The 461373-nt window shown below is 59.7% G+C and carries 447 protein-coding genes, 7 tRNA genes, 1 other RNA gene, 1 pseudogene and 1 riboswitch (2 of these 457 only partly in view); of the genes and pseudogenes, 236 read left to right on the top strand and 220 right to left on the bottom strand.

Annotated elements, in window-relative coordinates; translation table 11 throughout:
• Together N434_RS02875 and N434_RS02870 are read right to left on the bottom strand one after the other, a co-directional pair.
• Positions 1-489, bottom strand: partial view of a hypothetical protein gene (locus tag N434_RS02875; protein ID WP_286172084.1) — the 5' portion only. It extends 171 nt beyond the left edge of the window; only the first 489 of its 660 coding nucleotides appear in the window; the start codon lies at positions 487-489; its stop codon lies beyond the left edge, outside the window.
• A 77-nt stretch (positions 490-566) separates the two neighbouring features.
• Entirely contained in the window at positions 567-1571 is a 1005-nt protein-coding gene (locus N434_RS02870; RefSeq protein ID WP_065114487.1) for a 2-hydroxyacid dehydrogenase, read from the bottom strand.
• Positions 1572-1751: 180 nt separating this feature from the next.
• Here N434_RS02870 and N434_RS02865 point away from each other — a divergent pair, with 180 nt between their 5' ends.
• Positions 1752-2285 carry an SH3 domain-containing protein gene (locus N434_RS02865; RefSeq protein WP_065116085.1) on the top strand — a complete coding sequence of 178 codons (534 nt, stop codon included), beginning with the start codon at positions 1752-1754 and terminating at the stop codon, positions 2283-2285.
• On the opposite strand, the gene N434_RS02860 is transcribed toward N434_RS02865, so the two are convergent.
• Positions 2278-3270, bottom strand: coding sequence for an adenosine kinase (locus tag N434_RS02860; protein WP_110755885.1), 993 nt, complete (start codon positions 3268-3270; stop codon positions 2278-2280). The genes N434_RS02865 and N434_RS02860 overlap by 8 nt on opposite strands.
• A gap of 483 nt (positions 3271-3753) precedes the next feature.
• Between N434_RS02860 and N434_RS02855 the strand changes: the two genes are divergently transcribed.
• Positions 3754-4698 carry an AEC family transporter gene (locus N434_RS02855; RefSeq protein WP_110755883.1) on the top strand — a complete coding sequence of 315 codons (945 nt, stop codon included), beginning with the start codon at positions 3754-3756 and terminating at the stop codon, positions 4696-4698.
• Between the two features lie 17 nt (positions 4699-4715).
• On the opposite strand, the gene N434_RS02850 is transcribed toward N434_RS02855, so the two are convergent.
• The 9 genes from N434_RS02850 to rimP all read right to left on the bottom strand — a co-directional run bounded on the left by N434_RS02850 (position 4716) and on the right by rimP (position 15979).
• Positions 4716-5732 (bottom strand): class I SAM-dependent methyltransferase, encoded by a 1017-nt coding sequence (locus N434_RS02850; RefSeq protein WP_110755881.1) that lies wholly within the window; start codon positions 5730-5732, stop codon positions 4716-4718.
• Between the two features lie 135 nt (positions 5733-5867).
• Positions 5868-8015, bottom strand: a complete 2148-nt coding sequence (gene pnp / locus N434_RS02845; protein ID WP_110755879.1) for a polyribonucleotide nucleotidyltransferase — start codon at positions 8013-8015, stop codon at positions 5868-5870.
• A gap of 277 nt (positions 8016-8292) precedes the next feature.
• Positions 8293-8562 carry a 30S ribosomal protein S15 gene (rpsO, locus tag N434_RS02840; protein WP_003492949.1) on the bottom strand — a complete coding sequence of 90 codons (270 nt, stop codon included), beginning with the start codon at positions 8560-8562 and terminating at the stop codon, positions 8293-8295.
• Positions 8563-8725: 163 nt separating this feature from the next.
• On the bottom strand, positions 8726-9673 hold the full coding sequence (truB, locus tag N434_RS02835; protein ID WP_110755878.1) for a tRNA pseudouridine(55) synthase TruB: 948 nt from the start codon (positions 9671-9673) through the stop codon (positions 8726-8728).
• Between the two features lie 3 nt (positions 9674-9676).
• Positions 9677-10093, bottom strand: a complete 417-nt coding sequence (rbfA, locus tag N434_RS02830) for a 30S ribosome-binding factor RbfA (RefSeq protein WP_065114493.1) — start codon at positions 10091-10093, stop codon at positions 9677-9679.
• 75 nt (positions 10094-10168) lie between these two features.
• Positions 10169-12901: a translation initiation factor IF-2 gene (gene infB / locus N434_RS02825; protein WP_065114494.1), complete on the bottom strand. Its 2733-nt coding sequence runs from the start codon at positions 12899-12901 to the stop codon at positions 10169-10171.
• A 102-nt stretch (positions 12902-13003) separates the two neighbouring features.
• Positions 13004-13705 carry an RNA-binding protein gene (locus tag N434_RS02820; RefSeq protein ID WP_065114495.1) on the bottom strand — a complete coding sequence of 234 codons (702 nt, stop codon included), beginning with the start codon at positions 13703-13705 and terminating at the stop codon, positions 13004-13006.
• Complete coding sequence (gene nusA / locus N434_RS02815; protein ID WP_110755876.1) at positions 13702-15318, bottom strand: transcription termination factor NusA; 1617 nt, start codon at positions 15316-15318, stop codon at positions 13702-13704. The genes N434_RS02820 and nusA overlap by 4 nt, the downstream gene beginning before the upstream one ends.
• 64 nt (positions 15319-15382) lie before the next feature.
• Positions 15383-15979, bottom strand: a complete 597-nt coding sequence (gene rimP, locus N434_RS02810; RefSeq protein ID WP_110755994.1) for a ribosome maturation factor RimP — start codon at positions 15977-15979, stop codon at positions 15383-15385.
• Between the two features lie 286 nt (positions 15980-16265).
• On the opposite strand from rimP, the gene N434_RS02805 reads away from it, so the two are divergent.
• Positions 16266-17894, top strand: a complete 1629-nt coding sequence (locus tag N434_RS02805) for an MFS transporter (RefSeq protein WP_110755873.1) — start codon at positions 16266-16268, stop codon at positions 17892-17894.
• A 164-nt stretch (positions 17895-18058) separates the two neighbouring features.
• Here N434_RS02805 and N434_RS02800 read toward each other — a convergent pair whose 3' ends face one another.
• Positions 18059-19324, bottom strand: a complete 1266-nt coding sequence (locus N434_RS02800; RefSeq protein ID WP_110755871.1) for a lytic murein transglycosylase — start codon at positions 19322-19324, stop codon at positions 18059-18061.
• 38 nt (positions 19325-19362) lie between these two features.
• Positions 19363-19968, bottom strand: a complete 606-nt coding sequence (recR, locus tag N434_RS02795) for a recombination mediator RecR (protein WP_110755869.1) — start codon at positions 19966-19968, stop codon at positions 19363-19365.
• Positions 19969-20005: 37 nt separating this feature from the next.
• On the opposite strand from recR, the gene N434_RS02790 reads away from it, so the two are divergent.
• Complete coding sequence (locus N434_RS02790) at positions 20006-20641, top strand: MOSC domain-containing protein (protein ID WP_181423851.1); 636 nt, start codon at positions 20006-20008, stop codon at positions 20639-20641.
• A 64-nt stretch (positions 20642-20705) separates the two neighbouring features.
• Here N434_RS02790 and N434_RS02785 read toward each other — a convergent pair whose 3' ends face one another.
• From N434_RS02785 to ffs, 3 genes are all read right to left on the bottom strand, one after another.
• Positions 20706-21029 carry a YbaB/EbfC family nucleoid-associated protein gene (locus N434_RS02785; protein ID WP_110755867.1) on the bottom strand — a complete coding sequence of 108 codons (324 nt, stop codon included), beginning with the start codon at positions 21027-21029 and terminating at the stop codon, positions 20706-20708.
• A 24-nt stretch (positions 21030-21053) separates the two neighbouring features.
• Complete coding sequence (locus N434_RS02780; RefSeq protein ID WP_110755866.1) at positions 21054-22928, bottom strand: DNA polymerase III subunit gamma/tau; 1875 nt, start codon at positions 22926-22928, stop codon at positions 21054-21056.
• Between the two features lie 79 nt (positions 22929-23007).
• Positions 23008-23104, bottom strand: an RNA gene (gene ffs / locus N434_RS02775) — signal recognition particle sRNA small type.
• Positions 23105-23169: 65 nt separating this feature from the next.
• Here ffs and N434_RS02770 point away from each other — a divergent pair.
• The gene (locus tag N434_RS02770) at positions 23170-23598 is read left to right on the top strand and encodes an HIT domain-containing protein (protein ID WP_181423850.1); all 429 of its coding nucleotides are present in this window, start codon (positions 23170-23172) and stop codon (positions 23596-23598) included.
• Entirely contained in the window at positions 23598-24560 is a 963-nt protein-coding gene (nudC, locus tag N434_RS02765) for an NAD(+) diphosphatase (RefSeq protein ID WP_110755864.1), read from the top strand. Before N434_RS02770 ends, nudC begins: the two co-directional genes overlap by 1 nt.
• A gap of 15 nt (positions 24561-24575) precedes the next feature.
• On the opposite strand, the gene N434_RS02760 is transcribed toward nudC, so the two are convergent.
• Together N434_RS02760 and N434_RS02755 are read right to left on the bottom strand one after the other, a co-directional pair.
• The gene (locus N434_RS02760; RefSeq protein ID WP_065114504.1) at positions 24576-25439 is read right to left on the bottom strand and encodes a prephenate dehydratase; all 864 of its coding nucleotides are present in this window, start codon (positions 25437-25439) and stop codon (positions 24576-24578) included.
• Between the two features lie 11 nt (positions 25440-25450).
• Positions 25451-26206, bottom strand: a complete 756-nt coding sequence (locus N434_RS02755) for a 3-deoxy-manno-octulosonate cytidylyltransferase (protein ID WP_065114505.1) — start codon at positions 26204-26206, stop codon at positions 25451-25453.
• Positions 26207-26356: 150 nt separating this feature from the next.
• On the opposite strand from N434_RS02755, the gene N434_RS02750 reads away from it, so the two are divergent.
• Positions 26357-26932, top strand: a complete 576-nt coding sequence (locus N434_RS02750) for a c-type cytochrome (RefSeq protein ID WP_065114506.1) — start codon at positions 26357-26359, stop codon at positions 26930-26932.
• A gap of 77 nt (positions 26933-27009) precedes the next feature.
• Here N434_RS02750 and N434_RS02745 read toward each other — a convergent pair whose 3' ends face one another.
• The 3 genes from N434_RS02745 to N434_RS02735 all read right to left on the bottom strand — a co-directional run bounded on the left by N434_RS02745 (position 27010) and on the right by N434_RS02735 (position 30928).
• On the bottom strand, positions 27010-27738 hold the full coding sequence (locus N434_RS02745) for a sugar transferase (protein ID WP_110755862.1): 729 nt from the start codon (positions 27736-27738) through the stop codon (positions 27010-27012).
• 288 nt (positions 27739-28026) lie between these two features.
• Positions 28027-30324, bottom strand: a complete 2298-nt coding sequence (locus N434_RS02740; protein WP_110755860.1) for a transglycosylase domain-containing protein — start codon at positions 30322-30324, stop codon at positions 28027-28029.
• Between the two features lie 145 nt (positions 30325-30469).
• Positions 30470-30928 (bottom strand): YbaK/EbsC family protein, encoded by a 459-nt coding sequence (locus tag N434_RS02735; RefSeq protein ID WP_065114509.1) that lies wholly within the window; start codon positions 30926-30928, stop codon positions 30470-30472.
• Between the two features lie 477 nt (positions 30929-31405).
• Here N434_RS02735 and N434_RS02725 point away from each other — a divergent pair, with 477 nt between their 5' ends.
• Positions 31406-31615 (top strand): cold-shock protein, encoded by a 210-nt coding sequence (locus N434_RS02725; RefSeq protein ID WP_003492998.1) that lies wholly within the window; start codon positions 31406-31408, stop codon positions 31613-31615.
• Between the two features lie 414 nt (positions 31616-32029).
• Here N434_RS02725 and N434_RS02715 read toward each other — a convergent pair whose 3' ends face one another.
• Positions 32030-33421, bottom strand: a complete 1392-nt coding sequence (locus N434_RS02715) for a dipeptidase (protein WP_110755857.1) — start codon at positions 33419-33421, stop codon at positions 32030-32032.
• Between the two features lie 155 nt (positions 33422-33576).
• The gene (locus N434_RS02710; protein ID WP_065114511.1) at positions 33577-34011 is read right to left on the bottom strand and encodes a MarR family winged helix-turn-helix transcriptional regulator; all 435 of its coding nucleotides are present in this window, start codon (positions 34009-34011) and stop codon (positions 33577-33579) included.
• 415 nt (positions 34012-34426) lie between these two features.
• Here N434_RS02710 and polA point away from each other — a divergent pair, with 415 nt between their 5' ends.
• The 10 genes from polA to N434_RS02655 all read left to right on the top strand — a co-directional run bounded on the left by polA (position 34427) and on the right by N434_RS02655 (position 46116).
• Entirely contained in the window at positions 34427-37426 is a 3000-nt protein-coding gene (polA, locus tag N434_RS02705) for a DNA polymerase I (RefSeq protein ID WP_110755855.1), read from the top strand.
• Positions 37427-37503: 77 nt separating this feature from the next.
• On the top strand, positions 37504-38223 hold the full coding sequence (locus N434_RS02700; RefSeq protein WP_110755854.1) for a DUF1868 domain-containing protein: 720 nt from the start codon (positions 37504-37506) through the stop codon (positions 38221-38223).
• 192 nt (positions 38224-38415) lie between these two features.
• Positions 38416-38601, top strand: coding sequence for a 50S ribosomal protein L32 (rpmF, locus tag N434_RS02695; protein ID WP_003507205.1), 186 nt, complete (start codon positions 38416-38418; stop codon positions 38599-38601).
• Between the two features lie 185 nt (positions 38602-38786).
• Positions 38787-40589 carry a sensor histidine kinase gene (locus N434_RS02690; RefSeq protein ID WP_065114514.1) on the top strand — a complete coding sequence of 601 codons (1803 nt, stop codon included), beginning with the start codon at positions 38787-38789 and terminating at the stop codon, positions 40587-40589.
• Entirely contained in the window at positions 40586-41932 is a 1347-nt protein-coding gene (locus N434_RS02685; protein WP_065114515.1) for a sigma-54-dependent transcriptional regulator, read from the top strand. The genes N434_RS02690 and N434_RS02685 overlap by 4 nt, the downstream gene beginning before the upstream one ends.
• A 198-nt stretch (positions 41933-42130) precedes the next feature.
• Entirely contained in the window at positions 42131-43114 is a 984-nt protein-coding gene (locus N434_RS02675; protein WP_065116088.1) for a tripartite tricarboxylate transporter substrate-binding protein, read from the top strand.
• Between the two features lie 99 nt (positions 43115-43213).
• Entirely contained in the window at positions 43214-43675 is a 462-nt protein-coding gene (locus N434_RS02670; protein ID WP_065114516.1) for a tripartite tricarboxylate transporter TctB family protein, read from the top strand.
• 9 nt (positions 43676-43684) lie between these two features.
• A complete protein-coding gene (locus N434_RS02665; protein WP_065114517.1) occupies positions 43685-45190 on the top strand; it encodes a tripartite tricarboxylate transporter permease in 1506 nt (501 codons plus the stop codon).
• Positions 45191-45338: 148 nt separating this feature from the next.
• On the top strand, positions 45339-45551 hold the full coding sequence (locus tag N434_RS02660; protein ID WP_065114518.1) for a SlyX family protein: 213 nt from the start codon (positions 45339-45341) through the stop codon (positions 45549-45551).
• Positions 45552-45564: 13 nt separating this feature from the next.
• A complete protein-coding gene (locus N434_RS02655; RefSeq protein WP_110755850.1) occupies positions 45565-46116 on the top strand; it encodes a DUF924 family protein in 552 nt (183 codons plus the stop codon).
• 67 nt (positions 46117-46183) lie between these two features.
• Here the strand turns inward: N434_RS02655 and dnaJ are convergent, their stop codons facing one another.
• The 5 genes from dnaJ to N434_RS02630 all read right to left on the bottom strand — a co-directional run bounded on the left by dnaJ (position 46184) and on the right by N434_RS02630 (position 51612).
• Entirely contained in the window at positions 46184-47320 is a 1137-nt protein-coding gene (gene dnaJ, locus N434_RS02650) for a molecular chaperone DnaJ (protein ID WP_110755848.1), read from the bottom strand.
• A gap of 89 nt (positions 47321-47409) precedes the next feature.
• Positions 47410-49314, bottom strand: a complete 1905-nt coding sequence (dnaK, locus tag N434_RS02645) for a molecular chaperone DnaK (protein WP_065114521.1) — start codon at positions 49312-49314, stop codon at positions 47410-47412.
• Between the two features lie 320 nt (positions 49315-49634).
• Positions 49635-50552: an alpha/beta fold hydrolase gene (locus N434_RS02640; protein WP_110755846.1), complete on the bottom strand. Its 918-nt coding sequence runs from the start codon at positions 50550-50552 to the stop codon at positions 49635-49637.
• 87 nt (positions 50553-50639) lie between these two features.
• A complete protein-coding gene (locus tag N434_RS02635; RefSeq protein WP_110755845.1) occupies positions 50640-51281 on the bottom strand; it encodes a DUF2239 family protein in 642 nt (213 codons plus the stop codon).
• A gap of 241 nt (positions 51282-51522) precedes the next feature.
• Positions 51523-51612, bottom strand: a tRNA-Ser gene (locus N434_RS02630).
• A gap of 220 nt (positions 51613-51832) precedes the next feature.
• Between N434_RS02630 and N434_RS02625 the strand changes: the two genes are divergently transcribed.
• The 10 genes from N434_RS02625 to deoA all read left to right on the top strand — a co-directional run bounded on the left by N434_RS02625 (position 51833) and on the right by deoA (position 61076).
• Entirely contained in the window at positions 51833-52150 is a 318-nt protein-coding gene (locus tag N434_RS02625; RefSeq protein WP_110755988.1) for a hypothetical protein, read from the top strand.
• A gap of 77 nt (positions 52151-52227) precedes the next feature.
• Entirely contained in the window at positions 52228-52878 is a 651-nt protein-coding gene (gene msrA / locus N434_RS02620; protein WP_110755986.1) for a peptide-methionine (S)-S-oxide reductase MsrA, read from the top strand.
• Positions 52879-53092: 214 nt separating this feature from the next.
• The gene (locus tag N434_RS02615; protein WP_065114526.1) at positions 53093-54085 is read left to right on the top strand and encodes a BMP family lipoprotein; all 993 of its coding nucleotides are present in this window, start codon (positions 53093-53095) and stop codon (positions 54083-54085) included.
• 83 nt (positions 54086-54168) lie between these two features.
• Positions 54169-55674 (top strand): ABC transporter ATP-binding protein, encoded by a 1506-nt coding sequence (locus N434_RS02610; protein ID WP_110755843.1) that lies wholly within the window; start codon positions 54169-54171, stop codon positions 55672-55674.
• A gap of 7 nt (positions 55675-55681) precedes the next feature.
• On the top strand, positions 55682-56785 hold the full coding sequence (locus tag N434_RS02605) for an ABC transporter permease (protein ID WP_110755842.1): 1104 nt from the start codon (positions 55682-55684) through the stop codon (positions 56783-56785).
• A 6-nt stretch (positions 56786-56791) separates the two neighbouring features.
• Positions 56792-57763: an ABC transporter permease gene (locus tag N434_RS02600; protein ID WP_110755840.1), complete on the top strand. Its 972-nt coding sequence runs from the start codon at positions 56792-56794 to the stop codon at positions 57761-57763.
• 4 nt (positions 57764-57767) lie between these two features.
• A complete protein-coding gene (locus N434_RS02595; RefSeq protein WP_110755838.1) occupies positions 57768-58187 on the top strand; it encodes a cytidine deaminase in 420 nt (139 codons plus the stop codon).
• Positions 58187-58987: a purine-nucleoside phosphorylase gene (locus tag N434_RS02590; protein WP_065114531.1), complete on the top strand. Its 801-nt coding sequence runs from the start codon at positions 58187-58189 to the stop codon at positions 58985-58987. Before N434_RS02595 ends, N434_RS02590 begins: the two co-directional genes overlap by 1 nt.
• 2 nt (positions 58988-58989) lie before the next feature.
• Positions 58990-59763 (top strand): deoxyribose-phosphate aldolase, encoded by a 774-nt coding sequence (gene deoC / locus N434_RS02585; protein ID WP_110755836.1) that lies wholly within the window; start codon positions 58990-58992, stop codon positions 59761-59763.
• Positions 59760-61076, top strand: coding sequence for a thymidine phosphorylase (deoA, locus tag N434_RS02580; RefSeq protein ID WP_110755834.1), 1317 nt, complete (start codon positions 59760-59762; stop codon positions 61074-61076). Before deoC ends, deoA begins: the two co-directional genes overlap by 4 nt.
• On the opposite strand, the gene N434_RS02575 is transcribed toward deoA, so the two are convergent.
• The 9 genes from N434_RS02575 to cyoA all read right to left on the bottom strand — a co-directional run bounded on the left by N434_RS02575 (position 61069) and on the right by cyoA (position 69862).
• Positions 61069-61590, bottom strand: a complete 522-nt coding sequence (locus tag N434_RS02575; RefSeq protein ID WP_110755833.1) for a TIGR02281 family clan AA aspartic protease — start codon at positions 61588-61590, stop codon at positions 61069-61071. The two genes, deoA and N434_RS02575, sit on opposite strands and share 8 nt — an antisense overlap.
• 134 nt (positions 61591-61724) lie before the next feature.
• On the bottom strand, positions 61725-62354 hold the full coding sequence (upp, locus tag N434_RS02570) for a uracil phosphoribosyltransferase (RefSeq protein ID WP_065114535.1): 630 nt from the start codon (positions 62352-62354) through the stop codon (positions 61725-61727).
• Between the two features lie 96 nt (positions 62355-62450).
• Complete coding sequence (locus N434_RS02565) at positions 62451-63428, bottom strand: adenosine deaminase (protein ID WP_110755831.1); 978 nt, start codon at positions 63426-63428, stop codon at positions 62451-62453.
• Complete coding sequence (locus N434_RS02560; protein WP_110755829.1) at positions 63425-64645, bottom strand: phosphopentomutase; 1221 nt, start codon at positions 64643-64645, stop codon at positions 63425-63427. Before N434_RS02560 ends, N434_RS02565 begins: the two co-directional genes overlap by 4 nt.
• Before the next feature lie 114 nt (positions 64646-64759).
• Positions 64760-65530 (bottom strand): SURF1 family protein, encoded by a 771-nt coding sequence (locus N434_RS02555; protein WP_110755985.1) that lies wholly within the window; start codon positions 65528-65530, stop codon positions 64760-64762.
• A gap of 154 nt (positions 65531-65684) precedes the next feature.
• Entirely contained in the window at positions 65685-66080 is a 396-nt protein-coding gene (gene cyoD / locus N434_RS02550) for a cytochrome o ubiquinol oxidase subunit IV (protein WP_065114538.1), read from the bottom strand.
• Positions 66080-66706 carry a cytochrome o ubiquinol oxidase subunit III gene (gene cyoC, locus N434_RS02545; protein ID WP_065114539.1) on the bottom strand — a complete coding sequence of 209 codons (627 nt, stop codon included), beginning with the start codon at positions 66704-66706 and terminating at the stop codon, positions 66080-66082. Before cyoC ends, cyoD begins: the two co-directional genes overlap by 1 nt.
• A 5-nt stretch (positions 66707-66711) precedes the next feature.
• A complete protein-coding gene (gene cyoB / locus N434_RS02540; RefSeq protein WP_110755828.1) occupies positions 66712-68715 on the bottom strand; it encodes a cytochrome o ubiquinol oxidase subunit I in 2004 nt (667 codons plus the stop codon).
• A 73-nt stretch (positions 68716-68788) separates the two neighbouring features.
• Complete coding sequence (cyoA, locus tag N434_RS02535) at positions 68789-69862, bottom strand: ubiquinol oxidase subunit II (protein WP_110755826.1); 1074 nt, start codon at positions 69860-69862, stop codon at positions 68789-68791.
• Positions 69863-70168: 306 nt separating this feature from the next.
• Between cyoA and N434_RS02530 the strand changes: the two genes are divergently transcribed.
• The 3 genes from N434_RS02530 to N434_RS02520 all read left to right on the top strand — a co-directional run bounded on the left by N434_RS02530 (position 70169) and on the right by N434_RS02520 (position 79176).
• Positions 70169-71497, top strand: coding sequence for an MFS transporter (locus N434_RS02530; RefSeq protein WP_110755824.1), 1329 nt, complete (start codon positions 70169-70171; stop codon positions 71495-71497).
• A 408-nt stretch (positions 71498-71905) separates the two neighbouring features.
• Positions 71906-77410 carry a glutamate synthase-related protein gene (locus N434_RS02525; RefSeq protein ID WP_110755822.1) on the top strand — a complete coding sequence of 1835 codons (5505 nt, stop codon included), beginning with the start codon at positions 71906-71908 and terminating at the stop codon, positions 77408-77410.
• Positions 77407-79176, top strand: coding sequence for a sulfite reductase subunit alpha (locus tag N434_RS02520; RefSeq protein WP_110755821.1), 1770 nt, complete (start codon positions 77407-77409; stop codon positions 79174-79176). The genes N434_RS02525 and N434_RS02520 overlap by 4 nt, the downstream gene beginning before the upstream one ends.
• A gap of 42 nt (positions 79177-79218) precedes the next feature.
• On the opposite strand, the gene N434_RS02515 is transcribed toward N434_RS02520, so the two are convergent.
• From N434_RS02515 to fabA, 5 genes are all read right to left on the bottom strand, one after another.
• Entirely contained in the window at positions 79219-79812 is a 594-nt protein-coding gene (locus tag N434_RS02515) for a TadE/TadG family type IV pilus assembly protein (protein ID WP_110755819.1), read from the bottom strand.
• Positions 79809-80405 (bottom strand): TadE/TadG family type IV pilus assembly protein, encoded by a 597-nt coding sequence (locus tag N434_RS02510; protein WP_110755817.1) that lies wholly within the window; start codon positions 80403-80405, stop codon positions 79809-79811. The genes N434_RS02515 and N434_RS02510 overlap by 4 nt, the downstream gene beginning before the upstream one ends.
• Before the next feature lie 185 nt (positions 80406-80590).
• Complete coding sequence (fabI, locus tag N434_RS02505; protein ID WP_065114546.1) at positions 80591-81397, bottom strand: enoyl-ACP reductase FabI; 807 nt, start codon at positions 81395-81397, stop codon at positions 80591-80593.
• A gap of 6 nt (positions 81398-81403) precedes the next feature.
• Positions 81404-82627, bottom strand: coding sequence for a beta-ketoacyl-ACP synthase I (gene fabB, locus N434_RS02500; RefSeq protein WP_065114547.1), 1224 nt, complete (start codon positions 82625-82627; stop codon positions 81404-81406).
• Between the two features lie 76 nt (positions 82628-82703).
• The gene (gene fabA / locus N434_RS02495) at positions 82704-83219 is read right to left on the bottom strand and encodes a 3-hydroxyacyl-[acyl-carrier-protein] dehydratase FabA (protein ID WP_065114548.1); all 516 of its coding nucleotides are present in this window, start codon (positions 83217-83219) and stop codon (positions 82704-82706) included.
• 316 nt (positions 83220-83535) lie between these two features.
• Here fabA and irrA point away from each other — a divergent pair, with 316 nt between their 5' ends.
• On the top strand, positions 83536-83955 hold the full coding sequence (gene irrA / locus N434_RS02485) for an iron response transcriptional regulator IrrA (RefSeq protein ID WP_006309975.1): 420 nt from the start codon (positions 83536-83538) through the stop codon (positions 83953-83955).
• A gap of 74 nt (positions 83956-84029) precedes the next feature.
• Here irrA and N434_RS02480 read toward each other — a convergent pair whose 3' ends face one another.
• The gene (locus N434_RS02480; RefSeq protein WP_065114549.1) at positions 84030-84668 is read right to left on the bottom strand and encodes a trimeric intracellular cation channel family protein; all 639 of its coding nucleotides are present in this window, start codon (positions 84666-84668) and stop codon (positions 84030-84032) included.
• Positions 84669-84745: 77 nt separating this feature from the next.
• Between N434_RS02480 and N434_RS02475 the strand changes: the two genes are divergently transcribed.
• On the top strand, positions 84746-85264 hold the full coding sequence (locus N434_RS02475) for a hypothetical protein (protein WP_065114550.1): 519 nt from the start codon (positions 84746-84748) through the stop codon (positions 85262-85264).
• Between the two features lie 12 nt (positions 85265-85276).
• Here N434_RS02475 and N434_RS02470 read toward each other — a convergent pair whose 3' ends face one another.
• A complete protein-coding gene (locus tag N434_RS02470) occupies positions 85277-85987 on the bottom strand; it encodes a YoaK family protein (RefSeq protein ID WP_065116091.1) in 711 nt (236 codons plus the stop codon).
• Positions 85988-86189: 202 nt separating this feature from the next.
• On the opposite strand from N434_RS02470, the gene N434_RS02465 reads away from it, so the two are divergent.
• The 8 genes from N434_RS02465 (at position 86190) to N434_RS02430 (ending at position 93525) form a co-directional block, all read left to right on the top strand.
• Positions 86190-87131: an ABC transporter substrate-binding protein gene (locus N434_RS02465; protein ID WP_110755983.1), complete on the top strand. Its 942-nt coding sequence runs from the start codon at positions 86190-86192 to the stop codon at positions 87129-87131.
• Positions 87132-87274: 143 nt separating this feature from the next.
• Complete coding sequence (locus N434_RS02460; RefSeq protein WP_065116092.1) at positions 87275-88048, top strand: ABC transporter permease; 774 nt, start codon at positions 87275-87277, stop codon at positions 88046-88048.
• The gene (locus N434_RS02455; RefSeq protein WP_110755816.1) at positions 88048-88833 is read left to right on the top strand and encodes an ABC transporter ATP-binding protein; all 786 of its coding nucleotides are present in this window, start codon (positions 88048-88050) and stop codon (positions 88831-88833) included. The genes N434_RS02460 and N434_RS02455 overlap by 1 nt, the downstream gene beginning before the upstream one ends.
• A 35-nt stretch (positions 88834-88868) precedes the next feature.
• The gene (hutC, locus tag N434_RS02450; protein WP_065114553.1) at positions 88869-89606 is read left to right on the top strand and encodes a histidine utilization transcriptional repressor HutC; all 738 of its coding nucleotides are present in this window, start codon (positions 88869-88871) and stop codon (positions 89604-89606) included.
• Between the two features lie 193 nt (positions 89607-89799).
• Entirely contained in the window at positions 89800-90996 is a 1197-nt protein-coding gene (exbB, locus tag N434_RS02445; protein ID WP_110755814.1) for a tonB-system energizer ExbB, read from the top strand.
• A gap of 6 nt (positions 90997-91002) precedes the next feature.
• Entirely contained in the window at positions 91003-91485 is a 483-nt protein-coding gene (exbD, locus tag N434_RS02440) for a TonB system transport protein ExbD (protein WP_110755812.1), read from the top strand.
• The gene (locus N434_RS02435) at positions 91482-92408 is read left to right on the top strand and encodes a TonB family protein (RefSeq protein ID WP_110755811.1); all 927 of its coding nucleotides are present in this window, start codon (positions 91482-91484) and stop codon (positions 92406-92408) included. Before exbD ends, N434_RS02435 begins: the two co-directional genes overlap by 4 nt.
• 127 nt (positions 92409-92535) lie before the next feature.
• Entirely contained in the window at positions 92536-93525 is a 990-nt protein-coding gene (locus N434_RS02430; protein WP_065114557.1) for an Ldh family oxidoreductase, read from the top strand.
• 218 nt (positions 93526-93743) lie between these two features.
• Here N434_RS02430 and N434_RS02425 read toward each other — a convergent pair whose 3' ends face one another.
• From N434_RS02425 to phnG, 16 genes are all read right to left on the bottom strand, one after another.
• Positions 93744-93989, bottom strand: a complete 246-nt coding sequence (locus tag N434_RS02425) for a helix-turn-helix domain-containing protein (protein ID WP_110755809.1) — start codon at positions 93987-93989, stop codon at positions 93744-93746.
• Positions 93990-94459: 470 nt separating this feature from the next.
• Positions 94460-95500, bottom strand: coding sequence for an AraC family transcriptional regulator (locus N434_RS02420; RefSeq protein WP_110755807.1), 1041 nt, complete (start codon positions 95498-95500; stop codon positions 94460-94462).
• An 86-nt stretch (positions 95501-95586) separates the two neighbouring features.
• Positions 95587-96186 carry a phosphonate metabolism protein/1,5-bisphosphokinase (PRPP-forming) PhnN gene (gene phnN / locus N434_RS02415; protein WP_065114560.1) on the bottom strand — a complete coding sequence of 200 codons (600 nt, stop codon included), beginning with the start codon at positions 96184-96186 and terminating at the stop codon, positions 95587-95589.
• Entirely contained in the window at positions 96183-97319 is a 1137-nt protein-coding gene (locus N434_RS02410; RefSeq protein WP_110755805.1) for an alpha-D-ribose 1-methylphosphonate 5-triphosphate diphosphatase, read from the bottom strand. The genes phnN and N434_RS02410 overlap by 4 nt, the downstream gene beginning before the upstream one ends.
• Positions 97316-98014: a DUF1045 domain-containing protein gene (locus N434_RS02405; protein ID WP_181423848.1), complete on the bottom strand. Its 699-nt coding sequence runs from the start codon at positions 98012-98014 to the stop codon at positions 97316-97318. The genes N434_RS02410 and N434_RS02405 overlap by 4 nt, the downstream gene beginning before the upstream one ends.
• A gap of 275 nt (positions 98015-98289) precedes the next feature.
• On the bottom strand, positions 98290-99639 hold the full coding sequence (gene phnE, locus N434_RS02400; RefSeq protein WP_110755803.1) for a phosphonate ABC transporter, permease protein PhnE: 1350 nt from the start codon (positions 99637-99639) through the stop codon (positions 98290-98292).
• Positions 99639-100625: a phosphonate ABC transporter, permease protein PhnE gene (gene phnE, locus N434_RS02395; RefSeq protein ID WP_110755801.1), complete on the bottom strand. Its 987-nt coding sequence runs from the start codon at positions 100623-100625 to the stop codon at positions 99639-99641. The genes phnE (N434_RS02400) and phnE (N434_RS02395) overlap by 1 nt, the downstream gene beginning before the upstream one ends.
• Before the next feature lie 71 nt (positions 100626-100696).
• Positions 100697-101602, bottom strand: coding sequence for a phosphonate ABC transporter substrate-binding protein (gene phnD / locus N434_RS02390; RefSeq protein ID WP_065114564.1), 906 nt, complete (start codon positions 101600-101602; stop codon positions 100697-100699).
• Positions 101603-101687: 85 nt separating this feature from the next.
• Positions 101688-102548 carry a phosphonate ABC transporter ATP-binding protein gene (phnC, locus tag N434_RS02385; RefSeq protein WP_110755799.1) on the bottom strand — a complete coding sequence of 287 codons (861 nt, stop codon included), beginning with the start codon at positions 102546-102548 and terminating at the stop codon, positions 101688-101690.
• Positions 102549-102784: 236 nt separating this feature from the next.
• Positions 102785-103402 (bottom strand): transferase hexapeptide repeat family protein, encoded by a 618-nt coding sequence (locus N434_RS02380; protein WP_110755798.1) that lies wholly within the window; start codon positions 103400-103402, stop codon positions 102785-102787.
• Complete coding sequence (phnL, locus tag N434_RS02375; protein ID WP_065114567.1) at positions 103399-104106, bottom strand: phosphonate C-P lyase system protein PhnL; 708 nt, start codon at positions 104104-104106, stop codon at positions 103399-103401. Before phnL ends, N434_RS02380 begins: the two co-directional genes overlap by 4 nt.
• A gap of 4 nt (positions 104107-104110) precedes the next feature.
• Positions 104111-104887: a phosphonate C-P lyase system protein PhnK gene (phnK, locus tag N434_RS02370; RefSeq protein WP_003524419.1), complete on the bottom strand. Its 777-nt coding sequence runs from the start codon at positions 104885-104887 to the stop codon at positions 104111-104113.
• Positions 104884-105786 (bottom strand): alpha-D-ribose 1-methylphosphonate 5-phosphate C-P-lyase PhnJ, encoded by a 903-nt coding sequence (locus N434_RS02365; protein WP_110755796.1) that lies wholly within the window; start codon positions 105784-105786, stop codon positions 104884-104886. Before N434_RS02365 ends, phnK begins: the two co-directional genes overlap by 4 nt.
• A gap of 133 nt (positions 105787-105919) precedes the next feature.
• Complete coding sequence (locus N434_RS02360) at positions 105920-107029, bottom strand: carbon-phosphorus lyase complex subunit (RefSeq protein WP_110755795.1); 1110 nt, start codon at positions 107027-107029, stop codon at positions 105920-105922.
• 1 nt (position 107030) lies between these two features.
• Positions 107031-107639, bottom strand: a complete 609-nt coding sequence (phnH, locus tag N434_RS02355) for a phosphonate C-P lyase system protein PhnH (RefSeq protein ID WP_065114570.1) — start codon at positions 107637-107639, stop codon at positions 107031-107033.
• Positions 107639-108100 carry a phosphonate C-P lyase system protein PhnG gene (phnG, locus tag N434_RS02350; RefSeq protein WP_065114571.1) on the bottom strand — a complete coding sequence of 154 codons (462 nt, stop codon included), beginning with the start codon at positions 108098-108100 and terminating at the stop codon, positions 107639-107641. Before phnG ends, phnH begins: the two co-directional genes overlap by 1 nt.
• 82 nt (positions 108101-108182) lie before the next feature.
• Here phnG and phnF point away from each other — a divergent pair, with 82 nt between their 5' ends.
• The gene (gene phnF / locus N434_RS02345; protein ID WP_110755793.1) at positions 108183-108920 is read left to right on the top strand and encodes a phosphonate metabolism transcriptional regulator PhnF; all 738 of its coding nucleotides are present in this window, start codon (positions 108183-108185) and stop codon (positions 108918-108920) included.
• A gap of 9 nt (positions 108921-108929) precedes the next feature.
• On the opposite strand, the gene dapB is transcribed toward phnF, so the two are convergent.
• From dapB to mepA, 4 genes are all read right to left on the bottom strand, one after another.
• On the bottom strand, positions 108930-109757 hold the full coding sequence (dapB, locus tag N434_RS02340; RefSeq protein WP_110755792.1) for a 4-hydroxy-tetrahydrodipicolinate reductase: 828 nt from the start codon (positions 109755-109757) through the stop codon (positions 108930-108932).
• A gap of 140 nt (positions 109758-109897) precedes the next feature.
• Positions 109898-110920: a glucokinase gene (locus N434_RS02335; RefSeq protein WP_110755979.1), complete on the bottom strand. Its 1023-nt coding sequence runs from the start codon at positions 110918-110920 to the stop codon at positions 109898-109900.
• A 27-nt stretch (positions 110921-110947) separates the two neighbouring features.
• A complete protein-coding gene (locus N434_RS02330; RefSeq protein ID WP_110755790.1) occupies positions 110948-111331 on the bottom strand; it encodes a methylglyoxal synthase in 384 nt (127 codons plus the stop codon).
• Between the two features lie 101 nt (positions 111332-111432).
• Positions 111433-112488 (bottom strand): penicillin-insensitive murein endopeptidase, encoded by a 1056-nt coding sequence (mepA, locus tag N434_RS02325; RefSeq protein WP_110755788.1) that lies wholly within the window; start codon positions 112486-112488, stop codon positions 111433-111435.
• 204 nt (positions 112489-112692) lie between these two features.
• Between mepA and N434_RS02320 the strand changes: the two genes are divergently transcribed.
• The 7 genes from N434_RS02320 (at position 112693) to N434_RS02290 (ending at position 122751) form a co-directional block, all read left to right on the top strand.
• Positions 112693-114537, top strand: coding sequence for an extracellular solute-binding protein (locus tag N434_RS02320; RefSeq protein ID WP_110755787.1), 1845 nt, complete (start codon positions 112693-112695; stop codon positions 114535-114537).
• Between the two features lie 141 nt (positions 114538-114678).
• Positions 114679-115773 carry a microcin C ABC transporter permease YejB gene (locus N434_RS02315; RefSeq protein WP_110755785.1) on the top strand — a complete coding sequence of 365 codons (1095 nt, stop codon included), beginning with the start codon at positions 114679-114681 and terminating at the stop codon, positions 115771-115773.
• Entirely contained in the window at positions 115773-116918 is a 1146-nt protein-coding gene (locus tag N434_RS02310) for an ABC transporter permease (protein ID WP_110755783.1), read from the top strand. The genes N434_RS02315 and N434_RS02310 overlap by 1 nt, the downstream gene beginning before the upstream one ends.
• A 5-nt stretch (positions 116919-116923) precedes the next feature.
• Positions 116924-118564 carry an ABC transporter ATP-binding protein gene (locus N434_RS02305; RefSeq protein ID WP_110755977.1) on the top strand — a complete coding sequence of 547 codons (1641 nt, stop codon included), beginning with the start codon at positions 116924-116926 and terminating at the stop codon, positions 118562-118564.
• A gap of 100 nt (positions 118565-118664) precedes the next feature.
• Entirely contained in the window at positions 118665-119912 is a 1248-nt protein-coding gene (locus tag N434_RS02300) for an NAD(P)/FAD-dependent oxidoreductase (protein ID WP_110755781.1), read from the top strand.
• Positions 119913-120084: 172 nt separating this feature from the next.
• Positions 120085-121446: a glutamine synthetase family protein gene (locus tag N434_RS02295; protein WP_161991557.1), complete on the top strand. Its 1362-nt coding sequence runs from the start codon at positions 120085-120087 to the stop codon at positions 121444-121446.
• Between the two features lie 3 nt (positions 121447-121449).
• On the top strand, positions 121450-122751 hold the full coding sequence (locus N434_RS02290; protein ID WP_110755779.1) for an NAD(P)/FAD-dependent oxidoreductase: 1302 nt from the start codon (positions 121450-121452) through the stop codon (positions 122749-122751).
• A 59-nt stretch (positions 122752-122810) separates the two neighbouring features.
• Here the strand turns inward: N434_RS02290 and N434_RS02285 are convergent, their stop codons facing one another.
• The 7 genes from N434_RS02285 to rirA form a co-directional block, all read right to left on the bottom strand.
• A complete protein-coding gene (locus tag N434_RS02285) occupies positions 122811-123299 on the bottom strand; it encodes a gluconokinase (protein WP_065114584.1) in 489 nt (162 codons plus the stop codon).
• Positions 123300-123407: 108 nt separating this feature from the next.
• Positions 123408-124148 (bottom strand): ABC transporter permease, encoded by a 741-nt coding sequence (locus tag N434_RS02280; RefSeq protein WP_110755777.1) that lies wholly within the window; start codon positions 124146-124148, stop codon positions 123408-123410.
• On the bottom strand, positions 124145-125083 hold the full coding sequence (locus tag N434_RS02275; RefSeq protein ID WP_110755775.1) for an ABC transporter ATP-binding protein: 939 nt from the start codon (positions 125081-125083) through the stop codon (positions 124145-124147). Before N434_RS02275 ends, N434_RS02280 begins: the two co-directional genes overlap by 4 nt.
• The gene (locus tag N434_RS02270; RefSeq protein ID WP_181423847.1) at positions 125080-126246 is read right to left on the bottom strand and encodes an ABC transporter permease; all 1167 of its coding nucleotides are present in this window, start codon (positions 126244-126246) and stop codon (positions 125080-125082) included. Before N434_RS02270 ends, N434_RS02275 begins: the two co-directional genes overlap by 4 nt.
• 82 nt (positions 126247-126328) lie before the next feature.
• Complete coding sequence (gene osmF / locus N434_RS02265) at positions 126329-127240, bottom strand: glycine betaine ABC transporter substrate-binding protein OsmF (RefSeq protein ID WP_110755772.1); 912 nt, start codon at positions 127238-127240, stop codon at positions 126329-126331.
• Between the two features lie 149 nt (positions 127241-127389).
• The gene (locus tag N434_RS02260; RefSeq protein WP_065116094.1) at positions 127390-128436 is read right to left on the bottom strand and encodes an AbrB family transcriptional regulator; all 1047 of its coding nucleotides are present in this window, start codon (positions 128434-128436) and stop codon (positions 127390-127392) included.
• Between the two features lie 168 nt (positions 128437-128604).
• Positions 128605-129075 (bottom strand): iron-responsive transcriptional regulator RirA, encoded by a 471-nt coding sequence (gene rirA, locus N434_RS02255; protein ID WP_065114589.1) that lies wholly within the window; start codon positions 129073-129075, stop codon positions 128605-128607.
• A 173-nt stretch (positions 129076-129248) separates the two neighbouring features.
• Here rirA and N434_RS02250 point away from each other — a divergent pair, with 173 nt between their 5' ends.
• Positions 129249-130298, top strand: a complete 1050-nt coding sequence (locus N434_RS02250; RefSeq protein WP_065116095.1) for a Fe(3+) ABC transporter substrate-binding protein — start codon at positions 129249-129251, stop codon at positions 130296-130298.
• Positions 130299-130345: 47 nt separating this feature from the next.
• Here N434_RS02250 and N434_RS02245 read toward each other — a convergent pair whose 3' ends face one another.
• From N434_RS02245 to N434_RS02235, 3 genes are all read right to left on the bottom strand, one after another.
• Positions 130346-131416 carry a M48 family metallopeptidase gene (locus N434_RS02245; RefSeq protein WP_110755770.1) on the bottom strand — a complete coding sequence of 357 codons (1071 nt, stop codon included), beginning with the start codon at positions 131414-131416 and terminating at the stop codon, positions 130346-130348.
• On the bottom strand, positions 131406-132476 hold the full coding sequence (locus N434_RS02240) for a YjgN family protein (RefSeq protein ID WP_110755768.1): 1071 nt from the start codon (positions 132474-132476) through the stop codon (positions 131406-131408). The genes N434_RS02245 and N434_RS02240 overlap by 11 nt, the downstream gene beginning before the upstream one ends.
• Positions 132477-132703: 227 nt before the next feature.
• Complete coding sequence (locus tag N434_RS02235; RefSeq protein ID WP_110755766.1) at positions 132704-134200, bottom strand: CoA-acylating methylmalonate-semialdehyde dehydrogenase; 1497 nt, start codon at positions 134198-134200, stop codon at positions 132704-132706.
• A 106-nt stretch (positions 134201-134306) separates the two neighbouring features.
• On the opposite strand from N434_RS02235, the gene N434_RS02230 reads away from it, so the two are divergent.
• From N434_RS02230 to pncB, 8 genes are all read left to right on the top strand, one after another.
• A complete protein-coding gene (locus tag N434_RS02230) occupies positions 134307-135188 on the top strand; it encodes a LysR family transcriptional regulator (protein WP_065114593.1) in 882 nt (293 codons plus the stop codon).
• Positions 135189-135313: 125 nt separating this feature from the next.
• Positions 135314-136231 (top strand): DMT family transporter, encoded by a 918-nt coding sequence (locus N434_RS02225; protein ID WP_110755764.1) that lies wholly within the window; start codon positions 135314-135316, stop codon positions 136229-136231.
• Between the two features lie 293 nt (positions 136232-136524).
• Entirely contained in the window at positions 136525-137631 is a 1107-nt protein-coding gene (locus N434_RS02220; protein ID WP_065114595.1) for a DUF475 domain-containing protein, read from the top strand.
• 6 nt (positions 137632-137637) lie between these two features.
• Positions 137638-137958, top strand: coding sequence for a hypothetical protein (locus tag N434_RS25470; protein ID WP_146227635.1), 321 nt, complete (start codon positions 137638-137640; stop codon positions 137956-137958).
• A 37-nt stretch (positions 137959-137995) separates the two neighbouring features.
• Entirely contained in the window at positions 137996-138340 is a 345-nt protein-coding gene (locus tag N434_RS02215; RefSeq protein WP_065114596.1) for a MarR family transcriptional regulator, read from the top strand.
• A gap of 18 nt (positions 138341-138358) precedes the next feature.
• Positions 138359-139210 carry a C40 family peptidase gene (locus N434_RS02210; RefSeq protein ID WP_110755762.1) on the top strand — a complete coding sequence of 284 codons (852 nt, stop codon included), beginning with the start codon at positions 138359-138361 and terminating at the stop codon, positions 139208-139210.
• Between the two features lie 95 nt (positions 139211-139305).
• Entirely contained in the window at positions 139306-139665 is a 360-nt protein-coding gene (locus N434_RS02205) for a hypothetical protein (RefSeq protein WP_110755976.1), read from the top strand.
• A 210-nt stretch (positions 139666-139875) separates the two neighbouring features.
• Positions 139876-141180, top strand: coding sequence for a nicotinate phosphoribosyltransferase (gene pncB, locus N434_RS02200; protein WP_065114598.1), 1305 nt, complete (start codon positions 139876-139878; stop codon positions 141178-141180).
• Positions 141181-141223: 43 nt separating this feature from the next.
• On the opposite strand, the gene N434_RS02195 is transcribed toward pncB, so the two are convergent.
• On the bottom strand, positions 141224-142618 hold the full coding sequence (locus tag N434_RS02195) for a leucyl aminopeptidase family protein (protein WP_065114599.1): 1395 nt from the start codon (positions 142616-142618) through the stop codon (positions 141224-141226).
• A 256-nt stretch (positions 142619-142874) separates the two neighbouring features.
• Here N434_RS02195 and N434_RS02190 point away from each other — a divergent pair, with 256 nt between their 5' ends.
• Positions 142875-143585 (top strand): tetratricopeptide repeat protein, encoded by a 711-nt coding sequence (locus tag N434_RS02190; RefSeq protein ID WP_161991636.1) that lies wholly within the window; start codon positions 142875-142877, stop codon positions 143583-143585.
• 99 nt (positions 143586-143684) lie between these two features.
• On the opposite strand, the gene N434_RS02185 is transcribed toward N434_RS02190, so the two are convergent.
• The 9 genes from N434_RS02185 to N434_RS02145 all read right to left on the bottom strand — a co-directional run bounded on the left by N434_RS02185 (position 143685) and on the right by N434_RS02145 (position 152591).
• Positions 143685-144671 (bottom strand): type II secretion system F family protein, encoded by a 987-nt coding sequence (locus N434_RS02185; RefSeq protein ID WP_065114601.1) that lies wholly within the window; start codon positions 144669-144671, stop codon positions 143685-143687.
• A gap of 9 nt (positions 144672-144680) precedes the next feature.
• The gene (locus tag N434_RS02180; RefSeq protein ID WP_065114602.1) at positions 144681-145685 is read right to left on the bottom strand and encodes a type II secretion system F family protein; all 1005 of its coding nucleotides are present in this window, start codon (positions 145683-145685) and stop codon (positions 144681-144683) included.
• A gap of 15 nt (positions 145686-145700) precedes the next feature.
• On the bottom strand, positions 145701-147173 hold the full coding sequence (locus N434_RS02175) for a TadA family conjugal transfer-associated ATPase (protein ID WP_065114603.1): 1473 nt from the start codon (positions 147171-147173) through the stop codon (positions 145701-145703).
• A gap of 33 nt (positions 147174-147206) precedes the next feature.
• Complete coding sequence (locus N434_RS02170; RefSeq protein ID WP_110755760.1) at positions 147207-148490, bottom strand: CpaE/TadZ family protein; 1284 nt, start codon at positions 148488-148490, stop codon at positions 147207-147209.
• 34 nt (positions 148491-148524) lie between these two features.
• Positions 148525-149205 carry a CpaD family pilus assembly protein gene (locus N434_RS02165; protein ID WP_110755759.1) on the bottom strand — a complete coding sequence of 227 codons (681 nt, stop codon included), beginning with the start codon at positions 149203-149205 and terminating at the stop codon, positions 148525-148527.
• 56 nt (positions 149206-149261) lie between these two features.
• A complete protein-coding gene (locus tag N434_RS02160; RefSeq protein ID WP_110755757.1) occupies positions 149262-150845 on the bottom strand; it encodes a type II and III secretion system protein family protein in 1584 nt (527 codons plus the stop codon).
• The gene (cpaB, locus tag N434_RS02155) at positions 150842-151648 is read right to left on the bottom strand and encodes a Flp pilus assembly protein CpaB (RefSeq protein WP_110755755.1); all 807 of its coding nucleotides are present in this window, start codon (positions 151646-151648) and stop codon (positions 150842-150844) included. Before cpaB ends, N434_RS02160 begins: the two co-directional genes overlap by 4 nt.
• 125 nt (positions 151649-151773) lie before the next feature.
• Positions 151774-152286, bottom strand: coding sequence for an A24 family peptidase (locus tag N434_RS02150; RefSeq protein ID WP_065114608.1), 513 nt, complete (start codon positions 152284-152286; stop codon positions 151774-151776).
• A 116-nt stretch (positions 152287-152402) separates the two neighbouring features.
• On the bottom strand, positions 152403-152591 hold the full coding sequence (locus tag N434_RS02145) for a Flp family type IVb pilin (protein ID WP_110755752.1): 189 nt from the start codon (positions 152589-152591) through the stop codon (positions 152403-152405).
• A 413-nt stretch (positions 152592-153004) separates the two neighbouring features.
• On the opposite strand from N434_RS02145, the gene N434_RS02135 reads away from it, so the two are divergent.
• A complete protein-coding gene (locus tag N434_RS02135; protein WP_181423845.1) occupies positions 153005-153415 on the top strand; it encodes a pilus assembly protein N-terminal domain-containing protein in 411 nt (136 codons plus the stop codon).
• 238 nt (positions 153416-153653) lie between these two features.
• Here the strand turns inward: N434_RS02135 and N434_RS02130 are convergent.
• Positions 153654-153740: transfer RNA gene (locus N434_RS02130), tRNA-Leu, on the bottom strand.
• Positions 153741-153859: 119 nt separating this feature from the next.
• Positions 153860-154165 carry an Rdx family protein gene (locus N434_RS02125; RefSeq protein WP_110755974.1) on the bottom strand — a complete coding sequence of 102 codons (306 nt, stop codon included), beginning with the start codon at positions 154163-154165 and terminating at the stop codon, positions 153860-153862.
• Positions 154166-154298: 133 nt separating this feature from the next.
• Between N434_RS02125 and N434_RS02120 the strand changes: the two genes are divergently transcribed.
• The 4 genes from N434_RS02120 (at position 154299) to N434_RS02105 (ending at position 157131) form a co-directional block, all read left to right on the top strand.
• Complete coding sequence (locus N434_RS02120; protein ID WP_065114611.1) at positions 154299-154748, top strand: DoxX family protein; 450 nt, start codon at positions 154299-154301, stop codon at positions 154746-154748.
• Between the two features lie 133 nt (positions 154749-154881).
• Positions 154882-155580: a type 1 glutamine amidotransferase gene (locus N434_RS02115; RefSeq protein ID WP_181423844.1), complete on the top strand. Its 699-nt coding sequence runs from the start codon at positions 154882-154884 to the stop codon at positions 155578-155580.
• 85 nt (positions 155581-155665) lie between these two features.
• Positions 155666-155854 carry a YegP family protein gene (locus tag N434_RS02110; protein ID WP_065114613.1) on the top strand — a complete coding sequence of 63 codons (189 nt, stop codon included), beginning with the start codon at positions 155666-155668 and terminating at the stop codon, positions 155852-155854.
• A gap of 179 nt (positions 155855-156033) precedes the next feature.
• Positions 156034-157131 carry a glycoside hydrolase family 25 protein gene (locus N434_RS02105; protein ID WP_110755747.1) on the top strand — a complete coding sequence of 366 codons (1098 nt, stop codon included), beginning with the start codon at positions 156034-156036 and terminating at the stop codon, positions 157129-157131.
• Between the two features lie 13 nt (positions 157132-157144).
• Here N434_RS02105 and N434_RS02100 read toward each other — a convergent pair whose 3' ends face one another.
• Positions 157145-158020, bottom strand: a complete 876-nt coding sequence (locus N434_RS02100; RefSeq protein ID WP_110755971.1) for a DMT family transporter — start codon at positions 158018-158020, stop codon at positions 157145-157147.
• Between the two features lie 146 nt (positions 158021-158166).
• Here N434_RS02100 and N434_RS02095 point away from each other — a divergent pair, with 146 nt between their 5' ends.
• Together N434_RS02095 and N434_RS02090 are read left to right on the top strand one after the other, a co-directional pair.
• Entirely contained in the window at positions 158167-159567 is a 1401-nt protein-coding gene (locus N434_RS02095) for an aminotransferase-like domain-containing protein (RefSeq protein WP_110755969.1), read from the top strand.
• Between the two features lie 71 nt (positions 159568-159638).
• Entirely contained in the window at positions 159639-159956 is a 318-nt protein-coding gene (locus tag N434_RS02090; RefSeq protein WP_065114616.1) for a hypothetical protein, read from the top strand.
• A gap of 74 nt (positions 159957-160030) precedes the next feature.
• Here N434_RS02090 and N434_RS02085 read toward each other — a convergent pair whose 3' ends face one another.
• A complete protein-coding gene (locus N434_RS02085) occupies positions 160031-160489 on the bottom strand; it encodes an Rrf2 family transcriptional regulator (protein ID WP_065114617.1) in 459 nt (152 codons plus the stop codon).
• Positions 160490-160643: 154 nt separating this feature from the next.
• Here N434_RS02085 and N434_RS02080 point away from each other — a divergent pair, with 154 nt between their 5' ends.
• The gene (locus N434_RS02080; protein WP_110755967.1) at positions 160644-161531 is read left to right on the top strand and encodes an NAD(P)/FAD-dependent oxidoreductase; all 888 of its coding nucleotides are present in this window, start codon (positions 160644-160646) and stop codon (positions 161529-161531) included.
• Here N434_RS02080 and N434_RS02075 read toward each other — a convergent pair whose 3' ends face one another.
• Positions 161532-162308 (bottom strand): AraC family transcriptional regulator, encoded by a 777-nt coding sequence (locus tag N434_RS02075; protein WP_181423843.1) that lies wholly within the window; start codon positions 162306-162308, stop codon positions 161532-161534.
• 94 nt (positions 162309-162402) lie between these two features.
• On the opposite strand from N434_RS02075, the gene N434_RS02070 reads away from it, so the two are divergent.
• Positions 162403-162810, top strand: coding sequence for a DUF2000 family protein (locus tag N434_RS02070; protein ID WP_065114619.1), 408 nt, complete (start codon positions 162403-162405; stop codon positions 162808-162810).
• A gap of 69 nt (positions 162811-162879) precedes the next feature.
• Here the strand turns inward: N434_RS02070 and lepA are convergent, their stop codons facing one another.
• The 3 genes from lepA to N434_RS02055 all read right to left on the bottom strand — a co-directional run bounded on the left by lepA (position 162880) and on the right by N434_RS02055 (position 166254).
• Positions 162880-164718 (bottom strand): translation elongation factor 4, encoded by a 1839-nt coding sequence (lepA, locus tag N434_RS02065; protein WP_174031862.1) that lies wholly within the window; start codon positions 164716-164718, stop codon positions 162880-162882.
• A gap of 61 nt (positions 164719-164779) precedes the next feature.
• Positions 164780-165649 carry a carbon-nitrogen hydrolase family protein gene (locus N434_RS02060; RefSeq protein ID WP_110755741.1) on the bottom strand — a complete coding sequence of 290 codons (870 nt, stop codon included), beginning with the start codon at positions 165647-165649 and terminating at the stop codon, positions 164780-164782.
• Complete coding sequence (locus tag N434_RS02055; RefSeq protein ID WP_181423842.1) at positions 165646-166254, bottom strand: GNAT family N-acetyltransferase; 609 nt, start codon at positions 166252-166254, stop codon at positions 165646-165648. Before N434_RS02055 ends, N434_RS02060 begins: the two co-directional genes overlap by 4 nt.
• A 73-nt stretch (positions 166255-166327) precedes the next feature.
• Between N434_RS02055 and N434_RS02050 the strand changes: the two genes are divergently transcribed.
• From N434_RS02050 to N434_RS02040, 3 genes are all read left to right on the top strand, one after another.
• Positions 166328-166729 carry a ketosteroid isomerase-related protein gene (locus N434_RS02050; protein ID WP_065114623.1) on the top strand — a complete coding sequence of 134 codons (402 nt, stop codon included), beginning with the start codon at positions 166328-166330 and terminating at the stop codon, positions 166727-166729.
• A gap of 95 nt (positions 166730-166824) precedes the next feature.
• On the top strand, positions 166825-167406 hold the full coding sequence (locus N434_RS02045) for a helix-turn-helix domain-containing protein (protein WP_110755737.1): 582 nt from the start codon (positions 166825-166827) through the stop codon (positions 167404-167406).
• Between the two features lie 20 nt (positions 167407-167426).
• Positions 167427-167945 (top strand): GNAT family N-acetyltransferase, encoded by a 519-nt coding sequence (locus tag N434_RS02040; protein ID WP_110755734.1) that lies wholly within the window; start codon positions 167427-167429, stop codon positions 167943-167945.
• 14 nt (positions 167946-167959) lie between these two features.
• Here N434_RS02040 and N434_RS02035 read toward each other — a convergent pair whose 3' ends face one another.
• Positions 167960-169033 carry an alpha/beta hydrolase family protein gene (locus tag N434_RS02035; RefSeq protein ID WP_110755965.1) on the bottom strand — a complete coding sequence of 358 codons (1074 nt, stop codon included), beginning with the start codon at positions 169031-169033 and terminating at the stop codon, positions 167960-167962.
• A gap of 143 nt (positions 169034-169176) precedes the next feature.
• Between N434_RS02035 and N434_RS02030 the strand changes: the two genes are divergently transcribed.
• Complete coding sequence (locus N434_RS02030) at positions 169177-170271, top strand: helix-turn-helix domain-containing protein (RefSeq protein WP_181423854.1); 1095 nt, start codon at positions 169177-169179, stop codon at positions 170269-170271.
• 7 nt (positions 170272-170278) lie between these two features.
• Here the strand turns inward: N434_RS02030 and N434_RS02025 are convergent, their stop codons facing one another.
• Together N434_RS02025 and N434_RS02020 are read right to left on the bottom strand one after the other, a co-directional pair.
• Positions 170279-171382: a TRAP transporter substrate-binding protein gene (locus N434_RS02025; protein ID WP_065114627.1), complete on the bottom strand. Its 1104-nt coding sequence runs from the start codon at positions 171380-171382 to the stop codon at positions 170279-170281.
• 177 nt (positions 171383-171559) lie between these two features.
• Positions 171560-172033 carry a group III truncated hemoglobin gene (locus N434_RS02020; protein WP_110755731.1) on the bottom strand — a complete coding sequence of 158 codons (474 nt, stop codon included), beginning with the start codon at positions 172031-172033 and terminating at the stop codon, positions 171560-171562.
• A 138-nt stretch (positions 172034-172171) separates the two neighbouring features.
• Between N434_RS02020 and mbfA the strand changes: the two genes are divergently transcribed.
• Positions 172172-173155, top strand: coding sequence for an iron exporter MbfA (gene mbfA / locus N434_RS02015; protein ID WP_065114629.1), 984 nt, complete (start codon positions 172172-172174; stop codon positions 173153-173155).
• A gap of 61 nt (positions 173156-173216) precedes the next feature.
• On the opposite strand, the gene N434_RS02010 is transcribed toward mbfA, so the two are convergent.
• Both N434_RS02010 and N434_RS02005 read right to left on the bottom strand, forming a co-directional pair.
• Positions 173217-173831 carry a transglutaminase-like cysteine peptidase gene (locus tag N434_RS02010; RefSeq protein ID WP_065114630.1) on the bottom strand — a complete coding sequence of 205 codons (615 nt, stop codon included), beginning with the start codon at positions 173829-173831 and terminating at the stop codon, positions 173217-173219.
• A 118-nt stretch (positions 173832-173949) separates the two neighbouring features.
• Positions 173950-174738 carry an alpha/beta hydrolase gene (locus N434_RS02005; RefSeq protein ID WP_110755729.1) on the bottom strand — a complete coding sequence of 263 codons (789 nt, stop codon included), beginning with the start codon at positions 174736-174738 and terminating at the stop codon, positions 173950-173952.
• Between the two features lie 188 nt (positions 174739-174926).
• Between N434_RS02005 and infC the strand changes: the two genes are divergently transcribed.
• The 6 genes from infC to pheT all read left to right on the top strand — a co-directional run bounded on the left by infC (position 174927) and on the right by pheT (position 180877).
• On the top strand, positions 174927-175463 hold the full coding sequence (infC, locus tag N434_RS02000; protein WP_077767695.1) for a translation initiation factor IF-3: 537 nt from the start codon (positions 174927-174929) through the stop codon (positions 175461-175463).
• Positions 175464-175651: 188 nt separating this feature from the next.
• Entirely contained in the window at positions 175652-175855 is a 204-nt protein-coding gene (gene rpmI, locus N434_RS01995) for a 50S ribosomal protein L35 (RefSeq protein ID WP_003493355.1), read from the top strand.
• A 40-nt stretch (positions 175856-175895) separates the two neighbouring features.
• On the top strand, positions 175896-176300 hold the full coding sequence (rplT, locus tag N434_RS01990; protein WP_003493358.1) for a 50S ribosomal protein L20: 405 nt from the start codon (positions 175896-175898) through the stop codon (positions 176298-176300).
• Positions 176301-176475: 175 nt separating this feature from the next.
• The gene (locus N434_RS01985; RefSeq protein WP_065114632.1) at positions 176476-177354 is read left to right on the top strand and encodes a phosphotransferase; all 879 of its coding nucleotides are present in this window, start codon (positions 176476-176478) and stop codon (positions 177352-177354) included.
• The gene (gene pheS / locus N434_RS01980) at positions 177347-178429 is read left to right on the top strand and encodes a phenylalanine--tRNA ligase subunit alpha (protein ID WP_110755727.1); all 1083 of its coding nucleotides are present in this window, start codon (positions 177347-177349) and stop codon (positions 178427-178429) included. The genes N434_RS01985 and pheS overlap by 8 nt, the downstream gene beginning before the upstream one ends.
• Positions 178430-178453: 24 nt before the next feature.
• Positions 178454-180877, top strand: coding sequence for a phenylalanine--tRNA ligase subunit beta (pheT, locus tag N434_RS01975; RefSeq protein ID WP_110755725.1), 2424 nt, complete (start codon positions 178454-178456; stop codon positions 180875-180877).
• Between the two features lie 53 nt (positions 180878-180930).
• Here pheT and N434_RS01970 read toward each other — a convergent pair whose 3' ends face one another.
• A complete protein-coding gene (locus tag N434_RS01970) occupies positions 180931-181932 on the bottom strand; it encodes an aldo/keto reductase (protein ID WP_110755963.1) in 1002 nt (333 codons plus the stop codon).
• Positions 181933-182048: 116 nt separating this feature from the next.
• Between N434_RS01970 and N434_RS01965 the strand changes: the two genes are divergently transcribed.
• Complete coding sequence (locus tag N434_RS01965) at positions 182049-182939, top strand: LysR family transcriptional regulator (protein ID WP_110755723.1); 891 nt, start codon at positions 182049-182051, stop codon at positions 182937-182939.
• Here the strand turns inward: N434_RS01965 and N434_RS01960 are convergent, their stop codons facing one another.
• The 4 genes from N434_RS01960 to N434_RS01945 form a co-directional block, all read right to left on the bottom strand.
• Positions 182940-183383 (bottom strand): GNAT family N-acetyltransferase, encoded by a 444-nt coding sequence (locus N434_RS01960; RefSeq protein WP_110755721.1) that lies wholly within the window; start codon positions 183381-183383, stop codon positions 182940-182942.
• Position 183384: 1 nt separating this feature from the next.
• A complete protein-coding gene (locus N434_RS01955) occupies positions 183385-184335 on the bottom strand; it encodes an aldo/keto reductase (protein WP_110755718.1) in 951 nt (316 codons plus the stop codon).
• A 109-nt stretch (positions 184336-184444) separates the two neighbouring features.
• The gene (locus N434_RS01950; RefSeq protein ID WP_110755716.1) at positions 184445-185428 is read right to left on the bottom strand and encodes a GlxA family transcriptional regulator; all 984 of its coding nucleotides are present in this window, start codon (positions 185426-185428) and stop codon (positions 184445-184447) included.
• Positions 185428-185988 (bottom strand): isochorismatase family protein, encoded by a 561-nt coding sequence (locus N434_RS01945; RefSeq protein WP_110755715.1) that lies wholly within the window; start codon positions 185986-185988, stop codon positions 185428-185430. The genes N434_RS01950 and N434_RS01945 overlap by 1 nt, the downstream gene beginning before the upstream one ends.
• A 180-nt stretch (positions 185989-186168) precedes the next feature.
• Between N434_RS01945 and N434_RS01940 the strand changes: the two genes are divergently transcribed.
• Positions 186169-187152: a Gfo/Idh/MocA family protein gene (locus N434_RS01940; RefSeq protein ID WP_110755713.1), complete on the top strand. Its 984-nt coding sequence runs from the start codon at positions 186169-186171 to the stop codon at positions 187150-187152.
• Here N434_RS01940 and N434_RS01935 read toward each other — a convergent pair.
• A complete protein-coding gene (locus N434_RS01935) occupies positions 187149-187520 on the bottom strand; it encodes a hypothetical protein (protein ID WP_110755711.1) in 372 nt (123 codons plus the stop codon). The genes N434_RS01940 and N434_RS01935 overlap by 4 nt on opposite strands.
• A gap of 12 nt (positions 187521-187532) precedes the next feature.
• Positions 187533-187775 (bottom strand): hypothetical protein, encoded by a 243-nt coding sequence (locus tag N434_RS01930; protein WP_080818188.1) that lies wholly within the window; start codon positions 187773-187775, stop codon positions 187533-187535.
• A gap of 190 nt (positions 187776-187965) precedes the next feature.
• Here N434_RS01930 and xseA point away from each other — a divergent pair, with 190 nt between their 5' ends.
• Positions 187966-189564 carry an exodeoxyribonuclease VII large subunit gene (gene xseA, locus N434_RS01925; RefSeq protein ID WP_065114643.1) on the top strand — a complete coding sequence of 533 codons (1599 nt, stop codon included), beginning with the start codon at positions 187966-187968 and terminating at the stop codon, positions 189562-189564.
• Here xseA and N434_RS01920 read toward each other — a convergent pair whose 3' ends face one another.
• The 3 genes from N434_RS01920 to N434_RS01910 form a co-directional block, all read right to left on the bottom strand.
• Positions 189565-190767 carry a mandelate racemase/muconate lactonizing enzyme family protein gene (locus tag N434_RS01920; protein ID WP_110755709.1) on the bottom strand — a complete coding sequence of 401 codons (1203 nt, stop codon included), beginning with the start codon at positions 190765-190767 and terminating at the stop codon, positions 189565-189567. It abuts the gene before it with no gap.
• Positions 190768-190821: 54 nt separating this feature from the next.
• Positions 190822-191529 (bottom strand): FadR/GntR family transcriptional regulator, encoded by a 708-nt coding sequence (locus N434_RS01915; RefSeq protein ID WP_110755708.1) that lies wholly within the window; start codon positions 191527-191529, stop codon positions 190822-190824.
• Positions 191530-191637: 108 nt separating this feature from the next.
• Positions 191638-192138 carry a MarR family winged helix-turn-helix transcriptional regulator gene (locus N434_RS01910; protein WP_174028755.1) on the bottom strand — a complete coding sequence of 167 codons (501 nt, stop codon included), beginning with the start codon at positions 192136-192138 and terminating at the stop codon, positions 191638-191640.
• Between the two features lie 81 nt (positions 192139-192219).
• On the opposite strand from N434_RS01910, the gene pecM reads away from it, so the two are divergent.
• Positions 192220-193083, top strand: a complete 864-nt coding sequence (gene pecM, locus N434_RS01905; RefSeq protein WP_110755706.1) for a 4-hydroxybenzaldehyde efflux transporter PecM — start codon at positions 192220-192222, stop codon at positions 193081-193083.
• A gap of 6 nt (positions 193084-193089) precedes the next feature.
• Here pecM and N434_RS01900 read toward each other — a convergent pair whose 3' ends face one another.
• The 3 genes from N434_RS01900 to N434_RS01890 all read right to left on the bottom strand — a co-directional run bounded on the left by N434_RS01900 (position 193090) and on the right by N434_RS01890 (position 195252).
• Complete coding sequence (locus N434_RS01900) at positions 193090-194328, bottom strand: aminopeptidase (protein ID WP_110755704.1); 1239 nt, start codon at positions 194326-194328, stop codon at positions 193090-193092.
• 88 nt (positions 194329-194416) lie between these two features.
• On the bottom strand, positions 194417-194893 hold the full coding sequence (gene ybaK, locus N434_RS01895; protein ID WP_110755702.1) for a Cys-tRNA(Pro) deacylase: 477 nt from the start codon (positions 194891-194893) through the stop codon (positions 194417-194419).
• A gap of 11 nt (positions 194894-194904) precedes the next feature.
• Positions 194905-195252: an ArsC family reductase gene (locus N434_RS01890; RefSeq protein WP_110755700.1), complete on the bottom strand. Its 348-nt coding sequence runs from the start codon at positions 195250-195252 to the stop codon at positions 194905-194907.
• A gap of 234 nt (positions 195253-195486) precedes the next feature.
• Here N434_RS01890 and N434_RS25690 point away from each other — a divergent pair, with 234 nt between their 5' ends.
• A complete protein-coding gene (locus N434_RS25690; RefSeq protein WP_003503889.1) occupies positions 195487-195654 on the top strand; it encodes a hypothetical protein in 168 nt (55 codons plus the stop codon).
• Positions 195655-195852: 198 nt separating this feature from the next.
• Here the strand turns inward: N434_RS25690 and N434_RS01880 are convergent, their stop codons facing one another.
• Both N434_RS01880 and N434_RS01875 read right to left on the bottom strand, forming a co-directional pair.
• Positions 195853-196569, bottom strand: a complete 717-nt coding sequence (locus N434_RS01880) for a 2'-5' RNA ligase family protein (protein WP_110755698.1) — start codon at positions 196567-196569, stop codon at positions 195853-195855.
• Positions 196570-196659: 90 nt separating this feature from the next.
• The gene (locus N434_RS01875; RefSeq protein ID WP_181423841.1) at positions 196660-197361 is read right to left on the bottom strand and encodes a methyltransferase family protein; all 702 of its coding nucleotides are present in this window, start codon (positions 197359-197361) and stop codon (positions 196660-196662) included.
• Positions 197362-197714: 353 nt separating this feature from the next.
• Here N434_RS01875 and N434_RS01870 point away from each other — a divergent pair, with 353 nt between their 5' ends.
• The gene (locus N434_RS01870; protein ID WP_110755957.1) at positions 197715-198293 is read left to right on the top strand and encodes a TetR/AcrR family transcriptional regulator; all 579 of its coding nucleotides are present in this window, start codon (positions 197715-197717) and stop codon (positions 198291-198293) included.
• Positions 198294-198435: 142 nt separating this feature from the next.
• Positions 198436-198924 carry a hypothetical protein gene (locus N434_RS01865; RefSeq protein WP_110755695.1) on the top strand — a complete coding sequence of 163 codons (489 nt, stop codon included), beginning with the start codon at positions 198436-198438 and terminating at the stop codon, positions 198922-198924.
• A gap of 73 nt (positions 198925-198997) precedes the next feature.
• On the opposite strand, the gene guaA is transcribed toward N434_RS01865, so the two are convergent.
• The 13 genes from guaA to N434_RS01800 all read right to left on the bottom strand — a co-directional run bounded on the left by guaA (position 198998) and on the right by N434_RS01800 (position 212514).
• A complete protein-coding gene (gene guaA / locus N434_RS01860; RefSeq protein ID WP_110755693.1) occupies positions 198998-200575 on the bottom strand; it encodes a glutamine-hydrolyzing GMP synthase in 1578 nt (525 codons plus the stop codon).
• Positions 200576-200658: 83 nt separating this feature from the next.
• Complete coding sequence (locus tag N434_RS01855) at positions 200659-201297, bottom strand: 5'-methylthioadenosine/S-adenosylhomocysteine nucleosidase (protein ID WP_110755691.1); 639 nt, start codon at positions 201295-201297, stop codon at positions 200659-200661.
• Complete coding sequence (locus N434_RS01850; protein WP_065114661.1) at positions 201294-201743, bottom strand: PaaI family thioesterase; 450 nt, start codon at positions 201741-201743, stop codon at positions 201294-201296. The genes N434_RS01855 and N434_RS01850 overlap by 4 nt, the downstream gene beginning before the upstream one ends.
• A gap of 85 nt (positions 201744-201828) precedes the next feature.
• A complete protein-coding gene (locus N434_RS01845; protein WP_110755690.1) occupies positions 201829-202281 on the bottom strand; it encodes a TspO/MBR family protein in 453 nt (150 codons plus the stop codon).
• A 51-nt stretch (positions 202282-202332) separates the two neighbouring features.
• Positions 202333-203427: a DUF1513 domain-containing protein gene (locus tag N434_RS01840; protein ID WP_110755688.1), complete on the bottom strand. Its 1095-nt coding sequence runs from the start codon at positions 203425-203427 to the stop codon at positions 202333-202335.
• A gap of 4 nt (positions 203428-203431) precedes the next feature.
• Positions 203432-204553, bottom strand: coding sequence for an imelysin family protein (locus tag N434_RS01835; RefSeq protein ID WP_110755686.1), 1122 nt, complete (start codon positions 204551-204553; stop codon positions 203432-203434).
• Positions 204553-206076, bottom strand: coding sequence for a di-heme oxidoreductase family protein (locus tag N434_RS01830; protein WP_110755684.1), 1524 nt, complete (start codon positions 206074-206076; stop codon positions 204553-204555). Before N434_RS01830 ends, N434_RS01835 begins: the two co-directional genes overlap by 1 nt.
• A gap of 58 nt (positions 206077-206134) precedes the next feature.
• The gene (locus N434_RS01825) at positions 206135-207412 is read right to left on the bottom strand and encodes an imelysin family protein (RefSeq protein WP_065114665.1); all 1278 of its coding nucleotides are present in this window, start codon (positions 207410-207412) and stop codon (positions 206135-206137) included.
• 155 nt (positions 207413-207567) lie between these two features.
• Positions 207568-208857: an RsmB/NOP family class I SAM-dependent RNA methyltransferase gene (locus N434_RS01820; RefSeq protein ID WP_065114666.1), complete on the bottom strand. Its 1290-nt coding sequence runs from the start codon at positions 208855-208857 to the stop codon at positions 207568-207570.
• A 61-nt stretch (positions 208858-208918) separates the two neighbouring features.
• Positions 208919-209287 (bottom strand): septal ring lytic transglycosylase RlpA family protein, encoded by a 369-nt coding sequence (locus N434_RS01815; RefSeq protein WP_065114667.1) that lies wholly within the window; start codon positions 209285-209287, stop codon positions 208919-208921.
• A gap of 427 nt (positions 209288-209714) precedes the next feature.
• Positions 209715-210587 (bottom strand): SDR family oxidoreductase, encoded by an 873-nt coding sequence (locus N434_RS01810; protein WP_110755683.1) that lies wholly within the window; start codon positions 210585-210587, stop codon positions 209715-209717.
• 3 nt (positions 210588-210590) lie between these two features.
• On the bottom strand, positions 210591-211742 hold the full coding sequence (gene queG / locus N434_RS01805; protein ID WP_110755682.1) for a tRNA epoxyqueuosine(34) reductase QueG: 1152 nt from the start codon (positions 211740-211742) through the stop codon (positions 210591-210593).
• 79 nt (positions 211743-211821) lie between these two features.
• Positions 211822-212514, bottom strand: a complete 693-nt coding sequence (locus N434_RS01800; RefSeq protein ID WP_065114670.1) for a glutathione S-transferase family protein — start codon at positions 212512-212514, stop codon at positions 211822-211824.
• Between the two features lie 158 nt (positions 212515-212672).
• Here N434_RS01800 and N434_RS01795 point away from each other — a divergent pair, with 158 nt between their 5' ends.
• The gene (locus tag N434_RS01795; RefSeq protein WP_065114671.1) at positions 212673-213479 is read left to right on the top strand and encodes an undecaprenyl-diphosphate phosphatase; all 807 of its coding nucleotides are present in this window, start codon (positions 212673-212675) and stop codon (positions 213477-213479) included.
• A 604-nt stretch (positions 213480-214083) separates the two neighbouring features.
• On the opposite strand, the gene N434_RS01780 is transcribed toward N434_RS01795, so the two are convergent.
• From N434_RS01780 to dnaN, 6 genes are all read right to left on the bottom strand, one after another.
• Positions 214084-215064, bottom strand: a complete 981-nt coding sequence (locus tag N434_RS01780) for a complex I NDUFA9 subunit family protein (RefSeq protein WP_110755680.1) — start codon at positions 215062-215064, stop codon at positions 214084-214086.
• 121 nt (positions 215065-215185) lie between these two features.
• Positions 215186-215473, bottom strand: coding sequence for a DUF1330 domain-containing protein (locus N434_RS01775; RefSeq protein WP_065114673.1), 288 nt, complete (start codon positions 215471-215473; stop codon positions 215186-215188).
• A gap of 18 nt (positions 215474-215491) precedes the next feature.
• The gene (gene pyrF / locus N434_RS01770; RefSeq protein WP_065114674.1) at positions 215492-216199 is read right to left on the bottom strand and encodes an orotidine-5'-phosphate decarboxylase; all 708 of its coding nucleotides are present in this window, start codon (positions 216197-216199) and stop codon (positions 215492-215494) included.
• Positions 216200-216203: 4 nt separating this feature from the next.
• Positions 216204-216800: a histidine phosphatase family protein gene (locus N434_RS01765; RefSeq protein ID WP_110755679.1), complete on the bottom strand. Its 597-nt coding sequence runs from the start codon at positions 216798-216800 to the stop codon at positions 216204-216206.
• 95 nt (positions 216801-216895) lie between these two features.
• Complete coding sequence (gene pmtA, locus N434_RS01760; RefSeq protein ID WP_003520115.1) at positions 216896-217489, bottom strand: phospholipid N-methyltransferase PmtA; 594 nt, start codon at positions 217487-217489, stop codon at positions 216896-216898.
• 192 nt (positions 217490-217681) lie between these two features.
• Positions 217682-218800, bottom strand: a complete 1119-nt coding sequence (gene dnaN / locus N434_RS01755) for a DNA polymerase III subunit beta (protein ID WP_026363807.1) — start codon at positions 218798-218800, stop codon at positions 217682-217684.
• Positions 218801-219067: 267 nt separating this feature from the next.
• On the opposite strand from dnaN, the gene rsmI reads away from it, so the two are divergent.
• The 10 genes from rsmI to N434_RS01705 all read left to right on the top strand — a co-directional run bounded on the left by rsmI (position 219068) and on the right by N434_RS01705 (position 228934).
• Positions 219068-220009, top strand: a complete 942-nt coding sequence (gene rsmI, locus N434_RS01750; protein ID WP_110755677.1) for a 16S rRNA (cytidine(1402)-2'-O)-methyltransferase — start codon at positions 219068-219070, stop codon at positions 220007-220009.
• On the top strand, positions 219999-220367 hold the full coding sequence (locus N434_RS01745) for a YraN family protein (protein ID WP_110755675.1): 369 nt from the start codon (positions 219999-220001) through the stop codon (positions 220365-220367). The genes rsmI and N434_RS01745 overlap by 11 nt, the downstream gene beginning before the upstream one ends.
• A gap of 16 nt (positions 220368-220383) precedes the next feature.
• On the top strand, positions 220384-220944 hold the full coding sequence (locus tag N434_RS01740) for a sugar O-acetyltransferase (protein ID WP_110755674.1): 561 nt from the start codon (positions 220384-220386) through the stop codon (positions 220942-220944).
• A 132-nt stretch (positions 220945-221076) separates the two neighbouring features.
• Positions 221077-222375, top strand: coding sequence for an extracellular solute-binding protein (locus N434_RS01735; protein WP_065114679.1), 1299 nt, complete (start codon positions 221077-221079; stop codon positions 222373-222375).
• A gap of 83 nt (positions 222376-222458) precedes the next feature.
• Positions 222459-223427: an ABC transporter permease gene (locus tag N434_RS01730; protein WP_174028772.1), complete on the top strand. Its 969-nt coding sequence runs from the start codon at positions 222459-222461 to the stop codon at positions 223425-223427.
• A gap of 11 nt (positions 223428-223438) precedes the next feature.
• Positions 223439-224281 carry a sn-glycerol-3-phosphate ABC transporter permease UgpE gene (gene ugpE, locus N434_RS01725; protein ID WP_065114681.1) on the top strand — a complete coding sequence of 281 codons (843 nt, stop codon included), beginning with the start codon at positions 223439-223441 and terminating at the stop codon, positions 224279-224281.
• A gap of 10 nt (positions 224282-224291) precedes the next feature.
• Positions 224292-225392, top strand: coding sequence for a sn-glycerol-3-phosphate import ATP-binding protein UgpC (locus tag N434_RS01720; RefSeq protein ID WP_065114682.1), 1101 nt, complete (start codon positions 224292-224294; stop codon positions 225390-225392).
• A gap of 110 nt (positions 225393-225502) precedes the next feature.
• Entirely contained in the window at positions 225503-226015 is a 513-nt protein-coding gene (locus N434_RS01715; RefSeq protein ID WP_110755672.1) for a cupin domain-containing protein, read from the top strand.
• A gap of 245 nt (positions 226016-226260) precedes the next feature.
• A complete protein-coding gene (gshB, locus tag N434_RS01710; protein ID WP_110755955.1) occupies positions 226261-227220 on the top strand; it encodes a glutathione synthase in 960 nt (319 codons plus the stop codon).
• 181 nt (positions 227221-227401) lie between these two features.
• Complete coding sequence (locus tag N434_RS01705; protein WP_110755670.1) at positions 227402-228934, top strand: YifB family Mg chelatase-like AAA ATPase; 1533 nt, start codon at positions 227402-227404, stop codon at positions 228932-228934.
• A 221-nt stretch (positions 228935-229155) separates the two neighbouring features.
• Here N434_RS01705 and cysK read toward each other — a convergent pair whose 3' ends face one another.
• The 3 genes from cysK to dut form a co-directional block, all read right to left on the bottom strand.
• On the bottom strand, positions 229156-230124 hold the full coding sequence (gene cysK, locus N434_RS01700; protein WP_065114685.1) for a cysteine synthase A: 969 nt from the start codon (positions 230122-230124) through the stop codon (positions 229156-229158).
• 155 nt (positions 230125-230279) lie between these two features.
• Positions 230280-230897, bottom strand: a complete 618-nt coding sequence (locus tag N434_RS01695; protein ID WP_065116107.1) for a LysE family translocator — start codon at positions 230895-230897, stop codon at positions 230280-230282.
• A gap of 145 nt (positions 230898-231042) precedes the next feature.
• Positions 231043-231513 carry a dUTP diphosphatase gene (dut, locus tag N434_RS01690; protein ID WP_110755669.1) on the bottom strand — a complete coding sequence of 157 codons (471 nt, stop codon included), beginning with the start codon at positions 231511-231513 and terminating at the stop codon, positions 231043-231045.
• A gap of 90 nt (positions 231514-231603) precedes the next feature.
• On the opposite strand from dut, the gene N434_RS01685 reads away from it, so the two are divergent.
• From N434_RS01685 to N434_RS01675, 3 genes are read left to right on the top strand one after another with little or no spacing between them, the layout of a single operon-like run.
• Positions 231604-233187, top strand: coding sequence for a peptide chain release factor 3 (locus N434_RS01685; RefSeq protein WP_110755667.1), 1584 nt, complete (start codon positions 231604-231606; stop codon positions 233185-233187).
• Positions 233188-233245: 58 nt separating this feature from the next.
• The gene (coaBC, locus tag N434_RS01680; protein ID WP_110755666.1) at positions 233246-234451 is read left to right on the top strand and encodes a bifunctional phosphopantothenoylcysteine decarboxylase/phosphopantothenate--cysteine ligase CoaBC; all 1206 of its coding nucleotides are present in this window, start codon (positions 233246-233248) and stop codon (positions 234449-234451) included.
• The gene (locus tag N434_RS01675) at positions 234448-234831 is read left to right on the top strand and encodes an MmcQ/YjbR family DNA-binding protein (protein WP_110755664.1); all 384 of its coding nucleotides are present in this window, start codon (positions 234448-234450) and stop codon (positions 234829-234831) included. The genes coaBC and N434_RS01675 overlap by 4 nt, the downstream gene beginning before the upstream one ends.
• A gap of 101 nt (positions 234832-234932) precedes the next feature.
• On the opposite strand, the gene olsE is transcribed toward N434_RS01675, so the two are convergent.
• The 3 genes from olsE to ubiE all read right to left on the bottom strand — a co-directional run bounded on the left by olsE (position 234933) and on the right by ubiE (position 238649).
• On the bottom strand, positions 234933-235847 hold the full coding sequence (gene olsE / locus N434_RS01670) for an ornithine lipid hydroxylase OlsE (RefSeq protein WP_065114690.1): 915 nt from the start codon (positions 235845-235847) through the stop codon (positions 234933-234935).
• A gap of 413 nt (positions 235848-236260) precedes the next feature.
• Positions 236261-237835 carry a 2-polyprenylphenol 6-hydroxylase gene (gene ubiB, locus N434_RS01665; protein WP_110755662.1) on the bottom strand — a complete coding sequence of 525 codons (1575 nt, stop codon included), beginning with the start codon at positions 237833-237835 and terminating at the stop codon, positions 236261-236263.
• Between the two features lie 37 nt (positions 237836-237872).
• Entirely contained in the window at positions 237873-238649 is a 777-nt protein-coding gene (gene ubiE, locus N434_RS01660) for a bifunctional demethylmenaquinone methyltransferase/2-methoxy-6-polyprenyl-1,4-benzoquinol methylase UbiE (RefSeq protein WP_110755660.1), read from the bottom strand.
• Positions 238650-238792: 143 nt separating this feature from the next.
• Between ubiE and mutM the strand changes: the two genes are divergently transcribed.
• From mutM to dnaA, 4 genes are all read left to right on the top strand, one after another.
• Positions 238793-239689 carry a bifunctional DNA-formamidopyrimidine glycosylase/DNA-(apurinic or apyrimidinic site) lyase gene (gene mutM / locus N434_RS01655; protein ID WP_110755659.1) on the top strand — a complete coding sequence of 299 codons (897 nt, stop codon included), beginning with the start codon at positions 238793-238795 and terminating at the stop codon, positions 239687-239689.
• A 48-nt stretch (positions 239690-239737) separates the two neighbouring features.
• Positions 239738-240511: an enoyl-CoA hydratase gene (locus N434_RS01650; protein ID WP_110755657.1), complete on the top strand. Its 774-nt coding sequence runs from the start codon at positions 239738-239740 to the stop codon at positions 240509-240511.
• Between the two features lie 194 nt (positions 240512-240705).
• The gene (gene rpsT / locus N434_RS01645; protein WP_004439523.1) at positions 240706-240972 is read left to right on the top strand and encodes a 30S ribosomal protein S20; all 267 of its coding nucleotides are present in this window, start codon (positions 240706-240708) and stop codon (positions 240970-240972) included.
• Positions 240973-241842: 870 nt separating this feature from the next.
• On the top strand, positions 241843-243306 hold the full coding sequence (dnaA, locus tag N434_RS01640) for a chromosomal replication initiator protein DnaA (RefSeq protein ID WP_180566407.1): 1464 nt from the start codon (positions 241843-241845) through the stop codon (positions 243304-243306).
• A gap of 71 nt (positions 243307-243377) precedes the next feature.
• Here the strand turns inward: dnaA and hemW are convergent, their stop codons facing one another.
• The 3 genes from hemW to rph are packed head-to-tail and all read right to left on the bottom strand — an operon-like array spanning position 243378 to position 245961.
• Positions 243378-244577 (bottom strand): radical SAM family heme chaperone HemW, encoded by a 1200-nt coding sequence (gene hemW / locus N434_RS01635; protein WP_065116109.1) that lies wholly within the window; start codon positions 244575-244577, stop codon positions 243378-243380.
• A 5-nt stretch (positions 244578-244582) separates the two neighbouring features.
• Positions 244583-245227 (bottom strand): RdgB/HAM1 family non-canonical purine NTP pyrophosphatase, encoded by a 645-nt coding sequence (gene rdgB / locus N434_RS01630; RefSeq protein ID WP_065114695.1) that lies wholly within the window; start codon positions 245225-245227, stop codon positions 244583-244585.
• Positions 245228-245244: 17 nt separating this feature from the next.
• Positions 245245-245961: a ribonuclease PH gene (rph, locus tag N434_RS01625; protein WP_065114696.1), complete on the bottom strand. Its 717-nt coding sequence runs from the start codon at positions 245959-245961 to the stop codon at positions 245245-245247.
• A gap of 136 nt (positions 245962-246097) precedes the next feature.
• On the opposite strand from rph, the gene hrcA reads away from it, so the two are divergent.
• Positions 246098-247189, top strand: a complete 1092-nt coding sequence (gene hrcA / locus N434_RS01620; protein WP_065114697.1) for a heat-inducible transcriptional repressor HrcA — start codon at positions 246098-246100, stop codon at positions 247187-247189.
• Between the two features lie 113 nt (positions 247190-247302).
• Entirely contained in the window at positions 247303-247938 is a 636-nt protein-coding gene (grpE, locus tag N434_RS01615) for a nucleotide exchange factor GrpE (RefSeq protein WP_065114698.1), read from the top strand.
• 82 nt (positions 247939-248020) lie between these two features.
• Here the strand turns inward: grpE and ptsN are convergent, their stop codons facing one another.
• The 6 genes from ptsN to lptC all read right to left on the bottom strand — a co-directional run bounded on the left by ptsN (position 248021) and on the right by lptC (position 253145).
• Complete coding sequence (gene ptsN, locus N434_RS01610) at positions 248021-248482, bottom strand: PTS IIA-like nitrogen regulatory protein PtsN (RefSeq protein WP_003503792.1); 462 nt, start codon at positions 248480-248482, stop codon at positions 248021-248023.
• Between the two features lie 83 nt (positions 248483-248565).
• Positions 248566-249144 carry a ribosome hibernation-promoting factor, HPF/YfiA family gene (gene hpf, locus N434_RS01605; protein ID WP_065114699.1) on the bottom strand — a complete coding sequence of 193 codons (579 nt, stop codon included), beginning with the start codon at positions 249142-249144 and terminating at the stop codon, positions 248566-248568.
• Positions 249145-249379: 235 nt separating this feature from the next.
• Positions 249380-250930 (bottom strand): RNA polymerase factor sigma-54, encoded by a 1551-nt coding sequence (gene rpoN / locus N434_RS01600; RefSeq protein WP_065114700.1) that lies wholly within the window; start codon positions 250928-250930, stop codon positions 249380-249382.
• Between the two features lie 153 nt (positions 250931-251083).
• Complete coding sequence (lptB, locus tag N434_RS01595; RefSeq protein ID WP_065114701.1) at positions 251084-251893, bottom strand: LPS export ABC transporter ATP-binding protein; 810 nt, start codon at positions 251891-251893, stop codon at positions 251084-251086.
• 9 nt (positions 251894-251902) lie between these two features.
• Positions 251903-252466, bottom strand: coding sequence for an LptA/OstA family protein (locus tag N434_RS01590; protein WP_065114702.1), 564 nt, complete (start codon positions 252464-252466; stop codon positions 251903-251905).
• Between the two features lie 13 nt (positions 252467-252479).
• A complete protein-coding gene (gene lptC / locus N434_RS01585; protein ID WP_065114703.1) occupies positions 252480-253145 on the bottom strand; it encodes an LPS export ABC transporter periplasmic protein LptC in 666 nt (221 codons plus the stop codon).
• A 247-nt stretch (positions 253146-253392) separates the two neighbouring features.
• Here lptC and sppA point away from each other — a divergent pair, with 247 nt between their 5' ends.
• The 27 genes from sppA (at position 253393) to trmB (ending at position 282853) form a co-directional block, all read left to right on the top strand.
• On the top strand, positions 253393-254346 hold the full coding sequence (gene sppA / locus N434_RS01580; protein ID WP_110755655.1) for a signal peptide peptidase SppA: 954 nt from the start codon (positions 253393-253395) through the stop codon (positions 254344-254346).
• A 2-nt stretch (positions 254347-254348) separates the two neighbouring features.
• Positions 254349-254675, top strand: a complete 327-nt coding sequence (locus tag N434_RS01575; RefSeq protein WP_262517148.1) for an integration host factor subunit beta — start codon at positions 254349-254351, stop codon at positions 254673-254675.
• Positions 254676-254739: 64 nt separating this feature from the next.
• On the top strand, positions 254740-255078 hold the full coding sequence (locus N434_RS01570) for a LapA family protein (RefSeq protein WP_065114705.1): 339 nt from the start codon (positions 254740-254742) through the stop codon (positions 255076-255078).
• A 92-nt stretch (positions 255079-255170) separates the two neighbouring features.
• Positions 255171-256304 carry a class I SAM-dependent methyltransferase gene (locus N434_RS01565; protein ID WP_110755953.1) on the top strand — a complete coding sequence of 378 codons (1134 nt, stop codon included), beginning with the start codon at positions 255171-255173 and terminating at the stop codon, positions 256302-256304.
• Positions 256301-257161, top strand: coding sequence for a TrmH family RNA methyltransferase (locus N434_RS01560; RefSeq protein ID WP_065114707.1), 861 nt, complete (start codon positions 256301-256303; stop codon positions 257159-257161). The genes N434_RS01565 and N434_RS01560 overlap by 4 nt, the downstream gene beginning before the upstream one ends.
• Positions 257161-257649: a signal peptidase II gene (gene lspA / locus N434_RS01555; RefSeq protein ID WP_065114708.1), complete on the top strand. Its 489-nt coding sequence runs from the start codon at positions 257161-257163 to the stop codon at positions 257647-257649. The genes N434_RS01560 and lspA overlap by 1 nt, the downstream gene beginning before the upstream one ends.
• A 55-nt stretch (positions 257650-257704) precedes the next feature.
• Entirely contained in the window at positions 257705-259951 is a 2247-nt protein-coding gene (locus N434_RS01550) for a PAS domain-containing hybrid sensor histidine kinase/response regulator (RefSeq protein ID WP_110755653.1), read from the top strand.
• A 97-nt stretch (positions 259952-260048) separates the two neighbouring features.
• Positions 260049-260930 carry a l-ornithine N(alpha)-acyltransferase gene (gene olsB / locus N434_RS01545; RefSeq protein ID WP_065114710.1) on the top strand — a complete coding sequence of 294 codons (882 nt, stop codon included), beginning with the start codon at positions 260049-260051 and terminating at the stop codon, positions 260928-260930.
• 191 nt (positions 260931-261121) lie between these two features.
• A complete protein-coding gene (gene mutS / locus N434_RS01540) occupies positions 261122-263773 on the top strand; it encodes a DNA mismatch repair protein MutS (protein ID WP_110755952.1) in 2652 nt (883 codons plus the stop codon).
• 96 nt (positions 263774-263869) lie between these two features.
• Positions 263870-266698, top strand: a complete 2829-nt coding sequence (locus N434_RS01535; RefSeq protein ID WP_110755651.1) for a [protein-PII] uridylyltransferase — start codon at positions 263870-263872, stop codon at positions 266696-266698.
• A gap of 7 nt (positions 266699-266705) precedes the next feature.
• The gene (murJ, locus tag N434_RS01530; RefSeq protein ID WP_110755649.1) at positions 266706-268295 is read left to right on the top strand and encodes a murein biosynthesis integral membrane protein MurJ; all 1590 of its coding nucleotides are present in this window, start codon (positions 266706-266708) and stop codon (positions 268293-268295) included.
• Positions 268295-268699, top strand: a complete 405-nt coding sequence (locus N434_RS01525; RefSeq protein ID WP_110755647.1) for a VOC family protein — start codon at positions 268295-268297, stop codon at positions 268697-268699. The genes murJ and N434_RS01525 overlap by 1 nt, the downstream gene beginning before the upstream one ends.
• Positions 268700-268802: 103 nt before the next feature.
• Entirely contained in the window at positions 268803-269867 is a 1065-nt protein-coding gene (gene trpS / locus N434_RS01520) for a tryptophan--tRNA ligase (RefSeq protein ID WP_110755646.1), read from the top strand.
• Between the two features lie 114 nt (positions 269868-269981).
• A complete protein-coding gene (locus N434_RS01515) occupies positions 269982-270473 on the top strand; it encodes a universal stress protein (protein ID WP_065114716.1) in 492 nt (163 codons plus the stop codon).
• Positions 270474-270710: 237 nt separating this feature from the next.
• Positions 270711-271274, top strand: coding sequence for a NifU family protein (locus N434_RS01510; RefSeq protein WP_003503755.1), 564 nt, complete (start codon positions 270711-270713; stop codon positions 271272-271274).
• A 21-nt stretch (positions 271275-271295) separates the two neighbouring features.
• Positions 271296-271964, top strand: coding sequence for a tRNA (adenosine(37)-N6)-threonylcarbamoyltransferase complex dimerization subunit type 1 TsaB (tsaB, locus tag N434_RS01505; RefSeq protein WP_110755644.1), 669 nt, complete (start codon positions 271296-271298; stop codon positions 271962-271964).
• 52 nt (positions 271965-272016) lie between these two features.
• Positions 272017-272511, top strand: coding sequence for a GNAT family N-acetyltransferase (locus N434_RS01500; protein WP_065114718.1), 495 nt, complete (start codon positions 272017-272019; stop codon positions 272509-272511).
• A 70-nt stretch (positions 272512-272581) separates the two neighbouring features.
• On the top strand, positions 272582-273010 hold the full coding sequence (locus N434_RS01495; protein WP_065114719.1) for a Fur family transcriptional regulator: 429 nt from the start codon (positions 272582-272584) through the stop codon (positions 273008-273010).
• Positions 273011-273040: 30 nt separating this feature from the next.
• Positions 273041-273835: a lyso-ornithine lipid O-acyltransferase gene (gene olsA / locus N434_RS01490; RefSeq protein WP_065114720.1), complete on the top strand. Its 795-nt coding sequence runs from the start codon at positions 273041-273043 to the stop codon at positions 273833-273835.
• Between the two features lie 151 nt (positions 273836-273986).
• The gene (gene miaB / locus N434_RS01485) at positions 273987-275390 is read left to right on the top strand and encodes a tRNA (N6-isopentenyl adenosine(37)-C2)-methylthiotransferase MiaB (RefSeq protein ID WP_181423839.1); all 1404 of its coding nucleotides are present in this window, start codon (positions 273987-273989) and stop codon (positions 275388-275390) included.
• A gap of 40 nt (positions 275391-275430) precedes the next feature.
• Positions 275431-276486, top strand: a complete 1056-nt coding sequence (locus N434_RS01480) for a PhoH family protein (protein ID WP_065114722.1) — start codon at positions 275431-275433, stop codon at positions 276484-276486.
• Between the two features lie 10 nt (positions 276487-276496).
• Complete coding sequence (gene ybeY / locus N434_RS01475) at positions 276497-277003, top strand: rRNA maturation RNase YbeY (RefSeq protein WP_065114723.1); 507 nt, start codon at positions 276497-276499, stop codon at positions 277001-277003.
• A gap of 15 nt (positions 277004-277018) precedes the next feature.
• Entirely contained in the window at positions 277019-278164 is a 1146-nt protein-coding gene (locus N434_RS01470; RefSeq protein WP_110755643.1) for a hemolysin family protein, read from the top strand.
• A gap of 221 nt (positions 278165-278385) precedes the next feature.
• Positions 278386-279975: an apolipoprotein N-acyltransferase gene (gene lnt, locus N434_RS01465; RefSeq protein ID WP_110755641.1), complete on the top strand. Its 1590-nt coding sequence runs from the start codon at positions 278386-278388 to the stop codon at positions 279973-279975.
• A 133-nt stretch (positions 279976-280108) separates the two neighbouring features.
• The gene (locus N434_RS01460) at positions 280109-280528 is read left to right on the top strand and encodes a helix-turn-helix domain-containing protein (protein ID WP_065116110.1); all 420 of its coding nucleotides are present in this window, start codon (positions 280109-280111) and stop codon (positions 280526-280528) included.
• Positions 280529-280718: 190 nt separating this feature from the next.
• Positions 280719-281981, top strand: a complete 1263-nt coding sequence (metK, locus tag N434_RS01455; RefSeq protein WP_065114726.1) for a methionine adenosyltransferase — start codon at positions 280719-280721, stop codon at positions 281979-281981.
• 173 nt (positions 281982-282154) lie between these two features.
• Complete coding sequence (trmB, locus tag N434_RS01450; RefSeq protein ID WP_110755639.1) at positions 282155-282853, top strand: tRNA (guanosine(46)-N7)-methyltransferase TrmB; 699 nt, start codon at positions 282155-282157, stop codon at positions 282851-282853.
• A 21-nt stretch (positions 282854-282874) separates the two neighbouring features.
• Here trmB and N434_RS01445 read toward each other — a convergent pair whose 3' ends face one another.
• Positions 282875-283774: a ribokinase gene (locus N434_RS01445; protein ID WP_110755949.1), complete on the bottom strand. Its 900-nt coding sequence runs from the start codon at positions 283772-283774 to the stop codon at positions 282875-282877.
• 53 nt (positions 283775-283827) lie between these two features.
• The gene (locus N434_RS01440; RefSeq protein ID WP_161991575.1) at positions 283828-285021 is read right to left on the bottom strand and encodes a DNA recombination protein RmuC; all 1194 of its coding nucleotides are present in this window, start codon (positions 285019-285021) and stop codon (positions 283828-283830) included.
• 149 nt (positions 285022-285170) lie between these two features.
• Here N434_RS01440 and def point away from each other — a divergent pair, with 149 nt between their 5' ends.
• The 4 genes from def to arsC are packed head-to-tail and all read left to right on the top strand — an operon-like array spanning position 285171 to position 287857.
• Positions 285171-285683, top strand: coding sequence for a peptide deformylase (gene def, locus N434_RS01435; RefSeq protein ID WP_110755636.1), 513 nt, complete (start codon positions 285171-285173; stop codon positions 285681-285683).
• Positions 285684-285730: 47 nt separating this feature from the next.
• Positions 285731-286666, top strand: a complete 936-nt coding sequence (gene fmt / locus N434_RS01430; protein WP_110755635.1) for a methionyl-tRNA formyltransferase — start codon at positions 285731-285733, stop codon at positions 286664-286666.
• Positions 286666-287472 (top strand): tRNA pseudouridine(38-40) synthase TruA, encoded by an 807-nt coding sequence (gene truA / locus N434_RS01425; protein ID WP_110755633.1) that lies wholly within the window; start codon positions 286666-286668, stop codon positions 287470-287472. The genes fmt and truA overlap by 1 nt, the downstream gene beginning before the upstream one ends.
• Complete coding sequence (gene arsC / locus N434_RS01420) at positions 287450-287857, top strand: arsenate reductase (glutaredoxin) (protein ID WP_065114732.1); 408 nt, start codon at positions 287450-287452, stop codon at positions 287855-287857. The genes truA and arsC overlap by 23 nt, the downstream gene beginning before the upstream one ends.
• 15 nt (positions 287858-287872) lie before the next feature.
• Here arsC and N434_RS01415 read toward each other — a convergent pair whose 3' ends face one another.
• Genes N434_RS01415 through dapD form a run of 3 tightly spaced genes read right to left on the bottom strand, consistent with a single transcriptional unit; the run spans position 287873 to position 290518 of the window.
• Positions 287873-288469, bottom strand: a complete 597-nt coding sequence (locus N434_RS01415; protein ID WP_110755631.1) for a hypothetical protein — start codon at positions 288467-288469, stop codon at positions 287873-287875.
• A complete protein-coding gene (gene dapE / locus N434_RS01410) occupies positions 288453-289649 on the bottom strand; it encodes a succinyl-diaminopimelate desuccinylase (RefSeq protein WP_110755629.1) in 1197 nt (398 codons plus the stop codon). Before dapE ends, N434_RS01415 begins: the two co-directional genes overlap by 17 nt.
• Positions 289650-289663: 14 nt before the next feature.
• Positions 289664-290518 (bottom strand): 2,3,4,5-tetrahydropyridine-2,6-dicarboxylate N-succinyltransferase, encoded by an 855-nt coding sequence (gene dapD / locus N434_RS01405; protein ID WP_065114735.1) that lies wholly within the window; start codon positions 290516-290518, stop codon positions 289664-289666.
• A gap of 137 nt (positions 290519-290655) precedes the next feature.
• On the opposite strand from dapD, the gene N434_RS01400 reads away from it, so the two are divergent.
• Positions 290656-291522, top strand: coding sequence for an LOG family protein (locus N434_RS01400; protein WP_371741056.1), 867 nt, complete (start codon positions 290656-290658; stop codon positions 291520-291522).
• Positions 291523-291686: 164 nt separating this feature from the next.
• Positions 291687-294020 carry a methyl-accepting chemotaxis protein gene (locus N434_RS01395; protein WP_110755945.1) on the top strand — a complete coding sequence of 778 codons (2334 nt, stop codon included), beginning with the start codon at positions 291687-291689 and terminating at the stop codon, positions 294018-294020.
• A 72-nt stretch (positions 294021-294092) separates the two neighbouring features.
• Here the strand turns inward: N434_RS01395 and N434_RS01390 are convergent, their stop codons facing one another.
• Positions 294093-295037, bottom strand: a complete 945-nt coding sequence (locus N434_RS01390) for a nucleoside hydrolase (RefSeq protein WP_110755627.1) — start codon at positions 295035-295037, stop codon at positions 294093-294095.
• A gap of 207 nt (positions 295038-295244) precedes the next feature.
• On the opposite strand from N434_RS01390, the gene N434_RS01385 reads away from it, so the two are divergent.
• Together N434_RS01385 and N434_RS01380 are read left to right on the top strand one after the other, a co-directional pair.
• A complete protein-coding gene (locus N434_RS01385) occupies positions 295245-295670 on the top strand; it encodes an Hsp20 family protein (RefSeq protein ID WP_110755625.1) in 426 nt (141 codons plus the stop codon).
• A 56-nt stretch (positions 295671-295726) separates the two neighbouring features.
• On the top strand, positions 295727-295984 hold the full coding sequence (locus N434_RS01380; protein ID WP_003493591.1) for a BQ00720 family protein: 258 nt from the start codon (positions 295727-295729) through the stop codon (positions 295982-295984).
• Between the two features lie 41 nt (positions 295985-296025).
• Here the strand turns inward: N434_RS01380 and N434_RS01375 are convergent, their stop codons facing one another.
• On the bottom strand, positions 296026-296622 hold the full coding sequence (locus tag N434_RS01375) for an EF-hand domain-containing protein (protein ID WP_110755623.1): 597 nt from the start codon (positions 296620-296622) through the stop codon (positions 296026-296028).
• A gap of 121 nt (positions 296623-296743) precedes the next feature.
• The gene (locus tag N434_RS01370; protein ID WP_110755621.1) at positions 296744-297457 is read right to left on the bottom strand and encodes a pyrimidine 5'-nucleotidase; all 714 of its coding nucleotides are present in this window, start codon (positions 297455-297457) and stop codon (positions 296744-296746) included.
• A 106-nt stretch (positions 297458-297563) separates the two neighbouring features.
• Between N434_RS01370 and N434_RS01365 the strand changes: the two genes are divergently transcribed.
• On the top strand, positions 297564-298481 hold the full coding sequence (locus N434_RS01365) for an EamA family transporter (protein WP_110755620.1): 918 nt from the start codon (positions 297564-297566) through the stop codon (positions 298479-298481).
• A 44-nt stretch (positions 298482-298525) separates the two neighbouring features.
• Here N434_RS01365 and argB read toward each other — a convergent pair whose 3' ends face one another.
• Positions 298526-299410 carry an acetylglutamate kinase gene (argB, locus tag N434_RS01360; RefSeq protein WP_065114741.1) on the bottom strand — a complete coding sequence of 295 codons (885 nt, stop codon included), beginning with the start codon at positions 299408-299410 and terminating at the stop codon, positions 298526-298528.
• 357 nt (positions 299411-299767) lie between these two features.
• On the opposite strand from argB, the gene N434_RS01350 reads away from it, so the two are divergent.
• Complete coding sequence (locus N434_RS01350; RefSeq protein ID WP_110755618.1) at positions 299768-300145, top strand: hypothetical protein; 378 nt, start codon at positions 299768-299770, stop codon at positions 300143-300145.
• Between the two features lie 12 nt (positions 300146-300157).
• Here the strand turns inward: N434_RS01350 and yihA are convergent, their stop codons facing one another.
• From yihA to rpmH, 4 genes are read right to left on the bottom strand one after another with little or no spacing between them, the layout of a single operon-like run.
• The gene (yihA, locus tag N434_RS01345) at positions 300158-300811 is read right to left on the bottom strand and encodes a ribosome biogenesis GTP-binding protein YihA/YsxC (protein ID WP_065114743.1); all 654 of its coding nucleotides are present in this window, start codon (positions 300809-300811) and stop codon (positions 300158-300160) included.
• A complete protein-coding gene (yidC, locus tag N434_RS01340; protein ID WP_110755617.1) occupies positions 300808-302610 on the bottom strand; it encodes a membrane protein insertase YidC in 1803 nt (600 codons plus the stop codon). The genes yihA and yidC overlap by 4 nt, the downstream gene beginning before the upstream one ends.
• A complete protein-coding gene (gene rnpA, locus N434_RS01335) occupies positions 302610-302993 on the bottom strand; it encodes a ribonuclease P protein component (RefSeq protein WP_065114745.1) in 384 nt (127 codons plus the stop codon). The genes yidC and rnpA overlap by 1 nt, the downstream gene beginning before the upstream one ends.
• Positions 302994-303029: 36 nt before the next feature.
• Positions 303030-303167 (bottom strand): 50S ribosomal protein L34, encoded by a 138-nt coding sequence (gene rpmH / locus N434_RS01330; RefSeq protein WP_003493611.1) that lies wholly within the window; start codon positions 303165-303167, stop codon positions 303030-303032.
• 352 nt (positions 303168-303519) lie between these two features.
• Here rpmH and N434_RS01325 point away from each other — a divergent pair, with 352 nt between their 5' ends.
• From N434_RS01325 to N434_RS01235, 19 genes are all read left to right on the top strand, one after another.
• Entirely contained in the window at positions 303520-305547 is a 2028-nt protein-coding gene (locus N434_RS01325; protein WP_065114746.1) for a methyl-accepting chemotaxis protein, read from the top strand.
• Positions 305548-305795: 248 nt separating this feature from the next.
• Positions 305796-307214 carry a sensor histidine kinase gene (locus N434_RS01320; RefSeq protein ID WP_065114747.1) on the top strand — a complete coding sequence of 473 codons (1419 nt, stop codon included), beginning with the start codon at positions 305796-305798 and terminating at the stop codon, positions 307212-307214.
• A gap of 217 nt (positions 307215-307431) precedes the next feature.
• Positions 307432-307508, top strand: a tRNA-Arg gene (locus N434_RS01315).
• A 557-nt stretch (positions 307509-308065) separates the two neighbouring features.
• A complete protein-coding gene (locus N434_RS01310; RefSeq protein ID WP_110755615.1) occupies positions 308066-309070 on the top strand; it encodes a serine hydrolase domain-containing protein in 1005 nt (334 codons plus the stop codon).
• 6 nt (positions 309071-309076) lie between these two features.
• A complete protein-coding gene (locus N434_RS26060; protein WP_286172051.1) occupies positions 309077-309781 on the top strand; it encodes a DUF930 domain-containing protein in 705 nt (234 codons plus the stop codon).
• 186 nt (positions 309782-309967) lie between these two features.
• Positions 309968-310780, top strand: a complete 813-nt coding sequence (locus tag N434_RS01300; RefSeq protein WP_110755613.1) for a class I SAM-dependent methyltransferase — start codon at positions 309968-309970, stop codon at positions 310778-310780.
• A gap of 219 nt (positions 310781-310999) precedes the next feature.
• Positions 311000-312145: an ABC transporter ATP-binding protein gene (locus tag N434_RS01295; protein ID WP_181423838.1), complete on the top strand. Its 1146-nt coding sequence runs from the start codon at positions 311000-311002 to the stop codon at positions 312143-312145.
• A complete protein-coding gene (locus N434_RS01290; RefSeq protein WP_110755612.1) occupies positions 312142-313068 on the top strand; it encodes a carbohydrate ABC transporter permease in 927 nt (308 codons plus the stop codon). The genes N434_RS01295 and N434_RS01290 overlap by 4 nt, the downstream gene beginning before the upstream one ends.
• A complete protein-coding gene (locus N434_RS01285) occupies positions 313068-313889 on the top strand; it encodes a carbohydrate ABC transporter permease (RefSeq protein ID WP_110755610.1) in 822 nt (273 codons plus the stop codon). The genes N434_RS01290 and N434_RS01285 overlap by 1 nt, the downstream gene beginning before the upstream one ends.
• Before the next feature lie 42 nt (positions 313890-313931).
• Positions 313932-315224: an ABC transporter substrate-binding protein gene (locus N434_RS01280; protein WP_110755608.1), complete on the top strand. Its 1293-nt coding sequence runs from the start codon at positions 313932-313934 to the stop codon at positions 315222-315224.
• A 66-nt stretch (positions 315225-315290) separates the two neighbouring features.
• Positions 315291-316091 carry a phosphodiesterase gene (locus tag N434_RS01275; protein WP_110755607.1) on the top strand — a complete coding sequence of 267 codons (801 nt, stop codon included), beginning with the start codon at positions 315291-315293 and terminating at the stop codon, positions 316089-316091.
• Between the two features lie 293 nt (positions 316092-316384).
• On the top strand, positions 316385-317878 hold the full coding sequence (scpC, locus tag N434_RS01270; protein ID WP_110755940.1) for a succinyl-CoA:acetate CoA-transferase ScpC: 1494 nt from the start codon (positions 316385-316387) through the stop codon (positions 317876-317878).
• Between the two features lie 191 nt (positions 317879-318069).
• Entirely contained in the window at positions 318070-319392 is a 1323-nt protein-coding gene (locus tag N434_RS01265; protein WP_110755605.1) for an alpha/beta hydrolase, read from the top strand.
• 127 nt (positions 319393-319519) lie between these two features.
• Complete coding sequence (locus N434_RS01260; RefSeq protein ID WP_110755603.1) at positions 319520-320557, top strand: 4-hydroxyproline epimerase; 1038 nt, start codon at positions 319520-319522, stop codon at positions 320555-320557.
• Positions 320558-320669: 112 nt separating this feature from the next.
• Entirely contained in the window at positions 320670-321707 is a 1038-nt protein-coding gene (gene pyrC / locus N434_RS01255) for a dihydroorotase (RefSeq protein ID WP_110755599.1), read from the top strand.
• A gap of 171 nt (positions 321708-321878) precedes the next feature.
• Complete coding sequence (locus N434_RS01250; RefSeq protein WP_006310650.1) at positions 321879-322577, top strand: orotate phosphoribosyltransferase; 699 nt, start codon at positions 321879-321881, stop codon at positions 322575-322577.
• Positions 322578-322675: 98 nt separating this feature from the next.
• Positions 322676-323602, top strand: a complete 927-nt coding sequence (locus N434_RS01245) for a carbohydrate kinase family protein (RefSeq protein ID WP_110755598.1) — start codon at positions 322676-322678, stop codon at positions 323600-323602.
• Between the two features lie 124 nt (positions 323603-323726).
• Entirely contained in the window at positions 323727-324692 is a 966-nt protein-coding gene (locus tag N434_RS01240) for an acetylxylan esterase (RefSeq protein ID WP_110755595.1), read from the top strand.
• Positions 324689-325417 (top strand): esterase family protein, encoded by a 729-nt coding sequence (locus tag N434_RS01235; protein ID WP_110755593.1) that lies wholly within the window; start codon positions 324689-324691, stop codon positions 325415-325417. Before N434_RS01240 ends, N434_RS01235 begins: the two co-directional genes overlap by 4 nt.
• A 13-nt stretch (positions 325418-325430) precedes the next feature.
• Here the strand turns inward: N434_RS01235 and N434_RS01230 are convergent, their stop codons facing one another.
• The 3 genes from N434_RS01230 to N434_RS01220 all read right to left on the bottom strand — a co-directional run bounded on the left by N434_RS01230 (position 325431) and on the right by N434_RS01220 (position 329865).
• A complete protein-coding gene (locus tag N434_RS01230; RefSeq protein WP_110755938.1) occupies positions 325431-326300 on the bottom strand; it encodes a Rossmann-fold NAD(P)-binding domain-containing protein in 870 nt (289 codons plus the stop codon).
• A gap of 117 nt (positions 326301-326417) precedes the next feature.
• Positions 326418-328043, bottom strand: coding sequence for a glucose-6-phosphate isomerase (pgi, locus tag N434_RS01225; protein WP_110755936.1), 1626 nt, complete (start codon positions 328041-328043; stop codon positions 326418-326420).
• Positions 328044-328152: 109 nt separating this feature from the next.
• Entirely contained in the window at positions 328153-329865 is a 1713-nt protein-coding gene (locus tag N434_RS01220) for a long-chain fatty acid--CoA ligase (RefSeq protein WP_110755591.1), read from the bottom strand.
• A gap of 357 nt (positions 329866-330222) precedes the next feature.
• On the opposite strand from N434_RS01220, the gene N434_RS01215 reads away from it, so the two are divergent.
• The 6 genes from N434_RS01215 (at position 330223) to N434_RS01190 (ending at position 338073) form a co-directional block, all read left to right on the top strand.
• Complete coding sequence (locus N434_RS01215) at positions 330223-331272, top strand: ABC transporter ATP-binding protein (protein ID WP_110755589.1); 1050 nt, start codon at positions 330223-330225, stop codon at positions 331270-331272.
• Between the two features lie 155 nt (positions 331273-331427).
• Positions 331428-332444, top strand: a complete 1017-nt coding sequence (locus N434_RS01210) for an extracellular solute-binding protein (RefSeq protein WP_110755587.1) — start codon at positions 331428-331430, stop codon at positions 332442-332444.
• Positions 332445-332514: 70 nt separating this feature from the next.
• On the top strand, positions 332515-334191 hold the full coding sequence (locus N434_RS01205; protein ID WP_110755585.1) for an ABC transporter permease: 1677 nt from the start codon (positions 332515-332517) through the stop codon (positions 334189-334191).
• 179 nt (positions 334192-334370) lie between these two features.
• Positions 334371-336560, top strand: coding sequence for a TonB-dependent siderophore receptor (locus N434_RS01200; protein ID WP_110755583.1), 2190 nt, complete (start codon positions 334371-334373; stop codon positions 336558-336560).
• A gap of 109 nt (positions 336561-336669) precedes the next feature.
• Complete coding sequence (locus N434_RS01195; RefSeq protein ID WP_181423837.1) at positions 336670-337551, top strand: helix-turn-helix domain-containing protein; 882 nt, start codon at positions 336670-336672, stop codon at positions 337549-337551.
• Between the two features lie 129 nt (positions 337552-337680).
• Positions 337681-338073: a PRC-barrel domain-containing protein gene (locus N434_RS01190; protein WP_110755932.1), complete on the top strand. Its 393-nt coding sequence runs from the start codon at positions 337681-337683 to the stop codon at positions 338071-338073.
• An 83-nt stretch (positions 338074-338156) separates the two neighbouring features.
• Here N434_RS01190 and N434_RS01185 read toward each other — a convergent pair whose 3' ends face one another.
• From N434_RS01185 to N434_RS01170, 4 genes are all read right to left on the bottom strand, one after another.
• A complete protein-coding gene (locus tag N434_RS01185; RefSeq protein WP_110755581.1) occupies positions 338157-338399 on the bottom strand; it encodes a DUF982 domain-containing protein in 243 nt (80 codons plus the stop codon).
• Between the two features lie 324 nt (positions 338400-338723).
• Positions 338724-338882 (bottom strand): YqaE/Pmp3 family membrane protein, encoded by a 159-nt coding sequence (locus N434_RS01180; protein ID WP_046799460.1) that lies wholly within the window; start codon positions 338880-338882, stop codon positions 338724-338726.
• A gap of 162 nt (positions 338883-339044) precedes the next feature.
• A tRNA-Thr gene (locus N434_RS01175) sits at positions 339045-339120 on the bottom strand.
• A gap of 135 nt (positions 339121-339255) precedes the next feature.
• Positions 339256-340218, bottom strand: coding sequence for an NAD(P)H-dependent flavin oxidoreductase (locus N434_RS01170; RefSeq protein WP_110755930.1), 963 nt, complete (start codon positions 340216-340218; stop codon positions 339256-339258).
• A 255-nt stretch (positions 340219-340473) separates the two neighbouring features.
• On the opposite strand from N434_RS01170, the gene N434_RS01165 reads away from it, so the two are divergent.
• Entirely contained in the window at positions 340474-341622 is a 1149-nt protein-coding gene (locus N434_RS01165) for a hypothetical protein (protein WP_181423836.1), read from the top strand.
• A 52-nt stretch (positions 341623-341674) separates the two neighbouring features.
• On the opposite strand, the gene ppk2 is transcribed toward N434_RS01165, so the two are convergent.
• A complete protein-coding gene (ppk2, locus tag N434_RS01160) occupies positions 341675-342562 on the bottom strand; it encodes a polyphosphate kinase 2 (RefSeq protein ID WP_065114772.1) in 888 nt (295 codons plus the stop codon).
• Between the two features lie 231 nt (positions 342563-342793).
• Here ppk2 and phoR point away from each other — a divergent pair, with 231 nt between their 5' ends.
• The 7 genes from phoR to phoB all read left to right on the top strand — a co-directional run bounded on the left by phoR (position 342794) and on the right by phoB (position 350732).
• Positions 342794-344062, top strand: coding sequence for a phosphate regulon sensor histidine kinase PhoR (phoR, locus tag N434_RS01155; RefSeq protein WP_110755578.1), 1269 nt, complete (start codon positions 342794-342796; stop codon positions 344060-344062).
• A gap of 195 nt (positions 344063-344257) precedes the next feature.
• A complete protein-coding gene (locus tag N434_RS01150; RefSeq protein WP_065114774.1) occupies positions 344258-345292 on the top strand; it encodes a substrate-binding domain-containing protein in 1035 nt (344 codons plus the stop codon).
• Between the two features lie 272 nt (positions 345293-345564).
• A complete protein-coding gene (gene pstC / locus N434_RS01145) occupies positions 345565-347049 on the top strand; it encodes a phosphate ABC transporter permease subunit PstC (protein WP_065114775.1) in 1485 nt (494 codons plus the stop codon).
• Positions 347046-348365: a phosphate ABC transporter permease PstA gene (pstA, locus tag N434_RS01140; protein WP_110755576.1), complete on the top strand. Its 1320-nt coding sequence runs from the start codon at positions 347046-347048 to the stop codon at positions 348363-348365. Before pstC ends, pstA begins: the two co-directional genes overlap by 4 nt.
• A gap of 14 nt (positions 348366-348379) precedes the next feature.
• Complete coding sequence (gene pstB, locus N434_RS01135) at positions 348380-349195, top strand: phosphate ABC transporter ATP-binding protein PstB (protein WP_065114777.1); 816 nt, start codon at positions 348380-348382, stop codon at positions 349193-349195.
• A 97-nt stretch (positions 349196-349292) separates the two neighbouring features.
• A complete protein-coding gene (gene phoU / locus N434_RS01130) occupies positions 349293-350018 on the top strand; it encodes a phosphate signaling complex protein PhoU (protein ID WP_077767836.1) in 726 nt (241 codons plus the stop codon).
• Positions 350019-350048: 30 nt separating this feature from the next.
• Positions 350049-350732, top strand: coding sequence for a phosphate regulon transcriptional regulator PhoB (gene phoB / locus N434_RS01125; protein WP_003493692.1), 684 nt, complete (start codon positions 350049-350051; stop codon positions 350730-350732).
• Between the two features lie 296 nt (positions 350733-351028).
• Here phoB and N434_RS01120 read toward each other — a convergent pair whose 3' ends face one another.
• Positions 351029-351562 (bottom strand): GcrA family cell cycle regulator, encoded by a 534-nt coding sequence (locus N434_RS01120; RefSeq protein WP_065114779.1) that lies wholly within the window; start codon positions 351560-351562, stop codon positions 351029-351031.
• A 431-nt stretch (positions 351563-351993) separates the two neighbouring features.
• Here N434_RS01120 and N434_RS01110 point away from each other — a divergent pair, with 431 nt between their 5' ends.
• From N434_RS01110 to N434_RS01100, 3 genes are all read left to right on the top strand, one after another.
• Positions 351994-353193, top strand: coding sequence for an aspartate aminotransferase family protein (locus tag N434_RS01110; RefSeq protein ID WP_065114780.1), 1200 nt, complete (start codon positions 351994-351996; stop codon positions 353191-353193).
• 54 nt (positions 353194-353247) lie between these two features.
• Complete coding sequence (gene argF / locus N434_RS01105; protein ID WP_065116117.1) at positions 353248-354165, top strand: ornithine carbamoyltransferase; 918 nt, start codon at positions 353248-353250, stop codon at positions 354163-354165.
• 241 nt (positions 354166-354406) lie between these two features.
• A complete protein-coding gene (locus N434_RS01100) occupies positions 354407-355396 on the top strand; it encodes an Hsp33 family molecular chaperone (protein ID WP_110755573.1) in 990 nt (329 codons plus the stop codon).
• A 51-nt stretch (positions 355397-355447) separates the two neighbouring features.
• On the opposite strand, the gene apaG is transcribed toward N434_RS01100, so the two are convergent.
• Complete coding sequence (apaG, locus tag N434_RS01095) at positions 355448-355840, bottom strand: Co2+/Mg2+ efflux facilitator ApaG/CorD (RefSeq protein ID WP_065114782.1); 393 nt, start codon at positions 355838-355840, stop codon at positions 355448-355450.
• A 224-nt stretch (positions 355841-356064) separates the two neighbouring features.
• Entirely contained in the window at positions 356065-357249 is a 1185-nt protein-coding gene (locus N434_RS01090; RefSeq protein WP_065114783.1) for an O-succinylhomoserine sulfhydrylase, read from the bottom strand.
• A 43-nt stretch (positions 357250-357292) separates the two neighbouring features.
• Positions 357293-357371, bottom strand: a riboswitch (SAM riboswitch).
• Positions 357372-357444: 73 nt separating this feature from the next.
• On the opposite strand from N434_RS01090, the gene N434_RS01085 reads away from it, so the two are divergent.
• From N434_RS01085 to N434_RS01070, 4 genes are all read left to right on the top strand, one after another.
• On the top strand, positions 357445-358542 hold the full coding sequence (locus N434_RS01085) for a 2'-deoxycytidine 5'-triphosphate deaminase (RefSeq protein WP_110755928.1): 1098 nt from the start codon (positions 357445-357447) through the stop codon (positions 358540-358542).
• Between the two features lie 56 nt (positions 358543-358598).
• Positions 358599-358672, top strand: a tRNA-Gly gene (locus N434_RS01080).
• Between the two features lie 139 nt (positions 358673-358811).
• The gene (aqpZ, locus tag N434_RS01075) at positions 358812-359537 is read left to right on the top strand and encodes an aquaporin Z (RefSeq protein ID WP_065114784.1); all 726 of its coding nucleotides are present in this window, start codon (positions 358812-358814) and stop codon (positions 359535-359537) included.
• A 52-nt stretch (positions 359538-359589) separates the two neighbouring features.
• The gene (locus tag N434_RS01070) at positions 359590-359883 is read left to right on the top strand and encodes a hypothetical protein (RefSeq protein WP_065114785.1); all 294 of its coding nucleotides are present in this window, start codon (positions 359590-359592) and stop codon (positions 359881-359883) included.
• A gap of 154 nt (positions 359884-360037) precedes the next feature.
• On the opposite strand, the gene N434_RS01065 is transcribed toward N434_RS01070, so the two are convergent.
• On the bottom strand, positions 360038-361975 hold the full coding sequence (locus tag N434_RS01065) for a glycosyltransferase (RefSeq protein ID WP_181423835.1): 1938 nt from the start codon (positions 361973-361975) through the stop codon (positions 360038-360040).
• Positions 361976-362145: 170 nt separating this feature from the next.
• On the opposite strand from N434_RS01065, the gene N434_RS01060 reads away from it, so the two are divergent.
• Positions 362146-362907 (top strand): transporter substrate-binding domain-containing protein, encoded by a 762-nt coding sequence (locus N434_RS01060; protein WP_110755570.1) that lies wholly within the window; start codon positions 362146-362148, stop codon positions 362905-362907.
• Positions 362908-363016: 109 nt separating this feature from the next.
• Here N434_RS01060 and uppX read toward each other — a convergent pair whose 3' ends face one another.
• Positions 363017-364243 (bottom strand): Wzx-type polysaccharide biosynthesis protein UppX, encoded by a 1227-nt coding sequence (uppX, locus tag N434_RS01055; protein WP_236771040.1) that lies wholly within the window; start codon positions 364241-364243, stop codon positions 363017-363019.
• Between the two features lie 356 nt (positions 364244-364599).
• Between uppX and uppY the strand changes: the two genes are divergently transcribed.
• Together uppY and N434_RS01045 are read left to right on the top strand one after the other, a co-directional pair.
• Positions 364600-365895, top strand: coding sequence for a Wzy-type polysaccharide biosynthesis protein UppY (gene uppY / locus N434_RS01050; protein WP_065116119.1), 1296 nt, complete (start codon positions 364600-364602; stop codon positions 365893-365895).
• A gap of 26 nt (positions 365896-365921) precedes the next feature.
• Positions 365922-366674, top strand: a complete 753-nt coding sequence (locus N434_RS01045) for a polysaccharide deacetylase family protein (protein ID WP_065114789.1) — start codon at positions 365922-365924, stop codon at positions 366672-366674.
• A 69-nt stretch (positions 366675-366743) separates the two neighbouring features.
• On the opposite strand, the gene N434_RS01040 is transcribed toward N434_RS01045, so the two are convergent.
• Positions 366744-367394: a S24 family peptidase gene (locus tag N434_RS01040; RefSeq protein ID WP_065114790.1), complete on the bottom strand. Its 651-nt coding sequence runs from the start codon at positions 367392-367394 to the stop codon at positions 366744-366746.
• 111 nt (positions 367395-367505) lie between these two features.
• Positions 367506-368156, bottom strand: coding sequence for a response regulator (locus tag N434_RS01035; protein WP_065114791.1), 651 nt, complete (start codon positions 368154-368156; stop codon positions 367506-367508).
• A gap of 241 nt (positions 368157-368397) precedes the next feature.
• Between N434_RS01035 and N434_RS01030 the strand changes: the two genes are divergently transcribed.
• Both N434_RS01030 and N434_RS01025 read left to right on the top strand, forming a co-directional pair.
• Positions 368398-368751, top strand: coding sequence for a DUF952 domain-containing protein (locus N434_RS01030; RefSeq protein ID WP_110755569.1), 354 nt, complete (start codon positions 368398-368400; stop codon positions 368749-368751).
• A complete protein-coding gene (locus N434_RS01025) occupies positions 368751-369842 on the top strand; it encodes a quinone-dependent dihydroorotate dehydrogenase (protein ID WP_110755567.1) in 1092 nt (363 codons plus the stop codon). The genes N434_RS01030 and N434_RS01025 overlap by 1 nt, the downstream gene beginning before the upstream one ends.
• 203 nt (positions 369843-370045) lie before the next feature.
• On the opposite strand, the gene N434_RS01020 is transcribed toward N434_RS01025, so the two are convergent.
• Together N434_RS01020 and N434_RS01015 are read right to left on the bottom strand one after the other, a co-directional pair.
• Positions 370046-370543 carry a CAP domain-containing protein gene (locus tag N434_RS01020; RefSeq protein WP_065114794.1) on the bottom strand — a complete coding sequence of 166 codons (498 nt, stop codon included), beginning with the start codon at positions 370541-370543 and terminating at the stop codon, positions 370046-370048.
• A 1-nt stretch (position 370544) separates the two neighbouring features.
• Positions 370545-370811, bottom strand: coding sequence for a DUF6460 domain-containing protein (locus N434_RS01015; protein WP_003493739.1), 267 nt, complete (start codon positions 370809-370811; stop codon positions 370545-370547).
• A 168-nt stretch (positions 370812-370979) separates the two neighbouring features.
• On the opposite strand from N434_RS01015, the gene N434_RS01010 reads away from it, so the two are divergent.
• The 3 genes from N434_RS01010 (at position 370980) to N434_RS01000 (ending at position 373380) form a co-directional block, all read left to right on the top strand.
• Positions 370980-371921 carry a class I SAM-dependent methyltransferase gene (locus N434_RS01010; protein WP_161991587.1) on the top strand — a complete coding sequence of 314 codons (942 nt, stop codon included), beginning with the start codon at positions 370980-370982 and terminating at the stop codon, positions 371919-371921.
• A gap of 134 nt (positions 371922-372055) precedes the next feature.
• Positions 372056-372667 (top strand): YitT family protein, encoded by a 612-nt coding sequence (locus N434_RS01005; RefSeq protein WP_026363783.1) that lies wholly within the window; start codon positions 372056-372058, stop codon positions 372665-372667.
• A 71-nt stretch (positions 372668-372738) separates the two neighbouring features.
• Entirely contained in the window at positions 372739-373380 is a 642-nt protein-coding gene (locus N434_RS01000) for a YitT family protein (protein WP_110755565.1), read from the top strand.
• A 26-nt stretch (positions 373381-373406) separates the two neighbouring features.
• Here the strand turns inward: N434_RS01000 and N434_RS00995 are convergent, their stop codons facing one another.
• Entirely contained in the window at positions 373407-373868 is a 462-nt protein-coding gene (locus N434_RS00995; RefSeq protein ID WP_110755564.1) for a carboxymuconolactone decarboxylase family protein, read from the bottom strand.
• 115 nt (positions 373869-373983) lie between these two features.
• The gene (locus tag N434_RS00990) at positions 373984-374487 is read right to left on the bottom strand and encodes an RrF2 family transcriptional regulator (RefSeq protein WP_110755562.1); all 504 of its coding nucleotides are present in this window, start codon (positions 374485-374487) and stop codon (positions 373984-373986) included.
• Between the two features lie 121 nt (positions 374488-374608).
• Between N434_RS00990 and N434_RS00985 the strand changes: the two genes are divergently transcribed.
• The gene (locus N434_RS00985) at positions 374609-377128 is read left to right on the top strand and encodes a ligase-associated DNA damage response DEXH box helicase (protein ID WP_110755560.1); all 2520 of its coding nucleotides are present in this window, start codon (positions 374609-374611) and stop codon (positions 377126-377128) included.
• A gap of 34 nt (positions 377129-377162) precedes the next feature.
• Entirely contained in the window at positions 377163-377891 is a 729-nt protein-coding gene (pdeM, locus tag N434_RS00980) for a ligase-associated DNA damage response endonuclease PdeM (RefSeq protein ID WP_110755558.1), read from the top strand.
• Between the two features lie 77 nt (positions 377892-377968).
• Here pdeM and N434_RS00975 read toward each other — a convergent pair whose 3' ends face one another.
• The 4 genes from N434_RS00975 to podJ all read right to left on the bottom strand — a co-directional run bounded on the left by N434_RS00975 (position 377969) and on the right by podJ (position 384333).
• The gene (locus N434_RS00975; RefSeq protein WP_065114800.1) at positions 377969-378406 is read right to left on the bottom strand and encodes a universal stress protein; all 438 of its coding nucleotides are present in this window, start codon (positions 378404-378406) and stop codon (positions 377969-377971) included.
• A gap of 160 nt (positions 378407-378566) precedes the next feature.
• Positions 378567-379394 (bottom strand): TIGR02186 family protein, encoded by an 828-nt coding sequence (locus N434_RS00970; RefSeq protein ID WP_110755556.1) that lies wholly within the window; start codon positions 379392-379394, stop codon positions 378567-378569.
• A complete protein-coding gene (locus N434_RS00965) occupies positions 379391-380317 on the bottom strand; it encodes a sulfite exporter TauE/SafE family protein (protein ID WP_110755554.1) in 927 nt (308 codons plus the stop codon). The genes N434_RS00970 and N434_RS00965 overlap by 4 nt, the downstream gene beginning before the upstream one ends.
• 263 nt (positions 380318-380580) lie before the next feature.
• A complete protein-coding gene (podJ, locus tag N434_RS00960; protein WP_110755920.1) occupies positions 380581-384333 on the bottom strand; it encodes a cell division protein PodJ in 3753 nt (1250 codons plus the stop codon).
• A 374-nt stretch (positions 384334-384707) separates the two neighbouring features.
• Between podJ and N434_RS00950 the strand changes: the two genes are divergently transcribed.
• The 7 genes from N434_RS00950 (at position 384708) to N434_RS00915 (ending at position 392057) form a co-directional block, all read left to right on the top strand.
• Positions 384708-386504, top strand: coding sequence for an acyl-CoA dehydrogenase C-terminal domain-containing protein (locus N434_RS00950; RefSeq protein WP_110755552.1), 1797 nt, complete (start codon positions 384708-384710; stop codon positions 386502-386504).
• A 14-nt stretch (positions 386505-386518) separates the two neighbouring features.
• Positions 386519-386758, top strand: a complete 240-nt coding sequence (locus tag N434_RS00945; protein ID WP_078051282.1) for a hypothetical protein — start codon at positions 386519-386521, stop codon at positions 386756-386758.
• Positions 386759-386797: 39 nt separating this feature from the next.
• Complete coding sequence (locus N434_RS00940) at positions 386798-388006, top strand: acetyl-CoA C-acetyltransferase (protein WP_065114803.1); 1209 nt, start codon at positions 386798-386800, stop codon at positions 388004-388006.
• Positions 388007-388153: 147 nt separating this feature from the next.
• Complete coding sequence (locus N434_RS00935; protein WP_110755550.1) at positions 388154-390370, top strand: 3-hydroxyacyl-CoA dehydrogenase NAD-binding domain-containing protein; 2217 nt, start codon at positions 388154-388156, stop codon at positions 390368-390370.
• 156 nt (positions 390371-390526) lie between these two features.
• Complete coding sequence (locus N434_RS00930; RefSeq protein ID WP_110755548.1) at positions 390527-390946, top strand: hypothetical protein; 420 nt, start codon at positions 390527-390529, stop codon at positions 390944-390946.
• A 285-nt stretch (positions 390947-391231) separates the two neighbouring features.
• Positions 391232-391307 (top strand) — tRNA-Phe (locus tag N434_RS00920).
• A gap of 162 nt (positions 391308-391469) precedes the next feature.
• Positions 391470-392057: an alpha-ketoglutarate-dependent dioxygenase AlkB gene (locus tag N434_RS00915; protein WP_110755546.1), complete on the top strand. Its 588-nt coding sequence runs from the start codon at positions 391470-391472 to the stop codon at positions 392055-392057.
• Between the two features lie 10 nt (positions 392058-392067).
• Here the strand turns inward: N434_RS00915 and mnhG are convergent, their stop codons facing one another.
• The 7 genes from mnhG to N434_RS00880 all read right to left on the bottom strand — a co-directional run bounded on the left by mnhG (position 392068) and on the right by N434_RS00880 (position 398552).
• A complete protein-coding gene (mnhG, locus tag N434_RS00910) occupies positions 392068-392412 on the bottom strand; it encodes a monovalent cation/H(+) antiporter subunit G (protein WP_110755544.1) in 345 nt (114 codons plus the stop codon).
• A complete protein-coding gene (locus N434_RS00905; RefSeq protein WP_003493758.1) occupies positions 392409-392690 on the bottom strand; it encodes a K+/H+ antiporter subunit F in 282 nt (93 codons plus the stop codon). Before N434_RS00905 ends, mnhG begins: the two co-directional genes overlap by 4 nt.
• The gene (locus tag N434_RS00900) at positions 392687-393175 is read right to left on the bottom strand and encodes a Na+/H+ antiporter subunit E (protein WP_065114808.1); all 489 of its coding nucleotides are present in this window, start codon (positions 393173-393175) and stop codon (positions 392687-392689) included. The genes N434_RS00905 and N434_RS00900 overlap by 4 nt, the downstream gene beginning before the upstream one ends.
• Positions 393172-394818, bottom strand: a complete 1647-nt coding sequence (locus tag N434_RS00895) for a monovalent cation/H+ antiporter subunit D (protein WP_174028842.1) — start codon at positions 394816-394818, stop codon at positions 393172-393174. Before N434_RS00895 ends, N434_RS00900 begins: the two co-directional genes overlap by 4 nt.
• Positions 394815-395150, bottom strand: a complete 336-nt coding sequence (locus N434_RS00890) for a Na+/H+ antiporter subunit C (RefSeq protein ID WP_065114810.1) — start codon at positions 395148-395150, stop codon at positions 394815-394817. The genes N434_RS00895 and N434_RS00890 overlap by 4 nt, the downstream gene beginning before the upstream one ends.
• Entirely contained in the window at positions 395150-398068 is a 2919-nt protein-coding gene (locus N434_RS00885; RefSeq protein ID WP_065114811.1) for a monovalent cation/H+ antiporter subunit A, read from the bottom strand. The genes N434_RS00890 and N434_RS00885 overlap by 1 nt, the downstream gene beginning before the upstream one ends.
• Before the next feature lie 106 nt (positions 398069-398174).
• On the bottom strand, positions 398175-398552 hold the full coding sequence (locus N434_RS00880; protein WP_110755540.1) for a hypothetical protein: 378 nt from the start codon (positions 398550-398552) through the stop codon (positions 398175-398177).
• A 517-nt stretch (positions 398553-399069) separates the two neighbouring features.
• Between N434_RS00880 and N434_RS00875 the strand changes: the two genes are divergently transcribed.
• The 13 genes from N434_RS00875 (at position 399070) to N434_RS00815 (ending at position 412577) form a co-directional block, all read left to right on the top strand.
• Positions 399070-400665 carry a globin-coupled sensor protein gene (locus N434_RS00875; RefSeq protein WP_286172048.1) on the top strand — a complete coding sequence of 532 codons (1596 nt, stop codon included), beginning with the start codon at positions 399070-399072 and terminating at the stop codon, positions 400663-400665.
• A complete protein-coding gene (locus N434_RS00870; RefSeq protein ID WP_003503483.1) occupies positions 400665-400964 on the top strand; it encodes an STAS domain-containing protein in 300 nt (99 codons plus the stop codon). The genes N434_RS00875 and N434_RS00870 overlap by 1 nt, the downstream gene beginning before the upstream one ends.
• Positions 400961-401326 carry a chemotaxis response regulator CheY1 gene (gene cheY1 / locus N434_RS00865; RefSeq protein ID WP_003493773.1) on the top strand — a complete coding sequence of 122 codons (366 nt, stop codon included), beginning with the start codon at positions 400961-400963 and terminating at the stop codon, positions 401324-401326. Before N434_RS00870 ends, cheY1 begins: the two co-directional genes overlap by 4 nt.
• Positions 401327-401342: 16 nt before the next feature.
• Complete coding sequence (locus tag N434_RS00860) at positions 401343-403604, top strand: chemotaxis protein CheA (RefSeq protein ID WP_110755536.1); 2262 nt, start codon at positions 401343-401345, stop codon at positions 403602-403604.
• Between the two features lie 12 nt (positions 403605-403616).
• Positions 403617-404525, top strand: a complete 909-nt coding sequence (gene cheR, locus N434_RS00855) for a protein-glutamate O-methyltransferase CheR (RefSeq protein WP_065114814.1) — start codon at positions 403617-403619, stop codon at positions 404523-404525.
• Positions 404522-405577 carry a protein-glutamate O-methylesterase CheB gene (gene cheB, locus N434_RS00850; RefSeq protein ID WP_046800554.1) on the top strand — a complete coding sequence of 352 codons (1056 nt, stop codon included), beginning with the start codon at positions 404522-404524 and terminating at the stop codon, positions 405575-405577. Before cheR ends, cheB begins: the two co-directional genes overlap by 4 nt.
• Positions 405577-405966 (top strand): chemotaxis response regulator CheY2, encoded by a 390-nt coding sequence (cheY2, locus tag N434_RS00845; protein WP_003493781.1) that lies wholly within the window; start codon positions 405577-405579, stop codon positions 405964-405966. Before cheB ends, cheY2 begins: the two co-directional genes overlap by 1 nt.
• Positions 405963-406508: a chemoreceptor glutamine deamidase CheD gene (gene cheD, locus N434_RS00840; protein ID WP_065114815.1), complete on the top strand. Its 546-nt coding sequence runs from the start codon at positions 405963-405965 to the stop codon at positions 406506-406508. Before cheY2 ends, cheD begins: the two co-directional genes overlap by 4 nt.
• Positions 406509-406522: 14 nt before the next feature.
• On the top strand, positions 406523-406906 hold the full coding sequence (cheT, locus tag N434_RS00835) for a chemotaxis protein CheT (RefSeq protein ID WP_110755534.1): 384 nt from the start codon (positions 406523-406525) through the stop codon (positions 406904-406906).
• A 130-nt stretch (positions 406907-407036) separates the two neighbouring features.
• Entirely contained in the window at positions 407037-408719 is a 1683-nt protein-coding gene (gene fliF / locus N434_RS00830; protein ID WP_174028846.1) for a flagellar basal-body MS-ring/collar protein FliF, read from the top strand.
• A gap of 370 nt (positions 408720-409089) precedes the next feature.
• Positions 409090-409821, top strand: coding sequence for a transcriptional regulator VisN (visN, locus tag N434_RS00825; RefSeq protein ID WP_065114818.1), 732 nt, complete (start codon positions 409090-409092; stop codon positions 409819-409821).
• A gap of 53 nt (positions 409822-409874) precedes the next feature.
• The gene (gene visR, locus N434_RS00820; protein WP_065116124.1) at positions 409875-410576 is read left to right on the top strand and encodes a transcriptional regulator VisR; all 702 of its coding nucleotides are present in this window, start codon (positions 409875-409877) and stop codon (positions 410574-410576) included.
• Between the two features lie 153 nt (positions 410577-410729).
• Positions 410730-412577, top strand: coding sequence for a methyl-accepting chemotaxis protein (locus N434_RS00815; protein WP_110755530.1), 1848 nt, complete (start codon positions 410730-410732; stop codon positions 412575-412577).
• A 53-nt stretch (positions 412578-412630) separates the two neighbouring features.
• Here the strand turns inward: N434_RS00815 and N434_RS00810 are convergent, their stop codons facing one another.
• Complete coding sequence (locus N434_RS00810) at positions 412631-416140, bottom strand: PAS domain-containing hybrid sensor histidine kinase/response regulator (RefSeq protein WP_110755528.1); 3510 nt, start codon at positions 416138-416140, stop codon at positions 412631-412633.
• 219 nt (positions 416141-416359) lie between these two features.
• Here N434_RS00810 and mscL point away from each other — a divergent pair, with 219 nt between their 5' ends.
• The 3 genes from mscL (at position 416360) to galE (ending at position 419475) form a co-directional block, all read left to right on the top strand.
• Complete coding sequence (mscL, locus tag N434_RS00805) at positions 416360-416788, top strand: large conductance mechanosensitive channel protein MscL (protein WP_065114821.1); 429 nt, start codon at positions 416360-416362, stop codon at positions 416786-416788.
• Between the two features lie 157 nt (positions 416789-416945).
• The gene (locus tag N434_RS00800; protein WP_110755526.1) at positions 416946-418112 is read left to right on the top strand and encodes a pyridoxal phosphate-dependent aminotransferase; all 1167 of its coding nucleotides are present in this window, start codon (positions 416946-416948) and stop codon (positions 418110-418112) included.
• Between the two features lie 331 nt (positions 418113-418443).
• A complete protein-coding gene (galE, locus tag N434_RS00795; protein WP_065114823.1) occupies positions 418444-419475 on the top strand; it encodes a UDP-glucose 4-epimerase GalE in 1032 nt (343 codons plus the stop codon).
• A gap of 12 nt (positions 419476-419487) precedes the next feature.
• Here the strand turns inward: galE and N434_RS00790 are convergent, their stop codons facing one another.
• The 10 genes from N434_RS00790 to N434_RS26055 form a co-directional block, all read right to left on the bottom strand.
• Positions 419488-420324: a DUF6030 family protein gene (locus N434_RS00790; protein ID WP_110755524.1), complete on the bottom strand. Its 837-nt coding sequence runs from the start codon at positions 420322-420324 to the stop codon at positions 419488-419490.
• 146 nt (positions 420325-420470) lie between these two features.
• Positions 420471-420698 carry a DNA gyrase inhibitor YacG gene (gene yacG / locus N434_RS00785; protein ID WP_110755522.1) on the bottom strand — a complete coding sequence of 76 codons (228 nt, stop codon included), beginning with the start codon at positions 420696-420698 and terminating at the stop codon, positions 420471-420473.
• 3 nt (positions 420699-420701) lie between these two features.
• Positions 420702-421325, bottom strand: a complete 624-nt coding sequence (locus tag N434_RS00780; RefSeq protein WP_110755520.1) for a Maf-like protein — start codon at positions 421323-421325, stop codon at positions 420702-420704.
• Between the two features lie 32 nt (positions 421326-421357).
• Positions 421358-421576, bottom strand: coding sequence for a translation initiation factor IF-1 (gene infA, locus N434_RS00775; protein ID WP_003503453.1), 219 nt, complete (start codon positions 421574-421576; stop codon positions 421358-421360).
• Between the two features lie 144 nt (positions 421577-421720).
• Complete coding sequence (locus tag N434_RS00770) at positions 421721-422209, bottom strand: arsenate-mycothiol transferase ArsC (RefSeq protein ID WP_046800566.1); 489 nt, start codon at positions 422207-422209, stop codon at positions 421721-421723.
• Between the two features lie 2 nt (positions 422210-422211).
• Positions 422212-422685: a UPF0262 family protein gene (locus tag N434_RS00765; RefSeq protein ID WP_065114827.1), complete on the bottom strand. Its 474-nt coding sequence runs from the start codon at positions 422683-422685 to the stop codon at positions 422212-422214.
• A gap of 3 nt (positions 422686-422688) precedes the next feature.
• Positions 422689-423987, bottom strand: a complete 1299-nt coding sequence (gene hisD / locus N434_RS00760) for a histidinol dehydrogenase (RefSeq protein ID WP_065114828.1) — start codon at positions 423985-423987, stop codon at positions 422689-422691.
• A gap of 135 nt (positions 423988-424122) precedes the next feature.
• The gene (locus N434_RS00755) at positions 424123-424563 is read right to left on the bottom strand and encodes a DUF2948 family protein (protein ID WP_065114829.1); all 441 of its coding nucleotides are present in this window, start codon (positions 424561-424563) and stop codon (positions 424123-424125) included.
• Between the two features lie 169 nt (positions 424564-424732).
• Positions 424733-425287 carry a YbhB/YbcL family Raf kinase inhibitor-like protein gene (locus N434_RS00750; protein ID WP_110755519.1) on the bottom strand — a complete coding sequence of 185 codons (555 nt, stop codon included), beginning with the start codon at positions 425285-425287 and terminating at the stop codon, positions 424733-424735.
• A gap of 94 nt (positions 425288-425381) precedes the next feature.
• Positions 425382-425636 carry a helix-turn-helix transcriptional regulator gene (locus N434_RS26055; RefSeq protein WP_286172074.1) on the bottom strand — a complete coding sequence of 85 codons (255 nt, stop codon included), beginning with the start codon at positions 425634-425636 and terminating at the stop codon, positions 425382-425384.
• 90 nt (positions 425637-425726) lie between these two features.
• On the opposite strand from N434_RS26055, the gene N434_RS26050 reads away from it, so the two are divergent.
• A complete protein-coding gene (locus N434_RS26050) occupies positions 425727-426263 on the top strand; it encodes a hypothetical protein (RefSeq protein WP_286172045.1) in 537 nt (178 codons plus the stop codon).
• Positions 426264-426289: 26 nt separating this feature from the next.
• On the opposite strand, the gene murA is transcribed toward N434_RS26050, so the two are convergent.
• Positions 426290-427582 (bottom strand): UDP-N-acetylglucosamine 1-carboxyvinyltransferase, encoded by a 1293-nt coding sequence (gene murA, locus N434_RS00740; protein WP_065114831.1) that lies wholly within the window; start codon positions 427580-427582, stop codon positions 426290-426292.
• 102 nt (positions 427583-427684) lie between these two features.
• Positions 427685-427951: a hypothetical protein gene (locus N434_RS00735; RefSeq protein WP_110755517.1), complete on the bottom strand. Its 267-nt coding sequence runs from the start codon at positions 427949-427951 to the stop codon at positions 427685-427687.
• A gap of 155 nt (positions 427952-428106) precedes the next feature.
• On the opposite strand from N434_RS00735, the gene N434_RS00730 reads away from it, so the two are divergent.
• Positions 428107-428181 (top strand) — tRNA-Thr (locus N434_RS00730).
• A 202-nt stretch (positions 428182-428383) separates the two neighbouring features.
• Here N434_RS00730 and N434_RS00725 read toward each other — a convergent pair.
• From N434_RS00725 to flgB, 13 genes and pseudogenes are all read right to left on the bottom strand, one after another.
• On the bottom strand, positions 428384-429718 hold the full coding sequence (locus tag N434_RS00725; RefSeq protein WP_110755515.1) for a flagellin N-terminal helical domain-containing protein: 1335 nt from the start codon (positions 429716-429718) through the stop codon (positions 428384-428386).
• 260 nt (positions 429719-429978) lie between these two features.
• Entirely contained in the window at positions 429979-431310 is a 1332-nt protein-coding gene (locus N434_RS00720) for a flagellin N-terminal helical domain-containing protein (protein ID WP_110755513.1), read from the bottom strand.
• A gap of 589 nt (positions 431311-431899) precedes the next feature.
• Positions 431900-432901, bottom strand: a complete 1002-nt coding sequence (locus N434_RS00710) for a flagellin N-terminal helical domain-containing protein (protein ID WP_110755511.1) — start codon at positions 432899-432901, stop codon at positions 431900-431902.
• Positions 432902-433273: 372 nt separating this feature from the next.
• Entirely contained in the window at positions 433274-434011 is a 738-nt protein-coding gene (gene fliP / locus N434_RS00705) for a flagellar type III secretion system pore protein FliP (protein WP_110755509.1), read from the bottom strand.
• A complete protein-coding gene (locus N434_RS00700) occupies positions 434008-434511 on the bottom strand; it encodes a flagellar basal body-associated FliL family protein (RefSeq protein ID WP_110755507.1) in 504 nt (167 codons plus the stop codon). The genes fliP and N434_RS00700 overlap by 4 nt, the downstream gene beginning before the upstream one ends.
• Before the next feature lie 28 nt (positions 434512-434539).
• Positions 434540-435259: a flagellar basal body L-ring protein FlgH gene (gene flgH, locus N434_RS00695; protein ID WP_004439948.1), complete on the bottom strand. Its 720-nt coding sequence runs from the start codon at positions 435257-435259 to the stop codon at positions 434540-434542.
• A complete protein-coding gene (locus tag N434_RS00690; protein WP_065114836.1) occupies positions 435256-435792 on the bottom strand; it encodes a MotE family protein in 537 nt (178 codons plus the stop codon). Before N434_RS00690 ends, flgH begins: the two co-directional genes overlap by 4 nt.
• A pseudogene (locus N434_RS00685) lies at positions 435789-436844 on the bottom strand (flagellar basal body P-ring protein FlgI); the annotation flags it as partial. The gene N434_RS00690 and the pseudogene N434_RS00685, both read right to left, overlap by 4 nt.
• A 62-nt stretch (positions 436845-436906) precedes the next feature.
• Positions 436907-437395: a flagellar basal body P-ring formation chaperone FlgA gene (gene flgA / locus N434_RS00680; protein ID WP_065114838.1), complete on the bottom strand. Its 489-nt coding sequence runs from the start codon at positions 437393-437395 to the stop codon at positions 436907-436909.
• Positions 437396-437415: 20 nt separating this feature from the next.
• Entirely contained in the window at positions 437416-438204 is a 789-nt protein-coding gene (gene flgG / locus N434_RS00675) for a flagellar basal-body rod protein FlgG (RefSeq protein ID WP_065114839.1), read from the bottom strand.
• Positions 438205-438222: 18 nt separating this feature from the next.
• The gene (gene fliE / locus N434_RS00670; RefSeq protein WP_065114840.1) at positions 438223-438558 is read right to left on the bottom strand and encodes a flagellar hook-basal body complex protein FliE; all 336 of its coding nucleotides are present in this window, start codon (positions 438556-438558) and stop codon (positions 438223-438225) included.
• Positions 438555-438974 (bottom strand): flagellar basal body rod protein FlgC, encoded by a 420-nt coding sequence (gene flgC, locus N434_RS00665; protein ID WP_065114841.1) that lies wholly within the window; start codon positions 438972-438974, stop codon positions 438555-438557. Before flgC ends, fliE begins: the two co-directional genes overlap by 4 nt.
• 3 nt (positions 438975-438977) lie before the next feature.
• Positions 438978-439370, bottom strand: coding sequence for a flagellar basal body rod protein FlgB (gene flgB / locus N434_RS00660; protein ID WP_065114842.1), 393 nt, complete (start codon positions 439368-439370; stop codon positions 438978-438980).
• A gap of 309 nt (positions 439371-439679) precedes the next feature.
• Here flgB and N434_RS00655 point away from each other — a divergent pair, with 309 nt between their 5' ends.
• Positions 439680-440330: a LysE family translocator gene (locus N434_RS00655; protein WP_065114843.1), complete on the top strand. Its 651-nt coding sequence runs from the start codon at positions 439680-439682 to the stop codon at positions 440328-440330.
• Positions 440331-440451: 121 nt separating this feature from the next.
• Here N434_RS00655 and N434_RS00650 read toward each other — a convergent pair whose 3' ends face one another.
• From N434_RS00650 to N434_RS00635, 4 genes are read right to left on the bottom strand one after another with little or no spacing between them, the layout of a single operon-like run.
• A complete protein-coding gene (locus N434_RS00650) occupies positions 440452-441012 on the bottom strand; it encodes a hypothetical protein (protein WP_110755504.1) in 561 nt (186 codons plus the stop codon).
• Positions 441013-441015: 3 nt separating this feature from the next.
• Complete coding sequence (gene fliI, locus N434_RS00645; RefSeq protein ID WP_065114845.1) at positions 441016-442422, bottom strand: flagellar protein export ATPase FliI; 1407 nt, start codon at positions 442420-442422, stop codon at positions 441016-441018.
• An 11-nt stretch (positions 442423-442433) separates the two neighbouring features.
• Entirely contained in the window at positions 442434-443168 is a 735-nt protein-coding gene (gene flgF / locus N434_RS00640; protein WP_065114846.1) for a flagellar basal-body rod protein FlgF, read from the bottom strand.
• A gap of 1 nt (position 443169) precedes the next feature.
• Positions 443170-443949 (bottom strand): DUF1217 domain-containing protein, encoded by a 780-nt coding sequence (locus tag N434_RS00635; RefSeq protein WP_110755502.1) that lies wholly within the window; start codon positions 443947-443949, stop codon positions 443170-443172.
• A 185-nt stretch (positions 443950-444134) separates the two neighbouring features.
• On the opposite strand from N434_RS00635, the gene motA reads away from it, so the two are divergent.
• The 17 genes from motA to flaF form a co-directional block, all read left to right on the top strand.
• Positions 444135-445007, top strand: a complete 873-nt coding sequence (motA, locus tag N434_RS00630; RefSeq protein ID WP_004432509.1) for a flagellar motor stator protein MotA — start codon at positions 444135-444137, stop codon at positions 445005-445007.
• Positions 445004-445963, top strand: a complete 960-nt coding sequence (locus N434_RS00625) for a FliM/FliN family flagellar motor switch protein (protein WP_065114848.1) — start codon at positions 445004-445006, stop codon at positions 445961-445963. Before motA ends, N434_RS00625 begins: the two co-directional genes overlap by 4 nt.
• A 65-nt stretch (positions 445964-446028) precedes the next feature.
• The gene (fliN, locus tag N434_RS00620; protein ID WP_110755500.1) at positions 446029-446568 is read left to right on the top strand and encodes a flagellar motor switch protein FliN; all 540 of its coding nucleotides are present in this window, start codon (positions 446029-446031) and stop codon (positions 446566-446568) included.
• Positions 446569-446595: 27 nt separating this feature from the next.
• Entirely contained in the window at positions 446596-447639 is a 1044-nt protein-coding gene (fliG, locus tag N434_RS00615) for a flagellar motor switch protein FliG (protein ID WP_065114850.1), read from the top strand.
• Between the two features lie 124 nt (positions 447640-447763).
• A complete protein-coding gene (flhB, locus tag N434_RS00610; RefSeq protein WP_065114851.1) occupies positions 447764-448846 on the top strand; it encodes a flagellar biosynthesis protein FlhB in 1083 nt (360 codons plus the stop codon).
• Positions 448847-448851: 5 nt separating this feature from the next.
• Entirely contained in the window at positions 448852-449289 is a 438-nt protein-coding gene (locus tag N434_RS00605) for a BspJ family T4SS effector nucleomodulin (RefSeq protein ID WP_065114852.1), read from the top strand.
• A 305-nt stretch (positions 449290-449594) separates the two neighbouring features.
• On the top strand, positions 449595-450911 hold the full coding sequence (locus tag N434_RS00595; RefSeq protein ID WP_110755497.1) for a flagellin N-terminal helical domain-containing protein: 1317 nt from the start codon (positions 449595-449597) through the stop codon (positions 450909-450911).
• A gap of 248 nt (positions 450912-451159) precedes the next feature.
• On the top strand, positions 451160-451810 hold the full coding sequence (locus tag N434_RS00590; protein ID WP_065114854.1) for a hypothetical protein: 651 nt from the start codon (positions 451160-451162) through the stop codon (positions 451808-451810).
• Positions 451807-453114 carry a MotB family protein gene (locus N434_RS00585; RefSeq protein ID WP_110755495.1) on the top strand — a complete coding sequence of 436 codons (1308 nt, stop codon included), beginning with the start codon at positions 451807-451809 and terminating at the stop codon, positions 453112-453114. The genes N434_RS00590 and N434_RS00585 overlap by 4 nt, the downstream gene beginning before the upstream one ends.
• Positions 453111-454385: a chemotaxis protein MotC gene (gene motC / locus N434_RS00580; protein WP_110755493.1), complete on the top strand. Its 1275-nt coding sequence runs from the start codon at positions 453111-453113 to the stop codon at positions 454383-454385. The genes N434_RS00585 and motC overlap by 4 nt, the downstream gene beginning before the upstream one ends.
• Positions 454382-455734 (top strand): flagellar hook-length control protein FliK, encoded by a 1353-nt coding sequence (gene fliK, locus N434_RS00575; protein ID WP_110755491.1) that lies wholly within the window; start codon positions 454382-454384, stop codon positions 455732-455734. Before motC ends, fliK begins: the two co-directional genes overlap by 4 nt.
• Complete coding sequence (locus tag N434_RS00570) at positions 455682-456248, top strand: lytic transglycosylase domain-containing protein (RefSeq protein WP_065114858.1); 567 nt, start codon at positions 455682-455684, stop codon at positions 456246-456248. The genes fliK and N434_RS00570 overlap by 53 nt, the downstream gene beginning before the upstream one ends.
• Before the next feature lie 282 nt (positions 456249-456530).
• Positions 456531-457202, top strand: a complete 672-nt coding sequence (locus tag N434_RS00565) for a response regulator transcription factor (protein WP_065114859.1) — start codon at positions 456531-456533, stop codon at positions 457200-457202.
• Between the two features lie 105 nt (positions 457203-457307).
• Complete coding sequence (locus N434_RS00560) at positions 457308-458606, top strand: flagellar hook protein FlgE (protein ID WP_110755490.1); 1299 nt, start codon at positions 457308-457310, stop codon at positions 458604-458606.
• A 22-nt stretch (positions 458607-458628) separates the two neighbouring features.
• Positions 458629-460122 (top strand): flagellar hook-associated protein FlgK, encoded by a 1494-nt coding sequence (flgK, locus tag N434_RS00555; protein WP_110755488.1) that lies wholly within the window; start codon positions 458629-458631, stop codon positions 460120-460122.
• A gap of 3 nt (positions 460123-460125) precedes the next feature.
• Positions 460126-461229: a flagellar hook-associated family protein gene (locus tag N434_RS00550; protein WP_110755486.1), complete on the top strand. Its 1104-nt coding sequence runs from the start codon at positions 460126-460128 to the stop codon at positions 461227-461229.
• Between the two features lie 34 nt (positions 461230-461263).
• Positions 461264-461373, top strand: the 5' end (the start) of a protein-coding gene (gene flaF, locus N434_RS00545) for a flagellar biosynthesis regulator FlaF (protein ID WP_065114863.1). 235 nt of this gene lie beyond the right edge of the window; the window shows 110 of its 345 coding nt (coding positions 1-110); it begins with the start codon at positions 461264-461266; the stop codon falls past the right edge of the window.

Genomic DNA, 461373 nt, shown 5'->3' with positions numbered 1-461373 from the left:
GGCCTCGACCATCTGCTTCATGAGTTTCGCGGAAGGCATGCGGGTTCTGTCGCCAAGCTCATCCGCCTTTGCCGCAGCCTTCAGTTGCTGGAAGGCAGACCCGACATCCGGCAGGGAGCAATTCATCTTTATCCGCGCCACGAAGAGACCCGTGGGCGATTGTGAGCCGATACGCGCAGGTTCTGCCTTACAGCGCACCCGCGCCGTGCTTGCCACCCAGAGCCGCGCGAACTGGTCCGACTGTTCGTTGGTGGTTCCGCTGGGCGCGTGCATACCCTTGTTTTTACGCTGCCACGCGACCGGGTTGGCAACGAGATCCATGTGGGTGTAGCGCGGGCCGTTGCCGGAAGATCCCCATTCCTTGTTCAGGCGAACCATGCTGGCACGATCAAAATTCAGCCAGGCGCGGTAATAAAGTTCCGCAGTCTCCTCGGGTGAGGCCGAAGCAGCCCGGGCCGGGCCGCTGACCAGAACGAGCAGGGCAGACATGAGTAGCAAGAACTTCGCCTGAATTCCCATCGAACTCCCCTCCATCTGGCGATCGGACAAGATTTGCCTGAGCCGGCTCAGTTTCGCCCCGGCAGCACCCGGTTCGGTGGACGGTGTCCATCAAACAGCGTGCGGATGTTGATGATGACCTTGTCGCCCATTTCGATGCGCCCTTCGATCGTCGCCGAACCCATATGGGGAAGCAGCACGACCTTGCCTTCCTTGGCAAGCTTGATGAGCTTGGGGTTCACCGCAGGCTCATTCTCATAGACATCGAGACCGGCGCCGGCGATCTTGCCTTCGCGCAGGCACTGGATCATCGCCGCTTCGTCGATGATATCGCCGCGTGCGGTATTGACGATGTAGCTTGTCGGCTGCATCAGCGCCAGCCGTCGGGCCGAGATCAGGTGATAGGTCGCGGGTGTCGAGGGGCAATTGACGGAAACGATATCCACTCGCGCCAGCATCTGGTCGAGGCTGTCCCAATAGGTCGCCTCAAGCTCCGCTTCCGTCGCCGGGTTGACGCGTTTGCGGTTGTGATAATGAATGGAAAGGCCAAAGGCCTTGGCACGCCGCGCGACCGCCGTTCCGATGCGCCCCATGCCGACAATGCCGATGCGCTTGCCGGAAATGCGCCGTCCCAGCATCCATGTCGGGGACCAGCCGAGCCATTCGTCCGCGCCATTGGCAAGCACACGCGTGCCTTCGATCATGCGACGCGGCACGGCAAGCACCAGCGCCATGGTGATGTCGGCGCTGTCCTCGGTCAGCACATTCGGCGTATTGGTAACGGTAATGCCTTGTCTGGCCGCGGCATCGACATCCACATGGTCGATACCGTTGGAGAAGCTGGCGATCAGCTTCAGCTGCGGCCCTGCCTGCTCGATCATCGCGGCGGTGATGCGGTCGGTGACGGTCGGCACCAGCACGTCCACGCGCTGCATGGCGGCGACAAGCTCTTCCTCGCTGCGCGGCGTATCGTCGATATTCAGTTCGGCATCGAAGAGTTCGCGCATTCTGGTTTCGACGACGTCAGGCAATTTGCGGGTGATATAGACTGTCGGTCTCTTCTTGTGGGTCATCGTTTGCCGCTGCCTTGTTCAGAAGTCATTAACCAGAAAGAGCGATAATTTCTTTCAATCAGGGCGTTTCTACCAGACCCACCGGCGAAGACAAATAAAACTCGCCGAAGCTTGAGGCATGTGGAAACGAGCCTCCTTAAATATCATCCGGTTTGCAGAAGGCGGGAAACGGAAATGGGCATGCGCAGTGTGGTTTCTATTGTTTGCATTGCATTGTCTTTGGGCTTCCTCGGTGCGGCAACCGATGCCATGGCGCAGGGTGCGGCCAAGGGTGCGAGCGGCCTGCCGCTGCCGCGTTTTGTCAGCCTGAAATCCAAGCGCGTCAATATGCGCATCGGCCCCAGCACGGATTATGCCGTGTCATGGATGTATCTGAAATCGGGCATGCCGGTCGAAATCATCCAGGAATATGAAAACTGGCGGCGTATCCGTGATGCCGATGGCACGGAAGGCTGGGTCAACCAGGCTCTGCTGTCCGGTGAACGCACGGCGGTCGCCGCTCCGTGGATGCGCGGCAAGGGCAAGGAAATCTATGTGAACATGCGCCGCGAGGCACAGTCGGGGGCTGCCGTCATCGCCCGGCTGGAACCGGGCGTCGTCTTCAGGATCGGCGAATGCAATGGCGACTGGTGCCGTGCCGAGGCTGGGCAGGCCTCGGGCTGGGTATCCCAGGGTGAGATCTGGGGTGCCTATCCGGGCGAAGCCTTCAAATAAGGCCGTGCTCCGCGCCCAGCGCCCTGAGCGATGACATCGGGCGCGGTCCTACCTGCTGGATGACGGCTGCGGCGGCAAGGCAGCCGAGCTTGCCGCAATCTTCAAGCGACCGGTCCTGCGTATAACCGAACAGGAAACCGGCGGCGAAAAGATCGCCTGCACCTGTCGTATCGACCACGTCATGCACCGGGTAGGCGTCTACCTTCACACGTTCGGTGCCGCGCAGGATAACGGCGCCTTCCTCACTCATCGTTACCGCCGCGATCTTGCAGTCGGCGGCGATTTTGGTCAGGGCCAGTTCGAAGTCGTCGGTTTCGTAAAGCGAGAGCGCTTCCTGCTTGTTGGCGAAAACAATGTCCACCGTGCCGGAGCGCATCAGGTCCAGAAACTCTTCGCGGTAGCGGCCGACGCAAAAGCTGTCGGAAAGCGTCATGGAGACTTCGCGGCCGTTTTCATGTGCAATGCGGGCGCATTCGCGAATGGCATCCTTGGCGCGCGGCGGATCCCAAAGGTAACCCTCGAAATAGGTGACCTTGGTCTGCGCCACGACGTCTTCCTCCACGTCCTCCGGCCCGAGATCGACACAGGCGCCGAGATAGGTGTTCATCGAACGCTCGCCGTCTTCGGTCACGAAGATCATCGAACGTGCAGTCGGCGGGAACGTGCCCTCCGGCTTCGTTTCGAAATAGACACCCTGCGCGCGGATGTCGTGCTGGAAGATTTCGCCGAGCTGGTCTTCGGCAACCTTGCCGAAATAGGCGGCCTTGCCGCCGAAATTCGCCACACCCGCCGCCGTGTTACCCGCGCTGCCGCCGGAGGCTTCGAGAGCCGGTCCCATCAGCGAATAAAGCAACTCGGCGCGTTCCGCGTCGATGAGGTTCATCGCACCTTTGGTGATGGCGTTGTCGTTGAGGAAGCGGTCATTGCAGCGGGAGATGATGTCGACGATGGCATTGCCGACAGTCAGTACGTCGAATTTCGTCATAGAGCCCTATCCGGTTCGCACGGCGTGCGCGTATTTTTCGAAAGGTCTTAAACATTTCTGGCGGCAAGAAAAGCCCAAAGGGAAAATATGCGGTTCGCCCCGGCCGGCGAAAACGCGTCATCTGCCTGTAATGTGGTTAAGTTATTCCTTTCCGCAGAGCAAAAGGTATGTGAGTACGTACCGGAATGGGAGACATGATGGTCTTCTGGCTCAACCGTTATCTCCGCCACGGATGTACTGGCGGCATATAACGGACATAAAAGGCGGGGGAGACCCCGCTTTTTCTTTTGCGCGGATGTCTTCACGTACGGGACTTTGCGTGTTGCAAGTCGTGCGTTCGACGACGGTTCCCCACAGCCACCATATGGCGCGTACCCCTATTTGACGAAAACAGGCAGGTGGGGCGTTTTCGCGATTCCATTCCCGGGGAAAAGGCTCTAAAGCGGAGTATCTCCCCGCAAAAGCCGCGAAAGCTTTCCCTCCATGTCTGCCGTTGCCGCGAATGTCGCCCCGATTTTCATTCTCATCCTGATCGGCTGGCTGACAGTCAAGGCCGGCCTGTTCAGGGCCGATGCCGGCGATATCCTCAGCGATTTCGTGTTCAAGATCGCGGTGCCGACCTTGATCTTCCGCACGCTTGCGGAAGCGAATTTCCATGGCGCATCGCCTTTCCGGCTCTGGATCACCTATTTCGCCGGCGTGGCCGTCACCTGGACGGTCGGGCATATCGTCACCCGTTATGTCTTCAAGCAGGATGTTCGCATCGCCGTCATCGCCGGCATTTCTTCGGCCTTTGCCAACAATATCTTCATCGGCCTGCCGCTGGTCGGGCGTTCCGTGGGGGATGAGGGGCTGGTGGCTCTCTCCATCCTGCTCGCCATCCATCTGCCGGTCATGATGATCGCCGGTACGATCCTGATGGAAAATGCCACGCACAAGGCGGTTGGCGGCGAAAAGCGGGGTATGGCGGCGGTGTTTAAACAAGTGGGCCGCAATCTCGTCACCAATCCGCTGGTGATCGGACTTTTCATTGGGCTTTCAACCAATGTTTCCGGTGTAACACCGACACCGATCCTGAAAACCGTGGTTGATCAGATCGCTTCCATGGCGGGGCCGGCGGCGCTTATCTCGCTTGGCATGGCGCTGACGAAATATACCATTCGCGGCAATATGGGCATTGCCGTCACCATGACGGTTTTCAAGCTGCTGCTGCTGCCCGCCTGTGTATGGGCCATGGGCCATGCTCTCGGCCTCAGCCGCGAATGGACGGCGGCGCTTGTTCTCACCTCATCGGTTCCGACAGGGGTGAATGCCTGGCTGATTGCCAACCGCTTCGGTATCGGCCACAGCGTTGCGGCCTCCACCATCAGCATTTCCACGGCGACCGGCGTTCTTTCCGTGTCGCTGTGGGCATGGCTGTTGAGCTGATTATTCTGTCGAGCTGATTATTTCTGTGCGCTCAGAATCTTGAAGCGGGCGTTGCGGCACACTTCAGTGCTGGTGCGGAATTCAGCCGCGAGCACCGGCTCATAGGGCATGCCGCGATTGGCGACCATCAGCAGCTTGCCACCGCTGCGCAGCGCGCCGGCGGCAGCCTTTATGAAGGCCTGACCGAGGGCAGGTTCTGCCGCCTGTCCCGCCGCATGGAAAGGCGGGTTCATGATGATCAAGTCGTATTTTTCCTTCGGCGGCTCGTTTGCCAGGTCCTGCCAGAAGAAGCGCGTCGTCAGACGCGGATTGTTTTCGAGAAGATTGGTCTTGGCGAATTCCAGCGCGTTCCAGTCCGCTTCGAAAAGGTCGATGCGAGCGGTGCGCGGCGATTTTTCCGCCAGCATGATGGAGAGATAACCCCAGCCTGCGCCAAAATCGGCGGCATTGCCGTCGAAGTCGGTCGGCAGGCGCGATGCGAGCAGCTCCGAGCCGTCATCCACACGATCATGCGAGAACATGCCGGGCAGGGCGGTGAAGCGACCTTCCACCGTCGCAGGCTTTTGGGCAAGCTTGGAGACAGCGGTCGAGACATCGTCCGGCCGTTTGAACCAGAGCGCGACGCCGTGATATTTCGGCGTCGATTCCGTCTCGATGCCGAGCTTCGTCAGTGTCTTGCGCAGCGTCAGAATACCGTCTTCCTTCGATCCGGCTGCGACGATCAGGCCTCCGGCCTTCACCCGCGAAAGTGCTTCGGCGACACGGTTTTCGTTCTCGCCACGATGTTTGCCGCAAAGCAGCAGCGCCGCATCGTAATCTTCGCCCGAAACATCCGGGGTGACCTTCGCGCCCTGAGCCTCAAGGGCCCGGTAAAGCGGCCGAAGATGCTGAACCGCAACGATCTCCGCGTCGAAACCATCCAGCCGCGGACCGGCTTCCGCTCCCAGAAACAGAACGCGTTCGCCCTCTTTCGGCATGGCAAGCATGTCGGAGGCAAAGGGATGGAAAAGGGTTTTCACGGCGTCACGGCTCATGGGAGCGTCCTCGAGGTAGGATGGAGTTTGTCAGGGAAAAGTGGAAACCGGTTTTCCCGAAAAGACAAACGATAACAAAAACGAAAAAAAGGCGCGGGCAAAACCCGCGCCTCGATAGGGTCTGGCGGCGCGGCCTTATTCGGCAGCGGCTTCGCCGTCTTCCTTCTTCTTGTCGGCAGCGACTTCCTTGCCGGTTGCCTGGTCGACAACCTTCATGGACAGGCGAACCTTGCCACGCTCGTCGAAGCCCATCAGCTTGACCCAGACCTTGTCGCCTTCCTTGACGACGTCGGAGGTCTTGGCGACTCGCTCGGAAGCGAGCTGCGAGATGTGGACGAGGCCGTCACGGGCGCCGAAGAAGTTGACGAAAGCGCCGAAGTCGGCGGTCTTCACGACCGTGCCTTCGTAGATCTGGCCGACTTCCGGTTCAGCAACGATGGAGTGAATCCACTTGCGGGCCGCTTCGATTTCCTTGCCGGAAGAAGAAGCGATCTTGACGGTGCCGTCGTCTTCGATGTTGATCTTCGCGCCGGTCTTTTCGACGATTTCGCGAATGACCTTGCCGCCGGAACCGATGACTTCACGGATCTTGTCGACCGGAATGTTCATGACTTCGATGCGCGGTGCGAATTCGCCGAGCTGGCTGCGGCTCTCGGTGATGGCATTGGCCATTTCGCCGAGAATGTGCTTGCGGCCACCCTGAGCCTGTTCCAGAGCGATCTTCATGATCTCTTCGGTGATACCGGCGATCTTGATGTCCATCTGCAGCGAGGTGATGCCGTCGGCCGTACCCGCAACCTTGAAGTCCATGTCGCCGAGGTGGTCTTCGTCACCGAGAATGTCGGAGAGAACCGCAAAGCGCTCGCCTTCGAGGATGAGGCCCATGGCGATACCGGCAACTGGCTTGGCCAGCGGAACGCCGGCATCCATCAGTGCAAGCGAGGTGCCGCAAACCGTTGCCATCGACGAGGAGCCGTTGGATTCGGTGATTTCGGAAACGACGCGCAGCGTATAGGGGAACTGTTCCGCCGTCGGCAGCATCGGGCGGATAGCGCGCCATGCGAGCTTGCCGTGACCGATTTCGCGACGACCCGGGGAACCCATGCGGCCTGTTTCACCGACCGAGTAAGGCGGGAAGTTGTAGTGCAGCAGGAAGCGTTCCTTGTACATGCCGGTCAGGCTGTCGACATACTGTTCGTCTTCGCCGGTGCCGAGCGTCGCAACAACGATCGCCTGGGTTTCACCGCGGGTGAACAGCGCCGAACCATGGGTGCGCGGCAGCAGGCCGACTTCCGAGATGATCGGACGAACGGTCGACAGGTCGCGGCCATCGATACGGCTCTTGGTGTCGAGAACGTTCCAGCGAACGATCTTTGCCTGAAGGTGCTTGAAGACAGCGCCGATTTCTTCCGGCGTGTATTTGGCTTCGCCTTCTTCCGGCAGGAAGTGTGCCTTCACCTTCGCCTTCACGGCGTCGACGGCAGCGTAACGGGCAGCCTTTTCGGTGATCTTGTAGGCGTCGCGCAGTTCGGCTTCGGCCAGGCCCAGCATCTCGTTTTCGAGCGCGGAGAAATCTTCCGGTTCGAATTCACGGGGTTCCTTGGCGGCAACTTCGGCGAGTTTGATGATCGCGTCGATAACCGGCTGGAAGCCCTTGTGGCCGAACATGACGGCGCCGAGCATGACGTCTTCGTTGAGTTCCTTGGCTTCCGATTCAACCATCAGAACGGCGTCGGAGGTGCCGGCGACAACCAGATCGAGCGTGGATTCGTCCATCTCGTCCAGATGCGGGTTCAGAACATATTCGCCGTTGATGTAACCAACGCGCGCGCCGCCGATCGGACCCATGAACGGAATGCCCGAAAGGGTCAGCGCTGCCGAAGTGGCGACCATCGACAGAATGTCGGGGTTGTTTTCCAGATCGTGCTGGATGACGGTCACGACAACCTGCGTGTCGTTCTTGTAGCCTTCAGGGAAAAGCGGGCGGATCGGACGGTCGATCAGGCGCGAAACGAGGGTCTCGTTTTCGCTCGGGCGGCCTTCGCGCTTGAAGTAGCCGCCGGGGATCTTGCCGGCTGCGTAGGTCTTTTCCTGGTAGTTGACGGTGAGCGGGAAGAAGTCCTGACCCGGCTTCGGAGACTTTGCGGAAACCACGGTCGCGAGAACCATCGTCTCGCCGTAGGTTGCGATGACGGCGCCATCAGCCTGACGGGCGACCTTGCCGGTCTCGAGCTTCAGCGGGCGGCCTGCCCATTCGATTTCCACGGAGTGTTGATTGAACATATCTTGTCCTTGGTTGTGGCTGCCGCTCCGGCATCGTGCCGGCGGTGGCAGCGCTGTGACTTAATCACGGGCAAGACAGCGGGAGGCTTTCGACAGGCAAGCATCCGGCAATCCTGCCCCATGACAGGTCTGCGGTTGAAAAGGAGGCACCGGCCCATCCGGTTCACCCTTATCGTCCGGGGCCACATCAGCGGCGAACGCCCGGAAATTCACGTGGCCTGAAAAGGCCGGATATAAAAACCGGCGGGCATCGTTGTGAAACCCGCCGGAGACGTTATTAGCGGCGAATGCCGAGAGCACCGATCAGCTTGGAGTAACGGGCTTCGTCCTTCTTCTTCAGATAGTCGAGAAGCGAACGACGGCTCGAAACCAGCGTCAGAAGGCCACGACGGGAGTGGTTGTCCTTCTTGTGGTCCTTGAAGTGACCGGTCAGGTTGTTGATCCGCTCGGTCAGGATAGCGACCTGAACTTCCGGAGAACCGGTGTCGCCTTCCTTCGTGGCATATTCCTTGATGAGGGCGGCTTTGCGTTCTGCAGTAATCGACATCGGACGATCCTTTCTGTTTTAAGGAAAAATGGGACGCCTAAAGCCGGGATGTCGTCCAGCTCTGGCCATTCAGCAGCATAGGCAAAGCCCAAGCTGGCGCTGCCTATAAACTATTCCGGGTGCAATTGAAAGAGGCGATTGACAGCGCCTCCCGAGCCTTGATTTAGCCGAAAACGCGCTTCGGCCGGAATTCGCCTTCGCCGATCTCGCCGATGGCAACCAGTTTGCCATGCGCGGTGGCATAGGCCTCGGGATGATTGGCCGGTGCGTCGCGCCCGCGCAGCAGGATGGGGTTGCCCATTTTCAGCCTGTGCGCCTGATCGTCGTTGATGATGAGGCGGGGAAGGGCGGAAAGCGCCTCTGCCGTGTCGATCAGGAAGGCATCCAGCGCCGCCAGCCGTTCGTCGCGGTCCTCCACGGCCTCCAGTGCCGTCAGGGTTTCGAGCGGCACCATCATGTCTTCGCCGAAGGGCGCGACCATGGTGCGGCGCAGTTCCGAAATATGGCCGAAACAGCCGAGATCGCGGCCCATATCGCGTGCCAGCGCCCGCACATAGGTGCCCTTGCCGCATTCCACTTCGAAATGCGCAGTATCGGCGTCGGGACAGGCAAGCAGTGTCAGGCGATGGATTTCCACCTCACGCGCGGGAATTTCCACCGTCTCGCCGTCACGCGCCAGATCATAGGCGCGCTCGCCGGCGATCTTGATGGCGGAAAATTGCGGCGGCGTCTGCAGGATCACACCGGTATAATTCGGCAGAATATCGCGGATCGCCTGCTCGTCCGGGCGCTGATCGGAAGACTCGACCACCTCACCCTCGAGATCGTCTGTCGTGCGCTGTTCGCCCCAGGTGACAGTGAATTCATAAATCTTCCGGCCGTCCATGACATAGGGCACGGTCTTGGTGGCATCGCCGAGCGCGATCGGCAGCATGCCGGAAGCGAGCGGATCGAGCGTGCCAGCATGGCCCGCCTTCTGGGCGTTGAACAGCCACTTGATCTTGGAAACGGCCTCGGTCGAGCCGAAATCCAGCGGCTTGTCGAGAATGAGCCAGCCGGAAATCGGGCGGCCTTTGGGTTTGCGGTTCTGCTGTTTGCGTGGTTTGGACATGCTTCAGTTCTGTTCGTCGTCTTTTTCGTTCGAAGGTCCAAGATCGCGCTGCACTTCGGGCGAGCGCAGAAGCGCGTCGATCTTCTGGTAATTGTCGAAACTCGTATCGTCGCGGAAGCGCAGTTCCGGCATGTATTTCATCTGCCGAAGCTGGGGTCCGAGACGGCCGCGCATGAATTTGGCATGGCGGTTGAGCGCGGTGATGATGTCGGTGTGGTCGGCAACGCCAAGCGGCGTCACGTAAGCGGTGGCGATCTTGAGATCCGGCGACATGCGCACTTCCGAAATGGAAATGACGGTGCTTTCGATCAGATCGTCGCGGATTTCGCCGCGCTGGAGAATCTGGGTAAGGGCGGCGCGCACCTGTTCGCCAACACGCAGCATGCGTTGCGAAGGGGCCGATGATGTTGCTTTTGCCATGGGTAATGCCTCAAACGGAGCGAGCGCCGGTAAGCCGGCGCCCGACAGTAAATTCCTGTTTTGCGGCGAGAACGCTTAGAGCGTTCTCGTGATGTGTTCGACGCGGAAGCACTCGATGGTGTCGCCGGCGCGGATGTCTTCGTAGTTTTCGAATGCCATACCGCACTCCTGACCAACCGGCACTTCGTTGACTTCGTCCTTGAAGCGCTTGAGGGTCTTGAGCTTGCCTTCGTGGATGACGACGTTGTCGCGCACCAGACGGACACCTGCACCACGTTCCACCTTGCCCTCGACGACGCGGCAACCCGCGACCTTGCCGACCTTGGTGATGTTGAACACCTCGAGAATTTCGGCATTGCCGAGGAAGGTCTCGCGACGCTCCGGCGACAGGAGGCCCGACATCGCCGCCTTAACGTCATCCACCAGATCGTAGATGATGTTGTAATAGCGAATCTCGATGCCGGCGCGTTCGGAAGCCGTACGTGCCTGTGCGTTGGCGCGAACGTTGAAGCCGATGATCGCGGCGTTGGATGCCTCGGCAAGCGAGATATCCGATTCCGTGATGGCGCCAGCACCCGAGTGAACGATACGAGCGCGGACTTCGTCGGTGCCGAGCTTGTCGAGCGAAGCGATAATGGCTTCGACCGAACCCTGCACGTCTGCCTTGATGACCAGCGGGAATTCCTTCATTCCCGAAGTCTGCAACTGGCTCATCATCTGTTCCAGCGAACCGCGCTGGCCCGTCTGACGTGCGACAGCCTTGTCGCGTGCCAGACGCTGGCGGTACTCGGAAATCTCGCGAGCACGGCTTTCGTTTTCGACAACCGCGAAACGGTCACCGGCAGACGGCGTGCCGGAAAGACCGAGAATCTCGACAGGCATGGCCGGACCGGCTTCCTTGACGTGTTCGCCCTTGTCGTTGACGAGTGCGCGAACGCGGCCCCACTGGTCGCCGGCAACGATGATCTGGCCAGGCTTCAGCGTGCCCTTCTGCACCAGAACGGTAGCGACGGCGCCGCGGCCACGGTCGAGCTCGGCTTCGATGACCGTACCTTCCGCCGTGCGGTTCGGATTGGCCTTGAGATCGAGGATTTCCGCCTGAAGCAGGATGGCTTCGAGCAGCTTGTCGAGGTTCAGCTTGTTCTTGGCCGAAACTTCGACGTCGAGAACTTCACCGCCCATCGATTCCACGAAGACTTCGTGCTGAAGCAGCTGCTGGCGAACCTTTTCCGGGTTTGCCTCGTGCTTGTCGATCTTGTTGATCGCAACGACGATCGGAACGCCGGCCGCCTTGGCATGGTTGATGGACTCGATCGTCTGCGGCATCACGCTGTCGTCTGCGGCAACCACCAGAACGGCAATATCCGTCGCCTGCGCGCCACGGGCACGCATGGCCGTGAAGGCGGCGTGGCCGGGGGTGTCGATGAAGGTGATCTTCTGACCATTCTTTTCGACCTGATAGGCGCCGATATGCTGGGTGATGCCACCGGCTTCGCCGGCAACGACGTTGGCCTGACGGATCGCGTCGAGAAGCGAGGTCTTGCCGTGGTCGACGTGGCCCATGATCGTGACAACAGGCGGACGCGGCAGCATTTCGCCTTCGTCATCCGTCTGGTTGAAGATGCCTTCTTCGACGTCGGATTCGGAAACGCGCTTGACGGTGTGGCCGAATTCGACCGCGATCAGTTCAGCCAGATCGGCGTCGATCACGTCGCCCGGCTTCATCATCTGGCCTTCCTTCATCAGGAACTTGATGACGTCGACGGCGCGTTCGGACATACGCTGCGACAGTTCCTGAATGGTGATGGTTTCCGGCAGGATCACTTCGCGCATGACCTTTTCACGGGTTTCCTGCATCTGGCTGCGGCGGAACTTCTCCTGCCGGCGACGCATGGATGCCATGGAGCGGCCGCGCGGCGTACCGTCTTCATCCAGATTGGATGAGGTGACGGTCAGCTTGCCGCGACGGCGTTCTTCTTCCGTCTTCAGGCGAGCAGCCGGCTTTGCCGGCGCAGGTGCGGCGACCTTGCCACGGACCGGAAGATTGCCACGGCGTGCACCGCGATCATCCTCGTCCTCACCATCGGCACGGCGTCCGCGCGGAGCGGCGGTTTCGGGTGTTGCGCGGGCAGGGGCGGCGGCTGCCTGAGGGCGAGCCTCGGCGCGCTGCGCCGGCTGAGCAACGGTAGCCGGCTTTTCAGCGGCCGGTTCGGATTTCGCTTCCGCGGCCGGCTGGCTTGCCGCTACCTTGGCGGCTGCAGCTTCTTCGGCGGCACGGCGTGCAGCCTCTTCCTTCTCAGCGGCGATGCGGCGTTCTTCCTCGACCTTGCGGCGTGCTTCATCTTCGGCACGCTGCTTGGCTTCGATCACGTCGCGCGCCTGTGCTTCCATCAGTGCGCGGCGACGGGCTTCCATCTCGCCGGCGGACAGATCGTGCAGGACATTGCCACGCGGGCGCTCGGGCTGGCGCTGCTGCGGTGCGGACGAGCCGGGACGCTGCTGCGGCTGGGAGGAACCCGGACGCTGCTGCTGGCCGCTGGGCTGATGGATGCGCTGCTGCGGAGCCTGCGGACGCGGTGCCGCGGGGGCAGGGGCGGCCGGCTTCGGAGCCGGTGCTGCAACCGAATGAACCTGCTTCTCGTCTTCAGGACGCATGGGGCGGCGCTTGCGTGTTTCCACGACAACCGCATTTGTGCGACCTCGACCCATATCCTGCCGCACGGTGCCCTGATTCATCCCGCCCGGTTTGAGGGTGAGAGTCTTCTTGGCCGGCGCGTTGAGTGTCTTGTCGTCGTTGTTGTCGGTCATTCCGTTCCCGTTCCTTCGGACGAGAACCGGATGACGTCCATCAGGTCTCGTCGTTCAATTGCTGCATCGGAACGCGGCGACCGTTCATGTCGGTTAACCGCGTCATTGTTCTGTCCGGGCAGCGTCGCGTTCCGCCTGAGATCGACCGCCAGGGCGGTACTGCTCAAGCATCGTTGCGCGCTTCACTACACCCTCACCCGCCTGCCCCGCAAGCGCGCAAGCATGGATAAAAGCATTCTGGCCCATCAACTCGTCCATTTCGGCTCCGCTGAAGAGCCGGAAGGACGGAATTTCATTGCCGGCATCGCTGCCGAGCGCCCAGGCCTTGCGGGCCTGGTCCAGTTTTCTCACGCCGTCGGCTGCAGCATCGGTCGCGTGGAACACGGCAATCGCGTTCCCGGATCGTACCGCAGCATCGACTTTCATCGCGCCGCTGATGAACTGGCCCGCCTTGCGCGCCATGTTCATCATTCCGGCAAGCTGCTGCGCCATCAGCCGATCGAGAAGAGTAAGAAGCTCCGGCCCGGCCTTGACGTCGCGTTTGAGAGCCCGTGCGAAGAGCTTCTTCGCGATGGCCTTCTCGATCAGGGCGCGCTCGGGTGTCACCCAGCAGCCGCGCCCCGGCAATTGGCGTTTCAGATCCGGAACGACGCTGCCGTCCGGGCCTGCGACGAAACGGATCAACTCGTCGGGTGATCCGCTCTGCCGTGTCACAATGCACATACGCCCATTGGCGTCGCCTTTGAGCCGCCCGTCATCATCCGTTTCGGGCAACTCGTCCGGCTCATGCGCCTGCGATGTCATTCCTGTTCGGCGGTATCCGCCTCCTCGGTAGCCTCAAGATCGGCTTCCTCTGCGGAAGCAAGCTCTTCGGCGGTGATCCAGCCTGCCAGAAGACGGGCCTGCACCACCATGTTCTCGGCCTCGACGCGCGAAACGTCGAGCTTGGAGAAAATGCCTTCGAACTTCTTGGTCTCGCCGTCCTTGCGCTCGCTCCAGCCGACCAGGTCGTCTGCCGCGCAACCGGCAAAGTCCTCGATGGTCTTGATGCCGTCTTCACCGAGCGCCACCATCATCTGCGAGGTCAGGCCGTCGATCTGGCGCAGCTCGTCGGTAACGCCGAGTTCCTTGCGCTTGGCGTCCATTTCGGCTTCCAGGCGTTCCAGATATTCGCGGGCGCGAGTCTGGATTTCGTCGGCAGTGTCTTCGTCGAAGCCGTCGATCGAGGAAATTTCGCCGAGATCGACATAGGCCAGTTCTTCGACCTGCGCGAAGCCTTCGGAGGCCAGAACCTGGCCAACCATTTCGTCGACGTCGAGGGCGTCCATGAAGAGTGCCGTGCGCTCGTTGAATTCCTTCTGGCGGCGCTCGGATTCTTCCTGCTCGGTCATGATGTCGATATCCCAGCCGGTGAGCTGCGATGCCAGACGCACGTTCTGGCCGCGGCGGCCGATGGCGAGCGACAGCTGCTCGTCGGGAACCACAACTTCGATGCGCTCGGACTCTTCATCCAGAACGACCTTGGCGACTTCCGCCGGCTGCAGGGCGTTGACGATGAAGGAAGCCGGTTCCTGGCTCCACGGAATGATGTCGATCTTCTCGCCCTGGAGTTCGCCGACAACGGCCTGGACGCGCGAACCGCGCATACCGACGCAGGCGCCGACCGGATCGATCGAGCTATCGTTCGAGATAACGGCGATCTTGGCGCGCGAACCCGGATCACGGGCAACCGACTTGATCTGGATGATGCCGTCGTAGATCTCAGGAACTTCCATGGTGAAGAGCTTCACCATGAACTGCGGATGGGTACGCGACAGGAAAATTTGCGGGCCGCGCTGTTCGCGGCGAACGTCGTAGACGTAGGCGCGCACGCGGTCGCCGTAGCGCATGTTTTCCCGCGGGATCATCTCGTCGCGACGAATGATGCCTTCGCCACGGCCGAGATCGACGATGACATTGCCGTATTCGACGCGCTTGACGGTGCCGTTGACGATTTCGCCGATACGGTCCTTGAACTCGTCATACTGACGGTCACGCTCGGCTTCGCGCACCTTCTGCACGATGACCTGCTTGGCGGACTGGGCGGCGATACGGCCGAAATCCATCGGCGGCAGCGGATCGGCGATGAAATCGCCGAGCTTGGCGTCCGGGTTGCGGTCGCGGGCCAGCTCCAGCGGGATCTGGGTCGAATAATCCTCAGCGGCTTCGACAACTTCCAGAAGACGCTGCAGGCGGATTTCGCCGGTCTTGGAGTTGATGTCGGCGCGGATGTTGGTTTCCGAACCATAGCGCGAGCGGGCGGCTTTCTGGATAGCGTCGGCCATTGCGGCAAGCACGATTTCGCGGTCGATGACCTTTTCGCGCGCCACAGCATCGGCGATCTGCAGAAGCTCAAGCCGGTTAGCACTCACTGCCATTTTTCTGTCTCCGTAAGTCGCATGATTGCGGGGTTCGCCCTTGTTTTCGGGCTTTACGTTGGAATTAGTTTTCGTCTGCTTCGTTTTCGTCGTTCTGGTTTGCGGCGGCGGCCTTTGCCGCCTTGTCTGCCCGCAGCGCATCACGAATAAGATCGTCCGTCAGAATGAGCTTCGCATCGGAAAGCGCGCTGAACGGAATGATGACTGTCGGTTCCTCGCCATAGGCGATCTGATCGCGTTCCAGCTTGAAGCCGTCCGCATCGACCTCGACGATCTTGCCGCGAAACCGCTTGCGGTTCTCGACCAGAATGGAGGTTTCGACCTTCACCAGATGGCCCTGCCAGCGGGTGAAATCCGATTTGCGAACCATCGGCCGGTCGATGCCGGGCGAGGAAACTTCGAGATGATACGCTTTATCGACCGGATCTTCCACATCAAGAACCGGTGAAATCGCCATTGAGACGGCTTCGCAGTCCTCGACGGTCATTGTGCCGTCTTCACGCTCGGCCATCACCTGAAGCGTCATGCCGTTCTGGTTGGAGAGCCGCACGCGCACCAGAAGATATCCCATGCCCGTCAGAACAGGCTCGATGATCTCGGCAATGCGCTGGTCGATGCCCGTTTCGGTTATCAGTCGCGGTTCTTGTGCGGTGTCTGCCATCTGGCCTTCCGGTCTTTGATGTTCATCGGGCTTTTTGCCCGTGGTTTCCGGTTCGCCTAACGAAAAAGAGCGGAGCCTCGCGGCCCCACTCTTCATCAAGCGATCAAGAATTTCAGGGGTCATATAGACCCATCGGGGCAGGATTGCAAGGTTTTCGCGGGTAGCCACGCTTCAGTGGCAGCCCCGGCCATATTTTCACCCACACCGTGTCGGAAAGGCTGGCATGATTTCCGGCACTGTCTATAGTTGCCGTTTGACAAATCGCAGTTGCATAAGTGGACAGAGCGTGCCTGACCGTAAATCGCCACTCGCGCCTTTAAGGCATTTGACTTACAGACGAATCTGGTTTGCGAGCCTTGCCTCGAATTTCGGTGGACTGATCCAGGCGGTGGGCGCTGCCTGGATGATGACTTCGCTTTCCAGTTCGGAAAACATGATCGCGCTGGTGCAGGCTTCCACCTCGCTGCCAATCATGCTGTTCTCGCTGATTTCAGGCGCGCTGGCCGATAGTTTCGACCGCCGGCGCATCATGATTTCGGCGCAGCTGCTGATGCTGACGGCCTCCGTGCTGCTGACCGTCTTTGCCTGGTCCGGCTGGCTCACGCCCTGGCTTCTGCTGTTCTTCACCTTCATGATCGGTTGCGGCACGGCGCTCAACAATCCGTCCTGGCAGGCCTCGGTCGGCGAGATGGTGCCGCGCGAGGATCTGCCCGCCGCCGTGACGCTCAACAGCGTCGGCTTCAACATCACCCGCAGCGTCGGCCCGGCGATCGGCGGCATCATCGTCGCTGCGGCCGGTGCCGCCGCCGCGTTTTTCGTCAATGCGCTCAGCTATTTCACCCTCATCTACGCCCTGTTTCGCTGGCAGCCGCCCAAATATGCCTCGACCCTGCCGCGTGAGCAGCTTCTGGCCGCCATTTCGGCCGGCATGCGTTATGTGGCGATGTCGCCCAATATCGGCAAGGTGCTGGTGCGCGGCTTTCTCTTCGGCCTTTCCGCCAGTGCCATCCTTGCCTTGATGCCCATTGTCGCCCGCGATCTGGTCGAAGGCGGCCCGCTCACCTATGGCGTCATGCTGGGTGCTTTCGGCGTCGGCGCCATTGGCGGCGCGCTGGTCAGTGCGAGATTGCGTGAGGTCCTGTCCAGTGAATGGATCGTTCGCGTCGCCTTTTTAGGCTTTGCCTTCAGTTCCGGCGTGACGGCATTGAGCACGAGCGCGATCATCACCTCACTCGTCCTGACCGTTGCCGGCGCCTGCTGGGTTCTCGCGCTTTCCCTGTTCAACACCATCGTCCAGCTTTCCACACCGCGCTGGGTGGTCGGCCGGGCGCTGTCGCTCTACCAGACGCTGACCTTTGGCGGCATTGCCGTCGGCAGCTGGCTGTGGGGCGAGCTGGCGGAAGATTACGGCATTTCCTATTCGCTACTCTGTTCATGTGCGCTGATGCTGCTCGGCGTTGTCGTCGGCCTCAAGCTCGCCATGCCGGCTTTCGCCTCGCTCAATCTCGATCCGCTCAACCGCTTTGTGGAGCCGCCGCTGAGGCTGGATATCAAGCCGCGCAGCGGTCCGATCGCCATTCTCATCGATTACGAAATCCATGACGAGGACCTCGGCGAATTCCTGCCGCTGATGGCCGAGCGCCGCCGCATCAGACTGAGAGATGGCGCGCGCAACTGGAACCTGATGCGCGATCTCGAAAATCCTGACATCTGGACGGAAAGCTACCATGTGCCGACATGGGTGGAATATGTCCGCCACAACCACCGCCGCACCCAGGCGGATGCGGAGGCCTGGGACCGGCTGCTCGAACTCCACCGCGGCAAGACGCGGCCGCGGGTGCATCGGATGATCGAGCGGCAAACCATCCCGCCGACCGATGATATCTTCCACAAGCCCCATACCGACCAGCATTGAGGGGCTGGGGGTCAGGAGAGTGGTGACACATTTGTCAGGCACTGCCGGTCATTCTCGGGCCCGTCCCGAGTATCCAATCACGTATCGTAAAATCAATCGGTTGCAGATGCTCGGGACAGGCCCGAGCATGACGGAAGAGAACTTAGCGCTTCGCCGCCAACCTGCTACTTCAGCTTCGCTTTCAGCGTAGCGTCTGGAAAACACGTCGGTGCAAGGCCGTTTTTCGCCTGCCAGTCGCCAAGCGACCGGCGCGTCTTGAAGCCTGCCAGCCCATCCGCCTTGCCGACATCGTATCCCTTGGCAACCAGCGCTTTCTGCATGGCCAGAACATCGGATCGCAGCATCGATCCGACATTGCCCCATTCGGCCTTGAATGGTCCTGCCCCATGGGCGATGCGGTCGGCGAGATTGCCGATGAAGAGCGCATAGAGATCGGAATTATTGTATTCCTTGATGACGTAGAAATTCGGCGTCACCACGAATTCCGGCCCGTGCCGCCCGGCCGGCACCAGCATCATGCCGTCGGCGGTAAGGTCATTGGCCGGAAAGGCTTTGTCCGTAATGCGAGTAATGCCCATCTTTGCCCAGTCGGCCACCGGCCGGGCAAGATCAGGGCCTTCCTGCGCGCAGGAGACATTGGCGGGGATAGAGACTTCGAAACCCCAGTCGCGGTTTCGCTGCCAGCCGCGCTGAGAAAGATAGTTTGCTATGGATGCCAGCGCATCCGGTACGGAATTCCAGATATCGCGGTGGCCGTCGCCATCGAAATCGACCGCATATTTCAGATAGCTTGACGGCATGAATTGTGGCTGCCCGAGCGCGCCGGCCCAGGAGCCCATCATGCGTGAGGCTGCGATATCACCGCTTTCAACGATCTTCAGCGCGTCGATCAACTCGGCGCGGAACATTTGCCTGCGGGTCGACATATAGGCCTTCGTCGCCAGCACATCGACTACGGAATGCGGCAGTTTCGCCCGGCCGAAACCGGATTCTCGGCCCCATATTGCAACGACGATATTGCCGGGCACGCCGTATTTCGCCTCGATCCTGCGAAGCGTTGCCGCATGTGTCGCCGCAAGCGACCGGCCGGTGCCGGCAAGCCCCTGCAATCGCTTCTCGGAGAAATAGGCACCCGGCGAGGAGAATTCCGCCTGGCTCTGGCTCTGTTCCTTTGGCGGCTTTTGGCCGGGAATGACGAGATCTGGCAGCTTCCAGTTGATCGAAAGACCGCTGAGTGCGGCTTCGAGCGTCTTTTGCGAAATACCGGCCTTGCGGGCCTCGGGCCAGATTTCCTTTTTCAGCCAGGCATTAAAATCGGCGTTGTATCGGGCTGCCGCCGCTCCGGTCGGCACCGACTGCGCAAAAGCCGTCGTTGCTGGAAGAACGGAAAGAAGGGCAGCCAGTGCCTTAGAGGCAAATCGGTTTCGCATTCGGTCTCCTCTTTGAATGACGGGGAGGGCGGGAGGCTTCAGATCGTCGTGCGCGCCCGAAGCGCCGCCGTCAATGTGCCCTCGTCGAGATAGTCAAGTTCGCCGCCCACCGGCACGCCGTGCGCCAGACGCGTGATCTTGATGCCGAGGTCGGAGAGGCGGTCGGTGATATAGTGAGCGGTCGCCTGTCCCTCCACCGTCGCATTGACGGCGATGATAAGCTCACGGATGCCACCGGCGCTGACGCGGTCGATCAGCCCCTTGATGTTCAGATCCTCCGGCCCGACGCCGTCGAGTGGTGACAGCGTGCCGCCCAGAACGTGATAGGCGGTATTCATCGCGCCCGCCCGTTCCAGTGCCCAGAAATCCGAAACATCTTCCACCACGATGATGACCGACTGGTCGCGCCGGTCATCGGCGCAGACGGTGCAGGGGTCGATGGTATCGACATTGCCGCAGCAGGAGCAGATCTTCACCTTGTCATAGGCCTCGCCCATGGCATGGCCCAGCGGCCCGAGAAGCTGTTCCTTCTTCTTGATGAGATGCAATGCCGCCCGCCGCGCCGAGCGGGGGCCGAGCCCTGGCACTTTTGCCAGAAGCTGGATCAGTTTTTCAATTTCGGGACCGGTGACTCGTTTTGCCATGGGGGCTTTCTACTGCATAAATCGGGAAACGGGAATCATGAAGCGCGAAGGGCAGTTCATGAAAATACAGGCGGTATGCCTGGGCGAGGCAAAAAAACTGCCGGGAAAGACGGTGAAGACGGGTATCTTCAAACACGCCGTGCGAGGGCCGGTCATGGTGGATGCAGAAGGCATTGTCAGCGATGCCGTGTGCAACCGCAAACATCACGGCGGGCCGGATCAGGCGATTTACGCCATGGGCTCCGCCGATCTCGATTTCTGGTCCCGCACCCTTGGTTTTGCGGTCGAACCCGGATTTTTCGGCGAAAACCTTGTTCTGGCGGGTGTCGACAGCGCAAAACTCCATGTGGGTGACAGGTTCTCGGCCAGCGAAGTCGTACTGGAGGTAACCGCCGCCCGCATTCCCTGCGCCACTCTGTCGGCCCGCATCGGCGATCCCGATTTTGCACTGCGCTTCCGGCAGGCGGGCCAGCCGGGTTTTTATTGTCGGGTGTTGAAGGGCGGAATGCTCACCGCCGGGGAGGAGATCGCCTTTAAGCCCCATCGGGGAACGAAACTGCCAATACCGGTCATTCTGCAGCGCTTCAGGCCCATGCAACTTAACGCGGCGGAGCGCTTGGCCTATCTCGAAACGCCGCTTGCAAGCCGGTTTCGTGCCATGCTGGAAGCCTGAGAGCCAGCTTCAAGCGGGGGATGGCGAAAGCCAGGGCATCTCGCCATCGGTTTCAGGCAGCCGATCAGAATGGCAGCTTCATGCCGGGTGGCAGCGGCAGACCGGCGGTCAGGCCCGCCATCTTTTCCTGTGCCTGCGCTTCGCCCTTGTCCTTGGCGTCCTTGTGGGCAGCCACGATCAGGTCCTCGAGGATTTCCACTTCGTCTTCCTTGAACAGCGAAGGATCGATTTTCAGGCCGCGCATTTCGCCCTTGCCGTTGAGGATGACGGTCACCAGACCGCCGCCGGCCCTGCCTTCGACTTCAAGGGCGGCGATTTCTTCCTGCACCTTCTCCATCTTGGACTGCATTTCCTTGACCTTGCCCATCATGCCCATGATGTCGCGCATGTGCCAATCTCCTGTTCTTTTTGTTTAAAATTCGATGTCGTCGCCGGGAAGGATGTCGCCTTCGCTCGATTCGGCAACCGATGGCGGCGCGATGTCTTCGGCCTCATCCTGCACGGCGGCGCGGATGCGCACGTCGGTGATTTTCGCGCCGGGAAACTGCGCCAGAATGGCGGCAACGTCAGGGTCCTGACGCGCATCGACAAGGCGGGCATCCCGTGCGTTGCCTTCGGCTTCCACAAGGGTCGGCTCGCCCTGTTCCTTGCTGAGGCTGATGATCCAGTGGATACCGGTCCATTCCTTCAACTTCACGCCAAGTTCGCCGGGCAGAGAGCCGGGGGCGCCTTCGCCGAGGCGCATATCAAGCCGGCCGGGTTCCAGCCGCACCAGCCGCACGAAATTGCGGACCTTCGCCCGCATGACGGGGTCACGGTTTTTCTGGCAGAGATCGGCAATGTCCTGCAGGGAATTGACGGGAACCTTCGGTTCCGGCCGCTCTTCGGTTTTCGGTTGGGCGACCTGCATCTCCTGCGGGCGGCTGTCCGGGACGGCGCGCAGCACGGCGGAGGTTTGCGGTGCTGTCTGGCGCTGGGCCGGAAGATCGACAGGTCTTCCCGCGGCCACGGTCTGTCCTGACGAATAGGCGCGCGCACCACCGCCATTGCCGCCGCCTGAAGGCCCGCCATTGGCGTAACCGCCGTCACCGTTCGAAAGCTCCAGCAGGCGCCGCGCGGCATCTTCAGGTGCTGGCAGATTGGCGGCGTGCGAAAGCCGGATCAGCACCATTTCAGCGGCACCGGCGGGCCGCGAGGCATTTTCCGTTTCCGGAATGCCCTTCAGCAGCATCTGCCAGATGCGCGACAGCGCGGTTACCGCAATCGTCTCGGCAAATTCCGCGCCACGCACGCGCTCGATCTCGGAAAGCGAGGGGTCTTCCGCCGCGTCGGGCACATATTTCATGCGGGTGACGAGATGGGTGAAATCGGCGAGGTCGTTCAGCACCACAACAGGGTTCGCGCCGGCCTCATATTGCCCGTTGAATTCCGAAAGGGCGGCCGCGACATCACCTTTGACGACATGCTGGAAGAGATCGACGATGCGCGCCCGGTCGGCAAGGCCGAGCATGCCGCGCACCGCTTCGGCCTCCACCCGGCCGCCGCCATGGGCAATCGCCTGATCGAGAAGGGAAAGCCCGTCACGGGCAGAGCCTTCGGCCGCACGCGCAATCATCGACAGTGCCTGCGGATCGGCGTCAAACCCCTCCTTACCGGCAATGGCGGTGAACAGGCCGACAAGATCGGCGGCGCTGATGCGGCGCAGGTCGAAACGCTGGCACCGCGACAGAACGGTGATCGGAACCTTGCGGATTTCGGTGGTCGCGAAGATGAATTTCACATGTTCCGGCGGCTCTTCAAGGGTTTTCAGAAGACCGTTGAAGGCCTGCGTCGACAGCATGTGCACTTCGTCGATGATATAGACCTTGTAGCGTGCCGAAACCGGGCGATAGCGCACCTGCTCGATGATCTCGCGAATATCGTCGATGCCGGTATGCGAGGCGGCGTCCATCTCGATCACGTCGACATGCCGGCCTTCCATGATCGCCTGGCAATGTTCGCCGGGAATGCGCAGGTCGATGGTCGGCTTGTCGATGGTGTCGGTCTTATAATTCAGCGCGCGGGCGAGAATGCGGGCCGTGGTCGTCTTGCCCACGCCGCGAACGCCGGTCAGCATATAGGCCTGTGCGATGCGCCCGGTCTCGAAAGCGTTGGTCAGCGTGCGGACCATCGGCTCCTGGCCGACCATCAGGTCGGAAAAATCCTTGGGGCGATACTTGCGCGCCAGTACCCGGTAGCCGGTCCCGACCTGGGATTCGCTTGATGTGGTGGGTACAGTATCGCTCATTGCCTCGCCAGTTTGTTTTGCCAGTCTGTCTTGGGGCGCTGAACTGGCCCGGCGAAAGCTGAGCACGTCTTTTAAAAAGGTGGGAGGCTGGCACGGCGACCCGTGCCGGGCTCGTTAGGGCTGCTTCCTTCCGGACCTGACCCGGTTGGCGAGTGGCTCGTCCACCACCAACCTCCCGGGGCCACATATCGGCAATATCGACAGCAAATGCAAGCCAAGCCTTCAAAAAACTGCTATCACGATGAAAACAAACATGGAGGACACCTTGGAGACATTCCGGCTGGACGACAGGCTGACGCGCGACAGCGTGCTGGTGACGCGTTTGGGACTATGTGAATTGCGTTTGCAAAATGACAGCCGGTGGCCCTGGCTGGTGCTGGTGCCGCAGCGAGACGATGTGAGCGAATTGTTCGATCTTACCCCGCTCGATCAGGCAATGCTGACATTCGAGACCAATCTCGTTGCCGCCGCGCTGAAGGAAATCACGGGGGCTACCAAGATCAATGTCGGCGCGCTGGGCAATATCGTCCGGCAGCTTCACGTCCACATTATCGCCCGCAACAAAGGCGACACCTGCTGGCCTGGCCCTATCTGGGGTCACGGTACGGCAGTGCCTTATGAGGCCGGCGAAAGGGAAAATTTGATGAAAAAAATCTCCGGCGCGCTCTGATGATTTCCATGACAATTTTTGAAACCACCGCCCCCCATCCCGAAGCAAGCCTGCTGACAGCCTTTTCCAAGAACGCCCTCGACCGTTTTGCCGAAAAGCGGACGGAAGAGTGTGTTGCCGATGCGCTGAAAGTCGACGGCACCCATATTTTTGCTTTCTCGGGTAACCGACTTGTCCTGAAGCACGACGATCAGGTCATCGATCCCCTGTTTTCGGCCTATGAGCTGGCTGAACTGCAGCCAGATTTCGACAATGCCGTCCTGCTCGGATATCGCGAAACCGGCGAGCCGAGAATTGCGGTGCCGGTTGCCGTGGCCGAGGATCAGCTGGCGAGCCATTACAAGCTGGCCGATGCCCGCACGCTTTATCGCGACCATCTTCTCGACGAGGAATTGTTGAGCGAGGTTGCGCAGGCCGTCAGCCTCACCCACTGGAATGCCGACAATTGCTTTTGTGGAAAGTGCGGCGGCACCATGGAACTGCGCATCGGCGGCTACAAGCGTATCTGTGCCGCCTGCAACCACACCATTTTTCCCCGCACCGATCCCGTCGTCATCATGATGACGATCGATATCGAGCGTGATCTTTGCCTGCTTGGCCGCGGTGCCCATTTCGCGCCGGGCATGTATTCGTGCCTTGCCGGCTTCGTCGAGCCGGGTGAAACGATCGAGCAGGCTGTCCGCCGCGAAACGCACGAGGAATCCGGCGTTGAAATCGGCCGCGTGCGTTATCATGCGTCGCAGCCCTGGCCGATGCCGCATACGCTGATGATCGGCTGTTATGCCGAGGCACTGTCTTTCGATATTGCCCGCGATGAGATCGAACTGGAGGATTGCCGCTGGTTCACACGGGCGGACGTCGCCAAAATGCTGGAGACGGCGACGGGCGAAGGCTTTTCCGCGCCTCCAGGTGGGGCCATTGCGCATCGGCTGATGCGCGATTGGGTGGAATGGACGAAATAGTCGTGCTCGGCAGGCTCAGCTCTGGTTGAGCTTGCCACGCATCGCGTGGCCTTTGTAGACGCCGAGAATGCGGACTTTTTCCGAGAAGAAGCGCAACTCATCCAGCGCATGCCTTACCGGCTCGTCATCCGGGTGGCCTTCGATATCGGCATAAAATTGCGTTGCCACGAATTTTCCGCCGAGCTGGTAGCTTTCCAGTTTCGTCATGTTGATGCCGTTGGTCGCAAAACCGCCCATGGCCTTGTAGAGCGCGGCCGGAATATTGCGAACGTTGAAGACGAAGGTGGTGACGACGATTTCGTCGCTCGACTGACGCTTGGCCCAGTTTTCCTCGCGGGAAAGCACCACGAATCGCGTGACGTTGTTTTCCGAATCCTCGACATTTTCAGCGAGAATATCGAGACCGTAGAGGTTGGCGGCAAGGCGCGGCGCAAGGGCCGCCATGCTGCGATCACCCTTCTCGGAAACCAGCCTCGCCGACCCTGCCGTATCACCGGCGATCACAGGCTTCCAGCCGTTCGAGCGGATGATCTTGCGGCACTGGCCGAGCGCATGGATATGGCTGTGGACGGTGCGGATCTCGTCTTTTTTCACACCCGGCATCACCATCAGCTGGAAACGGATCGGCATGAAATATTCGCCGATGATGTGCAGGCGCGATTCCGGCAGCAAATGATGAATATCGGCGACGCGGCCGGCGAGCGTATTCTCGATTGGGATCATGCCGAGATCGGCTTCGCCGTTTTCAATGGCGTTGAAGGCGTCCTCGAAAGTGGGGCATGGCAGAGGCTCCATATCCGGGAACATGTCGCGGCAGGCCATGTCGGAATTCGCGCCGAATTCGCCCTGAAAGGCAATGCGATTTGTGCTCAAGGTCATGGGTGTGTCCGTCAGAAGGTTCTGCTTGCAAGAATTTTGCGGGCTTTTTCCAGATCGTGCGGTGTGTCGACGCCGAGCGGCACGGAGCGGACGATTTCTGCATCGATACGCATGCCCGCTTCCAGCGCGCGCAACTGTTCCAGTCGCTCGCGCATTTCCAGCGGCGAGGGGGGCAGGCTCACGAATGTCTCAAGCGCCGCGCGGCGATAGGTGTAAAGACCGATGTGATGATAGAGCGGCCCATCGCCATAAGGAGCCGTGGTGCGAGTGAAATAAAGCGCCCGTAACCGTGTTTCGGAAAGAGGGCTGCCGACGATTTTCACCACGTTCGGATTGGTTTTTTCTTCCTCGTCGATAATTTCCACCGTCAGCGTGGCAATATCGACGGCGGAATTTTCCAGCGGGCGCAACGATGCACGGATCGTCTCTGCCTCAATGGTCGGAAGATCGCCCTGCACGTTGATGATATATTCGGCCTTGCCATAGGGGTCGGCTTTTTGCAGCGCCTCGAAAATGCGGTCCGAGCCGGACTGGTGGTCGTTCCGCGTCATCATAACCTCGAAACCGGCATTTTGAACGGCAGAAAAAACCTGTTCGTCATCGACCGCTACGACGATCCGCTCCGCCCCGGCCTCACGTGCCCGCAGTGCCACCTGCACGATCATCGGCTTGCCGCCAATATCCGCAAGCGGTTTGCCCGGCAGGCGCGTGGACGCCATCCGGGCCGGTATGAGGACCACAGCTTTCTCGAAATCCCGATTCTTCATCCGACACCCTTCAAATCCCGCCCGAAAAGTGTCAAAACGTCACGGAGTGGGGACCATTATTCAAGTTGCGCAGGCTGTGCAAAAGCCATAGCTTTCGAGTAATTTCAAGATGCCCGGTTATATGGAGCGGATGCGAGGGAGCGCATATAGATGAATTCTTATGTAAATATGGGCGTTGGGGCGTTGCTGGGTACGGTTTTTGTCCTGATGTCGGTGTCAATTGCGTCTGAGGGCATTTTCCATGCGCCCGCGCCTGAAAAGGAAGGTTACGCCATTGCTGCTGCAGAAAGCGGCGGCGAAGCAGCCGGCGGAGAAGCCGCTGCCGCGGCGACGCCGATCGCGCAATTGCTTGCGAGCGCCGATGCCGCCAAGGGCGAGACGGTCTTCAAGAAGTGTACGAGCTGTCATACCGGAGAGAGTGGTGGTGCAAACAAGGTCGGCCCCAATCTCTTCGATATCGTCAACCGGCCGATCGCCAGCCACGAAGGTTTCAGCTATTCCGCAGGCATGAAGGATTTCTCCAAGGGCGGTTCCGTTCATTGGGATTACGATCATCTCAGCTACTTCCTCGAAGCTCCCAAGAAACACGTTCCCGGAACGGCCATGGGCTTTGCGGGTGTGAAGAAGGAAACGGAAAGAGCCGATCTGATCGCTTATCTGCGCACGCTGTCGGCAAACCCGGCACCGCTGCCGGATCCCGCCGCTGCTCCCGCGCCGACGAACTGACGCAAATGATGATTTCATAAAAAAGCCCGGCAGCGATGCCGGGCTTTTTATTCTGATGACGGATTTATTTTGAAAATTCAGAAGCCCTTGCCACCGCGCAATTCGGAAATCACCGTTCCGACCATGATCTTGACATCCAGCCAGACTGAAAAATTGTCGACATAATAAAGATCGGAGACGATACGCGCCCGCGCCTTGTCGCTGCGATCCGTCGGGCCGCGAAGGCCCCGCATTTGCGCAAGGCCAGTGATACCCGGCCGCATCCGGTGTCGCATGTGATACTGGGGAACCAGTTCTTCATAGAGGCGGCCGGCCGCCAGCATGCCGATGGCGTGGCAGCGCGGACCCACCAGCGACATATCGCCCTTCAATACATTGATGAGCTGCGGCAATTCATCGATGTTCGTGCGGCGGAGAACGGCGCCGATGCGGGTTATCCGCGGATCGTTCTTCACCGTTTGCGCCACCCCGGTGGCGTCGCCCAGTTCCGCCCGCATCGAGCGAAATTTATAGACGCGGATTTTTCTCCCGTTCATGCCCCAGCGGACCTGCGAGAACAGGACCGGACCCCTGCTGTCAAGCTTGACCAGCAGCGCGACGGTCATCAACACGGGAGCGAGTGCGACAAGGGCGATGGACGCCCCTGCAATATCCATCGTTCTCTTGAGCGCGAACTGGCCGCGTAAAAACGCCGATGGGTTTTTTTCCGAAATGGAGGTCTGTATTTCCGCCGTTTCAAATGTGGCGGCGGCAGGATAGGGAGCGCCGTAAAAAACGGCATGCGATGAGCTTTTAGTACCCAGCATAATATGGAACCCTGAAAAGTTATTTTGAAACAAGAAAATTAATTTATATGAACAATTAATAATTCATTTACCCTAAAAAGTCACCCGAAATGTAGCCGCCTCCGTGCAAATGGCAATCTAGGGTTAATGGGCGCGCACGCATATGTTGCGTGCTTTGCACCGTCTCCGCTCATGGCTGCGGATGCGAAGAAGAAAGCCTTCGGAAAAGCGGATTTTTGCGGGAAGGCGAGCGGGTCGCTGCCATCTTGCCATTCGTGATGAAATCCGCCGGCCTTTACCCGATGCCGGTCAATTCCCCATCAGAATGTCAAGCAGCGTCGTCTGTTTGGGCCCTGATGGTCCGGGCTCCTGGCCGCCTATATCGGCCGGTGGCACGGGGCCATTGCCGGCCTGATAGCCGGGTTCGATATCGCGGGAGGGAATGTTTGCCGGCGGCATGGCCATGCCCGGCTGGTTCGGTGAAACCGGAGCGTCGGGATAGGCGCGGGTGTCCGCCGTTCCGCCACCCAGCGCATTGGAGATGATGTCGCCTATGGACGAGGGGGCGGGTTCCGGTGCCGGTTGCTGCATTTCGCCGAGCGGCGGTACGCCGCCTGCGCCGAGACCGAAGAGCGGCGAAGGCGAAAGCCCGGAATGGGCGGCGGTCATGAAATCCTTCCAGGCCCTTGCCGGAAGCCCACCGCCGGTAACCTTTTTCATCGAGGTTCCGTCGTCATTGCCGAACCAGACGCCCGTGGTCAGATTGCTTGTGTAGCCGACAAAGAGCGCGTCGCGGAAGGACTGGGTCGTGCCGGATTTTCCGGCGGCCTGCCAGCCTTGCAGGCGCGCGGCCTTGCCTGTGCCTTCGGTGATGACGCGCGACAACATGCCATTCATGGTCGCAGCAATCTCTTCACTCAGCACACGCGGCGGATTGTCGTATTTGTTTTCGTAAAGCACCTTGCCTTCGGCATCGGTGATGCGCTTGACGATATGCGGCGTTGCCTTGTAGCCGCCATTCATGAAGGGAGCATAGGAGGCGGTCAGTTCCATCAGCGACACTTCCGAGGTGCCGAGCGCGATGGAGGCATTGTTCTGCAGCTCCGATTCTATGCCCATGCGATGCGCCACCTGCGTCACCCGCTCGGGCCCGACTTCCATCACCAGCTGCGCGGCAATCGTGTTCAGCGAATTGGCGAGCGCGGTGGCAAGCGTCACCTCGCCGCGGAATTTCTTCTCGTAATTTTCCGGGGTCCAGTTGCCGATGCGCACCGGCGCATCGTTGCGGATGGTGTAGGGGGTCATCCCTGATTCGAGTGCGGCTACATAAACGAAGGGTTTGAATGCCGAACCGGGCTGACGTTTCGCCTTGGCTGCGCGGTTGAACTGGCTTTCGGCATAGTCAGCACCGCCCACCACGGCCCGGATCGCGCCGGTGCCATCAATGGATACCAGCGCCGCCTGCGATGCGCCCTGCTTCTTGCCGTCACCCTGCAGCACATGGGTAAGCGCCTTTTCGGCATCGCGCTCGAGATTGGGGTCGATGGTCGTGTCGACAACGATGTCCTGCTTGACGTCGCCGACCAGACTGCGGACTTCCTCCAGCACCATATCGGCGGCGTAGTGTTCGGCGCCGGACCAGAAACGTTTCGCCTTGGTCGGTGGTTGCGACATGGCGGTCTTGATCTCGTCATCGGTGATGAAACCGACATCGCGCATGGATTGCAGCACGACCTGCGCCCGCTCTTCCGCCGCCTGCGGATCGCGCGCGGGTGAAAGGCGCGATGGCGCCTTGAGAAGCCCGGCAAGCATCGCCGCTTCGCCCAGATTGACGTCGCGTGCGGATTTGTTGAAGTAGCGTCGGGAAGCGGCCTCGACGCCATAGGCGTTGGACCCGAAATAGACGCGATTGAGATACATCGCGAGAATCTGGTCCTTGGTGAATTCATGCTCCAGCCAGAAGGACAAAAGCACTTCCTGCACCTTGCGTTCCAGCGTCCTGTCGGGTGAGAGGAACAGGTTTTTCGCCAGCTGCTGCGTCAGCGTCGAGCCGCCCTGCACGGTTCGCCCCGTCAGCACATTCGTCACGATTGCACGGCCGAGACCCAGCGGATCGACGCCGAAATGTGAATAAAACCGCCGGTCCTCGATCGCCATGACGGCTTGCGGAATATAAGGCGACATGTCTTCCAGCGCGAGCGCTTCGCCGCCGGTGGTACCGCGATTGGCAAGCACGCTGCCATTGACCGAAACGATCTTCACATTCGGCGGACGTTCGGGAATGGACCAGCTGCTGGCGCTCGGCATGCGCGCGCCGTAATAAAGGACAAGGCCGGCAACGCCGATGCCGCCCCAGATGCCGAGGACGATGCACCAGTAGACAAGGGAGCGGATGAAGCCCGTCGCGCCGCGGCCGGAGGAATTGCGGGTCCGCTTTTCTTTTTTCTGCGGTTTGGCGCGGCCGGTGGCAGCCTTCGGTTTCCTGACGGGCTGCTTTGTCGTCCCGCTGATGCGCTCGCTGGCATCCAGGCGCAGGTCATCACCGGATTCGTGGAAATCCCCGAAGGAAGGTTCTACCCGTTCGCGTGATTTGCCCTTGCCTGCCATTCAGCTGAAGTCGCTCCTATTCGCGAAACCGCACATGCCCGCGTGAGTTTCAGGCTTCTATGCCTGCGCGATCCTTAATCCAGGATGAAGAGTTTAAATGCGGCAATTTAAGGCGGGGTTAAGCCCTTGCCGGATCAAATCGGCGTCATTGGCAGACGTCGACCCATTGCGCACCCGTCAATTCAGCCATCACATCGGGGGCGATCCGTACTGCCGCATTGGTGGCGCCGGCCGCCGGAACCACCTCCTGATAATTTTTCAGAGATATGTCGCAAAACACCGGCAGGGGCGAGGGCAGGCCGAAAGGGCACACGCCACCAACGGGGTGGCTGGTCACGGAAACCACCTCTTCCGGTCCGAGCATGCGTGGCTTGGCCCCGAAATGATCGCGGAATTTCCGGTTGTCGAGCCGCTTGGTGCCGGCGGCGACAACGAGAAGAATGGTGTCGCCTGCCTTCAGGCAGATCGTTTTGGCGATCTGGTCGGGCTCGACGCCGTGCGCTTCGGCGGCCAGTGCCACCGTTGCGGAACTGGCTTCCGTTTCGATAACGGATACTTCCGGTGACTTCTCGGAGAAAAAGGCTCTGACGGATTCAATGGACATGCGTATTTATTAGGCGGTAAGCGACGCCTCTTCAAGACGTCACGAAACAGCTATGCATTATTCGCAATGCTGCGCTGCGATAGAATGTCTGTTTTTTAAGCGGCCATCCTGTATGTTCAAACCATCGAAGCGACGCACTCCTCCTCCCAGCGTCGCCCGATTGGACTGACAATACTCCTCCTCCCAATTGTCAGTCAGTTTCAAGAACCCGGCGCACCTCCTCCCGCGCCGGGTTTTTGCTGTTTAAGGCCCTGTTTCCAAGGGCTTTGGGGCGGCGGCAGCTCACAAAAATTGCCGCGTTTTTCAAAGAAACTTGACTTTTCGCCCTTGCCAACCTAGGTGTTCGCCCATCGATATTTGTTTGACGACCAGAGCTTCGGTACCTTTTCGGGTGCACACGACGATCTTTCCTTCAAATTCGACAAGAGACCGCACTGCTCGCAGTGCAAATACAATTGCCAACGGAAGGAAATCGTTATGGCGACTGGTACAGTAAAGTGGTTCAACGCAACCAAGGGCTACGGCTTCATTCAGCCTGACGACGGTTCGCAGGACGTATTCGTTCACATCTCCGCTGTTGAGCGCGCAGGTCTGACCGCCCTCAACGACGGCCAGAAGCTCTCCTACGAGCTGATGCAGGATCGTCGCTCGGGCAAGATGTCCGCAGGCAACCTCGTTGCTGCCTGATAAGCGCTTTGGCCTGTAAGGGTCATTCGCATGAATGGAAAGGCCGGATTTATCCGGCCTTTTTCTTTTGAAAGGCGGCCCTGAGCGGGCAGGCCTTGAAAAGGCGGGGTCGCATACCGATATAGGGTTCAACAGTGTTTCGGATGAAAACTGTCAGGCGGGCATTTTGAAAGTGCCGCTGTTGTCGCGTTAACCAAAGATTAACCGAAGCAGCCGATCCTGATCGTGAAAGCAGTGTCCACACGATGGATGCGCTCTGGAACATCAGACCGTTGAACGCTTTGACCACGGATGTACTGGCACTGACGAAAAACGGATGGAAAGGTCGGGCTTGCCCGGCCTTTTTGTTTTTGGTGGCCGAAAAACGAAAAAGGGAGGAGGAATCGGGTCACCGACGCCTCCTCTCCTTCTTCGTTATTTTGCCGCGAGGGCATCCAGAATCCGGACCCAGGAGCGAATGCCCTTATGGAAGGACTGGAGATCGTATTTTTCATTCGGCGAATGAATACGGTCGTCGGTCAGGCCGAAGCCGACAAGCAGCGAATCCATGCCCAGCATCTTCTGGAAATCGCCGACGATCGGGATCGAGCCGCCCATGCCGATGACGACGGCAGGTTTCGGCCATTCTTCCGAAAGCGCGTTTTTGGCCTTGGTCAGCACGGGCGAGTCGTAGGATAACTGGATGGCCGGTGAACCGCCATGTTCGTGGAACTCAACGGAGCAATCGGCGGGAATCTTCGAGCGCACATAGGCCCGGAAGCTCTCGCGGATGGCCGCAGGATCCTGCTCGCCGACGAGACGGAAGGATACCTTGGCGGAGGCCTTTGCGGCGATCACGGTTTTGAAACCGTCGCCGGTATAGCCGCCGATAATGCCGTTGACTTCCGCCGTAGGACGCGCCCAGGTCTGCTCCAGCACGGAACGGCCCTTTTCGCCCGAGGGAACCGAAAGGCCGACTTCACCGAGAAAGGCCTCGGCCGTGCGTCCCAGTGTCTCCCAGGAGGCCTTGATGTTAGCCGGGGTTTCTTCCACGCCGTCATAGAAGCCGGCAAGCGTGACCCGTCCAGTCTCGTCATGCAGTCCGGCGAGAATATCGGTCAGGATATGGATGGGGTTTGCCGCTGCCCCACCGAACAGACCGGAGTGCAGGTCGCGGTCGGCTGCGGTGATGACGATTTCTTCGCCGACCAGGCCGCGAAGGGCTGCGGCAATGGCGGGTGTATCCCGGTCCCACATGCCGGTATCGCACACCAGCGCATAATCGGCCTTCAGCTCATCCGCATTGGCTTCGAGGAAAGGCTTCAGCGAGGGCGAGCCGGATTCCTCTTCGCCTTCAAAGAGAATGGTGACACGCACCGGCAGGCCGCCATTGACAGCCTTGTAGGCCCGGCAGGCCTCGACGAAGGTCATGAGCTGGCCTTTGTCGTCCGCCGTTCCGCGTCCGGTGATTACCTGACGGCCGGCAACGATATCCTTGACGGCGGGCTCGAACGGATCGTTTTCCCAGAGATCGAGGGGGTCGACCGGCTGCACGTCATAATGACCGTAAAAAAGCACATGCGGCGCATCTTTGCTGGCCGCATCGTGATGCGCCACCACCATCGGGTGGCCGGCCGTATCGCGAACGGAAGCCGTAAAACCGAGTGCGGAAAGCGTTCTGACCAGCCATTCCGCCGCCTTGCGGCATTCCGCCTTGTAGGCGGGGTCCGTGGAAATCGACGGAATGCGCACGAGTTCGAACAGCCGCTCGAGGCTGGAGGTGAGATTGCCGTCGGCCGTGGAAAGAATAGGGGAAACGTCTGTCATCGCTGATCCTGTCATGTCTGTCGTGACCCGGCGATAAGACGAAACATCCGGGCATCGCGCATCGCGGGAAACAAGGGGCCGGCGTGCCGTGAATCGGCAAACGCGCAGCCGCCGGAACGATAGAGCAGTTCAGGGAAAGTGCGAAGCCATAAACGCTATTTCGCTTTTTTTGCGCTTTCGATCGCCCGGCGCATATATTCCAGCAGAAGCTGCCGTTCGAAGCGCCGGAAATCCTTGAGTAGCAAGTCCTCGGTGGCCTCGGTGGCGGCAATGGCATTCGCCTCCAGGTCCCTGCCGCGCTGGGTCAGTTCGATGATCTGGGCGCGGCGGTCGCTCGGGTGGGATTTGCGGATGATCAGCCCGTCGCGTTCCATGCGGGAAAGCGTATTGGCGAGCGTTGCCTGTTCGACGTCGATCCTGTCAAGCAATTGCCGCTGCGTCAGGCCTTCCTCGTGCCAGAGCTCGATGAGGATGGGGAATTGTCCCGGCGAGAAGCCGAGTGCTGCGGCTCTCTTTTGCAGCGCCATGGTGAATTCCCTCGCCATTTTGGTGGCAAGATAGATCGCCGATTCGTCTCGGGAAAAGCCCATTCTTCCGTCCATGAAGTATTATGGCCAGCGCCGGCCGGCATCTTGATAGTGCGATATATATCGCATGGTATGTTTAGGCCAGCCCGAAACCCTGCGCAAAACAAAACCGCCATGGCCGGGAGGGGTCGGCCATGGCGGTCATATTGGAGGACAAAGGCCCGGAGAGGGGGAAAGGCCTTTGTCCGGTCTGACGCGGCGGGGGACGAGCCAGCTATCAGACTACGGCGTGATCAGGCGCCGTCCTCTAAGAAATGTGTCTGCAAATGCGGCTTTTCAAGGGAGGCACGGATTACAAATCGGTAACGTTCAGGTGAATTTGACGCGCTCCCGCGGCGGCCCTGTTTCCTGCGCTTTGCGGTGTGTTGTGCGAAGTTTCTGTGGACGTCAAAACGGCCCCGCGCTATCCATGCTACCCATGAAAAAAGGCGATCATCTTTTCCTCGTTGACGGTTCCGGTTTCATTTTCCGGGCCTTCCATGCCATCCCGCCGCTGAACCGCAAGTCGGACGGGCTGCCGGTCAACGCCGTTTCCGGCTTCTGCAACATGTTGTGGAAGCTCCTGAAGGATGCGCGCAATACCGATGTCGGCGTGACGCCCACCCATTTTGCGGTGATTTTTGACTATTCGTCGAAAACCTTCCGCAACGAGCTTTACGATCTCTACAAGGCCAACCGCACCGCGCCGCCGGAAGATCTGGTGCCGCAATTCGGCCTGATCCGCGAGGCGACACGCGCCTTCAACCTCCCGTGCATCGAGACGGAAGGCTTTGAGGCGGATGACATCATTGCCACCTATGCCCGGCAGGCCGAGGCGATCGGCGCTGACGTCACCATCATCTCTTCCGACAAGGATCTGATGCAGCTCGTCACGGCCAATGTGCATATGTACGACGCCATGAAGGACAAGCAGATCGGCATCCCCGACGTCATCGAAAAATGGGGCGTCGGCCCGGAAAAGATGATCGACCTTCAGGCAATGACCGGCGATTCCACCGACAATGTCCCGGGCATTCCGGGTATCGGCCCGAAGACGGCGGCGCAGTTGCTGGAGGAATATGGCGATCTCGATACGCTGCTGGCGCGGGCAGCTGAAATCAAGCAGCAGAAGCGCCGGGAAAATATCATCGCCAATGCCGATCTTGCCCGTCTTTCCAGGCGGCTCGTGGCGCTCAGGACCGATGTGCCGCTGGAGCAGTCTCTTGAGGCACTGGTGCTTGAACCGCAGAACGGCCCGAAACTCATCGCTTTCCTGAAAGCGATGGAGTTCACGACGCTGACCCGCCGCGTTGCGGAGGCGACCGAAACCGACGCGTCCGCCATCGACCCGGCCAATGTGCCGGTGCAATGGGGTGCCGATGCCCATGGTCCCGACCTCGATGCGCCGGCCGCTGCCGGTAAGGCTGGTGAGGTTGCCGCCGACGCAACGGGTGTTTCGCCTTCGGCGGCCGCTCCGGCACGCAAGCTGTCCGGGGAAGGCAGCACACCCGCCGATCTCGCCGCAGCACGTCAGGCGCTTTTTTCAGCCGCCAGGATTGATACGAGCGCCTACACGACCATCAGGGACCTCGCGACACTGGACCGCTGGATTGCGGCAGCCCGTGAAACAGGTGTCGTTGCATTCGATACGGAAACGACTTCGCTTGATCCGATGCAGGCGGAACTTGTCGGTTTTTCGCTGGCGATTGCCGATAATGGCAAGGATGCTTCGGGCACCGATATCCGCGCGACCTACATTCCTTTGACGCACAAGACCGGTTCGGGTGGTGATCTTTTCAGCGATGGCATCAGGCTTGCCGAAGGGCAGGTGCCGTTTACCGAGGCGCTGGAGCGTCTGAAGAACCTTCTTGAGGACCCGGCGGTTTTGAAAATCGCCCAGAACCTCAAATATGACTATCTGCTGATGAAACGCCACGGCGTCGTTATGCAGAGTTTCGACGACACGATGCTGATTTCCTATGTGCTTGAAGCCGGCAAGGCCACGCATGGCATGGATTCGCTGTCCGAACGCTGGCTCGGCCACACGCCGATCGCTTACAAGGACGTGGCGGGGTCGGGCAAGTCGAGCGTCACCTTCGATTTCGTCGATATTGACAAAGCGACGGCTTATGCGGCGGAAGACGCGGATGTCACCTTAAGGCTGTGGATGGCCCTGAAACCCAGGCTCGCCGCCGAGCGTCTGACCAGCGTGTATGAGCGGCTGGAGCGTCCGCTTGTGCCGGTTCTGGCGCATATGGAAGAACGCGGCATCACCGTCGACCGGCAAATCCTCTCGCGCCTTTCCGGCGAACTCGCCCAGAAGGCCGCGTCCTTCGAAGAGGAAATCTACGAGCTGGCGGGCGAGCGTTTTAACGTGGGGTCGCCAAAGCAGCTCGGCGATATCCTGTTCGGCAAGATGGGCTTGCCCGGTGGCTCAAAAACCAAGACCGGCCAATGGTCGACATCGGCGCAGGTTCTGGAGGATCTGGCGGCGGAAGGTGCCGAACTGCCGCGCAAGATCGTTGACTGGCGGCAGCTGACCAAGCTGAAATCGACCTATACGGACGCGCTGCCCGGTTATATTCATCCCGAGACGAAGCGGGTGCATACATCCTACGCTCTTGCCTCCACGACCACGGGGCGTCTGTCGTCCTCGGAACCGAACCTTCAGAATATTCCGGTTCGCACGGCGGAAGGCCGCAAGATCCGCACGGCTTTCATTTCCACGCCCGGTCACAAGCTTCTGTCTGCCGACTATAGCCAGATCGAACTGCGCGTGCTGGCCCATGTCGCCGATATTCCGCAGCTGCGCAACGCTTTCGAAAACGGCATCGACATTCATGCGATGACGGCATCCGAAATGTTCGGCGTGCCGGTGGAAGGCATGCCATCGGAGGTGCGCCGCCGCGCCAAGGCCATCAACTTCGGCATCATCTACGGCATTTCCGCCTTTGGCCTTGCCAACCAGTTGAGCATCGCCCGCTCGGAGGCCAGCGACTATATCAAGAAATATTTCGAGCGTTTTCCCGGCATTCGCGATTACATGGAAGCGACCAAGGCTTTCGCCCGCGAGAATGGCTATGTCGAGACGATCTTTGGTCGCCGCGCCCACTATCCGGAAATTCGTTCCTCTAACCCTTCCGTGAAAGCATTCAACGAGCGCGCGGCCATCAATGCGCCGATCCAGGGTTCGGCCGCCGATATCATCCGCCGTGCCATGGTTCGCATCGAGCCGGCGCTGGAAGCGGAGAAGCTTTCCGCCCGCATGCTTTTGCAGGTACATGACGAACTCATCTTCGAAGTTGAGGAAGCGGAAATCGAAAAGACTTTGCCGGTGGTGGTTTCTGTCATGGAAAATGCCGCCATGCCGGCGATTTCCATGAAGGTGCCGTTGCAGGTGGATGCGCGTGCGGCCGATAATTGGGACGAGGCGCATTGACCGGTCGTTAGACCAGCGGATGTCATTGCATTGTTGCGTGCGGAAGCTAGGGGAAACCTCTCACAAGGACTTCCCCGATGCACGCCCCGCTCGTCTCGAAAGATCTGGAATATTTCTCCGCCGATAGCCACGATAAGCCGCCGCGTCATCTCGGCAGCCGTTATAATGTGGATGGCGAATTTCTGCCCGAGCCGGGCAATACGGTGGTTTGCCATCTCCTTGAGGGATCGCAGAGCGAAAGCGCGATAGTCAAGACGCGCCAGCGTTTTCTGGGTATGCCCGAGGCATCACAGCTCGCTTTCACACCGGTTTCCAGCCTGCATATGACGGTATTTCAGGGAATCATCGAGTTCCGGCGGGCGCTGCCCTATTGGCCGGAAAACCTGCCGCTCGATACGCCGATTGACACGATGACGGACTATTATCGCGATCGTCTTTCGACCTTTCCGGCTCTTCCGGTTTTCAACATGCAGGTGACAGGCCTCAAACCGACAGGACTGGTGATGCAGGGTGTGACAGGGGAGGACGACCGGATCGTTGCGTTGTGGCGCGATGCATTTGCGCAAGCCTTCGGTTACCGGCATCCCAATCATGAAAGTTATGAGTTCCATATAACCCTGTCTTACGTCACACGCTGGTTTGATCCTGACTGCCTGCCGCGCTGGCAGGCGATGCTTGATGAAGAACTGGAAAAACTCCGCGCTGCGGCACCTGTTATCGAGATGCGGCCACCGGCTTTCTGTGAATTCAGCGACATGAACCACTTCAAGGAACTTGTCGTTTTCGATAAGAAGTGAGGTGTGATTTGCAGTCGTCCGCTGCGGCCCGTCGCACCAATTCCGCTGAATCGGAAAAAATGCGCGTCAGGGCTGGTCAAAGCCCGTTTGGGCATGTATAAGCGCGCCAAATTTCCGATATCGAGACATCCGACATTCGGCCTTTGGTTCTGGCCGGTTCCGTTGTTTCGCCGCTTAAGTGGAGTAACACAAATGGCTGTACCAAAAAGAAAAACAAGCCCGTCCAAGCGCGGTATGCGCCGCTCGGCTGACGGTCTCAAGTCTGCAACCTACGTTGAAGACAAGAACTCCGGCGAACTGCGCCGCCCGCACCATATCGATCTGAAGACCGGTATGTATCGCGGCCGTCAGGTTCTGACGCCGAAGGAAAGCGCATAAGCTTTTCTGAAATCATCTTTGCAAAAACCGGCCCCCGTGGCCGGTTTTTTGTTTTCAGGACCGGCTGCCCACCTTTTCCGCTCACTTGGAAAATTCGGCCACTCCTCCTACACTCTTTCGGGGAGAGCAGGTTTGATGCCTGCAACAGGAGGGGAGCTTCGGTGAAATATCGCTGGATTTTATTGATGCTTCTCAGCCTCGGTCTCGGCTATGGTGCCGTTACGAGAGGTGGCGGCATCATAGCGGAGAGCTATTTCGGCGAAATGTCCGATCAGGGCCGCACGACGCTGCGACTGGCCGTCTCCGCTCTCGGCGGGCTTTTGAGCCGCTACGAACCGCTGCCCGCCTTGATCGCCGATCACGATGACATAGAGGAACTGGTCGCGCATCCGCAGGATGCGGCGCTGCGCCAGCGGGCCAATATCTATCTCAAATCCATCAACACCCTGCTGGAATCTTCCGATATCTACATCATCACGCTGGATGGAGAGACCATAGCCGCCAGCAATTATGATGGTCCGACCAGCTTCGTCGGCGAAAATTTCAGCTACCGCCCCTATTTTCAGGATGCCGCCAAGGGCTTCCAGTCGCGCTTCTTTGCGCTTGGCACCACCTCGCACAAGCGCGGTTACTATTTTTCCGCGCCGATCCTTTTTAATGAGGAGATCAAGGGCGTCATCGTCTTCAAGGTCGATATTGAAGGCATAGAAGCCTCTTTCGGCGATGGCGAGAACCGAATTCTGGTATCCGACCCGGAAGGGATCATCTTCATGACCGGAACGCCGCAGTGGCTTTATTCCGGCCTGATGCCGCTGACACCGGAGAGGCTGGCGCGTACGGAGACATCCCGCCGTTATGCTAATGCCGCGTTGAAGGAGCTGCCGGTGAAAAACGGCAGTTTCGGCTCCCATCAACTGATGACGATCACCCAGAATGACGGTGAAAGGGAATATATGGTCCTGTCGCAGCCGATGCCGGATGCGGGCTGGACGGTCAGCGTGTTGATGGATACGGGCTCATTGCGCACCCAGGTGAAGACGGCGATGATCGCGATCATCCTGTGCCTGTGTCTCGCTGCCGCCCTCATCGCCGCCATGCTGCAACGGCGTCGTCGTCTGCGCGAACGCCTGACCCATCAGGCCGAGGCGCAGGCGGAACTGGAGCGCCGCGTGGAGGAGCGCACGGCCGATCTGGCGCGGGTGAACCAGGAGATCGAACACGAGATCGCCGAACGCCGCCAGACGGAAAAACAGTTGCGCAAGATGCAGAACGATCTGGTGCAGGCGGGCAAGCTTGCGGCACTGGGGCAGATGTCGGCGGCGCTGTCGCACGAGTTCAACCAGCCGCTTGCCGCCGCCAAGAATTATGCCGAAAACGCCTCGCTTCTCGTGGAGCGCGGGCGGCTGGAGGAGGTAACGGAAAATCTCAGACGCATTTCGGGCCTCATCGATCGTATGGCGTCGATCAGCAAGCATCTGAGGAATTTCGCCCGCAAGCCCAACGAAAAAATGGCGGCTGTGGGTCTGGATACCGTGCTTCGCGATACGCTCGAAATCGTCGGCCCGCGGCTGAAGGTCGCCAATGCGGTGCTGGATGTCGATCTCGGTCCGGTGCCGCTTGCGGTGAAGGCCGGGCCGGTGCGATTGCAGCAGGTGCTTGTCAACATCATCTCCAATGCCGCCGATGCCGTGGAAGGGCGCGAGGATCGCCGCATTGCGCTGCAGGCCGTGCAGCAAGGTCAGACGGTGTCGATTTTCATCCGGGACCGTGGCCCCGGCGTACCGCCGGCGATCTCCGAGCGTATCTTCGATCCATTTTTCACCACCAAGGGTGTCGGGCGCGGCCTCGGCCTCGGCCTTTCCATCTCCTATAACATCATCAAGGATTTCGGCGGCCAGCTGCGTGTCCGAAACCATGACGAGGGCGGGGCGGAATTCGAGATCGAATTACCAGCCGCCATCTGGCGCATGGAGGCGGCTGCGGAATGACCATGTCGCGGGTTCTGTTGATCGATGACGAGGAAGAGCTGCGTTTTTCCACCGCGCAGGCGCTGGAGCTTTCCGGTTTCGCCGTCACCATGCTGGCGAGCGCCGAACATGCGCTGGAACTTATCGGCTACAGCTTCGATGGCGTTGTGGTGAGTGATATCCGCATGCCGGGCATGGATGGCATGACGCTGCTGCAGAAGGTGCGGGAGCTTGATGCGGAGATACCTGTCATCCTGATGACGGGCCATGGCGATGTGCAGCTGGCGGTCAACGCCATGCGCAACGGCGCCTATGATTTCATCGAGAAGCCGTTCACGCCGCAATATCTCGCCGGCATCATCAAAAGGGCCAATGACCGGCGGGCGCTGGTGCTGGAAAACCGCCGCCTGAAGGCGGTGGCCGGCAAGCACGACGATCTCGAAACGCGCCTGCCCGGCAGAACCCAGATCATGGTCGATCTGCGGTATCGTATCCGCGCCATCGGCGCGACCGATGCCGATACGCTGATTGTCGGTGATACCGGCGCTGGCAAGGAGGTGGTGGCGCGGGCGCTGCATGATATCAGCGCCAGAGCCAACCGGCCTTTTGTCGCGATCAATTGTGCCGCCCTTCCGCAGACGCTGATCGAAAGCGAGTTGTTCGGCCATGAGGCCGGTGCTTTTCCGGGTGCGCTGCGCCCGCGCTACGGCAAGTTCGAGCACGCCCGTGGCGGTACCATCCTGCTGGATGAGATTGGCTCCATGCCGTTCGAATTGCAGGGCCGCTTCCTGCGCGTGTTGCAGGAGCGGGTGATTACCCGTCTCGGCTCGAATGAAACGGTCGAACTCGATGTCCGCTTCATCGCCACCAGCAAGGTCGATCTGGAGCAGGAGGTTGCCGCAGGCCGGTTTCGCGCCGATCTTCTCTATCGCCTGAACGTGGCGACGATCCTCGTGCCCTCCCTGTCACAGCGCAGCGCCGACATACCACTGCTCTTCCTGCATCTGGTGCGGGAAGCCGCCGCCCGTTACGGAAGGGAAGATATGGACGTGCCACAGCAATTGCTTTCCTCCGTTTCGTTACGGGAGTGGCCCGGCAATGTGCGGGAATTGCGCAATGCGGCGGACCGTTTCGTTCTGGGCCTGGAAAGTGATGCTTCCGAAACGTCGCCGCCGTTTCAGGACGATGGCCTGGCAGGGCTTGCCACACGGGTCGCAGCCTATGAGAAGAGCCTGATCGCGCGTGCGATCGCCGCCCATGGCGGCAATCTGAAATCCGTCTACGAGAGTCTCGGCATTTCCCGCAAAACGCTCTACGAAAAAATGCAGAAATACGAGCTGCATCGGCATATGACAGAGGTGTAGATGGGTGGATTTCCACCCATGGATGAGGCTCTATGGGTCGAAATCCACCCATTGCCATTCGTGATGGCGATAAAAGCGCGCCTCCCGGCAAGACCATCGTTGCTGAACGACAATCCCGGATCGCAAATAGCTTACCCCGGTCGCCATGGAGGAGCATGCGCGGCTGAAGTGGCGAACATTTTCATCCGGGAGGAATCGATGAAAATACTGAAGACAGTCACCGGCCTTGCTGCCGCCGCTGCCGTTTCCCTTTTTGCGCTGTCGGCATCCGCTCAGAATTATCCCGAGCGCAACATCACCATGGTGGTGCCCTTTGCTGCCGGCGGTCCGACGGATACGGTCGCACGCCTCGTCGCTGAATCCATGTCGAAGGACCTTGGCCAGCAGATCATCGTTGAAAATGTCGGCGGCGCGGGTGGCACGCTGGGTGCCGGCCGTGTGGCATCGGCCGATCCGGATGGTTATACCGTCCTTCTCCACCATATCGGCATGGCCACCAGCGCGACGCTCTACCGCAAGCTCGCCTATGACACGCTGAACGCTTTCGAATATGTCGGTCTTGTCACCGAAGTGCCGATGACCATCCTGTCGCGCAAGAACCTCGAGACGACGGATCTGAAAGGTCTCATCGATTATGCCAAGGCGAACAAGGACAAGGTCACCGTCGCCAATGCCGGCATCGGTGCGGCATCGCATCTGTGCGGCATGCTGTTCATGAGCGCCATCGAGACACCACTGGTCACCGTTCCCTACAAGGGTACCGGTCCGGCCATGACCGATCTGCTCGGCGGCCAGGTCGACATCATGTGCGACCAGACCACCAACACCACCAAGCAGATCCAGGGCGGCACCGTGAAAGCCTATGCGGTTACCACGGCCAAGCGGCTCGACGTGCTGCCGGATGTGCCGACGGTTGTCGAAGCGGGTCTGCCGAAGCTCGAGGTTGGCATCTGGCACGGCATCTATACGCCCAAGGGCACGCCTGCTGAAATCAACGAAAAACTCTCCAAGTCGCTGCAGGTTGCGCTGAAGGACAAGAACGTCGCGGCTCGTTTTGCCGAACTCGGCACCACGCCCTCGTCGGAAAGCGATGCGACGCCTGCGGCACTCAAGGCCAAGCTTGAAAGCGAAATCGCCCGCTGGAAGCCGGTGATCGAAGCTGCCGGCCAATATGCCGACTGATGGACTCGGAATGACCGGCGGTATCGCGCCGCCGGTCGACCGTGATCATTTTAACAGGCGGACCGGTGTGATGCCGGCCGCGGTGGAGGGGCATCTTTCATGAAGTCGTTATTTAATGACCCTGCCGAGGCAGTCTGCGGGGCAATTTTCATGGGACTTGGCGTCTTTTTCGCCTTGCAGTCTTATGGGCTGGAGATCGGAACCGCCTTTCGCATGGGGCCGGGCTATTTCCCGCTCGTCCTGGCAATCATCCTGATCCTGCTCGGTGGCATCATATTTCTGCGCTCAGCTCGCCCGGCCGGGGAAGGTATCGGAGCGATCGCCTGGCGGGGCATATTCTTCATCCTGCCCGCGCCAATCTTTTTCGGCTTCACTGTCCGGGGTCTTGGTTTCGTGCCGGCGCTTTTTTTCAGCGCCCTCATCGCAGCCTTCGCCTCCCACAAGATGAGCCCGCTCATGGCGGTCATTCTTTCCGCGGCCATCACGGTCTTTTCCGTCGCTGTTTTCAATTACGGTCTCGGCCTGCCATTCCAGCGCTTCGGCCCCTGGCTTAAATTTTGAGGTGCTGCGATGGATTTGCTCGATAATCTCGCTCTCGGTTTCGTCACGGCATCTTCGCTGGCAAACCTGTTCTTCTGCCTGATCGGCGTGCTGCTCGGCACCCTGATCGGCGTGCTGCCCGGTATCGGCGCCACGGCGACCATCGCCATGCTGCTGCCGATCACCTTTCAGCTCGAGCCCGTCTCGTCGCTGATCATGCTCGCCGGCATTTATTACGGCGCGCAATATGGCGGCTCGACCACGGCTATCCTGATCAATATGCCGGGGGAATCCTCCTCCGCCGTCACCGCCATCGATGGGTATCAGATGGCACGCAAGGGCAAGGCGGGCGCCGCACTCGCCATTGCCGCCATCGGCTCGTTTTTTGCCGGCACGGTGTCCACCTTCCTCGTGGCAATCTTCGCCCCGCCTCTCACGGCAATTGCGCTGGAATTCGGCGCGGCGGAATATTTCTCGCTGATGGTCGTCGGCCTTGTTTCGTCGATCGCGCTTGCCCATGGCTCCATCGTCAAGGCGCTCGCCATGGTCGTGCTCGGTCTGCTGCTGGGCTTGGTCGGCACCGACATCTATAGCGGCACACCACGCTTCACCCTCGGCATCCGTGAATATGCTGACGGTCTGAATTTCGTGGCGGTGGCGGTGGGTGTCTTCGGTATCGCCGAAATCCTGCGCAACCTCGAAAACGAGCGCACCCGCTCGGTGCTGATTGCCAAGGTCAGCGGCCTGATGCCCACCCGCGAGGATTTCAGGAAAATGATCGCTCCGGTGCTGCGCGGCACGGCCATAGGTTCGGCCCTTGGCATCCTGCCGGGCGGTGGCGCCATTCTCGCGGCCTTTGCCTCCTACACCGTGGAAAAACGCGTCTCCAAGAACCCGGAAGAGTTCGGGCATGGCGCGGTGGCCGGTGTGGCCGGTCCGGAATCGGCCAACAATGCCGGCGCCCAGACCTCGTTCATCCCACTGCTCACGCTTGGCATCCCCGCCAATCCGGTAATGGCGCTGATGATCGGCGCTATGATCATTCAGGGCATCGTGCCGGGTCCGAACGTCGCGACCGAACAGCCGGCGTTGTTCTGGGGCATCATCGCCTCCATGTGGATCGGCAACCTGATGCTCGTCATCCTCAACCTGCCTTTGATCGGGCTTTGGGTTAAGCTCTTGACGGTGCCTTATTACGTGCTGTTCCCCATCATCATGGCTTTCTGCGCCATCGGGGTCTACAGCGTCAATTCCAACGTCTTTGACCTCTATGCCGTCGCCTTCTTCGGCTTCATCGGTTACGTGCTGGTGAAGCTGCGCTGCGAGCCCGCCCCGCTGCTCCTGGGTTTCGTGCTCGGGCCGCTGCTGGAGGAGAATCTGCGTCGCGCCATGATCCTGTCGCGTGGCGATCCGTCCACTTTTGTCACCCGGCCGATCAGCGCCACCCTGCTTTTTATTGCGCTTGCGGTGTTGATCGTCGTTTTCCTGCCCAGCGTGAAGAAAAAACGCGAAGAGGTTTTCGTAGAAGAAGACTGAGCAATATCAGACTCCGGATGCCGGCGATGGAGACATCGCCGGCTTTTTCCGTTTCGGGGTCAGCCATGACGAATTCGCTTCACGAAAGCGGCATATGGTTGACTTGTGCGCTTTTAGGCCCAAGGAAGGGCTGGAAAGAGAGGTCGATATGACGTCGGAAACCGAAAAACGGATCATCGCGCTCGAGGAGACGGTCGCGCACCAGGTGAAGGTGATAGAAGAACTGTCCGACCAGCTGGCGGAGCAGTGGAAGGTCGTGGAGCAGACTCGCGCCAAGCTCGACCGCTTGACCGAGAGGTTCCTGAGCCTTGAGGAGCAATCGCTGGAAGCGCCGTCCATCACCCGGCCGCCGCATTATTGACAGGGAAGCCACGATGAAAAACGACACAGCCGAACTTGCCGCCGACATCGTCAACTTCTGGAAGAAGGCCGGGCCGGACAAATGGTTCGACAAGGATGCCGCCTTCGACAATCACTTTCACGACCGCTTTCGGGATGCCCATTTTGCCGCCGCGAGGCGTGAACTGGATGGCTGGCTGGACGGCGCGGAAAGCAGTCTGGCGTTGCTGCTTCTTCTCGATCAATTCCCGCGCAACTGCTTTCGCGGCACTGCCCATATGTATGCCACCGATCCGCTGGCACGGCTTTTCGCCGATGACGCAATCCGTCGTGGCCATGATCAGGCTATGAGCGAGGATTTGCGCGTTTTCTTCTACCTGCCTTTTTCCCATGCGGAGGATATGGCAGCCCAGCGGCGGGCCTGCGAGCTGAACCAGCCGCTTGGCGGGCTTTATCTCCACCATGCCGAAGAACATCGCGATATCGTCGAGCGTTTCGGCCGCTTTCCGCATCGCAACCACATATTGCTGCGGGAAACGACGCCTGAGGAAAAGCAATATCTTGATGAAGGCGGCTTTTCCGGCTGAGCCTGAAATAAAAACGCCGCCAGTCCCGGAGGATGGCGGCGTTTTTGATGTGTAAGACCGACGGTAATCAGCCGTCGAAGAACTCCTTCATCCGGGCAAAGAAGCCCGTCGACTCCGGGTTGTTCTCCTTCGAGGACAGCTGCTCGAACTCCTGCAGCAGCTCGCGCTGGCGCTTGCTGAGCTTCTGCGGCGTTTCGATCTGGATCTGGATATAAAGATCGCCCGTCTGCGCCGAACGCAAGACCGGCATGCCTTTACCCTTCAGGCGGAACTGCTTGCCCGGCTGGGTGCCTTCCGGAACCGTGACGCGCGACTTGGTGCCGTCGAGCGTCGTGACATCGAACGTGCCGCCGAGCGCTGCCGTTGTCATGGAGATCGGCACGGTGCAATAGAGATCGGCGCCGTCGCGCTGGAAGAATTCATGCGGACGCACGGACAGGAAGATATAGAGATCGCCCGCCGGGCCGCCGCGCATACCGGCTTCGCCTTCGCCCTGCAGGCGAATGCGGGTGCCGTCTTCGATACCAGAGGGAATGTTGACCGAGAGCGAACGCTCTTCCGTCACACGGCCCTGACCATGGCACTTGCTGCACGGATCGGAAATCGTCTGCCCGCGACCGTGGCAGGTGGGGCAGGTGCGCTCTACCGAGAAGAAGCCCTGTGCTGCACGCACGCGACCGGAACCCTGGCAGGTGGCGCAGGTCTTGGGTTGCGTGCCGGGTTTCGCGCCCGAGCCGGAACAGACGTCACAGGTGATCGAGGTCGGAACCCTGATCTGCGCCGTCTTGCCGGTGAAGGCTTCTTCCAGCGCGATTTCCATATTGTAGCGAAGGTCGGCGCCGCGCTCGCGTCCGCCGGAAGACCGGCGCGCACGGCCACCGCCCATCATCTCTCCGAAGATGTCTTCGAAGATATCGGAGAAGCCGCCATTGGCGAAACCGCCGCCGCCAAAGCCGCCGCCACCGCCCATGCCGCCATTTTCAAATGCGGCGTGGCCGAAACGGTCATAGGCCGCGCGCTTCTGCGGATCCTTCAGCGTTTCGTAGGCTTCGTTGATTTCCTTGAATTTCTGCTCGGATTCGGCGTTATCCGGGTTCTTGTCCGGATGGTATTTCATCGCGAGTTTGCGGAAGGCGCTTTTCAGCTCTTTTTCGTCCGCGGTCTTGCTGACGCCGAGTGTTTCGTAAAAGTCTGCTTTCGCCATTAAGTTAACAAGCCCCGCAAATGGATTTCCGGCTGCACTCGGCAGCCGGATCTCTTGCATATGTTGTCAGGAGACGGAAAGTCACGCGATTATGCGGACTTCTTGTCGTCCTTGATTTCTTCATAGTCCGCGTCGACGACGTCGTCCTTGCCGCCCTCTGCGGAAGCATCACCGGCCTCGGCCTGCTGTGCTTCGTAGATGGCCTGACCGAGCTTCATGGATACTTCCATGAGGGTCTGGGTCTTGGCCTGAATGTCGTCTGCATCCGGCTCGGAAGCTTCGACGGCGGTCTTCAGGCTGGCAATGGCGTCTTCGATAGCCTTGCGGTCGGTCTCGGAGACCTTGTCACCATATTCCTTCACCGACTTCTCGGTGGAGTGAATGAGGCTTTCGGCCTGGTTCTTGGCTTCGACACCGGCGCGACGCTTCTTGTCGGCCTCGGCATTGGCTTCGGCGTCCTTCACCATCTTTTCGATGTCGGCGTCGGAGAGACCACCGGAGGCCTGGATGCGGATCTGCTGTTCCTTGCCTGTGCCCTTGTCCTTGGCCGAAACCTGCACGATACCGTTGGCGTCGATATCGAAGGTCACTTCGATCTGCGGTACGCCACGCGGTGCCGGCGGCAGGCCGACGAGATCGAACTGGCCGAGCAGCTTGTTGTCCTGGGCCATTTCGCGCTCACCCTGCGAGACGCGGATGGTCACGGCCGACTGGTTGTCTTCTGCGGTCGAGAAGGTCTGGCTCTTCTTGGTCGGGATCGTCGTGTTGCGATCGATCAGACGGGTGAAGACGCCACCGAGCGTTTCGATGCCGAGCGACAGCGGGGTCACGTCGAGCAGCAGAACGTCCTTGACGTCGCCCTGCAGAACGCCGGCCTGGATGGCGGCGCCCATGGCGACCACTTCATCCGGGTTCACGCCCTTGTGCGGCTCCTTGCCGAACAGCTGCTTGACGACTTCCTGCACCTTCGGCATGCGGCTCATGCCACCGACGAGAACGACTTCATCGATCTCGGAAGCGGAAACGCCGGCATCCTTGAGCGCTGCCTTGCACGGTGCGACGGTGCGCTGCACCAGATCGTCGACCAGGCTTTCGAACTTGGCGCGGGTCAGCTTCAGCGTCAGGTGCTTCGGACCGGAAGCATCGGCCGTGATGAACGGCAGGTTGATTTCGGTCTGTTGCGAGGACGAAAGCTCGATCTTCGCCTTTTCCGCAGCTTCCTTGAGGCGCTGCAGGGCGAGCTTGTCGTTCTTCAGGTCGATGCCCTGGTCCTTCTTGAACTCGCCGGCCAGATATTCGACCAGACGCATATCGAAGTCTTCACCACCAAGGAAGGTATCGCCATTGGTGGATTTCACTTCGAAGACGCCATCGCCGATTTCGAGGATCGAAATATCGAACGTGCCGCCGCCAAGGTCGTAGACGGCGATGGTCTTGCCGTCCTTCTTGTCGAGACCATAGGCGAGCGCTGCCGCGGTCGGCTCGTTGATGATGCGCAGAACTTCAAGACCGGCGATGCGGCCGGCATCCTTGGTTGCCTGGCGCTGTGCGTCGTTGAAGTAGGCCGGAACGGTGATGACGGCCTTCTCGACCTTCTCGCCGAGATAGGATTCAGCCGTTTCCTTCATCTTCTGAAGGATCATGGCGGAAATCTGCGAAGGGGAATAATTATTGTCCTGCGCCTTCACCCATGCGTCGCCATTGTCGCCCTTGACGATTTCAAAGGGAACGAGGGCCTTGTCCTTTTCGACGGTCGGATCTTCATAACGACGACCGATCAGGCGCTTGACCGCAAACAGGGTGTTGGTCGGGTTGGTGACCGCCTGGCGCTTGGCCGGCTGGCCGACAAGACGTTCGCCATCGTCGGAAAATGCCACCATGGACGGCGTGGTGCGTGCGCCTTCCGCGTTTTCAATTACTTTCGTGTCCTTGCCGTCCATCACTGCGACGCAGGAGTTGGTCGTGCCAAGGTCGATACCGATTACTTTTGCCATGCTCTTCTCTCCTTGAAGCGAGCTGCCGGAACCCCGTGAGGCATTCTTGTAGCAGCTCCTTGACTTGGATTTGCAGTATTCGCTGCAGTTCTGCGGCGTATATAAGGAGCGATTTTTCCTGCTGCAAGGCGCAAGAGAGGGGTAAGCGCAGCAAAAAGCGCACGAAACCCCTGTCCGTGCAGAAGCATAGCCATTCACGCTTGCGGAAACGGAAAAACGCGACTTTGACGTTACGCCGCGCCATCATCCGGTGTGACCGCCGGCGGGAACGGCGAAGTTCGATTTGGGTCGCTGTTGCGCATGACAGGTGCCATGGCGGGCTACGCAGGGCGCTGCGTTCCCGCAAGGATTTTCTTTCCGGCCACGTTGCAAATGGCTTCTATCACCGTCCGGTCGAGTTCGCGTGGCAGGTCGTGCCCCATCCCTTCGATCGGCAGATAAATCGCATTCGGGATCGAAAGCGCCGTATCGTGACCGCAGGCTGGCGGGATCAATGGATCGTCGGTTCCGTGAATGACGAGCGTCGGTGCTGTGATCGTCGCCAGACGCGAGCGTCGGTCCCCTGCCACCGCCATGCCTGCGATCTGCCGTGCCACACCGTCGGGGTCATGGTTGCGATACATCTCTTCCAGCAGAAGAGCACGATGGGCCTCTTCGTTGAGGGGATAACCCGCCCCCGCAATCCGGCGTGCGAAAGCGAGGCGCACAGCCAGAAACCCCTCCTGATCGACGGCGGGATCAGGTGCGGGGCGCATCATCATTGCCATGACATCGGGTGCCGCCTGCGGCAGGGCGGGATTACCGGTGCTGGACATGATCGAGGTCAGGGAAAGGATGCGGTCAGTGTGATCACTCGCAAGAATCTGTGCGATCATTCCCCCCATCGAGCGCCCAACGACATGCGCCCGCGCGATGCCGAGCGCGTCGAGGAGGCCGATGGCGTCGACCGCCATATCGCCAAGAGCATAGGGCACCTGGGGCCGGCGTCCTGCCATCAATGCGGAGGCAAGCGCGCCGAAATCCGGTGGGGGCGAACTGCTGAAGTGGGTGGAGCAGCCGGTATCGCGATTGTCGAAGCGAATCACGTGATAACCCGCTGCGGCCAGCTGCTCGCAAAAAGGTATCGTCCAGCGGATCATCTGCGTTCCCAGCCCGGAAATCAGCAGGATCGCCTCATTCGTGGCATCGCCGAAACTGTCCCAGGCGAGTTCGATGCCATTGGATATTGCAATATTCACGGCGGCCCTCCGGCGAAAATTAGGGAAAACAGGGGGTATGGGTCGGCTCTGTTCTGCTCTGCTCGTGGTGTTCGGTTTCCCGGCACGTCACGGATGCTGGTGATTGTCCGGCCTGAATGCGAGACGCAGGGCATAGGCCCTGATATCCGCGGGCCACGAAATGGTCCGTTCTTCCAGTACGGGGCGATCGTCCGCAAAGAGGGCTCGTATCGCCTCCTCATAACCGGGGAGGTTTCCAGCGATCACTTGCATGAATCGATAGGCGGCCTCCTGTGCCGCCCGCTTTTCCTGATGCGGATGCGCAGCCTTTCTGGCCCCGTCCACCAAGCGCCTTAGTGCCGCTGAAGCGCCGCCGGGCTGGGTTGCGAGCCATTCCCACTGTCGTGGCAGCAGGGTCACTTCCCTGGCGACGACTCCCAGTTTCGGCCGTCCGCGGCTCTTCTGATCCTGTCTTTCCTCCAAAACCGCCAGGCTGGAGGTTGCGCCGGTCTTCGGGCAATCGCTTCCCGCAGCCGCCTTGGGAGGGTGGGACAGCCGTTCAACGATGTCCGTGTCGGTGCCGCGCAGATCGAGATCGACGACACGACCTGTCGCATCATCGAATACGAGGATTGTTTCGTCCGTCTCGCCCGATCGGCGGATTGCGATGGCTACTTCGGCCAGCGGACCGCTGAGCAGTAATCTATCGCCGGAAAATGCGGTGCAGGGTCTGCTGGGGGGATTCGACATGTCGCGCTCGCCAAAATGGATACGCGATTAATATCCGCGTAAAACAATTCCGTCAATTATACCCGGGTAAAATGAGCGAGATATGGTGAAAGCGAGATTCGCCCGTCACGCGAGCGCCGCCGGACGCGGCCACCATGGGGTCCGCGAACACGTCCGTCTTGCGGGACAGAAAAGGCGTATCGGGGAAAACAGGCGGCAATCGACGTTAAGTCGCGGGCTTGGCTGATTATTCCGGGAAATATGGCGGACAGGGTGGGATTCGAACCCACGGTACGCTTTCACGCACACACGCGTTCCAGGCGTGCGCCTTAAACCACTCGGCCACCTGTCCTTTTTCAAGTCTGCATGTCATGAAGAATGCAAATCACTGGAACGGCGCGATATATACCGATGAATTCGCAGGGATCAACACGAATCTGACAGTTTTTTGAAATGTCGGCAATTTCCTGCCTTCCGACGTGATTGCAAACCGGTTTTCCCGCCTTTATCGATGCATTATATGTTTCAGAATGTGGTTGCCTGACTGGCAGGCCGTAAGCGAGGTGTCCCGGATGAAGGCTTTTCTGCGGTTTTTGAGCTTTCTTTTCCTCGTGGCCGCGATTTTTCTGGGTGTGCTCGATTCGATCCGCTCCGTTTCGACATCCTCGGTGAGCATTACCGGCATCCTGTCCGTGTGGAACTATCTTCTTCTCGCCTCGCGCACCATGGTGGAAGCGGGTATGGCTCACTATATTCACCCTGAAGCGTGGCGCTTCATTGAAAATGGGCTGTCGGCGCTGCCGGCATCTGCCTTTTTCCTCACGCTGTCCCTGCTTTGCTGGATGGCGGGTTACAGGAAGCACAAGGCGATGAGGCGTCTGTCAGTCTGATCTTTCAGCATGACGACGGTGGCGCTGCGCAGATGTGAACCGTGAAAAGCGGCGGAACTGGCCGCATGGAGGACCGAATGTTCCTGTTCGATACGCTTTCGAAAAAGACGACGATGCCGACCGAAGAAACGGCCTTGCCCGGCCGTGAAGAGGCGCTTGCCGTGCCGGAACTTCATTTCGTGAACGGCCGGCCCCTGAAGGGTCCTTATCCCGATGGTCTTGAAATCATCTATCTCGGCATGGGCTGCTTCTGGGGTGCGGAGCGGCTGTTCTGGCAAACGCCGGGCGTATGGGTGACGGCGGTGGGTTATGCCGGCGGCTTTACCCGCAATCCGACCTATCAGGAAACGACGACGGGCCAGACGGGTCACGCCGAAGTGGTGAAGGTCGTTTACGATCCGGCCGTGATCTCGCTGTCGGGCCTGCTCAGGATATTCTTCGAGGAGCATGATCCGACTCAGGGAATGCGGCAGGGCAACGATGTTGGCACCACGTATCGTTCCGCCATTTATGCGACGACGGAAGGCCAACTGCAGCAGGCCCAGAAGGCGCGGGACGTTTTTCAGCAGGCTCTGGAAGATGCGGGCCATGGCCGGGCGATCACCACTGAGATCGGGCCGCTTGAAACATTTTATTATGCTGAGGACTATCATCAGCAATATCTTGCCAAGAACCCGGGTGGCTACTGCGGCTTGAGGGGAACCGGCGTAAGCTGCAATATCGACTAGTTTTTTTGCAGGTCACCCCGGTGGAAAGACTAAAAAAGCGCCAGATCAAAGTTTTTCCACCGGGTCAAAAAAACCGGATGAATTTTTCATTGAGCCATGCAAGGATATGAGGCAAGCACAGCCGGTATAACGGCTGGCGGTTCCGCAGACATTCCCGGTCCACGGGTTTGCGGGAGGACCCTTATAATATCAATTGCAACAACAGGGCTGCACAATGAAAAAATCCCTTCTGACGCTTTTTGCGCTTGCCGCAATGTCGGCTTCCGCGCTCGCCGCGGATATCAAGCCGGCGCTGGTCTATGGCACGGGCGGCAAGTTCGACAAGTCGTTCAACGAAGCCGCTGCGGCCGGCGCTGAAAAGTTCAAGGCGGAAACGGGCATCGAGTACCGTGACTTCGAGCCGACCAGCGACACGCAGGGCGAACAGGCCATCCGCAACTTCGCCAGCAAGGGCTTCAACCCCGTCGTTGCCGTGTCCTTCGCCTGGACGTCGGCCATGGAAAAGGTTGCAGCCGAATTCCCGGACACCAAATTCGTGATCGTCGATTCCGTCGTCGAACTGCCGAATGTCCGCTCGGTCGTCTACAAGGAACATGAAGGTTCCTACCTCGTCGGTCTGCTGGCCGGCATGGCTTCCAAGACCGGCAAGGTCGGCTTCATCGGCGGCATGGATATTCCGCTGATCCGCAAGTTCGCCTGTGGTTATGCACAGGGCGCCAAGGCTGCCAACGACAAGATCGAAGTCTTCCAGAACATGACCGGTACAACAGGTGCTGCCTGGAACGATCCGGTGCGCGGTGGCGAGCTCACCAAGAACCAGATCGACCAGGGTGCTGACGTGATCTACGCGGCGGCCGGTGCGACCGGTATCGGCGTGCTGCAGACCGCGGCCGACAACAAGAAGTTCTCGATCGGCGTCGATTCCAACCAGAACCACCTGCATCCGGGTTCGGTTCTGACCTCCATGGTCAAGCGCGTCGATCTGGCCGTCTACAACGCCTATAAGGACGCCCAGGACGACAAGTTCACCTCCGGCATCGTGGCGCTCGGCGTCAAGGAAGACGGCGTGGCTTACGCGCTCGATGACAACAACAAGGCCCTGATCACGCCTGAGATGATTGCCGCCGTGGACAAGGCGAAGGCCGACATCATTGCCGGCACCGTCAAGGTCCATGACTACATGGCGGACAATTCCTGCCCGAAATGATATGATATGTGACTGGGGCGCATGGTGATTTTTCATCTTGCGCCCTTTTCATATCCAGCCTTCGGAGAGGTTTCGGTTTGAGTATGGACCCTGCAATCGAGCTCGTGGGCATCGACAAGAAGTTCGGTGCCGTTCACGCCAACAAGAATATCAATCTGACCGTTGCCAAGGGTACCATCCACGGCATCATCGGGGAAAACGGTGCCGGAAAATCGACATTGATGTCGATCCTCTACGGTTTTTACCAGGCCGATACAGGCGAAATCCGGGTCAACGGTTCTCCTGTCGCGATCCGTGACAGCCAGACGGCCATCAGCGCCGGCATCGGCATGGTGCACCAGCACTTCATGCTGGTCGAAAATTTCACCGTGCTCGAAAACGTCATGCTGGGCGCCGAGGGCGGCGCATTGCTGGCCAAGGGCCGGGCCGGAGCGCGCAAGGAGCTGAAGCGTCTGGAGGATGATTACGGGCTGGAAGTCGATCCGGATGCCGTGATCGAAGAATTGCCTGTTGGCCTGCAGCAGCGCGTCGAAATCCTCAAAGCCATGTATCGTGGTGCCGAAATCCTGATCCTTGACGAGCCGACCGGCGTTCTGACGCCGGCTGAGGCCGATCACCTTTTCAAGATCCTCGGTGTCCTGCGCGAGCAGGGCAAGACCATCATCCTCATCACCCACAAGCTGCGCGAAATCATGGCGATCACGGATTCCGTCTCCGTCATGCGCCGCGGTGAAATGGTCGCGACCCGCAAGACCTCCGAAACCAGCGTCGAGGAACTGGCCGAACTAATGGTCGGCCGCCGGGTGCTGCTCAGGGTGGAGAAGGGTGAGACGACGCCGGGAGAAGTGCTGCTGTCCATCCGCAATCTCACCGTCAAGGACAGCCGTGGTGTCACCATGGTCGACGATGTCTCGCTGGATGTCCGCGCCGGTGAAATCGTCGGCATCGCCGGGGTCGCCGGCAATGGTCAATCGGAACTGCTGGAAGCCATCGCCGGCATACGCAAGCCCTCTTCGGGCGAGATATGGGTGGATGGCCAGAAGGTGGATCGTCCCGATCCGGCGATCCTGCGCAAACTTGGTCTGGCGCATATCCCGGAAGACCGCCATCATATGGGGCTGGTGCTGAAATTCGAGGAATATGAAAACTCCATCCTCGGTTATCACCATGACGAGCGTTACGGAAAGGGGCCTTTCCTGAACCCCGAGGCCATCCGCAGGGATGCCGTCGAAAAGATCGAGAAATACGACATCCGCCCGCCGAACCCGCATTTGAAGACCGCCAATTTTTCCGGCGGCAATCAGCAGAAGATTGTTGTCGCCCGCGAAATCGAACGCGACCCGAAGATGCTGATCATCGGCCAGCCGACACGTGGCGTGGATATCGGCGCCATCGAGTTCATCCATCGCCGCATCATCGAAATGCGTGATGCCGGAAAGGCGATTTTGCTGGTTTCGGTCGAACTCGATGAAATCCGCTCCCTTTCGGACCGGATCATGGTCATGTTCGCCGGCCGTGTCGTTGGAGAAAAAACGGCGGAAGCCGAAGAACAGACGCTGGGCCTGATGATGGCCGGCATCGCCGCATGAGGCATGAATGAGCACCGCTTCCGTTCCCCTACCAAACTGGATCAGCTACGGCCTGCTGCCATTGCTGAACGTCGTCACCGCCTTTCTGATTTCGGGCCTCGTCGTCTGGTCGATTGGTGAAAACCCGCTGGCGGCGCTCCGCCTGTTGATCGAAGGCGCCCTCGGTCGTGGCGATGCCATCGGCTTCACGCTGTTTTACACGACGAGCTTCATTTTCACCGGCCTCTCCGTCGCCGTGGCCTTTCATGCCGGGCTGTTCAATATCGGTTCCGAAGGCCAGGCCTATATTGGCGGCCTAGGTGCTGCGCTGGTGGCGCTGGCGCTCGACCGTTACGTGCCCTGGTATGTGACGATGCCCTTCGCCGTCATCGGGGCTGCACTTTTCGGCGCGGCCTGGGCCTTCATTCCGGCCTGGCTGCAGGCCAAGCGCGGCAGCCACGTCGTCATCACCACCATCATGTTCAATTTCATCGCCGCGGCCCTGATGGTCTATCTGCTGGTGAATGTATTGATCGTGCCCGGCAAGATGGCGCCGGAAACGCGCACCTTCCTGGCCGGCGGCCAATTGCCGAAGCTCGACTGGCTGATGGCGCTGTTCGGCCTCAAGCTCGGACCCGCGCCGTTCAACGTGTCCTTCCTCATCGCGCTGGTCATGTGTTTTCTTGTCTGGGTGCTGATCTGGCGCACCAAGCTCGGTTACGAAATGCGTACGCTCGGCATCAGCCCGTCGGCCGCCATCTATGCCGGTATTCCCTATGCGCGCACCGTCATCATCGCCATGCTCATTTCCGGCGGTCTGGCGGGCATGATGGCGCTGAACCCGGTCATGGGCGCGTCCGCCCGCCTGCAGGTGGAATTTGTCGGTGGTGCAGGTTTTGTCGGCATCGCCGTCTCGCTGATGGGGCGAAGTCATCCGCTCGGCATCATCTTCTCGGCATTGCTGTTCGGCATCCTCTATCAGGGTGGTGCTGATCTTTCCTTCGAGATGCCCAACATTACCCGCGAGATGATTGTGGTCATCCAGGGTCTGGTGATCCTCTTCGCCGGCGCGCTGGAATATATGTACCGGCCGACGGTCGTCCGCATCTACCAGCGTTTGGCAAAGGGGTGAGCTGATATGGATTTTTTCGATATGCTGGTCAGCATTCTCGGCTCGACCGTCCGCCTCACCATACCGCTTCTCTTCACCGCGCTTGCCGGGCTGTTTTCCGAACGCGCGGGCGTGTTCGATATCGGGCTTGAAGGCAAGATGCTGGCGGCGGCCTTTGCTTCCGCCTGTGTTGCCTATCTTACCGCAAACCCGTGGGCCGGTCTGCTGGCCGGTATTACCGTCTCCATCCTGTTCTCGCTGATCCATGGCTTTGCCGTCATCACCAATCGCGGCAACCAGATCGTTTCAGGGGTAGCGCTCAACTTCATCGCCGCCGGTCTGACGGTGGTTCTGGGCCAGGCCTGGTTTGGGCAAGGTGGCCGCACGCCGCAATTGCCCGGGGAGGGGCGTTTTGCGCCAATCATCCTGCCCGGCGCGGATGCCATGCGCGAAGTCCCCTTCATCGGCCCGCTCTATGCCAATGTCATTTCCGGCAACAATATCCTCACCTATCTCGCCTTCCTGGCGGTGCCGCTTTCCTGGTGGGTGCTTTACCGCACCCGTTTCGGCCTGCGCCTGCGCGCTGTCGGTGAAAATCCGGGTGCTGTCGATACGGCCGGCATATCGGTGACATGGATGCGCTTCCGCGCCGTTATCGTCGCCGGTTTCCTCTGCGGTTTCTCAGGCGCCTATCTCGCCGTTGCGCAGTCGGCAGCCTTCATCGCCAACATGTCTGCCGGCAAGGGTTATATTGCGCTTGCCGCCTTGATCTTTGCGAAATGGAAGCCGGTGCCGGTCATGTTTGCCTGCCTGCTTTTCGGTTTTCTGGATGCCTTCGCCAATTTCATGCAGGGCAAATCCGTGCCTGGCATCGGCGAGGTGCCGGTGCAGATTTTCCAGGCCATGCCCTATATCCTGACCTGCATCCTGCTTGCCGGTTTCATCGGCGTCGCCAAGCCCCCCAAGGCCGGTGGCGTTGCCTATGCGAAGGAGCGTTAAACCCATGTCCTCCGACCCGACATCCCCCGACCCGACATCCCATGCCCTGTTCGAGGCGGCGGTGGAGGCCATGGCCTTCGCTTATGCGCCCTATTCGAAGTTTCCCGTCGGCGCGGCGATCCGCGCTGATGACGGCAAAATCTACAAGGGCGCCAATATCGAGAACATCTCCTTCCCGCAGGGCTGGTGCGCGGAACCTTCAGCCATCAGCGCCATGATCATGGGCGGGGCGAAGAAGATCAGCGAAGTCGCCGTCTTTGCCGAAAAGCTGCCGCTCTGCACGCCCTGCGGTGGTTGCCGCCAGAAGATTGCCGAATTCGCCACGCCGCAGACGAGGATCTATCTTTGCGACGAAACCGGCGTCCAGAAGGTCATGACCATGGAAGAGCTTCTGCCCTCCGTCTTCAAGACCGAGCTACCCTGATGACGGATGGTTTGATCGATATTCTGGTGGAGCGCCTGAACGGCCTGATGCCGCGTGTCGCCATCGTCCTCGGCTCCGGCCTTGGGTCGCTGGTCGAGGAAATCAGCGACCCGATCCGTGTGCCCTATGCCGATCTTCCCGGGTTTCCCGCCGGTGGCGTTTCCGGCCATGCGGGCGAACTGGTGGCCGGTTATCTCGGCGGTGAGCCCGTCATGATGCTGTCCGGCCGGGTGCATTTCTACGAAAAGGGCGATCCGGCGGCGATGCGCCCGGTCATCGAGGCACTCGCCGGTCTCGGTGTGCAATCGCTCATCCTCACCAATTCGGCTGGTTCGGTGAGGCAGGATATGCCACCCGGCTCCGTCATGCAGATCACCGATCACATCAATTATTCCGGCATGAACCCGCTGATCGGCGAGGAAAGCGATCGCCGCTTCGTCGGCATGACCACGGCTTATGATCCGGACCTGATGCTGGCCATGCGCAACGCCGCGATCCGCGCGACGGTGCCCTTGTTCGGCGGCGTCTATATGTGGTTTTCCGGGCCGAGCTTCGAAACGCCGGCGGAAATTCGCATGGCGCGGCTTCTCGGCGCGGATGCCGTCGGCATGTCCACCGTGCCGGAAGTCATCCTCGCGCGCTTTTTCGGGATGCGCGTCGCCGCCGCATCGGTTATTACCAATTACGGTGCCGGCATGACTGGCGCGGAACTGAGCCATGAGGAAACCAAGGACATGGCTCCCGTGGGCGGCAAACGACTTGCCGCCATTCTGAAGGAAATGATCTCAGGAGGAGCGTGACCATGGAACTCCAGCGTCCGCGCGAAGCGGCTGCCCTCACTCTGTCCTTGCTGGACCTGACCAATCTTAAGGAAGACTGCACGCCCGAGCAGATCGCCGCTTTGTGCCAGCGGGCGCATACGGATTATGGCAACACCGCCGCCATCTGCATCTGGCCGCGTTTCGTGGCGCAGGCACGCGCTGCTTTTGGAAAAGAACACGCGATCCGCATCGCCACCGTCGTCAATTTCCCCTCGGGCGATCTTGATGTCGCGACTGTCGTGGCGGAAACGGAAGCCGCGATCCGTGACGGTGCCGATGAAATCGACCTCGTCATCCCGTACCGTAAATTCATGGCAGGCGATGAAGCGGCGGTTAGCGAAATGGTAGCGGCCGTGCGCAAGGCTTGTGTCGCACCCGTGTTGCTCAAGGTCATTCTCGAAACCGGCGAGTTGAAGGACAAGGCTCTGATCCGCCGCGCCTCCGAACTCGCCATCGCCGAAGGCGCTGACTTCATCAAGACCTCGACCGGCAAGGTCGCTGTCAATGCCACGCTGGAGGCGGCAGACATCATGCTGCAGGCGATCCGCGACAGCCGGCAGAAAGTTGGTTTTAAACCTGCCGGCGGTATCGGCACAGTGGAGGATGCGACGCTTTATCTGCGGCTGGCGGAAACCATCATGGCCCCCAACTGGGCCATGCCGTCCACTTTCCGTTTCGGTGCTTCGGGCGTTCTCGACGATGTGCTGAACGTGCTGGCCGGCGGCGAACCGGCCAAGGCCGCCAGCGGGTATTGAGCTTGATCCCGCAGGAGATCATCCGCCGCAAACGCGATGGCCTGTCTCTTGAGCCGCAGGAGATTGCCGCTTTCATCGAGGCGCTGTCGAAAGACGGCATATCGGAAGGGCAGGCGGCCGCCTTTGCCATGGCGGTGTTTTTTCGCGGCATGAACCGCGCTGAGATGGTGGCGTTGACGCTTGCCATGCGCGACAGCGGCGATGTCCTCTCATGGCGCGATATTGGCAGGCCGGTGGTGGATAAGCACTCGACCGGTGGTGTCGGTGACAACGTCTCCCTGATGCTCGCACCGATCGTCGCCGCCTGTGGTCTTGCCGTGCCGATGATTTCCGGCAGGGGCCTTGGCCATACCGGCGGCACACTCGACAAGCTGGAAGCCATTCCCGGTTACAATGTGATGCCGGATGAAGCCCTGTTTCGTCGGACGGTGCAGTCGGTCGGCTGCGCCATCATCGGCCAGACGGGTAATCTGGCGCCTGCCGACAAACGCCTCTATGCCATTCGCGACGTAACCGCGACGGTCGATTCCATTCCGCTGATCACGGCTTCCATTCTCTCGAAGAAGCTCGCGGCCGGTCTTGAAACGCTGGTTCTCGATGTGAAGGTCGGCAACGGTGCTTTCATGCAAAGTGTTGACGATGCCCGCACTCTGGCGCGTGCGCTGGTCGATGTGGCGAATGGCGCGGGCCTGCCGACAACGGCGCTGATAACCGACATGAGCCAGCCGCTTGGCGATGCCGCGGGCAATGCGGTCGAAATCGTCAACTGCCTGGAGTTTCTGGCCGGTCGTAAGGCCGGTACCCGTCTGGAGAAAGTGGTATTGTCCTTTGCGGCGGAGATGCTGGTGCAGGCTGGCCGTGCCGCTACGCTGGCTGCGGGTGAGGCGCTGGCTGCGGCTGCGCTGTCCTCCGGCCGCGCGATGGAAATATTTGCGCGAATGGTTTCAGCCCTTGGCGGGCCTTCGGATTTCGTTGAGAACCCGGCCCGTTATCTGCCGTCCGCGCCGGTCATTCTTCCGGTTTCGGCCTGGCGAAGCGGCTGGCTCGCATCCTGCGAAACGCGCGATCTCGGCATGGTCGTCGTCGAACTCGGCGGTGGCAGAAAAAAGCCTTCGGATATCATCGACCCGGCGGTCGGTATTTCGGCTATCCTGCCGCTTGGCACGAGAGTGGAAAAGGGCGAGCCGATTGCCACCGTCCATGCGGCTTCGAAAGAAGAAGCGGAGCGCGCCGTGAAAAGGATAGAGGGTTGTTACGGTATCGCCGACAGCGCGCCGGGTACCGATGCGCCCATTCTCGAACGGATCATCTGACCAGCCGCATCTCGCCGCCCGAGACCTTGAAGGACGACAATTGTTTCAGAAAGCTCATGCCGATCAGCATGTTGCTCAGCGCATTGTCCTTCAGCACCAGGGCATCGACATTCTGAACGCGGATCGCGCCGATCTCCACCCGGTCGAGTTTCACATGCGCCGCCATTGTCTGGCCATTGGCGGTTGAGATCGCATATTTGAAATCAAGACTGTTGACGCCGTAACCCAGCCGGCGCGCAATCGTCTCGTTGATGGCCACCATGGAAGCGCCGGTATCGACAAGCCCTTCGAAGGATTTGCCGTTGATGCGGAAGGTAGCGTTGAAATGGCCGCGCGCATCCGCTTTCAGATTGACGCCGCCCAGTGAAACCGGTTGCGGTCTGACAGCTTCGGGTGCGGCGCCGGATTTTTCCACGTCGGTTTCAGGACGCGGCTGAAATTTTTCGACCAGCGCCGGAATTTGCGTGGCGCCGAGCGAAAGACCGACAAGCAGAAAAATTGCGCGCGCCAGCAAGCCGTTGCTCCTCGAAGATGGCGGTTATCCTTGAACAGAATAGGCGTAAAACATGCTGAAATCTTAAAAGAAAAAGCCATTCGCCGCTTATCGGGCGGCGAATGGCGCAAACGGTTAAGCGAAGATGAACGACCTTATTTGGTGCCGTACATGCGGTCGCCGGCATCGCCGAGGCCGGGAACGATATAGCCTTTTTCGTTCAGGTGGCTGTCGATCGCGGCCGTGTAGATCGGCACGTCGGGATGGGCTTCACGGAAATTCCTGATGCCTTCCGGTGCTGCCAGCAGACACAGGAAGCGGATGTTCTTCGCGCCACGCTCCTTCAGCTTTTCGACAGCAGCGATGGAGGAGTTGCCGGTCGCCAGCATCGGGTCGACAACGATGACCAGACGGGCATCGAGGCTTTCGGGAGCCTTGAAGTAATATTCGACGGCCTCAAGTGTGTCGTGGTCACGATAGACGCCGACATGGGCAACGCGCGCCGAAGGCACCAGTTCAAGCATGCCTTCCAGAAGACCGTTGCCGGCGCGCAGGATGGAGGCGAAAACCAGCTTCTTGCCTTCCAGAACCGGAGCCTGAATGGTTTCGAGCGGCGTGTCGATGGTTTCCATCGTCATTTCAAGGTCGCGCGTCACCTCATAGCAGAGCAGCGTCGAAATTTCCCTGAGCAAACGGCGGAAGCCGGCCGTGGAAGTTTCCTTCTTGCGCATGATGGTAAGTTTGTGCCGCACCAGCGGATGTTCGATGACTGTGACGCCGTCCATGAACCTGGCCTTCCTTTTTATCTTATGCCCCTGTAATTCACCGAAAGCGCGCTTTTCGCAAGCCTTCTTCGCGGTTTTACCCCGCCAACAACCGTCTCAGGCGTGATCGAGTCTCGCAAGCAGCCGGCCGCGCGTTGCCTCGTCCACAAAGGCACATTCCAGTGCGGTGCGGGTCATGCGGTTGATGCCGGCATCGCTGAAACCGAATGCATCCGCGGCCAGCGCATATTCCCGGGCAAGCGAGGTGAAGAAGAAGGGCGGATCGTCGGAACTGATGCAGACGCGTATCCCGGCATCGCTGAGAGCTTTTAGCGGATGGCTGGCGAAATCGGGATAGACGTTGAGCGCGATATTCGAGCCCGGGCAGACTTCGAGAACCGTTCCCGTCTCGACCAGCCGGGAGACGAGACCGGCATCTTCAATGGCGCGCACGCCGTGGCCGATACGCGACGGCTTGACGAGATCGAGCGCGTCGGCAACGCTTTCCGGTCCGCAGACCTCACCGGCATGGATGGTCAATCCGAGACCCGCATCACGGGCGATATCGAAGGCGCGGGCGTAATCGGCAACCCGGCCCATGCGCTCTTCGCCCGCCATGTTGAAGCCGGTCACCAGCGGATGCCGGGCACGTGCCGCATATTCGGCTGCCGCGATGACCCGTTCCGGGCCGAAATGCCGTTCACCGGTGACGATGATGCGGGTTTCTATACCGGTCTTTTCCTTCGCGATGCGGATGCCCTCGGCAATTCCGGCAAGATAGGCGTCCGCGCCGAGGCCGATGCGGTCACCATGGTCGGGCGAGATGATCAATTCGCTGTAGATCGTGTTGGCGTCGGCAAGTTCGGTCAGATAGGTCTCGGTCAGGACGGCATAGTCCTCATCCGTCTTGAATACCTGCGCCACCGCATCGTAGCACTGGATGAACTCCGCGAAATCCGACCAGACATATCGGCCGTCGCGCAGGAAGCTGCTGGTGTCTATGCCGTATTTCTCCGCCTGCCTGACGACGAGGGCGGGCGGTGCCGCACCTTCGATGTGGCAGTGAATTTCCGCTTTCAGCAAATGCGATGTCAAATGAAGCTCCTGCCGTGTGAACCGGCCTCTATGCCAAGATGGTGGGCGATGCTTTCGCCGATATCGGCGTAGCTTGAACGAATGCCGACATCGCGCGAGCGGATGCCCGGTCCGAATGCCATGATCGGTACCCGTTCGCGTGTATGGTCCGTCCCGCGCCAGGTGGGATCGCAACCATGATCGGCGGTGAGAATGGCAATGTCTCCCGGCTTCATCCTGCGATGGATTTCCGGAATACGCGCATCGAAAGCCTCAAGGGCGGCGGCATAACCGGCAACGTCACGGCGGTGGCCATAAAGCATGTCGAAATCGACGAAATTGGTGAAGACCATGTCCCCGTTCTCGGCCTCGTCGATGGCGTGCAGCGTCGCATCCATCAAGGCGGCGTTGCCGTTTGCCTTGATGACGCGTGACACGCCCTGATGCGCATAGATATCACCAATCTTGCCGATCGCATGCACCTTGCGGCCCGCTTCCACCAGCCGGTCGAGCAGCGTCGGTTCGGGTGGCAGAACGGAGAAATCGCGGCGGTTGCCGGTCCGTTCGAAGGTCGCGACCGTCTCGCCGATGAAGGGACGGGCAATGACACGGCCGATATTCAGCGGATCGAGCAGTTTGCGCACCGTCTCACACAATGAAATGAGGCGCTGCAACCCGAAATGCGTTTCATGAGCGGCGATCTGGAACACGGAATCAGACGATGTGTAGCAGATCGGCTTGCCGCTCCGGATATGTTCTTCGCCGAATTGCGCAATGATCTCCGTGCCGGACGCGTGGCAATTGCCGAGAATGCCGGGAATATCCGCCTCTTTGCAGATGGCTTCCACCAGTTCCGGAGAAAAGGCGTCGCCCTCCGTCGGGAAATATCCCCAGTCGAAGGTGACAGGTGTGCCGGCGATCTCCCAGTGACCGGACGGCGTGTCCTTGCCCTTCGAAACTTCGCTGGCGCAGCCATGCAGGCCGAAAATACGCTCCGGTGGTTCCATGCCGGCGGGGATCTCGCCGCTCGCCTGACGTGCGATCTCCAGCAGGCCGAGGGAACTCATGTTCGGCAGCCTTAGCGGCCCGGATCGAAGTCCCGCCCTGTCGGCTGCACCTGCGGCGCAGAATTCAGCGATGTGGCCGAGGGTATTGGCGCCAAGATCGCCATAATGCTCTGCATCAGGCGCACCGCCGACGCCGAAGGAATCCAGAACCAGAAGAAGTGCTCTTGCCATAACTCACCGAAACGAAAATGCGCCGACGGGCAATGTCAGGCCGAACTGTCGTTATAGATCAGCAAAACGTGAAGAAGGAAGTGCTTTTGTGAACCATCCGGTAAAACCGGTCGCTCAATCAGGCTCCCGCCTGGATTTCGGTGCGTTGAGATTGCGCAGGACATACCAGCCCGCAGCCACCACCATGGCCGCCAGAATATACCATGTGACCGCATAGGAGAGATGGTTGTTGGGAAAGGTCAGCATGGTCTTGCCGCCCACAGGCAGGCCGCCCGGATTGGGCGTCGCATCCGCATCGACGTAAAAGGGCGCGACGTCTGAGAGCCCGGATGCCTGGGCGATCTGAGGAATGTTGCGGGAATACCAGCGTCCGTTCGCCGGATCGTTGGTGCGGAGGAAAAGCCCGCCGGTTTCCGGCGCGCGCATCAACCCGACGATCTCGACGCGCCCGGTCGGTTCGCCGTCCCGGCGCGAGGACGGATCGCGCCGGTCGGACGGCACGAAACCGCGATTGACGATGACGCTTGAGCCATCGTCCCGCCGCAACGGGGTCATGACCCAGTAACCGGGACCGAGATCGGTAACCGTGTAGACTTGAACCTGCTTGTCGTTGAGGAGGGTGCCGGACAGTTTCACGCGGCGATATTCGTAACCTGCGGGATCGGCGAGTGCGGGCCATTCGCCGGCGGCAGGTGCGTCGACAGGTTCTGCATGGGCGCGGGCCTCGACGCGCTCGATCAGGTCGAGCTTCCAGGACAGGCGTTTGACCTGCCATGTTCCGAGCGCCAGCAGGCAGCCTGTCAGGACAATGGTCAGAAACAGGACAATGATTGCAGCGGGGCGGATGCGCTGGTTGCGTGGTGAGGTTCTTGACGGATCGGTCATGGTTTGCACAGTCCTTGCGAGGCGGCACGCGGTTTGCCGCCGGCATCCGGTTCTTCCAGCAGATAACCCCATAAATCGCACCACGATTCATGGGGTTATGTGTTGGCGCGGAAGGCGGCCCGCCGGGGTCCGGCAGGCCGTTGATCTATGCTGCTCAGGGCAGGTTCTTCACATCCTCGATGTGCAGCGGCATCATGTTCTTGTTCATGTTGTACATGACCCAGAGCGAGCCGGAGAGCGTGATCAGGAGCACCACAACGGTGAAGATCAGCGCCATGAAGGTCCAGCCGCCTTCCGACTTGGTATCCATGTGCAGGAAGTAGATCATGTGCACAAAGATCTGGATGACGCCGAGGCCCATGATGGCGATGACGAGCAGGGTCTTGTTTTCAAGAACGTCGCCCATGACCAGCCAGAAAGGGATCGCCGTCAGAATGACCGACAGGACGAAGCCGATCATATAGCTTTTGAACGTGCCATGGCTGGCGGCATCATGGTGATGATGGTCGTCGCCATGCGCGTCGTGATGTGCGTGTGCTTCGGAACTCATCAAAGGACTCCCATGAGGTAGACGAAGGAGAAGACGCCGATCCAGATGACGTCGAGGAAGTGCCAGAACATCGACAGGCACATCAGGCGGCGCTTGTTGGCCGCGATCAGGCCATGCTTGGCCACCTGGAACATCAGCGTGACAAGCCAGATGATGCCGAAGGTGACGTGCAGGCCGTGGGTGCCGACCAGCGCGAAGAAGGCGGACAGGAACGCCGAACGCTGTGGACCGGCGCCTTCCGCGATCAGATGATGGAATTCGTAAAGCTCCACGGCGAGGAAGGCGAGGCCGAAGAGACCGGTGACGCCGAGCCAGACCAGCGTGGCCTTTACCTTCTGCTTTTCCATTTCCAGCATGGCGAAGCCATAGGTGATGGAGGAGAAAAGCAGGAAGCCGGTGTTGATCGCCACGAGCTTCAGATCGAACAGGTCCGCGCCCGAAGGGCCGGCCGCATAGTTGCGACCGACAACGGCATAGGTGGCGAACAGCGTCGCGAAGATCAGGCAGTCGCTCATCAGATAGAGCCAGAAGCCGAGCGACGTGCCGTTTTCCGGATGGTGGTCTTCCTTCAGGTAGAAGACCGGTGGTTCAGCGCCGTCGACGCTTTGTGCAGGTGCATGAGCCATATTCGTTACGCCTGTTCAGCAAGCAGCTTCGTACGTTCCGCCTCGACCGTCGAAACGTCGGAAGCCGGAATGTAGTAATCGCGATTGTAGTTGAAGGTATGGGCGATCGAGACCGCGATGATGGCGAGCATGGAGAGAGCTGCCAGCCACCAGATGTGCCATACCAGCGCAAAACCGAGCACCACGCTGATGGCGCTGATGATGACGCCCGCGCCGGTATTCTTCGGCATATGGATCGGGATGAAACCTTCCCTGGGACGGTTGTAGCCGCGCTTCTTCATATCCGCCCAGGCGTCGACATCATGGATGACGGGCGTGAAGGCGAAGTTGTAGGCCGGCGGCGGCGACGAGGTCGACCATTCCAGCGTGCGACCGTTATAGGGGTCGCCGGTTACATCGCGCAGCTGATCGCGCTTCAGGAAGCTGACGATGAGTTGGATGACGAAGGAGGCGATGCCAAGCGCGATCAGGAAGGCGCCGAAGGCGGCAATCACGAACCAGATCTGCAGCGAATTGTCCTCGAACTGGCTGATACGGCGGGTAATCCCCATCAGGCCGAGAATATAGAGCGGCATGAAGGCGAAGTAGAAGCCGATGAACCAGAACCAGAAGGACAGCTTGCCCCAGAACGGATCGAGACGGTAACCGAAGGCCTTGGGGAACCAGTAGACGATGCCTGCAAGCACACCGAACACCACGCCACCGATGATGGTGTTGTGGAAGTGGGCGATGAGGAACAGCGAGTTGTGCAGAACGAAATCCGCAGGCGGAACGGCGAGAAGAACGCCGGTCATGCCGCCGATGACGAAGGTGATCATGAAGCCGATCGTCCAGAGCATCGGAACGTCGAACTTGATGCGGCCCTTATACATGGTGAAGAGCCAGTTGAAGATCTTCGCGCCTGTCGGGATCGAGATGATCATCGTGGTGATGCCGAAGAAGGCATTCACGCTTGCACCGGAACCCATGGTGAAGAAGTGGTGCAGCCACACGATATAGGCGAGGATGGTGATGACGCCCGTGGCGTAGACCATCGAGGCATAACCGAAAAGGCGCTTGTTGGAGAAGGTCGAGACGATTTCCGAGAACACGCCGAATGCCGGCAGCACCAGAATGTAAACTTCGGGATGGCCCCAGATCCAGATGAGGTTGACGTACATCATCGGATTGCCGCCGAGATCGTTGGTGAAGAAATTGGTGCCAACGTAGCGGTCAAGGGTGAGAAGGGCGAGCGTGCCGGTCAGGATCGGGAACGAGGCCACGATCAGGATGTTCGAACACAGCGACGTCCAGACGAAGATCGGCAGGCGCATCATGGTCATGCCGGGCGCACGCATCTTGATGATCGTCACGATCAGGTTGATGCCTGACAGTGTCGTTCCCACACCGGCGATCTGTAGACCCCAGATATAATAATCGACCCCGACCCCCGGGCTTCCATCGATGCCGGAAAGCGGCGGATAGGCCAGCCAGCCGGTCTGCGCATATTCACCGATGAACAGCGAGATCATGGTGATGACGGCGCCGGCCGTGGTCATCCAGAAGGAGAAGTTGTTGAGGAAGGGGAACGAAACGTCGCGGGCGCCGATCTGCAGCGGCACGACGAAGTTCATGAGACCGGTGATCATCGGCATGGCCATGAAGAAGATCATGATGACGCCATGGGCCGTGAAGATCTGGTCATAATGGTGCGGCGGAAGATAACCCTCCGAGCCGCCGGAGGCGATCGCCTGCTGGACACGCATCATGATCGCGTCGGCGAAGCCGCGCAGAAGCATGACCAGCGCCAGAATGATGTACATGATACCGATCTTCTTGTGATCGATGCTCGTGAACCATTCGTTCCAGAGATAGCCCCACAGCCGGAAATAGGTGAGGGCGCCAACGACGGCGATGCCGCCCAGCGCCACGGCCGCGAAGGTGGCGACAAGAATGGGCTCGTGAAGCGGGATGGACTCCCATGTCAGCTTCCCGAACAGGAACGACGTTTGATCGGAATTGACGATCATTTTCAGCCTCTTGCGATTCTAAGACGTAAGGTCGGCGCGGACAGGCCGCGCCGAAGAATGCCGGGACGTATCGTCAGCCAGCGACTTGTTTGGTTTCCGGCAGCGCCGCAGGTTCGAAAGTCTGACCTTCGATCACGGCCGGAGTGGATTGGGGGCCGCTGGCGACGCCATAAGGCGCAAGCGGCGTGCAGACGACGGAGTTCAGCGCCTTGGCGATGTCGATGCCTTCCTTGCCGCCGCCGCCATTGGCGTCGATATGCATCATGTCGCGCATGCAGAGCTTGTTGGGCTCCACGCAGCGGTTGAGGATGGCGCTGTAGAGTTCCGGATCGACCGAGGCGAAATATTGCACCGGCTCGCGCTCCGAAGGCTTGGCGAATTCCAGATACTCCTGACGGCCGAAGCCCTTGCCGCCCTCTTTCGCCTTGGCAACCCACTGGTCGAAGCCCTGCTGGCTGAGGCCATGGAACTTGAAGCGCATATGGGAGAAGCCGGGGCCGGAGAAGTTGGCCGAGAAGCCGTCATAGACGCCTTCCTTGTTGATGACGGCGTGCAGCTTTGTCTGCATACCGCCCATGGCGTAGATCTGGCCGGCGAGCGCGGGAACGAAGAAGGAGTTCATCGCGGTCGTGCCGGTGATCTTGAAATTGATCGGAACATCGACCGGAGCGGCGAATTCATTGACGCTGCCAATGCCGAGTTCGGGATAGAAGAACAGCCACTTCCAGTCCATGGCGACGACTTCGACCGTGAGCGGCTTGATATCGGCGGTGACCTGGCGGCTCTCGTCGATCCGCTCCAGCGGGCGATAGGGGTCGAGACGGTGGGTGGAAATCCAGGTCACGGTTCCGAGCATCAGGATGATGGCGACCGGAGCCGACCAGATCACCATTTCAAGACGTGTGGAGTGGTGCCACTCGGGATCGTAATCCTCGGCTTTGGCCGATTCACGATATTTCCATGCGAAGAAAAGCGTGAGGACGATGACCGGAACGATGATCAGCAGCATCAGAACCGTGGACGTGATGATGAGATCGCGCTGCTGGATGGCGACGTCGCCCGATGGATTCATGACCACGAGGTTACAGCCGCTAAGCAGCAGCAGTACCGGAATAGCCAGAAGGGCGGATGGGATTTTTTTGATCATGCGCACGTTCTCTGAACTCGTACAGTTTGGATTATGCCGCGATTAATTGCCGAACATCATTTTTCAAATGAGGTATATTGTCGCGGTGCAGCGAAACCTTCGCGATGCACCATGTGCCTGGCAGAGCTGCCTTTGAAGGCGGAGCGGCTGCATTATCGCATAGCGCGCTTGTGGGGCAAGCCTTTCTTATCAAACTTCAATTGACGTTACGGAGGGTGCGTGTGACAATCCGTCGCATCGTAACGCAACGGAAGAGGAGCCCGCGCGTTACAGGAAATGGTTCGTCCATGACGCAGGAGGGATATTATGAGTTATAGCAATGCTGCTCCATCATTTGGGCAGGCGCCGGAAGCCAATGGTCATGGAACGGATCCGGTCAAGGTCGATCCGGATCGCATCACGATTGCGGTCATTCTTGCGAGAATGACGGAGTTTTTCGACTTTTTCATCTACGCCATCGCCTCCGCTCTCGTTTTTCCGCATGTCTTCTTTTCCTTCGTCGATCCGCTGACGGCCACGCTTTATTCCTTCGCGGTGTTCTCTCTGGCCTTTATCGCAAGGCCGATCGGCTCGCTGATCTTCCTCCAGATCGACCGCAAGTTCGGTCGTGCCGTCAAGCTGATGGCGGCACTGTTCACGCTCTGTGGCTCCACCATGGCGATCAGCTTCCTTCCCTCCTATGCGGAAGCCGGCATGCTCGCCCCCGTTCTCCTGGCGGTGTTTCGCATCGGCCAGGGTCTTGGTCTGGGCGGTGCCTGGGATGGTCTGGTTTCGCTGCTTGCCATGAATGCACCGCAGAAACAGCGCGGCTGGTACGCCATGATGCCGCAGATCGGTGCGGCCATGGGTTTCGGTCTCGCCAGCGCCTTTTTCATCGTTTTCGTCACGCAGCTTTCCAATGCGGAATTCCTCGCCTGGGGCTGGCGTTTCCCCTTCTTCGTGGCGCTGGCGCTCAATGTTCTCGCTCTCTTTGCCCGCCTGCGCATGATCGTCACGCCGGAATTCCAGGCCATGCTGGAGCAGCATGAGCTGGAACCGCGCCCGATGTTCAAGATGCTGCGCTCGCAGTTCCCGGTCGTCGTCACCGGTGCCTTCGTGCCTTTGGCAAGCTTTGCGCTCTTCCATCTCGTCACGGTGTTTCCGCTGAGCTGGGTCTCCCTCAACACCACCCAGCGTGTGTCGGACTTCCTGTTCGTGCAATTCGTCAGCGCCATCATCGCCGGCGGCATGATCGTGGTGTCCGGCATTCTGGCCGACAGGATCGGCAGGCGGAAGCTTCTGGCCATTGCGGCTGTGCTCATTGGTCTATTCAGCCTTGTTGCGCCGGTCCTTCTGGCTTCAGGCGATATCGGCCGCTATCTCTTCGTCCTGATCGGCTTCTCGCTGCTTGGCCTGTCTTTCGGCCAGGCGGGCGGCGCGCTCGCCTCCCGCTTCAGCCGCGAATATCGTTATACCGGCGCATCGCTGACCTCGGATATTTCCTGGTTGATCGGCGCCGGTTTCGCACCGCTCGTAGCACTCGGATTTTCGTCCAAATTCGGACTGTTTGCGGTCGGAATCTACCTGATGTCGGGTGCCGTCTGTACGCTGGTTGCCCTGTGGTTCAGCCGAACGCTGGAAATGCCTTCGGACTGATCTGGGCAATTTAACAATCCCTGCAGCCATCGCGCCGCGGAATCCTGTCGGATTTCGCGGCGTTTTTGTTTTTTTATTGCGCAAGGCCGATTTTAATCTTGACTCGGTCCATCATGAAATATTATGTAAGCAATACTGACATAATTCAGTGTGTCTCATTGCCGGAAATGCCGGCCACCAGGGAACGCGATGCGAACGACGACGATCATTATTTGCGAAAAAGCGGCCATTGCCGCCACGCCGTTTGCCGGCCGCAAAACGACCGTTCGCGCCATTAAACGCCGATAGCCAAAAAAAAGAGGAGCAGCCAGGTCGCCTGCGGCTCCGCCCGCAGAGTGCCGGCTGACGCGCCGGGTTTCGGGAAAAGAGGGCGATGCCGCGCGAAATGCGCAACAAGAGGAGAGTGCCTTGAGTGTGACGGAGCAAAAATTCGGCCTTTATGATGCGGCTTTTGAAAAAAGCAGCTGTGGCGTCGGTTTCATCACCCGCAAGGATGGCATGCAGACGCATGATGTGCTGAAGCGCGGTCATGAGGCGCTCTGTGCCGTGCCGCATCGCGGCGGCATGTCGGCGGAAGGTGTTGGTGATGGCGCGGGCGTGTCGCTGGATCTGTCGCTCTCCTTTTTTCGTGGGCTGACGGGACAAGGTTCCCTCAAGGCCGGCCGGTTCGGCGTCGGCAATTTTTTCCTGCCGCAGAATCAGGCTTTCCACGGTGAGGCCGTCAGTATCATCCGCAGCGCTCTGAAAGAGCAGGGCTTTTCGGTTCTGCTGGTGCGCGATGTGCCGGTGAATGATGCGGCCATCCGTCCCGCCGCTATCCCCTACCAGTTACCGATCCGCCAATGGGTCTTTTCGGCACCGGCGGAATGCGCGACCCTCGCCGAATTCGACTGGCGCATCCACAAGGCGCTGCTCGCCATCGAGGCACTTGCTTACACCGTGCCGGAGCTTGCCGGTTTTTACCCGCTGTCGCTCAGCGCGCGCACGCAAGTGCTCAAGGGCCGTCTGAACTCCCAGGAGGTCATGCCCTATTTTTGCGATCTGACAGATCCGCGCCATGAAGTGCATACGATGTATTTCCACACGCGCTTCTCCACCAATACCGATCCGCACCCCTCCATGGCGCAGCCCTTCCGCCTGATGGCGCACAATGGCGAACTCAACACCGACAAGAAAAACCGGCTATCGGAAGCGGCCGTGGCGCTGGCGAAGAATGCCAGCATCGTCAGGCCCAAGGGCCAGTCGGATAGCTGCCGTCTGGACCAGACATTGCAGGCGCGGGTGATGGAGGATGGTCTCGACCTCGTCACCGCAGTGGTCTCGATGATGCCGCCGGCCTGGGAGAACGACGACACGCTCTCGCCCGGTGTGAAGGCGATGCTGGAATATTTCTCGCTCTATGAGGAGAAGAATGACGGCCCGGCAGCGCTGATCTTCGGCGATGGCACTATCATCGGCGCGCGTCTCGATCGCCTTGGCCTGCGTCCCCTGCGCACCGTGGAAACGGAAGACTATCTCTGCGTCATGTCAGAGGCCGGTCAGATCGCCTTTCCGGCCGAGAGCGTCATCCGTCGCGGCCGTATCGAGGCAGGGGGCATGCTTTATTACGATCACGCCGCGCGCCGCGCCTTTTCCACCGTCGAAGCGCTTGAGCTTCTGGCGGCCCGGCGGGACTATTCGTCGCTGCTGTCTGAAGCGCGCGTGATGCTTGGTGATCTGCCGGAGGTGCCGGCCGACAAGCAGGGTTCGCCGCTTCGCTACAATGGCGATCTGGAGCGGCATCAGCGTTATGTCGCCTATTCGCACAATCAGGAAAGCTTCAAGTTCCTGATGGACCCGATGCTGGCCTCCGGTTCGGAAAAAATCTCGGCCATGGGCTATGGCAATGCCATCAATGCGCTTTCCGATCAGGAAGGCGGCGTCGCGAAGTATTTCTCACAGCGTTTCGCGCAGGTCACCAATCCGCCGCTCGACAGCATTCGTGAGGCCGATGGTATGACGCTGCGTGTCGCGTTGGGCGCAAAGCCGAACAGCGGTGCGGCCAAGGCCCGCCAGATCGTCGTTCGCTCCCCGATCCTCACCCACCTCGATATGCTGCGCATTCGCGAGCAGCCTGAGACACCCGTTCGTCGTTTCGAAATGCTCTTTACGCCGGTCTTCGATGCTGCTGACGCCAATGAAGCGGCCCTCCGGCAGGCGATCGACGGCCTCTGCGATGAGGTCGTGGCTTTCGCGGCTGACGAAGGCGGCATTGCCGTCATCACCGACCGGCATGTCTCGGCAGGCCGTGCGGCCTTGCCGATGATCATGGTCGTTTCCGCCATCAATCAGCGGCTGATCGAGGAAGGCCTGCGGCTGCGCGTTTCCCTGATCGTCGAAAGCGGACAGTTTTCCTCCTCCCATCACATTGCAGCCGGTCTCGGTTTCGGCGCTTCGGCGGTCTACCCACTCGGCGTGCAGTTCCGTGCGGAGGAGAAATTCGGGGCTGATGCCGACAAGGCGTTCAAGCGCTTCGCCAAGGCGGCTGAAAAGTCGCTGATGAAGACAATGGGCAAGGTCGGCCTGTGTACGGCGGAAAGCTACATCGGCGGCGAGTTTTTCGAGCCGAACTTCCTCGATACCGACGATCCGGTGCTGAAGCGCTATTTCCCCAATGTGAAAACCCCTGTCGGTGGTGTCAACTTCGCCGTCATCGCGCAGGCGGTGGCGGACTGGCACCGCAAGGCGCTGTCGGTGAAGGGTGAGAACGACATTCCCCTGCTCGGCCTCTTCAAGGAACGTGCGGAAGGTGCCGGCCATTCCTATGGCACGACGGCGGTACGCGGTTTCGTGGATATGACGGAGGAAAAGATCGGTTTCGACAAGGGAACCGAAAACGAGGAGGCGCTGCGCCTCCTGCCGCTCAACCGGCTTGAGGATGCATTTGGGCTCAACGATGCGGCCTATTACCACAACAGCTTCGACCGGCTGACCCCCGAGGCCATCGACGCGTTCGAGGTGACACCCGGTTACCGTTCCTTTGCCCGTATGATGGCGGAAGAAAGGGCGCGCCGCCCGGCCGCCCTGCGCGATGTTCTGGAATTGCCGGCCGATGTGACCTTCGCCGGTTCGGCCGAAGAGTTCCGCCGGGAAATGGGTCGCTTCTCCCGGCAGGGCAACAACAGCTTCATGGTGCGCGGATTGCTGTGCGAAGAGGCGGGAGACGGCGCGTTTCGGCTGCGATTGAACGGGCCGCATGGTCACGAACTTGCCCGCCTCGCCGCACTCGGCCAGTCGCTGCTCGACCGCTTCGGTGACGACATCGCCGGCCATTGGCTGGAAGGTGGCGCGCTCATGGTTCAGGCAAAGGGTGAGGCCTCCGCCTATCTGTCGCTTATCCGCACCGCACCGGAGAGTATTCCGCTTGAGACCGTGCAAAAGGCAAGCGAGATCACCAAGACCCTCGCATCGGGTGCCATGAGCCACGGCGCGCTGGTTGCGGCCGCCCATGAGGCGGTGGCCCACGGCACCAACATGGTTGGTGGCATGTCCAATTCGGGAGAGGGCGGCGAGCATATTTCCCGTTACGGCACCATCCGCGCCTCGCGCATCAAGCAGTTCGCTTCCGGTCGCTTCGGTGTCTGGGCGGGTTATCTTGCCGATCCGATGCTGGAAGAGATCGAGATCAAGATCGGTCAGGGCGCAAAGCCGGGTGAGGGCGGGCAGCTGCCGTCTCCCAAGGTGACGGTGGAAATCGCGGCGGCACGCGGAGGCACGCCCGGCGTCGAACTCGTTTCGCCGCCGCCGCATCACGATACCTATTCGATCGAGGATCTGGCCCAGCTTATCCACGATGCCAAGGCGGCGCGCGTGCGCGTCATCGTCAAGCTCGTCTCGTCGGAAGGCATCGGCACCATTGCGGTCGGCGTCGCCAAGGCGGGGGCAGATGTCATCAACGTTGCCGGCAATACCGGCGGCACGGGTGCGGCGGCCGTGACCAGCCTCAAATATACCGGCCGCGCGGCAGAAATTGGTATCGCGGAAGTGCATCAGGCGCTCTGCGCCACCGGCCTTCGCGCCAAGGTGCTGCTGCGCTGCTCCGGCGCGCACCAGACGGCGAGCGACGTGGTGAAGTCAGCACTTCTCGGCGGCGACAGCTTCGAATTCGGCACCACGGCGCTGATGATGCTGAAATGCGTCATGGCGAAGAACTGCAACATCAAGTGCCCGGCCGGCCTCACCACCAATCAGGAAGCTTTCAACGGTGATCCGCGGGCGCTGGCGCAATATCTCATGAACATCGCCCATGAAACGCGCGAAATCCTGGCCACTCTCGGCCTGCGTTCGTTGCGGGAGGCACGCGGTCGTTCCGATCTCCTTCACCTCCTCGATCATCCGGCAAGCGTCGGCCAGCTTGACCTCCGGGCAATGCTTGCCGTGGTCGAAGAGGTGAAGATCGACAGCCCGGTCTATATGGAAAAGGACTTCGCGCTGGACGATGCCTTCATCGAACTCGTGCGCTCGGCCCTCGTCGACAGCAGGCGCGAGAACATCGAGCTTGGCGGCAATCGTTTCCTCAACAATTGCAACAAGAGCGTCGGCGGCCAGCTCGCCGTCGATATCGAACGCATGCTGAACCATGAGCTTTCCGACGAAGAGGCGGATGCGTTGCCGGCGGTGAAACGGGACAGCCGTGGCCGCCGCTTCCTGGAAGCGGGTTCGGTGCGCATCGATACGTCAGGTTCCGCCGGTCAGTCCTTCGGCGCTTTCTGCAATGACGGCATGGTCATGATCCATACCGGCACCTGCAATGACGGCGTTGGCAAAAGCGCCTGTGGCGGCACCATCGTCGTGCGCTCTCCCGGCGGCGGTTCGCAAGAGGCGGGCGGCAATGTGCTGGTCGGTAATTTCGCGCTGTTTGGCGCCACTGGCGGCCGCACCTTTGTGGAAGGTCAGGCCGGTGACCGTTTCGCGGTGCGCAATTCCGGCGCAACCGCTGTGGTCGAAGGGGTGGGTGATTTCGCCTGCGAATACATGACCAATGGCGCGGTCTTGAACCTCGGCAGTTTCGGCAAGGGCTTCGGCAACGGCATGAGTGGCGGTTTCGTTTATCAATACGATCCCTACGGTGATCTGCCGAAGAAGGTCAGCCACGATTCGATCCTGCTCGGCTCGATCACTGGCGAGGATGAGCAGGCCGCGATCCATAATCAGGCCGTCCACCAGCTTCTGTCCTGGCATGTCGCGGAAACCGGCTCGGCCAAGGCGGCATGGCTCCTGGAAAACTGGGAGAGCGAGCAGCATAATTTCGTCTACGGCATGCCGCGCGCCCTGCTGCTTTATCAGGACAGCGACGAAATTCTCAAAGCCAAGCCCCGCAAGGAGCTGCTGGAGGAACTGGCCTCCGCGCTTGCCGCCCATCAGCTACGCAAGTTCAAGCTCGCCTATCGCGACCGCAAGTCCGTGCTGAACGGGACGGTGCCGGGTTATGGCGAGACGGACACGGAAGACATGTATGCGCTCATCAATAACTACACGGTGTTGAGCATGGCGCAGGCCATTGCCCTGCAGCGGGTGCCGATGGCATCAGGTCCTTCCGATCCCGGCATTGAAAAAGCCGTGCGCAATCTCATCCTCACGGAAGATTATGCGCTGATGCAGCGTTTGCTGAAATATGCGCGCGAGGCGCTTTCCGATCATGGCGACGAACAGCTTGCGGTGATGATCGCCGCCAAGCGGCTCGACGATTATAAGCAGGCGCTGGCGCGCCGCAACATCTGGTCGGTGGACAGCCCCGGCACCTATGGCTGGATCATGCAGCAGAGTTGCAAAAACATCGAGAAGATCGGCCGCCTGCCGGGCTTCGAGGAGCTTTTTGCGGCCCGCGCCATACCGGACCTCGCCACCGCATCCAGCCAGAACAGGGCAGCATGATGAAGATACCCTATATTCCCGAAGACGCGCCCTTCAATGGTGACCAGCGCGCCTGGCTCGCCGGCTTTCTGGCCGGGCTCCATTCCCGCGCCGCCATCGGTTTGGAGACATCGGTGGCCGCTGCCGCCCCCAAAACGGCTGCCAGCATGCTGAACATCCTTGTCGGCACCCAGACTGGCAACGCCGAAGCTTTGGCGATGGACATCGCCGCCGCTGCGCGCACCCAGGGCATGCAGCCGGTGGTAACGGCGCTGGACGATGTCTCCATGGACAGTCTCGGTTCAATGAAGCGGGTCATCGTCGTCACCTCTACCTATGGCGAAGGCGAGATGCCTGACAATGCCCAGTTGTTCTGGGAGGCGCTTGCCGCTGACGGCGCGCCGCGACTGGACGAGATGAATTTTGCCGTGCTTGCGCTCGGCGATACCGGTTACGACGGCTTCTGCCAGGCGGGCAAGCTCATCGATACGCGCTTCGAACAGCTTGGCGGCAAGCGCATGAAGACGCGGATCGACTGCGATATCGACTTTGAGGATGCGGCCGCTGCATGGATTGGCGAGACCCTGCCGCTCGCGCTCGCCCTTGGCGGTGGTGATGCGACGGCTATGGCCGCGCCTGCGGTTGCCGAACCGCCGATGCGGGCGAAGCAGGGCTGGAACCGCAAGAACCCCTATTCGGCGCGGGCAAGCGTCAATCACCGTCTTTCCGGCCCGGGCTCGTCGAAGGAGATCCGCCACTACGAATTCGATCTTGGGGAAAGCGGGCTCGATTATGAGGCGGGTGATGCCCTTGGCGTTGTTCCCCTCAACGATCCGAAACTTGTCGGCGCGCTGCTCGCGCATTTCGGCGCGGGCGCAGAGAGTGAAGTCGCAGGACTGGATCGCCCGGTCGGCGATGCGCTTCTCAACATGTTCGAAATCTCGACACCCTCGCGCGAACTCGTCGCCGAAATCGGCAGGCGCGCAGGGCATGATGAGCTCAGCCACATCCTTGCGAATGGGGACAGGGAGCAACTTGCTGCCTTTCTCTGGAGCAAGGATATTCTCGATCTGGTCAATCTCGGCGGAAAACCCGTATTCGAGCTTGCGGAATTCGTGACCTTCCTGAAGCCGCTGCAGCATCGCGCCTACTCCATCTCCTCCAGCCCGCTGGTTGCGCAAAACAGCGTGCATCTGACGATTGCCAGCGTGCGTTATCGCGCCGACGGGCGTGAGCGTGGCGGCGTATGCTCCACCTATCTGGCGGATCGGGTGGAGGCTGGTAAGACTGCCGGAATTTTCGTTTCGCCTAACAAGGCGTTCCGCGTGCCACAGGATAATGACGCGCCTGTCATCATGGTCGGGCCGGGCACGGGCATTGCACCATTCCGGGCTTTCCTGCAGGAACGACAGGCGAGGGGTGCAAACGGCAGGAACTGGTTGTTCTTTGGCGACCAGCACCGGCAGTCGGATTTCATCTACGAAAACGAGCTTGGCGAAATGAGCCGCACGGGTGTGCTGACGCGCCTCGATCTCGCCTTTTCGCGCGATCAGGCGGAAAAGATCTATGTCCAGACGCGCATGCGCCAGAACGGCAAGGCGCTTTATCAATGGCTCGAAGAGGGAGGCTATTTCTACGTCTGCGGCGATGCGACCCGCATGGCGAAGGACGTCGACGATGCCCTGCATCAGATCGTCATGGATGAGGCGGGCATTTCTGCTGAAGCGGCAGGCGATTATGTGAACCGGCTGAAGCGCGAAAAACGTTATCTGCGCGACGTCTATTAGAAACAGATTATGCGGGGGATCACCCTTGCTGCTCCCGATGGCTCAGCAATTGGTGCAGGTGACCTCCGCATCGCGTTGCTTGAAGAAGTAATCGCGGCCGATGGTGATCGATCTTACGCCGGAGGATGAGACGTCGGTCATGAACATCAGCAATTCATGCGGGACGGAAAGCTCGACATGGATCAGGAAGGTTTCCGCAATCAGCAGACGCGGCGGAACCGCCATCACCGATCCCACGGGATAAGGCTTCTGGTCTCTCTCATCCCAGGACCAGGCGATTTTCGCCTGTTTCTGTTTGTCGATTGTTATGCCGCTGATCTTCAGCTTTAAACCCGTCGTGCTGTAGGGTGCAAAGACGGCGGCTGCAACATGCTGCATGTTTTTAAGATAGGCCTTGTCAACCGAGCCTGTCTTCGAGATCAGGTCGTTGATCGTCGCCGAAGCGCTGCTTGCCCGCTTATAGGTATTGTAGCCGATGGTGAGTTCGAAGGATGTCACATAAAGGGCGAGCAATATCGGGAAGATGATTGCAAATTCCACCGCGCCGACGCCACGCCGATCCTTTATGAAGCGCGCGGCGAGCGCGGCAAAACGATGTCTGCCATTCGCCACGGCGTCCACCAGCCCTGCCATTATAAGCCTCCGCTTGTGGTGTATTTCTCGTTCATGAAGGCGTCGGTCGCGACGATGAGAAAATGTGAGGGCATGGACCCGTCTGCCGGACGTATTTTTGTAAGATATGGCCGGATGATATCGGCGATGACGCGCCAGCGATAATAAACGCGCAGCATGTTGATCGTTTCCGGTCCGCCCGGTTTGAAGCCGAATTCCGCCGTATCGAGATCGTAATATTCGCCATAGGCCTTCAGCGGTATCGTGGTTGGAATATCCTTGAAGGCGGGAAAGGAGCGAAGGTCGATATAAAGTTTCTGTTCGGTTTTTATTTCATCGTCAGAGCAGGTGATCATCACCGAAACTTCGTTGCAGAAGTTCTTGCGAAAATCCTCTTTCGAAATCGAACTGCTGAGCTGCCCGGTGCGCAGACGCCGCGCCATGGTGTCCGTGGCATTCACGACGACCTGTTCCGCTATCAGGGCGATGAAAGTCTCGATGATTGCAAAGACGACGAGGAAGTAGGGAATGGCGAGGATCGCGAATTCAATAGCCGCTGTCCCGTCGCGCGAGATTCCGAATTTTCTCAGCAATGGCGTCAGTCTGGCCAGTCGCATATGTGTCTATCTTTGGAATATGCGGCAAGCGCAACCGTTGAAATTGTTGCGGACCATAACCAGCCGATGTTTAAATTCAGTTACCCGAACAGGTTCTACTTTAGCGATTCACAAAAATGACACAGGCTTTAAATGCAAAAAGCCCGGCATATTGCCGGGCTTTTGCCGAAAGACAAAAATACGGATTATTCCGCATCCGCTTTTGAAAGAACCTCGAGCGTGGGTGTCGAGGTGATGTTGTAGCCGCAATCCACATAGTGGCATTCGCCGGTCACGCCGCGCGACAGGCTGGACAGCAGATAGAGCGCCGATCCGCCGATATCGTCGATATCGGCCGTGCGTCTCAGGGGGGCGTTTTTCTGGTTCCATGCATAGATCGCCCGCGCATCCGAAATACCGGCGCCCGCCAATGTGCGGACCGGGCCGGCCGAGATGGCGTTGACGCGGATGTCACGCGGACCGTAATCGGCGGCGAGATAACGCACGGAGGCCTCGAGTGCCGCCTTGGCGACGCCCATGACGTTGTAGTTCGGGATCACGCGCTGCGAACCATTATAGGTCAGCGTCAGCATCGAGCCGCCATTGGTCATCAGTTCAGCGGCGCGCTTGGCGATTTCCGTGAAAGAGAAACAGGAAATGACCATGGTGCGGCTGAAATTGTCGCGCGTCGTATCCGCGTAAAGGCCTTTCAGCTCGTTCTTGTCGGAAAAGCCGATGGCGTGCACGACGAAATCCAGCGAGCCCCACTTTTCGCGGATCGTTGCAAAGAGGGCGTCGACCGAGGCGATATCCTCGACATCGCAAGGCACGATGAAGTCGGAGCCGAGCTCGGCAGCCAGCGGCTTCACACGCTTGCCAAGCGCTTCACCCTGATAGGTGAAGGCCAGTTCCGCGCCCTGTGCCGCCAGTGCCTTGGAGATACCCCAGGCGATGGAGTGATTGTTTGCGACGCCCATGATGAGGCCGCGTTTACCCTGCATGATGCCGTTCATGGGCAATTATCCGTTATGACGCTGGAAGACGAGCGTGGCGTTGGTGCCGCCGAAGCCGAAGGAATTGGAAAGGATGGTGTCGATCCTGGCGTTGTCGATGCGGCTGCGAACGATCGGAACGCCTGCAAATTCCGGATCGAGCTCGGAAATATGCGCGCTTTCGCCGATGAAGCGTTCCTGCATCATCAACAGGCCGTAGATCGATTCCTGCACGCCGGCCGCACCCAGTGAATGGCCGGTGAGAGACTTGGTCGACTGGACATGCGGGATCTTGTCACCGAAGACTTCACGGATCGCGCCGATTTCCTTGCTGTCGCCAACCGGCGTCGAGGTGCCGTGGGTGTTGATGTAGTCGATGTCGCCCTTGACGGTGGAAAGCGCCTGCCGCATGCAGCGGATCGCGCCTTCGCCCGAAGGGGCCACCATGTCGTAACCGTCGGAGGTCGCACCGTAACCGACGATCTCGGCGTAGATTTTCGCGCCGCGCGCCTTGGCATGTTCCAGTTCTTCGAGAACCAGCACACCCGCACCGCCAGCAATAACGAAACCGTCGCGGTTGACGTCATAGGCGCGTGAGGCAACGCTCGGGGTCTCGTTATATTTGGACGACATGGCGCCCATGGCGTCGAAGAGGTTGGACATCGACCAGTCGAGATCCTCATGGCCGCCCGCGAACATTATGTCCTGCTTGCCCCACTGGATCATTTCGGCGGCGTTGCCGATACAATGCGCCGAGGTGGAGCAAGCCGACGAGATGGAATAATTGACGCCATGGATCTTGAACCAGGTGGCAAGCGTCGCGGAGGCGGTGGAGGACATGGCCTTCGGCACGGCGAAGGGGCCGATGCGCTTCGGGCTGTTGTTCTTGAGCGTAATGTCTGCGGCCTCGACGATGGTGCGGGTGGAAGGACCGCCCGAACCCATGATGATGCCGGTGCGTTCGTTGCCGCTGATGTCGCTCTCTTCGAGACCGGAATCGGCGATCGCCTGCTTCATGGCGACATGGTTCCACGCGCCGCCCTGTGACAGGAAGCGCATGGCACGGCGGTCGACCAGATCGGTCGGGTCGAGAGAGGGTTTGCCCCAGACCTGGCACTTGAAACCGTGTTCGGCAAAATCCGGCGAAAAGGAAATGCCGGATTTCGCATCGCGCAACGATGCGGTGACTTCAGCGGCATCACCGCCGATGGAAGAAACAATACCGAGGCCGGTGACAACAACTCGTCTCATGAAAGGGACCTTTTCTTAAGATTTCGGCTGGACGACCGAAGCCGCCCGGCTTTTGCCAGGACTTATTCCGTCTGCCTCAGGCAGTCTTTTCCTTCGACAGTCCTACACGAAGGTCCGTCGCCTGATAAATGGTTTCTCCATCTGCCTTCAGCCAGCCATCGGCTGTTCCAAGCACCAGACGACCGCGCATCACGCGCTTGAAATCAATACCGTACTGAAGGAGCTTGGTGTGAGGGCGGACCATGCCCTTGAATTTGACTTCGCCGGTGGAGAGCGCCATGCCGCGGCCTTCTTCGCCCAGCCAGCCGAGGAAGAAACCCGTCAGCTGCCACATGCCGTCAAGGCCGAGGCAGCCCGGCATGATCGGGTTGCCCTGGAAATGGCAGGGGAAATACCAGTCATCGGGGCTGACATCGTATTCCGCGCGGATGAAACCCTTGTCGAAGGCGCCACCGGTTTCGGAAATTTCGGTGATGCGGTGAACCATGAGCATGGGGGGCAATGGGAGCTGGGCATTTCCCGGGCCGAACAATTCGCCGCGACCGCAGGACAGGATCTCCTCGTAATTGTAACTTGATTGCCTCGTTGCCATACCGCTTTCACTTCCCCAGTTACTGGTGTTGATCGACTTCACTAGAGCAAGTTAGGTTCAAAATGAAGCGCTGCAAGGGCAGAGGCCGCTCCGGCGTCATTCTTTGTCTTCGAACCTTCTTTGCAGAAGTCATTACCTCAATATGCCGTCCGCATACAGGAACCATCCGGCAGGAACCAGAGGAAATTTGCAAGAATGGCCGGTTTGCCGCCATTTGCCGCGCCTGACGGCGCTGAAACTATTGAAAGCATTCGCTGCAAAAGATATATGCTAATGCAATTGACGAGTTTCATACCTCTGTTTGGAATGGGATTGCATGGCATTTGACGCCACATTGGATATCGGAACGAGGCTGCGGCGCTCGGGGCTGCGCCCCACGCGCCAGCGTGTGGCTCTGGGCGATCTTCTCTTCGCAAAGGGCGATCGCCACCTGACGGTGGAGGAACTGCACGATGAGGCGGTCACCGCCGGCGTGCCTGTTTCCCTCGCCACCGTCTACAATACGCTGCACCAGTTCACCGAAGCCGGTCTGATCCGCGTTCTGGCCGTGGAAGGCGCGCGCACCTATTTCGACACCAATGTCTCGGATCACCACCATTTCTTCGTGGAGGGTGAGAACGAGGTTCTGGATATTCCGATCAATAATCTCCAGATCGACAATCTGCCGGAAGCGCCCGAAGGCATGGAAATCGCCCATGTGGATGTGGTCATCCGCCTTCGCCGCAAGCGCGGTTGAAGCTTTGCCTGATAGTTGATGTGAAAAAGGCGCCCGTGGGCGCCTTTTCTGTTTTCAGCTGTCATTTCCATATGTCACTTCATGACATCTTCCGGTCGTCTGCCGGGCTTGGCCTTGTAGGGCGGGAAAGTCCAGCCGAAGACCAGCGCGCCGGACCGGATGCCAAAGGCCGTCAGGACACCCGCCGCTGATGCGGCATAAAGCGGTGCGCCGAGGAAATAGACGACAATGAAGGTGGAGGAGCCCAAAAGCGCGCAGGTGATGTAGATCTCCGGGCGCAATAGAACGGAAGGTTCCCCGGCGAGAATATCGCGCAGCACGCCACCGAACGTGGCTGTCAGAATGCCGGTGACGATGGCGACGGTTGCGGAGCCGCTTGCGGCGAGGCCCTTTGCCGCTCCCATGACGCAATAGGCGGAAAGACCGAGCGCATCGAGCCAGATCAACACGCGATAACGGGATTCGAAAAGATGCGCGGTGAAGAACAGCAGAACCGCGACCGATACGCAGACCAGAATATAGGTCGGGTTCACCACCCAGAAGACCGGCGTTCTGCCCAGCACGAGATCGCGCACCGTGCCGCCGCCAATGCCGGTCGCAGCCGCAAAGAACAGGAAGCCGATCAGGTCGAGCTGCTTGCGCGAGGCGGCCAGCGCACCGGTTGCGGCAAAGATGGCGACGCCGGCATAATCGAGAAAACCGAGAAGCGTCATGAAAAGGTTCCCCCCGAAACACGGTCCGCGAACACGTCAGTGTCGCGCAAGCACTAAACTCTAGGCTGGCCGCCCGGATGATCGCAACATCCATAACCGAAACGGATGCAAAGGAAAATGCCGTGAGAATCGCTCTCGTTGCCGCTCTTCAGGTGCTGGTCTTCTTGATGTTTCCGGCGGCGCTGTCGGCGCAGCAGCAGCTGGTGAGTGATCCCGAGATTTACGAAAAGGATCATTTCCGCAGGGAGTGCAAGGTGGCGGCCTTTGGTGATGATTTCGTCACACGGCTGGATATCAACAATGACGGGCTGATGGACGCCGTCGTCAATCACGGCGTTCTCGATTGCGATGGCGAAAAGGGCCGCAGCTGTGACGATGAGGGCTGCCCCTATAATTTCTACGTTCAGGTGAAGGAGGGCGGTTATCTGATGATCGCCACGGCCCGGATTTACGGCTATGACTTCATCAAGCGTTTCGGCAACATGGTCTTCGTGCTGAAGATGCATCCCCGTTATTGCGAGCGCACCGACAAGGAACCCTGCCTGATGACGGTGCGGGTACGCGGTACGAAATTCGTCACCATTTCGCGAAAATGACAGCGGCAGCCCTTACGGCGCAATCCGTCGGATTTTGACCCTCTGATTGTATCGCTGCCGAAGCGAGCGCGGAATGACGAGGGTGGCGGTGGCGACGGCGAAAACCGCGGCCGCAACGACCCACAAAGCATCCGAATGCAGCGTGGCGCCCAGAACGGCGCCGCAGATCGCGCCGCAGAGCATGCCGAGCCAGGGTACGATCTGAATGCCCCAGTCAAGGCTCCGTTCGCCGAGAAGAAAACGGCCGATGCCGCGGCCGAAACGGGAAAGGGCGCCGGTCACATAGGTGAGGCCGATCGGCAGCCCCTCAATATGCTCCACTGCGGCATTGACCATGCCCATGGCGAAAACGACGAGATAAAATTGCGCGAGACCTGATGTTTCGCCGCGCAGCAGCGCCGCAATCGCCACCAGCGATCCCACCACCATGAGAACGGCGAAAATGCGCCGGTCGAACTTGTGCGCCACAACGATGCCGCCGGCATTGCCCGCCACGAAGGCCACGATCGCAAAGAGCAGCTTCGCCGCATGGGAATAGATGCCCGCTTCCATCGAGACGGCGGCGCGCGTCGTGTTGCCGGTCATGAAGGAGACGAAATCTCCGGAAATATAAAGACCCACCGCATCGGTCATGCCGGCAATGAAGGAAATGGCGGCAACCAGCGCAATACCTGTTCCGGTGCGCCTTGCCTTGATAATGTTGCGACGTCTCTGTCTGGTCATGGAAAGCTCGATAGGAAAACAGCGGGCCAATACCCGGCCGCGTCACACTATGTGTAGGACGGCGGATGGCCAGTTTGCAATATTTCCGGCGGCTTTCGAATGTGTCTATTTTGTCTAGACAAATATAAAATCCCTGCCTACGATGCCTTAAATAAAGCGATAAAAAATGTCGCACAAAAATAAATCAAAAGGGGTTCAGATCATGAAAAAAACGTGGGTTCTCGCCACTATTGCAACGCTTGTCTCATCCGCTTCCGCCTATGCCGAGACGTCGGTGACCATCGGCATGTCCGGCTGGACCGGTTTTGCGCCGCTGACACTCGCCAAGGAAGCGGGTATTTTCGAAAAGAACGGCCTGAAGGTTGATATCAAGAAGATACCGCAGGCAAGCCGGCATCTGGCCCTGGCGTCGGGTGATATCCAGTGCGCTGCCACCACGGTGGAAACATGGATCGCCTGGAATGCCAACGGTGTGAAGTCCACCCAGATTTTCCAGATGGACAAATCGCATGGTGCCGATGGCATTGCGGTGCGCAGCGACGTCTCCAAGGTCACCGACCTCAAGGGAAAGACGATTGCCGCTTCCGCGCCCGGCACGTCGCCCTATTTCTTCCTTGCCTGGATTCTCAAGGAAAACGGACTGACGCTGAAGGATGTAAAGGTCGTCAATCTTGAGCCGGGGCCGGCCGCGCAGGCATTTGTCGCCGGCCAGAATGATGCGGCCATGACCTATGAGCCCTACCTGTCCACCGTGCGTGCCGCCCCCGACAAGGGCAAGATTCTGGCCACGACGCTGGATTATCCCGCCGTCATGGATACGTTCGGTTGCACACCGGATTTCCTGAAGGACAATCCGCAGGCGGCGAAAGCCCTGGCGGAAAGCTATTTCCAGGCGCTTGATCTCATCAAGGCAGATCCTGAGAAGTCCTATGCGACGATGGGCGCGGATGTGAAGCAGGCCGGAGAGGCCTTTGCGGCTTCGGCAAAGTTCCTGGAATGGCAGGACAAGGCCGCTAACCAGAAATTCTTCGAGGGTGAATTCAAGACCTTCTCCGAAAAATCGGCCGATCTGCTGCTCGAAATCGGCGTGATCAAGTCGAAGCCCGATCTTTCGACCCTCGCGGATACGTCCTTCATCAAGTGACGGAAGCAGGCGGCTGGGTCCCCTCGCAGGGAATGTTGCCGCCAATGACACGCAGGAAAGTGTCTTCCAGGCCGGGAATGGTGTGGAGGCGCTTTGAGGGCGCGGCGCCGCTGCCGCGCCAGTTCTCCCGGACAGGCGACAGTATGCAACCTCTTCAACCCATCAGGAACAGCACGAGGATTGCCCTCGGTATCCTGTTCTTCGTGCTGTTTTTCTCCGCCTGGGGCCTCGCCACGCTGGGCGGCTTCGTATCGCCGACCTTTCTGGCCGACCCCATCACCATGCTGAAGGACGGCATCTATCTCATCACCGATCAGGGCTTTGCCAGCGATATCGGCATGACCATCTGGCGCGTGGTGGGCGGTTTCGTGCTGGCATCGGTGGTCGCCGTGCCGCTCGGCATCGCCATGGGGGCGTATAAACCCATCGAAGCGCTGCTGGAGCCTTTCGTCTCCTTTGCGCGCTACCTTCCGGCGTCCGCCTTCGTGCCGCTGCTCATTCTCTGGGCCGGCATTGGCGAGATGCAGAAGCTGCTGGTGATCTTCATCGGCGCGGTGTTCCAGATCATCCTGATGGTGGCCGTGGCGGTCGCCGGTACACGGCGCGATCTGGTGGAGGCCGCCTATACACTCGGCGCAAAAGACCGGGGCGTGGTTCGCCGTGTGCTCATTCCGGCCAATGCGCCTGACATTGCCGAAATCCTCCGCCTCGTTCTCGGATGGGCGTGGACCTATGTCATCGTCGCCGAACTGATCGGAGCGTCTTCGGGCATCGGTTATATGATCATCAACAGCCAGGCGCTGATGGCGACCGGGCAGATCATCTTCGGCATCATCGTCATCGGTGTTATCGGCCTCATTTCGGATTTCGCGTTCAAATCGCTGAACCGGAAGCTTTTCGCCTGGAGGCTTGCCTGATGAGCGAACTCGTTATCAAGGGCGTCAGCCGCACCTTTCCGGGCGTTCAGGGCGGGCAGCCGACGCTGGCCCTGCAGCCCACCAGTCTGGAAATTCCCCGCAATGATTTTGTTACCATCCTCGGCCCGTCGGGCTGCGGAAAATCGACCCTGCTGCGCATTATCGCCGGTCTCGACCGTCCGACGACGGGTGAGGTTCTTCTCTCCGGCCAGGCGGTGACGGGGCCGGGGGCGGATCGCGGCATGGTGTTTCAGTCCTATACGCTGTTTCCCTGGCTGACGATCCGGGAAAACGTCGCCTTCGGCCTGCGCGAACGCGGCGTCGCTGAGAAGGAAAAATGGGAAATCGTTGATAGTTATATCGACAAGGTCGGCCTGCGCGGTTTTGAAAACCATTGGCCGAAACAGCTCTCCGGCGGCATGCAGCAGAGAACGGCGATTGCCCGTGCCCTGGCGAACGGCCCGAAAATCCTGCTGCTCGATGAGCCTTTCGGCGCTCTCGATAACCAGACGCGCGGGCTGATGCAGGAATTGTTGCTCGGCATCTGGGAGCGCGAGCAGAAGACCGTCATTTTCGTCACCCATGACATTGAAGAAGCGGTCTTCATGGCGTCGCGTGTGGTGACCATGTCCGCAAGGCCGGGTCGCATCAAGTCGATCACGCCGGTCGACCTGCCGCATCCGCGTCACTACACCGTCAAGGCCAGCCCGGAATTTTCTCAGCTGCGCGCCAAACTGACGGAGGAAATCCGCAGCGAGGCGATTGCTGCCGCTGCCCATGGATAGTTGACCGAGCGAACCGGGAGGATGAAAGCATCGGGATGAGGAGCACAGGCGCCGATCTTCAGGAGAGATCACTGCACGAACGCATCCGCAACGATGTCGAGCGCCACATCATGTCGGGCGAATGGCCGCCTGGATATCGCATTCCCTTCGAACACGAGATGACCCGGCAATATGCCTGCTCGCGCATGACGGTGAACAAGGCTTTGGGCGAGCTGGTGCAGCGGGGCCTGATTGAAAGACGCCGCCGTCTCGGTACCTTCGTCCGCCAGCCCCATGCCCAATCGGCTGTGCTGGAAATCCATGATATCGAGCGGGAGGTGCAGGCGCTCGGCCTCGTTTACGGATACCGGCTGGACAAGCGGCGTCTGCGCCCTGCCGGTGACGACGACGGTGCGGCGATGGCGCTTGCCGCCGATGCCCGGGTTCTGGAACTCACCTGCACGCATTTTGCCGGCGGCGTTCCTTTTTGTCTGGAGGAGCGCATCATAAATGTCATCGCCGTTCCAGAGGCGGAAATCACGGATTTTTCGCAGATGGGGCCGGGAACATGGTTGCTGAAGATGGTGCCCTGGAGTGCCGCCGAACATCGCATCAGCGCCGTTTCCGCCGACCGCAGGAGTGCGGCGGCGCTGGGCATCGCATCCGGTGCCGCCTGTCTGGTCATTGATCGCCGCACATGGCACGGGGCGGATTATATTACCCACGTCAGGGTCACCTATCCCGGTGACCGGCACGCGCTCGTCGCGCAATTTTCGCCTTCGCAGAACAACTGAAGGCCGCAGCGCAGTCACTTTTTTGTAAAGAAGAGTTTGCGAGTCGTCTTTTGACAATATAATAGTTGTCAAAAGAACTCAGGTTTATTATCGGAACGTCAAGCTTTCACGACGGCATCCGTTCATGACCCCGGCTTTCAGGAGCCGGCCAATCTGCGGATGAGTTCATCGACGGAAATCCGGGATTAAAATTATGTCAGCTGAGACCTCCATTTCTTCCGCCTCCCTCAACAGGGCAAACAAGTTGCGGCATCTCTCCCTTGCCACGGCAGTCACCCTGCTGGCCGGGCTGAGTGCCGGCGTGGCTTTGGCTCAGACGGCATCCGACCCCCAGATTCAACCCGCGCCTCAAACGGAAACCGTCCAGCCCGCCCTGCCGCCGGCGGAAGCACCTGTGACACCGAATGCGCCGGCGATCCAGCCAGCCCAGCCTTCCGCGACCGCACCGGAACAACCGGCCGCCGAGGTGCCTGCCCAGCCGTCTTCGAACCCGCCTGCGCCCGCTCAATCGGCAACCGATCCCGTGCCGGCACCCGAGGGCGTTGCGCCGCAGCCGACGCCGACCGAACAGCCGGGACAGGCCAGCCAGACGGTAGCGCCGAATGAGGCTTCGACGCCGATAGAGCCCGTGAGCACTGAACCCGCAAGTGCTGAACACCGCGCCGACATCCCGCACAATCTGTCGCCCTGGGGCATGTTCATGGCGGCGGACTGGGTCGTGAAGGGCGTGATGATCGGTCTTGCCTTCGCATCGCTGGTTACCTGGACGGTCTGGGTGGCAAAATCGATCGAGCTTGCCGGTGCACGGGTGCGTGCAGGCGCGACACTGAAGGTCATTCGCCGGGCCAAAACCCTGACCGAGGCAACCGAGGCTGTCGAAAACAAGGGCGGACCGGCCGCGCTCATGTTGCGCATGGCGACCCACGAAATGCAGCTTTCCGACGCGGTGGTCGAACACACGGATGGCGGTGGCATCAAGGAACGGGTTTCCTCGGCGCTGTCGCGTATCGAAACCCATGCCGGCCGCCGCATGTCGCGCGGAACGGGTGCCCTGGCTACTATCGGTTCCACCGCACCCTTCGTTGGCCTGTTCGGCACGGTCTGGGGGATCATGAACTCCTTCATCAGCATTTCGGAATCGCAGACCACCAATCTTGCCGTTGTCGCACCCGGCATTGCGGAAGCGCTTCTGGCTACCGCGATTGGTCTCGTTGCCGCTATTCCCGCGGTGGTGATCTACAACGTTTTTGCCCGCTCCATCACCGGTTACCGCCATCTGCTGGCGGATGCCGCAGCCGGCGTGGAGCGCCTCGTCAGCCGCGACCTTGATTTCCGCCGTATTCCGCCGGGCAGCGCGAGCAAGCCCGCCGTGTCGCTGGTTGGACGGTGATCGATCATGGCTGGCGGAATTCGCGAAAACAGCGGTGACGATCTCTCCGAAAACCATGAGATCAATGTCACGCCCTTCATCGATGTGATGCTGGTGCTGCTCATCATCTTCATGGTGGCCGCACCGCTCGCCACTGTTGATGTGAATGTCGATCTGCCGGCATCCACCGCCAGGCCGGCGGAGCGGCCGGAAGAACCGCTTTATCTGACGGTGAAGGACGATCTTTCACTCAACCTCGGCAATGATGCGGTCGCCCGCGAAGCCCTGGCAGCAGCGATAGACCGGCAGACGGGCGGCAAGAAGGATACGCGTATTTTCCTGCGGGCCGATAAGGCCGTCGACTATGGTCACTTCATGGAAATCATGAATCTGCTCAGGGATGCGGGTTATCTGAAGATTGCCCTGGTGGGGCTCGAAAATGCTGCAGCAGCAGCCACGCAGCCCCCGGCCGAGCCTACCGCGCCGGCGGCGCAGGGAACCGCGCCATGACCGAAAACGGCTACCCGCAGGCCCGCCATTCCCGTCTCGGGGAAGTGACGCTGTGGTCCACCGCGGCGCTGCTGATGCTGAGCGTTCATGCCGGCTTTGCCTATTATCTGATGCAGGAGCCGGAGGAACTGGATGCCGGCGGACCGCCGCCTGCTGCGATCATGATCGAAATGGCGGCGATACCGGAAGCCGTCAAGACCGAGGAAACGACGCAGGCGCAGGATGTCGAAGACGCCGAAGAGGTAAAGAGCGACAGCAGTGAACCGTTGGAAGAGGCCGCTCCGGAAGAGCCGCCACCACCGGAACCGGTTGCGGAAACACCACCGCCGGAACCCGTTCAGCCGCCTGAACCGCCGGTCGAGGAAATTGTCGAACCGCAGGAAATTCCCGAGCCGGTGGAGCCGATCGATCCCGTGCAAGAGCAGATGATGGCGGAACTCGAAAATGTCGAGGTTCCCTTGCCCGTCATGCGGCCTCCGCCGCCGCCTGTCGAAAAGAAGGTGGAAAAGAAAGAGCCGGAAGAGAAAAAGAAAGTCGAGCGCCAGCGTCCCAAACCGCAGCAGGCATCGGAATTGCGCGAAACCGCGAAGGCGGAGGCCCAGCAGTCTGACCGGACGGCGGCATCGCGCAACAATGCCGGTTTCTTCTCGTCATCATCGGCCTCGCCTGCGAAATGGGGATCGAAGGTTCGCTCGCATATCCAGCGGCGCAAGCCACGTTCGCTGCGCAGTGATGCGATGACGGCGACAGTGCGGTTCAGGGTTAATGATGCCGGCGCCATCAGCGGGGTCAGCGTTGTGCAGTCTACGGGCGACTCCTCCATCGACCAGCAGATCGCAGCCTGGATTCAGAGCGCGTCACCCGTGCCGGCGCCTCCTCCGGAAGCAAACAAGACGATCACGCTGCCGATCAGCATCCGCTAGAACAGCGTTTGAACACACGGCTATCCACTATTCTTCGCGCGTGAACCGGTTTGTGCGCGAATAAGATTTCGCGAATGTTTTCGATGGTGTAGGTCTTGTCGACTTTACCAAGCAGAGGCATTCCGGAATGAAATTCTCAATCGCAGAGGCGGAGGATCTCGTATCCTCTATCTTTGAGCGCAATGGCGTTCTGCCGCAGAACGCCCGCTCGGTGGCCAAGGCGCTCGTGGCGTCGGAAGCCGCGGGTCAGAGCGGTCACGGTTTTCGCCGTATTCCCGTTTATGTCCGTCAGGCGCGGGTCGGAAAGGTCGATGGCAAGGCGCGGCCGGTGGCGAAGCGCGTGAAGCCGGGTGTCCTGTCAATCGATGCCAATCATGGTTATGCCTATCCGGCGATCGACTGCGCGCTGGAGGAATTGCCTGAAATGGTCCGGCAGCAGGGCATTGCGCTTGCTGCAATCCACCGCTCCCATCATGCCGGTGTCATGGCGCTGACCGTCGAACGTTTTGCCGACATGGGTCTCGTCGCGCTCATGTTCGCCAATGCGCCGGCATCCATGGCGCCATGGGGTGGCAGCAAACCGCTTTACGGCACCAATCCGATCGCCTTCGCCACCCCCGTCGGCAACGCCGACCCGCTGGTGATCGATCTGGCGCTCTCCAAGGTCGCGCGCGGAAAGATCATGGCGGCGCGCCAGAAGGGTGAGACCATTCCGGGTGACTGGGCGCTCGACAGCAATGGCCGGCCGACGACCGATCCGGAAGAAGCGATAGCGGGAACCATGGTGCCCGCAGGTGAGGCGAAAGGTGCCGCGCTGGCGCTGATGGTGGAAATCATGGCCGCCGCGCTGACCGGCGGAAATTTCGCGTTTGAGGCCTCCTCCCTTCTGGATGACAAGGGTGCGCCGCCCGCCCTTGGCCATACGATCATAGCCATAGATCCGGTATCGACAGGCAGTGCGGCCTTTGCCGAGCGGCTGGCGCTGATTGCCGGCGAGATCGAAAAACAGGAAAATGTACGCCTGCCCGGCCGGCGCAGTCAGGGTATCCGCCGTCAGGCGCTGGAAGGTGGCATCGTCATCGAAAGCGATATTCTCGCCGAAATCCGGTCGCTCTAAAGAGTTGCAAAATGAAAACCCGGCGGATCCAGTGATCCGCCGGGCAAACCGTTTATGGCCGCTTGCATTTGCGTCTATATGGGCCGGAAATCATTTCCTGCCCGCTTTTGGTCCGCCATCCCGCCACCAAAATGGGGGATTTGACGCAGAAAGCCGCTCATCCGGTTTTCAGCTTACGGAAAGGGGACGAATTCACGTAAGCCTGGAGCGAAAAATCTTTAGATGTCCTGTTCAATCAGGCCGCGCAGCAGGGCAATGCTGACGGCATTCAGCAGATTGGCCGCGCCGAGCCTGGTCCGCACTGCTTCCAGTACGTCCTTCACTTCCGCTTCCTTCGCACCAGTCATAAGGGCGATGTGGGAAGGGTGTTTACCCCGCGCCACCAGTCCCAGATAGTGCCGTTCCCGGTCTGAAAGGGTGATTTCGCGCGTCTGGCGACGTTCATGCGGCGTTTTTAAAGACATGTTCTTTCTGCCTCAAAAGAGATTGACCTTCCCGGAGTGCGATCAGGTAATAATTTCATTCCCTGAGACCCGCTCGCCAACGCTCTGTCTGCACGCGAACAGAAACGCCAATTTCGCCAATAAGTTTCATATGGCATCAGGAATTATGCGATGAACGGCCGCTTTCGCAGCCGGCAGGCCCCGGTATTGACGTTATCCCCCGGTCATTGGAAGAACAGTCGTTCCGATATGTCCTGAACCGGTATCGGTTTTGGCCCGGAACAATGTACAAATTCAAAGCTTTGGAATGTTTCCGTCACACTCGACGGGCCACGCGGCGCTCTAATAGGCGATATCGGACAGCGATAAAATAACATCCCACGCCAAGTTTTGCGCTTTTATTGTTATGTTTCGGCACATATGCCGTGAAAAGCCGACATAATTTTTAAATTTAAAGTGTAATTTTGAAATATAGGTGCCGTAAATGGGTTTTATCCGGCGGAATGATGCGCATGTTTCTTGCGAATATCCGTCGGGGTGGCCCCGAACCAGCGGGACACCGAGCGTGAAAACGCTCCGGGTGTCGAATAGCCCAGCCTGTAGCTTATGTCAGAAACCGGCAGGTCGCTTTCCACCAGAAGCTTGAAGCCGGCGTTCTTGCGTATGGCATCCTTGATCTCGTTGAGATTAGTGCCAAGTTCGGCAAGCCGCCGCTGAAAACTCCGTTCGGAGAGATTGAAATAGGGTGCGATCTCACCGAGAGAAAGCTCCGCATCCGACAGCCGCATCTGCATGTATCGTTTCACTTGGTCGATGAAATGTGTTGCGTCGGCCGAGGTTTCCGGTCGCAGCATCCGGCACTGCAAATTCATCAGCTCGAAAAGCCGCTCATCCGCATTCGGATTGGCCACATCGAGAAGCGATACGGGAAGACGCATCGTATGGATCGGCTGGGAAAAACTGATCCGTTTGCTCATTTTTTCTTTAAATAGCTGAATATTAATCGGTTTCTGCCGCTCCAGACCGATTTCGATCTGGTGGATGCGCTCGCCGAGAATATCGCGAAGGCGCTGGATCAGAACTGTCAGGGATAGATCCACATATTGGTCCCGCTTGGCGATAACAGGCGCAAAGGACCAGGAAAGCGTTACATGTGTGGTGTCCGCAACCATGGTGAAATTGCTGTTGTTGGTTGCGTAATAAACGTGATCCTGAAGAAAACGCAAAAAAGCCCGCACCGTGGGCGCGCTGATCAGGCCATAGCCGAATGCGCCGGATGCACCGGCCGGAAAGCTGGAGGCGCATTGCAGACCGAAGGCATCGTCACCCGAAATCAGGGCGCAGGTTTCAAGCAGGCGGCACAATCTGTCGAGGCTTATGCGCTCCGTCAGGCTGTCGAAAGTGGCGGGATCTATATCGAGAGCCTTGCAGATGGGGGCGATATCGATGCCCCGCGACCGCGCATAATTGCCGACGCCGGCGGCCAGACCAGCCACCACAGTTATCTCGTCACTGACCCTCTTTTCGGGCATCCCTCGCCTTGGCGTACCATGTTTGGAAATTGTCGCCTGATGGTAAGCTTTGCAAGGCTATTTGTCGAGCAGTACGGGCCGGGAATTCAAGACCGGCTAAGGCCGCAGCTTTGTTCCAGCACCTGCAGGATGGTCCTGCCGGCATCTTCGATGGCGCCGCTATTATCCACTGTCGTCACGTCGAAGTCTCCGGTGACCGTAAGTGAGCTGCGTTCCAGCCGCCGCAGGATATCTTCGCGGCTTTCCCGTCCGCGTTGTTCCAGCCGCCGGGCCAGCACCTCCGGCCGGGCAACGATGTTCACGACCTTGAGACGGGAAAAGGCCGAGCCGAACTGCGGCAGGGCCGAGCGGGAACCGTTGGCGATGACCACGTCTCCCGCCTCTAGATGACGGTGGACCATGGCCGGAATGCCATATTTCAGCCCATGCGCCTGCCAGGAGACGGCGAATGCGCCTTCATCCGCCAGCCGGTTGAACTCATGCATCGAAACCGCATCGTGGTTTTCGCCACCTGCATCGCCGCTGCGGGTAATGACCCGGCGGGTGAAGTGAAAACCGGGCCGTCCGGACAATTGTGTTGCCGCATAGTCCATCAGCGTGTCCTTGCCGGCCCCGCTCGGGCCGACAACCACGATCATCGTTCCCGGCATTTTTTCACGCCGGCTGTCCTCCCCGCCGTCGGTCATGCCACGCGCTTGCCCTGGCGCCAGACCGAACGGGCGACCGGAACGCCATCTTCGCGGTGAACCCGGACCAGATCGGCACGCAATCCCGTTGCGATACGGCCGCGGTCAAGAAGGCCAACGGTGCGCGCCGGCGTGGCGGTAACCATGCGGAGCGCCTCCGGCAGGGTGATGGCTTCCACCTGATCGGCGAGCAGGAATGGCGCGAAGAGCAGGCTGAAGGGCACATAGTCGGAAGAAAGAACATCCAGCACGCCGATCTCGGCAAGATCGCGGGCGGCAATGTTGCCGGAATGGGACTTGCCGCGAACGATGTTCGGCGCGCCCATCAGCACGCTCATGCCAGCGCTGTGCGAGGCTTTTGCGGCCTCGACGCTGGTGGGGAATTCCGCCAGCTTCACGCCGTGGCCGATAGCCTCGCCGACATGCGCTTCGGTGGCGTCGTCATGGCTTGCGACGGTAATGCCGCGCTCGGCGCAGCGGGCGGCCAGATAATCGCGGTGCCTGGCGGAATATTCCGCCGACGCCGCCTGCCGACGCCGCACGAACTCGGCGAAAGCCTCATCGCTCAGCCCGCGCTTCTTCTGGTAATAGAAGATGTACTGATCCATGGACTGGAACTGGCGCTGACCCGGAGAGTGGTCCATCAGCGAAATCAGCCGAACGCGCGGATCGGTTTCGAAGTCCTCGAAATGTTCGAGCACATCGGCGGAGGCAACCTCACAGCGCAGATGCAGCAGGTGATCCGCACGCAGACGGTTCTGGTCCGCTGCCGCCTCGATAGCGTCAGCCATTTCCCGCATTTCACCCTTCTTGAAACCGCCATCCTCATCCGAGCCGAGCCGCAGGCAGTCGAACACAGTGGTGATGCCGGAGGCCGCCACCTGTGCATCATGGGCCTGAATGGCGGCAATCTTGTCCCAGATCACGCCGGGACGCGGTGAATAATGTTGTTCCAGATGGTCGGTATGCAGTTCCACCAGACCGGGGATGAGGAAATCGCCTTCGAGGTCCTCTCCGGTTTTGGAGGCGCCTTCGCTGATATCGGCGATCTTGCCGTCGCGGATCAGAACAGATCCCAGAATAATATCGTCTTCCAGGACGATACGGGCATTGGACAGGGCGTGCTCGGTCATGGGTTCGCATCTTTCTTTGGCTGCTGGCCAAGCGGGTGCCAGCGATGAACGGTAAAGGGCGCGCCGCGCGTTTCTTCAATGAACAAAGCGAGGCCGGAAATGGTGAGGGGCTGGTCGACGAATTCGGCAAAACGCGCCGAAAGAACCTCTTGCATGGTGGGCTGGTCACCCTCGTCGATGCGGCCGGTGAGTGTCATGTGAAAGCGGAAGTCATCCATTACATGCGGATAACCCCAGAGTAACAGATTCTGCCGCTGGCTTTCCGTCAGCATTTGCGGCCGCCGCCGCGCAATATCGGTCTCCGACAGGGGCGCACGAAACCGGTCGAAATGATCGACGATCTCGGCGGCGAAATCCTGCAGCGGCTGGTAGGTCCGGTCCGGAACGAGCGCGAAAAACGGCCCGAGCGCGCCAACGACGACACGCGGAATATCGAAGGCCGACTGGCTGGCCGCGAAGTCTTCCACAGCGGTGAGCAGCTCCGCTTCATTGTATTTTTCGGCAAGCTCGAAAGGAGCCTTCAGCGTCGCGTGGAAGCCGTAACGGCGCGGTTCTTCCGTCATCTCGGCATAGTCGTCGTGGTCGTCATGCAACGCGCCGGAAAATGCATTGCGGCCAAGCCAGCGTGACGCTGCTTCAGTCAGCGGGTGATCTTTAGCCGGAGAAAAATAGATGGCGTAGCGCACGGCAAGCACTCTTCAGTGTCATGGGAAACCAGGGATGAGAAGCTATTTGGCGTGACTCGCCCGCTTCCCGCAAGGTCAGGAGTGCGAGGTAATCGCTTTCCGTGACAGAATGATGATGCCCATGGAAAAAAGCGCATTCGAAATGCGCCAACCCTTCCGAATGCAATGAGAGCGCAGACGGATATGACGAGGGGAGGTGGCCGGCATAAATCAGGACTGCGCGAGTGTCTGGGGTGTGAGGACAAACGTCGCCGTGACTTTCGTCACCACACCCCGATCATGGCCTAGTGCTGTGTCTTGCCGATCAGGCGGGAACGCAGCGAGTTGGAAATATGGTCGAACAGGAAAACGACGAAGAGGATAAGCAGGACCATATAGGCGACCTTGTCCCAATCGGCATTGGTACCCATCGCTTCCAGCAGTTTCAGGCCGATGCCACCCGCACCCACTGCGCCGATGATCGTGGCGGAGCGGGTGTTGCTTTCCCAGAAATAGAGCGATTGCGAAATGAAGACCGGCAGCACCTGCGGCAGCACACCGAAGCGATTGACGGCAATCGGGGAAGCGCCGACCGATTTGACGCCCTCGCGCTGCTTGTCGTCGACATTCTCCAGCGCCTCGGCATAGACCTTGCCGAGCGCGCCCGTATCGGTGAAGAAGATCGCGGCAATGCCAGGGATCGGTCCCGGGCCGAAACTGCGGGTGAAGAACAGCGCCCAGATCAACATGTCGATGGAGCGCAGGAAGTCGAACAGGCGCTTCATGCCCCAGTTCGCAGCCTTGTTGGCGGTGATATTGCGCGCCGCGATGAAGGCGAGCGGCAGGGCGACGAGCGTGCCGAACAGCGTGCCGACAAAGGCCATGACCAGCGTCTGCATCAGCTTGGATAGAATATCGGCATGCTGCCAGACGCTGTTGTCGAGGAAATCATCCGCCATATGGCTGATATTGGAGCGCTCGGGATCGAGCCTCTCGCCCCAAAGCGCGAGAGCCGCCAGTTCGCCATAACCCTTGCCCCAGAATTCCGACTTGGTGTCGAACAGGAAATTCGCCCATCCAAGGAAACGGCGTTGCACATAGACCTGGCTGGTACGGATTTCCGCCTGTCCGGCAAAACCGTAATGCACGAGGACCTTGTTGCCGTCCTGCTGGATTTCCTGCGGCCGGTTCTCAGGCGCTCGTGCCTGTTCGCCATTGATGATGACGGGATAGCTTTGACCGTCGACATAGACATCCACGCGGGTCGGCGTCACGTCAAGGCGGTTTTCCGTACCCGCATAAACGACGCTGTAGCCGCCATCCGGGAGAGGCTGCAGCCAGTCGATCTTTGCGTCGACGGGATATTGTCCGCGGCTCGACCACTGCGGCTCGACCTTGCCATCCTCGAAGCGCAGGCGCGGCTGGGCGCGCCAGGAATACCAGTCCTGAATATAGCTCGACGCACGATCCCAGCGGCCCTGCATGAAAGCCGGCCCGACATTAAAGAAGAAAAAGCAGCTGATGAGATAAATGACGGTGGCGAGAATACCGATCAGCAGACCGTAACGCTTCATGAAACCGCGTTTGAAAATCGCGGGATGCGCGGCGGTCAGCCTTTCGCGCTCGGCGGTGTTGAGAATGAAGCTGGAGGACATCAGGCCGCTCCCCGTCCGAATTCGAAGGATTGATGGCCGATCAGTCTGCGGCGCAGCCAGCTGGAAAACTGGTCGACGGCGATGATGGTGATCAGCAGCAGGATGATGATGGCATAGGTCTTGGAAGCATGGTCATTGCCGATCGACAGCCGGAACACCTCGCCGATGCCGCCGCCGCCGACCGCACCGATGATGGTGGAGGCGCGCACGTTGATTTCGGCGCGCAGCAGCGCATAGGACACGAAATTGGGCAGCACCTGCGGCACGATGGCGAAGCGAACCCGCTCCAGCCAGTTGGCGCCGGCGGCGCGCAGGCCTTCATCGGGTTTCATGTCGGCATTTTCCACCACTTCGAAGAACAGCTTGCCAAGAGCGCCGATCGTGTGGACCGAAATCGCGATGATCGCCGCAATCGGACCGATCGAGAGAATGGCGGTCAGCAAACCGGCGACGACGATTTCAGGAAAGGCACGCAGCACTTCCATCACCCGGCGCACCACCCAGCGCACGAGGCCGGCGCCGACGAGGTTGGTGGAGGCGAAGAAGCAGAGCACGAAGGCGAAGCCGGTGCCGATGATTGTCGAAACCAGCGCGATGTTGAGCGTGATGATCAGCTGGTAAATGAAATGCGGGATGTAGAAGCCATCGGTGATGTAAACGCGATCCGCGACATAGTTGTATTTCAGCGAGCCGTTCGCATAGGGCGATGGCAGGTCGAACATCGCCCGAAAAATTTCCAGCGGACTGTCCGGCACGAAGGTCTTCATGAAATCGAAGAAATAGGGCAGGCGCTCGAAGAACTTGCCCGAATTGGCCGCATTGGCGAAATTCAGTGAAGCGGCGAGAATGACGAGGAAGATCACGAGCGAAATGACGGTGTAGATCCGCCGTGTCGCAAGCTGCTGTTGATAATGGCGCATGACCGTCCGGGACGATGCGCTCAATCCCTCGGGCGAGAGGGTGCCATGGTGCAGTGTGGTCGCCATGCCGCTTTTTCCTTTATTGGCAAAAGCGGCGGCGCCGCAAGGCACCGCCGCTTTCGGTTATGATCTCAGGATCAGCCGCCGATAACGGACTTACGGGCGTCGATGATCGTCTGGTAGAAGGACGGATCGACCTTGATGTAGGCGGTGTTCTTGCCCTGGGTGAAGCCCTGGAAGCATGCGAGGTCCTTCTTCGGCAGTTCCATGAAGAAGTCTTCGACCTTCTGCTTCATGGCGTCGCCGAGCTTGTTGGTGACCATGAGCGGGCCGTTCGGGATCAGCGGCGACTTCCAGACTTCGACGATATCGTCCATGTCGAGGTTGCCCTTCTTGACCATCTGGTAGAGGTTGCCGGCCGTGTAGCCTTCTTCCCACTTGCCGACGCCCGAACCGAAGGTGGTGCCGACGTCGAACTTCTTGTCGAGAACGGCGAGAACGAGGTTCTCATGGCCGCCGCCGAAACCGGTTTCGGAGAAGTATTCCTTGACCGGAACGCCGGTTTCCTTCGGGATGGCGACGTTCGGAACGAGGAAGCCCGAGGTGGAGTCAGGGTCGGCAAAGCCGATCTTCTTGCCCTTGGCGTCAGCCAGCGTCTTGATGCCGCTGTCCTTGCGGGCAACCATGATCGTGTAATAACCGGTCGAACCGTCGGCGCCGGCCGTGGTCAGGATCGGGTCGACGGCCTTCGGATCGGCAAGAGCGATCTTGGCGTAGGAGGAGGCGCCCATGGAAGCGATGTCGATGGTGCCGCCGAGCAGGCCCTGGATGACGCCGTTATAGTCCGGCGACGGGAAAACCTGAACTTCGGAAACGCCGGTCGCAGCCTTGAGGCCATCGGCAACGCACTTGGTGTTGCGGATCTGGTCGGCTTCGTTTTCGGAGCCGTCGAGACCGATGCGCAGAACCTTGACGTCCTGAGCCATGGCGGAACCGGCCAGAACGCCAAGGGCGACTGCCGAAAGAAGGACTTTCTTCAACATGGACTTTCTCCTGTTTCCCGGCGAGCCGGAGTTTGTTGTGAGATGTCGGCCCTTGACGCGGGCGCAAACGATGCTGAGCGGTTCCTCAGAGCCCGGCGAGAGCGAGCGGTTCGGGACCGGCAGATTGCTGCACCGGACGCGCGGCAAGCTGCGCGCCGGGAATATTGATGCTGGTCGAGGTCATGGTCTCGTCGATGCCGGAGCCTTGCGAATCGGTTCCGTAAATCTCCGTGACGGCCGCAGCGGTCAGCTCCGCCGGTGTTCCGTCGAAAACGACGCGGCCCTGTGACATGCCGATGATGCGTTCGCAATAATTGCGCGCCGTATCCAGCGTGTGCAGATTGGTGATGACGGTAATGCCTTCGCGTTCGTTGATGTCGCGCAGGGCGTCCATCACGATCTTGGCATTGAGGGGATCGAGCGATGCGATCGGCTCATCGGCCAGAACCATCTTCGGAGACTGCATCAGCGCGCGGGCAATGGCGACGCGCTGCTGCTGGCCGCCGGAAAGCGTGCCGGCCGCCTGCATGGCCACATGCTCGATGCCGAGGCGCTCCAGCGCGGCGATCGCCATCAGGCGCTCGTCATTGGTGAAGATGTTGAACAGGCTGAGCGCCGTCGAACGGTGGTTGAGGCGGCCGAGCATGACATTGGTAAGCACGTCGAGACGCGGTACCAGATTGAACTGCTGGAAGATCATGGCGCAGTCACGCTGCCAGTTGCGCAACGCAGCACCCTTCAGCGCCGATACTTCCGTATCGTTGAAATGAATGGAACCCGAAGACGGATCGACGAGGCGGTTGATCATGCGCAGCAGCGTTGATTTGCCAGCGCCCGAGCGTCCGATCACGCCGACCATCTGACCCTGCGGTATCTCGACATTCACGGCATCGACCGCAGTGTGGTTGCCGAAACGGCGCGTGACTTGCTTCAGGTGAAAGCTCATTTCCCCGTCCAATCTTCTTATGACGGGGTTCGACCTAACAGCGGTCCATGAACTGCGCGTGTCAGTTTAATGAAGAAAATATTACAGAATTCGCAGATACGACACTCTGGCGTTCGCCGACAAACCTTTCGTCAAGCGTGTCATGAGCAGCAAATTCCGCCTGGTTATCAGGAGCCGACAAACAGAAATCCCGGGACATGGCCCCGGGACTGCAATTGCTTTGGTATGAGCGGAATTCACCCGCCATATTTCGCCACGAAATCCTCGGCGGCGAGCGTGCGGAAATCATCGAGCGCGCCGCGCAGTCTTGCATGGTCCCAATCCCACCAATTCAGATTGTCCATGCGCCTGCCAAGCTCTGAGGGAAAACGCTCGCGGATCAGCCGGGCGGGCACGCCGCCGACGATGGTATAGGGCGCAACATCTTTGGAAACGACCGCCCCGGCCCCGATTACCGCACCGTTCCCCACCGTCACACCGGGCAGGAGGGTCGCGCCATGGCCGATCCAGACATCGTGGCCGATCACCACGCGCTTGGCGCGGCGGGCGGCGAAGAAATCCGTTTCATCCTCGGCGTCGTCCCAGTAGCTGCGGGCGCGATAGGTGAAATGGTGCAATGTCGCCCGCTGCATCGGGTGATTGGTGGCATTGATGCGGACGGAAGCGGCGATATTGACGAATTTTCCGATAGTGGCGCACCAGATCGCGCCATCCTGCATGACGTAGGAGTAGTCGCCCATCTCAACCTCCTCGAGGCGGCAGCGCTCCGAAATTTCGGTGTAGCGGCCGATCGAGGAATTGGTGACGCGGGCGGTGTCGTGAATGACGGGTTCGAGACCGACCTTGACACTCATGCCGCTGCTTTCCGGGGGGAGAATTGCGAGACGTCGAGAATGCGGTCGGCAACGGCTTCGCGCACCTCCTCGTCGTGGAAGATGCCGAGCAGCGCCGTGCCCTTGTCCTTTTTCTCCCTGATCATGTCGACCACCACGCGCCGGTTGGTGGCGTCGAGCGAGGCGGTTGGCTCGTCGAGGAGCAGGATCGCGTGATCGGTGATGAAACCGCGCGCGATGTTGACGCGCTGTTGCTCACCGCCCGAAAAGGTCGCCGGCGGCAGAGACCACAATTCCCGCGGCAGGTTGAGTTTCGAAAGCAGCATGGCTGCCTGTTCGCGCGCGTCCCCAGTGGCAACCTTGCGTGCCAGAAGCGGCTCGGCAACCACGTCGATGGCCGCCACACGGGGCACCGTGCGCAGGAACTGGCTGACATAACCGATGGTGCGGTGGCGGATATCGAGGATCGTGCGTGGCGAAGCATTGCCGATATCGATGACCTCACCCTGATGGCGGATGAGGATCTGCCCGCTGTCGATGGCGTAGTTGCCATAGAGCATTTTCAGGATCGAGCTTTTGCCGATACCTGACGGGCCGCCGAGAACGACGCATTCGCCGCCCGAAACGGAGAAATTGACATCGCGGACAACGGGCAGCTCGATGCCGTCGCGAAGATGCATAGTGAAGCTTTTGAAGACTTCCGAAACGATAAGAGGCGTCGTCATAGCGTCAAACCTGCAAGATGGAGGAAACAAGCAATTGCGTGTAGGGTTCGCGCGGATCGTCCAGCACCCGGTCGGTGAGACCGTGTTCGATGACGTCGCCGCCCTTCATCACCATCATGCGATGGGACAGCAGCCGCGCTACGGCCAGATCATGGGTAACGACGACGACGGCAAGGCCGAGATCATTGACGAGACCACGGACCAGATCGAGCAGGCGCGCCTGCACCGAGACATCGAGACCGCCCGTCGGTTCATCCATGAAGACGAGGCGCGGTGAGGTGACGAGATTGCGGGCAATCTGCAGGCGCTGGCGCATGCCGCCGGAGAAGGCGCGCGGCTGGTCGTCGATACGGTCGGTGCCGATTTCCACCCGCTCCAGCCATTCGCTGGCCGATTGCCTTATGTTGCCGTAATGCCGGTTGCCCACGGCCATCAGCCGCTCACCGACATTGGCGCCGGCCGAAACCGCCATTCGCAGCCCGTCCGCCGGGTTCTGGTGCACGAAGCCCCAGTCGGTGCGCATCAGGAAACGCCGTTCGGCCTCACCCATGTGGTAAAGGTCACGTACCGAACCGTCGCGCATGCGATATTCCACGCTGCCCGCCGTTGGCATCAACCGGGTGGAAATGCAGTTGAGAAGCGTGGTCTTGCCGGAACCGGATTCGCCGACAATGGCCAGAACCTCGCCCGGATAAAGCTCGAAGGAGACGTTGCGGCAACCGGCGCGGTCGCCGTAATATTTGGAAACGTCCCGGACTTTCAGAAGCGGTGCGTCGCTCATTCTGCGGCCTCCTTCACATCCGCCAGCATATGGCCCTTGTGGCCATGGGCACGGCGGTCCTCGCAATGGTCGGTATCGGAGCAGACGAACATCCGCCCGCCCTTATCATCAAGCACCACTTCGTCCAGATAGACATTCCCCGCGCCGCACAGTGCGCAGGGCTTGTCGAAGCGCTGGATTTCAAAGGGGTGATCCTCGAAATCCAGGCTGACGACGTCGGTATAGGGCGGTACGGCATAGATGCGCTTTTCGCGCCCGGCGCCGAACAGTTGCAGGGCGTCCGACATATTCATTTTCGGATTGTCGAATTTCGGGGTCGGCGAGGGGTCCATCACATAACGCCCGGCAACCTTCACCGGATAGGCATAGGTGGTGGAGATGCGGCCGTTGCGGGCGATGTCCTCGTAAAGCTTGACGTGCATCAGACCGTATTCCTCTAGCGCGTGCATGACGCGGGTTTCGGTCTCGCGTGGCTCGAGGAAACGCAAGGGCTCGGGAATGGGAACCTGATAGACCAGAACCTGACCGGAATGCAGTTCTTCTTCCGGAATGCGGTGCCGCGTCTGGATGATGGTCGCATCCCTGGTGCGGGTGGTGACGGCAACATTCGCCACCTTCTGGAAGAAAGCGCGGATGGAGACCGCGTTGGTGGTGTCGTCGGCGCCCTGGTCGATGACCTTCAGCACATCGTCGGGGCCGACGATGGAGGCGGTCAGCTGCACGCCGCCGGTGCCCCAGCCATAGGGCATGGGCATTTCACGGGAAGCGAAGGGGACCTGGTAACCGGGAATGGCGATGGCCTTCAGGATAGCCCGGCGGATCATCCGCTTGGTCTGTTCGTCCAGATAGGCGAAGTTGTAGGCAGCCAGCCCGTCGTCAAATGAAACTTCTTCAAGCATTGCGCGTTAACCTTGCGAAAAAAGGAGTACAAGCTCATGGAGATTGGAATTCTTGCAGCCGTGTTCTTTGCTGTGTTTGCAGCATCGACCGTCTTTTGCGCTTACTGGTTTGGTGAGCAGCACAGCCGCTGAGCTATTCGGCCGCATCGCCCATCCATTCCGCGCCATCAGCGTTGATCGCCTCGAAATCGGCGCGCATTTTCCTGACCAGACCGAGCTCGGCCTGGAAATCCACGTAATGCGGCAGTTTCAGGTGTTCGACGAAACCCGTTGCCTGCACGTTGTCGGCGTGTGAGATGACGAATTCCTCATCCTGCGCCGGCGCAACGACATCTTCGCCGAATTCACCGGCCCGCAGCGCCCTGTCGACCAGCGACATGGCCATCGCCTTGCGTTCGCTCTGACCGAAGACCAGACCGTAACCGCGGGTGAACTGCGGTGGCGCCTTGGCCGAACCCTTGAACTGGTTGACCATCTGGCATTCGGTAACCCGGATGTCGCCGAGGGAAACAGAAAAACCGAGTTCCGGTACGTCCAGTTCGATTTCCACGTCGCCAATGCGGATTTCGCCGACGAAGGGGTGTGTGCGGCCGTAACCGCGCTGTGTCGAATAGGCGAGCGCGAGGAGGAAGCCCTCGTCGCCGCGCGCCAGCGATTGCAGGCGCAGGTCGCGTGGCATCGGAAATTCCATCGGCTCACGCGTCAGATCGCCGGCAATATGATCGTCAGGCATATCGCCATCGCTTTCGATTAGCCCTTCTTCGGCGAGAATGTCGGAAACCCGCATGACATAATCCGGTTCGCCTTCACGAATGGCAGCGGTTTCGACAGCCTCGTCTTCGAGCAGCGAAGGGTCGAGCAGGCGATGGGTATAGTCGAAGGTCGGCCCCAGCAATTGCCCGCCCGGCAAGTCCTTGTAGGTTGCCGAAACGCGTCGCTGCACCGTCATGTCCGCCGTATTGACCGGCAGCGAATAGCCGAAGCGCGGCAACGTGGTGCGGTAGGCGCGCAGCAGGAAGATGGCCTCGATCATGTCACCGCGCGCCTGCTTGACGGCAAGGGCTGCAAGCGACTGATCGTAGAGCGAGGCTTCCGCCATGACGCGGTCGACGGCGAGTGAAAGCTGCGAAACGATCTGCGCGACCGTCATCGCCGGCAGGTCGCGGTCTCCGCGCCGCTTGTCGGCCAGAAGCCGGTGGGCGTTGGCGATGGCGGTTTCCCCGCCTTTGACAGCAACATACATCTTATGCCTCCACGGGTTTAATGCGCGTCGTGCGCGGCAGGCAGACGAATTTATCGCCGGCCGTCAGGATGACATCGACGCCGCGCGGGAAGATGGCGTTGTTCTCCGCCCACAGCCTCGGGAATATGTCCGGCAGGCCGGTTGGGCTGATGATGTTGATGTGGCGGATGCCGGGGCCGGACAGCAGCAGTTCCTGTCCGCCATCGAGATCGGGCAGCTCAATGATGACCGTGGTGGAACGGTCGGGATATTCCTGGCTTCCCTGGGCGAAGAGGCCGAAGGAAGCTATGGCGCTGCCCGCCTCGATAACGGCGAAATGTGCAGCGCTTTTTTCTTCCGTCGCAATTGCCCCGGTGTGAAATCCGACCCAGCCCGGCACCGCAGTCTTGCGCAGCGCGCCGCTCAGCCAGACCGGCGTGTCATGATCGCAGAGCGCCAGCAGAACCGCGCCAGTTGCAGGAGCAAGCGGTAGCGGCGGGGCGACCGCGGTTTCGATTGTCTGCGGTGTGCCCGGACGCGCCATGCCGTCCATCAGTTTCTTGAAAATCCGCTGGGAATCGAAGACGGCGCTGGAAAAGCCGCCTGTCAATGCTTCGGCCTTTACACCCATCAATCCTCTCCTCTAACCATGGTGAAGAAATCGACCCGCGTGGCGGCGGTTTCTTTGGTTTTGCGCTGTTTTTCCTCGTTCAGTCTTTTTTCGACCGGTGAGAGCAGCTCGGTTTCAATGAAGTCGCGGGTCGGGTTTTCCTGCCAGAGAGCGTCGAAAACGGCCGCATACCAGGCCTTCTTGCGGCCGGTGCCGAGAACATGGGCATGGCCGACAGTGCCGGAAGCAAGCTTGATCGTCGCGCGGGTAACGGTGGTTTCACCCAGATTGAAAGGCGCGCCGCCGCCGCCGATACGGCCCTTGACCATGACGAGGCCGGTTTCCGGCCCACGCACGTTTTCCGTCTGCGGGCTGGCGTCCTGCCGGTTCCAGACCGCCTCAAGTTCCTGAACGGTGGCGCGGGCAAGAAGTGCCGCCACCCGCTTCCTTTCGCTAAGTATATTCGCAACTTCGTTATTCATCGCTTGACCTCTAATGTCTATTGATATAGACAACTATACAATATAAGCTACAATTAACGTCGATGAATGACAAGCGTGTGACATGAGCCCTGCAGCAGCGATGAAAAGAAAGAACGGCGTGGCGCTCTGGCGGCAGATTGCCGACAGGATCAGGGGCGAGATCGCGGCGGGCGATCACGACGAAACCGGCATGTTGCCGCCGGAAATGACACTGGCCGAAAAATTCGGCGTCAACCGCCATACCGTCCGAAGCGCCATTGCCGCACTGGCGAGCGAAGGCATCCTCGAGCCGAGGCAGGGGCGCGGCACGATGATTGCCCGCAAGGAACGGCTGAGTTTTCCGATCTCACTGCGCACACGCTTCACGGCAGGCATCGGCGATCAGGTGAAGGAAATGGAGGCGCTGCTTCTTTCCCACACGACCGAGCCTGCAAGTGCCGATCTGGCAGCGCGGCTGCAATTGCAGACCGGTGCACCGCTCGTGCGTCTGGAGACCCTGCGCAAGGCCGACACCCGGCCGGTGTCCCGTTCGACCACATGGTTTCCGGCGGATCGCTTTGCCGGAATAGGCGAGGCCTATCAGAAAAGCGGCTCGATTACGGCCGCTTTCAAGGCGCTCGGCGTGGCGGACTACGTGCGTATTTCTACTGTCATTTCTGCAAGCCACGCAGATACGCAGGATCTGGCCGATCTTGAATTGTCGCCGGGTGCCATCCTGCTCGTCACCCAAGCGCTGAATGCCGATATGGATGGCGTGCCGGTGCAATATGCCGTCAGCCGATTTTCGGCCGATACCGTCGAATTCACGGTGGAAAATTAGGGTACAGGCTTATTCCGCCTGCGAAAGACCGAGCACATCCAGCATGGAATAGAAGCCCGGCTTCTTGTCGAAGGCCCAGACAGCCGCCGTAATCGCGCCGCGTGCGAAAATGGAGCGGTCGCCGGCATAGTGGGAAAGCTCGACGCGCTCACCCTCGCCGGCAAAGATCACCGAATGTTCACCGATCACCGAACCGCCGCGCAGCGTGGCGAAACCGATGGTGCCGGTCTCCCGCGCACCCGTATGTCCGTCGCGCACGCGCACCGAGGAGGTGGTGAGATCGACCCTGCGGCCGGCCGCCGCCGCTTCGCCAAGCAGAAGTGCCGTACCGGACGGCGCATCCACCTTGTGCTTGTGGTGCATTTCCAGAACTTCGATATCCCAGTTCTGCGCATCCAGTGCCTGCGCCGCCTGCTGCGTCAAAACACTGAGCAGGTTGACGCCGAGGCTCATATTGCCCGACTTGACGATGCGCGCATGGCGCGATGCCGCCTTGAATTTTTCCTCGTCTTCGGGGGAGCAGCCCGTGGTGCCGATGACATGCACGATGCGTGCCTGCGCGGCGAGGCCGGCGAAGGTGACACTGGTTGCCGGTGAGGTGAAGTCGATAACGCCTTCCGCATGCAGGAACGCCTGCAGTGGATCGCTTGTGATTTCGACGCCAATCGGGCCGAGACCGGCAATCTCGCCGGCATCGCGGCCGACAAAGGCCGAGCCCTCACGCGCGACGGCGGCATGCAGCTGGACGCCTGGTGTCTGGTGAATGAGGCGGATCAGCGCCTGTCCCATGCGGCCCGCCGCGCCGACCACCACCAGTTTCATGCCGCTGTTGCCCATGCTGTCACTCACTTCTCATGTCGGGCGGATCGAGACCCGCCGGTATCGGACGTTTGATATTTGCAGCGGTGACGTTAAAGACCAGCCGCTCGCTTCGCAAGCGTCACATGGGAAGGGTAGCCGCTTTGAGAGGAGAGCGGTCAGGCTCTCCAGCGCCGCCCATCCAGCGCCAGGCCGAAATCGGAAGGCGTTCTCGCATAGGTGGCAAGGCCGGAAAGCGCCGCCTGCGGATGGGTGACCACGAAGGTCGGAATGGTCCGCATCAGCGCGCTGTGTGGCGCCTTGTCTTCGAACGCGGCCCGGAATTCCGGGCTCTTCAGCGCCGGGATGATCTTCTGCGAAATGCCGCCGGCGAGATAAACGCCGCCCTTGGCCATGAAAATCAACGCAAGATCGCCAGCCACACGGCCGAGATAGGTGCTGAAAAGCGAAAGCGTTTCTTTTGCTTGCGCATTCTGGCCCGAAAGCCCCTGCGAGGTGATGTCGGCCGGGTCGGAAAAGACCGGTTCGATGCGATCGGTCTTGCAGATGGCGCGGTAGAGATTGACCAGTCCGCGTCCGCACAGGATCTGCTCGCCGGCAACACGGCCCTCAATGGTTTCGATATGCGGGAAAACCGCATAATCACGCGCGCTCCTTGGGCCGACATCGATATGGCCGCCCTCACCGGGTACCGGGAACCACATATGGCGGGCGTAAACCAGACCGGCGACCCCGAGGCCCGTGCCAGGTCCGAGAACGACACGCGACGCCAGCATGTCTTTCTTGCCGGAGCCGATAGGTTCGCGGTTGTCGTCGTCAAGCGCTGCAATCGCCAGAGCCTGTGCTTCAAAATCATTGATGACGATGACGTCCTTCAGGCCGAGATTAGCCAGCATGCTCTTCGGCTTGACGACCCAGTGGCAGTTGGTGAGCGGTATCTCGTCGCCTTCGATAGGGCCGGCAATCGCAAGAATGGTCGAGACCGGCTGAAGCGAGGTCTTGTCCAGAACCGCCTGCTGGATGGCGTCGTCGATCGTCGGGTATTCCGCGGTCTTTACCGTGGTCAGGTGTACGGGGTCCGCAAAGGAATCGATCAGAATGGAAAAGCGGGCATTGGTGCCGCCGATGTCGCCAAGAAGGATCGGAAAGGACAGATATTCGGTATCGGACGTCTTCGGCATTGCCTGTTCCATATTGGTGGGTGCGGGTCAGTCGGCGGAGTTGAAATCGATCAGGTTTTCTGCGGTGGCGCGGTTGAGCGCCATGGGAATGTCGTAAACCGTGGCAAGCCGGGTCAGCGCTTTCACATCCACATCATGCGGCATGGCCGTCAGCGGGTCGGTGAAAAAGATCAGCATATCCACCTCGCCGGTGGCGATCATCGCTCCGATCTGCTGGTCGCCGCCAAGCGGCCCGCTTTTCAGACGAATGACCTCGAGCCCCGGGCAGGCTTCCTGTACCCGCCCGCCGGTCGTGCCGGTGGCGACGATCCTGAAATTGGAGAGCGCCTTCTGGTGATGACGGGCGAAATCCGCCATATCGTCTTTTTTCTCGTCGTGAGCGATGAGCGCGATACAGCGTTGCCCTTCCATGGTCCCAGCCTGTCCCCGTAAAGAATTAAATCGATTTGAAGCCTTCTATAACAGCTTGCCGCCATTTGAAAAGGGAAGCTGTTGAATGCCTCATTTCTGTTTCAGTTCAATGTCGGACGTTGGGTCGGAAGCGGAATATCCGAAGGTGGCTGCAGGGTCGGAGCGTTCTGAATGACCTGTTCGACGCTTTGCTGGCGCACGGCCTGAACCGGTGCTGGGGAATAGGCCTGCGCAGCAATACCCTCGGGGTTGGCGGAAGGGGCGGCAGCCACGGCGGCGCAGGCGGCGGGCAGGTCGGAGACCATCACCTGTCGCGGTTTCACCGGCTTGGCGTTAGGGTCCTTCTTCGGTGCTGCCCATGGTTCCTTGGAAAACCACCAGGCGAGCGACTTGTCGCAGCCATCGCCCTTGCCCACGGCCGCCTGCGGCTTGCAGTTCGGCGCGCCGGGCGGGCATTCGAGGCGGATATGGAAATGTTCGTCATGCCCATAGATCGGCCTGATCTTGCCCATGAAGGTGCGGTCGCCGGTCCATGTCTGGCAAAGCTTCTGCTTGATGGCCGGGTTGACGAAGACGCGTTCCACTTGCGGATAGCTCGCCGCCATCATCACCAGCCGGGCATTGAGCGGCGACCATTTGCGATCATCGACCGTCAGAAATTTGCTCTTGTCCAGCATGGAGATGAACGGCACCGTTTCGCGCTGCTCCACGCTCAGCCGGGGATTAGGCATCGGCCGCCACCAGACATCCACATCGAGGCCGATCTGATGCGAGGCATGGCCGGTCAGCATCGGCCCGCCGCGCGGCTGGGAAATATCGCCGAGCAGCAGGCCCGGCCAGCCGATTTTCTGCGCATCCTGTGAAAACCGCTCAAGGAAGGAAATCAGCTGCGGCTGGCCCCAGCGCCGGTTGCGTGAAAGCCGCATGGCCTGCCAGCCGGGACCGTCCGTCGGCATGGCGATGGCGCCGGACTGGCAGCCCTTGGCATAAGAGCCGATCGGCTGGGAGGCCGCAGCGGAGGGCAGGGCCATATGGCCGAACACTTCTTTCGCAGGCCGGTCCTCGGCCGATGCGGTTTCCATCTGCAACTGCAGCGCGGAGACGACGGAAATCGCCAGCATGGCCGCCTTGAAAATTCTGGATGATCCCGCCGTCATATAGCCGTGTCCGTCCGATCAGATGATTCTCTTCCCCGCAGAATAAACTGGAACGGGATTTTGTTGAAACCATGTTTCGCCCCACATCCCGCAAAGCGCGGGGATAACGACGCCGATAAAGAGCTTGTGAGCCAGCGCATCTGTTTTTTGACAATCTTTGTTTTATGCTCTCTTCAACAAACACTAAAACAGGGAACTTCCCGAATGATATTGGCGCCATTGAAATCCCGTTTCCTCATCGCTCTTGCGGCATCCGCCATGCTGATACCGGCGGCGGCCTCCGCCCAGTCTGCGGATGTGTGGCGCAAGGGGATTTCGACGGTCGGGGAGCTGAAACATCCGGATGGTTTCGATCATTTCGACTATGTGAACACCAAGGCCCCGAAAGGCGGCGCGCTTCGCCTGTCGACGACGGGAACCTTCGATACGCTCAATCCGCTGCTCGCCAAGGGCGAGGCGGCGACCGGCCTTTCGCTGGTTTTCGATACGCTGATGAAATCGACGGAAGAGGAACTCTCGGCCTCCTACGGGCTTCTGGCAGAGGGCGTCAGCTATCCCGACGACATCTCCAAAGCCACGTTCCGGCTGCGGGCGGAGGCCAAATGGGCGGACGGCAAACCGGTAACCCCGGAGGATGTCGTTTTCAGCTTCGAAAAGGCCAAGGACCTGAGCCCGCAGCTCGCCACCTACTATACCCACGTCACCAAGGCGGAGGTGAGTGGCGAAAGGGACATCATCTTCACCTTCGATGAAAAGAACAATCGCGAGCTGCCGCAGATCGTCGGGCAATTGCTCATCGTTCCCAAGCACTGGTGGGAGGCCGCAGGTCCGGACGGCAAGCCGCGTGATATCTCCCGTGGCACGCTGGAGCCGGTGATGGGCTCCGGCCCCTACAAGATCGCCTCGCTGTCTCCCGGTTCCACGATGACCTATGAGCGTCGCGACGATTATTGGGGCAAGGACGTCAATGTGAATGTCGGGATGAACAATTTCAAAACCATCACCTACAGCTTCTTTTCCGATCAGGATGTGGAATTCCAGGCCTTCAAATCCGGCACCGTCGATTTCCGGCAGGAAGCCTCATCCAGCCGCTGGGTCACGGGTTATGATTTTCCGGCCGTCAAGGAAGGCCGCGTCAAGAAAGAGGAACTGCCGAATATCTACCGCTCCGTCGGCATCATGCAGGCCTTCGTGCCGAACATGCGCCGTGAAAAGTTCCAGAACCCCAGCCTGCGCAAGGCGCTCAATTACGCCTTCGATTTCGAGGAACTGAACCGCACATTGGCTTACGGCCAGTTCCAGCGCATCAACAGCTTCTTCATGGGCAGCGAGCTCGCCTCTTCCGGCCTGCCGACCGGGCGCGAGCTGGAACTCTTGCAGGAGTTGAAGGATCAGGTTCCGCCGGAAGTCTTCACCACCGAATACCGCAACCCGGTGGCAGGCGATCCCGCCAAGCAGCGCGACAATCTGCGCGAGGCGGTGAAGCTGATGAAGGACGCCGGTTACGAGCTGCGTGGCAACCGCATGGTCAATGTGGCAACTGGACAGCCGCTGGATATGGAATTCCTGATCGATTCCTCGGGCATGGAACGAACCATCCTGCCCTATGTCCAGAACCTCAAAAAGATCGGCATCAATGCCACGATCCGCACGGTTGATGCCTCGCAATATACCAACCGCACCCGCAGCTTCGATTTCGACATCGCCGTCAAGCTCTGGGCGACATCGGCCAATCCCGGCAACGAACAGGCGGATTTCTGGGGCTCGGCCGCCGCCGACCGGCAGGGGTCCAACAACCTTGCCGGCATCAAGAACCCGGCCGTCGATGCGCTGGTCAGAAAGGTCATATTTGCGCCCAACCGGGATGAGCAGGTGGCCGCGGCGCGGGCGCTCGACCGGGTGCTTCTGGCAAACAGCTATGTCATTCCGCAATTTTACCGCGGCGAGATGTTCATCGCTTACTGGAACACGCTCACCCGCCCTGAAAACCTGCCCGAATATGGCATCGGTTTTCCGGAAGCTTGGTGGTCAAGCCAGGCCGCAAACTGACGCCGGCCTTGCTTTCGCGCCGAAGGCTTGATTCACATAGGGCGATACGAATCGCTTGGAGCGCGGAAGAGCGCTTTTGAGGAAAGGACAGGGTTTGAGAGAGACGAAAACCGCTGACATATCGGCTGGGAACAAAGGCTGATGGGCGCCTATATCCTCAGACGTCTGGCGCTGATGATCCCGACCATCATCGGTATCATGGGCATTTCGTTTCTCGTCATCCAGTTTGCACCGGGCGGACCGGTGGAGCAGGTCGTCGCGCAGCTGACGGGGCAGGGCGACAGTGCCTCCGACCGGCTTTCTGGCGGCGGCGATCTTATGGGCCAGTCCGGCGGCTTCGATGAAAGCGGCTCGAAATATCGCGGTGCGCAGGGTCTCGATCCGGAACTGATCGCAAAACTCGAAAAACAGTTCGGTTTCGACAAGCCGCCGCTCACCCGTTTTCTCGAAATGATGTGGAATTACATCCGCTTCGATTTCGGCGACAGCTTCTTCCGCAATTCCTCGGTCATTGATCTCATCATCGACAAGCTGCCGGTTTCGGCGTCGCTCGGCTTCTGGATTCTGATCATTTCCTACATCATCTCGATCCCCCTCGGCATCAAGAAAGCCGTTTCCGACGGTTCCACCTTCGATGTCTGGACTTCGGGCGTCATCATCATCGGTTATGCGGTGCCGAGCTTCCTCTTCGGCATCCTGCTCATCGTGCTTTTCGCTGGCGGATCTTTCTTCGACTGGTTCCCGTTGCGCGGCCTTGTGTCCGATAACTTTGCCGAACTGAACTGGTGGCAGAAGATCATCGACTATTTCTGGCACCTGACCCTGCCGCTGATCGCGCTGTCGCTTTCGGCTTTCGCGACGACGACGCTTCTCACCAAAAATTCCTTCATCGACGAGATCAAGAAGCAATATGTCATCACCGCTCGCGCCAAGGGTCTCACCGAACGCAGGGTTCTCTATGGTCACGTCTTCCGCAATGCGATGCTGATTGTGATCGCTGGTTTCCCGGGCGCCTTCATCTCGGCCTTTTTCACCGGCTCGCTGCTGATCGAGAACATCTTCTCGCTGGATGGTCTCGGCCGCCTTGGTTATCTCTCGGTTGTGAACCGTGATTACCCGATCGTGTTCGGCACGCTCTTCATCTTCTCACTGATGGGCCTCGTCGTTGGCCTGATTTCCGACCTCATCTACACATGGATCGATCCGCGTATCGACTTCGAGCGGAGGGACGTGTGATGACGCTTGCCCCCACCGCCGCTACTGAAACACTGGTAAAGCCGAAGCGCCCGTGGTTTTCGCCGACCACCAAGCGCCGCTGGCAGAATTTCAAGGCGAACCGGCGCGGCTACTGGTCCTTCTGGCTGTTTCTGATCCTGTTTTTCCTGAGCCTGATCGCGGAATTCATCGCCAATGACAAACCCATTCTCGCTTCCTACAAGGGTGAGATTCTGGTGCCGGTCATGGTCGATTATCCCGAGGAGAAATTCGGCGGCTTCCTGGCCCAGACCGACTACAAATCCTCCTTCATTCAGGATGAGATCAACGCCAATGGCTGGATGATCTGGCCGCCGATCCGCTATTCCTACCAGACGGTCAACTCCAATATTCCGCATTCGGCGCCCACCGCGCCCTTCTGGCTGATGGACAAAAAGGATCGCTGCTCGGCCTACCCGCAGGGCAATGCCGATCCCGGCTGCACGCTCGGCAATCTCAACTGGCTCGGAACCGACAATCAGGCACGCGATGTCACAGCGCGAATGATCTATGGTTTCCGTATTTCCGTGCTGTTCGGCCTGACGCTGACCATCGCGTCGGCGCTGGTCGGCGTCACCGCCGGCGCCATTCAGGGCTATTTCGGCGGCTGGACGGACCTGCTTCTACAGCGTTTCATCGAAATCTGGTCGTCCATGCCGGTGCTCTACATCCTGCTCATCATCGCGGCCATTCTTCCACCCGGTTTCTTCGTGCTGCTCGGCATCATGCTGCTGTTCTCATGGGTCGGCTTTGTCGGCATTGTGCGTGCGGAATTCCTGCGCGCCAGAAACTTCGAATATGTCCGCGCTGCCCGTGCGCTCGGCGTCGGCAACTGGACGATCATGTTCCGGCATCTTCTGCCCAACGCCATGGTGGCAACGCTGACCTTCCTGCCGTTCATCCTTTCCGGTTCGATCACGACGCTCACCTCGCTCGATTTCCTCGGTTTCGGCATGCCGCCGGGATCGCCGTCGCTGGGCGAGATGATCGCGCAGGGCAAGAACAACCTTCAGGCCCCCTGGCTTGGCCTCACTGCGTTTTTCACCATGTCCATCATGCTTTCGCTGTTGATTTTCGTCGGTGAAGCGGTGCGCGACGCCTTCGATCCACGCAAGACGTTCCGGTGATCGCCATGACGGAAAAAACCATCCAGCCGCTTCTCTCCGTCCGTGACCTTTCGGTCACCTTCCATCAGGGTGGCGCGACCAGCGTTGCCGTCGATCACGTCTCCTTCGACCTGATGCCGGGCGAAGTCGTCGCCCTCGTTGGCGAATCCGGCTCCGGCAAATCCGTGACCGCGAACTCCATTCTCAAATTGCTGCCCTATCCGGCGGCAAGCCACCCGTCCGGGAAAATCCTGTTTGACGGCAAGGATATGCTGACCCTGCCGGAGCGATCCCTGCGTGCGGTGCGGGGCAACGACATCACCATGATTTTCCAGGAGCCGATGACCTCGCTCAACCCGCTCCACACCATCGAGCGGCAGATCGGCGAGATTCTGGAGCTGCACCAGGCAATCACCGGGGCTGAGGCGCGGGCACGCACGCTGGAACTATTACTGCAGGTCGGCATCCGCGAGCCGGAAAAGCGCCTGAAGGCCTATCCGCATGAATTGTCCGGCGGCCAGCGGCAACGCGTGATGATCGCCATGGCGCTTGCCAACCGGCCGAAACTGCTGATCGCCGATGAGCCGACCACGGCGCTCGACGTGACAGTGCAGGCGCAGATCCTCGAGCTTCTGAGTGATCTGAAGACCAAGCACGGCATGTCCATGCTGTTCATCACCCACGACCTCGGCATCGTTCGCAAATTTGCCGATCGCGTCTGTGTCATGACCAAGGGCAAGATCGTCGAGACCGGCACCGTGGAGCAGGTGTTCACCGATCCGCAGCACGCCTATACGCGCCATCTCCTTGCAGCCGAACCCAAAGGCGAGCCGCCGCATTCCGATGCCAGCAAACCGGTGGTCATGCAGGGCGACGACATCAGGGTCTGGTTCCCGATCAAGGCCGGGCTGATGCGCCGGGTGGTCGACCACGTGAAGGCGGTTGATGGCATCGATATTACCCTGCGCGCCGGCCAGACGGTTGGCGTGGTGGGCGAATCCGGTTCGGGCAAGACCACGCTTGGTCTGGCGCTCTCCCGGCTGATCGCATCCAAGGGGCGCATCAGCTTCATCGGCCAGTCGATCGATCATTATTCCTATGAGATGATGAAGCCGCTCAGAAACCGGTTGCAGGTGGTGTTTCAGGATCCCTATGGGTCGCTCAGCCCGCGCATGTCGGTTGGCGAAATCGTCGCCGAGGGCCTGAAGGTGCACGAGCGGTCCCTGTCTGCCGATGAACGCGATACGCGTGTCGCCACCGCGCTGGAAGAGGTCGGTCTCGATCCCGCCACCCGCTGGCGGTATCCGCATGAATTTTCCGGCGGTCAGCGCCAGCGCATCGCAATCGCCCGCGCCATGGTGCTTAAACCCCGTTTCGTCATGCTGGACGAGCCGACATCGGCGCTCGACATGAGCGTGCAGGCGCAGGTCGTCGATCTGCTGCGCGATCTCCAGGCCAAGCACGAGCTTGCCTACCTCTTCATCAGCCACGATCTGAAGGTGGTGAAAGCGCTCGCCAATGACCTGATCGTCATGCGCCACGGCAAGGTGGTGGAGAGCGGCCCGGCGGCCGAGATTTTCGCCAATCCGCAGCAGGACTATACCAGAGCGCTGCTGGCGGCCGCCTTCAATATCGAGGCTGTCGAAACCAAAGCGGTGAGCCAGTAGGCCCATCGCTGTTTCTATTAAGGCAATGATTTTTCTGTTGCTTTGCGAAAAATGCCGACCCATGTTGCGATAGACGTGACGCGGAAACGGATTGATTGCCATGGCAGCGGATGTGATTGTTCTGGGAGCGGGGATCATCGGGGTCTCGGTCGCCCTGCAACTGGCCCGAAGGGGAAAATCGGTGGTGCTGGTCGACCGGCGCGGACCGGGCGAGGAGACCTCCTTCGGTAATGCCGGGCTGATCCAGAGAGAAGGTGTCGTGCCTTACGCCTTTCCGCAGGACCTGGCACTGCTGCTGCGTTATTCCCTGAACAACAGCATCGATGCCCGTTATCATCTCTCGGCTCTGCCGAAGATCGCGCCTTTTCTTGGCCGCTACTGGTATAATTCCGCAGCTACGCGCCACGCGGCGATTGCCCGTGCCTATGCGCCGCTGATCGAACATTCCGTCTCTGAACACAGCATTTTGGTCGATGAGGCGAAGGCTGGCGATCTGATCGTGAAGAATGGCTGGATGGAGGCTTACAGGACTGCCGCAAGGCGGGATGCCGACTATGCCTTCGCCGAGCGTCTGGCGCGTGACCATGGCATTTCCCACACGAAACTCGATGCTGATGAGCTTGCCTCCGTCGAACCGCATCTCAGCCGTGACTTCGTTGGCGGCCTGAAATGGAACGATCCCTGGTCGGTACTCGATCCGCACGCGCTGACACTCGCCTATCTCAGACTGTTTGAGAGCTACGGGGGGACCTTTGTCCGGGGCGATGCGTCGACGCTTAGCCAGACGGTAAGCGGTTGGACGGTGCGCACCGAAACCGGCGCAGTTGAAGCCGAGCATGCCGTCGTGGCGCTTGGTCCTTGGGCAGATACGGTGACGGAACGGCTTGGCTATCGCTTTCCGCTCGGCGTGAAGCGTGGCTACCACATGCATTATGCGCCGCAGGAAGGGACAAAGCTCAACAACTGGTTGATCGATGCCGAGCGCGGTTATTTTCTGGCGCCGATGCGCAAGGGCATCCGTCTAACGACGGGTGCTGAATTTGCCGAACGCGATGCGCCGAAATCCCCCGTGCAGATCGAGCGGGCGGAACGGGTGGCCCGTACCGTCTTTCCCCTTGGCGGCCGGCTGGATGCGGAGCCGTGGATGGGCGCACGCCCCTGCACGCCTGACATGATGCCGATTATCGGCAGGGCACCGCGCCACAGGACCTTGTGGTTTGCCTTCGGCCACGCTCATCACGGCCTCACACTTGGGCCGATCACCGGTCGAGTGCTGGCGGAAACCATGGCCGGCGAAACGCCTGTTATCGCCATCGACGCCTATCGTCCGGAAAGGTTCAATCCCTGATGGCCGAATCCGCTGGCCTTCCTGCGGCGGGCCACGTAACATAGGCTTATCAAAGGGGAAAAGGGGCAAACGTCATCATGGTGGCGAGGTTTCTCATCTATCAGCAGCAGGATGATTTTCGTTAGCGAAGCGCTTCCGCGCGCGAAACAGAAGAGAAACGGCCTGCTGGTGCATGATGGATGATATTGAAAACGCAAAGAAATTTTTCGCCGATAATCCCGATATCGAAATTCTCGAAGCCTTCGTCATAGACGCGAACGGCGTTCCGCGCGGCAAATGGATTCCGCGTGAGAGGGCGATCGACGTGCTCGAAAAGGGAATGGCAATTCCCCGCTCCGTTTATGCGCTGGATATCTGGGGCCGGGATGTGCACGCCGCGGGCCTTGCCGAAGGTACGGGCGATCCGGACGGTTTTTGTTTCCCCGTTCCCGGCACGCTATCGCGTGTGACATGGCTTGGCCGTCCGACGGCGCAGGTTCTGCTGGCGATGAAAAACCCGGATGGAACCGGCTTTTATGGCGATCCGCGCCATGTTCTGGCACAGGTTCTGAACGCCTATAAAAAGGCCGGCCTCACGCCGGTCGTGGCGACCGAGCTCGAATTTTATCTGATCGATCCAGTCCGCTCGGCGCTCGATCCGGTGCGACCGCCGCATAGCCGCGAGGGACGCTGGCACACGGGCCAGACGCAGGTTCTGTCGATTTCCGAATTGCAGGATTTCGAGGATGTCTTCCACGATATAGCCACAGCCTGCCGGGCACAGGGCGTGCTTGCCGATACGACGCTGCGCGAAAACGGGCCGGGGCAATATGAGATCAACCTCAACCATGTGCCGGACGCCTTGCAGGCCGCCGATTTCGCCGTCTTCCTGAAACGCATCGTCAAGGGCGTGGCGCGGCGGCATGAGCTCGACGCCACCTTCATGGCCAAGCCTTACGGCTTGCAGGCCGGCAACGGCATGCATGTGCATTTTTCCGTTCTCGATAAGGACGGCAGGAACATCTATGCTGGCGAAAACGGCCCGTCGGATGCACTGATGCATTCGGTTGGCGGCCTGTTGGAAAACATGGGGGAAAGCATGGCGATCTTCGCCCCCCATGCCAATTCCTATCGTCGCCTGACGCCGAGCGAGCATGCGCCGACCTACGCTTCATGGGGCATCGACAACCGCTCGGCTGCGGTGCGCGTCATCGTTGCCAGCAAGGCCGCGACGCGTATCGAACACCGGGTCGCCGGGGCCGATACCAATCCCTATCTGGTTGTGGCGATGATCCTGAGTGCCGCACTTGCCGGCATGAAGGAAAAGCGCCAGCCCGGCGGTGCGATCGCCGGTGACAGTCACGCGATCAATCACGAACCGCTGCCCACCAACTGGGATTATGCCCTGCAGCGCTTCACGCGCTCGAGCTTTGCCTATGCGACGCTCGGCCAGAAGTACCGCACGCTGTTTTCCGCCTGCAAACAGCAGGAGCTTTCCGAATTTTCCCTGCGCGTAACCGACGTCGAATATGACGCCTATATCAGGACGGTGTGAGAAATGGCTGAGGTAACGACGATCCCCAATCCTGGCCACACATCCTCGTGGTATGCGGCCTCCGCCAATGTCAAATCCGTGCGGCCAACGCTCGAAGGCGCGCTGGAAGCCGATGTCTGCATCATCGGTGGCGGTTTCACCGGTATTTCCGCAGCACTTGAACTCAGTGAACGTGGTTATGCCGTCATCGTGCTGGAAGGCGTGCGGGTCGGCTTCGGCGCCTCGGGCCGCAATGGCGGCCAGATCGTCAACGGTTACAGCCGTGATCTCGAAACCATCGCCGGGCGTTATGGCAACGAAAAGGCAGTTAAACTCGGGGAAATGTCGCTGGAAGGCGGCGCGATCATCCGTGAGCGCATCGCCAAATACGTCATCGATTGCGATCTCGTCGATGGTGGCTTCTTTGCCGCCTTCACGCCGAAACAGATCCGCGAGATGGAGGCTCACAAGGCTCATTGGGAAAAGCACGGCCATGGCGGGCTGGAAATGGTCTCCAGGGCGGATGTCGGCACTTATGTAAAGTCCGACCGTTATGCCGGTGGCATGATCGACCGCCTCGGCGGCCACATCCACCCGCTCAATCTGGTGCAGGGCGAGGCTGCGGCGGCCGAAAGCCTCGGTGCCCGCATATTCGAAAATTCACGGGTTATCTCGGTAGAACAGGGTGCAAACCCCGTGGTGCGCACGGCGACGGGCAGCGTGAAGGCGAAATATGTGCTCGTCTGCGGTAATGCCTATCTCGGCACATTGCTGCCGGAAATCGGCGAGCGGATGATGCCGGTCTCAAGTCAGGTCATGGCGACGGAGCCGCTGGATGCCGATCTGATCGAGGCGCTTTTGCCCGCCGATTATTGCGTCGAGGATGCCAATTACATTCTCGATTATTACCGCCGCACCTCGGATAACCGTCTGCTTTACGGCGGCGGCATCGGTTATGGCGGCAGCGACCCGGCCGACCTGACCGGCGTTATCCGCCCAAACATGCTGAAGACCTTTCCGCAACTGGAAAAGACCAGGATCGACTTCGCCTGGAGCGGCAATTTCGCGCTGACGCTGACGCGCATCCCGCATATGGGCAGGCTTTCGGACAATATCTATTTTTCGCATGGCGACAGCGGCCATGGCGTCACGACCACACATCTGCTCGGCAAGATACTGGGCGAGGCCGTTGCCGGCCACGCCGAACGTTTCGATATCTGGAGTTCGCTGCCGAACTATCCTTTCCCCGGCGGCAAGACCTTCCGTGTGCCGCTGACCGTGCTTGGCGCCTGGTGGTACGGCATGCGGGACAGGCTCGGCTTTTAGAGCATTTCCAGCAAAAGCGCGAAGCGGTTTCGCGTGCGGAAATGCAATGAAACAGGGAGTTAGAACGTCACTGTTTTAAGGCCGGAAAGCGCATTTTTCGCGATTTCTTCCGGTGTGGTGTCGATGCTGACGGTGACGACGCCCGGTTCGCCGGTCGGCACTTCCAGCGTGGCAAGCTGGGTCTGAAGCAGCGAGAGCGGCATGAAATGGCCCTTGCGTTCACCCATGCGCCGGCTGAGAAGCTCCAGGCTGCCATCCAGATAAACGAAAGCAAGCGGGCTGCCGGTGGCCGTGCGAAGCCGGTCGCGATAGATTTTCTTGAGTGCCGAGCAGGAAACGACGACACCGTTGCCTTCGCTGCCCTTGCGCAGTTCCGCGCCGATCAGGTCAAGCCAGGGCCAGCGATCTTCGTCCGTCAGTGGAATGCCCTCGGACATTTTATCGACATTGGCTTTCGGGTGAAGCTTGTCGCCTTCAATAAAAGCGATGCCCAGTTTTTCCGCCAGCTCCTCTGCGACCGTGGACTTGCCAGAGCCGCTCACTCCCATCACGACGATTGCCTGTGTCACCCGAACCTCTGATGTTTCTGTTTCGACGGTCAGCCCCTAACATGTGCGGCTGACGTCGGGAACATAAAAATACGGAGCTTGCCCGTGTCAGTGCCCGGTTTTGCGGGCTGCTGCTCTTTCCAGCGCGGAAAAAGCAGAGTGGATGAGAACCGCAAGTGCGGCGACGATCAGCCCGCCCTGCAGGATGAAGGCGAGATTGTTGGATTGCAGGCCGGCGATGATCACTTCGCCAAGCGTGCGCGCCGCTACCGTGGAGCCGATGGTGGCTGTTGAAAGGCTGATGACTGCTGATAACCGGATGCCTGCAAGAATGGCGGGTAACGCAAGCGGCAGTTCCACTTTGACAAGCCGCTGCCAGCCGGTCATGCCGCTGCCTCTGGCGGCATCCATTACGGTGGCGGGCAGGGTGGTAAGCCCGGTCAGCGTATTTTCGAACACCGGCAGCAACGCGTATAAAAACAGCGCAATAAGCGTCGGTTTCTCCCCGAAACCGATCATCGGCACCGCAAGCGCCAGTACCGCCACGGGCGGGAAGGTCTGACCGATATTGACGATGCTGCGCGACAGCGGCAGGAAATCCGCCCCGAAAGGCCGGGTGACGAGAACTGCAAGCGCACCCGCTACCAGCGTGGCCAGCCCCGTGGCGATCGCCACGGTGGTCAGATGCGAGAGGGTGAGGGAGAGAAGATTGGCCTGCGTGTAGATCGCCGGTGCATTGGCCTGCACGAGAGGGCGGAATATCGGCGCGAAGATTTGCGGCGCTGCAAGAAAGACGATCAGCACCAGCACCAGAAAGCCGATTGCAAGGAAAGAGGCCGCGTTTTTCATGAGGCTCCGGCAGCACGCTGGAGGAGAACGTCCCGCCGCACCCGGCCGGCGAGCTGGCCGTCGTCCTTGACGACCGGCAGGACATCGCAGCCCGCCCATAACATCGCTGACAGGGCATCGCGCTGGCTTGTATGTTCGGTGAGCGGTTCGCCCTCGGCGCTTCCCGGCTCCACGATGTCAGCAATCGAGAGAACAGACAGCAGTTTCAGCGCACGTTCGTTTTCGCCGATCATAGTGCGTACGAAATCGGTTGCCGGTTTCAGCACCAGTTCGGCCGGCGGGCAATCCTGCACGATGCGGCCCTTGTCCATCACGGCAATGCGATCCGCCAGATGAAAGGCCTCGTCCATATCGTGTGTGACGAGGACGATGGTGACGCCGAGCTTCTTCTGAATATCGAGAAGATCGTTCTGCGCCTTGGCGCGGATTACCGGGTCGAGCGCGCCGAAGGGTTCATCCATCAGCAAGATATTGGGCTCTGCGGCAAGCGCCCGCGCCACGCCGACACGCTGCTGCTGGCCGCCGGAAAGCTCATGCGGAAAACGGTCCGCATAAAGCGCGGGATCAAGCTGGAAGAGGTGCATCAACGCCTCGATCTTCGCCTCGATACGCTTGCGGTCCCAGCCGACCAACTGCGGAACGGTGGCGATATTCTCCGCCACCGTCCTGTGTGGAAACAGGCCATGGCCCTGAATGGCATAGCCGATCTGTCGGCGCAGTTTGTAACCCGGCATCGTGCTGACATCCTCGCCGTCGATCCAGATCGTGCCGGATGTCGGTTCCACCAGCCGGTTTATCATCCGCAGCAGCGTGGTTTTCCCCGATCCTGACGTGCCTACGATGACGGTGACGGTGCGCGGTGCGACGGTCAGTGACACCTGATCCACCACGGCCGCATCGCCATATCGTTTTGTGATGGTGTCGATCTCGATCATGCCTGTTGCTTTCCGCCTGCGCTGAAGAGATTGCTGTCGATGAGGGCATCGAGCGTGATCGCGGCGGCGAAGCCGAGGAGAACGGTCGGCACGGTGCCGAGCAGTACGAGGTCCATCGCCGTCTGCCCGATGCCCTGAAACACGAAAACGCCAAAACCGCCGCCGCCGATCAGCGCGGCGATTGTCGCCAGCCCGATATTCTGCACCAGTACGATGCGGATGCCGGTGAGGATGACCGGCATGGCCAGCGGAAACTCCACCCGCAGCAGCCTTTGCACCGGTGTCATGCCAAGCCCGCGCGCCGCTTCCCGAACCGTCTGCGAGACGCCGGAAAGGCCGACAACCGTGTTGGAAACCACCGGCAGCAGCGAATAGAGAAACAGCGCCACGAAGGCGGGTGCCATGCCGATGCCGGCGATACCGATCCTGGCCGCTCCCGGCACGGTGGCAGCAATCCATCCAAGCGGAGCGATCAGCAGGCCGAAGAGGGCGATGGAAGGGATGGTCTGGACGATATTGAGGCTGTTCAGCACGCCTGCCCGCAACCGCTCGACCTTGTAACTGAGTATCCCCAGCGGAATGCCTGCCACTGTCGCCGCGATCAGCGAGCCGATCGCAAGCTCCACATGCCGGACGGCCTCTGTCCAGAAAATATCGGCCCGGGCAGTATATTCCCTGATGATCGAGAGATCGTTCCAGAGACCGCTTGTCAGCACGGCTGCAAGTGCGGCAATGGCCATGAGCAATAGCAATATCCGGACAGCTGGCTTCGGCTGGAGACGTGCAATGCAATCCGTCGCGAGCAAAGCCAGCCCGGCAAACATCAGCCAGAAACCGCTCGCCGGTGAAATGCGGGCGAAACCATTACCCTCCGGTGTGAGGAAGGAGGCCGCCTGCCCGACAAAAACCGCCAGCGCCGCAAGAGAGACCAGGGCGGCTGCGAGTTTCAGCCGGGCCGGAATGCGCAGGAAAGCGATGAAGGCCGCAACGAGAATGATGGCGGCAAGGAGTGTTGCGGAAACGGATGGAAGTGCATCGAAGATCGCCCGTGCTTCGCCCTGAACGATCCGGTTGGCGCGAAACGTCATGAAAGGCGATACAAAAAGCGCATAAAGCAGCAGGCACGAAATCAGCACGCCCACCTTGTCAGGCCATTTCGTCAAATCCTGCTCCCCTGCACCCTGGTCCAGCGCTGGGCCGGAAGAGCGCTGCGGTTCCCGCAGCCCACCCCGGCACCATGATCGCTTACTTGACGAAACCGTTCTTTGTCAGGAAGTCGAGCGCCACGGTCTTCGCCTGCTCGCCACCCACCTGTACACGCGCATTCAGATCCTGCAGGGTCGCCAGATCGAGTTTCTCGAACACGGGCTTCAGCAGTTCCTCGATATTGGGGTGCTTTTTCAGAACCTCTTCACGAATGATCGGTGCGGGCTGATAGACTGGTTGCACATGTTTGTCGTCCTCCAGCACCACAAGACCCGAAGGCGCGATGCCGCCATCCGTGCCATAGACCATGGCGGCATTGGCATTGTTGGTCTGATTGGCGGCGGCGGCGATCGTGGCGGCCGTATCGCCGCCGGACAGCGTGATCAGCTGCTCCGGTTTCATGGTGAAACCATAGGTCGTCTGGAATGCCGGCAGGGCGGCGGCGGAATTGACGAATTCGGAGGAGGCCGCAAGAACCACCGCGCCGCCATCGGCGACATATTTGCCGAAATCGGAAAGCGTCTTCAGATTGTTCTTGTCGGCGACATCCTTGCGAAGCGCAATCGCCCAGGTGTTGTTGGCCGGAGAGGGCGTCAGCCAGACGATCTTGTTGGCGTCGTAGTCGAGCGTTTTCGCTTCTTCATAACCCTTGGCGGCGTCCTTCCACAGTGGGTCGTCGGCCTTGGAGAAAAAGAAGGCGGCATTGCCGGTATATTCCGGATAGATGTCGATCTCGCCGGCAGTGATTGCCTTCCTGACGACCGGGGTAGCACCAAGCTGGATGCGATCCGTCGTCTCGATATTGTTCTTGCTGAGGACGGCAAGGATGATGTTGCCGAGGACGCCGCCTTCCGTATCGATCTTCGACGACACCACCACCTGCGCCTGAGCGATGGAAACAGAAAGGGCGAACGCAAGTCCTGCGCCCGTCAACGTCATCAAGCGGTTCATGAATTTTCCTCCGGTGGGTCAGCCTGCCGAACAGGTGAAAGATCGCCGCCGCAATTGCGGCGGAGTGTTAACGACCGGGAGGGAAAAAGGTTGCAACGTCACCTGCAATTTGGCGTCCGGCGAGGCGCTTTGCGCTCACGGGGCGGCCATCAGCTCTCGTCGTTCCGTTTGCGCGCATCCTTGCCCATGACGAGTGGCATGAGCACGGAGAGAAACAGCAGCCTGATGACATGGTGGGAGCCGACATAGGCGGTATCGGCATGCATCATCACCGCCATCGCCGCCATGGTTTCGAGGCCGCCCGGCGCATAGGCGATCATCACGGCATTGAGCGGAACGCCGGTGACGCCGGAAATCATCCAGGCGATACTGCCGGCGATCACCATCACGGCAATGGTGACGACGAAGCCGGCCAGAAAACCCTTGCGCACTTCCATCAGCGACACATTGGAAAAACGCGTGCCGATGAGGCAGCCAATCAGCACATAGACCGGCAGGCTGAGCCAGGTGGGAACACCGCCTTCGGTAAGGCCGGTAATATGGGTGCCGATGGAAACGGCAACGCCGCCAAGCAACAGCGCGGCCGGAAATCTCCAGCGCAGGAAAAGCCATCCGGTCAGCAGGGATGCGGCGATGGTCAGCGCCAGGGTTAAAAGACCCATTGGCGGGTTTGTGATCAGCGGCTCGGTGCTGACCAGATCGAAATATTCGACAATCAGCGGCACCGAAAGCGTCAGCGCCAGCACCCTGACACTTTGCACGATGCTGACGGTCGCAAGGTCGCTTTTCGTTTCCGCCCCAAGGCTGATGATGTAGCTGAGGTGACCGGGGGAGGCGCCCAGCATGGCCGTCGTCCGGTCGTAGCCGAAACCGTAATGCAGGATCCAGTAAGCGACGTAGAGCATGATGACGACGGCGACGAGCACGACGACGAAGCTCAGCGGCCATGTCTTTGCCGCATCGATGACTGAGGGCGTTACGCTCGTTCCCATCGAAATGCCGACGACGACGAAACAGGCATTGCGGATGAAGGCGGGAATTCCAAGCTTGACGCCCGCCAGTCCGGTGATCGTCACCGCGAGCGCCGGCCCCGAAAGAAAGGGGGCGGGAACATGAAGCAGGCTGGCAAGCAGTGCGCCCATGCTGCCGACAAGGGCGGTAAGCGCAAATGTATGAAGTTCAGGCTTGATGATCATTGCGACGCTGATTGTTTGCTTGAAAAAGCTCGTGACCAAATGCGCCGCTTCGTCTCGCAACGTCAACCGGCGGGACCAAAAATATTGTATTTCATGAGTATTTTATAAAAGAAAAGCCCGTGACCTTCCGGCACGGGCTCTGGCTGTCGCCATTTGGCATTCTTCTGGTCAGGCGGCGGGAAGCGCCACGGCCTTCGGCATTTCGGTATCGAGGCCGAGCAGGAAGTTGATCTGCGGGCGTGCCTTGACGAGATCGTCGATCGAATATTCCGCCAGCACGTCGAAGAAGGCATTGAGCGCCTTGCGCAGCGCCGAGTTCAGGCCGCAGCTGTCCACAAGCGGACATTCGACAGCGCCGTCCTCGAAGCACTCCGCCATTGCAAAACTGTCTTCCGTGACCTTCACGACATCGAACAGGCTGATCTTCTCGGCGGGCTTGCCCAGGCGCACACCGCCATTGCGGCCACGTACGGTTTCCACCAGTCCGGCCTTGTTGAGCGGCTGCAGGATCTTGAAAAGGAACAGCTCTGACACGCCATAGGCCCTGGCGATCTCTGGAATACGGCTCAGCTTGCCTTCATTCGCGGCGCAGTACATCAACATGCGAACGGCATAGTTGGTCTGTTTGGTCAAACGCATGCTGGTCTCCTAACTCTCAATGTGGAGTTATATAGTCTCTTTTTCAGTTTAGAACAATTCCAGAAACTGAAAAAACTGGCATCCATCCGATATTTCTCGAACAGCCTTGTTGACCGCCTCGATGATTCATGAACAAACAAGTCAAGAATCGGAATGTAATGGAGGCATTCATAATGGCAAGCTTGAAATCATATTTTTCCGCTGCCGTTTTTTCGGGACTGGCTATCCTCTCGGCCGTGCCTGCGGCTTTTGCGGAAGGCGAGGTGAATGTCTATTCCTATCGCCAGCCGGAGCTGATTCAGCCGCTGCTGGATGCTTTCACCAGGGAAACCGGTATCGAGGCGAATGTTCTTTTCCTCGACAAGGGGCTGGTGGAGCGCATCCAGGCCGAGGGCGTCAATTCGCCCGCCGATGTGCTGCTGACGGTCGATATCGCCCGTCTCGTGGAGGCAAAGGAAGGCGGCGTCACGCAGCCGGTCCTCAATGATCCCGTCATTGAAAAGGATATACCCGCGAACCTGCGTGACCCCCAGGGGGAGTGGTTCGGCCTGACGACGCGCGGCCGGGTTGTCTATGCTTCCAGGGAGCGGGTGACCCAGAAGGATATCACCTATGAGGAGCTTGCCGATCCCAAGTGGAAGGGCAAAATCTGCATTCGCGACGGCCAGCATTCCTACAATATCGCGCTGATCGCCTCGATGATCGCCCATCATGGCGTCGATTACACCCGTACCTGGCTCACCGGCCTGAAGAATAACCTCGCGCGCAAGCCTGATGGCACCGACCGCAGTCAGGCGAAATCGATCTTTTCCGGCGAATGCGATATCGCGCTCGGCAACACCTATTATGTCGGCCTGATGCTGACCAATGATCGTGAACCGGAAGAAAAGGAATGGGCTGGATCGGTGCGGGTGATCTTCCCCAATGCGGGCGATCGCGGCACCCATGTGAATATTTCCGGCATGGCCCTGACGAAATATGCGCCCAACAAGGACAATGCGCTGAAGCTGATGGAATTTCTGGCTTCCCGCGAAGCCCAGGAAATCTACGCCAAGCAGGTCTTTGAATATCCGGTGCTGCCCGGCGCGGAGCCTTCCGATGTCGTGAAGGGCTTCGGCCCCATCAATCCGGACAAGCTGCCGTTGACGGATATTGCCGCCCATCGCAAGCAGGCATCGGAACTGGTGGACGAAGTCGGTTTCAACGACGGTCCGACCAACTGACGCCGCTCCCAAGGCTCGCCGCTTTAAGTGTCGATATTACCGGCGGGTCATTTGCCCGCCGGTTTGCTATCGAGTGAAGCGTTGTAGTCGAGGATCGCTTTACGCCTTTCCGGCGTTCCGGGATGGGTGGAGACGATGCTGGTGCCACCCTTGTCGCCCAGTTTTTCCTCAAGCAGCGCGAAGAAGCGTTCGATGGCGGTGGGGTCGAGCCCTGCCTCGCGCATCAGTTCGACAGAGCGCTGGTCCGCCTGCCGTTCGGCATCGCGCGAATGCGATAGCGCCAGAAGGCCGCCGCCCTGAGTGAGAATATCCTCCATCGCCGAACCGACGTCGCCGGCGATCAGCATGACAAGACCTGCGACACCGGCGGCACGATAAAGCTGCCGCAGGCTGTGCTCATATTCCACGTGGCCGATTTCATGTGCGAGGACACCGGTAATCATCTGTCTGTCGTCCCCCGCCAGCTCCACCAGCTCATCCGTCAAGACCAGCGTCCCGTCCGGCAGCGCGAAGGCGTTGGGGCCGATATAACCGCCCTTGCGGAAATTCAGCTTGTAGTCCTCGGGTGAACCTTCCGCATGGGCGGCGATCCGGGCAAATTCCGCACGGATGGCATCCTGCTCTTCCCGCGGCAGGCCGCTTGGAGAAAACACTGCCTGGTCCAGAGCCTGCATGGTGCTGGCCGACATGATTTGCGGAACGATCGGCGGTGTTACGGCGACGGCCAGCTCCACCAGCGCCGGAAGTGCCAGCTTGTAGGTGCCATAGGCCAGAAGAACGGCCGCGGCGGTGATACCGACCAGCCGCAGGCGGAACTGTTCCAGCCAGTTTACGAAACCGGCGCGTTTGGCAATGTGCTGGCCGAGCAGACGATCCACGCCGTCATTGTCGCGTGTTTCAAACAGCGACCCATCGGGAAAATGCAACTCCCGGGGGATGGTGCCAACCCGGTGGCTGATCTCGACCGCTTTTATCTCGGCCTGGGTTCTGACGTGGTTGTCCTTCGTGTCGAGCACGAGAAGAACCGTGCCGCCAAGCTTCAGCCTGGCGGCGCTGGAAAGGCTGGAGCGAGCGGCATGCCACTCGCCCGAAACGGTTTCTCCGGTATCAGAAACCAAATTCGAAACCTTCCATATCCATATATTCGGCGCTGACGGCGGCACCGGTAGCTTCCATCGATGAGAGGACTTCGCCCACGTCACCGTTGAAGCGGATTGCCGTGCGTTCCACGGTGTAACGCGCCTCGCGCACCGCCGTCCATGGCCGCATCAGGCCAAGTGTGAAGACTGTGACGATGAGGTTGGAGATGATGATCCACAGGTAGCGGCCGCGATGAAGGTCGCTGTGCAGGTCGTGCTTGCCGTCCAGCAGCATGGAGGAAATGACGACGTTGCGAACGCCGGTGCGATAGACGACACCCGCAAGACCATAGACCAGAAATGCGCCGAAAACTCCGACATAGAGCGAAGCCAGCGCGGTGGCCATGGCTGTCGTCTCGTCTTCGAGCATAGCGCTGTTGGCCGCAAAGGCGGCAAGGCCGAAGAAGCCAACCACGATGCCACCGATCACCACCATGATCGCGGGAATGATCCAGACCCGGTAGAGCTTGCCGATCCTGGGGTCGGCGCTGAAGGGCCGGTCACCATAACGCAGGTTGCCGAAAATATAGCGGTTCGCCCAACGGCTGGACAGCGGCGCCAGAATGCCGAAGGAGAAGAACGCAACGAGGCTGCCGAGCAGGATGGAGACAAAAGCGCCCCCTGCAGTGCCGACGAAATCAAAACGCACATTGCGATAGCTTGTCACCCGCGCATTAAAACGAATGCTGCGCGTAATCAGCCATGGAAAGAAGATCATCAGCAGGATTGCCGGCACGAAGACCAGGTACGGATGGATGAGACCGACAAGCTGCGAGACGACGATGAAGGCAAAGGCAATGAGCCGTCCCTTGAAGATTTGTCCGCCCGTGGCGTGGTAACCGAAGGCGCGGCCCGCCAGCACGGTGTTGCCATTGAAATAACGCTTGCGGCGCACCTTCGCCCAGGCGGAATAGATGCCGATCGTGATGATCGTCAGCAGAATATTGACGATCCAGATTCCGAAATATTCCTTGGCATTTCCACTGAATGAGCCGCGTTCGAGTGCGCGCTGATCCGCGCTGACAGAGATATCACTCATAATAGTCCCTCATGACATGCCCCTCTCCGGGCAGATTGAGTTTGCAAGCTTCCCCGTTATCGTCGGTTTGGCAGCGTCCCCACGCCGCAACGGCTCTTTTACGCCATAACAGCTTTAAGTGGAATTATCTTGATGAAAGAAACTTGATTTTTTAAGTCGTCTTTTTAATCAAAAAAAGCCCCACTGTTTTGCAGCGGGGCTTTTGTCTTGTTTACGGGCTTTCCCGATTATTTCATCGTCGGCATGACGAATTCGGCACCGGACTTGATGCCGGACGGCCAGCGCGAGGTGATCGTCTTGGTCTTCGTCCAGAACTTGATCGAATCCGTGCCGTGCTGGTTGAGGTCACCGAAGCTGGAAGCCTTCCAGCCGCCGAAGGAGTGGTAGGCAAGCGGAACCGGGATCGGAACATTGACGCCGATCATGCCGATATTGACGCGGCTGGCGAAATCGCGGGCCGCATCGCCGTCACGGGTATAGATCGCGACGCCGTTGCCGTATTCGTGCTTCATCGGCAGTTCGAGCGCGTCCTCGTAGTTCTTGGCGCGAACGACCGACAGAACCGGTCCGAAGATTTCCGTCTTGTAGATGTCCATATCGGGGGTGACGTGGTCGAACAGGCAACCGCCGACGAAATAGCCGTCTTCATAGCCCTGAAGCTTGAAGTCGCGGCCATCAACCAGAAGCTTCGCACCCTGTGCGACACCGCTGTCGATCAGGCCCTTGACGCGCGTCTGCGCTTCCTTGGTGACGAGCGGGCCCATATCGGCCTTGTCGTCGGTATAGGGGCCGATCTTCAGTGCCTCGATCTGCGGGATAAGCTTTTCAACGAGACGGTTGGCCGTCTCTTCGCCAACGGGAACCGCAACCGAAATCGCCATGCAGCGCTCGCCGGCCGAGCCGTAACCCGCGCCCATCAATGCGTTCACGGCCTGGTCGAGATCGGCATCCGGCATGATGATCATGTGGTTCTTCGCGCCGCCGAAGCACTGCGCGCGCTTGCCGTTCATGGCAGCGGTGCCGTAGACATAGCGGGCGATCGGTGTCGAGCCAACGAAGGAAACCGCGCCGATATCGGGATCGGTCAGGATGGCGTCGACAGCGCCCTTGTCGCCGTTGACGACGTTGAGGATGCCCGCCGGAAGACCGGCCTCGATCATCAGTTCGGCGAGGCGGATCGGCAGCGACGGGTCGCGCTCGGAAGGCTTGAGGATGAAGGCGTTGCCGCAGGCAATTGCCGGGGCGAACATCCACATCGGGATCATGCCGGGGAAGTTGAACGGGGTGATGCCCGCGCCGATGCCAACCGGCTGGCGGATCGAATACATGTCGATGGCCGGGCCGGCGCCCTCGGTGAATTCGCCCTTCTGCAGATGCGGAATGCCGCAGACGAACTCGCAGACCTCAAGGCCGCGAACGATATCGCCCTTGGAATCCTCGACGGTCTTGCCGTGCTCGCTGGACAGCAGCACCGCCAGCTCGTTGATATCGCGGTTCAGAAGTTCGACGAACTTGAAGAAGACGCGGGCGCGGCGCTGCGGGTTGGTGGCGGCCCATTTCGGCTGCGCAGCCTTGGCGCTTTCAACGGCGGCGCGCAGTTCGGCGTCGCTCGCAAGCGCAACGGTTGCCTGAACTTCGCCCGTGGCGGGATTGTAGACATTCGATGTGCGGCCGCTGGTGCCAGGCACATGCTTGCCGTTAATGAAATGACCGATTTCCTTCATGGGTTTTCCTCCAGATTATGATGGCGCAGCATTACCTTTCGATTTGCACAAATCAATCGCCTGAAATAAGCATCCATTGTGCAAAAATAGACACAAGGAGGGGCCAATGAACTGGGATGATGTGCGTTTGTTCCTAAGCGTCGCGCGAAGCGGCCAGTTTCTGTCGGCGGCCAGGAAGCTTGGTGTCAACCATGCTACCCTCAGCCGGCGGATTTCCGCGCTGGAAGCGGCGATCGGCACGCAGCTTTTCCTGCGAAGCACCAATGGCTGCGAGCTGACGGAGGAGGGCCAGCGCCTTCTTGCCGGGGCCGAACGCATGGAAACCGAAATGCTGAATGCCCAGGCAAATCTTGGCCGAGTCGATACGGTGGTGGCGGGAACGGTGCGCATCGGTGCGCCGGATGGTCTTGGTGTATCTTTCCTCGCGCCACGGCTCGGCCGGCTGACGGCGCGGTATCCCGACCTGAAAATCCAGCTCGTGCCGGTGCCGCGTTCTTTCTCCCTGTCGCAGCGCGAGGCCGATATCGCCATCACCATCGAAAGGCCGGAGCAGGGCCGCCTGATGTTTTCGAAACTGACCGATTATTCGCTGGGTCTATATGCCTCTGCGGATTATCTGGCCGAATATGGAACGCCGGCCGATGTCGAAGCGCTGAAGCGCCACCGCCGCATCGGTTATGTGGAAGACCTGATCTTTTCACCGTCGCTCAACTATACCGGCGAGATCATGCGCGACTGGGATGCCGCCTTCGAAATCTCCAGCGCCACGGGCCAGACAGAGGCGGTGCGCTCGGGCGCAGGCATCGGCATCCTGCATAATTACATCGCCGGGCAATATGCCGAGCTTCGGCGGATCATGCCGCATCTCAGCATAAACCGGTCCTACTGGACGGCCTATCACGAGTCCGCCCGACAACTGGTCCGCGTCCGTACCGTGGTCGATTTTCTGCAGGAACTCGTTGCCGAAGAAAGGCGAATTTTCACCTGATATCCGATGGTCCGGCTATTAGTAATATTAATTGCGCGAGACGGCTGCTTCCGGGCTTGACAAAGGGCTGCTGGCTGGACGACCAATGCAGCCATTGGGAGAAATCGGAACCTGACATGTCGACTATGATAAAAAAGCTTTCGCCGACCGGCCTCGGCGTGGCCGTCATGCTGCTTGGAATGCTGCTTTTTGCATTGAACGACGCCATGGGCAAATGGCTGGTATCGACCTATAGCCAGGGTCAGGTCATTCTCATCCGAAGTGCGGCAGCGCTTGTCATTCTCGTTCCGATCGTCTGGAGAGCCGGCCTTTCCGGCCTCGTGAATATCGAGCGGCCAGGCCTTCAGGTGGCGCGCGTGTTCTTTTCCACGGCCGAGCTCTTCTGTTTCTATTTCGCCGTGGCCGCCCTGCCGCTGGCCGATGTCATGACCTATTGGCTTGCCGCTCCGATTTACGTGGCGGCGCTCTCGCCGTTTCTGCTCGGGGAAAAGGTCGGCTGGCGCCGCTGGACGGCCATCGCCATCGGTTTTGTCGGCGTTCTCATCGCGCTCAAACCCAGTTCGGCAAGCCTCACCTCCGCGGCACTCTTTTCCATTCTCGGCAGCGCCGCCTTCGCTTTCATGATGTTGTCCGGCCGCCAGCTGCGCAATACGCCGGATACGGTGCTTGCCTTCTGGCAGATCATCGGAGCGGCGCTTGCCGGCATCGTTGCGGTGTTTCTTGCGCCATCGGGCTGGTCGCCGGTGCAGTCCGGTTTCGATCTTGCCTTCCTCGGCCTGCTCGGCGTGGTCGCCATGGCCGCGCATGTGCTGGTCAACCGGGCGCTTAAACTGGCCGATGCGGCCACCGTCGCGCCGTTGCAATATACCTTGCTGCTCTGGGCGGTGATTTTCGGCTGGCTGTTCTTCGGCGATGTGCCGCAGACGAGCATCGTCGTCGGCGCGGGTCTGATCGTTCTGTCCGGCCTCTATATTTTCTTCCGTGAAAATACGCTCAAACGCCGCCGCGAAACTGCCGAAGGACTGGCCGCGGAGCAGGTCTGATCCTGCTTTGGCCGCCGCCGACACGATCACGGGACTTGACGACGGCGTGATCTTCGGGAAGTAAGAGAGGGCCCTGCGATGATTTGTCTCGCAAGGGCAGAGGAAACAAAGGTGCCGGGCCCCTCTGGCGAGAGTTTTACGGCGCTCTCGTGATGTCGGTACCGCCTGCAAAAATTGGCCGGCGGATTAAAAACTATGAAAAACCTGAATGTGCTTCGCGCGCGTGCTTTCTGCGTGCGGCCTGACGCTCCGCGTCGGTCCGTGTATGCCCTCGTTATCGGAGGCGACCGGACATGAGCGCCGCCCAGAAAACCACGCTTTCCTACTTCAAGTGGGCTTTTATCGTCACCGTCGTCGGTCTGATCCTTGGCGGCTATCTTGGCTGGGAAATGACCGGAACGGTGGGCGGCACGGCGACGATCTTCTTTATCTGCGTCGTTCTTGCGGTGCTGGAAATCTCGCTCTCCTTCGACAACGCCATCGTCAATGCCAATAAGCTCAAGGACATGACACCGGTCTGGCAGCACCGCTTCCTGACCTGGGGTATTCTCATCGCCGTTTTCGGCATGCGTATCGTCTTCCCGCTGCTCATCGTCGTCGTGGCCGCCAATGTCGGCCCCTGGACGGCGATCGTCATGGCGGCGACGCAACCGGAACGTTATGCGGAAATCATGCGTGACGCCCATCTGCCGATCGCGGCTTTCGGCGGTACCTTCCTGATGATGGTTGGTCTCAACTTCTTCTTCGACCATGAAAAGGACGTGCACTGGGTGCGCTGGATCGAGGAAAAGGCAGCGGCCTATTCCTCCGTCAAGGGGATTGAAATCGCCTTTGTGCTTGTCGTCATGCTGATCTTTTCCCGCATCATCGGCGCGAGCGACAATCCGGAACTCGGTCCGGTCGCGGCCAACACCTTCTTCCATTCGGCGATCTGGGGTCTCTTGACCTTCCTGCTGGTGGAAGTTGTCGGCGGCATTCTCGACCGCAGCCAGGAAATGCTGGAAGGCGCGGCGAAAGGCGGCTTCGGTGCGTTTCTCTACCTCGAAGTTCTTGATGCCAGCTTCTCCTTTGACGGCGTTATCGGCGCCTTCGCGCTGACGCAGAACCTGTTCATCATCGCCATCGGCCTCGGCATCGGCGCCATGTATGTGCGCTCGATGACGATCATGTTGGTGGAGAAGGGAACGCTTGCCGAATACCGTTATCTGGAACACGGCGCTTTTTATGCGATCCTGATCCTGTCGATCATCATGTATGTGCAGACCATGTTCCATATACCGGAGGTCATCACCGGCCTTGGTGGCGCGACCCTGATCGGCATTTCGCTCTGGTCATCGATCCGGCATAACCGGCAGCAAAGTGCCGGTGCCGCTGATGCGGCGCGCGGTGCGGAAATCTGATCCACTATGATCCCCGCCTTCCGCCGTCATGGCGGAAGGCAGTTTTTAAGCATTGAATTCCCGTTTGCTTATTTTTATTGCTGTTCCTTCGTTGCGGAAAAATTGGCCATAGCGCCGCGATGGTATGGCAAGTATTTGTTTTACCTTGAATTTGTGCGCCGCAATAAAACTGGCATGCTTCCTGCTTCTCCTGTCACAAGTCCAGAGGGGACGTTGGAAGCCCGGAAAACGGGTCAAAAAAACGCCGCCGCGCCGTTCGACCTGTCGGGTCCCAACAGCGCGGCGGTTTGTTTGTGTGCATGGTTCTTGAGTTTTGCCTTCCGTTGAATGAAAACGGTAGGACAACGACTGGAGGGTTACCGGCTTGCCTGCACAATTGTCACCCTCGGAGGCTCTGGGACTCTGGCATCGTGTTTCCATGACGCAGGTCATCGCCGATGCACCGGATTTGACCTTGCGCCAGACTGCCATCCTGCTGCAGATTTATCTCGTGCCGCCGCCGCACACCGTCCGGGGGCTTGCCGCGATGCTGGGCGTAACCAAGCCGGTCATCACCCGCGCACTTGACAGTCTCGGGGCGCTTGGGCTGGTCGACAGGGTGCGCGATGAGCGGGACAGGCGCAATGTCGTGATAAAACGTACCGTCGCAGGTGCGCTCTATCTGGAAAAATTTGGCGATCTGGTTATTGATCAGGCGCGTAAGATCTAACCTCAGGACGTGAAACCTATGATGCTCGACCGCCGCCTGAATGTTTTCCGTTCCGATCTCGCCGATGAAAAACTGCAGGGCGTGGTGCAGGCCGAACGTTTTGTCGGCGGCACTCCCGCGCAGATCGTGGCACCGGTGATCGGCCTGCGCCCGACGCCCGATATTATCGCCGGCATCGACACCGAGCTGCTGTTTGGCGAAACGGTGCGCGTTTTCGATAGGGCAAACGGCTGGGCATGGGTGCAGGCGGATGCCGATGGTTACGCCGGTTACGTGCCGGAAACGGCCATCGGTGATGTCGTTGCCGCGACCCACCGCGTCATCGCGCCGCGCACCTTCCTTTATCCTTCGGCCGAGCTGCGCAAACCGCCGGTGGCGGCGCTGTCGATGGGCAGCCTTGTCCGTATCGTCGGTGAGGCGGAAACTCGCGGCACCCGTTACCTGATGACCGACAAGGGCGAAGGCATCATCGCCGGTCATTGCCAGACCGTCGATGCCGCTTGTGACGACGACTACGTCGCTGTCGCGTTACGTTTCATCGAGACGCCCTATCTGTGGGGCGGACGCTCGGGTTTCGGCATCGATTGTTCCGGCCTCGTCCAGCTTTCCATGGCGATGACGGGTCGGCGGGTTCTTCGCGATACCGACATGCAGGTGAAGTCGCTCGGTGTGGAAATACAGCGTGACGAATTGCGCCGCGGCGATCTCGTTTTCTGGAAAGGCCATGTCGGCCTCATGGAGAACGAAGAAACCCTGCTGCATGCCAATGGTCATACGATGAATGTCGCACGCGAAAATCTCGATGCGGCCATCGAGCGTATCGGCTGGCTTTATGAAAAGCCGACGGCGTTTCGCCGCCTGGAGGGCTGAGAAGGCGGCTTTCACGAAATTGTGCCCGCCCCGCCCTTTGTAGGAAGAGCGCCGACGGCCTACATCCCATGGATAAAAGCACGGGACAGGCATCGATGAAGACAAGAACAGCGACACGATTGGCTGCCATCCTCGCGGCGGTTCTGGCGAGCGGTGCGGCAGAGGCGCAGACGGTTTTCCAGAATGGTTTCGCCCCGGCGCCTGACGCCTATGCGAATCTGCCCGGCGTCAAGGATCCGCGAACGCTGCAACCCAAGGTCCGTTACACCTGCCATAGCGCGCTTGGCGTTACCGGATATTCCCGAGGTCCCTACCGGGATGTTTTCGGCAGCCGGGGCCTTCCCATGCAGGGCTACCGCTGCACGGATGAAAACGGCATTTCCAGCTTCGGCGGCAGGAATCCGGTCTCGAAGGACTGGTATCCTGGCATCAATCCCGTTGACCCGACCTTCTGAGGCGACATGGTTTAAGGCGGCGGGCCGAAAACTTCAGACGGCGTTCGGAAAATCGATGCGCAAGCAGCAACGGAAGGCATTTGCCCTTTCGTTGCTCTGGACTTGTTGTCGCTTTTTCAGATAAATCTTCGGCATGACAGGTTGGTACCTGCACGCGTGCGGAGTGACATCGGCTATTTTGACCTTTGGCCGATATTGGGGAATGCGAGTATGACGAAGACCGATATAGCCACCCGTGTCCACAATCATACCTGGAAACTCGATCCGATTGTGCGCAGCCTGATCGATACGGATTTCTACAAGCTGTTGATGTTGCAGATGATCTGGAAGCTCTATCCAGAAGTCGACGCGACATTTTCCTTGATCAATCGCACGAAGACCGTGCGGCTGGCGGAAGAGATCGACGAGATGGAATTGCGTGAGCAGCTCGATCACGCGCGCACCCTGCGTCTCTCCAAAAAGGAAAACATCTGGCTTGCGGGTAACACGTTTTACGGCCGCTCGCAGATTTTCGAGCCGGAATTCCTGTCCTGGCTTTCGAGCTATCAATTGCCGGAATACGAGCTTTTCAAGCGCGACGGGCAATATGAACTGAATTTCCATGGCCGCTGGATGGATACGACGCTCTGGGAGATTCCGGCGCTGGCGATCATCAACGAACTCCGCTCGCGCAGCGCCATGCGTTCTCTCGGTTATTTCACGCTGGATGTCCTTTATGCCCGCGCCAAGGCCAAGATGTGGGAAAAGGTCGAGCGGCTGCGGGAACTGCCGGGCTTGCGCATTTCCGATTTCGGCACCCGCCGCCGCCACAGCTTCCTGTGGCAGCGCTGGTGCGTCGAGGCACTGAAGGAAGGCATCGGCCCTGCTTTCACCGGCACGAGCAATGTCCTGCTCGCTATGGATTCCGATCTTGAAGCTGTCGGTACCAACGCGCATGAGCTGCCGATGGTGGTTGCGGCACTTGCCCAGACGAACGAGGAACTGGCGGCAGCGCCCTATCAGGTTCTGAAGGATTGGAACCGGCTTTATGGCGGCAACCTGCTGATCGTATTGCCCGATGCCTTTGGCACGGCAGCGTTTCTGCGCAACGCGCCGGAATGGGTGGCGGACTGGACGGGCTTTCGCCCCGACAGCGCGCCGCCGATCGAAGGCGGGGAAAAGATCATCGAGTGGTGGCAGAAGATGGGCCGCGATCCTCGCAAGAAGATGCTGATCTTCTCCGACGGTCTCGATGTCGACGCCATTATCGACACCTACCGGCATTTTGAAGGCCGGGTACGCATGAGCTTCGGCTGGGGCACCAATCTGACCAATGATTTTGCCGGCTGCGCGCCGAAAACCATTGCCAGCCTCAAGCCGATCTCCATCGTCTGCAAGGTCAGCGATGCCAATGGCCGGCCGGCGGTAAAGCTCTCGGACAATCCGCAGAAAGCGACGGGCGAACCGGCCGAAGTGGAACGTTACCTGAAGTTCTTCGGCGAGGAAGACCACAAGGAACAGAAGGTTCTGGTTTAATCGAGACCAGGCGCTCCGGTTAACGAAGCGCCCGTGGAAGTGATTATTTCGCGAATTGATGCGAGATGTAGTGGAAGAGCGCCCGGATACCCTGCGCCTCGCCGCCGATCGATGAGTGATGTCTCTCGCTCAGCGACCAGCCGTAAATATCGAAATGCGCCCAGCGCTTGGTATTGGTGACGAAACGCTTGAGAAACAGCGCGGCTGTGATCGAACCGGCCATGCCGCCTGACGGCGCGTTGGTGATGTCGGCCGCGCGTGAGCGGATGTCCTTGTCATATCCCATATAAAGGGGCATCCGCCACAACGGGTCATCGATATCGATGCTCGCTTCCGCGATATCATGGGCCAGATCCTCGTCATCGGTATAGAACGGCGGCAGATCCGGGCCGAGAGCGACACGGGCGGCACCCGTCAGCGTTGCCATGTCGATCATCAGGTCCGGCGCGTCCTCATCGGCATAGGCCAGCGCATCCGCCAGAACAAGACGGCCCTCCGCATCGGTATTGTCGATCTGTACCGTCAGTCCCTTACGGCTCTTGTAGATGTCGCCGGGACGGAAGGCATTGGAAGAGATGGAGTTTTCGACGGCTGGTATAAGCACGCGAAGGTCGACCGGCAGCTTCGCATCCATGATCATCAGGGCGAGACCGAGGACATTGGCCGCACCGCCCATGTCTTTCTTCATCAAAGCCATGGAGGCGGCGGGTTTGATATCGAGACCGCCGGTATCGAAGCAGACGCCTTTGCCGACGAGGGTAAGGCGCGGATTGCCCTTCTTGCCCCAGTTCATTTCGAGAAGACGTGGCGCGCTTTCGCTGGCGCGGCCGACGGCGTGGATGAGCGGGAAGTTTTCTTTCAGCAGGTCGTCGCCGGTGGTGACGCTGACCTTTGCCTTGTAGTGGGCGGCAAGGGCGCGGAAGGCGATTTCAAGCTCGTCCGGTCCCATGTCATTGGCCGGAACATTGATGAGGTCGCGGGCAAGGAAAACGCCCGCCAGAATGCGCTTGATTTCGCCGTCTTCGGCATCCTGCGGAATGAGAAGCCTTGCCCCGTTGGTCTTGGTGGTCCTGTATTTGTCAAAACGATAGCTGCCAAGACCAAAGCCGAGTGCCAGGCGGTTGGCCGTCAACGGTGCGGTCTCGATGTGCCATTCGCCTTCCGGCAGCTCGCGGGCCAGTTTCCCGGTTATGAAGGGAATTTCGGACGGATTGCCGCCAAGGCCGAGAAGCACGCCGCCGAGCGAACCATCGGCGGAAGGGACAAGCAGGATGGCGCCAGCTTCCGCCTTGAACCCCGCCTTTTTCGCCCAGTCCAGAGCGACAGGATCGATGGCACCCTGTTCAATATGGGCTGGTGTGACGGCGAAAACCGGCAAGGTGCTGCCGGCCTTCGAGCTGAAAGGGGTGGGGCGTTCGATGAACTGATAGGGCGCCATTGTATGCTTCCGTAAATCTCGTGAATCGGTGCGATTAACGCTCTGTTAGGGTTAACAGATTATTGCTTAAGCGAAAGTTGCGTCATGTGAGTCTGTCGTATGTCGGGCGCAAGATCGATCATTCTTGGGCGGGGGCGCTGCCATGACTGCTTTTTCTTTGGGCGAGACAGGCCGGACCGGATTGCTGCGCGGCGTGTGCCTGGCGGCGCTGGTTCTGGCCGTTTCCGGATGCGCGGGCACCAATAAGCCGGATCGCATGTCCACCGGCTCCATTCCCGCAGCCACGCGTTCCTATGACACCATGAACATGGACCAGTTGCGACAGGCGGAGGAGACTGCCGGTAAAGCCTATGAGCGCAGCCCCAAGGACAAGTCGGTCGGCATGAGTTATGCCAGCGTGCTGATGATGACGGGCAAGAATACGCAGGCGCTTGCCGTGATGCAGCAGATTGCCATCGCCAATCCGGCGGATCGCGACGTGCTTGCCGCCTATGGCAAGGCGCAGGCGGCGGCCGGTCAGCTGGAACAGGCGCTTTCGACCATACAGCGGGCACAGACGCCTGACCGCCCCGATTGGCGGCTTTATTCCGCCGAAGGCGCCGTGCTCGATCAGCTCGGGCGCTCGAACGATGCGCGCTCCCGATATCGGCAGGCGCTGGACCTCAAGCCGAATGATCCAAGCGTGCTTTCGAACCTCGGCATGTCCTATGTCCTGTCGAGCGATCCCCGCACTGCCGAGACATATCTGCAGTCGGCCATCGCCCAGCCCGGCGCCGATAGCCGCGTCCGTCAGAATCTGGCGCTTGTGGTCGGTCTTCAGGGGCGTTTCGCCGAAGCCGAGCGTATCGCGGCCCAGGAATTGTCGCCGCAGCAGGCGCAGGCAAATCTCGGCTATCTGCGTGCCATGCTCTCGCAGCAGAATTCCTGGCAGCAACTGGCGAAAAAAGACGCAAAGCCGGCGGGCTGATACGCTTTGGATGTGGCCGCCCGGTATAGGCAGGCTAAAAATCTTGCCATATGAATTACGCTGTACCGCCGGGTGAAATACCGGCGGTATTTTTCTTTGTCAAAACGTATCCAGAACCCGGATGATGGCCGGGCCGAGAATGACGGCAATGAGCACCGGCAGGAAAAAGACGATCATCGGCACGGTCAGTTTCGGCGGCAGCGCGGCGGCTTTCTTTTCGGCCTCGTTCATGCGCTCGTCACGACCTTCCTGCGCCAGAACACGCAGCGCCTGAGCCAGCGGTGTGCCGTATCGTTCCGCCTGGATGAGGGCCTGCACCACGCTTTTGACGCCTTCCAGCTGTGTGCGCATGCCAAAATTCTCAAGCGCGATGCGCCTGTCCTGAAGGAAGGAGAGCTCCGCCGTCGTCAGTATCATCTCCTCAGCCAGTTCAGGGGACTGTTCGCCCACTTCTTCCGCAACACGGCGCATCGCGGCTTCCATCGAAACACCGGATTCAATGCAGATCAGCATCAGATCCAGAGCGTCGGGCCATGCGCGCTTGATCGAACTCTGCCGCTTCGTCATGGCGTTCGAGACATAGATATTGGGCGCGTAAAACCCGACATAACCGAAAAGCAGCACAGCCATCAGCCTGACGATGAAAGCCTTGTCGGCAAGGTTTCCCAGAAGGAAGACCCAGGTAAACGCGATGGCAAGAAAGGCGAATGGCAGCAGGAAGCGTGCGGCAAGAAATGTGTTGAGCGCGTTCTGCGAACGAAAACCCGCTGCACGCAGCTTGTTCATCGTATTGGCGTCAGCCAGCGCTTCCTGAAGGTTGAATTTTTCGACGATACGCCGGGCCGATTTGTTGTTGCTGCCGCGCAACGAGGCTTTTCCATCTCTGGAGGCCGCTGCAATGCGCTCACGCTCCCGGCTGCGGATAAAGTCGCGCTCCGACGATACGGCCTTCATGCGCTTGGCGAAGTCCTTGCGCTCGAAGAACGGCATGATGAGGGTGTAGAGGGTGGCGAAAACCGCAAGAGTGACCAGAATGGCGATGATCGTTTGCGGATCCGTCAGGCTGGAGATGAGATTCCCTGTCATGGCCCACCCTCAGATATCGAAATTGATCATTTGGCGCATGATGAAAATGCCGATCAACATCCAGATGCCCGATGCTCCGAGAATGAGGTGCCCGCGCAGGTCGGTGAAGAGCACGGACAGGTAATCTGGCGACGTGAAGTGCACCAGCATCATGACGATGAAGGGCAGCGCGCCGATGATGACCGCCGACGCTTTCGCCTCCATCGAAAGGGCACTGACCTTGGCGCGCATCTTCTTGCGGTCACGCAGGACTTTTGAAAGGTTGGACAGCGCTTCCGAAAGATTGCCGCCCGCCTGCGCCTGAATATTGATGACGGTGCCGAAGAAACTGACCTCGAAGAGTGGCATCGTAAGCATCATGCGTTCGATTGCCTGGGGAATGCTGATACCGACCTGTTGCGCATCGACAATCCGCTGGAATTCGGTTTTTACCGGCTCCTGGCCATCCGATGCGATCAACCTTACGGCGTCGTTCAATGGCAATCCGGACTTGATCGACCGGCACATGACGTCGAGTGCATTGGGAAATTCTTCAAGGAATTTTTTCTGCCGGCGCTTGAGAAGAAAAGCCAGAATCCACCGCGGTAATCCCAATGCCACGACAACCCCGATGAGCAGCGCGAGCACCAACGACAGGCCGTAGAGAATAGCGATAAGGGCGCAGAATACGGCGGCGCCAGCGCTTATCAGGTGGAATTGCCGAACCGAAAGCTGCAGGCCTGCCTGAACCAGCTTGTCACGCAAACTGACATTCTTGGCTTTCTTTGCCTTTTCACTCTGCTTTTTTTCCATTTCCCGCAGGTTGTCCTGCATGGATTTACGGCGCTTGCTGAGTTCCTGCACGCGGTCGCGCGCCGCTTTGATGTTGGCGTGATCCGTCTCGGCGGCCTGAACCCGCTTGAAGCGGCTGGTGGTCTTTTTTTCGACCTCTATCTGCTGAAAAAGGAAGGCGTAAGCCAGCGCTCCTGCCGAAATGGCGACAAGTACGGCCAGTAACAGGATTGTGGGGTCCATGACGGTCGCCTTCCCTTAGGATGTCTTTTCCATTTCATCGAGCGCAGCCGCCAGACGTTTTTCTTCGCCGTAATAACGTGCGCGATCCCAGAAATGGGGTTTGCTGATGCCTGCCGAGACATGTCTGCCGATCAGCTTGCCATGCGCATCTTCGCCTTCGATTTCGTATCGCATCAGATCCTGGGTGACGATGACATCGCCTTCCATGCCGATCACTTCGGTGATCTGCGTTATCCGGCGGGAACCGTCACGCAGGCGCGCAGCCTGGATAACGATATCGATCGATCCGGAGATGATTTCGCGCACGGTCTTCGCCGGCAGCGTGAAACCGCCCATGGCGATCATCGATTCGATACGGCTGAGGCATTCCCGCGGCGTATTGGCGTGCAGCGTTCCCATCGAGCCGTCGTGGCCGGTGTTCATGGCCTGAAGCAGGTCAAAAACCTCCGGTCCGCGCACTTCACCGACGATGATGCGTTCGGGCCGCATGCGAAGGCAGTTCTTCACGAGATCGCGCATGGTGATCTCGCCTTCCCCTTCGATATTGGGTGGACGTGTTTCCAGTCTCACCACATGCGGCTGCTGCAGCTGGAGTTCGGCGGTGTCCTCGCAGGTGATGACGCGTTCATCCCTGTCGATAAAGCTCGTGAGGCAATTAAGAAGCGTTGTCTTACCGGAGCCGGTGCCGCCGGAGATGACGACATTGCAGCGGACGCGGCCGATGATCTTGAGCAATGTCGCACCTTCGGGCGTGATCGCCCCGAAACGCACCAACTGGTCAAGTGTGAGCTTGTCCTTCTTGAATTTTCGGATCGTCAGCGCCGGGCCGTCAATGGCCAGCGGCGGCGCGATGACGTTGACGCGCGACCCATCCGGCAGGCGGGCGTCGCATATGGGGCTTGATTCATCCACGCGCCGGCCGACCTGGCTGACGATCCGCTGGCAGATGGACAGCAGCTGGCCATTGTCGCGAAAGCGGATGTCGGATTCGATGGTCTTGCCGCCGACTTCGATGAAGGTCTGGCCGGATCCGTTGACCATGATATCGGCAATATCGTCGCGTGCGAGAAGCGGTTCCAGTGGTCCGTAACCCAGAACGTCGTTGCAGATGTCTTCGAGCAGCTCTTCCTGCTCGGCAATCGACATGGCAAAATTCTTGATGGTGATGATATCGTTGACGATATCGCGAATTTCCTCGCGCGCGCTCTCCGCATCGAGCTTGGCGAGCTGCGAAAGGTCGATCGTATCGATGAGCGCGGAAAAAACCTGGCTCTTGGTATTGTAATAGTCTTCCGTGCGGGCGCGCTTTTTCTGCGGTGACTGCGATGTTGCCTGCGCTTGCCGCGTCGCGGGTGACTGGCCGGGTTCCAAGGTGTCGATCGCAAGAGGACGCGGCTCGGGTGGCATCGCCACCTGAACGGAAACAGGTGCGGCCAGATCCGGCTTCGTGCTTCTGGTTGGGCCGTCAGACCCGCGTTTTCCGAACATCGGCGTTTCCGTCTAAGGGCGCAGAGGCAAGACCTATTTGCGCTTGAGAATATTCTTGAGTTTATCCAGGCCACCGCGTCTGCTCTTGCGCAGTATGGTGCGGCCGGTAATCGTATGGGCGATCTGCGAGAAAGTTTCCGCGATCTGGGATTTTTCATCCATCTCGCTGATCATGCGTCCGCTGTTGGCGGCGCTGCCGAACAGCTGGGTATCGAACGGGATGATCGCGATCGGTTCGATTTCCAGGGGCTCAAGGAAATCCGCCGGGGCGATTTCCGGCCGCCTCGGCATGCCCACCTGGTTGAGAATGAGGTGAGGCAACTTGTCGTTGGGCCGCAATTTTATCAGCGCATCGAACAGGTTTTTCGTATTGCGCAGATTTGCGAGATCGGGAACCGCCGTGATGACCACTTCGTCGGCTTCGGCAAGGACCGCCCGCGTCCAGTCGCACCACTGGTGTGGAAGATCGAGAACGGCAACGGGCGCGCTGCGCTGCAGGACCTCCAGTATCGGCAGGAAAGCCTGACGATCGAGATCATAGGTCCGGTCGAGAAGCGAGGGCGCCGCCAGGAGCGACAGGTGGTCGGAACATTTCGTCAGAAGGCGGTCTAGAAACACCTCGTCCAGCCGTTCCGGCGAAAACACGGCTTCCGCCATGCCTTGCGCGGGGTCCTGATCGAAATCGATGTTGGCCGTGCCATAGGCAAGGTCCATGTCCGCCAGAATGGTTTCGGTGGAAAAGAGCGTGGATATGCCAAAGGCGCAATTATGTGCGATCGTCGAGGAGCCAACGCCGCCTTTGGCACCGATGAAAGCAATGTTGCGGCCGAGTGGCTCCGCTTCCGGATCAACGAAGATCGTCGCGATCGAGCCCAGCAGATCGGCCATGCTGACCGGGGCGACCAGATATTCGGAAATGCCGTTGCGGATGAGATCGCGATAAAGCGTTATGTCATTGTGCCGGCCGACGATGATGACGCGGGTCGAGGGATCGCAAACCTCTGCCAGCGGAGCCAGATCATCCAGCAGCGAGCCGGGTGCGCTGGCCGTCTCCAGAATAATGAGATTGGGCGTCGGCGAGGCGGAAAACATCGTGGCGGCCGCGTTGATGTCTCCCTTGGTCACCCTGAGGGTTACCTTGCTCATGCGCCGGTCGCCGGACAATGCGTCCATGACACCCTGCATATTGTCGCTGACACAGAAGGCATGGACGGAAATGCGGGGCAGGGGCCGCAGGCGATCCATGTCCCCGGCACGAACGGGCGCCTCGGCGTCTGCACTGCCGCTTGCCTTGATATCGTATTCTACAGCGCTCATCGTCTATCCTGCCGTAACAAATGTTGGAGCCGCATCAATTCGGCGTCGCCGTGGTCTTGCCCTGACGATAATTGTCGATGACGACCGCGCGGCGCTCCGCATCGATCGGGCTCATGCCACGCGGGCCGACCAGATCCATGGGGTTGGCGACCTGTGCGGCGAGATTGCTCTGGGATGCGCACCCGAAATTGTACCAGTTCTTGTTGGCAAAGGTGTTGTCCGAAAGGTCCTCTGGCCATTGACCGCATTGCCCGGTCATGGCGGTGACGGCCACATAGCTCAAACGAATGGGAGCAGCATCGCCATTCGGGGATGCGGCGTAGCGGGTTTCCATGATCTTGCCCGAAGAAACTCCGGCGCCGGAAAGCGTCGAGCGGATCTGTTTCGCCATTTTTGATGCGGCCGCCGAATTGGCGGACCCCGACGGCACCTGGATATTGACGATGCCGGTCGACATGGACGCGTAATTCTGGGCAAACCCGCGGACATTATCCGCCATTGCCGTGGTCAGCCGGCTGTCGCCTGCCGAAACCGGAATGTCCAGCGAATGTTCCGCTTCCGAGAGCGTGATGGGATGGCGGGTGCGATAGTCGTCAGGAATGGCATTGGTCGTCAAAGGGTCACGCGCGCAGCCCTGCAGAAGGCCGGCGGTGAGCGCAACCATGGCGACGAGACCGGCGCGTCTGATGGACAAAAAGGAAGAGGTTTCCTGCATGATGTTTCCTGCCCCCGCCGGGCTTGCTCTGAAGAGGGGATTTCGTGCGCGTTTCGTCATTTGTAGATGAACCCCACCGATCCCTGATAAGGAGCCGCCTGAACCTGGTCCTTGCGGCCATAGACCTTGTTGACGCGGTTCATGAAATACATGGCTGCATCGTTTTCCGGATTGAAGTTGTCATCCGGCCGGGCGATCTGGTTGCGCGCGACTGGCCGCACCAGATAGGGCGTCGCGATGATGACCAGTTCCGTTTCGTTGCGGATGAAGTCCTTGCTGCGGAAAAGCGTACCGAAGATCGGAACCTTTGAAATGCCCGGAAGCCCCGACATGGCCTGGCGGATATTGTCCTGGACCAAGCCGGCGATGACGATCGAGCCACCCGATGGAAGTTCGACGGTTGTCGAGGTCTCGCGCTTGCGGATCGACATATAAGTCGAACCCGGGATGTTCCGGCCTGCATTTCCGGTTACCACGTTACCTTCATAGGTAGGCTCGGAAACATTGGTCTCGATCTTGAGGCTGATCCGTCCTGGCGAAAGCACGACCGGCCGGAAATTCAAGGTTATGCCGTAGTCGACCGTGTCGGTCGTGCGCGTTATGGTCTGCTGGCCCGTATCCTTGTCGACGGAAATTTCCTGATCGGCTGCCACGCGGAAATCGCCCCCGACATAGAACTTGGCTTGTTCCCCGGAGATGGCAGTAAGACTCGGTTCAGCCAGAGTGCGTACAACGCCTGCCTGCTCCATGGCATTGAGATAGGTGGCAAAGTTCAGTGAGCCGGAACCGATCGAACCACTGGCTATTCGTGAGGCAGTGCTGATTGCATTTCCAAGATTGGACGGATTTGCGAATTCGAAGCCATTATTGCTTGTCGAACTGCTGATGGAGCCATTGAAACCCAGCTGTTTCAGCACCTGCCGGCTGACCTCGGCGACGGTGACCTTCAGCGTTACCTGATCTTCGCCTTCGATCGTCAGCATATTGACGATCTGCGATACTTGGCGGTTTTCGGCAAAAATCGCCGCGTCTCCGCCATTGTCGCCACCTGTCAGCGATATGTTGCGGGTGGTGGCTTCACCGCCCTTCAAAAAGGCTTCGGCAAGCTGTACTGCACGTGCCGAATCCTGCGGTGTACGAACCGTCCCCGTCAAAACGATATTGTCTGAAACAATTTCGACCTTGATGTCGGAGTCGGGAATAAAGCGGCGAATATTGGTCTCCAGCCCGACGATATCGCGCTCCACCTCAAGATCGAGGCTGACGATTTCACGACCACCCTCGCCGAAAATGAAAATATTGGTCTGCCCCACCGTTTTTCCGAAGAGGTAGATTCGTCTCGACGTGCGGGTCACGGCATCGGCAAGGCTGGGGTCGGCAACGAGAATATCATGGGCGTCCTCGGGCAGGTCGATGACCAAAGCCTTGTTGAGACCGAGTTTCAGGCGCTTGCGAATGCCCGAGCCACTCTCGGTGATGCGCACGATGCTGGCACTTTGTGCCGCGGCCTCGCCGAGACGCAGAAACTCGGGCGAATGCGGGCCTGGAATGCCTGAAAAAGCCACGCAGAATGCAAGTCCGCCCAGCATCGATGAACGCAGGTGTTTTTTAACGCGCTTTGCCATGAGCCCCCCGGTCATTGTGATGCTCCCTGATTGCCCTTGACGATCGAACCGGATTTGATCACCTGAATTTCCGGTTGGCCGGAGCCGCCGTTGAGAAGATAGCCCGCCGAAAGCGTGTCGTTTTCCTGTGCATCGGCGATCGAACGCAGGGCGAGAGTGAGGCGATCCGCCATCTGCTGCGCCACCGTTATGATCTTCGCCTGCTCAGGTGTCAGTTCCAGTGTGGCCGTTGCGCCCACGACGGCGGAAATCCCGTCTTCGCCTTCCTTGATCTGCTGGTCGATCGCGAGAACCCGGACATTGTTCAAAACACTCTCGGTCAGGAAGTTTCCGTTCTCACCCTTGCGAACCATGATGACGTCGACACGGTCATTGGGCAGTACGAAACCGCCCGCGCCGGTTGAAACGGAAATTTCCGTGGCGACGGCGCGTTTTCCGGCCGGCAGAAGCGATGACATGATGCGGGTGCTGGAATCGACGACTTTTTCCGGCCGCACCGGTTCCCCCTCGAACAGGGGCAACCGCACGACGGCGCCGGTTAGTTCGGTGATTGCGTTGGGGTTTTTGGCTTCGGTTATAAAGCTGTCGACGACATTGCCCTGCGGCCAGGGCGTCCAGCGCACCGAGCTGTCATTCAGACGGCTGCCGACGGGCAAGTTGACCGAGGAAACGAGAACGTTGACCGTCGGCTCTTTCTGGATGATCGTTTCCGCCTTTTCGATAACCTGCTTTGCACCGGAAATCTGCATGGCGACAAGACCGGCAAGGCCGGCTGCAACCAGGGCAACGGAGAGAATGACGATACGCGACGGTTTCATGCTCGATCCTTGAGGGAATCAGATTCTTCTCCCGTCAGGATGGCGCGTGATTGGTATAATTATAGTTAATATTATGCTTGGATTTGTGGTTAACGGGACTTTAATCCGTCAGCGCCGTGACTTGTTCAGGAAAGACTGGCGATGGCGGCTTTTACAAGCGGCGCGTCACCATAAGTCAAAAGGCCAGCAACGGCGATGCCGATGCCATAGGGGATTTTTTTTGCTACCAGCAGGGAATCCGGAATAGGAATGCCAGCTGCCATGATTTCCTGCGATCGCGACCGCAAAAGCAGGATGCCGATTGTCAACACGCCGCCGAGGAATGTCACTGCGAGCAGAAACTCCACAAGCGATATATTGAAACCGTACCAGACCGTCGCTGCGGTTAGCAACTTTGCGTCTCCGCCGCCCATTGCATTGGCCGCAAAAAGTGCAAAACAGACTAAAAATACCGCAGTGGCTGCAGCAATGCTCATCGCGAAAGTCTGCCAATCCATACCCGTCAATGGTGCTACCACTACGAAGGAAAGCAGCAATATAAGGGGTATTCTGTTGGGTATGGTCATGCTGAATAGATCATTCAGTGCAGCAAAAGCGACGCACAAAGGCAGAGTCAGAAAAATTGCTGCTACAACCATCGGATCAATTCCACAAAGGAGTTTCCTACATGGGTGGCAACCAATGTAAGGAGGATGCCAAAAATATTGAGATGGCCACCCGCTTAAGGGGTGGCCATCCAAGGACGTCGCAGCTATCAACCCGTTGTTTTGGCTGTAGCATCCGTCATTTTGTCACCGATGTTTTCGAAGAGGAGCTTGATTTGGGAGCCGACGGTCGTAGCGCCGCCAACGATAGCAACGGAAATAAGCGCGGCGATCAGGCCGTATTCAATTGCCGTGGCGCCGGATTCGTCCTTGAGGAAACGAGCGAAAATCTTGGTCATGAGTATCTCCTAACTCTTGTTTGGTTCAGCACGCCGACAACTGTTCTCCGTTGTTCGGTTGCGTTCAAACTACCGCCGAGCAATTTCCAAGCGCTTAAAAAAAAGGATTAATCCAAAGTAAACGGCATGTTGAGTTTCTCTTGGTAAACAAAGATAAAAAGTATTGCCTGTATTTTTATATTTGCTGGAAAACGAATATATTCCGCTGCAAGCTGTTTCCTGTTTTGAGAAGAGCGCGCTCTAGATGAGACATATATGTTCATTTTTGGTGCGGGTTTGCGGCAGTGGAGAATGACTTGCGATGCGCATGGTTACCGCTGCAATCGTGCATTTTCGTCATTTAACGCTTCATTCACTAAAACCGAGCATTCTTGGACGCAGTGAAGTGCGGGTAATGAACAAGGGCCAAACGCGTGTCATCCGGAAAACTGGCGAAATTTGTGGTGGGCTTGTGCGTCATTATGGGAGGCTCGTCGCATTCTGTTTTCGCTCAGGAAGACATATTGCGTGTTTCTATGAACCATGCCCGCGTTCTCCGTCTCGATCGTCCCGTAAGCAAGGTTATCGTCGGTAATTCGAAAGTTGCCGATGCCACCGTCGCGGATGCCACCACGATTGTCCTGACTGGCCGCAGTTTCGGAACGACAAACCTCGTGCTTCTCGATTCCAACGGCAATCCGATCGTCGATGAACGCATTCTCGTCTCCATCGATGAAGGCAATACGGTTCGCGTTTTCCGCCAGACGGAACGAACCGTGCTTTCCTGCACGCCGAATTGCGAACAGCATTCGCAAAACAGTGGCGACAAGGACTCTCAGCCTTAAACTCGGCGAGGCCAAACCGGCCGTCGAATGGATTGATTCCGCTCTAAGAAGCCGCCCGCATTTTGCCGGCGTGACAAATGTCGCGCTTATGCAGGCGCTGACCATTTTTGGTGAGAGACGAAGCCGAATATTTTGGCAGACCGAAAAAACACAACATGCTCTCCGGCGCTCTGCCGGAGACCTGCATGTTGCTGTTTTTTCGTCTAAGTCATTGATCTGGCTAGGATCAAAAAAGGAATGGTGCCCAGAAGAGGACTCGAACCTCCACACCCTTGCGAGTACCAGCACCTGAAGCTGGCGCGTCTACCAATTCCGCCATCTGGGCGACGGAGAGCGATGTACGAGGGCAGCCGCCCGGTGTCAACAGACTTTTTGAACTTTTATGACGATCATTGATTTTAAAGGGAAAAAACTTGCCGGATGTTGTTGAAACATGTCGCCGGGTCAGGTGTCGAGCCCTTCATGCCTCGTTCTGTCGACGTGACCGAGATCGCGTTCGGGGTCGATGATATCGCGGATTCTCTGTTTGAGTTCTTTTGGGCCGGGAAAACCGCCATCGCGCTTGCGTTCCCATATGATGGTTCCGTCCAATGTGATCTCGAACAGGCCGCCGGTTGCGGGGACAAGGCTGACTTCGCCGACGTCAGAGGCGAAGGTTTGCAGGATTTCCTGCGCCATCCAGCCCGCGCGAAGCAGCCAGTTGCATTGTGTGCAGTAGCGAATGGTTATGTGCGGCTTGGTTCCGGTCACGATCACGTCTCCTTCAGGGCCCGGTCACGATAATGTCAACTATAATACTCATGTTTTTACCCGGCGCGTGCTTGTTCTTACCATGGGGCTTTGCGAACAGATAAGCCATCGAAGGCTGAAACGTGGAGATCCTATGGCCCAGTTCGACAATAACCGTCAGCGTCTTTTCGTTCCCGCTGTCGCACCGCTTTATAATGCCACGCATGATCTGGTGGAGACCATTTTGCGCGTCGCTGCGGGTCTCCTCCTCGTCACCCATGGTTTCGGCAAGATAGTCAATCCGTTCGGGGCTGTCGGCATGGTCGAAAATCTGGGCTTTTATCCCGGTGTCTTCTGGTCGCCGCTCCTGGCTGCCACGGAGTTTTTCGGTGGTATTCTGGTGGCGATCGGCCTCTTCACGCGGCCGGCATCCTTTGCTGCCATGATCGTGCTTCTCGTAACGGTGTATGTGCACGGCATACTGAGAGCGGAAGGGCTGGTCGGCGCCGAGAAGTCGATCCTCTGGGCCGCTATCTTCCTGTTCTTCGCGGTTCGTGGTGGCAACCGGCATTCCGTCGACGCAAAACTGTCGCGGGAATTCTGAAATCCGCCGGCGGGGCGTGTCGAATATCGCCCCGCCGCCGTTCAGGTCTCTTGAAAATCCGTTTTTCTCGTGGTGAAGCTTGGATTTGACGGCGGATGCGTCGTTTGAATTTCCCTCATCATCGAGAGGCCGTATGCGCGTTGCAATTATCGAAAACATGGCGGGTACACCCCATGGACAGCTCGGCATCGCGCTGAAAGAGGCGGCAGCGGATGTGCATATTATTCGCGCTTATGCGGGCGAGGCTCTTCCCGCCAATGCCGGTGAACATGATGCGCTCATTGTTCTTGGGGGTGAGCAGAACGCCCTTGATGACGCGCTTTATCCCTATCTTCCACAGCTTGCGCTTTTGATGAAGGCCTTTGGTGATGCCGATAAGGCGGTAATGGGTGTCTGCCTCGGCAGTCAGCTGCTGGCGCGCGCCTATGGCGGAGAGAATATTCTTGCCGGCCCGCCGGAATTCGGCTGGCAGGATGTGTCGCTGACGGAAGAAGGGATGTCGGATCCATTATTGTCCGGGCTGGACAGGATATTCCCGATTTTTCAGTGGCACCGCGATACATTTACGCTTCCGCCCGGGGCGACGCGGCTTGCGACCAATAGCGCGACACGCAATCAGGCTTTTCGTCTCGGCCGGGCGGTTTATGGCACCCAGTTCCATTTCGAGGCGTCCACGACGGTGGTTGACGGCTGGTGTGAGGCATTTCCGGCTTCGGTGGAAAAAATGGCGCCCGGCTGGCTGGAGAAATACGGTGATCACCGGGGTATGCGTGCGCAAAAGGCCGATGCAACCGGGCTGGAAATTGCCCGCGCCTGGGTGCGGCTCGTTTAAACGCACGAGATTTCCTTTGTGAATGAAGCTGAGGCGTATGAAGGTTGCGGCTGGGCTGAATGTCGCGCGAAGGAGGCGCAGAAACATGTATAAATTTGAGATTTATCAGGACAGGGCCGGGGAATATCGCTTTCGCTTCAAGGCTTCCAACGGCGAAACGATGTTTTCATCGGAAGGATACAAGGCCAAGGCTTCAGCAGTTCACGCAATCGAATCGATCAAGAAAAATTCCCCCGGCGCCGATACCGTTGACCTGACCACCATGACGGCCTGAGCACTGTCGCCAACGTGAGAACTCGAAGCATTTCGCCTGCCAGAAATGAAGGGCGCATTGGCAGATGTCGGCGTAAAGATAAGATTCAGTCTTTTTTGATAATCTTCCGTTAGCATTTGTGTTTCGAGGTCTCCGGGCGGCGTCAGTGTGCCCCCGATTTGTTTTGCGTACGGGTTCTCATGCGTTCATCGGCTGTGCCAGCACTTTTCTTCGGTTGCCTTCTGCTTGGCGGCTGCACGTCCAGTTCCGGGCCGGAAAGCCTGGTGGCCGGCTTGCCGTCGAAGGAAACCACGAGTTCGGTCACGCCTTCCGCGCCGGTGCCGCAGGCAAGTGTCGGTACCCAGCCCATCACGGCCCAGCCGCGACAGGAGGTTCTGGCATGGGGCGGGCCGGTGCCGGAAGAACCCAAGGCCTTTTCCGCCGTCACGCCGCGGGCGTCCCTGCCGCAGAATGCGCCTGAAATCCGTTTGCCGGTCCCGTCGCAGGCCGGAATGGTGCGCCCGGCCGAACGCCCGATGGAACGTCCGGTACAATTGGCCATGGCTGCCGCTCCGGCGGCGAGCGCTGGCGCCCAGATCCGCTCCCGCGTCTTCCGCTCCAGCTTCAGCGACGCCAAGCCCATCAATTTCGGCCGGGTTCAGCCGCGCCATTTCCAGGTTCATGGTGTGGATGTTTCCCGCTGGCAGGCGAATATAGATTGGCCTTTGCTGCGCACCCGCGGCGCGAACTTCGCTTTCATCAAGGCGACGGATGGCGGCGATCATCTTGACCCGATGTTCCGCGCCAACTGGCAGCGTTCAAAGGAAGCGGGCATCCGCCGCGGCGCTTACCACTTCTTTTACTGGTGCCGCTCCGCCAGCGAACAGGCCGACTGGTTCATTCGCAACGTGCCGCGCGATCCCGATGCGCTGCCACCTGTCATCGACGTGGAATATAACGGCGAGTCGAGCTGCAAGATGCGCCATTCCCGCGAACGCGTTCTGGAAAAGATGCGCGTGTTCATGAACAAACTGGAGCGCCACTACGGACAGCGGCCGATCATCTATACGGCGCCCGATTTTTATAAGGACAATCTTACCGGCGAGTTCCAGGACTATCCATTCTGGCTGCGCGCCGTCGCCCAGCATCCGTCCGTGGTCTATCCCGGCCGCAAGTGGCTGTTCTGGCAATATTCCGGCTCGGGCCTGTCGCATGGTGTCGATGGCCGTATCGATCTCAATGTCTTCAACGGCAGCGAGGACGCATGGCATCGCTGGATCGACCGCCGTTCAAGCTGAACCGGGTCGTGCGTCAGCGCGCGAATTTTCTGGCACCCGCAACGCAGAGCACCACCACAAGCGTGACACCGATCATGGCGGGGCTCACCTCCTCATGCAGCAGGCTTGCTGCAAGCACCAGCCCGAAGAACGGCTGTAGCAATTGCAGCTGGCCCACGGCGGCAATGCCGCCGAGCGCCAGCCCGCGATACCAGAAGATGAAGCCGATCAGCATGCTGAACAGCGAGACATAGGCAAGTCCGCCCCAGGCCTGTGGATCGATGCCGGCAAGCGTTTCCGGCCCGGTGAAAAAGGCAAGCGGCAGCATCACCGGCAGCGAAAGAACGAGCGCCCAGGAGATCACCTGCCAGCCGCCCAGCTTTCGCGACAGGGCTGCGCCCTCCGCATAACCCAGCCCGCAGACAATGATCGCGCCCAGCATCAGGAGATCGCCGGCAAGCGAAGCCCCAACTCCGGCTGAAAGCGAGCTCGACAGTGAAAAACCTGCCACGAGAGCACTGCCCAGACACGAAAACAGCCAGAAGGCGGGGCGGGGACGTTCGCCACCGCGCAACACGGCAAAGATCGCCGTGGCAAGTGGTAGCAAGCCGACAAAGACAATGGAGTGCGCCGATGTCACGTGACGCAGTGCCAGCGCCGTCAAAAGCGGAAAACCCACCACCACGCCGAGCGAGACGATGAAAAGCGATGTCATATCGTTCCGTGCCGGGCGTCTTTGCTGGAACAGCAACAGCAGGGCGAGCGCCAGAATGCCGGCAATGCTGGCCCGGGCGAGGGTCAGGAACACCGGATCGAAATCCGTCACCGCGATACGTGTGGCCGGCAGCGAGCCGCTGAATATCACCACGCCGATAAGACCGTTCAGCCAGCCGCTTGTCGTCTTGTCCATTGTCATCTCCTGCATTTTGCTTGTCTTGATCCGGAACGGCTGGCGGGAACAGCAACAGTCGTATACAATTTTGAGAAACTGTTATGGTTGTTGACCCAGTACGGATGGAGAGCGATTTGGACGGACAGGTCTTTTCCCTCACGCGCATGGAACCCGGAACACGCATAGAAAAAGTGATGGCGAACATCCGCCAGCGCATCGCTTCGCGCAGCCTCGTGCCGGGCGCACGTTTACCGTCCGTCCGCGCGCTGGCAAAAACCATGCAGGTTTCAACCTCCACCATTGTCGAGGCCTATGACCGGCTGGTCGCCGATGGCACGATAAGTTCGCGTCCGGGCTCCGGTTTTTTTGTAGCCGGCCCGCTTGCGCCGTTATCTCTGGCCGATATTGAGCCGCGGCTGGACAGGGCGGTGGACCCCCTGTGGGTATCGCGGCAGGCGCTGGATGAGGCCCCGGTCCTTGCCAAACCCGGCTGCGGCTGGCTTCCCGCATCGTGGATGCCGCAAGAGGCGCTGCGGCGGGCGATGCGGGGGATTGCCCGTGCGGATACCGCCCTGCTGACGGACTATGCAAGCCCCATGGGGCTGCTGCAACTTCGCCAGCTTCTGTCGCGCAGGCTTGCCGAACACGGGGTGCAGGCGGGTGCGGGCCAGATCATGCTCACGGATTCCGGCACGCAGGCGATCGATCTTCTCTGCCGTTTCCTGCTGCAGCCGGGGGATGCGGTGATTGTCGACGATCCCTGCTATTTCAATTTCCATGCCCTCTTGCGCGCACACCGCGTTAAAGTCATCGGTGTGCCTTACACCCCGACCGGACCGGACCTTCCGCTTTTCGAACAGGCGCTGAAAGAACACCAGCCGCGTCTTTATATTACCAATTCCGCGATCCATAATCCCACAGGCGCCAGGCTTTCCGCCGTTACCGCCCATCGCCTGCTGATGTTTGCCGAACAGGCGGGACTGACCATCATCGAGGATGATATTTTTGCAGATTTCGAAACGCAGGCGGCGCCGCGACTGGCCGCTTTCGATGGGCTGAACCGCGTCGTCCAGATCGGCAGCTTCTCCAAAACACTGTCCGCCTCCGTGCGTTGCGGTTTCATTGCGGCACCTCTTGCGTGGGTGGAGGCGCTGACCGACCTTAAGATCGCCACCGCCTTTGGCGGGACGCATTTCTCGGCGGCGCTGGTCCTGTCGCTTTTGACGGATGGCAGCTACCGCCGTCATGTTGAGGCGCTGCGCCTGCGTCTTGCGGCGGCGATGCCGGAGGCGGCGGCGCGTTTAAAGGCGATTGGATGTGTACCCTGGATCGAACCGCAGGCGGGCATGTTTTTATGGTGCCGCCTGCCGGACGGGGTGGATGCCGGCAATGTGGCGCGCCACGCCCTTGCGCAGCAGGTGGTTCTGGCGCCCGGAAATGTGTTCAGTTCCTCGCAGAATGCCGCCGCTTTCATGCGTTTCAATGTTTCGCAGTTGGGCAGTTCGGAGACCATGGCCGTGGTGGCGGATGCGCTCCGGTCTGTGCCTGATCGTCGCTCTTTGTGAGGGCCAAGGGCCGAATCGGAACAAAATCGCGTGAACGCCGTTTTCTCCGCAGAGTGAAGAGGAGAAATACCATGACATTCGATCCCAACAACCCGCGCCCGGACCGCGATCTTCGTCCGGAACTGAATATCAGCAATGAGCCGGCTGCCCGGACCTCGTCGTCCTGGGTACCGTGGCTGGCGATTATCGTTGTCGTGCTGGTGGGCGTTTTCGCCTGGTCGCAGATGAGCGGCCCGACCACCGATCCGGCCACGACATCGTCCACCACACCGCCCGCTGCAACGGATCAGGCACCCGCCCCGATGACGCCGACCGCACCGGCGACGCCGCCGGCAAACAACACGGCTCCGGCAAGCCCGACTACGGGTGGCACTCAGACCCAGCCGTAATGGGCTGACTGACATGCTAAAACCGTCTGCCTTCGGGCAGGCGGTTTTTTCGTGGATGCAATCAGCTTTCGCCTTTAGAGCTGCTCCATCGCCGAGGGGCTATTGGACACTCTGGACCAGCGGGCAATCGATTCTTTCGCCAGCGCTGCAAGCGTTATGCTTCCAAAGCGGGACAGGAGGATGGTTTCCGCCTCTTTCATCGCGTCAAAAAGGGCCTCATTGACCGCCTGTTCGATGACGCAGTTCGGATTGTCGCCCGCCAGCCCGATGGAAAACAGCTCCGGTGCGCCGAGCGCCCGATAAATATCCAGCAGGGTGATTTCGCTGAGCGGTCGCGCCAGGACCCAACCGCCGCCATGGCCTTTTTCCGATGAGACATAACCATGCTCCCGCAGGCCCGCCATGGTTCTGCGCACCACCACAGGGTTGGTTTGCAGCATGGCCGCGATGCTTTCAGAGGTCGCCGCCCTCTCGTGTTTTTCCATATGGATCAGAATATGCAGCACCCTTGAAAGGCGCGTGTCGTGTCTCATTGCGCAAGCCCATTTGTTTTTCGCAACGCTATCAGTTCCGAAGTGACGTAACAATATAAGTTGCGTGACCCTTGACTCGAAAAATCACGTAACAATATAAGTATCGTGAAAATGAATGGGCGCTTCCTGCCCGGTCTTGAACGATAGGTGCATCATGAAATTCGACGTCATCATCATCGGCGGCAGCTATGCCGGTCTCTCCGCCGCACTGCAGCTTGGCCGCGCCAGAAAGAATGTTCTTGTCGTGGATGCGGGTAAAAGAAGGAACCGTTTTGCCAGCCATTCCCATGGTTTTCTCGGTCAGGATGGCAAAGCACCGGGCGAGATCGTCGCCGAAGCGCGACGTCAGATCGAGCGTTACCAGACGATAGAGTGGGCGGAGGGCAGGGTGACCGATGCCGAAGGGTCTTTTGGCGATTTCGTCGTAGAGATCGACGGTCGCCGCCGCGAAAGCGCTACTCGGCTGATCCTTGCCATGGGCGTTACCGATGAGCTGCCCGGCATAACCGGGCTGAAAGAGCGCTGGGGCTCTTCGATCTTCCATTGCCCCTATTGCCATGGCTACGAGCTTGATCAGGGGAAAATCGGCGTCATTGCCGCTTCACCCATGGCTATTCATCACGCCCTGATGCTGCCGGACTGGGGTGAAACGACCTTCTTTACCAATGGTATTTTCGCGCCGGATGAGGACCAGGCCGCACTTCTGTCCGCTCGTGGTGTCCGGGTGGAGAAAGACCGTATCGCGGAAATTGCCGGACATGCGGATGTCGTTCTGTCCGACGGCCGCAGCATTGCGCTGGCCGGTCTTTTCACCCAGCCGAAACTGCGGATCACCTCGGACTGGATCGGAAAACTCGGCTGCTCCGTGGAGGAGGGACCCATGGGATCGAGCATCGTGACTGATGCCATGAAACAGACCACGGTCCGCGGCGTCTTTGCCTGCGGTGATGTCGCAAGGCCGGCAGGCTCGGTCGCCCTTGCGGTGGGCGACGGTGCCATGGCAGGGGCTGCGGCTCACCGGTCGATCCTGTTTCCGGAATGATCAGCCGGAGGTGAGGCTAAGCCAGCGTCCGGGAGGCATGCCGAAGGCATTCTTGAAATGCCGGGTGAAATGCGCCTGATCCGCAAACCCGCAGGCAAATGCCGTTTCGGCAAGGCTGGCGCCGGCCCGCATCATCTCTTTGCATTTTTGCAGCCTCCGCATGATGAGATAACGATGCGGGCTGGTTCCCAGCAGGCCGCGGAAATGCCGGAAGAGCGTAAAGCGGTCGAGTCCGCTTATTCGTTCAAGTTCCTCCGCACCGACGGTGTCGGTACTGTTCTCCTGCAGGTAGTCCCGACACCGTAAAACGGCGGCGCGGTCAATGCGTTTGACGGTTCCGGCGCAACCGTTCGCATGCTTGGAAAGCAGGTCCGCCAGCCGCGATTGCCAGTCGGTCAGGAGCAGATTGTCCGGCTCGCTTTCGAGATCGCCGAGTGCTTCGATCAGACATTGCCGGAAGGCGGGGTCCTCGATGACGGGATTTCTCGCAAAAGGCAGCGTCTGATATCCCGCCTGCGCCATTTTTTCAGGCGGAAGATAGAGCATACGGTAGCGCAGCCCCTCATCCGTGCCTGCGCCGCCATCATGCACTTCGTCGGGATGCAGCACGATGACATTTCCCGGCATGCTGAAATGCGAGGTGCCGCGATAGGAAAAGGTCTGGACGCCGGAGAGCGTGACGCCGAGCGCATAGGTATCATGGCGGTGCGGCGCATAGGCATTGCCACGAAAGCGCGCTTCTATGCGTTCGATGCCGTTGCTCGCCGGAGCCTGCACGATCCCCTCGAATTTGCACGAACGTTCAAGATCGCCGACGCCCCGAGGCGCTAGGATTGCTTCTCTTTCGTAACCACAGCCAGATTGAGTCCGCATGTTTGATACCAAGATCGCCGTCATCCTTCGTGATGACCTTGCCGTGTGGCAAAAACTGAATGTTACCGCATTTCTCATGTCGGGGATCGTCGCCCAGACCGGAGAGATTATTGGGGAACCATACCGCGATGGTGCGGGCAACGTCTATAATCCCCTGTCCATCCAGCCGGTGGTCGTCATGGCCACGGATCAGGAGGCGCTACGCAAAATCCATCTGCGCTCCCTCGAGCGCGATGTCACGACGTCGCTCTATATCGAGGAAATGTTCTCCACCGGGCACGATGTCGCCAACCGTCAGGTATTTTCGGAATTTTCTCCTGACAATGCCAGGGTGGTCGGCATGGCGCTGAGGGCAGACAAGAAGATCGTCGACAAGATCACCAAGGGTGCAAAGCTGCATACTTGAGAACATATCTTCGAATGCAAAAGGGAGGCTGCAAGCCTCCCTCCAATGCCGATGGCAAATGATTGCCGCTTATTCGTCGTTCATCTTCAGGGCGGCGATGAAGGCTTCCTGCGGAATTTCCACCTTGCCGAACTGGCGCATGCGCTTCTTGCCTTCCTTCTGCTTGTCCAGAAGTTTGCGTTTACGCGTCGCATCGCCGCCGTAACACTTCGCTGTCACATCCTTGCGCAACGCGCGCACGGTTTCGCGGGCGATGACCTTGCCGCCGATCGCGGCCTGGATCGGGATCTGGAACATGTGCGGCGGAATGAGTTCCTTCAGCTTTTCGCACATGCCGCGCCCGCGCCGGTCAGCCGCCGAGCGGTGCACCAGCATGGACAGCGCATCCACCGGATCGCCGTTGACGAGGATCGACATCTTGACGAGATCGCCCGCACGATAATCGATGATGTTGTAATCGAACGAGGCGTAACCCTTGGAAATGGACTTCAGCCGGTCGTAGAAATCGAACACCACTTCGTTGAGCGGCAGTTCATAGGTAATCATCGCACGGTTGCCGACATAGGTCAGCTCCGTCTGCAGGCCGCGCCGGTCCTGACACAGTTTTAGGATGCCACCGAGATATTCGTCCGGCGTCATGATCGTCGCCTTGATCCACGGCTCGCGGATTTCCTTGATCTTCACAACGTCAGGCATGTCGGCCGGGTTGTGCAATTCCTTTTCCGTGCCATCCGTCAGCGTCATTTCATAGACAACCGAAGGCGCGGTGGCGACGAGATCGAGATTGAACTCGCGCTCGAGGCGTTCCTGAATGATTTCGAGGTGCAGCAGGCCAAGGAAGCCGCAGCGGAAACCGAAGCCGAGGGCGGCTGACGATTCCATTTCGAAGGAGAAGGAAGCGTCGTTGAGGCGAAGCTTGCCGACAGCTGCACGCAAATCTTCGAAGTCGGCCGCGTCGACCGGGAAAAGGCCGCAGAACACCACGGGCTGTGCCGGCTTGAAGCCGGGCAGGGCCTGCGCCGTCGGGCGCTTGTCGTCGGTGATCGTATCGCCGACGCGCGTATCGGCAACTTCCTTGATCGAGGCGGTGATGAAACCGATCTCGCCGGGGCCGAGGCTGTCGACATTGACCATCTTCGGGGTCAGTACGCCGACGCGCTCGACGCCGTATTTGGCGCCCGAACCCATCATGCGGATCTGCTGGCCCTTGCTCAGCACGCCGTCGATGACGCGCACCAGAACCATGACGCCCAGATAGGTGTCGTACCAGCTGTCGACCAGCAGTGCCTTCAGCGGGCCGTTTTCGCCAACTTCGCTCGTCGGCGGCGGCAGGCGGTTGACGATGGCTTCCAGAACATCGGGAATGCCAAGGCCGGTCTTGGCCGAAATCATCACGGCGTCGGAAGCGTCGATGCCGATTACCTCTTCGATCTGTTCCTTGATGCGGTCGGGTTCGGCCGCCGGCAGGTCGATCTTGTTGAGCACCGTCACCAGCTCGTGATCGTTGTCGATCGCCTGGTAGACGTTGGCCAGCGTCTGGGCTTCCACGCCCTGCGATGCGTCCACGACGAGCAGCGAGCCCTCGCAGGCCGAAAGCGAACGGGACACTTCGTAGGCGAAGTCGACGTGGCCGGGCGTGTCGATGAGGTTCAGCACATAGGTTTCGCCGTTGTTCGCCTTATAGTGCAGGCGAACCGTCTGGGCCTTGATGGTGATGCCGCGCTCGCGCTCGATATCCATCGAATCGAGAACCTGTTCCGACATATCGCGTTCGGCAAGGCCGCCTGTCGACTGGATCAACCGGTCGGCCAGTGTCGATTTGCCGTGATCGATGTGGGCAACGATCGAGAAGTTGCGGATATGGTCCAGGGGCGTGCGGGTCGAATTTGTGCTCATGCCCCGCGCTATAGCAGGGGCTTCTCATGCCGCAAAGCGGGAATTTGGTTAAAAGCCCTTTAAAATGGGCTTTTCAGATAGCAAATTGCTCCGGCCAGTCGCGACGGGTGGCCACCTGTCCTTCGGTCCTGAGCCTTGCGACAGTGGCAAGATCGATGTCGGCGATCAGAAGCGTGCTTTGCGTCACCGCATCGCTTTCGCTTTCCGCAATGATGCCGGATGCGGGCATGCCGTAATCGGAGGGCACATAAAGCGCCGCACGGCCGCGATTTTCATCGACGGCGGGCGACCATGGAGCCTCACCTGCGGTGGGGGAGGAGAGGACGGCATATTGATTTTCCAGCGCTCGCGCCTGCGCGCCGATGCGCACCCGGTAAGCGCCTGCCAGCGTGTCGGTGCAGCTGGGAGCGAGAACCAGTTCCGCGCCAAACTCCGCCAGCCTGCGGCCGAGCATTGGAAACTCGTTGTCGTAACAGATGAGGATGCCGAGCCTGCCAATGCTCGTCTCGAAGGCCTTCAAACCCTCGACACCGGCATGGATATTCCATTGCTCCCGCTCGAAGCGGGTCATGATCTGCTTGTCCTGATAACCGATCAACCCTTCCGGTCCAAACAGCCATGCCCGGTTGCGGAACTTGCCGTCCGGGTCCTTCACCGGCGCGCTGCCCGGCTGGAACAGGATTTGATGTTGCCGCGCCAGCTCTTCGCAAAGCTCCACCCAGGAGGGGATCAGCGGCTGTATCTCTTCGATGGAGCGGTGCAGGTCGGAGCGGATATCTGGCGGCAGCTGCCCCGTCAGCGCCATGGCCGAATATTCCGGCAGAAGCAGCAGTTCCGCACCCGTTTCTTTTGCCTCGCGCACGATGGCCGCAAGGTGCGCCGCATAAGCTTCCCATGTCTCGATCAGTTCGATGGCATATTGGCTGGCGGCGAGGCGGGTCATCGGTTTCCATCTCCTGCGGCGATATTCTTCATCCAGAAGGACAGCGGTTTCGGGCTCTCGGCGCTTTCGTCAATATCCTGCCAGGTAAAGCTGGTGCGCAGCTCGGGGTGGTGGCGATAGCCGCGCTTTTCCCAGAAGGCATTCAGCGGCACGTAATCCGCCGGGCGGCGCGGGTGATCCGCAGGCCGCTCGACAGCGCAGAAGGTGCACCAGTCAAAGCCGAGACATCTGGCATGGCCCTCCCGTTCCTCGAAGAACCGCACGCCGATGCCGTGACCGCGATAATCCGACAACAGCACGCTTTCGCCGAAATAAAACAGCTGCGACGGGTCGTAACCGGCCGCCAGGAAAGGTGATTTCACCTCGTCGGTTTCCGCCGCCATGGGCATGCCCGTGGACATGCCCACCACCTGTCCGCCGTCGAGCGCCAGCACGAAAACAGCGCCCTTCTTATCGGCATAGGTGGCCAGATATTTGCGCTCATACTCCACCGAACCATCATAGAGATAGGGGAAGGTGCGGAACACCGTGATCCGCAGCCGTGCGAGATCATCGAAATAGCGTGCGGCGTCAATGCCGGAAAGAGACTTGATTTCGACGGTCATGGGCATTTTCACTTTCGGTTCCGCTGGTTATACCGTCATGGAAAACCCGCGCAAGCATTGAACGGAGAAGACGATGACCGCAGCCGAGACGATCCGCGCCTATTACGATGCCTTCAACCGACAGGACATGGACGCCTTTCTGGCGCTTCTTCATGACGAGGTGGTGCATGACATCAATCAGGGCGAGCGCCAGACCGGCAAGGCCGCTTTTGCCTCCTTCATGGACCACATGAACCGCTGCTATAAGGAAAACCTCACCGACATGGTGATCATGGCGAGCGCAGACGGTAAACGTGCCTCCGCGGAATTCACCGTGAACGGCGAATACCTTGCGACCGACGAGGGCTTGCCGGAAGCCGATGGCCAGAAATACGTCCTGCCCGCCGGTGCCTTCTTCGACCTGAAGGATGGGAAAGTTAGCCGAGTAACGAACTACTATAATCTGAACGACTGGATTGCTCAGGTCGGCGCCTGAAGTCTTCATTGTTCCCGCGGTAATGATCATCCGACGGTAGTCGGTTTTCCACTATCGTGGATATTGACTCCATCATATGGGAATTATAGTCTCATATGATGGAAAACGAAGATCATATTCTCGAACGTTCGATCGGTGAGCGGATCAGGTCGCTGCGGGCTGAAAATGGCCTGACACTGGATCGGCTCGCCTCTGAATCCGGTGTCAGCCGCGCCATGATTTCCCGCATCGAACGGGGTGAGGCGAGCCCGACGGCATCGCTGCTCGCCCGCATCTGTGCGGCACTCGGCCTGTCGCTCTCCGGCTTCTTCGCCGAAAACGAAGAGGCTGTTTCCCCGCTGGTAAAGAAGCGGGACCAGCAGCTCTGGAAAGATCCCGAAACCGGTTATGTCCGCCGCGCCATCTCCCCACCGCGTGTGGGTTCCGATGTCGATATTGTCGAGGTCGAGTTTCCGGCCGGCGCGCGCATCGGCTTTCCGCCACATGCGGCAAGCCGGGGCATGACGCAATATGTCTGGCTTTTCGAAGGCGTTCTGGAGATGACGAGTGGCGGTGCGGTGCATCGGCTGGAACCTGGAGATTGCCTTTTCATGCCGGTCGGTGAAGGACATGTCTTTCACAACCCTTCCGAAAAACCTGCCCGTTACGCCGTCGTGCTGGACCAAAGACAGCGCTGATTTTTTCCAGAGGAGTTTTCATGGCCACCATACGCGTGCTGAACGGGCAAGAGACGCTCGATGTGCTTCCGGAGCTTTGCGAAGTTCTCTCCGCCTGCGTCAATGGCGGCGCATCCGTTGGTTTCATGTTGCCCTTTTCCCCGCAGGACGCAGAGCCCTTCTGGCGAGCCGTGGCGGAAGCGGCGGATGAGGGCGACACGATCCATGTCGTGGCGGAAGTGGATGGCAAGGTGGTGGGCACCGTGCAGGTGGGCCTCGCTTCCAAACCCAACCAGCCACATCGCGGCGATCTGATGAAGCTTCTCGTGCATCCCTCGGCCCGCGGTCTCGGGCTTGCCCGCAAGCTCATGCAGAAGGTTGAAGAGGAAACGGCAGCCCGTGGCCGAACCCTTTTGGTGCTGGATACGGCCACGGGCAGTGATGCAGAGGCGATCTATCCCCGCCTTGGCTGGGAACGGGTCGGAGTCATTCCCGATTACGCCCTGTTTCCCGATGGGCGTTATTGCGGCACGACGCTGTTTTACAAGCGGATTGGCTAGCACATTTCCGCCGCTTATTGTCCCGGCTTCAGCGAGCGGTTGAAGGCGGCAACAATCATCTTTTCCAGTTCGGCATGAATATCCGCACGGTCGCGTGGCCCGGCCGGTTCGCAGATCGGATCACGCTCGCCAACGGATTTGAGAAACGCATCGGCATCCGGTTTGCAGAGAGGCAGGAAGCTGAAATGGTTGGCCCCGTCGACCTGTTGATAGGTCGCGCCGGGTGCCTCGGCCGCCAGTTTGTCCGCCAGCACGGCCGGTGGAATTTCCCCCTTGCTGCCGAGATTGATGAAGGCCAGCGGAATATCGATTGTTTTCAGGCTGTCCGTCTGGAAGGCGAGTGCGAGGCCGGGATCGACCAGCACGGCGGAACGAATGCGTGGATCGCGGTTCTGCTGCTCGAAACGGGCCTTGTCGAGGGTTCCGAGGTCGAGCTTCGGTACACTGACCGGCTCGTTGTTGAGATAACCCCGGCCGCCGGCAAACCATTGGCAATCCATCATCGCAGCATGGTCTTTGCAATAGCGCTTATACGCATTGAGATCGGCGCGTGCGCCCGAAATCTCCATTGCTGCGCTGCCGCCGAGCGAAAAGCCGAGGATGCCGATCCTCTGCGCATCGATCGCGCCCGACCATTTGCCCTGCGTCGTCAGCGCGGTGATGATCGTGGAAAGATCGCCCGTCCGCTCCCAGATTTTCGGCGTATCGGCAGGTGTTGAATCGCCGCTGGTGGTGCCGGGATGGTTGGGGCCGGCGACGATGAAACCTTCGCTCGCAAGCTTTGCGGCGATCCAGGCCATGCCGCTCACTCTCGAGCCCGAACCGTGTGACAGAAGCACCAGCGGCAGGCGACCCGGCCGCACTGCGCTGTCCTTGAAGACGGCCGTGCCTTGAAAAATCCGGTCCTCGCCGGAAAGCGTCTGCGTGCCGTTGCCCTCCGAAGGATACCAGACGGTGACGGCGAGGTCCTTGCCACGTTCGGGAGAGTGGATGGCGATTTCACTAACGCCAACGGCTTCATTTGCAAAAGCCTGCTGGGTAATGAGAGCGGAAAACAGCATGGTGGTGATGGTGACGATGGGACCCATGAAAAACCTCTTGCGGTCGGAAAGAACGAGACCCAATCTGCACCGTCACCTGTTTTTCGCGTCCTTGATCGCGTTTGAGGTCGTACCGAAACGCGATCTGGTCCATGGAAAGACAACAGGTCGTCGATCCGGGATATTTATTCGTGCTTTTCATTCCCCTGCCATTCGTCGTGGCGCTTCTGCTGGTCGTCATGTTCATCGTCTTTTTCCGAAGCGGAGACGATGTGCGCACGAACCGCGCCTTTCTGGCCCTGATCGCGCTTTGCGCCGTCCAATCGGTTCTTGTCGGCCTGCGCTGGGGGTATGGCGTCAATGCCGTACGTTATGTCCTGCCGGTCCTTGCCGCCTGCCTGCCGCCGCTTGTCTATATCGCCTTTCGCGGCTTGATGAGGGTCGGGGCAGACAGCAGAAGAGCGATGCTGGCAAGTCTTGTGTTCTTGCCTTTGTTGATCGTTGTTCTGGAACTCGCCTTGCCGGTAGTGATCGACCTTGCCCTGATCCTCATCTTCGTTAGCCATGCCGCCGCACTGCTTCTTCTGGGAGGAAAAGGGCCGGATGGGCTGGACGAGGCGCAGTTCGCCAGCGTCACTTCTGCGCACAGGGCGCTGATCATCGCCGCCATGGCGCTTTGCGTTTCGGCGCTCTTTGATCTTCTCGTGTTCCTCGACTTCGAATGGGCGCATGGAGAAAACGTCGCCGTACTGGTCAGCAATGCCAATCTTTTCGGGCTGTTGCTGATCGGTCTGATGGCAGCCATGGCTGGAAAAAGCAAAGCGCCGCAAACGGCTGCAGAGCCGGCTGAGGAATTGCCGCCTCCCTCTGAACCATCGGAACAGGACCGGGACATCGTCGCAAGCCTCGACCAGCTGATGACAACACAGGCGCTTTACCGTGATGAGAACCTCAACCTGACCCGGCTGGCCAGACGTCTCGGCCTGCCCAGCCGGCAGATATCCGGCGCGATCAATCGTTCCCTCGGCATCAATGTCTCGCAATATGTCAACCAGCTCCGCATCCGCGAGGCCTGCCGGCTGCTGGAGGAGACGGAGCAATCGGTAACCGCGATCATGTTCTCCTCGGGTTTCCAGACCAAGTCCAACTTCAACCGGGAGTTTCGCCGCGTCACCGGCATGAGCCCGGTCGACTGGCGTGAACGGCAGGTGTGGAAGCTGGTCTCGCCAAACAAAACGGCCACCCGGCAGATGCCGGATGACCGTCTGAGGATGGTCGGAAAGTGAGGAAAAATCAGAGCGTGCCGTTGCGCTGCTGGATCATCATGTAGGTGTCATAGGTATATTCGGCGATCTGTGCCCAGAGATAGGCATCCTTCTTGAAGGCCTGCTGGCTCTCGTAGATCTTCTTGAAGTTCTCGTTCTTGGCCGAAATTTCCGCATAGGTGTCCTGTGCCGCCTTGTGGCAGACATCAAGGATTTCCTGGCTGAAGGGGCGCAGGATGGCGCCCTGCGCCACCAGTTCCTTCAGGGCCTTCGGGTTGCGCGCATCGTAGCGCTCCAGCATGCTGGCGCTGCCAGCGGCGCAGGCGTCTTTCAGGATGCGCTTGTAGTTTTCCGGCAGCTCATTGAACTTCTGCAGGTTCACGAAGGCATGCACGGCCGGGCCGCCTTCCCACCATGCCGGATAGTAATAGTATTTTGCGACCTTGTAGAAGCCGAGTTTCTGGTCGTCATAGGGGCCGACAAACTCGGTCGCGTCGATCGTGCCCTTTTCCAGCGCGGCATAGACATCGCCGCCGGCGATCTGCTGCGGGGTAACGCCAACCTTCTGCATCACCTGGCCGGTGAGGCCGGCAATGCGCATCTTTAGGCCCTTCAGGTCGTCGATGGTGTTGATTTCCTTGCGGAACCAGCCGCCCATCTGGGCGCCTGTGTTGCCGAGCAGGATCGAGTAGATATTGTGCTGGGCAAGGAACTCGTTGAGCAGCTCATTGCCGCCGGCCTGGTTGAACCAGGCATTCGTCTGGCGCGCGTTGAGGCCGAAGGGAACCGAGGTTCCAAGCGCGAAGGTCGGGTCCTTGCCGACGTAATAATAGGCGCAGGTATGCGCCATTTCGACGGTTCCGGCCGTCACCGCATCCGCCGCCTGCAGCGCCGGCACGATTTCACCGCCGGCGAAATGCTGGATGACGAAGTTGCCGCCGGAAGCTTCCTTGACGTGATCGGCGACCATCTGGCCAGCACCGAAAAGAATGTCGAGGCCTTTGGTGAAGGACGACGTCATGCGCCAGGTGATCTTGGGGTTTTCCTGCGCAATGGCCGGAGCGGCCAGCGCGGTTGCGGTAACACCGGCGCCAAGAGCGCCCGCCTTGCGGATAAATGATCTGCGATCCATGTCGATAAGCCCTGATACGTCTGCATATTACAGGCGAACCGCACGGTACGCCTCCCAAAGGCTACTAAACATTTATCCTCGCGGCCATCAAGGGGGAATGTTCGAAACTTGCGCGCTCTTTGGCGACACCTGTCGATTGCTGCCTTGCCGCGCCTTTTTGTGCTTCCGTATACGGCGTTACGATGTGCCGCGTCTTAATGCCGGATCGTCCATTGCAGGATTATAAAACAGCGAAAGTGTCAGGCTTCTGGCGATGCGTTCCGCCGTTTCCATGAACCAGTCATGGGCCTCCCTGCTCGGCGCGATGTCATCGAGCGTTGCCGAAAACAGCGCGAGCCATTGCGGGAAAAGTTCGGCCGACATGCCTTTTACGCCAAGATGCGCCTGCACCGGCTTGCCGCCATAGGCGCCATTCTTGAAGGCGACGGCTGACCAGAACTGTTTCATCTTGGCCATGTGTTCCGGCCAGCGCCCGGCCAGCCGCGCATCGAAGACCGGCCCGAGCGCCGGGTGGTTCAGAACGCGGCCGTAAAATGTCTCCACCAGCAGATCGATGAAACCGGCATCGACGCCGATCTCAGCCATGGCTCGTTCAGCCCTGTGCTGGATGTCTGCATTATGGGCGGCCTTTGCCGCGATTGGGTCCTGCATCGTGCTTCCTTTTCTTTGAATTTACGCCGTCTGGTGGTCCTCCGCAATGCGACGCTTTGACGTATTAGAATCATTCTAAAAGGCTTGATTGTGACGCCGTGCCGCTGTATTTAGAATTATTCTAAAAAGGTTTCAGCCATGTTCCGCAGTCTTTTTTCCCTTTCCAAACGCCCCTTCTCCTCGCTCGGCGAGCAGGAAATACTGGCACTCGCCATTTCTTCCGAGGAAGATGATTCCCGTATTTACCGCTCCTATGCCGATCATCTGCGGGCGCAATATCCGCAATCGGCAAAGGTTTTTGATGATATGGCCGAAGTCGAGCAGCAGCATCGAAATGTGCTGATCGACATGCATCGCCGCCGTTTCGGAGAAACCATTCCGCTGATCCGTCGCGAACATGTGCGCGGATTTTACGAGCGCACACCGGACTGGCTGGTGAAGAACCTGTCGCTGGAGAAAATTCGCGCTCAGGCGGAATTGATGGAAAGTCAGGCGATCCGGTTTTACGATGAAGCCGTCAAGCGAACCACCGATGCCTCGACACGCAAGCTGCTGGGCGATCTGGCCGAGGCGGAGCGGGGGCACGAAGACATTGCCCAACGGCTGGAAGAAAAACACCTCGATGAGGACGGCAAGTCCGAAGAGGCGGAAACGGCCAGGCGGCAATTTCTTCTGACCTATGTGCAGCCGGGCCTTGCGGGGTTGATGGACGGCTCCGTCTCGACGCTTGCGCCGATCTTCGCCGCTGCTTTCGCCACGCAGGATACCTGGCAAACCTTCCTGATCGGCCTCTCAGCCTCCGTGGGCGCGGGCATTTCGATGGGCTTTACCGAGGCCGCCCATGACGATGGCAAGCTTTCGGGCCGTGGTTCCCCGGTAAAAAGGGGTTTTGCCTCGGGTATCATGACGGCCATAGGCGGCCTGGGCCACGCGCTGCCCTATCTCATTCCGCATTTCTGGACGGCGACGGCGATTGCCGCCATCGTCGTTTTCGTGGAACTCTGGGCCATCGCCTTCATTCAGAACCGCTTCATGGAAACGCCGTTCCTGCGGGCGGTGTTTCAGGTTGTGCTTGGCGGTTCGCTGGTGCTGGCAGCCGGCATCATCATCGGCAATGGCTAGTAAATGAAAAAGCCCGCAGCAGACGCTGCGGGCTTTTTTCTTTGGAGCTATATCCCATCGATCAGCGCAATGCACCGACCAGAACGTCACGACCATCTTCGATGGAAACCCAGCGGCCGGTATTAAAGGACGCCTGCCGTTTCAGATAGGTATAGTTGGTGTCGGTCCAGAGCTTCACGTCGTCGGTAAGGTTGTCGAGAATATAGTCACCGTCGGTGGTGCGGAGCGTCAGCACGGCATGACCCTCGCCATCCGGCTTGCGCACGACGGTAATGAGCAGGTCAGCCACGGAAAAACCGCGCTCGATCAGCTTCTTGCGCTTCAGCAGCACGAAGTCTTCGCAATCGCCGGCGGTCGTCGGATATTCCCAGACTTCGTCCTTGCCGTAGATTTCCTGATCGGTCATCGCCACGATGGTGGTGTTGACGGAGGTGTTGATCTCGCGAACGACGCTCCAGCCATAATCCGTCACGCGCGGCGGCGGTGTCGTCTTGCTGCGGATGTTGCATTCATCCGCATATTTCTGACAGAACTCGTAATGGCCGATCGGCTGGGAGGTAATCCCGCCCGTCACCATGGAAGGGCTTCCCTTGGTTTCCGCCATGGCGGAGGCAGCAGTCATTAGCCCGGCGGCAACTGCAGACAGCAGCGCACGCGCCAGCGGTACGTTCATCATGAAACCCGTCCCTTAATTCTTAACGAAAAGTTAAGAGGGTTGGGGGGTAGGAGTCAATCATTAGCAACCGGTGGCGCGCAAGACTCGTTGAATATGGTTAAGAGCGTTGCGGAAATACCTATATTGCAAGGGTTTTGACGGCCGCAAGCATCCTGTCGATATCCTGGGGCCGGGAGAGCCGGTGGTCACCGTCGCGGATCAGCGTCAGCACCACGTCGTCGGCGGGAAGATGTTCGACGAGTTTCAGGGCGTGCTGATATGGAACATCGGGATCGCGCATGCCCTGCAGAATGTGAACGGGGCAGCCGGTGGTGATGATGCCCTGCAAAACGCGGTTCTGCCTGCCGTCTTCCATCAATGCGCGGGTGAAGATGTTGGGTTCGGGACTGTATTCCGAGTGTTCCTCGAAATAGCCCTTTTCCAGCAGGGACGTCTTTTCTGCGTCCGTCAGGCTGGGCTCTATCAGTTCCGCGGTGAAGTCCGGCGCGGGCGCAATCAGGACGAGGCCGGCGACGGAGGGTGCGCTGTCGCCTTTCCGCAACTCTTCGGCCATGCGCAGCGCGATCCATCCGCCCATGGACGAGCCGATGAGAACGACACGGGATGACGACTTTGCGCGCACCACGGCGATAGCCTCTTCCAGCCATCTCGAGATCGTGCCCCTTTTGAAATCACCGCCGGAAGCGCCGTGCCCTGAATAATCGAGCCGCAGGCAGGCAAGACCGTTTTCCGCCGCAAAACGATCGAGTTCGACCGCCTTGGTTCCCGTCATGTCGGAACGGTAACCGCCCAGCCACACCAGCATGGGTGCGTCGGGCTGTGATGTTGCGTGGCGATGGATAAAGGCGATGTCGCGGGCGTCGTCGCCCACCCCTATCTGCAGGAATTCAGCGGCTTGTTCGGTCATGTATATGCAATTCTCCTGATTTTCGTGCGATATCGGCGGCGTATTTGCAAAAACCGTGGCGACAGGTGATCTTTTCGGGCAGATATGCTATTGACTTCGCCACGGCAATAACGACATTTCCGCCGCTTGTACCAAACAAGCTGTTTTTTTGCTGACGTGATCCAGAAACAGATCAGGAGAATACGACCATTCGCAGACCTTTCAAAGCCGATGCCCCCGTCAAGGAGGGGCCGCGCTCCAACCGGGAAATTCGGGTTCCCAGAGTTCAGCTTATTGATGAAGAGGGCCAGAACCTCGGTAGCATGCCGACGGATCAGGCTTTGAAAATGGCGGAAGAGGCCGGTCTCGATCTCGTCGAGATTTCGCCGAACGCTGAACCGCCGGTATGCAAGATCCTCGATCTCGGCAAGCTTAAGTACTCGACCCAGAAAAAGGCCGCTGAAGCGCGCAAGAAACAGAAGATCGTCGAGGTCAAAGAAATCAAGATGCGCCCCAACATCGACACGCATGACTATGACGTGAAGATGAAGGCTATGGGTCGTTTCTTTGATGATGGCGACAAGGTGAAGGTAACGCTGAAGTTCCGCGGCCGCGAAATGGCCCACCAGGAACTCGGCATGAAGCTTCTCCTCCAGGTGAAGGAAGACACCCAGGCGATTGCCAAGGTGGAAGCCGAGCCGAAGCTGGAAGGCCGTCAGATGATGATGGTTCTCGCCCCGAAATAATTTGCGCCGGCCTCTGCGGTCGCATGAATCACCATCGCAAGGGGAAGTTTGCTTTCCCCGTTGCGCTTTTAGCCGACTGCGGTTATAAGCGCGCGTCCGAACGGTCCGGCAGGGCATGCCGAGGCCGTTCCTGAATAGCTTGAAATAGGCCTCGTCTGCCTGTTTCGATACAAAAACGGAGTAGCAAAATGCCCAAGATGAAGACGAAGTCCGCTGCAAAGAAGCGGTTCAAGATCACCGCAACCGGCAAGGTTGTTGCAGCCGCCGCCGGCAAGCGCCACGGCATGATCAAGCGTACCAACAAGTTCATTCGCGACGCGCGCGGAACCATGGTTCTCGCCGAAGCTGACGGCAAGAAAGTCGTCAAGAACTACCTGCCGAACGGTCTCTGAGACTTTTCCGCACTTTTGGACACTTTAAGGAGATCATGACATGGCACGCGTAAAACGTGGCGTAACTTCCCGCGCCAAGCACACCAAGACACTCAAGGCAGCCAAGGGCTTCTACGGCCGCCGCAAGAACACCATCCGCGCAGCAAAGGCTGCCGTGGATCGTTCCAAGCAGTACGCTTACCGCGACCGCAAGGTCAACAAGCGCAACTTCCGCGCTCTGTGGATCCAGCGTATCAACGCTGCTGTTCGCGAATTCGGCCTGACCTATGGCCGCTTCATCGACGGCCTGAACAAGGCTGGCATCGAAGTCGACCGCAAGGTTCTGTCCGACATGGCTATCCATGAGCCGGCAGCATTCGGCGCGCTCGTCGAAGCAGCGAAGAAGGCGCTTGAGTACCTCAAGGATGCTGGTACGGCCAACGAGTTTGAAACCGCTGTAAAGTAATTACGGCGCGGACAATCTGTTGTTCATTTGAAACCCGCGCCGGTTCTCCGGCGCGGGTTTTCGTTTTTTTGAAATTCACGGCAGTTTCGGCAAAGATGGTAACGCTTTTGCCCAGAGGTTGCCAAAAGGGTGGAGCATCCGGCTTTTGGTCGGCAGGCGCCATTGGGGGGCAAAAATGCTGGTTGCCGCAAGCGAGGCGGAAAAGGCGAAGGGTTTCCACGTCCATCTCGAAGATGGCGATATCGCAGCCTTGATGCGGGCTTTGCTTAAAAGCGAGCGCCGTGTGCAGAAACTCGAGCTTTCCGCCGCCACCGTCTGGATCAAGCGCCAGGGTACGGAAACGCTGTCCTGGTGGATAAAGCTGCAGGCCCTTCTCGCAAAGCTGCTTCCTTATACCTTCATGCGCCCATCGCCGCCGCTTGATGGCGCGGGCCTGATGCGCCGGGAACTCGAAACGCTGGAGGCCTTCAGGGCTCGCGGGTTCCCCGTTCCGCCCATCATTTATTCCTCGCTGACGGCCGTTGTCCTGGGGGATGTCGGCCCCACCATCATGGAGCGCATGGACGCGATAAAGGCCGCAAAACCGGCGGAACACGACGCCCTGCTCGTGAAATCGGCGGAGGCGCTTGGCGAATTGCATGCGGCAGGTCTCTGCCACGGCCGTCCGCATGTGCGCGACTTCTTTCTCGAAGACGGTCGTGTCGGTTTCATGGATTTCGAGGAGCGTCCTCAGGAGGTCATGCCGCTGGAAACGGCGCAGGCCCGCGATATATGGCTGCTGTTTCTGCAGGTCGCGACACGCGCCTGCGATGCGCCGAAAACCTGTGATGCCGCCTTTTCCCGCTGGCGTGAAAACGCCCCGCCCCGGGCGCTGGAAGAATTGTGTCGCCTGACCGGCATTCTCGGGCGATTTTTACCGCTTGCCCGGTTGATCGGGCGCGTGCGGATGGGTAGTGATCTGCGACGCTTTATCATGGCGACCGACTATCTGATGAATGCTGTGAACCCCGAAGCCGCTGTTAAAAAGACCGGCAAGGCAGGAAAAGATGACTGAACTTGATACCTTGAAATCGCAATTGATGTCGGAGATCGCCGCTGCTGCCGATGAGCCGGCCATCGAAGCCGTGCGCGTTTCCGCGCTGGGCAAGAAGGGCTCGGTTTCGGAGCTTCTGAAGACGCTTGGAAGCATGACGCCGGAAGAGCGCCAGACCCGGGGGGCTGCCATCAACCAGCTCAAGACTGAGATCACCGATCTTATCGGCGAACGCAAGAACGCGCTGAAGGACGCCGCCATCGCCGCCCGCCTGAAGGCGGAAACGGTGGATGTCAGCCTGCCGGTTCGCCAGTCCCCGGCCGAGCGCGGCCGCATTCATCCCATCAGCCAGATCGTCGATGAAATCACCGCCATCTTCGCGGATATGGGTTTCTCGATCGCCGAAGGTCCTGACATCGAGACCGATTATTACAACTTCACGGCGCTGAATTTCCCTGAAGGCCATCCGGCCCGCGAAATGCACGACACCTTTTTCTTCCAGCCGGATGAAAACGGTGAGCGCAAGGTGCTGCGCACGCACACCTCGCCGGTGCAGATCCGCACCATGGAAAGCCAGAAGCCGCCGATCCGCATCGTCATTCCCGGCAAGACCTACCGTCAGGATTCCGACGCCACCCATTCGCCGATGTTCCATCAGGTCGAAGGCCTTGTCATCGACAAGAAGGCGCATGTCGGCAATCTGCGCTGGGTGCTGGAAGAGTTCTGCAAGACCTTCTTCGAGGTCGACAGCGTCGTCATGCGCTTCCGCCCGTCCTTCTTCCCCTTCACGGAGCCGAGCTTCGAGGTGGATATCCAGTGCGACCGTTCCGGCCCGATCGTCAAGTTCGGCGAAGGTAACGACTGGATGGAAATTCTCGGCTGCGGCATGGTGCACCCGAACGTGCTGCGCGCCGGTGGGCTGGACCCGGACGAATATCAGGGCTTTGCCTGGGGCATGGGCCTCGACCGCATCGCCATGCTGAAATACGGCATGCCTGATCTGCGCGATTTCTTCAACGCCGATGTCCGCTGGATGAACCATTACGGCTTCCGCCCGCTCGACATGCCGACGCTGTTCGGCGGTTTGAGCGTTTAATCCGGTTAGCCAAGGAGCAAAGACATGAAATTCACTCTTTCCTGGCTGAAAGAGCATCTGGATACCGATGCGACGCTGGATGAGATTTGCGAGCGGCTGACGGCTATCGGCCTCGAGGTCGAAGAAGTTGACGACAAGGCGGCTTATAAGCCTTTCGTCATCGCCAAGGTGGTTTCCGCTGAAAAACATCCTGAGGCCGACCGCCTCAAGGTGCTGATGGTCGATGCCGGTGACGGCAAGCCGGTGCAGATCGTCTGCGGTGCGCCGAATGCACGCGCCGGCCTTGTCGGTGCGCTGGCTCGTCCCGGCGTGTATGTCCCGGGTATCGATGTCACCCTTGCTGTCGGCAAAATTCGCGGCGTCGAAAGCCACGGCATGATGTGCTCCGAAAAGGAGCTCAACATTTCCGACGATCATGACGGTATCATCGATCTGCCGCAGGATGCCCCTGTCGGCACGTCCTTTGCCGCCTATGCCGGCCTAGACGATCCGGTCATCGAGATCAACCTGACGCCGAACCGCCCTGACTGCACCTCGATCTACGGCATTGCCCGTGACCTTGCGGCTTCCGGTCTCGGCAAGCTGAAGACAAGGCCTGCGCCGTCCTTCAAGGTGGAAGGCGCAACGCCCGTTGATGTGAAGCTGGAACTGGACGATGCGGCGCTTTGCCCCGGCTTTTCGCTGCGCATCGTGCGCGGCGTGAAGAACGGCCCGAGCCCGAAATGGATGCAGCAGCGCCTGATGGCAATCGGCCTGCGCCCCATCAACGCGCTTGTCGACATCACCAACTACATGACCTTCGATCAGGGCCGGCCGATGCACGTCTTCGACGCCGCCAAGGTCAAGGGCGATCTTACGGTTCGTCGTGCGAAAGAGGGAGAAACCATCCTCGCACTCGACCAGCGGGAATATAAGCTCGGCCCGAACAATGTCGTCATCGCCGACGGGAAAGGCCTCGAGTCCATCGGCGGCGTCATGGGCGGCGAACATTCCGGCTGCGATGACAATACCGTCGACGTGCTGATCGAATCCGCTCTCTGGGATCCGATCAACATCGCCAAGACCGGCCGTTCGCTCGGCATCATCACCGATGCGCGTTATCGTTTCGAGCGCGGCGTTGATCCGGAATACATGGTTCCGGGTCTGGAGCGCACCACCGAACTGGTTCTGGAACTCTGCGGCGGCGTCGCTGGCGAAGCCCGGGTTGTCGGTTACAAGGGCCATCAGCCCAAGATCGTGGATTTCCCGCTCGCGGAAGTGAAACGCCTGACGGGTCTGGAGGTTTCGGCGGAAGAGAGCCTCACCATTCTCAAGGGCCTCGGTTTCGGTGTCGAGGGAACGGGCGAGCGCGTATCCGTTACCGTCCCGTCCTGGCGTTCTGATGTCGACGGCAAGGCTGATCTGGTGGAAGAAGTCATGCGCATTCACGGCGTCGACAATATCAAGCCGGAACCGCTGGAAAACTTCGGTGCCGTCAATGGCCGTATCCTGACCACATTGCAGATCCGCACGCGTACCGCGCGCCGTGCCCTGGCAAGCCGTGGCATGCTGGAGGCCGTCACGTGGTCCTTCATCCCGGAAGCGCAGGCGAAGCTCTTCGGTGGCGGTTCGCCGGCCCTGAAGCTCGCCAACCCGATTGCGGCCGATATGTCGGACATGCGGCCCTCGTTGCTGCCCGGCCTTCTCACCGCCGCCCAGCGCAATGCCGACAAGGGGCATAGTGACGTCGCGATTTTCGAGGTTTCCGGCACCTATGAGGGCGATACGCCTGAGAAGCAGCGCCGTGTTGCCGGCGGTGTCCGCCGTGGCACGGCCTCGCTCGCAGGCAGCGGCCGCATGTGGTCCAATGCTTTGAAGGGCGGCGGCAAGCCGGTGGATGTCTATGACGCCAAGGCTGATGCGCTCTCGGTGCTGGAAGCCTGCGGCCTGCCCATGGCCAATGTGCAGATCGAAGCCGGTGCGCCTTCCTGGTATCACCCCGGCCGTTCTGGCACGATCAAGATGGGCCCGAAGGTCGTGCTCGGTTATTTCGGTGAATTCCATCCGAAGACCCTGTCCGAACTGGATGTTTCCGGCGCCTATTGCGGTTTCGAGATTTATCTCGATGCCATGCAGGAGCCGAAGAAGAAGGCGACCCGTACCAAGCCCGCACTTGAGCTTTCGCCTTTCCAGGCCGTCAAGCGCGACTTCGCCTTCGTGGTCGACAAGTCTGTCGAGGCGGGTGCCATCATCAAGGCCGCGACGAGCGCCGACCGCAAGCTGATCACCAGCGTCAATGTCTTCGATATCTTCGAGGGTGCGTCGCTCGGCGAAAACCGCAAGTCGGTCGCCATCGAAGTGCAGATCCAGCCGGTCGACAAGACCTTGACGGATGAGGATTTCGAGGCGCTGACGGCCAAGATCGTTGGCAATGTCGAGAAGTCGACAGGCGGCGTTCTGCGCGCCTGAAAACCGACGACGGAATGAAAAAGCCGCGGCGGTTGCCGCGGCTTTTTTTGTTTTTAGCGGTTGGCCATCTGGGACATGCGCGCGGGATAGCGTTCCCCCGCAACCTTTGCCGGCGAGAGGAGGGCGCCAAGGCTCGCAACTTCCTCCGCCGTCAGCGAAACATCCGCTGCAGCGACGTTTTTCTCCAGATTGGCGATTTTTGTGGTGCCGGGGATAGGAACGATGAAGTCGCCCTGTGCCAGCACCCAGGCGAGCGCCAGTTGCCCGGCGGTAACGCCCTTTTCAGCCGCCATGTCTTCCAGAAGCTGGATAAGCGCCAGATTGGCGTCGAAGTTTTCGCTTTGGAAGCGCGGCAGGCCGCGACGGAAATCATCGGCGGCGAGGCCATCGAGTGACTTCAGCGCGCCCGTCAGAGCCCCGCGTCCAAGCGGGCTGAAGGGGACAAAACCAATGCCGAGCTCACGGCAGGTTTCCAGCACGCCGTTTTCCTCCACATCGCGGGTCCACAACGAATATTCGCTCTGAATGGCCGTAATCGGATGGGTGGCGTGGGCCTTGCGAAGCGTTTCGGCGCTGGCTTCGGAAAGGCCGAGATGTTTCACCTTGCCTTGCTTCACCAACTCCGCCATGGCCCCGACCGTCTCTTCGATCGGCACATCGGGATCGACGCGATGCTGGTAAAACAAGTCGATGGCATCGATGCCAAGACGTTTGAGCGAGGCTTCGGCGACGGCACGCACATTTTCCGGCCGGCTGTCGGTGCCCACCATCATCTGGCCTGCGGGTTTGCTGGTGTCGATCCTGAAACCGAACTTGGTGGCGATGACCACCTTGTCGCGGTAGGGCTTCAAACCCTTGCCGACGAGAATCTCGTTATTGTAAGGCCCATAAACCTCTGCCGTATCGAAAAAGGTGACGCCGAGTTCGACGGCGCGATGCAGCGTCGCTATTGCGCTGCTTTCATCGCCGGTCGGGCTATAGGCATGGGTCATCCCCATGCAGCCGAGACCAAGCGCCGAAACGGATAGGTTGTTTCCAAGGGTTCTTTGTTTCATCTGTTCGTCCTTCCATAAGGAACCGCCCGTCATCAGGGCGTGATCAGAAAATAGCGTCTCATGGCGATAAAAATAATCGCTGCAAATCTACTTGGGTTGTTCTATCATTTAGAACAATGAACCGTGTGCAACTCTCCCAGCTGGCCGTCCTCGCCGCCGTTGCCGAAGGCCGCAGCTTCCGCAAGGCTGCGGCTGAACTCGCCATTGCGCCCTCGGCCGTCAGCCATGCCGTCTCGTCACTGGAGGCAAGCCTTGGCCTGCGTCTGCTTCATCGTACCACCCGCAGCGTTTCGCCGACAGAGGAGGGGAGGCGGCTTCTCGAAACACTGGGTCCGGCGCTTGCAGATATCGATGCGGTCATTGAGGCGCTTGCCGAACATGGCGGGAGACCGGCCGGCCCCCTGCGCATCACCCTGCCGAGACTGGCCGCCGAGGATCTCATCGTGCCGCGTTTGGGTGAGTTCCTGCGGCTCTATCCCGACATTTCCCTCGAAATCTCAACCGACGACCGTTTTGAAGATATTGTCGCAAAGGGTTTCGATGCCGGGCTGCGGCTCGGGGAGCACCTCGACGCGGATATGATTGCGGTGAAGGCCAGCGGCGCATGGCGCGGCGCAATTGTTGGTTCTCCGTCCTATTTTGCGGAAAATCCACCGCCACGCGATCCCAGGGATCTCATCCGGCATCGCTGTATTCGCCGCCGTTTCGCCAGTGGTCTTATCTATCGCTGGGAACTGGAGAAGAACGGCAAGCCGCTGGTGGTCGATGTGCAGGGACCTTTGATCCTGTCGGACCAGAGCCTCATTCGCCGGGCGGCGATAGACGGGGCAGGGCTCGCCTTCGTCTTCGAGCAGCGCGTCGAGGACGATATCAGGGAGGGCAGGCTCATCCGCGTGCTGGAGGACTGGTGCGCACCCTTTGACGGCTTTTATATCTATTATCCCTCCCGCCGGCAGATGCGTCCGGCGCTGAGGGCTTTTGTGGATTTTTTCCGCTTCCGGGGCTGATCAGAACTTGATGCGATAGCGAATATGGCCGTCGCTTTTCACGTAGCTGTCGTAAAGTTTCTGGGCGCGGTGGTTGTCTTCGCCCGTGTGCCAGTATAGCCGCGACCAGCCCTTTTCCTTGCAGATGGTGATAAGATCGTCCATCAGCGCCCGGCCCGTTCCCTTGCCGCGGATTTCTCCATCGACGAACAAATCCTCCAGATAGCAATCCGGCGTCTTCACCCAGGTGGAATCGTGGAAGTGGTGGATGGCGAAACCCGCCATCCTGTCACCCAGCACGGCCACACGCATCGAAACACGGGATGTGGGATCAAGGATGCGCGCCCAGGTATGGTCGGTGACGTCATTGGCAAGCTCAACCTCATAAAAAGCGAGGTAATCGTTCCAGAGTCGCAGCCATTCCGCCCGGTCAGCCGGCTCAGCGTCACGAATTGCAAGTTCCATCTTATGCGCCCGCCTTGTCGAGAAGGGTCATCATTTCATCGGTCAGTTTCAACTCGACGGCGCGTTTGAAGCTTTCAAGCTGCGAAAGGCTGGTGGCGCTGGCAATCGGCGCGGTTATCGCCTTTTTCCGCAACAGCCAGGCGAGCGCGATATCGGCGAGCTTGGCCCCCGTCTCTACCGCCACGGCATCCATCGCGCCCAGAACGGCAAGGCCACGCGTGTTGACATATTCGCCGACGCGATAGCTGCGGGCAACGCCTTCCGTATCGGCCTTGGCACGGTATTTCCCGGTTAGGAAACCGGCGGCGAGGCTGTAGTAGTTGATGACGCCAATCTCTTCCTTCACACAGAGATCAGCAAGCGGACCTTCGAAATCCGCACGGTTGTAGAGATTATATTCCGGCTGTAGCACATCGTAACGCGGAAGACTGTTTTTTGCAGCCGTATCCAGCGCGTCTTGAAGCTGGCTGGCCGAATAGTTGGAGCAGCCAATGGCGCGGATTTTTCCCTGTTCCTTCAGTTTTGCAAAGGCGGCAAGCGTCTCCTCCAGCGGCACCTCTGCATCCGGCTTGTGGGCGAGGTAGAGGTCGATATAGTCGGTCTGCAGCCGCTTCAGCGAGGCTTCGACAGCCTCTGCGATCCACTTGGCGCTGAGGCCGGTCTTCTGGCCGCGATTGTCAAAACCGACCTTGGTGACGATCACCGCATCCTCGCGCTTGATGCTCGATTGCTTCAGCCATTTGCCGATAATGGCTTCGGATTCGCCGCCCTCATGCCCGTCCACCCAGGCGGAATAGACATCCGCCGTGTCGATGGCGTTGAACCCGGCATCGAAAAATGCATCGAGCAGGGCAAAGGAAGTCTTCTCATCCGCTGTCCAGCCGAACACGTTGCCGCCAAAGACGATCGGGGCGATGGAGAGGCCGGTGCGGCCGAGGCTTCGTTTTTCCACGGGAATGCTCCTGTTGCTGACTTTGTGGCAAGGTTAGCAACTGCTCATCCGCATAACCATTCAATTCCTTTGATGGCACTCATCAGGCAACAGACGGAAGCCGGAGAGATCAGCTCCGATAGCCGCGATAGTGGCTGGGCGGAAGGTGATTATGCTGTTGCCACACGCGCCGCAAATGCCGGGCAGAGGCAAACCCCGCCCGTTCCGCGATCGTCTCCATATCGAGACGGCTATTGGCGAGAATATCACGGGCCAAATTGACCCGCATCAGATTGACGTAGTCTATGACGCTGATGCCGGTATGTTCGCGAAACAGGCGCGACAGATGCCTTTCGCTGAGGGCTGCAATATCGGCCAGGCCTTCAAGTGACCAGTCCTGCGCTGGCTCTGCCATCACCCGGTCCTGCACGCGGTGAATGGCGGGGTGCATGTGGTTACGGCCTGTCAGCCAGGGCGAAATTTGCGGATCGCTGCCGTTGCGCCTCAGATAGACAACCATGGTTTTTGCAATACGCGCTGCAACGGCCGGGGATGTCAGCCGGGAAACCACATGCAGCATGAGATCGATGCCGGTGGAGATGCCCGCGCTTGAAAAGCGATTTCCATCCTCGACGAACAGTCGGTTTTCGGCCACCTGGGACAATGGCGCGATGCGTCGCAGCGCCTCGATGCAATCGGCATGCGTCGTGCAGCTTCGCCCGTCGAAAAGTCCGGCCTCTCCCGCCAGCAACGCGCCGGAGCAGATGGAAATGACGGTAGTATCGACACGCGCGACGCGGCCCAGCCATGCCGTCAATGCCTGCCGCTCGCGCCGCGTTTCCGGCTCGCTCTCGGAACGTGAAGTGCTGCCGGAGATCAAGAGAAACGCATTTTCCGGAAGCGCCCCGGGCAGAGCCTCCAGACCGCAAAGGTCAAGGCCGATCGAGGATTGTTGCCTGTCCCTTGCCGCAATGTAGCGGCAGTCGAAAAAAATGTCGCTTTGCTCGTCATTGGCATAACGGATCACCTGCAGGGGACCGGCAATATCGAGCAACAGCGCGTGCGGCGGCACAAGCGTATAAAACGGAATGATGCGTGTGCCGCCTTTATCCATCAGGCCGCTTCTTTCAAGGTTGCAAGCGCGTCGTTCACCGTGGCGATGCGCGCGAAGCGCCCCGCCAGCACCAGCTCGGTGCGTTTACGGATATCGTCGGCGCTGAACACCGTGCCGGAGGCATGTGTCATCGGAAAGGTCAGCGTCGCCTCGGTGACGTAATCGACGCTGTAGCCGAGATCGGAAGCGTGCCGGGTGGTCGTTTCGCAGCATTGTTCAGTGCGGATGCCGGAGACGATCAGCCGGTTGATACCTTTCTGCGTCAGCCAGATTTCAAGACCGGTGCCGGCAAAAGCCGAATGACGGTTCTTGTGGAAGGTCACGTCGGGTGCGATCTCCACACCCTCCAGCGCGCGGACATAGCCGCTGTCTTTCGAGAAGGCCTTGTCGCCATCGACATGGAAGATTTGAACAACGGGAATTCCCGCGGCCTTGGCGCCGTCGATCAATGCCTGCTGTTTCTCCAGATAGGCGGCTAGCCCGCTTTCCTCGAAATAAGGGGTATGCCGAAACGATTCCTGAACGTCGATGACGAGCAGCGCGGTGTGAGAAGAGGACATTTCTGGTTTCTCCATTGGGATTATGCATATCATAATTCCCCTTTGAGAGTGCAGATAAAAGCAACCGGACCGACAAAGGCAGGACAAATCCGGCCATCTTCTATTCAATACATGCCTGCGGCTTGCCAGACCGTGTGACAGTGGTAAGTTTCCGCTGGATGGCAGAGCGGGAGAACGGGAATGCTGCGCTTCGGAATAATCTCAACGGCGAAGATCGCTCAGGATCACGTCATTCCGGCAATACAGGATGCGCAAAACTGTGTGGTCAGCGCCATCGCCAGCCGCGATCACGCCAAAGCGCGTGCAGTGGCCGAGCGTTTTTCCGTGCCGCATGCCTTCGGTTCTTATGAGGAGATGCTGGCATCGGATGTGATCGATGCGGTCTATATCCCGCTTCCCACCTCCCAGCATGTGGAATGGACCATCAAGGCCGCAGATGCCGGCAAACATGTTCTGTGCGAAAAGCCGATTGCGCTGAAAGCGGAAGAGATCGATACGCTCATCGGCGCGCGCGACCGCAACGGCGTTGTTGTGTCCGAGGCCTTCATGGTCACCTATGCGCCGGTCTGGGCCAAGGTGAAGCAGTTGCTGGCATCGGGCGCCATCGGCACGCTGAAACATGTGCAGGGCGCTTTCAGCTATTTCAATCGCGATCCCGGTAACATGCGCAATATTCCCGAACTGGGCGGCGGCGCCCTGCCGGATATCGGCGTCTACCCAACCATTGTGACCCGTTTTGCCACCGGCGCGGAGCCGAAGCGCGTGCAGGCCACAGTTGAGCGCGACAGGGAATTCGGTACGGATATCTATTCCAGCGTCAGGGCTGATTTCGGCGATTTCGAACTGAGCTTTTATCTGTCGACCCAGCTTGCGGCCCGTCAGCTCATGGTCTTCCACGGCACGGATGGTTACATCGAGGTCAAATCCCCTTTCAACGCCAATCGCTGGGGTGCGGAAGAGATCGAGCTGACCAATCAGGCCCATAACCAGTCGCAAATCTTCCGGTTTCAGGATAGCCGTCAATACAAGCTGGAGGCGGAGGCTTTTGCCCGGGCGGCAAAGGGCGAGGGCGAAGTCGTCACGCTGGAAAGCTCGCGGAAGAACCAGCTTTTTATCGACGCTATCTATCGGGCAGCTGAAAAGGACGGTTGGGAAACGGTTTAATCCCGGTCCAACTGCTGTTTTTGCAGCCGTCGGTAGCCGTAAAGCGCCAGCAGCAATGCCGCGAATGCTGAAAAGGCGAGCGGGATAAGCGGCTGGACCAGCGGGTTGCGCCACTGCAGCAGCATAAACAGCCCGACGCCGACGATGCGGGCGGTGAGCGTCACGGCATTCATGAGAAAAACGCTCAATGTGGCGGGTGCACCGCTGTTGGAGCGGTTCAGCCGCCAGCTCGTCGCCACGCCTGCCACCGCACCGGGCAATCGGGTGGCCAGCGGATCGACACCGAGATAGAAAATGAGCAGGCAGGTGACGGTAAGGTCAGCGGCCAATCCGCAAATCTCGGTCAACGCGAAGTGCGGAAGTCTCAAGGTCGTGAGCTTTTAAAGCGTCGGCTGCGTGGAGCGTGGGCGTTGCAGCACGAGAAGGCCGATGACAACACCGACGACGCCGAAATTATAACCGGCAAGCGCCAAAAGCAGCGACATCAACGGCACGGCCGTGGAAGAAAGCGCCATTGCTACACCATAAGCGCCGATAATCATCATGCAGATGAAGATGATGCTGAAGACAGAACGCAACGCAACTGCGGTTACGCCAAGCACTGTGGCGGTAAGAAAAATCATGGATGCCGCCTCCTCTTTGGTTGCCGGGCCTAGGACAAGACCTAGCGTCTTCTTCCCTAACGAACCCTTGTTTTCCCCTCCAATCCCTATTTTCCCAACTCGTTAGTTGAGGATATGGTTTCATCGCCGTTAAAATCGGGCTGGCGGGCGCCGGCATTTCCGAATCGACGGCTTTTGGTTACAAACGGTCATGAGCGATATCTTCTCCCACGCCGCATTGAGCAATCTTGCCGAGTTCTCGGTGTCCGAACTGTCGGGTTCCATCAAGCGCACGGTGGAGACGGCTTTCGAGCAGGTGCGGGTGCGCGGCGAGATTTCCGGCTATCGCGGCCCGCATTCTTCCGGCCACGCTTATTTCTCACTGAAGGATGATCGCGCCCGCATCGATGCGGTGATCTGGAAGGGCACGTTTTCGCGGCTGAAGTTCCGCCCGGAGGAGGGCATGGAAGTGGTCGCCACCGGCAAGATCACTACCTTTCCCGGTTCCTCGAAATACCAGATCGTCATTGAAAGCCTGGAGCCTGCCGGTGCCGGTGCGTTGATGGCACTGTTGGAAGATCGCCGCCGGCGTCTGGCGGCGGAAGGGTTGTTTGATCCTGCCCGTAAACGCCGCCTGCCGTTCATGCCGCACGTCATCGGCGTTGTCACGTCGCCCACGGGTGCCGTCATTCGCGATATTCTTCACCGCATTTCGGATCGCTTTCCCGTCCATGTCGTTGTCTGGCCGGTCAAGGTGCAGGGCGAAGGTTCGGGCGAGGAAGTGGCGAACGCCATTCGCGGCTTTAACGCGCTTAAGCCCGGTGGCGAGATTGCGCGTCCCGATGTGCTGATCGTCGCGCGTGGCGGCGGCAGTCTGGAGGATCTCTGGAGCTTCAACGATGAAATCGTTGTACGTGCCGCAGCCGAGAGCGAAATCCCGCTGATTTCCGCCGTGGGACATGAGACCGATACGACATTGATCGACTATGCCGCCGATGTGCGTGCTCCGACACCGACGGGGGCCGCCGAAATTGCCGTGCCGGTGCGCGCCGAGCTGGAGGCTCAGCTTTCCGGCCTTGCTGCCCGTCTTTCCGGCTCGGTGTCACGGCAGATGGACAATCGCCGCCAGGGCTTGCGGGCGCTGGTGCGGGCGCTGCCGTCGCTCGACCAGCTTCTGGCCCTGCCGCGCCGCCGGTTCGACGAGGCTGCGGGCGGTCTCGGTCGGGGACTGGAATTGACCACGCTGAACAAGCGCCGCGCCTTCGAGCGCTCAGCCTCGGGCCTCAGGCCGGAAACCTTGCTGAACGGTCTCAAGCACCATAGGCAGCGGATCACCGAGCGCATGCACCGGGCCGAGACTTTGGTGGAGCGCCGTCTGTTGCAGGGCAAAGGCCGCGTGGATGCCTTCGATTCCGCACTGCGTTCGTTGCCCGCCCGCCTGCTTGGCCAGCTGGAGCGGCAGAAGGAACGGGTCGTCACAGCCGCACGCCGGGCCGATACCGCCGTCCTGCATCGCATGGCGCAGAACCGCTCGGGTCTTGCCGCTCATGATCGTATCCTGCAATCGCTCTCTTACAAGAACGTGCTGAAGCGCGGTTATGCCGTGATCCGTGATGAAGAGAACCGGCCGCTGACCCGTGCCGCGGCCATTGCTTCCGGCGCTGTCGTGTCTATGGAATTTGCCGACGGTCGCGTCTCCGCCATCACAACGGGAGAGGGAACGCCGTCGCCGGATGCCGCCGCCGCGCAAAAAAAGAAGCCGGCGAAACCGGCTTCTTCAGGCCCCGGCAATCAGGGCAGTCTGTTTTGATCAGATCGAATCCGCATCCGAAAAACGGCGGCTGACGGTGAAGGTCTTTTCGATATCCGGATGCAGCTCCATGCCGAGACCGGCGCCCGGCGGCACGGTGATCATGCCGTTTTTCACTTCCGGCAAGGCGGTGACGAGATCGCGATACCAGGTCTTGTAGAAGGCGCGCACGCTTTCCTGCACCAGCGCGTTCGGCGCATTGAGCGACAGATGCGTGGAGGCGCAGAGCACCACCGGCCCGGTGCAATCATGCGGCGCGACCGGCAGATGCCAAGCTTCCGCCATGGAAGCGATCTTGCGTGCTTCCGAAAGCCCGCCGCACCAGCTGATGTCAAGCATCACCACGCCGGCGGCACCGGTTTCCAGCAGGTCGCGGAAGGCCCAGCGGGAACCCAGCGTCTCCGATGCGGAAATCGGCGCGGGCGAAACGGCGGCATACCGCGTCAGGCTGGAAAGGCTGTCCATCTTGATCGGGTCTTCATGCCAGAAGGTCTGGTAGGGGGTGAGCGCCCTGGCGATCTGCATGGCGGGCAGAAGCTGCCACATGGAGTGAAACTCCACCATGATATCCATCTTGTCGCCCACCGCCTTGCGGATTTTTTCAAACGGCTCGAGCGCGCTTTTCAGGTCCGGCATCGAGATGTATTGCCCGCGCGTCTTTTCCGCCGCCGCATCAAACGGCCAGATCTTCATGGCGGTGATCCCGTCTTCCAGCAGCGAATGGGCAAGCTCGTCCGCCCGGTGCAGGAAGCCGTTCAGATCGTCATAGTTTTTACTGTCGGACAGGCCGTAATTCGCTGTCTGCTGGCCGGTCGCCTTCTTGATATATTCCGTGCCCGCGCAGGTATTGTAAGTGCGGATTTCCCTGCGGCTGAAACCGCCGAGAAGCTGGGCGATCGGCTGGTTGGTGGCCTTGCCGAAAATATCCCATAGCGCGATATCGAAGGCGGAATTGCCGCGCACTTCCGCACCCGACGAGCGGAAGCCGAGATAACCGACAAGGTCCTGAGCCAGAAGATCGATCTGCAACGGATCGCGGCCGATGACGCGGGGTGCGATATATTCATGCACATAGGTTTCAACCGTCTCCGCGCCGAAGAAGGTTTCGCCCAGCCCGGTAATACCCTCATCCGTGTGGACCAGAACCCAGAGCAGGTTTGCCCGTTCCGCCACGCGGACGGTCTCGAGTTTCGTGATTTTCATGAAGTTTCTCCTCCGGAGGCAGTCAGTCTTACGTCTGGGATCGTGTTGAAAAAATCAGGCGATGCCGGCCGCCAGAAGCGCATGCACGCTTTCATCGAAATGCCGTGCCATCAGCGTTGAGGCGGTTTGCGGGTCGCCTGCGGCAATGGCCTGTCCGATTGCGATGTGAAGCGTGACCGTGGCGCTGCGCTGTGCATCGGACGTGCGGCTTTTCCAGCCGATCGGCCATGTCTGGCGTGTTACATTCTGGAAGGCGCCGAGAATGAGCTCGAAAACCGCATTCTTGGAAGCTCTGGCGATGGCGAGATGAAACGCCAGATCATGTTCCATGACCTTGTCGTTGTCGCCGAAGTCCCGCTCCATGCTGTTGGCGTGGTCGAGAATGACGAGCGCCTCCGCATCCGTTCGCCTGAGCGCCGCGAGTGTCACGGTTCTGACCTCGATGGTGCGGCGTACGTCATAGATCTGCTGGATGTTGATCTGTTCGGTGTGGATGCCGTGCTCGAACATCAGCGACATCGCGCCATGATCCAGGGTCGCCACCGTGGCACGCTTGCCGGCGCTGACGTCGATCAGCCGCATGGCTGACAGCGACCGGAAAGCTTCGCGAACGACGGTGCGCGAAACGCCGAGTTGCTGCGACAGCGAAAGCTCGCTGGGCAGCTTCGCACCGGGTGCAAGCTCGTTTTCGCGAATATGGCGGGTGATCGCGCCGATCGTGCTGCTGACGAGGCCGGATTCATGCGAAATGGCGTTATACATTTTTCCTCCAACCTGTAGTACAGGTTTATGGAAAAGTGCTTACAGGATTTTTTGCGCCGAAACAAGCGCCATTTCGTGAGGCGATTGCGAGTTTGCCGGTTCGCAAACCTACTCTTCGAATTCCTTCAAAAACCGCTTCAGCAGCCGGTTCAGCACCTCACGTTCCTCTTCGCTGAGATGAGCGACCAGACGATGCTGGTTCTCGACGTGTGCGCCTACCGCTTCCTCGACAATGGTGAGGCCGCTTTTCGTCAGTGAGATCAGGACGCTGCGCCGGTCCTGCGGATTGTGAACGCGCTCCACCAGCCCCGCTTTTTCGAGCTGGTCGATCCGGTTGGTCATGGTGCCGGAACTCACCATGGTCATGGCCAGCAGATCGCCGGGGGAAAGCCGGTAGGGCGGGCCGGAGCGCCGCAATGTCGCCAATACATCGAAAGCGGAGGAAGAAAGCCCGTGCTTCAGCAGCACCGCCTCCACCTCGCGGCCAAGATGTGTGCTGAGCCGGCTCAGGCGTCCGAGCAGGCCCATGGGGCCGACATCGAGATCGGGCCGCTCCTTGCGCCATTGCGCGAGAATTTGATCGACGTGGTCCAGCGGTTCTTTGCTCATCACCAAGGCATAACAATTGATATCTTGACGTCAAGATAAAATCGACTAAGTTGGATTTATCTTGATGTAGAGATTCTTGAAATGAAGAAAAATACCACCTATGCCACCGATGTGCTGGTGACCGCACTTGCTCCCGCCATATGGGGAACCACCTATTTCGTCACGACGGAATTCCTGCCGCAGGGCTACCCTCTGCATGTCGCCATGCTGCGCGCATTGCCGGCCGGCATCCTGCTGCTGCTTCTCGTCCGCAAGCTGCCGCAAGGCATCTGGTGGCCGCGCAGCTTCATTCTCGGCGCGCTGAATTTTTCGTTCTTCTGGGCAATGCTTTTCGTTTCGGCCTATCGGCTGCCGGGCGGCGTGGCGGCCACGGTGGGTGCGGTGCAGCCGCTCATCGTCATTGGCCTTTCCCGGCTGTTTCTGGCTGCGCCGGTCAGGCCACTCGCCATCGCTGCCGGGTTATTGGGCATTGCGGGCGTGGCGCTTCTGGTTCTGACACCCGGTGCGGGGCTGGATGGTATCGGGGTTGCCGCAGGTCTTGCCGGCGCCGTGTCCATGGCCTTCGGGACGGTGCTGACCCGCAAATGGCGCCCGCCGGTCTCCAATCTCACCTTCACGGCCTGGCAATTGACGGCGGGCGGAATTCTCCTGCTGCCTGTCGCCTATGCTCTGGAACCGGCCCTGCCAACACCAACCGCTGCCAATATCCTTGGCATGGCCTATCTCGGCCTCATTGGTGCGGCGCTTACCTATCTTCTGTGGTTTCGTGGGCTTGCCCGCATCGAACCTTCCGCCGCCGCGTCGCTCGGTTTTCTAAGCCCTGTCGTGGCGACGTTGCTGGGCTGGCTGGCGCTCGGCCAAAGCCTTACGCCAGCGCAGATCGCCGGTTTCGTCGCGGTGCTTTTCAGCATCTGGCTCAGTCAGCGCAGCCAGTTGCCGAGATAGATACCGTCAGGCCCATTCGCCCTTGCGCATCACCGGAACCGTGGAGCCATCCGGCTTCACGCCATCAATATCCACCTTGTCGGAACCGATCATCCAGTCGATATGGATCAGACTGGAATTGCCGCCCTGCGCCTTGATCTGCTCCTGTGACAGCGAAGCGCCGTCTAGGAAACATTTCGAGTAGCATTGGCCAAGCGCGATGTGGCAGGACGCATTTTCGTCAAACAGCGTGTTGTAGAACAGGACGCCGCTTGCCGAGATCGGTGAGGAATGCGGCACCAGCGCCACTTCGCCGAGACGCCGTGCACCCTCATCGGTGTCGAGAACCTTGTTCAGCACCGCTTCGCCTTTCGAAGCCCTGGCTTCGACGATGCGGCCGCCTTCGAATTTTACCTGGATATCGTCGATCAGCGTTCCCTGATGCGACAGGGGTTTGGTGCTGGACACGTAGCCATCCACGCGCAGCGCATGCGGCGTGGTGAACACTTCCTCGGTCGGAATATTCGGGTTGCAGGTCACGCCATTCTTGGCGGTGGAAGCGCCGCCGTGCCATTCATGGCCGTCCGCCAGCCCGATCGTCACATCCGTGCCGGGGCCGGTGAAGTGCAGCGACGAGAAGCGCTCGCCATTCAGCCATGCCGAACGTTTGGCGAGATTGGCATTGTGCTGCGCCCAGGCTGCGACCGGATCGGCCACATCCACCCGCGATGCTGCGAAGATGGCATCGGCAAGCTTGCGAACGGCTTCGTCCTCGGCAAGATCGGGAAAGACCTGCTTTGCCCAGGAGGGGTTCGGATAGGAGATGATGTTCCAGTTGATGTCGAAGTTGGAAATCTTCTCCAGCGCGGGCTTGTAGGCGGTGGAATTGGCCTTGTTGGCGCGCGCCACCTTGGCCGGGTCCTGCTCGGCCAGCAGCATCGGGTTATCGCCGGCAATCGCCAGCCGCGCCGCGCCATTGGCATAGGCCTTCGCCATGCCTTCATAAAGCCAGCCGGAAGCCCGGTCGAAATTCGCGTCGCTGGCGTGGCGGTAGCGCGAAAGCGTGGTTTCTTCGTCGGAATAGAAGGTGGTGACCAGCCCGCCACCCGCCAGATAGGCGTGTTTGGTCAAAAGCCGCACCAGCGGCAGCGCCGCCAGCGGCGCAGTGATCACGAGATCCTGATCCTTCTGCAATTGCAGGCCGACTTTTACGGCAACTTCGGCCAGTTTTTCGAGTTTGACGGGATCGATGGGAGAAACGGTCATGATCTGCCTTCGTCTATTTCAACAGGAGGCGCCGACCATAGCCCATTCCTCCTGAAAGCCAAATGCTTTCAGGAATGTTCCCCGTGCTTCAATCGGCGACCAGCGAAGCGGCAATGGCCCTCAGGGCTGTCTGCGCATCGCGGGGCGAAAGCCTCACCTGCAGACCACGTTGTCCGCCATTCATGTAGACATGGTCATGCGCCATGGCTCCGGCCTCGATGGCCGTCGGCACCTGCTTCTTCTGTCCAAAAGGACTGATGCCGCCGACATGATAACCGGTTGCCCTCTCCGCATCGGCAGGTTTCATCATGCTGGCGGATTTGCCACCGAAAGCCGCGGCAAGCTTCTTCATGCTCACCTCACGGTCTGAGGGAACAATGACGCAGACCGGTTTGCCGTCCAGCTCCGCCATCAGTGTCTTCAGCACCAGATGCGGCGGTTCCCCAATCGCCTCGGCCGCCTGCAGGCCGATGCGGTCGGCATTCGGGTCGTAGTCGTAGGTAACGGTGGTGAAGGCAATGCCGGCCTTGGTCAGCATTTGGGTGGCGCGGGTCGTTTTGGACATGGCGGCTACGTTCAGGCAAAAAGGGTCTGGTAGGTTTCCGGCTTGAAACCGACGGTTATCTTGCCCCTTGCCTCCAGCACGGGGCGCTTGATCATGGAGGGCTGTTCCAGCATCAGGCCGATGGCCTTCTCACGGGTAAGGTCGGCCTTCTGGCCGTCGTCGAGTTTCCTGAAGGTCGTGCCGGCGCGGTTGAGAACCGTTTCCCAGCCCGCTGCATCGCACCATGTTTCCAGATGGGCGCGGTCGATGCCGGACGCCTTGTAGTCATGGAAAGAATAATCGACGCCATTGGCGTCCAGCCAGCTTCTGGCCTTCTTCATCGTATCGCAGTTCTTGATGCCGTAAATGGTGATCGTCATGCTGCCAGCCTCTTTGTCTTCAAGCTCTCCGGCATAACAAAATATCCGCCTTATTCAACCCGCCCGCTGAAGTGCTCTGCGCCGTTTGAGAGGTGCGACGCCTAAGCCATGCAAAATCGCATGAGCTGATATCCAAACGAGCGCGAGCAAAGCTGCATGGCTTCCCTGCTACATCATGAGTTGTAGAACAGGACGGAAATGCCCATTATCTGGGCATCAAAGATGGAGAGAAAAATGCGTCAGGTTGCAAAGACATCGCGTAACTTCTTCGGTGAAACTTTCGCCGTTCTCGGTGCAGCGCTCTCGGTTTCGGCCGCTGTTCGCGCACATCGCAAGCCCGCCCGCGCCGATCTCGAAGCCCTCGGCATTGACGGTAAGGCTTTCGACAAGGTACAGCTCTAAGCTGGTATCGTTTGTAGCGAGGCGAGATCGCCTCGCTTGCGCCCGGGATTGAAATCCGCATCGGTTTTCGACGGGCGCGGTGGATGTACGGATGGCGCGAAAGCGTCCTCTGTTCACACGGAAAGGTTCCCGCATCGCTCTCTAGCGGCGGATGCGGAATAATTTCGGCACGGAATGCCATGCCATCAAGGGCGCAGGTTATTGCGCTGTTGCCCTTTGTCTCGGTCGCTTCGACGGACCGATCACTTTTCCCGGCAAATACAGCTGACTCTCGGGCTGCTCGTAGCGGTCCGCCTTCGCTGAAAGCGCGAAGCGCCCCAGAGACTCGTGTCGCGTCTCACCATTATGGCTGAAGATGAGTTCGAAACTGCCAGCCAGCCAGCTATATGGTTTTCCTGTCGGCATCGGTTCGATTTTGCCGCAGCCATAAATCATGGTGAGATGTGGCGTAAGCGACGATGCCGTGACGCAGGGAAGGTTTGCCCGCCGGAGCGTCCGCTGCAATATCTTCGACAGGGCGTTTATCTCCGGCATGGCATGGCTGCTTCGCAGCACCAGACTATTGCGGTTGCCGAAAAGCGATGTTCCATCGAACGTGACCGGAACGGGTCGCGCCTTGATTTCCCCAAGTGCTGCCTTCAGCCTGCCTGTCAGGGCATGTGGCATTGTTTCAAAACATCCGATACAGAGCAGGGTGATGTGCAGAAGCTCCGGCGGATAGGCCGCGCGCTTCGTCCGTCCTTGCGCATGGTGCGACGCATCGGCAAAGATTCTCTCCGCAAGCGCTGCTGGCGGTTTCAGCACGATCAGGATCTTGCTGCTGAAGCGCGGACTGGATCGGCGTATTCTGTGCGGCCCCAGCCCCTCAAGGAAAAGCTGCTTTAAAGCTCCTTCATCCGCCAACTCGAAACCCACGACGATGCTCCACGGCCTTTGCCAAGGTCGCGATATTATCACCGCCAGTAAAAAATAAAAGAACAAAAGAAGAACATAAACTACTCGCTTTTACCATATGCCCGGAAACAGCCGATAGCGTCTTCCTCGCGCGTAATCGGCGTAACCGGGCAATTCCGCCTGAAGTAGCCGGTCTTCCAGGCCGGTGCGCAGGATCAGCAGCGCGATGGCCAGGGCTGCGGGAAACAGGGCCACCCAGGAGGCCAATGCGAGCGGTATGCCGGCAAACATGGCGATCGCTGCCGTGTAACCGGGATGGCGCACGATGCCATACGGTCCCGACGTGATCACGTGTTGTCCGCGCTCGCTCTGGATACGGACACCCGGCTCGAAAAACGGATTGACCGCCTGAGCCCAGGCCGTGACGGCGATGCCGCCGACAAGCAGGATATAACCGACCGCGATGACCCAGGGCGGCATGATGGACCATTCCATCCGGGCGGCATCAAATGTCGCAACCGGAATTTCGGCGGCAAAAGCCAGCAGGATTGCGGTGACGAGGATCAGGTCCCATCTTTTGGTGCCGGGCTGAAACCGGCTGCGGGCGCGAAAGATGACCGGGTTTAAACGAGCCAGCACCAGCGCGGAAAGGCTGAAGGCTGCGACGAGAACTGCAATGAATATCCATCCGGGAAGCCAGTCCGTGCGGCCCGCCGGCAGGAAGACAAGTGCGATCAGGCCAAGCGGCAGGCCGAGGCTGTAGAGGATTGCGACGGTGCGCGACATGGGTTGCGGATCAGCATCGGAAGCCATCGATGTGCTCTTCTCAATGTTTCCGGCAGGCGGACCAAATCCGCTTCTGTCGGGCTGCATTGTACCCCTCCAAAGTGGAACCGGCGATCAGAACTCCGTGAGAGACAGATGAAATTCTGTCGAGAAAGGCCGAAAAGTCAAATATGCGAGCGCCGCTTGGCCGCGATGACGGTGCGAATATCCGCAAGAATTGGATGGCTGCTGCTCTGCGACCTTGTCATGGGCCGCCGGCGATCACCAAACCGCATCCGCACCGGATCGCCAACGTTGTTTCGATACCGCTTTTGGGCAGCAGAGATAACCGCCTGACGCGGTAGATTGACAAACTACCTACTAGTTGGTAGGTAATGGATATGAAAAATCCACAGACCAAGGCTGATGATATTCTTCGTTGCGCGCGCACCCTGATTATCAGGGGCGGCTATAACAGTTTCAGCTACGCGGATATTTCCAGCGTTGTCGGCATTCGCAATGCGAGCATTCACCACCATTTCCCCAGCAAATCGGATCTGGTCCGCAAACTGGTCGAGCAATACAGGCAGGAGGCTGAAGCCGGTATCGCCGAGCTGGAGCGAAACATCTCCGATCCGCTTGAACAGCTTCGCGCCTATGTCGGTTATTGGGAGGGTTGTATCGCCGAGGCGACCCATCCTTTCTGCGTCTGCGCTCTGCTCGCCGCTGAAATACCGGTCCTTCCCGAATCTGTGGTTCTTGAAGTGCGTGCGCATTTTCAAAGCCTCTCGGACTGGCTCACCGCCGTGCTGGAACGCGGGGCTGCCCAAGGGCGCCTCGTGTTGACCGGAACAGCGCGAGCCAACGCTGAAATGTTTATGGCCACCGTACACGGCGCAATGCTTTCAGCCCGCGCGCACGGCAATACCACGACCTTTGGCGCGATAACCCGGCCCATGCTGGAGCGCATCACCGCTTGAGGTGGAACGTCGCCGGGGAGGTGAATGATGACGTGAGCGACATCCCGATCCAGTAAACAGACAGCACTACGTTTCCAGATCAGTCTTCAACAGTCTGCTTCCCGGGCCGCCCCGTCCTTGTGGAAGAGAAAGGCAATCTCTCATGTTCGGAATTTCTCCGCTTGGCTGGGTCCACACACTCGGCAGCCTGCCGGCCATTCCCGTGGCCGCCTACATGTTTGTCCGTTACGGTCGAATCGTTCCCCGATCCAGGCCGGGTGCAATCTATTTTGTGTCCATGCTGATTGGCGCCGCGACGGCCTTCCTGGTGGCGCATCAGCCGGTCAGCTACGCCATTGGCGCGCTGACCATCCTGTTCCTGTTCGCAGGTTACGGAATTGAGCGCTTTCTCGGCTCAACGCGCATCGCCAGATATGTTGAAACCATCTGTCTCAGTGTCAGCGCGTTTCTCCTGATGGTGCCGACGGCCACCGAGACCCTGCGCCGTGTTCCGGATGGTCATCCCTTTGTCACCGATTTGCAATCGCCGCTGCTTCTCGGCGTTCAGGCGGGATTGCTGGCGATCCTCGTGGTCGGCTTGGCTGCCCAGATGATCTACCTCACGCGGCAAAACAGAAACGCCGCGAACTAGTCGCGGCGTCATCGTTTATGCGGCGTCCGACACAGTGCCGTTGTCATGGCAACGCACTGTGTCGATTCAGCCTTTATTCCCACTCGATCGTGCCCGGCGGCTTGCTGGTTACGTCGTAGACGACACGGTTGATACCGCGCACTTCATTGATGATGCGGGTTGCCGCACGGCCAAGGAAGTTCATGTCGTAGGGATAGAAATCCGCCGTCATGCCATCCACCGACGTCACCGCGCGCAGCGCGCAAACGAAGTCATAGGTGCGGTAGTCGCCCATGACGCCGACGGTCTGAACCGGCAGCAGCACGGCAAAAGCCTGCCAGATGGTGTCATAGAGACCGGCCTTGCGGATTTCGTCGAGATAGATCGCATCCGCCTTGCGCAGAATATCGAGCTTCTCGCGGGTGATCGCGCCGGGGCAGCGGATCGCCAGACCCGGGCCGGGGAAGGGATGGCGGCCGATGAAGCTTTCCGGCAGGCCGAGTTCGCGGCCAAGCGCGCGGACTTCGTCCTTGAAAAGCTCACGCAGCGGCTCAACGAGCTGCATGTTCATGCGCTCGGGAAGACCGCCGACATTGTGGTGGCTCTTGATGGTGACCGACGGGCCACCGGAGAAGGAAACGCTTTCGATGACGTCAGGGTAAAGCGTGCCCTGCGCCAGGAACTTCGGTGCGCCTTTGCCATCGGCAGCGATCTTGGCCGCTTCGGCCTCGAAGACTTCGATGAACAGACGACCGATGGTCTTGCGCTTTGCTTCCGGATCGGAAACGCCCGAGAGTTCGCCGAGGAACAGATCGGCGGCGTCCACATGAACAAGCGGAATATTGTAATGGTCGCGGAACATGCCGACCACCTGCTCGCTTTCGCCAAGCCGCATCAGGCCGTGATCGACGTAAACGCAGGTCAGCTGGTCGCCGATCGCTTCATGGATGAGGATGGCCGCAACCGAGGAATCGACGCCGCCGGAGAGTGCGCAGAGCACGCGGCCGGTGCCGACCTGATCGCGGATCTTGCGGATCATCTCGGCGCGATAGGCCGCCATCGTCCAGTCGGATTTCAAGCCGACGATCTTGTGCACGAAGTTGGACAGCAGCTTGCCGCCGTCAGGCGTGTGCACCACTTCCGGGTGGAACATGGTGGTGTAATAGTGGCGCGCCTCGTCGGCTGCGATGGCGAAAGGTGCGTTCTCGGAGGTCGCGATGACCTCGAAACCTTCCGGCAGCTTCGTCACGCGGTCGCCATGGCTCATCCACACCGGATAGCTCTTGCCCTGTTCCCAGAAGCCGTCGAACAGCGGGCTTGCCTTTTTGATGTCGATATCGGCACGGCCGAATTCCGCCGCATGGCCACCTTCGACCACGCCGCCGAGCTGCGTGCAGAGCGTCTGCTGGCCGTAGCAGATGCCGAGGATCGGAACCTTGCTGTCGAACACCGCCTGCGGTGCGCGCGGGCTGCCTTCCGCTGTCACGGATGCGGGGCCGCCGGAGAAGATCACGCCCTTGGGCTGCAGCTTCTCGAACGCCTCTGCGGCATTCTGGAACGGATGGATTTCGCAATAGACCCCGGCTTCGCGGATGCGGCGCGCAATGAGCTGCGTCACCTGGCTGCCGAAATCGATGATGAGAATGCTGTCGGGATGGGCTATCTGGGTCATGGCGAGCCTTTAAAGAAAATGGCGGCTTTAGGCAACCCGCAAGCGGGCATCAACCAGCAGAAAATCGCGAAAATCGCACGGTTTCAAAGGGCGATCACGCCCTCCTCAATGGCGCGGCAAAGCCGGTCGATGGCATCTGCCAGCTTTTCGTCGATGATATGCAGATACTCCGTCCAGTCGTCCACGTGGTTCACATCCGCCTTGCCATCGGAAATACCGCGCAGGCCGATGAGCGGCACACCGAAACGCTGGCAGGCTCTCAAAACGGCAAATGTCTCCATTTCCACCATATCGGCATCGATCGAGCCATAGGCCGCGCCAGAAACCACGTTGCCGCCGGTGGAAAGCCGCGCCTCGGCAATATCGGGTATGCGGAAGGGGAGCGCCACCTCGGCCGGCAGGTCTAGAAACGGCGTGCGCCCCTTTTCAAAACCGAAGGGCGAGGCGTCCATGTCGCGATAGGACACCGAAATCGCCTGATAGATGCCAGTCTGTTCCAGTGTGCGCGAGCCGGCTGAGCCGAGTGAAACGACGAGATCAGGCAGATGATCCGCCGCATCGAGACCGGCAAGAACCGCCGTCACCGAAATCGCCGCCTCAACCGGGCCGACGCCGATCATGAGGGGGGCAATTCTTGCCTGCAGGTGAGGACCATATTCGGCCGAGGCCGCCATGACGAAAAGAACGGATTTATCCGCAACATGCAAAAGCCGGTAGCTCATCCGGTAATATCCTCGCGACCCTTCACCACCATCATCGTACCCGTCATGGAGGCGATCAGTTTTGCCGGCCCGTCGGCTAGCGCATAGGCGCGGCCATCGGCGACGATCAGGTTGTTGCCGGGTTTGATGATTTCGCCGCGAAACAGGAACCGCTCACCGCGGCCCGGCGACATGAGATTGACCTTGAACTCGATGGTCAAAAGCGAAGCTTCCGGTTCGATGATCGTATAGGCGGCATAGGTACAGGCCGTATCCAGACCGGCGGCGATGACACCGGCATGCAATATGCCATGCTGCTGCGTCAGCTTTTCATGGAAGGGGAGTTCGATTTCCACCAGCCGATGTTCGATGCGGCTGATCTCAGCATCGATGGCCTGCACCACGCCCTGTCGCGCAAAGCTTCTTTCTATCCGCTGACGAAAATCGCCGGGATCCGTGATCTCCATGGCCTACCTGCCTGCTTTAAGTCTCCACCGCAAACTGACATGGCGCGTGGCGGCGGGCAAGGCAAGGGCGGTGCGGCGAAAACACTTAATTCAGCATGCCGATGCTTGCATTCAGCACCGTGGCAAAGGCAACCCACAACGCATAGGGCACGAAAAGCCACATGGATATGCGGTCACGGCGATAGGTAAGGGCTATGAACGCCAAAATGCACACCAGCATCGGAATGATGATGATCAGGGCACTCGCCGGGCTCTGCATGCCGAAAAAGATCGGCGACCACAGGAAATTCAGCACCATCTGGGTAAACCAGAGGCGCATGCGCGTTCCCATCCGCTTGCTGATCCATGTGCGTGCGCCGGCGATACCGATCAGCACGTAAAGCATGGTCCAGACCGGGCCGAAGATCCAGTTGGGCGGATTGAAGAATGGTTTCTGCAGCGACTGATACCATTCGCCCGGCACATTGTTGACGCCGATCAGCGCCCCGATGGCAACAACGACAACCACAAAAACAACGTACACGGTCAGGTTTTTCATGACGCATCAAATGCGCCTGCCGGACTTTTGTTCCCGTGCCTTTTCAGTATTTTAGCTGGAGATACGCACGATATGCTGGTCCCATGCCACGTCGCTGCGCAGCGCCTCGAAAAATCCGTCATAGGAAGAAACCGCAATGCCCTTGGCGGCGGGGGCAACGCCCGCTGCTTCGCGCACGCTTACCTCTGAAACCACCCGCCCGGTTTTCGCATCCAGTGTCACGGCGGCATTGCCATTGGGTGAGGTCAGGCCCACCAGTCCCTCGCGCCGATTGACGGCGATGGCCCCGACATAATTGGCAAGGCGCACCGTCGTTTCCTCCGGCAGATCGACGAAAGCCACATCCTCGCCCCTGGCGAAATGGCCGACCAGCGGCGGCAGATCGTTGCGCGGCCCCTCATATTGGCAGGCGAACCAGATGCGGCCGTCATCGCCAAGATCGACATGGCGGGTGGAAAGCTGCCGCAGCCGGTCCGGCATCGTATGTTTCTGAATCAACTGCCCGGTTGCGGCGTCCAGAAGCACGAGAGACGGCTGCATGCTGTCGATGTTGAGTTTGGTGCGGCCGAAATCCGGATGGGTTTCGATGCCGCCATTGGCGATCACGATCAGCCGCCCGTCATCGCTCACCGTCATGTCATGCGTACCGATGCCGTGCGCGTCATATTCACCGATGCGGGTAAATCCGTTTTTGGCGTCGTACAACCCGATAACACCGCGATTGCCGTCGAAGTCGTTTTCGCTGGCATAGAGAATTGCGCCATCGGGCGAAAATTGCCCGTGGCCATAAAAATGGCGGTTCTCCGGCGTGTGCATCACGATCGGCTCGCGGTGCCGCGCGGGATCGAAGGCCATGAAGAAGGTGCCGGGCCGGCGCGCGAAGGCCACCGTCATGCCGGTCGCGTGGCTCGTCGCCATTCCATGGGCGCGGGCGGGAAGCGCAACGCGGTCGATGATCTCGCCGCGTTCGCTCACCGTCGCAATGCCATAGGAGCCGTCACGGGCGCGGAAGGCGGAGGCAAAGACCGCGTCTGCCCGTTCCAGCGCATAAAGTGAACGGGGAGCGAGCGCAGCAAGAAAGGGAATACCCGCTGCCCTGATGAAGCTGCGGCGATCTATCAGCGTCCGCTCGGTGCCTGATATCATCGGTTCAGTCCCCGTCGGCGAAGGAAAAGCCGGAGCTGAGGCCGATGGCGCCGCCATATTGGTCATTGAGGCGATAGATCAGGTCTTTGCCGTTGAGCAGCAGATAATCGACCTTGGCGCGCTGATCATCCTTGTCCAGTGCCTTCTCCACGTCCGTATCGATTGTTCCGGAAATGCGGATCATCGATTTGGCGACGAAGTCGATGGAATTGACGATGGAGCGCTGGTCGGGTGGCACGAGTTCGACCATATCGGCGGTGTGCAGCAGGGTCTGAACGGCCTTGATGTTTGCCGAGATGCTTTTCCAGGTCAGGCCGGAGCGCCAGTAAATGGCGGTGCGGGGAAAACGCGCCTTGTCCGGCCCCTTGTAGAAGGTCTCGATCCGCTGGTCACGGATCGCCTCTGAGCCATGCACGAGAATGCCGAGCAGGGCAACCAGGGCCTCGCGCTCGTCTCGAAAGACGGGATTGTCCGGCCCCGGCTGGGTCCAGTTTTTCTGCGCCCCGCCAGGGGCGTTCCAGCTGTCGGAAAGCTCGGCCGCCACATTGGCGATATTGCCGGCGATGGCTGCACCGTAGCGGCAGCGGAAATCGCCCTTCTTCTCGAGCAATTCCTCCGCGCCAGTGCCGTAAAGCACGAATTCCAGCGCGCCAAGCCCCTGTGCCGCGACGCTCTTGCCCTTCAGGCCGTCGGCGTTGGTGACGCTTTCATCCTTTTCGGAGAGGTAACGCTGCACCTGCTTCAGTCCGAGGCCTTTTTTGTCGGGGTAATAAAGCACCCTTTCGAAACGGTTCTGCTCGATGACAGGACCGACCCGCACGATCTCGATGGTCGACCAGTTCGCCACGGTATCGGCAAAGGCCGCCTTGGCCGCCTCATCCGTTGTTTTGGAGGGCGCGGCGCAGAAGGCCTTCATGCTGCCTTCCAGCCTGTCTGCGGATTGCCGGAAGTGGTCATAACCGGGGCGAATGAAGCCGTTCACCGCCTTTTCCATAACGCTCCGCACCTGTGCGGGGTCGAGCGGCGGCGGTGGCATCAGTTCCACATCCTGTGCCATCGCCGGCTGATTGGTCAAAAGCAGCAGCACGGAAACGAGGCCGGATATTTTTTGCATGGCATTTTTCATCAAAGGGACTCCAGAAAAGTCAGCAAAGCCTGCCGGTCGGATTTTTGCAAGACGGCAAAGGCATCGCGCGCTTTTTGCCCTTCACCACCGTGCCACAATATCGCTTCCGTCAGGCTGCGCGCGCGCCCGTCATGCAGGTAAAAACCGTTGCCATTGATGCTCTGCGTCAGGCCGATGCCCCAGAGCGGCTGGGTGCGCCACTGCCGCCCATTCGCCTCACCCACCTGCTGGCCATCGGCAAGCGCCTCTCCCATGTCATGCAAGAGGAAATCCGAATAGGGCCAGATCAGCTGAAAAGAATGCATCGGGTCGCTGGCATCGCGGCGGGTGACGAATTTCGGCGTGTGGCAGGCCGTGCAGCCGGAGGTGTAAAACAGCTGCTTGCCCTGCAGAACGGTCGCATCACCGGCATTGCGCCGCTGCGGCACGGCGAGGTTTTCGGTGTAGAAGGTCACCAGATCGAGAACCGGGTCAGGGGCTTCCACCGGCCCCAGCCGGGGCTGCACGCCGGTCGGCATGGCCAGACAGTCCTTCTGGGCATCGGTGCAATCGCCGTAGGCATTCGGTGCATCCGGTGTGGAGATGCCGATATCGTGGGAAAAGGCGCTGGCGCTCTGATCGCGCACGCTTGCATTCTGGGCTTTCCAGCCGAACCGTCCGAGTTTCACCTCGCCGGTGCGATGATCCCTGACCCATGCCGGACGCCCGGCAATACCATCGCCATTTTTGTCATCAGGGTCGGCTTTTGCCAGAATATCGGCTTCGCTGATCGCCTCGATCAGGCCAAGCCCGAGCGTGGGCATGGCGATCCGCGCCGAAAGTGTCGTGTCGGTGCCGAGCGGGCCGTAGTTGAGGTCCGCTACGGCATAGGTGGGCTTGCGCAGCATCACTACCTCTCCATCGGAGAGGCGCACCGGCGTTTCAGTGTAGGTGATAACTGGTGTGCCCTCGGCGGCAAGGCCGGGGATGGCAAGATTCTGCAATTGCCGGCCATAGGCCTCGTCGGGAAAATTCAATACCTCATGGCGCGCAATCGCGGCACGTTCCGCCTCGTTGCGAGCCGGTCGCGCCAGCCGCAGAAACAGGGAAACCGCGTCTTCCCCGGCAAGAGGCGGGCGGCCCCTGCCGTCCTTCACATGACAGGTCTGGCAGGACCGGGCATTATAAAGCGGCCCCAGCCCGTCCGATGCCTGGGTGGAGGAGGGAGAGGAAACCCAGAGCTTCTGGAACAGCGCGTTGCCGAGCTTGAAATCCTGCTTCCGCTCGAAAGGCATGGTGGCGGAAGGATGCGAAAATGCGCCGCTGTCGGGTTTGTTGGCGCTGGTTGTCGCGCCACCGGACATGGCCTCGAAGGGCTCCGGTTTCGTAAAATCCGTCGTTGGCGCGGTCACGGCCTCAACACGGCTGCGGTCTTTCTCCGTCAGATCATCACGCAACGGCGCGGCAAGCGTTGCCGATGCCAGAAGACAGGCTGCCCCGGCGAAGAAAAACGGCTTGCGGATCGGCAGCAGTGACAATTCCATGGAAATCAGGAGCGCATGGGAGAAACGGGCCGCAGTGCATTGCGGCCCGTCTTGCCGCTTATTTGAAGACGGCGTTCGGGTTATCGAGGCTGTCAGAGCCCTCGAGATCGATCTTGCCGAGATCGAGTGCGGCGATGACGCGTTCAACGGTCTTCGTCTGGTCGATGAGGCCGTCGATGGCCGCCTGAACCACGGCATTGCCTTCCTTGTTGCCTTCGCCGATCATCTGGTCATAGGCTTCAACGGTCTGGGCGCGCTTCTCCATCACATGCATGGCGTCGAGCGTCTTGTTCAGCTTCGCCGTCATTTCGTCGTTCAGCGCCTTATCCTTGGCGCCGACCAGTTCCGCCAGCGAGGCGCCGGTCATCTTCGTGCCGTCCACGCGGGTATATTCACCTGTATAGGCCGAAGCGATGCCGATCGCGTCGTTCAGATGCGAATTATAGGTGTTGTCGGAGAAGCAATCATGCTCCTCTTCCGGATCGTGCAGCAGAAGGCCAAGCTTCATGCGCTCGCCGGCCAGCTCACCATAGGAAAGCGAACCCATGCCGGTGAGAATGGCGGTGAGGCCCGCTTTCGGATCGGCTTCCACCGTCTTCGTGGCTTCGCCTTCCGGCGCCCAGGCGTCCACCATTTCCTGAAGATCCTTGATCAGCAGGGTGGAGGCGGATTTCAGGTAATCGGCGCGACGGTCGCAATTGCCATTGGTGCATTTTGCCTTGTCGTAGTCGGTATAGGGACGGTTGCCCGCGCCCGGTCCGGTGCCGTTCAGATCCTGGCCCCAGAGCAGGAATTCGATGGCGTGGTAACCGGTGGTCACATTGGCTTCGACATCACCCGCCTCGTGCAGGCTCTCGATCAGTTCAGGGGTGATCTTGGAGGCGTCGACCTCTTCACCACTGATCTTGATCTTCGGATTGGCGATGATGTTTGCGACATAAAGTTCGTTCTCGTCGCTCTCCGTGCCATAGGAGGCGTCGACGTAGTCAATCAGGCCCTCATCCAGAGGCCAGGCGTTCACCTTGCCCTCCCAATCGTCAACGATCGGGTTGCCGAAACGGTAGACTTCCGACTGCTGATAGGGAACACGCGCCTTGATCCAGGCTTCGCGGGCGGCCTTCAGTGTTTCTTCGCTCGGTGTTGCGATCAATGCGTCGATCGCCTTGTCCAGCACCTTCGCCGTGGTCAGCGAATCCTCGTATTTCGCATGCGCGACATCGGCGTAATGCTTGACGACGGCAGCCGCGTCAGTGGCGGCCTGTGCAGGAAGCGCGGTGAAAGCCGCCGATGCGGCAAGAAGCGCGAAAGACGCGCTGAGAATGGTTTTGCGGATCATGATCCCTCTCCTTGGGCAGACGTGAACAGACTTCACGCTGCGGCCAGCGAGTTCTGACCCAATCACAAACTTGTGTCAAACATTCTAGTTTAGAATGCTTTGAAACAAGCCCGTGTGGTATTTCGCAAGTAAAATCGCTGCGTGCAAAACGGCTTTTATGCTTTGCGTTTCATCAAGCAGAAGAAGAAACCGTCCGTATCTGTGGTTGCAGGCGTCAGCGTCACTGTCTTTCCGTCAGAGGAATGCGGTTTGTTCGCATTTGCACCGAAAGTCGTCTGCCAGCGCTCCAGAGCAGAACCGATGACAAATTCGGGATTTTCCTCGCAGAAACGCCGGACCTGCTGTTCGTTTTCTTCAGGCAGAACGGAACAGGTGACATAAAGCAGTTCGCCGCCCGGGCGCACGAAACCTTTGGCCTGTGAAAGCGCTTCGCCCTGCTGCTGCACGCGCTCTTCCAGATTGCGTGCCGTCAGCCGCCATTTGGTGTCGGGGCGCCGCCGCCATGTTCCGGTGCCGGTGCAGGGCGCGTCGACCAGAACGCGGTCGAATTTTTCCTGAAATGGCGTAAGGCCCGCTGTGCGGTCATGAACCTGCACATTGCGCGTACCGGCCCGCTTCAGCCGCTCGATGATCGGCGCGAGACGCTTGCGGTCGGCATCGAAGGCGTGGACCTGACCCTTGTTGTTCATGCTGGCGGCCATGGCCAGCGTCTTGCCGCCGCCACCGGCGCAATAATCGAGGATCTGCTCGCCCTCATGCGCGCCGGCGAGATCGGCAACGATCTGCGAACCCTCGTCCTGTACCTCGAACCAGCCCTTCTGGAAGGAGAGTTCGGCGGTCACATTCGGCAGGCGGGAAGGGCCTTCACCGGCGGGGATACGCACACCCTGCCGGGCGATCCGGGTGGCTTCCGCGCCGCTTTCCTCAAGCGCCTTCAAGACTTTTTCGCGGGTTGCCTTCAGCGTGTTGGCGCGCAGGTCGAGGGTCGGCCGCTCGTTCAGCGCCTGTGCCTCGGCGAGCCAACGCTCTCCGAATGCCGCTTCGAAGGAAGCCTGCACCCATTCGGGAATATCGCCCTGAATATGGGCCGGTGCATCACCGAGGGAACGGGAGAGAAACGCCTGCTGCCTTTCCGCATCAGGTGCGGGGGGAGCGAACTTGTCGCCATCGAATTCCGCCGCCAGTTCCGAAAAGCTTTTGCCCCATTGCCGCAGCAGCACGGCATAACCAAGCGAGGCGGCGCTGTCGTCATCCATCAGCCAGGCGTGCGACAGTTTCATGCGCAACGCGTCATAGACGATGTTGCCGATTGCGGCCCTGTCGCCGGAACCCGCAAAACGATGGGCAAGGCCCCAATCCTTCAGAGCATCGGCGACGGGACGCCTGCGTCCCTCAATATCCGCCAATACTTCGATTGCTCCGGCCAAACGCCCGCCCAAACGCATTGTCTACCTCATTTTGCTGATAAGCCCGGTAGGTAGACGCGAATGGCGGCGAGGGCAAGGCTCAATCGGCCTTGACGACCTCGTAGCAAACCTTGGCGGTGCCGGAATTGATCATGCCGATGTTTTTGGCGGCAGCCTTGGAAAGATCGAGAACGCGGCCCTTGATGAACGGACCGCGGTCATTGATGCGGACAATCACGGCCTTGCCGTTGCGCGCATTGGTGACCTTGACCTTGGTGCCGAACCGCAAGGAGCGGTGAGCGGCGGTCAGGTTGGCGGCGTTCATACGCTCGCCCGAAGCAGTCTTGGAGGTCAACGCATACCACGATGCGCCTCCACAACCATTTGCCGCATTCGCCTGAAGAGGCGCGATGATGGAACAGGCGGCTATAGTTGCAGCGGTGAAAGTTATACGACGGATATTCAACAAACTGTGCTTCCCTGAAAATCGGCCCCGCGCCGATTGATTGTGCCCTTGCTAAACGACCATTGACTGGTCTGAACGCCTTTTGATGCGAGATTGTAGGGCGAGGGAAAAATGGCGAAAAAAAGCTGAGCTCAAATCACGAACTGTTACAGCCTGTAATATTCGTGATTATTAGCCGGAAAGACGTCCTTGTGGCGCCCTGCTGCGGAAATGGAAAAAATACCGCAGAATCAACGCGCAATCGGAATGTTGTTGCAAGTCACGGCTTCGTGAATCCACTTCACGAAATGTGAGTGAAATATTTTTCTAATCACTACGATTTTAGCCAATTTTGTTTGGTTAATAAAATCCTAATTGACCGAAATGCGACGAAAACCATCCGCGAAAACGGCTTTGGAAGGATTTTTCATCGCTTTCGGCTGGTTGGTTTTCAGCCTCGCCAGAGGCCGGTTTCCCACAGGTGTTTCAGGGAGGATCTGTACTCCGGAAAACGGAAATCGAAACCGAGGCCGCGTATCCTGGCATTGGAAACGCGCTTGTTCTCACCGTAGAAGGAGCGTGCCATCGGCGTCAGGTCGGCGGTTTCGAATGCCTGTTCGGGCGGCGGTTCCACGTCCATCAGCGTGGCGGCGAAGCTCACCACATCCTGCGGCGGGCAGGGTTGGTCATCGGTCACGTTGAAGATGCCGCGTTCATTCTTCCGTGCCAGAAAAGCAAGTGCGGCACCGATATCCTCGACGCGGATGCGATTGAAGACCTGGTCCTTCTTCACCAGCCGCCGTGCCGTTCCCTTCTCGAAATTCATGAAGGCGTTGCGTCCCGGGCCATAAATTCCCGACAGGCGCAGGATGGAAAGCGGCACATTTGCTTTTTCGGCAATGGCCGCCCAGGCAGTTTCAGCGGCGACCCGCTCCACGGAACGGGTGGAGACCGGGCGGCAGGGGCTTTTTTCATCCACCCACGCGCCGTTATGGTCGCCATAAACGCCGACGGTGGAGAGATAAGCCATCCATTCCAGCTTCGGCAGGAAGCGTTTCGGATCGTCGCCCAGCAGCGCCAGCAGCGGATCGCCTGGCCTGCCGGGCGCGATGGACTGGACGAGATGTGTGACATTGCCCATCGCTGCGATGAGATCGTCATTGAGATGAACACCGTCGAAAAGGAACGGTGCCATGCCTGCGGCAGTGAGGTCCGGGAACTTGTCTTCACTACGCGTTGTACCGGAAATAGTACCAGCCTCGGTTTTCAGCGCGTTGGCGATGGCTTTACCCGAATATCCCGCGCCAAAAATCATCACCTGCATGTTTCACGCCTCTGCCTGTTGCCATTCCATTTCCACCTCCGGATCATGTTCCGGGGCGCGGCCGGCAGAGTATGTACGGAATTCTTCCCTGTCCATAAGCCGTGACAAAGCCCATGCCGCCATGCCACGCACTTCCGGCGAAGGGTCGGTTTCGGCAAGCGTCTTGCATTGTTCCATAAATTGGCGGTCTGCGGAGTTGCCCGCCGCGATCAGCACATTGCGGACAAAACGATTGCGGCCGATGCGTTTGACGGGCGAGCCGCTGAAGAAGCTGCGAAAGGCGGTGTCGTCCAGCGTCAGCAGGAAGGCGATGGAGGGCTCCTTCAAATCCTCACGCGCCTGCAACTTCATCTCGGAGGCGCTGGCCGCGAATTTGTTCCACGGACAGGCGGCAAGGCAATCATCGCAGCCATAGATGCGGTTGCCGATCATCGGCCGGAATTCGTGCGGGATCGGTCCTTTGTGTTCGATGGTGAGATAGGAGATGCAGCGGCGCGCATCCAGCTGATAGGGCGCGGGAAAAGCCGCGGTGGGACAGGCATCGAGACAGGCGCGGCAGGAGCCGCAATGGTCCTTCTCCGCCTCATCGAGACAGAGCTCGGCGGTGGTGAACATGCTGCCGAGAAACAGCCAGGAGCCATATGTGCGGCTGACGAGATTGGTATGCTTGCCCTGCCAGCCAAGCCCTGCGGCGGCGGCGAGCGGCTTTTCCATCACCGGTGCGGTATCGACAAAGACCTTCACGTCCTCGCCGGCACGTGCCGCAAAACGGGTGGCGATTTCCTTCAGCCGCCCCTTGATAATGTCGTGATAATCGCGATTGCGGGCATAGACCGAAATGGCCGCCTTGTCCGGTTTGGAAAGCAGGGCGCGCGGGTCTTCCTCCGGGCCATAATTGAGGCCGAACATGACGATGGAGCGCACATCGCCCCACAGCGTTTTCGGCTCCGCCCGGCGGGCTTCCGTTTCCTCCATCCACGCCATTGTGCCGTGGTAACCGCTGTCGAGAAACAGTCTCAGCCGCTCCGGCGCCAGCGGAATACTGTCCGGTGCGGTGATGCGGCAAAGATCGAAGCCAAGCGAAAGCGCTTCCTGGCGGACGAAATCCGTCAGCTTGCGCGCGCGTATCCGCTGCTTGTCGGTGGCGACGTCGATGGTCGTTTCTCCCGAGGATTATTCTGCGACATATATAGGCGCAGCCGCAGGCTGCAGCAAACAACCGGGAGATAGGGGCTTAAAAATCCAGATCGGCGTAGTGGGAGGAGGGGGCGAGGCGCGGAATGCGCTCGCTCAGGAAGGGCCGGAAGGAGGGGCGGGATTTCACCCGCTGATACCATTCCTTGACGATAGGTGCTTCAAGCCAGTTGATCTCGCCGAGGTAGTCCAGCACCGAAACAGCCGAAGCGGCGGCAAGGTCGGCATAGCTAAGCCGGTCACCGGCCAGCCATGTGCGCGAACCCGCCAGCCATTCCAGATATTTGATGTGCTGGCGGATATTGTTGCGGGCGGTGCGCAGCAGCTTGGAATCCGGCGGCCCGCCACCCTGCGCTGTTGTCATCTGCAATTTGTAAACTCGCTCCCGCACCAGCGGCCGGGTCACGTCATTTTCCATCTTCTGCAGAAACCATTCCGTCAGACGGCGGATTTCCGCCCGCTGAAACGGGTCTTCCGCCAGAAGCCGCCTGTCGCGCTTTAAAACCCCATGCGTTTCGTCAAGAAACTCGGCAAGCACGTAAGGCCCGCTCAGGGAGCGCATATTGTCATCCAGATAGACCGGCAGGGTGCCGGCCGGATTGAGCGCCAGAAACTCCCGTCGTCTTTCCCACGGCTGCTCTTCCACGAGATCGGTCTGGAACCCGTATTCTGCGAGGATCAGACGAACGAACCGGGATGCGGTCGACATCGGAGAATGGTAGAGAGTGGGCATAGGTACTCAATTTTTACGATTGGTTGCCATGATCGGCATTTGCCGGAAAACTTTTTCAGTTTCGCTTCATCAAGACGCTATAAGAGCTTGGCTACTTTAAAACAAGTTTAACGCAATTGCTTTCCATTGCCGCTTCCCCCTGAAAAGAAGGATACCTCATGGGTGACCAATCGATCATCAGCGCGCTTCTGCTGGGCATTATCGAGGGTCTGACGGAGTTCATCCCCGTTTCCTCAACGGCGCATGTGCTGCTGGCCGGGCACTTCCTCGGCTTCAAATCGCCCGGCAACACATTTGCCGTCCTCATTCAGCTCGGTGCGATCCTCGCAATCCTTCTTGTTTATTTTCAAAAGCTTGTATCGATCGCACTCGCCCTGCCAAACAGCGCCAGGGCGCGCCGCTTCGTGCTGGCCGTTGCGCTCGCCTTCCTGCCGGCGGCGGTTATCGGCGCACTGGCGCATGATTTCATCAAGACGGTGCTGTTCGAAACGCCGATGCTCATTTGTGTGGTGCTGATTATCGGCGGCGTCATATTGCTCGCGGTCGACCGCATGCCGCTGAAGCCGAAATATACCGACATCATGGACTATCCGCCGTCGCTCGCCTTCAAGATCGGCCTCTTCCAGTGCCTTGCGATGATTCCCGGCACCTCGCGCTCGGGCGCCACCATCGTCGGTTCGCTGCTGATGGGCACGGACAAGCGCTCCGCCGCCGAGTTCTCGTTTTTCCTGGCGATGCCGACCATGCTCGGCGCCTTCACGCTGGATCTCTACAAGAACCGCGATGCCCTCAGTTTCGATGATGGTGCGCTGATTGCCGTGGGTTTCATCGCCGCTTTCGTCTCCGGCCTCTTCGTCGTGCGCTCTCTGCTGGACTTCGTTTCGCGGCGCGGTTTTGCCCCCTTCGCATGGTGGCGCATCGTCATCGGCTCGCTTGGCCTGATTGCGCTTCTGGTCTTCGGTTGAACGGGACCCGGAAGTAACCATCCGTTTTGACGGTGGACGAAAAGAAAAAAGCGCCTCGGGAAACCCGCAGGCGCTTTTTATTTGAAGGCTGTAAAGCCGATCAGTTGGTGCTGATCGAAGCCGTTGCGCAGGGGTCAACGCCATAGGCGGGAGCGCAACCGCTCTTGCCCGCTGCAACCGTTCCCGGTGCCATGAAAGAACCCGCCAGAACCACCAAAGCCGCACACGCAAAAAAGAGTGCGATAGATCTGCCCATTTTATGATTGCCTTTCAGACGTTCGTTCGTGCGGATCATGCCGCCGTGTGTGAATTGAGGGTCCGGGATATGTTTGGAATGTGGCCAATATCAATAAAGGAGCTTGCTGAATACCGGGTTAATGCGAAGTCTTTTCCACAGTTGCGCTTGTGCCACGCTTGCGTGCTGCGGCCAGATGCCCGTTAACTTTTACCCGGCTTTCCAACGCTGCCTTGGTTGATGCTGCACCTCCCGTTCAGTTGAGGGGAAATGCGCGAATAGCGGTTTGGTTGCAATTGAATCGTGCAAAAACGAAAAGCGGGAATGGCTCCCGCTTCCGTTAAAGACGACGAGGCCCGAAGCGAGGTTTCAGGCGGCCTTTCCGGCGTTGGAGAACTGGCCGTGCGGGCGATATTGCACCATGTAGGACGGCAGAACCGAAGCGACGCGCACGGGAGTGATGCCGATACCTTCCAGCGTCAGGCCGTTTTTCTCCGCCTCGGCGGAAACGACGTTGTCTTTCTTGAGCATGGTTACCTGATCGGCCGTCAGCGGCGGCGTAATCAGCGGCACCAGCGAGGCGATCTTGCCGATCGTCGAGGCAATGCCGAAGGGCAGGTTGACGAAAGGACGCTCCCGGTAGGTCGCGGCAAGAACTGCCTCGAGACAGTCACGGAATGTCATGACATCCTGGCCGCCGAGTTCATAGATGGAGCCGGGCTTCAGCTTGCCATCGACGCTGCGGGCGACGGCTTCGGCGACATCCTCGACATAAACCGGCTGGAACCTGGTTTTTCCGCCGCCGATCAGCGGCAGGAACGGCAGGCTGCGGGCCATCTTGGCGAATTTGTTGAAGAAATCGTCTTCCGGTCCGAAAATGATCGACGGACGCAGGATAACGGCGCCGGGCAAAACGGAATGAATGGCGGCTTCGGCGCGGCCCTTGGTGCGGCCGTAACCGGTCTGCGAATTGGCGTCTGCGCCGATGGCGGAGATATGCGTCAGCGTCGCGCCGGCGTTACGGGCCGCCTCGGCAATGGCTTTTGCGCCGAATTCCTGCACGGCGTCAAAGGTGTTGCGGCCGCTTTCGGTCAGGATGCCGACACAATTGACCACATGATCGGCGTCTTCCACGGCTTTGACGATGGAGTCGCGATAACGCAGGTTCGCCTGGGCGAAAGAAATCTGGCCGACATTGCCGAGTGGCTGCAGGAAGCCGGCAAGGTCGGGGCGGCGCACGGCGACGCGAATGCGGTAACCGCGCTTGGCGAGCATTCTCACGACATGCCGCCCGACAAAACCCGAACCGCCGAAAACGGTGACGAGGGGTGGAAGGTTGGCCAAGGTCATGGGAGGCTCCTCAGAAGCTGTCGATAAAGCGTTTTTCAGTCTCTTAGCCCAAAGCCGCGCGCGCGTGAAGAGACGTTGTCGCGAGACCAGAAGCCGGTTTGGGAAATGCGGTTGACGGTCGTCAAATTCCTTCGACGATTATCATCTCCGCATCGGCGACTTCCTGACGGATTCTTGCCGCCGCCTGGTATTCGGGGGAATTATAGCAATCGATTGCGTGCTGGACTGACGGGAACTCGATGACAACATTGCGTGCACGCGCCGTGCCTTCCAGCTCGGTCAATGCGCCGCCACGGGCCAGAAAATTGGCGCCGAACCGCTCGAATGCGGGCTTTGCCGTCGTGACATAATCCTTGTAGCGCTCACTGTCGTTTACATCGACGCGGGCGATCCAATATCCCTTTGCCATTTCGTCCCCCTCCTGTTTTTACTGATTGGCCGGAAAGCTGGCGCGCAGCATGTCGTCCAGAATGGCGCGGGCCGCCGCCTTCGGGTCTTCCGCCCGGACGATGGGGCGGGCGACCACCAGATGGCTCGAACCGGCCTTGATGGCGTCATATGGCGTCATCACCCGCTTCTGATCACCGAGATCCGCGCCGGCCGGGCGAATGCCGGGCGTGACGACGGCAAGGTCGGGGCCGAGGATTTCGCGCACGGCTTTCGATTCCTCCGCCGAACAGACGATGCCACCCATGCCCGCCTCGCGCGCCTGTTCCGCCCGGCGCAGCACCAGCGAACGGGCATCCGAGGCGTAACCGGCTTCCGCCAGATCGCTGTCGTCCATGGAAGTCAGCACGGTGACGCCCAGCAGGCAGAGCCCGGAGCCTTCGGCGGCCTTGACGGCAGCACGCATTGCTTTCGGGTAGGCATGCAGGGTCAGCATCGACATGCCCATGCGGGCGATGTTCTCGACACCGGAGGCGACGGTGTTGTCAATGTCGAGCAGCTTCATGTCGAGAAAGACCTTCTTGCCGCTCTGGACAAGGTCACGCGCGAATTCGAGACCGCCTGCGAATACCAGCTGATAGCCGATCTTGTAGAACAGAACCTCGTCGCCGATTTTCGAAACGATGTCTTCGGCCTGCTGCACAGTCGGAACATCCAGCCCGACGATGAGTTTTTCGCGCGCGGTCATTGTCTTATCCCTGCCATGTTTCCATTGCCGTCCAGTCGCATGTGGGGGACGCGGCTGCAAGCGAAAAGTCGGCGATGGAAAAGCGGAAGAGATTGCCGCCACCCGGCGGCTGGTCCTTGCTGCGGCTGATCCCGCGGCCTTCGATATGGCATTTCAGAAGTGTGCCCACGCCACCATGGCCGACAAAGGCAATAGGCTGCTGTGGGTCGTGCCGGTCGAGAACGGCTTTGACGGCCCCGACGATCCGCGCCTGCGCGTCGATTGCGCGCTCCCAGCCGTGAAAACTCTCCTCGGGGTGGGCGAAGAACCAGTCTGCGGCCTTTTCAAATTCCGGCGGTGGCAGAAAGCCGGTGGCGGACCGGTCGTTTTCATGCATCGCCTCGATGATCTCTATTTTCGCACCGGATGTTTCGGCAAGGATGCGGGCGGTTTCGACCGCCTTGGTTTCGGCGCTGGAAACGATGCGCCGCAATGCCTGCGCCCAGGGAAGGCGGCTCGCCTCCCGCACCCGTTCGGCACCCCTGTCCGAAAGCCCCCATTCAGGGACGGGGATAGTTGGGTCGATCTTGACCTGGGGATGGGTAATGTAGAGCGCCTGCATGAAAATCGGTCCTCAGGGCGATGGAAAGGGTAATTCGACACCCTAACCATGCGTCGCGACCGTGAAATGACGGTCTCGCCCATTCTGCCGGGTGATCAGGCGCGCGTATAGGTCCACAATTGCGCCGGCGGAATATTGCGCACGATGAAATCGAAATGGCGGATATGGTAGAGATGCGGCTGCGCGACGATCGGGGAAATCGGACCGTAGGATATCTGCACTACGGGGCGACCGTGCGGCACGCGCTTCAGCAATTCGTCAAGCAGCTTGATACGGGCGGCCATGGGGAAATTCAGCATCGGCACGGCGGAAACGACACTGTCGAACATCTGGCCCTTGTGTTCGCCAAGCGTCGCATCGAGGTCGAAGGCGTCGCCATTGACGAAGTTGACGCCGGGATAGCTTCTGAGCAGCTGGTTGTAGAAATCGGTCGAATATTCGATGGCTGTCAGGTTCTCGGGCTTGATGCCGCGTGCCAGAATGGCCTTGGTGATGACGCCGGTGCCGGGGCCGAGTTCGAGAACCGGCAGGCCGGAATGGGGGTTGATGACACTCGCCATTTTTTTCGCCGTGATCGACGATGTCGGCACGATGGCGCCGACTTTTTTCGGCTGGCTGACCATGCCCTTGAAAAAGCGGATTTCTTCCTCAAATTTTTGTTCAAGGCGTTGCTTCAGGTTGAGTGCCATAGTTCCCTCAGATGCTTTTGGTCATTGTCAAAAAACAGTTACGCAATGTTGATCCCATTTGGCGCAAAAACAAGGCAAAATGTCGTAACTGGAAAAATTCGCTGATGGCCCGAGATGCGCCATCGCCGAATCAAAAAAGCCGGTGAAGCGCTTCACCGGCTTTTTTGATGAAATTTGCGGAAAATTCCCGTTTCAGACGCGCATCGGCATCAAAACATAGAGCGCATCATCACCGGCGGTGTCGCGAACAAGCGTTGGCGAGCCGGCGTCGGCCAGCAGGAAAATCGCGTCGTCGCCGGAAAGCTGCGAGGTGATATCGAGGAGATATTTGGCGTTGAAGCCGATTTCCATCGAATCATTATCATAACCGACGGCCACTTCTTCCGTGGCACTTCCCGAATCCGGGTTGTTGACGGTCAGCGTCAGCTGGCCGTTGGTGAGCGCCAGCTTCACGGCGCGGCCACGCTCGGAAGAAATGGTCGAAACACGGTCGACGGCCTGTGCGAAGGTCTGGCAATCGACACGCATTTCCTTGTCGTTGCCGGTCGGGATCACGCGCTGGTAATCCGGGAAGGTGCCGTCGATCAGCTTCGAGGTCAGGACGACCGAGCCGATGGTGAGGCGGATTTTCGCATCCGAGACTTCAACCGTGACTTCCAGCTCAGGGTTGTCCATCAGCTTCTGCAATTCACCGACGGTCTTGCGGGGAATGATGATGCCCGGCATGCCTTCTGAACCGGATGGCGCATCCACATCGGCGCGCGCCAGGCGGTGGCCATCGGTGGCGACGGCGCGCAGCTTCAGTTCGCCATTGCTTTCGATGGTGTGGAAGAAAATGCCGTTGAGGTAATAACGCGTCTCTTCCGTCGAAATCGCAAACTGCGTCCGGTCGATCAGCATCTTCAGATCGGTTGCCTTCAGTTTGAAGGTGTGGCTGAAGGTGCCGGCGGTCAGGTCGGGGAAGTCCGTTTCGGGCAGGCATTGCAGCGAGAACTTCGAACGGCCGGAGGCAACCGTCATCGAGGAGCCGTCCGGGTTGGTCGCCAGAAGCACCTCGGAACCATCCGGCAGCTTGCGCACGATTTCATAAAGCAGGTGCGCCGGTACGGTGGTGGCGCCCGCCTGCTCCACCATTGCCGGTGTCGCTTCGGTGATTTCGAGGTCGAGGTCGGTCGCCTTCATGTCCAGATTGGCGCCGGAGGCGCGCAGGAGGACGTTGGACAGGATCGGGATCGTGTTGCGACGCTCGACGACCCGGTGGACGTGGTTCAGCGATTTCAGAAGGTTCGACCGCTCAAGAGTAATACGCATGGACGCTACCGCTTTCAACCGTTGCGAACCGGCCACCGCCGGATCGGCAAGAAGAGTCTTGACCGGCAAAAAGCCGGATAATGTGGACGGGCAAAATGGCAGAGTTATTGCAGAAAATGCAAGAGCCGAGTGCATCTGCTTCCGCTCATTTTGCTGCTATACAGCATGATCCACAGGCTGGGGCCGCCCATGGACCTTGTTCGCGGGTTTTCTATTGCCCATAAAGGGGAAAAAACCGGAGTGACCGGCCGGCGATGATCGGCCAGAATGATTGGAAGCCGTGTGACGCAGGAAACATCGAACAGCGATGCCAGACAGGCAGCGAAGGAATTCAGGATCGGCACGGCCACCATTCCGGCACGGCCGCTGGAGCCGGCGCTTTATCTTGTGGCCACTCCCATCGGCAATCTCGGTGACATCACCATCCGCGCGCTGGAAACGCTGGCCTCGGCCAATGTTCTCGCCTGCGAGGATACCCGTGTCACCCGCATCCTGCTCGAACGTTACGGCATTCGCACGCGCCCGCTCGCCTATCACGAACACAATGCCAATGAAGCGGGGCCGAAGCTCATTGCCGCACTGGAGGCCGGAAAGTCCGTGGCGCTGGTATCGGACGCCGGAACGCCGCTCGTTTCCGACCCGGGTTATCGCCTTGGTCAGCTGGCGCTTGAGGCCGGCCACCGTGTTGTGCCGGTGCCGGGTGCCTCCGCGCCGCTTGCCGCCCTCGTCGGGTCTGGCATGCCGAGTGACGCCTTTTTGTTTGCCGGTTTCCTGCCGGTGAAGGATCGTGGCAAGCGTGACCGTTTGGCCGAGCTGGCGAAAATCCCCGCAACCCTGATCTTCTTTGAATCGCCACATCGCATCGGCGCTTCCGTCAGGGTGGCATCGGAAGTGCTCGGCCGTGACCGCCGGGCGGTGGTCTGCCGTGAACTGACCAAGACCTTCGAGGAGTTCCGGCGCGGCACGCTCGGTGAGCTTGCGGATTATTACGATGGCGACCGTGTGGTGAAGGGTGAGATCGTGCTTCTGGTGGAGCCGCCCTCCTATGACGAGATTCCCGATATCGAGGATGTCGAGAAGCTTCTGAAGGATCTCGTCGCCACCATGCCCGCCGCCAGGGCCGCGGGCGAAGCGGCGAAGCTGACGGGCCTGCCGCGCAAGGAGCTTTATCAAAGGCTGCTGGATATGAAGGAAACGGATGGCCGCTGACGGGCGAAGCGATAAAAGGCGGAAAGCCGAACGGCGCGGTCATGCCGCGGAATATTGGGCGGCGCTTTATCTGATGCTGAAGGGATATCGCATCCTTGCCGTTCGCTATCGCACCCGGCTGGGAGAAATCGATCTCATCGCCCGCAAGAAGGACCTCGTCGCCATCATCGAGGTGAAGGCGCGGCCATCGGGCGGCAGCGCGGTCGATGCCGTCGGCTTCCATTCGCAGCGGCGTATCCGGGCTGCTGCCGATCTCTGGCTCTCCCGCCGCAAGGATGCCGCGCGGTTTTCGCTGCGCTTCGATATCATCGCCATTCTGCCGCGACGTCTGCCGCAGCATTTCATTGACGCGTTTTGAGGGGAAGAGGAAGGCAATGTCCACCGAGCGGGAAAAAATGGCTGCGGGCGAATGGTACAGCTGCATGGATGCCGAGCTGGATGTGCTGCGCTGGCGCGCGCGCCGGGCGGTTCACCAGCACAATACCGCGCCGCCGGATGAGCGCGGAACCATCGCGCCGCTGCTGCGGGGGCTCTTCTCCTCCGTCGGAGAAGGCGCATTTATCGAAGCGCCGTTTCATTGCGCCTATGGTTTCAACATCACGCTGGGCACCAATGTTTATCTCAATACCGGCTGCGTCATTCTCGATTCCGCGAAGGTAATGATAGGGGACGGCGCAATGCTCGGTCCTGCCGTGCAGATCTATTGTGCGGAACACCATCTCGACCCCATTCCGCGCGCGCAAGGTATTGAAATCGCAAAGCCGGTGACGATTGGCCGGGATGTCTGGATCGGCGGTGGGGCGATCCTGCTGGCGGGCGTGACCGTCGGCGATGGTGCGATTGTCGGCGCCGGTTCGGTGGTGACACGCGATGTGCCGCCGGGTGCGACGGTGGTTGGAAACCCGGCCCGTCCGATAAAACGCGGCGGCGTCTGAGATATGCGTTTTTGAGGCAACGCAGTCTATTAGCAGGTGCTGTAACAAATCTGACATGAAACTGTTAAAGAGGCGTCACGGAACGTCTCTATTCGCATCCTCATCCCAATAAATGGTGGAGAGGAATTAGTAATGTTGAAGAAGATTTCCATGGCCGCGGTGGCCGTCAGCATTTCCGCGACGTCTTCCATGGCTGCGACCAACATCACCTGGTGGCACGGCATGGGTGGCCGTAACGGCGAAGTCATCAACGAAGTTTCCCAGAAGTTCAACGAAGCCCAGAAGGAATGCGCACTGACGCCGGTTTCCAAGGGCTCCTACGAAGAAGCCTTGGCCAGCGGCATCGCCGCGTTCCGCTCCGGCGAACAGCCGAACATCCTCCAGGTTTTCGATGCCGGCGCCGCCACCATCATCAATGCCAAGGGCGCGGTCATTCCTGCGGAAGACCTCATCAACAAGGCCGGTTACAAGTTCGACCGCGAAGCCTTCATCAACGGCGTGCGTTATTTCTACGCTGCCGCTGACGGCAAGTTCGTCGGCATGCCGTTCAACTCCTCCGCTCCGATCATGTATATCAATGACGAAGCGCTGAAGAAGGCCGGCGTCGAGGCGCCGAAGACCTGGGAAGAGTTCGAGCAGGTCGCGCCGAAGCTGAAGGAAGCCGGTTACATCCCGCTCGTCCAGTCGCAGCTTACCTGGCAGTTCACGGAGAACTTCTTCTCCCGCAACAACATCCAGTTCGCCACCAACAACAATGGCTACGACAGCGTCAGCGACACCAAGCTGAAGGTCACCGACCCGAACCTCGTCATGATGTTCGACAAGCTGAAGGACTGGAAGGACAAGGGCCTGTTCGCCTATTACGGCGCTGGCTGGAACGACAACCAGAAGCCTTTCGAAGAAGGCAAGGTTGCTCTCTGGATCGGCTCTTCGGGTTCGTTCGGCGGCCTGCAGAAGACGGCGACCATGCCGTTCTCGGCAACCTTCCTTCCCTACTGGGGCTCCATCAAGGGCGCAGGCACCAACTCCTTCATCGGTGGCGCCGCTCTCTTTGCAATGTCGGGCAAGTCCGAAGCTGAAAACAAGTGCGTGGCTGACTTCTTCCAGTTCCTGACCTCGCCGGAAATCCAGGTCTTCTACCACAAGGCAACCGGTTACGTCGCCATCACCAAGGCTGCCTACGAAAAGGCCAAGGCTGAAGGCTTCTACAAGGAAAAGCCGGTCGCCGAAGTTGGCATTCAGCAGCTGTCGCTGCCGGGTGGCGAATGGTCCAAGGGTTACCGCCTCGGCTTCTACCCGCAGATCCGCGCCGTCATGGAACGCGAATATAACCGCATCTTCTCCGGCGAAGTCACGCCGAAGGACGCCTTCGACATCATCGAGAAGGAAGGCAACGACCTTCTGGCCCGTTTCGCCAAGACGGCCGGCTGATCGATCTTTTCGAAACCAATGATCGTTGTCGAGCCTCCTTTCCGATGGAAGGGAGGCTCGCTTCTGGATAAGGAGGCGCAAGCGTGGCCTATACATCGTCTCAACCGCGCCGGTTTTTATCCGGCTGGTCCGCAAAGGCTGGAAAGCCCGCCAAGCCCGCTGAAGCCGGCATGAAGCGTGTGCAGTTCTCCTCGTCCTTCGTGCCCTATCTGTTTCTGGCGCCGCAGCTTGCGGTGATTTTCATCTTCTTTTACTGGCCCTCCGTTCAGGCCATCCAGTCTTCGTTCTATCTGGAAGACCCTTTCGGGTTCGGGGCCTCGTTCGTGGGCCTGGCCAATTATTCGGATGCGATATTCAATCCGGAATATCTCAACATCGCCAAATTCACTGTTGTTTTCACCGTGCTGGTGACCTTCTTTTCGCTGGCGCTCGGCCTTTTGCTCGCGGTCAAGGCGGATGCGGTCATTCGCGGCAGCTCGGCATACAAGACATTGCTGATTTCCGTCTACGCCATCGCGCCGCCGGTCGCAGGCCTCATCGGCATGATGTTTTTCGATCAGCACATCGGCCCCTTCGTCAAGATGGCCGCATTCCTTGGCTGGGACATGAAGGTCGGCCTCAATTATTTCGATACGGCCTTTGCCATGGTCGTGGTCGCGGTCTGGAAGCAGATTCCGTATAATTTCATCTTCTTCCTCTCCGGTCTGCAGGGCGTGCCCGTTTCCGTCCGGGAGGCCGCCGCCATCGACTGCCGCTCGGGCTTCCGCCGGTTCTGGACGGTCATCATGCCGCTTCTGGCGCCCACGGCCTTCTTCCTGCTGATCATCAACATCACCTATGCGCTGTTCGACACTTTCGGTGTCATCGACGTGATGGTGAAGGACAAGGCGGCCAACAACCCAATCACACTGGTCTACAAGGTGTTTCTCGACGGTTTCCGCGGCAATGACATCGGCGGTTCGTCGGCCCAGTCCGTCATTTTGATGCTGGTCGTCTTCGTCCTCACCATCATCCAGTTCCGCTTCATCGAGAAGCGCATCCATTACAATTGAGGGAAAAGACGATGTATAAGACAAAACCCCTCGATCATCTGGTGCTGATAACAGGCGCGCTTTTCCTGATATTGCCGGTTGTCGTGGCTTTCATGACTTCCACGCATACGGCGGCGGAAATTCACCGCAGCGGTCTGGCGATCGTTCCCGGCGACAATTTCGTCGAGACCTATGAAAAGGTCCTGACCCAGAAGGGCGGCTTTACCGGGCAGATCACCGGCCTCAACATGGTGATCAACTCGCTGATCCTCGGCATTGGTTTTGCCGTCGGCAAGATCGTCCTGTCGATGACGGCGGCCTATGCGATCGTCTATTTCCGCTTCCGCTTTGCGACGCTCGCCTTCTGGATCATTTTCACGACGCTGCTGTTGCCGCTTGAAGTGCGCATCATGCCGTCCTACGAGGTGATGAGCAAACTCGGCCTGTTGAACTCCTATACCGGCTTGATCGTGCCGCTTCTCGCCTCGGCGACGGGCACCTTCTATTTCCGGCAGTTCTTCAAATCCATTCCGGAAGAATTGCTGGAGGCCGCCCGTATCGACGGGGCTGGGCCGTTCAAGTTCTTCATCGACGTGATCATTCCGCTGTCGCGCACCATGATGGCGGCGATCTTCATCATCATGTTCGTTTATGGCTGGAACCAGTATCTCTGGCCCATGCTGATGACGACGGATGAGAGTTTCTTCACCCTGATGCGCGGCATCAAGTCGATCCTGCAGGTCTGGGTCGGTTCGCAAATTCCCGATTACAACGAAGCTTTCGCGCTTGCCGTTCTGGCCATGCTGCCGCCGGTTCTGATCGTCGTCATTTTCCAGCGCTGGTTCATCAAGGGCCTCACCGAGAGCGATAAATAAGGAGACCGAAATGGCCGCGATCGAAATCAGTCAGGTCTGCAAGGATTATCATGGCGGCGTGCGCGCCGTGCATCACGTCGATATCGATATCCGGGACGGCGAGTTCATCGTTCTCGTCGGCCCGTCCGGCTGCGGCAAGTCCACGCTTCTGCGCATGGTCGCCGGCCTTGAGGATATTTCCGAAGGCACGGTGAAGATCGGCGACCGGGTGGTCAATCAGGCCGATCCCGCCGACCGCGATATCGCCATGGTGTTCCAGAATTACGCGCTTTACCCGCATATGTCGGTACGCCAGAACCTCGAATACGGGCTGAAGAACCGCAAGACACCAAAGGCGGAGATCGATGCGCGCGTGGCTGAAGCCGCGCGTATGCTGCAGCTCGAACCCTATCTGGATCGCAAGCCGCGCGCCCTTTCCGGCGGTCAGCGGCAGCGTGTCGCCATGGGCCGCGCCATCGTGCGCAAACCGGCCGCCTTCTTGTTCGATGAGCCTCTGTCGAACCTCGATGCCAAGCTGCGCGTCTCGATGCGCGGCGAGATCAAGCGCCTGCAAAAACGCCTCGGCACCACCTCGATCTACGTCACCCACGATCAGCTGGAAGCGATGACGCTGGCCGATCGTCTTGTTGTACTGAATGGCGGCCGCATCGAACAGATCGGCGCGCCGCTGGATGTCTATCACACGCCCGCCTCCACCTTCGTTGCCAGCTTCATCGGCTCTCCCGCCATGAACCTGCTGGATGGCGAATTGCATGGTGACAGCCTCGCTATCGGTCCTTCGCTGTTTGCGCTGAATGGTTTTGCGCCTGCCTCCGGGCCGGTGACGGTAGGCATGCGTGCGGAGGATTTCCGCCTCGCCGCGGCGGGTGAGCAGGGCTTCGCACTCCGCGTCGATTATATCGAGGAGCTGGGTTCACAGCGCCTGGTGCACGGCGCGATCGGCGACCAGAGCCTGACGGTGGCTTTCCCGCCGGATGTCGATGTTCCCGCCGCTCTGTCGGTCACGATCGCGCCGGAGAAGCTGCACTTCTTTTCCAGCGAAACCGGCAAGCGTATCGCCGGCAAGGCGGAACAGGTTGGCGCGCAGCCCGCTCAGCTGGCTACGGCCTGAACGTATCGCAGGAAATCGGCGCGATGGCTAAAATTGCGCCGATTGTCAAAACCGCTTTGTTACGATCCCGATGATAGAAGGCCTCCAATATTTCACGGGGGTTTTCTCATATGTCGTTCAAAATGATGTTCGCGGCGGCTGCAACCATGGCAATCCGCACAGTGCCGATATTGCCGGCCTATCTGCGCAGACAAAAAGACGAAGCCGTTGTCAGCGCGTCCTGCACCGATCTGCGGCTTCAGTCGGCCCCCATCAATCCGGACTGGATCATTTCCGGCAACCCTGAGGCGCGTGCGGCGGATCACTCCCGAAGCGGCGACCGTGCTTCCAGCACCGCCATGTGGGATTGCACTGCGGGCGAATTCCGCTGGTTCTTCGGCTGGGACGAAACCGTCTATATTCTGGAAGGCGAAGTACATGTGACGGCCGAAGACGGTTCGGTCAGCATCCTGCGGGTTGGTGATGTCGCCTATTTCCGGGCTGGAACGTGGGCCACATGGCGGGTCGATGACTATGTTCGCAAGGTTGCCTTCATGCGCCGCCCCTTCCCCAAGGCGCTTGCCCTGGCCTATCGTGTCAAGAACAAGCTGTTTTCTGGTAGTTCCTACAAGCTGGCGGCCTGAGCCGGTGACGATTTTGCTGCCGATGAGAGCCCGCGTGGCTCCCTCGGCAGAATTGTGAAGGTTCAATAAAACTCACACACGGCACCACTTGCAGCAGTTGCCTTTGAATGGCCGCTGCCCTACATCTTCAGGGTTTTCTGAAGCATTTCCGGGTCTCGCCCGGTCCTGCCGGGAAGCTTGAAAAGACGAGGCAATGGGCACGGCGGGCCGGCGAAGCGTCCGTATGCTGCAAGAGGAACATGCGCATGGCGAAGATCAAGAACGTCGCGATCCAGATGGATCATGTCTCCGGCATCAATATCGCCGGTGACTCCACCTTCGCCATGAGCCTTGAGGCGCAGGCGCGCGGATACCGGCTGTTCCACTATACGCCAGAGCGTCTTTCCATGCGTGACGGCAAAATCTACGCCACCGTCGAGCAGATGGAACTGCGCGACATCAAGGGCGATCATTTTTCGCTGTCTGAGCCGGAACGTGTCGATCTCTCGACCATGGATGTCATCCATCTGCGTCAGGATCCGCCCTTCGACATGGCTTACATCACCTCGACCCATCTGCTGGAACGCATTCATCCCAAAACGCTTGTCGTCAACGACCCAGCCTGGGTGCGCAACTCGCCGGAAAAGATCTTCGTCACCGAATTCGCCGACCTGATGCCGCAGACGTTGATCACCAAGGATGTGGCGGAAATCGCCCGCTTCCGCAATGAAATGGGCGATATCATCCTCAAGCCGCTTTATGGCAATGGCGGCGCAGGCGTCTTCCATTCGGCGCGCGACGACCGCAATTTCTCCTCGCTGCTGGAGATGTTCGGCCAGATGTTCCGCGAGCCTTACATCGCCCAGCAATATCTGCCTGACGTCCGCAAGGGCGACAAGCGCATTCTCCTGGTGGATGGCGAGCCGGTGGGCGCGATCAACCGCGTGCCGGCGGAAAATGACGCCCGCTCCAACATGCATGCCGGCGGCCGGCCGGAACCGACGGAGCTGACGGCGCGCGAAAAGGAAATCTGCCGCCGCATCGGTCCGGCCTTGCGCGAGCGTGGTTTCCTCTTTGTCGGCATCGATGTGATCGGCGACTACATGACGGAAATCAACGTCACCTCGCCCACTGGCATTCGCGAAGTGCGGAAATTCGGTGGTGCCGATGTCGCAAGCCTGTTGTGGGACGCGATCGAGAAAAAGCGCGAATCTCAGGATCTCTGACGCGCCCCTTGCCGATCCAGTTTTGTTCCGCGAGTACAACTAGATACAACTAAAATACATCGCCAACGAGAAATTGTTCGCTGGATGTTCTTGTTTTATTCTTTATCCTGTGGCACGTTGCTTGTGGATGGCCGCCGGGGCATGAAGCTTTGATGGTGCGGCCGGTTTGCGGGGGCAGGCCATGGTGGCACGGGTCAATACGGTTGCATTTCAGGGCATGGAGGGTGTGCCCGTCGAGGTGCAGGTCATGGTCGCGCCCGGAAAGGTCGGCATCCAGATTGTCGGCCTGCCGGACAAGGCGGTGGCTGAAAGCCGGGAGCGGGTGCAGGCCGCCCTGCACGCCTCGGGACTGGCCTTGCCGGCGAAAAAAGTCACCGTCAATCTCGCACCCGCCGATCTGCCAAAGGAAGGATCGCATTTCGATCTTCCCATTGCTCTGGGCCTCATGGCCGCGTTGGGCGCCATACCGGCGGAAGCGCTTGGCCAATATGTGGTTCTCGGCGAACTCAATCTCGATGGCACCATCGGCACGGTTTCAGGCGTTCTGCCGGCCGCCATGGGTGCCAATGCTCTCGGCAAGGGCCTGATCTGCCCGGCTGAAAGCGGGCCGGAGGCGGCCTGGGCCGGTGCCGGTATCGATATTCTCGCCCCGCGCAGCCTCATAGCGCTTGCCAATCATTTTCGCGGCACCCAGCTCCTGTCGCGCCCGACACCCGCCATCCGCGCCAATCCGGTCAATTTACCGGATCTGGCGGATATCAAAGGACAGGAGAGCGCCCGCCGAGCGCTGGAGGTGGCGGCGGCCGGCGGTCACAATCTGCTGATGGTCGGTCCGCCCGGTTCTGGCAAATCCATGCTCGCCGCCCGTCTGCCCTCCATCCTGCCGCCACTTGAGGCGGCGGAACTGCTGGAAGTGTCGATGGTTCATTCCATCGCCGGCCAATTATCGGGTGGCAAGCTTTCGGACCGCAGGCCGTTTCGCACACCGCACCATTCCGCCACCATGGCGGCACTGATCGGCGGCGGGCTGCGCGCCAAGCCGGGCGAGACCTCGCTTGCTCATCACGGTGTTCTTTTTCTCGATGAATTCCCGGAATTCTCACCGCAGGTGCTGGATGCGCTGCGTCAGCCGCTGGAAACCGGAGAATGCATCATCGCACGCGCCAATCACCGCGTCAGCTATCCGGCAGAAATCCAGCTCGTGGCAGCCATGAACCCCTGCCGCTGCGGCATGGCCGGAGAGCCGGGCTTCACCTGCGCCAGAGGGCCGCGCTGTGTGACCGACTATCAGGCCCGTATTTCCGGTCCGCTACTGGATCGTATCGATATCCGCATCGACGTTCCCGCCGTTTCCGCTACCGATCTTATCTGCCCCGTTGCATCTGAGCCGAGTGCGGCGGTTGCGGCCCGTGTGGCCCGGGCGCGCCTTGCCCAGCAGGAGCGTTATGCGTCGGCGGGATTTCCTGCCATCTGCACCAATGCCCGCTGTACGACGACTTTGATCGAAAAATACGCCGAACCGGATGCATCCGGACTGCAATTGCTGCGCGATGCCGCCGAACGGCTGAAATTTTCCGCACGCGGTTATCACCGTATTCTCAAGGTCGCGCGCACATTGGCCGATCTGGATGGAAAACAGACGGTCGGCCGCATCCACGTAGCGGAAGCTGTCTCGTACCGTATCGCGGGTGAGAGGCTGCGGACAGCGGCTTAGAGCCGTGATGCTTGCACGCTCTGCTGGAAGAGTTTGGAGACATGCTCCCGAAAGCTCTCCCTTTTTTGCGATAAGCAGATGCGAAAGCAGGGTTTGAAGGGCATCGCGCGAATTCGGTCGAATGCGAGGCGACCTTAAAACCAATATGCCGCCAGCGGTGCCGGCGGCATATTGAAGTATTGGTTCCTTTGGTTCGCCATTGCGCGTACCGACTGGAGTGGTTAGAGCCCAAGGCCCTCGAAAAGCGCGGTCGAAAGGTAACGTTCCGCAAAGGAAGGAACGATGACGACGATATTCTTGCCGGCATTTTCTTCGCGCGCGCCGACCTTGATCGCCGCCGCCAGTGCCGCGCCGGAGGAGATGCCGACCGGCACGCCTTCGAGTCTTGCCGCCAGACGTGCGATTTCGAAAGCCTCGTCATTGGTCACGGTGACGATCTCGTCATAAATGCCCGTGTCGAGGATCGCAGGCGCAAAACCGGCGCCGATGCCCTGAATCTTGTGCGGGCCGGGGTTGCCGCCGGAAAGAACCGGGCTGTCTGCGGGCTCGACCGCAATGACCTTCACATCCGGTTTGCGGGATTTAAGCACCTGGCCCGTGCCGGTGATCGTCCCACCCGTACCGATGCCGGAAACGAGAATATCGACCGTGCCGTCGGTATCGTTCCAGATTTCTTCCGCGGTCGTCTTGCGGTGAATTTCCGGATTGGCGGGGTTTTCGAATTGCTGCGGAATGATCGCGTCAGGCAGGGTCTCGGCCAGTTCCTGCGCCTTGGCGATTGCGCCCTTCATGCCCTTCGGGCCTTCGGTCAGCACCAGTTCGGCGCCGAGCAGGGCCAGCATCTTCCGGCGCTCGACCGACATGGTTTCAGGCATGGTCAGGATCAGCTTGTAACCCTTGGCGGCGGCAGCGAAGGCAAGCGCAATGCCGGTATTTCCTGATGTCGGTTCCACCAGCGTCGTTTTGCCGGGGGTGATCTTGCCCTGCGCTTCCAGCGCTTCGATCATGGCGACGCCGATGCGGTCCTTCACGGAAGCGATGGGATTGAAAAACTCCAGCTTGGCAAGCAGGTTGGCCTTCACGCCCTTTTCTTTCGCCAGCTTGTCCAGCCGCACGATCGGCGTATCGCCGATAGTTTCCGTAATCGAGGAATAGACGCGTCCGCGTCCGGGCTTTCTGGCTTCAGGCATGATGCTCTCCCGTATGAAGGCCACAGAATAGTGACCGCAATATTTGAGCGGCAGAATAGGAGCAATCGCCCTGTCAGGCTAGCGAACGTTCATCCTTATATGGCGGGTTCACCGGAAAAATTTCCCGATAAACCAGATAAATGCACGAAATTATTTTAGGTGCTGCGGATGGCGATCATGGTCGCCGTTCCGGCCAGAATGCCTGCCGCCGTGCGGTTGAGAATTGTCAAGGCGCTCGGCCGCTTCAGCAGGTTGCGCGCCTTGGCCGCAAGCAGGATGTAAGGCAGGAGAACGGCCATCAGCACGACGAAAGTAAGCGCGAGAAGGGTCGCATATTCAGATGGTCCAATCATGCGGATGTCGATCAGCGTTGGCACCAGCGCCACATAAAACAGCATGGTTTTCGGATTGCCGAGGGTGATCAGCAGGCCGGACAGGAAGGACATGGGCATGCTGGTGCTCTTTTTTGCCTTCAGGTCCTGCGGCAGCAGGCCGGCGGTCCACAGCTTCCAGGCGATATAAAGGAGATAGGCCGCGCCGGCGAATTTCAGGACCATGAAGGCCTCCTGAAAGGTCTGTGCGACGAAGGCCAGCCCCAATATCACGCCGGTCAGGTAGATCATGTCGCCCAGCACCAGTCCGAGGCCCATGAAGAAGGTTTCCCGAAAGCCCGAACCCAGCGCCCGCGCCACGATCGCCGTCATGCCGGGGCCGGGAATGGCGGCGGCGATGAAGAGGGCGGTGGCATAGGCAAAAAGGGTCGTCAGTGTCATGATCGTGTTTCCCGGAAAAGCTGCCAGATCCATAGCGAAATTGCCGGGCAAAAACAATCGGCTCTCCCGCCCATCCGGGCGGACGGGCGGAAACCTGGCCTCACGTAAAAGCGGTCTGAGGGTTCTGACGGGCAGGCGGGTGTGGTTAGACCCCGGTGGAGCCGAAACCGCCGGTGCCGCGCACCGTTGCGGAGGTTTCCGTCACTTCGCTTACGACAACCTGCGTCACCGGTGCGATCACCATCTGCGCGATACGCATGCCGCGCTCGACAACGAAATCGCTGTCACCGAGATTGGCGAGAATGACCTTCACCTCGCCGCGATAATCGCTGTCCACGGTGCCGGGGGAGTTGAGGCAGGTAATGCCGTTCTTGATGGCAAGCCCGGAGCGGGGGCGAATTTGCGCCTCGTAACCGGCCGGAACCTCGAAAACGAAACCGGTCGGCACAAGCGTGCGTTCGCCGGGTTTCAGGGTCAGCGGCGCATCCGCGGGCACCGCTGCACGCAGGTCCATGCCGGCAGCGCCGCCGGTTTCATAAGAGGGCAAGTCGAGGCCCGTGCCATGGGCAAGGCGGACGAGACGGAGAGGGGGGCGATTGTCGTTTTGAACGGTCATGCGGCATTAGTTTGCCGAGATCGCGGCAAGGTCAATTGCAAATGCGGGCCTGAAACGCTAGATAGCCCGCAATTCCACAGGATTTGTCAGATGGCCGAAACACTTGCCGAGGCGGTCTCCCGCCGCCGCACCTTTGCTATTATCGCGCACCCGGACGCGGGTAAGACGACGCTTACCGAAAAACTGCTGCTGTTCGGCGGAGCGATCCAGCTTGCCGGTGAGGTGAAGGCGAAGAAGGATCGCATCCAGACGCGTTCGGACTGGATGAAGATCGAGCGCGAGCGCGGCATTTCGGTCGTTACCTCGGTCATGACCTTCGAATATAATGATCGAGTCTTCAATATTCTCGATACGCCCGGCCACGAGGACTTCGCTGATGATACCTACCGCACGCTGACGGCGGTGGATGCGGCGATCATGGTTATCGATGCCGCCAAGGGTATCGAGCCGCGCACGCTGAAGCTCTTCGAAGTCTGCCGCATGCGCGATATTCCGATCATCACCTTCATCAACAAGATGGACCGCGAAAGCCGCGACCCCTTCGAGATTCTGGATGAGGTCGAGGAGAAGCTGGCACTCGATACCGCACCGATCACCTGGCCGGTCGGGCGTGCGAAAACCTTCTGCGGTGCCTATAATCTTGCCGACAACACCTTCCGTGGCGTCGATACGCAGGTGGAGGCCATGCCCGTCAATGGCCCGCAGGCGGTTGCCGATCGCCTGCCGGAAAATGAACGCAAGCTTTTTGTCGAGGAAACGGAACTGGCGCTGGAAGCCTGCCGCCCCTTCGACCGCGAAGCCTTTCTTGAGGGCCATATGACGCCGGTGTTCTTCGGTTCGGCGCTGCGCAATTTCGGTGTGCGTGACCTTATCAACGCGCTCGGCGACTTCGCGCCGCCGCCGCGCGATCAGGTGGCGGATACCCGCACCGTCCATGCGGCTGAAGAAAAAATGACGGCCTTCGTCTTCAAGATTCAGGCCAATATGGACCCGAACCATCGTGACCGCATCGCTTTCGCCCGCATCTGCTCCGGCAAGCTGGAGCGCGGAATGAAGGCACGGCTTGCCCGCACCGGCAAGCAGATGGGCCTCACCGCGCCGCAGTTCTTCTTCGCCTCGCAGCGCCAGCTGGCCGATACGGCCTTTGCGGGTGACGTGGTGGGCATCCCGAACCATGGCACCTTGCGCATCGGCGATACGCTGACCGAGGGAGAAAACCTCGTTTTCCAGGGTGTGCCGAACTTCTCGCCGGAAATCCTGCGCCGCGTGCGGCTTGAGGATGCCATGAAGGCGAAGAAGCTGAAGGAAGCCCTGCAGCAGATGGCGGAAGAGGGCGTCGTTCAGCTCTTTTCGCCGGAAGACGGCTCGCCGGCCATCGTCGGTGTCGTCGGCGCGCTGCAGCTCGATGTGCTGAAGGAACGGCTGATGGGCGAATACGGCCTGCCGGTCTCCTTTGAAATGTCGCGCTTCTCCGTCTGCCGCTGGATTTCCTCCGATCAGCCGGGGGAAATGGACAAGTTCCTCAACGTCAAGCGCGGCGATATTGCCCGCGATCTCGATGGTGATCCGGTGTTTCTGGCGCAGGACGCGTTTTCGCTGCGGTATGAATCCGAGCGTTTCCCCGCGATCAAGATGGTCGCGATCAAGGAATATCACGTCGCCAAGGCGGCGTGATTGCACTTTGAATGCCAAGGGCTTAGTTTCCCCGTAAACGGGAAACTGGTCCGGCATCATGACGCTTTCAGGCAAACATATTCTTCTTATCATCTCCGGCGGCATCGCGGCCTATAAGAGCCTCGATCTCATCCGCCGCCTGAAGGAGCGCGGTGCAAAGGTGACGCCGGTGATGACGAAGGGCGCGCAGGAATTCGTCACCCCGCTAGCCGTCGGCGCGCTCTCCGCCACCCATGTCTTTACCGAGCTTTTTTCAAGGCAGGATGAGCAGGATGTCGGTCATATCAGGCTGGCGCGCGACTGCGATCTCGTGCTGGTCGCACCCGCCACTGCCGATCTGATGGCGAAGATGGCGCATGGACTGGCCGACGATCTCGCCTCCACGGTCCTTCTCGCGACGGATCGCAGGGTGCTGATCGCGCCCGCGATGAACCCGAAAATGTGGATGGCGAAGCCGACTGTCCGCAATGTTGAAACGCTGAAGAAAGACGGCGTGTTTTTCATTGGCCCGATGGCGGGTGAAATGGCGGAGAAGGGCGAAGCCGGTCCCGGTCGGATGGCGGAGCCGTTGCAGATCGTTGAAGCCGTCGAGGCGCTGCTGCAAAGCGGCCCGAAGCCTTTGCGCGGCAGAACGGCAATCGTCACTTCCGGTCCCACCCATGAGCCGATCGATCCGGTGCGTTATATCGCCAATCGTTCCTCGGGCAAGCAGGGCCATGCCATTGCGGCGGCTCTGGCGGAACTGGGGGCAGAGGTCACGCTGGTCTCCGGCCCGGTCGCCATCGCCGATCCCGCCGGGGTCAAAACGATCCATGTCGAGCGCGCTGAAGAAATGCGCGACGCGGTGATCTCAAGGCTTCCGGCGGATATCGCCGTCATGGTTGCCGCCGTCGCCGACTGGCGGGTGGCCGACTCGTCGGGGCAGAAGATCAAGAAGCAGCCGGGGGACGCGCCGCCGGCGCTGCAACTGACGGAAAATCCGGATATTCTCAAAACCGTCGGTCATCATGAAAAGCGCCCGAAGCTGGTGGTTGGTTTTGCAGCTGAAACGCAGAATGTCGAAAAGAACGGCCGAGCCAAGCTGGAACGCAAGGGAGCGGATTATATCGTCGCCAATGATGTTTCTGCCGAGACCGGCATCATGGGCGGAGACCGCAACAGTGTGAAGATCATCTCGGCTGACGGCATCGAGGTCTGGCCGGATCTCGACAAGGCGGAAGTCGCAAAACGTCTGGCAGCCCTTGTTGCGGAGAAGCTCGCATGACCCTGTTTGATCGCAAGACATTCGACAGGGTGCTGGGCGGGTGGCCGGGCGTGCGTTTCGTCGATCAATGGGATTCCCACGTCGCCAAGGTGGGCGACAAGGTCTTTGCCGTTCTGGGTGAGCGGGAGGACTGGCGGCTGGTGGTGAAATGCTCGGAGGAGAGTTTTGAAATCCTCACCTCGCTCGAAGGCATCGCTCAGGCGCCCTATTTCGCCAAGCGGAAGTGGGTTTCGATCGCCGATCATTCTCCACTCGAACAGGAAGAACTGGAGCACTATGTGCGCCGTTCCTATGAGCTTGTCGCTGCCGGCCTGACAAAAAAACTGCGGGGCGAACTGGGCATCGTGATCGACACCGCATCTCGAACGCGTCCGGTCTAAGCGGAAGCGTCGGACGTGTTCTATTCTTTGTTGTTCCGCATTTTCCGGGCGTAAAACCGCTACGCACTTTTACTGGAAATGCGCCAGCCCGTAATCTTCCGTCAGTTGATCTTCTTGTCCTTGCCGATGATCTGACGCACGCCTTCCCTGGTGAATGGCTGCACGAGTTGCGGCAGAAACCCCTTCGCGATTTCCCCTTTGATGCCGATATCGGTGGAGGAGGGTCGGTCGGGATTGTGGTAGGAGCCGAAGATCAGATCGAAGATGACGAGGTTTTCGCCGTAATTGGTATTTCCTTCCGGAAGCTGTTTTGAATGGTGCCAGCGGTGCAGGCGCGGCGTGCTGAAGACGTAGTCGAGCAATCCCGTTTTCATATCGACATTGCAATGGGTCAAAATGCCGATGAAGGCGGTCACGGCGCCCAGCCACCAGAAAACCTGCAGCGGCGCGCCCATGAAATAAAGCGGAATCTGGCTGAGCGCGATCTTGAACAGGGAATCGGCCACATGGAACCGTCCCGTATTCACGACCCAGAGCCGCACGACGCTGTGGTGCAGGGCATGGAAGCGCCAGAAGAACACGGTTTCATGGGCAATGCGGTGGGCCCAGTAAAGACCGAATTCGGCAATCGTTACCGCAAGCGCCACCTGAACGATCATAGGCAGTTGCGACGGCCACAGGTCGAAGCGCATGGCGGCCAGGGGCTGCAGCACATTGGCTGTCAGCATCGGGAAAATCGCGGCTGCCGCTGCCGCGAGCTGGACAAGCCCTTTTGTCAAAAGCGTATGGCCGATGCTGTTCACAGTCTCGCCGTCACCCTCAAGCCATTGCACTTCATAGGGAATATAGCGCTCGAGAAGAAACAGGCTGAGAACTGCGCCCGCATAAACGGCCAGAAAAGCCGCGATCGGATGGCTGCTCGTAAACGCGAAATAGGAGCCCGCAAGGCCGCCCACGAACACCAGCGGCCACGAAGAATAAGAAAGGGCCACTTTCAATGCTTGCGATTTTGCCATGAATTTCAAATCCCGTCCGGCATTACCTGTCTCTCAACCATCGACGCAACTCCGCGCAGGATCGCGGCGTTGCGTCACTGAAACGGCCATCGCTGCAGGGGTCAATCCCGAACCGCCGCGTTGGCCTCTCATCGTTCAAATCCCTGCGGTCGGGCCTGTCCGAATGGCGCAGCGCGCGCCGCAATTCGCTGCAGCTGCGTGGTTTCCCGTCACTTGCGCGCCCGTCGGTGCATGGATCATGGACCCGGTGCTCGGCCATCGCATCCGGCACCAAAGCCAGTTGAATGGATATGAGCATCAAAGCAAGCGGCGAGAACGCCTTTATCCGCATGGATCACCTGTCTTGTTTCAAGATCAGGCCCTTATTCCTCCAATAGATTACACCAGCATGGCACTCGTTCGTCTTCAGATGCTCAGCTGACCCTGACAGCAATATAGAGAAGCGTCAGCGCAATCACCCACAGCGCTATCCGGCCCCATCTTGTGTGGCGCGCCTCCGCCTTGCCGATGGCTTCCGCAGTCTGCGCGTCGAAACGCAGGCCATTCTCGCTCATATACATCAGATCGGAATGCAGTTTCTCCGTCTTGGCGGCGATTTCCGGTGCTGCCTCGGCAAGTTTGAGGGCAGCCTTCACGCCATCCTTCAGATCGGTGGCAATGCGCTTCGGACCGAGATTGTCGCGGATCCAGCCGCCGACCACCGGATCGGCCGCCTTCCACATGTTGAAACGCGGATTGAGCATGCGCGACACGCCTTCCACCACCACCATGGTCTTCTGCAGCATCACCAGTTCCGGCCGTGTTTCCATGTCGAAAAGCTCGGTCACTTCAAACAGCAGCGTCAGAAGCTTGCCCATGGAGATTGTCTCGGCCGGCTGGCCGTGAATCGGTTCGCCAATGGCGCGGATTGCCTGCGCGAAGCTCGCTTTATCGTGGTGGCCAGGCACATAGCCCGCCTCGAAATGCACTTCCGCCACCCGCATGTAATCGCGGGTAATGAAGCCATAGAGGATTTCGGCGAGGAAGCGGCGTTCCTTTTTGCCAAGGCGTCCGGCAATGCCCATATCCACGGCAACAATCATGCCCTGGGCATCGACGAAGAGATTGCCGGGGTGCATGTCGGCATGGAAAAAACCGTCGCGCAGCGTGTGCCGCAGGAAAGACTGGATCAGGGTATCGGCGAGCTGGTTCAGGTCGTGACCGGCAGCCTTCAGCCCCTCGATATCGGACATCTTGACGCCGTCGATCCACTCCATGGTGACGACATCGCGCCCGGTGCGTTCCCAGTCGACCTCGGGAACGCGGAATCCGGGGTCGTCCTTGGTGTTTTCCGCCAGTTCGGAAAGGGCTGCGGCCTCAAGCCGCAGATCCATCTCGATCTTGGTCGTCTGCTCCAGCGTGCGGGTGACCTCGACCGGTCGCAGGCGGCGGGCGGAGCGGACGAAACGCTGCTGCAGGTCGGCGATCAAATACATCGCCTCGAGATCGTTCTGGAAACGCTGGCGCACGCCGGGGCGGATAACCTTGACGGCGACCTTGCGCGGCCCCTTGGGTGTATCCACCATTGCCGGATGCACCTGGGCGATGGAGGCGGCGGCGATCGGATCGCCGAATTCCCTGTAGAGATCAGAAACCGACCGTCCGAGCGAACCTTCGATATTGGCCTTCGCGGCGGCGGCCGGGAAAAAGGCCATGCGGTCCTGAAGACTTGCAAGATCATCGGCGAAGTCAGCACCCACCACATCCGGCCGGGTGGCGAGAAACTGACCCATCTTCACATAAGAAGGTCCAAGCCGTTCGACGGCCACGGCCAGCCGGTCGCTGCGCTGGGCCCGTTTCGCCTTGCTGCGGGCGAACGGCTTCAGCAGCGTTTTCAGCAATTGTGCGGGAGCAGGAAGATCATCGGATGGCAAGGCCAGCACGACGCCTTCGCGCACGAGAACCCAGCCCACCCTTGCGAGGCGGAAATATGCGCCCAAAGTGCTCATGCTTATGCTTGTCTCCTGCTTCTGCCAGCCATGCGCCTTAAAGCTTCCAGCCGGAATGCAGGGCGGCGATGCCGCCGGTGTAATTGGTGTAGGTCACGCGGGAGAAGCCGGCGGTGCGGATCATCGATGCAAAATCTTCCTGATTGGGGAATTTGCGAATCGACTCGACCAGATATTGATAGGGTTCGGCGTCACCGGTGATCATCTTGCCGAATTGTGGAATGGCATTGAAGGACCAGGCGTCATAGACGCGATCGAGAAGCGGCATTTCGACTTCGGAGAATTCCAGCACCAGCAACCGCCCGCCACGCTTCAGCACGCGGTGGGCCTCCTTCAGCGCGACGTCGATGCGCGGCACGTTGCGAATGCCGAAGGCGACGGTATAGGCATCGAAGCTATTCGCCTCGAAGGGCAGTTCCTCGGCATTGGCCTCAACGAAGGTCAGATTGTCGGAGAGTTTCTTTTTTGCCGCGCGCTCTTCGCCCACAGCCAGCATCGAGCCGTTGATGTCGAGAACGGTGGCGTGCGCCAGGCGATTGGAGGCTTCAACGATGCGGAAGGCGATATCGCCGGTGCCGCCCGCCACGTCCAGCACCTTGTAGGAGGCGTCCTTGCGCGGCGAAAGCGAGGAGACCATGGCGTCCTTCCACAGCCGGTGCAGGCCCGCCGACATCACGTCATTCATGATATCGTAGCGTTTGGCCACCTTGTGGAAGACTTCGTTGACCAGCCCCTGCTTTTTGCCTTCGTCCACCTTGTGGAAGCCATAGGACGTTTCCATGCCACCTTCTGCGGTCGTACGGGCGTCGGTCATCGTCTGTCTCCATATTTATTGCGTGGCGGACCATAGCGGAAACGCCACGGCGGCGCTATCTGTTGCCGCATAGCTTAAGCGCGACATTTCGCGTGCATTGTATAGACCACATGGTCCTAACGATAAACTGCCGGATAAGCCAGATGCCAGAATTGCCAGAAGTCGAAACCGTCAGGCGCGGCCTCGCCCCAGCCATGGAAGGCGCAAGGGTCCGCAAGCTCCATCTTGGCCGCCCGGATCTGCGTTTTCCGTTTCCGGAAGATTTCGCGGCGCTTATTGAAGGCAAGGCGATCCTGTCTCTCGGCCGCCGGGCGAAATACCTCCTGATCGAGCTGGAGGACGGGCTGACCATCGTTGCCCATCTCGGCATGTCCGGTTCGTTCCGCATCGAGGCGGAAGTGGATGAAGCCGGCAATACGTCCAGCGCTTTTCATTATGCCCGCTCGAAGGACGGCAAGCACGACCATGTCGTCTTTCATCTGGAAAGGGGCGGAGAGCGTGCCTGTGTCATCTATAATGATCCGCGTCGTTTCGGCTTCATGCATCTGGTGGAGCGCAACAGGCTCGATCTCTACCCGGCCTTCGCGGAGCTGGGGCCGGAACCAACAGGCAATGCGCTGAGCGCCGATTATCTGGCGAGCCGGTTCGATGGCAAAAGCCAGCCGTTGAAAAGCACGCTGCTGGATCAGAAGGTGATTGCCGGTCTCGGCAACATCTATGTCTGCGAGGCGCTGTGGCGCGCCCATCTTTCACCCCTGCGGGCGGCGGGAACGCTGGTGACGAAAACCGGCAAACCCAAAGCGCAGCTGGTTGAACTGACGGAGAAGATCCGCGATGTCATCGCGGATGCGATCGCCGCTGGCGGCTCTTCCCTGCGCGACCATATCCAGACGGACGGAACGCTCGGTTATTTTCAGCATTCCTTTTCGGTCTACGATCAGGAGGGCCAGCCTTGCCGGACACCCGGCTGCGGGGGTACGGTTGAAAGAGTGGTGCAGGCCGGTCGTTCGACCTTTTATTGCGCCGCCTGCCAGAAGTGACTGAGCCGGAAAATAACGGGCCGGAAATAGCGGAGAAGGGAGACTGCCGTGGATTATGAAACGATACTGGTCGAGAAACGCGATGAGGTGGGCGTCATCACGCTCAACCGCCCGAAAGCGCTCAACGCTCTCAACTCGGTGCTTCTGAAGGAACTTCGGCACATTCTCTCTTCATTTTCCGCCGACGATTCCATCGGCGCCGTCATCATCACCGGCTCGGAAAAGGCATTTGCCGCAGGCGCCGACATCAAGGAGATGCAGGGGCTGGATTTCGTCGATGCCTATGTCGGTGATTTTCTCGGCGGCTGGGACGAGGTCGCGGCGACGAGGAAGCCGGTCATCGCCGCCGTTTCCGGTTTTGCGCTCGGCGGTGGCTGCGAACTGGCGATGATGTGCGATTTCATCATCGCGTCTGATACGGCAAAGTTCGGCCAGCCGGAGATCACGCTGGGCGTCATTCCCGGCATGGGCGGCTCACAGCGCCTCACGCGGGCGGTGGGCAAGGCAAAGGCGATGGATCTGGTTTTGACCGGGCGCATGATGGATGCGGCCGAGGCCGAGCGCGCCGGGCTCGTCTCGCGCATCGTGCCCGGGGAAAAACTGATGGAGGAGGCCGTGGAGGCCGCCACCCGCATTGCCTCGCTGTCACGCGCCTCGGTTCTCATGGCCAAGGAAAGCGTCAATCGCTCCTTCGAGGTCCCGCTTGCGGAAGGGCTGCGATATGAAAGGCGATCCTTCCAGTCGCTTTTCGCCACCGCGGATCAGAAGGAGGGCATGGCCGCCTTCGTCGAAAAGCGCAAACCCGTTTTCCGGAATCGCTAAGGATTCGGAATATCGGCGCTTTTAGCGTTTTGCGCGTTGACGGGTGCGCGCTTTAGCGGTATATGCCCGCCCACGGTTAAGGAAAGCCATCCGGCTTGTCCGAAATTACTCCCGCATTCTTGGGTTACGTGAGGTCGTCGAACGACCCGATCCTCTGGTTGCGGAATTTGGTTTGAATTCGAAGAGAGGCATACATGGCCAATACAACTTCGGCGAAAAAGGCGACCCGCAAGATCGCTCGCCGTACCGCAGTCAACAAGGCTCGCCGTTCGCGCGTTCGTGGCTTCATCCGCAAGGTCGAGGAAGCAATCGCTACCGGTGATCTCGCAGTCGCTACCGAAGCTCTGAAGGCTGCTCAGCCGGAGATTCAGCGCGCCGCGACCAAGGGCGTTCTGCACGGCAACACGGCATCCCGCAAGGTGTCGCGTCTCGCACAGCGCGTGAAGGCTCTTTCCGCCTAATCCGGCTAATCACAAATAATTATTCAAAAAGCCTGGTCTTTTGACCGGGCTTTTTCTGATTCTAACCGCCTGTTAATCTTTCCTACCGTAACGTGACAAACGCGTGTCAGATGGACGACAGGAAAAATGAAGTAAAAACAAATGCTTGCCGGAGGTCTTCCGGAAAATGAGAAGCTTTCTCTACGGAAGTCGGGACAAGTTTTGAGTCAAGAAGATTTTTATTTTTTTGCCAAAAGCGGCTCTCAAAAATTGCCAAAATTGAATCTCATTGATTCATAAGCGATTCTGCTTCGCACCTCGTCGGTGATGCAAAACGGCCTTTGTGAGTCAATGGCCGATCTGAGTTTTTGCAGAAAAAACGCCATTGATCTCTCACCACGATCCTGCCTAAATGCATTCCAACAAGGGGTGCGGATCTCAGTCCACAGATTATCTCGATGATCGTATCGACGATATTCACCTTCTTGCTGGCGGGTCTTTCGAGATCCGTTTTCTCAGGTCATGGAGCTTTTTGTGCCGTTTCGGTCTCGGAACGGGCAGGGGTTTTTTGTCCTCAAGAATGCGCCTTAAGGTTGTAACGAAAGGAGCGTTTTTAGCGTGTCGCAGGCCTCTCCATGAAGGGGAGGGAAATGGGATAACCGGCTCGCAAACGAGTAGTAGCCTTTGACGTTCTTTCGAGGGGAACGCTGGGGGCAGGAATAATACGAGGGGGATCCCTGGCGGTCGATCTTTGATCGTCAGGCTATGATTGGCAATTTGAAAGGCGGCAATATGCAATTGAATTTGGCGATGGGTGCGGTGGCTGATGGGGACCGCGCACCAAAGGCATGTGATGCAGCTTGCTCTGATGCGGCAGGGGACAAATCGGCAATGAAGCACGATGCGCTGTTTGAACGTTTTAGCGCGCGGCTCAAGGCACAGGTCGGTCCCGAGGTCTATGCAAGCTGGTTTGCACGGCTCAAACTCCACTCCGTTTCGAAAAGCGTCGTCCGTTTTACCGTTCCGACGACCTTTCTGAAGTCCTGGATCAATAACCGTTACATGGACCTGATCACGAACCTCGTCCAGAGCGAGGATCCGGATGTGCTGAAGGTGGAAATTCTTGTCCGCTCGGCCAGCCGTCCGGCTCGTCCGGCACAGGCCGAAGAGCGAGCACAGCCCGTGCCGGAAATCGGCGCGGCGCCGCGTAACAAGTCCTTCATTCCGTCGCAGCCTGCAGCAGCGCCTGCCGCACAGCCTGCGGCAGCGCAGGCAACACTGCGCCAGGGTGGGTCCGGGCCGTTGTTCGGCTCGCCGCTCGATACGCGCTTTACCTTCGATACCTTTGTTGAAGGGTCGTCCAACCGTGTCGCGCTTGCGGCGGCAAAGACGATCGCCGAAGCCGGTGCAGGTGCCGTGCGCTTCAATCCGCTGTTCATCCATGCGGGTGTCGGCCTTGGCAAGACGCATCTTCTGCAGGCCATTGCCAATGCGGCCATCGACAGCCCGCGCAATCCGCGCGTGGTTTATCTGACGGCTGAATATTTCATGTGGCGTTTCGCCACGGCGATCCGCGACAATGACGCGCTGACGCTGAAGGATACGTTGCGCAATATCGACCTGCTGGTCATCGACGACATGCAGTTCCTGCAGGGCAAGATGATCCAGCATGAATTCTGCCACCTGCTGAACATGCTGCTCGACAGCGCCAAGCAGGTTGTGGTTGCGGCTGACCGTGCGCCGTGGGAGCTGGAATCGCTTGATCCGCGTGTCCGTTCCCGCCTGCAGGGCGGCATGGCGATCGAGATCGAAGGTCCCGACTACGACATGCGTTATGAAATGCTCAACCGACGCCTCGGCTCTGCACGTCAGGACGATCCGTCCTTCGAGATTTCGGACGAAATCCTGACCCATGTGGCCAAGAGTGTGACGGCAAGCGGACGTGAGCTTGAAGGCGCTTTCAACCAGCTGATGTTCCGGCGCTCTTTCGAGCCGAACCTCTCGGTTGACCGTGTCGATGAGCTGCTGTCGCACCTTGTTGGAACCGGTGAAGCCAAGCGCGTGCGTATCGAGGATATTCAGCGCATCGTCGCCAAGCACTATAATGTGTCGCGGCAGGAGTTGGTCTCCAACCGTCGCACCCGCGTCATCGTCAAGCCGCGCCAGATCGCCATGTATCTGGCAAAGATGCTGACGCCGCGTTCTTTCCCCGAGATCGGTCGCCGCTTTGGCGGTCGCGATCACACCACGGTTCTCCACGCGGTGCGTAAGATCGAGGAACTGATTTCCGGCGACACCAAGCTCGGTCATGAGGTTGAGCTGTTGAAACGCCTGATCAACGAAAACAACGCATGAAAAAAGCGGCCTTCGGGCCGCTTTTTTATTGTCGTCTTGTTTATTGGGCTAAAGCTGGGTGGAGGCTGGCGTCAGCAGGCGAGATCGGCCACCACCGCGTCCAGAATGAGCATGCCGGACGGCGTGCAGCGCAGGCGGGAATTGCCGAGCCTCTCGACGAAACCGTGCTGGAGGAGGAATTCCTCCTTCTCCGGGTCGAGATCGCGGCCGGAAAGATCGCTCCAGCGGGCAAGGTCGATGCCTTCGCGCAGGCGAAGTCCCATCAGCAGCAATTCGTCGGCCTGTTCGTCGACACCCAGCATCTCCTGATCGACCATGCCATGGCCTTCCCGCTCGACGGTTTCGAGCCAGGTTTCCGGGTGGCGCTCGGTGGCGGTTGCGAGCTTGGAGGCGCCCCTCGTCAGGCGTCCATGCGCGCCGGGGCCGATACCGGCATAATCGCCATAACGCCAGTAGGTGAGGTTGTGGCGGCTTTCGGCGCCGGGACGGGCATGGTTGGAAACCTCATAGGCCGGCATGCCGTAACGCTCGGTGATTTCCTGCGTCGCCTCATAAAGCACGGCTGAATGCTCGCCATCCGGCACGATGAGCTTGCCGGCCTTGTGCAGCCCATAAAAGGGCGTGCCCTCTTCGATGGTCAGCTGATAGAGCGACAGATGGTCGACCGCATAGGAAACCGCCTCTTTCAGTTCGGCGTCCCATTCGGCCACCGTCTGGTTCGGGCGGGCATAGATCAGATCGAAGGACATGCGCGGAAAGATGTCCCGTGCCAGCCGGATGGCCTTCAAGGCATCGGCAACGTCATGCAGGCGCCCGAGGAATTTCAGGTCCCGGTCGTTCAGCGCCTGCACGCCAAGCGAGACGCGGTTGACGCCCGCCGCGCGGTAACCGCGGAAACGTTCCGCCTCGACGCTGGAAGGGTTGGCCTCCATGGTGATCTCGATACCATCGGGCACATGCCAGAAGCGCGAGACGCCATCGAGAACCGCACCCACCGTCTGTGGGTCCATCAGCGAAGGTGTGCCGCCGCCCATGAAGATGCTGGTGACGACCCGCGGGCCGCTGAGCGCCCGCATATGTTCCATCTCCCGGAGGAAGGCTGCGGTAAAGCGCTCCTGGTCCACCGGCCGGTGGCGGACATGGCTGTTGAAATCGCAATAGGGACATTTGGCCGCACAGAAGGGCCAATGCAGATAGATCCCAAAACCGGGATCGCCCGTATCCGGCAGAAGCGACGCGCCGGGGGCAGAAAGTTGATGCTCCCCGACCATCGGGTTCATGCCTCCAGGCAGGTTTCTACGAATTTCTTGAAGGCGCGGGCACGGTGTGAGAGTGCGAAGGCATCTCCGTGTTTCCAGCCGTGTTTTTCATCCGCCGTCATCTCGCCGAATGTGGTGTCATATCCTTCGGGTTTAAAGACGGGATCATAACCGAAACCGCTCGTTCCGCGCGGCGGCCACACGACAGTGCCTTCCACCTCGCCGCGGAAATATTCGAGATGCCCGTCCGGCCAGGCAAGGCAGAGCACGCTGACGAAGCGGCCCGTGCGATCTTCCGGCTTCGATGCGCCACGCTCGGCAAGCGCGTCCTCGACCTTCTGCATGGCCATGGCGAAGTCGCGCGTGCCGTCGGCCGTCTCCGCCCAATTGGCGGTGTAGACGCCAGGCGCACCATCCAGCGCATCGATGACCAGACCGGAATCATCCGAGAGGGCGGGCAGGCCGGAAGCCTTCGCCGACGCCAGTGCCTTGATGGCGGCGTTTTCCTCGAAGGTGGTGCCCGTCTCGTCCGGCTCCTCGAAGTTCAGCTCCGCCGCGGATTTGGCGGAAAAACCGAAAGGTCCGATCAGATCGGCGATTTCGGCGATCTTGCCCTTGTTGTGGCTGGCGACGACGATCGTTCTGGTATCGAGCTTGCGCATCACGCTTTCCTGTCGGCTCAGGCAATCGCCTGTTTCTGAAGGGCGACCAGCTCGCTGCATCCGGCCTTGGCAAGACCGAGCAGCGTCAGGAATTCTTCCTCGGAGAAGGGCGCGCCTTCCGCCGTCCCCTGCACCTCGACGATACCGCCGGAGCCGGTGATGACGAAGTTCGCGTCGGTTTCGGCGGAGGAATCCTCGAGATAATCGAGGTCGATCACCGGCTGGTTCGCGAAGATGCCGCAGGAGATCGCCGCGATATGGTCCTTCAGAACCTTCTCGACCTTGATCATGTTGCGGGTTTCCATCCACTTCAGGCAGTCATGCAGGGCAATCCATGCGCCGGTGATGGAGGCCGTGCGTGTGCCGCCATCGGCCTGGATGACATCGCAGTCAATGCTGATCTGGCGCTCGCCGAGTGCCTGCAGATCGACGACGGCGCGCAGCGAGCGGCCGATGAGGCGCTGGATTTCCTGTGTGCGGCCACCCTGCTTGCCAGCGGCGGCTTCGCGCTTCATGCGCTCGTGGGTGGAGCGCGGCAGCATGCCGTATTCGGCGGTCACCCAGCCCTTGCCGCTGTTGCGCAGCCACGGCGGCGTCTTTTCTTCAAGGCTTGCGGTGACGAGCACATGCGTGTCGCCGAATTTTACCAGACAGGAGCCTTCGGCATGTTTCGAGAAATTGCGCTCGAAGGAAACCTTGCGCATCTGATCGGTTTTTCTGCCTGAAGGCCGCATATGATCCACTCTCCATGTTGGTTCCTGCCTTCTAAGGCGAGGTCCGGGCTTTTGCAAAGCCAATTTCCATTTTGCCGCAGCCGTGCGACGCATTATATTGATGGAGACAGGATCTCGACGACAAAGAACGGACGAAATGGGTTTTTCTGCACCGCTTTCAAAAGATCAGGCATCGCTGCTGGATGAACGGTCACGGGAAATTTTCCGGCGCATCGTCGAAGGTTATCTCGATACCGGTGAGCCCCTGGGATCGCGCAGCCTCTCGCGGCTGTTGCCGATGTCGCTTTCACCGGCTTCCGTTCGTAACGTCATGAGCGATCTGGAGGAACTCGGCCTCATCTATTCGCCGCATATCAGCGCAGGCCGCCTGCCGACGCAGACGGGGCTGCGCTTTTTTGTCGATGCCTTCATGCAGGTGGGTGATCTGCCCGCCGAAGAGCGGGCGAGCATTGACCGGCAGATCGGCCCGGTGGCGGCCCATGAGCAGTCGCTGGAAGGGCTGCTGACAGAGGCGAGCCGCATGCTGTCCGGCATGTCGCGCGGGGCGGGTCTTGTGCTCACGGCCAAGAACGACGTTGTCCTCAAACATGTCGAGTTTATCCGGCTGGAACCCACCAAGGCGCTTGCCGTGCTGGTGGGGGACCACAATCAGGTTGAAAACCGCATCATCGAATTGCCGGCCGGTATATCCTCGTCGCAATTGACCGAGGCGGCCAATTTCATCAATGCCCATCTCTCCGGCCAGACGCTGCAGGAACTGCGCGGCCAGTTCCAGAAGCAGCGGGCTGAGCTGCAATCCGAACTCGGCACGCTGGCGCAGGACCTCATAGAACGCGGCCTGGCCGTGTGGGCGGGAGACAATGAGGACGGCAAGCTCGGCCGTCTCATCGTTCGCGGACGCTCCAACCTGCTGGAAGGGCTGGCCGGTGAAGAGGATATCGACCGTGTGCGCCTGCTGTTCGACGATCTGGAACGCAAGGAGAATCTGATCGAAATCCTCAATCTCGCGGAAACAGGCTCAGGGGTGAGGATTTTCATCGGCTCGGAAAACAAGCTCTTTTCGCTCTCCGGCTCATCGCTGATCGTTGCGCCCTATCGCGACGAGGACAACCGTGTCGTTGGTGCGGTCGGAGTTATCGGGCCGACGAGGCTCAATTACGCGCGCATCGTTCCCATGGTCGATTATACGGCGCAGATCATGGCCCGCCTTTCCCGTAAGCAGAGATAGGACTAGCCCGCAAGGTCAGGCAATGCGGCAAGCTTTTCGCCGCAAGCCTTGATTTTTGCCCGTCAAAGCTCGATATCGGGCGCAACCTACAACATTCAAATCTGGAGAACGTCATGACCGACGATACAAAAAAGCCCGGACCTGACGCGGACGTCGCCGAAGAGCTTGTCGAACCCGCGATCGCCGGGGAAGAGCCGACTGATGCTGCCGAACCCGATCCGGTGGAACTGCTCAAGGCCGAAAATGCCGATCTGCGTGACAAGTTCCTGCGCCTTGCCGCCGAAATGGATAATCTTCGCCGCCGCACCGAGCGTGACGTCAAGGACGCCAAGGCCTATTCGCTGGCCGGTTTTGCGCGGGATATGCTTGCTGTTTCCGACAATCTTCGCCGTGCGCTCGAGGCCATTCCCGATGAGCTCAAGACCAATGGCGAAGCCGGTCTCAATGGCCTGATCGAAGGCGTGGAGATGACCGAGCGTTCGATGCTGTCGACGCTGGAACGCCACGGCGTCAAGAAGATCGATGCCGAAGGCCAGAAGTTCGATCCGAATTTCCATCAGGCCATGTTTGAAATCCCCAACACGGCGGTTCCGAACAATACGGTGCTGCAGGTTATCCAGGCTGGTTTCACCATCGGCGACCGGGTCCTGCGCCCCGCCATGGTTGGCGTCGCCAAGGGTGGTCCAAAGGCGGAAGCCGCTGCTTCGGCCGAACCCGGCACGGCGTCGCTCAATGAAAAGGATGCCTGAGGCATTCCTGTCTGCGTAATAAAAAACGCGCCCTTGTGGCGCGTTTTTTATTGTCATGAAACCTGGGACAGGGCGTGCCTGATCAGGCAGCAGTCGCCTGTTCCTGGTTGAGGAAGGCATAGATTGCCGTATCGGAATCGGTGGCGCGCAGCTTGGCCACCAGTTCCGGGTCGCGCAGGGCGCGCGCAATTCTGGACAGCGCCTTCAGATGATCCGCGCCAGCGCCTTCGGGCGCAAGCAGCAGGAAAACCAGATCGACGGGCTGGTCGTCCAGCGCTTCGAAATCGACCGGCGTTTCAAGGCGTGCGAAAACACCAGTGATCTGGTGAATGCTGTTGAGCTTGCCATGGGGAATGGCGATGCCGTGGCCCACGCCGGTGGAGCCGAGCTTTTCACGCTGGAGGATGACGTCGAAAACTTCCCGTTCCGAGACTCCGGTAATTCTGGCTGCCTTTGCGGCCAGCTCCTGAAGCAATTGCTTTTTGGAATTCACCTTGAGGGCGGGAATAATCGCATCTTGTTGCAGCAAATCTGCCAACGCCATTCTCTTTTTCCTTCATGCCATCGAGACGATGCAGGAGGCAGATGCGCCTGTTGCGCTCCGCCTCCCACGTCTTGTCAGACTGTTCAGCTCTTGATCGTTTCCGCGTCGATCCAGCCAATATTGCCGTCATGACGTCGGTAGACGATGTTGAGATATTCCTTGCCGGGGCTGCGGAAGAGCAGAACCGGTTCGTCCGTCATGTCGAGCGCCATCACGGCGCTGGCGACGGACATTGTCTTGATCTGTTTCGAACTCTCCGCCACGATGGTGGGTGCGTAATCTTCAGGGACCTCGTGGTCCTCATCGGGAATGGCATCCATCACCGTATAGGCAATTTCAGTCAGCGCGCCGTTCGCGGCAGAACCATTGTGGTGGTCCTTCAGCTTGCGCTTGTAGCGACGCAGACGCTTCTCGATCCGCTCTGCGGCGGCATCGAAGCTTGCCTGCGGATCATTTGCCTGACCCGCCGCATGCAATACAACGCCCGTATCGAGATGCAGCTTGCAATCGGCGGCAAAACGCGATCCGGACTTCTCCACGGTCACTTGGCCTGAATACCCCCCATCGAAGTATTTGGTAACCGCCAGACCTATATTGTCCTCAATCCGCTGACGGAAAGATTCACCGATCTCCATATGTTTACCAGATACACGCACACTCATGGAAATTTTCCTTTTTGTAGTGATTTGCGAGTACCAGCTTACGTCAAGCCGCGCGCGCATCCAAGCGTTTCGAAGACCTTAAAAAGCCTTCATTCGAATTTTACGCCCATGGACGGTGGAGATGAATCCGTTACAAATGACCTTGCTTACGTGTGCGGCGGGCTTCTAGCCCCTGACGTGATAAGAGTCAATGGTGCGGCAAAAAAGCGCCCCAAACGTGATCGAGCCTGCCGCTTCAGAAGGCTGACAGCTTGGCGAGCGCTTTCTTTTCCCGGCGCCTCTGCACGGAGGAGGGGATGTTCATCGCCTCACGATATTTTGCGACGGTGCGGCGGGCGAGATCAACGCCGCTTTTCTTCAGATTGTCGACGATATCGTCATCGGAAAGCACGGCGTCAGCCGATTCCTGCGCAATCATCGCCTTGATGCGGTGACGCACCGCTTCGGCCGAATGGCTGTCGCCGCCTTCGACGGCGCTGATGGAGACACTGAAGAAATATTTAAGCTCGAACAGCCCGCGCGGCGTCAGCATGTATTTCTTCGACGTTACCCGGCTGACGGTGGATTCGTGCATCTTGATGGCCTCTGCCACCGTCTTGAGGTTCAGCGGGCGCAGGTGGTCGACACCATGGACGAGGAAGGCATCCTGCTGGCGTACGATTTCGGTCGCCACCTTCATGATCGTCCGGGCCCGCTGGTCGAGGCTGCGGGTCAGCCAGTGGGCTGTCTGCATGCACTCGGCAAGGAAATCCTGATCCTCTCCGGCACGGGCCTTGTGTTTCGATACTTCGGCGAAATAGCTCTGGTTGATGAGCACACGCGGCAGGGTCTCGGGATTGATTTCCACCAGCCAGCCGCCGGCGGAGGAGGGGCGCACGATGATGTCAGGGACAATCGTCTCTGAAACCGCCGAATCGTAACCTGCGCCGGGACGTGGGTTGAGCGTGCGGATTTCCGCCAGCATGTCGAGAAGGTCCTCCTCATCGACGCCGCAGAGTTTTTTCAGGGCAGCGAAATCCCGTTTCGCCAGAAGCTCCAGATTGTCGATAAAAGCCCGCATGGCAGGGTCGAGCCGGTCCTTCTGGGCGAGCTGGATTGCCAGACATTCGCTCAGCGAGCGGGAGAACACGCCGGGGGGATCAAACCCCTGAAGTGTCTTCAGAACCTGCTCTACCGTGGATGGCGCAGCCCCCAGCCGTTCGGCGACATCATCGACGGCATCTGCCGCGATATAGCCGGTCTCATCAAGTTGGCCGATCAGCGCATCGGCGATCATTCTGTCTTCGGCGGACGAAATGGCCAGTGGCAATTGCTGATTGAGATGGTCGCCAAGGCTCTGTTTTGCGGCGACGAAATCATCGAGATCATAGCTTTCACCGGACTCCTGTCCGGGCATGGATTTCCACTGGCTTGCCAGTTCGGGAGCATCGGCCTTTCTCGGCTCGGCATCATCAGGAAAAACATTTTCGAAGCTGGTATCGAGCTGCTCTCCAAGATTTGCGGCCCGATCGCCGTACCAGTCGTCGCTGTCGGCCGTCACTGCGGCGGCCCTGTCCGGCCCTTCGCCGTCGGTGTCGCCAAAATTCTCTGCATCCGCTGGGCTGTCTGCGCCCAAATCGCTGTCGTTTGCCGCAATTTCAAGCAGCGGATTGCGTTCCACCTCCTGCGCAATGAACTGCGTCAGCTCGAAATGCGTCATCTGAAGCAGCTGGATGGACTGCATCAGTTGCGGTGTCATCACGAGAGACTGGTTTTGACGCAGCAAAAGGCTGGCAGATAACGCCATGGCGGACGCGAAACTCCCTTTAAAGCTTCTCCATTGCCACAGTTTTCATAAATTTTGAGAAGGCAAAGAAACTTGGCCCAAAAATTGCTTTTTTATCTTGTTTGGTCAAGCGTCAGCACGGGGCGCGATGAAGAATCTTTCGCGCCCGGTGTCTTAAAGGCTGAAATTATTGCCGAGATAGAGGCGGCGTACATCCGGATTGTTGACGATATCGTCCGCGCGGCCGTGGGTCAGAACCTCGCCGGCGTGGATGATGTAGGCGCGATCGATGAGGCCGAGCGTTTCGCGGACATTGTGGTCGGTAATGAGAACGCCGATCCCGCGCGCAGTCAGGTGCCGGACGAGATTCTGGATGTCGCTGACGGAAATCGGGTCGACACCGGCAAAAGGCTCATCGAGCAGCATGAAGGTCGGATCAGTCGCCAGCGCACGTGCGATTTCCAGACGCCGCCGCTCACCGCCCGACAGTGCGACTGCCGGGGACTTGCGCAGCTGGGCAATGTGGAACTCTTCCAGAAGCTCATCGAGCTTGCGACTGCGCTTGGTGCTGTCGGGCTCATGGACCTCCAGTACGGCGCGGATATTCTCCTCGACCGTCAGCCCCCGGAAGATCGAGGCTTCCTGCGGCAGATAACCGACGCCGAGACGCGCACGCCTGTACATAGGCATGGTGGTGACGTCGTTGCCGTTGATGGCGATCTTGCCGCTATCGACAGGCACGAGACCGGTGATCATGTAAAAACAGGTGGTCTTGCCCGCGCCGTTCGGACCGAGCAGCCCCACCGCCTCTCCGCGGCGCACGACCAGCGACACGCCATTGACCACCCGGCGGGTGTTGTAGGTCTTCGTCAGGCCATGGGCGATCAGCGTGCCTTCATAACGGGCCTTGTCGGCCGGTGAGGCAGCTTCCGCGGAAGGATCACGCCCGCCGCCAAGAATTTTTGAGATCGAGGGTATCTTCACGAGAAAAGACTACTGTTTTTTCTGCGATTTCGGATCGAGCATGATCCGGACAGGGCCGCCACAGCTTTCGAGCTTGGCCTGTCCCGTATTCATCAGGACGGTCAGCTTGCAGCCAGTGAAGACATTCGTGCCCTCGGACAGGACGACCTGCTTGCCCGTCAGAATGAAGGTCTGCGCCGCCATGTCGAATTCGCCGTGATCCGCGGTGGCCTTCTGGGTCTCGGAGGTCAGATAGACATTATTGTCGACGAATATCTTTTCGATATTGGCGTCGCCGCTGGTGAGCGAAGAACCCTCGCCCTTGTAGTTGACCGTCATCTTGCCGGCCTGAAGCGTGGTTGTGCCCTGCACGACCTTCACATTGCCGGTGAAATAGGCCTTGCGCTCCTGATCACGGATTTCGAGCTGGTCGCTTTCAATCGCGATCGGCTGATCGCCGGAGAGCTTGACGCCCTGCATGTTGCTCGTGGTGTTCTGCGCGAAAGCCACGGTTGCAAGACACGAAAGAAAAAGACTTGCGGCTGCGAAGCCTGCGGATCTGCCAAGGGAAACGGGACGGGAAATTTGCATCATCTGGACCGGGCTCTCACTTGCCTTCATTTTTGATATTGGATGCAGCGATACGTGCCCGTACCTGCCCCGAAAATGTAATCGTCTTGCCATTATCGGCGATATCAATCGATTGCGCAACAATCGAGCCGTCGTTTGTTTTGATCGAAACGGGCTCCTTGCTGCTCATTTTTCCGGCCTTGAGATCGACGTCCGCGGACTGGAACTTCGCTTGTATGCCATTGCTGAGATTGATGTCAAAAGGGGCCGTCATCTTCAGCGTATTGGTGGCGCGGTCAAAAATGCCTTCCTTGGCGATCACCTGCGCGACACTGTCATTGACCGGAACGGCGGCCAGAACCTTCTCAAGCGTCATGAGGTTGGGGTTGGCGATATCCTGCAACGCACGGTCGGCGTTCATGGAGTAATCGATCCCCTTCTCGTTGCGGCCCGCGACGGCGGGTTTTTCCATCACGATCTTGCCGTCTTCGATCCTCGCGCTTTCCAGCGAAACCTCGTCGGGCGCCCAGGTTCGGATAACCGAAACGGCGATGAAGGCGAGCGAAATGACCGCCGCGCCAAGCGGCAGGATGATTTTCAGCCGCTTCACGCGCGCGGAATGCCTGAGCGCGCGCTCGTAGGCGCCGTTCTGGTCATGGGGCAGCGAAAATGCTGGCGCGGGTTCGCGGAGTCTTTCAAGCATAAGAGTGGATCCGGAAAACTTCCTGGGCGCCATTCTGGCGCGCAATTGAAGCTTGTATGTTTATCGTAATGTGTTTGGCACGAGTGCTTTGTCCTGCCAATATGGTTTTTGTCTGGAAAGGTGCAAGGGAAATGCGAATTTTATCGTAATTCTGGTTTCCTTATTGTTTCCTTGCGGCTTCGCGCTAGAAGAACCATATGGCCGTGAGGCAGGGTGGTGTCATAAGGCCGGATGGCAGAGGTTTTCAATGGATAATATGGCGATAGCGGATCGCAGGCGATTGCGCCGCAAGCTGACTTTCTGGCGGATTGCCGCTGTTTTCCTGCTCGTCGCCGGCGCCTTCGGTCTCTACCAGTTTTTGTGGGACAGGCCGCAGCAAAGCGCCAGACCACACATTGCCCGTGTCGAGATTTCCGGTCTGATCCAGGACAATACCGAACTTCTGGAACGGCTCGACAAGATCGCCAGGAGCGACAATGTCAAAGGGCTGATCGTGTCGATTTCCTCGCCCGGCGGCACCACCTATGGTGGGGAGCGCATATTCAAGGCCCTTCGCGGCGTGGCCGAAAAGAAGCCCGTTGTCTCCGATGTCCGCACGCTGGCCGCCTCCGCCGGCTATATGATCGCATCGGCCGGCGATGTCATTGTTGCCGGCGAAACCTCGATCACCGGCTCGATCGGCGTGATCTTTCAATATCCCCAGCTTGGCCAGCTGATGGACAAGCTCGGCGTCTCGCTGCAGGAAATCAAGTCTTCGCCCCTGAAGGCCGAGCCCTCGCCGTTCCATGAGGCGCCGGAAGAAGCGAAGACGATGATCCGCGCCATGGTGATGGACAGCTACGGCTGGTTCGTTGACCTTGTGGCCGATCGCCGCAAGCTGCCGCGCGAGGATGTGCTGAAGCTGGCGGACGGATCGATTTTCACCGGCCGACAGGCTCTTGCCAACAGGCTGGTCGATACGCTGGGCGGTGAAAAGGAAATTCGCGGTTATTTCGAAACACGCGGTGTCGCCAAGGATTTGCCGATCGTCGAATGGCGTGCGCCGTCGTCCCGTTCGCCTTTTTCGCTTTTCAGTGTTGCGCAAATAGCGAAGTTTCTGGGATATGACGATTTAATTCCCTTTGCGGGACCTGGCCAGCTCGGTGCGGACAAGTTGTTTCTTGACGGTCTTGTTTCCGTTTGGCAGGTTGAGCCGCGTTAAAAATCCAATCCTTTCAGGGGGCAACCGTGATCAAGTCTGAACTGGTGCAGATTGTTGCTGCGCGTAACCCGCACCTTTATCACCGTGACGTGGAAAACATCGTCAATGCGGTGCTGGATGAAATCACCGATGCCCTGGCGGCAGGAAACCGCGTCGAGCTTCGTGGCTTCGGCGCATTTTCGGTGAAAAACCGTCCGTCCCGCTCCGGGCGGAACCCGCGTACGGGTGAGTCGGTTTTCGTCGAGGAAAAATGGGTGCCTTTCTTCAAGACGGGCAAGGAACTGCGTGAGCGCCTGAACCCCGGTATGGGTGACGAAGAGGACGATTGATCGTTCTTGACGCTTGGCCACTGACGAGGCCGGCGGAACACCCGCAGCGATGGAGTATTGTCGGATGTCGAAAAAAATCATCAACCTCATCATCCTGCTTCCGCTGGCGATAATCCTCATCATCCTGTGCGTGGCCAACCGCCAGGCGGTGACGCTTGCGCTCAATCCCTTCCGGGAGGACAGTGTTTTGTCCTTCACCGCGCCGTTTTTCGTCTTCCTGTTTCTGGCGGTGATTTTTGGCGTGCTGCTGGGATCTGCGGCCACATGGTTTGCGCAGGGCAAACATCGCAAGCGCGCCCGTATCGAAGCGAAAGAGGCCGTCCGCTGGCATGATGAGGCGAACCGCCAGAAGGCGGCGGCAACCGCGCAGCTTCCGCATGCGGGACAGCTCCCGGCAAAGTGATGTAGCCGACATTCGTTCCGGCTCTAGGCGAGCGACGCGTGGAATGCTATTTGCTGCGCCATAAGACGCGGGCAGAAGCGGAAAGATTTCCATTGAAGAAAAAAGACAGCCGGCCGGGCAATCGTGCGCGTGCCGGGAGCGAGAAAAAACAGGTTCATGCCGCAAAGCCGGCACGCCGACCGGATTCAGCGCCGAAAAAGCGCGAGCCGGATGCCGTGCGCAGCGTGCCGAAGCCTTCGTCTAAAGAAAGGGTCAGCGTAGCGCCCGCGGTTGAGCAGGTGCCCGTGCGGCCCCTCAAGGAGCGCACAGGCGAACTGCCCGCAGAACAGGTTCCGGTCATTCTGGAATCGAGCGGCGCGGGCGATTTTCACCTGATCGACAGCGGGAATGGTCTGAAGCTCGAACAATACGGCGACTACCGCGTCGTCCGTCCCGAGGCGCAAGCGCTGTGGAAACCTTCGGTTCCCGATCGCGTGTGGCAGAATGCCGACGCTGTCTTTACCGGCGACACGGATGAGGACGGCATGGGCCGCTGGCGTTTTCCCAAGGCGGCGCTGGGTGAGACCTGGCCCCTGTCTCTGCTCGGCGTCGAATTTCTGGGCCGCTTCACGGCTTTCCGGCATGTCGGCGTCTTCCCGGAACAGATCGTGCATTGGGAATGGCTGAAACATGCCATCGAGACGGCTGACCGGCCGCTGAAGGTGCTGAACCTCTTCGGTTATACCGGGGTCGCCTCGCTGGTCGCGGCGGCGGCCGGCGCTGAAGTCACCCATGTCGACGCCTCCAAGAAGGCGATCGGCTGGGCGAAGGAAAATCAGGCGCTCGCCGGGCTCGAACAGGCACCGATCCGCTGGATCTGCGAAGACGCGATGAAATTCATCCAGCGTGAGGAACGCCGCGGCAACAGCTACGACATCATCCTCACCGACCCGCCGAAATTCGGCCGCGGCACCCATGGTGAAGTCTGGCAATTGTTCGACCACCTGCCGCTGATGCTGGATATCTGCCGGGAAATCCTGTCGCCCAGGGCGCTCGGTCTGGTGCTGACCGCCTATTCCATCAGGGCCAGCTTCTATTCGATGCATGAGCTGATGCGCGAGACCATGCGCGGCGCCGGTGGTGTTGTCGCATCCGGCGAATTGGTCATTCGCGAGGCCGGGCTTGACGGCAAGACGCCGGGCCGGGTGCTTTCCACCTCGCTGTTCAGCCGTTGGGAGCCGAAATGACGAAGGATATGCGCGAAAACACGACGCGCCGGGTTGGCCAGGTCAAGGAAGTGACCAGCCTCGCCAATCCCATCATCAAGGACATCAAGGCGCTCAGCCAGAAAAAGGGCAGGGAAGAGACCGGCACCTTCATGGCGGAAGGCCTGAAGCTGGTCATCGATGCGCTCGAACTCGGCTGGACCATCAAGACGCTGGTTTATGCCAAGGCCGCCAAGGGCAAGCCGCTGGTGGAGCAGGCGGCGGTGAAGACAGTCGCGTCAGGTGGCCTGGTGCTCGAAGTCAGCGAAAAGGTCATTGCCTCGATCACCCGCCGCGACAATCCGCAGATGGTCGTCGGCATCTTTGAACAGAAATGGAAGCCGCTGAAGGATATCCGTCCGGAAAAGGGCGAGACCTATATCGCGCTCGACCGGGTGCGCGATCCCGGTAATCTCGGCACCATCATCCGCACCGCCGATGCGGCTGGCGCCTCGGGCGTCATTCTGGTCGGCGACTGTACCGATCCCTTCTCGTTGGAAACCGTTCGTGCCACCATGGGTTCGGTCTTCGCCATGCCCGTGGCCCGCGCCTCGGTTGAGGAATTCCTGTCCTGGAAAAAATCGGCGCAGGTCAGTGTCGTCGCCACCCATCTTGCCGGTTCGGTGGATTATCGAAAAATCGATTATGCCGGCAAGCCGGTCGTGCTTTTGATGGGTAACGAGCAATCCGGCCTGCCGCCGGAACTGGCCGGCAAGGCCGATCAGCTGGCGCGCATCCCCCAGCAGGGCCGCGCCGACAGCCTCAATCTCGCCATCGCAACCGCCGTCATGTTGTTCGAAGCGCGGCGACATCTCCTCGAACTTGCTCCGGTGAAGTAATGGCCAAAGCGGCACTGTTTTCGAAATTCGGCCCGGCTCTTGCACTGATCGTCGCCGCACTGGTGCTGGACCAGATCGTCAAGCAACTGGTGGAAGCCTATCTGCCACTGCAGGAGATGGTGCCAGTGGTGCCGTTTCTGGCGCTTTACCGGACCTATAATCTCGGCGTCGCATTTTCGATGCTGTCGGACATGCAGGGCTGGTTCATCGTCAGCATGCGGCTCGTCATCGTGGTCTTCGTTCTGTGGCTGTGGCGCAAGACGGCGGCGGACCGTACCTTCGCCCATCTCGGCTTTGCCTTCATCATTGCGGGTGCGGCCGGCAATCTTCTCGACCGGTTTTTTTACGGACATGTCATCGACTACATCCTGTTTCACACGCCGACATGGTCCTTCGCGGTCTTCAATCTCGCCGACAGTTTCATAACCATCGGTGCGGCTTGCGTCATTCTTGACGAGTTTCTGCACGCCCGGGCGGCCAAAAAGTAAAATTTTAGGGTTTGGGCCAAACATATCAAAACCGCTGTCATGGTAGCGGTTGGATATGAGCGAACTGGCAAAACTTCGGGAAAGAGTTTCAGAGGGTCTTGGGCTGGCGTCTGTGGCGGTGCAGCCGGGAGACCGCGCCGATGCAGCAAGGCATCATGCCGCCTCCGAACCCGAAATCGCTTCGGGGCCGATTGCCCTGTATGTCGCGGTTTCATTGTCGGTGGGTGCGTTTTCCGCCGCGCTGATCGCGCTTGCCGTGCCCTACGCGGTCACGGTCGCACTGGCCTCTTTCTTTGGCGCCGTGCTCGTCGGTGTTCTTCTTTATGCGCTGTTCGGAAAAACTGGCTGGCATCGAGGCGCGCTGTCCGCGGACTATTCGGAGGTTCGGCTGCGGCGGACGCAAAACCGTTCGCTGATCGCCGAGATGCAGGAGTCCATGGGCGACATCGTCGTGATCCGAAATATGGACCGGCGCATCGTCGAGGCGAACCGCGTCTTTTGTGAAATGACGGGATGCTCGGTGCCGGAGGGATTGAGCTGCGAGGAAATCGGCATCGCCTTCCGTCCGGGCGACAAGGTCCATGCCTATGACGTGGAAATCGCCACCCCTTTCGGCCAGCGTATATTTTCCTGGCACGATGTCGTAACCCGCGATCTGGCAAGCAGCCGTCTTCTTATCAGCAGCATTGCCCGGGATGTGACCGAGGAGCGGCTTGCGCTTGCCGAAAGGGAAGACGCCCGGCTGCGCGCCGAAAAGGCCGATGCTGAAAAGGCGCGGCTGCTTGCCACGGTAAGCCATGAAATCCGCCTGCCGCTGTCCGGCATGCTGGGCATGAACCATCTTCTGTCGCAAACGCGGCTCAACGACGAGCAGCGCAACTATCTCGACGGTATGAAGCAGTCCGGCCAGTCCCTGGTGCAGCTGGTCGAGGATCTGCTGGATTATTCGACCATGGAAGCGGGTCGCTTCAAGCTCAATCCGCGTGCAGAGAACCTGCGCCGGCTGATCGAGAGCATTGTCGAGATGCTGGCGCATCGCGCCCATGAAAAAGGTATAGAAATCACCTCTTTCGTAACCCCGGATGTGCCCGATTATCTCGATTTCGATCCGGCAAGACTGCGTCAGGTCCTGTTCAATCTCCTCGGAAATGCCGTCAAGTTCACGCGGGAAGGCGGGGTCGTCATCCGTGCGCGCATGGCCAACGGTCAATTGCAGATCACCGTCGAAGATACCGGTCCGGGCATGAACGAAGCGGAACAGGCGCGTATCTTCGGCGAATTCGAGCAGGCAGGCCCGATGTCGCAGCGAAGCGCCGGCACAGGCCTCGGGCTTGCGATTTCCGCCCGTATCGTGCGGGAATTCGGCGGCAGCCTCACGGTTTCGAGCCGCAGGGGCAGGGGCAGCATCTTCACGCTGTCGTTCCGCCCGGGTGGCGCGCCTGCCGCAATGCCGGATCCGGGTCGTCGCCATTGCCTGCAGCACACGAACGTCCTGCTCATCGCGCCAAAGGGTGTGGCTGCGGCGGTGACGATGGAGGCTATCGAGGCCTTTGGCGGCAAATGTGTTCTCATCCATCAGCCGGAAGATTTGCAGAAGCTAAAGAGCGAGGCGTCTCACCAGAACGCCGATCTCACCGACATCATCGTCGACCGTCGCGTTTCTCCCCTGTTCAGGGACGCCCTGAAGGATTGGCCGCAGCAGAATGTTCGCCGTACGCTGCTGGTCAGCCCGGAAGAACGGCCTTCGACCATGCATGTGTCTTTTGACGCATGGCTGATCCGGCCGCTGCGCGAAAAATCACTGATCGATGTCCTTTGCGGCCGCCTGCGTGGCATAGAGCGCCGCGACGCCCTCAACGACAACCACCCGGATGTGGGTTTTTCGTCGCGGCTGAAGGAAGGGGCAAGCGGTATCGACATTCTCGTGGCCGAGGATGATGCCGTTAATGCCCGCATCATTCGCGCCGTTCTGGAAAAGAGCGGCTATACCGTCCGTACGGTCGATAATTTTCAATCCCTGCGGCAGTCGATGGCATCGGATGCGTCTCACCTGCCGCACCTTGTCATCTCGGACCTCAATATGCCAGGCGGTGAGGGGCTGGAGGTGCTGCCGGAGCTTCTCGGCACGCTGGAGGGTGACCGAAATATTCCCGTCATAGTCCTCAGCGGGGATGCCGGTGCGCAGACGGCCGAAATGCTCCTGAAGGCCGGTGCAGGTGCGGTTTTGGCCAAGCCCGCCGACCCCAGACGACTGGTGGAGGAAATCCGCCGCCTGCTGACGGCGAAACGCCTTTCCTCATAATAGCTTGACAGACTGGCACTGTCGGCATTTTGTCACTATTCTGTCGTCAATTAGTGATTTATGACAGGAAAATTCTTTGGTGGCGGAGCGATTCCCCATGGTTGCCGAAATCTTCAATCACGACATTTGTGAAAACAATGTTGTCATTAGCCCGCGCCCTGAGGCAGCTCAGGACAATGAGGGTCTTTTCGGTCGTATCGGTACACTGGAAACACGGCTCGCGCGAAATGACCGCGAGATCGATGCCGCGCAATCCGTGCGTTACCGGGTCTTCGTTGAGGAGATGAACGCGCGCCTTCCCGCTGAAGCGATGCGCCGCAAGCGCGACATCGACGCGTGGGACAGTGTCTGCGACCATCTGCTCGTACTCGACAAGGCGATCGAAGGTGACAGCGAGGACCAGATCGTCGGCACCTACCGTCTGTTGCGGCAGGAAACGGCGCTCGCCAATAATGGTTTTTATTCCGCCAGCGAATTCGACATTGCCGGGCTCGTCGCGCGCCATCCGGGCAAGCGTTTCATGGAGCTTGGCCGTTCCTGCGTATTGCCGGAATATCGCACCAAGCGCACAGTCGAGCTTCTGTGGCAGGGCAACTGGGCCTATGCCGTCAAGCACCGCATGGACGCCATGATCGGTTGCGCCTCCTTTCCCGGCGTGCAGCCGGAAACCCATGCGCTGGCGCTTTCCTTCCTGCATCATAATTGCGTTGCAAAGGGTGAGTGGGAGGCCTCCGCGCTTCCCGAGCTTTACCACGAGATGGACCTGATGCCGGCGGAGGCGCTGAATACCCGCAAGGCGTTGAACGCCATGCCGCCGCTCATCAAGGGCTATATGCGCCTTGGCGCCATGTTCGGCTCCGGCGCCGTGGTGGATCATGCTTTCAACACGACGGATGTTCTCGTGGTCCTGCCGGTCTCTTCCATTGCCGGCCGCTACATCAGCTACTACGGCGGCGAGGCCGAGCGCATCAACGGCTGATCGGTTTCGATGCCTGACCTTGCGGGATGTTCCTGTGGGCAGCCGTGACGTGCGTGTTGTCTTGGGGAGGGCATTGCCGTTAGTGTCGGCGCTCGTTTTCCGCAACACGATATGACATCGGCAGGCCATTGACGGACGTTCTGACAACCGCTTCCCTGATCACGGAGGAGAGCCGCGCTTCGGCCACTCCGATGATGGAGCAATATATCGAGATCAAGGCGAACAATCCCGGTTCGCTGCTCTTTTACCGCATGGGCGATTTTTACGAATTGTTCTTCGACGATGCGGTCGAAGCCTCCCGTGCTCTCGGCATCACGCTGACCAAACGCGGCCAGCATATGGGGTTTGATATTCCCATGTGCGGCGTTCCCGTTCATGCGGCGGACGACTATCTCCAGAAGCTCATCCTGCGTGGCTATCGCGTCGCCGTCTGCGAACAGGTTGAAGACCCTGCGGAAGCCAAGAAGCGCGGATCGAAATCCGTGGTCAAGCGTGATGTGGTGCGGCTCGTCACGCCCGGCACGCTGACAGAAGAGAAACTGCTGTCGCCAACGGAATCCAACTATCTGATGGCGCTTGCCCGCATTCGCGGCAGTGCCGAGGCGCAGTTCGCGCTCGCCTGGATCGATATCTCCACCGGCGTCTTCCGCCTGGCGGAAACCACGCTGACGCGGCTTCTCGCCGATATCTGGCGCATTGATCCGCGTGAGCTGATCGTCGCCGACAGCCTGTTCCATGACGAGGAATTGCGCCCGGTATTCGATGTGCTTGGCCGTGTGGCGGTGCCGCAGCCGGCTATTCTTTTCGACAGCGCCACGGCGGAGGGGCGCATTGCCCGTTACTTCAACGTTTCGACACTCGATGGTTTCGGCACGTTTTCGCGGGTGGAACTGGCGGCGGCCGCTGCCGCCGTGGCCTATGTCGAAAAGACCCAGATCGCCGAGCGTCCGCCGCTCGGTGCGCCGGAGCGCGAGAGTGCCGCCTCCACGCTTTTCATCGATCCCGCCACCCGCGCCAATCTGGAGCTGGTGAAGACGCTGTCAGGGGAAAGGGACGGATCGCTGCTGCATGCCTTGAACCGCACGGTAACCGGCGGCGGCGCGCGGCTTCTGGCGGAGCGGCTGATGTCGCCCTTGACCGATCCCGAAAAGATCAATGCCCGCCTCGATGCGGTCGCCTATCTCATCGATGACGTTTCGCTGTGCGACGGCCTGCGCGATGCGCTGAAGCAGGTTGCGGATATGCCGCGTGCGCTTTCGCGCCTTGCGCTGGAGCGCGGCGGCCCGCGCGATCTCGGTGCCATCAGGCAGGGGCTGGCTTCGGCCGAAAAGATTGCCGCCATTCTCGATCAGGGATTGTTGCCGGACGAGCTGGCGGCGGCGCTGTCGGATTTGAAAGCCCTGCCCGGTGGGCTGGAAGCCATGCTCGGCTCGATGCTGGCCGACGATCTGCCGCTTCTGAAGCGTGACGGCGGTTTCCTGCGTGAAGGCGCCAATCCCGAACTCGATGAGGTGCGGGCGCTGCGCGACCAGTCGCGCCGGGTGATTGCCGGGCTGCAACTGAAATATGCCGATGAGACCGGCATCAAGTCGCTGAAGATCAAGCACAACAATGTGCTGGGTTATTTCATCGAGGTCACGGCGGGCAATGCCGATGTGATGACATCGACGGACGAGGCCAAGGCGCGCTTTATCCACCGCCAGACCATGGCGGGCGCCATGCGCTTCACCACCACCGAGCTTGCCGATCTCGAAAGCCGCATCGCCAATGCTGCTGCGCAGGCTTTGACCATGGAACTGGAAGCCTTCGAGCGTATGGTCAAGGCCGTGGTGCAGCAGGCGGAGGCGATCAAGGCCGGTGCGCTGGCGCTGGCGGTGATCGACGTCGCCTCGAGCCTTGCCTATCTCGCGACTGAGCAGGCCTATTGCCGCCCGATTGTCGATGCCTCCATGACTTTCGCGATCAAAGGCGGACGTCATCCGGTGGTGGAGCAGGCGCTGCGGCGGCAGTCGGTCGGACCCTTCATCGCCAATAATTGCGACCTATCGGCTGTCGACGGTGGCAAGAATGGTGCGATCTGGCTGCTGACCGGCCCGAATATGGGCGGTAAATCGACCTTCCTGCGCCAGAATGCGCTGATCGCCATCCTTGCGCAGATCGGCTCCTTCGTGCCGGCGGAAGCCGCCCATATAGGCACTGTCGACCGGCTGTTTTCCCGTGTCGGCGCATCGGACGATCTGGCGCGCGGCCGCTCGACCTTCATGGTGGAAATGGTGGAAACCGCCGCCATTCTCAATCAGGCGACGGATCGCTCGCTGGTCATTCTGGACGAGATCGGCCGAGGTACCGCAACCTTTGACGGGCTTTCGATCGCCTGGGCGGCGGTGGAGCATCTGCACGAGGTCAATCGTTGCCGCGGGCTCTTCGCCACCCATTTCCATGAGCTGACCGTGTTGTCGGAAAAACTCGGCCGCCTTTCCAATGCCACGATGCGGGTGAAGGAGTGGGAAGGCGACGTCATCTTCCTGCACGAGGTCGGACCGGGTGCCGCGGATCGTTCCTACGGTATTCAGGTGGCGCGTCTCGCTGGCCTTCCGGCATCGGTTGTGGAGCGCGCCCGCGAAGTTCTGACGAAGCTCGAAGATGCCGACCGCAAGAACCCGGCGAGCCAGCTGATCGACGATCTGCCGCTGTTCCAGATTGCCGTCCGCCGCGAGGAAACCCGCAAAGCCGGCCCATCGAAGGTGGAGGAGGCTCTGAAAGGCTTCAACCCCGACGAAATGACGCCGCGTGAGGCATTGGACGCGCTCTATGCGTTGAAGAAAGAACTTGGCAAGGCTTGAAGGGATACAGTGCCTGTCCATCGCCTTTAAAACTCGCTATAGGACACTCCCATCGCAAGTGGTGGGATTTCCCACAGGACATGGATACCGGCATAGATGGCCATCAAGGACCTGGATTTTTCCGACATTCTCGATGTTTCGGCGCTGAAGCGCGAATGTGACATCATCTTTAGGGAAGACGGCAAGCGCATTGCCGATATCAGGTCCGACCTGCTGCCGCTCTTTCGCAAGGCCAGCACGGAAGGCCGGGAGAATATCCGCGAATTGCTGAAAGCCGATGGCAGCGGCATTGATTGCGCCCACCGCATTTCCTGGCTTCAGGACCGGCTGATCGAGATGCTTTATGATCTCGCCTGCCAGTATGTCTATCCGAAGGACGCACCCCAGATCGCGGTCGCTGCGGTCGGCGGTTACGGCCGCGGTACGCTGGCGCCGGGATCGGATATCGACCTCCTGTTCCTGCTGCCGGCCAAGAATACGCCTGACATGCACAAGGCCGTGGAATTCGTGCTCTATCTCCTCTGGGATCTCGGTTTCAAGGTGGGCCATGCCACGCGCACGGTGGATGAGTGCATCCGCCTGTCAAAATCCGATATGACGATCCGCACCGCCATTCTGGAAGTTCGGGCGATCTGCGGCAGGAAGTCCCTGACCGACGATCTCGAAAAACGCTTCGAGTCGGAAGTCGTCACCGGCACCGGCCCGGAATTCATCGCCGCAAAGCTTGCCGAGCGCGACCAGCGGCACCGCAAGGCCGGCGATACGCGCTATCTGGTGGAGCCGAATGTCAAGGAAGGCAAGGGCGGGTTGCGCGACCTGCACACGCTGTTCTGGATCGCCAAATATTATTACCACGTTCGCGATACGGCTGATCTGGTCAAACTCGGAGTTCTGTCCAGATCCGAACTGAAGCTGTTCGAAAAGGCCGACGATTTTCTCTGGGCCGTCCGCTGCCAGATGCATTTCATCACCGGCAAGGCGGAAGAGCGTCTTTCTTTCGATATTCAGCGTGAGATCGCCGATGCGCTGAATTATCAGCCGCGCCCCGGCCTTTCCGCCGTCGAGCGTTTCATGAAGCACTATTTCCTCGTGGCCAAGGATGTGGGTGACCTGACCCGCATCGTCTGCGCCGCGCTGGAAGACCGGCAGGCGAAGGATGTGCCGGGCCTTTCCGGCGTTCTCAGCCGTTTCGCCCGCCGCGTCCGCAAGATTGCGGGTTCAGTGGAGTTCGTTGAGGACCGGGGACGGATCGCTCTGGCCAAGCCTGACGTCTTCAAGAACGACCCGGTCAATCTGATCCGTCTCTTCCACATCGCCGATATCAACAATCTTGAACTGCATCCGGATGCTCTGCGTGTCGTCACCCGCTCGCTGTCGCTCATCAATGACGAGCTTCGCGAAAACGAGGAAGCGAACCGGCTGTTCCTGTCGATCCTCACCTCGCGGCGTGATCCGGCACTCACTCTGCGCCGCATGAACGAGGCGGGGGTGCTGGGCAAGTTCATTCCCGAATTCGGCAAGATCGTCGCGATGATGCAGTTCAACATGTATCATCACTATACGGTGGATGAGCATCTGATCCGCTCCGTCGGCGTGCTGTCGGAAGTGGACAAGGGTACGGCTATTGATGCCCATCCGCTCGCCAACCAGCTGATGCCCGGCGTTGAAGAGCGCGAGGCGCTTTATGTCGCCGTGTTGCTGCACGATGTCGCCAAGGGCCGGCAGGAAGACCATTCGATTGCCGGCGCCCGTGTGGCCCGCAAGCTCTGCCAGCGTTTCCGCCTCACCGGCAAGCAGACCGAAACGGTCGTCTGGCTGATCGAGCAGCATCTTCTGATGTCCATGGTCGCCCAGACGCGCGACCTGCACGACCGCAAGACCATCACCGATTTCGCCGACAAGGTGCAGTCCATGGAGCGGCTGAAGATGCTGCTGATCCTGACGGTCTGCGATATCCGCGCCGTTGGTCCGGGCGTCTGGAACGGTTGGAAGGGGCAGCTGCTACGCTCGCTTTATTACGAGACCGAACTGCTGCTGTCAGGCGGCTTCTCGGAGGTCTCCCGCAAGGAGCGGGCGCAGATCGCCCGGCAGGCGCTCTACGACGCCCTTGATGACTGGGGCCAGAAGGCGCGGCGCAAATATACCAAGTTGCACTACGAGCCCTATCTGCTGACGGTGGCGCTGGAAGACCAGGTGCGCCACACCCGCTTCATCCGTGAGGCCGACAAGCAGGAAAAGGCGCTGTCGACCATGGTGCGCACCCATTCCTTCCACGCCATCACCGAAATCACCGTACTGGCGCCCGACCATCCGCGCCTTTTGTCGATCATCACCGGCGCCTGCGCCGCCGCTGGCGCAAACATTGCCGACGCGCAGATATTCACCACCTCCGACGGGCGGGCACTGGATACGATCCTCATCAACCGGGAATTCCCGATCGATGAGGATGAGATGCGGCGCGGCAATAATGTCGGCAAGCTCATCGAGGAGGTTCTGTCGGGCCGTCAGCGCCTGCCGGAAATGATCGCCACCCGCACCAAGAGCCGCAAGAAGAAAAGCGCCTTCACCATTCCGCCCTCGGTCATCATTTCCAACGGGCTGTCGAACAAGTTCACCGTCATCGAGGTCGAGTGCCTCGACCGGCCGGGCCTGCTGGCGGATATGACGGCTGTCATCGCCGATCTGTCGCTGGACATCCATTCCGCCCGCATCACCACCTTCGGTGAAAAAGTCATCGACACCTTTTATGTCACCGATCTCTTCGGGCAGAAGGTGACGAACGACAACCGGCAGGCCAGCATCGCCACGCGCCTGAAAGCGGTGATGAGCGAGCAGGAAGACGAATTGCGCGACCGCATGCCGAACGGCATCATCGCCCACCCAGACGTGGCGGCGCTGCCGGCCGCGCGCACGGCAAAGGCTTGAAGCGCCCATGAGTCTGATCGGCAAGTTCGCCACTGTCGGCACCGCCACGCTCGGCAGCCGCATCTTCGGCTTCCTCCGTGAAACCCTGATGGCCGCCGCCGTCGGCACGGGTCCGGTGGCCGATGCCTTTAACGCCGCTTTCCGTTTTCCAAACACCTTCCGGCGGCTTTTTGCCGAAGGCGCTTTCAACTCCGCCTTCGTGCCGCTTTTCGCCAAGGAAATCGAAGCGAATGGCATGGAAGGCGCAAGGCGCTTTTCCGAAGAGGTCTTTGGCGTCCTGTTCACCGTGTTGCTGGCGCTGACGATCCTGATGGAACTGTCGATGCCGTTCATCGTGCGTATGATCATCGCGCCGGGCTTCGTCGATGATCCCGTGAAGTTCGAAAATACCATCCATCTCGCCACCATCATGTTCCCTTATCTCGCCTGCATGTCGCTGGCGGCGATGATGGGCGGCATGCTGAACTCGCTGCACCGCTATTTTGCGGCGGCGATCGCGCCGGTTTTCCTCAACATCATCCTTATTGGCGTGCTCGCCTTGGCGTGGTGGAAGAATTACGATCCGTTGCAGGTGGGCTACGCGCTCTCCTGGGGGGTGATGGCGGCGGGTCTGGTGCAGCTTGCCATCGTCTGGATTGCCGTGCGCAATGCCGGCATGCGCATCGGTTTCCGCAGGCCGCGGCTGACGAAGAATGTGCAGCGCCTTCTGGTGCTTGCCCTGCCGGCGGCAATAACAGGCGGTATCACCCAGATCAATCTGCTGATCAACACCAACATCGCATCGGCTGGTGAAGGCGTGATCTCCTCGCTTGCCTATGCGGACCGGATTTATCAACTCCCGCTCGGCGTCGTCGGCATTGCGGTGGCCACCGTGCTTTTGCCGGAACTGGCGCGGGCGTTGCGCGGCGGGCAGATGGTCGAGGCGGGAAGCCTGCAGAACCGCTCGGTGGAATTCGTGCTGTTCCTGACATTACCTGCCGCTGCCGCGCTTCTCGTCATGGCGGAACCCATCGTTCGTTTTCTTTATGAACGCGGCAACTTTTCGCCTTCGGCCACCGTCACCGTCGCGCAAATTCTCGGCATCTATGGCCTTGGCTTACCGGCTTTCGTGCTGATCAAGGCCTTTATTCCGGGCTTCTTCGCCCGGGAGGATACCCGCACGCCGATGATCTTCGCAGCGATTTCCGTGGTGGTGAACGTCTCCATGGCGCTGACGCTCTTCCCGCGCCTCGGAGGCCCGGGCATCGCCATTGCCGAGATCACCGCCGGCTGGGTCAATGCCGCCTTGCTGTTCGGCATGCTGTTGTGGCGCGGTCACTGGCATGTGGATATTCCGCTGCTCACCCGCATTCCGCGTTTGCTGCTGGCCGCGGCCTTGATGGCCGGTTTCATACATTATGCGCTGACCTGGCTGAGCTTCGAACTGTCTTCCGCCTCGTCCATTTTTGTGCGGGCGGGAACGATCATGGCTCTCGTCTTTGCGGCCATGCTGGTCTATTTCGTACTTGCTTTCGTTTCCGGCGGCGCCGATATCGGCATGGTCAAACGAGCCATACGCAAGCGCGGCAAGAAGAACATCGAAACGGAGGCGGGCTGATGTCCTTTGCCGGGAACCGCCGCATCGCGCTCGTCACCCTCGTGGTGGATGATTACGACCGGGCGAAGGCGTTTTATTGCGACGTTCTCGGGTTCGACTGCCTTTCCGATCAGCCGCTTGGCGACGGCAAAAGATGGCTGGTGGTGAAGCCGCAAGGCACCGAGGGCGGCGGCCTGCTGCTTGCCGAGGCCGATGGCGAGCCGCAGCGTCTTGCCATCGGCAACCAGACCGGCGGGCGTGTCGGATTTTTCCTGCACACCGACAATTTCCAGCGCGATTACGAGACCATGCTCGCCCGCGGTGTGCGCTTTCTGGAAGAGCCGCGCCACGAGGTTTACGGCTCCGTTGTGGTCTTTGCCGATCCTTACGGAAATCGTTGGGATCTTCTTCAGCCGCACGGCTGAGATGCCCTGAAACCGCTTGATTGCGGGGGGCTGCGGGTGCATAAGCGCGCGTGCAATTCCAATCATGGGGCGGGGCCCTCCACAAGCCTTTTCGAGGACGACAATGAACGCATTCAAGCCGCTGGTTTTCTCGGGCGTCCAGCCGACCGGCAATCTGCATCTCGGCAATTATCTCGGTGCGATCCGCAAGTTCGTGGCATTGCAGGAAGATAACGACTGCATCTATTGCGTCGTCGACATGCATGCCATCACCGCCCAGCTCGTTCACTCCGACCTGAAGGCGCAGACCCGCTCCATCGCGGCTGCCTTCATTGCTTCGGGCATCGATCCCGTGAAGCATATCGTCTTCAACCAGTCGGCCGTGCCGCAGCATGCGGAACTGGCATGGGTGTTCAACTGCGTGGCGCGCATCGGCTGGATGGAGCGCATGACGCAGTTCAAGGACAAGTCCGGCAAGAATGCCGAGCAGGTCTCGCTCGGCCTGCTTGCCTATCCGAGCCTGATGGCCGCTGACATTCTCGTCTATCGCGCCACCCATGTGCCGGTTGGAGACGACCAGAAACAGCATCTGGAACTCGCCCGCGATATCGCCCAGAAATTCAACATCGATTTCGGCGATCATATCCGCAAGGCGGACCTTGGCATCGATATCACCGTGGGCGATGAGCCGGTGCATGCCTATTTCCCTATGGTGGAGCCGCTGATCGGCGGCCCGGCACCGCGCGTGATGTCCTTGAAGGACGGCACCAAGAAGATGTCGAAGTCCGATCCTTCCGATCTGTCGCGCATCAACCTCATGGACGATGTCGACGCGATCTCGAAGAAGATCAAGAAGGCTAAGACCGATCCGGACGCATTGCCGAGCGAAGTCGAAGGCCTGAAGGGCCGTCCCGAGGCCGAAAACCTCGTGGGCATCTATGCCGCCCTTTCCGACAGGACAAAGGCGGATGTTCTTGCCGAATTCGGCGGGCAGCAGTTCTCGGCCTTCAAGCCGGCCCTGGTCGAGCTTGCCGTTGATGTGCTGGCTCCGGTCAACAACGAGATGCGCCGTCTTCTCGACGATCCGACCCACATCGACGCCATCCTCAAACAGGGCGGCGAGCGGGCACGCACCATCGCCGAAAAGACGATGAACGAGGTGCGCGATATCATCGGCTTCCTGCGCTGACAGGTCGCTGCCGCGCGGATGCGGCGGGCGGTTTGCGCCTGCCGTGATTTGATATAATCTCCGCCCGAACCGTCGGGCGGTTTTGCGGATCACGGCGGACTTAGGGAGTGCGGAATGGTTTCAAAACGGCTGTCGCGTCTGGAAGGGCATCGCCGCAAGTTTCTCGCTGTTATCGATGACACACCGGAATGCGAAAGGGCCGTGCACTATGCCGGTCGTCGCGCCAAGAACTCCAATGGCGGGCTGGTGCTGCTTTACGTGATCCCCGAAGGCGATTTCCAGCAATGGCTGGGTGTCGAGCAGATCATGCGGGCGGAAGCGCGCGAGGAGGCGGAGGCCACGCTTGCCAAGATCGCCCAGAAGGTTCGTGAGACCATTGGCATCGAGCCGGAAGCGGTGATCCGCGAAGGCAGTGCCACCGAGCAGATCCACGGGCTGATCGAGGAGGACCGGGATATCGCGATCCTCGTTCTGGCGGCAGGCTCGACGAAGGAAGGACCGGGACCGCTTGTATCCTCCATCGCCGGACGCGGTGCCGCATTCCCCATTCCCGTCACCGTGTTGCCGGATACGTTGTCGGACGAGGAAATCGACGCGCTCTGCTGATCCGGCCCCGGACAAGATTTAGGGGCTGACGATTTCTTGAATGTAATTATCATGTCAGGGCTTGAAGTGAAGCTTCGCCGGGCGTATTTTTTGGAAGAATTCTAAAACATGTCTCCCAAAAGTGGGAACCGGTTTTGGGATAAAGACATGCGTAGCAAAAAATTTAAAGCGCGTGGTCGTGAAGGCGGCGCGCTTTAAATTACGGGGCGTGAATGGCGACCTCGAAGGAGACAGACGATGTTCATTCAGACGGAAGCCACGCCGAACCCGACGACGCTGAAGTTCCTGCCCGGCAAGGTGGTGCTGGAAAGCGGGACAGTGGAGTTTCTCAACCCGTCGCAGGCGCAGGCCTCACCGCTGGCGGAACGCCTCTTTACGATTCCGGGCGTTACCGGCGTTTATTTCGGTTTCGATTTCATCACCGTCACCAAGGACGGTGCGGAGTGGCAGCACCTGAAGCCCGCCATTCTGGGCGCGATCATGGAACATTTCATGTCCGGCCGCCCGATCATGGGCACGGCTATTGCCGCCGAAGTATCGGATGAGGAAGGCGAGTTCTTCGAAGAGGGTGACGAAACCATCGTCGCCACCATCAAGGAACTACTGGATACCCGCGTCCGCCCCGCCGTGGCGCAGGATGGCGGCGACATCACCTTCCGCGGTTTCCGCGATGGCACCGTGTTTCTGAACATGAAGGGCGCCTGCTCGGGTTGCCCGTCCTCCACCGCCACGCTGAAGCACGGCGTTCAGAATCTGCTTCGCCATTTCGTGCCGGAAGTGCGCGAAGTCGAAGCGGTATGATATCGTAAGCCAGGTCCCGACATGATTGTTCTCGCACTCGACACGTCAGGTGTGGATTGTTCCGCCTGCGTATATGACAGCGCCTCCGACAGGGTGCTCGGCGAAGTGTGCGAAACGATCGGAAAGGGCCATGCCGAAAGGCTGATGGCTGTGATCGATGGCGCTTTGCAGCAGGCACAGCTTCCACTTCAAAAGGTGGAGCGTATCGCCGTGACAATCGGCCCGGGGTCCTTTACCGGCATCCGCGTCGGGGTTGCCGCCGCGCGGGGCTTTGCGCTGTCGCTTGGCGTCGAGGCCGTGGGTGTCACCACGCTTGAAACGCTCGCTCATCATCATCTGCTTACAAATCCCGGCCGGCCTGTGGCCGCCGGGCTGGATGCCAAACGTGGTGAAGCCTATCTCCAGACATTTGCGGCGGATGGGTCGCCGCTTCGTGAGGCAGTGCTGCTGTCTCTCGACGATGCCAGAGCGGCTCTTTCCGGTTTCGATGGTGCCGTAGTCGGCTCGGCCGGGCCCCTGTTTGCAGGAGAGGAAACAGGTTCCGGGCCGGACCATTTCCCGATCGCCTCCGTCGCTCGTGCCGGAGCGCTCAAGCCGGCGGGCCAGCCGAAACCCGCACCGCTTTATCTGCGCGGGCCTGACGCCCGGCCGCAGACCGGTTTTGCGCTGGCACGTCAGGGCGTTGCCTGATAGGGCATTCGTCAAGACGTGCGAATGATTCCTGTGATGCCCGACCCTTGCCATGTTTGATGACTATCTGAGCTGGAAGCCCTATTTCGAGATCGTGCCGATGCAGCATGAGGATTGCGCCGCGGTGGCGGAACTGCACGCGCTGCGTTTTCCGCGCCCCTGGAACGACGGGGAGTTCTCCGGACTGTTGACGCAAGGATCTGTTTTCGGCGCCGTTGCACGTCAGACCAACGCATTTTTCAGCAAGCCGCTCGGTGGTTTCGTGCTTGCGCGGGAAGTGGCGGGAGAAGCGGAAATCCTCACCATCGCTGTCGCCGACAGGTTCTCGCGCACCGGCCTCGGCTGGCGCCTGATGCAGTCTGCCACCCGTGAGGCGATGATGCGCGGCGCTGAAACCATATTTCTCGAGGTGGACAACAGCAACGCCTCCGCCCTCGGGCTCTATAAAAAGCTCGGCTTCAAAACCGTCGCGGAACGCAAGGCCTATTACACAGCCAAGGATGGAACGAAGTCGACGGCGCTTGTCATGCGCCGCGATCTTCGCTAGTTCCCTGCGACAGGCATTTTTTCGGCGAAAGCCGCAAAATTCAACCGGAATACTCAAAAGGCCAGAAGACGTGATAGACCTTTCGAAAACGCTGGAGGAGCTTTGTGCCGAACGCGGCATGCGGATGACGGACCAGCGCCGCGTCATTGCCCGTGTCCTGCAGGAATCGGCTGATCATCCAGATGTCGAGGAACTTTACCGCCGTTCCTCCGCCGTGGACCCGCGCATCTCGATTTCCACCGTCTACAGAACGGTGAAGCTGTTCGAGGATGCGGGCATCATCGAGCGTCACGATTTTCGCGATGGCCGCTCGCGTTATGAGACCGTGCCCGAGGAACATCACGATCATCTGATCGACCTGAAGAACGGTGTGGTCATCGAATTCCATTCGGCCGAGATCGAGGCCCTCCAGGAAAAGATCGCCCGGGAGCACGGCTTCAAGCTCGTCGATCACCGACTGGAACTTTACGGCGTGCCGTTGAAGCCCGGCGAACACTGAGACGCTGGTGAACAAGCGGGCGTTTCCATCATGATGTGGCTGCGGACAGCCTATATCGCGATCGTTCTCCTGATCGTGACGCTCATCCTGCTGCCGCTGCAACTTCTGGGCCTTGCCTTCGACTGGCGGCTGCGCCGTCGCATTCCCCGCATCTGGCACCGGATAGCCTGTCATGTACTCGGCATCCGCGTGCATGTTCACGGAGAGGTGGAGCGGGCAAAGCCGCTGATGCTGGCGGTCAACCACGCCTCATGGAAGGACATCCTCGTTTTGGGCAGCATTGCCGACGTGGTGTTCATTGCCAAGACGGAGGTGCGTGACTGGCCGGTCTTCGGCTGGCTTGCCCGGCTGCAGAAAAGCATCTTCGTTCAGCGCGAACAGAAGCGCAGCACCGGCGCGCAGGTCAGCGAGATCGCCAGCCGCATGGCTGACGGCGAGATCGTCGTTCTGTTCCCTGAAGGGACGACTTCGGACGGTAATCGCATGCTGGCCGTGAAATCCTCGCTGTTCGGCGCGGCTTCCACTGCCGCTGAACAGGTTCCGGGAAAGCTGGTTTACGTGCAGCCGGTCGCCATCGCCTATACGCGGGTGCATGGCATGGCCATGGGACGTTATCACCGGGTCATTGCCGCCTGGCCGGGCAGCATCACGCTCGTGCCGCATCTGCTCGGCATCATCAAGGCCGGCGCCATCGATGTCGACGTGACCTTCGGTGACAGCGTTCCGTTCCACAGCACGGATAACCGCAAGCGCCTCGCCACCGATATTGCCGGCGCGATCCGCTCCATGCTGGCCTTCAGCCTGCGTGGCGGCTGGCGAAAATAACGCATCGGACCGAAAACTGTGTGGCGGTTTTCGGAAAATCCGCTGCGTAAACAAAAATCGAGAGCAACGGAATGACTCCGTTGCTCTGGTATCGTAGCTTTTCCGGGATTTTTCTATTTAATCTGGCCGGAAAAAACACTAGATAGCCGCCATGACCCAGGAAACGCTTGGCCTCGACGCCCCACACATAATTGCCCGAGAGGGCTCTAACAGTCGAAAAGTCTTCATCAAGACCTATGGCTGTCAGATGAACGTCTATGATTCCGTCCGCATGAGCGATGCGCTGGCGAAGGATGGTTACGTTCAGACCGAGGATATGGGCGAGGCGGATCTGGTTCTGCTGAATACCTGTCACATCCGCGAAAAGGCGGCTGAAAAGGTCTATTCGGCGCTTGGCCGCCTGCGCGACATGAAAAAATCGCGCGAAGAGCAGGGCCGTGAATTCATGATCGGCGTTGCCGGCTGTGTGGCGCAGGCGGAAGGCGAGGAAATTCTTCGCCGTGCGCCCGCCGTCGATGTCGTCATCGGCCCGCAGACCTACCACCGCCTGCCGGACGCCCTGAAGCGGGTGCGTGGCGGTGAGCGTGTCATCGAGACCGAATATGCGGTCGAGGACAAGTTCGAACATCTGCCGGTCGCTGAAAAGGCGACGTTGCGCACGCGCGGCGTCACCGCCTTCCTGACGGTGCAGGAAGGTTGCGACAAGTTCTGTACCTTCTGTGTCGTGCCCTATACGCGCGGTTCGGAGGTCTCCCGCCCCGTGCGTCAGATCGTCGATGAGGCGATGAAGCTGGTGGATGCCGGCGTGCGTGAAATCACGCTTCTCGGCCAGAACGTCAATGCCTGGCAGGGTGAAGGCCCGAAGGGCGATAAATGGGGCCTCGCCGAGCTGCTCTACCGGCTGGCGGAAATACCCGGCCTTGCGCGGCTGCGCTACACCACCAGCCATCCACGCGATATGGACGAGCGCCTGATCGGCGCGCACCGCGATCTGCGTATCCTGATGCCCTATCTGCATCTGCCGGTACAATCGGGATCGGATGGCATTCTGAAGGCGATGAACCGCCGCCATACGGGCAGGGAATATATCCAGCTTATCGAAAAAATCCGCGCCGCCCGCCCTGATATCGCCATGTCGGGGGACTTTATTGTCGGCTTCCCCGGTGAGACGGATCGCGATTTCGAAGACACGATGGCGATTGTCGAGACGGTGCAATACGCGCAGGCCTTCTCGTTCAAATATTCCACCCGGCCCGGCACGCCGGGCGCCGATCTCACGGATCAGGTTGCGGAAGAAGTGAAGGCCGAGCGGCTGGAAAGACTGCAGGCCCTGTTGCTGCGGCAGCAGAAGGAATTTGCGGAATCGCTGGTCGGAAAGACCATGGATGTGTTGCTGGAAAAGCCCGGCCGCATGCCTGGACAGTTGATAGGTCGCTCTCCCTGGCTGCAATCCGTGAATCTTGATGCAAAGACGTTGAAAATCGGTGACATTGTTCATGTACGAATCACCGCAACGGGTCCAAACAGCTTGTTTGCCGAGGTGGCAGAAAGTTAGAGTGAGGAGCCGACACTGATTGGGACAGGAGCCTGACCGCTTGAACGCACACGAATTGGTATCAAATTCATCGCGCCAGCCACGCCAAGCCGCGACCGACGCCAATCACTTCGTCCTCACGTTCGAGAATAACAGGATAGCGGGAGAGCTATTCGGTCAGTTCGATCAGAACCTGAAGCTTCTGGAACAGCGCCTCAACATCGATGCGCGTCCGCGTGGCAATTCCGTCGCCATCACCGGTGACGTCGTTGCCACCAATCAGGCTCGCCGGGCGCTGGATTTCCTTTATGAACGGCTGCTCAAGGGCGGAACCGCCGAGGTTTCCGATGTCGAAGGCGCGATCCGCATGGCCATGGCCGCGGACGACCAGCTGACCTTGCCGACGATGGAACGCAAGGCGAAGATTTCCATGGCGCAGATTTCCACACGCAAGAAGACCATCGCTGCCCGCACGCCGACGCAGGACGTCTATATGCGGGCACTGGAGCAATCCGAACTGGTTTTCGGCGTTGGCCCTGCCGGTACCGGCAAGACCTATCTTGCCGTCGCTCATGCGGCGCAGCTTCTGGAGCGCGGCGCGGTCGACCGCATCATCCTGTCGCGTCCTGCGGTGGAAGCGGGCGAGCGCCTGGGCTTCCTGCCGGGCGACATGAAGGAAAAGGTCGATCCCTATCTTCGTCCGCTTTATGACGCGCTTTATGACATGATGCCGGGTGACAAGGTGGAGCGCGCCATTCAGGCGGGCGTCATCGAAATCGCGCCGCTGGCCTTCATGCGCGGCCGCACGCTTGCCAATGCCGCCGTCATTCTGGACGAAGCCCAGAACACCACGACGATGCAGATGAAAATGTTCCTGACGCGTCTCGGCGAAAACGGCCGCATGATCGTGACCGGCGACCCGAGCCAGGTGGATTTGCCGCGCGGCGTCAAATCCGGCCTTGTCGAGGCCCTGCAAATCCTCGGTGATGTCGAAGGTGTTTCCGTCGTGCGCTTCAAGGATGTCGACGTCGTTCGCCATCCGATGGTTGCGCGCATCGTCCGCGCTTACGAATCCCACACGGCGGTGCCGGATGAAAGCCTCGTGAAGGGCGACTGACGTAAAGACGATGACAGTTCTGGATATTCAAATCAGCGTCGAGGCCGAAGGCTGGTCCTCGGAAGACGATCTGCTTGCCTTTGCAACGAAAGTGCTGGATGCGGCTGTCGATTTTCTGAAGCGGGAAGAGGGCCAACCCTTCCCGAAAATGCCGGTGGAACTGTCACTGGTCTTCACTGACGATGAAAATATCCGCGAGATCAATGCTGAATGGCGCGACAAGGACAAGGCGACCAATGTCTTGTCTTTCCCCGCTTTTCCGCTGGAACCGGGCGGAATGCCCGGGCCCATGCTGGGCGATATCGTCATCGCGCGCGAGACGGTTGAGCGCGAGGCCCTTGAACTTGAGAAGAGTTTCGGGGATCATCTGACCCATCTGCTCGTTCATGGGTTCCTGCATTTGTTTGGTTATGACCACATGGACGAGGAAGAAGCCGAAGAAATGGAGTCGCTTGAGACTCGCATTTTGGCACTGCTTGGCCTATCTGATCCCTACGCGGGTCAGGAGCCGCTTTGAATATTGTCTGGAGCCATGAACGAACATTCTGCACGACCTGCCAATGAGGGCAGAGAAAATGGTGAGCAGTCCTCCTCGGAGGAGGGCAGTAGTCATTTACGTCAAGACTACAATGCAAAGCCGAGAACGACGATCTGGTCTCGCATCGCACGGTTGCTGAAACCGTCTCAGGGCGAGCGCCTGCGCGAGGATTTGACCGACGCGCTGATGGACGACACCGAAATCGGTGCGGCCTTTTCGCCCGAAGAACGGGCGATGCTGAACAATATCCTGCGTTTCCGGGAGGTTCGGGTCGAAGATATCATGATCCCGCGGGTGGATATCGACGGTCTCGATCAGAACATGACGATCGGCGATGCGCTGATCCTCTTTGAGGAAACCGGCCGTTCCCGCATGCCGATCTATGACGAGACGCTGGATAATCCGAAGGGCATGATCCATATCCGCGACCTGCTTGCCTATGTCGCCAAACAGGCCCGCAACAAGCGGCGGGCCGGGTCGCGCAGCGTTGCCTATACGGAAGTGAAGGTACCCCGTTCGCCACGGCCGAATTTCGATCTGGCGCGGGTCGATCTCGAACAGACCCTCGCCGATGCGGGACTGGTGCGTAAAATTCTGTTTGCGCCGCCCTCCATGCTGGCTTCGGATCTCTTGAAGACCATGCAGGCCCAGCGAACCCAGCTTGCGCTGGTGATCGACGAATATGGCGGCACCGACGGTCTCGTCAGCCACGAGGATATCGTCGAGATGGTCGTGGGCGATATCGATGACGAGCACGACAAGGATGAGGCGATGTTCTCGCGTCTTTCGGCCGACGTGCTCGTGGCGGATGCCCGCGCCGAACTTACGGAACTGGCCGAGGCAATCGGGCCTGAATTCGACGTTAGGGAACATCTGGAAGAAATCGATACCCTCGGCGGTCTGATCTTCTTCGCGCTCGGCCGCATTCCGGCCAAGGGTGAGGTGGTCAGAGCCGTGCCTGGTTTCGAATTCCAGATTCTCGATGCGGATACACGCCGCATCAAGGGTGTCCGCATCGTGCGTGATCACGGTTCGGAAGGGCAGGATGACCGTGCACCGGGTGATGCCGGCGCCAACGAGGTGATTGCGCTGCCGGCGCCGGATGTCCGCCTCATCGCGCACCAGCAGAATGCCGACTGAATGGGATCGACGGGGATAATACCCGTCGATTTGCTTCTTTGGCTGCGATCCTGCCGTTTGAATGCCGGGTCGGCCCATGAAAAGCACAGCCGGTCATCAGGGCTTTCTCCACTCCTGTGGACTGCGAATCTTTTTTCCTTTACGTCGGGTCTGAGAGAAAATTCCGTTGCGCGGCCTTGCCGTCCGCGGGCTTTTCCGGACGCGCATAAAACGGAGATGGCATGGAGCGTCTTGCAGGCAGGGTAATGCTGGCCGGTGGCAAAAGCCGCGCAGTCATGGCGATTGCCGCAGGCGCGGTCGGTGCGCTGGCTTTGCCTCCATTCGGCTTTTTCGCGGCCTTGTTTTTGTCTTTCACCCTGCTTGTCTGGCTGGTGGATGGCTGCACCGGCAAGCCGGGCGGCGGCATCTTCAGTCGCGTCATGCCCGCTTTCGGCATCGGCTGGTGTTTCGGGCTCGGTTATTTCGTGGCGGGCCTGTGGTGGCTGGGCAATGCCCTTTTGCTGGAGGCGGATGAATTCGCCTGGGCGCTGCCGCTCGCCATCCTTGGCCTGCCCGCTTTTCTGGCGCTGTTTTACGGTTTTGCCGTTGCTGCGGCCAATATCGTCTGGTCGGATGGTCTCGGCCGTATTGCGGCGCTTGCCGCCGCATTCGGCTTTTCGGAATGGCTGCGCAGCTTTCTCGCAACCGGCTTCCCCTGGAATGCCATCGGTTACGGCATCATGCCCATCCCGGTCATGATGCAGTCCGCGCATCTGCTCGGACTTTTCAGCGTGACCACGCTGGCCGTTTTCATCTTTGCCGCACCGGCCCTGATCGGCACGAAAAAAGGCATGTGGCCGGGCCTTGCCCTGGCGGGCCTGTTGCTGGCCGGCCATTTCGGTTACGGCCTCTACCGCCTTCAGACACCGGCGGAGACACCGGAAGATGCCCTGACGGTCAGGATCGTTCAGCCGTCGATCGACCAGTCGCGCAAAATGCTGAATTCCGACCGCGCCGAGATTTTCGGTGAGCATCTGCGCCTGACGGCCCTGCCGCCGGGTGAAGGGAAGAAGCGCCCGGACATCATTGTCTGGCCGGAAACATCCGTGCCTTTCATCCTGACGCAGAACCCCGACGCTCTGACGGAGATTGCAAAGACGCTGGAAGACGGACAGGTTCTGTTCACCGGCGCCGTCAGAATGGAAGATCAGGGGGCAGGCCGCCCGCCGCGTTATTACAATTCGGTCTATGCGATCGACAGCCAGGGCGAGATCATCGGCGCGACCGACAAGGTGCATCTGACCCCCTTTGGCGAATATGTCCCCTTTGAAGGCATCCTGCGGGAATTCGGCATCGACAATGTCATCGCCCTGCCGGGGGGCTTTTCCGCCGCTTCCTCGCGTACGCCGCTCACGCTTCCTTCGGGTAAGACCTTCTATCCTCTCATCTGTTACGAGATCATTTTCCCGGGTGAGATGACGCAGGGGCTCGCCGGCTCGGCCGCCATTCTGAATGTGACCAATGATGGCTGGTTCGGCGATACGCCCGGCCCTTATCAGCATTTTCTGCAGGCGAGAGTCCGGGCCGTTGAGACGGGCGTGCCGGTGATTCGGGGTGCCAATACCGGAATTTCCGCCGTCATAGACCCCTATGGCCGCATTATCGCCGGGCTCGATTACGGTCGGGTGGGAATTGTTGACGCCACTTTGAGTGGTGGGTCAAACGACGCATTTACCTACGACACACATCGGACGTATTTCTGGTTGATTTTTTCCATCATGCTGATCGTTGCGGTATTTCCTGCCTGGAGTTTTGCTCAGCGCCAGAATTGACCGGGAACTTCCGCAATTGCATAGTGAATACGTCAGTCGTAAAACAAGTTTAGACGCTGTCGAAATGCCGGCTCATTTCTTCGAATAGTAATGAAGCGAGATATCAACCCTTTCCGAGTGTCAGGACCGCATGATGACCGAGAATAAGAAAAAGCCTAATCCTATCGACATTCATGTCGGAAGCCGAATTCGTCTTCGCAGAACCATGCTGGGCATGAGCCAGGAAAAGCTGGGCGAAAGCCTTGGAATTACCTTTCAGCAAATCCAGAAATACGAAAAGGGCACGAACCGCGTCGGCGCCAGCCGCCTGCAGAATATTTCCGCGATCCTCAATGTCCCGGTGTCCTTTTTTTTCGAAGATGCTCCCGGCGACCAGGCGGGTGGCGCAAGCGGCATGGCGGAAGCCTCCAGCTCCAATTACGTGGTTGACTTCCTGTCCTCGGCCGAGGGCCTGCAGCTGAACCGCGCATTTGTGAAGATTGCCGATCCCAAGGTTCGCCGCCGTCTCGTTGATCTCGTCAAGGCGCTCGCCGCCGAGGGAGACGCGGAGTAAGCTTTGGTGAGCGATGCCCATAAATTTTCCGGCAAGGGCGCCGGACACTCAACGGTCCGCAAGGGCCGTTTTTTTGTGCCGGATTAGAAAGGAATTCTCACATAAAGATATATTTATGTGGTTGTGTCCTTGTCTTTCATGGCCGAAATGACTAACAAACTCGAAGACCGTTCTTTGAGGGGAATCCCGCATGCGTGCCAATTATCTGTTCACCAGCGAGTCCGTGGCCGAGGGTCATCCGGACAAGGTTTGTGATCGTATTTCCGATGAAATCGTGGACCTCATTTATCGTGAAGCGGCCAAGACGGGTGTAGACCCCTGGACCGTGCGCATTGCCTGCGAAACGCTTGCGACGACCAACCGCGTCATTATCGCCGGTGAGGTTCGGGTTCCCGATACGCTTCTGAAGAAGGACAAGGACGGCAAGGTCCTCAAGGATGCCGCTGGCCATCCGGTCATCAATCCCTCGAAGTTCAAGTCCGCCGCCCGTCGGGCGATCCGCGACATCGGCTACGAGCAGGATGGTTTCCACTGGAAGACCGCCAAGATCGACGTTCTCCTGCACCCGCAGTCCGCAGACATCGCGCAGGGCGTGGATAACGCCTCCGACAAGCAGGGCGACGAGGGCGCCGGCGACCAGGGCATCATGTTCGGTTACGCCTGCAAGGAAACGCCGGACCTCATGCCGGCTCCGATCTATTATTCCCACCGTATCCTGCAGCTGCTCGCCACCGCCCGTAAGAGCGGCGAAGGCGAAGCGGCGAAACTTGGCCCGGATGCCAAGAGCCAGGTGACGGTTCGTTATATCGACGGCAAGGCCGCCGAAGCCGTATCCATCGTTCTGTCTACCCAGCATCTCGATGCAAGCTGGGATTCGAAGAAGGTTCGCGCGGTTGTCGAGCCTTATATCCGCGAAGCTCTGGGTGACCTGAAGATCGCTGACGATTGCCAGTGGTATATCAACCCGACGGGCAAGTTCGTCATTGGCGGTCCCGATGGCGATGCCGGCCTGACCGGCCGCAAGATCATCGTCGACACCTATGGCGGTGCGGCTCCCCATGGCGGCGGCGCATTCTCCGGCAAGGACACGACGAAGGTTGACCGTTCCGCCGCCTATGCCGCCCGTTACCTTGCCAAGAACGTCGTGGCTGCCGGTTTTGCCGAACGTTGCACCATCCAGATTTCCTACGCGATCGGTATCGCCCAGCCGCTGTCGATCTATGTCGATCTGCATGGCACCGGCAAGGTCAACGAAGATCAGGTCGAAGGCGCGATCCGCAAGGTCATGGACCTTTCGCCCTCGGGTATCCGCCGTCACCTCGATCTCAACAAGCCGATCTACGCCAAGACCTCGTCTTATGGCCACTTCGGCCGCAAGGCCGGTCGTGACGGCTCCTTCTCCTGGGAGAAGCTCGATCTGGTGAAGCCGCTCAAGGAAGCTTTGAGCGCTTGAAGCATTCCCGGTAAAGAGCTGCATAGCGGTTTTACGTCCGGAAAATGCATGTACGGGATATCGCCCTTGTCATTCGACGGCGATTGAGAGATACCGTCTGCACTTTTTATAACCCGCACAGCGCCACATGTGGCTCTGTGCGGGTTAAAACCATTTGTTCTTGAGAGTATGAGATGACGGAAGAGCGGCGCTCGCGCGCAACGGAAGCGTTTTTTGGCAGGCGCAAGGGAAAGCCTCTTCGCAATCAGCAGATCGATACGATCGAGAACCTGCTGCCTTTGCTGAAAATCGATCTGGAAAGCGCGCCGCCGCGTAATCTTGCCGCTCTCTTTCCCGCGGATGTAAAATCGATCCGTCTTGAGATCGGTTTCGGTGGCGGCGAACATCTTGCCCATCGTGCTGTCGAAAACCCTGAAACGGGTTTCATCGGCGTCGAGCCCTTCGTCAATTCCATGGCCAAGCTGCTCGCGGCCGTGCGCGAAGGCGAGCTGATGAATATCCGCCTTTACGATGATGATGCGACGCAATTGCTGGACTGGCTGCCGGAAGGCTCGATCGATCATATCGACCTTCTCTATCCCGATCCATGGCCGAAGAAGAAGCACTGGAAGCGCCGTTTCGTTTCTGACGTCAATCTTGCCCGCTTCCACCGCGTTCTGAAACCCGGTGGCAAGTTCTGCTTCGCGTCGGATATCGATACTTACGTCAACTGGACGCTGCAGCATTGCGCCCGGCATGGCGGCTTCGAGTGGACGGCGACAAGCGCTGACGACTGGCGCACGCCCTATGCCAACTGGCCGGGCACGCGTTACGAGAACAAGGCGAAAAAAGAAGGCCGCAGCTCGGCCTATCTCACCTTCATCCGCAGTTGATAGTCACAGGCGGCGCGAATATCAGATATTCGCGTCCACTTCCGCGGCAAGCGGAATGGAGGGCTGGGCACCCGCGCGGGTGCAGGCGAGCGAGCCGGCAACGGCAGCGCGCTTCAGCGCCTTTTCGAAATCCATTCCCTGATCGAGGCTGGCGGCAAGATAACCGCAGAAGGTATCGCCTGCGCCAACCGTATCGACCGGCTCGATCTTGAGGCCAGACGCCTTGTAGACCTTGCCGTCGCGCATGGCGATCACGCCGTCCGCACCAAGCGTGACAATCAATGTCTGGCCGGTCCTGTCATGCAGGGCCTTGAGTTCGGTTTCCCGTTCGGAAGCGGAAAGTCCGTTCTTGCCGATCAACAGTTCGAACTCGGTTTCGTTGGCGATGACGATATCGGCAAGGCCGGCAAGGCGCGGCCCGTCGCCGGTCAGCGGCGCAGTATTGATGACGGTGGTGATGCGTTTCGCCTTCGCTGTCGTCAGCGCCGCTTCGATGGCGGGCGCCGGTATCTCGAACTGCAGTATCAAAATGTCGCCTGCCGACATTTCCGCCACGGCCTTTGCGGCGTCGGATGCGGAGACTTCGCCATTGGCGGCGGGAATGACCGAGATCATGTTTTCCCCGCCTTCACCGATAAGGATCACCGCCGTTCCCGTCGGGCCGGGCGCTGTTTTGACCAATGAGAGATCGGTGCCGGCGTCGCGCAGCAACGTCAATGCCGGTGCGGCAAAGGTGTCGTCACCCGCAGCCCCCGCCATCTTGACCGTGGCGCCAGCGCGCCGTGCGGCCAGTGCCTGGTTGGCTCCCTTGCCGCCTGCGGCCGTGGAGAAGGTCTCTCCCGTCACGGTTTCACCGGGCTTGGGCAGGCGTTTGGCGGTGGCGACGAGATCCATGTTGATGGAGCCGAAAACAGTAATCATGGCGGGCATGTCCGTATAAAATTCAAGCAAGGCGGCGACTTTGCCCGAGGCGATCACTCGTCGTCAACCACCCGCAACTTGGCCGTTCCCGCCCTGTTCTCCGCAAAGCGTCGCGTTTGCTCGATTTCCCCAGGTGCGCTCTCCTTTTCGCTTGGCGAAAAATCGAGGCCCTCGATCTTTTGGCCGCGCGCCAGCACCTTGTCGGAGGAAATCAGCATCATGTCGATGTCCTTCTGCGCCAGCCCGAAATGGGCCTGCAGCTTGCGCGTCCGGTCGTCCAGCCGCCGCACATCGTCCATAAGCAGGGCGACTTCGCCCTGAATGAGATGCGCCTGCTCGCGCATGCGCTGATCCTTGAGTACGGACTGGATAACCTGCACCGACAGCATCAGCAGCGATGGTGAAACGATGACCACGCGGGCGCGGTGGGCGCGTTGCACGAGATATTCGAAATGCTGGTGAATATCGGCGAAGATCGATTCGGACGGCACGAAGATGAAGGCCGTATCCTGTGTCTCGCCGCGAATGAGGTATTTCTCGGCCACGTCGCGAATATGCACTTCCATATCGCGACGAAACTGCTGCACGGCGGCGCGTTTGGTTTCCGGTGTCTCGTCCGCCTTGATGGCGTTCCAGGCCTCCAGCGGAAACTTGGCGTCGATGACGAGTGGCGGCGCATTGTTCGGCATCTTGATGGTGCAGTCCGGCCGGTAGCCGTTCGAAAGCGTTGGCTGAAGCTGGAAGGCGCCGGCGGGAAGGGCGTCGGCAATCAGTGTCTCCATGCGCGCCTGTCCGAAAGCACCGCGCGTCTGCTTGTTGGACAGGATCGCCTGCAGCCCGACCACATCCTTCGCCAGATCCTGAATATTGCCCTGTGCCGCATCGATGACGGCAAGACGCTCCTGCAGGCGGCTCAGATTTTCATGCGTCGACCGGGTCTGTTCCGTCAGGGTTTCGCCAAGGCGCTGCGACATGCCGTCGAGGCGCTGGTTGAGCGTCTGGCTCATCTCGGTCTGGCGCGTGCCGAGCGTTTCCGCCATGGCCGCGATCCGGCCATGCAGTTCGGACTGTGTTTTCAGGAGATCGGAGATTTCGCCATCGGCACCCGCTTTTTTCGTGCGGTTCGTCGTAACCAGCCAGATCGTTGCCAGACCGAAAACCAGAGCCGCGAGCAGCGCGCCGAAACTGATATCGACGGAACCGGCACGCAGGGCTGGATCGAGGAGAACGGAGAAATCTATGCTCATGATTAAATCTAGCAGGTTTCTTGTGATTCGGAAGATCAAAACAAGAACATTCCTGCGGCGGAAATGAGTCGGGCAAGGCGGATGCCGCAGGCCGTTTTCACCCTCGTGTTTTTTATTTCCTCGGCGCGAGAGATACGTTATGGGAAGCCATGACTATCAAACCGCTTATCATTTTGCCCGATCCCGTGCTGCGCCAGCAATCGAAGCCCATCGAACAGGTGGATGCCGAAGTGCTGCGCCTTGCCGACGACATGCTGGAAACCATGTATGATGCGCCGGGCATCGGCCTCGCCGCCATTCAGATCGGCGTGGCGCGCCGTATGCTGGTGATCGACGTTGCGCGTGAAGGCGAGGAAAAGACCCCGATCGTCTTCATCAATCCGGAAATCCTCAAGGTCTCGGACGATGTCTCGACCTATGAGGAAGGCTGCCTCTCCATCCCCGATTATTACGCCGAGGTGGAGCGTCCCGCGTCGCTCACGGTGCAATATGTCGGCCGCGACGGCAAGCAGCAGACGGTCGAGGCGGACGGGCTTCTCGCCACCTGCCTGCAGCACGAGATCGATCATCTGAACGGCGTTCTCTTCATCGACCATATTTCGCGGCTCAAGCGCGACATGGTCATCAAGAAATTCACGAAAGCGGCCCGCGCAAAGATCTGATCCCTCCCCTCTGGGGGCCGGAACGGAAGACAGGGCAGGGGGCGACGATGGCTCTTCGCATCATTTTTATGGGCACGCCGGATTTTTCCGTTCCCACTCTGCGTGCATTGGTGGAGGCGGGCCACGAGGTCGTGGCCGTTTATACCCAGCCGCCGCGTCCCGGCGGTCGCCGTGGTCTCGATCTGCAAAAGTCTCCGGTGCATCAGGCGGCCGAATTGCTGGGGCTTCCCGTGCTGACGCCCGTGAACTTCAAATCTGAGGAAGATCGCCAGCGGTTCCGCGAATTTGATGCGGATGTGGCGGTTGTCGTCGCCTACGGGCTGTTGCTGCCGGAAGCGATCCTCTCCGGCACGCGCCTCGGCTGTTATAACGGCCATGCCTCGCTGCTGCCACGCTGGCGCGGTGCGGCCCCCATCCAGCGGGCGATCATGGCCGGTGATGCCGAGACCGGTATGATGGTCATGAAAATGGAAAAGGGGCTGGATACCGGCCCTGTCGCGCTAACCGCAAAGGTCGCGATCGACGAAAATATGACGGCTGGCGAATTGCACGACGGCCTGATGCTGGCAGGCGCGCGATTGATGCGGCAGGCGATGGACAAGCTGGAAGCCGGCGACCTGCCTCTCGTCACGCAGGCGGAAGAGGGCGTTGTTTACGCCGCGAAGATCGACAAGGGCGAGACCCGCATCGATTTTTCCCGTCCCGCGCAGGATGTGCACAACCATATTCGCGGCCTGTCGCCTTTCCCAGGCGCATGGCTGGAAATGGAAATCGGCGGCAAGGCGGAGCGGGTGAAAGTTCTCGCCTCCGAACTGGCAAGCGGCATGGGGGAAGCGGGTGCGGTGCTTGATGACGCCCTGACGATCGCCTGCGGCAGCGATGCCGTGCGGCTTACCCGTCTGCAGAAGGCGGGCGGCAAACCGATGTCTGCTGCCGATTTCGTGCGTGGCACGCCGGTCCCTGCCACAACGAGGCTCGGCTGATGCCACGCTTCCGCATGACCGTCGAATATGACGGCACGCCTTACTTCGGCTGGCAGAGACAGGATAATGGCCCCTCGGTTCAGGGTGCGCTGGAGGCTGCGGTCCGGTCACTGACCGGGGAGAGCGTCTCCATTCGCGGTGCGGGCCGCACCGATTCCGGCGTGCATGCCGTGGGGCAGGTCATTCATGTCGATCTTTCCCGCGACTGGGAACCCTACAAGCTTCGCAATGCCGTGAACGCGCATCTGGCCATGGCGAAAGAGGCTGTCTCTGTTCTGGATGCGGCGGCGGTGACGGAGGATTTCGACGCCCGCTTTTCCGCCATCCGCCGTCACTATCTCTACCGCATCATTTGCCGTAAGGCCCGGCTGGCGCTGGAACGCAAGCGGGCATGGTGGGTGTCGAAGGACATGGACCATGAGCTTATGCATGCCGCCGCGCAGATGCTCGTCGGTCGGCATGATTTCACCACCTTTCGCTCGGTCCATTGCCAGGCAAACAGCCCGATCCGGACGCTCGACCGGCTGGATGTGACGCGCAACGGGGACCTCATCGAAATCCGTGCGACGGCGCAGAGCTTTCTGCACAACCAGATACGCTCCTTCGCCGGTACGCTGAAACTCGCAGGCGAAGGGACAATGACGCCGGAGGATGTGCGAGCCGCGCTGGAAGCGCGGGACCGCAAGGCCTGCGGCCCCGTCGCACCGCCGGATGGCCTTTATTTCATGCAGGTCGATTATCCAGACGTAATCGAGCCTCGACGCCCGCGCATGGAGATGAGCAATGACGGTGACGATCTATCATAATCCCGCCTGCGGAACCTCGCGCAACACGCTTGCGATGATCAGGGCCTCCGGCGTCGAACCGGTGGTGATAGAATATCTGAAAACACCGCCTGCGCGAGACGAGATACGCGATCTTGCCGTGCGCATCGGGGTTCCGCTGAGGGCCCTGCTGCGCGAAAAGGGAACGCCCTATGCGGCGTTGGGGCTGCAGGATGAAACCGTAACGGATGATGCGTTGCTTGACGCCATAGAAGCCCACCCGGTCCTGCTCAACCGCCCGATCGTGGTAACGCCCAGGGGTGTGCGGCTTTGCCGGCCCTCGGAGGTGGTGCTGGAAATTCTGCCGAACCCGGATATCGGGGAATTCGTGAAAGAAGACGGCGAGATCGTCCGCTCCGGCCGCTGAAGCTCTCGGCAAAGGTCAGGTGGGATAAACGCCGAGAAAGCGCTGCAGCGCCTCCGACAGAAGCATGCCCGGCACCAGCAGCGTCATGACGATGGCGGAGACGAGCAGCGACTGGTCACGGATGAAAAACCGTACGATCCGCGAAAAGGCGAAGACCAGCGACAGAAGCAGCGCCAGCCACAGAATGGCGATCAGCCCCTGCAGGGGCGGCAGGAAGAATGCGATCAGGATCAGAACCGCATAGGCATAGGAAAACGGCAGCGACAGCCAGTTCATGGTGGTGACGAGCGGTGCGAATTTCTCCCGTGCGCCGAAGGCGTATAACAGCATGCCGATCAGCAGCAGCGGCACGATCCAGCAGATGGCCTCGACCATCGCCAGACGGAAAAAGAAGATCAGCCCGGTTCCGGTGCCCGGTGGACATCCGGCGAGGAAGGCCGCGCGCAGCCACAGCCAGGAAACCAGCATGGCGGGCAGGCACCACAGGGCGGAATAGAAGGATCGTGCCATGCCACGCTCGGTCAGATCGAGATAACGCGCGCCGGTATGGTCGCCGAGCAGCAGAAGCCACAGACCTTTCAGATAGAGCCTTACTTCACTTGCCGTCGGCATGGGCGAACCATCGTTCGATAAAGGTTTCGTAGATGCGCGTCAGTGTCTCGAGATCGGCAACCGCCACACGCTCATCGACCATATGCATCGTTTGTCCGACGAGACCGAATTCCACCACCGGGCAATAATCCTTGATGAAGCGGGCATCCGAGGTGCCGCCGGTGGTCGACAGTTTCGGCTCCTTGCCGGTAACGGCCTCAACCGCGCCGGAAAGCGAGGAGATGAGCGAATTGTTCCGCGTCAAAAAGACATGCGCCGGGCGGTCTGCCCAGACGATCTCGTATTTGACCGGGCTGCGTTCGGGACGAAGCTCGCCATTGGCCGCGGCTGCATCGAGACGGCGGATGATTTCCGCTCGCAGGCTTTCGGCTGTCCATGTGTCGTTGAAACGAATGTTGAAGGCCGCCGTCGCCCGCGCGGGGATGACATTGGTCGCGGCATTGCCGGTGTCGAAGGTCGTTACTTCCAGATTGGATGGCTGGAAGTTATCCGTGCCGTGATCGAAGGGCGGATGCATCAGCGCCTGGGTCAGCTGCAGCAGCCCGCGAATGGGGTTGTCGGCGAGATGCGGATAGGCGGCATGGCCCTGAACGCCATGGACCGTGATCCGCCCGGAAAGCGATCCGCGGCGGCCGATCTTGATCATGTCGCCCAGCTGGTCGGGATTGGTCGGCTCCCCCACGACGCAGGCGTCCCATGTCTCGCCTTTGGCAGCCGCCCATTCCAGCAGCTTGGAGGTGCCGTTGATCGAAGGACCTTCCTCGTCGCCGGTAATCAGGAAAGAAATGGAGCCCTGCGGTTTGCCGTGTTTTTCGACATGGCGGGCAATGGCCGCAACGAAACAGGCGATACCGCCCTTCATGTCCACCGCGCCGCGGCCGTACATTTCCCCGCCGGCAATCTCTGCCGAGAAGGGTGGATGGCTCCATGCGGCCTCGTCACCCACGGGGACGACATCCGTATGGCCCGCAAACATCAGATGCGGACCCTCGGAGCCGAGCCGGGCATAGAGGTTTTCCACGTCAGGCGTTCCCGCCTCGCTTGCAATCATCCTTTCAACCGCAAAGCCGAGCGGCGAAAGCAGGGTGTCGAGCAGGGAAAGCGCGCCGCCTTCCGCAGGCGTCACCGACGGGCAACGGATGAGGGCGGCGAGATTGGCAACGGGATCGGTCGTGGTCATGGTATCAGCTTTTATCAGTCGCGCAGAAGCTCGTTGATGCCGGTCTTGGAGCGGGTCTTTTCATCGACGCGCTTGACGATCACGGCGCAATAGAGGCTCGGACCCGGCTCGCCGTTCGGGAAAGGCTTGCCCGGCATGGTGCCGGCAACGACGACGGAATAGGGCGGAACTTCGCCATAGGTGATTTCGCCGGTGGCGCGATCAACGATCTTGGTCGACTTGCCGATGAACACGCCCATGCCGAGAACCGCGCCTTCGCGCACGATGCAGCCTTCAACGACTTCCGAACGGGCGCCGATGAAGCAATTATCCTCAATGATGGTCGGGCCGGCCTGCAGCGGCTCCAGAACGCCGCCGATGCCGACGCCGCCGGAGAGATGCACGTTCTTGCCGATCTGCGCGCAGGAGCCAACGGTTGCCCAGGTATCGACCATCGTGCCTTCATCGACGTAAGCACCGAGGTTGACGAAAGACGGCATCAGCACCACGTTCTTGGCCACGTAAGCCGAGCGGCGCACGACGGCATTCGGCACGGCGCGGAAACCGGCGGCACGGAACTGGTTTTCACCCCAGTTTTCGAACTTCGACGGCACCTTGTCCCACCAGGTGGATTCACCCGGTCCGCCGGTGACGATTTCCATGTCGTTGAGGCGGAAGGAAAGAAGCACGGCCTTTTTCAGCCACTGGTTTACCTTCCAGCTTCCGTCGGCCTGCTTTTCCGCCACGCGCGCCTTGCCGCTATCGAGAAGTTGAAGAGATGTGTTCACCGCATCGCGAACCTCGCCCTTCGTCGATACATTCACGCCATCGCGGTTGTCAAAGGCGGTTTCGATGATGGTTTCGAGGGAAGTGAGATCCGTAAGGCTCATGGAAAATTCCTTAAAGTCGCGTGTGGTCATGGTCACGGAAGGTCCCGCGCCGCTGGAAGGCTTTGGCCATTTGATCTAAGGGAGTGTTGGAAAGGCGTCAATGTGATTTGGGTGATTTGGCGCGCCAGACGAAAGGCATGGAAATGACACGACTGAAAAACGGCAAATTGCGGCGCAAGGACGGGGTATGGGACCCTTTGAAGCGCAGCTCTGCGGACAAGCAGCAGGCCGAGGTCGTTCCGAAAACACCGCAATCGGATTCCCCGTCCTACCGGCTTGCCTATGCGGATATGGATTTTCTTTGCCGTGAGGAACTGCGCCCCGTCAGGCTGCAGCTGGAACTTCTGAAAACGGAAATGGCGCTTACCGAGCGCGGTATCAAATCCACCGTCGTCATGTTCGGCGGTGCGCGTATTCCCGAACCCGGCGGCGAAGCCTGGGCGGCCCGCAACGAGACGCAGAAGCGCAATCTGGAGCAGTCCTCCGTCTATTATGACGAGGCACGCAAATTTGCCCGCCTTTGTACCGATTATGCCGCGAAGTCCGATCACCTCGAATATGTCGTGGTCACCGGTGGTGGTCCCGGTGTCATGGAGGCGGGCAATCGAGGTGCTGCCGATGTCGGAGGCCCGTCGATCGGCCTCAACATCGTTCTACCGCATGAGCAGGCGCCGAATGCCTATGTCACGCCTGAGCTCAGCTTCAACTTCCACTACTTCGCCATTCGCAAGATGCATTTCCTGATGCGCGCGAAGGCCGTGGTGATCTTCCCCGGCGGCTTCGGTACGCTCGATGAGCTTTTCGAGACGCTGACGCTTATCCAGACCAAGCGCATGGCGCCCATTCCGCTCATTCTGTTCGGCGAGAAATTCTGGCGCTCGGTCGTCAATTTCGAATTCCTGGCGGATTTCGGCACGATCGCCCCGGAAGATATGGATCTGCTGCACTTTGCCGAAACGGCAGATGATGCATGGAAAATCATCTCGGCCTATTACGAACACTGATTTCTGCTTGGCGCGACGAAGTAATTTTAGGGCTTAATTAGCAAACATACTCTAATTTTGCCTCGTCGCGCTGCAGCGCACTGTCCATGCGGACGGGCCTCCATGACGGAGATTTATCATCCGTTGACGTCAGCCTACCGGCAGACGATTTGATCGAGGCCAAAATGTTCAATCTCAAAGTGAAGTCGCTTGCGACCAAGCTTATCCTCGTTACCGGCTGTGCCATCACCACGGTCCTTGTCGCATCCAATTCCTTCCTCATTTCCCAGACCAGCGAGCGCGTCCACGCGCTGACCATGGATCAGGCCAATACCGAGGCGCGCGCCATCGCCAACGTCATCGCCGCCGATGTGGGTGAGCTTGGCAGCGCCGCGCGTTCCATGGCCGGTGTCATCGGCCGCGCGCATCAGGCCAAATCGATGGATCGCCCCGGCATCGTCAACATCCTCAAGGCCAATGTCGAGCAGAATGCTTTCGCTTTCGGAAGCTGGTTCTGCGAACAGCTGGGCCTTTTCGACGGCCAGACGACAGAGATTGCCAACAGGATGGATCTCGGCACCAATGCCACAGGCGCATTCGCTCCCTATTGGTCGAAGACGCAGAAGGGCGACATCCAGTTCTCGACTTTCGATAACGACTACGCCGCCGAATGGTACGCGCTTGCCGCCAAGACGGGCAAGGGCGCCATCACCCAGCCCTATCTCGCACAGGGCACGGAAGTGCCCACCACCATGACTTCGCTTGCCTATCCCGTCATGTCGGACGGCAAGATGATCGGTGTGGCGGGGGTCGATATTTCGCTCGCCTCGCTGTCGCAGAAGCTGCAGGCGCTGCATCCTTTCGAGACCGGTCGCGTCACGCTTGTTTCACAGGGCGGCCAGTGGCTGGTGCCGCCGACGCCCGAGCAGAACATGAAGGCCTATGACGGAGATGGCGCAGACACCGTTCAGGCTGCGCTCGCTTCAGGCAAGCAGGGGCTGATCGAAAATCTCGGCCTTGATACCGACGCGCCCTATAACCGTCTCGTCTACCCGTTCCCGGTTCCCGGCCTCAACGCCACCTGGGTCGTACTGGTGGATATTCCGCATCAGGCGCTGAACGCGCCGGTGGAAGAGCAGACCTATATGATGATCATCGGTGCGATCGTCATTCTCGCCGCCGTCATCACCGCGCTTTATTTCGCCGTGCGCCACTTCGTCGGCAACCCGCTCGCCTCGCTGGTTGCGGATGTCCGCACGCTGAGCGATGGCCGCTACGACGTGCCGGTATCCGGACAGGAGCGCCGGGATGAAACCGGGGCGGTGGCGACCGCCCTGGAAGGCTTCCGCGCAAAGCTTGCCGGCATTCGTGAAATGGAGGCGGACGCTGCCGCCCAGCGCGACAATGCGGAAGCGGCGCGTCAGCGGTCGGAATCCGAGCGCAGTGAAAACAGCCGCATGCAGCAGCACATCGTCAGCGTGCTCGGCTCAGGCCTCAATGCGCTTTCGCAGGGAAATCTGACCTACCGGATCGAGGACGAGTTCCCCGGCGAATATGCCAAGCTGCGCGATGACTTCAACTCGGCGCTCGCCAGCCTCGAGGAAACGGTTTCCACGGTCAATGCGACGGTCGTCAGCATCGGCAACGGCACAGGTGAGATCACCCGCGCCGCCAGCGATCTTTCGCATCGCACCGAACAGCAGGCCGCAAGCCTGGAAGAAACCGCAGCTGCTCTCAACCAGCTGACCGCGCAGGTCAATTCCAGCGCGGAAAACGCCGCGCAGGCCGCCGGTGCCGTCAGCCATGCCTGCGATGATGCGGGCACCTCGGGCGAGGTGGTGCAGCAGGCGGTCAACTCCATGCAGGGCATTGCGCAATCCTCGGCGGAAATTTCCCGCATCATCGGTGTGATCGACGAGATCGCCTTCCAGACCAATCTTCTGGCGCTGAATGCCGGTGTTGAAGCGGCCCGCGCGGGTGATGCCGGCAAGGGCTTTGCAGTCGTTGCGCAGGAGGTCCGCGAACTGGCGCAACGGTCCGCAACCGCCGCCAAGGAAATCAAGGGACTGATCAACACCTCGGCCATGCAGGTGGGCGAGGGCGTCCAGCTGGTCGGCAAGGCCGGAGAGACGATGAAGAACATCGCCGACCAGGTTTTGCAGATCAACCAGCTGATACGGCAGATTTCCGCTTCCGCGAGCGAACAGGCGGTGGGTCTCAAGGAAATCAATTCCGCGGTTACCCAGATGGATCAGGTCACCCAGCAGAATGCGGCGATGGTGGAGGAGACCACGGCGGCCAGCGTGACGCTGAACGGCGAGGCCGAAACGCTGAAATCGCTCGTGGCCGGTTTCGCCGTGTCCGGTGGTCAACCCAGCCAGCAATTGCGCGCCGCGGCGGCTGCCATGCGGGCACCCTCTGCTCCGGCCGCAGCACCGGCCCGCTCTACGGCATCGCGTCCCCGCCCAAGAACCAGCGGTGCAAACGCACTGGCGCAGGATGACTGGACGGAATTCTGACGGGTTTTCCTGCTTCAAATAAAAAGGGCCGCTGGCGATACCAGCGGCCCTTTTTTCATACCCGCGTTCCGGTCAGAGCCGGGCAAAACGTTCCGTCAGCAATTCGAAGAAACCGTCCGCATCCACGTTGCGCATCACGCGGGCATTGGCGGGGCGTTCGGTCACGCGCCACCAGTCCACCACCGTCATGCCCATGGTCAGTTCGGACGTGGCCTCGATTTCGACGTTACACTCGCGACCCTGAAACAGCTCGGGTTTGATGAGATAGGCGATGACGCTCGGATCATGCAGCGGGCCGCCGTCAGAGCCGTATTTCTCGATGTCGAAACGTTCAAAGAATTCCAGCATTTCCGCCATGGCGATGGCCGGGCGTGTGCCGATGTCGCGAATGCGGCTGACCCGCGCCTTGGTGGTCAGAAGCTTGTGGGTGACGTCGAGTGGCATCATCACGATCGGCATGCCGGAACGGAAGACGATATCGGCGGCCTGCGGATCGACATAGACGTTGAATTCCGCCGCCGGCGTGATGTTGCCGCCCTCGAAGAAGCCGCCACCCATCATCACCAGTTCCTTGACACGGTCGGCGATCTCCGGCGCTTTCAGGAGCGCCAGCGCCACATTGGTCAGCGCGCCGAGCGTGCAGAGCGTCACCGTGCCGGCGGGCTCGCGCATCAGCGTTTCAATGATGAAATCGACCGCATGCTGCTTTTGCGCCTCCATGGTCGGTTCATCGAGAACAGGGCCGTCGAGGCCGGTGCTGCCGTGAACATGCTCGGCGGTGATGGGCTTGCGCACCAGCGGCTTCTCGGCGCCCTCATAGACGGGAATATCGGTGCGGCCGCACAATTCGCAGATGATGCGGATGTTGCGGCTGGTCAGTTTCAGCGGGACGTTGCCGGCGACGGCACACAATCCGAGAATGTCGATTTCGTCAGGGCTTGCGAAAGCAAGCATAATTGCCGCCGCGTCGTCCTGGCCAGGATCGGTGTCGATGATGATTTTTCTGGGTTCTGCCATGTCTTGCCCGCCGTTGAGATGAGCGCTTTTTTCGAGCGGCGGGTGCTCACTTGTCAAGCCTCATTCCTCGGTGCCGCCTTCGCGCCGGTGTTCCGCCTTGCGCATCGCCGCTTGGCTTCCCATATTGCTTGAGCCGGTGCGATTGACCGGCAGGGTTGCCGGAAGCGGGACCGCGAAACGTCGCTTGGTTGCAAGGACAGAAAAGATATGAGTCGCATGACGCCATTCACCCACCCGCTTTTGCTGGGTTTTGATGCCATGGAAAAAACGCTGGAGCGCATGGCGAAGGCCAATGACGGCTATCCCCCCTATAACATCGAACGGCTGCCCGGGGTCGAAGACGTGCCGGAGCGCCTGCGCATCACCATCGCTGTTGCCGGGTTTTCACAGGACGATCTGGATGTGACGACGGCCGACAACCAGCTTGTCATTCGCGGTCGCCAGCAGGAACAGGAAAGGCGGGATTTCCTCTATAGGGGCATTGCGGCGCGCCAGTTCCAGCGGGTCTTCGTGCTTGCCGATGGCATGCAGGTCAGGGAAGCGCGCATGCGCAACGGCCTTCTTTCCATCGATCTGGTGCGGCCTGAAATTTCGAACGTGGTAAAGAAAATTAATATTTCCGTCTCAGAGTAGAACGTGAACGCCGGAATCGGACATGAATCGCTCGGCGTGAAAAAGGAGGCTGAAATATGCTTTTAAAAGAAGCGCATGCGCGTCTCACCCGGTCCCAGCTCGCCCATATCGGCGAGGGAGAAGTGGGATATATCCGCAAGATCCGTGCGGAAGACGTAAGCCGCTGTTTCCCGGAAGCGCCTGATCTCGATCCGCAACTGGATCTGTGGGCACTGTTTGGTGCGGATGGTACGCCGATCCTCCTGACGGACAACCGTTCAAGTACGTTTTTCAAGGCTGCCGAAGACGATCTCAAGACCGTCAGCCTGCATTGAATAAAAAAGCCCGCTTTTGAGCGGGCTTTTTCCTTGATGCATCAAAGGAACGGGCGGTCCGGCATGTCGTCGATCGAGATGACGCCGTCCTTGTTCTTGTCCAGCCGCTCGAACATTTTTTCGCCGGCTGCGGTGAACTCGGCCTTGCTGACCTGACCGTTCTCGTCGGTATCGGCCCAGCGCATCATCCCCAGGCCCGCGCCCTTGCCGCCATGCTTGCCCCAGCCCTGATGACCGGAACGGCCGCCATGTTCGCGTTCGGCGCGCTTGCCTTCGGGGCCTTTACCGTCTTCGGCTTTGGCATCCTGACGCTCGGGACGCGGATTGGCGGCGCGGAAGGCCTCCATCTTGGCCTGGCGATATTCACGCATTTCCTTCGGCGTGATCGAACCGTCCTTGTCCTTGTCGATCTCGGCGAAAAGCGCATCCTGCCGTGCCGCGAATTCTTCCTTTGAAATCTTGCCGTCCTTGTTGGTATCGGCAACCTTCAGAAGGTGAACGAAAGCGGCTTCCTGGCGGATCGGCATGCGATCCTTATGGCCTTTGCCGGGTGCGGCGAAGCTCGCCGTCGCGGCCGTGCTGAGCACAAGGGCTGCGCCAAGAGCAGAGAGGGCGATTTTTCGTGTGGTCATCGTCATTACCTTTCTTTGGTGTCCCTGAAGAAAAGATAGTGACCTCCACCCGGCCTCACCACTTAAACATCCGTAAGGTGGATGAAGCTTCGGTAATGTTCGCTGCCCTGTTTTTCAAAAATGCCGGTCAGCCGGCGATGGTTCTCGCCAGGAAGCCGGTCAGATCGTCGGTGATGTAGTCGATATGCGCATCCGTCTCGACGGGAATTTCCCAGCGTTCCATGATGACACCCTCGAGGTTCGAAGGCACGAGCAGCACAGTCTTCATGCCGAGCGCCTTGGGAGCCGCGAGATTGCGCGGCAGATCCTCGAACATGGCGGCTTTTTTCGTATCGAGTTTCGCAAGTGCCGCGAACTTCTCATAGGTCGCGCTGGCCGGCTTCGGCAGATAGTCTGCGGCGACGATATCGAAAATATCCTCGAAATGATCGAGAATGCCGAGAGCGCCGGCAGCCGCCTGCGCATGTTTCACGCTGCCATTGGTCAGGATGAACTTGCGGCCTGGCAGTGCCTTGATCGCCGCGCCAAGTTCCGGATGGGGTTTCAGCGCCGAATAATCGATGGCGTGGGCACGTTCCAGAAACTCGTCGGGGCTGATGCCGTAATTGATCATCAGGCCCTGAAGCGTGGTGCCGTGGTCGTGATAATAGCGTTTCTGCAGCTTCCGCGCCTCGTCGGGATCGAGTTTCAGAAGCTCCGCCACATACGCCGTCATGTTGCGGTCGATCTGGGAAAACAGATTGACGTGATGCGGATAGAGCGTGTTGTCGAGATCGAAGACCCATTCGCTCACATGGGCGAAATCGGCGGCATCGGGCAGGTTTTTCGGCTTTGTGTCCATGGGCTGCTTTATGCCCCTTTCGAACGGCGAAGAAAATCGAAAAGACGACGATTGCTGAGAAAATCGGGCTTGGCTGTGGCCTGCGGCGCATGATACCGCGAGGATCATGGAACTTTGGATAGGCATCACTTTCGCAAGCGCGTTCCTGCAGAACCTGCGCTCGACCCTGCAAAAACACCTCAAGGGCATGATGGGCACGACGGGCGCAACCTTCGTGCGCTTCGTGTTCGGAATGCCTTTCGCTCTCGCCTATCTCGCCCTTCTGCATTTCGGGCTCGGCCGGCCGCTGCCGGTGCCGAACATGTCTTTTGCCGTATGGGCGACGGTCGGGGCCATGGCGCAGATTGCCGCCACCTTCCTCCTGGTCCACCTGTTTTCCTTCCGCAACTTCGCGGTCGGCACGGCCTATTCCCGCACCGAACCCGCGCAGGCGGCGCTGTTTGCGCTCATTTTCATCGGTGAAAGCGTCAATGGCGGCACATTGGCGGCCATAGCGGTTTCAGTCGCCGGCGTCATGCTGATTTCGGTGGCGCGCACGGAAGTGACGCCTGCCTCCATTCTCACTTCCATCTTCAGCCGGACAGCCGGTATCGGCCTCGCCTCTGGTGCCTTCTTCGGCCTGTCGTCGGTTGCCTATCGGTCGGCGTCGCTGGCGCTCGCGCCGAGCCTTCCCACCCCGGATGCGGTGATGCAGGCGGGCTTCACGCTCGTCGTCGTCATCGTGATGCAGACCGTCTCGATGTTCCTGTGGATCGTCTGGCGGGAGAGGGAGGAATTGCAGCGCATCGCAAAGGCGTGGAAACCGTCGCTTGCGGTCGGTTTCGTGGGGGCCACGGCGTCATTCGGCTGGTTCACGGCGATGACCCTGCAGCAGGCCGCCGTGGTGAAGGCACTGGCGCAGGTGGAAATGCTCTTCGCCTTCGCCTCGACCGTGCTGTTCTTCAAGGAAAAGATCAACCGGCTCGAGCTTTCCGGGTGCCTGCTGATCGTCGTGGGTGTACTGTCGCTGCTGGCATTCGGCTGAATGCCTGTTGTGGCGGACGGGCCTGCCGTCCGCCACGGAACAAATCAGGGCACGATCAGCGTGCCGGCGCCTTCCGTGAAGATTTCCAGAAGCACCGAATGCGGCGTCTTGCCGTTGAGGATCACCACGCCCTGCACGCCGGCCTTGATGGCCTCGATGCAGGTCTCGACCTTCGGGATCATGCCGCCGGAAATCGTGCCGTCCTTGATAAGGGCGCGCGCCTGCGAGACCGTCAGTTCCTTGATGAGTTCCTTGTTGCGGTCAAGAACGCCCGGCACGTCGGTCAGGAACAGCAGGCGCGTGGCGTTCAGCGCGCCGGCGATCGCGCCGGCAAAGGTATCGGCGTTGATGTTGTAGGTGGCGCCATCGCGGCCGGGAGCGACGGGGGCGATGACCGGGATCATCTCGGACTTGGCGAGCAGGTCGAGCAATGTGCGGTCGACTTCCACCACCTCACCGACGAAACCGAGATCGAGAACGCGCTCGATATTGCTGTCGGGATCGATGACGGTCTTTTTCGCCTTTTCGGCGAAGACCATGTTGCCGTCCTTGCCGCAAAGGCCGATCGCCCATTCGCCCGTCTGGTTGATGAGCGCGACGATTTCCTTGTTGATCGAACCGGCCAGAACCATTTCGACGATCTCGACCGTCTTGGCGTCGGTGACGCGAAGGCCGCCTTCGAATTTCGATTCGATGCCCATCTTGGTCAGCATCGCGCCGATCTGCGGGCCGCCGCCATGCACGACGATGGGGTTGATGCCGGACTGCTTCAACAGGGCGATATCTTCCGCGAAAGCCTTGCCGAGTGTCGAATCCCCCATGGCGTGACCACCATATTTTACCACGATGGTCTTGTTCTCGTATTTCTGCATGAAGGGCAGAGCCTGTGCGAGCAGCCGCGCCTGAGTTTCGCTTTCGGAAGCAGTCATGGAAAAACCTCGGTCTGTGGTTGCGGCCCTGAAGAGCCTTTCATCGCTCTACAGCATCGGCGCAGAAATCGGAATCGATTTTTGCGGTGCAGGATGCATGGATTCGACATGTCGGCGCGTTTGCAAGGACAGGTGGAATATCTGCTTTTGACGAATGAAATAACCTCCGGGCCTTATTGTGTCGGGCCACGGTAAAATTCTGGTTTTGGGCGCTCCAAGGCGCGTAATAAGATTGACATAAAGCACCAATCGGACCAGCCTTGTTCGCAGCAGGGGAGGGGTTATTCAGCAGGGCGACGGGACAGTCGCGCGTCGTGAAACGATGCTGGCCTGAACGACCGAGGAGTTTGAAGACCTATGACGGCACCGGATCGAGACAAGCAAAGCGGTTTGCGGGACGAAGTGCTCGCCGGCGAATATGTGCTGGGTGCCCTGCCGCCGGAGAACATGGCGGAGCTTGCCAAACGCGTGAAGCGAGACCGTCAGTTCGCTGCCATGGTCCGGCGCTGGCGGGACAATCTGGCCGAAACCGAATATCGGGAAAAGGCAACCGTTGCGGCCTTGCTCGAAAGGGATCCGGCCCGATCCGGTCTGCCTTTCAGGAGCCAGCCGCTGCGCAATGGCAGCATGTTCGCCGCCATGCTTTCTGAGATCTGGCATTCGGTGCGCTTCTGGCGGCTTCTGGCGTTGACGGCGATGCTCTGGACCGCCGTTCTGCTTTTCACCATCGCCTGAGAGGCGCAGCTTTCAGAGAGAGATCGTTCTGACGATCTCGGCCCGCAGGCTATCCAGCCCGAAGGATTTTTCCGAGGATGTGGCGAGAACTTCCGGATAGGCGGCGGGGCGCTTGCGGATTTTCTCCAGCGTTTCGCCGATCAGCCGCGGAACACCGGCATCCTTGATCTTGTCCGTCTTCGTCAGCACGATCTGGTAGGACACGGCCGCCTTGTCGAGCAGGCTGAGAACCTCCTCGTCATTCTTCTTCAGGCCGTGGCGGGAATCGATCAGCACGTAGACGCGCTTCAGCGTCGCGCGGCCGCGCAGGTAATCGAAGACGAGCTTGGTCCAGGTATCCACCTGGTCCTTGGGCGCCTGCGCATAACCGTAACCCGGCATGTCGACCAGTGCCATGGGCGGCAGGTCACCGGCTTCGCCGGAATAACCTTCCGGAACGAAATAGTTCAGTTCCTGGGTGCGTCCGGGCGTGTTGGATGTGCGGGCAAGCCCCTTGTGGCCCACCAGCGCATTGATGAGCGAGGACTTGCCGACATTCGAGCGACCGGCAAAAGCAATTTCCGGCGGGCCTTCGGGCGGCAGGAATTTCATCGCGGGGACACCGCGAATGAAAATCCAGGGTCGCCCGAAAAGGGGCTTTTCGGTTGCCGGACCGGTGTCACTCATTTCGATTGCACCGGCTTTCGCTTGAACAGCCCTTTGAGATTGTCGAACAGTTCGATCTTGGCGCCATGGCGCTTCATGATGACGGCCTGCTGGCTGATGGAAAGCGTGTTGTTCCACGCCCAGTAGATGACCAGACCAGCCGGGAAGGAAGCCAGCATGAAGGTGAAGATCAGCGGCATCCAGGTGAAGATCATCGCCTGTGTCGGATCGGGCGGTGTCGGGTTCATGCGCATCTGCAGGAACATGGTGATGCCCATGATCAGCGGCCATACGCCGATCATCAGGAAATGCGGCACGTCGTAGGGCAGAAGGCCGAACAGGTTGAACAGCGACGTCGGATCGGGCGCGGAAAGGTCGTGAATCCAGCCGAAGAACGGTGCATGCCGCATTTCGATGGTGACGTAGATGACCTTGTAGAGCGCGAAGAAGACAGGGATCTGCAGCAGCATCGGCCAGCAGCCGGCCACCGGATTGATCTTCTCTTCCTTGTAGAGCTGCATCATCGCTTGCTGCATGGCCATGCGGTCATCGCCATGCTTGGCCTTGAGCTCTTCCATCTTCGGCTGCACGCGCTTCATGTTCGCCATGGAAGCATACTGCTTGCTGGCAAGCGGGAAGAAGAGCGCCTTGACGACAATGGTGGTGAGCAGGATCGCCACGCCGAAATTGCCGAAATAACGGAAGAAGAAATCCATCATTTTGAACATCGGCTTGGTGATGAAGTAGAACCAGCCCCAGTCGATCAGAAGGTCGAACTTCGGAATGGAATATTCAGCTTCGTAGCGGTCCACCAGCGGCACTTCCTTGGCACCGGCGAAGACGAGGCTCTTCAGCTCGATGGACTGGCCGGGTTCGACCGTCATCGTGTCGCTCTTGAAATCGGCCTGATAGCTCGGCTGATTACCGGTGATATGCGAGTAGCGGGTTTCGAACGGTGTCGTCTGCGGCGGAACGATGGCCGCGGCCCAATACTTGTCGGTGATGCCGAGCCAGCCGCCGGTCGCCTTGGCAACCGTTACCGGCGCCTCTTCGACGTCCTTGTATTTTTCTTCCGTCAGGCTGCCGTCCTTGCCGGAGACGCCGAGGAAACCTTCATGGATGACGAAGACGGGCGGGATCGCCGGCTTGTTGTTGCGCGTCACGCGACCGTAGGTGGCGAAGGAAATCGCCGCCTGGCCGGGGTTCTCGACCTTGTCGGCGATCGAGATCATGTAATGCTCGTCGATCGATACGGTACGGGAGAAAACGACGCCCTTGTCGTTGGTATAGGTAAGCGTGACGGGCGTGTTTTCCGTCAGCTTGTCGCCGCTCGAAAGCGTCCAGACGGTCGTCGGGCCGGGAACGCCGCCGACATCCGCCGCAGCGACGTAACCGAGCTCGGTGAAATAACCGTCCTTGGTGTCGGAGGGCGAAAACAGCGTGATGATCGGGCTCGAGTCATCGACGGTCTCATGGTAGTCCTTGAGCCGGATGTCATCGAAACGGGCGCCGGTCAGATTGATCGAGCCGGCGATGGCGCTGGTGTCGATGGTGACGCGCTGGGTTCTTGCAATCGATTCTTCACGCGTCGCCGTTGCGGCGGCCTGCGTGGAGGAGGCGGGCGGTGCGCCTTCGACGGTCGCGCCGGGTGCGGCACCCGGTGCTGCCTGCTGTTGCTGCGTCGTCTGCTGCTGCGCCTGGCGGGCCTCTTCGGCGCGGCGCTGCTGCTCGATGCGCGGATTCATGTACAGGAATTGCCAGGCTAGGACGATGACAACCGAAAGGGCTATCGCGATGAAGTAATTACGGTTCTTTTCCATCATTCTTTCCTGGAGCGGGTCTCCTGGGACCGTTTCGGTTTCGCCGTTCCTTCAATGCGCTCGGCAAGGAGAGACTGAAGTTTCGGGAAGGCCGTATCGAGCACGTCCCTGCGGGCGACAATCACATAGTCATGACCGGGCTTCATTGCGACCCCGGCAGAAAGCCTGACGGCTTCCTTGAGACGGCGGCGCATGCGATTTCGCTCGACCGCGTTGCCTTGTCTTTTTGTTACGGTAAAACCGACCCGAGGTTCGGTTTCCGGGGTTTTCCGGTCAAGCACTTCCAGAAGAAAGCTGCCCCCCCGCCGTTTTTCCCCTGCCTGAACGGCAAGAAACTCCGACCGGTTTTTAAGCCGGCCGGGTTGTTTTTTAGTCTCGCTCATGTGCCCACGACTTTCATCGGGCCACAGGCTCGGCAATTAAGCCGACAGACGTGCGCGGCCGCGCGCACGGCGGGCTGCGAGAACCTTGCGGCCGCCGGCGGTAGCCATGCGGGCACGGAAACCATGACGACGCTTGCGAACAAGCTTGGACGGTTGGTAGGTACGCTTCGACATTTATTTAATACCGCGGTGTGCGGCCCTTCTTGAATTTGCAACTATTTGCAAGAGCGTTTCGTTTTTTGCACGGCTAACCCCGCCTGGGCGAGCTTTCAATGGCCGAGCGTGCGCGGCTTATAAGGGCATAGGACAAGCAAAGTCAATTGCCGAAGGGGTTTTCGCGGTTCACCTTTTGCGGAAAACGCACGGCCCTCTGTTGCGCTGGCGGGTGGCGGGGCCTGATTCCCGCGCGCAATCGATAAAATCCGAAATTCTTTCTTAACGCAGCATTGATAAATGTTGTGATGCGAAAAGTTATGCCAGCTTCCCATTTTTCGTCGTGCGGCTGGCTTTTGTTGGGGGAACGAAATTGAGAATTCGCGGTCGTATCAATCTTCTTGTCGGGCTGATGAGCCTCGTGGCCTGCACCATCGGCGGGCTGTCCATCTATGCGGTCAGCGAGTTCCGGGTGCGTACGGTCGCATATGAAAAGGCCGCGGAGCGCGCCTACAAGGGCGAGGCGCTCAACCGTCTTGTCACGGCGGTCGTGATGGAGGCGCGCGGCGTATATGCCGCCCCCGATATAACAAAGGCCGCACCCTTCGCGGATGGCATCGTCAAGAACCTCGACGCCATGGAAAAGCTGATCGGCACATGGACCCCTCTTGTTCCGGCGGAACAGAAGGCGGCCTTTGATAACCTCTCCAGCCGCTTCAAGGAATTCAAGGCATTCCGCCTGGAAACCGCGCGGCTTGCCCGTGAGGCCAGCCCACAGGCGGCCAACCTGCAGGGCAACAATGAGGCGAACCGCGCCAACCGCAAGGCCTATCAGGCCGAAATCGATGCGGTGGTGAAGAACGACATTGCCGAGCTTGAGGAGGTCAAGGCTGGCATAGACGGTTTTGTGACGACTACCTTCTGGCTGGTCATTATCGTCACCGGCAGCGGCATATTGGCCGGCGCTGCGTTCGGTCTTTATATCGGCGCGCGTCAGCTGAGCGCACCCATCCGCAGGGTTTCACAGGTCATGAATGCTGTGGCGGACGGAAATCTGGACGCGGATGTGCCCTATCTCGGCCAGAACGACGAAATCGGCGAAATGGCCGCTGCCGTCGAGGTCTTCAAGAAGAACGGTCGCGAAGTACGCCGCATGAATGCGCAGGAAACCGCCATGCGTGCCAAGAGCGATGATCTCCAGGCAGGCATGGCCATCGTCGTTGATGCTGCGGCAGGGGGCGATTTCAGCCGCCGCATCAACAAGGATTACGGCGACGAAAACCTCAACCGCTTTGCTGCAACGATCAACGCCCTGCTCATCGGAGTGGACAATGGTGTCTCCGAGACCAGCCGTGTCATCGAGGGGCTGGCGCGGGGCGACCTGACGGAAAAGATGGATGGCGAGTTCCGTGGTGTGTTCGCCGAGCTCCAGTCCAACGTCAACCAGACGCTGGCCAAGCTGCGCGAAACGATGCGCGAGGTGCGCAGCAGCACGGAAGGTATCAGCGGGAATGCCAACGAGCTGCGTTCGGCGGCCGATGACCTCTCGAAGCGGACGGAACAGCAGGCCGCGGCGCTGGAGGAGACCTCCGCTGCTCTGGACGAGATCACCGCCGTGGTCCGCAACTCCACCGATCGCGCGCAGGAAGCCAGTGCCATGGTTGCCGAAACCAAGCAGAAGACGGAAGAATCCGCCAATGTCGTGCGCGATGCCGTCTCTGCCATGGATCGCATTGAGCACGCCTCGCGCGAAATCAGCCAGATCATCAACGTCATTGACGAGATCGCCTTCCAGACGAACCTTCTGGCATTGAATGCGGGTGTGGAAGCGGCCCGCGCCGGCGAGGCGGGCAAGGGCTTTGCCGTCGTCGCGCAGGAGGTGCGTGAGCTGGCACAGCGTTCCGCAACGGCTGCGAAGGATATCAAGGCGCTGATTACGAAATCCGGCGAAGAGGTGGGACGTGGCGTGTCGCTGGTGCAGAAGACGGGTAGCGCACTGAGCGAGATCGAGACGCGTGTCCTGTCGATCAATGACCACATCCATTCGATAGCCACGGCGGCGCGGGAGCAGTCCACGGGATTGCACGAGGTCAATACCGCGATCAACCAGATGGACCAGGTGACCCAGCGCAATGCGGCCATGGTGGAGGAGACCTCGGCGGCGACGCACAAGCTGAGCAGCGAGGCGGAGCATCTCGTCACCCTGGTGTCGCGCTTCAAGGTCGGTGTCGAGGACGCCCAGATCCGCACCCGCATGGAGCAGCCCATGCGGCCCGTTGCCGTGTCCGGCAGGGCGGCGGCGGTGGCTTCCCCGGCCCGCACGTTGATGAACAGCGTCAGCCGCGCTCTCAATGCGCAACCGGCCGCCGTGCCGGCGCAGGGAGACTGGCAGGAGTTCTAATGGAGCCGGCAGGCGGTTTTGCCTGAAACCCGCCATGCTTGAAACGCCGCCTTCGGGCGGCGTTTGTTTAGGGCGCTGAGAACGTTTGTTTCGCAGTGCATTGGAAAAATGTCAGTTAGGTCCTATTATCATACGTGCATATAAATCGAGCCGTTCAACCGAAGCGGCAGCGCGCATAGGATCAGGGCCCGGTGTTTTCTAAAGGCGTAGACAGCTTGGACCGCACGGAGGACAATCCGGCGCACTGCATGCCGGGATTGACCGCAGGTCTCTCGGGACGCCTGCTGCTGCTCACGGTCATTTTCGTGATGATCGCCGAAGTGCTGATCTTTGTTCCTTCCGTCGCCAATATGCGCCTTTCCTGGCTGCGGGACCGCCTGAACACGGCCGCCGCCGCCGGCGCGGTGATTGACGGCCTGCAGGCCGAATTGCCGCGAAGCGTGCAGAACGATACGCTGATGGCAACCGGCGCGAAGCTTATTGCCCTGCGCAAGGATGGCACCTCGCGCCTACTTGCCGTGGCGGAAACGCCGCCCGGGGTGGACGAGCAATATGACCTTTCCGACGTGTCGCAGCTGGCTGCGGTGCGGGATGCCTTTTCCACATTGCTGTTCGGCGGCAACCGCGTCATCCGCGTCTTCGACGTCGTTGGCGATAGCGACACCATCATCGAGCTGGTGCTCGGCGAATACAAGCTGCGGGCGGCCATGCTTGCCTATGCCCGCAATGTGTTCCTGATCTCCATCGTCCTGTCGCTCATCACCGCCGGCCTCATCTTCGTCTCCATCAACCGCATCATGATCCGGCCGATACGCCGGCTGACGCTTGGCATGCAGCAATTCTCGGAAGATCCCGGTAATCCCGAGCGGATTTTCGTACCCGAGGAGGGAACCGACGAGCTGGCCGTTGCGGGCCGTCACCTCGCCGACATGCAGACTGAATTGCAGAAAACGCTCAGGCAGCAGAAGAACCTTGTGGATCTCGGGCTGGCGGTTTCGAAGATCAACCACGACATGCGCAACATCCTGTCTTCCGCGCAGCTCATGTCGGACCGTCTGGTGGATGCCAAGGACCCTATGGTTCGAAGCTTCGCGCCGAAACTGCTGCGCACGATCGACCGCGCCGTGGCCTATACCGGCGAGGTTCTGGCCTATGGCCAGGCGACGGAGGGCGCGCCAAAACGCAAGATGGTTCACCTCAGCCTCCTGGTCAGGGATGTGCGGGACATTCTGGCGTTGGACCCGGAAAACGGCATCGAGTTTCAGGACAGCGTGCCCGTTGATCTCACGGTCGACGCGGATGCCGAGCAGCTGTTCCGGGTGATCCACAATCTCTGTCGCAATGCCGTTCAGGCCCTGCAATCGGATGCGACAAATGCCGCGCCACGACATCTGTCGATTGCCGCCCAGAGGGCGGGCAGTGTCGTCAGCATCGTCATCGACGACAACGGGCCGGGAATGCCACGCAAGGCAAAGGAAAACCTGTTTTCCGCTTTCCGGGGGTCGGCCCGTTCCGGCGGCACCGGCCTTGGCCTCGTCATTGCGCGCGAACTGGTGCTTGCCCATGGCGGCACCATCGCGCTTGTCGAAAAGCCCGGTCCGGGTACGCAGTTCCGCATCGAGATCGCCGACCGCGCTGCCACCGTGCAGGCAGCCCGAACCGCCTGAAAACTCCCTTCGCCAGCGGGCCGAAGCCGTTGTCGCGTCTATTGGAAAAATGGCGATATGCACTCCACCGAAAATGATGCCTGTGAAATTTCGTTTATAATCAATGAGATAAATGAATTGCTGCGGAAAAATGACAATTTCGAAGCGAAATCGCTTGCAATCGGAATGAGGACGTTTTAGAGGATCGCCACGCCACCGGAAACGACCGGAACGGCACGCACCCGTAGCTCAGCTGGATAGAGCACCAGACTACGAATCTGGGGGTCAGGAGTTCGAATCTCTTCGGGTGCGCCATTTCCTTCCCATTGTCGAGTGATACAATATTTGACCCTTTTGGCCACTATGTTGCCCTTGGGTCAGGGTTGCTGACGTTTCCCAACGATTCCAACCGTATGGTACCTGCCTTCAGGTGCGATTTTCGGTAATGTTTAGGGCGAAACGGCAGCCTTCGTATCAACCATCGCCGCTTGTCGTGCTAGTTGAGGCTGTCGCATGTTTCGGGAATTGCGCGTCAGTTTTTAGCAGATCCCTTCGCAGTGGCCCGGCCGCGGAAACTCCTAAAACGTATTACATTACATATGTTTACCGCAGGTGGAGGATTCCGGTCATCTGCGCCACCGCCTCCTGAAACCATCAAATGGGCAGGGAGCGCAGGTTTTATGCTATCAGCGATAGGTGAAATCCTGCATGTTTGGAGACGATGCGGCAGACCGGAGGATCAGAAATGCACCTTTACAGTGCCAGTTTCGATGACGAGGGGCCTTGAGGTGTCCGCACAACCATGTTTGCGCAGTCATTGATGATGGAAGTTGCGATGCTTCTTTCCGCCCGGCTCCAAGGTAATTTAGTTCATGCGCGTAGTTATTGCAGCCATCTCTCTATTCACGATCGTTCTGGCCGGAGGCGCGCAGGCGCAGCCTTGGCAAAGCGCCGATCCCGCTTCGACCGGCTGGTCCAGTGATAGGCTGAAGGCAGCGCAAGACTATGCCGCAAGTCTGAAGCCCACGGCCGTCATGGTGGTGCAGGACGGCAAGGTGATCGCCAGTTGGGGGAATGTGTCCCGCAAGGTGAATGTCGCCTCCGTTCGCAAGAGCCTGTTGAGCGCGCTTTACGGCATCGCCGTTTCGGAAGGCCGGATCAGTCTCGCCAGCACCCTTGCCGAGTTGGGCATTGACGATAAGCCGCCGGCCCTCACGGTGGCCGAGAGGCAGGCGACCGCGCGCGATCTGCTCATGGTCCGATCCGGCATCTATCATCCTGCCGCCTATGAAACCGGCGACATGCGGCGCAACAGGCCGGAGCGCGGCAGTCACGCCCCCGGCACCTTCTGGTGGTATAATAATTGGGATTTCAATGCGCTCGGCACGATCTACCGGCAACAGACCGGCGATGATATTTTCCAGAGCTTCGCGCAGCGCATCGCCGCGCCGATCGGCATGGAAGATTTCTCGGCGCGTGACGGCAGGTATATCGCCGAACGTCAGTCGGAGCATTCCGCCTATCCGTTCAGCCTCAGCGCCAGAGACGCGGCCCGCTTCGGCCAGCTCTTTCTTGATGGCGGTCAGTGGAACGGTAGGCAGATCATTCCGGCCTCGTGGGTGAGGGAGTCCACGACCGCCTATTCCGTCACAGATCGCGGGAGCATGGGATACGGCTATCTTTGGTGGACGCTGAACCGCCAGGTCTTCGGCCCCGGCGCTGCCCTTGCATCCGGTTATGGCGGGCAGGCTATTGCCGTCGTTCCGTCAAAGCGTTTGGTCGTGGTGCAGATCGTTGACCCGGCACAGAACGCGAAGGGCGTGCGAACCAGCCATTTCGTCAACCTGTTGCAGCAGCTCGCTGCCGCCGCGCCTTGATGGACCATGCAGGGAACGGCAAGGGCGAAAGATCAGCTTAGCGGATGGAGCTTCGGTGCTTCGGCCCTCCTGCACGTCCTCGCATATGCGGTTATCTTTCTGCTGGCCGATCGGCCGCAATTCAAGCCCCCGCAGGAGCAAAGTGTCAATGTGGAAATCGTGACCCTTCCGCCTACGGTGGAAGAAAGGCACGAGCCGCCACAGCAGGTTTCCCCGTCTGAAACGCTTGAGGCATCGCAGGAAAACGAGCCGGGAGATCGTGCAGACACGTCGACAATTCCGCAGGTGGCGCTGCCTCACGATGAAATGCCAGCGATGGTGAAGCCGTCGCACATGCTGTCAGAGAAGGTTCTTGACGACCCCCGGAGCCGGAATGCGAGAAAGGAACTGGCGGCACTCGCACCCGCCGATCAGATCGAGCAGCTTTGCGGCCTCGAAGCCATGGCGCAGGTCGGAGAATGGAGCAAGGAGCTTCTGCCTGATCGTGTGGTCGCCTATGCGATGGCGGACCCGAAGATGGTCGGGAATGCCTTTTCGGCTGACGGCGCTGCGCTACACAGCAAACGGGATTGGTTCAAGCTTCAATTCAAATGCGAACTGACCCCGGATCACAAAAAGGTCGCAGCGTTTGAGTTCCTGATTGGAGATCCGATCCCCCGGAAAGATTGGGTTGACCACAGCCTTTCCGACGAGGGCGGATCGCTCGATTGAATGGCTTCGCCGGCACGGGCAAAATATCGTGTTATTCGGCACCCATGAAATCAAGTCCTGAGCCCATTGCGGTTTGATGTTATCGTTGCCTTCAGGCATTCCGCCCGCCTTGCGCCATGGCGAATTTTGAACCTTCCTGAAACGTGCTAAAATCATCCGGTTGCCAGATGGCCGGGGATAAAAGCCATGTTGGAAGCGGACAGGGTCTTTGCAGGTTCGATTCCGGAAAATTACGACCGCTATATGGTGCCGCTGATCTTCGCACCATTTGCCGCAGATATGGCGCGGCGGGCGGCGGCCCTGATGCCTGTCGATATTCTGGAAATCGCCGCTGGTACCGGCGTCGTGACACGCAACCTCGCTCCAAGATTGTCACCCGCCGCAAATTATGTCGTGACGGACCTCAACCAGCCGATGCTCGACTTTGCGGCGTCGCGACAGGCGCCGGACAATCGCATAAAGTGGCAACAGGCGGATGCGCAGACGCTGCCGTTTGAAAGTGCGACTTTCGATCTGGTTTTTTGCCAGTTCGGCGCGATGTTCTTTAACGACCGCCAGTCGGCCTATCGCGAGGCAAAACGGGTGTTGAAGCCAGGCGGACATTATTTGTTCAATGTATGGGACCGCATTGAGGAAAACCACTTCGCGGATGATGTGACGAACGCTCTTGCCCGTCTGTTTCCGGATGACCCGCCACGTTTCATGGCCCGCACACCGCATGGTTACCATGATACGGCATTGATCCGCCGCGAGCTGGAGAAAGCCGGGTTTTCCCGCGTGTCGATCGAGACGATGCCGGCGCAAAGCCACGCGCCGTCACCGCGCATTCCAGCCGTCGCCTATTGTCAGGGAACCGTCCTTCGAACCGAAATAGAAGCAAGGGCTCCGGGAACGCTGGATGCTGTAACGGATTACGCCGCCTCTGCGATTGAAGCGCGCCATGGCAGCGGTGAGATCGCCGCCAAAATCCAGGCGCATGTGATTCTTGCTGCCGTGTGAAAAGACCCGCGCAACCGGGGAGTTTCCGGCCGATGGGGGCAGGCTTCCGAAATTTGAAAATATGCCCCCTACATATTAGTGGTTTTTGGGGAAGCCTGTGCCGTAGGGCTTAGCGATGAGCCGAGATTGCCGGGCTTTCCGATGTCACCGAAGTTTCGGTAAACCTTCGTCATATTGTCATACAATATAAGCATATGCGCTCCAGAAAAGGAGCGCAGAATGACGCCACAATCACTTGAGCTTTCAGGAATCGGCAAGGGCTTCGGGGCTGACGATGTTCTGAAGGAGATCGATCTCTCCATCCGTCCCGGTGAGTTTTTGTCCCTCGTCGGCATGTCGGGCTGTGGCAAGTCCACGCTCTTGCGCATCATCGCAGGGCTGGAAACCCCGGATCGCGGTTCGGTCTCGATCGGCGGGCAGGATGTCACGGAGATCGATCCGAGCGACCGCAATCTGGCGATGGTGTTCCAGTCCTATGCGCTTTATCCGCATATGAGCGTGCGGCAGAATATTGCGACGCCGCTCAGGATGCGGCGTCTGCCCTTTGCCGCGCGCCTGCCGCTGATCGGACGGCTGGCGGCGCCGGCCCAGGCGCTCCGTGAGATCGACGCCGCCGTGGAGCAGGCGGCCGAGACCCTGCAGATCGCGCATCTGCTGGATCGCAGGCCGGCGCAGCTTTCCGGCGGTCAGCGCCAGCGCGTGGCGCTCGCCCGGGCGCTGGTGCGCTCACCCGCCGCCTTCCTGATGGACGAGCCGCTCTCGAACCTCGACGCAAAGCTTCGCGCCCATATGCGCGAGGAGTTGGCCGGCCTGCACCGCCGGCTCGGCGCAACCTTCATCTACGTCACTCATGACCAGATCGAAGCAATGACCATGTCCGACCGGATCGCGCTGATGTCGGAAGGCCGTATCGAGCAGCTTGGCACGCCGGATGAGCTTTACCGGAAGCCTGCGACGCTGACGGTGGCGCGTTTTATCGGCACGCCTTCCATCAATCTGCTGCCGGTCGAAATCGGCACCGAAGGCAAGGTCACGGCCTTCGGACGCGATCTGGGCCTGGAAGCCTCGGGCCGCGATGCCGGCCCCGCAACGCTTGGTCTGCGCGCCGAGGATCTGCGTCCGGGTATGGAGGGTTTTGCGGTGCGCGTGGTCCGCAGCGAAACCCATGGCGCCGACCGTTTCGTCAGCTGCCGTCTGTTGAGCGACGAGACGGTGGCCATCACCCTGCGTCAGGGCGCGGGCGAGGCGCTTGGCGCCGATGCGAATGGCACGATGATTGTCGGTTTTGCGCCGGAACGTGCCCATCTTTTCGCTGCCGATGGGCTGCGTCGCAAAACGACCGTGCGTGAACGGGTGCCGGCATGACGGCCGTCGATGTTTCCACGGCTGCGCGCGCTAAATCCCGCCCGCGTCTGTCGAAGGCGGACCGGCGGATGATCTGGCGCGGCCTGATGTTCGCGGCGCCGGCAAGCCTGCTGCTGCTGGCCATTTATATTGTCCCGATGCTCGTTCTTGCCGGTTTTTCCGTCACCGATTATCAGCTCGGCGCGCTCACCACCCGTTTTGTCGGCCTCGGCAATTTCGTCAAGGCATTCCAGGACCCGGTTTTCCTGCGCGCGCTGACGAATACCGCCATCTATGCGGTCATCGTCATTCCTTTTGGCGTGTTTCTGGCGCTCGGCGTGGCGCTGCTCGTTTATAACCGTAAGCGCAGCCGCGCCTTCTGGGAAGTGGCCTATTTCCTTCCCGTCACCGCAACGCTCGTCGCCATGGCGACGGTGTGGCAGTTCCTGCTGCACCCTTCCCTCGGTCCGGTGAATGCGGCGATCAAATGGCTGGGTTTCGAACCCGTCGCCTTCCTCTCCAATCCCGTCCTCCTCATCCCCACCATGGCGCTGATCGGCATCTGGCAGGTCCTGGGCTTCAACATGGTGCTGTTCCTCGCCGGGCTTACCGCCATCTCGAAGGATCTGCACGAGGCGGCGCGGCTGGATGGCGCTAAGAACCCGATCGACCGGTTTCTGACGGTGACATGGCCGATGCTTGGGCCGACGACCATGTTCGTGGTGGTCACCACCTCCATCTCCGCCTTCAAGGTCTTCGAGACGGTCGCCGTTCTCACCAAGGGCCGCTTCGGGTCGGAAACCCTGCTGTTCGACCTCTATCTCGAAGGGTTTGAATATTCCAACACCGGTTATGCCGCCGCGCTGACGGTGATCTTCCTCGCAATCGTGCTGGTGCTTTCAATCGGCCAGACGCTGCATATGGACCGGAAGGTGCATTACTGATGGCCGCGCTCCGCAAATATCTTCCGCATCTTGTGCTGGCGCTCGGTGCTTTCGTGATGCTCCTGCCATTCTACTGGATGGTGCTGACCTCGATTCGTTCGCCGGCAGAGATATTCAACGTCTCGCTCTGGCCGATCCCCGAAAAATTCGACGCGGCCGAGAATTATGCCCGGGCAGCGGGACAGGTGCCGATGGGGCGCTTCATGCTGAACGGCGTCATTGTCTGCTTCGGTATCCTTGTCGTCCAGATACTGACATCGGTTCCGGCGGCCTATGCGCTGGCGAAGCTCCGGTTCCCGGGCCGCAAGCTGCTGCTGGGCCTCGTCATCGCGGCGCTCTGCGTGCCCATCCAGGCGCTGGCGCTGCCGCTTTTCGTGGGGCTGGCGAAGACAGAGCTCCTGAACACCTATTTCGCGATGATGATGCCGTTCTTCCTCTCGGTTTTCGCCATCTTCCTGTTCAACCAGTCCTTCCGCAGCTATCCGGATGAAATCATCGAGGCGGCACGCATGGATGGTTTCTCGGAAATGGAGATCTGCTGGGGCCTCGTCCTGCGCGGTTCGCTGCCTTCGCTTGCCGCTTTTTCGGTCTTCTCGCTCGTCGCCCACTGGAACGATCTCTACTGGCCGATGATCGTCATCTCCGACACCAATCTCGCCCCGCCGCCGCTTGGCATGATGTTCTTCGCCGATGTCGAATCCGGTGCGAATTACGGTGCGCTGATGGCGGGCGCCACACTGATTACCGCGCCGATGGTGCTGTGCTTCCTCCTCGCACGGCGGCACTTCATCGCCGGTATTACCATGACCGGCGTCAAGTGACGCCGTTCAGACTTCCTCCTCCCAACCTCTCTGGAGACTGACATGAAACTCAACCGACGCGCTGTGATGGGCGGTCTGGCTCTCGGCATGGCTTTTGCGGGCCTCGCTCAGCCGGTTCTGGCCAATGAAATCACGCTGAATGTTCTCTACAACCTGCCGGGCTTCACCAAGTTCCATCAGCCGCTGGCCGATGAATTCATGAAGAAGAACCCGGATGTGAAGATCAACTTCCTCGCTCCGGCAGCCGGTTACAACGAAGGCCAGCAGCAGGTTCTGCGCTCTGCCGTCACTGGCAATCTGCCCGACGTTTATTTCTCGGGCTACAACCTGACGGCGGAACTGGTTCACACGCTCGCACCGCGCAACCAGATCACCGATCTCGGCCCGTTCATTGCGGCTGAAGGCGGTCAGGCTTTCCTCGACAAGAACTACAGCCCGAAGATGGCCGCGCTCGGCCAGATCGACGGCAAGCAGTATGGCCTGCCGGTCAACGCTTCCTCGCCGATCATCTACATCAACGCCGACCTCGTCACCAAGGCTGGCGGCGACCCGGACAAGATGCCGACGACCTTCCCGGAACTCATTGCTCTCGCCAAGAAGATCAAGGCTCTCGATGCCAAGTTCGCCGGCATGAGCTACGACATCAATGGCTGGCCGGATGACTGGTTGTGGCAGGCGCTGGTGTTCGAACAGGGTGGCAAGCTCGTTGACGAAAAGACCAAGACCGTTGCTTTCGACAATGAGATCGGCCTCAACGCCCTGAAGATGGCTCGCCAGTTCGTCACCGAAGGTGGTCAGAACCTGCTCGACTGGGATCAGTCGCGCCAGCAGTTCGGTGCAGGCCTCACCGGCTTCATCTTCTCGACCCCGGCCCACGTCCAGACGATTCAGGGTCTGGTTGGCGACCGCTTCAAGCTGAAGACGGCGACCTTCCCGCTCGACAACAAGGAAAACGGCGGCGTGCCGACCGGCGGCAACTCTGCCGTGATCCTGACGCAGGACAAGGCCAAGCAGGATGCAGCCTGGAAATACCTGAAGTGGATCACCGGTCCGGAAGCGCAGAACACCATCGTTCGCATCACCGGCTACCTGCCGACCAACAAGCTGGCCACCGGCCCGGACTTCCTGGCACCCTATTATGCCGAGAACCCGAATGTGAAGACCGCTTCGCTTCAGGCCGATCGTTCGCTGCCCTGGGCTGGTTATCCGGGTGGTGATTCCGTCCGCATCTGGCGCACGCAGCGCGACATCATCGGCACCGTCATGCGCGGTGAGGTAACGCCGGAAGCCGGTCTCAAGCAGATCGTCGAGCAGACCAACGCCCTGCTGAAATAAGCAGAACTAACGAAAAGGCTGCGGGGAAATCCGTTCCCGCAGCCATTTTGCCCAGAAAGACCTGTTATGAAGATCATCCAGATCACCGATACCCATCTTCTGCCGCCGGGCATCGCGATAAACGGCGTCGACCCGGAAAAGCAGCTGCGCGCGGCAATCGCCGATATTATCGAAAAACACGCCGACGCCGATCTTCTTGTCATGACGGGCGATCTTTGCAACTACGGTGAGCCGGAGGCCTATGAGCTGCTGCGCGACATCCTCGCTCCGGTCTCCGTTCCCGTGCGGCTGATGCTTGGCAATCACGATCGCCGGCCTGAATTCGTGGCGGCCTTCCCCGAACAGCCGCGCGACGAAAACGGCTACATCCAGTCCTTCATCGATACGGATTTCGGCCGGCTGCTGTTTCTCGACAGCCACGAAGCCGACGTCATCGGTGGCATCTATGGTGCGGATCGTCTGGTGTGGCTGGAGGGCGCGCTGGAAAGCGCGGGCGAGTTGCCGGTAACGGTTTTCATCCACCACCCGCCGATGGATTGCGGCATCCGCCATTTCGAACATATCGGCATGCATGATGACGGTGCGCTCATGCGTTGCCTCACGGCCCATGCGGCCGGTGTGCGTCATATCATTTTTGGCCATATCCATGTGCCGATGGCGGGCACCACCGCCGAAGGCATAGCCTATAGCTCGGGTCAGGCCTGCGCCCACCGTTTCATCACCGATATCGATGTCCTGGATCCGCTGTGGACGGGCGGCAATCCCTGTTACCGCGTCATCACAACAGGCGCACTTGGCCTGCGCGCCTATGATGCGGAAGTGGGGCAGGTCGTGCTCGGGCAGGCACCTGTCTGCGTGGGCCCCTGATCACGGGCACTCCGGCCTGCGATGAGGCCGTCGCCTCATCGCCAGTTGCCGTTGAGGAGTTTCCGGCGGCAGGCACATGCCGATCATAAGCCGGCGTGGCGTTAAGATCGCACGGCCTGTCGCGCCGATGCGCCACTTGTGGTTTGTTGAACGGGATTTGATGCGCGAAGGCCATGGTTCCGTTCACACCCTTGATCTATGTCAGTTTCATCGATGAAGCTGCACGCCATAGTCGCCGAAGAGGTGGCCAGCCGAATGCCGTGCCATCGTGATGACAGATCATGGAGAAGTGCATGCTTGAAAAGCGTATTCGCAACGCGTCCCTCTTGAACAGGATTGTCAGCGCCGAAGAAGCCGCCAGTCTCATTCAGGACGGTATGACCGTCGGCATGAGCGGTTTTACGCGCGCTGGTGAAGCCAAGGCCGTGCCGCTGGCGCTGGCCGAGCGCGCCAAGTCGCATCCCATGAAGATCACCCTGATGACCGGCGCATCGCTTGGCAACGATCTCGACAAGACCATGGTCGAGGCCGGCATGCTGGCGCGGCGCATGCCGTTCCAGTCCGATCCCGCTTTGCGCAGGGCAATCAACGACGGCAAGGTGATGTTCATCGATCAGCATCTTTCCGAAACGGTGGAGCAGTTGCGTGGCGGTCAGATTCACGGGGTCGATATCGCCATTGTCGAGGCCGTGGCAATCACGGCGGAAGGCGGTATCGTCCCCACCACCTCGGTCGGTAATTCCGCAAGCTTCGCCATTCTGGCCGACAAGGTCATCGTTGAGATCAACCTGTCGCAACCCGAAGTGCTGGAGGGGCTGCACGACATCTTCATTCCCGCCAAACGCCCGACCCGCATGCCCATCCCCGTGGTGGCGACGGACAGCCGTGTCGGCCTGCCATTCATTCCGGTTCCGCCGGAAAAAATCGCTGCAATCGTGCTGAGCGACAAGAGCGACAGCTTTTCGACGGTGCTGCCGCCGGATGACGAAACCAAGGCGATTGCCGGCCATCTCACCGAATTTCTGCTGAACGAGGTTCGTCATGGCCGCATGACCCACGAACTCCAGCCACTCCAGGCCGGCATCGGCACCATCGCCAATGCGGTGATGCATGGTTTCATCGATACGCCGTTTCACGATCTCAAAATGTATTCGGAAGTCCTGCAGGATTCGACCTTCGAGCTTTTCGATGCCGGCAAGCTCACCTTCGCCTCCGGTTCGTCGATCACGCTCTCCTCCGCCATGAATGAACAGGTCATGCCGCGGCTGGCCGAGTACAAGAGCCGGCTGATCCTGCGGCCGCAGGAAGTCAGCAATCATCCGGAAGTCATCCGCCGCCTTGGCATCATCGGCATCAACACGGCGCTGGAATTCGATATTTACGGAAACGTCAACTCCACCCATGTCGGCGGAACGCACATGATGAACGGCATTGGCGGCTCGGGGGATTTCGCCCGCAACGCCTATATGTCGATCTTCGTCACCAAGTCGATTGCCAAGGGCGGGGCCATCTCCAGCGTCGTTCCGATGGTCAGCCATGTCGACCACACCGAACATGATGTCGATATTCTTGTCACCGAAACCGGGCTGGCCGACCTGCGCGGTCTCGCTCCACGCGAGCGAGCGGCCGTTATCATCGCAAATTGCGTGCATCCCAGCTATCGCGATGCGCTGACGGATTATTTTCAGCGGGCGGCGGCACGGGGCGGGCACACGCCACATCTCATCGAAGAGGCACTGTCCTGGCATAATGCGCTTCGGGAGAGAGGAACGATGTTGCCGCAGTAATAGGTCCCACGCTCTTGCCGTCCGCCGAGTTTCCGGCCTGTCGGCTGGCAATTGGGTCTGTTTGGACACACCGGGGCGGAAAGTGTCCGCTGCTCCGCTTTGGTTGCTGGCGCGGCAGTTCCGCCTCCGGTAGAAAATTCTCTCCCCTTGGCTGCTATCCGGCTGCCTCTGGGTTGTAGGAGAGTGATGTGATGCCCATTCGCTTCGTGGCCGTAATTGCGATTGTCGCCCTGCTCGCAGGCTGCGGTGGGCGTCCTATCGGGGTCATGACGCCGACGGGGCAGACCGTGGCGGGCACGACGCCGGTCAATCTTCTGGTTGCCACCACGCGTGCGCCATCGGAAAACACCGCCGTGCTTTTCGGCGGTGAGCGTGGAACGGGCCTGAAGGTCGATGCTGTCACCATTTCCATTCCGCCCAACGCCAACCGCAAGGTTGGGCAGGTGCAATGGCCGAAAAAACTGCCGCCGAACCCGCTGAAGGATTTCACCACGGTGGCGGTGGAGCCTATTCGTTCCGAAGCCGAAACCAGAAGCTGGATCGGTAAACATATCGCGAAGGACCGCCGCGTGCTGGTCTTCGTGCATGGTTTCAACAATCGCTACGAAGAATCCGTTTATCGCTTCGCCCAGATCGTCCATGATTCAGGCACGGATGTTGTGCCCGTCGTCTTCACCTGGCCTTCACGGGCAAGCATTTTCGACTATAATTACGACAAGGAAAGCACCAACTACTCCCGCGATGCGCTTGAAGAGATGCTGACACGCCTGGCTAAGGACAAGTCCATCGGCGAGGTCACGGTCATGGCGCATTCCATGGGTACCTGGCTTGCGGTGGAAGCGCTGCGCCAGATGGCCATTCGCAACGGCCGGGTCGATCCGAAGATCAGCAATGTCATTCTTGCCGCGCCGGATCTCGATGTGGACGTGTTCAGCCGGCAATTCGCAAGTCTTGGCAAGACGCCGCCGAAATTCACCCTTTTCGTCTCGCAGGATGACCGCGCACTCAGCCTGTCGCGCCGCATCTCCGGCAATGTCGACCGCCTTGGCCAGATCGATCCATCCGTCGAGCCTTATAGCAGCCAGCTGGAAAAGGCCGGCATCACCGTTCTCGATCTCACCAAGCTGCAATCCGGTGATCGCCTGAACCACGGTAAATTTGCCGAAAGCCCCGAGGTCGTCCGCCTGATCGGCGACCGCCTCATCGCCGGCCAGACGGTGACGGATTCCGATGTCGGTCTGGGTGAGGCGCTTGGCGCGGTCAGCATCGGCGCTGCGCAAACCGTCGGAACGGCGGCCAGCGTGGTGGTCAGCGCACCGATTGCAGTCTTTGATCCGCGCACGCGGGAAAATTACGGCCGGCAGGTGGAACGCCTCGGGCGCTCCATGGAGAATACCGTCGGATCGGTGGGCGATACGGCCGGTTCCGTGGTGGACGATCAGGCGCTGCAGTCGTCAAGGGTGAACTGCGATGCCGCCGCCAATCGAAACCGGGCGGAATGCCGTAACCGCTAAACTATGATGCGTGTGGAGGTGGCGAAAACGCGAAGCGTTTTTGTCATCACGCCCCGCAGATTTGTATACAGCTTGTATTTTTATCTGTATGGTTGGGCCAACAACCCAACTTCCGGAGTAAGACCCCATGCGTTGGAAACGCACCCTCCAGCTTCTCGATGTCCATTGCGAAGGCGAAATCGGCCGTGTCGTCACCGGCGGCGCGCCGAAAATCCCAGGCAACACGGTTGCTGAACAGCTTCACTGGATGAATACGGACCCGCAGGGGGAGGCGCTGCGCCGCTTCCTGACGCTTGAACCGCGCGGTACGCCGATGGGGTCGGTCAATCTTCTCCTGCCGCCGAAGCATCCGGATGCGCACGCTGCTTTCGTCATTCTCCAGCCAGATCAGGCGCATGCCAGCTCCGGCTCCAATTCCATCTGTGCCACCACGGCACTGCTGGAAAGCGGCATGGTGGAGATGCGGGAACCGGAAACCGTCATCATTCTGGAAACGGCCGCCGGCCTCGTCAAAGCGACGGCCACCTGCCATGACGGGCGCTGCGAAAAGGTCAAGCTGACCATGGTGCCGTCCTTCGTGCATGAGCTGGATGTCAGCATCGACACGCCCGAATGGGGCAGGGTGACGATGGACATTTCCTACGGCGGCATTTTTTACGCACTCGTTGATGTTCGCCAGATCGGTCTCACCATCGAGAAGGCCAATGCCGCGAAACTCGTTGCCGCCGGCATGACCCTGAAGGACCTCGTCAACCGTGAAATGACGGTCGTTCATCCGGAAATCCCTGCCATATCAGGCGTCGCTTATGTCATGTTCCGCGATGTGGATGCCGATGGCTCCATCCGCACCTGCACCACCATGTGGCCAGGCAGGGCGGATCGCTCCCCCTGTGGCACCGGCAATTCCGCCAATCTCGCCACGCTTTATGCGCGCGGCAAGGTGAAAGTGGGCGACGAATATAAATCCCGCTCGATCATCGGTTCGGAATTTGATGTCGGCCTTTCCGCCGTCACCGAAGTGGCGGGTCGTCCGGCCGTCATTCCCACCATTGCCGGGCGCGGCTTCACCTTCGGTCTGCACCAGGTGGGTCTCGATCCTTTCGACCCGTTGGCGGATGGTTTCGCCATGACCGATGTCTGGGGTCCGGAAGCGGGCAACATCTGAGACACGCTTTAAAAAAATGAAATTTACAGCCGCCCGATGACCTCTGGCGGCTGTTTTCCCGCGGCAAAAGATGCTAAGCGGGCGCAATTCCATCACGCTCCGAGGTATCCCGATGAAGTCGCTCACCCTGCGCCGCCCTGATGACTGGCACCTGCATCTTCGTGATGGCGCCATGCTGGAAGGGGTGATCGGGGATACGAGCCGCCATTTCGCCCGCGCCATCATCATGCCGAATCTGGTGCCGCCGGTCGTTACCACGGCCGATGCCCGCGCCTATCGCGAACGCATCGTCAAGGCGATCCCGGCGGGTGACCGCTTCGAGCCGCTGATGACCCTGTACCTCACCGAGGATACTGTTGCCGACGACGTGGAAGAGGGCAAAAAAAGCGGCCTCATCACCGCCGTAAAACTCTATCCCGCGGGTGCGACCACCAATTCCCATGGCGGCGTGCGCGATTTCAATAAGGCGATGCCGGTGCTGGAGCGCATGGCGAAGATTGGCCTGCCGCTTTGCGTGCATGGCGAGGTGACGACGCCGGAGGTCGATATTTTCGACCGCGAGAAGGTTTTCATCGATACGGTTCTGGAACCGCTGCGCCAGCGCCTGCCGGAACTGAAGGTGACGATGGAGCACATCACCACCCGCGACGGCGTGGACTATATCAAGTCGTCCAAGGCCAATCTGGCCGGCTCCATCACCACTCACCATCTCATCATCAACCGTAACGCCATTCTGGTCGGCGGTATCAAGCCGCATTATTATTGCCTGCCCGTCGCCAAGCGCGAAGAACACCGGCTGGCGCTGCGGGCTGCCGCGACTTCGGGTGATCCGCGCTTCTTCCTCGGTACTGATTCCGCCCCGCATGTCGATCCCGCCAAGGAATGCGCCTGCGGCTGCGCCGGTATCTATACCTCCATCAACACCATGAGCTGCCTTGCCCATGTCTTCGAGGACGAAAATGCCCTCGATAAACTGGAAGCCTTCGCCTCGCTGAATGGTCCCGCCTGGTATGGTCTCGCGCCGAATGAAGAGACGATCACGCTGGTCAAGCGTAACGAGGCGGTTTCCTTCCCCGAAAAGATCGAGACGGGCGTCGGGCCGGTGACGGTGTTCGACCCGATGTTCCCGCTCCACTGGGATGTAAGCTGATTTTTTAATGACCGCCGGCACTGCCGGCGGTTTTGTTATGGTCTTCAGGTATCCGCCCTCAAATCCGGTGCCGCCTGAGGATGCCTGCAACACTGAACCAAGACGTTGTGCTTTCCGCAAACCGATCCGGGTTTTCGGAGCGATAAACCAAGGCCGAAAAGGAGAACGCCTATGAACCATTTCACATTCACTGACCGCACTGTCGTCGCGGAACTGGTTGCGAAGATGTTGTGGGAAATCAAGGCGGTCCATTTCAATTCCGAAAGCCCTTATACTTTCGCTTCGGGCATGAAGAGCCCTGTCTATATCGACATGCGCAAGCTCATCTCCTTCCCGCGCATTCGCTCGGCGGCCATGGATTTCGCGGCGGCGGCTGTCATGCGCGAGGCCGGCTTCGAGAAGTTCGACTGTGTCGCCGGTGGTGAAACGGCGGGCATTCCCTTTGCCGCTTTCCTTGCCGAGCGCCTTGGCCTGCCGATGATCTATTGCCGCAAGAAGCCGAAAGGCCATGGCCGCAATGCCCAGATCGAAGGCCATATGCCTGAGGGTGCCCGCGTTCTCGTCATCGAGGATCTGACGACGGCCGGCGGTTCGATGTTCACCTTCATCGACGCCATCCGTGCGGCGGGCGGCATTGTCGATCATGGCATCGCGCTCTTCTATTACGGCATCTTCGAAGAGGCCGAAGCGCGCTTCGCCAATGGCAATGTCAAGCTGCATTATCTGACGACCTGGCGCGATGTTCTGGCGGTCGCACGGGCTGAAAAACTGTTCGATGAAAAGACGCTGTCGGGGGTTGAAGCCTTCCTCGATAATCCGCTGCCCTGGTCTGCCAAGCATGGCGGCGTCAGCGAATTGCCGCAATCTTAATTTCGGATGCGGCCAGTCGGCTTGTGGCTGGCCTTCCGATCGATCTTCGTCTAAATCGATTTAAGTTCATTTGATTTGCTGTTTTGAGGAGGACCGTAATGATCCTGTGTTGTGGTGAAGCCCTGATTGACATGCTGCCCCGGCAGACGACGCTGGGTGAGGCGGGTTTCGCCCCCTATGCAGGCGGAGCGGTCTTCAACACGGCAATTGCGCTGGGGCGTCTCGGCGTCCCCTCCGCCTTTTTCACCGGTCTTTCCGATGACATGATGGGCGATATCCTGCGGGAAACCCTGCGCGCCAGCAAGGTGGATTTCAGCTATTGCGCGACGCTGTCGCGGCCGACGACCATCGCCTTCGTCAAGCTGGTGGACGGCCACGCGACTTACGCTTTTTACGACGAGAACACCGCTGGCCGGATGATCACAGAGGCCGAGCTTCCGGCGCTGGGCGCCGATTGCGAAGCGTTGCATTTCGGCGCCATCAGCCTCATTCCCGAGCCCTGCGGCAGCACCTATGAGGCGCTGATGACGCGCGAGCATCAAAGCCGCGTCATCTCGCTCGATCCGAATATCCGCCCCGGCTTCATCAAGGACAAGCAGTCCCACATGGCCCGCATCCGCCGCATGGCCGCCATGTCGGATATCGTCAAGTTCTCGGATGAGGATCTGGCCTGGTTCGGTCTGGAAGGCGATGAGGATACGCTTGCCCGCCACTGGCTGCATCATGGCGCGAAACTGGTGGTCGTCACCCGCGGTGCCAAGGGGGCTGTGGGCTATACTGCCAATCTCAAGGTGGAAGTGGCCTCCGAGCGGGTCGAAGTCGTCGACACCGTCGGCGCGGGCGACACTTTCGATGCGGGCATCCTCGCTTCGCTTAAAATGCAGGGTATCCTCACGAAGGCGCAGGTTGCAGCGCTGACGGAAGAGCAGATCAGAAAGGCCTTGGCGCTGGGCGCGAAGGCGGCGGCAGTCACCGTCTCACGCGCTGGCGCGAATCCGCCATTTGCGCATGAAATCGGCCTTTGATGCGCGCGGTTGAACCATTTTGAAAAGGTGGCTCAACGCTCTCCCCGGTGCTAAAGCCGCAAAAAACCGGTATTTCGATATTATCACGCTTGTGTCAGCTGTTTTTTCACGAAACAAGCATCGCATGAGTGTTCCGAAGACCCATCCTTTTGATTTCGATCCGACCTATGGCATGCAGCGCGAGCAGTTGCTGGCCATTACCCCGCCCGATGCACCGCCGGGTTTCGATGATTTCTGGCGGAAGCGCTATCGCCGCGCGCTCGCCACGGATCCGCGGCCGGTGCTGCGCAGGAGCAGGCTCAGCCATCCGCGCTGGCATGTCCTCGATGTCAGCTACACCTCGACCGGCGGCTTCCGCATCGGCGGGTGGATGCTTCTTCCACGCGAAGGCCATGTGCGCCGCGGCCTCGTTGTCGGCCATGGTTATGGTGGGCGCTCTGAGCCAGATTTCGAAGTGCCGGTGGAAGAAACGGCAGTCCTGTTTCTCTGTTTTCGCGGTATCTCGTTAAGCGCCTGCCCGCCGATTTCTTCGGAATCAGCGCTTCATGTTCTCTACAATATCGACAGGAAAGACGATTACATCATCGGCGGCTGTGTCGATGATCTGTGGGTCGCCGTTTCCACGCTCGTGACGCTTTATCCCTGGCTGGAAGGGCAGGTGGGGTATAGCGGTATCAGTTTCGGCGGTGGCATCGGCGCTCTGGCAATACCTTTTGACGAGCGCATCGACCGTGGCCATCTGGTGGTGCCGACATTCGGGCACCGCCCGTTCTGGCTGACATTGCCCACCGTTGGCAGTGCGAATTCGGTTCAGTCATACCAGAAGGCGCATCCGAATGTGCTCGAGACCCTGCGCTTCTTCGATGCCGCCTGTGCCGCTGCCCGCATAAAAGTGCCAATGCTGGTTGCGCCGGCGCTCTTTGATCCGTCGGTGGCGCCGCCCTGCCAGTTCGCAGTGGCCAATGCGCTGCCGCAATCAAAATTTAATGAAATCTTCATCCTCGACGCCGGGCATTTCGATTACGCTGACAGCGCATCGCAAGATGCGGTCCATAAGGACAAGGTCAGACGGTTTTTCAAGGTGCCATGAAACGCGAATATCTCCGCTGGTATAGTCACAGGCTCCATCGCGATATGGAGCTCCTGATATTCGGTCATGCCGGCGCCAAGGTGCTGATGTTTCCCACCCGCGATGGGCGTTTCTTCGAATATGAGGAATTAGGCATCGTTGCGAGCCTTTCCGAAAAGCTGGAGGCCGGCCACCTCCAGCTTTATTGTATCGAGGGTCTGGCACGGGAAAGTTTTTACGCGGGCCACAACCATCCAGCCGAGCGTGTGCGCCGTCATGCAGCACTTGAGGCCTACATTCTCAATGAAGTGTTGCCGTTGATGGCCGAGAAGAATCCTAAGGGCAGCACCATTGTGCAGGGCTGCAGCCTCGGTGCCTTTCAGGCCGCCAGCCTCGTTTTCCGCCATCCGCATCTCTTCACCAAGCTCGTCGCCTTTTCCGGCCGCTACGACCTGACGATGAAGGTGGAGTCCTTCGGCGATCTGTTCGATGGTTATTATGATGACGACGTGTATTTCCACATGCCAAGCCACTTCCTGCCGGGCCTCTCATGCCCCTGGCGGCTCGATAGCCTGCGCCGCATCGACATGGTCTTCACCATCGGTGACGCCGACCCCTTTCTTAACAACAACCATCATCTGAGCCGTGTGCTCTCGGACAAGCAGGTGGGGCATCAGATGCATGTCTGGGAAGGCCGCGCGCACCGGGCGGGCGCATGGCGTAAAATGGCGGCACTTTATATTTGAAGGTCCGACAGCCTCAGGTGAGAAGAAATTCCATCAGCGCGTTTTGCGCGTGCAGAAGATAGGCCTTCGCGGCCCGGCTCTGGCAGGCCGGATGCACCATGGCGTCCGCCGTCACCTCCTGACCGCGCGCGACGGGCGGGCAGGGCAGGAAGATCGTATTCGGACGCATCCTGTCGAGAAGGGATGCGGATATGCGATAGTCGGTCAGGCCATGATCCTGTCCGCCAGGCCAGGAATCGGTAATGATCACATCCGCATCGAGCAATTCCCCGGGGTCTGAGCTTGCCCGGAAATTTGGGTTGAGGAGCGCGGGACCGGTGACATGCCACTGGTCGGGATAGACCTGCGTGACCTGGATGGGCAACGATATCGAGGCTTCGACCCATGAGCGCAGGATATTGGCATCCGGCGCTACGCCGACGATTTTAAGCCCGTCTATTTGGCCCCTTGCGCTTTTGATATAGGCAAGGTCGCCGAGGGTCTCGCACGGATGGTTGGATTTCGTTCGCGCATTGATGACCGGTGCGGTCATTTCCGCCGCGAGTGCGTGAAGGGTCGAAAGCTCTTTCGTGCGGACAACCAGCAGGTCGAACCAATTGTCGAGATAACCGGCAAGATCAGCGGTTTCTTCACGGCCATTGAAACCGATTGGAGCGGTGACACAAATCCCGCCCATGGCTTGAACACCGAGATCAAAGGCGGTGGTATTGCGCCAGCCGGTGTCGTCGACAATCAGCCCGATGTGTTTTCCCTTGAGCAGCTGCGGCATGGCGGCGTTTGACCAGCTTTCTGCCAGACTGCCCGCGCGCTCGATGATTGATAGCACCGCATCCGCTGGCAGATCGTGGAACTCCAGAAAATCCTTGCCGGGCCGGGATGGCATACACGCCTCCAATTTGGCATTCCATTGATGCCGGCCATTGATGCCGGCCATTGATGTCGGATTGAAAAAAGCCGGAAGTGTCCTTCCGGCTTTCCTGAGATCGTGGGTAGCCGGATATTACCCCGCCAGATTCGCCAGCGCCTTCACCAGCCCCTGCGTCGAGCTGTCATGGCCGGCGGCGCTTTCCTTGCCTTCCACGACAGGCAGCAGGCCGGTTGCCAGTTCCTTGCCAAGCTCCACGCCCCATTGGTCGAAGGAGTTGATGCGGAACAGCACGCCTTCCACGAAGACGCGGTGCTCGTAAAGCGCGATCAGGCGGCCGAGCGCAAACGGCGTCAGCTTGTCATAAACGAAGGTGATCGAGGGGCGGTTGCCGGTGAAGACGCGGTGCGGGGCGATAAAGTCGGCGAGCTTGTCTTCCATGCCCTTGGAGGTAAGCTGGGCCTTCGCTTCTGCCAGCGTCCGTCCCTTCATCAACGCTTCCGATTGCGCCAGGCAATTGGCGATGAGAAGCTGGTGCTGATGGCGCAGTGCGGGCTCGAAACCGTTGGCGGCGATCATGAATTCCGCCGGAATGACGCTCGTGCCCTGATGGATCAGCTGGTAGAAGGCGTGCTGGCCGTTGGTGCCGGGCTCGCCCCAGACGACCGGGCCAGACTGGTCTTCGACCGGCGTGCCGTCGATGGTGACGCCCTTGCCGTTCGATTCCATGTCGAGCTGCTGCAGATAGGCGGGGAAACGCGACAGCCGCTGGTCATAGGGCAGGATCGCCCGCGTCGGATAGTTCAGCACGTTACGGTTATAGAAGCCGATGAGGCCGAGCAGCATCGGCAGGTTTTCGCGGATCGGCGCTTCGCGGAAATGCCGGTCCATGGCATGCGCGCCACTCAGGAACTCGCCGAAATTATCCGGCCCGATGGCGATCATCAGCGGCAGGCCGATGGCCGACCAGATCGAATAACGGCCGCCGACCCAGTCCCAGAAACCGAAGATGCGGTCGCTTTCGATGCCGAAGGCGGCAACCTTGTCCAGCGCGGTGGAAACGGCGGCGAAATGATGCTTGACGGCGCCTTCACCCAGCTTCTCGGCGATGAAGCGGCGCGCGGTGGCGGCGTTCGTCATCGTCTCGATGGTGGTGAAAGTCTTCGAGGCAACGATAAAGAGCGAGGTCTCGGGGTCGATTAGCTTCAGCGTGTCGGCAATATGCGCGCCATCGATGTTGGACACGAAATGCGCGCGCGGGCCGTCATGGAAAGGTGCGAGCGCCAGCGTTGCCATGACAGGGCCGAGATCGGAACCGCCAATGCCGATATTGATGACATCGGTAATCTTCTTCCCGGTCGCGCCCTTGAGCGAGCCGGAACGGATCGCATCGGCAAACTTGCCCATGGCGGCGAGAACGCCGTTCACGTCAGGCATCACATCCTTGCCGTCCACAAGAACGGGCGTGTTGGAGCGGTTGCGCAGCGCGGTATGCAGCACGGCGCGGTCTTCGGTGAAGTTGATCGCCTTGCCGGAGAACATCTCCTCGCGCTTGGCCTCGACGCCGCCCTCGCGCGCCAGCTGTTCGAGAAGCGTCACGATCTCTTCGTTGACGGCGCATTTGGAATAATCCATCAGCAGGTCATCGAATTTCACGCTGAAACGGCTGAATCTCTTGTCATCGGCCGCAAAGGCGGCGCGAAGATCGGTTGCGGCTGTGCTGCTTGCCGTTGCTTTGAGTTTTTCGATGGTGGCCTGCATCATGTGCTCCTCGGCTTCCGTGGAAGGATGAGGAAACTATTCTTTTTCAGGCGGCCAAATCAAGGCGACTTTGAGAAAAGAAAAGAGCCGGTCGCCCGGCTCCATTCGCTCAGTTCAGATTGCGCAATTCACGCCGCAAAATCTTGCCGACATTCGATTTCGGCAGCTCGGTGCGGAACTCGATGATTTTCGGCCGCTTGTAGTTTGTCAGGCTCTTGGCACAGAAAGCCTTGAGCTCCGCTTCCGTGAGGGACTGGTCCTTCTTGACGACGAAAAGCTTCACGGTTTCGCCGGAATGTTCGTCCGGAACACCGATCGCGGCGCATTCCAGTACGCCGGGATGGCTGGCGGCCACTTCCTCGACCTCGTTTGGATAGACGTTGAAACCGGAGACCAGGATCATGTCCTTCTTGCGGTCGACGATCTTGGTGTAACCGCGCTCGTCCATGAAACCCATGTCGCCGGACCGGAAAAACCCGTCCTGTGTCATGACCTTGGCGGTCTCATCCGGCCTCTGCCAGTAACCGGCCATGACCTGCGGTCCGCGAATGCAGACTTCGCCGACTTCGCCCAGGGGCAGGCTGTTGCCGTCGTCGTCGCGAATGTCGATTTCCGTCGAGGAAAGGGGCAGGCCGATGGTGCCGCTGAATTCCGAGGTGTCCAGCCGGTTGACGGTCGCGACCGGCGAGGTCTCCGACAGCCCGTAACCTTCGGCGATCGGGCAGCCGACGACTGAAAGCCAGCGCTCCGCAACCGGCCTCTGCACGGCCATGCCGCCGCCGAGAACCAGAATGAGCGAGGACAGGTCGAGCTTGCGAAAATCCTCATTGTTCATCAACGCGTTGAAGAGTGTATTGATGCCGGGGAAAACATGCGGCTGGTAATGTGTCAGCTCTTTCACGAAACCGGGAATATCGCGCGGATTGGCGATCAGCAGGTTATGGCCGCCCAGCGCAATGCCCATCAGCGAGTTTACCGTCAGCGCGAAGATGTGGCACAGCGGCAGCGCGCAGATGAAGTTGAGAACCTCGGGACGATCCTTGCGGCTGTTGAAGGCGGCATCCAGCCACAGGCTGATCTGCGCCTTGTTGGCGAGAAGATTGGCGTGGGTGAGGATCGCGCCCTTGGAAATACCGGTGGTTCCACCCGTATATTGCAGGAATGCGATATCCTGTGCTGTGAGGCCGGCAGGCTTGAGGGAAAATCCCTGGCCTTCCTTCAGCACGGCCTTGAAGCTGATCGAGCCGGGGATCGCATAGGCGGGCACGAGCTTTTTCACCTTGCGGACCACGAGATTGACGATATGTCCCTTGAAACCGAGAAGATCACCCATGGACGCGACGACCACATCCCGGACGGCGCTTTTCGGCACGGCCTGCTGCGCCACATGGGCGAAGTTTTCCAGCACGAAAAGCACCTTTGCGCCGGAGTCCTTCAACTGGTGTTCCAGTTCGCGCGGTGTGTAGAGCGGATTGACGTTGACCACGACCATGCCTGCCCGCAGGATACCGTAAACCGCGACGGGATTTTGCAGGATGTTCGGCATCATCACGGCAACCCGGTCGCCTTTTTCCAGTCCCCTGGATTGCAGCCAGGCGGCGACGGCGCGGGTTTCAGTGTCAAGCTGCCGATAGGTCAGCGATTTCCCCATGCTGGAAAAGGCTTTGCGGTCGGCAAATTGCACGCAGCTCTTTTCGAGGAGATCGACAAGGGAAGCATTGCCCGAAGCAGGAATCTCGGAAGGGACGCCCGGCGGATAGGATGACAGCCAGCGTTTCTCGACGCTGACATTTTCCGCGTGTCCCAGGGACAGTTCACTCATGCTGCTCCTCCCAGAGTCTTTGTCGCGCCCGTGCATCCGGTGGAATGCATGAAGGCGCTTTCGGCTGCCTGATGGTCATGGGGTTCCCGCAATCAGCCGGCTTGTCTGCCGGATCGAAGAAACCACATGTGCGTCACCGGATCGACCGCTCCTCCTGCTCCCCGGTGACGAATGATAGACGCGGAATCCCTTGACGTCCATCATGTCGGCAAAGCCTATTTAACTCTAACGTAAACGTCAATATTGCTGTCCAACATCTCGCGGCCTCGTGAATGAAAACCGTGTTATTCGCGATTTTTTGACTTTAATCCTGATTTGAGCGATCAACATAATTCGCAAAGCAGGGCAGGATTGGAAATGGCAGGCAGCGCAGCGCTTGAACTGAAATCGGTTGGAAAAAGATTCGGCGATACCGATGTATTGTCCGATATCGACCTGGCCGTCGAAAGCGGCGAAATTATTTGCCTTGTGGGCCGCTCGGGCTGTGGAAAATCGACCCTGCTGCGCATTGTCGCGGGTGTGGAGACGCCGGATCACGGCAGCGTTTGCCTTAACGGTTCCGTTGTTGCCGGTTCGGCTGTCTTCGTCGAGCCGGAAAAACGCAATATTGGTTTCGTCTTTCAGGACTACGCGCTGTTCCCGCATCTCACCGTCGAACAGAATGTCCTGTTCGGCCTCAGGTCCCTGCCGAAGGCCGAGGCCCGCCGCCGTGCCGGGGAAATGATCGAGCATGTTCACCTGCAGGATCTGGCGAAGCGCTATCCGCATACGCTTTCGGGCGGTGAGCAGCAGCGAGTGGCCCTTGCCCGTGCCCTTGCCCCGCAGCCGGGGCTTTTGTTAATGGACGAGCCCTTTTCCAATCTCGACAGGGGCTTGCGTGACAATGTCCGCGAAGAGACGTTGGGTCTCCTGCGGCAACTGGGCACGACGGCGATCATGGTCACTCATGACCCGGAAGAGGCGCTGTCTGCAGGCGACCGCGTGGTTCTGATGCAGCGCGGCCGTATCGTGCAGAGCGGTACGGGCTATGAAATCCACGACAATCCCAAAACCCGCTACGCCGCCGATTTTTTCTGCGCCTTCAACAAGATCGAGGGCCGGGTAAGGCAGGGCCGCGTCGAAACGCCGCTCGGCCCCCTGGGGGATGCATCCGATCTGCCGGATGGCGCCGTCGCCGTCGCCTATGTCCGCCCCAATGCGATTTCGATCATCGAGGATGATGCCGCAAGAGAAGGAATCGCCGGCGAAATAGCGAGCCGTGTTTTCCTCGGCGAGATCGAACAACTCGGCATCGCCGTGCCCGGCCTTCCGGCCGACCTGCGCGTCAGGACGATGCAGCGCACGCCGGCCAAGACCAAGACCGTGCGTTTCGGCATCGATCCCAAGGGCGTGCTGATATTTACCTGAAGTTGAATGAGTAAATTTGCATGTTTATTTATGCTCCATTTTCAACTCTTGGTGATCAGGGCTGTCTGAAAATCGCGAAATAAAACTTGATTTGCTTCATCAGGTATGATGTCTGCTCGCTCTATATCGCCGCTATTCGGAGAGGGAGACGAAACATGACGAAATTTACCGGATTTGCCCTGCTTGCCAGCACGGTTGCCTTTGCAGCCGGATCGGTCAGCGCTGCCGAACTCAACATCTATACCACCAGAGAGCCGGGCCTGATCCAGCCCCTGCTGGAATCCTTCACCGCCTCGAGCGGCGTCAAGGTCAACACCGTGTTCCTGAAGGACGGTCTTGCGGAGCGCGTTCTGAGTGAAGGCGCAAGCTCGCCGGCCGACGTTCTGATGACCGTGGATGCCGGCAACCTCGTTGATCTCGCCGAAAAGGGCGTCACCCAGGCGGTCGAGTCCGAAACCCTGACCAAGGCAGTCCCGGCCGAACTTCGTGATGCCAAGGGTCATTGGTTCGCGCTCTCCATGCGCGCCCGCGTTCTGTATGCGGCGAAGGATCTCGATCTCGCTTCCTTCAATTATGAAGATCTGGCGGACGCGAAGTGGAAGGGCAAGGTTTGCATTCGCGCCGGTCAGCATCCCTATAACACCGCGCTCTTTGCCGACTACATCGCCCACTACGGTGCGTCCGACACCGAGAAGTGGCTTGCCGGCGTCAAGGAAAACCTGGCTCGCAAGGCTGGCGGCGGCGACCGCGACGTTGCCAAGGACATCCTCGGCGGCATTTGCGATATCGGCATCGCCAACTCCTATTATGTCGGCCTGATGCGCTCGGGCAAGGGCGGCGAGGAGCAGGTGAAGTGGGGCGATGCCATCAAGGTGGTTCTGCCGACCTTCAAGAATGGCGGCACGCAGGTCAATATTAGCGGCGCGGCCGTGGCCAAGAATGCGCCGAACAAGGCGGAAGCCGTCAAGCTGCTGGAATATCTCGTCTCCGACGAAGCCCAGAAGATCTATGCTGAAGCCAACTACGAATATCCGGTCAAGCAGGGTGCGGCTCTCAACGAGATCATCGCTTCCTTCGGCACGCTGAAGATCGACAACAAGCCGCTGACGGAAATCGTATCGCACCGCAAGCAGGCGAGCGAGCTGGTCGACAAGGTCGGTTTCGACAAGTAAAGCCAACCGGCAATAACTCGATGGAAGGCGTTCGCACCCGCGGACGCCTTCCCTGTATTTCAAGAAGCTCATGAATCCAGACGCCGTTCAGACATTGACGCCCCGCGCAGGAACACGGTTTTCATCCTCCTTCTGGTGGCTGGGCCTGTCGCTCATTGCGGTCTGCGGCGCCATGGTGCCGGTTCTGGCGCTTGTCTCTCAGGCCGTGCAGGGTTCCGCCGGCCTTTGGGAGCATCTCGGCTCCACCGTTCTTTTGACGGCCCTGCCGGATACGGTCATCCTTCTTGTCGGCGTCGGCCTACTGGCGGGTATCATCGGAACCTGTTCGGCCTGGCTGGTCACCGCTTATGATTTTCCCGGGCGCAGGATATTGGAATGGGCGTTGCTGCTGCCGCTGGCCATGCCCACCTATATCGTCGCTTACGCCTATCTGGATATTCTGCATCCCATCGGGCCGGTGCAGGGGGTGATCCGCTGGCTGCTCGGTTATTCCAGCCCGCGTGAATTCCGCTTGCCGGATATAAGGTCGATGACGGGTTGTATCATCCTTCTCGCCTTCGTCCTCTTTCCCTATGTCTATATTCCCGTCCGCGCCATGTTCCTGACGCAGGCGGGCAATCTGCTGGAAGCCGCACGCACGCTTGGCGTTTCCAGACGCGCGGCTTTTTTGAAGGTCGCGGTGCCGTTGGCGCGCCCGGCAATCGCGGTCGGCGTCAGCCTTGCCCTGATGGAAGCGCTGAACGATATCGGCGCTTCGGAGTTTCTCGGCGTCCGCACCCTCACGGTTTCCGTCTACACAACATGGGTCACGAAATCCGACCTGCCGGGTGCGGCGCAGATCGCGCTTTCCATGCTGTTCATCGTTGTCGCTCTTGTGGCGCTCGAGCGCTGGGCGCGGCGCAAGCAGCGTTATTCCGTTTCCGCGCAGAAAAGCAGGGAACTGGAGCCGCTGCGGCTTGCCGGCCCGAAGGGCTGGCTCGCCTTCGTGTTCGGTGGCCTGCCGGTGCTGATCGGCTTTGTGGCGCCGGCGAGCTATCTCGTCATTGAGGCATGGAAGCGGTTTCGTTTCAGCGGCCTGTCCGCCCGTTTTACGGAGGAAGCTCTGAATACGATCGTCTTCGCCGGGTTGGCGACGGTGATCACCCTCGTTCTCGGCCTCGCGGTTGCCTACGCGATGCGTCTTGCTCCGGGGCGTCTCTCGCTCTGGTCCTACCGCCTTTCCACAGTGGGATATGCAGCTCCCGGCACGGTTATCGCCATCGGCGTGCTGATTGCGCTCGGCGGCTTCGACCGGTTCGTCGACCAGACCATGCGTGAATGGTTCGGCGTTTCCACCGGCCTTATCTTCATCGGCAGCGGCGCGGCTCTCATCTATGCCTATTCGGCGCGTTTCCTCACCATTGCGGCAGGCGGTGTCGATGCCGGCCTCAGCCGTATCCCGCAATCTTTCGACCACGCCGCGCGAACGCTGGGGCGATCCGCGACCCAGACATTCCGCCAGATCCATCTGCCGCTTTCCAGGGCTTCGCTTGCGGCGGCGGCGCTGCTGATCTTCGTTGACTGTGTCAAGGAACTCCCCGCCACGCTTTTATTGCGGCCGCTCAATTTCGAAACCTTCGCAACCCATCTTTATGGCGAGGCCGCACGTGGCACCTATGAGGAGGCGGCGATTGCGGCACTGGCGATTGTCGTCATCGGCATGCTTCCCGTCGTGCTGCTTGCGCGGATAGGCCGGCGCAAGGGCTGATTTCCACGCCTTGCCTGATAAATGACGGGCGCAAAACTGTGCGAGAGGCCAATAAGCTTCAAATCCGCCCAGAAAACGACAAGCATCCCGCCTTAATCCTGATGTAAATACTCAGCTTAATTGAGGTGTTGCGGCCTGTCGGATATGAACGCCGGCCGTGATCTGTTTCGGGGCATATCTTGAAAAATTTACATGGGATGTTTTTGAGCCGCCTGGCTTTGGGAACGGCTGCCGTTGTCTTGATGGCGCCGGTCATGGGCCATGCACAGGAAACGACCGTTCTGCGGGAAATTACCGTTGAGGGGCAGCGTGCGGAAACGGCAACGGGTCCCGTTAAGGGATATGCCGTGAAGAAAAGCGCGACGGGTTCGAAAACCGATACCGATACCAAGGATATTCCCCAGTCCGTATCGGTTGTCGGCCGCCAGGAAATGGACGACCGCGGCGCGGTGACGAAAATCGACGAGGTGCTGCGCTATACACCCGGTGTGACGGCGGAGCCTTTCGGCACGGATCCGGACACCGACTGGATCTATATTCGCGGCTTTCAGGCCACCCAGACCGGTGTGTTTCTCGATGGGCTGAACCTGTTCAGCTACGGTTTCGGCGGTTTTCAGATGGATGCCTACGGGCTCGAGCGTGTGGAGGTTCTCAAAGGTCCCGCTTCGGTGCTTTATGGCGGCGCCAACCCCGGCGGTATCGTGCAGATGGTCCGCAAGCGGACCCAGGACGAACCCGTTCGTGAAACGGAAATCGGCATCAATAATTTCGGTAACGCCTTCTTTGGTTTCGACCTCGGCGACAAGGTCGATGGTGAGGGCGTATGGAAATATCGCGTCACCGGCAAGGTCTCGGGCGGCGATAATTACACCGACTATTCCGAGGATTTGCGCGGTTTCATCATGCCGCAGATCACCTTCGAGCCGGATGCGCAGACAAGTGCCACGCTCTACGGTTATTTCTCGGCGCTGGATCAGGTGCATATCGGCAACGGCTTCCTGCCCTATGTCGGCACCGTGGTCGACGCGCCTTTCGGCAAGCTCGACCGCAAGGCCTTTTATGGTGAGCCGGATATCGATAATGGCCGCGTCTACCAGTCGATGGTCGGGTATGAGGTCAGCCATGAATTCGACAATGGCTGGAAGATCAGCCAGAATGCCCGCTATGGCCATCTCTACAAACACGAGACAGGACCCTATCCGGGCGGCTGGGCCAATGCCGACGCCAATGGTCAGCCGATCCTCGATACCACCACCAACGACTATATGCTGACCCGCTTCGGTTATGACGGCGTATCGAAGGTCGACAGTTTCGGCGTCGATAACCGTATCGAAGGCCAGTTCGAAACCGGTGCCGTCAATCATTCACTGCTCTTTGGTCTCGACTATAAATATTACCGGCTGGATCAGGTGCAGGCCTGCTGCGGATCGAATGCGATCGGTGCGCTCAACCCGGTCTATGGCTCGACGCAGGGCACCAATTTTGTCTATGCCGACAATATCGTCACGCAGCAGCAGATCGGCATCTATGCCCAGGACCAGCTGCGTTTCGGCGATGGCTGGCTGGTGACGCTGAACGGCCGTTACGATTATGTCGATACGGAACTGAACAACAGGCTGCCGGCAGGCGCCTCCCGCCGCTCCAGTGACGATGCGCTGAGCGGCCGGGCCGGCCTCGCTTATGAATTCGACAATGGCCTGACCCCCTATGTCTCGGCGGCCACCTTCTTCAATCCGCTGATCGATACGCTGGCGGATGGCACTCCCGCCTCGCCGGAGGAGGGGCATCAGTTCGAAGCCGGTATCAAATACGAGCCGACCTTCTTTGATGGCAGCATCACGGCCTCCGTCTTCAAGCTGGTTAAGGACAACGCCATCGTGTCCTATACGGCCGGCGGTGTGACCACGAGCGGCCAGTTCGGGCAGGTGGAATCCACCGGTTTCGAGCTGGAGGCCAAGGCTAATCTTTCCGACAACTGGAAGGCACTTGCCTCCTATTCCTATACCGATCTCGAAATTACCCGCGATGCCAATCCCAACCTGATCGGCAAATCGCCGTGGATCGTGCCCGCCCACACCGCCTCGCTGTGGCTCGACTACGCCTTCACCGATGATACGTTTGAAGGCCTCAGCATTGGCGGCGGCGTGCGCTATCAGGGCAAATCCTGGGCGGATGAGGCAAATACGCTGCGCGTGCCGGCTGCCGCCGTCTTCGATGCGGCAGTCCGCTACGAGAAGAACGACTGGACCGCCTCCATCAACGTCGCCAATGTCTTCGACAAGGAATATGTCAAGAGCTGCGCCGGTGTCTCGGTCTGCGGCTGGGGTGATAGCCGCACCATCACCTTCAAGCTTTCCAAGAAGTGGTAAGGCCTGGCCGAAGGCCGGCAGTTGCGGGCGATGCAGTTTGCCACTATAAACATGAATAGTTTTATCATGTTTATAGTGGCGCCATGGCGCCCTGCGGGATCGAGAGGCCATGGCTTTCCGCGTGCGGATGGAAAATGAGATCGAGGGCTTTGCCGTCATCGGCGGCCCGCGCTCAAGGGTTTGGAACGGCATCGTCGCCGATCTCTGGGACGTGCGTTGCGCCCCGAAGGCGGGTGGGCGTTATGTCGGAAAAGATCCGCGTTTCGTTTTCCTGCTGGATATGGACGGGACGGATGACGGCCGGTTCATGATGAACCGCTGCCGCCGCGACAATTACGGTTCGTCCAAGGCGAACCGGATTTCCTTCGTGCCCGCCGATCTGGATGTGCATGCGGAACTGAGCAATGTTTCCTTCGTGCGCCATCTCGACCTGCACTTCGACGCGGGTTTGCTGGGGACGCGCCTGGTGCAGGGGTTTGACCCGCATGGCCTGCTCGATCCGCATCTGATGTTCGAGGATGAGCGCCTGCTGGCGCTGGCACGGCTGATTGCCGCCGAGTGCGACAACCCCGATCCGCTGCACGACCTTTACGGCGAAAGCCTCGTGCTCGCGCTGTTGACGGATTTCCTCAAGGTAAAGCGCGAGCCGGTCAAGAAACGTAGCAAGCTCGCCGCCTGGCAGCTACGAGCGGCAACCGACTATATCCGCGAACATTGCCTGCGGTCGATCCGGCTGGAGGAACTGGCGGAGCTCACCAACCTGTCGCAATCCCATTTCAGCCATGCCTTCAAGGCATCCACCGGCGTACCGCCGCACCAATGGCAGATGCAGGCGCGCATCGATCGGGTCAAGGACCTGATGATGCGAACCGACATGGCGCTGACCGATATCGCCATCGCCGCCGGTTTTTCCGATCAGGCGCATTTCTCCCGCGTCTTCCGCAAGATGGTTGGCGTTTCTCCCTCCGTCTGGCAGAAAATCCGCCAATAGGCGCGCTTTTTGTTCCATCCCCTTTCAAAAAAATACCGGCCGCGGCGGCTGAAACGCCGCGGAACGATTTGTCAGGCGCAGGGTTTACCAGACGTGACATCCATGAAGAAAATCAAGGAGGAAGACATCATGCTGCATCAGGAACCTCGAGCCGGACAGGACCCCTATGTCAAGGATACGCCGAGCCTCATTGCCAGCGACAAGGTGGAAGGCACACGTGTTTATGGCGCCGACGGCAAGCACCTCGGCTCGATCCAGCGCATCATTCTGGAAAAGCGCGGCGGTCGCGTCGCCTATGCCGTGCTGAGTTTCGGTGGTTTTCTCGGGATCGGCGATGACTATTACCCGCTGCCTTGGGAGAAGCTGCATTATGATGAAGAACTCGATGGCTACCGTATCGATCTGACAAAAGAAGAGATCGAAAATGCGCCACACTTCGTCAACCTGGACGATAATGACCTGCTGAACGCCAGGGACCGCAAGGTTTACGACTATTACGGCGTCACACCTTACTGGATGTAACGCGGGGCGCTACGCGGTCATATCCGGAACAGGATATCAAAAAAACGGCTCCTTTTCAGGAGCCGTTTGCGTTTTATCTCTCTTTAATGCGGGTGTTTCTGCATCTCGGAAACAGCATCGGTGAAGCACCTGCGGGCTTCCTCCGGCGATTTGCGTCCGTCAAGGGCGGCACGGCAGGCGCTTCTGGCTCTCACGAAACTCAATCCGCGAATCTTCGGCCAGCCTTCCGTCAATAATATCAGCGCTTCGAAGGGGCCGGCGATGACACTCTTGCCGTTCGCCTCAAGATTGACCTCGACAGGTTCTGTCCATCTCTCGTTCTTCATCGTGCACCTCCCAGAGCAACGCGATCCCGAAATACACCCGACAGCGGAGCAACCCATGAACGCAGCCGTGTGTCACTGCCGCTTAGGATATGCGCAAGCGGGCGAATTGACAACGGGGATCAACGGAAGCCGAAAAACGACAGGATCGCGAGAACGATGACGACGAGGCCGACGATGTAGATGATCTGGTTCATGATTTTCTCCTTGGCTGGTGTCATCACCATAACGTGAAGGCGAAGACCCGGTTCCAGAAAATCGTGAGAATTTAATCACGTACTAAAATGTTGTGGCCATCTCATCGCCCCCGGGGGGGGGGGCGGAGCGTCACTTGCGCAGGATCACCCAGATGGCGTGAATGATGCCGGGAACATAACCGCACAGGGTCAGAAGAATATTGAGCCAGAAATGCAGGCCAAGCCCGACCTGAAGGAATACGCCGACAGGCGGAAGAAGGATGGCGATGAGAATACGGATGACGTCCACGATGACAGGGCTTTCCATTTGAGAATGACTTGCTGGTCAACGTCTGGCGGGCGGTTTGGTTTCAAACGCCATTGCGACAGTGGAAGGTGCCTGTGATGGCGAGGGTCACCCGCGCGTAAACAAGGCTGCCGATCGATAAATATTTATGTCAGGGGAAATAAATGGTGCCGCTTACGTGACTCGAACACGTGACCCCGTCATTACGAATGACGTGCTCTACCAACTGAGCTAAAGCGGCCCGAACATGATCCGTCTGTTGCGGATCAGCTTCATGGCGGGCTGATACAGGCAATGCCGACGGATTTCAAGCCTTGAATGCGACGGTTTTGAAAATTCCGCAAAAAGCTTTGCCTGTCCGTTGTTTATGGATGCCTCAGGCCTTTGCGCAGATGCGCTGTCTTGCCGCCTCATATTCGCGCGCCAGACGGTCGACGAGATCCGCTACTGGCTCCACCGCCTTGACCGCGCCGATGCCCTGGCCGGCGCCCCAGATATCCTTCCAGGCTTTTGCACCACCGGTTGCGGTTTCGAAGTCCATTTTCGAGGGATCTGCCTCGGGCAGGTTGTCGGGATCCATGCCGGAGGCGACGATCGAGCTTTTCAGGTAGTTGCCGTGCACGCCGGTGAAATAGTTCGAATAGACGATATCCTTGGCCTGGGCGTCGACGATTGCCTGCTTGTAGCCGTCGGAAGCGCGCGCTTCCTGTGTCGCGATGAAGGGGGAGCCGATATAGGCCATGTCCGCGCCCATGGCCTGCGCCGCGAGAATGGAACCGCCATTGGCGATGGCGCCGGCAAGCAGCAGCGGGCCATCGAACCATTCGCGGATTTCCTGAACGAGAGCGAAGGGTGACAATGTGCCCGCATGTCCGCCGGCACCGGCCGCAACCGCGATCAGCCCGTCCGCGCCCTTGCGGATGGCGGACCGGGCATGGCGATCGTTGATGACATCATGAAGCACGATGCCGCCATAGGAATGCACGGCCGCATTGACCTCCGGCACCGCGCCGAGCGAGGAGATCACCACCGGCACCCTGTATTTGACGCAGAGGCCGAGATCATGTTCCAGCCGCCGGTTGGACATGTGCACGATCTGGTTGACCGCAAAGGGCGCGGCCGGACGGTCCGGGTTGGCGCTGTTATGGGCGGCAAGCTCTTCGGTGATCATCGCCAGCCACTCGTCCAGCTGGCTTTCCGGCCGCGCGTTCAACGCCGGAAAAGCGCCGATGACGCCGGCCTTGCATTGCGCCAGCGTCAATTGCGGATGCGAAATGATGAATAGCGGCGACGCTATGACCGGAAGACGCAGATTGTCTTTCAGCACGGACGGCAGCATGTTTCCTCCCATGAATTACGTTTACGCGCACGTAAGCTAATATCGCGTTCGGCAAAGGATTGAAAGCGAAAACAGCGCCGTATCGGCGCCGCGAACCTGCGTTCGCAGTGCCACAATGCACCGATTTTCCCCAAGGCAATCCGGTCTTTATCGCAAACGATGCTTGCGGAGGCGCGGCATAGCCGTTACCGAATCGTAAACCAATGGCGCAACGCCCGCATATTTTTGCAAAGCGCAATAGAACAAGGATCGGTCGTGAGCGGACTGGAAACGGCAATCAGAAATGCTCTGGAAAAATCGGACAGGTCGAACGCCGAAGTTCGTGCACGGATTTACCAATCATCCCGTCAGGCGCTGGAAGCGGGCCTGCGCAAACAGGGCATAGATGATCCGCAGGTCGTGGCCCAGCAGCGCCAGCGGCTCGAAAGCCTCATTCATGTCATTGAGAATGAAGAGCGTAACCGGCTTCTGGACAGGGTGGAGCAGCAATTGCGGCCGCCCCAGCCGGCAGACGCAAGCCACGGCGAGGTTTCCGTCGATCCCGTTTCGCAACCGCAGCCGCAACCGCACGACGCCATGGCCGTCGAGCCGGAACTGCGTGGCGAAACGCGCGAGATGCCGCCGGGTGCCGCCGCCCCGGAGCCTATGAGCGCCGGTCGGCGTAACGCAAAGCCGCCGAGGAGAGGCTCCAGCGCGGGCGACGCCTCGCTGGCTTTCCGCCCTGAAGGTGCGGTTGGCCGCCGCAAGCGCCGCGGGCTTTTCGCCCGACTTTTCATGTTCGTGACGCTTCTGGCCTTTGTCGGTCTGGGTGCCTGGTGGGTCTATTCATCCGGCCTCCTGCTGTCACCCGAACAGCGCGACACCAGCGTGCCCAATCCGCCGGCGCAAGTCCAGGCGGAGGATTTCAACGGTGCGGAGCCGGCGCCGAGCCTCTCCGCCGGCCGCGGCTTTTCCGACGATTGGGTGGAACTCTTTAACGCCGAACGCGGCAGCGCCGGAATTTCGGCAGGCCCGCGCGCCAGCGTGGAAAACATCGCCACACCCGCCGGGAAAGCGATCCGGGTCACCTCGAGAAGCGTCTCGCAGGATGGCGCGGTCAGCCTTGAGGTTCCGGTGGAGGTGATGCGCGACATGGCGGGCAAGTCCTCGACCATATCGATCACGCTGCAATCCTCCAGCGACCGGCAGACGCAGGTTTCCGTCGCCTGTGATTTTGCAACGCTCGGCGATTGTTCGCGCCACCGCTTCACGGCCACGGCCGAGCGTGCGGATATGCTGCTGAATGCGACATTCGAGCGCTCGCTTGTCCCCAATGCGCCGGGGAAAATCTTCATCAACAGCGATATCGATGGCAACAGCCGCCCGGTCAATCTTTATTCCGTGCGTATTCTGCCCGGCCAGTAAGGCCGGCGAGAGGTGAGGCAGGCACCCTTGTCACGGGCGCCTGTCATCATTTTCAGTTCTGCTTGAGAAAGTCCGGACCCGATCCCAGTATCTTGTCGTCGATCTCGCCGATCACTTTCTTGTCCTTGCCGTCATAGTCGAGGGCATTGAGGATGTGGCGGATCAGATTCACCCGCGCGCGGCGCTTGTCATTGGCGCGCACCACCGTCCACGGGGCGGCGTCGGTGTGGGTCTTTTCCAGCATCTCGTCGCGCTTTTGCGTATAGTCGTCCCACTTCGTCAGCGCCGCTATATCCATGTCCGAGAGTTTCCAGCATTTCAGCGGGCTGTGGCGACGATCGTGGAAGCGTTCGATCTGCGTTTCGCGGCCGATGTCGAGCCAGAATTTGAAAAGATGGATGTCCTCATGGACCAGCATCTTTTCCAGCCTCGGTGTTTCCTTGAGGAACCGCTTGTGCTCTTCCGGAGTGCAGAAGCCCATGACCGGTTCAACCCCGGCGCGGTTGTACCAGGATCGGTCGAAGAGAACGAATTCGCCGGCCGTTGGAAAATGCGAGATATAGCGCTGGAAGTACCATTGGCCACGTTCGGTTTCGGTGGGTTTGGTCAGCGCCACGACGCGGGCGTAGCGGGGGTTGAGATAGGCCCGGGCCGCGAAGATCGCGCCGCCTTTGCCTGCCGCATCGCGGCCTTCGAAAACCGCCATCACCCGCTTACCCGTGGCCTGCAGCCAGAACTGCACCTTGACCAGCTCCACCTGCAGCGCCTCCAGCGTGGCGTCGTATTCTTCCCGCTTCATCTTCTTGTCGTAGGGAAAATCGCCGGCGGAGAGCTTTTTTTCCTCCACCCAGTCGGGAAGAGCGGGATCGTCGATGTTGAAGCTGCGCAGCTTGCCGCCGACGGTGATCTCCACCACCCGCTTCTTCGTGTCTTCGCCCATATTTTCCTCCGGCTGTTGTTGTGTAAAGGCAACTCGCCGCCAATGAGTTCATATCCACCGGCAGAATTCAAGTGAAAGAGGAGCGGTTGGCGGCGGTGCGACGGCGGTGACGATTGCCGCACTGATTTTGCGCATATACGCTGTGGAAAATGCGCGGTGATGAATCTCTGTCATGAAGCTGGCCTATGAGATTTCGATGCGCTGTCAGGTGAAAGTGGAAAGCAGGCTGAAATGGCAGTCATGGAAGGCGATCGTGGATTAAAGCTTTTGGGAAGAAAGCTTGGCCGAAACTGGTTGCCCGTCCTTGTCGTCAGCATGCTGGCCGTTGTGGCCGTTTCGGAACTTCATACGCCCTATATGCCTGCCGTCCTTTGGCTTTGCGCCATCATCGCCATTCTGGCCGTGCGGGAAAGGCCGGCTGCGCCGAAGGCGAACGAAGAGGCGGCCGTGGAAGCGGATGAACCGGAGGCGCCGGCGGAAAGCGTCATTTCCGGTGTCAGGGCAGGTCTTGCGGTGCTGGACACGCCGGTTTTCATCCTCGACAAGAATGCCAGCGTGCTGTTTCAGAACGGCGCGGCGGAACGCGCTTTCGGCCAGCTTCCGCCCGGCGCGCATATTTCCGCCCGCCTGCGCTCGCCCGGCCTGCTGGATGTCATCCGTGAAACCATCACCACCGGCCAGCCCAATCAGGTGGAGCATTCGGAGCGGTTTCCCTCCGAGCGGGTCTTCATCGTTCGCATTGCCCGCGCGGATGCGGGGGACACGGCCGGCCCGCCATTTTATATATTGTCGTTCCGTGATGTATCGGAGCTTCGCCGCATCGACCGGATGCGCAGCGACTTCGTTGCCAATGCCAGCCATGAATTGCGCACCCCGCTCGCCTCCCTGCGCGGCTTCATCGAAACCATGCAGGGCCCGGCCCGTAACGACCCGAAGGCGCAGGAACGTTTCCTCGCCATCATGCTGGATCAGGCAACCCGCATGAGCCGGCTGGTGGATGATCTGATGTCGCTCTCGCGGCTGGAGTTGCGGGCGAATATTGCCCCGGACCAGAAGGTCGATCTCGTTCCCGTCATCGGCCATGTGCGCGACGCGCTGCTGCCGCTCGCTAATGAGCTGGATGTCGAAATCACCCTGCATCTGCCCGAGCGGCCGGCGGAAGTGCAGGGTGACCGTGACGAACTGGTGCAGGTGTTCCAGAATCTCGTTGAAAATGCCTGCAAATACGGCCAGGAGGGCAAGGTCGTCGATGTCTGGCTGCGCGCCGAGCCCGGCAAGCCGGTGGAAGTGAGCGTCATCGACAAGGGGCCGGGCATTCCCGCCGAACATGTGCCACGCCTGACCGAGCGGTTTTATCGCGTCAGCGTTGCCGACAGCCGCTCCAAAAAGGGAACGGGTCTCGGGCTTGCCATCGTCAAGCATATCCTCACCAGGCACCGCGCCCGGCTCATCATCAAATCGGAATTGGGCAATGGCACCGACTTCACGGTCAGATTCTGACATGAAATATCCGCCTGTCTGTAATTTCGTGAAAATTTATTCATTAAATCAATAATTTAGGTTGTCACAAATCTTTCACTGAAGTGACATAAAAGGATGTGGCTACGGTGGTTAAGAAAAGGTCGCCGAGCGCATGCTTAGAGCGAATGCCGCTATCGGCTGCGTCCACAAACAAGCCCACGACGGGAGAGACAAATGAACTTCGTTAAATTTTCCGCAGCAGCTCTGGTGGCTTCTGTCGCCTTCGCTGGCGCCGCCGCTGCTCGCGACCAGATCCAGGTTGCCGGTTCCTCCACGGTTCTGCCCTACGCCAAGATCGTTGCCGAAACCTTTGCTGAAACCTTCCCGAACTTCAAGGCTCCGGTCGTTGAGTCCGGCGGCACGGGCGGCGGTCTGAAGGCGTTCTGCTCCGGCGTCGGCGAAGGCACCATCGACATTGCCAATGCTTCGCGCGCGATCAAGAGCGACGAACTGGCCGCCTGCAAGGCAGCTGGCGTTGCCGACGTTCAGGAAGTGAAGATCGGTTACGACGGTATCGTCTTCGCAATGGACTCGTCCAACAAGGACCTCAAGCTGGAGCCGAAGGATCTTTACCTCGGTCTGGCCGCTGAAATCGTCAAGGACGGCAAGCTCGTTGCCAACCCCTACAAGAAGTGGTCGGAAATCAACAAGGAACTGCCTGACGTAGCGATCGCCGCTTACATCCCGGGTTCCAAGCACGGCACGCGCGAAGTCTTCGAAGAAAAGATCATGGCTGACGGCTGCAAGGAAGCCGGCGCCACCGACGCCATCAAGAAGATCGTCACCGATGCCAAGCAGGCTGCTGCAAAGTGCATCGCTGTCCGTAAGGACGGTGCTGCGGTTGACATCGACGGCGACTACACGGAAACGCTGGCCCGCATCGACGCCAACAAGACCGGTCTCGGCGTTTTCGGCCTCGCTTTCTATGAAAACAACGCTGACCGTCTGAAGGTTGCAACTGTTTCGGGCGTTGCTCCGTCCACCGAAACCGTCGCCAGCGGCAAGTACCCGGTTTCCCGCCCGCTGTTCTTCTACGTGAAGAAGGCTCACCTGGGCGTTATCCCGGGCCTCAAGGAATATGTCGAGTTCTTCGTTTCCGACGAAATGATCGGCCCGGATTCCCCGCTCGCCAACTACGGCCTGGTTGCTGCTCCGGACGCAGAGCGCGAAGAAATCCGCGCGAAGTTCGCCGCCGGCTCCACGATGTAATATGGATGAGGGGCGCGGCTTGCCGCGCCCCTCGTTTCGCTCCGGTGCCTTTCCGCTTCGGCGATTGTCTCCGGTTGACAGTTCCCATCCATCGCCGTCCACATGATTGTTTATGGATTACAGATGGATAGGATGTATCAACCTTGACGCTTGCCAGACTTTGATACAGTCAGACGGCAAGCATCTCCGGATGGTCCAGCGGTCTCGTTTTGATGACTTTTTGATTTGCCCGATATCGCACCGTGCTCTTGAGGCACGCCGAGGGAACTCTAATGAACACATCGATCCTTTTGCTGATACTGGCGCTGATCGGCATCGGCAGTTATCTGCTCGGTAGCCGCCGTGCCGTTGCCCTGTCTGGCGGGCGCCCCGCCAGCATGCATTCCCGCGCCGGTTATCACGGTTCTTATGCAGTTGTCTGGGCGGTTTTGCCCGCGGCGTTCATTCTCGGTGCCTGGCTCATTGTCAGCCCGCTGATCGTCACCTCGGCGGTACGCGGCAATTTTCCTGAAGACGTGCGCGCCCTGCCTGAAGCCCAGCAGAGCCTGACCTATGGCATGGTGACCTCCATCGCCCGCGGCCTGCAGCGGCTGACGGCGGAGGAAACCGCACAGGCCGATGCGGATACGGCTGCGGTAAGGCCGCTTCTGGCATCCAAGGGCGTGGCGATCGCCGGCGACCCTGAGCGTTTCATGGTCGATGCCGCCCATACGCTGAACGCCATGACCTCCACCAGCCGCATCGCCATGATCGCCATCGTTCTGGTGACTGCGCTTGGAGGCGCCGCCTATGCGCTGCGTTCGATTGCTCCGCGCTTCCGGGCGCGCAACAAGGTCGAGAGGGTTATTCTCGCTTCGCTGCTCGTCGCCTCGTCCATCGCGATCCTGACGACGATCGGTATCGTCCTGTCGATGCTGACGGAAGCCATCCAGTTCTTCACCATGGTTCCGGCGCACCAGTTCTTCTTTGGAACGGTGTGGGATCCGCGTTTTGCGGCGGCTGGTGCAACGGACTCGTCCGGCCAGTTCGGTCTGATCCCGCTTCTCGCCGGCACGCTCTATATCGGTTTCGTCGCCATGCTGGTTGCCGTGCCGGTCGGCCTGTTTTCGGCGATCTACATGTCGGAATACGCCTCGCCGCGGCTGCGCTCGGTGGCGAAGCCGTTGCTCGAGGTGCTCGCGGGCATTCCCACGATTGTCTACGGCTTCTTCGCGCTGACGACGGTCGGGCCTTTCCTCAGAGACATTTCCACGCAGATCAGCGGTCTCACGACGGGCAACTACGCCAATTTCATCCAGGCACAGAGCGTCATCACCGCCGGCTTCGTCATGGGTATCATGCTGATCCCCTATGTCTCGTCGCTGTCGGACGATATCATCACCGCCGTGCCGCGTTCGCTGCGCGACGGTTCGCTCGGCCTTGGCGCCACGCGGTCTGAAACCATCAAGAAGGTCATCGTTCCCGCCGCTCTTCCCGGCATCGTCGGCGCGGTTCTGATGACGGCATCGCGTGCGATCGGCGAAACCATGATCGTGGTTCTCGCCGCCGGTGTTGCAGCCCGCCTGCAGCTCAATCCGTTCGAACCGATGACCACGGTGACGGTCAAGATCGTCAGCCAGCTGACCGGCGACCTTGAATTCACCTCGCCGCAGACGCTGGTTGCCTTCGCGCTCGGCATCACGCTTTTCGCCATCACGCTTTGCCTGAATATCTACGCGCTTTACATCGTGCGCAAATACCGGGAGCAATATGAATGACCGACATCGTTTCTCCCGCAGCCGGCGCCGCCGTCAACAAGGCCACCCGCCGTGATATCGGCATCAAGCGCCGCTATGCCGCCGAACGTCGCTTCCGTGCTTACGGAATGGCAGCGATTTCCTTCGGTCTCATCTTTCTCTTCCTGCTGCTTTTCTCGGTGGTCTCCAAGGGTTACACCGCCTTCCAGCAGACGATGATCACCGTTCCGGTCGAGTTCTCAGAACAGATCATCGATCCGAAAAATGAGCGCGCCACCAACCCGGCGAAGCTGATGACGGCGAATTATCCCGTCATTGCCCGTGATGCGGTCGCCAAGGTTCTTGGTGTTGCGCCGACGGATCGTGCCGGTCTTCGTGCCGTCAACCTCCTGATCTCGGACAGCGTGCGCACGCAGCTTCGCGACATCGTCGTCGCCGATCCCGCCGTCATTGGCACAACGCGCACCGTCACGCTTCTGGCGTCGGGCGACGTCGACAGCGCCTTCAAGGGCCAGGTCGACCTGACGGCGGATGAAGCCAATCGCCGTATCTCGAACCAGCAGCTCGGCTGGATGAACCAGCTCGCCGAAAGCGGCCAGCTCGGCAAGCACTTCAACACCGGCATCTTCGTCAACGGCGCTTCGAGCCGTCCGGAAGCGGCGGGTGTGGGCGTGGCGCTGATCGGCTCCTTTTACATGATGCTGATCGTGCTGGTGTTGTCGCTGCCGATCGGTGTCGCAGCCTCGATCTATCTCGAGGAGTTCGCGCCGAAGAACCGTCTGACGGACCTCATCGAGGTGAACATCAACAATCTCGCGGCTGTTCCCTCCATCGTTTACGGTCTGCTTGGCCTCTCCGTCTTCATCAACTTCATGGGCTTTCCCCGTTCGGCCTCGCTGGTCGGCGGCCTTGTCCTGACGCTGATGACCCTGCCGACGATCATCATCGCCACGCGCGCGGCATTAAAAGCCGTGCCGCCGTCGATCCGTGCGGCGGCGCTCGGCCTTGGCGCTTCAAAGATGCAGACGATCTTCCACCACGTCCTGCCGCTCGCCATGCCCGGCATTCTGACCGGCACCATCATCGGCCTCGCCCACGCGCTGGGCGAAACGGCGCCGCTGCTCTTGATCGGCATGGTGGCATTCGTTGCGAATTACCCGACAACGCCGATGGATCCGTCCACGGCACTGCCGGTGCAGATTTACATGTGGGCGAACGAAGCGGAACGCGCCTTTGTCGAAAGAACATCTGGCGCTATCATCATCCTGCTTTTGTTCCTCATCGTCATGAATGTTGGCGCAATCCTGTTGCGTCGCCGCTTTGAACGGCGCTGGTAGAGGGAGATTGAGCAATGAACATGTTGTCGGAAGCAGCAGTTGAAAAGGCGCTGGACAAGAAAATGAATGAAGTTTCATACAAGATGATCGGCAAGGATGTTTCGGTTTATTACGGCGAGAAGCGTGCGCTTTACGACGTGAACCTCAACGTCCGCGAAAACACGGTGACCGCGCTGATCGGCCCGTCCGGTTGCGGCAAGTCCACATTCCTTCGGACGCTCAATCGCATGAACGACACGATCGATGGCTGCCGGGTCACTGGCAAGATCACGCTCGACACCGACGATATCTACGACCAGGCGATCGATGTGGTTGAGCTGCGCGCGCGCGTCGGCATGGTGTTCCAGAAGCCGAACCCGTTTCCGAAGTCGATTTACGAGAACATCTCCTACGGCCCGCGCATCCATGGTCTGGCCCGCAACAAGGCGGATATGGATCAGATCGTCGAACACAGCCTGCAGAAGGCCGGCCTGTGGAACGAGGTCAAGGATCGTCTCCAGGAGTCCGGCACCGGCCTTTCCGGTGGCCAGCAGCAGCGCCTTTGCATCGCACGCGCGGTTGCCGTCAGCCCGGAAGTGATCCTGATGGACGAGCCCTGCTCGGCGCTCGATCCGATCGCGACCGCCAAGGTCGAGGAGCTCATCCACGAACTGCGCGCCAACTATACGATTGTCATCGTCACGCACTCCATGCAGCAGGCAGCGCGTGTTTCCCAGCGCACAGCCATGTTCCACCTTGGTCATCTTGTCGAGGAAAACGAAACGGACAAGATGTTCACCAATCCGGATGACCAGCGCACGCAGGACTACATCATGGGCCGCTTCGGCTGATTTCCGGCCGGCGCTTTATCGAAACCGAACAAGACTGGTGCCTCTGCCGTGCCCGCTGGTGTGCACGTGCATGAAGGCCAAGCCGGAGGATCAGACCGTGACACAGACAACGACCCATTCGCATATTCTGTCCGCCTATGACGAGGAATTGAAGTTCCTGACCCGCCGCATCGCCGAAATGGGCGGTCTGGCCGAGCAGATGTGCGCAGATGCGGTGCGCGCGCTCGTCAATTCCGATGCTGCCCTGGCGCAGAAAGTCATTTCCGATGACACGATCCTCGACCATTCCGAGCGTGAGATCGGCGACAAGGCCATCGTCACCATCGCCAGAAGACAGCCCGTTGCGGCCGATCTTCGCGAAATCATCGGCACCCTGCGTATCGCCGGTGATCTCGAGCGTGTTGGCGACCTCGGCAAGAACACCGCCAAGCGGGTGATCGCGGTTGCCGGCACCGGCGTGCCGCGCAAGCTTGCTCGCGGCATCGAACACCTGTCCGAACTGGCGCTGGTGCAGCTCAAGGAAGTGCTCGACGTCTATTCGACACGTTCCGCCGAGAAGGCCAATGCCATTCGCGAGCGTGATGAAGAAATCGACGCCATGTATACGTCGCTCTTCCGCGAGCTTCTGACCTACATGATGGAAGATCCGCGCAACATCACCACCTGCACGCATCTCCTGTTCTGCGCCAAGAACATCGAGCGTATCGGCGACCATGCCACCAATATCGCCGAGACGATTTATTACATGACCACCGGCAGTCAGCCGGAGGGAGAGCGTCCGAAGGACGACAGTTCCAACACGCTCGGTTCGGTGACCGAGTAACAGACAAGCAGAAGCTTGTGGAGTTAGTATATGGTGCCCAAGATTGCAGTTGTGGAAGACGAGGAAGCGCTGAGCGTCCTGCTTCGTTACAATCTCGAGGCTGAGGGATACGACGTCGACACGATACCCCGTGGAGACGAAGCGGAAATCCGGCTGCAGGAACGTATTCCTGATCTGCTCATCCTGGATTGGATGCTGCCCGGGGTTTCCGGCATCGAACTGTGCCGGCGGCTGAGAATGCGGCCGGAAACCGAGCGGCTGCCCATCATCATGCTGACGGCGCGCGGTGAAGAAAGCGAGCGCGTTCGCGGTCTTGCCACCGGTGCGGACGATTATGTCGTGAAGCCGTTCTCGACGCCGGAGCTCATGGCCCGCGTCAAGGCGATGCTGCGTCGGGCTCGCCCCGAGGTTCTCTCATCGGTGCTGAAATGCGGCGATATTGAGCTGGATCGCGAAACCCATCGCGTTCATCGCAAAAGCCGCGAAGTGCGCCTCGGCCCGACGGAATTCCGCCTGCTGGAATTCCTGATGACCTCTCCGGGCCGAGTGTTTTCCCGCTCGCAACTGCTGGATGGCGTCTGGGGTCACGATATCTATGTCGATGAACGCACTGTCGACGTGCATGTCGGCCGTCTGCGCAAGGCACTCAATTTTTCGCATATGCAGGATGTCATCCGCACCGTGCGCGGTGCCGGATATTCCATGGAAGCCTGACCGCAGCCGAACTGAAGGCCTCGGTCAGGATACATTCGCCCAAAATTGAAAGGCCCGATACCATTGCGGTGTCGGGCCTTTCGATTTTGGACTTTTCTCGAAAGCGGCATCTCAATCTTCGGAGCGCACGATCGACGACCGGTTGATATCCGGATTGTGGCGCGATGTCTGACGGCGATGGAGGAAAGGGCCGGTACTCCATTGGTGCATCGCTCCCCGGAACGGGCCTGCCTTTGCCATAAAAAAACGGGCCCGAAGGCCCGTAGTTTTTGAGTGCTGAATGCGTGCCGCAACACTCAAGCCTTGCGGCGCTCGCTCACCGGCTGGTAGGCGAGTTTCGCATGGAACTTGCAATAGGGCGAAGATTCCAGCGCTTCACAACCGCAGAAATGGAAATCATCCTTCAGCGGATCGCCAACCGGCCATTTGCAGGTGCGCTCCGTCAGTTCCGTCAGCGTCAGGCGGCGGGAAATCGGCGTAACGACGTTTCTGGAGGGAGCGTAATCGAGAACTTCAGCGGTCTCGATGTCGATCTCCTCATGGAGAGCCGTTGCCGCGTTCGAGCGGTTCAGAGCCCGTGCCGGTGCCGCGCTGACGCGAGCCGCGAAATTCGTTGCGCGCGGGGCAGGGGCGGCGGTGCGCTTAGGCGCGGAGCGCGCCGACGTGACCGGGCCGCCAGCCTTGACGCGTCCCGGCAGGTTGAGGCGATGCACCTTGCCGATCACGGCGTTGCGGCTGACGCCGCCCAGCTGTGCTGCTATCTGGCTGGCGCTCAGTCCTTCGGCCCACAATTTCTTGAGTTTCTCGACCCGCTCGTCTGTCCAGTTCATGCCGCTTCTCCGCTTGTCGCGTATATTTCGACAGAATCCCTCTCCGTCTCGCGAGACATGCCGCGAGCGTGGTTTCCGCCGGATTTTAGGTGACTAGTTCCGCCGCAATGCAGTCTAGTAATTAGCGATTAACCTAGTGCCAGCCCGACTCCGTGGCAAGAGTCGCGGGAATCATCTGGAATCGATTTTCCGGTTTTCCCCAACTTGCTGGCGAGTTGAGTCTGAAAGGCAACACCTTGGGGCTCGGCTGCGGCCACATACTAATGCTTGAGAAGCCCGGGAAACGCGGACTTTTGTTGACATCGGCAAGCGAAGTGACAATAGTGCCCCTGCCGCCGCAAGGCGGCATTTTTGATTTTCAGGCGAGGGATAACCCTCGAAGCCTATTGACAACCGTCTGACAGCGCATCCGCGCAAGGAGTGATACAGCCATGGCCGAAGCCGCCGCGCCATTGTTCGATACATTTGCAAGAGCCCCCCTGCGTTTCGAGCGCGGCGAAGGCGTCTGGCTGTTCACGGAAAGCGGCGAGCGATATCTGGATTTTGCGGCAGGCGTCGCGGTCAACTCGCTGGGCCACGCCCATCCGCATCTCGTGGAGGCGATCAAGACGCAGGCCGAGAAGGTCTGGCATGTTTCGAACCTCTATGAAGTGCCGGGGCAGGAAAAGCTCGCTAGGCGGCTGACGGAAGCAACGTTCGCGGACAAGGTCTTCTTCACCAATTCCGGTGCGGAAGCGCTGGAATGTGCCATCAAGACCGCGCGCCGTTATCATTATTCAAAGGGCCATCCGGAAAAATTCCGTATCGTCACCTTCGAAGGCGCCTTCCATGGCCGCACGCTGGCGACCATCGCTGCCGGCGGCCAGCAGAAATATCTGGAAGGTTTCGGCCCCAAGGTTGAAGGTTTCGATCAGGTTCCCTTCGCCGATGTCGACGCGCTGAAGGCGGCCATCACGGACGAGACGGCGGCGCTTTTGATCGAGCCCATTCAGGGCGAGGGCGGCATTCGCGCGCCCAGCAAGGAATTCCTGCAACTCCTGCGCGGATTGTGCGACGAGCACGGTCTGCTGCTGATCTTCGATGAGGTCCAGACGGGCGTTGGCCGCACGGGCAAGCTGTTTGCTTATGAACAGACGGGCGTCGCGCCCGATATCATGGCGGTTGCCAAGGGTATCGGCGGCGGTTTTCCGCTCGGTGCGTGTCTGGCGACGGCGGAGGCCGCTTCCGGCATGACGGCCGGTGTGCATGGCACCACCTATGGCGGCAATCCGCTCGCCATGGCGGTTGGCAACGCCGTGCTGGACGTCGTTCTCTCCGAGGGCTTTCTGGAAAAGGTCCGGGATGTCGCGCTGGTCTTCCGCCAGGGCCTGGCTTCGCTGAAGGATCGTTATCCTGACGTGATCGAGGAAATCCGTGGCGAAGGCCTGCTTCTCGGCATCAAGGCCAAGGTGCCCTCGGGCGAACTGCTGCAGGCCATGCGCGCGGAGCACCTGCTTGGCGTGCCGGCGGGTGACAACGTTATCCGCCTTCTGCCGCCGCTCGTCACCACGGCTGAAGAGGCCCGTGAAGGGCTGGCGCGTGTGGAAGCGGCTGCCGCTTCCCTCACAGCGAAACAGGCGAAAATCGCCTGAAACCAATCTAGGGCGGGCCTCTGTCGGAGGCTCGCAAGCATGGGACAGTTTGAAATGGCTTCACCAAAACATTTTCTCGACCTTTCGGCCGTCGGTCCGGAGGATCTGCGGACGATTCTTGATGATGCGCGCGCGCGCAAGATTGCCACCAAGGCCGGCACGGCTGAAAAGCCGCTTGCCGGCAAGATGCTGGCGATGATCTTCGAAAAGCCGTCGACCCGAACCCGCGTTTCCTTCGATGTCGGCATGCGCCAGCTCGGCGGGGAGACGCTGTTCCTGTCGGGCACGGAAATGCAGCTCGGCCGGGCGGAAACGATCGGTGATACGGCCAAGGTGCTGTCGCGCTATGTCGACGCCATCATGATCCGCACCACGGATCATTCGCGCCTGCTCGAGCTTGCCGAACATGCCACGGTACCGGTCATCAACGGCCTGACGGACGACACCCATCCCTGCCAGATCATGGCGGATATCCTGACTTTCGAGGAACATCGCGGTCCCGTCAAAGGCAAGACAATCGCCTGGACGGGTGATGGCAACAATGTGCTGCATTCCTTCGTGGAAGGTTCGGCGCGTTTTGGTTATCGCATGGCAATGGCGGTACCGATGGGTTCGGAACCACATGACAAGTTTCTGAACTGGGCGCGCAACAATGGCGGTGAGATCGCGCTGTATCATGATGCCGACAAGGCGGTGGCGGGCGCCGATTGCGTCGTTACCGACACCTGGGTATCCATGAACCAGGAGCACAAGGCACGCGGCCATAACATCTTCCAGCCTTATCAGGTGAATGAAGCGCTGATGGCCAAGGCCGACAAGGATGCGCTGTTCATGCACTGCCTGCCGGCGCATCGCGGCGAGGAAGTGACGGACGGCGTCATCGACGGGCCGCAATCGGTTGTCTTCGATGAGGCGGAAAACCGGCTTCATGCGCAGAAATCCGTCATTGCCTGGTGCATGGGCATCATCTGACGGTTCTTGAGGTTGAGGGCGCCCGTCCGGCGGGTGCTTGAACTTCATCGTGCACATTACCATCTGTGGGACTTCGAAATGGCTCGTTGGCTTTAGCCGGCGGGCCGCAATCACGATTTGCACGATTTTCTCCGGAGGCGGTTTCGCTTCCCGGATCTCTGTGCGACAAGCGGAAAAAGCACTTTATAAAGCCGGACTTTTGGACGGTAGCGGCGCGACGGCTGCGCCAGGGAGTTATGATATGGCAGAAGTAACGGTTGAACTGGACGATCTCGTTCTTGCTGGCGACGACAAGGTTGTACCCTTTCAGGTCGAAGGTCTGGATGTGCGCGGCCGCGCCGTGCAGGTGGGGCCGCTGTTGAACGCCATTCTGGAGCGGCACGACTATCCCGCGGTGGTTGCCCGCCTGCTGGCGGAAGCGACGGTTCTGACGGCGCTGATCGGCACATCCCTGAAATTTTCCGGCAAGCTGACCGTGCAGACCAAGGGTGATGGTCCGGTGGACCTTCTGGTGGCCGATTTTACCGCGCCTGAAAGCATGCGCGCCTATGCCCGGTTCGACGAGGAGCGGCTGGCGGAGGCGGTTGCGGCCGGCGCAACCTCGCCGGAGCAATTGCTGGGCACCGGCATTCTGGCCTTCACCATCGATCAGGGTACGGGCATGCAGCCCTATCAGGGTATCGTGCCGCTGGATGGCTCGTCGCTGGAAGAAATCGCCGGCGTCTATTTCCGTCAGTCGGAACAGCTTCCAACCCGTGTGCGTCTCGGTGTCGCCGAGTTTTTCGATCGCGACGGCGAAGGCAAGCCACGCCATGGCTGGCGTGCGGGCGGCATTATCGCCCAGTTCCTGCCGCAGGCGCCGGAACGCCTGCGCAAGCGGGATCTCCACGGCGGTGACGGCGATGAGGGCGGTTTCGAGGCGCTGGAAGATGATGCCTGGACCGAGGCTGTGACCCTGCTGAACACGGTGGATACCGATGAGCTGACGGACCCGCAGGTGCCGGTGGAGCGTCTCCTGTACCGGCTGTTCCACGAGAGTGGCGTGCGTATATACGATCCGCAGGTCATTCTGGATCGTTGCAGCTGTTCGCGAGAGAAAATCAAGGGCGTGTTGTCAGGCTTCACCGCCGAAGAGATCAAGGCGAGCGAGGAAGACGGCGCGATTGCAGTCACCTGCGAATTCTGCTCGACAACCTATCGTTACGATGTCGGTGAATTTGAGAACGCCTGAATGAAGAAGCCGCGCTCCTGGGGGCGCGGCTTAGTGCCGGCTCCATGGAACTCAGTTCAACACCCGCAAAAGGCCGGGTGAATCCAGTGAAAAGGCGGGAATGGTGACATTGAACACCTCGCCATTTTCCGTTTCCATTTCATAATGGCCAAACATCAGGCCTGAAGGCGTATCCAGCGGGCAGCCGGAAGAGTACTCATAGCTGTCGCCCGGGTTCAGGTGCGGCTGTTCACCGACGACTCCCGGTCCATAAACTTCATCCACCTGGCCGTTCTGGTCGGTTATGTGCCAGTAGCGGTTGACGAGCGTTACCCTGATGTCGGAATTGTTCGAGATCACGACTTTATAACCCCAGACGTAACGGTCGTCATCCGGGTCGGATTGTTCCTCGAGATAATACGGATCGACCGTAACCTCGATGTCCCTTGTCAGAGCACGATACATACGCGCCATACCTCGATATTATGCCTGCAACCATCATCCTACACTATAGGCTCTGGCTATCGTCAAGAAAATGAATGGCTTGACGGGCGGGAGGCGCCTTCTGCCGCGCCATTTTCCACCGTTAGGGATAACGGGAAAGGTAAATATTGGTTGCCCGCTACGGGATTTTCGGTTGCGCCGTGGCCCGGCATGGAGGCGGGCCACGGCGATCATGAACTGAATGCTCAGGCAGAAACGGCCGCCAGCCCCTTGGCAATATCCTCCAGCAGATCGTCGGTATCCTCGATGCCGCAGGAAAGGCGCAAGGTGCCGCCGGAAATGCCGAGTTCGGCGCGCGCCTCGTCGGAGAGGTTCTTGTGCGTCGTGGTGCCGGGATGGGTGATGAGGCTCTTGGCATCGCCCAGATTGTTGGAAATCTTCACGATCTCCAGCGCGTTCTGCAGCGCGAAAGCCGCATCCTTGCCGCCCTTCAGCTCGAAGGCCACGAGCGTCGAGCCGCCGGACATCTGCCGTGCGATGATATCGGCTTGCGGGTGATCGGCGCGGCCGGGATAGATGACCTTGGCGACCTTGCCGCTATCGGCGAGGAAATCGGCGATCTTGCCGGCATTTTCCGTCTGCTGCTTGACGCGCAGCGGCAGGGTCTCGATGCCTTTCAGAAGCGTCCAGGCATTAAAAGGCGACATTGCCGGGCCGGTATGGCGGAAATAGTCCTGCAACTCTTCTTCGATCCACTTCTTGTCGGAAAGGATCACGCCGCCAAGGCAACGGCCCTGACCGTCAATATGCTTGGTTGCCGAATAAACGACGATATGGGCGCCGAGTTCGAGCGGCTTCTGGAAAAGCGGGGTCGCGAAGACGTTGTCGACAACCACCTTCGCGCCAATCTGGTTGGCAAGCTTCGCCACGCCGGCAATGTCCACCACTTCGAGCGTGGGGTTGGTCGGGCTTTCAAGGAAGAACAGCCTGGTGTTCGGCTGGATCGCCTTTTCCCAGTTGCCGAGATCGCGTCCGTCGATCAGCGTGCACTCAATGCCGTATTTCGGCGCAAGCGTTTCGACCACCCAGCGGCAGGAGCCGAAAAGGGCGCGTGCGGCAACGATATGGTCGCCGGCACGCAGCTGGCACATGATGGCGGCCGTGACGGCGGCCATGCCGGAGGCGAGCGCCCGGGCGTCTTCCGCGCCTTCCAGCAGGCACATGCGTTTTTCGAACATGTCATTGGTCGGGCTTGCGTAGCGGGCATAGATGAATCCATCGGTTTCGCCCTTGAAGCGCGCTTCGGCGGCTTCGGAGTTTTCGTAGACGAAACCCTGGGTCAGATAGATCGCTTCCGACGTTTCACCATAGGGTGAGCGTAGCGTACCGCCGTGAACGAGCTGGGTTGCCGGGCGCCATTTATTGCTCATGTGATCACCTTCAAAACAAAAAAACCGGCCGCAAAAGCAGACCGGTTCCAAGCACCCGGTCTTTTTAGCCACTTGTTTAACGTGGCTGCAAGCCGACCGGCCAAATCACCACGGGATAAGCTTGCCATACTGCCGTTATCGGCTTGCGTCAATGCTTTCCTTTTGGTTTTGTCGCCGTAAAAAGGAATGACGACCATGACGAGAACCACGGGCATTTTGGCGGATGGCGCGATCCGCGCGCTGTTTGCGGGCGGTAAACTGAAGAGCGAGGCCGAGCTTGATGTCGATCAGGTGCAGCCCGCCAGCCTCGATCTGCGGCTGGGCTCGAAGGCTTACCGCGTTCGTGCCAGTTTTATGCCTGGCCCCGGAACCCGCGTCATCGACAAGCTCAATCGTCTCAGCCTGCATGAGGTGGACCTCACCCAGGGTGCGGTGCTGGAAACCGGTTGCGTCTACATCGTTCCCCTCATGGAAAGCTTGGCCCTGCCGGTGGAGATGTCGGCCTCGGCCAACCCCAAGAGCTCGACCGGACGTCTTGATATCTTCACCCGCGTCATGACCGACAACGCGCAGGAATTCGACAAGATACCGGCGGGATATGCGGGCCCGCTCTATCTGGAAATCAGCCCGCGCACTTTTCCCATCGTGGTGCGCCGCGGCTCGCGCCTGTCGCAGATCCGCTTTCGTATCGGTCATTCCCTGCTTAATGAAGGCGAACTGCTGAAACTGCACGAGACGGAAACGCTGGTCGCCAGCGAAAGCCCGAACGTGACGGGCGGCGGCATCGCGCTCTCTATCGACCTGAAGGGGTTCGGTGAAAACGGGTTGATCGGTTATCGCGGCAAGCACCACACCGCGGTGGTGGATGTCGACAAGAAGGCCCAGCATGACGTTCTCGATTTCTGGGAGCCGCTTTACGCCCGCGGCCGCGCGGAACTGATCCTCGATCCCGATGAATTCTATATTCTCGTCTCGCGCGAAGCGGTGCATGTGCCGCCGCTCTATGCCGCCGAAATGACGCCTTTCGACCCGCTGGTTGGTGAGTTTCGCGTGCATTACGCCGGTTTCTTCGATCCCGGTTTTGGCCACGCACAGGCCGGCGGCACTGGCAGCCGCGCCGTGCTGGAAGTGCGCAGCCACGAGGTTCCCTTCATCCTCGAACACGGCCAGATCGTCGGCCGTCTGGTGTACGAGCATATGCTGCAGAAACCGGAAGGCCTTTATGGCAGCGGCCTCGGCTCCAATTATCAGGCGCAGGGACTGAAACTCTCCAAGCATTTTCGCGCGGAATAATGATCCCGTCGGGTGCTTGACACCCGATACGAACTATCCGATGTCTTATGCGCGGCGCGGGTGTAGCTCAATGGTAGAGCAGCAGCTTCCCAAGCTGAATACGAGGGTTCGATTCCCTTCACCCGCTCCAGTCCAGCCTTCCGAAACTGACTTTATCGCATGGCTTCGACCGCTATCATGTCGATGGCCGTGCGAATGTGCAATTTAGCTTGACTACGATTAAATTGCACGTAATAGTTGATGCAGTCGTAACATGATGGGGAAGTGTTATGAGTCGCAAGCTTATTTCTGAATTTCTGGGAACCTTCTGGCTCGTCTTCGGCGGTTGTGGCAGTGCGGTTTTTGCTGCTGCTTTTCCCGAACTCGGCATCGGTTTCCTCGGTGTTGCTTTCGCTTTTGGCCTGACGGTCCTGACAATGGCCTATGCGGTCGGCGGCATTTCCGGCGGTCATTTCAATCCGGCGGTTTCCGTTGGCCTCACCGTTGCCGGCAAATTTCCCGTTTCGAACCTCGTTCCATATATTGTGGCGCAGGTTCTGGGGGCGATCGTTGCCGCGGCGGCGCTTTATGTCATCGTTACCGGCAAGGCCGGGGCTGAACTTGGCGGTTTTGCCGCCAATGGTTATGGCGAACATTCGCCGGGCGGATATTCACTCCTGTCGGCGCTGCTGATCGAGGTGATCCTGACGGCGTTTTTCCTGCTCGTCATCCTGGGCTCGACACATGGCAGGGTTCCGGTTGGTTTTGCGCCGATCGCCATCGGTCTCGCCCTCACCCTCATTCACTTGATTTCCATTCCGGTGACCAACACATCCGTCAATCCGGCCCGCTCGACGGGACAGGCCTTGTTCGTCGGCGGATGGGCCTTGCAGCAGCTCTGGCTGTTCTGGCTCGCTCCGATCCTTGGCGGCGCCATCGGCGCCGTGGTCTGGAAAATTTTCGGCGAGGAAGAGAAGGCCGGTCACGCCAGCTCTGTCCAGCCCGCGCAGACATGAACATGAGGCTTTGTTTTCCCGAATGGTCGGGGAAACGACTGAGGAGGATGACATGGATCTTGCTTCGATATTGGCCCAAATCATCGGCGGTGCGGTTGGCGGCACGGCCGGCGGAAAGATACTGAAGGATTCCGATCTCGGCTCGCTCGGCAACCTGATCGCGGGTGCCATCGGCGGCATAGGTGGCGGAACCGTACTCGGGTCACTGCTCGGGGCGGCTGGAAATGCAGCGGCCGGTGGCGTGGATATCGGCGCGCTCGCGGGCCAGCTTGTTGGCGGTGGCGTTGGTGGTCTGATCGTTCAGATCATTGTCGGCCTGATCAAGAACAAGCTCGTCGCCAAATAGGGTCAACTCGGCTGCCTCTGTAGTGGTATGACAGACCTTGCCGGAGGAAATCCGTTCGGCAAGGTGTTCCGGTTATATACCTATCGATAGCAGCAATATGGGAGGCGCGGTCTGCGGACTGCGCATGAGACAGCATTTGTCGTTGCTGACCTCGTCAGGGCGGATTCCTGACGGCCGGCATATGCGGTGTCTTGTTCCAGACGAAGGGTCTCGTTCTCAATTCCACCACCGCGCGCCATGCCGCAAAGGACAGCATCAGCCAGTAAAACGGGATTGCCAGCCAGCGCTTTCCGACCTGTCTCTTTTCATAGGATATCATTCTGTTGCGGCCCATCAGAACGAAGATGGCGTAGCTTCCGAAAATATTCAGCGTATCGATGAAAAACAGAATGCCCTGCCAGGAAAGCAGCATCTCCGCACCGCTTTCCCGGATCGCCATGGCCATGAAGGTGAAGGACAGAAACAGCAGGGGGTGGGTCAGCGACGATAAAAGCATACCGCCGATCAGCAGCTGGAAGACGATATAGTCGATCCATCCCATCTTGCGTGCGGTTGCAAGGGGCGCACGGGTCATCACCAGCCAGCTCTGCAGCCAGCCCTTGTACCAGCGCGTACGCTGGTTAAGCCAGACGGAAAGCGAGGTCGGTGCATCCTCCAGCGTCTGCCGCCGGATGACACCGCAACGGTAGCCGAGCCTGTGCAGCCTGAGGCCGATATCGGCGTCTTCCGTGACATTATAGGGATCCCAGGCACCGATGCGGCGCAACGCGGCGGTGCGGAAGTGGTTTGAAGTGCCGCCAAGCGGCAACGGCAGCCTGCGCGCGGCGAGGGCGGGCAGCATGCAGCGGAAGAGGCCGGAATATTCCAGCGCGAAACAGGCACTGAGCCAAGAGGTGCGGGCATTGCTGATGATGAGCGGTGCCTGCAGGCAGGCCACCTGCTCCGGCTGGCCACGGAAGGCGTCATGGGCTTCGCGCAGCTGCTGCGGATGCGGGCGATCCTCCGCATCGTAGACGACAACGAACGCGCCCCGCGCACCGGCAAGCGCATAGGTCAGCGCCTTGGGCTTGGTGCGCGGCAGGGAGGGCGGCACCCTTATGACCTCGACATGCGGGCCGGGATTGGTGCTTTCGATGGCGGCAATCGTCGCGCCGTCATCCGCCTCGCAGACAAGCTTGATATCCAGCCGGGATTTGGGCCAATCCAGCCGCTCGAGCGCATCCATAAGCTGCTCGACGACAGCGTCCTCGCGATAGAGCGCCACCAGAATGGTGTAAACCGGCAGGTCGCCGTCCTGTCGGAGAGCGGGCGTGATCTGCGCTTCGTTCTGCGTGGGTGGGCGCAGAAGTGCAAGCAACCTGAAAAGCAGGGTGAAGAAATAAAGCATCGTCAGGGTGACATGAATATAGGCCAGAGCCGCCTGGGTATAAAATAGCAGCGACAGCGTCAGCAATGTCGCCAGAACGCCGCTGTAAAAACCTTGCTGGCCCTGCAAGGTGATCCTGGCGGAATGATGCGGCGCCGTATTGAAAAGCCGTTGGCGCGCCTCGGCGCAGCGGCGTGTCTCGCCGGCCTTCCATATTGCCCTGCGCAGGGCCTGCGGGGTCGTAATGGCAAGCTCGTCGAGGAGATGCGGATGTCGACACAGCACGGTTTTCAGCTGTTCCAGCCGTCCCAGCTCTGGCACCATCAGCAATGTGGGTCTGCCCTTTAGCGGCTTCAGCCGAAGCAATTGTGGTTCAACCAGTTGCATATCGAGGTGACGGATATCCTCGACCCGTTCCGGATCGATATCCGGGAGAAAGGGCAACCGTAAAAAGCGGGCAAAAGCACCGAAATAGGCTTCCGCCCGGACCAGCCCGCTTGCCAGCAATTCGTCTTCCACAGTCGAGCCATTTTTCAGGGCGCACTGCTCGAACGTGTCGATATAAGGCTTGCCGAAGCCCAGTGAGGCGAGGAACTGCGCCTGTCCGGCTTCTGCCTGTCCGGACGCCACCCATTGCGGATCATCAGCCGTGAATGAAAATGCAATTTTCCGTTCTGCCGGCGTCGTACGAAACGATTCTCGTGTATAATAGCTGTAATGATCCATGCATCGCCGCCGCCGTCATGGTAATGTCCCATTTTCTGCCACGGACAGTATAGATGAGAATGACGAATGTAACGCGAAATATAGGTCTTGTTTTTACTTTAGCTATCGCTTTACAATTTGTTGGAAGCCGGGGCGAAGTTCATGCCGAAGGCCTCTCGGATGGAAACCGCATGCCGGTGCTGTTCGATGCGCAGGAACGGTTTCCGGGCGGCGATCTTTCTTCCGTCCCCCGGATCAGGTTTCTGATGTCGGTTGACTTCCCTCCCTTCAATTTTACCGATCAGGAAGGCCGGCTTGCCGGTTTCCACGTGGATCTCGTGCGTGAAATCTGTGCCCAGCTGAAGGTGGAAAGCAAATGCCAGGTACAGGCACTGCCGTTTGACGAGCTGGAGGCGGCGCTGGAAATGGGGGAGGGCGAAGCGGTGATTTCCGGCATCGCCACCACCGCTGACCTGCGCAAGAGTTTCACTTTCTCGCGTCCCTATCTGCTGTTGCCCGCCCGCCTTGCGGTCAACAAGGCGGCGAAATTCTCCGGCGCCGGCGCTGATGCCCTGTCGGGCAAAAAGGTGGGGGTCGTTGCGGGCTCGCGGCACGAACAGATGCTGAAGGCATTTTTCCCCAAAGCTGCCGCTGAAGGTTTCGAGGGCTACGAACCCATGTATGCGGCCTTGAAGACAGGCAAGGTGGATGCCATCTTCGCTGACGGCCTGCGTCTGCCTTTCTGGGTTTCGGGAAGTGCGTCGGAAGGGTGCTGCGCTCTTTTCGGCGGGCCTTATATGTCCGACAGGTTTCTCGGGGAAGGCCTTTCCATCATGGCGGTCGATCCCGACAATGTGCTTGTGCCGGCCTTTGATCAGGCGCTTGCCGCCCTTTCCCGCAATGGCCGGCTGGAAGAGATCTACCGACGTTATTTTCCCTACGGTCTTTATTAGAGCATCGGGTAAAACGGCGTCGCGGCCTTGCTTCGGAAAAGGCGCGAAAACGGGAGATGGTTTCGGGCACCGATCCGGTTCCGGCCCGGATCGTCTGTGCTATGCCTTTCTATTTTGCCGGGGCAAAGGCCTCGTCACCGCGGCGCAGCCGCAGAAGTGCGATCCACACGGCAGCGGCGATGGCGGTCTCCACCATGAAATAGCTGCCGATCGTGCCTGAAATACTGAAGGACCAGGTGAAGAGGGCGACGACGACGGAGCCGATGAGATTGCCGCTGTTCCATATCTTGGCGCGAATATCCTGCCGCCCGGATGCGCCAAGCGCCTCGAGCGCCGTTGCCGCAACCGCCATCGGCAGCACCGCCCAGCATAGAACGCGGGTGATGACCGGCAGCGAGACATATTCGTCGCCGAACAGGAGCGGCAGGAAAGGTGCGATGATGAAGATCACCAACGCGCTGCCTGCCGCAATGACAAGGGCGGCCTTCAGCACGTTATAGGCGCGTTCTATGGTCTTGGTGATGCCCTGCAGGGCGGCGGAGGCCGAACCCGGATAGATCAGCCGGTTAAGCGCCTCGACGGAGAGATAGGAGCTGTCGAGAATCCGGCGGGCTATGGAATAGCTGCCCAGCACCTCGGCGCTGGCAACGGCGCCGAGAACCAGAATATCGGCATTGCCACGCACGGCCTTGAACAGGAACTGGGTGGAAAACAGGATACCGATGCGGATTTCCTCGCGCACGATCCGGAACACCGGCCGGCCGAGGCTGCCGATCGCCTTCACCGAAATCACGGCGGCAATGGTATGGGCGGCAAGGTTCCAGAAGGCCCAGGCCTCCACCGTTTCCACCTTGAAGACGAGGCAGGCGACCACAGCGGCAATCGTGCGGGCCACGGCAAACATCACTTCCAGCTTGTTGGCGGCGGCGAAGTTGGAGTGAGCGATGAAGCTTTGCGTGGAGAGAGAAATGACTTTGAGAAGAACGAGGTTCGTCACCAGGATCAGGAAGGTGGTGATGAGGGTGTGCAGCAAGGTTTCCGAAGTCGGGAAAAACACCGGGATCGTTATCATGCCGATGATGGTCAGCACCACACCGGTCGCGGCGCTCAAGAGATAGCTGTGGCCGAGCATGACGGGAAACATGCTGCGATCCTGCGCCACGCGACGGATCAGCGATTCCTGCGAACCGATGCCGCAAATCTGCACACCGAGATTGGTGACGGCCGTGATGGAGGCATAAAGCGCGAATTGTTCGACGCCGAGATGGCGGGCAAGCAGGGCGAATGTCAAAAGCTGGGCGGCGCTGGACATCAGCAGCGCACCCCCGGATGCCATATAGGTCAATCCCAATCTGACTAGATGGCCGAACCGCGGCGTATTCAACGACACCTCATTCTCCGTGTTTCTCCGACATTGCCGGGCGAGTTCAAGAAATGATCACCCTGCCTTGCAATATTTCGCGACCTGAAAAAGCCAGGAACCGGCCAGTAGACTGAATGCCTGTAACCTGAATGAATGACAGTTTCTCCTGTCTTAGCCTTCTTGAGGTAAGAGAGGGTTAAAGCAATTGCACAATAATGATGATAATGACCGTTTGCGGTTATTTGGACATGGCCCGGTTTCACAAGGGTTTTGTTGTTCGTCACAAGGCAGGCCGATGATCCGATTTTCCGTTCCCGATGCAGGCGACCATGCCGCGTTTTGCTGATACGCAGCCTGTTTCCGGGGAAGGTAACGCCATGTCCCTTTCGGGCGGCCGTCGCGACGCGATTTTTTTCGTCGTCACGATGCTCTATATCTGGATTTCAGTGGCGCCTTTCGAGAGCCTCGCGGTGCCGCCGGTTCCGCGCGCTGCCGCAAACCAGCTGACCGGGCTGGTGATTGCGCTGATCCTGCTGGTGTTTGCCCTGCGTCACCGGCTGACGGGGCTTTTGCTGCGGCCGCGTCTGCCCATTCTGCTGCTGTTTTCCTGGCTGGTGATTTGCTCGGTGATCGGCACGCAGCCCGGCACCTCGCTGCAGCGCCTGATCTTTACGGCACTGCTGTGTTTCATCACCAGCGTCCTGGTTGTCATGCCAAGGGACCGGCGGCAGTTCGACCGGATGATGGCCGTCTTTGCCATCATTCTTTTGGCGCTTTGTTATTTCGGGGTGATTTTCCTGCGCACCCGCGCGATCCACCAGCCCTTTGATCTCGATGAAAAAGCACTGGCGGGTGACTGGCGTGGCATCTTCAACCACAAGAACGCTGCCGCGCCCGCCATGATCATTCTTTTCATGGTCGGGCTTTATCTGCGCAATGCTTGGTCGACGCTCGGTGGTATCGCGATCACGCTGCTGGCGGGGTTCTTCCTCTGGAAAACCAACGGAAAGACCGCCGCGATGCTGTTGCCCGTCACCATTGCCCTGGTCTGGGTCATGGAAAGACATGCCGCCCGGACATTGTTGATGATCGGCGGCCTTCTCACCTTTCTCAACATCGTCGCGGTCGGTTCCACTTATTTTCCGAGCATACAGAATCTCGTCGAAAGCCTCGGCATCGATTCCACCTTCACGGGCCGGACGGACATATGGCGCCTGTCCTTCGACACGTTCGCGCAATCGCCGATCTTCGGTCAGGGTTTTCAGGCATTCTGGACGAGTGACCGGCTTCTGTCACAGGCCGATATTGCCGGCACCTGGGCGGTCACAGCCTTCCATGCCCATAATGGATATGTCGAAAGCCTGCTGAATGGCGGCTTGCCGGCCTTTATCCTGACCATCATATGGCTCGTCATCATCCCTGCAAATGATTTCCGCACGGCGGTGGACAGGGGAACGGATCCGGGTCTGACGCGGCTTTTTGGACGAATTTGGGTGTATGCCCTGCTTTCTTCGTGTCTTGAGAGTAATTTCTTTACCGGAACCGGGCCTATCTGGTCTTCTCTTCTGATCGCAGTCTATTGTTTGAGGCATCAGGCCTACGACATACTTGAACAGGGGCAGTAATTTGCAGACAGGCCGGGGGGCTATGTATGGCGCAAAAAATCGGGACTTTTGCAGACCGGATCAATAACCGGCTGGTGCGATATTTTCCGGGACCGTCGGCGCGGATCGAGACATCCGAGCCGATCGTCTCCTTCACATTCGACGATGTGCCGGCAAGCGCCTGGACGAAGGGTGCCCGCATTCTCGAAGAGGAGGGCGTCCGCGGGACGTTTTACATTGCGGGCGTTTTTATCGACGGGCGCGATGAACGGCAGGAGATGATTTCCGCCGAGGGCTGTTTCAAGCTCGCCGCGGCAGGCCACGAGCTTGCCTGCCACACCTATTCTCACCGCAAACTGTCGAGTTTTTCACGGCGCGGGCTTGAGGAAGATCTCGACCGCAATGACAGCGTGCTCGGTTCATTCGATGAAAAACGGCACAGCCGGAACTTCTCGGTTCCTTTCGGCATGGCCTCGCCACTCATGCAGCCCCTGTTGCGGCGCAGGTTCAGAACTGTCCGCGGCATCATGCCCGGCATCAACCGGGGCAGCATCGATCCGCATAATCTTGCCGCCGTCGAATTGCGGTCGGATCAGAACTATCTCGACGCCGCTGACCGCTGGCTGGATGATGTGCTGCAAAATGGCGGCTGGCTCGTCATTTTCACCCATGATGTTTCGTCTGCGCCGAGCTTTTACGGTTGCCCGGAGGGCAGGTTTCAGGGGCTCGTCCGCAGGGCGACGTCAGGCGGCGCCAAAGTCATGACGGTTGATGCCGCCGCAACGGCACTCGGTCTGTAAGGAGTGTTGCCAGCAGACACTCCCTGTGCCGGAGGCTGACGCGAGAAGCATGCCGGCTGGCAGGCGGTTCTACTGGCTGGCCCAGATGATACGGGCGATCCATTCCACATCGGCCATATCGAAGCTGCGGTTCGGATGCTCGGGGTTCAGCGACAGAAGCTCGATGTTCTTGGGGCTCTGCCGTGCCAGCACCTTGGCCATCACCTCGCCGTCACGGCTTTTAAGCACCACGCGGTCACCGCGCCGCACCTGCGCGCCGGGTTCCACGATGAGGATGTCGCCGTCTCGGTAAAGCGGCATCATGCTTTCCCCCTGCACTTCGAGTGCGTAGACACCCTGCTTGCGCTCGGGGGAGGAGGGGAACTCCACCACATCCCAGCCCTGGCCTGCCGGAAAGCCGCCATCATCGAAAAAACCGCCGGAGCCGGCCTGCGCGAAACCGAGAAGCGGGATGGCGTTGTCGGCGCCGGAAGGTTGCATCGCCTGCGCCCTGTTGAAGGCATAACCGAAAAACTGGTCGACGCTGGCTCCCGTCGCCTCCAGCACCTTGGAGACGGATTCCGTCGAAGGCCAGCGCTTGCGGCCATCCGGGCCGAAACGTTTCGACTTGTTGAACGAGGTGGGATCGAGACCGGCACGCTTCGCCAGTGCCGAAGGTGTCAGTTCGTGGCGCTTGGCCAGCGTATCGATGGCGCTCCAGATCGTCTCGTGTGAAAGCATGGTAGAAAGCCCGCAGATGGAGCCGGTGGCGGAAAGCTCCTGTCGTTTACCCACCGGAATCTAGACCATATCCGGCCTGGAGTAAAGAAAGGAAAGGAATAAAATCCTTTCTTATGCCACCATGGCCGATGTATTTATCTTGGCGAGCTGGATGACGGCCTGCGTGCGGCTGTCGACCTTCAGTTTCAGCAGGATGGCGGAGACATGCGCCTTGATGGTGGCTTCCGAAACATTCAGCTCATAGGCGATCTGCTTGTTCAGCAGGCCTTCTGCCAGCATGCCCAGAACCCGGCTTTGTTGCGGTGTCAGCGTTCTCAGCCGGCCGATGAGGTCGGCCACGTCAGGGTCCTGTTCCTTTTCGCCCTGATGCCCTGCCGGTATCCAGACATCGCCCTCCAGAACCGCACGGATGCCGTCTCTGATATCGTCGATACCCGAGGATTTGGAAATGAAACCGGAAGCGCCGAGTTCGATCGACCGGCGGACCGTGGTCGCGTCGTCCGTTGCCGAAACGATGACGATCGGCAGGCTGGAAAATTCCGCTCGCAGCGCCATCAGGCCGGAAAAGCCGCTGACCCCCGGCATGGCGAGATCGAGAAGCATCAGGTCGGCGTCGTTACGTGCCGTTGCGGCACTCCGGGCAGCCTCGAAATCTCCCGCTTCCACGATGCTCTGCTGTCCGTCGAGGCCGGATACGGCCTGCTTGAGGGCGCCGCGAAAAAGCGGGTGATCATCTGCAATGATAATGACAAGTTCCGACATTCTGGCCCCCTCCCAAGGGCGTTATGCGGTTCTTTCTCAGGACTGGTACACTCCCTTTGCCGGTGGTCGAAACACGCCCGGCTCCTCCGCCAAAGGTTGCGCCAATCGGTTCCTCATTACAAGAAAAAGCTTGTGGAGAGGCGGCCTTTCAGGCCCGCCGCAATAAAAATGCCGTGGAAACTGTGGACAATCTGCGAGCTTTGCGGCAAATCCCGCTGAGTGGAAAGCCTTGGAGAGCCCTATGCAGGAAACGCCCGCGGTCATCTATAAAATCGTGCCGGAGACGTTATGGAATGCGGCCAGGGCGAAGGGCGTGTTCGAGGGGGCGGCCATCGACCTGACCGATGGCTTCATTCATTTTTCGACGGCAAAACAGGCGGCCGAGACCGCCGCGCGGCATTTTTCCGGCCAGGTCGATCTGCTTCTGATCGCGGTCGACGGTGCGGCCCTCGGCGACAAGCTGGTTTATGAGCCCTCCAGAGGTGGCGATCTTTTCCCGCATCTCTATGCCCCGCTTCCCTTGAGCGCCGTGCTCTGGGAAACGCCGCTTTCGCTCGGTCACGACGGCCAGCACCAGTTTCCGGAGATTTTGTGATGAGCGGATTATTTTCCTCTATCGGCCGCACGGGCCTGTTTCTGGTCGATCCGGAAAAGGCGCATGGGCTGTCCATTGCGGCGCTGAAAAGCGGCTTCCTGCCCACCTGCATGGTGCCGCATGATCCGCGCCTGCAGCAGACGGTTGCCGGCCTCGTCTTTCCCAATCCGCTCGGTATGGCGGCAGGTTATGACAAGAATGCCGAGGTGCCGGGACCGCTTCTCCGGCTCGGTTTCGGCTTCACCGAAATCGGCACGGTCACGCCGAAGGCGCAATCGGGCAATCCCAAGCCGCGTATTTTTCGTCTGGTCGAAGACGAGGGCGTCATCAATCGCCTCGGTTTCAACAATGAAGGCCATGCGGCTGCGCTGGAACGTCTGAAGCAGGCAAAACTGCGCGGCATCGTCGGTGTCAACATCGGCGCCAACAAGGATAGCGAAGACCGCATCGCCGATTATGTGCAGGGCATCGAGGCGTTTTACGCGGTCGCATCCTATTTCACCGTCAATATTTCCTCGCCCAATACGCCCGGCCTGCGTGACCTGCAGGCGCGCGAAAGCCTGGCCGCTCTTCTCAGCGCCGTGCTGGAACGCCGCAAGGCGGAAGCGGAACGCTTCGGTAAACGCATCCCGGTTTTCCTCAAGATCGCGCCCGATCTGACTGAAGAGGGGCTGGACGATGTTGCGGAAGAGGCGCTCGCCCATGACCTCGATGGTCTGATTGTCTCGAACACCACGCTCTCCCGCGAAGGCCTGCGACCCGGCCCGCACAAAAGCGAGACCGGCGGCCTGTCCGGCAAGCCGTTGTTCGAGCTTTCCACCGCGGTTCTCGCCAAGATGCGCCGGCGCGTCGGCGGCGATCTGCCGATCATCGGTGTCGGTGGTGTTTCATCCGCGGAAACGGCCTTGGAAAAGGTGAGGGCAGGGGCCGATCTCGTGCAGCTTTATTCCTGCATGGTCTATGAAGGCCCCGGCCTGCCCTCGGCCATCGTCAAGGGCTTGTCGAAGCTGGTCGCTCGCGAGGGCGTGGAGTCGATCCGCGATCTGCGCGACAGCGCGGTGGACCGCTGGGCTGACCGCAAGCTCGGCTGAATACGGTCCGACGGGTAGAAGTCCTGCGTAAATTAGGGGAGGTCTTCCTGCGTTGGCCTCTCCTGTCCTCATCCCTGTGTCTGTCACGGGATTCGGCCAGCCCAGGTCCTTGGTTGAAAAGTCTCCCTCCGCCACGCAGACATGCGTCGGAAGGATTCTTTTGACGAACACAGGAGTGAGGGCGGAGGGTATCCCCCGCTACCTCATGCGCAAAGCACCATGGCCCAATAGGGCCGGTTGCGGCTGGCGGCGTCATAGGCCACCGCGACGCCAAGACCATTATAGGGTCCGAGCATGTTTTCGAGATGGTGTTTCGAACCGATCCAGGCTTTGACGACACGCTCGACGCTGTCCTGCCCGGCGGCCACGTTTTCCGCGGCCGGAAGCGGCACATTGCCATCCTTCATGCGGATAAGGAAACTGTCGGTGAGGCCGATCAGATGCGCCATCTTCTGTGCCTTGACCATGCGGCCGGCCTGATAGGCGGCGGCACCGCTGGCGGCACCATTGATGGCGAGCGGTGAAAGCCCCTTCGAGCGGCGCAGATCGTTGACCATTGGAAGCGCCGCCGCCGTCTCATCGCGGGTGCCTGATGGCATTCCCTTGTTGGTGGGCATGGAAACGCAGGCGGAAAGGACGGAGCCGGCGGAAATCAGCACGAAGCCGCGCCGGGTAAGCGTCTGAAGTGATGTATCGGTCATGTCAGCGGCGATAGCTCAGAAGGCGCAGGATGATGAAAACGGGAATGACGATCGTGGCTCCGAGGATCAGATAGTCGCCGATCGCGCCCAACGCATGGAAACCGCTGCGCCACAGGTCGACCACGAAATCGCGCGCGCCGTAGATGATGTTCCACGGCGTCAATCCGAAGATTGCCATCAGAAAGCCGACGAGCAATGAAACGACGAGCAGCTTCACCACGGTGCGAGCCACCGTATCACCCAGCATTTTGTTGACCTCACCGGCCATCAGCAAGTCTCCTGTTTTGTCCTGACATATGGGGCGCACCGCTTCGATGCAAGTTTTCGCGCATTATATCGCGCCATATCGGTCAATTCCACGCAGGGGCCATGAAATAGGACTTGAGTTTTTTTATGGCTTGATAAATGACAGCCGGCATCTTCTCAGGAATCATTGATGGCCCCAAACCAGTTTTCTTCCGGTGACGTCATTGCCGACCGCCGGGCCGACTATGCCCGCATGTTGGCGGAAGGCGGTGATTATCCCGCCGCCGCCGAACTTATGGAACAGGCGCTTGAACTTGCGCCACGGTGGACGGCGGGATGGTTTCGCTTCGGGGAATATCACGAAAAGGCGGGGGAGACCGCAAAAGCCGTGGCGGCTTACGAGAAAGTCGCCACGCTGGATACGGAAGGGCTGTTTGCAGCCGAACTGAAGCTTGCGGTTCTCGGCGCCGCCGAAACACCCGAACAGCCGCCGAGCCGTTATGTGGAAGGGCTGTTCGACGACTATGCCGACCGTTTCGAAACCTCGCTTGTTGAGAAGCTGGACTACAGCGTGCCGCAAAAGCTGGCGGAACTGATCGGCAGGGAGGCGAAAGGCAGCGCCTTTGACACTGTCGTCGATATTGGCTGCGGCACCGGCCTCCTTGGTGTCGAAATCCGCCCCCTCGCAAAACGGCTCGAGGGTTTCGATATTTCCCAGAACATGCTGGCCAAGGCGGAGGAAAAGGATCTTTACGATCATCTCGGTCAGGCCGATCTTTCGCTGGACGAAGAGGCCTCGGGACTGTTCAGCCCCACACTTGCGCAGCACCGCGCCGATCTCGTCGCCGCCGCCGACGTGATGATGTATCTCGGCAGTCTTGAAACCGTCATGCCGCTCGTTTCCGCTTTGCTCAAGCCATCGGGCTTCTTCGCCTTCTCGGTGGAGGATGCGGGAGATGAGGAAGGGTTCATCCTGCGGGAATCCCTTCGTTACGCCCATTCCAAAGGCTACGTGACCGAGCTTCTTGAGCGGACGGGCTTTTCCCTCATCGAAATCCGCAAAACCACCATTCGCAAGGATGCCGGAAAACCCCTTTCCGGCATTCTCTTTCTTGCCCGCGCCAGAGGCTGAGCATTCCGTTTCTTGCCTTTTTCACGATAGGTCAGTCTTGCTTACTTATCCATCTTGATCCGGTATTTTTTGCAGTGCAAAATATGCCGGAAACCTGAGGGAAAAGCGTGAGCAGAACGAGAAGCGTTTACAGCATGTGGAGTTCCGATCCGGCCAGACATGCGCCGGTGGAAGACGTGCAGGGCATCGTCACCGGCGCCATCGTCTCGGCGCTCGGCTTTTATCTCCTGAACAAGGTCGGCCTTTTGACCGGCGGCACCGCCGGCGTTGCCTTCCTCCTGCATTACGCCTTTGGCATCAGCTTCGGTCTGCTGTTCTTCCTCGTCAACCTGCCGTTTTATTACCTCTCCTTCCGCCGCCTCGGTCTCGCCTTTTCGTTCAAGACCTTCATCGCCATCGGCCTTGTTTCTGTGCTGACGGAAGTGGAGGCGCGCTGGATGGTCATCGACAGCATCAACCCGCTCTGGGCGGCGCTGCTTGGCGGTCTGCTTCTGGGTTATGGGTTGCTGGCACTTTATCGCCACCGCGCCAGCCTCGGTGGCATCGGCATTCTGGCCATCTACATTCAGGACCGTTTCGGCATTCGTGCCGGTCTCATCCAGCTCGCCTTCGATGCCTTCGTCATGCTCTGCGCCTTCCTCGTCATCGATCCGGCTACCGTTGTCTATTCGATTGTCGGGGCCTTCGTTCTCAACATGTTTCTTGCCATCAATCACCGCTCGGACAGATACATTGTCGTGCGTTGAACTGCGTACTTGAAATCCGCCGGGCTTGGGCGCAATAGCTGGGCCAGATCGGGCAAGTCAGGGGAAAATGCATGGACGATACCAGTGCGCGCAGGCGATTGAACCTTTGGACGTCTGCGCCGGATCGCCATTCGCTGCTGGAAGATGCGCAGGCCATTCTGGCGGGCAGCATGCTGATTTCACTTGGCGTCACGCTGTTTTCCGCCGCCGGTCTTTTGACGGGTGGTGTGGTGGGTCTTGCGTTTCTGGCGCATTACGCCAGTGGCTTCAGCTTCGGCGCGCTGTTTTTTCTCGCCAATCTGCCGTTTTATTACCTCGCCTTCCGCCGCCTCGGCCTCGCCTTCACCATCAAGACCTTCTGCGCCATCGCCATGACGGCACTGCTGTCCGAATATTTGCCGGGCTTTTTCGCTTTTGAGAGCATCAATCCGATTGCCGCCGCACTCTTTGGCGGATTGACGGTTGCCGCCGGCATGCTGGCTCTGTTTCGCCACCGCACCAGCCTCGGCGGTTTCGGCATATTGGCGCTTTATCTGCAGGATCGTTTCGGCTGGCGTGCCGGGCTCGTGCAGCTCGCCTTTGACGGCATGGTGCTGGCCTGCTCCTTTTTCGTCGCGACGCCTTTCGTCATCCTCTGCTCCATCCTCGGCGCGCTGGTCATGAACCTCACCCTTGCCGTCAATCACAGAAACGACCGCTACATCGCCATGTAGCGGCCGCCCGGTTTCGGTCGGGTAATTCAGGCTGCCTTGGCTGCCGCATCCACCGGGTGCTGCGAGCGGAAGCCCACGGCGATGCGGTTCCATGTATTGATGGCGCCGATGGCAACCGTGATCTTCACGATATCTTCCTCGGAAAAATGCGCCTTCAGGGTCTCGAAGGCATCGTCCGGTGCACCGGTTTCGGCGATCTTCGTCACCGCATCCACCCAGCCGAGCAGTGCCCGTTCCTGTTCGGTATAGACAGGCGATTCCCGCCAGACGCTCATCAGGTTGATCCATTGTTCGGCAAGACCGTCATGGCGGCTTTCCTTCACATGCATGTCCACACAGAAGGCGCAGCCGTTGATGATCGAGGCACGCAGCTTGATGAGGTGAACGAAGCGGCGCTCAAGGCCACTGCTCTGGACGTAATTTTCCAGCGCCATCACGGCCTTGAAGGCTTCGGGAGATGCCTTGGCATAGTTGATACGGGTTTTCATGGGTCTCTCCATTGGTTGTGGTTTGTTTAAAGGCATGCGGTATCGATCCGGAAAGCTGCGAGGCTTTCCGGTATTCGTGCTGGCAAGTCGTTCGGTCGCCCTGTCTTTCCGGGTCTCAGCGCACGGCTGTCTTGCGCTCGTTCAACTCCAGGAAGGCGCAGCCGCGCGCGGCAATCCCGCCATCGTCCGTGGCGGCAAGATCACCCAGAATGTCGGCGATGCTGGTTTTGGCAAGTTCCGCCCGATAGACCTTCTCCGCTTTCAGCATCGCGGCATTGATGCCGCAGGGTTTGGTGAAATATCGTCCCGGCAAGGGGTTCGGTCCGCGCTGGCGGAGTTCGGCGCAGCGGAAGGCTGGCTGTGGTCCCTCCACGGCCAGCACGATGTCCAGCAGCGTGATCCTGTCGGTCGCCCGGGCCAGGCGGTAACCGCCCTTCGGCCCCGGCACGGTGGCGACTATGCCTGCATTCGACAGCGACTGCAGGTGCTTGAGAAGATAGCTCGTGGAAACGCCGTGGAATTCCGCCAGCGCCGCTGCGGACAGCACGCCGTCTTCGGAAAGGCCCGCCAGCATGCCCACGCTATGAATGGCCTGTTCCACGCCGTCCCCAAGCTTCATCGGTCTTTCCCGTGTCCCGTTGTCTCAGTATCGTGGATATTATTTATCCATGATTCTGTTTTCCTGTCAAGCGGAGGTGTAGCGCTCTTCTTTTTCGCAGGTTTTTCACTACCTTGAAGGGGTGAAGCACACCGAGTCCCCCACTTCCGGCACACATGTCGGCACCTTGCCCCTTCCATTCCAGAAATGGTTTGCTGAAAAAGGGTGGTCTCAGCGCGCCCATCAATTGGAATTGATGGCGCGGGCGCGTGGTGGTGAAAACATGCTGCTGATCGCGCCGACGGGTGCCGGCAAGACGCTGGGCGGCTTCATGGCTTCGCTCACGGATCTGGCGGAGCGCGGCAAGGTGCCGGCGGGCTCCGGTTTCGTCGGTGTGCACACGCTTTATATCTCGCCGCTCAAGGCGCTGGCTGTGGATATAGAGCGCAATCTGACAAAACCCGTCTTCGAAATGGGTCTGCAAATCTCCATTGAAACCCGCACCGGCGATACGCCGCAGGGCAAACGTCAGCGCCAGAAGGTCAAGCCGCCCGATATTCTGCTGACGACGCCTGAACAGGTGTCGCTGCTGCTGGCCAACAAGGAAGCGGAACGCTTTTTCCGTGACCTGAAATATGTGGTGCTGGACGAGCTGCATTCGCTCGTCACCTCCAAACGCGGCCATCTGCTGGCGCTGGCGCTTGCCCGGGTGCGCCGGCATGCGCCCGATGTGCGTTTCATCGGCCTTTCGGCGACGGTGGCGGAGCCGATGGATTTGCGCCGTTATCTCGCGCCGCAGGGGCAGGGTGAGCCGCCCGCTGGCCTCATCACCGTCGAAGGCGGGGCAAAGCCGGATATTTCCATCCTGAACACGGAAGAGCGCATCCCATGGTCCGGCCATTCGGCACGTTACGCCATGAAGGATTTGTATGCTGCGCTGAAGGACCACCAGACGACGCTGATCTTCGTCAACACCCGCTCGCAGGCGGAGCTGATCTTCCAGGAACTCTGGACCATCAATGACGACAACCTGCCGATTGCGCTGCATCACGGTTCGCTGGATGCCGGCCAGCGCCGCAGGGTGGAAGCGGCCATGTCGGAGAACAGATTGCGCGCCGTCGTCGCCACCTCGACGCTCGATCTCGGCATAGACTGGGGCGATGTCGATCTCGTCGTGCATGTCGGCGCGCCGAAAGGGGCGAGCCGCCTTGCCCAGCGCATCGGCCGCGCCAATCACCGCATGGACGAGCCATCAAAGGCGATCCTCGTTCCCGCCAACCGTTTCGAGGTGATGGAGTGCCGGGCAGCACTTGATGCCAATTATATCGGCGCGCAGGATACGCCCCCCATTGCCGAAGGCGCGCTCGATGTTCTCGCCCAGCATGTGCTCGGCATGGCCTGCGCCGAACCTTTCGATGCCGAAGATCTCTATCGTGAAGTCACGAGCGCTTCGCCCTATGCGGATCTGCCGCGCGTCACCTTCGACCGGGTGGTGGATTTCACCGCGACAGGCGGTTATGCGCTGCGGACCTACGAGCGCTACGCCCGCATCCGCCAGATGAAGGATGGCCGCTGGCGCGTCTCCAATCCGGCGGTCGCACAGCAATATCGTCTGAACCTCGGCACCATTGTCGAGGCCGCTGAACTCAATGTCCGCATGGTCAAGCGTAATGCCAAAGGCACGGTCGGGCGTGGCGGCATGTCGCTCGGCAAGGTCGAGGAATATTTCCTCGAGCAGCTGGTGCAGGGCGATACGTTCCTCTTTGCCGGCAAGGTGCTGCGCTTCGAAGGTATCAGGGAGAATGAATGTCTGGTGTCGCAGGCCTTCTCCATGGACCCGAAGATACCCTCCTATGCCGGCGGCAAGTTCCCGCTCTCCACCTACCTCGCGGATCAGGTGCGCTCCATGCTTGCCGATCCTGCCCGCTGGCAGGCGCTTCCGGATCAGGTGCGTGACTGGCTGGCGATCCAGAAGGAAAAATCGATCATCCCCAAGCGTGAGGAACTGCTGGTCGAGACGTTCCCCTTCCGCAAGCGCTTCTTCATGGTCATGTACCCCTTCGAGGGACGGCTGGCGCACCAGACGCTGGGCATGCTTCTGACGCGGCGGCTGGAACGGGCCGGCGCAAAACCCATGGGTTTCGTCGCCACCGATTATTCGCTCGCCATCTGGGCCATGGAAGACATCGGCCTGCGGCTGAAATCCCGCCGCCTGTCGCTGGCAAATCTTCTCGATGAGGATATACTGGGCGATGATCTGGAGGCATGGCTGGACGAATCCTTCATGCTGAAGCGCACTTTCCGCAACTGCGCCGTCATTTCCGGCCTCATCGAGCGCCGTCATCCGGGCAAGGAAAAGACCGGCCGGCAGGTCACGGTCTCCGCCGATCTTATTTATGACGTTCTTCGCAGCCATGAGCCGGATCATATACTGCTGGAAGCGACGCGGCGCGATGCGGCGGCGGGACTTTTGGACATTGGCCGTCTTGGCGATATGCTGAAGCGAATCAAGGGCCACACCACCCACCGCGCGCTGGAACATGTCTCGCCGCTTGCCGTTCCGGTCATGCTGGAAATCGGCCGCGAGACGGTGGCGGGTGAGGCGATGGACGATGTGCTTGCCGAGGCCGCCGACGAGCTGATCGCGGAAGCCATGTCCTGAAGCATCTGGGCGGAATGAAGGAACAAGGGTAAAAGTGCTGAGCCGGCTGACATTGAGCGAGCGATTTTCGAATGGCTTCGAATGCCTTGGCAGCGAAACCGCCATCAATGGCGTTGCTGCCTGGTGCGATCCGCTCGGCGGGCTTTACCTGCCGGACCTGTCGCTGCTCGTCGTCTCCGACCTGCATCTTGAAAAGGGCGCCGCCTTCGCCCGGCGCGGGCGCATGCTGCCGCCCTACGACACCATCGCCACCCTCAAGATATTATCTTCCCTTATCAGTCGCTATGATCCGAAGATCGTCGTCAGCCTCGGCGACAATTTCCACGACCGCGTCGGTTCCGAGCATCTGCCATTGATGCTGCGCGAACTCATCCGTGAAATGGCCCGTGGCCGCGAATGGATATGGATCAACGGCAATCACGATCCGGATGGCACCGTCGATTTGCCGGGCTCTTCGGTGGACGAGATGTTTTACGGCAATCTCACCTTCCGCCATGAGCCGAAGCTGGGCGATGCCGCCGGGGAAATCGCCGGGCACCTGCATCCCTCCGCGACCGTTCGCCGCCGTGAAAAGACGGTGCGGCGGCCCTGTTTCGCCACGGATGGCTCACGTCTGTTGATGCCGGCATTCGGGGTCATGAGCGGCGGGCTGGATTTGCGCCATAAGGCCATGCGCGGCCTGTTCGATCACGCGGCGCTCGTCGCGCATCTGATGGGTCGGGACCGCATCTATCCGGTGCGATTTTCCAGTCTGCTCGGCTGAGCGTATCATCGCCGTTATCTCTTTGTTTTACGCATTGTCCGGACGTAAAACCGCTGCGTACTTTTGACGGAAATGCTCTATTGCCGGTAGACCAGAACCGGTATCTTCGAATTTTTCAGCACCTTGGCCGTGACGCTGCCGAGCAGCATTTCGATGAAGCTCCTGCGCCGGTGCGAGGCCATGGCGATGAGGTCGCAGCCGGTCTTGTCGGCGATTTCGATGATCGCCTCGTCCGGCCGCCCCGCACGCGCCAGCAGCGCCTCGCAATCGAGCCCCATGGCCGCGGCATGGGCTTGCGTATCGCGCAGCAGATGCTCCGCTTCCTCACAACGGTGGAATTCTTCTTCGGCAATGGCGGCAATGTCCTCGACGTCGCTCGCAATCACGTGGAAGGGTTCCGATACCGTCACGACAGTCACCTTTGCGCCTGCCTCCCTGGCGAGAGCGAACCCTTGGTCGATTGCGATCTGCGCCAGCGGCGAGCCATCGGTGGGAATGAGAATGTGCTTGAACATGACATTTCTCCTTTTCATCCCGGTCACAACCGCACTTACCGCCATGATCTGCATGCGTGGTTGTAACGCCTTGAATTTTACCGCAAACCGTTAAAGGAAGCGAATGCTATCTTTATCCCCCGGCTGCGGCCGGCGATCTCTTTTTAGGGATGAAAAAAAGTCAGTCCTTGCGGAAGATGATGCTGGCGCCCCAGCCGGTCACGACGGCCAGCAGAACGCAGAGCGCGCCGTAAGCAAGCGGCGTCTGGTGCGCCGCATCGGTGATCGCCTGCTCCATGCCGGTCTTGACGACGCGCAGTTTCAGCTCGCGCTGGGCGATGAATTTGCCGCTCTTGAAGAGATAGGCGCGCGCCGTATGCACGCCATTCGGCACGTTGGCGGGCAGGCGAAGCGTCGCCCAGAACAGGCCGGTGCGCTCAAGTCTCACCCCGGTCGTGTCATTGCGATAGATGCCGCTTGAAAGCTTCAGGCGCCGATAGGCCTCCTGAAAATCGAAGACATTGTCGGGCACGCCGGAAAACACCGCGCTTTTGAGCGACAGATGATCGACGCCGAGCCCCATGGCCCGCAAGGTCCCGGCAGAAGCGATATCGGTAATGTCACGCGTGCTGGCCATGGAATAGGATTCCGGCAGCGGCGTGAAGGTGATCGCACTGGTATTGATCCAGATGCCCGCAACACGCTCCTTCTTGCGCACGGTCATATAGTCGGTCGGACCTTCCAGCGTGACGACAATGTCATACTGGCCGATTGCCAGAAGCAGCTGGTCGGTATTGTTGAGTGCGCCGAAAAGGGTGAAATCCGCCCCGCGAAAATCCGACGCGATGGGAATTTCCGTCGTCGATGCGCCGATTTCGATATTTTCCTGCAATGACCGCTGTTGCGGGCCGGGCGGCAGGGCAAGCGGTGGTGTCTGCGCCCAGGCGGCTCCGCCAAGCGCAAGACAGGGTAACAGGAAAAGCGCCACAAGCAGCAGGCGGAAGGTCAATAGCCCAGCCCCCCCACGGCGACCGAAAACAGGTCTTCGGGCCGTACCACCAGCGATACGGCAAGGCGGAGGGCGACGGCGAGGACGAGAAGCGCCAAAAGCGCGCGCAGCTGTTCACCGCGTAGTTTTTGCCCCACACGCACGCCGTATTGCGCGCCGATGACGCCCGCCACCATCAGGATGAAGGCCAGCACCACATCGACGGAATAGTTGGTCGCCGCCTGCACGATGGTCGTATAGGCGGTCACGAAAATGATCTGGAACAGCGAAGTGCCCACGACCACATTGGTCGGGATGCGCAGCAGATAGATCATCGCCGGCACCATGATGAAACCGCCGCCGACACCCATGATCGAGGTGAGGATGCCGATGCCGAATCCGAGGGTGACGACGGGAATGATGCTGAGATAGATCTTTGATTTCTTGAACCGCATTTTCAGCGGCAGGCGGTGCACCCAGTTGTGATGGCCCGGCCGGCGCAGCGTCACCGTTTCGTTGCGGGCCGCGCGGCGGAGGGCCGAAATGCTCTCCTTCAGCATCAGCCCGCCAACAGTACCGAGCAGGATGACGTAGAGCAGCGAGACGATGAGATCGAGCTGGCCGATACTGCGCAGGAAGGAGAATATCCATACGCCGATCGTCGCCCCGACCAGACCGCCGACCAGCAGCACGCTGCCGAGTTTGACATCCAGCGTGCCGCGCCGGAAATGCGTGATCGAGCCGGAGACGGAGGAGGCAACCACCTGGTTTGCGCCGGTCGCCACGGCCACCACGGGTGGAATATTGTAGAAGATCAGAAGCGGGGTGATCAGAAAGCCGCCGCCCACGCCGAACATGCCGGACAGAAAACCGACGGCCGCGCCCATGCCGAGAATGATGAAAATATTCACCGACAGTTCTGCGATCGGCAGATAGACAGTCACGGCTCGGACCTCGGGCAAATGGTTCCGGGCGGCAGGGCTTGTCCGGGTGAGGGGGCCGCGCCGCGATTTACACTTTCTGTCTGAAAAGACCGGGCATGCCCGGCCTTCATCCGTCATGCCCGCGAGGGCCTGACCTGTCAACATTCAACGGTAAATACGTTGATAATTTGGAAAGATAGCGATCGTGCGTGGGCAGGCCGCCACATTCCTGCACCGGGTCGCATGGAAGCGGCCGAAAGGCCGCTTCGTATGTGAAGCAGAGGTTATTTGTTGCGGGCGAGAAGCGCAGTCACCAGTTCGTTGGTAATGCGCCCGTCCGGCGTCTGGCCGACGGATTTCTGGAAGTCCTTGATGGCGGTCACGGTGTTCTTGCCGAGCTTGCCATCCGGCTGGCCGGCATCAAAGCCGTTCTTGTTCAGGATCGCCTGAATGTTGCGGATCGCCTTTTCCATGTCCACGGAAGCGGTCTTCACCCCTTCCTTGCCGGCCCATTCCTCCGGCGGATTGACACTGTTGGCGTCCTCCGAAAGCGGCTTTACCTTCCATGCGTCCATCTTGGCCTTGGCGCTCTGAAGCTGCTGCGGGTTCATCGCTCCGGCAACCTCGTCGCGCTTCTGGGCGGCGTCCGTGTCTCCATCCTTGGCGGCAATGGCGAACCATTTGTAGGATTCCTCGATATCCTGCTTCACGCCGCTGCCACGGGCATAAAGAATGGCGAGGTTGAACTGGCTGTCGCGCACACCGAGTTCGGAAGCCTTGATGAACCATTGTGCCGCAGAGGCGAAATCCGGCTGGCCGGCCGCATCGGACGCAAGCAGGACCGCGAGATTGTGCATGGCGCCAGCATTGCCCTGTTCAGCAGCCAGCGTGTAATAGCGCTTGGCTTCGGGCAGGTTGCGCTCGACGCCGTTCGCCTTCTCGTAAAGATTGGCGAGACGATATTGCGCCGGCGCAAGGCCGCGATCCGCCGCGAGCTTGTACCATTTCGCGGCTTCCGCACGGTCGGCGGTAACACCGCGACCATCGGTATAACGCGTGGCGATCTCGAACAGCGCCTGGGTGTCGCCCTTGGCGGCGGCTTCGGCTAGCGATGCGGGCTCGATGCCGGCGGGGACCGCGATGGCGTCCTGGTCGGGAACGGCCGTGGTGGTGACCTCGGCCGGTTTCGGCGCGTTGTTCTGCGCGACGGTGTCGGAATCTGCCGCATCCACGGCGGGAACATCGGCGACCGGCGGCTCGTCAGGCAGCGGCGCGCCGCCGACGGTGCGGGGATCGATGGTGTTCTGCGCGGGTGCGCTGTTCTCGATGCTGTCGGCCGATGCCGCCTGCTCCGGATCGATGGCGAGATCGGACGGAATGGTCACGGCCTTCTCACCGGCTTCGGGAAGCGCGGAAACCGGGCCATTGTCCATCTTCTGCTCGATGACCGGTGCCGGGGCTTCGGCGCCGCCGATCAGCGTCTTGACGAGCGGCATGGTCATCATGGCGAGAAGAATGGCGCCGATGCCGAGCAGCAACGGACGGCGATAGCGCGAAAGCGCCGAGCCCTCGGCCTTGCGGCTCTTCTTGCCGGTTTCAAGCTTCTCCGGCGATGTTTCCATGGCGGCGGCCTGCGCTGCGCGGCGGGCAGCGGCGATGAAATCCGTCCGTCCTTCGGCATCCGCAGCCTTGCCGCTGGCGGCCACCTGGCTGGCGCGCACGCGTTCCAGTATCTTCTTGATATCAGGCGCACCCGAACCCGGTTCCAGAAGTTCGTTTTCCTGGCCCGCCGGCAGAACGTCAATCGGATCGAGCGAGGGGGCGGGTTCCACCTGCGTGCGAGCGGAGGCGGCCGATACGGGTTCTTCCACGGCTTTGACGGTCTTCGCCGTGCCGGCCTTGAACCGTTTCGTCAGCCCGGCAAGCAGGCTCTTCTTTTCCGCCTTGGCGGGCTTGGCGGCGGCGGGCGGCACGACGGCCATCGCATCCGCGTCCTTCTCGTCAGCATCGAGAATGGCCTGCTCTTCAGCGATATAACCTTCCTCCGGGAAAATGGCGGCCGGCATGGCCACCTCTTCACGGGCGGGGGCGACCATAGGCTGCGCGACGTTGCGGGGCGCGGCCTCTTCGCGGTAGGCGGGAGCGTTGTCGAGGCTGTCGAGACGGCCTGCGATCTGCACCAGCGTTTCATGCAGCGCTTCGAAAGTACGGTGTGTGCGTTCTTCGGTGTTGCGGCTCAGGGCTTCGAGGTTGCGCAGATCGGTTGCGAGATCCGTCAGCATCGTCATGTCGGCGAGGTTTGTGCCGGCAGAGAGGTTGTTGCGTGTATAGGCGTCGAGAACCGCCTCGGCGGCCTGCCGGGCCGCTTCGATGATATATTCGTCGTTCGACGCCATATAGTCCTCGATCGCCGCCATGCGGGCGTCGAGTTCCGGCGACAGGCTTGCCTGCGTGTGCACGGGCTGGCTGATCAGCGTGGAGAGATGGGCGATCTGGTTTTCGAGGCTTGCCAGCGCATGGCTGTCTGCCGGTGCGGCATGGGCGCTCTCATCCAGACGGGCAGCGATATTGCCGAGCCGTTCTTCCAGACGTGAGAAGGCGCTTTCGCTGAGGCCCGGTGCCGGTTGCGGCTGGCTGTAGCGATAGTCGAGGTCCTCGATGCGACGCGAGAGCGTATCGAGCCGCTCGGCGAGGCCGTCATTGACGGCGCCATGATCCAGCGCATCGATCTTGCGGGAAATGTCGCTGAGGAAAGACGTCAGTTCCGCCTGCTGCGAGGGGCGCTGCGACCGCTCCAGAAGCAGCGAAAGCTGGTCCAGCCGCTCGTGCAGCTGGGCGGCGTCGCGGGCGGTGCTGAGCTCATCGATCTTGCCGGCCAGCGCTTCAAGGCGGGCGGTGAGGTCCTGCGCCGGTTCCGGCTTGGCGGCGGCAAGCCGGTTGATATCGCCGAGCTGTTCGGCAAGACCGTTCAGACGGGTTTCCAGCCGCTGCGCCAACGCATTGTCCGTGGCCTGCGCATTGGCGCGCGTGCCGGTAGCGGCAATGGCGCGGCTGATTTCGTCGAGCCGTTGGTCGAGGCCGGAAAACTGTTCGGTAAAGGCCGCTTCGTTCGGCTGCATGTGCTTGCCGAGCTGCTCCACGGCGCTGGCAATCGCGATCAGCTTGTCTTCGAGCACGCGCACGGCCGGATTGTTGCTCATGCCACCAAGCTGCGTCTTGATGTCATCGAGACGATAGGCGAGCGAAACGATTTCGTCCTGCAACGCGCCGGCATCGAAACCGCGCAGCGTGTCTTCCACATTGTTCCAGCGGCTTTCGATCCGGTGCACGCTGTCCTCACGCGCAAGCTGGTCGATCGTCAGGCGCAGGTCCTCGAACTCGTTGCGCAGCCCGTAGGCGTCGGGAGATGCCAGATTGCCGAGCTGGTCGATGCTGCCGGCAAGCCGTGCGATGTCGTCGCGCAGGTCACCGATGAATTGCTGGTCTTCCGCCACCGCGCGGATATTGCGGATTTCGGCGCGCAGTCCCTGCGCCTCGCGGGCGACGCCCTCGGTTATATCGTGCTTCAGCTCGTGCCGGAGATTGACCAGCGCCTGCGCGATCTCCTGCAGGGCCACATCATTGCGCTGCTGCTCCTGATAGGGCGGAATGGCCCGCGCACGCGGGGCGGAGGAGGCGGCCGCGGCTTGCGTGTCCCTTGGCCGGTATTCCGGCGCAAGCGGTCTGGTAATGGTTCGTTCCGGACGCGCCGCCGGTTCCTGGGGACGCTGGAAGCTCGTCTCCAGAAGGCGCTGGCGCTGGCGAATTTCGTTGACAGGGTCGAGTTGTGGCGGGGTGACGCTGGCGCGCGGCTCACGCGGCGCGGCATAGGCCTCGTTCTTCGGCTCGACCTGTGCGCTCGCGGCTCGCGGCTCGCGCGGGAATTTCTGGCTCATCAGCCCTTCAATGCGGGCTTCAAGGCCTTCAATGGTGCGATTGAGCGCATCAAGAGACGATCTGTCGCCTGGCTGTTGGGTTTTCGATCGCAATCCGTTCATCTTCTCGCTCGCTTCGCTTCCGCCCGCCGTGCCCGGTTGTCTGTCGCGACGTTGCCTGCCTGGGCATGCCGTCGCCGCAACATGCAGCAATTCCAGAGCCGGTATTTGCCCCCTGGAGGAAAATGCGCCGATGAACGAAGCAGTTACCTCTTGTCGGAGAATTCACGAAACGTGGTAAAGAAGTGGTTAACTATGGTCGGAATTTTTTAACTTTTGTGGCGCATGGCGGGCCTGTGCCCGGCCGGACGTCCATTCGGTAAAAAGGGGAGGCGATATTCAGCGGAAATTTATTTGACGTTTACGCGCACGTCAAATATTGTCGTCCCATATCGCCGGATCGGCTCCGGCTGCCACGATGCGGAGGAACATCGGTAATGCCTGTTTACAAGGCCCCAGTCAAAGACACGCTTTTTATCCTGAACGACGTTCTCGGCCTGGAGCGGTATAACAACCTGCCCGGCTTCGAGGATGCAACCCCTGACATGATCGAGGCCATCACTGGCGAGGCAGCCAAGCTTGCCGAAGAGCGGCTTTTCCCGCTCAACCTTTCCGGCGACAGCCAAGGCTGCAAGCGCGCCGATGACGGCTCGGTTTCCGTGCCTGACGGTTTCAAGGACGCTTATGACGCCTATTGCGAAGGTGGCTGGATCGGCCTTGCCGTTCCGCCGGAATTCGGCGGGCAGGGCCTGCCCTATACGCTGCACGCCGCCATCGGCGAATATATGTCGTCGGCCAACCTGTCGCTGATGATGTATCCCGGCCTGACGCAGGGTGCGATTGCCGCGATCCTCGTGCATGGCACGCAGGAACAGAAGGACACCTATCTGCCGAAGATGGTTGAAGGCACGTGGTCTGGCACCATGAACCTGACCGAACCCCATTGTGGCACCGATCTCGGCCTTCTGCGCACCAAGGCCGTGCCGCAGGCTGACGGCAGCTACAGAATTTCCGGCCAGAAGATTTTCATCTCCGCCGGCGAACATTCCATGACGGACAATATCGTCCATCTGGTGATCGCCCGCATCGAAGGCGCGCCTGAGGGCACCAAGGGCATTTCGCTCTTCATCGTGCCGAAGTTCCTGGTCAAGGAAGACGGCGCGCTGGGTGAGCGCAACGGCGTCACCTGCGGCGCCATCGAACACAAGATGGGCATTCACGGCAATGCCACCTGCGTCATGAATTATGACGACGCGACGGGTTATCTTCTGGGCGCTGAGAACAAGGGCCTTTCGGCCATGTTCGTGATGATGAACGAGGCTCGCCTCGGCGTCGGCCTGCAGGGGCTTTCGGTGGGTGAGATCGCCTATCAGAACGCTGTCGAATACGCCCGTGAGCGCATTCAGGGCCGCTCGCTTTCTGGCGCCAAGTTCCCGGACAAGAAGGCCGATCCGATCATCGTGCATCCCGATATCCGCCGCACGCTGATGACCATCAAGGCCTATAACGAGGCCGGCCGCGCTTTCCTTCTGTGGACCGCGCTGCAATCCGACATCGCCCACCGCGCCACCGACGAAAAGCAGCGCCAAGTGGCGGACGATCTGCTCGGTCTCGTCACACCGATCCTGAAAGGCGTTTTGACCGACAAGGGCTTCGACCATGCCGTGATGGCGCAGCAGGTCTTCGGCGGCCATGGCTACATCGAGGAACATGGCATGAGCCAATATGTCCGCGATGCGCGTATCACCATGATCTACGAAGGTGCCAACGGCATTCAGGCGCTCGATCTGGTCGGCCGCAAGCTCGGCATGAATGGCGGCCGCGCCGTCATGGCGCTGTTCAAGGAAATCGGTGATTTCTGCGAGGAAAACCGTGCCGATGAAAAGCTCAGCCTTTACACCAAGGGCCTGAAGAAGGGCTTGAACGACCTGCAGGCCGCAACCATGTGGTTCATGCAGAACGCCATGGCCAAGCCCGACAATGCCGGTGCCGGTTCGACCGACTACATGCATCTCTTCGGCATCGTGGTGCTGGGCTACATGCAGGCGCGCATGGCGAAAGCAGCGAGCGAAGCGCTTGCCGCAGGCAGCGCTTCGGACGAGGATTACCTCAAGACCAAGCTTGTCACGGCGAAGTTTTATATGGAGCGCATCATGCCGGAAACGGCGCTGCGCAAGGCCCGCATCGAAACCGGCGCGGACACCATGATGGAACTGGCTGCGGAAGCATTCTGAGGACGAGGGTTTCGATGGTTACTAAGGCAGATTTAACAGATTGGGTAGTCGAGGCGCTAAAGGCGAATAAAGGCGAAGGATCTATTCTGTACGTAGCCCAGTATATTTGGGACCATCATGAAAAGGACCTGCGCGGGCATGATCTTTTTTATTCGTGGCAATATGACATGCGATGGGCAGCGACGGAGTTGAGAAAAAAAGGCCGTCTGGTTGCCGCTGATGACGATCGCCGCGGAAAATGGACGCTTAAATGAGTTTGGTGCACTGAGAATACGGTGCAAGGGAGAGAGTTTATGACCGACGTTTTTATCTACGACCATGTCCGCACCCCGCGCGGACGCGGCAAGAAGGATGGCAGCCTGCATGAGGTGCCTTCCGTTCGCCTGGCCGCCAAGACGCTGGAAGCCATCCGCGACCGCAACGGGCTGGACACCTCCACTGTCGATGACATCATCATGGGCTGCGTCGATCCTGTCATGGATGCCGGTGCGGTGATCCCCAAGGCTGCCGCCTTCGAGGCCGGTTATTCCAACAGGGCCCCGGGCATGCAGATCTCGCGCTTCTGCGCCTCGGGTCTGGATGCCATCAACTTCGCGGCCGGCAAGGTCAAGGCCGGGTCTGACGATATTGTCATTGCCGGCGGCGTTGAAAGCATGTCCCGTGTCGGCATGGGCATGTCGGGCGGCGCCTGGTACATGGACCCTTCGGTCAACTTCCCGGCCTTCTTCATGCCGCAGGGCGTCTCGGCCGATCTCATTGCCACGAAATACGGTTTTTCCCGTGACGATGTCGATGCCTATGCCGTCGAGAGCCAGAAGCGCGCGGCGCATGCCTGGGAAAAGGGCTATTTCAACAAGTCGGTCATTCCGGTGAAGGACCAGAACGGCCTGACGATCCTTGACCGTGACGAGCATATGCGTCCCGGCACGGACATGCAGGCGCTGGCCTCGCTCAACCCGTCCTTCCAGATGCCGGGTGAAATGGGCGGCTTCGAAGCCGTCGGCATCATGGCCCATCCGGAAGTGGAACGGATCAATTATGTCCATCACGCCGGCAATTCGTCCGGCATTGTGGATGGCGCCGCTGCCGTGCTGGTTGGCTCGAAGGCGGGCGGCGAGGCGATGGGTGTGAAACCGCGCGCCCGCATCAAGGCTTTCGCCAATATCGGCTCCGACCCGGCGCTGATGCTGACCGGCCCGGTGGATGTGACCGAGAAGCTTCTGAAAAAGACCGGCATGTCGATTGCCGATATCGATCTTTTTGAACTGAACGAGGCCTTCGCCGCTGTTGTGCTGCGTTACTGCCAAGCCTTCGACATCGGCCACGACCGGATGAACGTCAATGGCGGCGCCATCGCCATGGGCCATCCGCTCGGTGCAACCGGCGCGATGATCCTCGGCACGGTGCTGGATGAACTGGAGCGGCGCGATCTGAACACCGCGCTCGTCACGCTCTGCATCGGCGCAGGCATGGGCACGGCGACGGTTATCGAGCGGGTTTGAGAGGCTTCGGCTGACACCGCAACGGTTCCTCCGTCATCCTCGGGCTTGACCCGAGGATCTATCCCCGGTGCTTGGATCCTCGGGTCAAGCCCGAGGATGACGGAAAAAGCGAAGCGGCCATGAAGATTCAGGGAAGAGGAATCCCAAATGAGCACTTACACCAATTTCACCATCGAGACGGACGCAGACGGCATTGCCCTCGTCACCTGGGACATGCCGGAAAAATCCATGAACGTCTTCACCTCTGAGGTGATGGACGAGCTGAACGCCATTCTTGACGCGACTGTCGCCGATAGTGCCATCAAGGGTGTCGTCTTCACCTCAGGCAAGAGCACGTTTTCCGGCGGTGCCGATCTTTCGATGATCAAGTCGATGTTCTCCTTCTACAATGACGAGAAGGCGAAGAACCCGGATCAGGCGGCGGCAAAGCTGTTCGAACTCGTCGGCCGCATGACGGGCCTGTTCCGCAAGATCGAGACCAATGGCAAGCCCTGGGTTTCCGCCATCAATGGCACCTGCATGGGTGGCGCTTTCGAACTGTCGCTCGCCTGCCATGGCCGTGTGGCCTCCAATGCCAAGAACCTCAAGATCGCCCTGCCGGAAGTCAAGGTCGGCATTTTCCCCGGCGCCGGCGGCACCCAGCGCGTGCCGCGCCTGACGGACGCGCAGTCGGCGCTGCAGATGATGACGACCGGCCAGTCGCTGACCGGCGCGCGCGCCAAGGCCATGGGACTGGTGCACCAGGTGGTGGAGCCGGATCAGCTGGTCGCAACCGCAAAGCAGATGATCAAGGACGGCCTGAAGCCGGTCGCGCCCTGGGATGAAAAGGGCTTCAAGGCCCCCGGCGGCGGCATCTGGACGCCGGCCGCAGCCCAGCTGTGGCCTGCCGCGCCGGCCATCCTGCGTCGGGAAAGCGCCGGCAACTATCCGGCCGCCCTCGCCATCCTCAAATGTGTTTATGAGGGCCTGCAATTGCCCTTCGATACGGCGCTGAAGGTGGAGCAGCGTTATTTCACCGAAATCCTTCGCTCGAAGGAAGCCTTCGGCATGATCCGCTCGCTGTTCATCTCCATGCAGGAACTGGGCAAGGGCGCGCGTCGCCCGGCCGGCCAGCCGAAGACGGAGTTCAAGAAGGTCGGCGTTGTCGGCGCGGGCTTCATGGGCGCTGCGGTCGCTTACGTCACCGCCGCAGCCGGCATCCCCGTAGTGCTGGTAGACCGCGATCAGGAAGCCGCTGACAAGGGCAAGGGCCATTGTGAGGAAAGCGTCAAGGCCGCCATCGGCAAGGGCAGGCTGACACAGGATGAGGGCAAGGCCCTGCTCGACCTCGTCACCCCGACGGCGGATTACAAGGCCCTCTCCGATGCCGATCTCGTCATCGAGGCCGTCTTCGAAGACCGCGACGTGAAGAAGGCCGTCATCGAGGCTGTGGAAGCCGTGTTGCCCGAAGGTGCGATCTTCGCTTCCAACACCTCCACCTTGCCGATCACGGGCCTTGCGAAGAACTCGAAGCGCCCGACCGATTTCATCGGCATCCACTTCTTCTCGCCGGTCGAGAAGATGATGCTGACGGAAGTGATCCTTGGCAAGGAAACCGGCGACAAGGCGCTCGCCGTCGCGCTGGATTATGTCGCGAAGATCAAGAAGACCCCGATTGTGGTGAACGATACGCGCGGCTTCTTCGTCAATCGCTGCGTGCTGCGCTACATGGCGGAAAGCTACGACATGTTGATCGAAGGCGTGCCCGCCGCCATGATCGAAAATGCCGCGAAATTCGCCGGCATGCCGGTCGGCCCGCTGGCGCTGAACGATGAGGTGGCGATCGATCTTTCCTACAAGATTCTGAAAGCCACCGTCGCCGATCTCGGCGAAAAGGCCGTCGATCCGCGCCATATGGAACTGGTGAAAAAGCTGGTGGAAGGCGAGGGCCGTTTTGGCCGCAAGAACGCCAAGGGCTTCTACGATTATCCGGAAAAGCCCGCCAAGAAGTCCCTCTGGCCCGGCCTGAAGGACCTCTATCCGCAGCAGAAGCCTGAAGACGTGGACATGGAGGTGCTGAAACAGCGCTTCCTCGTTACCGTGGCGCTGGAAGCCGCCCGCACGGTGGAAGAAGGTATCGTCACCGACCCACGTGAGGCCGATGTCGGCTCCATCCTCGGTTTCGGTTTCGCGCCCTATACCGGCGGCGCGCTGTCCTACATCGACGGCATGGGTGTGAAGAACTTCGTCGCGCTCGCCGAAAAGCTCAGCGAGACCTACGGCCCACGCTTCAAGCCGACACCGCTCCTGAAGGACATGGCCGCCAAGGGCGAGACCTTCTACGGTCGCTTCGATCCCTATGCCAGCGCCGCCAAGGCGGCCTGAGGTTTCAAGTGGGACATTGAACAGGCCCTTCGGGGCCTGTTTTATTATGTCCGTTTCCCCGCTTTCCGTACATCCTTTGCCGGACTGGGGCGTTGAAAAGGCTGGCCGGGCAAAAGCGCCCGCCGTCCATAATTCAGCACGCCTCAGGAGACAGCGATGAAAGCACCACTGCGACCCCACGGTTTCGACAAGCCCTCGGACCTTGACGACCATCTGGCCGAACTGGAAGAGGAGGCCGTGGAGCAGAAGGTCGCAAAGCCCGCTGCCCGAAGGTCACGTGCATCCGTCCCGAGGGAACCTTCGCTGCGCGCTGAACTGGATGACCTGCGCAAGCAGCTCGAACAAATCCGCCGTGACGTAAAACGGCTGGAGGCCACCTCCCGCCCGGTGCGCCATGCCGTGGATGCCAGGCAGGATCGGGAGCGCGAGAATTCCCGCCTGATGACGGTGGTGCGCTCTGTCGCCGTCACCTCGCTCGCCAGCCGCATCTTCTCCTCTTCGCCCGTCATGGCGGCGCTGGTGGCCGTGGTGCCGTTTGCGCTTGGCCTTGCGGCACGGCGCAGCGAAGAGGCATAGATGCCCACCCGCTGCGCTACCTCCGTCATCCACATTGGCCCTGCGTGAACCTGCCGCCTGCTGGATGTCGATCAGAGCGAGCGAATGGTGGATAGCGGCTTTCCAGCCACAATCCGGCTTTCACCGGGCATGGATTCCAGCCATCCACAGGCGCCGTGAAAAAACTGTCAAAAAACTTCGCGATGGCGCTTGCCATGTCCGAACAAGATGTTATAACCCCGCTCACTTTCGGGGCACCAAAAAGCCCCGCCCGCCAAAAGCGGAGGTTCTTCAAGGACCTGAAGTGCCCGGATAGCTCAGTTGGTAGAGCAGCGGATTGAAAATCCGCGTGTCGGTGGTTCAAATCCGCCTCCGGGCACCATTTCTTTCAAATCAATTATCTGATGAATTGGAATGTGGTGGCTTGCCCATTCACAATGGCCGGATTATCAGAGCATAGCTCTCCCTATCATACGTTTTTGACAGTTCCGGTGTAGCCATCTGCCGAGCGTGTTTATTTCAAGTCGTTGGAGGGCGTAGCCGATTGAAGCACGTCGGTGTATCCCCTCTGCCGCCTGGCGTCGTGTATTTCGACGGCTTCGTCTCCAGCGAAGAGCAGGCAGCCCTAGCAGCTATATTGGACAATGGTGCGTGGAGCACGGAGCTGAAGCGCCGTGTGCAGCATTTCGGTTATCGCTACGACTATAAAGCGCGCGCGATTACCCCAGAGGCCTATCTCGGGCCACTGCCGGAATGGCTTGGCATGTTCGCGGAGCGGTTGGTTGCTGCGGGCTATTGCCGGGATTTGCCCGATCAGGTCATCGCGAACGAATATCGTCCGGGGCAGGGCATCAGCGCGCACGTCGACTGTGTTCCCTGTTTTGACGATACGATTGTGTCGATAAGCCTTCTATCCGCATGTGGGATGGTTTTTCGCGATTTGCGCGGACCAGCCATGCGCAGCGTTCTGCTTCAACCTTGCTCTTGTATCTTGCTGAGCGATTCAGGTCGCTATGGCTGGACCCATGAAATTCCAGCCCGTAAGTCGGATATCGTGAATGGAATTAAGGTGCTCCGAAGCAGAAGAACCTCCCTCACTTTTCGCAAGGTCATTATACCGAAACGGCCTTAACTCAATTGAATTACAGATGCTCCCGATTATCCGTATTCTGCTCCGCCCGGTCCCGATAAAGTGCTGCCCGTCCCAGCAGCATCAGCGACACCGGCGTCGTTACCGTCATGAAAATGCCGATGAAGATTTCGTGGAAGGCGAAGCGGTCGCCGGAGACGGAGAAATAGATGATCGAGGCCATGACGATGCCGCCGGTACCCCAGCTGGTGCCGAGTGTGGGTGCGTGCAGGCGCTCGTAGAAGCTGTTCAGCTTGGCAAAGCCGATGGTGCCGATCAGCGTCAGCGAAGCGCCCAGCAGCACGAAGAAAGCCACGAGAATGGCGGCCCAGAGCGGAAATTCTGCGGCGTTGTTCATTCGATCACCTCGCCGCGCATCATGAATTTGGAAAGGGCGACGGTGGAGACGAAGCCGAGGATGGCGATCAGTAGCGAGGCCTCGAAATAGATGTCGTTGCCGGTGCGCAGACCGAAGGTGAGGAGAAGCAGCATGGCGTTGACATAAAGCGTATCGATGCCAAGTACCCGGTCCTGGGCGCGCGGGCCGATGGCGATGCGATAGACTGATATCGTCATGGCAATGGCCAGCATCAGCTGCGCCAGCGAAAAGGACCAGAAAAGGATAATCGAACTCATTCGAATATCTCCATCAGCAGTTTTTCATATCGGTTCTTGATGAGGCTTATCCACGCCGCCTCGTCCACATCGTCGAGAACGTGGAGGAGGAGCGTGCCCTGGCTGGAATTATATTCGAGCCAGGCGCTGCCCGGCGTCGAGGTCAGGATCGTCGCCAGAATGGCGAGCGCCATGGGATCGCGAATATCGAGCGGCACGGCGAGGAAACCGGATTTACGGTCCCTTTCGCGCTTGAAGAGAATGATCTTCACAACCGAGATATTGGACCTGATGATATCGTAAAGCACGATAAGGATCAGCTGCGCGAGCCTGTGCCAGTTGCGGATACGCGGCTTGGCTGGCCTGAGCGACGCCATCGCCCAGGAGGCGATGAGTGCCACGGCGGTGCCGAGCAGCAGATGCCCGGGCGAAAAGCTGTTGATCGTCATCCAGAAGAAGATCAGCGAAACGGTCAGCAGCGGATAGGGGAGGAGACGGCTCATCATGGCTCGGCCTCCGGGTTGCTGCCCGCTCTGGGTGCGGAAATGACGCCCTGAATATAGCTGGCGGGCAGATCGAGGATACGCGCCGTTTCCTGCATGTAGCGCATCACCGGACCCGCCTGCACGGTCATGGCAAGCGTCAGCCCGAGCAGCAGCATCACGGGTGCGATTTCGATGACGAGAACGCGTGGCACCGTTCCTTCGATGGAGGCCCAGAAGGTGCGGATACCGGCACGCGTCATCGAGATCAGCGATGCGAAACCGGCAAAGACGATCAGGAAAACCAGCCACCAGGAAAGCGTGGAAATGCTGTCATTGGCACCAAGCCCGGAAGGGTTGAGAATGGCGGTCAGCATCGAGAACTTGGCGATGAAGCCCGAAAGCGGCGGCAGGCCGGCCAGAAGAATGCCGCAGGCGGCAAAACAGGCGCCGAGCACCGCCATGGTGGCGGGCATGGTGACGCCCACTTCCTCTTCCTCCTCTTCCTCGTCGCCCTCGCCATAGGCCTCCATGGTCACGGCAAGAACGTTCGCGCCGGCATCCTGCCCGCGCTCGACGAGTTCGATCAGCATGAAGAAGGCGCTGATGGTGAGGGTGGAGCTGACCATGTAATAAAGCGCGCCGGCCGCCACCGTCGGGTTGCCGGTGCCCATGGCGGCAAGCAGCGTTCCCGATGAGACGAGAACCGAAAAGCCCGCCAGCCGCCCCAGCGCCTGCGATGCGAGAACGCCGATGGCTCCGAAGATGATGGTGGCGATACCGCCGACCAGCAGCGCATCATGGCCGAAACCGGCCGATTCCCCGGCCGTCTGCCCGAAAAGCAGGAAGGAAAGGCGGGCGATGACATAAATCCCGACCTTGCTCATGATGGCAAACAGGCCGCCCACCGGGGCAGACGCCGCACCATAGGCGGAAGGCAGCCAGAAGTTCAGCGGCCACATGCCGGCCTTGACCAGAAAGGCGATGCCGAGGATGGCCGAGCCGGTTTCCAGAAGCATGCGCTGATCGGGGTTGAGCCCCTCGATGCGATGGGCAAGGTCGCCCATGTTCAGCGTGCCGGTGACGCCATAGATGAGGCTGACACCGATCAGGAAGAACAGGGCGGCGACAAGGTTGATGGCGATGTAGTGCAGGCCCGCCTTGACGCGCTGCTGGCCGGAACCGTGCAGCAACAGACCGTAGGAGGCAGCCAGCATCACCTCGAAGAACACGAAGAGATTGAACAGGTCGCCGGTCAGGAACGCGCCATTGACGCCCATCAGCATCATCTGGAACAGCGAATGGAAATGCGCCCCGGCTTTGTGCCATTTCGCCATGGAATAGATCAGCGAGGGTATGGCGAGCAGCGCCGTCAGCAGCACCATCAGGCCGGAAAGCCGGTCGGCCACCAGCACGATACCAAAAGGTGCGGGCCAGTTGCCGAGCAGATAGACACCGCTTGAGACCACGGCGGCGATCTCGGTATTAACGGTCGAGTTCACCTCGCGGAACAGCAGGATCGCAACCACCAGCAGCAGCACGGTGGAGGTGAAGCTGATGGCGGCCTTTGCAACACGCTGGCGCTCGTCGAAGAACAACAGCAGGGCGGCGGTGATGAGCGGCAGCAGGATCGGCGCGATGACGATGTGGAAGGGGAACGACATCATTTCGTCTCCCTCCCGTCCACATGGTCAGTGCCGGTAAGGCCGCGGGCGGCAAGCAGCACCACGAGGAACAGCGCCGTGGTGGCAAAGCCGATGACGATCGCTGTCAATACCAGCGCCTGCGGCACGGGATCGGCAAGCGAGGAGCTGTCCACACCGTTCACCAGCACCGGCGGCGCATTGGTCTTGATGCCGCCGACGCCGAAGATGAACAGGTTGACGGCGTAAGACAAAAGCGAAAGTCCGACGATGACCTGATAGGTGCGTGGGCGCAGGACGAGCCAGACGCCGGAGCCGGTCATGATGCCGATGCCGATTGCAAGAATGAGTTCCATTACACGTCCTCCGCTTTTGCGGCTTCAGGCGTGCGAACGCGGTAGTTACGCAACGATTGGTGTGCCAGTGCTATGAGAATAAGAACGGTGGAGCCGACGACCGTCGAAAAGACACCGAGATCGAACAGCAGGGCGGATGCCGTGGGCATTTTGCCGATATAGGGTATCTCCGTATACTGGAAATACGAGGTCAGGAACGGGTAGCCGAAATACCAGGAGCCGATACCTGTCGCCGTCGCCATCAACAGGCCAAAACCCATCCAGCGCAGCGGCAGGATGCGGATGCGGTCCTCCGCCCAGCGCGCGCCGCCGGCGAGATATTGCAGCAGGAAGGCGATAGCCATGGTGATGCCGGCCGCAAAGCCGCCGCCGGGCAGATCGTGGCCGCGCATGAACAGGAAGATCGAGAAGGTGATGATGACCGGGAACATCCACTGCATCACGATCGATGGTACGTAGAGGTAGTCGCGGACGGTATCGCCCTTGCTCCGGTCGGGACGCTCGGCATCGAAGGCATTCTGCATCTGCTGCTGTTCCGGCAGCCCGATGCTTTCATGCGCCGGGCGGAAACGGCGAAGCAGTGCGAAGACGGTGAGCGCCACGATGGCTAGGACCGCGATTTCACCAAAGGTGTCGAAACCGCGGAAATCGACGAGGATGACGTTGACCACATTGGTGCCGCCGCCTTCCGTATAGGCGCGCTCGAGGAAATAGGTGGCGATCGCGTTCGGCACCGGCAGGGTCATGACGGCATAGGCGATGACGGACATGCCGATGCCGCTGGCCGCCGCCAGCAGAAAGTCGCGGGCGCGGCGAAGCTGCGCCGGCAGCTCGTCGCTGCTATCGACCTTCTCGAAACGTTTCGGCAGCCACCGCAGACCAAGCAGGATGAGAACCGTGGTCACGATCTCGACCAGCAGCTGGGTGATGGCCAGATCCGGCGCGGACAGCCAGATGAAGGTGAGGCAGGTGACGAGCCCGGAAACACCAAGCATGACGAGGGCGGCAAGCCGATGATATTTCGCCTGCCAGGCGGCACCCAGCGCGGCAATCATGCCGATCAGCCAAAGGATGGCGAAGATCGGATCGAAGGTCGTCACGCGCGGCAGCGACAGGGAGAATTCCGAAAGGAACAGGGGTGAGAAACCGGCGAGAAGCGCCACGAGGATGAGAAGTCTCAGCTGCGGCTGCAGGCGCCGCGTGCCGAGTGTGCTTTCCAGCCACCGCGCCCACTTCCAGGACACGGTGACGAGAATGCGCTCGAAGATGCGCTGGCCCCGCAGATGCCGGAAAACGGGCGGACCGTCATCGCAGCGTGAGAAATAACCGCCAAGCAGCGCATAGATCGCCACACCGCCGATCAGTGCCGCAATACTCATGATGAGCGGCAGGTTGAAACCGTGCCAGATCGACAGGCTGTAGACGGGCGTCTGGTCGCCGAGCACGGACAGCACGGCCGAATGCAGGAACGGGCCGATCGACAGGCTGGGAACGATGCCGACGATCAGGCAGGCGAAAACCAGGAATTCGATCGGGAAACGCATCCAGCGCGGCGGCTCGTGCGGATTTGGGTTCGGCAGATCGACGGGCTTCGGACCGAAGAAGACGGTGTGGATGAAGCGCAGCGAATAGGCGACGGCAAATGCGCCTGAAAGCGTCGCGACATAGGGCAGCGCCCGGTCGAGCAGTGAATCGGCATGGGTTTCGACGGCCTCTGCGAAGAACATTTCCTTGGAGAGGAAGCCGTTGAACAGCGGCACGCCGGCCATCGCCGCACTGGCCGCCATGGCAAGCGTCGCGGTCGCCGGCAGATAGGTGTAGAGCCCGCTCAAGCGCCGCATGTCGCGTGTGCCGGTTTCATGGTCGATGATACCGGCCGCCATGAACAGCGAGGCCTTGAAGGTGGCGTGGTTGACCATGTGGAAGATGGCCGCAACCGCCGCAAGCGGACTGCCGAGACTGAGCAGCGTGGTGATGAGCCCGAGATGGCTGATGGTGGAATAGGCGAGCAGGCCCTTCAGGTCCTGCTGGAACATGGCGAAATAAGCGCCGAGCAGCAGGGTGATGATGCCGGCCACGCCCACCAGCCAGAACCATTCCGGCGTGCCCGCCAGCACCGGCCAGAAACGTGCGAGCAGGAAAACCCCCGCCTTCACCATGGTCGCCGAATGCAGATAGGCGGAAACAGGCGTGGGCGCCGCCATGGCGTTGGGCAACCAGAAATGGAAGGGAAACTGCGCGCTCTTGGTCAGCGCGCCGCCAAGAATGAGGATAAGCGCCGGCAGATAGAGGGAATGGGCGCGGATCGCCGCACCGGCCTCGATGATCTTGTCGAGATCGTAGCTTCCCGCCATATGCCCGAGGATCAGAAGCCCGGCGAGCAGGCTGAAGCCGCCGATGCCGGTCACGGTCAGCGCCATGCGCGCGCCGTCGCGTGCGCCGGCATTCTGGTGCCAGTAGCCGATCAGCAGGAACGAGAAGATGCTGGTCATTTCCCAGAAGATCGACAGCAGGATGACGTTACCGGACAGGACAACGCCGAGCATCGAGCCCATGAAGGCAAGCAGGAAGGCGAAGAAACGCGGGATCGGGTCTTCGGCCGACATGTAATAGCGGGCATAAAGAACCACCAGCAGGCCGATGCCGGTGATGAGGATCGTGAATATCCAGGCAAATCCGTCCAGCCGCAGGGTAAAATTAAGGCCCAGCTGGGGCAGCCATTCCACATCGTATTTCAGCGCGTCGCCGCCGCTGATGGTCGTATAAAGAAAGATGCTGCTGACAAGGCCGAAAAGGGCGACTGCGCCCGCAACGGAGGCCGGGCCGGCGGCGGCACCCTCGCGCGGCATGAAAGCCGTCAGGACGGCGCCGATAAAGGGCAATGCGACAATAAATGGAAGAATGGTTGCAAGTGTCATATGCAGCGGCGGTTTTCTTTCTGGAATGGGAGCCTACGGCGGGTTTCCGACGACTCCGATCCCTGAAGGCTCATGATGAACCCGATGATGAGGACCGCCGGAATGACTAATAGATAATATGCGGGGGCGCTCTTGGAACCACGCTCGCAAAGTCTCGGAAAGCTTGTGGCGCGATGGCAACAGATGCGATAGCCAGACCCTTGTCGGCAGCGATCCGCAAAGCGGAGGAGGGGAAATAACCGGGAGGAATCGCAGAGCCCGCATCGCCTGCCCTGCAGCCGTAATCGTTGCCGCTGTCGCAGTCCTTATCCCGAAGAGAAAGGGAGCGGCTGAGATCGACGGTCTGCAATCTTTCCAGGCGGCTGGTCTTGGAAAGGGTCTTGACCCCGGAAGGCGCCTGAAAGCCGATCATGACAAGCAGGCTTGCGACCATGATGCCGATCAACACTTGCGGATGGCGCCTTGAACGGCGGCATTTCTCCATCCATAACAAGTTGGCATCTCCTTGATCGAAAAGGTCTCTTTAAAGCATCACCGCTGAGCGAATATCCCGTTGATTTGTTTTAGGGGAAGCCGCACGCGCTTGTCCAGCGCGCTGGCCGGAAAAACCGCCCGCAGCGTCCGATTCCTTTTCGTTTTTGCCCGTTTGCGGCAAAGTGAGGGCGGCAATGGCTAAAAGCTTTTACAAATTTTACCGTTTGACGCCGGAGCTGATGTTTCTTAACTTTCAAGCAAGGAATTAACCATAAAGATTGATGGTATTTCCACGGCGGAATGGGGTTCTCTCCCCTTCCAGGCATGACGCCGCACTGCCGTACCGGTGCCGATCCGGTATTTTCGTTTCTTGGTTCAAGAAGGTCAGGCAAGCGTCGATGCCGCATCGTCCGCGATGGGTATGTTCGTTCAAAATTCCCCTTTAGGGTGCTGGCGTTCTGAACCTTGGCCAATTGGCCGGGTTCTACCGGCCGTCATGTTGTTGGGGACGTCGGTTGGGGCAGGACTTGCCATCAGATCAAGCGCGCAGATCGGCAGGTGCAAGCCTGGCGGGACGGCTGCGCTTTGCCGGCCTCGACGAGACGCAATCCGATTTCCTGCGCAATTATCGCGGTATGCTCGAGCCCTACGTCAAGGCGGGCCTGCGGGATGTGATGAACCGTTTCCAGTCCATGCCGGACTGTTCTCCGTCTTTCGAAAGTGAAAACCAGCTCGACCGCCTGCACGATCTGCAATCCTCGCACTGGAGTGTGCTGACGGATGCACGTTTCGACGCGCTTTATGCCGAGCGGGTGAAGGTTCTTTCCGACAATGCCAGCCGCATGGGTCTCGATCCGCGCTGGCAGATCGCCAGCCATGCCGTCGTTCTGGAACATCTGCTCAGTGGGCTGGTGGCCGAATATGCGCCGCCTTCCATCCTGCCCGGCAGCCGCAGGAAAAGCCGCGAACTGGCAGAGGCCGTGAAGAACATCGTCCGTCTGGTGATGGTCGATACCGAGATTGCCGTCTCGCTGCGTTTCAACGAATTGCGCCTGCGCCACGGCCGCGAACTGGCGGAACAGCGTGACAATGACCGTTCGCAAGCAGCGACACTGCTGGGTGCGGCGCTGACGGCCTTCGCCGCCGGCGATCTTCAGGCCCGTATCGGCGGCGATCTGCCGGACGCCTATCGCGATGTTGCCGCCTCCTTCAACGCGGCGCTTGAAACGATCGGCGCATCGCTGACATCCGCGCAGCAGGGCATCGGCGACGCCGAGACGCTCAGCGCCCGTTTCGCCGATATCGGCCGCTCCATCGCAGAACGTTCCGGCCAGCAGGCCGAAGCCCTTGCCGAGACCTCCCGTGCGCTTCAGGCCATGATCGGGACCCTGGCCGAAAACGGCGCCCGCATATCGGCGACGGAAACAGCGGTTTCCCGCGCCCGCGACGCGGCTGTCGAAAGCGGCAAGGCAATCGGCGAGGCGATCGACGCCATGTCTGACATCGAGCAATCCGCCGAGCACATCGGCAGGATCATCGGTACGATCGACGAGATTGCTTTCCAGACCAACCTTCTCGCCCTCAATGCCGGCATCGAGGCGGCGCGCGCGGGTGAAAGCGGACGCGGTTTTGCCGTCGTCGCACAGGAAGTCCGGGCGCTCGCCCAGCGTTCCGCCGACGCCGCAAGGGAAATCAAGAGCCTTGTCGGCACCACCAAGACGCAGGTCGAGGGCGGGGTCCGCATGGTCAACCGCACACAGGAAGCAATCGGCGGCGTCGTCCGGCAGGTGTCCGGTATCAACGACATGATCGCCGAAGTCTCCCGGCATACGTCTGCACAGGCCGATGACCTGAAAACGGTCGCTGCCGATATCGGCGAACAGCAGCGGCAGGTCGGCCGGATCGCAAACGAGATCGGCGAAGGCTCCTCCGAGGCCGACGCGCTTCACACCGTCATTCTGCAACTCGGCCGCACCATTCGCGAGTTCCGCATCGCCCGTCAGGGGCACGCGGCGGCAATGGCCGTTACGGAACGTCAGGACACATCATTTATGGCCCGTGGCGATAACCGCGCGGATTACGGCCAGGATTACCAACAATTCAGACGTCAGGGAGTCATGTAATGGCAGCCAGAAAAGCAGCTGAGGCGACGCTGAAACTGTCACCGGTGCTGGATCTCAACGAGGCATCGGCGCTGCACGGCAAGCTGATGACGCTGAGAGGAGCACCGTTGTCGGTCGATGCGTCCGAGGTGGAGCGCATTGGCGCGCTTTGCGCACAGGTCCTCATGGCCGGCGCGAAATCCTGGGAAGAGGATGGCAAGCCCTTCGGTTTTGCCAGGGTGTCCGATGCATTCGACAAGACCATGAAACTGATAGGCGTCGATATTGACCATTTGCTCCCCAAGGAGATGCAAAAGTGAAGAAAAAAGTTCTCACCGTGGATGATTCCCGGACGATCAGGAACATGCTCCTGGTCACGCTCAACAATGCCGGTTTTGAGACCATTCAGGCCGAAGATGGCATCGAAGGCCTTGAGGTGCTGGAACAGAGCAATCCCGATGTCATCGTGACTGACATCAACATGCCCCGTCTCGATGGTTTCGGCTTTATCGAGGGCGTGCGCCGCAACGAAAAGTACCGCGCGATCCCGATCCTCGTTCTGACGACCGAAAGCGATGCAGAGAAGAAGAACCGCGCCCGCCAGGCCGGTGCGACCGGCTGGATCGTCAAGCCGTTCGACCCTGCAAAACTCATCGATGCCATTGAGCGCGTAACCGCCTGATACGGGACATTTCACGATGGATATGAACGAAATCAAGGAAATCTTTTTCCAGGAGTGCGAGGAACAGCTCGCTGAACTGGAATCGGGGCTTCTTAAATTGAATGACGGCGACCGTGATCCGGAAACCGTCAACGCCGTTTTCCGTGCCGTTCATTCCATCAAGGGCGGGGCGGGTGCCTTCGGTCTCGATGATCTCGTGGCTTTCGCCCATGTTTTCGAAACGACCCTGGACTGCGTCCGCTCCAACAAGCTGGAACCGACGCAGGATGTTCTGAAGGTCATGCTGCGCTCCGCCGACGTACTGGCGGATCTCACCAATGCGGCGAGAGACGGCGGCAGCGTCGACGAAAGCCGCACCCGCGGTCTCGTCAAGGAACTGGAAGCCTTGGCCAATGGCGAAACGGTGCAGGCGTCCGCACCTGCGCCCGTTACCGCCAAGGCGCCGGAAGCGATCGCGCCCAAGCCGACGGATGACAGCGGCTTCCAGCCGATCCCGTTCTCCTTCACGGATTTTGCCGACGAGACGACGCCGCTGATGGAAGCCCCGACCTTCCAGATCACCTTCAAGCCGCATGCGTCGCTTTATTCGAAGGGCAACGAGGCGGCACTTCTCCTGCGCGATCTCTCGCGCATCGGCGAAATGAGCATCAATTGCGACATGTCGGAGCTGCCTTCGCTCGACAAGCTCGATCCTGAAGCATCCTATCTCTCCTGGACGGTATCCATCACCACCGAAAAGGGCGAAGAGGGTATCCGCAGCGTCTTCGAATTTGCCGAATGGGATTGCGATCTGGAAATCGTGCCGGTTGTTTCGGATGCCGCAGGCAACGAGGAAGAGCTTCCGATGATCCCGGTGCCGTTCGATCTTTCGGCTCTCGATAGCGGATCGGAAGAACAGCCCGTTGTCGAGATCGCTACAGCGGAAGCGTCCTATGTTGCCGCAGCCGTCGAAACGGCCGTCGCGACGACGCAGATCGCCCAGAGCGTCAATGCCGCCATCGAAAAGCGTGAAGCGGCGGCGGCACCTGCCGCGGCCCAGGCGAACGCCAATGCAGCGGCCAATGCCAGCGCCGGCCAGACCATCCGCGTCGACCTCGACCGTGTCGACCGCCTGATCAACCTCGTCGGCGAACTCGTCATCAACCAGGCGATGCTGTCGCAGAGCGTCATCGAAAACGACGCCAGCGGCACCTCCGCCGTCAATATGGGCCTCGACGAACTGCAGCAGCTGACGCGCGAAATCCAGGATAGCGTCATGGCGATCCGCGCGCAGCCGGTGAAGCCGGTGTTCCAGCGCATGTCGCGTATCGTCCGCGAAGTCGCCGACATGATCGGCAAGCAGATCCGCCTCGTCACCGAAGGTGAGAATACCGAAGTCGACAAGACGGTCATCGACAAGCTGGCCGAACCCCTGACCCACATGATCCGCAATGCCGTCGACCACGGCATTGAAACGCCGGAAAAACGCGAAGCCGCGGGCAAGAACCCGGAAGGCACCATCAAGCTTTCGGCCAAGCATCGCTCGGGCCGCATCCTCATCGAACTGCAGGACGATGGCGCGGGCATCAACCGCGAGCGCGTTCGCCAGAAGGCGATCGACAACGACCTCATCGCCGCCGATGCGAACCTGACGGATGAAGAGATCGACAATCTGATCTTCGCGCCGGGCTTCTCCACCGCCGACAAGATTTCCGACATTTCCGGCCGCGGCGTCGGCATGGATGTGGTCAAGCGCTCCATTCAGGCGCTTGGTGGCCGCATCAGCATCTCCTCGCGCCCCGGCCATGGCTCGACCTTCACCATGAGCCTGCCGCTGACGCTTGCCGTTCTCGACGGCATGGTGGTGACCGTTGCCGGCCAGACGCTGGTGGTGCCCTTGACGGCGATTGTGGAAACCCTGCAGCCGGAGGCGAAGAACATTCACTCCTTCGGCGCGAACCAGCGGCTGATCTCCATCCGCAACTCCTTCTGCCCGCTGGTGGATGTCGGACGCGTTCTCAATTTCCGCCCGACCCAGGCCGATCCGGTCGAAGGTGTCGCCCTTCTGGTGGAATCGGAAGGTGGCGGCCAGCGTGCCCTGATGGTCGATGCGATCCAGGGTCAGCGCCAGGTCGTCATCAAATCGTTGGAAGCCAACTATACCCATGTTCCGGGCATTGCCGCCGCCACTATCCTCGGCGATGGGCGCGTCGCTCTCATTCTGGATGTCGATGCCATCGTCAGCGCCTCGCGCGGACAGCCACTGAAGCAGGAAATGTCCCTCGCGGCGACCGGTTGAAACGGATAATCCATGGCAGCACTTAATCTCAGCGACCAGCGCCAGTCTTCCGACGACGTTCTTGCCAGCGGTGAATACCCGCTGACGCGACGCGACCTGTCGGAAATCGCTGCGATGATCTACGCGGATGCGGGCATCTATCTCAACGACACCAAGGCGTCGCTGGTCTATTCCCGCCTGTCGAAACATATCCGCAATCTCGGTCTTTCCGGTTTCCGCGAATATTGCGCGCTCGTCTCCTCAACCGAGGGCGCGCAGGCACGACGCGAAATGCTGTCGCACCTGACGACGAATTTCACGCGTTTCTTCCGCGAGAACCATCATTTCGAACATCTGCGTGACGAGGTCCTGCCGGGTCTCATCGCCCGCGCGAAAAGCGGCGGACGTGTCCGCATCTGGTCGGCGGCCTGTTCCGACGGGCAGGAGCCCTATTCCATCGCGCTTACCGTGCTCGCCATGTTCCCGAATGCGGCGGATTACGATTTCAAGATTCTGGCGACGGACATAGATCCAAAGATTTTGGCGCAGGCCCGCGCCGGCGTCTATGACGACAATGCGCTCGAAACCGTCTCCCCCGCCATGCGCAAGCAATGGTTCACGGAGGTCGATGCCGGCGGTCGCCGCAAATTCCGTATCGACGACAAGGTCAAGCGCCTCATCACCTTCAACGAATTGAACCTGATGACGCAATGGCCCTTCAAGGGCAATTTCGACGTCATCTTCTGCCGCAACGTCGTCATCTATTTCGACGAGCCGACACAGACGCGCATCTGGTCGCGTTTCGCCGGGCTGCTGCCGGAGGGTGGTCATCTTTATATCGGCCATTCCGAACGCGTCTCCGGCGATGCCAAGAACCTGTTCGACAATACCGGCATCACCACCTACCGCTTCATTGGTCACGCATCCGGGAGGAAGGCATGAGCGCACTCGCACGGGTACTCGTCGTCGATGATAGTCCAACGATGCGTGGCCTGATTTCGGCTGTCCTCAAGGCCGATCCGGAAGTCGAAGTGGTCGGGCAGGCCGGCAACGCCATGGAAGCGCGCGCCGCCATCAAGCAGCTCAACCCCGATGTCGTGACGCTCGACATCGAGATGCCGGAAATGAACGGGCTGGAATTCCTCGAAAAGATCATGCGCCTGCGACCCATGCCGGTGATCATGGTCTCGTCGCTGACCCATCGCGGTGCGGACGCTTCGCTGGCGGCACTCGAAATCGGTGCTTTCGATTGCGTCGGCAAACCGGCTCCGGGCGATGCGCGTCCCTTTGGCGATCTCGCCGATAAGGTAAAAGCTGCCGCCCGCTCCCAGCACGCCGCCTATCGCGCGGCTCGTCCGGAAAGCGCCGCGGCAGTGCAGCCTACCCCGGTCAGCGATTATCGCGCGGGCCGCAAAGTCGTGGCCATCGGTTCGTCCACGGGTGGTGTCGAAGCGCTGATCGCCGTGCTGCAAAAGTTCCCGGCCAATTGCCCGCCGACCGTCATCACCCAGCATATGCCGCCGACCTTCACCCGGAGCTTCGCCGAAAGGCTGAACCGCATCTGCGCTCCCGTGGTGGAAGAGGCAACGGATGGCGCGCGCCTGCAGACCGGCAAGATCTATCTCGCGCCGGGCGGTGAACGTCATCTGCAGATCGCCAACCGAGCCGCACCCTGCTGCCGGCTCATCGAGCGCGATCCGGTTAACGGCCATCGTCCTTCCGTCGATGTGCTGTTTGATTCGGTGGCCGAGCTTGCCGGCCGCAACGCCGTCGGTGTCATTCTGACCGGCATGGGCCGCGATGGCGCGGCCGGACTCTTGAAAATGCGCCATGCCGGTGCGCGCACCGTCGGCCAGAACGAAAAAACATGTGTCGTCTACGGCATGCCCCGCGTGGCCTATGAGCTTGGCGCCGTCGAACAGCAATTGCCGCTGGCCTCCATCGGCGAAGAAATCCTGAAACTAACCACTGCCCGCAAAGAAGGTGCTGATTAATGTCTCTCGCAGAAAAGATCAAAGTTCTGATCGTTGACGATCAGGTGACCAGCCGGCTGCTCCTCAGCGATGCGCTGACACAGCTGGGCTTCAAGCAGATCACTGCCGCCGGCGATGGCGAGCAGGGATTGAAGATCATGGAGCAGCAGCCCCATCATCTCGTCATCTCCGACTTCAACATGCCGAAGATGGACGGTCTCGGTTTCCTGCACGCCGTGCGGGCCAACCCGACCACCAAGAAGGCAGCCTTCATCATCCTGACGGCGCAGGGCGACCGCGCGCTGGTGCAGAAGGCGGCGCAGCTCGGCGCGAACAACGTGCTGGCCAAGCCCTTCACCATCGACAAGATGCGCGCAGCCATCGAGGCGGTTTTCGGATCGCTGAAATGATTGAAGCTGCGGCCAAGCGCGTACATATCATTCAGGGCGAGTATAAGGTTGTCAGCGATCCCGACGTGGTCATGACGACGATACTCGGTTCGTGCGTGGCCGCCTGTCTGAGAGACCCCGTTGCCGGCATTGGAGGAATGAACCACTTCCTTCTGCCGGGAACGGGCAGTGTGACCGGGGGAGACGCGACGCGTTACGGCGTGCATCTCATGGAACTTCTGATCAACGGCCTTCTGAAGAAGGGCGCCCGCCGCGACCGGCTGGAGGCCAAGGTTTTCGGCGGCGCCAAGACGATCGCCAGCTTCTCGAATGTCGGTGAGCAGAATGCCATCTTCGCCATGCAGTTTCTGAAGGATGAAGGCATTCCGGTCATAAGCTCCTCCACGGGCGGGGAACATGGCCGCAAGATCGAGTTCTGGCCGGTTTCGGGTCGCGCGCGTCAGCATCCGCTCAGCGGCGCGGAAACCCAGAAGACGGTCGCCATGGAAACGCGTCCGGTGCCGGCCCCCAAGCCCGTCGCCAACGACATCGAATTTTTCTAGTCACGGAGTTTCCAATGCAGATTGCAGACCACGCCGGCGCTACTCCGTTCGAAGAGGCCCTGCCGGATGTTCTCATGCGCGTGGTGTCGGAACTGCACGATGTCGCCTATCTCATAGAGCGCATCGAACCGCAATTGCTGGAGGCGACCAGCGGCCAATTGTCCGGCGATGGCGTCAAGCTGCTGCAGGGCATCGATCTCGCCGTCCAGAAGACCCGCGGTCTTGCCGAGTTCATCGATACGATCACCGGCTCCATCCCCGGCGACTGGTTCGTGGATGTGTCCACGGCGCTCAGCCTCGTCAAGCTTGCCGAAATGCAGAAGGCGCTCGGCGCGGCCTTCCGCCATGGCCACTCGCAGCCGCTCGACAAGGCGTCCGGCGACTTCGACCTGTTCTAGACCGCATTTCAGCCGATGTTCCTTTCCGTCGCGGAATGCGGAGAAAGGCAACGCTCGCGCAAGCTTCGCACCCTATTGTCACGACGGGGCCAAAAGGTCTCGGACTCTATGAATGACGGTGCGGAACAGAATGAATCTGTTAAATCAAATCCCTCAGGTCTTGAAGAATGTCGCGGCGCTGGGGCAGACACGGCTGCTGATGCTTGGCGGCGTGGGCGTCCTGTCCATGGCCCTTATCCTTGCAGCAGCCCTTTACGTGAACCGTCCCGCTTACGAGACCCTTTATGTGGGGCTTGAAAAAAGCGACCTCAACAAGATCAGCATTGCGCTTGCAGAATCAGGGCTGGACTTCCAGGTCGGAACCGATGGCGCCAGCCTCCAGGTTCCCGTTGGGCTCACCAGCAAGGCAAGGCTGCTTCTGGCCGAGCGTGGCCTGCCTGATAGTGCCAATGCCGGTTACGAGCTTTTCGACAATGTCGGCTCTCTCGGCCTGACCTCCTTCATGCAGGAAGTGACGCGCGTTCGCGCCCTCGAGGGCGAGATCAGCCGCTCCATTCAGCAGATCGACGGCGTTGCGGCCGCGCGCGTGCATATCGTCATGCCTGATGTCGGCAATTTCCGCCGAGGCGAACAGAAACCCACCGCATCGGTCATGATCCGGGCCAGCGCCACCGCGGGGCGCAAGGCCTCCGCCTCCATCCGTCACCTCGTTGCCTCGGCCGTTCCCGGTCTTGAAGTCGACGACGTGACGCTGCTCGATTCCACCGGCCAGCTTCTGGCTTCCGGTGACGATGTCACCAATGCCGCGATGAACCGCTCGCTGACGCTGGCGCAGAATGTGCAGCAGGAAATCACCACCAATATCGACAAGGCGCTGGCGCCTTTCCTCGGCATGGACAACTTCCGCTCCAGCGTGACGGCGCAGCTGAATACCGACAGCCGGCAGATTCAGGAAACCGTCTACGATCCGGAATCGCGTGTCGAACGTTCCGTGCGGACGGTGAAGGAAGACCAGAAGTCCCATGAGACGCAGCCTGATACGGCCGCGACTGTGGAGCAGAACGTACCGCAGGCAGCCCCCCAGGGTGGCGGCAGTGGCCCGCAATCTTCGGATGAATCGGCCAAGAAGGAAGAGCAGACCAACTACGAGATCAATTCCAAGACGGTCGCCACGGTCAAGAACGGCTATACCGTCGAGAAGATTTCGGTCGCCGTGGTGGTCAACAAGGGACGTATCGCCAAGATGGTCGGCGAGCCTGTCGATCAGGCCAAGATCGACGCCTATCTCGCCGAAATGCAGAAGATCGTGACCTCGGCGGCGGGTATCTCTTCCGATCGCGGTGATGTCGTGACGCTGACGGCGATGGACTTCCTTGAAACGCAGTTGCTGGACGAGGCCGCCACTGGCCCCGGCATCATGGAAGTGCTGAGCCGCAACTCCGCCGGCATCATCAACTCGCTTGCCTTCGTCGCTGTCGCCTTCCTCGTCGTCTGGCTCGGTGTGCGTCCCCTGGTGCGCACGGTTACCGGCAACGGTGCGGCTGCGGGCCAGCTCAGCCAGGAGACGGCCGGTCTCGAACTGCCGGATTTCTCTCCGGGCATGGATGCGGGTGCGGGCGGTCTCATGGAAGGTTTCGGAGCGGATTTCGGCTTCGACAGCACCGACGATCTTCTGGCAGGCGGCGACAGCGAGGGGACTTTCAACCGCCGGGTTCGCGAAGGACCAGAACGCAGGCTCTCCCGCATGGTGGAAATCAGCGAGGAAAGAGCAGCCAAGATCCTGCGCAAATGGGCGGTGGAAAAAGCAGCATAATTCTGAAAAGGCCGGTTTTACCCGGCCTTTTTCGCATTTCGCGGGCTTTTTGCTATCCTTGGCGAAGAGGTCGTGGCAATCTCGTTTCAGGACAGTGTTTACAAAAAATTCAGCAACGATACAGTTTGCTGGGAATAGGCTGAGAATGCCGTTTATGAATTGAACAGCTTTTCAGTATGTTTTTTTAGCAATAGACGAACAGGGAAATACGTGGAAAGGCTGTTGTCAGGTAATGGCAAATTCCGGTCGGTTCCATAAAATGAAGTGATTCGGTCTCCGGGGGCGTGCCATTCCGTTTGGTAAGCTTCTTGAATGGAATGATTCCATCCCGATGTATAATCTCCCGCTGGGAGCAAGAGGGCGTAGGCGATTGAAAGTCGATGTTGATATCCGCAGGCTGTCTGCCAAGCCTATGGAGGGCATGGGTAAGCCCTTGCCGCGCGATCAGCTTGCCAAGAACGTCGCAGCCACGGCTGCTGCCGGTAACGTTGCAGGCGCGCTGGATTTGCTTGTAACCTATGCCGGCGCCTCGCATTATCTGCTGGCGCGGGACGATCTTCTCGAAGAAACCGGGCTGAAATTCATCGTCACATCCGACTGGCCATTCGATCTTGTCCGCAGGCTCGGCATCGAGCTGACGAACAGCCAGAACAGATCGAGCGAAATGGAAAAATGCCTTTCGCTTCTGCAGCCGCGATTGCTGTTTCTTCCCGATGACGTCGCGGTTCCCTACGGTATCGACCGGCAATATTCCGCACTCTCCTTCTGTGTTGGCCGTATCCGCCTTTCCCTCCTGCTGCTGTTTCCCGAAGAAGCGGTTCCTTCGCCGGAGCGCCTGCGTGAAATCGCCCTGCTGACGGGCTATTGCGTCAGTTTCGGCATTGCCAGCGAAGCAAAGGCCGTGCGCGATATCGATCTCACCGAGCGTGAACTCGAGTGCCTCTTCTGGATCGCGGAAGGCAAGACAAGCGACGAAATTGCCATGATCCTTGGCATTTCCCGCAATACGATCAATAATTACATCACCAGCGTGATGCGTAAAACCGCGACAAAAACCCGCTCGGAGGCAATTGCCTATGCCGTGCGCAACAACCTCGTATAATGGTCGGACGGATGGTACAGACGAAAGACAATGAGGGCACAGGTCAAACGGGCATGTTTTACCGCAGCCCTGTCGTAACGAGCCGGTCGGATCTGTTTCCGAAGCTGGTCGCGATGCAAAAGCTGGTCGGCGCGCGAAATTTCGTGGTGACGAAGGCTGCCGCTTCCGGTTTCCCGAACAAGAAGAAACTGACCTGCGAGCTGGAAAACTGGGGCATGAATGCCGCCGAGCAGAGCGGGCAGTTCATCCGCGCCGTCGGCGATATTCTTCTCGATCACATTGAAACGTCGCTGCTGCCGGTCATCTGGCGCAACAAGAACGCCGGCGGCTTTGCCGATCTTCCCGACGTTCCTGCTTTGCTGCGCCGGATCGAGAATGACACATTGTCCTATGCCGGACTGGCCCTGCCGGTGCGGCTCGGCACGATCGGCAACGGCTATATCGTCTTTTGCGGCACCAACCTCGTTCTCGACAACGAGGTGGTCATCGAGCAGCATATCAAATGCTGCGAGATCATGGTCGACATGCTGGCGCTGGACGAGCGCAAGGCCGCGCCCTCGGAAGCCTTGAGCGAAAGGGAAATCGCCTGCCTGCAGCTGGCTGGTGACGGCCGCATCAGTGAAGAGATCGCGGTCAAGCTCGGGCTCTCCGTGCACACCGTCAATGCCTATCTCGGTTCCGCGACGATCAAGCTCGATTCCGTCAACCGCATCCAGGCAATCGCGAAAGCCATCCGGCTCGGTTATATCCACTGATCGGGGACGGGATTTTCCCGTCCTGCAGACTAGCCGTTCAGGGGCCGTCAAACCTGCTTTTCCCCGCGTGAGGCGTGGCAAAGCGCCTCATTTCGCGTTTTTTAACAGTTGCCAACTAGAACTGTCACAGGTTTGGCTTTGGGGAACTGTTTCATGCACAACCGCCTCTTTAAGACCGTCGCGAGTAAGGTTGTCGTGCTGACGATCGGCTTGATCATGCTCAGCGTGGCGGCAGTTGGTTTTTCCACCTACATGCGCCTGAAGGATAACATCATCACGACCGCGTTGCGCGATACGCACAGTGCAATGCGCGGCATGGCGATCCTGTATGAGCTCAAGGTTGGCGGTGTCTCCCTCGATATGGGAGACGGTGAGCTGAAGAGCGTCGGACGCGCCAGCATCGGGACGTTGCGCGACAACGACCTCGTCGACCGCACGGCCGCCGGCAATGGCGGTATCGCCACGGTTTTTGAAACCAAGGCCGGCGAATATGTCCGTCTGACCACCAATCTGAAAAATGAAAAGGGCGAACGGGCGGTCGGCACGAAGCTTGCCACGGATCACCCCGCTTTCGAGAAAATCTCCAAAGGCGAAGCCTATTTCGGTCCCGCCACCCTTTTCGGCGTTGATTATATGACCGGTTATATGCCGGTCCTGAACAAGACCGGCGTGACCGTCGGCATCCTGTTCGTGGGTGTTCCCATGGATGTCTACAATGCGCAGATATACAGCCTGCGCGACATGATGCTGATCTGTGGCGCGCTCGCCATGGTCGGGGTGGGGCTGCTCGCCTATTTCGTCATCAGGCGCACGCTACAGCCTCTGGGCAAGCTGACCGACGCGGTGAAGTCCCTTTCGGATGGCAATCTCGATACGCCGATCCCCTATGCCACCAATACGAACGAGTTCGGCAACATCGCGCGCGCGCTGGTGATATTCCGCGAGAATGCGCTTGAAAAGCTGGCCATCGAGGGAAAAAGCGCCGAGGAACGCACTGCTGCGGAATCCGAACGCTACCGCAATGACATCGAAAAGCAGGAACTGGACGGACAGATCGAATTTGCGGTCGCGCAGATCGCATCCGGCCTCGGCCGGCTTTCGCGTGGCGATCTGAGCCTTACGATCGAGACGCCCTTCGCCGGCCGTCTGGACCGGTTGCGCACGGACTTCAACGAATCCCTTCTCAACCTGCGTGATGCGCTGGGCCAGATCCGCGAACGCACGCTGATCATCCAGCACAGCGGCTTTGAAATCGAGCAATCGTCGGTCGATCTGTCGAAGCGAACCGAAAACCAGGCGGCGTCGCTGGAAGAGACGGCAGCCGCCGTCGAAGAAATCACCGCAACCGTCAGATCGTCGGCCGAGCGGGCGAGAGAGGCCAATGAGGCCGTTCGCGTCACCAAGCAGAGTGCCGACAGTTCCGGTTCGGTCGTCAGCAATGCCGTGGATGCCATGGGCCGCATCGAGGACGCTTCCCGCAAGATCGAGCAGATCATCGAGGTCATCGACGATATCGCCTTCCAGACCAACCTTCTTGCGCTCAATGCCGGCATCGAGGCGGCGCGCGCGGGTGAGGCGGGCAAGGGCTTTGCCGTTGTGGCGCAGGAAGTGCGCGAGCTTGCCCAGCGCTCCGCCGACGCCGCCCGCGAGATCAAGCAGCTCATCAACCAGTCGACGCATGAGGTCAGTTCCGGATCCAAGCTGGTGCAGGAGGCGGGCACGGTTCTGTCCGCCATCAGCCAGCAGATCGTCACCGTCAGCCAGCATGTCGAAACCATCGCGACGGCGACGCAGGACCAGTCTTCCGCGCTTCACAACGTCAACAGCTCCGTCAACCAGATGGACCAGATGACCCAGCAGAATGCAGCACTTGCCGAACAGTCGAGCGCCGCCAGCAGGGTGCTGTCCGGCGAGGTGGAAGCGCTGCTCGACCTTGTCCAGCGCTTTCAGATGGAGCAGGGTTCGGCGACTGGCAGAGACCGGTTGAGCAGGGCGGCCTGAACCTTCGCATCCTGAACGCCAGCTACTCCCGGATCGCAGGGTCCGGGAGCTTTTTATTCTGCCGCGGCCCGCGCCGCGCTGGATATCTGGTTTATATAGGCGCGCAGCGCCGCCGGTTTGACCGGCTTGTGCTGAACGGAAATCCCGTATTTTTCGGCATCGCTGCGCACTTCCGGGCTGCGGTCCGCCGTCACAAGCAGGGCAGGAATTGCCTTGCCGTGGAATGTCCGGATCAGGCGGATGGCGCTGATGCCGTCACCATCGTCGAGATGGTAATCGGCGATGATGACATCGGGCGCCGCCGCCAGGCTGAGGAAGGGCTCCTCCAGTGTCGCCACGGAGCCCGCCGGCAGAACCTCGCAGCCCCACCCCGTCAGCAACAGCGTCATGCCCTCGAGGATTTTCGGTTCATTGTCGATGCACAGGACCCTGACGCCCTGAAGGCGGTCGCTCGCCGTCGGACTGGCGATCCCGCCGCCGGCTTTGGCGGGCGCAAGGCGATCCGATTCACGCGGCAGATGAATGCGGAAGGTCGTGCCCTTGCCGGGCGTCGAGGTCAGCTGCACGGGATGATGCAGCATGCGTGACAGCCGGTCGACGATGGAAAGACCAAGCCCGAGGCCGGATGCCGTTTTTGCTCCCTCGTCCAGCCGGGCGAATTCCTTGAAGACGGTGCGGAATTTGGATGCGGGAATGCCGATGCCGGAATCCGTCACCTGAATGACGACTTCGTTGCCCCGGCGGCGCGCACCGACCACCACCTTGCCCTTCAGCGTATATTTGATGGCGTTCGAGACCAGATTCTGCACCAGCCGTCGCAACAGGTTGGGGTCGGAACGGACCGTGAGCGACGTGGGCATGACCACGAGATCGAGATTCTTTTCCTGCGCCATGGGCGCAAAATCGGTCTCGATGCGTTTCAGCAGCTCGTTTAGAGGCACCGAGGTCATGCGCGCCTTCATCGAACCCGTGTCTAGGCGGGAAATATCGAGAACGGCGCCCAGAATGGTCTCGACCGATTCCAGCGCCGAATCGATATTCTGCACCAGTTCGCTTTCTCCCGATGCACCCAGCCGTTCGACGAGCGAGGACGAATAGAGGCGCGCGGCATTGAGTGGCTGGAGAATGTCGTGGCCGGCGGCGGCGAAGAAGCGCGTCTTGCCGATATTCGCCTCGTCGGCCGAGGCCCGCGCTTCGGCGAGCTCGCGGTTGACGCGGGTGAGTTCGACAGTGCGCTCCGCAACGCGCTGCTCCAGCGTCTCATTGGCCTGTTTCAGCGCCTGATCGCTTGCCACACGCTGCGTGATGTCGGTGAAGGTGGCGACGATGCCCTTGTCCGGCATGGTGTTGGACCGCACTTCGATGATGCGCTCTCCGCCCGCCAGCACCAGCGAGAAGGGCAGGTCCATGGTCAGGAAGCTGGTGATCAACTCATCCGTGTCACCATCAGGCATATCGCCGCGCTCCTGCAGCATGGAGACGATTTCGGTCAGCGGCACGCCCACCTGGCCGAATTGTTCCGGCAGGTCCAGCAGGGTGCGGAAGCGCCGGTTCCAGATGGTCAGCTGCTGCGAACTGTCGAAAACGGCAATGCCCTGATCCATCTGCGCCAGCGCCGTCTGCAGCATGTCCTGGTTATATTGCAGGGCTTCACTGGCCTGATCGAGCAGCCATGCCGTGTCCGCGCTGGTGTCTTCCGCCTTCTGGAGAATGATCGAAAGCACGAGGCGGGCCGAGGAGGAGCCGATGGCGCTGCCCAGCAATTGTTCGGAGAAATGGATCAGCGCCATGTCCGCCGGCTGGTCGTCATTGAGCTTCCGGCCGGCCGTCTTTTCATAGGTGGCGAGTGAGCGCAGCATGCGCTCTTCCCCGAGATAACGGGCGATGGCGCTTTTGAGGTCGCCGACGCTCACGCGGGTTTTCCAGCCGCGCGTGGCAAATTGCGATTTCGAATGGCGCTTGACGAAAATGCCGGACTGGATGCGCTCCACCGGCCGCGGATTGCGCGAAAGTGAGCCGAGCACGAAGGCCATGCTGTTGACGAGCAGGCTGAGGATGACCGCGTTCACGAATGGATCGGCCTCGGGACCGTTGAATACGGTGCTGCCGGAAAACAGGAAGCCGAGAATATTCGCCGCGACTTCCGAATTGTCGGGTCCGCCGAAGCTTGGCAGAAACAGCAGATAGGCCCAGACGAAAAAGCCCGAACTGAGACCCGCGATTGCGCCGCGCGCATTGGCCCGCCGCCAGAACAGGCCGCCAAAAAGGGCAGGGGCCATCTGGGCGATGGCGGCGAAGGCCAGAAGGCCGATGGAGGCAAGCCCCGTGGCGCTGTCGGCGGCGCGATAATAGCCATAACCCAGCAACAGAACCGCGAAGATCGCCGTCCTGCGGATGTTGAGCAGCGTCTTGGCGAAATTATCCCGGTGCGGCGAGCGGTTCAGCAGCTTCTGCCGCAGGAAGATCGGCATGACAATGTCATTGGAAATCATGATCGACAGCGCCACCGAAGCGACGATCACCATCGCGGTTGCCGCTGAAAAACCGCCGATGAACGTGATCAGCGATACGACCGGCATCTGATGGGTGAGCGGCAATTGCAGCACGTAGAGGTCGGCATCGCCGTTGGCGCCGAGCGTCAGAATGCCGGCGAGCGCGATCGGCAGCACAAAGATGTTGATGGCGATGAGATAGAGCGGCAGCAGGAACCCCGCCATGCGCAGTTCTTCCGGTGTGCGGTTCTCCACCACTGCGACATGAAACTGGCGCGGCAGGAGGATGATGGCGAAGCCGGACAGCAGCGTCATCACGATCCAGCGGCTGACGGGCGTGTGATAGGATATGGCCCGCATGGCCTGCTCATTCTCCGTGGCAAGCTGCCACAGATGGGTAGGGCCGTCGAACAGGACGAACAGCACATAAAAGCCGACGGTACACATGGCGACGAGCTTGACCAGCGATTCCATCGAGATCGCCAGAATAAGCCCGTCCTGATGTTCGGTGGCATCCGTATGCCGGGTGCCGAACATGACGGCGAAGCCCGCCATGACAATGGTGACCACAAGTGGCAGGTCGAGGAAATAGAGATTGCCGCTGCCGATGCCGTAGTCGCCGGGATCCACCATCGTCGCCACCGAGCTGGAAACGGCCTTCAGCTGCAACGCGATATAGGGAATGGCGCCGACGAGCGCTATGACGGCGACGATCATCGCCACAGTGGAATTCTTGCCGTAACGGGCGGCGATGAAATCCGCAACCGACGTCAGCTTTTCCGTTTTGGCCAGTTCAACGATTCGGCGAATGATCGGCATGCCGATGGTGAAGGCGAGGATTGGCCCGGTGTAGATACCGAGGAACTCCAGCCCCCTGTCGGCGGCAAGCCCGACGCCGCCGAAATAGGTCCAGGAGGTGCAGTAGATCGCCAGGCTGAGCGCATAGACGAACGGACGTCCCCTTTTGGGTGCGTTTCTTTTCCGGCTGTTCCTGTCCCCGAAGCTGGCAACCGCAAACAATAGCAGGACATAAGCGAAGGCCGAACCGAATATGATCCACCCAGGAAGCACGCATCCTCCCTATGCAAGAATTCCCTGAGATGAGCATAGGCGAAATCCGCACCGTTGAGAATGAGCGCGGTCTGATCATAAAGTTCAAGATGAGCGTGCAAAAAAGCTAATAAATGCAATCTTGACGAATTCCAAATGCGGAAACGAATCTATATGGTTGAAGGCGTAGGGACAGTCACATAGCTTCAGCTTTCGAAGCAGAAGAGAGGGACAATCTGGATGCTTAACGAATTTAAAACCTTCATTGCCCGCGGCAATGTCATGGACCTGGCCGTGGGTGTTATCATTGGAGCGGCTTTCAGCAAGATCGTCGATTCCGTCGTCAACGATCTCATCATGCCGATCGTCGGCGCGATTTTCGGCGGGTTCGACTTTTCGAACTACTTCCTGCCGTTGAGTTCCAGCGTCACCGCCACCTCGCTGGCCGCCGCCCGCGATCAGGGTGCCGTTTTCGCTTACGGTAGCTTTCTGACGGTTCTCATCAACTTCCTTATCCTGGCCTGGATCATTTTCCTGATGGTCAAGGGCGTCAACAAGCTTCGTGATTCGGTTGATCGCAAGAAGGTTGAGGAAAAGCCGGAAGCAGCTCCGCCGCCGGAAGACGTCAAGCTCCTCACCGAAATCCGCGATCTGCTCAAGACGCGTTGATGCCGGAATTATTCCCGGCCTGGTCTCGCCGGTCCTTCGGGCCGGCGGTCTCTCCTGCCGGGGATCAATCCATAAAGAAAATCCATGTTCGCCTCACGGAATATCATGCATATCGCCGGTTCGATGCGATAAGAAGGCACCAAACGGAGTGTCTTTAATGTCCATTTTGAACAGTCTGAGTGCGCGCTCTCTGGCGGCCCCGCAGAGCGGCATCGTTGAAGTCGTGAATTATGCCCGGGGACGCGACAATCTGTTGCCCCTCTGGGTTGGTGAAGGCGATCTGCCGAGCCCGGACTTCATCAATCAGGCTGCCATCGACGGGCTGAACAATGGCGAAACCTTCTACACCTGGCAGCGCGGCATTCCCGAACTGCGTCAGGCGCTGAGCCGTTATTACGAGCGGCATTTCGCGGCCTCGCTGTCGCCGGATCATTTTTATGTCACCGGCTCCGGCATGCAGGCCATTGCGCTTGCCGTGCAGGCGCTGACCTCGCCCGGCGACGAGATGGTCTATCTCTCTCCGACATGGCCCAATATTGTCGCTGCCATCGGTGTGGCGGGCGCGAAGGCCGTCCCGGTCGGCATCGATTTCCGCGATGGCCGCTGGGATCTCGATATCGGCAAGCTGGAAAGCGCGATCACCGGCAAGACGAAGGCGCTTTTCATAAACACACCTTCCAATCCCACCGGCTGGACAGCGACGAGCGACAATCTGCGCGATGTTCTGGCGCTTGCCCGCAAGCACGATCTGTGGATCGTGGCGGATGAGATTTACGCGCTTTATCATTATGCCGGCACTCGCGCGCCATCGTTTCTCGATGTGATGGAGCCGGATGACAAGATCGTTTTCGCCAATTCCTTTTCGAAGAACTGGTCCATGACCGGCTGGCGGGTCGGCTGGCTTGCCGCGCCGCCAGCCATCGGTCAGGTCATTGAGAACCTCATTCAATATTCCACGTCAGGTGTGGCGCAATTCATGCAGCGCGGCGCCGTTGCAGCCCTCGATCAGGGCGACGGTTTCATCCGCGAAAACTATGAACGCGCCTTGATGTCGCGCGATATCCTTTGCGATGCGCTGATCGCGACGAACCGTGTGGAAACGCTGAAGCCGGACGGTGCCCTTTATGCATTCCTCAAGATAGACGGTGTAACGGACAGCCGCGCCACAGCGCTGGACATCGTCGACAAGACCGGCGTTGGCCTCGCGCCCGGCACCGCCTTCGGCCCGGGAGGGGAACTGTTTCTGCGGGCCTGCTTCCTGCGCAACCCAAGGCAGATAGAAGATGCCGCCGATCGGCTGGCATCCTACATCCTCAGCAGGTAAGGCCTCGATCTTCTCTCACGCTGTTTGCCCTGTCGCGTCGGGCATCTTGCCGCGACAGGCGCATCTGCTCCGGAAAACACAGTGACGCTCCAAAACTACAACCCCACGGCGTAACCATCGACGTGCGGGATTTTCTGTGTTATGCGGTTTTTGTTCCATTCGTGAGAACATTTTCATCTAATCAATAAAAAGCAGGTCATTGCGCTAACCAATCGTAAGCCACCTTTTGAAAGGGGCGGGGGATTGGCTGCGTATTCTCTGTGCAAGTAATCAATGATGAAGAATTATTGGCTTTGATGGGCTCAAGAAAAGCAAACAGGGAAGTAGTGTCATGGCTGTTCTGGTCACGGGTGGGGCCGGTTATATAGGAAGCCACATGGTGTGGGCTCTGCTCGATGCCGGGGAAGAGGTCGTCGTGGTCGACCGGCTTTCCACGGGGTCGCGTTGGGCCGTCGCTCCGGCGGCGCGTTTTTATCTGGGCGATGCGGCGGATCGCGCCATGCTCGACCAGATTTTCGAAGAAAACCAGATCGAGACCATTTTCCATTTCGCCGGCTCCGTCAGCGTCCCTGAATCGATCAGCCAGCCGCTCGAATATTACGAAAACAATACCGGCACGACCCGCGCGCTCGTCGCTGCGGCGGTCGCCCATGGCATCCGCAATTTCATTTTCTCCTCGACAGCAGCGGTCTACGGCAACCAGCCGTTTGAGGGGCCGGTGCCGGAAACGGCGATCCTCAGCCCGGAAAATCCCTACGGCCTGTCGAAGCTCGCCTCTGAAATCATGCTGCGCGATGTCGTGCAGGCGCATGATTTCAACTATGTGGCACTGCGTTATTTCAACGTGGCCGGGGCCGACCCGCAGGGCCGCGCCGGGCCTTCGCCCACGGGCGTGGCAAACCTCATCAAGGTGGCGTGCGAAGCCGCAACCGGCCGGCGGGATCGGGTGGAGGTCTACGGCACGGATTATCCCACCGCCGATGGCACTGGCGTTCGCGACTATATCCATGTCAGCGATCTCATCGATGCGCATGTGCTGGCCATGGCGCATTTGCGCGCCGGCGGCGGCACCAGGACATTGAATTGCGGTTATGGCGTCGGTTATTCGGTGCTGGACGTCCTGCATGCGGTACAGCGGGAATCGGAGCATGAATTCCCGATCATCCATTGTCCCCGCCGCGCAGGCGATATTGCGACCATGGTGGCGGATTCCGCTCGTATTCAGTCGGAGCTGGGTTGGCGCCCGCGCTTCAACGATCTGTCGACCATCGTTCGCACGGCATTGCAGTGGGAGGCCAAACGTCAGGCCCAGCAGAATGACAGGCTGCCACCGATCCGGCGCAAGCTGGCGGTGATAGGCTGAGCCGTTTCCGCATCATTGGATGCGGTTTGTCTTGACGGAAGGATAAAGGACAGGACGGTCCGGGACGATGGCGGAAGGAAGCCATCGTTCGCTGTCGAAAAAGCTGCGTGTCAGCTTCAGCCCCGGCGATTGTTCGGTTGCGAGCAAAATCACGTTCAGACGATGCGGCGCGGTCTGTTCCGGCTTCATGGAAACCGAAATGCCGAAGTGCTGCGCCTGATAAGGCTGCAGCGTGCGTGCCGGTTCACGCATGGCCGCAAGGTCGGCAAAGCGCGTCTGTTCGATGATCAGGATCAGCGCATCGTCAAGTTTTGCCCTGATGGCGGTGCCATCGGGTGTCTGAGGTGCCACTGCCTTCATGCGGATGGATCGAACCTTGCCGTCAGCCTCGCCTCTGATTTCAACGAAAAGCGATGCCGGTTCCGCCGGGGCTTCCGCGGTCCCCATGGTAAGATCGGCCATGCATTCGAAATTGTGGATGTTGACCGGGCTGGCATGCCAGCCTTTCGGGTTGGAAAAACCCTCAGCGGTGAAGCGGCCGCATAAATCCTTGCCGGAAAGAAGGAAATCGCGTGCGAAAGAGGCTCTTTCGCCACCCTGTTCGGGTTTCAGCAAATGGGGCGGCAGATCGATTTTTCTGGCGGCGAGTTTCTGGCGCTTGACGGGCTGCACTCGGGGAGGAGGCTCGACGGAATATGTGGCGGGGGCCAGTTTGAGGTAGGTCAGCAGGCTTTTGAGGTGCTTTCCGTCATTGGCAAGCAGCACTGTCGCCAGAATGGCGAAACAGACGGCCAGCACCGCAAGCAGCAGCGCGCCATGGCTTACTCTTTTTTGCAGGTTTGCGTCCATCGCAGAACCCTAATGGCTGACGGGTCAGGGAAACAGCCGGTTTTGGTATGAATTTCGGGCTGTTGAAAGCCCCGTGAATATGGGCGTGAGCGGAGGGGCTCAAAAATATCGTGCCATGCATGCGGGCGTTTCCCCCGCATGGAGAGTTATTCGGAGGTATTTTTACCTGTGTCCTGTCCAGCGGCGCTGCTTTCATCGTCAGCGACCGGAATGGCGTAGGAGCCGTTCAGCCAGCGGGAGAGATCAAGCGAACGGCAGCGATCCGAACAGAAAGGGTAGTCGTCGCGTGTCGAAGGGCGCCCGCATTCCGGGCATGGCTGGGGCTTGCGAAGCGGCGCGACATTTCCGGCGCCTTCAGTGGAGGATTTTGCCATGGTCTATCCCTCAAGCCAGCCCGAAGTCACCTCGAAGCCTTCGCCCGAAAGAAGCGACATCGTCTCGTAGAGCGGCAGTCCGACGACGTTGGTGTAGGAACCCGTCAGTTTCTGCACGAATGCGCCGGCAATGCCCTGAATGCCATAGGCACCGGCTTTACCACGCCATTGTCCCGACGCGATGTAGGCATCGATTTCGCGCGTCGAGAGGCGCTTGAAACGAACCTTGGTCTCCACCACCTTCTGGCGAACCTTGCCGCCGGGCGTCACGAGGCAGATACCGGTATAGACCCAGTGGCTGCGCCCCGAAAGAAGATGCAGCGCCGCCGAAGCATCCTCGGTATATTCCGCCTTGCCGACGATGCGGCGACCGACAGCCACCACGGTATCGGACCCCAGAACATAGGCGTCTTTCCACGTCTGTTCATTCTTCAGCGCCGCCTGTGCCGCTTCGGCCTTCTGCAGCGAAAGACGGCGGCAGAGCGTACGCGGGTGCTCGAGCTTCGCAGGCGTCTCGTCAATATCCATCGGCATCAGGCGCGCCGGTTCGACACCGATCTGATGCAGCAGTTCCAGACGCCGCGGCGAGCCGGATGCCAGAACGAGCTTTTGTTTTGAATTGGTCATTGCGCTGCCCGGGCGTCCGATGCGGAAGTGGATTACTTGAAGCGGTAGGTAATGCGGCCCTTGGTCAGGTCGTAAGGCGTCATTTCGACCAGCACCTTGTCGCCCGCCAGAACGCGGATACGGTTCTTGCGCATGCGGCCCGCCGTGTGGGCGATGATTTCGTGGTCGTTCTCAAGCTTCACGCGGAATGTTGCGTTCGGCAGCAATTCGGTTACGATGCCCGGGAATTCAAGGACTTCTTCTTTTGTCATGTAAGGGTTTTCTTCCTGTTGATAGTGCCGGACATGGCGTGTCCGGGAAAATTGCGCGGAAACTACACAATCCCGGCACATTTGTGAACCTCTAAAGCATCGGCTTGAAAATCAGTACCGATTTTCATGAGGCGAGGGCAGTTTTCAGTCTTTTGAAAGCGTATCCGCCACCGGCTGCTGCCGCCCCGGCAGGCGTTCCGAAATCAGTTTCGACAGATGGTCCCGCACCTCGCGATAGGCGTCGAGGATCTGCTCGCGCGTACCTGTGATCACCGTCGGGTCCATGGTCGGCCAATAGACCACATCGAGCGAATTCGAGCGCGTCAGTTCCAGTGCGGCGTGATGGGCTTCCGGCGTCAATGTAATGATCAGATCGAAAAAATCATCCTCGATCTCATCCAGAGTGCGCGGCTTGTGCTTGCCGAGCGAAAAACCCTGTTCTTCCAGTACGGCATCCACGAAGGGGTCGCGCTCGCCGGCCCGCACGCCGGCCGACTGGATGTAGATGCCGGGCGCCACCAGCCGTTTGGCGATCACCTCTGCCATGGGGGAACGGATGGAGTTCATGCCGCACATGAAGAGGACCGATTTGGGCGCTCGTCCCTCGTTTGGCGCTGCGGCAGGATCGCTCATCTCTAACCCCGCCAATAAAGCACGCAGACAAGGGTGAAGAGGCGGCGCGCGGTATCGAAATCCACCTTGATCTTGCCGGAAAGCCGATCCATCAGCGTCTGCGAGCCGTCATTGTGAATGCCGCGCCGGCCCATGTCGATCGCCTCGATCTGACTGGGTGTGGAGGAGCGGATCGCCTCGTAATAGCTCTCGCAGATCAGGAAATAATCCTTGATGATGCGGCGAAACGGCGTCAGCGACAGGATATGGGTCGCGACATCCTTCTCGTCTTCGGTGCGGATCGAAAAGACCAGCTTGGCGTCCACCAGCGAGATATGCAGCCGATACGGCCCGCCGGCATGGCCGAGCGGCTCGAAGCTGTTTTCTTCGATCAGGTCGAAAATGGCGACGGCGCGTTCATGCTCCACGTCGGGCGTGGACCGGCCGATGCTGTCGTCCAGTACCACGTCACAGAGCCGGAAATCGCCTGAAGCCATCGCTTAACTTTCCGGATTGAGGCGGATTGCGACCGAGCGCGCATGCGCGTCCAGTCCTTCCGAACGGGCAAGGGTGATTGCCGCCGGTGCAAGCTGGCGCAATTGCTCCGGCCCAAGCCGCAGGATCGAGGTGCGCTTGACGAAATCCAGCACCGAAAGCCCGGAGGAGAAGCGCGCCGAGCGCGCCGTCGGCAGAACGTGGTTGGAGCCGCCGACGTAATCGCCGATCACTTCCGGCGTGTGGCGCCCGACGAAGATCGCGCCGGCATTGCGGATATGCGCCATCAGCGCGTCAGGATCGTCGACCGCAAGCTCCAGATGCTCGGCGGCGATGCGGTTGGCGAGCGGAATGGCGTCGGTAAGCTTTTCGACCAGAATGATCGCGCCGAAATCCGCCCAGCTTGCCGCCGCCGTCTCGGAGCGCGACAGGCGCTTCAGTTGCCGTTCGACGGCTGCCTCCACCGCCTTGCCGAGTTCGGCATTGTCGGTGACGAGAATGGATTGCGCGCCGCGATCGTGCTCCGCCTGCGCCAGAAGATCGGCGGCCAGCCAGTCGGGATCGTTATCCTTGTCGGCAATGACAAGCACTTCGGAGGGGCCGGCGATCATGTCGATGCCGACAGTGCCGAAAACCTGGCGCTTGGCCGCCGCCACATAGGCATTGCCGGGGCCGACGATCTTGGCGACCGGCGCGATGGTTTCCGTGCCATAGGCGAGCGCCGCCACGGCCTGCGCCCCGCCGATGCGATAGATTTCCTCGACGCCCGCGATGCGCGCGGCGGCAAGCACGGCGGGATTGACCGCACCGCCATTTGCCGGCACGACCATGACGATGCGCTCGACACCGGCAACCTTGGCCGGCACGGCGTTCATCAGGACCGAGCTTGGATAGCTGGCCGTGCCGCCGGGCACATAAAGGCCCACGGCCTCGATGGCCGTCCAGCGAGAGCCGAGGCCCACGCCGATATCGTCCTCGTAAATGTCGTCCTTCGGCATTTGCCGCGCATGGTGTTTCTCGATGCGCCGGGCCGCGAGTTCGAGGGCTTCGATGACGCTTTTGTCGACCGCCGAATAGGCGGCATCGATTTCATCCGCCGTTACCCGCATCGGGACCTTGGCAAAATCGATACCGTCGAATTTGAGGGAATAATGGGCAAGCGCCGCATCGCCGCGATGGCGGACATCGTTGATGATGTCGCGAACGGTCGCGTTGACGTCTTCGGAAACTTCTCTCTTGGTTGTCAGGAAGGCAGCGAACTTCCGTTCGAAATCAGCCGATGCCTGCTCCAGCCAGATTGCCACGCCATTACCCTTTCATTGTCCCCGCGGGCGATCCCGCAGGGTGCACGAACTCACCGCAGAACAATTGCGCGGCTCTGGTATGTGGCATAAATCGAAACGGTGACGAAAGGCAACCGTTGCAATGGCGCGGCGCGTTTATTCGCTGTCGGGGTGATGCGGTTTGGAGGCGGTTTCCCAGGCGCCGCTCACATCCGTCAGCTGCGCTTCGATGCATTCGACATCAAGCGCGATGGCGCCACCGCCCGAAAGCGTCAGTTCGACGGACCCGTCAGGCCCCTCGCCATTCGGCACGAACCGCATGGCGAGCAGCGACAGCACCTGTTCCTTGTCGGCGCGGTTGATGCCGTGCGAGCGCACGGCCGAGACACGTTTCAGGAAAATGACGCTGCGGCAGCGCTCCGGCGGCAGGTTCTTCTTCTCGGTGCTTTCCCAGACGAAACGATTGGCGGAAAGTGTGAACTGGCCATGTTTCGGCTCGAAGGCAACGTCTTTCAGCTTGAAGACGCTGTCCTGCATATGCGTCGAGATGACGGAGAGATCTTCAGTATCCAGCGCGAGCAATTTCAGGCCGCTCATCGTTTTCTTCCTTTTCCGCGGGCCACGGGCCGCAATGTCTATTTCTTGTACTGGAAATAGGCAGTCGAGGCCCGTTCTGCAACGGGTAGAAGCGGATGAGCGGCGGTTGAGGCGTTCAGGCAGCGGCGTGAACCGTGGGTTTGCCGGCAAAGCTGCCCCCGCCTTGATATTACCTGTTATACACAGCCGTAATGCTCGCTTGGGAAATCGTATTGGCGCGCACCATGAAGCCGGCGAGAGCGTTGCTCGCACCTTCGGGCAGTTCAAGCTTTTCAACGCCGAGCGCATATACGGTAAAGACGTATCGATGCATCTCGCCGGGAGGCGGGCAGGCGCCGCCGAAACCCGTTGTTCCATAGTCGTTCCGCAATTCCAGCGCGCCTTTCGGCATGTCGTCTTTTCCGCTCGCGCCAGCGTCAAGCTGCGTGATCTCGACCGGAATATTCACGACATTCCAATGCCACCAGCCCGAACCGGTCGGCGCGTCGGGATCATAGGCGGTGATGGCAAAGCTCTTGGCTTCCTTCGGTGCGCCGGACCACGACAATTGTGGAGACAGATTACCGCCTTCACAGCCGAAGCCCTGGAAGACCTGAACGGCCGCAAGCTGGTTTCCTTCCGAAATGGAGGAGCTGGACAAGCGGAAATCGTCGGCAAGGGCGGGTGCAGACATCGCGGTCGCAATGGTCAAACCGGCAAAGAGTAGCTTTTGAAACCTAGACATATCGTTTCCTTCAGGGACGTTGATAACGGCCGAACGATATAGTCCCCGGGCGGCGCACGCTTCCGGCAGAGATGCAACGACTATCGAAAAACGATCAATCGCCGGCCGATCTTATCGCCTTCGGTTTGATCCCGAATCGTTTTTTGAAAGAATCGGAAAAATGCGATGGCGTTTTGAACCCACATTCCAGCGCGATCTGCGAAATGGGAGCGTCGGTCGCCTGCAGCAGGGCAAGGCCTTTTTCGAGGCGGGTATTCTGTAGAACCCGCGAGAAGCCCAGACCTGATCTGGCAAGGGAGCGACGAAATGTTGCTTCGCTCATGGCAAAGCTTCTGGCGACATCCGACACCCGCCAGTCACGGCTCGGATCGCTTTCGATCAAACTCCGCAACTTGCTCGAAGGCTGTTCATCCGTCCTCGCGGAAAGGCGGATTCCCTGATGCTGCAACCAGATCAAGGGCTCCCGCAGCCGGTGTCGGCGTATGGGCGGGGGAAGGCTGCAGTCATCGAGCGTATCCTGAATACGCTCAAGAATATCCGGTGCATTCGCAAGTGCGCGAATGACCTGTATGCCAGGCGGACTATCGGAATGCCGTTGATCCGTGAAAACGGAATTGATCAGGTCATGGCTGAAATACACACCTTCGGCCCGGTAATGTGCGTCCAGCAATGGCCGGTTTTCCAGCGTTACCAGAGACCCCGGAGGGAAAACCAGCAAATCCCCCTCTCGGGCCGTCAGTTCACCATTGATCGGGCAAATCACTCTCTTGGAGCCTGCGCGGATAAAGCAGAGGAAGGTCAGCCTGATAAAGAGATCGGAAAATGTCGCGGCCGTCGCCTGCGTGATCGACAGGACGGAGACGTCGTCCTTGCATGGCGTGGCGGTTTCGATGTGCGGCGTGGCAAATGGTTTCACGAGGAATTCTCCCTTCGCCGCCTCGCGTCGATTGTCATGAAATCCACCCGGTTGCGCTGACAGCCGGGTGGATTTTTCAGTCGGTATCAGTCGCTGACGCGTTCGACCAGAGCGCCGCAGCGAGTGAGCTTTTCTTCAAGACGTTCGAAACCGCGATCGAGGTGATAGACCCGCGAAACCATGGTCTCGCCTTCGGCCACGAGGCCGGCAATGACCAGTGACACGGAAGCGCGCAGGTCGGTCGCCATCACAGGTGCGCCCTTCAGGCGGGAAACGCCTTCGATGCGGGCCATCTGGCCGGAGAGCGAAATCTTCGCGCCGAGGCGCGCCAGTTCCTGCACGTGCATGAAGCGGTTTTCGAAGATGGTTTCGGTAATGTGCGAAACGCCCTGCGACCGGGTCATCAGGGCCATGAACTGTGCCTGCAGGTCGGTCGGGAAGCCGGGGAAGGGTTCTGTGACGATATCGACCGGCTGGATGCCATTGCCGTTGCGCACCACCCGAAGGCCGGTCTCGGTCTCGCTGATCGTGGCACCGGCAAGCCGCAGCGTATCGAGTGCATTGTCCAGCAGCGATGCGCGCGTGCCTTCCAGCACCACGTCACCGCCGGCCATGGCAACCGCCATGGCATAGGTGCCGGTTTCGATACGGTCCGGCAGAACCCGGTGGCGTGCGCCGGAAAGCGAGGTGACGCCCTCGATGGTGATGGTGGAGGTGCCGGCACCTTCGATCTTCGCGCCCATGGCTGTCAGGCACTGGGCCAGATCGACCACTTCCGGCTCACGGGCGGCGTTGTGGATGACGGTTGTGCCGCGGGCAAGGCTGGCGGCCATCAGCATCACATGCGTCGCGCCGACTGAAACTTTGGGGAAGGTGTAAACCGCGCCGATGAGGCCGCCCTTCGGGGCGCTGGCGTTGATGTAACCGCCATCGATCTCCATCGTCGCGCCGAGTGCCTCGAGGCCCTCGATGAACAGGTCGACCGGACGTGTGCCGATGGCGCATCCGCCGGGCAGCGAAACACGGGCACGGCCTTCACGCGCCAGAAGCGGGCCGATGACCCAGAAGCTTGCGCGCATCTTGGATACCAGCTCGTAAGGAGCGGTGGTATCGACAATGGTGCGGCAGGTGAAGTGCACGGTACGGGAATAGGCTTCGCCCTGGCTTTCGCGGCGGCCGTTGACGGAAATATCGACGCCGTGATTGCCGAGAATACGGATGAGCTGCTCCACGTCAGCCAGGTGCGGCACGTTTTCGAGCGTCAGCGTGTCGCTGGTCAGAAGCGATGCGATCATCAACGGCAGGGCGGCGTTTTTTGCGCCGGAGATGGGTATGATGCCGTTGAGCTTGTTGCCACCCGTGATTCTGATGCGATCCATGCGTCCCTACGGGCCTGTGCCCGCCTTTCTTTATCGTGCCTTGCGGAAGGCGCGTCCTTAGACGAATTTCCGCGGCGTTTCAATTTTATGCTGATGAATTCTCTATGAGGATGATTCGTCCGTTTTTGCGGCAGGCAGGCCGATCGTCTCGTCGGCATCGCCGGCGCGGCGTGCGCGAAGCTGCTGTTTGCGCTTCAAAAGATTCTCACGAAGCTTTTTCGCCGCGCGCGCCTTGCGCTCCGCCTCACGCTCGCGCGCCTTTTCGCCCGGGCCAGCCTGCTGGTTGCCTGCCGCCGTCAAGGCCGACGGCTCCGCGGCGGCATCAACGCCAACCGCCAGCTTTGCCTGTTTGTCATGATGTTCGTTCATAAATTCAGCAATATCCGAAAAATGTATTTTTCAACAGGGGGCACGCTTTTTTGCTCCACTTGATCAAGAATATCGTTTTGCGACTTGCGCTCGTCAAAAACCTATGGCAATAGGCCGCCACGCTTGATGCTGAAGCAAACGCTTCGGCACCGGATGCTGCTATAGCTCAGGGGTAGAGCACTCCCTTGGTAAGGGAGAGGCCGAGAGTTCAAATCTCTCTAGCAGCACCATTTTCCCCGTCAAATCAGATATTTCCGCACCGGCCATTGCCGCATCTGTTTTGCGCAGACGCAATCTGCATGTTCTGCCACACAGTGCGAGCAGGTCCCTGCAAACGGGAAAACCGCGCTTCCTGCGAAGCGCGGTTTCCGTATCCGAATATTCTGTTGCTGCCAGAGCGGGACGAAACCGCCCGTAGCCAACGGGCGCCGCTTACTGGCGGAATAGCGACAGGATATTTTCGGAGCTGGTATTGGCGATGGAGAGCGACTGGATGGCCAGCTGCTGCTGCGTCTGGAGCGCCTTGAGCTTGGTGGATTCCTCGTTCATATCCGCGTCGACGAGGCGGCCGATGCCCTTGTCGATGGAGTCGGTCAGCTTGGAGACGAAGTCTTCCTGCAGGTCGAGGCGCATCTTGATCGAGCCGAGATCGGCGCTGGCGCTGATAAGCGATTCCAGCTGCGTGTTGACGAACTGGATCATGTTATCAAGGCCGTCATTCTCCGTCAGCGGCTGGCCGTTGGCGTCCGTCAGCCCGCTGAGGTCCTTGGTGATGTCGAGATCGATCAGCGAGTAATCGAGTTTCTGCGCCATCTGCGAGTCTGCTGCGACGGTTTCGAGGTAGATATTATTGTTGGACGAGCCACCGGTGCCGATCGATGTCACTGTGGTGCCTGCAGGCGTTGGCGTCGTATTGTTGGCTTTCACGTAAAGTGCTTCGCCAGCCTCGTTTTCACCGATCTTGAAGTAGGTGCCGTTGTTTCGTGCAGTGCTCGCCGCAGCAACGGTAACGAGACCGGTTGCCGCGTCCGGAGTGATCGTGGTCGTCGTACCTGACGGGAAACCCAGAAGCTGGGATTCAGTAAAGACTTTCGCGGTATAGGGAGTGGTCGTCGAAACACCCGCAGCCGTCGTCGTCGTGATCTCGAAATCGCGCAGAACGCCGGTGTCGGAGTAATAGGCGGCGCTGTCGAGAATGCCGTTTTTCGTTGCGCCGGTCGTCGTGTCGAAAAGCGCGGTCTTGTTGTCGACCTGAATATTGATGGTCTTGACGGCGACATTGCCCGCGCCATCGCGGATGAAGGAGCCGACGATCTGCTTGGTGACGGGTGTCAGGTTGCCGGAGGCGTCGCTGATCTTGCCCTTCAGCCAGTTTTCACCGGAGAAGGAGGCGGATTCGCCGATGCTTTTCAGCTGGTCCTGAAGCTGGCGGATTTCTTCCTGGATCTTGGCCTTGTCAACGCCGGCTTCGCGGGCGGCAACCAGCTTCTTGCTGATTTCCTTGACGACATCGACGGTGGTTTCCATGGCGGAGTAGGCGGTGTCGACCTTGGCTGCGCCGAGGCCGAGGGCGTCCTGAACGGCGGAGAGGGCGCCATTGTCGGAACGCATGGTGGTTGCGATGGACCAATATGCGGCATTGTCGGATGCGGTCTTGACGCGCATGCCGGAGGAAACACGAGACTGCGTTTCTTCCATGTTGCTGCCGATGGCGCGAAGGGTCTGCAGGGCGGCCATGGCCGCGACGTTCGTCAAAATGCTGGTCATAATAATTTGCCCCTTGATTGGCTGAAATGAGAAGGGACATTCCGGATTGTCACCGGGAACGATCGAGCGGCTTGATGCCTGTTAACCTCTTTTTCGTCTTGGTTAACCAATCGTTTCGATGACTAGGTTTTAGGCGGCGAATGGTTAACAAAGCCTAAACCGGCAAAGGAAAAAATTAAGGAACGATAATTTTTCTTAACCATGACGAAAAAAGCCGCGCCTGAGGCGCGGCTTTCCGATGTGAATGATGTCGCTTGTGATTAGCGGAAGAGCGAGAGAATGCTCTGCGAGTCGTTGTTGGCAATCGACAGGGCCTGAACAGCAAGCTGCTGCTGGGTCTGAAGAGCCTTGAGGCGGGTCGATTCTTCGTTCATCTCGGCGTCGACCAGACGGCCGATACCGCTGTCGAGCGAGTCGGTCAGCTTGTTGACGAAGTTTTCCTGCAGTTCGACACGCATCTTGACAGAACCGAGATCGGCGGCTGCCGACGTCATGCTCTGGAGCTGCTTGTCGACGAAGGAAATCATGGCGTCGAGATACTGGTTTTCCGACAGCGCGGTGCCGTCAGCGTTGGTGAACGAACCCTTCAGATCCTTGGTGATGTCGAGCGACGTCAGGGAGTAGGTCAGCTGCGTCGGTGCATCGATATTTGCAGCGGTCGTCTCGAGGTAATACTTCGTCGAGCCGATGGTGCCGACTTCGGAAGTGGTCGAGCCAGTTGCTGCCGGATCTGTGGTGACCACCTTAACGTACTGGTTCTCACCGATCTTGAGGTAGGTACCGTTCTGCTCCGTGCCGGAACCCAAGGTAACGGTAGCGAGGCCTGGTGTTGTCGTGTAGTCGATCGCGACCGGAGTGCCGGCGGTTGCCGGTGCGAGAGCGGCCAGCTGCGCTTCGGTGTAGATGGTAGCTGCAACGGGTTTTTCGGTCTTTGCGCCTGTCGCTGTGACGGTCGTCGTGATGTCGAACGACTTGTAGTTGCCGGTCGTGGAATAGTAAGCGAAGGAATCGAGGATACCCTGCTTGTCCTTGGCTGCGCCCGAAGACGTATCGAACAGAACCGTACCGTTGCTGAGGGCGACGTTGATTGTCTTGACCGAGACATTACCGCCAGCGTCGCGGATGAAAGAGCCGACAACCTGCTTCGTAACGTCGGTCAGCGTGCCTGCGCCGTCGCTGATCTTTGCCTGCAGCCAGTTTTCACCAGAGAAAGACGAAGAGCTGGAGATCGACTTCAGCTGGTCCTGAAGCTGGGTGATTTCTTCCTGGATTTTCGACTTGTCGACGCCAGGCTCGCGAGCCGCAACCAGCTTGTCCTTGATCTGCTTTACGACGTCGATAGACGATTCCATACCGGAATAGGCAGTATCAATCTTGGCGGCGCCGAGGCCCAGGGCGTCCTGAACAGCGGAAAGGGCCGAATTGTCCGAACGCATGGTCGTTGCGATCGACCAGTAGGCAGCGTTATCGGAAGCTTCGCCGACGCGGAGGCCGGAGGACACGCGATCCTGTGTGGATTCCATGTTCTGGCCGATGGTGCGCAGGGTCTGGAGAGCAGACATGGCTGCAATGTTGGTAAGAATGCTCGTCATAATAAAATTGCCCCTTGAATGGCTGATTAAAGAAGGGACATTCCGGTCTCACCGGGAACGGCGCACAGCATCATGCCTGCTAACCGGCTGATTTTTAATGGTTAGCTCACCGTTTCGATGGCACTAGCTAACCGCCATATGGTTAACGAAGACCTAAGGGGCATGAAAAAACACACACGCTGAGATTTTATTTTGCAATCTTTGCGCGTGCGCGCGCGTAGCCGAGAATGCTTAAAAAACAATAAAGCCGCATCCGTTTCCGGATGCGGCTTTTATCAACAGGCAATACGCTCGGGTCAGCCTCCTTCGCGCCTGCCATTTTACGCGGTTACAAGACGGTCAGCCCCCGCTCGTAATCCTGCGTTTATATCATTCCGGCCTGCGGCTATCCGCTTGTCCGTGCGAGAAACCTGACAGCCGGTGCTTTCCAATTTCCTAATTTCGGAAGGTACCCGGCTCTTCGCTCAAATCGTGGTAAATGCTTTGAAAGCAGGGATGGTAAATGAAATCTTTCAATCCCCGGGCCATGCCATAAACGCGAAACCGCACCCTTTCGGGCGCGGCTCGTTTCTTGTGATCTCTGGTCCGATTAACGGAAGAGCGACAGGATGTTCTGCGAGTCGCTGTTGGCGATCGACAGAGCCTGAATTGCCAGCTGCTGCTGTGTCTGCAGAGCCTTGAGGCGGGTGGACTCTTCGTTCATGTCGGCGTCGACCAGGCGGCCGATACCCTTTTCCATGGTCGACGTCAGCTTGGAGACGAAGTCTTCCTGCATGGAGATGCGGTTGGAGACCGAACCCAGATCAGCAGCGGCGCTGTTGAGGGTTTCAAGCTGCTTGTCGACGTGGCTGATGAGAGCGTCAAGCACGTCGTTGTCTGTCGCGTTAGCGGCCACGAGACCTGTCGTGTCGTTCTTGTATCCAGCCAGCGTGGAGATATCGAGCGTCATGATCGAGGTCTTTGCGACATCAGCCTTTGCAGCAGAGTCGAGAATACCAGCGCTCAGTTTGCCGTCCGTTGTAAGGCCGGTGTCAATGAGAACGTTTGTGCCGCTGAGCTGCAGGTCAACACGCTGGACCTTGACGGCGCCAGCGGAGTCACGGGTAAAGGACGCGACAACCTGCTTTTTCAGATTTGCTATGTCGGCGTCAGCTGTCAATGCAGCGCCATCGTTGGTGACTTTCGTCTTCAGCCAGTTTTCACCGTTGAAGGTCGCGGAGTCGGCGATGGAGGTCAGCTGCTTCTGGAGCTGGCCGATTTCCTTCTGGATCTTGTTCTTGTCGGCGGTCGGGTCCTGGGCAAGGATCAGCTTGTCCTTGATTTCCTGAACGACCTTGATCGTCGCTTCCATGCCGGAATAGGCGGTGTCGACCTTGGCTGCGCCAATGCCGAGCGCGTCGGAAACGGTGGAGAGTGCCGAAGCATCCGAACGCATGGTGGTCGCGATGGACCAGTAAGCGGCGTTATCGGAAGCGGAGCCTACCTTCAGGCCCGACGAAATCCGGGCTTGCGTCGTTTCCATGTTGCTACCGATCGAACGCAGCGTCTGGAGAGCAGCCATGGAGGAGGCGTTGGTGAGAATGCTTGCCATAGTATTTGTCCCTTGTTTTTACGAGATACTGGAATTGGGGACATTCCGGACTGTGTATTACCGGTCGCAACGTTTCGGCTTCATGCCACTCGGTTCAGAACTACTTGTTTCTGGAAACCAAACCCGCTGCGTGTGGAGAGAATTTCGCAGCCAAAAATTGCACAATTATTAATTTGAGAATTAAGAAATACTAGAAAATACTTATGGTTACTGGTTAGTTTTCATGAATGGTAAGTTTTTAATTTAAAATTATAGTTATTCAGCCGCTAGCAAAAATGGTAACCAAAGCATTAAAACGACAAAACCCCACGGCCGTGGGGCTGCGGGGTTAAGAAACAGGGTTAATGCGTGTCAGTGCGGCACGGATGCCTGTCAGTTGAACGATCTGACGAGGCTGCCGACAAGCAGGTTCCAGCCGTCGATCAGCACGAAAAACAGGATCTTGAACGGCAGGGAAATGGAGGTGGGAGGCAGCATCATCATGCCCATGGCCATGGTGATGGTGGCAACGATCAGATCGATGACGAGGAATGGCAGGATGATGAGGAAACCGATCTCGAAACCGCGCCGGATTTCCGACAGCATGAAGGCCGGAACGAGCACGCGGTAGTCGACGACATTGTCGGTCATCACTTCCTGTCCGCGCTCGCGGGCAATATCCACGAAGAGCTTCAGATCCTTGTCGCGCGTGTTGGCGTTCATGAAGGTGCGGAACGGTTCGGCGATGCGCTGAATGGCCTGCTGTTCGTTGATCTGGTTCTGCAGCAGCGGCTGCACGCCGTCGGTCCAGGCTTTGTCGAAGGTGGGCGACATGACGTAGAAGGTCATGAACATCGCCATCGACAGCAGGATCATGTTGGACGGGGTCGATGCAAGCCCCATGCCGGAGCGCAGGATCGAAAAGGCGATCACGAAGCGCGGAAAGCTCGTGACCATGATCAGGATGCCCGGCGCGACGGAGAGGACCGTCAGGAGGCCGAAGGTGCGGATGATCCATGCCGCGACGGATCCGTCTATCTGCGTATTGAACAGATCGGACGGAAATTGCTGGGCGTTGGCAAGGCCCGGCAAGGCGAGGAGGACGGCGATGGTTACAAGAAATCGAATCATTCGATGACAAAGGTCCGGAACATGACCTTGGATACGCGCCCTTGCGAGCGCAGGTCAACTCGTTCCTGAATGTCATCCTTAAGATATTGAAAGCCGCGCGGCCCTTCCAGCTGCTGGAGGGAAACGGTACGCACATAGGCCAGGATATCCTGGTGGATATCCTCCGCCAGCCCGACTTCCACCGGCCCCTTGAACATCAGCGCCACTTCCAGCCGCACCCAGTTCGTCGATGGGTAGGCGAGATTGGTGGTGATGGGATCGAGCTGCACGATACCGTTCGCTTCGGCGGAGATTTTCTCGATGCCCTCGGCGGCCTTGCCCTTTTCAGCCGAGGCGGCCGGCGCATGCGCGGCGGCTTCGGCGCCGGCGATCCTGGGGGCGATCATGCCGCCCACCAGCCAGCCGCCGCCCGCGCCGAGCAGGGTGAGGATGGCAATGCCTGCGATGGTCATGACCAGAGGGGAGGATTTCTTCTTGCCCTCTGTCTGTTCGTTTTCCATGGCTCGGTCCCGTTCCCGTGTGCCGGCGTCAGAGTGGCGAGAACAGGTCGACGACCTGCTGCCCGACCGGGGGCTGCTGCACTTCCGTCAGACGGCCGCGGCCGCCATAGGAGATGCGCGCCTCGGCGATGCGCTCGTAGGAGATCATGTTCTGCGCATCGACATCCTGCGGCCGGACGATACCGCCGACGTTCAGGATGCGGATTTCGTGGTTGACGCGCACTTCCTGCGAACCGCTGATGATGAGGTTGCCGTTTTCGAGAATGCCGGTCACGACGGCGGCGACGAGCAGCGTCAGCTTTTCGGAACGCTTGGTCTTGCCCTTGGCCTGGGTGTCGGTATCGGAGCCGTATTTGATGTTGGAATCCGCATCCGGCGTCCAGCCCAGAATCTGGGCCTTGGCCTTCCAGTTGAGACCGCTGGAATTGGTGCGGTTGCGCTCGGTCTCGTTGTCGAAATCGGCCTTGTCGTTGATCTGGATGTTGACGGTCAGGATGTCGCCGATGTTGAGCGCGCGCAGATCCTTGAACAAGGCACCCTGGCTGTCGCTCCACAGCGAGTAGCCGCTCGCCATATGTTTCGGCTGCTTGGGATACATGCCCATCTGCGGCGTCTGGCTGAACTGCAGACCGCTGCCGATCGGGCTCATCGCGGGTGCGTTGCCGATTTCCTTCAGGGTCTGGTTGTTCTGGCAGCCTGCCAGGAGAGCGAGCGGCAGGAGGAGGGCCGGAAGACGACGCGTGCTCATGAAGGATCCTTCGAAGTGTTTTTGTCGGTTGCCTGCGACATGATGCCGGCGACAGTGGCGGCTTTCTGCGCATCCATCTCGCTGAGGATGAGGCCGGATTGGCGCGGCGGCAGCTGCATGATGATGGCGGCCGCAATCTCCACATGCATCTTCTCGAGCTGGGGTGCGGCGGCATCCGGCTTCATCGTCTTGTAGACATCGACGAGATTGGCTTTCGCCTGGGCGAGGAAATGTTCGCGGCGCGCCAGCCAGTCTTCATATTCCGCCTTGCGGTCTTCCAGCACGGAGATGCGCTCGTTGACGTCGGCCTGAAGCTTTTCAAGCTCCTGCTTCTGCATCAGGTACCGCTGGTCGCGGGCCGCATCGGCAATGTTGGTGCAGAATTTCTGGATTTCATCCTGCGTGCTGAGTTCGGAGACCACGTTCTGCTGGCTTTCGGCGCCGGCCGCAGGCAGCAGGAACAGCAGCGAGGCGACGGCCGCGAAGCGGACGAGGCCATTCGAAAGCGGATTTTTGATCTGATGTTCCATCATTGCAGCACGAGCTCCGCCTGAAGGGCACCGGCGGATTTGATGCCTTGCAGAATGGCGATGATGCCGTCCGCCTTGAGCCCGATGCTGTTGAGACCGGCAACCAGCGTACGAAGGTCAGGCCCTTCGACGATGGCGACCTTGCTGCCTTCCTGCATGGCCATGATGTCGGTCTGTGGCTGTACGGCCGTCTGGCCGCGCGAGAAGGGAGCCGGCTGGATGACCTGCGGCGATTCCGTCACCTGTACGGTCAGCGTGCCGTAGCTGACGGCGACGCGGGAAATACGCACATCCGCGCCGATGACGATGGTGCCGGTGCGCTCATTGATCACGACCTTGGCGGGCGTATCCGTTTCCACCGTCAGGTTCTCGATTTCCGCCATCAGCCGGGTCAGATCCGCGGTGCGGGGCTTCTGCACCGCGATTTCCTGCGAATCGCGCGGTTCGGCGATCGGGTCGCCATAACGGGCGCGGGCAAAGGCATTGACGACGTCGGCGACACGCACCGCGGTCGAAAAGTCCGGATTGCGCAGCTGAAGGACCAGATTGACCGAATCCTTGAACTTGGACGGCAGCTCACGCTCGATGATCGCACCGTTCGGCACGCGTGCCGAGGTGGTCACGCCCTGCGTCAGCGTTGCCGCGTCGCCCTGCGCCGAAAAGCCGTTGACGATCAGCGCACCCTGCGCGACCGCATAGATCTGCCCGTCCGCACCGGAAAGCGAGGTCATGATGAGGGTACCGCCGCGCAGCGACGTGGCATCGCCGAGCGAGCTGACCGTCACGTCGACACGGCTGCCGGGGCTGGCAAACGGCGGCAGATTGGCCGTCACCATGACAGCCGCGATGTTCTTGGCGTTCGACTGGCCGCCCTGCGTGGTGATGCCGAGGTTCTGCAGCATGGCGCGCATGGATTGTTCGGTAAACGGCGAGGAACGCAGGCTGTCGCCCGTGCCCTGCAGGCCGACCACGAGGCCGTAGCCGATCAGCTGGTTGTCACGCCCCGCCTGCAGCGATGCGATGTCCTTGATGCGGGACGTATCGGCATGGGCGGCGGAAACGGAAAGGAAAGGCTGCGCCGAAAACAGGATGGCCGCTGCTATGATACGAAGCAATCTCATTTCGCCATCACCTGAATGGTTCCGTCCTTCATGACCGTGCCGTTGACGATGACGCCGGAATCGATGTTGCGCACGCGGACCACCTCGCCGAGCGAACCGTCGGTCATCGGCGTTCCCGACGCCATCAGCGTCATGTTGCCGATGGTGAAGACCAGTTTGACATTGGTGCCGCGGACCACCAGCGAGGGTTCGCGCAGTGCCGCAATGGGTATCGTGCGTCCGGGAAGCAGCGTCTGCTTGGAGATCATGCCTTCGACTTCGCTGATATCGCTCGCATAACCTGAGGAGATATTGGGATTGGTCACTTCCACCGGTTTGACCTGTTCGGGCGTGATCGTCTCGCCCGGATAGATGGTGCGGGTGGGAACCAGCGCCATTGGCGCCTGGGCGAGAGCGGGCGTCAGGACGCCCAGCGAAAAGGCAGACGCAAGGCATATACGGACGAGCGCCGTTCTGCTGCTGCTATGTTTCCGGCCAAACCTCATGTTCGCCTGCCTTTCCGTTCTTACTTCAGGTTCTTGCTGACAATCGAAGCCATTTCGTCAGCGGTGGTGATGACCTTGGAATTCATCTCATAGGCGCGCTGCGCCGTGATCAGGTCGGTGATTTCCTTGACGGCGTCGACGTTCGAGCCTTCAAGATAGGACTGCTTGATGTAGCCGTAGCTCGGATCATCGGGCACGCCGATCACCGCGTCGCCGGAAGCCGGCGTCTGGGCGAAGAGATTGTCGCCGAGCGGCTTGAGGCCCGCTTCGTTGGCGAAGTTGGCGATGGTCAGCTGGCCAAGTTCGGTAAAGTCCGCGGCATTGCCGATGCGGGCCGTCACCTGACCCGTGCGGGTAATGGTGATGTCCTGCGCGTCGGTCGGGATATTGATGTTGGGGATGACATTGTAACCATCCACCGTCACCAGATTGCCGTCGGCATTCTTGTTGAAGGCGCCGGCACGGCTGTAGAGGGTCGAACCGTCAGCCGCCTCGATCTGGAACCAGCCCTGTCCGATGATCGCGACGTCCAGCTTGTTGCCGGTCTCGATCAGGTTGCCCTGGGTATGGATGTTGCGCACGGCCGACGTCTGCACGCCGAGGCCGATATTGGCGCCTTCAGGCACGATCGCCTGGTTGGCGCGGTTCGGCACGCCCTGCATGCGCTCGGTCTGGTAGAGAAGGTCGGTGAACTCCGCACGCGCGCGCTTGTAGCCGGTGGTGTTGATATTGGCGATGTTGTTGGCGATGACTTCCAGATTGGTCTGCTGGGCGTCCATACCGGTGGCAGCGATGGCAAGAGCTCTCATGTCAATATTCCTGCTGGGCTAGATCTGCATCTTGGTAATGTCGAGATAGGCCGACACGATCTTGTCGCGCAGCGCGATGGCGGTCTGCAGCGACTGCTCGGCCGAAAGCACGGCATCGACCACTTCACGGGTGTTCGCCTTGCCCTGAATGCCTTCGAAAGATGCCACTTCCGCCTTTTTCAGGCTGTTCATCGCATCGACGGACATGTTGCCGAGAACGCTGGCGAAACTTGCGCCCGTCTGCTGGGCAGGCGTCGTCTGCTCACTGCCAAAAACGCTTTCCGTCAGAGAGGAAATGCCGCTTGCGCCGCGGGTGAGCGAGAGGGAACTGACTTGCTTGATACCGTCGATCATTGCGATGCCTTCAGAAGGTCGATGGTGGAGGCGACGAGGTCGCGTGTCTGGCGGATGACCTGAAGATTGGCGTCGTAGCTGCGGTTTGCTTCGCGCATGTCGGCCATTTCGATCAGGATGTTGACGTTCGGCATCTTCACCATGCCGTTGCTATCGGCGGCCGGGTTGCCGGGGTCGTATTCATTGATGAAATCACCACGGTCGACGCCGAGTTTCTTCACCGTCACGCGCTCCACACCGCTGACGCGGTCGAGTTCCGAACCGAAAGTGACGGTCTTGCGGCGATAGGGATCGGCGCCGGGCGTATCGCCGGTCGATCGGGCGTTGGCGATGTTTTCGGAGACGATGCGCAGCCGGGTGGACTGCACTTCCAGGCCGCTGCCGGCGATCTTGCTCGCCGCACTCAAGGGATCCATGGCTTACCTCTTAACCGTCATCAGCATCATGCGATGGAAGGATTTGACGAGATTGGCGTTCAGGTCGTACTGCCGCTTGATCTCGCCGGTCTTGGTCATTTCTTCCGCAAGCGCGACCGAATTGCCCGACTCCTGCATGCCGATCTCGTTGTTGACCGGGTTGTCGCGCACCGCGATATTTTCGCTGAGGGCGCTCGCGCCGAAATGGGCGGGATGGGTCTTCGCCATGCCAACCTGCTGGCTGGTGGCCTGCATGACCGCTTCGAAGGGGCTGACATCCTTGGCGTGGAACTTGGGTGTGTTGGCGTTGGCGATGTTGGTCGCCACGACTTCCTGCCTCACGCTCAGCCATTCCGCTTGGCGGGATGCCAGATCGAACAGTTGAATCGGTTGCATAGACTTCTCCATCTCGTATGGCCCGAACCTACGGGGCTAATCTTGCGTCAGACTTGCGAAGAGGGACGAAGGCGATGGCAAGGGCAGGAAGCGGGAGAAAAAATGGCCTGCCGGAAACCAAAAAAAGAGAAGCCTCAATCGACACCGCACCCGAAGCCCCTGCGGTGAACGCTTAGATTCCGAGGTCATGCCGGCCCAGGGTGGAAACTCACAGGCATGGGGCGAGGTGCTTGCTGAACAGCTTTATATCTCGCCTTGGAGACAGTCCGGTGCTATCGCTACGGTAGAGGGAAATGGAGGAGAGCAATCATGGATTTGGTAATTCCCAGCGCAGCCAATCTTGGCCTGTTCGTCAGCGCCACGCTGGTGCTGCTTCTTGTGCCGGGACCGGCAGTCCTTTACATCTTTGCGCGCTCGGTCGAGCAGGGCCGTTCTGCCGGCCTCGTTTCAATCCTTGGCATTCATACCGCCACACTTGTTCACGTCGTCGCCGCCGCTGTTGGGCTCTCGGCGCTTTTGGCATCGTCTGCGCTTGCCTTCAGCGTGGTGAAATATGCGGGCGCGGCCTACCTGATCTGGCTTGGCCTCAAGAAGCTCCTCGGGTCGTCGGACATTCCCGACGTCGAGGGCGGTTTACCGAAGCGAAGCGGCATGCGCATCTTTCGTGAGGGCTTCATCGTCAATCTCCTCAATCCGAAGACCGCATTGTTCTTTCTGGCTTTCCTGCCGCAGTTCGTTGAGGTCGATCGTGGCCATATGGCAATGCAGATCGCCTTTCTCGGAATTCTCTACACGGTGATTGGCGTTCTGACGGATTGCACCTACGCACTTGCTGCCGGTACGGCCGGCAACTGGCTGAAGCGCAGTCCCGCCTATCTGAAGGCCGAACGCTGGGTTAGCGGCTTCGTTTACATCGGCCTTGGCCTGACGGCCGCTTTTGCGGGCAATCAGAAGAAATAGATCGCCTGACGTCGTTTGAGACGTTTGCGTCCCCCCGGATCCGGCCCTGGGGGGCGCCACTTTTCGTATGCCGAGTTTTCAGCGAAATTCGATGATGACCTCAGGCCCGAGGTCGGTCTGACTACTTTTCCGGATAATAGGTCTTGCCGGAAGAGGTCTCGATCAGCCATTCGCCGTTACGCTGCTCTATCTTCGTCAGCTGCGCATTGTCAGGCAATGTGGAGCCGACCCGCACCATATACATGCCCGATCCGTCCTCGATCAGCGCGCGGCCGTTGGAAACATGCAGCAGACGGAAAGAGGTCTGGCCCGGGAAAGGCTGGTCTTCAAGCCCGGCTGCCAGATTGTTCTGCTTTTCCTTGCCGCTGGCGTTGACTGTCGCCGTGGTCAGCATGTCGGGCATTTCGGCCGGCGGCATGTCTTCCTTGTTGCGGTTGGTCATGGCCATGGGCGAGACGCTGAAGACTTCCCTCGGGCCGGTATGGGGCAGATCGCGGGTGCGGTCGCCGCCGGCAACCTTCATGCCGAACTTGTCCTCGTTGAAGAACACATACCAGGGAAAAAAGGCGGCAGCTGCGGCAAGCCCTATACCTGTCCACGCCAGAATACGGTCGGGCGTGAAGAAGGGAGGCTGCGACCGGGCGTCTTCGACGGCGCCATTGTCGATCTGTTTCTTTTTCACGGGTCAGCCTCTCATTCTCGGGTTCACCTGCGGCTGATTGTTCGGCACACCACCGCGCAACGCGGTTGCCAGATCGGCATAGGCGTCCTGCGCTGCCGGTTCGCTCGGAAGCTGTTTCAGCGTTTCATAAATGATCGGGACCTGCTTTACCGCCATGTCGAGATCGGGATCGGTGCCGGGCCGATAACCGCCGATGAGGCGCAGATCGCGCGTTTCCTCGAAACGATGCACCAGCGCCTTCAGGCGCGAGACCAGCTTTTCCTGATCCGGCGTCCACGCCTTCTTGGCGAGACGAGAGATGGAGGCAAGCGGATTGATCGGCGGATAACGGCCCTCTTCGGCAAGGCTGCGGTCGAGCACGATATGGCCATCGAGAATGCCACGCGTCGAATCGGCAATCGGATCGTTGTGATTGTCGCCGTCCACCAGAATGGAGACGATGGCGGTGATGGTGCCGGTGCCTTCCGCGCCGGGACCCGCCCGCTCCAGAAGGCGCGGCAGTTCGGTGAAGACCGAGGCCGGATAGCCGCGCGCCACCGGCGGCTCGCCCGAGGCGACGGCCACTTCGCGGATCGCATGGGCAAAGCGCGTCACGCTGTCGATGATGAGAAGAACATTGTCGCCCTGATCGCGAAAATGTTCGGCAATGGTGACCGCGGAAAGCGGCGCCATCTTGCGCAGCATCGGGCTTTCATCGCTGGTGGCGACAACGGCGATGGACTTGCTCATGTTTTCGCCCATCGTGTCTTCGATGAACTCGCGCACTTCGCGTCCGCGTTCGCCGACCAGCGCAATCACCACCTTGTCGAAGGCGTCGGCCTTGGCGAGCATCGACAGCAGCGTGGATTTGCCCACACCGGAGCCGGCGAAAATGCCGAGGCGCTGGCCGAGGCAAAGCGGCGAGAAGATATCGATTGCCCGCACGCCGGTCTTGAAAGGCGTCTCCACCCGCTTGCGCGTCATTGACGGCGGCGCATTGTTGGAGATCGAACGGCGCTCGGTGCCGGAGGCAAGCGGGCCCTGACCGTCGATGGGTTCGCCAAGGGCGTTGATGGTACGTCCGCACCAGCTGTCATCGGGCGCGACGCGGAAAGCGCCCTTGCGAATGACGGTGTCGTGGATGCCGATCGGTTCGCCCGGCTCGATCGGGCAAACATAGCAGATATCGGGTTCGACACGCACAACTTCACCGAGATGGATGCCGGTCGCGCTGCGATGGGCGACGAATTCACCAAGCCTGACGTGCCGCGAAAGGCCGGAGACCGTATAGTGTCCGGCGGCAATGGTGCGGACGTGCCCGCCCGGCGCCACCGAAAATTCCGGATCGGCATAATGCCCGGCAAGGCTCGCCAGCTGCGCGAGCTTCGGTGAAATGGCGTCGGCCGAGAGCATGGATTCCGGCATTGTCATCACTCAGTTCCTCAACGCGCGCCGCCAAGCGTCTTGATGCCTTCGCCGAAGGTCGATTCGGTGTCGCGCATCAGCGAGGAAATGCTCTCGAAGGCCCGGTTGACCTGGATGAGCTGCGTCATCTGGGAAATGCCGTTGACGTTCGATTGTTCGAGATAACCCTGAACGACGCCGACCTCATGATTGTTGACGACCGGAACCGGCTGCGCCACGGGCTTCACACCGCTGTTGGGATGGCGCAGGAAGCCTTGCGAGAAATCCGCCTGGAAGATGCCGAGGGTAGCGACGATGTTTTCGTTCTGCCTGATCGCACCGTCGAGACCAACGGTTATCGGGCCGCCATTCGGATTGAGCTGGATCGGACCGCCGCCGGCATCGAGAACGGGATAACCGCTCGAAGAGATGAGCGCGCCATCCGGGCGCATGGTGAAACGGCCGTCGCGGGTCAATATCTGGCCGTCCGGCGTATCCAGCGAGAACCAGGCATCGCCCTTGATGGCGAAATCGAAGGAATTGCCGGTCTGCTCGAAAGCGCCCTGGCGGGTGGAGAGATAGTCGTTGCCCTGTGAGACGAAGGCCACCCGGGCATTCATGTCATTGTGGTTCTTGGCGACCATTTCGTCGAATTTCACTTCGGAGCCGCGGAAGCCGACCGTGTTCACATTCGCCATATTGTCGGAAATGGTGGTGAGACGACGCTCCAGCGCGATCTGCGAGGAAAGGGCGACGTATAGTCCGGATTGCATATCATTTGCCTCCGAGTTTCAGGGAGTTGATGGAGATCAGCAGATCGGGGGAGATGCCGTAGCCGCTGGAGGAGCCGAAAACGGCCAGGGGATCATAGGTCGTCGATGGATTTTGCATTTCCCACATGATGGTGAAACGCTCGAGCAGCTTTCCGACCTTCTCAGGATCCTGCAGATCCTTGATGTTGATGGTTTTTTCGATGAGTGCCGCCTGTTTTTCGACATTGGCCGCGGCAAATTCGTCAGGCAGGTTGTAGGCCGTGCGAAACACCTGCGCGAGCGCATCATCCGCCAGGAAATCGAGACCGGACGTGATGGTGGATGCCTTGCGCTCGAAATAAAGGGCGAGCCGGACGCCATTATTGTCGTCGCCGGCTTCCTGTTCCAGCGTCTGGCGGGTGTATTTGTCGACAATGCCGGCCTGGGCGGCCTCGGTTGCGGTCGCCGCCGCGCCGAGGCTGGCGAAATCCAGCGACTTCGCGAAATCCGCATAGCGGCTGTCGGAAAGCTTGTTGGCGAAAGCGTCCTTGTCCGTGGTGCCTTCGGTCAGCACCTTGCGGATGAAGGCCTTCGCATAGGCCATGTCCTCGAGCCCGTGGGCCTTCAGCGCGTAATTGTAAAGACGCGTATCGGCCATGAAATCGTCGATGGATTTCACCTCACCGATCTTCGCGCGGTAATATTCGGTTTCGCGCGCCACATCGGGCTGCTTCGACACCCGCTCCAGCGATTTGCCGATATCCTGACTGATCAGTCTGTAGCTGGTATAGGTGGAAGTCACTGAACCGCCGCTCTCGTTTGATCCCGATCTCAAGGCGCACGTCCGCCTTTGCCGGCATAGTGCCGTGGCTTGCTTGTGCGAAACTGGTTGCCGGAAGAGCTGAAAAGCGGGCTGGCGGACAGGTTCACGCAAGCCACATTTTCTAGACATGGCGGCATGGAACACTGTTCGGGCGTGGTCGATCAATGAATATTGTAATTGGACTTATAATCACCTTCGGCTGCATCATCGGCGGCTATATGGCGATGGGCGGTCATCTGGACGTGCTGATTCAGCCGTTCGAATTGATGATCATCGGCGGCGCCGGTCTTGGCGGCTTCATCATGGCGAACCCCATGAAGGTCGTGAAGGATTCGGGCAAGGCGCTCGGCGAGGCCTTCAAGCATTCGGTCCCGAAGGAGCGCAACTATCTCGACGTGCTCGGCGTGCTTTATTCGCTGATGCGCGATCTGCGCACGAAATCGCGCAACGAGATCGAGGCCCATATCGACAATCCGGAAGAATCCTCGATCTTCCAGAGCGCGCCCTCGGTACTTAAGAACAAGGAACTGACCTCGTTCATCTGTGACTATGTCCGCCTCATCATCATCGGCAATGCCCGCAGCCACGAAATCGAGGCGCTGATGGATGAGGAAATCGAGACCATCCTCAATGACAAGCTGAAGCCCTATCACGCGATCACCACCATGGGCGATTCCTTCCCCGCCATCGGTATCGTCGCGGCGGTTCTCGGCGTCATCAAGGCCATGGGCAAGATCAACGAATCGCCCGAGGTGCTGGGCGGCCTGATCGGGGCCGCACTCGTCGGCACCATGCTCGGCATCATCCTGTCCTATTCGATCTGCAACCCGCTCGCGTCGCAGGTCAAGATCGTCCGCACCAAGCAGCATCGCCTCTACATCATCGTCAAGCAGACGCTGATCGCCTACATGAACGGCTCGGTGCCGCAGGTCGCGCTTGAATATGGCCGCAAGACCATCTCCAACTATGAACGGCCGTCCATCGACGCCGTCGAGCAGGAGATGATGAATCCCGGCGGCGAAAACAAGGCGGCATGATCATGGCAAAAGCTGCAGCGCATAAAGCCCCGGCCATCGACACCGCCTTGCTCGCGAAGCTGACCGGAGGGCTCTCCGACCGCAGGACGATTGCGAAGATCGGCTCGGATATCGGTCATCTCTACAGCGAATTCCTGCCTGATATCTTCCACAGCGAGACCGGCATTGCGATCGACGTCGAATATGTCGGCTCCGAATCGGGGCTGATGACCGATCTCATCGCCAATGTCGGGCACAATGTTGCGGTTGCCGATTGTTCGCTGCGCAACTGGTGCCCCAATTTCATGATGGCGGTCGGCAACGGCTTCGTCATCGCGCTGATGGAGCGTATGCTGGGTGCTGCACCTGACACCATCGGTGAGCCGGACGAACGCAGCCTGTCCCATATCGAGCTCGACCTTGCGGCCATGGTTCTCGGCCGCATCGCGGGCGTGTTGCGCTCGGGCGTGAACGCGCCGGGCGGTTTCGAGGCGACGATCGACCCGCCGTTCAATGCCAATGGCAGAAGTGCCTTCGACGAGATGATCGCCGGCGTTTACGGCGTGACCATCCGCATGAAGATCGATATCGGCAGGGTCTCGTCCGAGTTCGCTCTCATCGTGCCGCAGCGGCCCCTGCTCAAGACCTCCATCGTCGCCCCGAAAGCTTCGGCCCAGGCGCTGAAGAAGCAGGAAGAGTGGATGGAGATGATCTCGCAGCAGGTGAAGAGATCGCAGGTCACGCTCGAGGCGCGCATCAAGCTCGAAACGCTGACCTTGCGGACGATTTCCAGACTGGTGGCCGGTGACGTCATCCCGTTTCAGGATCTGAAGCAGGACGATATCGGCGTCGAGGTCAGCGCCAACGGCTCCAAGCTTTATAATTGCGAATTCGGCAAGTCCGGAGAGCGCTACATGGTTCGGGTGAAGAACAATGTCAGCACGGACGACGAGATTTTGCGACATTTGATGGGTTAAAATCCTGCCCGCCCTTTTGGGGTTTTGGGCAGGCTGACGCAAGTTTCAAAGGGAATAATCAGCGCATGGCTACGAAGAAAACACCTGTGACCGATGACGCAGCGTTGCCGTCGTTTGAAGACGGCGGCGACCTCGACCAGGCTATCGGCGATCTGCGTGGCGTCCTCAAGACGGATGCGGAAGGCTCGCTCTCCGATTTTGGCGACTTCGGCGATTTCGCAAGCACGGACGACGCATCCACCGACAGCGACCTTTCCGCCTTCGGTGGCGGAGCCGCGGATTTTGGGATGGATGATTTCGCGGCCGCCCCGCCGGTCGCGGGCGTGAAGGCGCCGCTCGGCAGCGGACTGTCCGAGAACATGGAACTGATCATGGATATCCCGATCGATGTCCAGATCGTTCTCGGCACGAGCAGAATGCTGGTTTCGGGCCTGATGGGCCTCGAAGAGGGTGCGACGATCGCGCTCGACCGCAAGATCGGCGAGCCGGTCGAGATCATGGTGAATGGCCGCCGTATTGCGCGCGGTGAGATAACGGTACTTGAAGACGACGATACGCGCTTCGGCGTAAAATTGATTGAAGTAATGAGTACGAGAAAAGCCTGATCCCTGTGGGGACGGAGAGGAAAGACCATGATGGACTTCGAGGATTTCGGTAACCCCCTTGCGGGCAAGCCGTTGTCTCAGGCCGACAAGGCGGCCGCGGTGCTTCTTGCCATGGGCAAGGGCGTTGCCGGCAAGCTGCTGAAATTTTTCACGCAGCACGAATTGCAGATGATCATTTCCTCGGCCCAGACCCTGCGCGTCATTCCTCCCGATGAACTCGCGCAGATCGTGGCGGAGTTTGAAGACCTGTTCACCGAAGGCACGGGTCTCATGGATAATGCCAAGGCAATTGAGAGCATTCTCGAGGAAGGCCTGACCCCTGAAGAGGTGGACAGCCTTCTTGGCCGTCGCACCGCCTTCCAGGCCTATGAAGCATCGATCTGGGATCGCCTGCAGGAAGCGGAGCCGGAGTTTGTCGGCAAGTTCCTGCTGCGCGAACATCCCCAGACCATTGCGTATATTCTCTCGATGCTGCCCTCGTCCTTCGGCGCCAAGGTTCTTCTGACCATTCCCGAAGAACAGCGCGCCGATATCATGAACCGCACGGTGAACATGAAGGAAGTGAGCCCGACGGCCGCCCAGATCATCGAGAAGCGTGTGGTCAATCTGATCAACGAGATCGAGGCCGAGCGCAACGCCGGCGGTTCCACGAAGGTTGCCGATCTGATGAACGAACTGGAAAAGCCGCAGGTCGACACGCTGCTCAGCTCGCTGGAGACGCTCAGCAAGGAAGCCGCAAACAAGGTCAAGCCGAAGATCTTCCTCTTCGACGACCTCATGTTCATGCCGCAGCGCAGCCGCGTCATGCTGCTCAACGATGTTTCGGCCGACGTTCTGACCATGGCGCTGCGCGGCGCCACGATGGAAATCAAGGAATGTGTGCTGTCCAGCATCAGCCCGCGCCAGCGCCGCATGATCGAGTCGGATCTCGCCGTACCGCAGGCATCCATCAACACCCGCGAAGTGGCGATTGCCCGCCGCGCGGTGGCCCAGGAAGCGATCCGTCTGGCCAATTCCGGCCAGATACAGCTGAAGGAAGCCGGGGCGGACGAACAATCGGCCGCCGCTTGAGCGGAAGCCGGTTGATAACCGCCTTGCAGGCAGGGCCCGCCATTGCGATGGCCGGCTCCGGGCGCTAGTTTCGGGATGACGGCCTGCCGGGATCGGCGGGCCTTTTTTATTCCGGGAACGTGCCTTGGCAGACGATCAGGACAAGGACAGTAAAACAGAAGCCCCGACGGAGAAAAAACTCCGCGATGCGGCCGAGAAGGGCAATCTTCCCTTTTCCCGCGAAGTGCCGATCTTTGCTTCGTCACTCGCCTTTTATTGTTACCTCGTTTTCTTCCTTCCCGATGGAGCCGGTCGAATCGGCGAGACGCTGAAGGATCTGTTCGGCCAGCCCGAACAATGGAATCTCGGTACCCGGCCGGATGCCCTGTCACTGCTTTATTTTCTCGGCACCTCGATGGCCTATCTGCTCATGCCGGCCATGATCATGTTCATCGTTTTCGGTCTCGCCTCGTCGTTTTTCCAGAACCTGCCATCGCCTGTGCTTGAAAGGGTGCGTCCGCAATGGTCGCGTGTTTCGCCTGCAAAGGGGTTTACGCGCATCTACAGCAAGCAGGGTTTCGTGGAGTTCGGCAAGTCGCTGTTCAAGATACTGATCGTCTCGACCATCATGTTCTTTTCGCTGCGCGGCGATTTCTACAGTCTCATCGACCTGATGTTCTCCGATCCGCAGGTGATTTTCGTCCGGGTCGTCGAGATCGTCAAAAAGATGATGGTCGTGATCCTGCTTTCGACCGCTCTGCTCGCCGCCGTCGACCTTTTGTGGACGCGCCATCACTGGTTCACCCAGCTGAAAATGACGAAGCATGAGGTGAAGGAAGAATATAAGCAGTCGCAGGGCGACCCGGTGGTCAAATCCCGCCAGCGGTCGATCGCCCGCGATCGCGCGCGCCGCCGCATGATCAACAATGTGCCGCGCGCGACGCTTGTCATCGCCAACCCGACACACTTTGCGGTGGCGCTGCGTTATGTGCGTGAAGAAAGCGACGCGCCGATCGTCGTCGCCAAGGGCCAGGACCTTATCGCATTGAAAATCCGCGAGATTGCGGAAGAAAACAATATCCCCGTTTTTGAAGACCCGCCACTCGCGCGCTCCATGTTTGCGCAAGTCTCGATCGATAGTGTGATTCCACCAGCCTTTTATAAGGCCGTGGCTGAGCTCGTTCATCGGGTTTACGCCATGAAGTCATCGAAAATACGGGTTCAATAAAACCAATGAAAAAATCCGCCTATTCTGAACAGCGGGAAATGATCGTCGCAGAGGCGATCAACCCGATCGCCACCGAACTCCGACTGCTAGACCCGGCCGACCTGATTTCGCTGCTCAGATTCGAGTGCTACGGCAGTATTGCCGACCTCGTCTCCTCGGCCGCGGAACTTTATTATCATCCCGGCACGATCAATTTCGGTGCTGGTGGCGAATACAAACTGGAATGGGAAGGCGCGCCGGAGATCATCCTCGATCTCGAGATCAAACCGAAGGGCGCCACGGTCTATGCACAATTGGTCTTGGCCAATGAACATGCGGCGGTCGAGATCAATCATGTCTCGTTTCAGAACCCTTCGGAAAACCCCGACGAGAATACCGAGTTTCTCCGCAAAAGCCTGATGGCGGCCCGATTCGTTCCGACCCGTCAGGGCGAGGCGGCCTGAACCGCACTGCCGGATATGTCACTTTTACCCGTTGCGCCTGCTGGAACCGCCGGCGCAGCGGCTCCGTTGCGGTGCTTTTTCGCCCGACCTTGCCTGAAGCCTGCCGCTTTGCGCAAAACCCTTCTGCGAAAGCGAGGAACGCCTTGCAAATCAGCGTTGTTGTTTGGTACCTATCGAATTAACGATTTGTTAACGAACGGCAGGTCGCGGTGGCCCGTTTCAACCACCGCCGATGCGCATGATGCCTCTGCTCGTTTTCGGCGTAGCGCCGGATTTTTTCTTACATTTTGAATTGGGTGGAACCCATGACCAGCATTATGACCAATGCGGCGGCAATGGCCGCGCTGCAGACCTTGCGCATGATCGACAAGAGCCTTGAGACGACGCAGGCGCGTGTCTCCTCCGGCTACCGTGTCGAGACGGCAGCGGACAACGCGGCTTATTGGTCCATCTCCACGACCATGCGCTCCGACAATACGGCGCTTTCGGCCGTGCAGGATGCCCTGGGCCTCGGCGCCGCCAAGGTCGACACGGCTTTCGAAGCCGTCGAAAGCGCTATTGAGACCGTCAAGTCCCTGAAGGCGAAGCTGGTTGCCGCCTATGGTGTGGGAAGCAACCGGTCGAAGATCCAGGAAGAAATCAAGCAGCTTCAGGATCAGCTGAAAAGCATTTCCGAATCGGCGTCCTTCTCCGGTGAAAACTGGCTTCAGGCAAAAATCGGCGATGGCAAGACGCCGGCCGCCGAAGAGCCGACCATCAAGAAGATCGTTGCATCGTTTACCCGTACCGCCGCTGGCGCGGTGGGTGTGACGACGGTCGACTATTCGCTCGATTCGAGCACGGTTCTGTTCGATCTGAGCGGCGGCAAGTTCGGTATTCTCGATACCGAGGCCCGTTTCCTTCGCAAGAACGAAACGATCGTGACGATGCGCACGACGGATACGCCCGCGTTGCCTGCCGTTCCCACCGTTACCGACAAGGATTATGTGGTCACGACGCTGAAGGACAGCGAAGTGGCGGCATTGAGCGGGTTTACCGTCAAGGCAACCGGCATCTACACCAATGCTGCCAATACGGAAGGCTATTTGAAGATCAGCGATGATGTCTGGGTAAAGCTTACCTCCACCGATCCGGCAGATGCCGCGGCCCCGACCACGGACAGCACCACACCCGTCGTAACGACGACGTCGCCGAACACAAACTGGTACTACGACGTCTCCTCGGCAATCGACCCTGACGACCGCAAGCTCGGAATCTCCGTGTCGACGCTCGACATCAACAAGCTCACCGATCTCGCCCAGAAAATGGGAACGATGACGGGAGAGCAATATACCGAAGCCGATGTGCTGGACGCGATGATGTCCTTCGTCGATGGACAGCTTGAAGCGATGACCAGCGCGGCTTCCAGCCTGGGTTCGCTGCAGAGCCGTATCGACATGCAGGAAAACTTCGTATCGAGCCTGATGGACGTGATCGACAAGGGTATCGGCCGTCTGGTCGATGCGGATATGAACGAGGAATCGACCAGGCTGAAGGCGTTGCAGACACAGCAGCAGCTCGGCATCCAGTCGCTCTCCATCGCCAACGCCAATGCGGAAAATATCCTCCAGCTCTTCAAGTAACGGCTTTGGCCCGGCGTGGGCAGGTGCGAAGACGTGGCGCGGGCTTCCGGAACAGGCCGCCTTCATCCTCGCACAAGTTTGAACACCTAACGTCGGGGCAATATCGGGTGGATCGCATGGCGTGATCCTTCCGGACATCATGGAAGAGACGGACAGGTAGCAAGGATGACGGTGGTGCCGCCAAACGGCTTTGATCGCAGGCAAAAAAACATGTCTCGCCTCTCCGGCCAGTTTTGCCGGGGGCGTGCATGAGCGCCTCCATCGCAAGATATCTCAAGGATTTCGGCGACAGCCAGCCCGCCGGGCTGGCATTTGGCGATCCGCTGGCGGATGCCGAGGGCATGTCCGGTTTCGGCGACGTTGCGGCCGGTTTCGATGAATTCGAGACCGTCGATGTCGAAAGTGAGAAACAGGCTGCCTATGCCCGTGGCCACGAAGAGGCGACCCGCGAACTCACCGAGAAGATGCAGGCCGAGCGTGACACGCTGCTGGCCTCCCATGCGGCCGAACTGGAGGCCCTGCGTTCCGTCTATCTTGAGGAGATTGCCGTTTTCCTGTCCCGCGGTCTGCGCGAGGGCATCGATGCGATCGCCGCCAATCTGAGCGAGCAGACCGCCGGTATCCTTGCTCCGGTTCTGACCGAAGAGCTGTCGGCCAGGGCCGTCTCGGCTCTTGCGGATGTCGTGCGCGCTTCCATGCCGGATGGCGAGGCGGTCACACTTGTCGTGAAAGGTCCGAAAGATCTGTTCGAGCATCTGAAGACTCAGCCAGGCTTTGAGGCCGAAACGATGAAATTTACCGAGACCACGGATATCGACCTTTCCGTCGAGTTGGGTGAAAGCGTGTTCGTGACGCGCATGTCCGCCTGGGCGTCCAGTCTTCGCAAGGTGATGAAATGAGTGAAGGCGAAAATCACCACCACGGCAAAAACGAGATCATCATCGTCAAACGCCACAAGGGCGGGCACGATGGCGCCCATGGCGGCGCATGGAAAATCGCCTATGCCGACTTCATGACGGCCATGATGGCGTTCTTCCTCGTCATGTGGCTGGTCAATGCCGCCAACGAGGAGACCAAGGCCTCGGTCGCCAGCTATTTTAATCCGATAAAACTGTCCGATGAGAAACCCTCGTCCAAGGGGCTGGAAAAGCCGGTGGACAAGGAAGAGGGCGTCCAGAAAAAGGACCAGTCCAATATCAAGGCGGAAAAGGTGACCCAGGGTTCGGCCGCGGCGACGGGTGAGGACCTGACCTCCCAGACCGGTGAACAGTTGAACTTCTCCGAGGCGGACTTTTTCGAAAATCCCTATTCCGTGCTGGCGGAGATCGCCCAGCAGGTCGGGCAGCAGGCCAATGTCAGCGCCAAGGGTGAAGGCGGCGCTGCCGATTCCGGTCCGGCGACGGGCGCAAGCGGTGGTGAGGCCTATCGCGACCCCTTTGACCCCGATTTCTGGACCCAGCAGGTGAAGATCACCCGCGCCGACCAGCAGCAGGAGCCAGTCGAACCGCAGCAGGCGGCTGAGAGCAAGCAGCCGGATGCGGCCGAAAACGCGCAGGCGATCGCGCTCAAGTCGTCCGAGACACCGGCCGACAAGGCGGAAGACGGCAAGTCGATGGAAGTCGCCGCCGTGGTGCCGCAGCAGCGTCCGGATGCCTCCGAACAGGCGGCGCTTGCCCAGCCGAAGCCGGATGCGCAGCGGCAGGCGAGCGATGTACAGCAAAAGGCCAGCGACGCCGATCGGGAAAAGGCCGACACGCTGCGCGAAGAGATCGAGAAGCAGATATCCGGCATTGCCGGCAAGCTCGCTGAAGGTCTGGTGGTGACACCGGCCGAAGGCGGATTGCTGCTGACCATTTCCGACCAGACGGAAACGCCGATGTTCAACATCGGATCGGCCGTGCCCCGGCGCGAAATGGTTCTGGCCATGGAAAAGATCGGGAAACTGCTTCAGGAGCGGGGCGGCAGCGTGGTGATCCGCGGTCACACCGACGGACGGCAGTTCAAGGGCGAAGCCAATGACAACTGGCGGCTCTCCATGGATCGTGCGCACAGCGCCTATTACATGCTGGTGCGCGGCGGCCTGTCGGAAGAGCGGGTGAAGCAGGTTTCTGGCTTTGCGGATCGCAGATTGCAGGTGCCGGCAGACCCGATGGCGGATGCCAACCGCCGCATCGAAATCCTGCTTGAGGCCGATCGGGGGTGAGTGTGACGAAATCCTCGAAACGCTGGCTTTTTCTTGCGGCGACGCTTTGCGGTCTCGGTGCCGAGCCGATCAAGGCCTTTTCGCAGTCGCAAGACAGCCTCATGCCCTATGCGATGTTGCGCTCCCTGCAATTCGTGCAGGATTCCGTGGCGATGGGAGATCATTCGGCGACCGAAATGCAGCGGTTTCTGCTGCAGACGATCGATGAGCGGCTTAAAAGCGCGCCTTCGGCGATCTTCAAGGACCCGCGTAATGTCGATGCGGCACTTGTCTATGCGATGAGCGGCGGCAATCCCGCCACGCTTGAATTGCTGGTCGCGCGCGATGTGGACGGTAACTTCGACAGCCGTGTCGCCGACATCCTGCGCAAATACCTTTCCGGCAAGGGAACGCTGGTGGCGCAGAGCATTGCCGCCATGGTGCCCGAATATCGCGGCACGCGGATTGGCGCCTACCTGGCGCTGATCGGCGGCAATGTGACGATTCCGCGTGATCCGCTGGCGGCGCTCAGCTTCTACGACATAGCCCGGCTCGAAGCGCCAGGCACCATCGTGGAGGAGGCGGCGCTGCGCCGCTCGCTTGCCATCGCGGTCGAAGACGGCGATGCGGCGCGCGGTGTCGAATATGCGCAGCGCTATGCCCGGCGCTTCCTGCATTCGCCCTATGCCAGCCAGTTTGCGGATCTTCTGGTCTCGCTGGTGGTCAAGCGGGTCGATTCCATCAGCGAGGAAGCGATACAGGAAACATTCGCGATGATGGATGCGGAGAGGCAGAAGGAGGCCTATCTGCGTCTCTCCCGCCTCGCGGCAATCAGCGGCAAGGATTCGCTGGCGCGCATGGCCGCACTGAAGGTGAAAGCTCTGTCGCCTGCCGCGCCGGACCAGCCGGAAGTGCAGGCAAATCTTTATGAGAGCCTTTCCAATATCGGCACGCCAGACGTGGTGAGCGCGATCGAGACGATCGTTCAGATTCCCGACGCCCAGCTGTCGGATCGGGACAGGGCGCTGCGGGAGGCTGCAAGGGCGATAGCCGAACAGGTGGTTCGCCCGCCTTCCTTGCCCGGCGCTGATATCGACGCCGCCGCGGCGCAGAGCGCCGTGCCGAAACCTTCGCAGGATGAGGCGGCGGCCACCGGGGAAAAAAGCATATGGCGGGTTGAAACCCACAAGACTGACGATGAGGGCGAGAACGTCCGGCAGCTCGTGACGAGCGGCCGCAGCAAGCTCGATGAAATCGACAGCCTGTTGAAGAAAGGCGAGGGGGCACCATGATCGACGCAACCATCAACGCGATAGTGAATGCGCCGCAGGCCGATCCGCGTGCGGGCAACACCGGTGCGCGGGATGACGCCAGGGGCGGTAGTTTCGGCAATGCGCTTTCCACGGTGCGCCACGAGCGGCCGCCACATTCGCGGCATCAGCAGGGGACAGGCTCGGCCGAAGAGCAGCATGCTCAGGCCGACGGTGAGGGGGAAAAGATGGATGTCCCGGTCAAGCGTCCCACGAATTTTCTGAATGTGGTCGCCAACGAGCATGGCGCGGAAGGTCGCACCCATGAGACGGTGGCCGAGTTTCAGAACGCGGTGAAAACCGCCCGCACATCGCTGGAGAATGGCAAGACCGGCAAGAAAACGAAGGACGATGCCGACAAGGACGCCGAGACGGTGGCGGATGCGTTGGATCCCAGGCTCGCAGAGCTGAAAATGATCGCCGCCAATGCCGGCGATATCGCGACGGCCAAGACGCCGCTTGAGGAGATCGCCCAGGCGATTGCAGGCAAGGCCGATCCGGTAAAATCGGACAAGGCCGACATGCCGCGGGTAAAGACGGAGCCTTCGCTCAAGGACATGCATACCGGTATGGAGCCGGCCGGAAACGAAGCCGGATCTGGCTCCGACAACGAGGGCAATGCTGCCGCATTCCGTTTTTCCTCACCGCGTTCCGGTGCGGCCCGCGCTCTCGATATGAGCACGGTGCAGCGTGATGGCCGGGTCGAATTCGAAGCCCGGGAGAGCGGCGGGAAGGCCGCCGATACCATAACGGTTCTCGATTCACGGCGGTTCATCGGTCTCGCGCCGTCGTCCAACGCTTCGGCTTTGACCGGCCTTATCGCCAATGATCCCGAGTGGGTCAGCGCCATGCAGCCCGGTTCGGCGCTTTCCAATGCCGCAGCCCAGAGCAGCACAGGCAAGGTCGTGCATACGCTGAAGCTGCACATGACGCCGATCGAGCTGGGATCGGTGACGATGTCGCTGCGTCTTGCCGGTGACGAGCTCGCCGTTCACATGACGGTGGAGAGCGTCGCGGCCTATAAAAAGCTCCAGGAAGACAGCAAGAGCATCCTTGATGGCCTGAAAGCGCAGGGTCTGACGGTCGATAACATCACCATCAGCATCGCTTCTTCGGACAAGAGTGACCAAACGGGCACACAAGGCAACAATCAGCAAAATCAGCAGGCGCAGCAGCAGGGCCAGCAGGCGGCCGCAGGACGCAACCGTGACGAGTCCGGCGCACGGGATGGCCGGCAAGGCAATGGTGATAATTTGGGGGTGCATAATGAAGGCATGGATGGCGCTCTCGGCTCTGGCCGTTCTTCTGCTGACAATGGCGTCTACCTCTGAAAACGCCTCGGCTTCCGCAACATCAGGTGCCTGTGAAAGGGAAATTCAGTCCGCCGCGCGCAAATATGGCGTGCCGGAGGGAATTCTCTACTCCGTCGGCCTGACCGAGACGGGCCGCAAGGGCAAGCTGGACCCCAATGCCATGAATATCGAGGGAAAACCGGTATTTGCCTCGTCCACGGAGGAGGCGTTGTCCACTTTCGAGGCGGCGAAGCGCAATGGCGCCAAGCTGATCGATCTCGGCTGCATGCAGATAAATCACTATTTTCATGGCGAAAACTTCGCATCGACGCGTGAAATGTTCGATCCGCGCCGTAATGTCGAATATGCCGCCATGTTCCTGCGCAATCTTCACAACAGGCATGAAACCTGGACCATGGCGGTCGCGCGTTATCATGCCGGTCCCAACAATGACCCGGCGCAGAAGAAATATGTCTGCCGGGTAATCGCCAATCTGGTGGCGACGGGCTACGGAAAATGGACCGCCAACGCGAAAAACTTCTGCGACGGATAACAACCTAAAATTGCCTTCAGGCGCCGCAGGACTCGTATTTTGAAATGTGGCGATAGATTGATCGAAAAAAGGCATTTCAAGCAGTTTTTTCGGAATTTTGAAATTTCTACACAAAAATTTTGTGCCATATATGGTTAACAACCACTATATATAGATCAAATCGGCACAAAATAGTTAATCAATTATTAATAACTATCGATGATTTCCTACAGTTGTCGCTGAATCCCCCGATTCGTACCAATGCCACATTGGAAAACACCACACTGATTCGGAGGCGGACGAATGATCGTAGTGGTTGATGAGCGCGAGCTCGTTAAAGACGGCTATACATCTCTATTTGGGCGTGAGGGCATCCCCTCGACCGGTTTCGATCCGGCCGAATTCGGGGAATGGGTCTCGACGGCGGCGGAAAGCGATCTTGCGGCCGTGGAGGCCTTCCTGATCGGCCAGGGCGACCGGAGCTATTCCTTGCCGAAGGCAATCCGGGATCGCACGACGGCGCCGGTGATCGCGGTCAGCGACCAGCCCTCGCTGGAATCGACGCTGGCGCTGTTCGATAGCGGCGTCGACGATGTCGTGCGCAAGCCGGTTCACCCCCGTGAAATCCTTGCACGTGCGGCGGCGATCCGTCGCCGGCTGCAGGTCATCTCGAACTTCACCGATGCCGGACCTATCCGGGTTTTCTCCGACGGCCGTGATCCGGAAGTCGGTGGTGAAGTATTTCCCCTGCCGCGTCGCGAGCGCCGCATCCTCGAATATTTGATCGCCAATCGCGGACGCCGCGTTTCCAAGGCGCAGATTTTCAATGCCATCTACGGCATCTTCGATGATGACGTCGAAGAGAATGTCGTTGAAAGCCATATCAGCAAATTGCGCAAGAAGCTGCGCAAGAAGCTCGGCTACGATCCGGTCGATTCCAAGCGGTTTCTCGGCTACAGCATTGATTGGCAATGATCTTCATTGACCCGCGTGGTCTTTTTCAAACGCGGTATTTCAGACAGCTTCACGCAAGCCAAACGCTTTACCTTCTCCCTGAAAGATGACCACGAGGGTTTTTGAATGAGTATTTTCGGCACTATGCGAACCGGTGTGTCCGGCATGAATGCACAGGCGAACAAGCTGGGCACCGTGGGCGACAACATCGCCAACGCAAGCACCACCGGCTACAAGCGCGCATCGACGTCGTTCTCCTCGCTCGTTCTGCCCTCCTCGTCGGGCAGCTATGCCTCCGGCGGCGTGCAGTCCAACGTTCGCTACAGCATTTCGGAGCAGGGCAACCTCTCCTACACCACCTCGAGCACCGATCTTGCCATTCAGGGCAACGGCTTCTTCGTGGTTCAGGACGGTGCAGGCACACCTTACCTCACGCGCGCCGGTTCCTTCGTGAAGAATGCCGAAGGTTACCTCGAAAACGCAGCGGGCTTCCAGCTGATGGGTTACCCCTACGGCTCCAATCCGCCGGCGGCTGTCGTCAATGGCTTTACGGGTCTCGAGGCCATCAACGTCAACAATTTCGGCCTGACCGCATCGCCCTCCACGCAGGGCAGCTTCCCGGCCAACCTCAATCGTGACGAAGCAATCGTGCCCGCTGGTTCGCGTCCCAGTGACAATGTTGCGACGGCGACGATCGGCGCGAAGACGTCGCTGACGGCCTTCGATAGTGGCGGTGCCAAGGTCCTTTACGACTTCTACTATACGCGGATCGATAATGATGCTTCAGGCAATCCGCAATGGGAAGTGACGGTTTATCGTCAGGATCAGTCAACCGATGGCGGCTTCCCGTACACGGCGACTCCCCCTGCCACCGCCCCGGTGAAGGCAACGGTTCAGTTGACCTTTGATCCCGCCACCAACAAGCTCACGACCGGATCGGATAAATCGATCACGATCAACGACAGCACCAGCGGCGTAGCGCAGTCGATCGAGATCGACCTGTCGGAAATGACGCAGTTCTCCTCGAAGTTCACACCCGGCACCGCGGTTCTGAACGGCAACGGTCCGAGCCAGATCAAGGATGTCGAGATCGGCAAGGACGGCGTGGTGACGGCGGTTTATCAGGATGGCGGCCGCCGTAATATCTACCAGCTGGCGCTGGCAACCGTGCCGAGCGTCGACAATCTCAGCCCGCAGAACGGCAACGTTTATCTGCCGAGCAACGAGTCGGGCGTCGTCACCATCGGTTTCGCGCAGACGGGCAGCTTCGGCTACATCCAGAAGGGCGCGCTGGAAGGTTCGAACGTCGATATCGCCAGCGAACTCACCGACATGATTGAATCCCAGCGTATCTATACCGCGAATTCGAAGGTCTTCCAGACTGGATCGGATTTGATGGATGTCCTGATCAATCTGAAGAGATAGTAATTCCTACGGGGACAGATGAATGTCGCTCACGTCAGCAATGAATACTGCGCAGTCGATTTTCAATAATACAGGTAAGCAGACGGACGTTACCGCCAAGAATATTGCCAATGTCGGCAATGCGAATTACGTCAAGCGAACCGCCATTCTCGGCACGACCATGGCCGGTGCGACTATCGTCACCAATGGCCGTGCCCAGAATGAGAGTCTTCTCAGGCAGACGATCTCCAGCGCCTCGCTGGCCACCGGTCAGAATACCGTTCTGACCGGTCTGGAGGAGATGAGGAGCATTTTCGGCAGCAACGATTACGAAAGCGCGCCGTCCACCTACATGGAGGAGCTGCTGAAGAGCCTTAGCAGCTACGCTGCCAAGCCGAGCAATGCCGCTCTGGCGGCGACGGCTGTGACCTCCGCTTCGGATGTCGCCAGTTCGCTGAACAAGGCATCGGCCGAACTGCAGGCCATGCGCCTGCGCGCCGACAAGGAAATGTCCCTTCAGGTCGACAAGCTGAACGGCCTGCTTGCGAAATTCGAGGAAGCCAACAACGAGGTCAAGGCACAGACGGCGATCGGTGGTGATCCGAGCGACGCCCTTGATCAGCGCGAAACCTTGCTGAAGGACATTTCGTCCATCATCGGCATCAATGTCGTCAATCGTCCAAACAACGATGTGGCGCTTTATACGACGGAAGGCGCGACCCTGTTCGAGATCGTGCCGCGCAAGGTGACCTTCAAGGCGCAGCCGGGCTACGACGCCACGACCACGGGCAATGCGATCTATGTCGATGGTGTGGCGCTGAAGGCGGGTAGCGGCAGCAACACGACGGCGGAAGGATCGCTGCAGGGTCTGATGCAGATCCGCGACGACCTCGCGCCGACCATGCAGAGCCAGCTCGACGAAATCGCCCGTGGCCTGATCTCCATGTTTGCGGAAAAGCCGATTACCCAGCCGGCGCCGCCCGCGACCCCTTTGACGGCGAAACCCGGCCTGTTCACCTGGTCGACGGCCACCTCGACAAGCGAGATTCCTCCGGATGGCGTGATCGTTCCCGGTCTTGCTGCGAGCATTACCGTCAACTCCGCGTTAATTATTTCGCAAGGTGGAAACCCGGAATTGTTGCGCGACGGCGGCATCAACGGTACCGCTTATGTCGTCAATACCACGGCTACGGGCGGAACCGGTTTTTCCGCTCTGATCGACAGCTATGTGACCGCATTCGACGCGCCCATGAATTTTGCCGCGTCGACACGTATCGATACGAATACCAGCATCCTGAAATACGGCACCAACTCGATGGGTTGGCTCGAACAGGAACGATCCGGTGCGACTTCGGCGAACGAAGCGAAAAGCGCGCTCTATGAGCGCTCCGCCACCTCCTATTCGAACAACACGGCGGTTAGCCTGGATGAGGAGCTTTCGCTGCTCATGGACATCGAGCAGTCCTATAAGGCAGCCACGAAACTGGTGACCACCGTCGATGAAATGCTCAAGTCCTTGATGGACATGGTGAGGTAAAAGATGAAAACGTCATTCATTTCATCGCTGGCGATGCAGAACAGCATGCGCAGCACCATCCTCAAGGCTCAGCTTGAGATGACCAAGCTGAATACCGAACTGACGACGGGCAAGCACGCGGATTTGGGCGTCACGCTCGGCGCCAATACGGCCCGCAGCCTCGATCTCAATCGGGATGTGGAGCGGATTTCCTCGCTTGTCACGGTCAATTCCTTCGCCACGCAGCGCCTTGAATCGTCGCAGACGGCATTGGACGGCATGGCAAAGGCGGCCGAGGAGATTCTCGGCGTTCTGGTGCCGAATACGACCAGCGAGCAGCCCACGCTTGCCACCGTGAACCAGAAAATCTCGAATGCGCTCAACAATTTCACCAGTTTTGCAAACACGGCGGTCGACGGGGAATATCTGTTTTCCGGTACGAATACGGATGTGAAGCCGGTTGATGACTATTTCGCCGATGGTTCACCCCTGAAGGCGGCCTATGATGCCGAATTGAACCATTTCATGGCATCGCAGACGCCGCCGGTGGGCAACATCGCCAACCTGTCCAAAGAACAGGTCAACGATTTCATGACCCATATGGAAGGCGTGTTCAACGGCACGACGACCGTGACCAACCCGCCGCACAGCAGTGTTGCCGCCGGACAGAACGTCGATTTCTGGACGACATTCGGCTCCAAGGCCAGCGACACCAATATGACGAGCCGCATCAGCCAGAACGAAGTGATCGAGACGTCGACCAACAGCAATTCGCAGGGCATGCGTTATTTTATGATGACGGCCATGACGACGATGACCTTCCTTGACGACAAGGTCCCCAGCGACGTTCGCGAAGCGGTTGCCACCCGTGCTGTTACGACGATCGGTACGGCAATCGACGGTTTGAACCAGCAGGTAAGCGGTCTCGGCCTTTCCCAGGAACGCGTCAAGAAGTCGAACGACTCCCTGGCCGCGCAGAAGAAGATCATCGAGACGCATCTGCTGGATATCGAGGGCATCGATACCTACGAGGCGAAGACCCGTCTCGATCTGCTGCAGCAGCAGATCGAAATCGCATACAGCCTGACGTCACGTCTGCAAAAAATGAGTCTGGTGAACTACCTCTGATGAACAGGGGTGGCGGCAGATAAAGGATACATGAATGTACCAGTTTTCCTACGCCGAAATCATGGAGGATGGTGTCGCCAACGCGAAGGATCGCGAGCGGCAGGCGTTGACAAAATCGATCGAACTGCTGGCGGAAGCGAGGGA

Origin of the sequence: Rhizobium sp. UGM030330-04 (assembly GCF_003208455.1) — a bacterium.
In the GTDB taxonomy this organism is placed as follows: Bacteria; Pseudomonadota; Alphaproteobacteria; order Rhizobiales; family Rhizobiaceae; genus Agrobacterium; species Agrobacterium rhizogenes_A.
This window is presented reverse-complemented; position numbering and strand designations above follow the sequence as displayed.

Coding starts and splice junctions, on each gene's coding strand:
- N434_RS02870 (WP_065114487.1), bottom strand. CDS start 1,571: ATGACCCACAAGAAGAGACCGACAGTCTATATCACCCGCAAATTGCCT.
- N434_RS02865 (WP_065116085.1), top strand. CDS start 1,752: ATGCGCAGTGTGGTTTCTATTGTTTGCATTGCATTGTCTTTGGGCTTC.
- N434_RS02860 (WP_110755885.1), bottom strand. CDS start 3,270: ATGACGAAATTCGACGTACTGACTGTCGGCAATGCCATCGTCGACATC.
- N434_RS02855 (WP_110755883.1), top strand. CDS start 3,754: ATGTCTGCCGTTGCCGCGAATGTCGCCCCGATTTTCATTCTCATCCTG.
- N434_RS02850 (WP_110755881.1), bottom strand. CDS start 5,732: ATGAGCCGTGACGCCGTGAAAACCCTTTTCCATCCCTTTGCCTCCGAC.
- pnp (WP_110755879.1), bottom strand. CDS start 8,015: ATGTTCAATCAACACTCCGTGGAAATCGAATGGGCAGGCCGCCCGCTG.
- rpsO (WP_003492949.1), bottom strand. CDS start 8,562: ATGTCGATTACTGCAGAACGCAAAGCCGCCCTCATCAAGGAATATGCC.
- truB (WP_110755878.1), bottom strand. CDS start 9,673: ATGTCCAAACCACGCAAACAGCAGAACCGCAAACCCAAAGGCCGCCCG.
- rbfA (WP_065114493.1), bottom strand. CDS start 10,093: ATGGCAAAAGCAACATCATCGGCCCCTTCGCAACGCATGCTGCGTGTT.
- infB (WP_065114494.1), bottom strand. CDS start 12,901: ATGACCGACAACAACGACGACAAGACACTCAACGCGCCGGCCAAGAAG.
- N434_RS02820 (WP_065114495.1), bottom strand. CDS start 13,705: ATGACATCGCAGGCGCATGAGCCGGACGAGTTGCCCGAAACGGATGAT.
- nusA (WP_110755876.1), bottom strand. CDS start 15,318: ATGGCAGTGAGTGCTAACCGGCTTGAGCTTCTGCAGATCGCCGATGCT.
- rimP (WP_110755994.1), bottom strand. CDS start 15,979: ATGGCAGACACCGCACAAGAACCGCGACTGATAACCGAAACGGGCATC.
- N434_RS02800 (WP_110755871.1), bottom strand. CDS start 19,324: ATGCGAAACCGATTTGCCTCTAAGGCACTGGCTGCCCTTCTTTCCGTT.
- recR (WP_110755869.1), bottom strand. CDS start 19,968: ATGGCAAAACGAGTCACCGGTCCCGAAATTGAAAAACTGATCCAGCTT.
- N434_RS02790 (WP_181423851.1), top strand. CDS start 20,006: ATGAAGCGCGAAGGGCAGTTCATGAAAATACAGGCGGTATGCCTGGGC.
- N434_RS02785 (WP_110755867.1), bottom strand. CDS start 21,029: ATGCGCGACATCATGGGCATGATGGGCAAGGTCAAGGAAATGCAGTCC.
- N434_RS02780 (WP_110755866.1), bottom strand. CDS start 22,928: ATGAGCGATACTGTACCCACCACATCAAGCGAATCCCAGGTCGGGACC.
- N434_RS02770 (WP_181423850.1), top strand. CDS start 23,170: ATGAAAACAAACATGGAGGACACCTTGGAGACATTCCGGCTGGACGAC.
- nudC (WP_110755864.1), top strand. CDS start 23,598: ATGATTTCCATGACAATTTTTGAAACCACCGCCCCCCATCCCGAAGCA.
- N434_RS02760 (WP_065114504.1), bottom strand. CDS start 25,439: ATGACCTTGAGCACAAATCGCATTGCCTTTCAGGGCGAATTCGGCGCG.
- N434_RS02755 (WP_065114505.1), bottom strand. CDS start 26,206: ATGAAGAATCGGGATTTCGAGAAAGCTGTGGTCCTCATACCGGCCCGG.
- N434_RS02750 (WP_065114506.1), top strand. CDS start 26,357: ATGAATTCTTATGTAAATATGGGCGTTGGGGCGTTGCTGGGTACGGTT.
- N434_RS02745 (WP_110755862.1), bottom strand. CDS start 27,738: ATGCTGGGTACTAAAAGCTCATCGCATGCCGTTTTTTACGGCGCTCCC.
- N434_RS02740 (WP_110755860.1), bottom strand. CDS start 30,324: ATGGCAGGCAAGGGCAAATCACGCGAACGGGTAGAACCTTCCTTCGGG.
- N434_RS02735 (WP_065114509.1), bottom strand. CDS start 30,928: ATGTCCATTGAATCCGTCAGAGCCTTTTTCTCCGAGAAGTCACCGGAA.
- N434_RS02725 (WP_003492998.1), top strand. CDS start 31,406: ATGGCGACTGGTACAGTAAAGTGGTTCAACGCAACCAAGGGCTACGGC.
- N434_RS02715 (WP_110755857.1), bottom strand. CDS start 33,421: ATGACAGACGTTTCCCCTATTCTTTCCACGGCCGACGGCAATCTCACC.
- N434_RS02710 (WP_065114511.1), bottom strand. CDS start 34,011: ATGGGCTTTTCCCGAGACGAATCGGCGATCTATCTTGCCACCAAAATG.
- polA (WP_110755855.1), top strand. CDS start 34,427: ATGAAAAAAGGCGATCATCTTTTCCTCGTTGACGGTTCCGGTTTCATT.
- N434_RS02700 (WP_110755854.1), top strand. CDS start 37,504: ATGCACGCCCCGCTCGTCTCGAAAGATCTGGAATATTTCTCCGCCGAT.
- rpmF (WP_003507205.1), top strand. CDS start 38,416: ATGGCTGTACCAAAAAGAAAAACAAGCCCGTCCAAGCGCGGTATGCGC.
- N434_RS02690 (WP_065114514.1), top strand. CDS start 38,787: ATGCTTCTCAGCCTCGGTCTCGGCTATGGTGCCGTTACGAGAGGTGGC.
- N434_RS02685 (WP_065114515.1), top strand. CDS start 40,586: ATGACCATGTCGCGGGTTCTGTTGATCGATGACGAGGAAGAGCTGCGT.
- N434_RS02675 (WP_065116088.1), top strand. CDS start 42,131: ATGAAAATACTGAAGACAGTCACCGGCCTTGCTGCCGCCGCTGCCGTT.
- N434_RS02670 (WP_065114516.1), top strand. CDS start 43,214: ATGAAGTCGTTATTTAATGACCCTGCCGAGGCAGTCTGCGGGGCAATT.
- N434_RS02665 (WP_065114517.1), top strand. CDS start 43,685: ATGGATTTGCTCGATAATCTCGCTCTCGGTTTCGTCACGGCATCTTCG.
- N434_RS02660 (WP_065114518.1), top strand. CDS start 45,339: ATGACGTCGGAAACCGAAAAACGGATCATCGCGCTCGAGGAGACGGTC.
- N434_RS02655 (WP_110755850.1), top strand. CDS start 45,565: ATGAAAAACGACACAGCCGAACTTGCCGCCGACATCGTCAACTTCTGG.
- dnaJ (WP_110755848.1), bottom strand. CDS start 47,320: ATGGCGAAAGCAGACTTTTACGAAACACTCGGCGTCAGCAAGACCGCG.
- dnaK (WP_065114521.1), bottom strand. CDS start 49,314: ATGGCAAAAGTAATCGGTATCGACCTTGGCACGACCAACTCCTGCGTC.
- N434_RS02635 (WP_110755845.1), bottom strand. CDS start 51,281: ATGTCGAATCCCCCCAGCAGACCCTGCACCGCATTTTCCGGCGATAGA.
- N434_RS02625 (WP_110755988.1), top strand. CDS start 51,833: ATGAAGGCTTTTCTGCGGTTTTTGAGCTTTCTTTTCCTCGTGGCCGCG.
- msrA (WP_110755986.1), top strand. CDS start 52,228: ATGTTCCTGTTCGATACGCTTTCGAAAAAGACGACGATGCCGACCGAA.
- N434_RS02615 (WP_065114526.1), top strand. CDS start 53,093: ATGAAAAAATCCCTTCTGACGCTTTTTGCGCTTGCCGCAATGTCGGCT.
- N434_RS02610 (WP_110755843.1), top strand. CDS start 54,169: ATGGACCCTGCAATCGAGCTCGTGGGCATCGACAAGAAGTTCGGTGCC.
- N434_RS02605 (WP_110755842.1), top strand. CDS start 55,682: ATGAGCACCGCTTCCGTTCCCCTACCAAACTGGATCAGCTACGGCCTG.
- N434_RS02600 (WP_110755840.1), top strand. CDS start 56,792: ATGGATTTTTTCGATATGCTGGTCAGCATTCTCGGCTCGACCGTCCGC.
- N434_RS02595 (WP_110755838.1), top strand. CDS start 57,768: ATGTCCTCCGACCCGACATCCCCCGACCCGACATCCCATGCCCTGTTC.
- N434_RS02590 (WP_065114531.1), top strand. CDS start 58,187: ATGACGGATGGTTTGATCGATATTCTGGTGGAGCGCCTGAACGGCCTG.
- deoC (WP_110755836.1), top strand. CDS start 58,990: ATGGAACTCCAGCGTCCGCGCGAAGCGGCTGCCCTCACTCTGTCCTTG.
- upp (WP_065114535.1), bottom strand. CDS start 62,354: ATGGACGGCGTCACAGTCATCGAACATCCGCTGGTGCGGCACAAACTT.
- N434_RS02560 (WP_110755829.1), bottom strand. CDS start 64,645: ATGGCAAGAGCACTTCTTCTGGTTCTGGATTCCTTCGGCGTCGGCGGT.
- N434_RS02555 (WP_110755985.1), bottom strand. CDS start 65,530: ATGACCGATCCGTCAAGAACCTCACCACGCAACCAGCGCATCCGCCCC.
- cyoD (WP_065114538.1), bottom strand. CDS start 66,080: ATGAGTTCCGAAGCACACGCACATCACGACGCGCATGGCGACGACCAT.
- cyoC (WP_065114539.1), bottom strand. CDS start 66,706: ATGGCTCATGCACCTGCACAAAGCGTCGACGGCGCTGAACCACCGGTC.
- cyoB (WP_110755828.1), bottom strand. CDS start 68,715: ATGATCGTCAATTCCGATCAAACGTCGTTCCTGTTCGGGAAGCTGACA.
- cyoA (WP_110755826.1), bottom strand. CDS start 69,862: ATGATCAAAAAAATCCCATCCGCCCTTCTGGCTATTCCGGTACTGCTG.
- N434_RS02530 (WP_110755824.1), top strand. CDS start 70,169: ATGAGTTATAGCAATGCTGCTCCATCATTTGGGCAGGCGCCGGAAGCC.
- N434_RS02520 (WP_110755821.1), top strand. CDS start 77,407: ATGATGAAGATACCCTATATTCCCGAAGACGCGCCCTTCAATGGTGAC.
- N434_RS02510 (WP_110755817.1), bottom strand. CDS start 80,405: ATGCGACTGGCCAGACTGACGCCATTGCTGAGAAAATTCGGAATCTCG.
- fabI (WP_065114546.1), bottom strand. CDS start 81,397: ATGAACGGCATCATGCAGGGTAAACGCGGCCTCATCATGGGCGTCGCA.
- fabB (WP_065114547.1), bottom strand. CDS start 82,627: ATGAGACGAGTTGTTGTCACCGGCCTCGGTATTGTTTCTTCCATCGGC.
- fabA (WP_065114548.1), bottom strand. CDS start 83,219: ATGGCAACGAGGCAATCAAGTTACAATTACGAGGAGATCCTGTCCTGC.
- irrA (WP_006309975.1), top strand. CDS start 83,536: ATGGCATTTGACGCCACATTGGATATCGGAACGAGGCTGCGGCGCTCG.
- N434_RS02480 (WP_065114549.1), bottom strand. CDS start 84,668: ATGACGCTTCTCGGTTTTCTCGATTATGCCGGCGTCGCCATCTTTGCC.
- N434_RS02475 (WP_065114550.1), top strand. CDS start 84,746: ATGATCGCAACATCCATAACCGAAACGGATGCAAAGGAAAATGCCGTG.
- N434_RS02470 (WP_065116091.1), bottom strand. CDS start 85,987: ATGACCAGACAGAGACGTCGCAACATTATCAAGGCAAGGCGCACCGGA.
- N434_RS02465 (WP_110755983.1), top strand. CDS start 86,190: ATGAAAAAAACGTGGGTTCTCGCCACTATTGCAACGCTTGTCTCATCC.
- N434_RS02460 (WP_065116092.1), top strand. CDS start 87,275: ATGCAACCTCTTCAACCCATCAGGAACAGCACGAGGATTGCCCTCGGT.
- N434_RS02455 (WP_110755816.1), top strand. CDS start 88,048: ATGAGCGAACTCGTTATCAAGGGCGTCAGCCGCACCTTTCCGGGCGTT.
- hutC (WP_065114553.1), top strand. CDS start 88,869: ATGAGGAGCACAGGCGCCGATCTTCAGGAGAGATCACTGCACGAACGC.
- exbB (WP_110755814.1), top strand. CDS start 89,800: ATGTCAGCTGAGACCTCCATTTCTTCCGCCTCCCTCAACAGGGCAAAC.
- exbD (WP_110755812.1), top strand. CDS start 91,003: ATGGCTGGCGGAATTCGCGAAAACAGCGGTGACGATCTCTCCGAAAAC.
- N434_RS02435 (WP_110755811.1), top strand. CDS start 91,482: ATGACCGAAAACGGCTACCCGCAGGCCCGCCATTCCCGTCTCGGGGAA.
- N434_RS02430 (WP_065114557.1), top strand. CDS start 92,536: ATGAAATTCTCAATCGCAGAGGCGGAGGATCTCGTATCCTCTATCTTT.
- N434_RS02425 (WP_110755809.1), bottom strand. CDS start 93,989: ATGTCTTTAAAAACGCCGCATGAACGTCGCCAGACGCGCGAAATCACC.
- N434_RS02420 (WP_110755807.1), bottom strand. CDS start 95,500: ATGCCCGAAAAGAGGGTCAGTGACGAGATAACTGTGGTGGCTGGTCTG.
- phnN (WP_065114560.1), bottom strand. CDS start 96,186: ATGACCGACGGCGGGGAGGACAGCCGGCGTGAAAAAATGCCGGGAACG.
- N434_RS02410 (WP_110755805.1), bottom strand. CDS start 97,319: ATGACCGAGCACGCCCTGTCCAATGCCCGTATCGTCCTGGAAGACGAT.
- phnE (WP_110755803.1), bottom strand. CDS start 99,639: ATGTCCTCCAGCTTCATTCTCAACACCGCCGAGCGCGAAAGGCTGACC.
- phnE (WP_110755801.1), bottom strand. CDS start 100,625: ATGGCGACCACACTGCACCATGGCACCCTCTCGCCCGAGGGATTGAGC.
- phnD (WP_065114564.1), bottom strand. CDS start 101,602: ATGTTGAAGAAAGTCCTTCTTTCGGCAGTCGCCCTTGGCGTTCTGGCC.
- phnC (WP_110755799.1), bottom strand. CDS start 102,548: ATGAGCTTTCACCTGAAGCAAGTCACGCGCCGTTTCGGCAACCACACT.
- N434_RS02380 (WP_110755798.1), bottom strand. CDS start 103,402: ATGAGTGTCAAGGTCGGTCTCGAACCCGTCATTCACGACACCGCCCGC.
- phnL (WP_065114567.1), bottom strand. CDS start 104,106: ATGACGACGCCTCTTATCGTTTCGGAAGTCTTCAAAAGCTTCACTATG.
- phnK (WP_003524419.1), bottom strand. CDS start 104,887: ATGAGCGACGCACCGCTTCTGAAAGTCCGGGACGTTTCCAAATATTAC.
- N434_RS02365 (WP_110755796.1), bottom strand. CDS start 105,786: ATGCTTGAAGAAGTTTCATTTGACGACGGGCTGGCTGCCTACAACTTC.
- N434_RS02360 (WP_110755795.1), bottom strand. CDS start 107,029: ATGTATGTTGCTGTCAAAGGCGGGGAAACCGCCATCGCCAACGCCCAC.
- phnH (WP_065114570.1), bottom strand. CDS start 107,639: ATGGGTGTAAAGGCCGAAGCATTGACAGGCGGCTTTTCCAGCGCCGTC.
- phnG (WP_065114571.1), bottom strand. CDS start 108,100: ATGAATAACGAAGTTGCGAATATACTTAGCGAAAGGAAGCGGGTGGCG.
- phnF (WP_110755793.1), top strand. CDS start 108,183: ATGAGCCCTGCAGCAGCGATGAAAAGAAAGAACGGCGTGGCGCTCTGG.
- dapB (WP_110755792.1), bottom strand. CDS start 109,757: ATGGGCAACAGCGGCATGAAACTGGTGGTGGTCGGCGCGGCGGGCCGC.
- N434_RS02335 (WP_110755979.1), bottom strand. CDS start 110,920: ATGCCGAAGACGTCCGATACCGAATATCTGTCCTTTCCGATCCTTCTT.
- N434_RS02330 (WP_110755790.1), bottom strand. CDS start 111,331: ATGGAAGGGCAACGCTGTATCGCGCTCATCGCTCACGACGAGAAAAAA.
- mepA (WP_110755788.1), bottom strand. CDS start 112,488: ATGACGGCGGGATCATCCAGAATTTTCAAGGCGGCCATGCTGGCGATT.
- N434_RS02320 (WP_110755787.1), top strand. CDS start 112,693: ATGATATTGGCGCCATTGAAATCCCGTTTCCTCATCGCTCTTGCGGCA.
- N434_RS02315 (WP_110755785.1), top strand. CDS start 114,679: ATGGGCGCCTATATCCTCAGACGTCTGGCGCTGATGATCCCGACCATC.
- N434_RS02310 (WP_110755783.1), top strand. CDS start 115,773: ATGACGCTTGCCCCCACCGCCGCTACTGAAACACTGGTAAAGCCGAAG.
- N434_RS02305 (WP_110755977.1), top strand. CDS start 116,924: ATGACGGAAAAAACCATCCAGCCGCTTCTCTCCGTCCGTGACCTTTCG.
- N434_RS02300 (WP_110755781.1), top strand. CDS start 118,665: ATGGCAGCGGATGTGATTGTTCTGGGAGCGGGGATCATCGGGGTCTCG.
- N434_RS02295 (WP_161991557.1), top strand. CDS start 120,085: ATGATGGATGATATTGAAAACGCAAAGAAATTTTTCGCCGATAATCCC.
- N434_RS02290 (WP_110755779.1), top strand. CDS start 121,450: ATGGCTGAGGTAACGACGATCCCCAATCCTGGCCACACATCCTCGTGG.
- N434_RS02285 (WP_065114584.1), bottom strand. CDS start 123,299: ATGGGAGTGAGCGGCTCTGGCAAGTCCACGGTCGCAGAGGAGCTGGCG.
- N434_RS02280 (WP_110755777.1), bottom strand. CDS start 124,148: ATGAAAAACGCGGCCTCTTTCCTTGCAATCGGCTTTCTGGTGCTGGTG.
- N434_RS02275 (WP_110755775.1), bottom strand. CDS start 125,083: ATGATCGAGATCGACACCATCACAAAACGATATGGCGATGCGGCCGTG.
- osmF (WP_110755772.1), bottom strand. CDS start 127,240: ATGAACCGCTTGATGACGTTGACGGGCGCAGGACTTGCGTTCGCCCTT.
- N434_RS02260 (WP_065116094.1), bottom strand. CDS start 128,436: ATGATCATCAAGCCTGAACTTCATACATTTGCGCTTACCGCCCTTGTC.
- rirA (WP_065114589.1), bottom strand. CDS start 129,075: ATGCGTTTGACCAAACAGACCAACTATGCCGTTCGCATGTTGATGTAC.
- N434_RS02250 (WP_065116095.1), top strand. CDS start 129,249: ATGGCAAGCTTGAAATCATATTTTTCCGCTGCCGTTTTTTCGGGACTG.
- N434_RS02240 (WP_110755768.1), bottom strand. CDS start 132,476: ATGAGTGATATCTCTGTCAGCGCGGATCAGCGCGCACTCGAACGCGGC.
- N434_RS02235 (WP_110755766.1), bottom strand. CDS start 134,200: ATGAAGGAAATCGGTCATTTCATTAACGGCAAGCATGTGCCTGGCACC.
- N434_RS02230 (WP_065114593.1), top strand. CDS start 134,307: ATGAACTGGGATGATGTGCGTTTGTTCCTAAGCGTCGCGCGAAGCGGC.
- N434_RS02225 (WP_110755764.1), top strand. CDS start 135,314: ATGATAAAAAAGCTTTCGCCGACCGGCCTCGGCGTGGCCGTCATGCTG.
- N434_RS02220 (WP_065114595.1), top strand. CDS start 136,525: ATGAGCGCCGCCCAGAAAACCACGCTTTCCTACTTCAAGTGGGCTTTT.
- N434_RS25470 (WP_146227635.1), top strand. CDS start 137,638: ATGATCCCCGCCTTCCGCCGTCATGGCGGAAGGCAGTTTTTAAGCATT.
- N434_RS02210 (WP_110755762.1), top strand. CDS start 138,359: ATGATGCTCGACCGCCGCCTGAATGTTTTCCGTTCCGATCTCGCCGAT.
- N434_RS02205 (WP_110755976.1), top strand. CDS start 139,306: ATGAAGACAAGAACAGCGACACGATTGGCTGCCATCCTCGCGGCGGTT.
- pncB (WP_065114598.1), top strand. CDS start 139,876: ATGACGAAGACCGATATAGCCACCCGTGTCCACAATCATACCTGGAAA.
- N434_RS02195 (WP_065114599.1), bottom strand. CDS start 142,618: ATGGCGCCCTATCAGTTCATCGAACGCCCCACCCCTTTCAGCTCGAAG.
- N434_RS02190 (WP_161991636.1), top strand. CDS start 142,875: ATGTCCACCGGCTCCATTCCCGCAGCCACGCGTTCCTATGACACCATG.
- N434_RS02185 (WP_065114601.1), bottom strand. CDS start 144,671: ATGACAGGGAATCTCATCTCCAGCCTGACGGATCCGCAAACGATCATC.
- N434_RS02180 (WP_065114602.1), bottom strand. CDS start 145,685: ATGGACCCCACAATCCTGTTACTGGCCGTACTTGTCGCCATTTCGGCA.
- N434_RS02175 (WP_065114603.1), bottom strand. CDS start 147,173: ATGTTCGGAAAACGCGGGTCTGACGGCCCAACCAGAAGCACGAAGCCG.
- N434_RS02170 (WP_110755760.1), bottom strand. CDS start 148,490: ATGAGCGCTGTAGAATACGATATCAAGGCAAGCGGCAGTGCAGACGCC.
- N434_RS02165 (WP_110755759.1), bottom strand. CDS start 149,205: ATGCAGGAAACCTCTTCCTTTTTGTCCATCAGACGCGCCGGTCTCGTC.
- N434_RS02160 (WP_110755757.1), bottom strand. CDS start 150,845: ATGACCGGGGGGCTCATGGCAAAGCGCGTTAAAAAACACCTGCGTTCA.
- cpaB (WP_110755755.1), bottom strand. CDS start 151,648: ATGAAACCGTCGCGTATCGTCATTCTCTCCGTTGCCCTGGTTGCAGCC.
- N434_RS02150 (WP_065114608.1), bottom strand. CDS start 152,286: ATGGTTGTAGCAGCAATTTTTCTGACTCTGCCTTTGTGCGTCGCTTTT.
- N434_RS02145 (WP_110755752.1), bottom strand. CDS start 152,591: ATGACCAAGATTTTCGCTCGTTTCCTCAAGGACGAATCCGGCGCCACG.
- N434_RS02120 (WP_065114611.1), top strand. CDS start 154,299: ATGGCCCAGTTCGACAATAACCGTCAGCGTCTTTTCGTTCCCGCTGTC.
- N434_RS02115 (WP_181423844.1), top strand. CDS start 154,882: ATGCGCGTTGCAATTATCGAAAACATGGCGGGTACACCCCATGGACAG.
- N434_RS02110 (WP_065114613.1), top strand. CDS start 155,666: ATGTATAAATTTGAGATTTATCAGGACAGGGCCGGGGAATATCGCTTT.
- N434_RS02105 (WP_110755747.1), top strand. CDS start 156,034: ATGCGTTCATCGGCTGTGCCAGCACTTTTCTTCGGTTGCCTTCTGCTT.
- N434_RS02100 (WP_110755971.1), bottom strand. CDS start 158,020: ATGGACAAGACGACAAGCGGCTGGCTGAACGGTCTTATCGGCGTGGTG.
- N434_RS02095 (WP_110755969.1), top strand. CDS start 158,167: ATGGAACCCGGAACACGCATAGAAAAAGTGATGGCGAACATCCGCCAG.
- N434_RS02090 (WP_065114616.1), top strand. CDS start 159,639: ATGACATTCGATCCCAACAACCCGCGCCCGGACCGCGATCTTCGTCCG.
- N434_RS02085 (WP_065114617.1), bottom strand. CDS start 160,489: ATGAGACACGACACGCGCCTTTCAAGGGTGCTGCATATTCTGATCCAT.
- N434_RS02080 (WP_110755967.1), top strand. CDS start 160,644: ATGAAATTCGACGTCATCATCATCGGCGGCAGCTATGCCGGTCTCTCC.
- N434_RS02070 (WP_065114619.1), top strand. CDS start 162,403: ATGTTTGATACCAAGATCGCCGTCATCCTTCGTGATGACCTTGCCGTG.
- N434_RS02060 (WP_110755741.1), bottom strand. CDS start 165,649: ATGACCCGCCTCGCCGCCAGCCAATATGCCATCGAACTGATCGAGACA.
- N434_RS02055 (WP_181423842.1), bottom strand. CDS start 166,254: ATGACCGTCGAAATCAAGTCTCTTTCCGGCATTGACGCCGCACGCTAT.
- N434_RS02050 (WP_065114623.1), top strand. CDS start 166,328: ATGACCGCAGCCGAGACGATCCGCGCCTATTACGATGCCTTCAACCGA.
- N434_RS02045 (WP_110755737.1), top strand. CDS start 166,825: ATGATGGAAAACGAAGATCATATTCTCGAACGTTCGATCGGTGAGCGG.
- N434_RS02040 (WP_110755734.1), top strand. CDS start 167,427: ATGGCCACCATACGCGTGCTGAACGGGCAAGAGACGCTCGATGTGCTT.
- N434_RS02035 (WP_110755965.1), bottom strand. CDS start 169,033: ATGGGTCCCATCGTCACCATCACCACCATGCTGTTTTCCGCTCTCATT.
- N434_RS02025 (WP_065114627.1), bottom strand. CDS start 171,382: ATGGATCGCAGATCATTTATCCGCAAGGCGGGCGCTCTTGGCGCCGGT.
- N434_RS02020 (WP_110755731.1), bottom strand. CDS start 172,033: ATGCAGGACCCAATCGCGGCAAAGGCCGCCCATAATGCAGACATCCAG.
- mbfA (WP_065114629.1), top strand. CDS start 172,172: ATGTTCCGCAGTCTTTTTTCCCTTTCCAAACGCCCCTTCTCCTCGCTC.
- N434_RS02010 (WP_065114630.1), bottom strand. CDS start 173,831: ATGATGAACGTACCGCTGGCGCGTGCGCTGCTGTCTGCAGTTGCCGCC.
- N434_RS02005 (WP_110755729.1), bottom strand. CDS start 174,738: ATGACCGAACAAGCCGCTGAATTCCTGCAGATAGGGGTGGGCGACGAC.
- rpmI (WP_003493355.1), top strand. CDS start 175,652: ATGCCCAAGATGAAGACGAAGTCCGCTGCAAAGAAGCGGTTCAAGATC.
- rplT (WP_003493358.1), top strand. CDS start 175,896: ATGGCACGCGTAAAACGTGGCGTAACTTCCCGCGCCAAGCACACCAAG.
- N434_RS01985 (WP_065114632.1), top strand. CDS start 176,476: ATGCTGGTTGCCGCAAGCGAGGCGGAAAAGGCGAAGGGTTTCCACGTC.
- pheS (WP_110755727.1), top strand. CDS start 177,347: ATGACTGAACTTGATACCTTGAAATCGCAATTGATGTCGGAGATCGCC.
- pheT (WP_110755725.1), top strand. CDS start 178,454: ATGAAATTCACTCTTTCCTGGCTGAAAGAGCATCTGGATACCGATGCG.
- N434_RS01970 (WP_110755963.1), bottom strand. CDS start 181,932: ATGAAACAAAGAACCCTTGGAAACAACCTATCCGTTTCGGCGCTTGGT.
- N434_RS01965 (WP_110755723.1), top strand. CDS start 182,049: ATGAACCGTGTGCAACTCTCCCAGCTGGCCGTCCTCGCCGCCGTTGCC.
- N434_RS01960 (WP_110755721.1), bottom strand. CDS start 183,383: ATGGAACTTGCAATTCGTGACGCTGAGCCGGCTGACCGGGCGGAATGG.
- N434_RS01950 (WP_110755716.1), bottom strand. CDS start 185,428: ATGGATAAAGGCGGCACACGCATCATTCCGTTTTATACGCTTGTGCCG.
- N434_RS01945 (WP_110755715.1), bottom strand. CDS start 185,988: ATGTCCTCTTCTCACACCGCGCTGCTCGTCATCGACGTTCAGGAATCG.
- N434_RS01940 (WP_110755713.1), top strand. CDS start 186,169: ATGCTGCGCTTCGGAATAATCTCAACGGCGAAGATCGCTCAGGATCAC.
- N434_RS01930 (WP_080818188.1), bottom strand. CDS start 187,775: ATGATTTTTCTTACCGCCACAGTGCTTGGCGTAACCGCAGTTGCGTTG.
- xseA (WP_065114643.1), top strand. CDS start 187,966: ATGAGCGATATCTTCTCCCACGCCGCATTGAGCAATCTTGCCGAGTTC.
- N434_RS01920 (WP_110755709.1), bottom strand. CDS start 190,767: ATGAAAATCACGAAACTCGAGACCGTCCGCGTGGCGGAACGGGCAAAC.
- N434_RS01915 (WP_110755708.1), bottom strand. CDS start 191,529: ATGTATAACGCCATTTCGCATGAATCCGGCCTCGTCAGCAGCACGATC.
- N434_RS01910 (WP_174028755.1), bottom strand. CDS start 192,138: ATGAGCAAAGAACCGCTGGACCACGTCGATCAAATTCTCGCGCAATGG.
- pecM (WP_110755706.1), top strand. CDS start 192,220: ATGAAGAAAAATACCACCTATGCCACCGATGTGCTGGTGACCGCACTT.
- N434_RS01900 (WP_110755704.1), bottom strand. CDS start 194,328: ATGACCGTTTCTCCCATCGATCCCGTCAAACTCGAAAAACTGGCCGAA.
- ybaK (WP_110755702.1), bottom strand. CDS start 194,893: ATGTCCAAAACGACCCGCGCCACCCAAATGCTGACCAAGGCCGGCATT.
- N434_RS01890 (WP_110755700.1), bottom strand. CDS start 195,252: ATGACGATCACCATTTACGGCATCAAGAACTGCGATACGATGAAGAAG.
- N434_RS25690 (WP_003503889.1), top strand. CDS start 195,487: ATGCGTCAGGTTGCAAAGACATCGCGTAACTTCTTCGGTGAAACTTTC.
- N434_RS01875 (WP_181423841.1), bottom strand. CDS start 197,361: ATGGCTTCCGATGCTGATCCGCAACCCATGTCGCGCACCGTCGCAATC.
- N434_RS01870 (WP_110755957.1), top strand. CDS start 197,715: ATGAAAAATCCACAGACCAAGGCTGATGATATTCTTCGTTGCGCGCGC.
- N434_RS01865 (WP_110755695.1), top strand. CDS start 198,436: ATGTTCGGAATTTCTCCGCTTGGCTGGGTCCACACACTCGGCAGCCTG.
- guaA (WP_110755693.1), bottom strand. CDS start 200,575: ATGACCCAGATAGCCCATCCCGACAGCATTCTCATCATCGATTTCGGC.
- N434_RS01855 (WP_110755691.1), bottom strand. CDS start 201,297: ATGAGCTACCGGCTTTTGCATGTTGCGGATAAATCCGTTCTTTTCGTC.
- N434_RS01850 (WP_065114661.1), bottom strand. CDS start 201,743: ATGGAGATCACGGATCCCGGCGATTTTCGTCAGCGGATAGAAAGAAGC.
- N434_RS01845 (WP_110755690.1), bottom strand. CDS start 202,281: ATGAAAAACCTGACCGTGTACGTTGTTTTTGTGGTTGTCGTTGTTGCC.
- N434_RS01840 (WP_110755688.1), bottom strand. CDS start 203,427: ATGATATCAGGCACCGAGCGGACGCTGATAGATCGCCGCAGCTTCATC.
- N434_RS01835 (WP_110755686.1), bottom strand. CDS start 204,553: ATGAAAAATGCCATGCAAAAAATATCCGGCCTCGTTTCCGTGCTGCTG.
- N434_RS01830 (WP_110755684.1), bottom strand. CDS start 206,076: ATGGAATTGTCACTGCTGCCGATCCGCAAGCCGTTTTTCTTCGCCGGG.
- N434_RS01825 (WP_065114665.1), bottom strand. CDS start 207,412: ATGATCCGCAAAACCATTCTCAGCGCGTCTTTCGCGCTTCTTGCCGCA.
- N434_RS01820 (WP_065114666.1), bottom strand. CDS start 208,857: ATGCGTTTGGGCGGGCGTTTGGCCGGAGCAATCGAAGTATTGGCGGAT.
- N434_RS01810 (WP_110755683.1), bottom strand. CDS start 210,587: ATGCAGGTGATGATTTTTGGCGCGGGATATTCGGGTAAAGCCATCGCC.
- N434_RS01800 (WP_065114670.1), bottom strand. CDS start 212,514: ATGCCCACTCTCTACCATTCTCCGATGTCGACCGCATCCCGGTTCGTT.
- N434_RS01795 (WP_065114671.1), top strand. CDS start 212,673: ATGGGTGACCAATCGATCATCAGCGCGCTTCTGCTGGGCATTATCGAG.
- N434_RS01780 (WP_110755680.1), bottom strand. CDS start 215,064: ATGACCTTGGCCAACCTTCCACCCCTCGTCACCGTTTTCGGCGGTTCG.
- N434_RS01775 (WP_065114673.1), bottom strand. CDS start 215,473: ATGGCAAAGGGATATTGGATCGCCCGCGTCGATGTAAACGACAGTGAG.
- pyrF (WP_065114674.1), bottom strand. CDS start 216,199: ATGACCGCGCGCGAAAAACTCATCGTCGGGCTGGATGTTCCGACTGTG.
- N434_RS01765 (WP_110755679.1), bottom strand. CDS start 216,800: ATGCAGGCGCTCTACATTACCCATCCCCAGGTCAAGATCGACCCAACT.
- pmtA (WP_003520115.1), bottom strand. CDS start 217,489: ATGGCACTCAACCTGAAGCAACGCCTTGAACAAAAATTTGAGGAAGAA.
- dnaN (WP_026363807.1), bottom strand. CDS start 218,800: ATGCGTATTACTCTTGAGCGGTCGAACCTTCTGAAATCGCTGAACCAC.
- rsmI (WP_110755677.1), top strand. CDS start 219,068: ATGATTGGAAGCCGTGTGACGCAGGAAACATCGAACAGCGATGCCAGA.
- N434_RS01745 (WP_110755675.1), top strand. CDS start 219,999: ATGGCCGCTGACGGGCGAAGCGATAAAAGGCGGAAAGCCGAACGGCGC.
- N434_RS01740 (WP_110755674.1), top strand. CDS start 220,384: ATGTCCACCGAGCGGGAAAAAATGGCTGCGGGCGAATGGTACAGCTGC.
- N434_RS01735 (WP_065114679.1), top strand. CDS start 221,077: ATGTTGAAGAAGATTTCCATGGCCGCGGTGGCCGTCAGCATTTCCGCG.
- ugpE (WP_065114681.1), top strand. CDS start 223,439: ATGTATAAGACAAAACCCCTCGATCATCTGGTGCTGATAACAGGCGCG.
- N434_RS01720 (WP_065114682.1), top strand. CDS start 224,292: ATGGCCGCGATCGAAATCAGTCAGGTCTGCAAGGATTATCATGGCGGC.
- N434_RS01715 (WP_110755672.1), top strand. CDS start 225,503: ATGTCGTTCAAAATGATGTTCGCGGCGGCTGCAACCATGGCAATCCGC.
- gshB (WP_110755955.1), top strand. CDS start 226,261: ATGGCGAAGATCAAGAACGTCGCGATCCAGATGGATCATGTCTCCGGC.
- N434_RS01705 (WP_110755670.1), top strand. CDS start 227,402: ATGGTGGCACGGGTCAATACGGTTGCATTTCAGGGCATGGAGGGTGTG.
- cysK (WP_065114685.1), bottom strand. CDS start 230,124: ATGCCTGAAGCCAGAAAGCCCGGACGCGGACGCGTCTATTCCTCGATT.
- N434_RS01695 (WP_065116107.1), bottom strand. CDS start 230,897: ATGACACTGACGACCCTTTTTGCCTATGCCACCGCCCTCTTCATCGCC.
- dut (WP_110755669.1), bottom strand. CDS start 231,513: ATGACCGTTCAAAACGACAATCGCCCCCCTCTCCGTCTCGTCCGCCTT.
- N434_RS01685 (WP_110755667.1), top strand. CDS start 231,604: ATGGCCGAAACACTTGCCGAGGCGGTCTCCCGCCGCCGCACCTTTGCT.
- coaBC (WP_110755666.1), top strand. CDS start 233,246: ATGACGCTTTCAGGCAAACATATTCTTCTTATCATCTCCGGCGGCATC.
- N434_RS01675 (WP_110755664.1), top strand. CDS start 234,448: ATGACCCTGTTTGATCGCAAGACATTCGACAGGGTGCTGGGCGGGTGG.
- olsE (WP_065114690.1), bottom strand. CDS start 235,847: ATGGCAAAATCGCAAGCATTGAAAGTGGCCCTTTCTTATTCTTCGTGG.
- ubiB (WP_110755662.1), bottom strand. CDS start 237,835: ATGAGCACTTTGGGCGCATATTTCCGCCTCGCAAGGGTGGGCTGGGTT.
- ubiE (WP_110755660.1), bottom strand. CDS start 238,649: ATGACCGACGCCCGTACGACCGCAGAAGGTGGCATGGAAACGTCCTAT.
- mutM (WP_110755659.1), top strand. CDS start 238,793: ATGCCAGAATTGCCAGAAGTCGAAACCGTCAGGCGCGGCCTCGCCCCA.
- rpsT (WP_004439523.1), top strand. CDS start 240,706: ATGGCCAATACAACTTCGGCGAAAAAGGCGACCCGCAAGATCGCTCGC.
- dnaA (WP_180566407.1), top strand. CDS start 241,843: ATGAAGCACGATGCGCTGTTTGAACGTTTTAGCGCGCGGCTCAAGGCA.
- hemW (WP_065116109.1), bottom strand. CDS start 244,577: ATGGTCGGGGAGCATCAACTTTCTGCCCCCGGCGCGTCGCTTCTGCCG.
- rdgB (WP_065114695.1), bottom strand. CDS start 245,227: ATGCGCAAGCTCGATACCAGAACGATCGTCGTCGCCAGCCACAACAAG.
- rph (WP_065114696.1), bottom strand. CDS start 245,961: ATGCGGCCTTCAGGCAGAAAAACCGATCAGATGCGCAAGGTTTCCTTC.
- hrcA (WP_065114697.1), top strand. CDS start 246,098: ATGGGTTTTTCTGCACCGCTTTCAAAAGATCAGGCATCGCTGCTGGAT.
- grpE (WP_065114698.1), top strand. CDS start 247,303: ATGACCGACGATACAAAAAAGCCCGGACCTGACGCGGACGTCGCCGAA.
- ptsN (WP_003503792.1), bottom strand. CDS start 248,482: ATGGCGTTGGCAGATTTGCTGCAACAAGATGCGATTATTCCCGCCCTC.
- hpf (WP_065114699.1), bottom strand. CDS start 249,144: ATGAGTGTGCGTGTATCTGGTAAACATATGGAGATCGGTGAATCTTTC.
- rpoN (WP_065114700.1), bottom strand. CDS start 250,930: ATGGCGTTATCTGCCAGCCTTTTGCTGCGTCAAAACCAGTCTCTCGTG.
- N434_RS01590 (WP_065114702.1), bottom strand. CDS start 252,466: ATGATGCAAATTTCCCGTCCCGTTTCCCTTGGCAGATCCGCAGGCTTC.
- lptC (WP_065114703.1), bottom strand. CDS start 253,145: ATGCTTGAAAGACTCCGCGAACCCGCGCCAGCATTTTCGCTGCCCCAT.
- sppA (WP_110755655.1), top strand. CDS start 253,393: ATGGATAATATGGCGATAGCGGATCGCAGGCGATTGCGCCGCAAGCTG.
- N434_RS01570 (WP_065114705.1), top strand. CDS start 254,740: ATGTCGAAAAAAATCATCAACCTCATCATCCTGCTTCCGCTGGCGATA.
- N434_RS01560 (WP_065114707.1), top strand. CDS start 256,301: ATGACGAAGGATATGCGCGAAAACACGACGCGCCGGGTTGGCCAGGTC.
- lspA (WP_065114708.1), top strand. CDS start 257,161: ATGGCCAAAGCGGCACTGTTTTCGAAATTCGGCCCGGCTCTTGCACTG.
- N434_RS01550 (WP_110755653.1), top strand. CDS start 257,705: ATGAGCGAACTGGCAAAACTTCGGGAAAGAGTTTCAGAGGGTCTTGGG.
- olsB (WP_065114710.1), top strand. CDS start 260,049: ATGGTTGCCGAAATCTTCAATCACGACATTTGTGAAAACAATGTTGTC.
- mutS (WP_110755952.1), top strand. CDS start 261,122: ATGATGGAGCAATATATCGAGATCAAGGCGAACAATCCCGGTTCGCTG.
- N434_RS01535 (WP_110755651.1), top strand. CDS start 263,870: ATGGCCATCAAGGACCTGGATTTTTCCGACATTCTCGATGTTTCGGCG.
- murJ (WP_110755649.1), top strand. CDS start 266,706: ATGAGTCTGATCGGCAAGTTCGCCACTGTCGGCACCGCCACGCTCGGC.
- N434_RS01525 (WP_110755647.1), top strand. CDS start 268,295: ATGTCCTTTGCCGGGAACCGCCGCATCGCGCTCGTCACCCTCGTGGTG.
- trpS (WP_110755646.1), top strand. CDS start 268,803: ATGAACGCATTCAAGCCGCTGGTTTTCTCGGGCGTCCAGCCGACCGGC.
- N434_RS01515 (WP_065114716.1), top strand. CDS start 269,982: ATGGTTTCAAAACGGCTGTCGCGTCTGGAAGGGCATCGCCGCAAGTTT.
- N434_RS01510 (WP_003503755.1), top strand. CDS start 270,711: ATGTTCATTCAGACGGAAGCCACGCCGAACCCGACGACGCTGAAGTTC.
- tsaB (WP_110755644.1), top strand. CDS start 271,296: ATGATTGTTCTCGCACTCGACACGTCAGGTGTGGATTGTTCCGCCTGC.
- N434_RS01500 (WP_065114718.1), top strand. CDS start 272,017: ATGTTTGATGACTATCTGAGCTGGAAGCCCTATTTCGAGATCGTGCCG.
- olsA (WP_065114720.1), top strand. CDS start 273,041: ATGATGTGGCTGCGGACAGCCTATATCGCGATCGTTCTCCTGATCGTG.
- miaB (WP_181423839.1), top strand. CDS start 273,987: ATGACCCAGGAAACGCTTGGCCTCGACGCCCCACACATAATTGCCCGA.
- ybeY (WP_065114723.1), top strand. CDS start 276,497: ATGACAGTTCTGGATATTCAAATCAGCGTCGAGGCCGAAGGCTGGTCC.
- N434_RS01470 (WP_110755643.1), top strand. CDS start 277,019: ATGAACGAACATTCTGCACGACCTGCCAATGAGGGCAGAGAAAATGGT.
- lnt (WP_110755641.1), top strand. CDS start 278,386: ATGGAGCGTCTTGCAGGCAGGGTAATGCTGGCCGGTGGCAAAAGCCGC.
- N434_RS01460 (WP_065116110.1), top strand. CDS start 280,109: ATGACCGAGAATAAGAAAAAGCCTAATCCTATCGACATTCATGTCGGA.
- metK (WP_065114726.1), top strand. CDS start 280,719: ATGCGTGCCAATTATCTGTTCACCAGCGAGTCCGTGGCCGAGGGTCAT.
- trmB (WP_110755639.1), top strand. CDS start 282,155: ATGACGGAAGAGCGGCGCTCGCGCGCAACGGAAGCGTTTTTTGGCAGG.
- N434_RS01445 (WP_110755949.1), bottom strand. CDS start 283,774: ATGATTACTGTTTTCGGCTCCATCAACATGGATCTCGTCGCCACCGCC.
- N434_RS01440 (WP_161991575.1), bottom strand. CDS start 285,021: ATGAGCATAGATTTCTCCGTTCTCCTCGATCCAGCCCTGCGTGCCGGT.
- def (WP_110755636.1), top strand. CDS start 285,171: ATGACTATCAAACCGCTTATCATTTTGCCCGATCCCGTGCTGCGCCAG.
- fmt (WP_110755635.1), top strand. CDS start 285,731: ATGGCTCTTCGCATCATTTTTATGGGCACGCCGGATTTTTCCGTTCCC.
- truA (WP_110755633.1), top strand. CDS start 286,666: ATGCCACGCTTCCGCATGACCGTCGAATATGACGGCACGCCTTACTTC.
- arsC (WP_065114732.1), top strand. CDS start 287,450: ATGACGGTGACGATCTATCATAATCCCGCCTGCGGAACCTCGCGCAAC.
- N434_RS01415 (WP_110755631.1), bottom strand. CDS start 288,469: ATGCCGACGGCAAGTGAAGTAAGGCTCTATCTGAAAGGTCTGTGGCTT.
- dapE (WP_110755629.1), bottom strand. CDS start 289,649: ATGACCACGACCGATCCCGTTGCCAATCTCGCCGCCCTCATCCGTTGC.
- dapD (WP_065114735.1), bottom strand. CDS start 290,518: ATGAGCCTTACGGATCTCACTTCCCTCGAAACCATCATCGAAACCGCC.
- N434_RS01400 (WP_371741056.1), top strand. CDS start 290,656: ATGGAAATGACACGACTGAAAAACGGCAAATTGCGGCGCAAGGACGGG.
- N434_RS01395 (WP_110755945.1), top strand. CDS start 291,687: ATGTTCAATCTCAAAGTGAAGTCGCTTGCGACCAAGCTTATCCTCGTT.
- N434_RS01390 (WP_110755627.1), bottom strand. CDS start 295,037: ATGGCAGAACCCAGAAAAATCATCATCGACACCGATCCTGGCCAGGAC.
- N434_RS01385 (WP_110755625.1), top strand. CDS start 295,245: ATGAGTCGCATGACGCCATTCACCCACCCGCTTTTGCTGGGTTTTGAT.
- N434_RS01380 (WP_003493591.1), top strand. CDS start 295,727: ATGCTTTTAAAAGAAGCGCATGCGCGTCTCACCCGGTCCCAGCTCGCC.
- N434_RS01375 (WP_110755623.1), bottom strand. CDS start 296,622: ATGACGATGACCACACGAAAAATCGCCCTCTCTGCTCTTGGCGCAGCC.
- N434_RS01370 (WP_110755621.1), bottom strand. CDS start 297,457: ATGGACACAAAGCCGAAAAACCTGCCCGATGCCGCCGATTTCGCCCAT.
- N434_RS01365 (WP_110755620.1), top strand. CDS start 297,564: ATGGAACTTTGGATAGGCATCACTTTCGCAAGCGCGTTCCTGCAGAAC.
- argB (WP_065114741.1), bottom strand. CDS start 299,410: ATGACTGCTTCCGAAAGCGAAACTCAGGCGCGGCTGCTCGCACAGGCT.
- N434_RS01350 (WP_110755618.1), top strand. CDS start 299,768: ATGACGGCACCGGATCGAGACAAGCAAAGCGGTTTGCGGGACGAAGTG.
- yihA (WP_065114743.1), bottom strand. CDS start 300,811: ATGAGTGACACCGGTCCGGCAACCGAAAAGCCCCTTTTCGGGCGACCC.
- yidC (WP_110755617.1), bottom strand. CDS start 302,610: ATGGAAAAGAACCGTAATTACTTCATCGCGATAGCCCTTTCGGTTGTC.
- rnpA (WP_065114745.1), bottom strand. CDS start 302,993: ATGAGCGAGACTAAAAAACAACCCGGCCGGCTTAAAAACCGGTCGGAG.
- rpmH (WP_003493611.1), bottom strand. CDS start 303,167: ATGTCGAAGCGTACCTACCAACCGTCCAAGCTTGTTCGCAAGCGTCGT.
- N434_RS01320 (WP_065114747.1), top strand. CDS start 305,796: ATGCCGGGATTGACCGCAGGTCTCTCGGGACGCCTGCTGCTGCTCACG.
- N434_RS01310 (WP_110755615.1), top strand. CDS start 308,066: ATGCGCGTAGTTATTGCAGCCATCTCTCTATTCACGATCGTTCTGGCC.
- N434_RS26060 (WP_286172051.1), top strand. CDS start 309,077: ATGCAGGGAACGGCAAGGGCGAAAGATCAGCTTAGCGGATGGAGCTTC.
- N434_RS01300 (WP_110755613.1), top strand. CDS start 309,968: ATGTTGGAAGCGGACAGGGTCTTTGCAGGTTCGATTCCGGAAAATTAC.
- N434_RS01295 (WP_181423838.1), top strand. CDS start 311,000: ATGACGCCACAATCACTTGAGCTTTCAGGAATCGGCAAGGGCTTCGGG.
- N434_RS01290 (WP_110755612.1), top strand. CDS start 312,142: ATGACGGCCGTCGATGTTTCCACGGCTGCGCGCGCTAAATCCCGCCCG.
- N434_RS01285 (WP_110755610.1), top strand. CDS start 313,068: ATGGCCGCGCTCCGCAAATATCTTCCGCATCTTGTGCTGGCGCTCGGT.
- N434_RS01280 (WP_110755608.1), top strand. CDS start 313,932: ATGAAACTCAACCGACGCGCTGTGATGGGCGGTCTGGCTCTCGGCATG.
- N434_RS01275 (WP_110755607.1), top strand. CDS start 315,291: ATGAAGATCATCCAGATCACCGATACCCATCTTCTGCCGCCGGGCATC.
- scpC (WP_110755940.1), top strand. CDS start 316,385: ATGCTTGAAAAGCGTATTCGCAACGCGTCCCTCTTGAACAGGATTGTC.
- N434_RS01265 (WP_110755605.1), top strand. CDS start 318,070: ATGCCCATTCGCTTCGTGGCCGTAATTGCGATTGTCGCCCTGCTCGCA.
- N434_RS01260 (WP_110755603.1), top strand. CDS start 319,520: ATGCGTTGGAAACGCACCCTCCAGCTTCTCGATGTCCATTGCGAAGGC.
- pyrC (WP_110755599.1), top strand. CDS start 320,670: ATGAAGTCGCTCACCCTGCGCCGCCCTGATGACTGGCACCTGCATCTT.
- N434_RS01250 (WP_006310650.1), top strand. CDS start 321,879: ATGAACCATTTCACATTCACTGACCGCACTGTCGTCGCGGAACTGGTT.
- N434_RS01245 (WP_110755598.1), top strand. CDS start 322,676: ATGATCCTGTGTTGTGGTGAAGCCCTGATTGACATGCTGCCCCGGCAG.
- N434_RS01240 (WP_110755595.1), top strand. CDS start 323,727: ATGAGTGTTCCGAAGACCCATCCTTTTGATTTCGATCCGACCTATGGC.
- N434_RS01235 (WP_110755593.1), top strand. CDS start 324,689: ATGAAACGCGAATATCTCCGCTGGTATAGTCACAGGCTCCATCGCGAT.
- N434_RS01230 (WP_110755938.1), bottom strand. CDS start 326,300: ATGCCATCCCGGCCCGGCAAGGATTTTCTGGAGTTCCACGATCTGCCA.
- pgi (WP_110755936.1), bottom strand. CDS start 328,043: ATGCAGGCCACCATCGAAAAACTCAAAGCAACGGCAAGCAGCACAGCC.
- N434_RS01220 (WP_110755591.1), bottom strand. CDS start 329,865: ATGAGTGAACTGTCCCTGGGACACGCGGAAAATGTCAGCGTCGAGAAA.
- N434_RS01215 (WP_110755589.1), top strand. CDS start 330,223: ATGGCAGGCAGCGCAGCGCTTGAACTGAAATCGGTTGGAAAAAGATTC.
- N434_RS01210 (WP_110755587.1), top strand. CDS start 331,428: ATGACGAAATTTACCGGATTTGCCCTGCTTGCCAGCACGGTTGCCTTT.
- N434_RS01205 (WP_110755585.1), top strand. CDS start 332,515: ATGAATCCAGACGCCGTTCAGACATTGACGCCCCGCGCAGGAACACGG.
- N434_RS01195 (WP_181423837.1), top strand. CDS start 336,670: ATGGCTTTCCGCGTGCGGATGGAAAATGAGATCGAGGGCTTTGCCGTC.
- N434_RS01190 (WP_110755932.1), top strand. CDS start 337,681: ATGCTGCATCAGGAACCTCGAGCCGGACAGGACCCCTATGTCAAGGAT.
- N434_RS01185 (WP_110755581.1), bottom strand. CDS start 338,399: ATGAAGAACGAGAGATGGACAGAACCTGTCGAGGTCAATCTTGAGGCG.
- N434_RS01170 (WP_110755930.1), bottom strand. CDS start 340,218: ATGCTGCCGTCCGTGCTGAAAGACAATCTGCGTCTTCCGGTCATAGCG.
- ppk2 (WP_065114772.1), bottom strand. CDS start 342,562: ATGGGCGAAGACACGAAGAAGCGGGTGGTGGAGATCACCGTCGGCGGC.
- phoR (WP_110755578.1), top strand. CDS start 342,794: ATGGCAGTCATGGAAGGCGATCGTGGATTAAAGCTTTTGGGAAGAAAG.
- N434_RS01150 (WP_065114774.1), top strand. CDS start 344,258: ATGAACTTCGTTAAATTTTCCGCAGCAGCTCTGGTGGCTTCTGTCGCC.
- pstC (WP_065114775.1), top strand. CDS start 345,565: ATGAACACATCGATCCTTTTGCTGATACTGGCGCTGATCGGCATCGGC.
- pstA (WP_110755576.1), top strand. CDS start 347,046: ATGACCGACATCGTTTCTCCCGCAGCCGGCGCCGCCGTCAACAAGGCC.
- pstB (WP_065114777.1), top strand. CDS start 348,380: ATGAACATGTTGTCGGAAGCAGCAGTTGAAAAGGCGCTGGACAAGAAA.
- phoB (WP_003493692.1), top strand. CDS start 350,049: ATGGTGCCCAAGATTGCAGTTGTGGAAGACGAGGAAGCGCTGAGCGTC.
- N434_RS01120 (WP_065114779.1), bottom strand. CDS start 351,562: ATGAACTGGACAGACGAGCGGGTCGAGAAACTCAAGAAATTGTGGGCC.
- N434_RS01110 (WP_065114780.1), top strand. CDS start 351,994: ATGGCCGAAGCCGCCGCGCCATTGTTCGATACATTTGCAAGAGCCCCC.
- argF (WP_065116117.1), top strand. CDS start 353,248: ATGGCTTCACCAAAACATTTTCTCGACCTTTCGGCCGTCGGTCCGGAG.
- N434_RS01100 (WP_110755573.1), top strand. CDS start 354,407: ATGGCAGAAGTAACGGTTGAACTGGACGATCTCGTTCTTGCTGGCGAC.
- apaG (WP_065114782.1), bottom strand. CDS start 355,840: ATGTATCGTGCTCTGACAAGGGACATCGAGGTTACGGTCGATCCGTAT.
- N434_RS01090 (WP_065114783.1), bottom strand. CDS start 357,249: ATGAGCAATAAATGGCGCCCGGCAACCCAGCTCGTTCACGGCGGTACG.
- N434_RS01085 (WP_110755928.1), top strand. CDS start 357,445: ATGACGAGAACCACGGGCATTTTGGCGGATGGCGCGATCCGCGCGCTG.
- aqpZ (WP_065114784.1), top strand. CDS start 358,812: ATGAGTCGCAAGCTTATTTCTGAATTTCTGGGAACCTTCTGGCTCGTC.
- N434_RS01070 (WP_065114785.1), top strand. CDS start 359,590: ATGGATCTTGCTTCGATATTGGCCCAAATCATCGGCGGTGCGGTTGGC.
- N434_RS01065 (WP_181423835.1), bottom strand. CDS start 361,975: ATGGATCATTACAGCTATTATACACGAGAATCGTTTCGTACGACGCCG.
- N434_RS01060 (WP_110755570.1), top strand. CDS start 362,146: ATGCCGGTGCTGTTCGATGCGCAGGAACGGTTTCCGGGCGGCGATCTT.
- uppX (WP_236771040.1), bottom strand. CDS start 364,243: ATGGCATCCGGGGGTGCGCTGCTGATGTCCAGCGCCGCCCAGCTTTTG.
- uppY (WP_065116119.1), top strand. CDS start 364,600: ATGCCGCGTTTTGCTGATACGCAGCCTGTTTCCGGGGAAGGTAACGCC.
- N434_RS01045 (WP_065114789.1), top strand. CDS start 365,922: ATGGCGCAAAAAATCGGGACTTTTGCAGACCGGATCAATAACCGGCTG.
- N434_RS01040 (WP_065114790.1), bottom strand. CDS start 367,394: ATGCTTTCACACGAGACGATCTGGAGCGCCATCGATACGCTGGCCAAG.
- N434_RS01035 (WP_065114791.1), bottom strand. CDS start 368,156: ATGTCGGAACTTGTCATTATCATTGCAGATGATCACCCGCTTTTTCGC.
- N434_RS01030 (WP_110755569.1), top strand. CDS start 368,398: ATGCAGGAAACGCCCGCGGTCATCTATAAAATCGTGCCGGAGACGTTA.
- N434_RS01025 (WP_110755567.1), top strand. CDS start 368,751: ATGAGCGGATTATTTTCCTCTATCGGCCGCACGGGCCTGTTTCTGGTC.
- N434_RS01020 (WP_065114794.1), bottom strand. CDS start 370,543: ATGACCGATACATCACTTCAGACGCTTACCCGGCGCGGCTTCGTGCTG.
- N434_RS01015 (WP_003493739.1), bottom strand. CDS start 370,811: ATGGCCGGTGAGGTCAACAAAATGCTGGGTGATACGGTGGCTCGCACC.
- N434_RS01010 (WP_161991587.1), top strand. CDS start 370,980: ATGGCCCCAAACCAGTTTTCTTCCGGTGACGTCATTGCCGACCGCCGG.
- N434_RS01005 (WP_026363783.1), top strand. CDS start 372,056: ATGTGGAGTTCCGATCCGGCCAGACATGCGCCGGTGGAAGACGTGCAG.
- N434_RS01000 (WP_110755565.1), top strand. CDS start 372,739: ATGGACGATACCAGTGCGCGCAGGCGATTGAACCTTTGGACGTCTGCG.
- N434_RS00995 (WP_110755564.1), bottom strand. CDS start 373,868: ATGAAAACCCGTATCAACTATGCCAAGGCATCTCCCGAAGCCTTCAAG.
- N434_RS00990 (WP_110755562.1), bottom strand. CDS start 374,487: ATGAAGCTTGGGGACGGCGTGGAACAGGCCATTCATAGCGTGGGCATG.
- N434_RS00975 (WP_065114800.1), bottom strand. CDS start 378,406: ATGTTCAAGCACATTCTCATTCCCACCGATGGCTCGCCGCTGGCGCAG.
- podJ (WP_110755920.1), bottom strand. CDS start 384,333: ATGAACGGATTGCGATCGAAAACCCAACAGCCAGGCGACAGATCGTCT.
- N434_RS00950 (WP_110755552.1), top strand. CDS start 384,708: ATGCCTGTTTACAAGGCCCCAGTCAAAGACACGCTTTTTATCCTGAAC.
- N434_RS00945 (WP_078051282.1), top strand. CDS start 386,519: ATGGTTACTAAGGCAGATTTAACAGATTGGGTAGTCGAGGCGCTAAAG.
- N434_RS00940 (WP_065114803.1), top strand. CDS start 386,798: ATGACCGACGTTTTTATCTACGACCATGTCCGCACCCCGCGCGGACGC.
- N434_RS00935 (WP_110755550.1), top strand. CDS start 388,154: ATGAGCACTTACACCAATTTCACCATCGAGACGGACGCAGACGGCATT.
- N434_RS00930 (WP_110755548.1), top strand. CDS start 390,527: ATGAAAGCACCACTGCGACCCCACGGTTTCGACAAGCCCTCGGACCTT.
- mnhG (WP_110755544.1), bottom strand. CDS start 392,412: ATGAACAACGCCGCAGAATTTCCGCTCTGGGCCGCCATTCTCGTGGCT.
- N434_RS00905 (WP_003493758.1), bottom strand. CDS start 392,690: ATGAGTTCGATTATCCTTTTCTGGTCCTTTTCGCTGGCGCAGCTGATG.
- N434_RS00900 (WP_065114808.1), bottom strand. CDS start 393,175: ATGATGAGCCGTCTCCTCCCCTATCCGCTGCTGACCGTTTCGCTGATC.
- N434_RS00895 (WP_174028842.1), bottom strand. CDS start 394,818: ATGATGTCGTTCCCCTTCCACATCGTCATCGCGCCGATCCTGCTGCCG.
- N434_RS00890 (WP_065114810.1), bottom strand. CDS start 395,150: ATGGAACTCATTCTTGCAATCGGCATCGGCATCATGACCGGCTCCGGC.
- N434_RS00885 (WP_065114811.1), bottom strand. CDS start 398,068: ATGACACTTGCAACCATTCTTCCATTTATTGTCGCATTGCCCTTTATC.
- N434_RS00880 (WP_110755540.1), bottom strand. CDS start 398,552: ATGGAGAAATGCCGCCGTTCAAGGCGCCATCCGCAAGTGTTGATCGGC.
- N434_RS00870 (WP_003503483.1), top strand. CDS start 400,665: ATGGCAGCCAGAAAAGCAGCTGAGGCGACGCTGAAACTGTCACCGGTG.
- N434_RS00860 (WP_110755536.1), top strand. CDS start 401,343: ATGGATATGAACGAAATCAAGGAAATCTTTTTCCAGGAGTGCGAGGAA.
- cheR (WP_065114814.1), top strand. CDS start 403,617: ATGGCAGCACTTAATCTCAGCGACCAGCGCCAGTCTTCCGACGACGTT.
- cheB (WP_046800554.1), top strand. CDS start 404,522: ATGAGCGCACTCGCACGGGTACTCGTCGTCGATGATAGTCCAACGATG.
- cheY2 (WP_003493781.1), top strand. CDS start 405,577: ATGTCTCTCGCAGAAAAGATCAAAGTTCTGATCGTTGACGATCAGGTG.
- cheD (WP_065114815.1), top strand. CDS start 405,963: ATGATTGAAGCTGCGGCCAAGCGCGTACATATCATTCAGGGCGAGTAT.
- cheT (WP_110755534.1), top strand. CDS start 406,523: ATGCAGATTGCAGACCACGCCGGCGCTACTCCGTTCGAAGAGGCCCTG.
- fliF (WP_174028846.1), top strand. CDS start 407,037: ATGAATCTGTTAAATCAAATCCCTCAGGTCTTGAAGAATGTCGCGGCG.
- visR (WP_065116124.1), top strand. CDS start 409,875: ATGTTTTACCGCAGCCCTGTCGTAACGAGCCGGTCGGATCTGTTTCCG.
- N434_RS00815 (WP_110755530.1), top strand. CDS start 410,730: ATGCACAACCGCCTCTTTAAGACCGTCGCGAGTAAGGTTGTCGTGCTG.
- mscL (WP_065114821.1), top strand. CDS start 416,360: ATGCTTAACGAATTTAAAACCTTCATTGCCCGCGGCAATGTCATGGAC.
- N434_RS00800 (WP_110755526.1), top strand. CDS start 416,946: ATGTCCATTTTGAACAGTCTGAGTGCGCGCTCTCTGGCGGCCCCGCAG.
- galE (WP_065114823.1), top strand. CDS start 418,444: ATGGCTGTTCTGGTCACGGGTGGGGCCGGTTATATAGGAAGCCACATG.
- N434_RS00790 (WP_110755524.1), bottom strand. CDS start 420,324: ATGGACGCAAACCTGCAAAAAAGAGTAAGCCATGGCGCGCTGCTGCTT.
- yacG (WP_110755522.1), bottom strand. CDS start 420,698: ATGGCAAAATCCTCCACTGAAGGCGCCGGAAATGTCGCGCCGCTTCGC.
- N434_RS00780 (WP_110755520.1), bottom strand. CDS start 421,325: ATGACCAATTCAAAACAAAAGCTCGTTCTGGCATCCGGCTCGCCGCGG.
- infA (WP_003503453.1), bottom strand. CDS start 421,576: ATGACAAAAGAAGAAGTCCTTGAATTCCCGGGCATCGTAACCGAATTG.
- N434_RS00770 (WP_046800566.1), bottom strand. CDS start 422,209: ATGAGCGATCCTGCCGCAGCGCCAAACGAGGGACGAGCGCCCAAATCG.
- N434_RS00765 (WP_065114827.1), bottom strand. CDS start 422,685: ATGGCTTCAGGCGATTTCCGGCTCTGTGACGTGGTACTGGACGACAGC.
- N434_RS00755 (WP_065114829.1), bottom strand. CDS start 424,563: ATGAGCGGCCTGAAATTGCTCGCGCTGGATACTGAAGATCTCTCCGTC.
- N434_RS00750 (WP_110755519.1), bottom strand. CDS start 425,287: ATGTCTAGGTTTCAAAAGCTACTCTTTGCCGGTTTGACCATTGCGACC.
- N434_RS26050 (WP_286172045.1), top strand. CDS start 425,727: ATGCTGCAACCAGATCAAGGGCTCCCGCAGCCGGTGTCGGCGTATGGG.
- murA (WP_065114831.1), bottom strand. CDS start 427,582: ATGGATCGCATCAGAATCACGGGTGGCAACAAGCTCAACGGCATCATA.
- N434_RS00735 (WP_110755517.1), bottom strand. CDS start 427,951: ATGAACGAACATCATGACAAACAGGCAAAGCTGGCGGTTGGCGTTGAT.
- N434_RS00725 (WP_110755515.1), bottom strand. CDS start 429,718: ATGACCAGCATTTTGACGAACGTCGCGGCCATGGCCGCCCTGCAGACC.
- N434_RS00720 (WP_110755513.1), bottom strand. CDS start 431,310: ATGACGAGCATTCTTACCAACATTGCAGCCATGTCTGCTCTCCAGACC.
- N434_RS00710 (WP_110755511.1), bottom strand. CDS start 432,901: ATGGCAAGCATTCTCACCAACGCCTCCTCCATGGCTGCTCTCCAGACG.
- fliP (WP_110755509.1), bottom strand. CDS start 434,011: ATGATTCGATTTCTTGTAACCATCGCCGTCCTCCTCGCCTTGCCGGGC.
- N434_RS00700 (WP_110755507.1), bottom strand. CDS start 434,511: ATGGAAAACGAACAGACAGAGGGCAAGAAGAAATCCTCCCCTCTGGTC.
- flgH (WP_004439948.1), bottom strand. CDS start 435,259: ATGAGCACGCGTCGTCTTCCGGCCCTCCTCCTGCCGCTCGCTCTCCTG.
- N434_RS00690 (WP_065114836.1), bottom strand. CDS start 435,792: ATGATGGAACATCAGATCAAAAATCCGCTTTCGAATGGCCTCGTCCGC.
- flgA (WP_065114838.1), bottom strand. CDS start 437,395: ATGAGGTTTGGCCGGAAACATAGCAGCAGCAGAACGGCGCTCGTCCGT.
- flgG (WP_065114839.1), bottom strand. CDS start 438,204: ATGAGAGCTCTTGCCATCGCTGCCACCGGTATGGACGCCCAGCAGACC.
- fliE (WP_065114840.1), bottom strand. CDS start 438,558: ATGATCGACGGTATCAAGCAAGTCAGTTCCCTCTCGCTCACCCGCGGC.
- flgC (WP_065114841.1), bottom strand. CDS start 438,974: ATGGATCCCTTGAGTGCGGCGAGCAAGATCGCCGGCAGCGGCCTGGAA.
- flgB (WP_065114842.1), bottom strand. CDS start 439,370: ATGCAACCGATTCAACTGTTCGATCTGGCATCCCGCCAAGCGGAATGG.
- N434_RS00655 (WP_065114843.1), top strand. CDS start 439,680: ATGGATTTGGTAATTCCCAGCGCAGCCAATCTTGGCCTGTTCGTCAGC.
- fliI (WP_065114845.1), bottom strand. CDS start 442,422: ATGACAATGCCGGAATCCATGCTCTCGGCCGACGCCATTTCACCGAAG.
- flgF (WP_065114846.1), bottom strand. CDS start 443,168: ATGCAATCCGGACTATACGTCGCCCTTTCCTCGCAGATCGCGCTGGAG.
- motA (WP_004432509.1), top strand. CDS start 444,135: ATGAATATTGTAATTGGACTTATAATCACCTTCGGCTGCATCATCGGC.
- N434_RS00625 (WP_065114848.1), top strand. CDS start 445,004: ATGATCATGGCAAAAGCTGCAGCGCATAAAGCCCCGGCCATCGACACC.
- fliN (WP_110755500.1), top strand. CDS start 446,029: ATGGCTACGAAGAAAACACCTGTGACCGATGACGCAGCGTTGCCGTCG.
- fliG (WP_065114850.1), top strand. CDS start 446,596: ATGATGGACTTCGAGGATTTCGGTAACCCCCTTGCGGGCAAGCCGTTG.
- N434_RS00605 (WP_065114852.1), top strand. CDS start 448,852: ATGAAAAAATCCGCCTATTCTGAACAGCGGGAAATGATCGTCGCAGAG.
- N434_RS00595 (WP_110755497.1), top strand. CDS start 449,595: ATGACCAGCATTATGACCAATGCGGCGGCAATGGCCGCGCTGCAGACC.
- N434_RS00590 (WP_065114854.1), top strand. CDS start 451,160: ATGAGCGCCTCCATCGCAAGATATCTCAAGGATTTCGGCGACAGCCAG.
- N434_RS00585 (WP_110755495.1), top strand. CDS start 451,807: ATGAGTGAAGGCGAAAATCACCACCACGGCAAAAACGAGATCATCATC.
- fliK (WP_110755491.1), top strand. CDS start 454,382: ATGATCGACGCAACCATCAACGCGATAGTGAATGCGCCGCAGGCCGAT.
- N434_RS00570 (WP_065114858.1), top strand. CDS start 455,682: ATGGCGCTCTCGGCTCTGGCCGTTCTTCTGCTGACAATGGCGTCTACC.
- N434_RS00565 (WP_065114859.1), top strand. CDS start 456,531: ATGATCGTAGTGGTTGATGAGCGCGAGCTCGTTAAAGACGGCTATACA.
- N434_RS00560 (WP_110755490.1), top strand. CDS start 457,308: ATGAGTATTTTCGGCACTATGCGAACCGGTGTGTCCGGCATGAATGCA.
- flgK (WP_110755488.1), top strand. CDS start 458,629: ATGTCGCTCACGTCAGCAATGAATACTGCGCAGTCGATTTTCAATAAT.
- N434_RS00550 (WP_110755486.1), top strand. CDS start 460,126: ATGAAAACGTCATTCATTTCATCGCTGGCGATGCAGAACAGCATGCGC.